This is a genomic window from Dermacoccus nishinomiyaensis, assembly GCF_900447535.1.
GTDB lineage: Bacteria > Actinomycetota > Actinomycetes > Actinomycetales > Dermatophilaceae > Dermacoccus > Dermacoccus nishinomiyaensis.
In genome coordinates, this window is record NZ_UFXX01000001.1 from 1648847 (window position 1) to 2103231 (window position 454385).

A 454385-nucleotide genomic window follows, 5' to 3' on the forward strand; every position below is an offset into this window, starting at 1 on the left:
TCACCGTCGACGGCGATGGCGAACGTCTCGGGATCGATGTCGATGCGCGGTGTCGCCGAGTTGTTGATCATGTCGGCCTTCGTCACCTCGCGTGTCGGCCGCACGGCTTCCACCTCCCGCCGCAACCCGAGCGACTCCCGCAGACCATTCTCTGCAGCCGCCGGCGACACGAATGACACCGCGAGCGACGCAGCGTCGTCCGCCACGAGCGCCGGGCGCATCAGCACGGGCTGTGGCGTCGGGATCGACGCGTTCGGGTCGCCGAGGGCAGCCCACACGATGGCACCCGACTTGAGGACGACGGACGGCCGCACGCCGAAGAACTTGGGCTCCCACAGCACGAGGTCGGCCAGCTTGCCGGGCTCGATCGACCCGACGAGATGGTCGATGCCGTGCGCGGCCGCCGGGTTGATCGTGTACTTCGCGACGTACCGACGGGCACGTTCGTTGTCGGCCGGCAGCGTCTCGCCGAGCGAGCCATAGCGTGACTTCATGACGTGCGCGACCTGCCAGGTGCGCGTGATGACCTCACCGATGCGACCCATCGCCTGAGCATCGGAGCTCGTCATCGACAACGCGCCGATGTCGTGGAGCAGATCTTCGGCGGCGATCGTCGTCGCCCGGATGCGCGATTCGGCGAACGCGAGATCTTCCGCCACCGCCGGGTTGAGGTGATGACACACGATGAGCATGTCGAGGTGCTCGGCGACCGTGTTGACGGTGTGCGGCAGCGTCGGGTTCGTCGAACCGGGCAGGACATTGGGGTGCGACGCGATCGACATGATGTCGGGCGCGTGCCCGCCCCCGGCGCCCTCGGTGTGGAAGGCGTGGATGCTGCGCCCGCCGATGGCGCGCAGCGTCGAGTCGACGTAACCGGCTTCGTTGAGCGAGTCGCTGTGCAGCGCCACCTGCAGCCCGTGCTCGTCGGCCGCGCGCAGGGCAGCGTCGATGGCGGCGGGCGTCGCGCCCCAGTCCTCGTGCACCTTGTACGCTGCCGCGCCCGCGAGCGCCTGCTCGGCGAGGCCCTCGGCGCTCACGGTGTTGCCCTTGCCCATGAGCAGCAGGTTGACGGGCAGGTGATCCAAGCCGCGCAGGACGCGCCCGAGGTGCCAGGCACCGGGTGTCACCGTCGTCGCCTTCGACCCCTCGGACGGGCCGGTACCACCGCCACCGAGCGTCGTCAGACCGGTCGCGAGCGCTTCGTGCACCTGCGACGTCGACAGGAAGTGCACATGCATGTCGATGCCACCGGCGGTGAGGATCTTCCCCTCCCCCGCGATGACGTCGGTGCCCGGGCCGATGTGGAGATCCGGGTGCACGCCGTCCGCGACATCGGGGTTGCCGGAGCGGCCCAGCGCGACGATGCGCCCGTCACGGATGCCGACGTCGGCGCGCACCACACCCCAGTGGTCGAGGACGACGACGTTCGTGATGACGGTGTCGAGCGCCCCGCCCGCGCGGGTCGTGAGGCCCTGCGCCATCGACTCGCGGATCGACTTGCCCCCACCGAAGACGGCTTCCTCGCCGCCGACGGTGTGGTCGTGCTCGACCTCGATCCACAGGTCGGTGTCACCGAGACGAATCTGGTCACCCGTCGTCGGACCATAGAGCGCGGCGTACGCGTCACGTGTGATGGTCGTCGGTTCGGACGGCCGTGGGCGGACAGCCGGCACCTCGGGGTGGGACGCCGTTCCGCGCGGGACCGTAACACCGGGCCCGATGTCGTCGTGTGACTTGCCGGCCCCACCTGCGTCAGCCTGCGAGGTAGCTCCGAAAGACGCGGCCGTGTCGCGTATCTGCAGCCCCGGCACACGCCGCTCGCCCCGCAACGCGACGAGCGCCACCTCGCGGCTGACGCCCGGTTCGAAGCGCACCGACGTGCCGCTCGGGATGTCGAGGCGGTAGCCCTGCGTCAGCTCGCGGTCGAACGCGAGGGCCGCGTTGGCGTCGGGCAGATGCAGGTGCGAGCCGATCTGGATCGGCCGGTCGCCCGTGTTCTCGACGACGACGCGCAGCCGTTCGTTCACTGAACGATCGGCATTGAGCGAGATGTGCCCCGGGGCGACGCGGATGGCGCCAGGAGCGCTCGTGGCCCCGGGGGTTGCTGGGTCGTCGGCTGCGTCCTGCGGCCGACGGCCTGAGTTCGCTGACATGGCTCGTTCCTTCAGACGATCGGGTGATGGAGGGTGACGAGCTTGCGGCCATCGGAAAAGGTGGCCTCGACCTGAATGTCGGGGATCATCTCGGCGACGCCCGGCATCACCTGCTCACGTGTCAACACCTCGCGTCCGGCGCTCATCAACTCTTCGACACTGCGACCCTCGCGGGCACGTTCGATGACCCACGTCGACAGCAGCGCGACGGACTCGGGGTGATTGAGCAGCACGCCGCGCTCGAGTCGATCACGCGCCACCATTCCCGCGACGGACAAGAGCAGCTTCTCGGTGTCGGCGGGCGTCAGATGCATGGCAGGAGGTTAGCGAGGCGATGTTTCGCGGGTGTTTCGCCGGTCCTGGCGGAGGGGAGGTGACCACGAATCGTCGCGAGTACGGCGGGCCGGAGCCGCAGCTGCGCGAGAAATACACATCTGCCCGAGGAATGTGCGTCATATTCCTGGAGCAGATGCACAAGAGTCGAGCAGGTGACGTCACGCCACACCTGTCGGTGCGGCATCATGCGAGACATGAGCATCACGACGTCCGACGCAACACGGCCCGCACCGGCCACGTCGATGCCTGCGGGCGTCGGCATCGGATGGCGCCCCGAGATCGCGGACGTCCTCGCCGCCCAACCGGGCCTGACGTGGGTCGAAGTGGTCGCCGAATCCGTCATGCACGGCATGCCGCCAGCCCTGAGGCAGCTGCGCGAGCGCGGCGTCACCGTCCTCCCGCACGGGGTGAAGCTCGGGCTCGGTGACGCCGAGGGCCTCGACGCCGACCGCGTCGCCCACTTCGTCGGGACGGCCGCCATCACGGGCGCGCCGCTCGTCAGTGAGCACATCTCGTTCGTGCGAGCGGGTGGTGTCGAGGTCGGCCACCTGACGCCGCTGCCGCGCACGCGCGCCGCCGTCGACGTGATGGTGCGAAACGTCCGCAGCGTCCAGGCCGAGCTCGACGTCCCGCTCGCGCTCGAATGCGTCGCGGCGCTCTTCACCTACCCCGAGGACGAGATGAGCGAGGCACAGTTCATCACCGAGATCATCGAACGCACCGACGCGCTGCTGCTGCTCGACATCGCGAACGTCTACGCCAACGCCCGCAACCACGGGGGCAATGCGCTCGAGACGGCCCTCGCGATGCCCCTCGAACGGCTCGCGTACATGCACGTGGCGGGTGGGGTCGAGAACGACGGGATCTACCACGACACGCATGCGGCCGCGGTGAATCCCGAAGTGCTGCACCTCATCTCGGAGCTCTCGAGACGCACGACATTCCCGGCCGCGATGCTCGAACGCGACGGCGACTACCCGCCTGCCGAGGAGTTGCTCACGGAGCTCGATGCCATCGCCGACGCCGCCGGCATGCCGCGCGTCACGGCCGCGCAATGACGATCCACCGCGCATCGTCGACGGGCGGGCACAGCGACAGTTCGACGTCCGCGCCCGTATCCGCCGACGAGGGGGGCCGCCCCCACGAGTTCGACGGCAGGACGGAGGCCGCGTCCCCCATGGAATTTGCGTCGGATGAACACGCTGATCTCGCCGCACGCCAGGCGCAGATCGTGGCAGCGTTGACGGGGTTGGCGTCCGTCCCGGCCGGCTTCGACGCTCGTCATCTCGACGTCGCGCGGCGAGCGCTCCTGCGCAAGCGAGCGAACGAGCTGCAGTTCGTGTGGTCGATCCTCATCGCGTCACTCGGCCCGCGGTTGCACCCGTTGTTCGCCGAGTTCGCTCGCGAGCGTCCGACGCGTGGCTCGCGCGCTGACGGTCACGCGTTCGCGCAATGGTTGCGCCGACGCGGCGACCTCCCCCTCGCCGCCAACCTCGAACTCGCCGAGGCACGCCTGTTCTGGACGTTTCCGACCGACACGTCCGGCATGGCGACGGCGCCGGTGCGGCGCACGTCCCGCGTCGCCGTCGAACGGTTTCCCGGCGGCATGCTCGTGCGCCGCGGCCGTCGCGTGACGACGCTCGGACGCCCGTCTGAACGGTAGGCACCGACCTGAACGATAGACACCGACACAGAACCGTTCGCGGTCGACGCCCGCTGGACGTGGACGGAAATCGCAGTGGGGTCAGGGTTGCATGTGGCGCCAGGGCTTGGAGAGCTGGAAACGTCGGCCGGTGATCTCGGTCATGGTGATGCGGACGATCGTGTGTTTTTCCGTCGGCACCCAGGGGCGCAGCGGCAACTGTTCCGCACGAGCCTTTTCGGCGCCCTCGAGCACCTCAGCGTGTCCTCGGACGATGACGCTCGACGCCTCGCCGTCGCCGAACCGTCCACTGCCGTTGAGGTCGTCGACCTCGAACGCGACGTCGGAGTTCATCGTCACCCCGAGCAGTTTGCTGCCCTCGGCCGTGCGGAAGAAGATCGCTCCCGCGTCGCTGACGTAGTTGATCGGGACGATCTGCGCCTCACCGACGAGCGTGTATGCCAGTCGCCCGAACGCGTGCTGCGCCAGGAACGCCCAGCACTCGTCCTCGGCGAGGGCGTTGATGACGTCGTGGTCGGCCTGGAAGTCGGGCATGGTGGTCTCCTTCGGGCGGGCGTGTCCTCGTGCCGTTCTCGACATCACCAGCTTGCCGCGTCGAAGCCGCCGATGGGGCAAGACGCGTCCGGGCCCTTCGTCCCTGCCCGCTCGCCCCGTTCCCGCACTTCGACGAGCCACGTCCGCTCCTCACTGTCTTCAGCAACGAGCGCTCGCGACGGGAGGGGCGCATGCCTCGCCGCATCAGGGCCGGCGCGACTACCCTGGGAGGAGCGACGGGACGAGGGAGGAACGAACATGCTGGCCGCGGTGCTGCTCATGATCGTCTCCGGTGTGCTCATGGTCGCGATCGTCGCGTTCCTGCTCATCATCAACACCCGCATCGAACGGCAGCAGCGCGAACGCTACTTCGGCGACATCAGCCACGTCCGCATCCCCGACAACGCCCGAGAACTGTCGAAGCCGGCGAAACGCCCCAAACCGCCCTATCGCCCCTTCTGACGGCGATGCACCTCACCCATCTGCGATCTTCGTCCACATTCGGCTCCGCCCGCCCCAGGCACCGTCAGTGCGCGGGGTCGCGCACGACCAGCAGGACGACGAGGGCGACGCCGCAGCCGATGAGCGTCTCGACCGCGCGGTCGACGAGTAGCGGCCCGACGGGCACCTCGTGCACGATCTGCCCCATCATCAGCGCGAGCGGCGTGATGCACAGCAGCGCGAGCGCGTAGTTGCGGCCCACGAGCAGTTCGGCGCCCACCTGCAGCGCCGCGATGACGAGCACCGCCGCGAAACCCTGGGGGTGCCACGGCAGGATGGCGGCCGCCGCGAGCACGCCGAACAGCGTGCCGACGAACCGTTGACCACCGCGGATCATGCGCGCCCGGTGCGTCGCGCCGGACAATCCCGCGACGGCGGCAACCATCGCCCAATAGGGATGCGAGCCGCCGTACTGCGTCCCGATCAGCTTGCCGACGACGCCCGCCGCGCCCACCGCGATGACGAACCGGGCGAGGTGCACGCGCGTCCCCTCAGCCTGCCACGCCTCACGGATCCTGGCCCGCGGCAACGGAATCCAACGACGTTCCCCCGTCTCGCGCAACAGGCCGACACGTCCGATGAGCACCGAGAACGCAGCCGACGCCGCGGAGACGAAAAAGCCGACGGCGACGTTCGACGCCGCCGCGGGCAGCGTCGCGCAGACGGTGAACGCGAACACGACGAACAACGGCCCCGGCGGGTGCCAGCGGAAGGCGTCCGACAACAACGACGCCGCCGCGGCGACGAGCGCACCGGCGGCGATGAGCCACCACTGGTGATGCGGCAGTAGCCCGACGGCGCATCCGAGCGTCACCGCCATGACGAGGACGCCGGCGATCGTCACCTGCAACGCCGTGCGTTCCGCATGCGGCGCGGCGCGTCCGTAGAGGGACGTGAATGCCCCGAAGGCCGCGAACGCCGACCAGTCGAGGTGCCCGGTCACCGTCAGCAGAGTGAGCGGGACGAAGACCGAAACGCCGGCCCGCGCCGCCACCCGGTGAGCACCCGCGTGCGGGCCGAAGCGGAAGAACTCCTGGAGAAAACTGGGATGGGCAGGCGTCGTCACCACGCCATCCTAGAAGCCGTGCCCGCAGCAGCCGGATGCGCCGCGTTTGGACGCCACAGCCACAACTCCTCACCACCCAGGCAGAGCTCCTGCCACCCCATCACTCCTCATGACGACGACACGGCTCGTCGGGGCGACGAGCGACCGCCTCCAGCCCCCTTCCACCGCGCGACGCTGGGGTCACGACCCCGACACCGCGGTTGGTCATCACCCCTCGAGCCCACGCCGCTCTCAGACTCGACCATCGTGTGAGATGGTTCACGCAGCGCCCGAGCAACCTCATGACACTCTCCAGCCATGACGGGGCGTTCGAGGTCTATTCTTACGCCCCCTCACCCCGCGGGGGCTGTACCCGTCTGCGTCAACCGCCTACTGTGAGCAGCAAGCTGGGCGGCGCCGTCGCCCCCACCATCCGGAGCGACGCTCGCCCGGATCGGCCAGATCTGCACAAGGAGTTGCCATGTTCGCTCTCGCCGTCCTGCTGCTCATCGCCGCAGCAGCCCTCGTCCTGTGGGTCCTCTTCGGGCTCAACGGAGAGAACAACAACGACGTCCACTTCCACGGTTTCGGCATCGACGCCAACCTCACGCCGCTCACCGTGTTCCTCCTCGGCGCCCTGACGCTGCTGCTCGTGTGGGCCGCGACGCGCCTGATCGCCGCCGGCACGAAGCGCAAGTACCGCCAGCACAAGGAGACGAAGGAGCTCAAGAAGGAGCACCAGCTCAGCGAGAAGCAGCGCCTCGAGGCCGAGCGCGAGCGTGAGCGCCTCGCCGCCGAGCGCGACAAGGAGCACGATCTGCGCGAGACCGCCGAGGCCCGCCAGCGCGTCGCGCAGCGCGACGTCGAGCGCTACCCCGAGGACCACCGCACCACCGAGCACATCAGCACGGAGCGTGTCGGCACCGACCGCGCAGCCGAGGGTCGTCGCGCGGGCGAGGGCGACGTCATCGGCAACCGTGTCGACGGTGTCGTCGACGAGCGCGCCACCGACGGGCGCCACTACCGCAACTGATCTCACCGCGACGACGGTCTGCGTCACCGACCGGATCGCGCCGCCCATGACGAAGGCGCCGCACCCCAGCGAGGGTGCGGCGCCTTCATCGTTCTCGACGCTCCTGACGCCGGAACCCATCGCCCCGGCGCCCTCCACGTCAGGCCACTCAGACACGGCCGTTGCGGCCGGGCCCGCCCGTCAGCCTCACCCAGCTGGCGGGGCGCCACCCATCACACACGACAGCGCGCGTGCTCCGCGGGCAGAACCGCAGAACCACGCGCGCTGATGGCGACGTCGGGCGTCAGCTCACTTGGCGGCCTCGACGTGCTTCGGCTCCTTCTTCGGCGCCGGCTTCGAGTTGGCGGCGTCGACGAACGCGTGGCGCGGCGTCTCGAGGTCCATGAGGGCGGTGGCGTCGCGGCCGAACATCATGCCGACGGCCCAGTTGCCGAGGATGCGTGCCTTGCGCTCGAGTGTCGGCATCGCGTACGCGTGGTAGCCGCGGTGCATCATCCACGCCGGCAGGCCGCGCAGGCCGTACTTGCCGACCTGGGCGACGCCCTTGCCGACGCCGAGCCCGGCGACGGAGCCGATCGTCTTGTGCTTGTACTGCTTCATCTCGCCGCCGCCGCGAATCGTCGTCAGGATGTTCGCGGCGAGGACGGGCGCGTGACGCAGCGCGTGCTGGGCGTTCGGCACGCAGAACCCGCCGGGGCCCATGCCCGTGACATCGGGGACGGCGGCGTTGTCGCCGGCACCCCAGGCGCCCTCGACGACGTTGCCCTCGTCGTCACGCACACGCAGGTCGGTGCCGACCATGAGACGGCCGCGGTCGTCGATCGGCAGGTCGGAGTCGACGAGGACGGGATTGGCCTTGACGCCCGCGTTCCACACGATCGTGTCGGCGTCGAACTCCTCGCCAGTCGACAAGACGATGTGCTTGTTCTCGCAGCTCTTGAGCTGCGTGTCGAGGTAGACGTCGACGCCGCGCTCGCGCAGGGAGGCGACGACCCACTTCGCCTGCTCCTCGCTGACCTCCGGCATGACGCGGCTCATGGCCTCGACGAGCACGAAGCGCGGGTCTTCGGGCGACAGACGCGTGTAGTACTTGATGGCGTCCTTCACCATGTCCTGGATCTCGGCGATCGCCTCGATGCCGGCGAACCCGCCGCCGACGAAGACGAACGTCAGCGCACGCTTGCGCTCCTCGGGATCGGTGAGGACGGCGGCCTCGTCGAGGCGCGCGAGGACGTGGTCACGCAGCGTGACGGCTTCCTCGATCGTCTTGAAACCGATGCCCTCCTCGGCGAGGCCGGGGATCGGCAGCGCGCGCGGCACGGAGCCGGCGGCCATGACGATGTGGTCGTACTCGAGCGTGAAGTCGTCACCGAGCTCGGGGTCGACGTTGACCGTGCGGTTCGCGTGGTCGATCGACGTCACCTTGCCGGTGATGATCTCCGCACCCTTGAGGTGACGGCGCAGCGGCACGAGCGCGTGACGCGCCTCGATCGAACCGGCGGCGACCTCCGGCAGGAAGGGCTGGTACGTCATGTAGGGGTTCGGGTCGACGACCGTCACCGAACCTTCGCCGTCCTTGAGGGAGGCGAGCAGCTTCTTGGTGGTGATGAAACCCAGGTACCCGCCGCCGACGACGAGGATGCGCGGACGCACGTTGGTGTTCTGCGTGAAAGCCATGCAACAACTCTAGAACCGCCGAGTACGTTCGGCGAAACGCTGACCAAACGACTGATGTTACCGGACAGTAAGGCGCAGCGGGGGTCTGTGAGCCGCGCGACTTCCCAGAGCCCCTCCTCTTTCTGCGTGCAAGTGCACCCAGGTGCACTTGCACGCAGAAGGAGGGGCCCGCGCGTCAGGTCCTGAGCATCGACAATCGAGCGTCAGAGCTCGAGCGTCAGTTCCTTGCCCTTGCAGCGGCTCACGCAGATCATCATGATGTCGCCCTCCTCACGCTCGTCGTCCTCGAGCACGGAGTCGCGGTGGTCGATCTCGCCGGCGATGACGCCCGTCTCGCAGGTGCCGCAGATGCCTTCGAGGCAGGAGCCGAGGACGCTGACACCGGCCTCGCGCACGACCTCGAAGATCGACCTGTCGGCGGGCACGGTGAGGCGCATGTCGGATTCTTCGAGGATGACGTCGAACTCGGTGTTGCCCGAGTCGTCGATCTCCTTGGGGCTGAAGCGTTCGACGTGCGCGACGAGGTTGGCGCGGCTCCTGCACCCGTCCTCGATCGCCGCGAGCAGACGCTCCGGCCCGCACGAGTAGACGAGCGCGGGGCCCGCAGCGTCGGCGTCGGCGAGGGTGGCAGCGAGGTCGAAGGCACCCTTGTCGGCCTTGGGCCAGAACGTCACCCTGTCGCCGAAGGAGGCGAGTTCGTCGCGGAAGGCCATCGTCGCCCCGCTGCGCCCGAGGTAGTACAGGTGCCAGTTCTTGCCCTGCGCCTGCGCGGCGCGCACCATCGTCAGGATCGGGGTGATGCCGATGCCGCCCGCGACGAAGACGTACGTCGGCGCCTTGCGCAGTTCGAAGTGGTTGCGTGGGCCGTAGCTGACGAGTTCGTCGCCGACCTTCAGCGTTTCGTGGATGTAGGAGGAACCGCCTCGCGATTCGCTCTCGCGCAGGACGGCGACCTGGAAGCGGCTGCGGTCGGCCGGGTCGCCGCACAGCGAGTACTGACGGATGAGTTCGTCGAACGGGTCGTGCTCGGGCAGGTCACCCTGCTCGGCGTCCTTCAACTCGGCGTCGCTCACGCCGCCGAGGACAAGGTCGAGGTGCGCTCCGGGGGCCCACTCGGGCAGGTCTGCGCCGTCGGCGGCGCGCAGCGTCAGGAGGCGGACACCGTCGGCGGCGTCGTCGATCCCGTCGACGACGAGAAGCGTCTTCGCCTCGGGCTGAGTCGATTCCGAAACCATGCCTGTCTCCTTCACTGCGCACAGCGCGTCGTCTCGCCCCCCTTGCGTACAGATGCACCCGGGTGCATCTGCACGCAGGGAGGCGACGCACGACGCGATGTTGTTCGGGTGCGAACGAGTTGTCAGTCTACGCATGTTCATGACGGGTGTGTGACCCAGGCAACATTCCATCGCCGCAAAGTCTTTCGGGGGCGAACGATCTGGCCTAGCGTGGGAGCACGCCGCCCAATCGCCCCCGCCTGACGCCTCGATCGTCGTGCGGGCCGTCGCCAGGAGTTCATCATGACCAAGCGCGTCCTCATCGTCCAGCACGACCACTGTTCGCCCCCCGGCGCCGTCGCGGATCGCTTTCGCGAGCGCGGTTACGAGGAGACACTCTTCCAGGTCGTGCCGGAGAAGGATTTCGAGAACCCGGGCGTCGACGTCGAGTTTCCCGACGTGCGCGAGTTCGACGCGCTCGTCGTCATGGGCTCGTACTGGTCGGCGTGGGACGACGAGATGATCGGCTCATGGTTGGCGCCCGAGATGCAGCTGCTGCGCGACGCGGACACCGCGGGCGTCCCCGTCCTCGGCATCTGCTTCGGCGCGCAGCTTCTGGCGCGCACGCACGGCGGCTCGGTCGGGCGCGCGCCCGAACCGGAGATCGGGTTCGTCGAGGTGAGCAGCGAACGCGAGGACATGGTGCCCGGTGGCAAGTGGTTCGCCTGGCACTACGACCGCTGGCAGGTGCCGCCGGACGCCGTCGAATTCGCGCGCAACGACATGGCGTCGCAGGGTTTCGTGCTGCGCAAGAACCTCGCCGTGCAGTTCCATCCCGAACTCTCCAGCGAGATGCTGACGGGCTGGTGCGACAACGGCGGACGCGAGATGCTCGCCTCCCTCGGGCGCGACGCCGACGCCGAGATCGCTGCCGCGAAGGAATGGGATGACGAAGGCCGCCGCCGCGCCGGCGTCCTCGTCGACGGGTTCCTGGAGCAGGTCGCCGCGAGCTGATGAGCGTTGACCTATTCGAACGCGAGGTTCGGCGCCACATGGCGCCGGCTGACGCCCGAGTTCTCGAAGAGACCGACGTAAGAGACGACCTCGACCCCCTTGTCGGCTGGAGCGCGGAGCATTTCGACAGCCTCGACTGACGCGGGCGTCAACGTTGCCCGGATCCGCATCACGGTCGACGCGTTCTCGGGCGATGTTCACGCCCGATCAGGCGGGCGCGCCTTTCAGGACGTGAGGTCGTCGCGGTAGAGCCGCGCACAGAAGTCGCGCAGCTCGGCGGCGAGGGCGGCGATCTCGTCGACGGCGTGATGCGTCGGCGTCCACGCGGCATGCAGCGGCATCGTCAGCACCGAGCCGTCGGCGTCACGCACGCGGCGCGGGATGAGCCCGAACCGGGTGTCGTTCGTCAGCACCGCGACGCCGCGCCCCGAGGCCGCGAGCGCCTGGGCGGCTTCCGGCGAGTCGACCTCCTGCACGTGCTGTGGCGCGAGGCCCGCCTCGGCGAACGCGCGCGTCAACACCTGGCTGACGGGGTGTCGGCCCGGCAGCATGACGAGCGGGTCGACGCGTGCGAGCGCCTCGAGATTCACCGAGCGGTCACGCTCGGCGCCCTCACCATCGAGCACGCCCCGGGCGCCGACGTACGCGCGCACCGGCAACTCGGCGATCAGCATCGACGCCACCTCCGGCGGCGGAACGGCTGGTGCGACGACGATGTCCGCGCCCTCCCCGAGCGCCGCGAAGACCTCACTCGTCGAACGGCTGACGACGTTGACCTCCGGCGCCAACGCACCCCGCGCCGGGCCCGCCGCGAGGAACGGTGCGATGACGTCGCTGAGCGTCGTGCTCGGCGCGGCGATCGTCAACGACGTGAGCCTCCCGGACGCGAGAAACGCCGCGGTGCGCTTGAGCGTCGCCTCCCGTTCGAGCAGGCCGCGGGCCAGCACGAGCAGTTCGGCCCCGGCCGCTGTCAGCCGCACCCCACCCTCGGAACGGACGAGCAACTCGACCCCCAGCTCGCGCTCGAGCGCCCGCAACTGCCGCGAAACCGCAGGCTGGCTGACGTGCGACGCCGCCGACCCCGCCGTCACCGATCCGGCGTCGGCGACCGCGACGAAGTAGCGCAGGACTCGCAGCTCCACGACGGGCGACCTTCCGATGAGGCCATGCCCAGAAGGCATGGCAGAGAGTGAGAACAGGTATCGAGGAGCCTAGCCCCATCTCGTCTATTTCACGTGGCCCACGTCACAGAATGTGCAGGGCACCACTGCCTGACATCACGCGCGAGCATCGGAGACGACCATGACGATCACCCCGCCTGACGGCGCCACAGCTGCTGCTGGCGTGCCCGGGCTGTCGGCCGACGCGATGCCGCAGCTGACCGAATACCTCGGCGAGGCAACGCGATTCATCACGGAGTGGATGGACGAGTACGGCCCCTCCACCCCGCATCCGGCGCAGACCGTCGACCACGCGCAGTTCAAGGCGGCATTCGACGAACTGACGTCGCGTCTGAGCGTCAACTACCCGTTCTTCCACCCTCGCTACGTCGGCCAGATGTTGAAGCCACCCCACCCGGCGGCCGTCGTCGCGTATCTCACGACGATGCTCATCAACCCCAACAACCACGACCTCGACGCCGGCGCCGCGACGACACGCATGGAGGTCGAGGCGGTCGATGAGATTGCGCGCATGTTCGGGTGCACCGCTCGTCGAACTGCGAGTGAGGACACGAGCGAAGCGCGGCCCGGAGCGAGCAGCCGAGACGAGCCAGAGGAATGTGGTGACGGGAACCGACTCTGCCACCTCGGCCACCTGACGACGTCGGGCACCGTCGCGAACCTGGAGGCGCTGTTCGTCGCGCGTGAGACGCATCCGCGCAAGGCGATCGCGCACAGCGCTGACGCGCACTACACGCATGGGCGCATGAGCCACCTGCTCAACGTGCCGTCGGTGTCGATCCCGACCGACAGCCGCGGACGCATGGATCTTGACGCGCTCGAGTGGTTCCTCAAGGGCGGCGGCATCGGCACCGTCGTCATGACGGCCGGGACGACGGGCTTGGGGGCCGTCGATCCGATCGACAAGGCGATTCCGCTGTGCCGCAAGTACGGCGTCCGCGTCCACGTCGACGCCGCGTACGGTGGGTTCTTCCGTCTCCTCGCCGACGACGACTCCCTGCTCGCGCCCGAGGTGGCGGCGGCGTTCCGCGCGATCGACGAGGCCGACTCCGTAGTCATCGACCCGCACAAGCACGGCCTTCAGCCGTACGGCTGCGGCGCGGTGATCTTCAGGGATCCGAACGTCGCGAACTTCTACGACCACACCTCGCCGTACACGTACTTCACGACGGGCGACGACATCCACATGGGCGAGATCTCGCTCGAGTGCTCGCGCTCCGGTGCGTCGGCGGCCGCGTTGTGGATGACGCTGCAGCTGCTGCCGTTGACGCGTGAGGGCATGGGTGAGGTCGTCGCGCCGGGGCGTCGCGCTGCGCTTGCGTGGGCCGAGAAGTTGCGCGCGTCCGACGTATTCGAGCTGTACCAGGAGCCGGACCTCGACATCGTCAGCTACTTCCCGATCGGCGACTCGCTCACCGACATCGACCGTCGCTCCGGCGCGATCCTCACCGCCGGCATGAATGCCCCGCGCGACGAGTCGCTGTTCGTCGCGACGTATCAGGTGGACGCCGACGACATGGCCGCGCGCGGGCACGTCATCGATGAGCGCAGCGCCGGGTCGGCGCAGGAGGGCGAACCCCTCGTCGGCGCGCGCATTCTGCGCAGCGTGACGATGAAGCCCGAGACCGAACCCGTCATCGACCAGATCCACGCGGCTGCCGAGGCCCTCGCCCGACAGGCCGCCACGGCCGAACGCGACGCTCCCCTGCCCGACGAAGAGGTCGCCGAGCCGGGCATCTGACGCATCGCCGGGCCCGTCACACGCGCGTACGGCCAGGTGAGTCACGAAGTGCACGGTGAGTCATGTGGAAGCGACTCACCCTGCACTTCGTGACTCACCTGCGTCCTGGATAGCCGCCGCGAACACCCGGGCCGACGCCTCGAGACCGTGCGCTCCGAGGTACGCGCCGCCGGGACGAACAGTGCCTTTCTGTCAGCGCACCTGCGGTTGAGCGTCGAGGTCGCCATATCCGGTGCCCCACAGGCGGTCAGCCAGTTCATAGGCCGCGAGCGCCCAGGGTGCCAGTCGTTCACCCGGCTCGATGGCGAGGGGAGTGAAACGCACGAGCGCACCCATCGACGCCGGCCCGATCTCGAGCTGCCCCGTCGCCCCGGCCTCGTCGTCGACGACCTGGAGCGCGCCACGCACGTCATCGGTGACGAGCGCGTCGGGCCCCGGGTGACCGCAGACATGAACGGTGGTCGTCTTTGCGGCCTGCACGGCCTCCGTCGCCAGGTAGGCAGAGCCGATTCGCGCCGCGTCGCACGCCTCGACAACGAGGTCTTCGAACTGCGTCATCGCCAGAGGCAGCGTGCCGTGGATGAGCAAGTGCTGGTGCGTGTCGAGCAACGAGAACCGCTCGAGGCCCTTGCCGAGCGTTGAGATGCCGCCGCTGTGACGCGGATTGAGCTCATGGGGGATGAAACCCTCAGCGGTGAGGATGCCGTCGATGCCGAAGGAGCCGCGGTAGTGATGGCGCCGCGCGAGCACTTCGCCGACAGCGCGGGCGGTGGCGCGCATCTGATCGCGATCAGCCGGCGCCGGATCCCACCACGAAGAGATGCCCGCCTGACGAAAGCGATCGCTGCCGTGGGGCTGCAGCATCACGAGTTCCACCGGCCGGAGGACGGCGACGCCGTCGTCAGCGACCTGACCGTGGATGGAGCAGGGCACACCTTCGAGGTAGGGCATGAGACGCAGCCGCTCGGCATGGGGCGCGAGCGCTTCGTATGCGGCCGCGCCGTCGTCCGTGACGTGCCGCACCAGCACCGCGCCACCGTTGAGACCCTCGCTCGCGTCGGCCGACCAGACCGTTCCGACACCGCGATCGAGACGCGCGGCGGCCCCTCGCACCTCGTCGAGGCGTGCTGGGACGACCTCTTCGGGCGCATGCGGGACGCCTGCCGCCTCCCACAGCTCGCGGCTGAGCGTCTTGTCTTCCAACCGCTCCTGCGTCTCGCTGCGCGCGCCGTAGGTGCGTCGCTCGTAGAACGAATCAGCGCCGAGAGCGAGCGCGACGATGACGACAGCCCTCGCCTCGGGGTCGAACGCGTCGAGCACCGCGCCCACCCCGTCGTCCGACTCCCGCAGAAGGTGCTGCCAGGCGCGTACCTCATCGACCACGTCATGCACCGGGCTCATCGCCAAGCGGTGAACCGTGATCCGATCTGGCTCGGGCAGCGGGCCGGTGCCGTCGCCCCACGTGATCACGAGGATGCGCGCGGCACCGTTCTCGCGGGCCTGCACGACGTGACGGGTCGCGCTTGCCAGGACGGGTGCGAGGATGACGACCGGGCGCCCCTCGATGTCGTCACGCCGGCGCGCCGCGAGGTGCTTGCTCAGGCGCTGCAGAGGGTCCGGGCTGGTGTCCATACCCGATCGTAGGGCGGTTCGTGGCCACTGTTCGACCGATTTCCTCACGCGGCGCCATGGCCTGAGGCCGCGCAGCGCACCCCGCGATGGCATCCCGGCGCGGGCCACCCGCGCTGCGTGCCGGCACCACGGCAAGACGCCGTATGCGAGCGAGTCGAAGATTCGGGCGGAGGGTGAATCACCCCGCGCCGGGTCATGTCGTTCTATCGCACGCCCCGTAGGCTGGGGGCATGGCTATGAACACGGCGTTCGCCGTCCTTCCCGGCATGACGATCGACGAGCTTCCCAGCGGCATCCTCGACGCGACGACCGACTACGTCACGGGTGAGGAAGCCATCTCGAACGCCCTGCCGGCCGGTTACGTCGGCGCCTTCACGGCGCGCACGAACGACGAGCGCGACGCCGTCGTCCTCGTCGGCTACGAGCTGATGCTGCAGCCCGACCTCATCCCGGACATCGCCGACGAAGCCGTCACCGCCGTCTTCGCGGGCGGCTCGAAGACGTGGCTGCTCATCATCGACGCCGGCGAGTCGAGCCGCATGCTGTCGCTCGACGACGCGCAGATCACCGCCGAGGACGGCGAGCCCGTCGAGGGAGAGCCGACGTCCGTCATTGACGGTGACCCCGAGAAGACGCTCAAGAAGGCGGTCGGCGACCTCACAGGCGTCAGCCTCGACGCCGTCATCGCCGACAAGGGCCTGCTCGTCATCGTCGAGGACTGATGCTTCGGGTGGCCGCGCGAACCGACCGACCACGTCGACATCGCGTTGCCGGTGCCCACGCAGCGAGGCGGGTAACTCACGGGTAGGCGCGAAGTTCCGCGCCAACCCGTGAGTTACCCGCCACCGTGCGTCATTCGCCGCGTCAGTTGGCCCACTGGACACGAACCGGGAGCTTCTTCACCCCGTTGACGAAGTTCGAGCGCACGCGCTTGACGTCGCCGGCAAGCTCGATCGAGTCGATGCGCGGCAGCAGTTCTTCGAGCAGCAGACGAACCTCGAGGCGCGCGAGGTTGTTGCCGAGGCACAGGTGCGGTGAGCCCTTTCCGAACGTCATGTGATCGACGTTCTTGCGCGTCACGTCGATCTTGTACGGCTCGGGGAAGACGTCCTCGTCACGGTTGCCGGAAGCGAACCACATGACGACCTTGTCGCCGGCCTTGATCTGCTTGCCGCCGAGCTCGACGTCCTTCGTCGCCGTCCGACGGAAGTGGTAGACGGGCGACGCCCAGCGCAGCAGCTCCTCGAGGCCCGACTCGATGAGCGACGGGTCGTCCTTCATCGCCTTGAACTGATCGGGCTGCGCGATGAGGCCGAGCATGATCTGGCTGATCGCGTGACGCGTCGTCTCGTTGCCGGCGATGACGAGCAGCGAGAAGTAGTTGTTGAAGTCCTGGTCGGTGAGCGGAACCCCGTCCTCGGGCATCTTGTTCGCGAGGATCGAGACGAGGTCCTTGCCGTCGCCACCGACGCGCTTGTCGCGCAGGTCGCGGCCGTAGTCCCACACGTCCTGAACCGTCGGCGAACGGAACGGCAAGTGACGGTACTTCTCCGACTCAGGCGAGTCGAACAGGTGCTCGGTGTAATCGGGGTCGGTGTTCGCGACCATCTCGTTACCCCACTGGATGAGCTGGCCTGTGTGCTCACGCGGCACGTCGAGCAGACGCGCGAGCACCTGGATCGGGAAGTCCGCGGAGATCTTCTCGACGAAGTCGAACTCGCCGTTCGGCGACGCCTTCTTCGCCTCGTCGACGGTGTTCTTCGTCAGCTCGCGCAGGAACGCCTCGTAGTTCTTCAGCAGGTTGCGCGGCGAGAACTCGCGCTGAATGAGCTTGCGCAGCGCGGCGTGACGGGCGCCGTCCGTCTCGAGGATGGAGCGGCGGAAATCCATGAGGTCGTCGTCGACGTCCTCGAGGTTGACGAACTGCTCCGACGTGAACGTCTCGGAATCCTTGTCGACGGCCCAGATGTCGTCGTACTTCGTGACGGCCCAGAAGCCCTTGCCGTCGCTCTCCTCCGTCCAGTGCACCGGGTCGGCGTGACGCAGCGCGTCGAACTGCGCCCATCCCTCGTTGTCGCGGAAGCGGTCGATGTTGGACAAGTCGACGTCGGCGACGTCGAACGCGGCGTCGGCCTTGGGAGCTGCGCCCTGGTCGATGATGGTCATGTCGTCTCTCCTCGTTCAGCAGGAAAATCGGGAAGGGTGCGCGAAGCGCCTGGCCGCGGGCGCGATCACAGGTGGTAGGTGTACTCGCGGAACTCCCAGTCGGTGATGAAGCTGTTGAAGCGCTCGATCTCGTTGCGCTTGTAGGCGAGGAACGTCGCGACGAACTGCTCGCCGAGCACCTCACGCATCTCGGTGTCTGCCTCGAGCGCGTCGAGTGCGGCGCACAGCGACGACGGCAGCATCGGCGAACGTTCCGGGTCGTAGCCGTAGCCGACGAGCGGCTCGCCGGGGTCGATCGCGTCACGGATGCCGAGGTAGGCAGCGGCCAGCGTCGCCGCCGTCAGCAGGTACGGGTTGGCCGACGCGTCGCCGAGGCGCAGTTCGAGACGCGACGCGGAGCCGCGCTCCGGTGGGATGCGCACCATCGCGCTGCGGTTGTCGAGGCCCCAGTCGATGAGCCACGGCGCGAGCGTGTCGGGCCCGAACCGCTTGTACGAGTTGATCGTCGGGTTCGCGAGCGCCGTCAGCGCCGGCGCATGCTTGAGGATGCCGCCGATCGCGTGATGCGCGACCTTCGACAGGCCGTGCTCGCCGTTCGGGTCATCGAACAGGTGGTTGCCGTCGGCGTCCTGCGTCGAGAAGTGCAGGTGGAAACCGGAACCACCCTCGTCGTTGAACGGCTTCGCCATGAACGTCGCGAGCTTGCCGCGCGCCCGCGCCATCTCCTTGACGGCGGCCTTGAAGCGGAACGCGCGGTCGGAGGCGTCCATCGCGTCGGAGTGCCACAGGTTGATCTCGAACTGCCCGCTCGAGAACTCGTGGTTCGCGGCGACGACCTCGATGTCGTACTCGCCGAGCTGACGCAGCGTCTGCAGCAGCACGTTCTCCGGGTCACCACGCAGGCCGCTGACGTAGACGTTGCCGCTCATCTCGCCGTAGCGCGACCAGCCGGAATCGGAGTTCTCGTCCTCCTGCAGCACGTAGAACTCGAGCTCGGGCCCGCAGATCGGCGTGCCGGCGATCGAGGAGAACTTCTCGATGACGTTCTTGAGCACGTAGCGCGGGCTCTCGGCTGACGGCGAGCCGTCGGGGTTGAACACGTCGGCGATGACGTGTGCGACGCCCGGCTCCCACGGCACGCGCGTCAGCGTCTCGATGTCGGGGCGCGCGACGATGTCCGGCAGGCCGGCGGCGAGCCCACCCTCGATGTCGACGACGTCGCCCATCGGCGTCGTGCCGTACACGCTGCGGCAGAACGCAACGCCGTGCCCCGTCGTCCGCTCGAAGCGGTTCACGAGCAGGTCCTTGCTGCGGTCGGTGCCGATGATGTCGGAGTAGCCGAGACGGATGACGTCGATGCCCTCCGACCGGCACTTCGCCATGGCCTCGGCCACGGCTCCCGGCTCGCTCGACTTGCTCCCTGAGTTCGTCATGCCTCGTCGCCTCTCACGCCGTTGTGAGCGAACCTCGACGGTTGCCGGGTCGGGGTGCGCACGTTTCGTTCGGGTCCGAACATACCGTGTGACTCACGCCACACAAACCCTCATGATCGGGTAGCCTAGCGCGTGTCGTACGGATACGAACGATTTATGGCGAAGGAACTTCGACGCCCTCGCCGCGCGCACACGCGCCGACACCGAAAGGGCTCTGCCATGAGCGAATCCCCCGAACTCAAGGGTTTCTTCTACCCGCGCACCGTCGGCGGCACGTCGGGCATCATCCCGTCACCGCCGTGGTACTACTCGGGCGACCTGCTCACCGTCGAGTACCGCACGAACCCCGAGCGCGTGCGCGAACTGCTGCCCGAACCGCTGGAGCTCGCCGACGAGGACCCGGGCGCCGTCGCGCTCATCTGGGCCGACTGGCAGTCGTGCAGCTCGTCGCGCGAGGAGCTGCTCGACCCGGTGCGCGCGCAGTACAAGGAGGCGTTCGTCGTCGTGCGCTGCTCCTACGAGGGGCGCACGTTCAGTCGCTGCGTCTACATCTGGGTCGACAAGGACTTCGCCATCGGCCGCGGTCTGCACCAGGGCTACCCGAAGAAGCTCGGCTCGATGTGGCAGACGCGCCCCCACCCCTTCGCGCAGGGTGCGCCGCAGATAGCCGAGGGCGGCATGTTCGGTGCGACGCTCGCCGCCGGCGACCGTCGTCTCGCCGAGGCCGTGCTGACGCTGCGTGAGCCGAGCGAGACGAACGGCTTCGTCAACGGCCACCCGATGGCCCACCACCGCATCTACCCCGACATCGCCCGCGGGGCGACGGGCGACGCCTACAGCGAGCTCATATCGTCCGGCGCGGCCGAGTTCGAGGGCGGGCAGGCGTGGCGTGGTGACGTAGATCTGCGCCTGTTCGAATCGCCCACGGAGGAACTCGCCGCCCTGGAGGTCGACGAGATCATCGGCGGCTACTACCGGCAGATCGGCGTCGTCTGGAACGGCGGCGAGACGCTCGAACGTCTCGTGTGAGCCAGGCGGCCGCGAAGGGTGGCAGCCTGCGTCGCAGATGGGTTCGTGGACACACGGCACGCAGCGTCACGCCGTCGACCCACCCCACCCCGGACCGGTGTAGTGTGAGGTGGGTCACAACGAGAGGGGAAGGGATGCGGCACAAATCCCGTCCACGGGGTTGCGCCTGCGGGTGCGGCCCCGGCTGCGTCCACGCTCGGCTCGCCGACGCGATCCCCCTCGTCAGTTCGCTGTTGAGCTCGACGGCACGCGACGAGGGTCTCGTCATCGCCATCGCGGACCGCGAGGCACGCCTGCACTACGTCGACGGAGACTCCCGCGCCCGCAGCCGCGCCGAGAGCATCGGCTTCACCGCGGGGGCGAACTGGTCGGAGGCGCAGGTCGGCACGAACGCGCCAGGCCGAGCTGTGGCCCGCGGCGAGGCGGTCTCGATCCATCGCGAGGAGCACACGCGCCCGGACGTCCACCCGTTCAGCTGCTCCGCGGCGCCGCTCGTCGACCCCGTCACCGGCGAGGTGCTCGGCGCTCTCGACGTGACGGGAGGTGACGCTGCGGCAGACCGGCGCACCCTCGCACTCGTGCAGGCCACTGCGGCCGCGGTGACTCGTGAACTTCGCCTCGCCGGGGTGCCGGTCGGCCCTCCACCGCACACGAGCGCGCGGCTGCGTCTCGTCCACCACGGCCGCCCCTGCATCGAAACGGGTACGGCCACCCACGTACTCACCGACCGCCACGCCGAACTCCTCGCGACACTCGCGCTCGAACCCCAAGGCCTCAGCGCCGACGAGATCGGGGCCCTCGTCTACCCGGACGGCACGCCGCCCGCCACCATCCGCGGCGAGTTGCTGCGGCTTCGTCGACGGCTCGACACGATTCCCGGCGCGCCGAACCTCGAAAGCCGCCCCTACCGCCTCACGGGGCCACTGCTCATTGATGCCGTCCAGGTCACGGAGCATCTGCGCCGCGGCGAGCACGACGAAGCCCTCGAGCTGTATCGCGGAGCCTCGCTGACGCGCAGCGAGGCGGAGCCCGTCGTCGACCTGCTGCGTTCGACGTCCGGGTCGCTGCGCGAAGCGATGCTCAGTGACGCCACTCCCGAGACCCTTCTGCGCTACCTCGACCTGCCCGAGGCCGCCGATGACGTCGAGTCGTGGCACATGGCACTCACCGTCCTGCCACCGCGCGCGCCACAGCGGGCCATCGTTCTCACGCATCTCGAACAGCTCGACACTCGTCTGCGCCAGGCGAACTGACGCCCGCAGAGCGCGTTGCACGGGCAGTGCAACGTTGATGCAACGCAGCCCTTCGTAACGTGACGCACATCACGCAACCCCGCGTCACATCCCGCGGGCTCAGGGAAAGGAAGCTGCGATGACGGTCTACGCCAACCCGGGAACCGAGGGCTCCAAGGTCGAGTTCAAGAAGCGCTACGAGCACTTCATCGGCGGCGAATGGGTCGCGCCGAAGAAGGGGCAGTACTTCGAGAACCCCACCCCGGTCACCGGCAAGACGTTCTGCGAGGTGGGCCGCGGCACCGCCGAGGACATCGAGGCCGCCCTCGACGCGGCATGGGCGGCGGCACCGACGTGGAACAAGACCTCGCCCGCGGAGCGGGCACTCATCCTCAACCGGATCGCCGACCGGATGGAGGAGAACCTCGAGAAGATCGCCGTCGCGGAGACGTGGGACAACGGCAAGCCGGTGCGCGAGACGCTCAACGCCGACATCCCCCTCGCGATCGACCACTTCCGCTACTTCGCCGGTGCCATCCGCGCGCAGGAAGGCAGCCTCTCGCAGATCGACGAGGACACCGTCGCTTACCACTTCCACGAGCCGCTCGGCGTCGTCGGGCAGATCATTCCGTGGAACTTCCCCATCCTCATGGCCGTGTGGAAGCTCGCGCCGGCGCTCGCGGCCGGCAACTGCGTCGTCCTCAAGCCCGCCGAGCAGACGCCCGCGTCGATCATGGTGCTCATCGAACTGATCGAGGACCTCATCCCCGCCGGTGTCGTCAACGTCGTCAACGGGTTCGGCGTCGAGGCCGGAGCGCCGCTCGCGTCGAACAAGCGCATCCGCAAGATCGCGTTCACGGGTGAGACGACGACCGGCCGCCTCATCATGCAGTACGCCTCGGAGAACCTCATCCCGGTGACCCTCGAACTCGGCGGCAAGAGCCCCAACATCTTCTTCGAGGACATCGCGCAGGCGGACGACGCGTTCTACGACAAGGCGCAGGAGGGCTTCACCCTCTTCGCCCTCAACCAGGGCGAGGTGTGCACCTGCCCGTCGCGCGCGCTCGTCCAGGAGTCGATCTACGAGCAGTTCATGGCCGACGTCGTCGAACGCACGAAGAAAATCAAGGCCGGCAACCCGCTCGACGACTCGACGATGATCGGCGCGCAGGCCTCGAACGACCAGTTGCAGAAGATCCTTTCCTACCTCGACATCGGCCAGAAGGAGGGCGCGAAGGTGCTCACCGGTGGTCGGCAGGCCGAGTTGGACGGCGATCTGGGTGGCGGTTTCTACGTCGAGCCGACCATCTTCGAGGGCACGAACAACATGCGGATCTTCCAGGAGGAGATCTTCGGGCCGGTCGTGTCCGTGGCGAAGTTCGGTACGTACGACGAGGCGCTGAAGATCGCGAACGACACCCTCTACGGCCTCGGCGCCGGTGTGTGGTCCCGCAACGGCAACACCGCCTACCGCGCGGGCCGCGACATCCAGGCGGGCCGCGTGTGGGTGAACAACTACCACAACTACCCGGCACACGCCGCGTTCGGCGGCTACAAGAGCTCCGGCATCGGGCGGGAGAACCACCTCATGATGCTCGACCACTACCAGCAGACGAAGAACCTCCTCGTCTCCTACTCGGAGAACAAGCTCGGCTTCTTCTGAGCCGACCCGCATCACGGATCAGATCGCAACCACACGAAGGGAAGAGTCATGAGCACCATGCAAGCTGCAGTCGTGGACGTCTTCGGCGAAGACCTGAACGTCAAGGATGTGGAAGTGCCGGAACCCGGGCCGGGTCAAGCGCTCGTCAAGCTGATCGCATCGGGTGTGTGCCACACCGACCTGCACGCCAAGGACGGTGACTGGCCGGTCAAGCCCGAACCGCCGTTCATCCCCGGCCACGAGGGAGTCGGCGTCGTCGAGAAACTCGGCGAGGGCGTCACCGAACTCGCCGTCGGCGACATGGTGGGCAACGCCTGGCTCGCCTCCGCGTGCGGCACGTGTGAACACTGCCGCAACGGCTGGGAGACGCTGTGCGAGGAGCAGACCAACGGCGGGTACAGCGTCAACGGCTCGTTCGGGCAGTACATGCTCGTCGACGCCACGTTCGCCGCTCGCATCCCCGAGGGCGCGGACCCCCACGAGATCGCTCCCGTGCTGTGCGCCGGCGTCACCGTGTACAAGGGTCTGAAGGTGACGGAGGTGCGCCCCGGGCAGTGGGTCGTCATCTCCGGCATCGGCGGGCTGGGGCACATCGCCGTCCAGTACGCCAAGGCCATGGGCATGCGGATCGTCGCCGTGGACGTCGCCGACGACAAGTTGGAGCTCGCGAAGAAGCACGGCGCGGAGGTCACGGTGAACGCCGCGGTCGAGGACCCGACGCAGGCCGTCCTCGACGCCACAGGCGGTGGCGCCCACGGCGTCCTCGTCACGGCGGTGCACCCCAAGGCGTTCGGCCAGGCCATCGGCATGGCGCGTCGCGGGGGAACCATCGTGTTCAACGGTCTTCCTCCGGGTGATTTCCCGGCGCCGATCTTCGACGTCGTCCTCAAGGGCCTGACGATCCGCGGATCGATCGTCGGCACCCGGCAGGACATGGTCGAGGCTCTCGACTTCTACGCCCGAGGCCTCATCCACCCGACGTTCAGCAAGCGGAACCTCGACGACATCAACGCGGTGTTCGACGAGATGCACCACGGCAAGATCGACGGGCGCGTCGTCATCGACTACACGACGGAGCGCGAGGACAAGTGATGAACCTCGAGTCACGAGCCGGTGTGGCCGGAGAGACCGTCAGCCGGGTCGCCCTGACGCCGGACGCCGTCGCTCTGCTGCACCAGCTCGTGGCCGAGCACGGTCGTCTCATGTTCCACCAGTCCGGCGGGTGCTGTGACGGGTCGACCCCGATGTGTTACCCGGCAGGGCAGTTCCGCACGGGTCAGGCCGACGTCCTGCTCGGCACGTTCACGCTCCCGGACGTGGCAGGCGACGATGCCGAGTTGGAGTTCTGGATGAGCCGGGAACAGTTCGAGACGTGGAAGCACACTCACCTCACCGTCGACGCCATCGACGGACGGGGCGGCGGCTTCTCCCTCGAGGCGCCCGAGGGCAAACGCTTCCTCATTCGCTCCGATCTGATGTGAGAGAACCTCGCGCGGCCGGGGGCACGGTGGACGTCATCCACGTCTGTTCGGATCCGAAAGATAATGTGGGCTGATGCCGAGTCATCACACGCTGCTCGAGACCGAGACCCTGGCCTCGAGCAAGCTGGCCGACGCGAAGATCGATGTCGCCGCCATGCACGCCGTCAGCAGCATCCACCGCGCGGCGAACGCATCGCGCAACCACATGACGAACACCGTCCTGCGTCCGCACGAGCTGTCGTGGACGGGTTTCGTCGTGCTGTGGAGCGTGTGGATCTACGGCGAACCCGAGACGCGCGAGGTCGCCGAGAGCGCCGGCATCAGCAAGGCGACGCTGTCGGGCGTCGTCAAGACCCTCTCAGCCCGGGGATGGCTCAAGCGCACCCAGTCGTCGAGTGACAAGCGGTTCGCGCACCTGTCACTGACGCCCGCCGGGATGACGCTCATGGAGGAGCTGTTTCCCCAGTTCAACTCCGGCGAACAGCAACTCGTCGCCGACCTGACGCCCGACGAACTCACCGTCCTGACGAAGGCACTCCGCAAGGTCGTGACGACGGCCGAAGGCCTCGGCGCCCACACGTCCGTCTGACGTCCACCCGAGGCCCGCCCGGCGCAGCGTGGCCGATGATGTGACGCCTACCAGTCAACCCGCCCGATCGAGGAGAACCATGCCGTTGCGCCCCGTCACCACGTGGACGCTCGAGATGCCCGAGCGCCCGCACACCACGCCGCGTGGCCACTGCGTCAGCACCCCGACGGCCGACGCCCCCGACGTCGCATCCGGCCCGCATGACGACATGGCGAGCCGTCCTGAGGACGTTCGGATCGACCTGGTGCCGAACCCGAGCCCCGAGTTTGCCCGCTACCTCTACGCCGTCGTCGGCGGGCCGTGGACGTGGACCGACCGCCTCGGCTGGACGCGCGAGCAGTGGCTCGCCGACCTCGGCGTCACCGGCACCGAGACCTACGTCGCGTACGTCGGCGGCGAACCGGCGGGCTACGTGCAGATCCAGCCGACACCGGTCGGCGCGGCGGAGGCGCGTGGTCGAGCGAGCGTCGAGATTCGCTACTTCGGACTCGTCGAGACCGCCATCGGACGGGGCCTCGGCCGCACGCTGCTGGCCCATGGCATCGACGCAGCCTGGACGCTCGCCGAGCGTCATAAGGCGCCGGCGACGCAACGCGTCTGGGTTCACACGTGCAGCCTCGACGGCCCGGCGGCGCTGCGAAACTACGAGCGACGCGGCTTCGTCGTCATCGACGAGACGACGGAACTCATGGACTACCCCGCACAGCCCCTCGGCGCCTGGCGTTCCGCCGGCGGGCCCGCGTGAGCAGGGCCCGGCCGGCATGCCCCCTCTGAAGTACGCCCGAGGCGAGTGAGTGGCTCCGCACTCAGACTCTGCGCAAATGCACCCGGGTGCACTTGTGCCTAGGTGAACTGCCCCCCGGGCCGAGGTGAACGCGAGACGCCGACGGCCCCGTCGGCGCCTGGCTCTTGGCTCGCGTCCCCGGAAACACAGCGTGAAGAACCGGGGTCAGTGTGCGTGGGCTCAGGCGTGACGAGCGCGCTCGACGAGATCGCTGAGCAGCCGCAGTTGTTGCACGTCGGCGTCGAAAGTGCGTCGCGCTCAGGCGTGACGGGCGCGTTCGACGAGGTCGCTGAACAATCGCACTTGCTGCGCATCGGTGTCGAAGGTGTCCTCCGGGTGCCATTGCACCGCGACGATGCTGGCCCCCGCGCCCACAAGGCCTGACTCGCGCTCGCTCGCCGAGGTGCCTGCCGCCACAGCGTCGGTCGTCGGGTCGAGTTCGACGGCTTCCGTCGTCCCGTCATCGGCACGCGCGACGACCCGCCAGCCGGGCGCGACGTCCCGTAGGCACTGGTGGTGGTAGCAGCTGGCCTTGACGGTCGGCCCGCCGAGCACCTGCGCGAGGCGAGACGACGGGTCGAGCTCGACGTCCTCGACGCGATGACGGTGCGCCGACACGCCGAGCTCGTCGTCCATGTCGAAGTGCAACGTGCCCCCCAAGGCCACGTTGAGCAACTGCATGCCACGACAGATCGCGAGCGCCGGCACGGCCCGTCCGACGATGACGCGGGCGAGTGCGAAGTCGAACGCGTCCTGTTCGACGTCGACGTCGTAGTGGGTGTCGTGCATCGCTTCGCCTGTCCAGACGGGCGAGATGTCGCCACCACCGGGCAGGAGGATGCCATCGGCGAAGGCCACGCGTTCGGCGACCTGGTCGACGAACGCGTCTGGAATACCGGCGAATCCACGCGTTGGGTCGACGAGTGCGTCGGGAGCCCCGCGCTCGGTGCCGTCATCGCCCCCAGCGGTCATCGGCTCGGCGATCGGGGCAACGGGGTGGATGACGACCGGCTCGCCCCCCGCCGCCCAGACGGCGTCCATGAGCGCGCGCGCCATGACATCTGCGCCGTAGCGCAGAGCTGACGCGGACGCGGAGAACCGCGCCGGCATCGCGATGATGGGTCGACTCACGCCGTCACCCGCCTTGTCTTCGTCGTCATCGTCATCACCTCACAGTTCTCCCCGGGGTGCGTTTCGACACCACGTGGGGAGACTTCGCCACGAACAACTCCCACATCGTGCGTATCAACACCGAGTGGGGAGAACTCGCCACGAACAGCTCCTACTCGTGGCGTGATTGCACCGAGTGGGACATCATTCCGCGCCGCCCCCGCCGGTCGTGTCGCACCGAGCGGTGCGGCTGAGCCTGCGAAGCCACACCGCCGGAAGCCGCGCCAGAAGGTGCGAGCATCACGGCTGCGGAGGCATCGGCTTTCGGATACCGCGGAACTCCCAGTCGCCACCCTGGGCGGTGGAGAGAACTTCCTCGGACTCGGTCACCTGAGCGCCGACGTCGGTGCGGATCGGCGTCGGCCCCGTGACGATGTGGTTGCGCAGCGTGCCGAGACCCTCGACCTCGACCTCGACGACGTCACCCGGGTACACAGTGCGCGAGATGGCGGGCGTGCCGGACAGCAGCAGGTCGCCGGGCTGCAGCGTGATGGTGCGGGCGATGTCGGCGACGAGGTAGTGCATGTTCCACTCCATCTCGTCGGTCGTGCCGTCCTGCTTCACCTCACCGTTGACGAGGGTGCGGATGCGCTTGCCGCGAAAATCCCAGCCCTCGACGACGCCGGGGCCGACGGGGCAGAGCGTGTCGGCACCCTTGACGCGCAGCATCGAACCGGAGTCGGTGTCGCGGAAGTCGTGCAGGCCGTAGTCGTTGGCGACGGTGTAGCCGCGGATGTAGTCGCCGGCCTCGTCGGGCGAGATGTTGCGGCACGTCTTGCCGATGACGATGGCGATCTCGCCCTCGTAGTTGAGCCACTTGCAACCCTCGGGGCGCACGACGGCACCCTCGTGCGTGTTGAGCGCGGAGACGGGCTTGTGGAAGTACGTCGGCGCCTTCGGCAGCGTCGTCATCATCTCGTCGACGCGGCTGCGGTAGTTGAGGTGCACGCAGACAATCTTGCTCGGCGTCACGGGCGGCAGGTGCGTCGCGTCGGCGATGGCGACGCGACGACCGTCGCCGGCGACGAGGTCGTCACCGTCGACGACGACGTCGACGGGGTTGCCGTCCAGCAGGATGCGACGGAATTCCTTGGTGGCCATGGTGATTACTCCTCGAAGTTTTCGGGTGGTCAGCCGGCGGCCGGGACGTCGGGGATGTGTTGCGGGCCCGCCTCAGCAGCCGCCGAGGCAGCCTTCTGGCGCAGGACGTCGTCGTCGATGACGGTACGGTGCGGCGCGGGGAAGCCACCGTCGGGCTGGTCGAACCACAGGTGCACCTGGCCAGTACCGACGGAGTTCTCGTACTCGCCGTACTGACGCGACGGGGCGGTGCAGTCGCCTTCGCCGAGGGCACCGATCATCATGAGGTAGTGCCCGAATCGTGCTTCGGGCTTGTACCGGTAGAACTCGTCCATCGTGTCGAGGACGCGCGCGTGATCGCCGTTCGCGAACCATTCCATGCGCTGCAGGTCGGCCTGGCACGCCTCCTGCGAGAAGATGTGCTCGCTGCCGGCGGCCTCGTGGTCGCGCAGCTTGCGCAGCGGCCAGAACGTGTGGCTGAGCGCGCCGGAGGCGATGAGCAGCACCTTGCGGTCGCTCTCGCGGATGGCGTCACCGAGCGCGCGGCCGAGGCGCAGGTTGTCCTCCGTGTCGGCTGTTTGGCACACGCCGATGGAGATCCACTTCTTGTCGTCGAGGCCCTTGCCGAGGTACTCCCACATGTTCGTCGTCGCGTAGAAGATCGGCAGCGAGTGGTCGTCGATCGCGGTGATCCACGTGCCGTGCTCGTCGGCCTTGCTCGCGATGAGGTGCGCGAGCTCCGGGTCGCCGGGGAAGTCGTAGTGACGGCGCGTCATGCCGCGCGGCAACTCCTCCGACGTGAACAGCCCCGAGCGGCGATCCTGCGCCGTGACGACGAACTCGACGGTGGTCGCCCAGTGGCTGTCGAGTACGACGACGGTGTCGTAGTCGAGCACGTCGAACACCTCGCGCCGCAACTGCTGGAGCCCGGCGACGAGCGTCGTGTCCTCGCCGTTGTTGAGGCTGCGCCGCACGTCCTCGGGCAGCATGATCGTCGGCACGTGCGCCAGCTGACCGGCGCCTACCACTTCACCCATGTCCGTCTCCTTCGTTCATCGTCGTTTCTCGTCACTGACCTGCCCAAGGCCCGCCATCCTCTGCGTGCACGTGCACCCAGGTGCCCCGCACGCAAAGGATGTGCGGCGGGCACCTGCGAGCAGTGCCGCCAAATTTCTCGGCCATTCAGTTGTTCAGCGACTCGATCGTTCAGTTGCTCGGCGCGAAGACGGAGTTCTTCACGTCGCAGTAGAAGTCGAAACTCCAGATGCCGCCCTCGCGGCCGATACCGGACTGGCCGCTGCCACCGAACGGCGCGCCGAGGTCGCGGACGAAGAAGCAGTTGACCCAGACGGTGCCCGCGCGCAGTTGCGCCGAAACGCGTTCTGCCCGCTCGGGGTCCGACGTCACGAGCGTCGCGGCGAGGCCGAAGCGCGTGTCGTTCGCCATCGCGACGCCGGCCTCGTCACCGTCGAACGTCTCGATCGTGAGGACGGGGCCGAAGACCTCCTCGGTGAGGATCTCCGAGCCCTCGGGGCAGTCGGCGAGGATCGTCGGCGAGTAGAACAGGCCGCCCAGCTCGTCGTTCGGCCCCCCACCCATGAGGACGCGCGCGCCGTCGGCCTTGGCGCGCTGCACGAAACCGTCGACGGTGTCGAAGTGCTTGCGCGTGATGAGTGCGGAGAGGTCGCTCGTCAGGTCGCGCGGGTCGCCCTGCTTGAGCGTGCGAGCCTTGTCGAGCACGCGCTGCGTGAACTCCTCGACGATCTTGGCGTCGACGAGCAGACGCGCGCCCTTGAGGCAGACCTGCCCGGCGTTGTCGAACTGCTCGACGGCGATGTCGACGGCCAGATCCATGTCGGCGTCGTCGAGCACGAGCAGCGGCGACTTGCCGCCCAGCTCGAACGACAACGGGACGATGTTCGGCGCGGCCGCAGCGGCGATGACGCCGGCCGTCGGGACGGAGCCGGTGAAGCACAGCCGGTTGATACCGGGGTGACGCGTCAGTGGGGCGCCCGCGTCGACGCCCGTGCCCTGCACTACGTTGAACACACCGTCGGGCAGGCCCGCGTCACGCATGATGTCGGCGAGCAGCGACGCCGTCAGCGGCGCCCACTCCGGCGGTTTGACGATGACGGTGTTGCCCGCCGCGAGCGCCGGGCCGATGCGCCAGGTCGCGAGCATGAGCGGCGCGTTCCACGGCGTGATGATGGCGACGACGCCGGCCGGGTCATACGTGATGCGTTCGCGGTGGCCGCGCCCGGGCACCGTCATGTCGGGGTGGGCGAGGTCGTTCTCGAGGTAGTCGGCGAAGAAGCGGAAGTTCATCGTGACGCGCGGCATGACGCCGCGCAGGTGGCTGCGCAGCAGCGCGCCGTTGTCGCGCGTCTCGACGTGCGCGAGCTCCTCGACACGCGCCTCGACGCCGTCGGCGACATTGCGCAGCAGCGCCGCGCGCTCCGCGACCGGCATGCCGGCCCATGCCGGAAAGGCCTTGCGCGCAGCAGCGACGGCAGCGTCGACCTCGGCCTCGGCGCCTGCGCTGATCTCGCCGATGACGCTCTCGTCGATCGGGGAGACGTCGGTGAACGTCGCACCGTCAGCGCTGGTGACGCGCTCGCCACCGATCCAGTGACGCGTATCGACCTCGACCCCCTCGACGGTGATCTTCTCGGGCTGCGGCGCGGTGACCATGACGCTCCTCGCAAGGTTGGCTGGTGCGGTGATGCGCATCACACTACCAATCGTTCGGGCCCAAACGGACATCCTACGGCGAGATCAAATCGTCATCTGATCCTCGTGTGTCTCAGATCACATCATGGGTTACCGTGACCCCCGAGGCGAGATCGTTCGCCCCCGAACGAAAGGCCCGGCATGGCAACTCCCACGTCGTCTCCCGACATGAGTCCGCACGCAGATTCCGACATCCCACACACCGAGCACCGCCTGCGTTCCGGGCGCCTCGGGGTCATCGCGATCGCGTTCATCGTCGTCTCCGCCGCCGCGCCCCTGACGGCGATGGCCGGCGGCGCGCCCGTCGCGATGCTCGTCGGCAACGGGCGAGGCATTCCGTTCGCGTACCTCATCGTCAGCGCCATGCTGCTGCTGTTCGCCGTCGGCTACACCGCGATGGCACGTCACCACACGAGCACGGGCGCGTTCTACGCGTACGTCGCGCGCGGCCTCGGCCAGCATGCCGGCGGCGCTGCGGCGTGGATCGCGCTGCTCGGTTACAACGCCATGCAGATCGGCCTCTACGGCCTCTTCGGCTCGGCCACCGCCAGCTTCTGCGCGGACAACCTCGGCTTCGACCCGCCGTGGTGGGCGTGCGCGTTCGTCGCGTGGGCCGTCATCGCGCTGCTCGGCTACCGCCAGGTCGATCTGTCCGTCAAGGTGCTCGGCGTCCTCGTCGCCGCGGAATTCCTCATCGTCCTCCTGCTCGACGGCGCCATCATCGGCAAGGGTGGGGAGGGCGGCCACGGCGGTGTCGCATCGCACCTGGCCTGGGATTCGTTCAGCTTCGACGCCCTGACAAGCGGTTCGCTCGCCATCGCACTGCTGTTCAACTCGGCGAGCTACATCGGGTTCGAGTCGACGACGATCTACTCGGAGGAGGCGAAGGATCCGCGTCGCACCGTGCCGCGTGCGACGTACCTCGCCGTCGCCGTCATCGGTGTCTTCTACTCGATCACGACGTTCCTCATGGTGAGCGCGCAGGGCGGTTCGACGCTCGTCGAGCACCTCGGCGGCCTCAAGCCGGACCCGACGGTCTTCCTCTTCGAACTGGGCGATACCTACCTCGGTTCGAGCGCGACGAAGGTGATGTCGCTGCTGTTCGCGACATCCGTCTTCGCGGCGCTGCTCGCGTTCCACAACGCCGTCGCGCGCTACCTGTTCGCCCTCGGACGCGAGGGGCTCGTGCCCGCCCGCCTCGGCCACACGCACACGGTGCACCTGTCGCCGCACATGGGCTCGATCAGCCAGACGGTGCTCGCCGCCGTCGTCCTGACGATCTTCGTCGTCACCGACAAGGATCCCGTGCTCGCCCTGTTCACCTGGCTGACGCAGCTCGGCACGCTCGCCATCCTGTTCCTCATGGCGTTCGCGTCGCTCGCCGTGGTCGTGTTCTTCGCGAAGTACCGGGGCGCACGAGGCAAGGCCGCAGCCGACGACGCGGTGACGGGTGACGTCGCCACCGCCGGCACCGGCCTCGGCGGGCTCTGGCGCACCCTCGTCGCGCCCGCGCTCTCGGCCGTGTTCATGGGCGGCGTCGCTGCGTATGCCGCATCGCAGTTCGGCAACCTCATCGGAGACCCGAACAGCGCCCTCGCGTGGCAGCTGCCCGCGCTCATCGGCGTCGCCGTCGTCATCGGTGTCATCTCGTCGTTCGTCCTCAAGGCCCGCGCGCCGCAGCAGTGGGCGCTCATGGGCATGGACCGCGTCAAGACGACCGACGGCGCAACAGAGATCGACGGGACGTCGGCGGCACCGACGCCCTGAACGACCCGCGACGCAGCGCGCCCACCTCGTCACTCGATGGGGTGGGCGCGCTGCGTTCTGAGGCGCCCGGTTCGAGCGCGACGGACGTCAGTTCAGCTGCCAGATGACGGCTTCGTCCGCCTCGGCTGCCTTGGCGTAGAACTCGCGCAGCTCGGCGTCGTAGGGCATGACGTACACGTCGAGCACGTCGTCCTCGTCCCAGATATCCGGGTAGATCTCGTCGCGCGTGAACTTCTTCGCGTCGTAGCCCTTGCGCAGGATGCTCGGCGTGATGCGGCCCATCGCGGCGGCGATCGCCGTCACCCGCGCGGGCGTCACGTGGCCGACGACGACATCCTCGGAGTCAGGCACCCGCCCCTCCGAGATCGGGCTCGGAGCGTGCGCCTGCTTGTAGAGGCGCTCGAGCGCATGCCAGGCCTTGTCGACATCGAGCATGCGCTCGTCGTCGAACTTCTCGAGCGTCTCGAGCGCCTGCAGGGGCGCGTCACCCGTCGACGTGAGGTCAGTGACGAGTCGCTGCGCCTCGGTATCGTCCATGCGGTAGGCCGTCCAGATCATTCCCATGGGCCCGACGGTACTGCCCACGCCCCCCGCGTGTCAGCGCCGCCGTCAGCCGCGGCTGGCAGACTGGGAGCGAACACGGCACGCCCGGGCGCCCCGGGCCCTTCGAAAGGCTGACGATGTCGCACGAGATCACCTGGAAGTCCGTCCACGACGAGCGCGAGTCGCTGCTCGAGGATCTCGCGGGGCTGAGTGACGCGCAGTGGCGCGCCCCGTCGCTGTGCGAGGACTGGAGCGTGCAGCAGGTTGTCGCGCACCTCGCGTCGTCGGCGCGCACGTCGAAGGCGAGCGCCGCGAAGCAGATGCTGACGCACAAGGGCAACGTCCAGGCCGTCATCGACGCCGGCGTTGCGCGTTTCTCTGGTGGCACACCCGCCGAGACGCTCGAGGCCTTCCGCGAGTCGATGCACGAGCGCGTGGCGCCGTTCTCCGCGGAGGCCGCGCTCGGCGAGGTCGTCGTGCACGCCGAGGACATCCGCCGCGCGCTCGACATCGAACACACCTACCCCGCCGAGACGCTGCGTCAGCTCGCCGACCACTACAAGGACGCGGGCCTCGGCATGGGCGCGGGCGACCGCATCAAGGGTCTGCACCTCATGGCCACCGACCAGAAGTGGGAGACGGGCAAGGGCGACGTCGTCTCGGGGCCGATCATCGCGCTCATCATGACGATGCTCGGACGCACCGCCTACCTCGACGACCTGTCCGGCGACGGCGTCGAGACGTACCGCGCGCGCCTGACGCGCTGACGCTCCCCCGTGTTGCCCGGGATTCGAGGCGCGGGTGCCTCGGTTCCCGGGCAACATCGGGCGGTGGACCCATGACACATCTCATGGGTGATTCGTGACGGTCGGCCGCGTGAGGCGACGAACGGCGCGCCGAGACTGGAGTCATGAACGCCTCACCGAACTCGACGGCTCAGAAGTTGCTCGCGATCTCCGGTCCGCTGGCTCTCATCGTGTTTTTGGTGCTCGGCCTCGTGTTCCACGCGTGGGCGATCGCGTGGGTAGCCTTCCTCGTACCGGGGATGATTCGGACGTGGATGGCCGTCGAGGCCCCGAAGGAGCAGCACGGTTACGGCATCGGCGCGGACGATGAACCCAAGCCCTACCCCTACTCCGGCGATTCTGGGTCCGCGCCGCCGGCGCCGCGTCAGTAGCGCGACGTCGTCGGCGTGCCGGCCTGCGGCATGAGCGGGCGCGCCGCGCTCTCGGGGACGATCTGCTTGCCCAGCGGGAACAGTGCGAGCGGGATCATCTTGAGGTTCGCCCAGGCGAGGGGCAGACCGATGATCGTGACGGCGAGGGCGATGGCTGTGCCGATGTGCGCGATGGCGATCCAGATGCCCGCGAGCACGAACCAGATGATGTTGCCGATCATCGACCCGACGCCCGCTGTCGGCTTGTCGACGTACGTGCGCCCGAACGGCCACACGGCGAAGTTGGCGATGCGGAACGACGCGACGCCGAACGGGATCGTCACGATGAGAATGCACATGATGAGCCCGGCGAGCATGTAGCTCAACCACAACCACACCCCGGCGAACACGAACCAGATGATGTTGAGCAACGTCTTCATTGTTCTCCCCGTGTCGTCGAACCCGGGTGGTGTCGATACGACCTCCACAGCCTATCCAGATGACCTGAATCGCTCCTGGGTCGCCTCACATGCCACCTCAGCAGGGTGCGCCAGACGTGTTCGAGGCAGGCCGTCGCCAGACGGCGGGTGTCGACGTCGTCACCGCGACGAGGCCCGCACGCTGCAGGATGGGGCGCGAGTACTCGGTGCAGTCGACCTGCAGCAGCGCCTTTCCGCGCGTCTTGGCCGCTCGGGCGCGCTGCGCCGCGAGCACACGATAGAGGCCTCGCCCGCGATGACGTTCGTCGCACGCGCCACCCCACAGGGCCGCGAAGTCGGTGTCGTCCACGAAATCGACCCGCCCCGAGCACACGATGTCGCCTGCCGAGTCGCGCACGAACCACATCTCGAAGCTTTCCGGATCGCGCCTCATGCGCTCGACGAGTTCGTCGCCCTGACGTCGGCTGCGCTCGGGGGAATCGCCGAAGACGCGCCCGGCGAGGCCTTCGGCGTCACGCATCGCCTGCTCGGTGGTGGCGCGTTCGAGCGTGTACCCGGCGGGCAGGCCCTCGTCGGCGGCGATGACGTCGTCGACCGACCCGACCATGACCGTCTCGGGCTCTTCCAGTTCGAATCCGCGCGCCTCGAGCCGCTGGAGCAGCCGCGGCAGGACGTCGTGGCCGCGCGTCTTCCATTCGAAGTGGTCGACGCGCTCGTCGGCCTCGAAATGGCTGACGACGGCGTCGATGAGTTCGTCGAGCCCGCCATCCATGACGAACGGGTCGTAGGTGACGAATCCGCGCCGCCGGCCCGGGAACGTCGCAGCGAACACCGGGCCGATCGGCGTCACCTCGTCGGCGTCGGCCACCTCCGCCCGACCGCGCAGCTGAGAGTCGTACAGGTCGCGAAACGCCTCAGGGTTCATGGGGTGAATCTCGCAGCCCGGCGCCCCACGCCACAACTGAATTTCTCGACCGACGCGTCGTGTAGATCGCTTTGAGCTGCTCGCGCCCCACCCGGTATCCGCCAGGTGGGGCGTGAGAAGCGTGACCAGCTCGTGTCGCACCGAGCGGATGGGGTGAGCTTGTGAACCCCTTCCGCCGGAAGAAACAGCGATCGCGCCTGGGAAGCCGGAAGACGCTCTGTGTAATTGTGGTGGCAGTTGATGCGTTCCTGTTCGATGACGGGTTCGCCAGCCCATTCGCTGTACTGGCGGACGACGCGGTCCATCATTTCTTCGCGGTTGAGCAGGGCGAAGTGCTGTGCCCACTCGAGTTCGCGGATGCCGGAGTGCCGCAGCATCCCGAGGACACGAGCGCAGCGAGGCCCGCAGGGCTGCGTCGCGGCGCGACCGGGAGTAGGCGTCGAACTGGGGTGTGCCCTGGACGAGGTATGCGAGGTCGCGGTCGGGCAGGTCGATCCAGTTCGTCGCGCAGTAGTCGGTCGCCGTCTTGATGTGGTGCTGGGCGATCTTGTTGCCGACGCCGCGCGAACCGGAGTGCAGGAACAGCCAGACGCGGTCGTCCTCGTCGAGGGAGATCTCGATGAAGTGGTTGCCCGAGCCCAGCGAGCCGAGCTGTAGCGTCCAGTTCTTCGCGTACGTCGCGGGGTCGAACCCGGCGTCGGCGGCCATGGCGCTGAGTTCGTCGAGGCGCGTGCGCGTGTGGTCGCGGCTGATCGTGCGGTTCACTCCCCCGGCCGACAGCGGGATGGCGCGCTCGATCGCCTGACGTACGGGCGCACGGTCGACGGGCAGGTCGGTGGCGGTGTGCTGCGTGCGCACCGCGATCATGCCGCAGCCGATGTCGACGCCGACGGCGGCGGGTATGACGGAGTGCCGCAGCAACCCGAGGACATGAGCGCAGCGAGGCCCGCAGGGCTGCGTCGCGGCGCGACCTAAGACATCGCGCCGAGCGTCGGGATGACGGAGCCGACGGTGGCGCCGCGACCGAGGTGAGCGTCGGGCATGAGCGCGAGGTGCGGGAAGATGAATGGCATCGACGCCGTCGTCAGGGCCTGTTCGCGGGTCGATTCCTCGAGGATCGAGGCCCAGTTGTACAGCTTCGCGTTGATTCGCTCCATGGTGTTCTCCTTGCGTGTTCGCCTGCGCCGCATGGAGATACGGAGCAGACGTCAGGTCGTTCGGGCCGAGGGTTCGTCCGATGCCGGCGGCTTCGGGGGGCCCTGCGACGCAGATGCTTCGGGTGCGGTGAGGCGCGCGTTGCCTGCGTCGTCGACGTCCGCAGGCTTTGTTGCCGTCAAGGTGTAGGTCGCGGCGAGCCGCGCGGGATTCTCGGCGAGCTGCCACTCGTTCGGTTCGATCTCGACCATCTGGCCGGGCAGCGCGTTCCACGGGACGCTCTGGTGCTCGACGAGTGCGTCGAGTCGGAGCCCGGCGTTCAGCAGTGCCGTGACGACCTCGCCGAGCCCGTGATTCCATTCGTGCGTGACGTTCGCGGTGAACTCGTGGCCGGTCTCGACGTAGGTGCCCCCGTCGTCGAACACGAGTGGTTGCTCCTGCTCGAAGTAGGGGAACTCCACGGCAGGGGTGGTGAATTCGTCATCGCGCAGGGTGCGTTTCGCGGTGGCTGGGTGGTCGCCCATCGCCCAAAGCATCGGGTGGCCTTCGCGGATGAACAGTCGCCCGCCGGGCTTGAGCAGCGCCTCGACGACCTGGGCCCAGCGTTCGATGCTGGGCAGCCAACACAGCGCGCCGATGCCGGTGTAGACGAGGTCGAACTGCCTGCCGCCCAGGGCTTCCGGCGCCGAGTAGACGTCGGATTCGACGTACTCGATGTCGCCATGTCCGGCTGCAGCGGCGATGCGCCGGGCCTCTTCCAACGACTTCGGCGACAGGTCGACACCCGTGACGCGCTGCGCGCCAAGCCGTTTCAGCGACAACGTGTCGGTGCCGATGTGGCACTGGAGGTGGACGACGTCAAGCCCGTCGAGCGATCCGAGCCCCGGCGCACGCTCCACGTCGAACCGGACGACACGGCTGATGGCGTCGGGGTGGTCGATGAAGTGCTGCACCGAATAGTCGGGGCTTGCGGCATGGGCGACGGCACGGTCATCCCAGTTGGCCTTGTTGACGCGCAGGTACTCCTCACTACCAGCCGTCGCCGTCGGCGACGTGGCTGCGGTCGAGAGCTGCGTGTCGTTCATGACGTCGAGTCTGCCGTGACCTGACGAACCACGCCACCGATTTCTTCGTCATGGTCAACCGCAGCGGGCCCACTTATGCAACGTCGCACCGTGATGATGTCGGCGCGGTCGCCGAATTGGAGGAAACCTCCAAACGAGACCGTCCAGAGTTGGTGCGTCTCTTGGCGAAGTCGCACCACGCAGTGCGCTTCGATGGTGAGGTACCCACCACCTGCGCGAAAGGCTCATGATGCCGAGGACCGCCACACCGACGTCCGCCGACACCACCGTCCGCGAGGAGGTCGGCATCCAGTTCCCGGCCGGATCCGACCGCACGCGCCCGACGACGCCGACCGTCAAGGCCATCGTCGCGGAAGCGGTGCGCAACAGCGACCCCGCACTGGCGAGCCGAGTCGAGGCCGACACGTCGTGGCGTCAGGGCTACGTCGGCGCGATGCGCGAACTCACCGTCCGCACCGCTGCCGATGACGATGCAGCGACGACGATCGCCCGCGACGGCCTCGCCGCGGCGCGCGCCCATCTCGTCCACGTTGCCAACGACGGCACGCAGACACCGCTCGCCGACCTCGACGTCGACGCCGTCGTCGATGCCGCCCGCGGCACGTTCGGCACCCACACCGTGGACGGCACCGCCGAGCCTCGTCAGGAACTCGCCATCCCCTACCAGGGGCGCATGCTGAGCGGCCACGATCTCGAACGCCAACTCGCGGCGTGGGTGCACAAGGGCATCGTGGAGCAGTCGTGCGCGGACGCCGTCATGCGTGTCGTCGCGCACCCGGAGTGGCTGAGCCTGCCTGGCCACGTCGTCGCCGACATCGGCGCCGGCGCCGAGATGGGGCCGCTCGAGATGCTGTCGAGCTGGGGCGCACGCATCCTCGCGATCGACATCCCCCGCGTCAGCGAGCGCCTCGAGAAGATGGCGCGCGACGGTGCGGACCACGTCAGCCTGCCGACGAAGGACGGCGAGACGGGCGCCGACATCACGCGCGACACCGCGGCCGTCGCTGCGTGGATCGACGAGCAGGCGGGTGACGACACCATCGTCCTCGGCATGCACGCCTATGCCGATTCGGGCATGCACATCCGCCTGACGCTCGCCGGCGACCTCATCGCCACCTGGCTGCAGGAGCGCCGCCCGACGACGGTGCTCGCCTATCTCGCGACGCCGACCGACGCGTTCGTCGTACCCCAGGAGATCATCGACGCCGCCCGCTCGAGGTGGTCACGCCACGGCAGCAAGGGTTTCGCGAAGCGCGCGCTGCGCACCGCGTCACGCGGCCAACTGTTCACCGAGCCCTACCCGAAGGGCTCGCGCGTCACCGACTGCATCATCGCCCAGCAGGGCCCCAACTACGCCGTCGCGAAGCGCCTGCAGCGCTGGCGCGCCGTCGCCTCGGAGGCTGACGGGCGCCGCGTCTCGTTCAACGTCGCACCCGCGACGTTCACCCGGTCGGTGACGAAGAACACCGCCCTCAAGGCCGCCTACGCCGGCGCGCACCACTTCGGTGTCGAGGTCTTCGCCGCCGAGACGAGCCGCGCGCTCATGGCGGCGTTGCTCGTCCACGACGTCATGCGTGACGACCTCGCCCCCGGTGCCGCGCCTCAGCGCGCCCACGCCGAAGAACTCTTCAGCGACGGCGCCGCACACGGTGGCTTGTGGCGCACGGCCTGGGCACCCCGCTCGGCCCTCGGCGTCGCGGCCGCTCTCGGCGCCCCCAAGGCGCTGCGCCGCAAGGCATAGCGACACACGTCTCGCCCGCCCGTCATATCGCCTCCTCGCGACCGCCGTCCGAGGGGGCGATGCGCGTTACGCTCGAAAGAGGGGAACACACGATTGCTCGAGCACCCCACGCAACCTGCGTGGGGGTTCATGCGTCCTCATACCGAGACCATCGTTCACGGAGAGGGGAAGTCGATGTTTGCGCCAGCCTTCATGTGCCCACACGCGCACCGCGTCACGACCTCCGCAACCGACGCCATGCCCACCCGCGGCCATGCCGAGAAGCCCAGCACAGCTGCCGGCATTCTCGCGCGCCACACCGCGAGCGAATGGATCGGCACGCAGGGCGGACAGCTGCGCCTGCGCGTCGTCGTCGAACATGTCACCGCCGCGCGACGCACGTTCACCTACGTGCTGCGCGTCGAGGGCACGAACGATCTCCTCGAGTGGTCGACTCAGCGCCGTTACGGCATCACCGAGGGTGAACGACTCGCCCTGTCCGGCCTCGTCAAGGCCCACACCACCCGCGACGCCACGCGCGTCACGGTGCTCCGCGACTGCTTCAACCCCTTGAGGATGACGTGATCTCCCTCCCCGTGACCATTCCGCGCATCGTGCGCGGCCAAGACCGCAAAGACGCCGACCAGCGCTACTCCGGCGTCGCCGCCGGCCCCGCCGAACGAGGCTCCGGCACGACGACGTCCGTCTCGTTCCTCGCCGACGTGGGCACCACCGTCGACGTCATCGCCCGCGTCGCCGGCACCACCCCGCCACGTGACGGCGACACCGCCGACGTCGTGCGCCACTGCTTCCGAACCGTCGACGACGGCCTCGCCCTGTGCTGCCCGCTGCCCGCCACCGAGCACCTGCGCCTCGGCTCCGTCATCCGCGTGCGCGGCGACGTCACCGAGCAGCGCACCCAGGGCAGCAACCACGTCACCGAGATCCGAGCCGAGGAGCTCGACCTGCTCGGGTGACGCCGCCCTTCCACTGACGGGCCACGCGCGAACCTGACGGCCCGCCTCGTCCGCGCGGCTCGACCACGCTCGCCGGTGGGGCCACGCGCGAGAAATCTCGCAACCCTACCCGACCGTCACGACACAGCACACACCACACACCACACACCACGACGACGGTGGGTGCCACCAGAGATTCGGGTGGCACCCACCGGCGTCGTCCTCAGCGCCCGGTCAACGGCCCCTGACGTGAGGTCGAGGTGACGTCAGTGCGCCGTCACTTCACGACCACGTCGTCGAAGACGAACGACGTCTGCGAGACCGAGTCCTCCGACGCGGTGAACTTGAGCGTCACCGTCTTGCCGGCGAAGGCCGACAGGTCGACCGTCTTCGCGACATAACCGCTCGCCGCGTCGAGGTTCGAGAAGGTCGACACCGTGCTCGTCGTCGTGCCGTTGATGACCTGGACCTTCGCGGTGTCGTACTTCGTGGAACGCGTCGTCTCGGCCGTGTCGACGTGCACGTAGTACGTCAGCTTGCCGCTCGCCGGCACCTTCACCGACTGCTGTTCGTACTCGGTGCTCGTCGAGCCGTTGCCGCCGAGCCACATCTTCCACGAACCGCCGTGCGCGGCCTGGCGCGCGTTGTTCGTGATGGGGCCGTCCGTGCCCGTCCAGCCCGTCTGACCCGCTTCGAAGTCACCGTTCGTCACCGCGTTGGTGCCGGGCGCCGGGGTGGGCGTCGGGGTCGGGGTCGGGTCCGTCGACGTCGAGCACGCAGCGGTGCCCTTGGGGACGTTGATCGCGTTGAACGCGCTCTCGACCGACTTGCAGACCTGGCTCGAACCGCCGTACAGCTCGACGGCCGACTTGATGGCGCCCTCACGAGCAGCCTTGTAGTTCGACGTCGACGTCAGCTTCGTCGACAGCGTGCGGTACCAGACCTTCTCGATGTCGGCGCGGCCGGCGCCCGTCACCGATGAGCTGTCGCAGGTGGAGCTGTTGTAGGAGACACCGTTGATCGTCTTCGCGCCCGAACCGTTCGAGGCGAGGAAGTACCAGTGGTTGAGCGGGCCCGACGAGTAGTGCGGGTCGGCGCTGCCGACGGACGAGGAGTAGCAGTCGTAGCTCGCACCGTCCTTGCTCGGCTTGTCCATGTAGCGCAGCGGCGTGCCGTCACCGTTGATGTCGATCTCCTCGCCGAGCAGGAAGTCCGGCTTGTCGGAGGCCAGGTTCGCGTACCACTCCACGCCCGTGCCGAAGATGTCGGATGTCGACTCGTTGAGGCCACCGGCGTCGCCCGAGTAGTCGAGACCGGCCGTGTTCTCCGTGACGCCGTGACTCATCTCGTGGCCGGCGACGTCGAGCTCCGTCAGCGGGTTCGCATTACGGTCACCGTCGCCGTACGTCATCTGAGTGCCGTCCCAGAACGCGTTGACGTAGTTGTTGTCGTAGTGGACGCGGCTGCGCGCACCGTTGCCGTTGTTCCAGATGCCGTTGCGGCCCATGACGCTCTTGTAGTAGTCGAACGTCGTGTCCGCACCGTACTGCGCGTCGACGCCGGCGCTCTGACGGTTCGAGTTCGACCCGTCGCCCCAGACGTTGTCGGCGTCCGTCATCGTCGTGCCGTTGATCTTCTGGTTGTTCGAGTCGGTCGTGTAGTTGCCCGTGTTCGGATTGCTCAGCTTGTACGAACCGCTCGAGCCGGAGGTGGTGAGCGTGACGTTCTTGTCGTAGATGCCGTTGCCCGTGGCGTGGGCGATCTCGTCGAACGAGGAGATGACGGCGCCGGTGTCGGCGTTGATGAACGAGCGGACGCGCGACGGCGTGCGGTCCTTCTGCATGCCGGTCGTCTTCACCATGTAGGCGAGCTGCTGCTTGCCGGCCTCGTCGACACGAATGACGAGGGTGCTGCCCGCGCCCTTGGCCGCATCGAGCCCCTCGCTCTTCTTGTGGGCCTTGGCGGCCGCGAGGCCCTTGGCCTCACCGGTGGCCTTGGGGATGGCGGGTGCGGTGTCGACGGTGATGGCGCCGTCGAACATGCCGTCGTGGCCGGTGACCTTGCCGGAGGCGTCACGGTGGATGACGAGGTCGCCACCGACGACGGGGATGCCCTTGAAGGTGCGGTCGACGCGCACGTGCGTCGAGCCGTCGGTGTCCTTGAGCACGTCCTTGATCTTGAAGGCGTTATCGGCGCTGAGACCGACGGCCTTGACGAGCGCCGCCGACTGCGACTGCGCGGAGCCGACGAGGCTCGAATGCGCCGATGCCGACTGGAACGACGCCTGCCGCGTCGCCGGGGAGTCGGCGGAGGCGCTCTGAGCGACGGCGGGGACGAGCGAGAAGGAGCAGGCCGCAGCGAAGGCGACGGTGAGGGTGGTGCGCTTCATGAGAATCGGTGTCTCCTCTGAGCGACCGGGGCGTGGGGCTCCGGCGGTGGGGCGGTGGGGTGACTCGTCAGCCCAAGGACTGTGAGTCAAGTCATGTATAGCCCTCGCGAGGGGTCGAATGGAGAGTTGACGCACAATTTTTTCTCAGTTCACCGACAGGGAGAGGCTGCAATATGCGAGATCACAGGGGTTTGCTTGTGCGCCCCCCTGCCACACCTGGGCATTCGCAACCTCGATGTGACATTTGTTGACAGGCTCTGGACATGACAAGAACGCAGGCTTTCTGCCTGCGTTCTTGACCTGAGGAGAGCTTTTCCGGCTCGAACCCGCCGGGCGGTGGCTCAGCCGCGAACCCCGTCCGCTCGCTCGGCGGCCTGACGTTCCGTCGCGCGGATCGCCGCGTAGGAGATGCCCGCGCACAGCATGCCGAGCAGCGCGCCGATGATGACATCGCTGAGGTGGTGCATGCCGCGGTACAGGCGCGCGAAGCCGACGCAGAACGGGAAGACGAAGCAGACGACCTGGACGATGCGGCGCGCGAGCACGTTCGGGATGCGCTGTGCGAGCAGCATGATGCTCCAGGACAACGCGAACGACGCCGCGGTGTGCCCGCTCGGAAAGCTGGACGTCGGCGGCGCGTGCGGGTCGAGGCGCTCGACCTCGGGGCGCGGACGGTTGACGATCTTAGTCACCGGCACGAAGACACTCGCCTCGAGGCTGATCGCGAGGACCGGCAGGATGGCGAGCCACCACTTGCGCGTCAGCACGAGGATGACGAGCGCGACGACGACCGACCCGCCGATCGTGAACCACGTGTCGTTGATCGTCGAGACGGTCTTGGAGATCGGGTTGAGCGAGGCGGTGCGCCACCCGGCGACATCCCGCGAGAGCGTGTCCTCGGCCGGGATCTCGTCGAACACGTTCATGATGATCTTGCCGATGGCGATGAGCACCCCGAACGCCACGAGAGCCGGCAAGACAGCGCGCTTCAAGATGGAGACGAGCACCTCCTTGGGCGTCGGGCGGGCTGACGCCTCGCGCCCACCGTCGTGATGGTCGGGGTGAGCGGTGGTCACGAATCCTCCTCGAGGTGGCCCTTCGGCCGATGGCTGAAACCGAGATACGACGCGGACGACAGGCCCAGCGCGAGCAGGACGCCCGCCGTCACGTCGCTCGGGAAGTGGACGCCGAGGAAGATGCGATCGAGCATCGTCAGGACGACGACGAGCACCCCCACCGCCACCGCTGCGGCGCGGATGAGCGGGGGCCAGCGCCACACGAGCGGCCACGCCATGATGAGGCACGTCGTCACCATCATCGCGACGTTGAACGCGTGGCCGCTGGGAAAGCTGTAGCCCGGCGCATGGCTGACGGGGTCGGCGATGACGGGGCGCGCCCGCTCGACGATGAGCTTGACCTGCAGGCCGAGGTTCCAGCCGACGAGCATCGTCACGACGCCCCAGATCGTGCGGGCCCGGAAGCCGCGCAGCCACGTCCAGACGGCGACGGGAATCGCGTAGAGGTAGACCATCGTCGGGTGGAACGCGGACTGCCACCCGATCAATGCGTCCTCGAACCCGGGGTGTGCGCGCGTGACGTCAGTGGCCGCGACGACGACTCGCTCGTCGAGGTCGACGATCGGAGCGAAGTGGCGCGTGACGAGCAGCGCGAGCACCGCGACGGGCAAGCACAGGACGGCCGCTACGACGACACCGCGCAGCAGCCGCGGCCCCACCGCCCGCGCGAGGCTTCTGAACCTCACCGAACCCCGCGATCTCGGCCCTCTCGGCGCTGCGGCAGACATGCCTCATACCGTACTTCGTTCGGTCGCAACACGATCAGCGCTCTTGGGCCGATCTCAGGGGTGGCGGGGTGGGACGTCCCCCGTTGGATCAAGCGGGGCGGGGCCGCGCAGGTCGAGCGGGGCGTGATGGCGAACCGCTCACAGACGGCGCACAGGGGCGCCACGCGGGCAGCAAAGCGCCGGCCGCGAGAGTCGTCGTCATCACCGGGCGCATCGGCGCCGAGACTGCGACGGAGGGATCCGCGATGACCACCACCACACCGACGCGCCTGCTGCGATCGCGCCGCGACGGCCGTCGGGCCCGCGAGCTGGCGGGGGGTGCCACCCCGCACTCCGCGGCGGCACCCCCACGGCGTCAGGACCGGCTGCGGCGCCTCGTGCGCGGCGCCGATGACGACCCTAACTGGGCGCGACCGGCGCTGTTCGCGCTGCTGACGCTGGCCGCCGTCGTGTACGGCTGGAACCTGACGAACTCCGGCTACGCGAACGAGTTCTACGCTGCCGCAGCGAAATCGGCGTCGAAGGACTGGAAGGCGTGGCTGTTCGGTTCGCTCGACTCGAGCAACGCGATCACCGTCGACAAGCCCCCGGCCTCCTTGTGGGTCATGGGGCTGTCCGCGCGGATCTTCGGCTTCTCGTCGTTCTCGCTGCTGCTGCCGCAGGCGCTCATGGGCGTCGGCACCGTCGGCCTGACATACGGCGCGGTGCGCCGCTGGTCGGGGCACGCGGCGGGCCTGCTCGCCGGGTTTATCGTGACGATGACGCCCGTCGCGGCGCTCATGTTCCGCTTCGACAACCCCGACGCGATGCTCGTCCTGCTCATGACGGCGGCCGCGTACTGCGTCGTGCGCGCCATCGAGGTGAGCGGACGTGACGAGCCGACGACGACGCGGCGCGGGCGGGTTCGCTCCGCCTCGGCTACCGCGCTGCGGTGGATGGTCGGCGCGGGACTGCTCATCGGCTTCGCGTTCCTGACGAAGATGCTGCAGGGCCTGCTCGTCCTGCCCGGCCTCGGTCTCGCCTACCTCGTGGCGGCACGCTTCTCGCTGGGCACGCGCATCAAGCACCTCGCGGCGGCGCTCGTCAGCGTCATCGTCGGCGCCGGATGGTTCGTGGCGCTCGTCGCGGCCTGGCCGGCCGGCGCCCGCCCCTACATCGGCGGCTCGACGAACAACTCCGAATGGGAACTCGCGCTCGGCTACAACGGCCTCGGCCGCATCCTCGGCGGCGACGGCAACGCCGGGGGCGGTGGCGGCGCCGGCGGTGGTCGATTCGGTGGCACCGCAGGGCTGTTCCGCATGTTCAACAGCCAGTTCGCCGGCGAGATCTCGTGGTTGCTGCCCGCGTCCCTCGTGCTGCTCGTGGCAGGCCTCGTCGCTCGTCGTCGTGCACCGCGCACCGATCTCGTGCGCGCGTCACTCGTGCTGTGGGGCGGCTGGCTCGTCGTGACGATGCTGTGCCTGTCGTTCATGAAGGGCACCGTGCACTCCTATTACGCCGTGGCGCTCGCGCCGGCCGTCGCCGCGTGCATCGCCGTCGGTGGTCGTGAGGTCTTCGCGCGACGCTCGTCGCTGCTGTGGCGCGTCGTGCTCGGCGCGGCGATCTGCGTCAGCGGTGTCTGGAGCTTCCGGGTGCTGACGACGTCTGCGTCCGGCTGGATGCCGTGGCTCAAGTGGGTCTGCGCGATCGCTGCGGTGCTCGGGGCGATGACGTTCGTCGCCGCGCCGGCATGGGGTGCGCGTGCGCGCCGCGTCGCCGTCACCGGCCTCGTCGTCGGGGTGCTCGGTGGCCTCGGTGGGACGTCGGCGTACACGTTCGCGACGATGGCGAGCGGTCACAACGGCTCGATGCCGACTGCCGGGCCTGCCGTCGCCGGAGCACGCGGCGGCATGGGGTCGATGGGCTCGGCTCCCGGCGGCGCCCAGGGTGCGCCTGGTGGTTCGACGGGTTCTGCTGGCTCGGCTGGTTCTGGGACGACCGGCTCGTCGGGTGCGGCGGGTCAGGCTCCGTCGGGCACCAAGCCGTCGGGTACGGCTCCTTCGGGTGCAGCTCCGTCGAGTGGCAGCTCGGGCTCAGCTTCCGGCGCGGCGTCGAGTGGCGGTTCGGCGGCCTCGTCCGGCTCGTCGAGCGAGGCCGGGGCCTCGGGTTCGACGACGGGGACGCAGCGTTCCCCGAGTTCCGCCGGCGCGCAGGGCGGTTCGACGTCCAACGCGGCGTTGGTGAAGTTGCTCGACGCGACGAACTCGAAGTGGTCCGCGGCCGTCATCGGCGATCAGAGTGCAGCCGGGTACATCCTGAGCAGCGACACGGCCGTCATGTCGATCGGCGGCTGGAGCGGCAGTGACGACAACGTCACGCTCGCGCAGTTCCAGCAGTACGTGAAGAACGGCGACATCACGTACTTCATCGCCGGCGGTGGCATGGGCGGCGGCCCGGGTGGCAACTCCGGCTCGGGCGCGCAGATCACCGCCTGGGTCAAGGCGCACTACAAGGCCACGACGGTCGGTGGCGTCACCGTCTACGACCTGACGAAGGCGACGAGCTGACGCCGGCCCGGCGGCTGCGCGATCCCGAAGCCGCCGGGTGACCGTCTCTCGAATGTGAGCGTCGTCCTGGTCGAACACGAGCGACATGAAGCTCGTTTTCGGCCAGGGCGCTCACATTCGTGGTGCCGAGCTGGGCAAGGCCAGCTCCTGGCCTTGGCCCGGGACGCGGTGGCGCCCTGCCCGCTCGGCCCGCCGTCCTTGTCATACTGACCGGCGTGAGTTCTGCTGCCGCACCGACCGTTTCCTCGTCCACGCCGTCGCGGTTGCGTCCGGCACAGACACTCCTCGTCGGGACGATGCTGTTCGGGTTGTTCTTCGGCGCCGGCAACCTCATCTTTCCCGTGCAGATGGGCCGCGAAGCCGGGTCGCACACCACGCTCGCGACGATCGGGTTCCTCATCACCGCAACGGGCCTGCCCGTCCTCGGCGTCATCGCCTCCGCCCTGTCGGGCACGCGCAACGTCCGCGAACTCGCGGTGCGCGTCGACCCACGCTTCGCCGTCATCTTCACGTGCCTGCTGTACCTGACGATCGGGCCGGCATTCGCGATCCCGCGCACCGCGTCCGTCTCGTACGAGATCGGCCTCGCCGAATCGGTGCCCGCCGGCGCACAGACATGGGCGCTGCTCGCATTCACCGCGATCTTCTTCGCCCTCACCGCGGCCGCGGCGCTGCGTCCCGGCAAGCTGATCGACTGGGTCGGGCGTTACCTCACCCCCGGATTCCTCGTGCTGCTCGGCGCGCTCATCGTCGCCGCCTTCGTGAAACCGATGACGCACGACGTCACCGCCGCCCCCAAGGGCCCGTACGCGGACGGCCCCGTCACCCGCGGCTTCCTCGACGGCTACAACACGATGGACGCCCTCGCCTCCCTCGCGTTCAGCATCGTCATCATCGACGCGGTACGCCGCCTCGGCATCACGAGCCCGCGACGCATCGCCGTCGAGACCGCGAAGAGCGGCATCGTCAGCGTCCTCGGAATGGCGGCCATCTACGCCTCGCTCGCATGGATGGGTGCGACGTCGATCGGCGTCATCACCGCCGACAACGGCGGCACCGCGCTGGCCGGCATCTCCCGACACTTCTTCGGCTCGTTCGGGCAGGTGCTCATCGCCGCGATCGTGCTCGTCGCGTGCCTCAAGACCTCGATCGGCCTCGTCACGGCCTGCGCGGAGATGTTTGCCGAGATGTTCCCCCGCCTCGGGTACCGCGCGTGGGCACTGACGTTCACGGGCGTCTCGTTCGCAGTGTCGAACATCGGCCTCAGCGCCATCATCTCCTGGTCGACGCCGCTGCTCATGTTCCTCTACCCGCTCGCGATCGCGCTCATCCTGCTCGGCCTCGCGTCGCCGTGGCTGAAGGGCCGACGCAGCATCCTCGTCGGTGTCGTCGCGTGCGTCGGCGTCGCCGCGCTCTTCGACCTGCTCGCCGCGCTGCCGTCAGCACCGGCGGGCCGCGACGCTCTCGTCGACGGCGCGCGCACCGTCCTGCCATGGTTCGAGAACGGCTTCGGCTGGGTCGTCCCCGGCCTGCTCGGACTCGTCTGTGGCGCGATCGTCAGCCGGGTGCGGCACGAGGGCTGACGCTGACGCCATACGACGCATGACATGCGACGCCAACCGCCGCGCCGCCGGCTCGGGGCGCACCGCCGTCAGCGTCGATGTTTCACGTGAAACGCCGTCAGCCGACCGTGATGATCCGAAGGCCGACCGCCAGCACGATCGCGTTGTAGAAGAAGCTCAGCGCCGAGTGCACGAGGACGTGCGCGTCGAAGTGACGTTGACGGCCGACGTCGCGAAGACGTACAGCAGGATCAGTTCGCCGAGCAGCATGGTGGCGTGGATGGCTATCCCCGCCCAGATCTTCGCCGTCGTCACCCGCCCAGAGTGGGTGGCGCGCGCCACCGCGCGTACACGAACGTCACTCACCCCTTCCGATGGGTGCTGCCGGGGGATGCTCATCCGTGGAAGGGTGGACGCATGACTCTTGCTCCCGCCCTGCGCCACCACGTCGCCGACCTGCTCGCCGCCGTCAGCCCCGACGCGCCGACCCTGTGCGAGGGATGGACCGCGCGCGACCTCGCCGCCCACCTCGTCATCCGTGATCGCCGCCCGGACGCGATGCCCGGTATCTTCATCCCCGCCTTCGCCGGTCACACCGAGAAGGTGCAGGACGCGCGCTCGAAGAAGCCCTACGCAACCCTCGTCGACGAGGTGCGCAGCGGGCCGGGCAAATTGAGTCCGATGCAGGTGCCGGCCATCAATGAGCGCGTCAACCTCGTCGAGTACGCGACGCACGCCGAAGATGTCCGGCGCGCACAGCCCACCGACGTGCAGGCGACGCTGCCGCCGCTGCCCGAGGGCACCGAGGACGCCGTGTGGTCATCGCTGACCACGATGGGCAAGCTGCTCGTGCGCTCCTCGCCCGTCGGCGTGACGCTGCGCGCCCCGCAGCGCGGCGACGTCGAACTGAAGAAACCGACCGACGCGGGCGCCGTGGTGCTCGCCGGCTCGCCCGTCGACCTCATGATGCACCTCAGCGGTCGCTGCGAGCGCTCGGGCGTCAGGGTCGAAGGCCCTGATGCGGCCGTCGCGGCGTTCTCGAAGACCAAGCTCGGGATGTGACGTGCGGCGCGGGCGACGTCGCAGCCGCCGCGCTGCCGCTCAGTCCGCCGTCACGGTACGCAGGTAGCGGCCGAAGTGCGGCACGGTGAAGGCGATCCGTCCGCGTTCGCCGGAGTACACGAGCCCCTTCTTCATGAGTGAATCCCTCGCGGGAGAGAGTGATTGGGGCTTGCGCCCGAGCACCTCGGCGACGAGAGACGTCGGCACCGATTCGATGTCGTCGAGCCCCGGCGTCTCCCCCGACTCGTCGGCGGCTGCGGCGTCGGCGACACGCTGCGCGGCGTCCGCCATCGCTCGCAGGTACTCGCGCTCACCGGGCGTCGCGCGCTCGTAGCGTGAGCCGAAGAACCCGACACCGAGCTCGGCCTCGGCCTCGGGGACGGCGACCGCCACGTCCTCCACGGTGATCGGCGAGCCGGGCGCGAGATCCCACACCGTCGCGCCGTACGCCTGGATGAAGTAGGGGTAGCCGCCCGTCGCGGCGTACATCGCCTCGAGGGCGTCGTCGGCGAACTCGGCGTCCTCGTCCTGCGCGGGGCCCTGCAGCGCCTTGAACGCGGCATCCCTAGGCAGACGATCGATGCGCGCGTATCGGAACAGCCGCTCCGAATACGACTTCTGCGCCGACAGCACCGCCGGAAGATGCGGCAGGCCGGCACCGACGACGATGACGGGCAGCGAACTCTGCGACATCTCGTGGCACGCCGCGCACAGCGCCGACACGTCCTCGGGGTCGAGATCCTGCATCTCGTCGATGAAGATGGCGACGCCCTTGCCGACGTCCGCCGCGAGGCCGCCGACGTCCGTCAGCAGCTCGACGAGGTCGATCTCGATGTCACCCGAATCCGCACGGCCTGGAACGGCGGGGGCGTCGATGCCCGGGTTCCAGCGATCACGGAGCTTGGCCTTGGGGTCGACGTCGCGCTGCGCGAAGCTCTTGATGACGCCGAGGACGTGGTCGACGTCGTCGTCCTGCGGGTGGCCAAGTTCGCGCACGGCCGTGTGCAGCGCTGACGCCAGAGGTCGGCGCAGGCGCTGATCGGGGCGTGCTTCGAACTTGCCGGTGCCCCAGTGCGCGCGCACTGCGCCCGACCGGAGGGTGTTGAGCAGCACCGTCTTGCCGACGCCGCGCAGGCCGATGAGGACGATCGAACGTTCGGGTCGACCCTTCGCGATGCGGGCGACGACGACGTCGAACGTGCTGATCTGTTCGTCGCGCCCGGCGAGCTCGGGCGGACGCTGGCCGGCACCGGGCGCGTACGGATTGCGGATCGGATCCATGCGCCCACGGTATTGGGCTTTCTACCGTTCACGGCAGATGGACACGCCGCGGCACCATCCCCCAACGTTTCACCAGGTTCTGCCGAGCGACATGCGATTCATGTCACCAGGTTGAGACTGCAGAGACGGACCATCGTTCGAAAGTGTCGAAGGCGTCCGGAACACAGAGGTATCGGTGCCCCACCCCTTGACGAACCTGGGGGAGAATCATGCAAGACATTGGCGGGACCAGCAACGAAAAAACTCATCAAGTCCGGCCTGAGCCTGGCCGAGGAGATCATCAAGCTCATTGCCTTCCTCGGCGGCTGAGCGTCCACCTCACGCACGAGTGCCCGCCTCCTTCGTGAAGACGGGCACTCCGTGTCGTTCGGGCGGCCAGGGGGCCTCAGCGCAGCTGCGTCACCGCGAACTGCATCGGCGGCGAGGCGATGGCCTCCTGGGCGTCGACGAGCAGGATCTCGCGCGAACCGGCGTCGTGAGTGCGCTCCATCACCGCGAAGATCGACGACGCCGTCGCGGCGAGCGCCTCGGCGGGGCTCGACGTCATGAGGCGCGCCACGAAGATCGCGGCTGTCGCGTCACCCGAACCGGCGACGTACATGGGTAGCAGCGGGGTCGTGACGATCCACGCCCCCTCGTCACTGACGACGGCCATCTGCACCGAGTCGGCGGGTGTCTCGTCCGTCTGCACCGAGGTGACGAGCACGACCTTCGGGCCGCGAGCGCGCAGGGCGTCGGCGGCGTCGAGCAGGTCGGTCACCGTCGAGACGGTGCGCCCGACGAGGAACTCCAACTCGAACTGGTTGGGCGTCAGCACGTCCGCGGCGGGCACGACGACGTCCCGCATGAATTCCGGGATGCCCTCGCGCACGTAAAAACCGCGGCCGACGTCGCCCATGACGGGGTCGGCGCAGTACAGCGCGTCGGGGTTGGCGGCCTTGACGCGCGCGACGGCGTCGACGATGACCTCCCCCATCGTCGGGGCGCCCTGGTAGCCGGACAGGACGGCGTCACAGCGCGGCAGCACGCCGCGCTCCTCGATGCCGGTGATGACGTCGCGCACCGTCTCCGGATCGAAGACCGGCCCGCGCCACTCGCCGTAGCCCGTGTGGTTGGAGAAGTGCACGGTGAACACGGGCCACACCTCGTGCCCGAGGCGCTGCAGCGGAAACACGGCCGACGAGTTACCGGCGTGGCCATAGGCCACCGACGACTGGATGGAGAGGATGTTCACCCCGACAGAGTAGCGACGCCGCCGTCAGCACCGAGTCGCCGCACCGTGCTTGCCGCGGGACGAATGCGGACGAAAATCGCAGATGTGGGACTCCTTCTCACCTCATCGTGACGCAGGGAGGTGCACCGCGAAGCTGGGTGCGCTTGGACGACCTGCAGAGCATGCACATTGTGACCATCCGCCCTGGTGTCTGAGCTTTCAAGGACGATGAGATGGTTCACGATTACCATGCAGCCGCAGGACGTCTGCTCGCCTCGGTGGTGCAGAATCCTTCGTTTCAGCCACCGCCCCTCCGTGGGTGCTGAGATCGCCAAGTCCGATGTGCGCCACGCGATGAAGAATGCACACATGTCGCGCATCGGCTTCTTGCACACGTCGCCAGTCCACGTTCTGACTTTCGACAACCTTCTGAGCGAGGTCGCCCCCGAAGCGCACCCCGTGCACGTGGTCGACGAGTCCCTTCTCACTGATGCCCGCGTGAATGGTCCACAGTCGGTCGCTGACCGCGTCGAGTCTCAGCTGCGCAGCCTGAAAGATCGGGGCGTAGAGCTGATCTGTTGCACGTGCTCAACCCTTGGGAGCGTTGCTGAGCAGAGGGAACCGGGAGTGCCGGTCTTCAGAGTGGACCGGCCCATGGCTGCCCGCGCCCTCCAGGCCGGGCGCAGAATCGCCGTCATCGCAGCCCTTGACTCCACTCTCGCGCCCACGCTGGCGCTGCTTGAAGAAGAAGCCAGCGCGGCAGATCACGAAGTTGAGACCACGTCGATCGTGGCGAAGGGCGCCTGGGACATGTTCGAAGCCGGGGACCAGGTGGGATACGTCGAATGCATCGCACGAACCGCCCGGGCCGCGGCGACGACCGCAGATGTCGTCATCTTGGCTCAAGCCAGCATGGCCCCGGCGGAAGCGTTGCTCACCGACCTGCCCACCCCTGTCTTCAGCTCACCACGTCCCGCAGTGGAGTACCTCGCTGCCCGGCAGTAGCTCGTAGCGGGGAGCGCCAGCGTCGGATTTGTGAGCCGGATGGTCGTGCTCACAGATTCGTTGAGCTACACCTCAACATCTCGTTCTGGCACCTGACCGCTGCTCTAGCAGAAACGGTGGGTTGAGCCACCTGCTCGCCTCGGTGGTGCAGAACCCTTCGTTTGAGCTACGCCTAGCGGTAGGCGCTTCAGGACAGGGTCAGGAACAGCTTCTCCAACGTCTTCGCGTCCTCGCCCTCGACACTGCCCTTCGTCGCCAGGCATTGCTGCAGGCCCGAGGAGAGGATCGCGAAACCGGCGCGATCGAGAGCGCGACTTGTCGCCGCGAGCTGGGTGACGACGCTCTGGCAATCGCCGCCCTCTTCGATGAGGCGGATGACACCCCCCAGCTGACCCTGGGCGCGCTTGAGCCGGTTGACCACCGGAGCCATGTCGTCGGCAGAGAGTTCCACACCGATGCCTTTCCACTCGAACTGCGATGAAGCCCCCACCCTACTTGATACCCCCGGGGGTATGCGAGTACGGTGGCGACAGATACCCCCGGGGGTATATTTCCAGCCCAGTACGCACGAGGAGAACGCCATGGCCACGATCATCCCCATCGACACGAAGACGCTCGGCGATCGTTCCTACCTGGCCCACGACGGTGAGGTCGCTCTCGTCGTCGACCCGCAGCGTGACATCGACCGCGTCATCGATCTCGCCGAGCGTGAAGGGGTGCGGATCACTCATGTGTTCGAGACGCACATTCACAACGACTACGTCACCGGCGGCCGCGCGCTGGCCGACGCGACGGGCGCCGCGTACCACGTCAACGTGGCCGACCCGGTGCGTTTCGAACGCGTCGGAGTGGACGACGGTGACGTCATCACGGTCTCGCCCGCGCTTGCGGTCACCGTCATGGCGACCCCCGGACACACGTTCACGCACCTGTCGTACGCGCTCGATTCGCACGACGAGCGGGTGGGCATCTTCTCCGGCGGCTCCCTGCTGTTCGGCTCGACGGGCCGCCCCGACCTGCTCGGCCCCGAGCACACCGACCCTCTGGTGCACCACCAGTACGCCTCGGCGCACCGCATCGCCGATGAGGTGCCCGACGACGCCGCGGTTCTGCCCACCCACGGATTCGGCAGCTTCTGCTCGGCGACCCAGTCGGACGCCGACTCCTCGACCATCGGGGCGGAGAAGCGCACCAACCCCGCTTTGATGGAGGACGAGCAGACCTGGGTCGAACAGATTCTCGCCGGGCTCGAGGCATGGCCCGCCTACTACGCCCACATGGGCCCGGCCAACCTCGACGCGCCCGCCACGGCCCCCGACCTCAGCGAGCCCGCCGCGGCTGACGCCGATGCTATCCGCGCCGCACTCGAGGCCGGCGAATGGGTCGTCGACCTGCGCAACCGGCAGGCGTACGCGAAGGGCCACGTCAAGCAGGCCCTCAACTTCGGCATCGACGGCCAGTTCGCCACCTACCTCGGGTGGCTCATCCCGTGGGGCACGCCACTGACCCTCTTGGGCGACAGCCGCGAGCAGGTCGCTGAGGCGCAGCGTGAGCTCGTGCGCATCGGCATCGAACGCCCCCAGGCCGCCGCCACCGGCACACCGCAGGACTGGACGAGTGGTGAACTCGGTTCGTTCGAGCGCGCCACGTTCGCCGACCTCGCGCAGGTGCGTCACCACCGTGACGTCGTCGTCCTCGACGTGCGACGCGACAGCGAGTACGCGAGCGGCCACATCGACGGTGCGATCAACGTGCCGCTGCACGAGATCATCACCCGCGTCGGCGAGGTGCGCGCCGGCGAGGTGTGGGTGCACTGCGCTGGTGGGTACCGCGCCTCGATCGCGGCGTCCGTGCTCGACGCCGCCGGGCGTCACGTCGTCGCCGTCGACGACGCGTTCGACAACGCCCGCGAGACGTCGCTGGCCATCGTCGACGGCAGCGAGGCCTGAGCGTCATGCTCATCGCCGTCGTCGCCGGAATCGTCGTCGGCCTGCTCGTCGGCGGGCTCGGCGGCGGGGGCGCCATCCTCACGGTGCCCGTCCTCGTCTACGCGCTCGACAAGAGCCCGCACGAGGCGACGACGAATTCGCTCGTCATCGTCGGCATCAGCTCCCTCGTCGGCCTGTGGAGCCACCACCGCGCCGGCACTGTGCAGTGGGGCCAGGGCGCGCTCTTCGGACTCGTCGGCATCGGCGGCGCCTACCTCGGCACCCGGGCCTCGCGCGGCGTCGACGGCAATCTACTGCTCACTCTGTTCGCGGCGCTGCTCGTCGTCGTCGCCACGGTGATGATCATGCGGGCACGACGCGAACGCGACAACACCGCCTGCGTGCCGAGACCGTTGCGCGACGAGAACGGGGGGCACACCTTCGCCCTGGTCAAGGTGGCCCTGGCTGGTACCGGCGTCGGCCTGCTCACCGGCTTCTTCGGCGTCGGCGGCGGGTTCGCCGTCGTTCCCGCCCTCACCTTGGCCCTCGGGTACTGCATGCCGTATGCGGTGGGCACGTCCCTGCTCGTCGTCGTCATCAACAGCGCCACCTCGTTGCTGTTCCACTCTGCTGACGGCGCGGATCTAGAATGGGATGTCGTGGTGCCGTTCGCCGCCACCGCCGTCATCGGAGCCGCGCTCGGCGGCCGGCTCGCCCAGCGCATCCCGAAGAGGATGCTGCAGCTCGGGTTTGCCGTCTTCTTGATGTGCGTCGCCGCGTACACCGCGTGGCGCGCCCTGCCCCAACTCCTGTGACCCTCGCGTCCGATCCCCGATCCCCCGGCGACCGCTGGTCGCAGCCGCCGATCCACCACTCAAGGAGATTTCTCATGGCCCTGGCAAACCGCCTCACCCCCGCCGAGCTCGCTGACGCCGTCACGGCCGGCGATACACTGCTGCTCGACGTGCGCACCCCCGCTGAGTACGGCACGGCGCGCATCCCCGGTTCGATCAACGTGCCGGTCGATCTGATCGAGAAGAACGCCACCGCGATCGGCGCCGGCATCAACCGCGACGCCGTCCTCATCTGTCGCATGGGCCCACGCGCCGAACGCGCCGAACAGGCCCTGGCCAAGGTCGGGGTGCCGCACACGAGCGTCCTCGTCGGCGGTTTCGAGGCCTGGCGCGACGCCGGTCATGACGTCGAGTTCGGCCAGGCCCGCTGGGATCTGGAGCGTCAGGTGCGCCTCGTCGCCGGTTCGCTCGTGGCCACGGGCGTACTCGCCAGCACCGTCGTACCGAAGGCGAAGTGGCTGTCCGGTGCTGTGGGCGGCGGCCTGATGTTCGCCGCGCTGTCGAACACCTGCGCCATGGGCACCATGCTCTCGAAACTGCCTTACAACCGCAGCACGGGCACTCCGAGCGTCTCCGGTGTTCGCAAACAACTCTCATGAGACGCGCCACGCACCGCGTCGCAACTACCCCGAAGGGGCATCCATGAAGGAAACCCTGTTCCACTCCATCGTCACCATCATCGAGCCGAGTGGCACTCACGCCCATCAACTGCTGTGGCCCCCGTCGGGGGCGGCGCGGCACCGTTGATGGAAGCACACCGCCCTGAAGCTGATGTGATGCCCCGAGGCGTGGCCTGGATCAAGTCGCCCGCGGCCGACGTCGACCCCCAGAAGCGAGCAGTGATCCCGGAAAGCGGCGCTCAGGTGGGGTAGGACACCCAAGCCGTCGTCTCCGGCCTACAACTCCACCTGGACAGCGTCGAGGTGATGATCAGCGCCCTCGAGTAGGTAGCAGCCGTCCTCGAGATCCCCGCCGAAATGGGCGGGGCGTCATGAAACGACGTCAGGGTCTGTCGCATTGAAGAAGAAATTCCAAAGGAGGAATGGGTGCGACGACGTGAACTTCGAGCAACCATCACACTGTGCGGAAAGGACCGACTTGTACGATCTCCTGGCCGTTGATGGTGACTGCTGTACCTCAGCCATTCACGCCCACCTGGCCGAGGAGGGATGTGGTGCAGCCACTGACCCAGCTCAGCGGGGGCACGGTGATGGTTCCATTCACCGGTGCGGGAATCGCGACCTGAAGCTTGGCGAAGTAGCGATAGTACGTGGCGCCGTTGTAGGAGTAGGTTTTCGAGTCTTGCTGCACCGCGGACCCGTTTCCTGTTGTTGTGCGCGACGGATGTTCCTGGCGCAGCTCAAACGACGGACTCTGCTCGACGCTCCGCACTGGGCAATCAGCCATGGCGAACGGCTAGATGTGGCGGCCAGGCAGCGAATCATGTGGCTCAAACGAAGGTTTGTGCACGATCAACTCCGTGCCGTGGCGTGCATCTGGGGTGGGTGGTGTGCATGCACACTCGCCGCGAGTGGGGGTGTTCTCCAAACCCCAGTGTCGGCCGGTGGTAGCCGACACGTGTTGGTAGCGTCGCAGCTGAATCGCCCCGGGTTTGTTAGAGGCTCGTAAGTGCCGTCCCGGCGGGCGCCGGCACGGGGTTCTCATGATGGTAGACGTCCTCGAACTCGACCGGAGGGACCAGCCTGATCTCGCCGTGCACACGACGATGGTTGAACCAGTCGATGTACTCCGCGACCGCGATCTCCAGGTCCTCGATGGACTTGAATGGCCCCTTGTTCCGGATCAGCTCCGCCTTGAACAGCGAGTTGAACGCCTCCGCGAGGGCATTGTCATACGAGTCCCCCGTCGAGCCGACTGAGGCGACTGCGCCGGCCTCGGCCAGCCGCTGGGTGTATCGCACGGCGACGTACTGGACTCCTTTATCGCTGTGATGCCGTAGCCCGGCCACGTCTTGGCCTGCGCGCTGACGCGTCCAGAACGCCATCTCCAACGCGTCCAGGGCCAGGTCCGTGCGCAGCGACTTCGACAGCTGCCAGCCCAGCACCCGTCGGGAGAACACGTCGATGATGAACGCGGCGTACACCCATCCGCTGAAAGTGCGGCAGTAGGTGATGTCAGCGACCCACAGCTGGTTCGGAGCCGCCGCGGTGAAGTCTCGCTGGACCAGGTCTTGACGCTCATCCGGGCCGCGGCCTGGGACCGTGGTCCTCGGTCCCTTCGCGCGGCTGATCCCGCGCAGGCCTGCGGCTCGCATGAGCCGCTCCACCGTGCACCTGGCCACCTGCAGGCCCTCCCTCCGCAGTTGCGCGTGGACCTTCCGGGCCCCGTAGACCCCGTAGTTGGCCTCATGCACCCGCCGGATTTCCACGAGCACCTGCTCATCGCGCAGGCTGCGCACTGAAGGAGTGCGCGTCTTGGCCGCGTAGTACGTGCTCGGTGCGATCTGTGTGCCTGCCGCGGACAGCGTGGCGCAGATCGGCTCGACACCGAACTCGTGCTTGTGTTCGTCGATGTAGTCCACGATCAGCGCTGTGGGCGGTCGAGCTCCGCCGCGAAGAAAGCCGACGCCGAGCGCAGGATCGCGTTCGCCCGCCGTAGTTCACGGTTCTCCTTCTCCAGCTCGGCCACCCGGGCGGCTTCGCTGGTCGTGATTCCGGGGCGGTGGCCGTGGTCGATCTCGGCTTGGCGGACCCAGTTGCGCAGCGTCTCGGGATTGATCCCGAGCTGTTCTCCTACGCGGCGGAATGCTCCGGTCCTCGTGGCGGGGTCTTGACGGGCTTCCAGCGTCATCCGCGTGGCGCGTTCGCGGAGCTCGTCGGGGTACTTCCGTGGTGCGGGCATGCTCTGCATCCTTCCGTTGGATCAGAGCCTCCACCAGACCCGGAGCGATTCAATCCACGTGGCACGTTCTAACCGTCGCGCTTGGAACCAACATCCTCACGCTGCGCCAACTAGACGTCGGGGCTTGAGCGCGCTGCCCGTCGTCCCAGCGGGCCCGCATGCTAGGCCGGGCTCGATGCCGCCCCATCCAGTCGGCCTGCCACTTCGAACAAGAAGGTGATTCATTCGTCGAACTGGGACGCCACAATGGATGGCATGAGTGCCCCTGCCGCGTCGATCTCGTTGTTGCTCGAGGCAGTGGCACGGGGTGAGGCAGCAGGCTTCGAGAGGCTGTACGACCTGTCGGTCTCTCGGGTCTACGGTGTGGTGTTACGTGTGCTTCGCGATCCCGCGTTGGCGCAAGAGACAACGCAAGAGGTCTTTCTCGAGGTGTGGCGCAAGGCAGCCTCCTTCGACGGTTCTCGCTCGAGCGGGTGGGGCTGGCTGCTCGCTATCGCTCACCGACGCGCTGTCGACGTGGTGCGTTCGAATGAGGCGTCGCGCGCACGAGATGGCGTCTACGCCCAAGACCTTGAGCGCGCAATTGTTCCCGGGCCCGAGGATGAGACCGTGGCCCGCGCCGAGCGACTCCGGGTACGCGAGTGCATGCAGAGCTTGACTCAGTTGCAGCGCCACGCGCTCGAGATGGCGTACTGGGATGGGCTGACTCACACGCAGATCGCACACGAGCTGGGGGCTGCTTTGGGCACGGTGAAGTCACGTCTACGTGATGGCGTCCGTGCCTTGAAACGCTGCCTGGAACCTGCCGGGAAGGAAGGGTCATGAGTTCGGATGAGCATGCGATGCTCGAACTGTACGTTCTTGACGCGGTGGACGAGATGGAACGTCGGCGCTTCGACAAGCACCTGCGTGCCTGTTCCACATGCCGCCAACAGCGGGACTCGATGCGCGAGGTGCTCGCTGATCTGAGTCGCATGGTGGCGATGCCCGCGCCACCGCAGCTGCGAGAGCAAGTTCTCGCGATGGCCCGATCGACGCCGCAGCACGGCAGTATTGCGCGGGTTGAGGAGGCGATGGATGCTGGTAGGCACCCATCTCACCTGCTACGGCGGCGCGGTGTGTTGGCGGCGGCCGCGGCAATCGTGCTTGCGGCTGCAGGCGCCGGCACGTGGGAAGCCACCCATTCATCGCCCTCGCCTCCTTCGGCCGCCGCGATCCTGGATGATCCCAAAGCGGAGCACGCCCGGGCGATCTACCGTGGTTCGGTGGTCACCGTCGCGCGAAGAAACGGGCGGGCCGCGGTGCGGTTCGTGCCAGCCCCACCGCAGGTGCCTGGGCGTGTCTACACGGCTTGGTCAGCAGACGGCTCCGGCGCGCTCCGGAACGCGGGACAGCTACCTTCGACGAGCGGAGCCACGACGATCATGCTCGACGGCGACGTCGGCGCCGCGCGAGCTGTGGCCTTCACCACGGAGAGGGCGGGGACGCGCCCGACGCAACCCTCCACTCCGGCCTTGTTCACCGTGCACTTGGACTAAATCGATCGTGACGTGGATGGAGCCGAACTCACCGTGCTGACCCAAGGGTGCGCCGAGGCGTGTGCCGGGTGTCGAATCAGCTCGCAAAAAGTTCCTGTCGGCCTCGGCAGCCCTCGCTGTCGCGTACGGTTGGCGCGCACACCTCTCAAGGATGAAGGGCCCGTCGACCTTGTCACCCCCCGGCACCTACTCGTGACTGACTTCAGGACGTCCGAGATCAGTGGTGACGTGCTGATCGGCACGCCCACTATCTGATAGTTCGCTGCGCCTTACGTCAATGAACACCCACCTGTTCGTCGTGGTACCGCCAGCGCTGCACGCTCGATTGATGCTGATCCGACGAATGCATCGGGCGACCGTCGTCTCCACTCGCGCAGGTTCCTTGGGTGTGGTGAGTGCGGTGCCGAGGCCCGGCGCGCATCGTGCGAATGTCTCCGCCTCGGCGCGCCGTTCGGAGGCCAGCTCGCTCTGCCTGCCTGTCGAGGCGACAAGGATGTGACGGACCGCGCCCGCCCCCAGTGAGCTTTGCCGCGGCCGCGCTCTGGTCAGCGCAAGGGCTGGGCCGCACGAGTCGAGACCTCGGCCGCCGTAGCCGGGAGATTTTGTGCGGGCATGCGGGCCAGCGATGGTGGTCCTGGTGTCTGCGGGGTCGCTCGGCGCGCGTCAACGCTGGCGCCGCAGCGCATTGACCCGCGCATCCGGACGAGTTGATGACGTGGGTGTTGGCCCGTCGATGTGGGGCCTTCCCGAGAATTTTTTGGGTATGCCCCATCCAGGACGCGGCAGGCTCCGAACACTCCATAGTTCGACCTTCACGGCGGCCCCTGTCCGCCGGGTCGGGCACAGCTGAAAGGAACCGATCATGACGACTTTGCGAACGATCGCATCCACCGCGGGCGTGCTGGCCGCGACGACACTCGCTGCCGCCCCCCTCGCAGGTGCTGCAGCCGCCGGCGCGGCGACGCCCGCGCACAACGCGCCCACGTGGACGTTCCAGGCGAAGCTGACCGAGCTGAACCACAGTGGCGCCTGGTCCACCGTCTGGGGAAGTCTGCATGGTGACCAGCTGAAGCTGAAGATCACCAGCCATGGGCTGGCTGCGGGCGCTCCGCATGCGCAGCACATCCATGTCGGTGGCACGGGCACGTGCCCGAGCCCGAACGCCACGGGCACAGGCGTCAACGGCCATCTGCTGGTCAAGGACGCCATGAAGAACTACGGCATGCCGATGGTGTCTTTGACGACCAGCGGTGACACGAGCGCGAAATCAGCTCTGGCCGTCGAGCGGTTCCCCGCAGGTGATGACACCTACGAACGCACCATCACGCTGGATGCGAAGTCGCTGCAAGCGGTCAAGGACGGCAGCGCCGTCATCGTGCAGCACGGGATCGACTACAACAAGAACGGCAAGTACGACGGGCCCGGCAAGTCCGACCTCGACCCGAGCCTGCCCGAAGAAGCCACCGACCCGGCAACCTGCGGTGTGTTGACCAAGAGCCAGATGAACCAGATGCCCTCCGGTGGTGTGCAGACCGGAATCGGTCAGCACAACCCCACCTCCGGTTGGGCCACCACCACCGGCGCTGGTCTTGTCGCGGCGGGCGCTGTCGGCTTCGCGGGTGCCGGCCTGGCGCGCCGACGCCACAACCGCAGCGCACACAACGCGTGAGCGTCTGAGTTCGCTTCCATGACGTACCCTCCACGATCGGCCCGCCGCCACCTCATCACCGTGGTGGCGTGCGGGCTGCTCGTGCTCCTGGGCATCGGCGCCATGTGGTGGGGGCGTTCACATCAGTACAGACCACCCCCTGCCACAGCCGCCACATCTGCCCCGGCCACGCACGCCGCGGCACCCACATCATCGAGGTCAGTCCCGGTGAACACCCGCGGCACTGCCGACGTCGCACAACCAGTCAACGTCTCGATTCCCCGACTGGGCTTGTCCGAAGATTTGCTGAGCTTAGGGCTCGATGCGTCTGGTGCCGTGGCCGTACCGAGCGGAGCCGACGTACAGCGCGTGGCCTGGTTCAACGGCTCACCTCGGCCGGGTCAACCCGGCCCCGCAGTCATCGAAGGACACGTCATCACACCCGACGGCAACGGGCCCTTCCACGAACTCGCCGCTCTCAAAGCAGGCGACCGTGTCTCCGTACGCGATACCGCCGGAAAGACCCACGACTTCACTGTTTACCGAACCGCCCAATACTCCAAGACCACATTTCCTACCACCGAGGTGTACGCCAACACCGCCGGCCCAGAACTACGCCTCATCACATGCAGCGGAACATTCGACACCCGCACTGGCCACTACGACTCCAACACCGTCGTCTACGCCCACTAGAGAGCTCACCCCCGCTGTCTTCTCGCAGGTTGTGACGGCCACCCCCTCGGCCTTGTTGACAGCCCTACGGGCCCTGCCCGTCGTACGTTCAACGGCGCCCGCTCCTTGTGAAGCTGCCAGCTCGGAATGTGGGGGTGTGACCGGCGGTGCGGGGGTGGCCCAGTCCAACCTCGCCCCACACCACTGGCTGCGGACGCCGCCCTTAGCCCTTAGGGGACAAAGCGGCTAGGCGCCACGCTGCACGCAACCGACGATCGAGGATGAACCACGCACGGCCACTCCGAGTTGCTCAGTGACACGCCGTACGGCGCCCCATCTCCGCCACGCTACCCGAAATCGCCCACCTCAACCCCACGTGGATCCACTCAGGTTGACGCCCTCCGGTGGACACGAATCGCAGAGGGGTACGGCGCGGCCAGGTGCCTGGGGCGGCGTGGAAGGCCTGCGTCGGGGTGCGTCACGCCTATGAAGCCCACCCCAAGACGTGAGAGGCTTGCACGCATGAACACCGTGACTCCGAAGGACATTGCTGACGACGCGGTCGTGCTCGACGTTCGTGAGCAGGACGAGTACGACGCCGGTCACGCGCCGCGCGCCATCCACATCCCCCTCGCGGAGCTCCCGGCCCGCGTCGGCGAGCTTCCCGAGGTCGATGGCGACCTCCCCGTCGTCTGCCGCAGCGGCGGCCGCTCGAGTCGCGCCGTGCAATGGCTCGAGGGGCAGGGTCTCGACGTGGCGAACGTCGAGGGCGGCATGAAGCAGTGGCACGCCGACGGCAAGCCGATCCAGGCTGTCGGCGGCGGCGACGCCAACGTCATCTGACGTGAGCGACTCCCCCCTCTCGCGCCGCGCGCGGCGCAACGCCGACCCGCACCCTGCGGCCGAAGACGCTGCCGCCACCGGGTCCGACACGACCTCCTCGACGAGCGACACCCGCGATGGCGCCACGTTCGTCAGCTCCCGCAAAGCCACGTCGGCGCGTTCCTCGCGTGAGGACGCCACGTCCGCCGTCTCCGGCGACGCCACCTCGTTGCGCCCTTCGCGCGACGACGGCGCTACTGCTGCAACGGCATCCGGTGACGGCAAGCGTGCGCACAAGCCACGCTCGGCGGCTCGCACGTGGTTCGACCGCCTCATCCTCGTCGTCGCCGTCTGGGCGATCTGGGCGTTCATCACGACGTTCGTCGTGCAGCCGTTCCGCATCCCGTCCGGTTCGATGGAGAACACGCTGCGGGTCGGCGACCGCATCGTCGTCGCCAAGTGGGCGCCGCGATTCACGGACGTCAAGCGCGGCGACGTCATCGTGTTCAAGGATCCGGGCGACTGGACCGACCCCGTTCCGAGCGGCAACGTCATCACCGGAGGGATCCGCAAGATCGCCGAGGTGACGCACCTGTCCGCGAGCGGCAGCCACCTCGTCAAGCGCGTCGTCGGCGTCGGCGGCGACAAGGTCTCGTGCGAGGGGCCCGGGCAGAAGCTCACCGTCAACGGTGTCGCGATCACCGAGCCGTACCTGAAATCGGGTGTGCAGCCGTGCCAGGACAAGTTCTCCATCACCGTGCCCAAGGACAAGGTGTGGGTCATGGGTGACAACCGCTCGAACTCGGCCGACAGCCGCTACCACGACGACGGCACCGGACGCCTCGGCAGCGTGCCCGTCAGCGACATCACCGGCCGGGGTCTCGCCGTCGTCTGGCCGATCGGCAACATCGCCGGCGGCCACAACGACGAGGACGCCTTCTCGAAGGTGCCCGCCGCCAAGTGATCGGTTCACGCTGAACGATCATTCGCGACGGGGCGCCGCGGCCAGTGATGGCCCGGCGCCTCACCTCGTCTGGCCGTCGGTGCCACGGTTCTCTCAGGCTGGGATGGTGGTATGTCGGGCATGAATCCGAAGCTCGCGGTGTGGCGCGATCGTCTCCTCACGATCGTCATCATCTGGCTGGCATGGGCGCTCATCTCGACGTTCGTCGCCCAGCCGTTCAAGATCCCCAGCGGGTCGATGGAGAACACGCTCGGGGTCGGCGACCGCATCGTCGTCGAGAAGTGGAGCCAGGACGTGAAGCGCGGTGACGTCGTCGTCTTCGCCGATGACCTGCACTGGGAACCCGCGCAGGCCGCACCCACGGGCTGGCGCAAGGCGGTGCGCGATGTCGCGACGGCCACGCACATCGCCGCGCAGGGCAACCACCTCGTCAAGCGCGTCGTCGGCCTGCCCGGCGACATCGTCAGCTGCTCCGAGCCGAACGCAAAGCTGACGGTCAACGGCGTCGCCGTCGACGAGCCGTACCTGCAGGGCGGGCTCGACGGCTGCACGCCGAGCCCCGGGCAGGCGAGCAAGTGGAGCATCTCCGTGCCGGCCGGGCACATCTGGGTCATGGGCGATCACCGCGACAACTCCGCCGACAGTCGCTCGCACGACGACGGCACCGGACGCCTCGGAAGCGTGCCGCTGAGCGCCGTCACCGGGCGCGCCATCGCCGTCGTCTGGCCCCTCAACCACCTCGCCGGCGGCCACGGCGACGCAGACGCGTTCGCGAAGGTGCCCGCGCCGAAGAAGTGACCTCGGCACGCATTGCTGCCACGATGCGATGGGCTCGCTGGCAACTCCGAGGGACAACACCACGAGCCATCAATCATGCGGTGCATCGAAGGCAAGCACCGGGGTGCTCTCCGGGGCGGAGAACTCGACATCCGGCGCGGCTTCAGGCAGGCGGCGCCAAGCCGTCAGTATCCCGGCGCGGCGGGCAGGCCGAAGAGATTTTCGAGCGTCGCGATGTCGCGTCGCGCATGCATGAACGCTGCGACCTCGGGGCCGACGTAACGCAGGTGCCACGGTTCGGGTTCGTAGCCCGTCACAGCGCGCTGGCCCTCGGGGTAGCGCACGACGAAACCGAACTCGTGCGCATGAGCGCCCACCCAGCGACCCACGGGCGTGTCCTTGAATGCGGGCTCGAGCTCGTGCTGACGGTCGAGGCCCCGCACGTCGAGGGCCAGGCCAAGCTGGTGCTCGGAGTGGCCGGGGCGCGCGGAGTACGTGTCGGCGGCCTGCTTGCCGTCGCGCTCGGCGTAGGCGTCGTAGACGCTGGCCTGGTCGTCGAAGTCGCGGTGTGCGCTGACGGCTTCGAGCGCGACGTGCTCGCGCTCGGCGCGCGCGAACATTGCGTCGAGAGGCTTGCTCAGCCGCTCGTCGACCATGACGCCGTGCGCCGCGAGGAGCTTCTTCGGCTCGTCCGAACGTGCCAGCGCGAGGCGCTTGTTGACGACGCGCAGCAACGACGAGCGCAGCGCGTCCGGCCGCGTGTCGACGCTCACCGACGTGTCGGGCGCGCTCGGGGTGCTGATGTCGATGCGGCTCACGGCGGAGTGCTTGACCGGCAGCGCCACGACGACGACGCCACCTGCGGCGCGTTCGATGGCGACCGCGTCGTCCTGGTGCGCCCACAACTCGCCGTCATGGAGCCGCGCGACGACGGCGGCGACGTTCGGCGTCACGGCGAAGGCTCGCAGGTGCAGGGCGCGCAGCGCGTCCGCGTCAGTGCCGGTGACGAGCGAGGGCGATGTCGTCGATGCCGCCAGCGCCCCGGACGAACCCGCGATTCCGGCGGCTGCCGCCAGCGCGGCCACGGGTGCGGCGAGGGCCGCGCGGCGCGTCACGTCAGCCATGGCCCTCACCCTTCTTCAAGCCCCGTCGACAACGCCCACGCTCTGGCTGCACACCTGAGTGGGGGACGAACGAAAACGGGAAGACGATCTCGTCGAGGTCACGATATCGTCACGGCGGCATCCGCGTCACACCGGGCGCCGCCCCGGACCCGGCCTCCTCGCACGATGGCGAGTAACTCGCAGGGGGGCGCGCAGTTGGCTGCCTACCTGTGAGTTACCCGCCATGTTGTGGCCTGCGAACTGACATCACCCGCCAGGCATCTCGCGAGCAGGCTCACTTGAGCAGCTTGCTCATCCGTCGATCGGCGAGCGGTTTGCCGCCCGTCTGACACGTCGCGCAGTACTGCAACGAACGGTCGGCGAACGACACCTCGCGGATGACGTCGCCGCACACCGGGCAGGCCTCGCCCGTGCGCCCGTGCACGCGCATCCCGGCGCGTTTGGCGTCCTTGAGATCCTTCGCGGGCTTGCCGGCCGCAGCGTCGACGGCATTCGTCAGGGTCGTGATCAGCGCGTCGTACAGCGTGTCGATCTGCCCGGGCTCGAGCGATGACGTCAACGCGAACGGCGAGAGCTTCGCGACGTGGAGCACCTCGTCCGAGTAAGCGTTGCCGACGCCCGCGATCTCGTTCTGATCGCGCAGCAAACCCTTGATCTGCATGCGCCTGCTCGCCACGAGCTGCCCGAACGCCTCGCGGGTGAACTCGGGCGACAGCGGGTCGATGCCGAGCTTCGCGATGCCCGGCACGTCGACGACGTCACGCACGATGTGTACGGCGAGGCGCTTCTGCGTGCCGGCCTCGGTCAGGTCGAAACCGGAGCCGTCGTCGAAGCGCACGCGCAGCGCGATCGGCGACTTGCCGGGCCGCAACACCGTCGTCGGCAGCGCGTCGGACCAGCGCAGCCAGCCGGCACGCGAGAGGTGGAACACGAGCGACAGCCCGCCGCTCGTCTCGAGGGCGATCCACTTGCCGTGGCGGCTGACGGCGTCGACGACGAGCCCCACGAGCGCCTGCGGTGACGGGTCGAACGTCTTGAGCACGGCGATGGAGGCGAGTTCGACCCCGACGATCGCGCGCCCGACGATGCGCTCGTCGAGAAACCCGACGAGCCCGCTCACCTCTGGTAGCTCAGGCATGAACCTTCCCCCTCACCCGTCGCGCCTGCGGGGCCGCAATGGCGGCGACCGAACCACGCCCCGGATCGACGACCGCGCTCACACGTTCGTGGAGCACGAAACCGTTGGGCCCCTCGAGCCACGGCACGCCCGGCACCCGACCGGCCACGTCGTCCATCTGCAAGGGGTGGCCGTGGCTGAGCAGCTGCTGCGCGGGCGTGAGCTGACGGATGGCGATACCCGCGACGTGCTCGGGATAACTGAGCGCGAACTTCTCGTACAACGCCGGGTCGTGCTGGCCATCGTCACCGACGAGGAGCCAGCGCACGTCCGGGAACTCGGACGCGAGACGCCGCAGCCAGCGACGCTTGTGCTCCGGGCCGGAGCGGAACCACGCCGTCTCCGTCGGCCCCCAGTCCGTCAGCAGCAGCGTGCCGCGCGGAAAACCGCTGCGGCGCAGGAAACGCGTGAGAACGGGTTGGGTGTTCCAGGCACCCGTCGACAGGTAGAACATCGGCGCACCCGGGTGCCCCGAGAGCATCGAGCGATAGAACGCCGCCATGCCCGGCACCTCGCGACGCACCGTCTCGCGCACGACGAACGTGTTCCACGCCGCGATGAGCGGGCGCGGCAGCGCCGTGATGAGGGCCGTGTCGTCGATGTCGCTGATGATGCCGAAGCGCGCCTCACCGCTGATGATCTGCATCGCGGCGTGCGTGACGATGCCGTCGCACTCGATCGTCGCCTCGTGCCAGCCGTCGCGCAGGCCGTGGCCGACGACCTCGATGTCGAAGTACCCGCCCCGGTCGGTGTGGCCGACGGCGCGCGCGGCGCCGAGGCTCACCGTCACCTCTTCACCGGTCTGCGGGACGGAGAAGAAGGCCCGGAATCCGCGGCGTACGAGCGAGTCGTCGTGCGCGGCGGGCACGGCGGGCTGGCCGCTCTTGCCCATGACGACGCGGCCCAGCACGACGGCGCGCCCGCCCTCGGGGATGCGGCGCTGACGGCCGCTCGGCTGCCCCGACGCACGCCACGTCTGGGTCTTCGGGCGTGGGGCGCTGACGTAGGGGTTACGCCCCTCGAGCTCGGGGTCGACCGAGCCGAACCCGACGTACGGGAACACGCGCTTGCGCCAGTGACGCCGCTCGAGCAGCGTCGACGTCGAGCTGTTCAGCCGATCCTCGAGGCGGGAGGCGATGTGCGCGCGAGACATGCCACCACCCTATGACCCCGCACCGACAACCGCTGGGCAGCGGCGAGGACACGGGGCCGGGGCGGCGGTGAGCGGTCGATGCTCAGGCGTGGGTCAGGCCTGCGTCTTCGGCAGCGCGGCTTCGACGGTGGGGGTACCCGCGTCCTCGTCGTCCTTCAGCGCCGTGATCTCGCGGACGAGGCGCTCGAACTCGGGCGTGTCGACGGTGACGCCGGCCGCGTCGAGGCCCTCCTGCAGCTTGTCGGCGATCTTCGCGTCGCTCGCGCTGTAGTCCCACGACGTCGCGGTGTCGACGGCGGCCTGCGCGGCCTGGCGTGCGGCCTGCAGCTCTTCGTCGGTGTACGAGTTCATGCTCTGCTCCTTCGCTGTGGGTCGTGTCCGAGCACCTCGGACGCCTGCAGGCCAGTGCACCACGAGCCCGACGTCCGCCGCACCGCCCTTACGGGTGGCCGCCTCCCGCATGATCCGCGGGCAGCATCCGCCCGAATGGCACACGTGTGCTCGCCAGCCTGACGAAGCCGCTGCGTGAACGCGAGGGGACGTTTGACCCATCCTGGCGCCAAACCCTAGCCCTGGGGATGTCATGTCGACCAAAATGGGGGCATGGGAAAGAAGAAGTTCAAGACGCAGGACGAGACCTGGCAGCACAACTACCCGTACGACGTGAAGATGACACGTACGGAGTACGAGTACCTCAAGCGCCAGATGCAGATCGAACTGCTCAAGATGCAGGCGTGGGTCAAGGAGAGTGGCGAGAAGGTCGTCCTCATCTTCGAGGGGCGTGACGCCGCCGGCAAGGGTGGTTCGATCAAGCGCTTCAACGAACACCTCAATCCGCGTGGTGCGCGCACCGTCGCCCTCGACAAGCCGTCCGAGCGCGAGATGGGCCAGTGGTACTTCCAGCGCTACGTCTCGCACCTGCCCACCGCCGGTGAGATCGTCTTCTTCGACCGCTCCTGGTACAACCGCGCCGGCGTCGAGCGCGTCATGGGTTACTGCACCGACGAGCAGTACGACGAGTTCATGCGCACCGCGCCGCAGTTCGAGCAGATGCTGACGGGCTCCGGCATCCACCTGCGCAAGCTGTGGTTCTCCGTCGGCAAGGCCGAGCAGCTGACGCGCTTCGAGAAGCGCCGCACCGACCCGTTGCGTCAGTGGAAGCTGTCGCCCACCGACCTCGCCTCCCTCGACAAGTGGGACGACTACACGAAGGCGAAGGAGGCCATGTTCGAGCACACCGACACCGAGTGGGCCCCGTGGACGGTCATCAAGAGCAACGACAAGAAGCGCGCCCGCGTCGAGGTCATGCGCTACGTGCTCGACTCGCTCGACTACCCGGGCAAGAACACCGACTTCATCCACGCGCCCGACCCGCTCATCGTCGGCCCCGCCAAGCACATCCTCGACGAGGGTGAGGGCGGCTTCCAGGAGGGCTACCCCGACCGTCACGACGGCGGCAAGACGCCGACGCACACGGCCCCGAAGTCGAAGTCGGCTGCCAAGGCGCGCGCCAAGGCCCAAGCCGAGGTCAAGGCGCTCGAGATGCAGCGGGCCGCCGAGTCCATCGCGCGCGGTGACGGCGACAAGTCGGCTGAGCAGAAGTCAGCCGAGGCCAAGGCGGCCGAGGGGCGCTGACGCCGCTCACGCTCGCGCAGGCGAACACGATGGCGGGTAACTCACAGGTAGGCGGGCAACTTCGCGCCTACTCGCGAGTTACCCGCCATCATGACGTTCGGGGTGGGTGGCTCGGGGGTTCGTGACGCCCGGGTCAGGGGGCGACGAGACGTCAGGGTTGAGTGTCGGCGCGCTGCTTCGCGAGGCGTCCCTCGAGGATCTCGAGAGCGGCGTCGAGCGTCGCAAGTTCGTCCTCGCTCATGCCGTCGAGCAGCGGGACGACGACCTCGGCGCGCGCCTCGCGTGCCTTCGTCAGCGTCTCCCGGCCTGCGGGCGTCATCGTGACGAGCGTCGCGCGCCCGTCGCGCGCGTCCTGTGAACGATTGACGAGGCCGAGGCCCTCGAGGCGTTTGACCTGCGTCGTCATCGTCGGTTGAGACGAGTTGTCGGCCGTCGCGAGATCGCCGATGCGTGACGGGCCGAGGTCGTTGATGAGGGAGAGCAGCCGCAGCTGAGCCGCGGGGGCGGGCAGCTGCGCGTGGCGTGACGCCCATCGGTTGAGCCGAGCCACGACGAGCAGCAGACGGTCGCCTCGTGAAGTCGTCATGCTCGCCATCGTAGGACCCGCGGGCGGCTCGAGGGGCGAGGTCAGCGTCACCGCCTCACCCCGACGGGCGGGGTGAGGCGAACATCGTTCACTGCGGCCGCAGTTCGCGCTTGAGAATCTTTCCGGTCGCGCCCTTGGGCAGCGTTTCGATGAACGTCACGTGGCGCGGGTACTTGTACGCGGCGACGCGCTCCTTCGCGAAGGCCTTGACGGCGTCGGCGTCGAGGTTCGAGCCCTCGGTGCGCACGACGAAGGCGGCGACCTCCTCGCCGTAGTGCTCGTCCGGCACACCGACGACGGCGACCTCCGCGATCTCTGGGTGCTCGTACAGCACCTCCTCGACCTCGCGGGGGTAGACGTTGTACCCGCCGCGGATGATCATGTCCTTCGAACGGTCGACGATGAAGTAGAAGCCGTCCTCGTCCTGGCGGGCGAGGTCGCCGGTGTAGAACCAGCCGTCGCGGATGGCCTTTGCCGTCTCCTCCGGCTTGTTCCAGTAGCCCTTCATGATGTTGTGCCCGCGCACGGCGACCTCGCCCACCTCACCGACGGGCAGCGGGTTGCCGTCGAGGTCGGCGACCTTCATCTCGACGCCCTCGATCGGCGTGCCGATCGAACCGGGCTTGCGCTGCGCGTTCGGGTGGTTGAACGACGCGACGGGTGAGGTCTCGCTGAGGCCGTAGCCCTCGAGGATCGTCGCGTCGAAGCGCTCCTCGAACTTGCGCAGCACCTCGACGGGCATCGCCGAACCACCCGAGATGCAGGTGCGCAGCGACGCGAGCTTCACCTCGGGCGCCTTCGCGGCCGCCGCGAGCATCGCCTGGTACATCGTCGGCACGCCCTCGAAGACGGTGACCGAGTCACGCTCGATGATCTCGAGCGCCTTCGTCGGTTCGAAGCGCGGCAGAAGGGTCAGCGTCGCGCCCCTGGAGACGGACACGGCCATCGCGCACGTCAGGCCGAAGACGTGGAACAGCGGCAGGCAGCCCATGACGACGTCGTCGGACGTCACCTCGACGAGCGTGCGCGCCGTGACGTCCTGGTTCTTCTCGAGGTTGTCGTGGGTGAGCTCGGCCCCCTTCGGGCGACCCGTCGTCCCCGAGGTGTAGAGGATGACGGCGGTGTCGCTGCCATCGCGCTCGACGATGTCGGACGTCGGCTCGAACTTCGCGAGCAGGCTCTGCAGCTGATCGTCACCGACCTCGACGAACGTGACGCTCTTCTGCTCGGCCGCCTTGGCCATCTCACCGGCCATGCCGAACGCGAGCTTCACGCCGGCGTCCTCGAAGTAGTAGTCGATCTCGCGCCCCATGAACAGCGGGTTCATCGGCACGAGAACGGCGCCCGCGCGCCACACGCCGTACGCGACGACGGGGAACGCCGGCACGTTGGGCAGGCTGAGCGCGACGCGATCCCCGACGCCGACCCCCTGGTCGGCGAGGAAGGTCGCGAGTCGTTGCGTCGCGTCGTCCAGCTGCGACCACGTCAGCGTGAAGTCGTCGAGCTTGATCGCGACGTCGTCCGGCTGGCGCTCGGCGGTGCGCGTGAGGTTGGCGGCGATGTTGAGCTCGTTCGTCATGACGTGATCCTAATCACTCAGCCCGGGTGTTCAGTGACCCGGGTCACGCATGTCTCGAAACCCCGCCGCCGCACCCGTCAGCTGCTCGAGGTGATCCTGCAGCACGTCGAGCGCCCAGTCGCACGAATCACCCGGCCCCTGACGGATGAGTTGCAGCGCCAGCCCGTCGAGCAGGGCGTGCAGACGCCTGGGCTCGGAGTCGGCGCTTCGCGATCCGGCCAGCAGGCCGACCGCGTCGAGGCGGCCGATGACGATGACGCACATCTGGCGCAACGCTTCGTCGGACTTGGTGCACTCCTCGCGCATCTGCGGGTCCGCCAACGCGCTGATGGACAGAGCCAGCCAGACCTCCATCTCGACGCGGCGGTCTTCATCGAGGGGCAGGACGTGGGTGCACGCCTGCCACGCGAATTCGCGGGCGTCGAGGTCCACTGGCAACGCGCGAAATCGTTCGACCCCGCGCTGGAGCACCAGCTCCAGACAGAATCGGACGAGGCTGCGCTGCGTCGGGAAGGAGCGACGCAGTGAGCCGACCGCGAGATCCGCCTGCGCGGCGACGTTGCGAACCGACAGGCTCCGGATTCCCCGGCTACGGAGCACCTCCCATGCCGCCTCTGCGATGGCGATCTCTCTCGCGGCATGATCGATGACCTTCGGCATCCCACCACCTTAGTACGGTCGTGCTAACTTGTTTTTGGTACAACCGTACTCATTGGGAGGGTCATGATCGTCGCCATCATCGCTGCCTGCGAGATCCTCTTCTGGGTCTTCGTCATCGCGGGCCTGGCCGCGCGCTACCTCCTCGAGCGCCGGCGCCTCGGAGCTGCCCTGCTCGTCATGGCCCCCGTGACCGACCTCGTCCTCCTCGCCGCCACGGCCATCAGCCTGCACCGCGGTGACGCGGCACACCTCGGGCATGCGGTGGCCGCCGTATACATCGGATTCAGCGTGGCCTACGGCCATCGCATGATCGACTGGTGTGACACACGTTTCGCCCATCGCTTCGCGGCCGGGCCGGCGCCCGTCAAGGCGACCGGGGCGACCTACACCCGCCAGTGCTGGGCCGACGTCGCGCGGACGAGCGTGGCCGCGGCCATCACCTGCACGCTGACGGCGGTACTCATCGCGATCGCAGCCGACACCTCGTCCGCGGGCGCACTTTCGGGCAATTACACGTGGATGGGCGTCATTCTCGGCCTGGACGTGTTGTGGGCCGTCAGCTACACGCTGTGGCCACGACGCGCCTCGAAGAACGGCTGACACCACGCCGAAGGTGGGGCGCAGATCCGGGAGCGCCCGGATGCTCATGGTGGCAAGGTGGACATGCCAACCGACGACTCGAGCGACGAGGAACCGTCATGCGTCTGCCCCGACCCCGCTTCACCCCGCAGATCATGCGCGTCGTGCGTGACGTCGACCGTCTCGACCGTTCGCTGTTCACGGCGATCGCCGAGCACCGCAGCCCCATGCTCGACCGCGTCATGCCGAAGCTGAGCCGCGCCGCCGACTACTCGGTGCTGTGGATGGCGGTGGGCGCCGGGCTCGCCGCGAACGGCGACCGTCGGCTCAAGTGGGCCGCCGAGCGCGGGCTCGGCAACATCGCCCTCGCGAGCCTCCTGACGAACCAGGTCGGCAAGCGGCTCGCGCCACGCCTGCGCCCCGCGATCGAGAGCGTTCCGCTGGCTCGGCGCGTCTTCCGGCTGCCGACGTCGAACTCCTTCCCCTCCGGCCACAGCGCGAGCGCCGCCGCCTTCGCCATGGGTGTGTCGACGGAAGCGCCCGCGGCCGGCATCGTCGTGCAGGCGCTCGCGGGACTCGTCGCGTTCTCCCGCATCGCGACGGGCGCCCACTACCCGAGCGACGTCGCCGTCGGCTGGGCGATCGGCTCGGCCGTCTCGACGCTCGGGGCGCGCGTGCAACCGTCCGCCCCGCCGGCAAAGGTGACGCCGTCGCCGCCGCTGACGATCGACGTGCCGCCCCACCCGCGCGGCGCGGGCGTCGTCTGCGTCATCAACCCGCGAGCAGGAGGAGGTAACGGCGCGCGCGTCATCCGACGCATCGAGAAGCTGCTGCCCGAGGCGGAGATCGTCCGCCTCGGGCAGGGGCAGGATCTCGACGACCTGCTCGCCGACGCGGCCGCGCGCTGCGACGTGCTCGGCGTCGGCGGCGGTGACGGGACGCTGCAAGCCGGTGCGCGGCACGCGATCGAGCACGACGTGCCGCTCGCGGCGTTCCCCGCAGGCACGTTCAACCACTTCGCGAAGGCGCTCGGGGTGAGCGTCGACGCGACCGCGCGGGCGATCGAGCAAGGATGGTGCACGACCGTCGACGTCGCGCGCCTCAACGGCGAGATATTCCTCAACACCGCGAGCGCCGGCTCGTACCCCGAGTTCGTCATCCGCCGCGAGAAGCTCGAGGGGCGCATCGGCAAACCGCTCGCCGCCGTCGTCGCCGGATGGCGGATGCTGCGCACCGCGGAGCCGTTCACGTTGCGCTACGACAACCGCGAGTACACCCTCGCCGGCATCTTCATCGGCAACGGCCGCTACGACCCGCCCGGCGACGCACCGCAGACGCGGCTGCGCATGGACGACGGGCAGCTCGACCTGCGGTTCTTGGAGCGAGGCTCGCGGTGGGCCGCCGTCCGCACGCTGTTCGCCGTCTTCACCGGCGGGCTCGGACGGTTGCCGCTCTACCACGAGTTCGACGCGCCGAAGGCTCACCTCGAGGTCGTCGGCGGTCCCATCCTGTTCGCCCGCGACGGCGAGGTGACCGGCTCGGGGACGGTGCTCGACCTCGACGTCGCCTACCGCGCTCTCACCGTCTATCGGCCGCGCACAGGCAGTTGGAGTCGCGTGCTGCGACGCTTCGGATGGCGCCGCCAGGGCGTCACAGCCAGCTGACGCGGCCGGCGAGCAGCTCGTAACCGACGAAGCTGACGACGTCGAGGATCGTGTGCGCGACGATGAGCGGCAGGACGCGTCGCGTGCGCGTGTAGAGCCAGCCGAAGATCAGGCCCATGACGACGTTGCCGACGAACCCGCCGAGGCCCTGGTACAGGTGGTAGCTGCCGCGGATCAGCGCGCTCACGACGATCACCTTCGTGCGCCCCCACCCGGCCTGCGACCAGCGCGTGAAGAGGTAGCCGATCATGACGACCTCTTCGAGGATCGCGTTCTGCGCGGCGGCGAGGACGAGGATCGGAAAGACCCACCAGTGCTCGCCCAGGCCGGACGCGACGACCGTCGTGTTGATGCCCATGGCCCGCGAGACGAGGTACAGCGCGAGGCCCGGGATGCCGATGACGGCGGCGAGCAGCGCACCGAGGACGGCGTCGGGTGCCCGGCGTGTGCGGTCGATCCCGAGGTAGGCCAGCGGCTTCCGCAGTTCGCGCGACAGCAGGAGAACGACGAGCGCGACCGGCACGAGCGCCAGCGCGATCTGCACGAGCTGATAGACGACGTCGAGCCACTGCGTGCTCGAACGCGACGAGTTGAGCGTCGACGTCTGCTGACTGATCGACGTGTGCGTCGCGCGCGCCGTCAGGGCCGTGCGCAGCAGCGAAAGCGCCGACCATATCGCGCTCGCGCCGAGGCTGAGCAGCAGGACGATGGCCGTCTCGGCGAGCAGTTGACGCCGCGGCAGGCGCGTGCGCGCCACGTCGAGTCTCGTACCAGGCCAGGCCATCTGGCCTCGCAGACGACCGAGCGCTGATCGTGCGCGCTCACTCGGCGCGTCGACTCGGGTACTCACCGAAGCAGCGTGGGGTTCAGCAGCGCAGCGCGGTTCACGAGACGCCGAGCGAGCCGGCGTCGTCGTCATCGGTGCCCGTGTCGGTGACGACGTCGTCAGCGTCAGCGTCGGCGTCGGCGTCGGCGTCGGATCCACCGTCGGCCTCGGCGTCGGGTTCTGCCTCGTCATCAAGGACGTGAACCGGGGCCTCGTCGTAGGGGTCGTTGATCGTGTCGTCGCTCATGTCAGATCCTCGCTCGTCGAATGTTCGTCCTGGCCCGTCGTCGGTGTGCCAGCGGCCGCGCGTCACTCGTCGCGGCGCGAGGTGAACGCGCTGCCGACACTGCCACTCGGGCGATGCGCGGGTACGTCGGGGCGGGCCTCGTCGCGTTCTTCGCCGTCGACCCGGGACGCGACGTGTCGCTCGCCGTTGATGGGCTCGCCGTCGTCGAGCCCGTCGGACGGATCGTCGCGGCGCGAGCCTGCTGCAACCGAGCGTCCTGCACCTGCCAGTCCGGCACCGACGCGTCCCGTGTCCGAATGGCCGTCGCTAGAACGTTCTGCACGCCGCGAGCCACCGTCGCGTCGCTCACGCTCAGCGCTCACGGGCGCATCGTCGAGGCGACGCACGACGGTGAACCAGGTGATGGCGAAACCGGCGACGAGCGCCAGCAGCGCTGCGGGCCACAGCTGAGCGGCAAGCCAGATCATCGGACGCTCCCCGCGTCGCCCTCGTGTTGCTCGTCGAGTTGGCGCAGGTCGCGGCGCGTCGGGTAGAGCGCGGCGGCGAGCAGCCAGGCGATGAGGGCGCCGAGCACGAAACAGACGAGCATGACGAAGACGCTGTCGATCACGAGGTTCATCGGTGCACCTTCACCGTGCGGACGCCGTCGACGTGCGACGCGGCGTCGCGCACCGAGTCGATGGCGTCGTTGCCCGAACGCGCCGGGACGACGGCGGTGACGTCGCGGCCGTCGACCGAGACGGCGACCTGAGCGACGCCCGTGCCGGCGACGCTGCGCTCGACTCGCTGCTGCAGGTTGGATTCGATCGAGGACTTGCCGAGGAACGCAGCCGCAGCGCCGAGAACGAGTGGGACGACGACGAACGCCGCCCACCACGCCCGACTGAGTCGGGCGCGCACGCGCGTGCCTGAACGCTCCACTGCGTCTCCTTCGTTCTTCAGGTGCTCATCGTCGAACGCCGCCCATTGTGCCTGGCGTCACCGACAACGCCGTCGTCACGCGCCGTTCGGAGCGGCGACGACACCCGGTTCCTCGCGGTTCGGAACGCCGCCCTGTGCCGCCTCGCCCACCTGGTCGAGGCGACGGAACGGGTGGGCCGCCTCGATCTGCAGAGCCAGCCGCAGCAGCGTGTTCTCGTCGCCGATCTGCCCGGAGATCATGACGCCGACCGGCAGCCCGTCATCGGTCCGTCCCAGCGGCAGGCTGATGGCGGGTGCGCCCGTCGCGTTGTGCAGCGGCGTGAAGGCACAGTAGGCGAGCACGCGCTCGAGGTGCGTCTCGTAGTCGAGATCGCCTGCGAGATAACCGATCTCGGGTGCGACGTGGGCGAGGACGGGTGAGACGAAGACATCGGGGCCGCTCGCCATCTGCGAACGGTACACACGACCCGACGCCTGCAGACGCGCGAGGAACTTCGGCGCGTGCGCGAGCCGGCGGCGTCCCATCTGCGCGAGCCCGAGCGTCAACGGGTCGAGCTTGCTCGCGTCGAAATCCTTGTGGAACAGGCGCTTGCCGCCCGCCACCGTGTTGAACGCGAGGAAACCCCAGTAGTCGAGAAAATCCTGTTGGAACGACTCGGGAATCGTCGGTTGCCAGTCGACGATGTCGTGCCCGAGCCCGCCCAGCATCGTGAGAGCCGTGTCGACGGCGGCTCGCGTCGGTGCATCCGACGGAGGCGCGAACGGACTGTCGTGCATGAACCCGATGCGCAGCGGGCGCGTCAGCCCGGGGTGCGACGTGACGTCGATCGGCGGTAGGCGACGCGCCGGGTGCACGCGCTGGGCGTCCTCGAAGAACGTGACGGTGTCGCGCACCGTGCGCGTCAGCACCGAGTCGGTGACGATCTTCACCGGCATCTGCGCGGAACTCTCACCGATGATGAGGCGCCCGCGCGTCGGTTTGAGGCCGACGAGGCCGCACGTCGCGGCAGGAATGCGGATCGAGCCACCACCGTCGTTGCCGTGCGCGATGGGGACGACGCCCGACGCGACGAGCGCCGCCGAACCGCCGGAGGAACCGCCCGAACTGCGCGACGTGTCCCACGGGTTGCGCGTGACGTTGCCGCCAGGGCGTTCCGTCGTCGCCGTCCAGCCGAACGGCGGCATCGTCGTCGTGCCGATGGGGACGATGCCCGTGCCGAGGATCTGCGTCACGACCTTGCCGCTGCGGCGGTTGCTGACGCGCGGCATCGCCTCCGAACCTTGCGTCATCGGCACGCCGGCGACGACGACGTTGTCCTTGAACGCGCTCGGCACGCCGCGCAGCGCGGCGTCCGGATGATCGTGGCGCCCACCTCCGAGGCCCGCATCGATACGACCAGCACGCTGACGGGCGCGCTTGGCGTCGATGAACTCGATGGCGTTGAGCACCCCGTCGACCTTCTCCGCGCGCGCGAGCGCAGCCTCGACGGCCTCCGTCGCGCTGACGCGGCCCGAGTCGATGGCGTCGGCGAGCGCTGTCGCGTCCATGTCACCGAGCGCATCGTCGGTGAACGCGTGGATCTGCTTCGGCCTCGTCTCGGACATCATCTGACCCCTTTTCGTCGTGGCAGCTTCGATCTGCCAGTGTGCCGCCTGCGACGCCGCCTGTGGGCCGAAGCGCGCAACTCGGGTGGCCGATGCCGCCCGTGTCGCCGATGTCGGCATGGCCTCGACGATGGTGGTGGCGGTGCGTGAGAGGGCACGCCTCCCTGGGCATCGTGACGATTCAGCGGGCCGAGGTGGGCGCGCGGTTCGGGGCGGGGATTCCGTTGTCGTGCAGCAGGGTTCGCGCCGCGTGCCAGCCGCACATGCCGTGGACGCTGGGGCCCGGCGTCGTCGCTCCCGACGCGAGGTAGACACCGTCGGCGGGTGTGCGCCACGGCGTCGGTGACACGACGGGACGCTTGAGCATCTGCGTCATCGTGACGGCGCCGCTCGCGAAGTCGCCGCCCGCGAAGTTGGGACTGACGTCCGCCGCGAACTCGTCGGCGCGCGTCGCTGTTGAGGCGAGCACGAGGTCACGGAAACCCGGGGCGTGCTCCTCGACGGCGGCGAGGACGGCCTCGGTGGCGTCGACGTCACTGTCGAACGGCACGTGGACGTACGCCCAGAACGTCGCCTGCCCGGCCGGCGCGCGCGTGGAATCGACGACACTCGGCTGCACGGCCAGAACGTAGGGACGCTCGGGCACCCGCCCGCGCGCGACGTCGTTCTCCGCCGCCGCGATCTGCTCGCGTGTGCCGCCGAGGTGCACCGTGGGGGCCTCGCCGATGCGCGGATCGCTCCACGGGACCGGCCCGGCGAGCGCCATGTCGACCTTGCTCACGCCGCTGCCCGGCTTGAACCGCTCGAGAGCGCGCCGATAGCGATCAGGCAGGCGCGCGGCGGCCATCGTCAGGAACGCGGGGACGCCGACGTCGAGCACGGCCGCGTCGTACTCGTCGAGCTGCGCGAGGTCAGTGACCTCCCGCCCGAGGTGGACGCGCCCACCGTGCGCCTCGAGGTCCGCGACGAGCGCGTCGACGATCGCCTGTGAACCACCGACCGGCACCGGCCAACCCTGCGCGTGCGCGGTTGCGCTCAGCATGAGCCCGCCACCGGCCATGGCGAGAGTGGGGTGGCGGCCGATCGTGTGCGCGGCGCACCCCGTCAGCATCGCCGGGGCGACGTCCTCGACGAACCGGCGTGACCATGCGGGCGTGCCCGCCTCCAGGACGCGCGCGCCGTAGACGGCCGCCGCGATCGGGTCGCGTGGCACCCGCAGCAGCGTGTTCATCGTCATGTCGGTGACGCCGCGCAGGCGCTCGACGACGGGGCCGAGGAAGGAGCGGTAGGCGTCACCGTCCGCGCCGAGTGCGTCGGCCGCACGGTCGAGGTCGCGATACCCGATGCCGCTACGGCCCCCCGGCAACGGATGTGCGAACGAGGCCTCGGGCACGACGAGGTCGATGCGCCGCGCAAGGTCGAACTCCTGGAAGAACGGGCTCGCGAGCGCCATCGGGTGGACGGCGCTCGCGACGTCGTGGCGAAAGCCCGGCAGGCTGAGTTCGCGGGTGGCCGCGCCACCGCCCGTCCATTCGTTGCGTTCGAAGACGTCGACGGCGAGCCCGGCGCGCGCCAGCGTCACGGCCGCGGCGAGACCGTTGGGTCCGGCGCCGACCACTGCCACGCGCGTCAAGTTCATGCGTGAAGCGTAAGGACGCGGCTACGGACGCGGGGCGCCGGGGACGAATGTGACCCAGAATCGCAGGTGTGCACGGCTCAGAAGCGGACGTCGGCGGGGGCGTGCGTCGTCGGCAGACGCGCCTCGACCCAGGCTGCGTACCCGCCGATGACGTCGGTCGCGTTGACGAGCCCGACGTCCTGAAGCGCCCGCGCCGCGACGCTCGAGGAGAAACCGTGGCGGCAGATGACGATGTATCGCGTCTCCCAGCTGCTCGCCTCCGGGATGCGCCACGCGTTGCTCGGATCGAGACGCCACTCGAGCACGGTGCGGTCGATGACGAGCGCACCCGGGATGTTCGCGCTCTCGGCGCGATGCCCCGCCGTCCGCGTGTCGACGATGACGGCCCCACGCTGCTGCTCGTCGAACGCCTGGCGCGGTGTCAGCCGACGCCATCCCTGACGCACGCGCGCGAGGTAGGCGGTCGAACCGCGGTCGCTGTCAGCTGGCATGGCCGGGCCGGTGGGGCGGACCTGCGACGGTCGCCTGGCTTCGTTCGTCCCCTTGTTCGGGGTCATGTGCGCCGAATGATCTCGGTGTCGTCGTCTCCGCCGCGCCCGTGGCGCGGCGCGCTCGCGCCGTCAGTGCCGACGTCACGACCGGGACGTCCGGGGCGCATGGCCTGCGTCCGGGCGTCGTCATCGCCGTTGTCGGCGCGCACGGGACGGAAGGCCTGCGTCCGCGCGTCATCGTCGCCGTCATTGGCTCGCGCGGGCCGAAGCGCCTGCGTCCGGGCCTCGTCGCGTGACGTGCCGTAGGGCGGGGTGTGGTCGACGGCGGCTTCACCCGAGCGCTCGTACCACCGCGTCGAGCTGGGCGTGTCGTCGAAGTCACCGAAGTCGTCGTACGGGCGACTGTCGGCGCGGCCACCGAGCGGGAGGGGACGCTCGGCGGCGCGCGATGCGTCGTCGAGACGCTCGTCGGTGCGAGCGTCCGCCGGGTGCGCACCTTGCGCAGAGCCACCCTCGAGCACTCCCGCGCGGCGCTCACGCCGACGCCGTGAGGAGCGCGAGATGGCACGCACGATCGCGAGGAGGATCGCCAGCACGAGCCCGAGCGTCAGGCCGAGCACGAGACCCGTCCAGTTGTCGACGACGTCCTGGCTCGAGCAACTGCGCTTGAGTTCGGGGTAGAGATCCTGCAGCGTCTCGATGCCCGGCGGCAGCGCGAACAACACCATGACGCCGAGGATCTTGCGCCACACGCCGTCGAGCAGCATGACGCCGACGCCTGCAGGCAGGAACAGCCACACGTTCGGGGGCCGCGAGCCGGCGCTGAACCAGTACTCACGGGCCAGAGGCCGCCACACCGACCAGTCGCAGCCCGCCGTCGGCACGCCGAAGTAGTCGTTCTTGACCGGGCTCAACGTCACGACGGCCGCGACGACGAGACACCACGTCAGCAGTGCGAACCCGAGCCGATCGGCGCGTGAGCGGCGCGTCGGGAAGAGCAACGTCGTCAGCAGCGCGAGGACGAACCCGCCGAGCACGGCCGGGCCTGTCCAGGGAAGGGCCTTGAGAATGAGCTGCAGCTGCTCGAGCATGGCGCCTCCAGGGCTTCCCGGCGTGGATCGGATGACGCAACACGGTAGCAACCAGGCGTGACCTGTTCGTTATCGACGCGCGGGCGGCGGGTCGACCGTTCGCCGTCAGTGTCCTGGCGATGTCGGCCAGCGTTTGGGATGTCCAGACTCAGATGAACCCTGTGAAAGCCCCCGGCTTGGCTGCCTCACTTCCTGGACGCGCAGGTTCGTGCCCGTCGTCGACGCAATCGAGATGGGGCATCTGACCGCGCAACTGCGTCAGGGCGTATCGACGCAGAACGTCCCGGCCACCTCAGGGTGACCGGGACGTTTCACGTGAAACACGCTGACGGATCAGCCGCGGATGCTCGCGTCGAACGCGCCGAGTGCGGCCGTCGCGCCGGAGCCTTCGGCGACGACGATCTGCTTGTACGGCTCGGTCGTGACGTCGCCGGCGGCGAAGATGGCCGGGTCGGACGTCGCACCACGGTCGGAGATGACGATCTCCTTGCGCTCGTTGAGGTCGACGACACCGTGGAGGAACTCGGTGTTCGGCAGCAGGCCGATCTGGACGAACACGCCCTCGACGTCGATGCTCTTGCTCTCGTTGGTCTCGCGGTCGGTGTACGTCAGGCCGGTGACGCCCTTGCCGTCGCCGACGACCTCACTCGTCGCGGCCGACAGGATGATGTCGACGTTGGGCAGCGACTTGAGCTTGCGCTGCAGCACGTCGTCGGCGCGCATCGTGTCGAGGAACTCGACGACGGTGACGTGCCCGACGACGCCCGCCAGGTCGATCGCGGCCTCGACGCCGGAGTTGCCGCCACCGATGACGGCGACGCTCTTGCCCTTGAACAGCGGACCGTCGCAGTGCGGGCAGAAGGTGACGCCCTTGTTGCGGTACTCCTCCTCGCCCGGAACGCCCATGCGACGCCAGCGGGCACCCGTCGCGATGATGACCTGCTTGGCGCGCAGTTCGGCGCCCGTCTCGGTGACGACCTTCTTGAGGCCGTCCTCGTCGGTGATGGACGCGACCTTCTGCGCCTTCATCACGTCGATCTCGTACTCGTGCAGGTGCGCCTCGAGCGCGGCGGCGAGCTTGGGGCCCTCCGTGTACGGCATCGAGATGAAGTTCTCGATGGCGTTCGTGTCGAGCACCTGGCCGCCGATGCGCTCGGCGACGAGGCCGGTGCGGATGCCCTTGCGTGCGGTGTAGATCGCGGCCGCGACGCCCGCGGGGCCACCACCGATGACGAGGACGCCGAACGGCTCCTTCTCGCTGAGCTTCGCCGCGGCCTTCGCGTCAGCGCCGGTGTCGAGCTTGCTGATGAAGTCTTCGACGGTCATGCGGCCCTGGCCGAAGACCTCACCGTTGAGGTAGACCGTCGGGACGGCCTTGATGTCGCGCGCCTCGATCTCGTCCTGGAACGCGCCGCCCTCGATCGCGATGTGGTGGATGTTCGGGTTGAGCACGCTCATCGCGTTGAGCGCCTGCACGACGTCGGGGCAGTTCTGGCACGTCAGCGACATGTACGTCTCGAAGTGGAACGTGCCCTCGATGTCACGGATCTGCTGCGCCTGCTCGTCACTGATCTTGACGGGGTGGCCGCCGACCTGCAACAACGCGAGGACGAGCGACGTGAACTCGTGCCCCATCGGCAGGCCCGCGAAGTGGACGCCGACGTCCGTGCCGGCGCGAGCGATCTCGAAGCTCGGCCGACGCTCGTTGTCGTCGCTGCGCTCGTAGCTCACCTTGTCGTGCAGCGCCTCGATCTCCTTGAGGAGCTCTTCGGTCTGCTTCGACTTGTCGGAGCCGTCGAGGCTGGCGCGCAGCACGATCGGTTCACGAAGGTTGCCGAGCAGCTGCTGCAGCTGGGCTGTCATGTTGGCGTCGAGAACGGCCATGGGGTGCCTCCTGGTGTCGGCGAGGGGACGAAAAAGGTACGGGTTGGCCCGAACGGGGCGGTGTGTCAAGAATCTGTGGAGAGAAGGTCTGGCGAGAAGGTCTTGTGAGCCCACGCGGGCGACCGGGGCGGGGCAGGTCACGAGTGGAGAGGGACGAGAGCCTTGGGGGCGTTCTCGTCACCCTCCACCCGCGGCCTGAGGGCCAAAACTCTGCATTGCAGGGTTTCGGTGCTCGACCGGGGCGTTGCGGACTGAAACTCCGCCATGCCGAGTTTCACTCCTCAAGCGGGCGGGCGCTGCCAGCAGCATGAGCCCCCACAGTTGAGAGCGGAAAAAGTCTCCACGTGGGGCCAGCTCTCAGGCGATCACGCCAGGCCGGGCGCCGCCCCGCCGTCGGAGGCGAACGAGTGAGCGTGCGAACTCGTTCGGTGATCACGGCGAGGCGGCGACCGGCTACGACCTGGCGACGATCAAGCGAGCCTGGAGGCTGAGCTTGCGAAGCCTCCAGTGTGAGCATTGAGGAGTCAGGTCAAGAGGGCACAGCTGAGTTCAGTCTGAGCCTGCAAAGGGCTGAACTCAGATCTTGCCGACGAGGTCCAGCGACGGCGTGAGCGACTCGGCGCCCTCTTCCCACTTGGCGGGGCAGACCTCGCCCGGGTGGTTGCGGATGTACTGGGCGGCCTTGACCTTGCGGACGAGCTCGGCGGCGTTGCGGCCGATGCCTTCGGAGGTGACCTCGGTGAACTGGATGACGCCGTCGGGGTCGACGAGGAAGGTGCCGCGGTTGGCGAGGCCCTCGTCCTCACGCAGGATCTCGAAGTTGCGGGAGATCTGCAGCGTCGGGTCGCCGATCATCGCGTAGTCGATCTTGGCGATCGTCTCGGACGAGCCGTGCCACGCCTTGTGCGTGAAGTGGGTGTCGGTGGAGACGGAGAAGACCTCCACGCCGAGCTTCTGCAGCTCGTCGTAGTAGTCGGCGAGGTCGCCGAGCTCGGTCGGGCAGACGAACGTGAAGTCGGCCGGGTAGAAGAAGAAGATGCTCCACTTGTCGGCGACGTCGGCCTCGGAGACCTCGACGAATTCGCCCTGCTTGAAAGCGGTGGCCTTGAACGGCTTGATGGTCGTGTTGATGAGCGACACGTCATGCTCCTTCGCGTTGGGGATCGGCGGCGAGCGTGGCGCCGCCGCAAGCATTCCTTAACTGGAATGACTCCATATTAGCGCCTCTGGTCGCCATGTCCAACAGCGGGCCGCATGAACATCGCGTGAACGACCCGCCCCCCTCGCGGCGCACCGAGTTCTCAGGCCGACGGCTGTGTGTACATCTGCGATTCACGGTCACATTCGTCGGCGACGGCGGCATGGTCGCGACGGGCGATCTGCGCACCCACCGCGAGGCGCTTCGATGCGGGAGCCGAGCATCATCGGGGGCCGCTCACGATCGGCGGCGGGCGCAGCATCTGCCAGCTCGTCGATCCGTTCGGCGGAGTCTTCGGCCTGGATGGCCCGCCCTGACGCCCAGCGCGTCCGAACATCGTCCAGAAACGCGTCAGGCACGACGCGTTCTCGGGCAATGAGCGCCGCGCTACCGATCACTGCAGACCCTCACGATCGACGCGCCGTCGAGACACGGCTCAACCTTTCGTCACGCGCTCCACGACAGGCCGAGCAGCGTCTGCACGACCTCCTCGACGGCGGCCGGGCGCGGCGGTGCGCCGTACGTCGCGACGTGCAGTTCTCGGCCCGCGCCGACAACGGGGTGCGTGACGACGCCTGGGTTGCGGTGGCCCGCGAGCGCGAGTGCAGATAGCAACGTCACCCCGAAACCCGCTGCCACGAGAGCTTGTACGGCGACGACGTCGTCACTGGCGAAGCCGATGTCGGGCTCGACTCCGACGGAGGCGCACAGGTCGAGCAGCCCTGTGCGGCAGCGCTCGCACCCCGCGATCCACCGGCCGTCGGAGAACCTTCGCAGTTCTTCCGGCCGCAGGCCCGTCGCTTCCCTCTCGCCGCAGGCGCGCCCCTCCGCGATCGTGCCGCCAACCGAACGAAACGGCTCGACGAGGTGCAACGCGTCCCACCCGAGGTGCTCGACGGTGACGTCGTCGTCGAAGTGCTGCCCGGAATAGGCGAACGTGATGGCGACGTCGACCTGCCCCGAGCGCAGCAACGCGGCGGCTTCCGGCGGTTCGACCTCGACGATGTCGAACGTCAGACCAGGTGCCGTGTCGGCGAGCGTCAGGAGCAGCCGCGGCACGATCGTGCTGCAGGCAGAGGGGAAGGCCGCGAGGCGCACGTGCCCTGCGGCGAGCGTGGTCATGGTGTCGAGTTCCACCTCGGCGCGCCGCAACAGGCCGAGGATCTCCTCGCCGCGCGCCGCCAGACGCGCGCCGTCGGGCGTCAACCGCACCCCGCGCCCGACGTGCTGCACGAGCACGGCGCCGGTCTCCTCCTCGAGTCGGCGCAGGTGGTGCGAGACCGTCGGTTGCCCGCAGCCCAGAGCCGTCGCCGCCGCGCTCACCGTTCCTTCCCGGGCGAGCGCGACGAGGGCTTCGAGGCGTTTCATCTCCACCCCCTCAATGTATCGGCGCTATCGATGCGATCAAGTGATTGCATGTATTGGACGGATGATTCGCCGTCGCGCACGCTGGAGGCATGCCGATCCTGCCGCCGCCAACCCGCGAAACCGCTGCGCCGCACGACCTCGTGTCGGCCCCGCACATGCAGCCCGTCGAGCCCACCCGCGCCGCACCTGCCACTGGCGGCACCGGCGACACCGGCTCGGCGACCCCGGTCGTCTCCTTCGACGGCGTCCTCGCCGCAGCCGAGGCCCTCGCTGCACACCTCGTGCCCACGCCGACGTGGCGGTACGCGGCACTGAGTGACGCGGTGGGCCGCGATGTCGTCGTCAAGCACGAGAACATGAACCCGACGGGCTCGTTCAAGGTGCGTGGCGGCCTCACGCTCGCGAGCCGTCTCGACACCGACGAGCGTTCCGCCGGTCTCGTCACCTGTTCCACGGGAAACCACGCGCAGTCGATCGCGTTCGCGGCACGCGTGGCCGGGACGCGCGCCGTCATCGTCATGCCCGCGTGCGCGCCGAGCGTCAAGGTCGACGCGGTGCGCGCCCTCGGCGCCGACGTCGTCATCGAGGGCCCGACGCTCGCCGAGGAATCCGCTCACGCCCGCCACCTCGCGGAGACGAGCGGCATGCGGTTCGTCAATCCGGGCAATGACCCGGCGATCATCCACGGCCACGCGACGGCGTATCTCGAACTGCTGCAGTCGAACCCGGGCATCGACGAGATCTACGTGCCGATCGGCAGCGGCTCCGGCGCCGCCGGCGCGTGCCTCGTACGCGACGCGATCGCCCCGCACGTGCGCGTCATCGGCGTGCAGTCCGACGGCGCGACGGCCGCGTACGACTCGTGGACGAGTGGCTTCATGCAGAGCCGCCCCGCGACGACGCGCGTCAGCGGCCTCGCGACGGCGCACGGTTTCGAGACGCCGCAGAGCATCATGCGCGGCGACGCAGGCGGCGCCGGCAGTCTCGGCCTGCAGGGCTTCGACCTCGTCACCGACGACGAGATCGACGCCGCTGCAACGCTTCTCGCCCGTCACGCGCGGGTGCTCGCCGAGGGCGCGGGCGCTGCCGCACTCGCCGGTCTCGTCGCGCGGCAGGGCACCCAGCACGGCACGACCGGCCTCAACGCCCGAAGCTCCGGCACCGCCGCCGTCGTCGTGACGGGCGGCAACGTCAGCGCTGACGAATGGGCGCACCTCGCTGCAGCGATGAGCTGACGCTCGAGGGCATCCGCTCAGGTGCGGCGAGCACTGGTGCCCGGTGGGCGCTGGTGCCCGGTAGGCGCTATGACCACGTGGGCGACCCGCTGATCGCGAGTGACGGCGTCCACCGAGGACGAACGAGCGGGGCCGGCTCCTTCACCAGGAAGGAACCGGCCCCGTTCGTCATGTCGAGCACGTCAGGCCGACTTGACCTCACGCTTGGTGAGGCGGACGAAACCGAGCACCATCGGCAGCACGAGCCACAGCGCGAGCGTGACGGCGAGCTTGCCCCACTGGTCGCCGCTCACGGAGCCGTCGATGAGGGGTGCCATCGACTGCTGCGGGTTGACCCACTCGGCCGCCTTCTGGCCCCATTCGCCGGCCAGGTTGAACAGGGAGACGACGATCGGGATGAACAGGAACGCGCAGATCGCACCGGGCGTGTTCTGGATGAGAAGACCGAACGCGACGCCCATGCCCGCCTGCAGCAGCATGTAGGCGAACAACGTCGCGTAGGCCGTGCCCTTCATGTGCCAATCGGCGTCCCCGCTGCCGAGGGAGCCGACGAGCAGCGTCAGCCCGGCCGCCACGGCCAGCGCGACGATCGTCGCCGTGACCGCTGTGAGGAGCGTCGCCGCCAGCTTCGCGAGCACGACGCGCCCCCGTCGCGGTTCGAGGGTGAACGTGATGAGCCCGGTGCGTTGTGACCACTCGCTCGTCACCGCGAGGATGCCCAGGATCGGCACGAGATAGTTCATCGGGATAAGGGTGGCGCCGATGAGGTCGAAGAACTTCACGCCGTCGCGCTCGGTGTACGCCACCAGGGCGGAGGCGAGCACGATGAGCAACGCGGTGATGGCCATGAGCCACGTGCCGGCGCGGGTGTCCGTCAGCTTGCGCAGCTCGACGGCGAGCAGTTGGCCGAAGCCGATCGGCGTCGACTTGCCGGCGTCACCGAGACGCTTGGGCAGGCGAGCGTGCGTCGGCGCGGCCGAATCCAGCACACCACCGCCCGGGCCGCCCGCATACAGCGGCTGCATGCCGGGGCGCCCTGTCGGCGCGCCCTGCATCTGCGGCGGTCCCGACGGCGCGCCCTGCGGCTGACGCTGCTGCGGCTGGTTGGGGTTGATCGGTGTGCTCATCGTGCGACCTCCCGGGAGTCGGCGGCGGTGAGGTTGAGGAACATCTCTTCGAGGCCCGCACCACCGGCGGCGCCGAGCTGGACGAGCACGATGCCGTGCTGCGCGGCCACGCGGCCGACGTCGATGGGTTCGGCGGGCGTGTGGATGCCGGTCTGGGTGCGCTGCACCGGGATTCCGGCGGCCTGCAGGGCGGAGGCGAGGGCGGCGTCGTCGGTGCTCGCGGCGTTCGTGCCCGCACCGCGCAGCAGCTCCTGCTTCGAGCCCTGACGCACGATGCGTCCGCGTCCGATCATGACGAGGTCGTCGGCGACCTGCTCGACCTCGTGCAGCAGGTGGCTCGACAGCAGCACGGTTCCGCCGCGCTCCGCGTACGAGCGCAACAGCCCGCGCATCCAGCGGATGCCGGCCGGGTCGAGACCGTTCGCGGGCTCGTCGAGGATGAGCACGTCCGGGTCGCCGAGCAGCGCGTGCCCGATGCCGAGGCGCTGACGCATGCCGAGCGAGTAGTCGCCGACGCGTCGCTTCGCCTCCGCAGGCGTCAGGCCGACGACGTCGAGGATCTCGGTGACTCGGTCGGCGGGCAGCCCCATCGTCTTCGCGCCGATCGTCAGCACCTCGTGCCCGGTGCGTCCGACGTGCTGCGCGCTCGCGTCGAGCAGGACGCCGACGTGGCGGCCCGGGTTATCGAGCTTGCTGTAGTCCTTGCCGAGGATGGTGGCGTGACCCCGCGTCGGCGGTGTCAGCCCCGTCATCATCCGCATGCACGTCGACTTGCCAGCGCCGTTCGGGCCGAGGAAGCCGGTCACACGACCCGGCTTGGCCTGAAAGCTGACGTTGTCGACCGACACGGTGTTCCCGTAGACCTTGGTCAACCCCTCTACTGTGATCATGGTCTCAACCCTAGGAGGCTCACGCCGCGTCAGGCCGCATCGGCGTGTCATCTCATCCTCCCGACACCGAGGATTCATCCGCGCGACGGAGCCTGCGTCATCCTTGCGATGGATGCACGGCGCGCGATGCGAGCATGGACGCATGAGTGACACGACGCGCGGCGAGCGGTTCGTCGAGATCGACTTCTACGAGCGCGACCTCGACGGGGCCCGCTTCGTCGACTGTCGGTTCACGGCGTGCGATTTCACGGAGAAGAACCTCGTCGACGTGACGTTCGAAGGATGCGCCCTGTTCGACTGCCGCTTCAACGACACCACACTCGAGCGGGTCGCGTTCACCGGCGCCACACTGAGCGGTTGCTCGTTCGCGATGACGACGCTCGACGGCTGCAAGATGACCGGTTCGACGTTCGCCGACTGCGGGTGGCGCCACACGACGATCGTCGGCGGGCAGTGGGCGATGGTGACGATGCGTCAGCAGAAACTCGACGGCCTCGACTTCACCGGCGCCCGCCTCAGCGACGCCGACCTCAGCGAATCGTCCCTGCGCAGAACGGTCTTCGCCGACGCCGACCTCAGCGGCGCCACCCTGCGCGGAGCCGACCTACGCGACGCCGACCTGCGCGGCGCCCGCGTCGACGGCATCGACCTCGCCCAGGCACGCTTCGCGCAGACCCGCATGGACGTCGACGCGGCGCTCGCCGTCGCAGCGGCGCAGGGCATCGTCATCGGGTGACGGGCATCAGCCCGCGCGTCTCGGAGGATGCGCGATCAGCGGGTTGCCAGGCGAGCAGGCCGTGGTGAGACGCGGCGTGTCAGCAGCCGTCGTCGCCGGGCGTGGGGGCCGTGTCGCCGGCACCACCGGCGTCGGCGCGGGCGAGCAGCACGAGATCGCGCGAGTCGAACGCCGGGCTGTAGGACGTGTGCGTGTAGCAGCCGCCCTGATGATGGCCGCCGATGAGGCCGATGACCTGCTGCTCGCTGTGGCCCTTGCTCGTCACGGTCGTGACCCACGGCGAGCCGCTGCTGCCCGTCGAGTAGCCGTCGCAGTGGAAGACGGGGTCGTTGTCGTCGTCGAGAACGGTGGTCTGGCAGACGATCGGCATGTCGGAGTCGTTGTTGTACGACTGGACGGAGACTGGTTTGCCGGCCGCGCGGGAGCGCCCGACCTCCAGCTCGTAGGCGCCCGTGGCGTCCTCGATGTGCTGGACGTTCTTGCCGCTGCCGTGCGTCTCGATGCTCAAGAACGCGACGTCGGCGTCGGGATCCTGATTCTCCATCCATGCGGAGTCGAGGAACGCGGCCTTCACCTTCCACGTGCCCAACGGGCGAGCCCCACCCGAGTACTGCGGGACGAACACGAGGTCGTCGGACTTGCCGCCGAGGCAGTGCGCGGCCGTCATGATGACGTCCTTGCTCTCACTGTGGACGACCGAGGCGGTGCAGAAGTGCGCTTCGTCCCCATCGTCGGAGGGTTCGATGAGCACCCCGGTGCGTGACGTCGGGTTGGCGCCGGCCGCCTGAAGGGTGCGGCCCCCTTCGGCCGTCGGTGCGGCGGTGAAGACGAGGGCGCCGATGCACCCGGCGGCGGCGAGCGCCCGGCGCGCACGGGCGAGGTGGAGCAGCTGACCCATGACACCTCCTCGACCGCGCGGGCATGCTTCGTACCGTGTGGTACATCGGCATGGCGGCTGGCAGCGTTACGCAGCTCTCACCCCATGGAGGATCGGCGCAGTACATCTGCAACGCGTTCAAGGGTGGCCAGTCACGACGCTCTGGTCACGACCGCACGCAAGACGGGGCTTGCACTCAGGAGAGTGGCGCGTCGGTGTGGCGCACGAGAAAGCCGGGTGCGTCTCGCGTGTTTCACGTGAAACACGCGAGCTGCACCCGGCCTCGTGGCATCGATCGTCAGTTCGTCGGGAACCCGAGGTCGACCTGGCTCTGCGTCGGGTCGGGCCAGCGCGTCGTGACGACCTTGCGGCGCGTGTAGAAGTTGAACGCCTCCGCGCCGTACATGTGGGTGTCGCCGAACAGCGACTTCTTCCAGCCGCCGAAGCTGAACGAGCCGACGGGCACCGGGATCGGCACGTTGACGCCGACCATGCCGACCTCGATGGCGAACTCGAACTCGCGGGCGCTCTTGCCGTCACGCGTGAAGATCGCGACGCCGTTGGCGAACTGGTTCGCGTTGATGAGTTCGACGGCGTCCTCGAACGTCTCGACGCGCACGACCGACAGCACCGGGCCGAAGATCTCCTCGTCGTAGACCTTCATGCCGGGCTTGACGTGGTCGACGAGGCTCGTGCCGATGAAGAAGCCGCTCTCGTCGAAGTGCTTCTCGCGGCCGTCCACGACGACGCGCGCACCCTCGTCGGTGGCGCCGGCGACGTACGAGGCGACGCGGTCGCGCGCCTCGCGCGTGATGAGCGGACCCATCTCGGAGCGCTCGTCGAAGCCGTCGCCGATGACGAGCTTGCCCATGCGCTCGGCGATCTTGTCGACGAGCGGGTCGGCGACCTCCCCGACGGCGACGAGCACCGACACGGCCATGCAGCGCTCGCCCGCCGAGCCGTACGCGGCGCTGACGGCCGCGTCGGCGGCGGCATCGAGGTCGGCGTCCGGCATGACGACCATGTGGTTCTTCGCGCCGCCGAGGGCCTGCACGCGCTTGCCGTTCTTGGAGGCGCGCTCGTAGATGTACTGCGCGATCGGCGTCGATCCGACGAAGGAGACGGCCTTGATGTCGTCGTGGTCGAGGATGCCGTCGACGGCCTCCTTGTCGCCGTTGACGACGTTGAGCACGCCGTCGGGCAGGCCGGCGTCCTTGAACGCCTGTGCGATCCACAGCGCGGCGGAGGGGTCGCGCTCGCTCGGCTTGAGGATGACGGTGTTGCCGCACGCGATCGCCGTCGTCACCATCCACAGCGGCACCATGGCCGGGAAGTTGAACGGCGTGATGCACGCGACAACGCCGACGGGCTGGCGCACCGAGTGGACGTCGACGCCCGAGGAGACCTGCTCGGAGAACTCGCCCTTGAGGTGGTGCATGAGGCCCGCGCAGTACTCGACGTTCTCGAGGCCGCGCACGACCTCGCCCGCGGCGTCCGAGACGACCTTGCCGTGCTCAGCCGTGATGATGCGCGCGAGTTCGTCGCTCTTCGCCGTGACGATCTCGCGCAGCTTGAACATGACGGCGGCGCGCTTCGTCAGGCCGGTCGCGCGCCAGGCCGGCAGGGCGGCACGTGCGGCGTCGACGGCCTGCTCGAGGTCACTGACGCTCGCGAGCGCGACGCGACCGCTCACCTCACCCGTCGCGGGGTTGAACACGTCCTGTTCGCGGCCGGTTCCGGCGACCTCGCCGCCGTTCATCCAGTGGCCGATCTGCTTGATGTCACTCATGGTTCACACCTTCGTCTCGTGGGTCCCGCGATGCGCTCGTGGCTGTCTGCGGGGTTCTGGGTGGTCAGTGGTGCGAGCGCTGCGTCGGGCTCGGTGGTGGTGGCGCGTGGGGCCAGCGATGGTGCCGCGTCGGGCCGGGACTGGTCGTCCGTGGCCACGCAACTCGCGCGGGCGCTCGGTCAGGCGTCGCGGCGTGCGCCGCCGTGGACGTAGCCCTCGGGCAGGCCTTCGGCGTCAGGGTCGACGGCGGCGATGACGACGGTGCAGTCGAGCTCGCCGCCCCCACCGTCGACGGCTTCGGCGAGGCGTTGCGCGGACAGGCCCGTCGCGGGCAGGTGAAGGCCGTGATCGGCCGCGGCAGCGAGGGCGAGACCGATGTCCTTGAGCGCCAGATCCGCGCGGAACGACGCGGCGAACTCGTTGTTGACCGCGGCCGTCTCGACGACGCCGGGCACGGGATACCACGTCTGCAGCGCCCACGAGTTTCCCGAGGAGACGCTCGCGATCTGGTGGAACGTCTTCGCATCGAGGCCGAGCTTCTTCGCGAGCGTGGCCGCTTCCGAGAGGCCCTGCACGGCGACGAACAGCATCATGTTGTTGACGATCTTCGCGGCCTCACCCGTCGTCGGGCCGCCCGTGGCGAAGAAGTTGCCGCACATGGGCTCGATGAACCGGCGCGCACGTTCGACGTCGGCGTCCGCACCGCCGACCATGAACGTCAGCGAGCCGGCCTCGGCGCCGGAGATTCCGCCGCTGACGGGCGCGTCGACGAAGTGCAGGCCCTTCGCGGCGGCCGCGTCGTGCACGGCCTGGCAGGTCGCGATGTCGACGGTCGAGGAGTCGATGAGCATCTGCTCCGGCGTCGCATGGGCGAGGATGCCGTCATCGTTCGAGGGTTGGGAGCCGTCGGCCGCCTGAGCAGCTCCGAAGTAGACGACGCGCACGTGCTCGCCCTTGGGCAGCATCGTGATGACGGCGTCGGCGCCTTCCATGGCCTCCGACGCGCTGCCGGCCAGCTCGACGCCCGCGTCGGCGGCAGCCGCGCGGCAGGCATCGACGACGTCGTGGCCGCGGACGGTGAAACCTGCCGCGATGAGGTTCTTCGCCATGGGCAGGCCCATGTTTCCGAGGCCGATGAACGCGACGGTGGTCATGATGCCCCCTGGGGTCGTGGGTTCGCACACGCCATGGGTGGGCGTGAGCGACGATGCTCGATGCCCGCCACTCTATGACCTGCATCACACGACCAGTGGATCGGGGCCCACCCGGCGCGCTCTCGTCACCCGCGCGCGACGGCGCCCTTCGCCGCGGCCCACGACCCGAAGTGCTGACGCACCGCAGCGCCACTGGGCGCCGTGCGGCTCGCGTCGGATTCGCTCTTCACCCACGCGCCGTAGGCGGTGAAGGAGGTCGACGCGACGTCGGGGCGGCCGTCGTCGGCTGCGGCGGCGAGGAAGGCGGCGACGGCCGCGCGGTAGTCGTCGTCGGAGAAGGAGCCAGCGCCGCGCGAGCGTCCGACGTTCGCCGTCAGCCCGAGCGCCTCGGCGGCGCGCGCCCACGACCCGCCGCCGAGGCGCTGACGGATCGTCTGCGACGTCGGCGGCCACACCGCCACACCGACGCGGGCGACGATGCCCCGCTCCTCGAGATACGCGCTGCGCGCCGCGTCATACTGCGCGGCGCTGATCGACGAACCACCGGCCGCGGGTGACCCGCCCGTCACCCGCTCGTGGAGGAGGCGATACGCGGCTTCGGGGCTCTCGTCGTCCATGGGGTCATTGTGGCGCACCCGCCCCGCCATGCCGGCCGTCGTGTCGATACGCCGGACGACGGCCCACGAGGCGTCTGCGTCGACACCAGAGAGAATACGAGGCCGCCGATGGATGAATGCGGCATCGGGCTCCCGTCGTCCGACGTCAAGTACGGCGTCCGGCAACGTATACCGGCGACGTCGTCGTCATCGTCGAGACGGTGCGGCGACTACGCGACCGCGCGGCCGTCGCCATGTCTGCCCGAAAACGCGTCCTGCATGACGCGCTTTCGGGCAATGATCAGGCGCCGGGTCGTCGCTGTCCGCGTGGTGATGGCGGTGGCAGATCCCCGGACGAATGTGACCGAAAATCGCACAGGGGGACGAGAATTGCCGAAGGGGACGGGATTCGTAGGGGTGAGCAGCGACGGCGGCGACGTGGTGCGGCGAGGACTCGACGGGTCGAAGAGCCCTCCCAGGCCTGGCCGGCCTGGAGGTTCCGCCGCATCCACCCCGTCGGGCGTTGCATGCCGCTGCCGTGCGAATTATCGTGGAAAACATGGCAAAAATTGCATTCCTCACCAGTTCTGAAGGCATCGAAAGCGTCGAGCTGACCGACCCCTGGAAGGCCGTCGCCGACGCGGGCCACACGCCCGTCCTCATCTCGCCCGAGTCGGGCGAGGTGGACCTGTTCGACCACCTCGAGAAGTCGGGCACGCAGAAGGTCGACGTCGAGCTGTCGGACGCCGACATCAACGACTACGCCGCGCTCGTGCTGCCCGGTGGCGTCGCCAACCCCGACAACCTGCGCGCCGTGCCGGAAGCCGTCGACTTCGTCCGCCAGTTCGTCACGGGCGGCAAGCCCCTCGCGGCCATCTGCCACGCTCCGTGGATGCTCATCGAGGCCGACGTCGTGCGCGGCAAGCGCGTCGCGTCGTTCCCGAGCCTCCAGACGGACATCCGCAACGCCGGCGGCGAATGGGTCGACGAAGAGGTCGTCATCGACGCGAACCTCATCACGAGCCGTAACCCCGACGACCTGCCCGCCTTCGACAAGGCGCTCCTCGACGCGGTCGAGAAGGCCTCCGTCTGAGGTTGGCCTCGACAACGTCTCCTCGTGAGGCTTGTCGCCAGTGGGTTCCTGGCTGAGGTTCACCCCTCATGCGACGCCCCGGTTCGTCGGATCTGCTCACGCTGCCGACTGCCGGGGCGTTTGCATGTCCAGCGCTGCCCCAACGGCGAGTTTCGTCCACATCGGCGGTCTTCAGTCACATTCGTCCTCGGCTCGGCGCCCATCAGCCTCCCCACGTTGGACGCCGGCCTCGCCACCCCCGCACGTCAGCGGGCGTCTGAGACGCAGGGACGCGCAGGAGGCGTCAGCCGAAGATCGCAGGGACGGCGTTGAACTCGAGCATCGGAGCGAGCAGGACGTCGCCCTCCGGCTCGCGCAACTGTGCCTTCGTGAACCACCGCAGTTCCTCGATCTCGGCGGCGACGCGCGGCGTCTGCGTCAGCTCTCCGGGGTAGGTGAACACGTGGGACTCGAGCGCGAAACCTGGTTCGTTCGCCGCGTCGGAGCGGAACTCGCCGAGCGGCTCGAGCTCGGCCGCCGAGACCACGAGCCCCAGCTCCTCCTCGACCTCACGCGACGCCGTCTGAGCGAACGTTTCTCCGTCCTCGAGCTTGCCGCCGGGCAGCATGAACCGCTGCGTGCCGCGCTTGCGGACCGTCAGCACGTGACCTTCGGCGTTCCGAAAGACGACCGCAGCGACCCGAATGAGCTTCTCCTCCACCATTCTTCCAACCCTAGATGTTGAGCCCCGTGACGTTCCGGGGCTCGACCGAATTCACCGCCAGCCCACGGACAGCGGCACGGGGGCGGCGCGATCCACCGGCGCTTCGATTCGCATGAACACAGATTGCTATGACCCGCAGCGTCGACGCGAGGCGGCATAGTGAAGACGTGACTCCCGGCAATGCCCCTTTCCTCCCGTCGGTCGCTGATCGTGCGCAGCGACGCGCGTTCGAAGCGTTGCTCGCGCTGCCGCGAGCCGTTCGTCATCGTGCCGCAGGCCAACCGCACATCGTCGACGGTGGGGCGCTCGACCCCGACATCACCGTCGGGTTGAAGGTGCTCGAACGCATCGGAGGCAAAGAGCTCGACGAGCGCTCGGTCGCTGACGCCCGTCACGCTCTCGCAGCCGAATCGTGGCTCTTCGCAGGTGAACTCGCTGATGTTGCGAACGTCGAAGATGTCGTCCTCGACGGCTCGTCGTACGGCGCCGGAGACATCCCCGCCCGCCTGTACCGCCCGCACCCCTCGCCCGTGACGGTGGTGGGCAAGCATGCGCGCGTCGTCGACCCCGATGCGGGAGAAGTCGGCACCTCGGAAGCCGGCGCGGAGGAGGCCGGCGCGGCGGTCGCTGCTCGCACGGACGCCCCGAACGTCGCCAAGCGCGAGCCTCGCGCGGACCGGCTGCCGCTGCTGGTGTACTTCCACGGTGGCGGGTGGGTGTTGGGGTCGCATCACACGCATGACGCCGTCGCTCGGGCGCTGTGCGCGGGCGGCGAGGTGGCGGTGCTCAACGTCGACTACCGTCTCGCTCCTGAACATGTGTTCCCCGCGGCCGTCGACGACGCCGTCGCGGCGTTTCGCTGGGTGCATGCACATGCTGAAGCCCTCGGCATCGACCCGGATCGTATTGCGGTGGGAGGCGATTCGGCCGGCGGCAACCTCGCAGCCGTCGTCGCGCAGGAATGCGCCCGTGTCGGCGGACCGCAACCTGCGTGGCAAATGCTGTTCGTACCCGTCACCGACCTGACGCTGCCGCGCTCGCGCAGCTACGAACTGTTCAGCGAGGGCTACTTCCTCACGCGCGCCAACATGGATTGGTACGAGGCGAACTACCTCGGAGGCGGAACGCTGCCGGACGACGTCGATGCGATGCGCCGCGACCCTCGCGTCTCACCGCTGTTGGCCGATGATCTGGGGCAGCTCGCGGAGCGCGGGCTGGCACCGGCGTACGTCGCCGTCGCGGGATTCGATCCGTTGCGTGACGAGGGAATCGCCTACGCGCGCAAGCTCTCCGACGCAGGTGTGGCGACGACGTTGCGCGTGCACACCGACGCCGTGCACCCGTTCATCAACATCCTCGCGACGGACCTCGGGCGACGCTGCATGGCCGAAGCCATCGGCGCTCTCCGCATGGCCCTCCACGTGCGCTGACGCCCCGCCGCTCACCCGTTGGCCCGCTCGCACCTCGGCGATCTGGTCGTGGCCGGAGCCCCCCGCTCCTTACCCATCCGCGATTCCTGTCCCCATCGGCGATTCTCGGTGGATGTCAACCTGTGGTGAGTCACTCAGGGCCGGGATGGTTGATTCCGGCCCACGCTTTCGGGGCGGGCACTGGCGCGCGGTGGCCGCGGAAACGTTCGGGGTGACGCGCCTGGTAGTAGGCGAGGCTGACTTGGCGGCGAGCGTGCAGCATCTTCCACGACCCGTCGTGCACCTGCGCGGGCGTGTACAGCGCGATCCCACTGTGGTGGTGGGCATGGTTGTACCAGTGCACGTGCTGCGCGACGTACGTGCTCGCCTCCACCAGCGACGCGAACACGCCCGGATACGACGCCCGATTCTTCAGGGTGCGGAACTCGGACTCGATGTACGGGTTGTCGTTCGACACCCGCGGACGCGAGTGCGACACCTCGATGCCATGTGCCGTGAGGAACTCGTTCAGCAGGTTCGAACGCATCACCGCGCCGTTGTCGGCGTGCACGACCTGCGGCACGCACCCACCCTCCGCCGCGATCGCGGCCATGAACAACGCCATCGCATCAGCAGTGCTCTCACGCTGGTGCACACTCGCGACGATCACCTTGCGGCTGAAGATGTCGATGATCGCGTACGCCTTGAACGCCACACCCCGAAACGCGGTGGGCAGGTCGGTGATGTCCCACGCCCACACCTGGTTCGCGCCAGTCGCCAACACCTGCGGTTTCACCCGCGCCACCGCCCGCTCACCCGCCGCGCCCGACTGCTCGACTGTGGCCTGCTCGACTGTGGCCTGCTCGCGGCGCACGCGCGCGGCGATACGCCACCACGAACGCAGACTCGCTTCCATGAAGCCCTCGTCCCACGCCTTCGCGAACGCGCCCGCGACACCCAAACCGCCCGTGCGCCCCGCACTGATGAAACCCGCGACCCGCGCGCACACCGACGCGCTCAACCTCGCTGGCTGCTCCCGCTCACGCTGCGGCACAGGCGATACCGCCGCAGCAACGTCACGGCCATGGTGGTGGCGGGCGTGCCACGTGCCACGCGAGACACCAGCGACCTGCAGCGCACGGCGCTGACTGAACCCCGCCAGCGCGCTCAGGTCTCGGATGAGGTCGTTCTCGGCTGCGATGAACGCTCGGGTGGCGTCGTCGGGGGCGTATCGGGCTCGTGCGCGTGCCAGTGTTGCAAGAGCCCGATAGCTTTTCCCAGCGACTCGTTCGCCTGACGTAGCCCGTCAGCCTCGGTCCGTAGCCGCGCGACTTCCGTGGCGTGGCGGCGTTCTTGCGCGGCGAGTTGTTCTTCCAGCCGGCGCATCTGATCAGAGCGAATATGGTCCATCGAGCCACCCTGACGCGGCGTGAGGCCACGGTCAAGATCACCACGGACATACTCACTACGCCAGCGACGTAACTGACTCGCCGTGAACGGCTGCTGCGCCAACCACGCCGTTTTCTGCCCGAACGCCAACCCCAGATACGTCACTACCGCATCCCGCTTTTCCTCGACCGTGAACACCACGCCTCCTCAACACAAGTGACTCACGACCAGGCTGGCACTTAGGGTCTCGTCCACATTCGCGGATCCTGTCCCCATCGGCGATCTACGGTCACATTCATGGCGCCGCTGCCTGCGGACCGACGACAGACGGGCGAGGTCTCGGCCTCAGCCGTCGCTCGTCACATCACCGACGCGGAGACGACGGCGTCACCACCGTCCGCGCCCCTGGAGCCGGCTGACTGGGATGCACCGCAGGCAGAGGTGGGCGGGGCCATGCGCCCGCCCGAATGAGGTCGAGCGAATGTGGACAAGAATCGCGGTTGAGGCAGGGTCGCCAGCCACAGGCGGCTGAACAGCTGACGTCAGGCTCTCGCCCCCTCCGGCCACATCACGGGGGGAAGCTCAGTTCGTGGCATCCCACGCTGTCAGCGACTGCCCGTGGGGCCCCGTCAGAGCGCGGGGTTGCCCGTCGACGGCGAGCACGAAACGTCCCTGCAGATCACGTGGCTCCCAGGCAGCAGCTACCGCGTCACGCATCCCCGGCATGACGGTGGGCCCTTCGTTGCTGATCCACGTGAAACCACCGGGCCGATGCGTCAACTCGTGCAGGCGACGTTCGAATCGTGCGCGGGTGTCATCGTCGACGTAGGCAAGCACGGCCGAGTGGAACAGCACGAGGTGCAGCTCGTCCGGCACCTGCGCGACGAGGCGCTCGAGGTCGTCGACGACATCGCCACGGACGATGTGCGCGGCGTCCTCGGGATGCGACGTCACGTGCCGCCTGACGGTGTCGATCGCCGCAGCGAGCCGCGATGCGCGTTCGTCCTGGCCCGGCCACACGAGCGCTCGCAACCAACGGGCGTTGTCGAGCGCCTCGGGGTCATCGGACAACACATCGAGTGGGTTGAGATCGAGGCCGCCACGCCATGCGATCGTCGGCGCACACGGCGTTGCGTTCGTCATCTCGTCGAGTGCGCCGGCGACCACGCACGTCAGCAGCGGCCGGTCGACCCCGTCAATCCCGTCAACCCCGACCGGACCCGACGCCTCTCGCGGCTCGAACACCTCGTCATCGCACGACGATTCATACCCCCGGGAAGCCAACGCCCCACCAGCGGGTGCGTCCTTGCACTCGCCGCCTGGGTCGACACCCTCGTCGTCAGCGCCACCGGGGGCGGGGCCTTCGTGAACCTCGGACTCAGCGGCGACGTACTGATAGGTATAGAGGTCGGGGTAGAGCGCCAACCCGGCCGAGCACCCGACCTCGACGAGCGCGATCGGGCCGTCGCCCGCTGCACGCGCCGCATCAGCGATGAACGGCAGCAGCGCCGCGCATCGCCCGACCTCGTTCGTCTGGGTGGCCCGCGAGAGCGCCACTGCGCGCACCTCGTCCCAGTGCTCGCGTAGCCAGTTGACGAACGACGACGCACCGTCGGACGGCGCGTCGAGGTAGCGCGCAGCGCCCAGGACGAGGTTGGGCTGACGCTTGGCCGCAGGCAGCGTCGCGATGAGCGAGAGGACGGCGTCGTCATCCGCGATGCGCAGGCAGATCGCCTCATAGATCGGCGAGTTTCCGCGAGCTTCGTTCGTGGCGAACCTGCGGTAGGCCGTGGCGGTGTCGGCTTCGAGCCCGGTCATGGTCATGGTGGCCTCCTCGGTGCCTCGACGTCAGCCTCCGCCCGTCGACGGCGGCTCACAAGACGTCGAGCCGAAGAAAAAACCCCGAAATCCACGCGCGGCGGGAGCCCGCGCCGTCCGTACCGCTCGGTTGCGCACAGCGCCACGCCGCACCCCGATGGCATGAAATCGCGCGTCGTGTGGTTGAGTGGAACACGAGCACGCAGCCGACGAGATCTCTCCGGCCCCGCTCGATGATCCCCGCCCCGCGTCCGTGACGCCCGGCCCGGATCCCCACCTCGCCACGACGCGAAGCCGCGAACCATCGCGCCGCCGACCGGCCACTTGACTCGAAGGATCCCGCATGACCATCACCAACCCGTTCACCCTCGCCACGCTGACGACGACGCCCGACGCGTCACCCGCCGACGTCGCCGAAACCCCCGTCACCCCCTACGCGACGCTGTGTGCGGATACGAGCCGCCCAGCCGCGTTCGCGATGACGTTCGTCGAACCCGCAGCATGATCGAACGCGGTCTGACAAAGGGTTGAGCGGCTGCTCAGCGCACGCGCAGGGGTGCAGGCCTACGCTGGGGGCGTCCCGACCATGTGCTGGAGCTCACCGATGACCGATTCGCACCATGCCTCGTCCCATCCTGTCGGCTCAGGAGGCGCGTGAGCGGATCGCGGCCGTCGAGCAGTTCATGGTCGCGTACCGCTCGGCCATCGACGAGATCGGGACGAAGCTGCGCGTGCTGCAACGCGAGTTCACGCACACCGGCAGCTACAGCCCGATCGAGAGCGTCAGCACGCGCCTGAAGTCGATGGAGTCGCTGCTGCGCAAGGCCCGCAAACGCGACTGCCGCCACCTCGACGACGTCCGGGCGCGCGTCACGGACATCGCCGGCATCCGCGTCATCTGTTCGTTCACGCATGACGTCTACCGTGTCCGCGACCTGTTGCTCGCGCAGGACGACGTCACGCTGCTCGAGCAGAAGGACTACGTCGCGCACCCGAAGCCGAACGGGTATCGCAGCCTGCATCTCATCGTCGAGGTGCCGGCCTTCTTGTCGACGGGCCCGCAGCCCGTGCCCGTCGAGGTGCAGTTGCGCACCATCGCCATGGATTTCTGGGCGAGCCTCGAGCACAAGATCTACTACCAGTACGACGGCGACGTGCCCGCGCACCTGCTCTCGGAGCTGACGACGGCGGCGCACACGGCCAGCCGTCTCGACGCCGACATGGAGAGGCTGCACCACGAGTTCAGTGCGCTGCGCACGGCGAACTCCGCCGATGACGATCACGTGCTGCCCGAGATGCTGCAGCTCATCAGCTACTTCGACAGTTCGTCGGAGCGTCACTGAGGCGAGGCTCAACCCTCGTCCGACTCGCGCGTGTAGGCCGCGGCGCGGGTGATGTCGTCCTCCTCGAGGCCTGCTCCGACAGCGCCGCCCAGCGTCGCGAGTGACGCCGTCATCCAGGCGCTCTCGACGATCTTGCCGATCGACCACGACTGATCCGACAACTGCTGGAACGAACGCCCGTCGAGCAGCAGGAAAGCGGCGGCGAGCGCCAGCAGGAACACGGCGAGGTAGAAGACGCTGACGCCGATCGTCATCGTCAGGGCTGTGGCGACGTTGAAGAGCATCACTTGTTCGCGCTCAGCCTTGCGGCGCGGGCGTTCCCACAACTTCGCCCCGACGATCAGCGAAACCGCTACGGCCACAACGGCGACCACCGACAGCAGGCCGAGCCTCCACGGCCCGTAGTTCGTGGCGAGCACCCAGATGTCGGGCGTGATGAGCGTGAGCGCGCCGGCTGCCGCCGTCACCGCGATGAGTTGGCTGAGGCGCAGCGCGAGCGTCAGCGGACGGTTGGCTCGCACGAGCCCGAGCAGCACGCCAACGTTGCCGCCGAGCACGCGCGCCGCGAACTGCACCGGGTTCTCGTCGTCGCGCCCCTCGACGTCCTCGGCCCGCTGGCGGGCACGGCGGTCGATGTCGCCGCTCGTGTCGTCCTCGTCGAAGTCGAGCAGCTCCTCGACGAGACGCACGCACGCGGCGCGCACCTTCGTCGCCACCTGCACGACACCGAGGTCCGGCACGACGACGAGCCCGACGCCATGGACGGGCGACAGCTGCGTCTGCACGACGCGGCGCCCGTCCTTGAGCGGCAGATCGGTGAGGACGAGCACGAGATCCCAGTTCTCGTCGAGCATCCGATCACGTGCCGTCTCGATGAGGTCGAGGGGCGTGACGGGCGGTTCGGCGAGACGATCTTCGACGACGACGAGGTTCCACTCGACCTGCGGGTACTTCGCCGCGAGCGCCTCCGTCACGTCGGACGCGAGCGTCGCGCTCGTCAGCGCTGCGGGTGAGACGACGAGCCCGACGTCGAGGACAGGGCGATCCGACGGGTCCGACGGCGCGGTGTCCGGTCCGGAAACGTCTCCCCCGGAGGCCATCCCGGCCGGGCGTTCTCCCGCCGATCGGAGGGGCAACTCGTGTGTCGCGTCGTCATCATGCACGTACCCATGATGCGCCATCAGCGCGCCGCGCTCATCCTTGCCGCCGGGACGCCGGGGTGCGACGTGCCGCCCTGCCGCCTCGGCGCGCGCCACATCACGCCACGACGATCGGGTACGCGCTCGACGTGGCGATCGACGATTCTGCCGACCGCATGACGGAATACGTGCGCCGCGCATGTCATTGAACCGAGCATGAAGGCAATGACGTACTCCCGCTACGGCGATGACAGTGTTCTCGAACTGCGCGACCTCGACACCCCGCGCGTCGGCCCCGGTGAGGTGCTCGTGCGCGTCAAGGCGGCGAGCGTCAACCCCGTCGACTGGAAGGTCATGTCGGGCGGGCTCGACCCGCTCATGATGACGGTCTTCCCCGCCGTTCCGGGCTGGGACGTCGCGGGCGTCGTCGAGGCCGTCGGGCTCGACACGCCCGAGTTCCACGTCGGCGACGAGATCATGGCGTACGCCCGCAAGGACGTCGTGGCCGGTGGCACGTTCGCCGAACTCGTCTCCGTGCCGGTGCGTACCGCGGCCCGCAAGCCCGCGTCGATGACGTTCGAGGAGGCCGCCTCGCTGCCCCTCGCCGGGCTGACGGCGTACCAGACGCTGACGCGTCTCAACCTCAATGCCAACGACACGCTGCTCGTGCACGGTGCGGCCGGCGGCGTCGGGTCGTACGCGGTGCAGATCGCGAAGCACATCGGGGCGCGTGTCATCGGCACCGCGTCCGAGCGCAACCACGAGTACGTGCGCGGCCTCGGGGCGGACGACGTCGTCGAATACGGTGACGGCCTGGTCGAGCGTGTGCGCGCCATCGCACCCGACGGCGTGACGGTGAGCGCCGACTACGTCGGTGACGTCGAGGAGCAGACGATGCAGCTGCTCACCCCGGCCGGGCGGCACGTGTCGGTCGCCGACCCGAGCGTCGCGCTCAATGGCGGGCTCTATGCGTGGGTGCGCCCGAGCGCCGAGGATCTCGCGAAGCTCGCGCAACTCGTCGACGACGGCGCGCTGCGCGTCGACATCGCCGCGACCTACCCGCTCGAGCGGCTCGCCGATGCCTTCGCCCAGAGCCGCGAGGGCCACACGCGCGGCAAGATCGTCGTCACCCCCTGACGCATCTCGTCCAGCCGACGAGTTCCGCCGACCGTGTGGCGGGCTCGTCGGCTCGATGGTGAACCTGCTGATGTCGCACCCCGAATTCCCGGCCACTTCGCACCCCCTACCGCCTGGTAGCGGCCTAGCGTTGAAGCATGAGAACTCGGGGGATCGTCAGCATCACGTTCATCGCCGGCCTCGCAGCCCTGACGGCGTGTTCGTGGGACGACGGGTCTAACCCGGCGTCGTCCACGGCGACAGCGTCCACCTCGGCGTCGACCACGCCGTCATCGACCTCGTCGCAACCCACCACGTCGACGGCGGCGTCCTCGAGCGCGCCGACTTCCACGCCGGCCCCGACGTCGAGCACCGCCGCCCCCACGACGCCTGCGTCGTCGACGGTGGCGCCGCAGCCGACATCCCCGTCGGCGACGCGCAGTTCGCCGACGTACAGCGCGACCTCCGAGCGCCCGCCTGCGCCGGGTGATCCCACGCCGAGCACCGTGAGTGGTGTGACGTTCGGGCGCGAGCAAGTTCTCACGCCGGGCAGCCCGGTCATCGCCGATGGCATCGGCAAGGTCAAGCCGTCGACGTTCGCCATCACGTCGCACCACACGATGTACGTGACGGACGTCGTGTGGAGCAGCTGGGGCGACCAGGTGGCACGTGCCACGGGCATCGCCGAGAACGGCGAGAACTCCGATTCGATGGTCGACCTGCCGCGGCAGAAGGCGTACATCACGGCCAAGCTCGGCACGTGCCGCGGGCGGCCCGCGTACACGAAGGTGGCGTGGAACTTCACGTCGTTCGAGAAGAACGAGACGAACCTGCAGGGGTGGTACAACATCTGCGACCTCGCGTCGAACTGAGTGCCGGCGCCGCATGGAAGACCGCGCGGCTTGGACGACCGAGCTGACTGCTCGCCCCGGTGGAATGTCGGACTCGGTGTCGAGATCCTCGCCCCGCAGGGGTGCGGAGAGCTCGAACACACCGTTGATGTCGCCACGGCCGCGTGCCCTGCACGCGCGCGGGTCCCGGACGTCGAGGACCGCAGACTCACCCTCCGACGAGGTTCGCGGCTGCGTGTTTGTCGTCGGCGTCGCACCTTCGTAGACTCGTGACGATGGTGGAGGACGAGCCGTTCTGGCATGACGACGAGCACGATGACCTGCTGGCTGAGGAAGAAGCCAACCGGTCTCGTCGTCGCGCGTTCATCGGGGTGGTGACGGCGTCGATCATCGGTGCCGGCGCGTTGGTCGGTGCCACCATGTTCGCGAAGAACTACGGCAGCAACAGCGACTCCGAGCTCCCGGCCTCGGTGGCGTCGAGCGCATCGGCCACGCCGTCGAATTCATCGTCTGTTTCGTCGAGTTCATCGAGCTCGAGTTCGTCGTCCTCCTCGAGCACGTCGACGACCTCGTCGAACCGGCCGACCGCGGAGGCCACGACGGTGGCACCGACCACGGCGCCCACTCGCACCGCGCCGACGACGCGCGCGCCCCGCACGACGACGACGCGCGCGCCTCGCACGACGACGAAGCCGAAGACGACCTCGTCCAAACCGAAGCCGACGTCGACGAAGCCGACGACGAAGTCGACGACCACGGCGCCGTCGACCACCACGACGATGAAACCCACCACGACGTCCGCACCGCCGCCGACGACGCAGGCCCCGACGACGCCTACGCCCACGCAGCCCCCGGCGACGACGCCGCCTGCTCCCGAGCCGACCAATACGCTCGGCACCGGAGGCCCCGAGGCTCCGAAGACGGCCGCCGCGAGCGGGTCAGCACCCTGATCTCAAATCTGGAAGCACGCTGAGCTGTCGTCAGCAACCTCCTCATTCGCTCAACAACCGGCCGGTGTCGTCGCGGGCGTTGAGGATGAGGATCTGGATGCCGTCGATGACGCCGTAGGCGACCATGAACACGCTGAGCATCGTGCAGCCGGGCACGAAGATGCCACTGCTGAACACCGCGAGGTGGATGCCGCCGCGGCGTGAGTCACCGGCGTAGAACCGGCCAAGGCCCGCCCAGCCACCGACGATCTGCAGGAGCCCCGCTGTCGTCTTCTTGCGCGGTGAATGCTGCGGCACGGATGCGGGCTGCGTCGGCCATGCGCGGGGTTGCCATGGGCCGGGTTGCCAACTTCCCTGATGCCACCCCGCCGCGGTCCACTCCCCAGGAGCCCACGGCCCAGCCGACCAGGCTTGCGGGGGGACGGTTCCGGGCGTCCACGGCCCTGAGGCCCATGCGTCCGACGACCATGCGCCCGAAGACCAGGCGCCGGGCATTGGCTGATCGTGGTTCCACCCGCTGTCGTGGTGGCCCCGAGCGTCAGGCGCGAAGCTCTGAGTCGGGGGCATGTGGGGTGCGTCGATGGGCGGGCCGTAGCTGCCTACGCGCGGGTGAGCCGGTGGGAGCGGGTACGGCAACGACGTGGGCTGCGGTTCGGGTGCGGGAAACATGACGTCAGTCTTGCGACGCCACGACCGGCCGCGCGTTCGTCATCCACAGCCGACACCGTCCACAGGCGACGCTGCGGCTGGAACAGTTGCACAGCGCCCGTCATCTTCGCCGACAACGCCCGAGGCGCCCCACCCTGTTCGGGTGAGGCGCCTCTCTGCGGTGCGCGTGTTCGTCAGTCGCGCAGGGCGCTGATGACGCTCGTGATGAGCATGAGCAGGCCCGCGATGATGCACAGCGTCAGCCCCCAGCCGCTGCCGGCGCTGAACCCGGCGAGGCCGTTCGCGCCCTGCTTCGCCTCGTCCAGCTTGTCACGGACGTCGAAGTAGTCGTAGACGGCGACGGCCGTGGCGATACCGCCCAACGCTGCGCCGGCCCACATGACGGGCTTGCGGATCTTGCCGAGCGCCCGCAGCACGCCGAGAGCCAGGGCGATGATGGCGGGGATGAGGACGAACCAGCCGTCCGTCACCTTGTTGTCATCACCTGCGGAGTCGGAGTTGGGGATGTTGCTCGACTCCATGCCGATGCCGTTCGTCGAGGCGTTGAAGTTGCCGAGCGTGCCGGCGTCGATCTTCAGCCACATCCAGGTGCCGAAGACACCGATGATGGCGAGGAGCGAGGCGGCAACGAGGCCCCAGCCGAGCGTCTTGCCGATGCCGGGGCGGGGCTTGTCGGCCGTCGCGCCGTTCTGGGGCGCGTACTGGTTCTGCGTCACCGTCTGGCCCTGGTTGTACTGCTGGCCGGGGTTGTAGGCGGCGCCCTGCTGGTTGGTGTTGGCGTATCCAGCCTGCGCGCCGGAAGCGTAGCCCTGCGGCGAGGAGTTGTAGCCGCCGTTCTGCTGGGCGGGCTGACCCTGGCCGTTCTGGCCGTAGGGCGCGCCCTGCGGAGCCGAGTTCCACTGGCCGCCCTGGCCGTTGGGCGTGGAGTTCTGCGGCGCCGAGCCGTAACCCGAGCCGTACTGGCCCGAGGGGTTCGAGCCCTGCTGCCCGCCCGACGTCTGGTAGGTGCCGCCCTGCGGATCGGAGCCGGGAACCGGCGGGTACTGGCCGGGGCCGCCGGCGGCCTGGCCGTACCCGTTCGAGCCCTGCGCGTTCGAGGCGTTGTGCGGCATCGCGCGGGTCTCGCCCTCGTTGGCAGCGAACTGCCCGCCGAGCCCGCCTGCCTGGTGCTGACCCTGCTGACCCTGGACCCTGGCTCTGCCAGGTCGACTGGCCCTCGCCGGCCTGCTCGTGCGAACCGGCCGACGCCATCTGCGTCGGCTGCTCGTTCAGGTCGTCGTTCGAGTTGGACATCGCGGTTTTCCTCCCGTGCCACGGACGTTTGATGGCTCTTCACGAATGAGGGTGTAGCGCGGGTCTGAACCCTCCGGCTTCGAGCAGCGACCGAGCGATGTAGTGGGTGAGGTTGCGGAAGCCGAGGGCGGAGCCGCGGAGGTGTTCGAGTCGCCCGTTGATGGCCTCGGTCGGGCCGTTGCTGGTGCCGGGGCGGTCGAAGAACGCGAGGATGTCGCCCGCCCGCTGCTTCATGGTCCGGCCGAGCTTGCGGACCTCGACGAGCACCGCGGGAACGCCGCTGCTGATCGCAGCGATCACCTCCTGCATCATCGCCTTCGCTTTCTTCTTGTCGGGCTCCCGGTAGGCCGCGACGATGCGCTGGTAGATGCCCCAGGTCGCCTCGACCTCGACGTGCTCCTCGCTCGCGAACACTGCGTCCAGGCGTGCCCGCTGCCGGTCGGTGAGCAGGCTCGCCCCGGTATGCAGGGTGCGGCGGGCTTTGTAGAGCGGGTCGCCCTTGAGCCCGCGGTGACCGGTGGTGTCTTGCTGGACCCGACGCCGGCAGACATCCAGCGCGTCGCCGGCGAGGCGGACCACGTGGAACGGGTCCATGACGGGGACGGCGTCGGGGAGTTCCTCGGCGGCAGCGGTCTTGAACCCGGCGAAGCCGTCCATCGCGACCACCTCGATCCGCTTCGCCCAGTCCGCAGGGCGGGCGGCGAGCCACTGCTTGAACACCGCCTTGGAGCGGCCCTCGACCATGCCCAGCAGCCTCGCCGGCCCGGTCTTGTTCCTCGCGGGCGTGAGATCGATGATCACGGTGACGTACTTGTCGCCCAGCCTCGTGTGTCGCCAGACGTGCTCGTCGACACCGATCGTGGTGACCCCGTCGAACCGGGCGGGGTCGTCGATCAGGCGCCGCTTGCCTTCCGCGAGGACGGCGGTGTTCGCGGCACTCCAGGACACCCCGAGACCTGCGGCGACGCGGGTGACGGTGAGGTGGTCGATGACGATGCCCGCAGCGCCCACTCCAGGCCGCCGCGGGAGATCTTCGCACGCGGCGCCGCTGCCCGCGTCATGTCCTGCCGCCACGTGCGCCGGCAGTGTCCGCACCGGTACCGGCGCACCCGCACCAGCAGGGTCGTCGGCCGGTGCCCGAACGGCTCGTGCGCCAGTCGACGCGTGACCGTGTCCCGCGGCACGCCCTCGACACCGCACTTCCGACACCACGGGTCGTCCCCGACGACGCGGCATTCGATCGTGGCCCGATCCGGCTCGATCAGCTGGCCGACGGCGACGAGGCCGAGCTCGTCGAGGCGGCAGAACGTGGTCAGGTCAGGGGTCGCGAAAGTAGGGTGGAGCACGTCGAGGTCTTTCGGGATGGCGAGCGTGAAGAACTTCCATCATCCGGGAGACCTCGACCCCTACCCGGCCACCGACGCGCTCAACCGATTACACCCTCGTTCGTGAAGAGCCCGTTTGATCCACACATTAGAGGAACCTGGGAGCTCATCGGTTCCAACTGGCGGGTAACGCCGTGTCGTGGGCGTATCGGTCGCCGTCAGGGCGGTGGACGACGGGACCGTCTGCCGTCAGTTTCGACGGGATACGTCGCGGGTGTCCGCTCGACGCACGTCGAGCGAGCACACAGACCCGTCGGGCGAGCGCGCGCCTCCGCCGGGCCCTTCGAGTGGCGGCGATGACGGCGCCAGCTCAGCGTTCGTGGGCCTCGTCGATGCGTTCGAGGATGGCGGCGGCGAGGGGTTCGGGGTGGAGGTCGCTGATCCAGTGGCCGGTGTTCTCGAGTTCGACGAGGCGGTAGGGGGCGTCGACGTAGGCGTGGGTGAGGTGGGCGGCGGTGTGGCCGAAGGCGAAGTCGTCGGCGCCCCAGACGTACGTCGTCGGGATGGTGCAGGGGCCGAGGTCGGCGGCGTCGCGGGGGCCGTAGGCGCGGTAGTAGTTGAGGGCGGCGTCGAGTGCGCCGGGTTCGGCGAGGAGGCGGGCGTGTTCGTCGAACGTCGCGCGGGGCAGGTCGTGGCAGCCTTCGCGCAGGCGGCGCCAGTCGTCGGCCATGAGGTGTTCGGCGGCGTCGGGTTCGCGGAACGTCTTGATGTACTGCATGGCGTCGCGCTGGGATTCGTCGGTGGCGATGGCGTCGAGCATGGCCTTGGGGTGGGCGGTGCTGACGGCGGTGTAGGTCGCGAAACGTTCGGGGTGGCGGATGGCGGCGAACCACCCGATCGTGCCGCCCCAGTCGTGCCCGACGAGGTGCGCGCGCTCGATGTCGAGGGCGTCGAGCAGGCCGATGATATCGCCGACAAGTTCGTCGATCGCGTAGTTCCCGGCACCCTGGGGGCGCGCTGCGGACGAGTATCCGCGCAGGTTCGGGGCGATGATGCGGTGGCCGGCGTCGGCGAGTTGCGCTGCGACGAAACGCCATTGGGCGTTCGACTCGGGGAAGCCGTGCAGCAGCATCACCGGCATGCCGTCGTCGGGGCCGGCGGTGGCGACGTCGAACGTCAGGTCGTCGACGGTGACGGTGCGGGCATGGCCCCAGGGGGCGGTGGGCTGGGTCGAAGCGCTCATGGTTCGACGCTACTCGTCGGGTGGTGGCTCAGTTCAGCTTGCGGCCGTAGGGGTCGCGCACGGAGCCCGTCAGCATGAGGATGGCGTCGATGAACGCCCAGATGCTGACGCCGACGAGGATCGGGAAGCCGACGAGGATGAGCGTGCCGAACAGGCCGATGAGGCCGAGGGCGAGTTGGACGCCCCCGGTTCGCGTGTCGCCGATGTAGAAGCGGCCGACGCCGAAGTAGCCGAAGAAGAGCTGCAGCAGGCCGGCGGCGATCTTGGACTTGTCGGAGAGCGGTTCGCCCGTCATCGGGTCGATCAGGCCCGACGCGTAGGGCATCTGGCCGGGTGCGACGCTGGGCTGCACGGGGCCCTGCCACGACCCGTAGGCCTGGGGCTGTTGGCCTGGGAACCGCTGGGCGGTCGGCCCCTGCCATGCACCGTTGCCCTGCTGGCCGTATCCCGGCGCGCCGCTCGGGCCTTGACCGTAGCCGTCCTGCCACGACGGACCCTGGCCGTACCCGGGCGAACCCTGACCGGAGGGCGCGCTCGACGGGTACGGCGAATACGGGTACGGCTGGTCGGCGCCCGCGGCCCATCCGCCGTGAGTCGCGCCGGCCGAGTCGATGTAGGGCGCGTCGGCCCGGTAACCATCGTCGCCGGCCGGGGTGCCGCCGTGGTGCCTGTCTCGCGCAGCTGCGTAGCCGTCAGGGCGCGCCCCAAAAGGCCCTGATGCGTGGGGCATGGCCTGCGTGTCGTCGTGACGATGGGTGCCGCCGTAACCCGGGTCGTTACTCATGTCTCAACTCTGGCACGTGCGGGCGGTCACGAGGCGCGAAAGCGCTCGTAGTGGATCTGTAGCAGGTCGGGGTCGGGCCGGTCGGCGCGGCGGCGAGGCACGACCATGAGCGGCCTGCCGTGCAGCTTCTTGATGCCGTGCTCGAGCAACGGGCCGTCCACCTCGCCGAGGATGTCGGCGCGTACCTCGACGCGTAACTCAGGTGTCAGGCCGAGGATGCCGACGTCATAGGCGGCGTGATGGATCTTGCAGAGCGCGAGCCCGTTGCGGACGGAGGCGATGCCACGCTCGTGGCGGTCTTCGACGATGTGCGCGGCGTCGAGCAAGGGGCTGTGCCGGAGCTGGCAGACGGCACATCGTGATTCGTAGGCTCGCATCACCATGCTGCGGAACACCGGCTGATGCAGGCGGCGATAGGTTTCTTGGCGCAGGTATCGACGCAGGACTTCTTCCATCGGGGATTCCGTCGCCTGGAGGTGCTGCAACCCATCCGTCGCGACGACGAACTGTTGCTGTGCCACCTCCTCACCGATGAGATACACCGGGTAGACGGGCTTGTACAGCGCCGGACCCACTCCCCAGAACCAGATCAGGGGCACCCGGCGAAGCATCGCTTCTCGCAGAGCCCGGTTCTCGGGGTGATCGGGGTCGTCACCACGCCACTTGTACCGCACGAGACCGTCAGGGCCGAGGTCGTCGTCGTACGGGCGGTCAGCGCCGGCAGGACGATAGGTCGTTCGGATCGACAGCGCCGCCGTGAACTGTCGCGGCTTTCGGATCCCCCGTTGGGGATCCATGAGTCTGAAACCCTGGCCTTCGAAGGTGAACTCGGCGATCTCCTCCGACGTCAGCGCGTCGAGGCCGTCATTGGTGCGAACGGCCAGCCAGCGGATCGCTGCGGCCCGCAATGCATCCTGGGTGGCCTCTGGCCATACGTCAGGCACTCAGATCACCGCCCATACGCTCGACGCCAGCTCACGCACCGCGGAGAGGGCACTCATCTCTCGATCCGCGGTGCATCCGGGCGCTCGTCCAGCTCTGGGACCTCGACGACGGGCACTTCTTCGACGGGCAGACGCATGAGGCTCGCGAGCAGCTCCGCGAACGATTTCGCGGTCTCACGCGCCTCACCCTCTCGCGCCCACGAGCCGAACTCGAGGTGGAGGTCGGCGTCGGTCGTCACGATGGTGACGGCCAGCGGTTTGTCCTCGTGATCCGTGACGCGGACGAAGCGGATCTTGTCGTTGTCGATCGTGTGCTCGGCCTCCGCGGAACTCTCGAAGTTCTTCGGCGACAGGACATACGTCCGCTGATCGGTGACGGCCACCCATCGACGACGACCGATGTCGGCGATCGAGAGACCGCCCGCATCATTGACCTCGGCGAAGGCGATGAGGCGTTCGGCGGGCTCAGTGACCCAGGGCAGCCCTCGCAGAACGGTCTCGGGGATGTCACCCTCGATTGCGACTCTGCTCGGAGCAGGGAAGGCCTCGACGCCGGGGAGACCGAGCCGTCGTCCGAGGTCGTTGACGATGGCGGCGAGGTGCGCGCTCGAGGCAGCGTTGGCGCGGCCAGCCGAGCGCTCGCGGAAGGAGAGCGTGCGCTTGGGGGCGCTCAGCGTCGTGGCGAGGTTGAGCTCCCGTCGCAGGTCGGCGAGCAACGTCGTCGCCCTCTCCCTCTGCCGGGCACCTTCGGTCTCAGCCTGCTCGACGAGGCGATCGCGGCGTCGGGCCTCGCGCTCGTCCTCGCCGGCGTGCAGGGCTGCGTTCGCCGCTTCGAGGAGGCGGAACATGCGCAGCGTCTCCGTCGCAAGGACGAGGGCCTGTGCGTTGCGGACCACGTCGGGGCGCTGGAGGATCTGCTGACGGGCCGAGTGTGAATCCGCCTGAGACAGCGCATGCTCGTGACCGGCGACGGTGTGCTGGGAGCGGTCGACGTAGGCCTCGAGGTCGGGGCGCAGATGGCGAATGCCACCCATGATGGAGTCGGTGACCGCGCCGACGTGCGTCGCCATGTCGTACGCCTGGTTGATCGCCTTCGTGGCACCCGTGATCTGAGACCAATGGTCGCTCTTGATCGCGTCGAACACGCCTTCGGTGAGTTTGAGGTTCTCCTCCGCGGTCCGCTGAATCTGGGCCATCTGCGCCTGCATCGCGACCATCGCGAGTGCGCCGCCGGCCGAGGCGGCGATGGTCGTCGCCTGCGCCCCGCCGGCTGCGATGAGCCGGGCTTGGCCGACGATCTTGCCGTCCTTGACGAGATTGCCGGTGAGCTGACCGCCGCTCATCATGGGCTGGGCGCCCTTGGCGATGAGGTCGAGTGACTGCGGGGCGAAACGAAGCAGCCCCTGTGCCTGGGCGATGCCGTTCGCCGTCTGTGCCGCCACATTGCCCCAGCCGAGGGCCGATGCAGCAGCTGAGGCGATCTGCCCCCGGGCGCCGGGGTCGATCAGATCCATGGGGAGCAACTCGACCCCCTCGGGCACCGCATCACCCACGACGACGGCGACGCCGGGCTCGATCTCGATGATGGCGCCCCGAGCGTCTGCCTCGGCGCCGCTGGACTCTGCGGTCATCACAACCCCTCGTAGTAGCGGCGAACGGCCTGAGCCATGAGCTGGCGGCGCTCGGCCAGGAAGCTCTCGTAGTCGTCGACGGAGACGTCACGGATGTTCGCTGGGACGGCGTTCTCCGCGAGGTTGCGCGCGAGATCGTCGGCGTCCGTGATCTCCCCCAGCTTCAGCACTCCGGTGGCGATCTGCTCGTCCACCATGCCCATGTATTCGGCCGGGGACCGCTTGCCGATGCTGATGTTCACCGACGTCTCCGTCAGCGCGAAGTTGGCGACCTGGTTGTAGTCGCGGCGGTCGGTGACACCGTGCGTCTGCAGGTAGGCCTTGGGGACGATGTGATGGATGTCGCCGGAGTTCTCGTGCATCGCGGTGACGGTGATGCTGCGCGAGAGAAAGCCGCGCTTGTTGGCGTGGATCTGCGATGCGAGGAACGCCTGGAACGCCGGGGCGCTCGTCGACGGTGTCTGGAGCGCTGACGGCATCGTGACGTTCCAGTAAGCATCGCTGAGGGTCGACTCTTCGAGCTGCCTGAGGTAGGCCGCCGCTCCCATGGAGGCGATGCGCCGCATGTCGAGTTCCCACGTCGTCTCGAAGCTTCCGGAGTGACGTCCCGTCAGCATCGACATGACGAACCATCGACGGACGATCCTCTTGCGCTCGCCCTCGGACATCGACGTGTCCTGGCGCAGACGTAGGTAGAGGGCGTAGGCGAAGTTCAGCGCATTCTTGGAGCCGATCATGCTGGGCGTGATGAAGCCTGCCGACTTGATCGTCATGACGAAGTTCTCGAACTCGTACTGGTTGACGATCTTCGCCAGGGCTGCTTCGAGCACGTCGTAGGCCTGCGGGATCCGGTCCGGGTCCAGCGTCCGAGTCTCGGGATCGCGACCCGACAGCTCCCCCACGATCGACGACGCGCGCCCGCGGCTGAAGCCCACGAGACCGGCCACGCGGATGATGTCGCCGTAGTTGGGGTCGTACAGATCCTCCGAGACGTTGCGGAGCCAGGCGATCTTCTCCAGGTAGCCCGAGGCACCGAACTCGACGTCGTTCTCCTTCATGTCGTCGTACGCGTGCGGCGCGACCGACAGGTGTGCGAAGTAGTCGATGAGCTTGCGCAGGTTGCGGCCACGGTCGCCGTACGTGGCGATCTTGCTCATGGCGAAGTCGGCACTGCTCAGCGGCACGCCCTTGGAGTTGATGCGGATGAAGATCTCGGACACCGTCTCGACGTCGAGGTCGTCGCTGAGCGAGATGATGCCGATCTGAGCGTTCTTGATCTTGCTCAACCGTTCGAGGTTTCTGCCCACGGTGGACTTGTCGACGTCGGGGTTGCGCGTGAAGTAGTCGTTGAAGAACTCCCAGGTGGAGTCGAGGCACATGAACTCGGAGATGTCGGAGACCCACTCGGGATCCTTCGCGATCACCGGGGTCGCCGTCGCGAACTCCTCCTTGACCGGGTTGAACGCGATCGTGATGCGCTTCTGGCGGTACCGCTTGTCGATGACCTTGAGCCCTGCCACGGCGGCACGCAGAGCCGTGATGCGCTGCTGCCCGTCGATGAGGATCTGCTGATGAGCAGCCACCTGCCCTCCCTTGAGCTTCGCTCCGACCGACTGCCACGTGATGAGGTAGCCGACGGGGTAGCCCTTGTACAGGGAATCCATGAGATCGCGCACCTTGACGCTGTCCCACACGAACGGCCGCTGCAGCTCGGGGATCGCGATCTGCTCGCTCTTCACCAGGTTCAACAAGGTCGCGACGTCACGTTGCTCGACGGAGTACTTTGCCATGTCACCGAGGCTAGCTACCCCGCACGCCTTCCGGGCATGGAGACAACACTTTCGCCGCCATTGGCGGGCACCCTGAGCCGCCTGATGCCAGGCAGAACCCTGGCCAGACACGGGACCTCGCCGGTACTCTCGGTGCGGTGTGGTCGCATCAATCTCGAACGGTGAGGGAATCGGTTGGCTGGTCTTCGTTCCCACCGACAGTCCTCAGGAGCGCCCACCCGTTTCCACATGAGGAAGGCGCGGCATGACGGCTCGGCTCACGACGTACCAAGCGAAGTACTACGCGCACGAGCTGCAGCGCAGTTACGCGAACAATCACGTCGGCAAGCTCGCCGGCCTGCTGTTCGATGCCCAGGTGGAGCCGAAGCCGCACCAGATCGACGCTGCTTTGTTCGCGTTGCAGACGCCGTTCCTGCCGGGCGTGATCCTCGCTGATGAGGTGGGTCTTGGCAAGACGATCGAGGCGGGCATCGTCATCTCGCAGTATTGGGCCGAACGCCGCCGCAGCATCCTGATCGTCGCCCCGTCGAGCCTGCGCCAGCAGTGGCAGCAGGAGCTGTACGAGAAGTTCCTGATCCCGTCCGCCATCCTCGACCCGAAGTCGAAGGACTCGCTGCTTGACGCTGCGGGCGGTCGCTCGGCGCAGGTGTTGATCTCCTCGTATGAGTTCGCGCTCCGGCACGAGACGTTGCTGCTGAAGGCCTGGGATCTCGTAGTCGCGGACGAGGCGCACCGGCTGCGCAACTACTGGACGGGTAAGACGAAGGCCGCCGAGGCGGTGGCGCACATCGTCAAGGGCGCACACAAGACGGTGCTGCTGACGGCGACGCCGCTGCAGAACAAGCTCGAGGAGCTGTACGGGCTGGTCTCGATCTTCGACCCGGACTATTTCTATTCCCTTGATGCGTTCCGGGAGCGGTACGTCAAGAACCGAGACCTTGGCGGTGACGACGACCTGGTGGAGCGTGTCGCGACAGTCTCGAAGCGTACCTTGCGCCGCGAGGCTGACAAGTACATCCACTTCACCAAGCGCCTGCCGCTGACGGTTGAGTTCACCCCGTCGCCCGACGAGGCACGGCTCTACGACTTGGTAAATGACTACCTGCAGCGCGACGAGCTGTTTGCCTTCGCCGGGAGTCAGCGCCACCTCTCTGCCCTGATCATCCGCAAGCGTCTCGGCTCGTCGACCTACGCGGTCGCGAGCACGCTGGAGAACATCGCCAACCGTCTGGCCGATGAGGTTGCCGCTGGGCAGCGCCGCGACGGCCGTGGTGGCCTCGTGGCAGCAGACTTCACTGTCGACGACGAGATCACCAGCGAGGAACTGGAGGAGGCCGACGAGATCGACGGCGCGGGCACAGGTGCCCGGGCGTCGTCGTTGCCGCTAGACGAGTCGTTGCTGGAGGCGATGCGTGCCGAGGTTGCGGAGCTGCGCGAGTACGCGGCTCTGGCTCGTTCGATCACCGAGAACCAGAAGGCGGTCAAGCTTGGTGAGGCGCTCGATCTGGGCTTCGAGCGGCTGCGTGAGCTGGGTGCTCCTGAGAAGGCCATCATCTTCACCGACTCGACCAAGACGCAGGAGTATATCGCGCGCTCGCTGCGGGAGGCCGGTCGCGGCAAGGGACTCGTTCTATTCAACGGTTCGAACAACGGGCCGGAGCAGACCGCGATCCACCAGGCGTGGCTGGAGAAGAACAGAGACGGCGACCTGATCACCGGCATCGCCGCCGTGGATCGTCGCAAGGCGCTCGTGGACTACTTCCGCACTGAGGGCACGATCATGATCGCGACCGAGGCTGCGGCAGAGGGCATCAACCTGCAGTTCTGCTCGATGCTCGTCAACTACGACCTGCCCTGGAACCCGCAGCGGGTCGAGCAGCGCATTGGCCGTGTGCACCGCTTCGGGCAGAAGCACAACGTCGTCGTCGTGAACTTCTCGAATAAAGGCAACGTCGCCGAGCAGCGCATCCTGGAGTTGCTGACCAACAAGTTCCAACTGTTCTCCAGCGTCTTTGGCGCCAGCGACGAGGTGCTCGGCGCGATCGAGGACGGGCTGGACTTCGAGAAGACGATCAGCGACATCCTCACCCGCTGCAGAACCGCTGACGAACTGGACTCCGCGTTCAAGGAGCTGGAGGCGCAGTACGCGGGCGAGATCTCGCGCGAGATGGCCAGCGCCAAGGCGAAGGTCTTCGACAACCTCGACCCCCACGTCCAGGATCGCCTCAAGGCCTACGACACGCAGTCCGGCGAGGTGCTCAACAAGTTCGAGCGCTTGCTGCTCGCGGTAACCCGGCACGAACTCGACCAGCACGCCACCTTCGAGGGCGACGGGCGCACCTTCGTGCTGAACCGGACCCCGGTGAAGGACGCGCCGACCGGGCGCTACTTCTTCAAGTCCCAGCCGCTGGAGAACGCCCACCAGTACCGTTACGCGAGCCCGCTGGCCCAGCACGTCGTTGAGACCGCCAAGACCCACGACACCCCGGCACGCGAGCTGACGTTCTCTCTCGGCCAGTCGGAGCGTGTGAGCAGCGCGATTCGTGCGCTGGAGGGCACCAGCGGCGAACTCACCGTCAGCGTTGCGACCTTCCGTATGAGGGCGCGCGACGAGGATGTCTCCGAGTCCTACATGCTGACCGGCGCCCTGACCGATGACGGTCAGTGGCTCGATGAGGAGTACGTCGCGGACATCCTCGACCTGGCCTGCATCTCGGTTGGAGAGCAGCCCGTGGCGATCGATGCGGCACACTTCACGCCGCACCTTGATGCACGACGGGCGGAGCTGGAGAAAGAAGTCCAGGGCCGCAACTCCCGCTACTACGACCAGCAGGAGGAACTGCTCTACCGCAACCAGCAGGACCGCAAGTCCGAGCACGAGGGTGCCATCCGCGACTACCGCGCCAAGGAGAAGGAAGCCCGTAAGCTCGCCCGGCAGGCCGACGACCCGATGGAGCAGCTGCGGCTCAAGAAGGAGGCCCGGAAGTGGGAGCAGCGTGCCGAGGAGGCCGACGAGGACTTCCGCGAGACACGCAAGAAGCTCCGGGCTGAGGCGGACAAGTATCTCGAGCTGATCGAGCAATCGCTGCGCGGAACCCAAGACATCCAACATCTGTTCACAATCCGTTGGAGGATTATCCCGTGACCGACGAGATCTACGAGACGCCTGCCTCGACGCCGAACTTCAGGACCGAACTGGCGGCGCAGCTGGCCGAGCTGGTCCCCGAGGCCATCGCCGACGGCAAGGTCGATGTCGAGAAGCTCAAGGAATTGCTCGACGGCGACGTAGCCGACAGCAACGAACGGTTCGGACTCTTCTGGCCCGGCAAGAAGCGCGCCCTCCGTGCGGCGCAGGAGCCGACCACGGCGACGCTGAAACCCGACTTCGACAACTCGAAGGACTGGGACACGACGCAGAACGTCTTCATCGAGGGCGACAACCTCGAAGTGCTCAAGATCCTGCAGAAGCACTACCACGCGAAGATCAAGCTGATCTATATCGATCCTCCGTACAACACCGGCAAGGACTTCGTCTACCCGGACAACTACAAGGAGGGCCTCGACACCTACCTCGAATGGACGCGCCAGGTCAACGAGGAAGGCAAGAAGGTCACGACCAACGCCGAGACCGAAGGCCGCTACCACTCCAACTGGCTCAACATGATGTACCCGCGCCTCAAGCTCGCGCGGAACCTACTCACCGACGACGGCGTCATATTCATTTCGATCGACAACCATGAGCACGACAACCTGCGGAAGCTGTGCAACGAGGTGTTCGGCGAAGGCAACTTCATCGAATCCATCGCTTGGAACAAGCGGATCCCCAAGAATGATAAGGGCATAGGAAGCATTCACGAATACGTGCTGGTCTATGCGCGCTCGCTCGCGGATGCCCCGGAATTAACCGTCCGCAAGGATGGTCTTGATGCGATCTATGAACTTCTAAAGCGGCTCAAGGACAAGAAGACGCCCCTGGCGGAGGCGCAGAAGGAAATCCGTCACCTCTACAAGAAGCAGGGGTACGACCGCGGCATCACGCTCTACAACGCCCTCGATGCGAATTATCGGCTCTGGGGAAAGATCAATATGAGTTGGCCGAACGCCGATACTTTCGGTCCCCGGTACGACGTGTTTCACCCGGTTACAGGTCGCCCGGTAAAGGTTCCAGACCGTGGCTGGCGGTGGAAGGAGGACACCTTCAAGGAAGCTGCCGGAATCGTGGATGGCAAGTACACGAGCGTACAGCCGACACACAATGGCGGGTACATCTGCGGACGGGTCTGGTTCTCCGCCGATGAGAACATGCAGCCGAGCTCGATCAACTACCTCGATGAGGTCGACCGCTTCCTCCTTCGCTCGGTCCTGTCGATGAAGAGCGACGGAGGCATCGAAGTCGAGCGGATGTTCGAAGGTAAGAGCTACTTCTCGTACCCGAAGCCAACTGCGCTACTCCGGACTCTGATCTCAGCGGTTCCGTTGCGTGATGGAGATACAGTCCTGGATTTCTTTTCGGGCTCAGCGACGACTGGGCATGCGGTCATCCAGCTAAATGCTGAGGATGGCGTAAAGCGTCGTCATGTGCAGGTGCAGCTCCCCGAGCCAGTCGTTCCGGGAAGTGCGGCCGCGAAGGCAGGATTCTCCGATCTCGCTGAACTCGCCCGCGAACGACTCCGCCGGGTCGCGGCCGAACTTGGGACATCGGGTGTGGCGCAGGGCATGGACCTCGGTTTCCGTGCGTACACCCTCACCGACACGAACTTCTCGAAGTGGCGGCTCTCGAGCGATGTCGAGGAGGACGCGTTGCAGCAGCACCTGCTCAGTCTTCGTGACAGTGCGACTGACGATGCTTCGGCCGATGAGCTACTCACTGAGATCCTGCTCAAGCAGGGTTACTCGCTAACCGAGGCCGTCTCGCCCGACGAGGTTGGTGGCCTGGACGTCTGTCTCGTGCGGGATCGTGACGGTGACATCGCCGTGCTGGCGTACCTGAATGAGCACGTCAAGCCGACGCTCGAGCAGCTTCGTGCGTTCGTTGACGAGTCTCCGACGCGGATCATCGTGCTTGAGGACGCGTTCCAGGGCGACGACGAACTCAAGACCAACCTGGCCCAGCTCGCAAAGAGCAAGGGCATTGAGATCTGGACGGCCTGAGTATGAAGAACAGCACAGCGAGCGGTTCAGGATTCCAGTTCGACGCCAGTCAGCCGTATCAGCTGGATGCGATCGCGTCCGTGGTCGACCTGTTCGACGGGCAGCCGAAGGATGCAGAAAAGCTGGTCACGACCCTGCATGGTGCGGCGGTGCTGCCCGACTCGGATCAGTCGGTGCTTGACATCGACCTGACGCAGGAAGTCGGCGCAGTCGGCAACAGCCTGGTGCTCGATCGTGACCTGATCCTTGCGAACCTGCAGCGTGTGCAGGATCGCAACGGCCTTGAGGTGGCGTCGGCGCTTGCGGGCGACGCGCTCGACTTCGATATCGAGATGGAGACCGGCACGGGTAAGACCTATGTCTACCTGCGCACGATCTTCGACTTGGCCGTCCGCTACAACTTCACGAAGTTCGTGATCCTGGTGCCGAGCGTGGCGATCCGTGAGGGTGTCAGCACGAGCATCCGGCTCATGCGTGAGCACTTCGAGAGCCTCTACAAGTCGCGGGGCATCACCTTCGATGCCTCCGTCTATAGCGGCAAGAGCGCTGAGGAGGTGCAGTCGTTCGCGACCTCGACCAACGTGCAGATCCTCATCATGACGATCGACTCGATCCGTGGCAACGCGAACACGCGCATCATCCACCAGACGCGCGACAAGCTGAACGGCCTGCGCCCGATCGACTATCTGAAGGCGACCCACCCGGTCGTGATCTTGGACGAGCCGCAGAACATGGAGTCGCAGCTCTCTCAGTCGGCGGTCGGTGAACTCGACCCCGTCTTCACCCTGCGCTACAGCGCAACGCACAAGAAGCAGCGCAACGTCGTCTACCGGCTCGACCCGGTCGACGCCCACGATCTCGGTCTGGTGAAGCAGATCGTCGTCGCCGAGGTGGCCCGGCAGGGCGCGGACGCGACGCCGTATATGAGGCTGGTGGAGGTGCGGCGTGAGCCGTCGTGGTCGGCCCGGCTGGAGCTGTCCTGCCGCAAAGCCGATGGCTCGCTCGAGCGCCGAGTCGTGAGCGTGAAGCAGCACCAGGAGCTGTCCGATGGCCGCCTGACGAACAACCCGATCTACGAGGGCTGGCGCATCAACGAGATGAGCATCGAGCCCGCCTACGTCGACCTCACCACGCACGGCTTCCTCTACGAGGGCGAGAGCATCGGTGCCTCGGCCGGCGCGATCTACAAGGAGATGATCCGCGAGACCGTCCGCGAGCACCTGCGCAAGGAATCGATGCTGCGCGCCAAGGGCATCAAGGTGCTCAGCCTCTTCTTCGTCGATAAGGTCGCCAGCTACCTGGGCGACGGCACGAACAACGACGACGCGAGCGGTGACTTCGTGCAGTGGTTCGACGAGGTCTTCATCGAGGAGCGTGCGAAGTCCGCGCGCTACCAGGAGCTGCTGCCGCAGGCGCCGAGTGAACTGCGCCGGGCGTACTTCTCCCAGATCAAGCGCGGCAAGACAACCACCTTCCAGGACTCGTCCGGCACCACCAAGGCCGATGACGACGCCTACGAACTGATCATGCGGCAGAAGGCACGCCTGCTCGACGAGAACGAGCCCGTGCGGTTCATTTTCAGCCACTCTGCCCTGCGCGAGGGCTGGGACAACCCGAACGTCTTTCAGATCTGCACCCTGCGCGAAATGGGCGCTGAGACCGAGCGTCGCCAGACTCTCGGACGTGGGCTGCGCCTGCCCGTCGCCAAGACCGAGGACGGCTACGCCCGCGTCGCTGACCGTGGCGTCGCCACGCTGACGGTAGTAGCGAATGAGTCGTACACGAAGTTCGCAGACGCACTCCAGCGCGAATACAAGGACGCCGGGGTCGAGATCGGCCGGGTGCGCCGGGCCGAGTTCTCGAAGATCCCGCTGCAGGACGAGAACGGTGCGCTCACCGACGACCAGTTCGGCTATCAGCGATCCGTGCTGGTGTGGGAGCACCTCAAGGACAAGGGCTTCATCGACAAGGACGGCGCAGTTACCTCAAAGTTTCAGCCGAACCAGCTCGGATTCGACCTCGGCCTGCCCGTCGACTTCGTCTGGGCTGAGTCGATCATCATCGAGCTGATTGAACGCGCCAACATCGGCAAGTACGTCAAGCCGGTCAGCAAGCGCCAGCCGCGCGTGCTCAATAAGCAGCTCTACTCGACCCCCGAGTTCGAGGAGTTCTGGGAGACGATCAGCCAGAAGACCACCTACCGCGTCCGGGTCGGTCGCGACCAGCTGATCGAGAACGCCATCCGGGTGATCCGTGAGGAGCCGAAGATCGACGCGCTGCGCATCCAGGTCACCCGCGCCGGAGTCAAGGTGCTGCGAGGCGGCGCCAAGGGCGAGGAACTCGGCACCCGCTCGGCTGACCTCAAGGGCAGCTACGACCTGCCCGACATCATCACGGAACTTCAGGAGGCGACCTCCCTCACCCGCAAGACCATCGTCGACATCCTGATCGGCAGCGAGCGGTTGAGTGAGTTCATTGGCAACCCGAACGACTTCATTGCGATGGCCAAGCGTGTCCTCCAGAGTGAGCTGGCGAAGATCGTGGTTGACGGCATCCAGTACGAGCGGATCGCTGGCTCGGTATACGAGCTGCGTGAGTTGCAGCGAGACGGCGAGGATGAGAAGGAGCGCTTCCTCGACCAGATGTACAAGGTGCAGCACACCCGAAAGACAGATTTCGACTACGTCGTCTTCGACTCCGATGTGGAGCGCCAGTTCGCGGAGCTACTCGACTCCCGTGAAGACATTAAGATGTTCATGAAGCTGCCAGCCAAGTTCAAGATTGATACTCCGGTTGGGCCGTATAATCCAGACTGGGGGATTATCAAAAAGGAAGGCGACGAAGACCGGATCTATATGATCCGCGAGACGAAGAGCACACTTGACGATTCGAAGCTTCGGCCAAGCGAGCTCGCCAAGATAAAAGCAGCTAAGCGCCATTTCGAAGCTATCGGTGTCGTGGACTATGCCCGCTCGGCGCCCGGGGCATGGAGGCTGTGATAAGGGTTTATTCCGCTTAGATGATTCGTCGGTAAACGGAGCGATCCGGGCCACATTTGGTCCGGTTTACCCCTAATTGAGAGCGCTGGCACCTACCGTTTCCCCCCTGTATGCGGCAGCTCGCCTCGCGGACGCTGCGGGCCGCAAACGTCGAGCCACTGAGCAGCGCGTAGAGCGTGCGCGCGCAACGCTCGAACTCGCGCCCTTCGCCGGCACCAGTGCGGCATCGACATCGCCACAACTGCTCCAACTCGCCCGCAGCAATCGCCTTCGCGACTACCTGGCCGCGCTTCGTCAGCACGAACTCACCGCGATAGTGACGCGCGTAGCCCATCGTCTTCAGCGACTCACGCAGCGCCGTCACCGGCACGACATCCATCTCTCGACGGCTACTGCCGTGCGTCCAGATGCGCAGCGCGTCGACGATCCTGCCGACAGTGTCAGGCTTCAGGTAGCCCGCTTGCGTCAGCGGCAGCGGGCCCTCCGCGAGCATGCCGATGAGCGTCACCCACGAGCGCAACGCGTCGGCGCGCTCTGCGTCCGTCGGTTCGACACGCTCCGTGCGAGCCCGCGACACCGAACCGAGCAACACCACCTGCGCGCGCGGCGACGCCCGCCGCAACGTCTGGCCGAGCATCGGCGACGGATCCACCGCCCCCTCTTCAGCGATCCTCTAAAGAACCTCGTTCTCCTTCGACAGCACGACGATCGCGACGTTCGCCTCGTCGACCGAGAAGCGCGCCGGATCCCAGCCCGGCAGCACCCACTCCGCCAACTCCCGTGGCAAGGTGCGCGCCTTGTGCCCCTGGACGAGTTCGTTGTACTGCCACGGTCCGCCCGAATCCTCCAACGGGCATGCGTTGCGACCGGCGACGCACTCCGCGAGCGAGCCGTCGGCGTCAGGTGCACCGCTCGTCGCGAGCTCGAAGATCTTCTCGAGCTTGATCGTGTGCACCCAGTCGTCACCGAAGTCATACACGTAGAACACACGATCGTCGGGAGCGCGCAGCACCTGATCGAGCACGACCTCGGTCTCGACGCCCGACGCTTCGTCGAGGTCGTCACCCTCCTCGACATCCCACTCACTCGCGAGGTACGGCCCGCCCCAGATGTCCTTCTTCGGTCCGAGCGTAAAGCGGTGCAGGTGCGCATCCGCCCAGCCGAGCGCCGCCTGGAGGACGTCGTGGAACTGCGCCATCGTGACGTCGCTGCGGACCTCGATGCGGCGCCAGACGGCCGGCTTCACCTCGTCGACGTCGACACGGACGGTGAGGAGCCGCACGCCATCACGTGCCGGCGGCAACGTCACCTGTGGCCGCGGCGGTGGTGGTGTGAAGAACCGGCGCGCGATACCTTCCGTCGAGCCTGCGGGCGCGCCCCGGCGGGCATGCGGAACGCCGCACCGGGCATGCCGCCGGCGCCTGACGCTTGCTGGTCGCCGCCGGCCTGCGGTGGAAGCCCGAGCTCACGGGCGACGTCAGTCCAGTTCTCCTCATCGTTCAGCTGCTCACGAAATGACTGGATGAACGCCTCGACCGACGGGTCGTCGGAATCAGCCCTGCCCCCATCGTGTCATCGACTCGACTCCGAGACGCGCTGGCGACACTGCGGCCCCAAGGCTCGCTCGCCGTACTCGCCAGGAGGCCACTGAATCCGCGGGAACCTTCTCGGCCATCAGTGCTCCCGCCTCCGGACGATCCAGGCCCGCGGGCCGCTTCATGCACGACACCGCCGCTGTTCGGGCAAGGAGGGCCGCAGGGACACTAGGGTGACTGAGATGCGCCCCGGTCACGTCTTCCTCGTCCACGGCCACCTGCAGGACGTCACGTGTGACGCCATCCTGCTTCCGACCGACACCTCCTTCAGTGTGGCGCCGTACTGGGTGGACCTCATCGGCGACCAGCCCCAGCGCCCTGCCGGCTGGCCGCGCGACGGGCGCGTCTCGCCCGACATCTTCTGGTTCGTCGACGTCACTGACGACAACCGCGTCGCGCTGGACGCCGCCTTGCTCCGTGCCCGCCTGCGCGAACGCGTGGCGCAGATCGCGACGGCACTCGCGGGGCGCTCCGTGGTGCGCGGCCGAGCACAACACCTCGTGACACTCCCGTTGATCGGCGCCGGCGGCGGTGGTCAACCGGCCGGTGCCATGGTCGCCGCAGTGCTCGACGAACTGGCGGCTCTCACCGAACAGCATCCCCTCGACTTCGCCGTCGTCGTCCCCGAACGCCCGATCTTCGAGGCGCTGCAGCGTCACCGGCGAGCCGGTCACACCGCTTCGCCTGACGACCTCGCAGCCCGCCTCGGGCGTCGCGCGCGCGAGGGAAGCCTGTCGCTCATGATCGGCGCCGGCGTCAGCATGGGCGCCGGGCTGCCCAGCTGGGACGGGCTGCTGAAATCCGTTGCCGCGACGCTGCCCGACCACGCTCGCAAGGCGGTCATGAAGACAGGCGAATCCGATGCTGAGGCACCGCAGTTTCGCGATGACTTCTCCGCGCTCTCACCCCTGGATCAGGCGCAGCTCCTCGAGGCGCTCCTCGGCACCGCACTGGGACGAGAGGTCGTCGCGGCGGCGTCTAACCGCGACAGCAAGGGTCGCCGGCGGCCGGCACTCGGGCACCTGCTACTTGCCGGGCTTCAGTGCCGCCAGGTCGCGACGACGAACTACGACGACCTGTACGAGACCGCCGTTCGATCCCAGCAGGGCGGCGACATCGCCAAACTGCCCTACCAGCGGCCCGTGCACGCGCAACCGTGGATCCTCAAGATGCACGGAGACGTCGAGCACGAGGGCGACATCGTCCTCACGCGATCGTCCTTCGTCGCCTACGACGGTCGTCATCGTCCCGCAGGATCACTCTTCCAGAGCATGCTCATGACGAGCCACGTCCTCTTCGTCGGCGTCTCCCTGACCGACGACAACGTCCTCCGGCTCACCCACGAGGTGGCCCACTATGTCGACGGCGCTCTCAGCGGAAGCGAAACGGCGACGACCCCCGACGCCGCCCTCCTCGGGACGGTGCTGACCCTCGCCCCCGACGTGCACCGCCGCCGGCTCTGGCAGGGAAGCCTCGAATGGCATGCCGTCGGCGAGGACGACACCCGCGTCCCCGACAACGCGCGACACCTCGAGATCCTCCTCGACAGCATCGCCATGTGGGCTGTTCCCGAACTCGCCTGACTACCGAGACCGCGTCACCCCTCCTGCGAGCGCCACATGTCGAAGCGCGCGATGAGCTGAAGGAAGTCACGGCCGACGGCCTCATAGGTGCGGTTGAGATCGAAGCGATCACCCACGTCAGGGCCGGCCTTCCAGACGTGCCCCGTGGTCTCGAAGGCGAGGACGGGCGCCGCGTGGTCACTGCCCGGCTGCTTGGCACACGCGAACCAGAAACGCCACTCGCCCATGCCGTTCGGCGAGTCCTTCGACGCAGCACGTCGATGCTGGTGGATGCTGGGCACCGCATCGAAGGCTGCTTGGCGCACGCCGTCGCCAGAGGCCGAGCTCGAGAAGACCCCGTTGAGCATGCGCACACCATGACGCTCGAAGGCTCGCGACGCGGTGAGATGAGCAATCGCCCGGTGTGTCAATGACTCCGGCGTAGAACGGGGCACGCTCCGTGGCGAGCCCAGACGCGTCACCTCTTCGACCCACCGAACGAACTCTCGGGGCTCCCGCGTGAGCACGTCGAGCCAGTTCGCCTTCTGCCCCCACGGATCGAACGGCGCCACATGCACACGCCCTTCGTAGTTGCAACGCACCGGAGTGCTCTCGCGGTGCGGATCCCACAAGACGACCTCGTCGTACATCCCGCCGCCCGCATGCATCTCGAGAATCTGCAGGTGTGGATGGCGGCGGCCGATCTCCGCCATGAAGCGCCAGGCGGCCGCCTGCTTGACGTCGAAACGGATGGCCAGAGACGCATCCCCGAGCACCTTCTCCGCACGATCATCCATCTGGTTCTCCCCCGGCATGCGTCCTCCACGTTTTTGTGTCCTATTGACATATTAACGCCTACTTACTTATTGTCGAATCGACTCATCAACGTACTGGAGGCACCGATGGCCCGTTCTCACCTCACCACGCCGCAGCGCGACCGAGCGGCAGGCGTCCTCGTCGCACTGGCCTGCGGCGACGCACTCGGCGTCCCCTACGAGTTCGGCAGCACCCTCACCGACGTACGCCCCGCAATGATCGGCGGCGGCCTCGGACCCTACGCCCCAGGCGAATGGAGCGACGACACCCAGATGGCGATCTGTGTCGCCCGCGTGAGCGCGGAGGCCGACGAACTCGATGACGCGGCCCTCACCCGGATCGGGCACGCCTTCAGCGACTGGCTGAGGACCGGCGCCACCGACGCCGGCAATCAGACCCGCGCAGTGTTGGGAGCGGTGGAGACCGGGCGCGCGAGCAGCGCGCCGGACGAAACCTCGCATCAGGACTACGTCGACGCGGCTCGTTCCTTCACGCGCACGCACGAACGCGCCGCCGGGAACGGGGCACTGATGCGTAACGGCATCGTCGGGCTGACGGCTCTCGACGACCGCGAGCTCACCGCCTCGAACGCCAGGCGGATCGCGGAACTGACGCACGCCGACCCCCTCGTCCTCGACTCGTGCGTCCTCCACGCCGAGACCATCCGACACGCCGTCATGACGGGCGAGTACGACATCGTGGCCGGCCTCGACCTCCTGCCCGAAGAACGCCGCGACCAGTGGCGCGAATGGCTCGAGTCAGCCACCCTCGCAGACCCCTCCACGATCGAAGCGAACGGCTCGACGTTCGGCGCGCTGCGCGCCGCGCACGCCGCCATCACGCGGACACGTGTCCTGCGGTACAGCACGTTCGAGGGTGGCAACCGGCATCACGCCAGCGCCGCCATCGAGGCAGCGGCCAGCGCCGGCCACGACACCGACACCGTCGCTGCCATCACGGGCGCCATGGTCGGCGCCCTCTACGGCGTCTCTGCGATTCCTGCCACCTGGCGGCGCCGCATCCACGGTTGGCCCGGAATGCGTGCCCGCGACCTCATGACGCTCGCGCTGCGCACTGCAACCCCTTCAGCCGAGACCGAATGGCCCCTCCAGAGCCGGTCGTCCGTGCCGCACGGACGCAGCGAGGTGCCGCTCCCGTTCGACACCGGGGTGCTTCTCGGATCTCAGTCGCGTCTCCGCGACACCCAGGCCGACGCTGTGGTCTCCCTCTCCCGCATCGGCGTCGAGGACCGGATGTTCTCCGACGCCGCGCCCGAGAACCACGTCGAGTTCTGGCTCGTCGACTCTGACGACCGCGCACAACACAACGACCTCGCGGCCACCCTCGAGGACGCCGCTGACACGCTCGCCGAGCTACGTGCCGAAGGCCACACCGTCCTGCTGCACTGCGTCCACGCTCACCACCGCACGCCCTCCGTCGCCTTGATCTACGGCGTCAAGCATTGCGGCCTGGGCGTCGACGAGGCCGAACACGCCATCCTGTCGACACTCGACGTGCCCAGCATCAGTGGCTTGCTGTGGGACACGGCCTCCCTCATCGCCCGGCGCGCCCAGGCGGATCGCCGCAGGGCCCAGGAGATCAGTGGTGAGATCCCACGCGAACCCAAGGGCTGGTACGACGACGAACTGACCTCGCTCGACGATGTCGACTCGGACCTCTCGCCGGTCTACGTGGCCTCCATGATGGGGAACATCAGCTCTGACGAGTACGCGCTCTGGTTCAACTCGTTGGCGGCGGAGGCAGCCGCGCGGGAGGACACCACTGCGAATCGGCCCGTCGACGGCCGGGGTTCGGAAAGCCCCTGACCGCCCATGGCCTGAAGCCGCAACAGTCGTTGTCACGACCGGACCGCGCGTTCGCCCGACACGCCCAGGACCTGAGCACGAGCAAGCGTCCGGCCATGGTGTGCCCAGGGACAGCGACTACTCGGCGAGCGACCCGTACCTCAGCACGTGGTCGGAGAAGCTGCCCGAACACTCGGGCAGGTGCAGTTCGATGAGTTTCGCGAGCGTCAGCACGTAATGGCGCGTGCAGAAGAGCTGCGCGTTACCACCGCCGGCGTGCTCGGCGAACACGACGTAGTGCGTCGGGGTCTCGGTGCACACGCACTCGTTCCACGTGCAGCGGGTGCTATCGCCGTCGTCGAACTCGTCGAACCCGGTGTCGCCCAAGTCGAGTTCGTGAGTCACGTTCGTCATGCCAGCTCCTTCATCGTCGCTTCGACAGCGCCGACGCCGCGCGCCAACTCGTCACGCGTCAGTTCCTCGTCGGTGTTGAACCAGCGCGCCCACTTCAACCGGAAATCCTGCTCGGCACGCCTGCGCGCGACGCTCGTGCCGGCCTCTTCGGCGCGGAAGACGAAGCTCGCTCCGTCCGCATCCGTCGACACCGTGACGAACGAATCCTCCACGGGCACAGCGATACCCGACACCATGCCTTGTGCGCGCACGGCGATCCACCGGCGAGACGCGGGTACATTGTCCGCGAACTCGTCGGCGACGAACGGCGCCACCTCACCCCATGCGAGCGCCCGCTCGACGGCGAACGCTGACACCTGACCGCCCCCTTCGGAGTAACCCCACACGTACGCCGAGCCGACACCGCCGTCCGCCGTCGTGAACCACGTCTGCGCCGACTCGACGTCGGGCTTTACCGCGAGCCACTTCACGACGATCTGCGATGGATCGTCGTCGGACGTCTCGTGGTACTGGTGCAACAGGCCGTCCTCATCCTGCGCACGCTTGGCCTCGAGCCAGCCAGCCGCGTCGAACGCGACGATCTCGAACGGCACGAGCGGCTTCGGCGAGAGCCGTGCCACCCACTCGCGAATCGCCGCAACACTGTCGAACACCGACAGCAGCGCTGTCTGCTCGCCCATCGCGACGACGTCAGCCTCCGCGCGCTCGAGTTGCGAGTCGACGTCGTCGCCCGCCCACTCATCGCTACGCGGCTCCGACGCCATGAGCGCATCACGACGCTGCAGCCACGCGAACCATGCGACGAGCGGCTGTGCATCGTCGCCGGTCTCGAACGTCAGGTCGTCGCGGAACTTGACGACCGCCCCTGCGTCATGGCACACGAACGTCGGCTCGCCGGCCGGTCCGCCGTCGACGGATGCGAGGCACAGCTCGTACGTGACGAGTTCGCGCTCCTCGTCGTAGGCATCGAGACGCCACAGCCCCGGCAGCTCCACCGCGTCCGCGTCGTCGTCTTGACTGGTGACGGCGATGAGATCCGACGGCGTCACCCGCGCCCACTGCGGCTGCTCACCCTGCGGCCACCAAGCCTGCTGCGGCCCGGCCTCCTGCACCCGACGCGCCTCACCCCACGTCACACTCACGCCATCCACCCCTCGTCGCTCGATGACCGACTCATTCGGCCCGCTCACAACGTAGCCCCCAGCGGTGACAACCCCCACACCATCGCGATGGAGGGCTCTTGATCGGGGCGCAGCAGACCTCGTCATCAGCGGCCAGCGCCGAACCGCGAGACACGAACACCCCCGCGCCTCGCCGCGCTCCCGCCGGGCCCCGCTAGGTGGGCGCGGTAAGTATGAGTTCGGTTGTAAGATCAGCCCCCACAACCCCGATGAAGAGCTGTGGACCGTTGCAGCGCGACGCTCTTGCCTTGAACTCATGATCCGCCGCGCACTATGAGTTCAGCTTTGAGCCCCTCAGTCAGGCACCTCGACGAACGTCGTCACCGTCGTGACGGCTGGTCGGCGCGGCGTCGAGCTGAATCCGAAACCGGGCTCAGGGGTGACGTCCGCGAGCGCCCCGACGTCATCGCCCGCCCACGTGCCGCGCACGGCCGTGACGGCGCGCAGATCCTGCGCGAGATAGAACTCGCGACGCCCGTTTCCGGCCGTCCCCGCCGTGCGAACCCCCGGCATGAGCACGCGCGCGAACGGGTCGATCGCGCGTGCCGTGCCCGGGTGAACGAGCGCCCCACGAATCGGCCACAGCGGCCACGCGAGCGCGAGACGACGACCGAACGTCAGGCTCAGATCCAACTCACCGGCCATGATGTTCCACGTGAAACCAGCCCCCGTGGCGCCGTCGATCGCGACGTCGACGACCGTCACGTCGTCGAACTGATAGGTCGCACAGACGTATTCGGCCACCTCGTCGTTCGGGGCGAGCAGCTCCCGTCGCCCGTCGGGGTGCGCCACCATGACGTCCGCGAAGGATCCCCACGGCGAGCGCGTCCACCGTCCGACGACGAAACGTCGACCCGATGCCGTCCCCACGCCGGCGATGTGCCCGTCGAACCTGTCGCGTCGCATGCGTCCACCATCACTCATGCCCCCATCGTCCCTGTTCCGCCGCGCCACGTCACCCACCCCGACGTCGGGCACCCGCGATGTCGACGAAACGCCCAGGCAAGCGTGGGTGATCTCACGACGCTGCTGGTCGCAGCCCCCCAGCGCGCCGGGGGATAATTCGAGGGCACCCCCACCGACGAAACCGACGAAAGAGGCTTGATGTCGACGTCCCCCGCACCACGAGGTACCTACCGCGCGGAGGACGGCACGCCCGTCGAGTTCGCCGACGCCCTGAAGGTCTGGACGCGCATCGCCTACGAGCGTCTGCAGCAGGTCGCGACGCACTACAACGGCCTCATCACCTACAAGGAGCTCGCGCAGCACGTGCAGCGCGAATCGGGCATCCACACCTCGTCGACGCCGGCGAACATGGTCGGCAAGATCCTCGAACTGTGCGCCGTGCAGGCCGCCACCGCCGGCGATCCGCCGCTGACGTCGCTGTGCCTCAAGACCGACGGCACCGTCGGCACCGCCTACTGGCGCACGCCCATCGCCGAGGGCCTGACGATGCCCGAACTCGTCGGCGAACCCGACGTCGAAGCGGACGCCGCCGAACACCGCCTCATGTGCTACCGCGCCTATGCCACCGACCTGCCCGAGAGCGGCGGCGTCGCACGCATCCCCGAGCAGGTCATCGTGCGCCGCGAACGCGCCGACCGCGCCGCCGAACGCACCCGCGCCGCGAAGCGCGAGGACGAACCGCAGCCCGTCTGCCCATCATGCTTCACGCAGCTGCCCGCCAGCGGCGTGTGCTGGCAGTGCGACTGACGCAACATCAGGACGCGTGAACGTCCCGTCGACGGATGTCGGCGGGGCATCGTCCACCCCGGGCGGTAGGTGCCTCGGACTCAGACGTGTGTGAGTCAGGCGTGCTCGTGCTGGCGCTTGCCGCGGAAGTGCTTGACGACGAAGAAGGCGATGATGCCGACGAGCAGGGCGATGCCGATCCAGTTCGCGAAGCGCTCGACCGATTTGTACTGGCTGCCGGCGATGTAGCCGATGAGGACGAACGCCGTCGCCCAGATCGACCCGCCGAGCGCGTTCCAGAACACGAATTTCACGTACGGCAACCCGCTCATGCCCGCGGCACCGGGGATGAGGGCGCGCAGCGCGGCGGTGAAACGCCCGAAGAACACCGATTTGCCGCCGTGACGGCGCAGCGCGTCCTTCGCGTTCTCCATCTTGCGCTTGTCGAGCAGGCGGGCGGGCAGCTTGCTCAGGATCTGCTCACCCCAACGCTTGCCGACCTCGTAGCCGATCGAGTCGCCGATGACGGCCCCCGCGATCGACGCCACGAGCACCGCCCACACGGGCAACTTCCCCTGATTCGCGACGACCCCCGCGAGCACGACGCCGATCTCACCCGGCACGACCACACCGACGAACGCCGACGCCTCGAGCGCAGGGAAGAGGAACGCGCACACGAGGACGAGCCACGGCGGCAGGTTGAGGATGAACTCGAAGATGCTCGACACGAGGGCACAGCGTACGGCTCCACACTGCAAGCCGCCCGCGAGCGCCGCGCTGCCGCATCGGCCACGCATCGTCCGCGCGGCGACGTCGCGCCCGGCGCCCACCCCGCCATCTGCGCCGCAGTTGCACGCGAACACCGTTGCGCGACAGGCTGGAAACAACCAGGTGGCATCAGCCACGACCCCGCGCGAAGGAGCAGGTCATGACAGCGAACACGTACGACGTCAAGGACAAGGTCGTCATCGTGACGGGCGCCGGCACCGGCATCGGCGCCGCCATCACCGATGCGTTTCTCGACAACGGCGCCACCGTCGTCGTCGCCGGGCGCCGCAAGGAGAAGCTCGACGAGGTCATCGCCGGGCGCGACAACGCCCTCGCCGTGCAGACCGACGTGTCGAAGCACGACGACGTCGCCGCCCTCGTCAAGACGGCCGTCGACACGTATGGCCACCTCGACGTCGTCATCAACAACGCCGGCCAGCACGTCGGCGGTGACGTCACCGAGACGAGCGACGAAGACTTCGCCGCCGCCTACGGCACCAACGTCGACGGCTTCTTCTACATGCTCAAGGAAGCGCTGCCCGAACTGGCGAAGACGAACGGTTCGATCACCGTCGTCACGAGCGTCAGCGGCATCGGCGGCGACTGGGGCCAGCCCGTCTACAACTCGACGAAGTACGCGCTCAGCGGCCTCATCCAGAGCGCCGCCCTCGACTGGGGCGCCAAGGGCGTGCGCATCAACGGCATCGCGCCCGCCTTCACCAAGACGCCGATGACGGCGGACATGGCCGATAGCGACGACGACCTGCAGCCCTTCGTCGACCGCCTCGCGCTCGGCCGCGTCGGTGTGCCCGAGGATCTCGCCGGTATCGCGCTGTTCCTGTCGACCAAGGACGCTCAGTACATCACCGGCCAGATCATCCCCGTCGACGGCGGCACGACCGCTTCCAACGGCCAGCCGCGCCGCTGACGCATCGGCGGCTCTCCCCGAGCGAATGACGGGGAGAGCCGCTGCGGTTCACGGCTCTTCGCTTGCTTGCGTGGTTGGTCTCGTCGGCTCGTCGACGCCGGGTTCATCGGCGTTCGAGACGACCGCGTGTGGGTACTCGTCGGAGCGCATGCCGCCCCTTCTCGAGGCGAGCCAGCACGAACGTCGCGTGAACCTTGGGTACTGCACACGCCGAACCACCACGCGGCGCCCACGTGTGATGTGCTCGTGGTGAACCCATAGGCAGCACGCTGACCCCGGGAGACACCATGGCCCGTATCCGCTCACTCACCCTCGCGTCGTTCGGTGCGCTTACGCTCGCCCTGGCGGCATGCGGCGGCTCCGGCGACACGACCGCCGACTCCACCCCACCCAGCGCGACGAGCACCTCGCCCTCACCGAGTTCTTCGACGTCAGCTTCCTCGAGCACCTCGACGTCGACGTCGGCTGCCGCTACGTCGACATCGTCGTCCGCGACGCCGGCGTCCTCGGCAGCTGCCAGCGCGAGCGCGCCGTCAGGTCCCTCGGAACCGTCCGCGACGTCGCCCTCCCCGGCCGGTTCTTCGTCCCGAGCATCGAACACCGCGCGATCGTCGGCCCCTGCCACCATCGCCAGTGCCCCCACCGTCAGCACGACCGTCTGGCCCGACGCATCGTGGAACGTGCCGACCCTCGACAACGACGGCTGCAGCATGGGCTTCGATTCGTCCTCACCCAGCGCCGATGTCAGCCCCTACTCCAAGACCGGCAAGTCCTTCACGTGCGGGGCGATCGCCGCCGGTCTCATCGCGTGCCAGAAGGAGAAGGCGACCGGAAACGTGCTGTGCCTGCAGAGCCTCGAACAGAAGATGGCGGTACGGTTCCCGTCGAACGTCTCGAAGATCCGGCCGCGCGACCCCGGCGAGCAGCCGACTCCCCTGCAGGTGAAGCTCACCAACGGGGCGACGTGTTCCGCTGCGTCGCACGACCAGACGACGCACTACCAAGACCGTCGCAGCTGGCTTTACTGCGACAACGCCGGCGACGCAGTGCTGTTGCTGCCCAAGGATTTCGACCCTACGAAGGGTGCTGGGCAGAAATACTTCGACAAGACCAACGCGACGTGGACGGCGCAGTACAGCGTCAACAACATGGCCCCGAAGACGGTGGCCGTGACGAAGGTTGTCTACGCACCGTGACCGCGGTGCGACGTCATGGGCGGTGCTGACGCGCGCGCCGACCGCGGCGCCCGCGCTGCCCCCGGCAAGCACCGGCAGAAGACCGACGAAGAAGGCGCACACGAGGGCGTTGATTCCAATTTGCGCGGGCCATGCGATCACTGGATCCCACCTCGCAGGGTGAGTAGAACTACTCACGGCCGAGGCATGATCGAGACGTCTGCATCACGCGCATGGAAGGACAAGTGACGTGGCGAAGAACCAGGACAAGAACGCCTCGAGCGACGACCCGGGCCCGTCGGTCAAGGACGACGAGATGTACGAGGCGCTGCGGCGCGAGGGCAACAGCAAGGAGAAGTCGGCCCGCATCGCCAACGCGGCCGCGAACTCGTCACGCAGCACCGTCGGACGCAAGGGCGGCGAGCACGGCAGCTACGACGACTGGACCGTCGACGAACTGCGTGAGCGCGCCCGCGAGCTCGAGGTCGAAGGCCGCAGCACGATGACGAAGGACGAACTCATCGAGGCCCTGCGCGACGGGTGACGCCCGGCGCTCAGACGGCGGTTTCGACTGGACGCCCACCGTCTCGGCTGCCTCTCGGCGGATCGCCCACCTCGGCGCGCCGTTCGGGCAGCCGAGCGCGAGACCTCGCTCTCACATGTCATGAGGCACTCAGCGGGCGTTCTGGCGGCGTGCCTAGGCTGGGGACAAATCCGTTGTTCTCCAAGCGAATCGGGGTCAGCATGAGCACCATCACGACGAAGATCGCCGACACGCTGGGCAAGCTGCCGGATCAGACGGCCGCCTTCCTCGCGGACGGTTACCTGTTCCAGAGCCGCGTCCGCGAGGCGCGCGGGCGCGACGCCGGCGACGGGCGTCCGCTCGGTCTGCGCATGCTCGGCAAACCAGCCCTCCTCGTGCGCGGGCGCGAAGGCGTCGAGCTGTTCTACGACACGACCCGCATGAAGCGTGACGGCGCGATGCCGCTGCCCATCCGCGGCCCTCTGTTCGGCAAGGGCGCCGTCCACGGCCTCGACGACGACGAGCACCGTCACCGCAAGGCCATGTTCGTGCGCATCGCGTACGACGACGCTCAGGTGCGCCGTCTCATGCCGTACCTCGAGGACGAGATGCGCAAGACGCTGGAGCGCTGGGTCGAGGCACCCGGCACGGTGTACGACGGCAGCGTCATCACATACGGACGGGCCGCGCTGCGCTGGGCCGGCATCCCCGGTGACGACGCCGAGCTCGACGTCTGGGCCGAGCGCCTCGGCCAGATCGTCGACGGGTTCGGCAAGAAGAGCCCCGCCCACGTCGAGGCGTGGCTCAACCGCCGCCGCTGCGACGCGTGGGCCGCCGACCTCGTCGCGCGCACGCGTCGCGGTGAGATCACGCCCGCCGAGGGCACCGCGCTCGCTGAGGTCGCCAAGCAGACCCACCTCGACGGCTCCCTGCTCGACGAGCACACGGCCGGAGTCGAACTGCAGAACGCCACTCGACCGACGATTGCGGTCGCGCGTTTCGCCGCCTTCGCGGCGCGTGCGCTCGTCGAGCATCCCGAGTACCGCGAGCGCATCGCGGGCGAGGTGGTTTCACGTGGAACGTTGCTCGGGAATCCGACGGCCGTCGCGTTCGCGCAGGAGGTGCGTCGCACGTCGCCGTTCGTCCCGATGCTGCCGGCGTTCGCGCGCGACACGTTCGAATGGGGCGGGCAGAAGATCCGCAAGGGCCAGCGCGTGCTCATCGACGTGCTCGGCACGAACACCGACCCCAGCGGCTGGGAGCGCGCAGACAGCTTCGAGCCGGAGCGCTTCCTCGGGGTCGAGGACGCCGAGCAGATCGAGAACTTCATCCCGCAGGGCGGCGGCGACGTCGCGACCGGGCACCGCTGCCCCGGCGAGAAGATCGCCGTGACCGCACTGTCGGTGACGATCTCCGGTCTGTGCACGCCCGGTGTCGAGATCGACCCCAAGGGTCTCGACTTTTCCTGGACGCAGCTGCCCACGATGCCGGGCAACGGCGCCCGGGTGCGCGTCACCCGTCAGGCCTGACAGGACGAGCAGATCCTCCGAATCGGACGCCGGGCCGGGCCGCCGCAGCGCGACTCGGCGCGGCGTTCGGCGTCTTGCCGACGGTGGGGGTTTCGCCGACGCCGGGCGGCAGCCGTCAGCCCCTGGCCGGCTGCGGTGCGCCGGGGTAACGCCAGTTGAAGACAACGTTGCCGGAGCCGTCGACGCACTTCGCCGGCGCGGCACCCTGCGTCACCATGATGTCCGGATTGTGCGAGCACGTGTAGGCGTCGACGCGCGCCTCGCTGCCCTTGGCTGACGCGGGCGTCGCCTCGTACTTCTGCATGGCCGAGCGCGCTTCGACGCACGTCACGCCGTGCCGGTCATAGATACGTGAGGACCCCGCGTAGCAGTCCGTGGCGTCGGGCCTCGACGTCTTCTCCGGCGGCAACGAGGAGGCGGAGCCGCCCAGGTCGATCGAGGCGCGGCCGATGGGCTTGTCGGCCGAACCGGATGCGGCCGACGGCGCCGACCCGCTCGGCGTCGCGTCGGCGGCGTCACTCTTCGTCGAATCGGTGGCCTTCGACACGGCGTCCTCGACGGCGCCGCACCCGGTCAGCATGACGGTGAGCGCCGCGGCCAGCGCGACGCCTCCCCTGCGCATGTGGTTCATTTTTCTTTCCCTCCCCGTGGCTTGATCGGGAGATATCGTCGCAAAGACTGGCGTACGCGGCCAATGTCGCCGTCGGCGTTTTCCCTGCGTTTCACGTGAAACATCGCTCATACTTCGCTGAGAACGCCGTGCCACGACGACCGAAGGAGGCCCCGTGCCTGAGGGCGACACCGTCATGTGGGCTGCGGCGCGCCTCAACCGCGCCCTGCTCGGGCAACGCCTGACGCGCACCGATCTGCGCACGCCGCGGCTCGCGACGGTTGATCTCTCGGGGCGCGAGTGCCTGCCCGTCGTCACGCACGGCAAGCACATGCTGCATCGGCTCGAGGGTGGCGTGACGATCCACTCCCACTTCAAGATGGAGGGCCGCTGGAGCCTGCTGCCAGCCCCGTCGACCCTCCAGGGACGCGCCGCTGCCGGCGCCGAGGCCGACGTCCGACGCGCCGTCACCGCCCACACGACGCGGGCGCTGCTCTACACCCCGCGGACGCTCGCCGTCGGCTCGAAGCTCGGGGTGCTCGACGTCCTCGAGACCGCGCGCGAGTGCGACGTCGTCGGGCACCTCGGGCCCGATCTGCTCGCCGATGACTGGGACGGCGGCGGGCGCGGGCGGGCGCTGGACAACCTGCGCGCACAGCCCGAACGCCCGGTCGGTGAGGCGTTGCTCGACCAGCGGCTCGTCGCCGGTCTCGGCACATTCTGGATCAGCGAGATGCTGTGGGTGCACCGCATCCTGCCGTGGACGCAACTCGCCGCGATGCCGGACGGGGTGCTCGAGGCGGTGCTCGACGACGCGCGACGCCTCATGCTCGTCAGCGGACGCACCGGGGTGCAATCGTCGACGGGTGACGCCCGCGCGGGGCAGGACCGCTACGTCCACGCCCGGTCGGGGATGGCGTGCCTGCGCTGCAACGACACGATCCGCGTCGCGATGGCCGGCGACCCCGGGCGCGAGCGGACCCTGTTCAGCTGCCCGACGTGCCAGGGCGGTCTGGCACCGAACGACGACGGCCGGCCACAGGGCGTGCTGCGCGAGAGCAAGACGACAGGCAAACGCTACAAGGGATGACGGTGCAACGTGGGGGTGCGGCATCCACCCTCACGGGTCATTGCCGACGGTGCTCGCGCGCGGGTAGCGTCCTGAACAAGCCAGTGCTGCACCACTGTTCGCCACATTTTCCGGATCGCCCGACGTGCCAGGAGGCCCGCGATGACCGACAAGAAAACCGATCAGTACACCTTCACCAACCCCGTCACGCAGTACCCCTCGGACAACTTTCCCAAGCAGGAGCTGACGTGGCCCGGGCTCGATGCGAAGCTGACGCCGAAGGCCGATCACGGCGAGGACACCTACCGCGGCACCGGCCGTCTCCAGGGGCGCAAGGCCCTCGTCACGGGGGCAGACTCCGGCATCGGGCGCGCCGTCGCCATCGCCTACGCGCGTGAGGGCGCCGACGTCGCGCTCAGCTACCACCCGCGCGAGGAGAAGGACGCCGCCGAGGTCGCGAAGCTCGTCGAGGACGCCGGGCGTCAGGCCTACTTGCTGCCGGGCGATATCAGCGAGGAGGCGACCGCGCGTCAACTCGTGCGTGACGCCGTCGACAAGCTCGGTGGGCTCGATATCCTCGTCAACAATGCCGGCTTCCAGCAGGCGCAGGCCGACATCGCCGACATCACGAGCGAGCAGTTCGACCAGACGCTCAAGACGAACGTCTACGCAATGTTCTGGATCACTCAGGAGGCGCTGCCGCACATGCCCGCCGGCTCCACCATCATCAACACGACCTCGATCCAGGCCTACGGCCCGAGCGAGCACCTGCTCGACTACGCGACGACGAAGGCCGCGATCAACACGTTCAGCAAGGCTCTGGCTGCGCAGCAGGGGCCGAACGGCATCCGCGTCAACGCCGTCGCACCGGGCCCGTTCTGGACGCCGCTGCAGGTCTCCGGCGGGCAGTTCCAGGAGAACATCCCCGAGTTCGGCCAGAACACGCCGCTCGGGCGCGCGGGGCAGCCCGCCGAGCTCGCCGGTGCGTACGTGTACCTCGCGAGCGCTGAGTCGGGGTACGTCTCCGGCGAGACGCTCAACGTCAACGGCGGCATGGTCAGCCCGTGACCGCGGCGGCCCTTCTCTGAGCTCGTTCGTCGCGGCGCCCCCTCACGTCAGGGGGCGCCGCGATGGCGTGAGAACCGCGTCGTTCCGGGGTTGTCGGTGCTCACTCGTACCGTGAAGTCATCGCCGCAGGAGACGGCGACGCGCCGCTCACGAGGTGGCGCGCGACCAGCAACGGGAAGTGGCTCACATGCCTGCACCGAGCGTTGTCCCCCCGCCCGCGCGGCGCGGTTTCGCCGTCGTCGACGTGGAAACGAGCGGGCTCGACCCGCTGCGGCACCGCGTCATCGAGGTGGCGGTGACGCAGCTGACGCCGTCAGGAGGCCTGGAGCGCGAGTGGAGTTCGCTCGTGCGAGCCCGCGGTGGCACCGGGCCCGTCCATATCCACGGGCTGAGCGATGACGACGTGCGCGACGCACCCGGTTTCGCCGACCTCGTCGACGAACTGAGCGAACTGCTCGATGGGCGCATCCTCGTCGCCCACAACGCGGCGTTCGACTGGGCGTTCCTCGCTGCGGAGGCGCGCCGCGCCGGGCGTGAGCTGCCCGTCAGCGAACGCCTGTGCACATGGCATCTCGCGCGGGGGCTCGAGCTACCGACCGACAACCTGCGTCTCGGCACGCTCGCCGAGTACTGGGGCATCCCCGTCGAGAACGCGCACCGCGCAGGTGACGACGTGCGCGTGCTCGTCGAGGTGCTGCGACGCTGTCTCGACGAGGCGGGGCGCCGCGCTGCGCCGCTGCCGCTCGAGGAGTGCGCCGCGCTGCCGCGATGGTGGCGCACGCAGATCCGGTGGCAGCGGTTGCGTCGGCGGCTGCGAAAACGGCGGGCCGGGCGGCGTCGATCGTCGCGCTGACTAGACTCGGGGCATGTCTGACGCTGATCGCGAGGTCGCCCTCGTCGCCTCCGACATGGTGGTGCTCACCCTGCGCGACGACGAACTGCACGTCGCGCTCATCCGGCGGGCCGCCGCGACGGAGCGAGGCAAGTGGGCGCTGCCGGGCGGTTTCATGCGTCGCGGCGAGTCGGCGGAGCAGGCCGCCTATCGCGAGCTGCGTGAAGAGGTCGGCATCGCGGAGCGCGACGTCGTGCTCGAGCAGTTGCGCACGTACACCGAGGTCGAGCGCGACCCGCGGCCGGAACGCGTCATCGGCGTCGCGTGGACGGTGTTCGGCGCGCGCCTTCCCGACCTCGAAGCGGCGTCCGACGCGCTCGAAGCGGTGTGGGTACCGGTCGACGAAGCGCTCGGGATGCCGCTCGCGTTCGACCACCAGCGTATCCTCGCCGACGGCGTCGAACGCGCCCGCTCCAAACTCGAATACACCTCTGTCGCAACGGCTTTCCTCGACGACGAGTTCACGATGTCGCAGCTTCGCCACGTCTACCAAGCCGTGTGGGGCGGCTCGCTCGAACCTGCGAACTTCCACCGCAAGGTGTTGAGCGTCGACGGGTTCGTCGAGGAGACGGGCGACAGCCGCGTCGGGCGCGGGCGCCCCGCCAAGCTCTACCGCCGCGGCAGCGCCCAGACGATCTACCCGCCACTGACCCGCGCGTCGGTGCGCGAGGCGCGGGCGCGCAGCTGATCATGCGCCCGGCGCGGGGCGCAGCTGATCAGTCGCTACGACGCGCGACGAGAACGATGTCGGCCTGGTGGTGGGCACCGGCACCCTCGGTGACGTGGCGCTCCGACTCGAACTGCTCGATCTGCCACCCCTCACCGAGGCGGGCGACCACGTCGGCGATCGTGACGTAGGAGTCCGGGTCGAAGCCGTGCTCGAGCGCGCGATCGCGATCGACGTGCGCGTGAGACACGACGATCAATGCGCCACCGGGTCGGACGAGGTCGCGAAGCGAGCGCTCGATCGACTGATCTTCGGTGCGCAGTAGAGCGGGGTAGAAAACACTGACGAGGTCGAAGCTGTCCGGCGCCAAGGCCGCGTCGAGCAGCCCCGCACACACCCACGTGATGCGGGAGGCGACGTCATCTCCGCTTACTTCGGCTGCCGCACGCCCCCGTTCCAGCGCGGGTGCCGCGACGTCGAGGGCCGTCACCTGCCACCCTTGCTCGGCGAGGTGGATGGCGTCAGCGCCCTCACCGCAGCCGACGTCAAGCGCTCGACCCGGGGATAAGTCGGCCAACTGCTTCGTGAGCACCGCGACGAGCGCGTCGTTCGGGTTGCCGCTCCAGACCTGCTCGCCCCCGTAGACGTCGTGCCAGTTCATGTCATGCCCAGCAGGGCCGCTCGTCGCGGCGTCCGGCGTCGTTTCAGAGTGCATGTCACCATGCTCGCCGCCACTGCGTGATCGGTGATCGGACAATCTCTACGCGTCTATAAAATATGCTAGCCACCCTGAGACAACGCCCGCACCGCATGGCCGATGCCTCCCGACGACCTCCGTGCGTGCAAATGGACCCGCGTGCATTTGCACGCACGGAGCAACCGATTCGTCCGCGACAAGACGCAGGTCGTACGGTTTTCTCGATGATCTCGCTGATTCCTGACTACCTCGCGGCGACGCTCGAGGCCTGCCCGCCCGACGCCCATGCCCGGAATGCCGACTACATTCCGGAACTGGCCCGCGTCGACTCGTCACTGTTCGCCCTCGCAATCGCCACCGTCGACGGCATGATCTACAGCGCCGGTGACGCCGAGGCGGAGTTCACCATTCAGTCGGTCAGCAAACCGTTCGTCTACGCGATGGCGATCGAGGATCGCGGCCTCGACGAGGTGCAGCGTCGCATCGGCGTCGAACCGAGCGGTGAGGCGTTCAACGAGATCAGCCTCGAGGCGGGCAGCAAGCGCCCTCTCAACCCCATGATCAACGCCGGCGCCATCACGGCGCACTCTCTCGTCGCCTCCCCCGATGACGACGAGTCGGCGCGCGTGCGACGCATCGTCGCCGGTCTGTCGGCCTTCGCCGGGCGCGAGCTGAGCATCGACAGGACCGTCGCCGAATCGGAATGGCACGACGCGCACCGCAACCTCGCCATCGGGCACATGCTGCGCAGCTACGACATGCTGACGGACGACCCGGACGTCGTCGTCCACGGCTACGTCGAGCAGTGCGCCGTGCGCGTGACGACGCGTGACCTCGCCGTCATGGCGACGACGCTCGCCAACGGCGGCCTCCACCCGGTGACCGGTGAGCAGGTCGTCAGCTCGCGCACGGCCCGCCAGGTGCTGTCCGTCATGCTGAGCTGCGGCATGTACAACGCCGCCGGTGACTGGCTGACGGCCGTCGGCATCCCCGCCAAGAGCGGCGTCGGGGGCGGCATCATCGGCGCGCTGCCCGGGCAGGTGGGGCTCGCGACGTTCTCGCCGCCGCTCGACGAGCACGGCCACTCGGCCCGAGGGGTGCAGGTCTTCGAGCGACTCAGCGAAGACATGGACATGCACCTCATGGACGTCCCGCCGCCTGCCCGCTCGGTCGTCCGACACTCCCACGTCGTTCCGCTCGGGCGAGGTTCGCGCGGCGTCGACGCGCACGTCTACGACCTGCAGGGCGACATCCGGTTCGCCGGCGCGGAGCGCGTCGTCCGGCTCATCAGCGACGAGCCGCCGACGACGAAGACCGTCGTGTTCGACCTCGTCGACGTCCACGCGCTCGACGAGACCGCGGCCCGCATGATCCTCGAGACGGTGCGGCGCCTCGCGGCTGACGGGCATGAGGTCTGGTTCGCCGGCCTCGATGACGCACCCCTCACCCATGGGCGGCTCGACGACGAAGGGTTCGACCTCGGGCGCGGGGTGCACGTGCGCATGGGCCGCGACCTCGACGATGTCGCCGAACAGATCATGAGGGCCTGAACCTCGCCGTTTCACGTGAAACAGGCACGAGGCTGTCGAGCGCTCGTCGTTCGAGGCTGTGCGCGTGTTTGGTGAGGTTCTTGGTAGACCCGACAACTCCCGGCCGCGTGCATGCCGCTGCCGGGCCGTCGCGCCGTCAGACCTAGGGTGGGACGCATGTCCGAAAGCGATGCACGGCCCTTGCCACCAGGCCTCACCCCGGTGAGCCCTCGGCTGACGTCGGCGCGCCTGCTGACGCTCGCCATCGCGGCGGTCGTCGCCGGTGCCGGCGTCGCGGCCACGATGTTCTTCGCGCCACGCTGGGTGACGGTTGCCCTCGCCGTCGCGCTGATCGTCGCCGTCGTGTGGGTGGGCCTCGTCATCGCGCGTCAGGTCAGGCACATCGGGTACGCCACGCGCGACGACGACCTGCTCATCGTCAGGGGCGTCATGTTCCGTACGACGACGGTCGTGCCGTACGGGCGCATGCAGTACGTCGAGGTCTCGAGTGGACCGATCGCGCGGATGTTCGATCTTGCCACGCTCGAACTGCACACCGCGTCCGCGTCTTCCGACGCCACCATCCCCGGCATGCCACGCCACGACGCGGAGGCACTGCGCGATCGTCTCGCGGCGCTCGGCGAAGCGCACCTCGCGGGGTTGTGACGATGGCCGATACCCACACGCCCGACGACTCGGCCGCCACCCCCGGGCCGCCCGACGACACGCTCGCCGACGGAGCATGGCATCGCGTTCACCCGTTGACGCCAGTCATGAAGAGCGGCGCGTTTCTGCTCGTCGTCCTCGGTATCGGCATCTCCCGCGCCGAGGACATGCTGAAGGATGCTCTCAACGGCGCGGCCGGTGGCTCCTCGTCGTCGAGCAATGCCGAGACATACGCGGCGAGCCGCTGGCTCGTCGCGCTCGCCATTCTCGTGGGCGTGCTTGCCGTGCTGCTGCTCGCCAACTGGATCATGTGGCGCAAGAACGAGTTTCGCGTCGACGCCGACAGCTTGCAGGTGCGCAAGGGCGTCGTCGGCAAGGCGCACCGCAAGGCGCGTCTCGATCGCGTGCAGGCCATCGACCTCACCCAGCCGCTACTTCCCCGACTGCTCGGCCTCGCCCAGCTCAAGTTCGACGTCGCGGGCGGCAGCGATTCCAACCTGACGATCGAATACTTGCGGCGTGCCGACGCCGAGAAACTGCGCGCCACGATGCTCGAACGGGTGCGAGTTTCACGTGAAACCTCCCACGAGAGCGACGGTGCGTCCCGGACATCCACCAGCCTCGGCGCTGGTGGCCAGGAGGCTGCCACCAACCCCGGCGATGCACCCGAGGGCGAGGCGCCCACGACCCCCCAGGCTGCGCGCGTCCGTGAGGACGCGGCGACGGCGAGGGCGTCGCGGCCCGGCGCCTCGTTGGGTAGTCGGCTCGTTCACGGCGTCGTCCCGGGCGTCGTCGACGACCTGAGTGGCACGCTGACCGAAGCCCTTGCGCCGTATCGCGTTCGCGTCGCAGCGGACGCGGAAGGCGCCATCGTCAGGGTGCCGCCGCATCGCGTCTTCATCGCCCAGGCGCTGACGGGTGGTGCGCTTGTCGCGGCGGCGGGTTTCGTCGTCCTGCTCGTCCTGTTCGGTGTCGGCGTGAGTACGGGCCACGCGTCGGAGGCGTTCTCTATCGCGCTGACGGTGCTCTTCGTCATGTTCGGCGCTGTGAATGCGGCCGTCCGCGCGTTCCTGCGCGACTCGAACTTCTCCGTGGCGCTCACGTCCGACGGGATCGTCGTCACGCACGGCCTCACCTCGACCACGCGTCGCGTCATTCCGGTCGACCGCATCCAGGCTGTCGAACTCACACAACCCGTGCTGTGGCGCCGGTTCGGGTGGTGGCGCGTGCGGATGAACCTCGCGAGTTCCTCCGCCCTCGGTGACGACGCCGACGCCATCCTGCTGCCGCTCGGATCCGTCGATGACGCAATGATGCTCATGGGGCTCGTCCTGCCGGAGCCGGGCACGCCGCCGGACGTGACCGGTCGCGACCTCATGCTCGAGGCGATGATGGCGGAGCGCACGACGTCGACATCAGCCGCCGCAGCGATGTTCACCGGGCCCGGCCGGCGAGCGCGGCTGCTCGATCCGTTGTCGTGGCGACGCGAGGCGTGGGCGCGCACGGCGACGATGACCGTCATCCGCGAGGGCCGCATGAAGCGCCGAGTCGTCTGCGTGCCACATGCGCGGGTGCAGTCGATGGCGCTCGCGCAGGGTCCTCTGCAGCGGTGGCTGGGCTTGGGCACCGTCGAGTTGCATTCGACGAGTGGGCCGACTCGCCCGCGGCTCGTGCATCAGGACGCCGAGGTCGCGCAGCGTTTTCTCTTCGATCACGCCGAGGTGACGCGGCGTGCGCGCGCGGCGCTCGACGCCCCCGACCCGCAGCGGGTCGGCGTCTGACGAGACTGCCCCGCCGGATGCGTCCGGCGGGGCAGTTGTCTCGGGCGAGCGTCGGGTGCGATCAACGATGATCAGGCGTTCTTGCGTAGGCGGTAGACGAGGGTAGATCCGCCGAGAGCGAGCGCGGCCCCTCCGACTGACGAGGCCGCGATGCTGGTCGTGTGGTCGTTCTTCGCGGGGGCCGCGGTCTGCGAGAAGGCGCCGGCAGAGCCTGACTTGAACATCAAAGTCAGGGCTCACAGATCGACCGCCAGCGCCACAGCGCCCACCCAAGCGATTTCAAGGCCGAAAACCCCTCGGAAAACGCGAATCCCGGCCTGAGATTTCTCTCAGACCGGGATTCGTGAGCTGTAGCCACAGTGATTCGTGAACTACCCCGCGTGCGCGAGGGGGGATTTGAACCCCCACGCCCTTTCGGACACTGGCACCTGAAGCCAGCGCGTCTGCCGTTCCGCCACTCGCGCGAGTGCTCACCTATCATTCCCTACCTTGGGCGAGTTCACCAAATCGGCGCGGCGCCCGTGCCCCGCCACCACGCAACCGTCCGCCCTCACAGGCACGCGGACGCGCGCTGCATCCAGCGCAGGCAGGAGTGCGCCCGTTACGATCAAAACCCCGGCGAACCGTTGGGCGCACGTCCCCGCTCAGGGGTGAGGTACGAGACTGGAGGCACCCATGGGTCTGTTCGACAAGCTCGAGAGCAAGCTCGAACAAGGCGTCAACGGCGCTTTCGCGCGCGCGTTCAAGAGCGAGGTCCAGCCCGTCGAGATCGCGTCTGGAATCCGCCGCGCCATGGACGACCGCGCGGCGTCCGTCGGCAAGGGCAAGCGACCCATCGTCCCCAACCTGTTCACGATCGAGTTGTCGCCGACCGACTACGACCGCCTCTCCGAGTGGGGCGACGAACTCGACGACGAACTCATCGCGAGCGCCCAGGAGCACGCCGACGAGCAGCGCTACATGCCCGGCGGCCCCCTGACGATCGTGCTCACCGAATCCGACGACCTCGAGACGGGCGTCTTCCGCCTACGCCCCGCAACGGCCAAGGCCGCGGATGCCCTCGCCCACCAGCGCAACAACCCGCGCCCGCAGCGCGAGACGCACCACGACGACACGAGCCACGACGCCGCGGCGCAGCCCACGGGCGCGAACCACGACGCCCACCTGGACACCCGCGATGCGTCCGATGCCTACGACGCTCACTCCGGCACGCACGCCGGCGTCGCGGGTGCCAGCGCCGCGAGCGCCCTCGGATCGACGACGTCACCGCACCCGACCGGCCGCACGTTCGGTACGCGCATCAAGGACTACCTGCTCGGCAGCCCGCAGCCCACCACCGACTCGTCGCGCGGCCACGCCGACGCCCCCCCGTCCGCAGCGTCCGAGTACGAGCGCAACGATGAACGCGGCTACCTCGACCGCGAGGCGCACGTCAGCGCCCCGCCAGTACAAGACTCATACGCTGCCGACGACCACCTCGTCGAAGACGAAGCCGGATACGACGACTACGACCACCACGGTTTCGACGATGCCCACGCCGACGGTCGCGTCTACTCGGGCGATGTCTACGTCGACGCCGAGAATCACGACAACCATGACGCGAACGCTCACCACGCCTGGGATGACGACAGCGACGCCGGCGACCCGACGGGCTACGAGCCTGCGCCGCGCCCGGAATCGGCGCGTCCGCGTCAGATGTCGCCGCGCGAACGCCCGTGGCTGAAGATCGACGGGCAGCGCTACCCCCTGCTCGGAGCCATCACCGTCCTCGGGCGTGACGACGACGCCGACATCGTCGTCGATGACCCGGGCGTCAGCCGTCGTCACAGCGAGATCCGCATCACGCACGACGGTCCCCACCTCGTCATGAGCGTGCGCGATCTCGGGTCGACGAACGGCACCTACGTCAACGGCGAGCACGTCGGTTCGACGCACGTGCACGACGGCGACCGGTTGACCCTCGGGCGCACCCCCATGACCATCCATCTCGGAGACCGCCCATGAACGAACTGACGATGACGGCCATCCGCTACGGCCTGCTCGCGCTGCTGTGGTTCTTCGTGTTCGCCGTCGTCGGCGTGCTCCGTTCCGACCTGTACGGCGCGAAGACGGGTGGTGGCCGTGCCTCGCGCGCTGTTTCACGTGAAACGAAGGCCAAGACACCCCGCGCCGTGCGCAAGGGCCCGACGCATCTCGCCATCATCGAAGGCGCGATGCGCGGCACCACGCTGCCGCTGTCGGAATCCGGCACCTTGCTCGGACGCAACCCCGAGTGCTCGCTCGTGCTGAGCGACGACTTCGCCTCGGGTCGCCACGCCCGCATCTACCCCGAATCCGACGGCTGGTACCTCGACGACCTGGGATCGACGAACGGCACGTACATCGGTGCTGAACGCATCGGTGAGCACGTGCGCGTCGAACCGGGCACCCGTATCCGTATCGGCCGCACCGTCCTCGAACTGAGGAAGTGACCATGCCCATCGCACTCAGATACGCCGCACGATCCGACGTCGGTCTCGGCTCGAAGAAGCGCAACGAGGACTCGGCCTACGCGAGCAGCTCGATGCTCGTGCTCGCCGACGGCATGGGCGGCCACGCCGCAGGTGACGTCGCGAGCTCCACCGTCGTCGGCGAACTCGTGCAGCTCGACGGCGACGACATCGGCGCCGACGACGCTCTCGACCAACTCGCCGACGGCATCGCCGAGGCCAACGAGAAGTTGCGCAGCGAGATGGACGCCGATCCCACCCGCGAGGGCATGGGCACCACCCTGATCGTGCTGCTCAAGACCGGCCGGCAGCTCGCAATGGCGAACATCGGCGACAGCCGCGCCTACCAGCTGCGTGACGGCAAGTTCACGCAGATCACGAAGGACCACTCCTTCGTCCAGAGCCTTCTCGACTCCGGCCGCATCACCCCCGACGAGGCCGTCCACCACCCGCAGCGCAGCCTCGTCACGCGCGTCCTGACGGGCCGCGAGGGCGACGTGCCCGACCTCAGCCTGCGCGAGGCACGCGTCGGCGACCGCTATCTGTTGTGCTCCGACGGCCTCTCCGACTACGTCGGCGCCCGCACGATCGAGGAGATCTTCACCGAGGGCGCGTCGAAGAGCGTCGGCGAGGTCGCCGACTCCCTCATCGAGATCGCCCTCAAGGCCTCGACGCTCGACAACGTCACCGTCGTCGTCGCGGAGGTTGCGAACATCGACGACGTCGACCTCGCCGCGCGCCCCGACGTGGTCGGCGCCGCCGTCGCGCACGGCCTGACTCAGAGCCTGCCGACGCGTGAGCAGACGCCGGCGGAGAAGGCCCGCGCCCTCTCCCGCGAACTCGACGGCGACGACGAACCCGACGAGACCGACAAGGGTGCCCACCTCGCCGAGACGCGCCCGCGTCGCCGCGGACGTCTCTACGCCGCCATCGCCGCGCTCGTCCTGCTGCTCGCCCTCGCCGTCGCCGCCGTGTGGGGCTGGACGTGGTCGCACAGTCAGTACTTCATCAAGGATTCGGGCGGCCGCGTCACCGTCTATCAAGGCGTCGACTCGAAGCTCGGCCCGATCGACCTGCGCCATCAGCAGGAGAGCACGAACATCCCGACCGCCGACCTGCCCGAGTTCTGGCGCTCCAAGGTGACGAGCGGCATCGACGCCTCCAGTGAGAAGGAGGCCGCCGCCACCGTCGAGCGTCTGCGCGCGGAGATGGTCGCGTGCCTCGCCGCGTCCGCCTCCGGAAACGAGTGCACGAAGTGAGCCCAGACCTCGCGACCATCACGGGCCGAGGCACGAAACGCGGCACCGAGCTCATGCTGCTCGCGTTCGCCGTCGGCATCGTGCTGTTCGCCTACGCGAACGTCGGGCTCGCGGTGGAGGGGTCGCTGCCGACCGACATCCTGACGCTCGGCGTCGGGATGGGCGTCATCGCCCTCGTGTTCCACCTCGTCGTGCGCGTCGTCGCCGCCTACGCCGACCCCGTGCTGCTACCGGCCGCGACGCTGCTCAACGGCCTCGGACTCGTCATGATCCGTCGTATCGACATGGCCCGCGGCAAGGGCGTCATGGAGGGCGCAGCCGTCCGACAGCTCATGTGGTCGGCCATCGCCGTCGCCGCCGCGATCGGGCTGCTCTGCCTCATCCGCGACCACCGGCGGCTGCGGCGCTACACGTTCACGTTCGCCCTCGCCGGCCTCGCGCTGCTCATGATGCCGCTGCTGCCGTTCATCGGCATGAACATCAACGGCAACCGCATCTGGATCCACGTCGGGCCGCTCAGCTTCCAGCCGAGCGAGGTCGCCAAGATCCTGCTCACGATCTTCTTCGCGAGCTACCTCGTGCAGACGCGTGACGCGCTCAGTCTCGTCGGCAAGCGTGTGCTCGGCTTCCCGCTGCCGAGAGCGCGCGACATGGGCCCCATCCTGCTGGCCTGGCTGACGTCCCTCGCCGTCCTCGTCTTCGAGAAGGACCTCGGCACGTCGCTGCTGTTCTTCGGCCTGTTCGTCGCCATGCTCTACGTGGCGACGGAGAGGCGCAGCTGGATCGCCATCGGTCTCGGGCTCTTCTTCAGCGGCTGCTACCTCGCGTACCTGCTCTTCCCCAACTTCCAGAACCGCGTCACCCTCTGGCTCGACCCGTTCGCGCCAGGCCTCTCCGACCAGGTCGCCCGCTCCCTCATGGGCCTCGCGTTCGGCGGACTCACCGGCACCGGCCTCGGACGTGGCTACCCGACGTTCAACTACGCCGAGGCGAACTCGGACTTCATCATGTCGAGCTTCGGCGAAGAACTCGGCCTCGTCGGCCTCACGGCGATGATCGCGCTGTTCGCCATCATCGTCGAACGCGGCCTGCGCATCGCCATTGCCTGCCGCGACGGCTTCGGCAAGCTTCTCGCGACAGGCCTCGCGTTCTCCATCTGCCTGCAGTGCTTCGTCGTCCTCGGCGGCATCACCCGCGTCATCCCCCTCACTGGTCTGACGACGCCGTTCCTGTCAGCCGGCGGTAGCTCGCTGCTCGCGAACTGGGCGATCATCGCGCTGCTGCTGCGCATCAGCGACCAAGCGCGACGCCCCGCCGTCACGGAGGCGAAGCCGACGCTCGGCTCCGACGACACCCAGGTGGTGAAGATCCGATGAACACGCCGATCCGCAAGCTCGGCGTCGTGGCCTCGATGCTGTTCTGTGCCGTTCTCGTTGCCGCGAGCTACATCCAGGTCGTCCAGGCGCCCTCGCTCGACGCCCGCGCCGGCAACAGCCGCGTCATCAACGACGGGTACAAGAAGGAGCGCGGCAGCATCCTCGTGGACGGCAAGGCCATCGCAACGAGCGTGAAGTCGAACGACAAGTACGTCTACCAGCGTCAGTACTCGAACGGCTCGCTCTATGCGCCCGTCACGGGCTACAGCTCGATCGTCTACGGCAACGGCGGCGGCATCGAGGGTGCCTCCGACGGCGTCCTGAGCGGCACGAGCGACTCGTTGTTCTACCGCCGCCTCGCTGACGTCGTCACGGGCAAGAAGCCCGCCGGGGCCAACGTCGAGCTGACGATCAACCCCAAGATCCAGGCGGCCGCGGCGAAGGCGCTCGGCAACCGTCGCGGCGCGGCCGTCGCGCTCGACCCCAAGACGGGCGCCGTCCTCGCCATGGTGAGCTCACCGACGTACGACCCGTCGACCCTCGCCTCGCACGACACGACGTCGGTCGTCAACATGTGGAAGCAGCTCAACGCCGACTCGACGCAGCCGATGGTCAACCGGACCATCTCGGGCAATCTGTACCCCCCGGGTTCCACGTTCAAGCTCGTCACGACGGCCGCCGCGCTCGAATCGGGCAAGTACACGCCCGAGTCGACGCTCAACGGCCCTGCCACCATCAGGCTGCCGCAGACGACGCACTCACTGCCCAACGACAACCACCTGCCCTGCGGCGACAACGACAAGACGTCACTGACGCACGCGCTCGAGATCAGCTGCAACACGGCCTACGCCGAGCTCGGCATGGATCTCGGCCAGGACAAGCTCGCCGCACAGGCCAAGAAGTTCGGCTTCGGCCAGGTCGTGCGCCTGCCGATGCGCGTCACGCCGTCGAGCTTCCCCTCCGACATGAACACGCCGCAGACGGCGATGGCCGCCATCGGCCAGTACGACGTGCGGGTCACGCCGCTGCAGATCGCGATGATCTCCGCGACGATCGCGAACGGCGGCACGCAGATGGAACCGCACCTCGTGAAGAACGTCGTCGACTCCGACCTCGACGTCATCTCCTCGACCGACCCGAAGATCATGTCCAAGCCCATCTCATCGGACACGGCCGGCAGCCTCAAGACGATGATGGAAGCGGTCGTCAACAACGGCACCGGCAAGCTCGCCGCCGTCGACGGCTACCAGGTCGCGGGCAAGACGGGCACGGCGCAGGGCGACACGAGCAAGGCCGCCGACCTGTGGTTCACCGGTTTCGCACCGGCGAACGACCCCAAGATCGCGCTCGCGCTCGTGCTCGAGAACGGCGGCGATCAGGGCGTCGAGACCCTCGCCGGCGAGGTCGCCGCACCCGCCGCGCAGCAGATCTTCGAGGCAGCCCTGCGATGACATCTGCGATTCCCGTCCGCATCTGCGATCTTCGTCCACCTCTGCGGCGCTCCACGGCCGCCGCGCACCGCCCCATCCCGACCCTCGCGAAGGACATCTCATGAGCGCGACACCACGCATCCTCGGTGGCCGCTACGAAGTCGGCGAACTCGTCGGCCGCGGTGGCATGGCCGACGTCCACGCCGGCCACGACACGCGCCTCGGACGCCCCGTCGCCATCAAGATCCTGCGATCGGACCTCGCGCGCGACCCCAGCTTCTTGCAACGCTTCCGCCGCGAGGCGCAGGCGTCCGCCGGGCTCAACCACGCCAACATCGTCGCCGTCTACGACTCGGGTGAGGACACCTTCGTCGAAGCGGCGGGCGGCACCGTCGACATCCCCTACATCGTCATGGAGTTCGTCGACGGGCAGACGCTGCGCGAGATCCTCAACGAGGAGAAGAAGGTCAGCGCCGACGAGGCCTGCCGCATCATGATGGGCGTCCTGTCAGCCCTCGAGTACAGCCACTCGAAGGGCATCGTGCACCGCGACATCAAGCCTGGCAACGTCATGGTGACGCGCGGCGGTTCCGTCAAGGTCATGGACTTCGGCATCGCCCGCGCCCTCGCCGACGTCGGCGCGACGATGACGAGCGCCCAGGCCGTCGTCGGCACCGCCCGGTACCTGTCGCCCGAGCAGGCGCAAGGCCAGAGCGTCGACGCTCGCACCGACCTGTACTCCGCCGGCTGCGTCCTGTTCGAGCTGCTGACGGGGCGCGCACCGTTCGTCGGCGAGCCCGTCAGCCTCGTCTATCAGCACATCGGCGAACAGCCGCAACCCCCGTCGCTCTACGAGTCGTCGGTGTCGCCGGCGCTCGACGCGGTCGTGCTGCACTCGCTCGCGAAGGGGCGCGACGATCGCTACCAGAGCGCCGCCGACTTCCGCGCCGACGTCCTCGCCGCCCGCTCCGGCCAGCCGATCTCCGCTGCCGCGCAGGCGAGCACGGTGACGTCCGCCGACCACACGGAGGTCGTCGACTACCCGACGCGCCGCGCCGCGGCGACGGCGGCTGCCGCTGACTCGACGGCCGAACTCGACTCGCGCGAACCCAGCCGATCCCATGCCGGATGGTGGGCCCTCGCGGCCGTCGCAGCCCTCGCGGCCATCCTCGGCATCGGCTACTTGTTCATGCACTCGCCCAGCTCGCCGGAGAAGGTCACCGTCGCGAGCGTGCGCGGCATGACGTACGAGCAGGCCGCGAAGACGCTGTCGCCCGACTTCACCGTCACGAAGCGAGAAGTCGCCGACAACGCCGCGGAGAACACCGTCATCGACCAAGATCCGGCGGGCGGGACGGAGGCATCCCGACGTTCCGACGTGACACTCACCGTCTCCACGGGCCCCGACTCGGTCAAGGTGCCGAACGTCGTCGGTGACGCCGTCAACGAGGCGAAGGCGGCCCTTCTCGCCGCCGGCATCGACGAGAACCACATCAAGATCTCGCCGACGAAGAAGGACGACACCGGCCTCGACGCCGGCATCATCGCCGAGAGCAACCCGAAGGCCGGCGCATCACTCGGCACGTCGAGCGACATCACGCTCTACGAGAGCAGCGGCAAGGCCACCGTGCCCGACCTGGCGGGCAAGACGGCGTCGGAGGCGGCGCAGGCGCTGTACAAGGCGCACCTGTCGATCGACTCCAAGGACCAGGTCACCGACAGGCCCGACGAGGTCGGCAAGGTCGTCTACGTGCCCGACGCCGGCAAGAAGGTCAACAACGGCTCGTCCGTCACCGTCTACATCGGCAAGTCACCCGAGAAGACCGCGACGGCCACCGTGACGCAGCCGCCCTCGTCGTCAGCGGCCCCGTCGTCCAGTTCCGCGCCCGCGACGTCGCAGTCCCCCTCGTCGTCGACACAGTCGCCGTCGCCGTCGACGAGTTCGTCGTCGACGAGTCCGTCGTCGACATCGGACGGTAGCGCGATGACGCCGTCGCCGTCGCAGTCGTCGAGCAAGTGAGCTGACGAAGGAAGCCCCCGGCCCTGTGGATCGGGGGCTTTCCTCGTTCGAGAGCCGCTGGTGGGGCGCGGCGTTCGGGCTATGTGCCGCTCAGGCGGTGCGCACGAGCGGTGCCATGCCGGCGCTGGCGGCGACGGCCGTCGTCGAACCGCACATCGCGAGCCAGTTGGCGAGCATGCGGTGGCCGCCGACCGTCATGACGGATTCGGGGTGGAACTGCACGCCGTGCAGCGGCAGGTCGCGGTGGTGGGCGGCCATGATGATGCCCGATTCGGTGCGGCCGTTGACGACGAGTTCGTCGGTGACGGTGGCCGGGTCGATCGTCAGCGAGTGGTAGCGCGTCGCGGTGAACGGATCGTCGAGCCCCTCGAGGACGCCCGTGCCGTCGTGGTGCACCTGCGACGTCTTGCCGTGGAGCAGTTCCGGCGCCCGACCGACGGTGCAGCCCGTCACGACGCCGAGCGCCTGGTGGCCGAGGCACACCCCCAGCATCGGCTGGTTGCGCTCACCGCACGCCTCGATCATCGCCATGCTGACGCCGGCGTCCTCGGGCGTGCCGGGGCCGGGCGAGACGAGGACGCCGTCGAAGTCGGCGCCGTCCTTAGCGCTGATCGCGTCGTTGCGCACGACGGTCGTCTCGGCACCGAGCTGCTGGAGGTAGCCGACGATCGTGAAGACGAAGCTGTCGTAGTTGTCGACGACGAGGATGCGCGGCGAATCGGTCATGCGCGCCAGTCTAGGTGGGAGCGCCGACACCGCCGTCAGGATGGCTCAGGATGCCAGGTAACTCACGGGTCGGCGGGCAGTTACGCGCCTACCCATGAGTCAGCCGCCATCCTGCCCGGGGTCAGGCTGCCGGCGCAGCGACACGGGCGTCACGGCTGGACGTGCGCGTGCTTCATCGTTACCGAGCCCGTGAAGGCGGGCAGCGTCGTGTTCTGGATGGCCTTGACGTTGTAGCCGAGCCCAACGAGGTCGACGTACTGCTTGTAGATCTTGACGGACTCGTCGGCCTCGAGCGCGGCCTTCAGCTTCACCGGGTCCCCGACGGCGGTGATCGTGAACGGCGGTGAGTACACGCGGCCCTGGAGGATGAGCGTGTTGCCGACGCAGCGCACGGCGCTTGTCGAGACGATGCGCTGATCCATGAGCTGGATGCCGCGAGCGCCGCCCTCCCACAGGGCGTTGACAACGGCCTGGACGTCCTGCTGGTGCACGACGAGCCAGTCCGGCGAACCGTCCTTCGGCAGCTCCTCGACCTTCTTCTTGCTGTCGTCGAGCGTCACGCTGATGGCCTGCCCGCTCAACGGTGCGAGACCCGCCGGATCCTGCGCCTTGTCGGCCTGCTTCGTCAGCGCCAACGCACGCGCCGCACCCGAATCCTTCTTCGCCGCAGCGAGCTGCGCCGCCTCGACGTCGGCGCGCAACGTCGCGACGTCCTCCTGCTTGGTCTTGACGCGGTGATCCGCGCGCCGCACGACATCAGCGAGATTGGTGGTGTCGGAGCGCAGATCCGTGCCGTTCGCCGCACGGGAACTGACCCCGAACATCGCCCCCGCGACGAGCAGCGCGATCGGGACGGCGGCCTTCCACGCCAACGAGCCGCGACGGCGCGCGGGCGGCATCTCGTCGATCGGCAACGCGTCGCGCGCAGCGTCGTCGGTGGCGCGTTCGACGTGTGCGGGCGGCGTCGCAGACGCGTCGCGCTCGGAGTCGCGTTCGCTCATGGGGTCGGCCTCCTTCACTCGACGCATCGCCCGGCCGGATCAACTAGGCTCTCACCCTAGTTGACGCACCGAACTCAGATGGGAGCCATGCCGTGGCCCGCAAGACCACCGACGCCACTCAGCGCGCCGCCGCCGGAGACGGCCTCAACCCCCGCTGGTGGCTGCCGGTCGCCCTCGGCCTCATGCTCGCCGGGCTCGCCTGGGTGATGGTCTACTACATCGCCAGCGGCACGACGAGCTACCCGATCCCCGGCATCGACGCCGGCAACATCGTCATCGGCTTCGCGGCCATCATGGTCGGCTTCGTCATGTTGACGCGCTGGAAGTGACGCCACCTTCTGTCCGCTGCTGACGCCCCGCCGAACCGAACGCCCGTTCCCTCGTGGGAACGGGCGTTCGTCTGTGTCTGCTCACTCGGGTTCGCTGCATCGTGGCCCCACGAGGTCACCGGGCGCCGCGCCGCAAGGCTGACGGTGCGGGCGTCGCCCTGCGGCCTGCAACCCACGACGTTGTCCCCAGACTTGTCCACAGCCTGTGTGTAGTTACACGCGTGTGGTTTTCCACACCTGGGGACAAACCTGTGGAAAACAGTGGACGGCCGGTGGACGAGCCGCTGTTTACGGTGGAAAACATGCCGCTGACGGTGGACGAACCACCCCACGGCTGGGGATGACGCTGCCCATCGCCCCCACCCCTTGGCATAGATCAGCGGCGTTCCGCGGGTTTTTCCCCACCCCAGCCGTGGAAACTGTGGACAACCATGTGGGTGACGGCTCGTCCTCACCGTCCCCAGGTGGTGCACCGCGTCATCCACAGCTAACGGCACACCATCCACAGGCAACTCATCCACACGCATCGTGGGGTGCCACCCGACGGCAGCACCCCACGAACGACGAGGGCCTCGTTCAGCCCACGGCGACGATCATCCGACGATGTGCGGCCAGCTGACACCCACGACCGAGAAGTCGACGTACGCAGCGGCGATGAGCGCCACCGCCAACGCGCCCAGCGCCGAGGCCTGCATCGCGACCGGGCGGCGCCGCAGCGCATACAGGACGAGCGCGCCGACGGCGCCGGCCACCGCACCGCCAAGGTGCGCCTGCCACGCCACGTTGGACGCCGTGAAACCGATGACGACGTTGATCGCGATCATCGTCATCATCGGCCCGATCTCCCGGCCGAGTCGGCGGTTGAACACGACGACAGCGAGGAAGAGCCCGAACACACCGCCGGAGGCGCCGACCAGCGGCGTCACCCACCCTGACGTCAGCAGATCGAGCTGTGACGACGGCGCCGTCATGATCTGGTAGACGACGGAGCCACCGAGCACGGAGAGCAGGTACAGCGCCCCGAAGCGCATACGACCGATGAGTGGTTCGAGGTACTGCCCCATGAAGTACAGCGCCATCATGTTGAACAGCAGGTGCATCGGGGTGCCGGTGTCGTGGGCGAACCCGCTCGTCAGGTAGCGCCACGGCTCGTCCCTCGCGAACACCGCGACGAACGACACGTCGCGGTACAGCGCGTCACTCGCCAGCTGCCCCAGCCACACGAGACAGCAGATCGCGATGATCCCGATCGTGACGACGGGTCGACCCTGCGCCGCCGCGCCCGTCGTCATGCCCAGGGACGAGCGGGTCGGCAACGTCGGGTTCGTCTTCCGTTCGGCCGCGACGCAGTCGACGCACTGGAACCCCACCGACGCGGGGATCTGGCAGCGCGGGCACGCCGGGCGACCGCAACGTTGACAGCGCGTGTAGGCAGCGGTGTTGGGGTGGCGCGGGCAGACGGGTACCGCGTCCGGCGCCTCGGAGGCGCCGAAGGCACCCGAGCCGGATCCGGCGGGCGGCTGCGTCATGTCGTCTCGTTTCGTCGGAGGCGTGCGGGAAGAAGGCGTGAGACCAAGGATGGCCCCGTCATGCTCGACGGGGCCATCTCGGCTGCGCTGGCTGACGAGGAGTCGTCAGCGGTACCTCCCGACTTGCGGCGGGAGGCGAGGTGTCACTCGGAGATCGTCACGCTCTCGATGACGACGGGCTCGAGCGGCTTGTCCTGGGCGCCGGTGGAGACGGCGGCGATCTCGTCGACGACCTTCTTCGACGCGTCGTCGGCGACCTCACCGAAGATCGTGTGCTTGCCCTGCAGCCAGGACGTGTCGGCGACGGTGATGAAGAACTGCGAGCCGTTCGTGCCCTTGCCCATGCGGGTACCCGCGTTGGCCATGGCCAGCATGTACGGCGAGTTGAAGTTGAGCTCCGGCGAGATCTCATCGTCGAAGTTGTACCCCGGGCCGCCCATGCCGACGCCGAGCGGGCAGCCACCCTGGATCATGAAGCCGGGGATGATGCGGTGGAACGTCAGACCGTCATAGTACGGCTGCGGGTTGGTGCGGCCCGCGTCGTCCTTGTACTCCTTGGTGCCCTTCGCCAGGCCGACGAAGTTGTCGACCGTCTTCGGCGCCTGGTTGGGGAACAGGTTGATGTTGATGTCACCGTGGTTGGTGTGCAGAGTCGCGATCATGCCTCCAGTGTTTCACGTGGAACACGACAGGTCATGATGAGGTCTCGGGCGTTCGCGCTCAGCGAAACGACCTCCCACAGCGTCCAATACCTCACAACCGGTTGGTAAGCCCCGCCCGAACAAGGCAGGATGAATTCAAGAACTGCTGCCGACTGGAGAGGAAGACCAGCCATGCTGTGCAAGTCCGAACCCACCAAGTCCGAGAAGGCCAAGGGCGCCGCCCTCGCCGTCGCCGGTCTCGCTGCCGAGAAGGCCGTCGAGGCCAAGGCCAAGACGGAGAAGGACGTCGTGCCGACCCTCGTCGAGAAGGCCGAGGAAGCTCGCGACGTGATCGTCGAGAAGCTCGAAGAGGCCCGCGACGCTGCTGCGCCGCACGTCGAGGCAGCGACGGAGAAGGTCGCCGACAAGACCGCCGACCAGCGCGAAGTCGTCGCCGAGAAGGCCGGCGCTGCGAAGGCCGCCACCGTCGCCTCGCTCGCCGCCGTCGCCGACTCCGCCAAGGACGCTCGTGACGACGCACAGCAGAAGGGGAAGAAGGCTGCCAAGAAGGCAGACAAGAACTCCTCGCGCTTCATGAAGAAGGCTGACAAGAAGACGTCCAAGGCGTCGAAGAAGGCCGACAAGAAGGCCGGGGCCCTTGCTGCGCTCCTGGCCGCCAAGGCCGCCAAGGGCGAGAAGAAGGCCGTCAGCGCCTTCGGCCCGGGCGCCCGCGAGGACGTCGCGTACAAGGCCGCCGCCCTGCGGGGCCGCGCCGAGGCCGTCGCCGAGGACAAGGGCATCTCAGCCGACAACGCGCGCGACTTCTACAAGGACGAGCTGCTGCCGCACCTCAAGGAGATCCTCGCGACCGCTGCTGCCGCCGGCACCGCCGCGTCGCACAACGTCGTCGGCCAGCTGCCCGAGGGCGCACAGAAGCAGGTCGCGCAGTACGCGCCGGCCCTCGCGCCCAAGAAGAAGAAGGGCGGCTTCCTCATCACGCTCGGTGTCGCCGCTCTCGCGGGCGCCGGCTACCTCGTGTACGCCGACCAGCAGAAGAAGCGTGCGGCGGACGCTCGCCTCTCGGAGGCCGCCATCGCAGACTCCAAGACGGCTCGCGGTGACGAGATGACGATCAACAACCCCGTGACGAACTTCGCGAAGGCCGACGACACGACGATGGTGCGCCCGGCCGGTGTCGACACGCCGACTGCCGAGCCCGCCGGCGCCCCCGGCACGGCTGCGTCGTGGACCGACGCCGAGGCTTCGGGCCACATGACGACGGAAGGTCTCGAGGACCCGAGCGCGGGCGAGACGCGCAGCTCGCGTCGCGCGGCTCGCGACGACCACTGAGTTCGACGCTCCACCCCGACGCCAGGCCCCGTTGAGGGCCTCGCGATCGGGCACGACGAGGCGGCCATCCCGTACGGGATGGCCGCCTCGTCGTCTGCATGGCTGTCGCGCGTGTCGATCGTTCCCCAAACCGACAAGGCTCCCGTCCGGGCCTCTCGTGCTGGTCGGGGCCGTACGCGTCGCTACTCGTGACGACGTCACGAGCACCATGTCAGCGCTTGCTACCTCGCTGTACTCGATCTATTAGATACGCGTAGATGAAACCATCGAGACGGATCGACGCTTGATGCCCACAGGAGTAGTGTCGAGGCATGCGTATTGCTATTGCAGGAGGACATGGCCAGATCGCCCGGTTGCTCGGGCAGCGGTTGAGCGGCGAGGGCCACGACGTCGTCGGCCTCATCCGTACACCGGAGCAGGCGGACGACCTGCGCGCCGCGGGAATGGAGCCCGCCGTCATCTCACTCGAGGACGCCTCGGTCGACGACGTCGCCGAGGTCATCAACGGCTGCGACGCCGTCGTCTTCGCCGCGGGTGGCGGCCCGGAATCGGGTCGGGCGCGCAAGTGGAGCGTCGACCTCATGGGAGCGGTGCTGCTCGCCGACGCTGCGGAGCAGGCGGGCGTGCGACGCTACGTCATGGTGTCGTCGATCGGCTCCGACGCGCCGGAGAACGTCGACGCCGGCGTCTTCCAGGTCTACCTCTACGCCAAGGGCGGCGCGGATGCCGACCTGCGTACCCGCGACCTCGACTGGACCATCGTCCGCCCCGGAATGCTCACCGATGACGCGCCCACGGGCCAGGTGACGATCAACCCCGACCAGCAGCGTCAGCCCATCACGCGCGGCGACGTCGCCCACACGCTCGCGCAGGTGCTGACGAGCGGGCATGCCATCCGAGAGACGTTCGTCGTCGTCAACGGCACGACGCCCGTCGACGAGGCGGTCGCGTCCCTCTGACTCTTCCCCGACGACGATGGGCCGGTGTTTCACGTGAAACACCGGCCCATCGTCGTCAGCCCAGCATGGACTAGGTTGGAGCCATGGCTCAGCGCACCACCTACCTCCTCATCGACGGCGAGAACATCGATGCCACGCTCGGCACCTCGATCCTCGGCCGCCGCCCCCACCCTGACGAGCGCCCGCGCTGGGACAGGCTACTCAAGTTCGCCCAGCGCCAGTGGCACCAGGACGCCAAGGGGCTGTTCTTCCTCGCGGCCAACGGCCCCGAGCTGCCGATGGCGTTCATCCAGGCCCTGACGGCGCTCGGCTACCAGCCAATACCTCTCTCCGGCGCGGAGGGCGAGAAGGTGGTCGACATGGCCATCCAGAAGACGCTGGACGCCCTCGTGACGCTGCAGGCCGACGTCATGCTCGTCAGCCACGACGGCGACTTCCTCCCGCAGCTCGAACCGCTGCTCGGCGGCTCCCGCAAGGTCGGGCTGATCGGCTTCAAGGAGTTCCGCAACGCCGGCTTCTCGCCCCTGGAGGCACAGGGCCTCGAGTTCTTCGACCTCGAGCACGACGTCAAGGCGTTCAACGCGACGCTGCCGCGCCTGCGCGTCATCCCGATCGACGAGTTCGACCCACTGGCCTTCCTCTGAGCGCTGCCCGCGCCGTCGCGGGCACCGGACGGCGAAGAGCCCCTCACGAATCCGTGGGGGGCTCTTCGTTCTCGGTGGAGGTAAGGGGACTCGAACCCCTAACCCCCTGCTTGCAAAGCAGGTGCGCTACCAATTGCGCCATACCCCCGAGGGTTTTTCAGCCAGGTTGTTCGGTGGCCGCCTGCGTGGCGGGCTCCTGCGTGGCCTTCGCCCACAGCTCCTTGCCCAGCTTCTGCTTCTGGTATTCGCTGTTCGCATACAGGGCGGCAGCGGCCGCAGCAGATGCGAGAAGTGCCTTGAACATGCGACTCCTTGGCGAAATCAAGGGGCAGTGGTGGTGGGCCTAACTGGACTTGAACCAGTGACCTCTGTCTTATCAGGACAGCGCTCTAACCGACTGAGCTATAGGCCCCTGCACCGCGTGCGTGCCGTTCACCTGCGTGATCAGCACGAGACGTAAGATTACCCACCGCAGGCGTGGCCCGCAAATCGCGGGCGGCGCCTTATCCCACCGCGTCGCCACGGGCCAGCTGCGACCCGCACCCACCAGCCTGGGCAGACGACGACGGGCCCGCCCCACCGTCGTGGAGGGCAGGCCCGTCGCGCGATTGCTCAGGCTGCGATCACTCGTCGCTCAACGTCAGCTGCACGCCGCCGACGAGGGAGGCGCAGATGTTGTAGAGGAACGCGCTCAGGGTCGCGATCGCCGTCATGAGGATGATGTTGAGCACGCCGATGACGATGCTGAACGAGATCGAGCGGCCGAACCCGAGGTAGTCGAGGATGTCGAACTTCGAGCCTTGACGATCCAGCGTCCGCAGCAGGTCGTTGATCGCGCTGAAGGTGCCCATGCCCGCGAGCACCGTCCACAACGTCGCCACGAGGACGACGGACGCGATGGCGACGGCCACCGACAACAGGAAGGCGATCTTGAGCACCGACCACGTGTCGACGCGCGACAGCGTCAGGCGCACTCGGCGCGGCGTGGAGCGACGTGGGGCGCCGCCGCGGCCCGACGAGGCCGGCGCGCGGCCGGCCTGCGTGCTCACGCGCTGCTGCTGGGGTCGTGTGGCTGGCGCCGCTGCACCACTGCCCTTGACCGCTCGGGGGGCGCCCCCGGCAGATTTCGGCAGCTTCGCGCGCGCGTCTCGCGAGTCACTCACTCACTGTCTCCCGACTCGTTGTTCTCCGTGGAGGCCGACTCGTCGTCCGTAGCGTGCGTTGCGTCCTGAGTTGACTCCGCGGCCTCGTTCGTCTCCGAAACTACCGCGTCATCGTCGATTTCCTCAGAATCCTTCTCGGCGTTGCGCGCGACGGCGACGATCGAGTCGCCCTTGCCGGGCGTCGCGAACTGCACGCCCTGCGTGTTGCGGCCCGTCTCACGCACCTCGGCGACGGCCGAGCGGACGATCTTGCCCTTCTCCATGACGACCATCACTTCGTCACGGTTCTCGACGACGAGCGCGCCGACGAGGTCACCGCCTCGCTCTGAGATCGTCGCGACCTTGACGCCGAGCGTCGCGCGCCCCTTCGTCGGGTACTCCTCCACGGGCGTGCGCTTGGCGAGCCCGTTCTCGAAGACGACGAAGACGCACAGCTTCTCGTCGGCCCCGCGCTCGACCTCGTTCGCGCCCTTCGGCACGACGTTCATCGACAGCAGTTCGTCGCCTTCTCGGAACTTCATGCCGGTGACACCCGACGTCGATCGGCCCATCGGACGCAGTGAGTCGTCCGTCGCAGCGAAACGCACGGCCTGGCCCTTGCGGCTGACGAGCAGGACGTCGTCGTCGTGCGTCGCGAGGCCGGCACCGACGAGCTCGTCGCCGTCACGCAGGTTGACGGCGATGAGGCCGCCCGAACGCGGCGAGTCATACTCCGACAGGCGCGTCTTCTTGACGAGGCCGTTGCGGGTCGCGAGCAGAAGGTACTCCGAGTCGGCATAGGTGCGCAGCGCCATGACCTGAGCGATCTGCTCGCCCGGCTGGAACGCGAGCAGGTTCGCGACGTGCTGGCCCTTGCTGTCGCGCGAGCCCTCCGGCAGCTCGTAGCCCTTCGTCCGGTAGACGCGGCCGGCGTTCGTGAAGAACAACAGCCAGTCGTGCGTCGAGGTCGTGAAGAAGTGCCCGACGACGTCGTCACCGCGCAGCGTCGCGCCGCGCACACCCTTGCCACCGCGACGCTGGCTGCGGTACTCGCTCACCTTCGTGCGCTTGACGTAGCCGCCGCGCGTGATGGTGACGACCACGTCCTCTTCGGGGATGAGGTCTTCCATGTTCATGTCACCGTCGAACGGCACGATCTGGCTGCGACGGTCGTCGCCGTACTTCTCGACGATCTCGGCGAGCTCGTCGCTGACGATCTGACGCTGACGCTCCGGCTTGGCCAGGATGTCCTTGTAGTCGTCGATCTTCGACTGCAGCTCGTCGTGCTGCTCGATGATGCGCTGACGCTCGAGCGCCGCGAGGCGACGCAGCTGCATCTCGAGGATGGCGTTGGCCTGGATCTCGTCGATGTCGAGCAGCTCGATGAGGCCCGTGCGGGCATCGTCGACCGTCGGGCTGCGACGGATGAGGGCGATGACCTCGTCGAGCATGTCGAGGGCCTTCAACAGACCGCGCAGGATGTGGATGCGCTTCTCGGCCTCGTCGAGACGGAACTGCGTGCGGCGCACGATGACGTCGATCTGGTGCTCGACCCAGTAGCGGATGAACGCACTGATCGGCAGCGTGCGCGGCACACCGTCGACGAGGGCGAGCATGTTCGCGCCGAAGTTCTGCTGCAGCTGCGTGTGCTTGTAGAGGTTGTTGAGCACGACCTTGGCGATCGCGTCACGCTTGAGCACGATGACGAGGCGCTGGCCGGTGCGGCCGGACGTCTCGTCACGGATGTCGGCGATGCCGGCCATCTTGCCGTCCTTGACGAGCATCGCGATCTTCTCGGCGAGCGCGTCTGGGTTGACCTGGTACGGCAGCTCCGTGACGACGAGGCACTGACGGCCCTGGATCTCCTCGACGTTGACGACGGCGCGCATCGTGATGCTGCCGCGGCCGGTGCGGTAGGCGTCCTCGACGCCGCGCTTGCCCATGATGAGCGCGCCGGTCGGGAAGTCCGGGCCGGGGATGCGACGCAGGCACTCTTCGAGCAGTGCCTCACGCGAGGCCTCGGGGTTCGCGAGCAGCCACTGCGCGGCGTCGGCGACCTCGCGCAGGTTGTGCGGCGGGATCTGCGTCGCCATGCCGACAGCGATGCCGGCGCTGCCGTTGACGAGCAGGTTCGGGAAACGGCTCGGCAGGACGCTGGGCTGCAGCGTCTTGCCGTCGTAGTTGGGCTCGAAGTCGACGGTGTTCTCGTGGATGTCGCGCACGAGCTCCATCGCGAGGGGCGCCATGCGGCACTCGGTGTATCGCGGGGCGGCTGCGCCGTCGTTGCCGGGCGAACCGAAGTTGCCCTGGCCGTCGACGAGCGGGTAGCGCATCGACCACGGCTGCACGAGACGCACGAGGGCGTCGTAGATCGCCGAGTCACCGTGCGGGTGGTACTGACCCATGACGTCACCGACCACACGGCTGCACTTGTTGTAGCCGCGGTCGGGACGGTAGCCACCGTCGTACATGGCGTAGACGATGCGACGGTGCACGGGCTTGAGGCCGTCACGCACGTCCGGCAGGGCACGCGAGACGATGACGCTCATCGCGTACTCGATGTAGCTGCGCTGCATCTCGGCGTTGAGGTCGATCGGGTCGACGCGGTGCGCAACCGGAGCGGCGACGGCGGCCTGCGCCTCCGGCGTGTTCGGCACCTTCATCGTCGGCGGCTCGGGGCGCGTGGGGTCGATGCCGGCCGCGGCTGCTGCGGCGTCGCTGGCGGGAGCGTCGGCTTCGCCCTGGGGGACCTCGGGGAGATCGTCCGGCAGGTCGGACGCGTCGTCGCCCGGCAGGTTCGTGTCGTCAGACATGTGTCATTCCTTCGATGAAGGGTTGTCGAGTTGTCGCGATGTTTCACGTGAAACGGAGCGGCTCGTCGCTCACGTTTCACGTGAAACGCAGATCAGATATCGAGGAACCTGACGTCCTTCGCGTTGCGCTGGATGAAGCTGCGTCGCGATTCGACGTCCTCACCCATGAGCACGGCGAAGATCTCGTCGGCGGCCGCGGCGTCCTCGAGCGTGACCTGGAGCAACGTGCGCGACTCCGGGTCCATCGTGGTCTCCCACAGTTCCTGGTAGTTCATCTCGCCGAGACCCTTGTAGCGCTGGACGCCGTTCTCCTTCGGCAGGCGCCAGCCCTTCGACTGGCCTGCGTCGATCATCGCGTCGCGCTCGCGGTCGGTGAAGGCGAACTCGTGCTCGTGGTTGCTCCACTTGATGCGGTACAGCGGCGGCTGGGCGAGGTAGACGTATCCGGCCTCGATGAGCGGGCGCATGAAGCGGAACAACAGAGTGAGCAGCAGCGTGCGGATGTGCATGCCGTCGACGTCGGCGTCGGCCATGAGGACGATCTTGTGGTAGCGCGCCTTCTCGATCGTGAAGTCCTCGCCGATGCCCGTGCCGAAGCCCGAGATCAGGCCCTGCACCTCATTGTTCGCGAGCACCTTGTCGAGGCGTGCCTTCTCGACGTTGAGGATCTTGCCGCGGATCGGCAGGATCGCCTGGTTGAACGGGTTGCGCCCCTGCACCGCCGAGCCGCCGGCCGAGTCACCCTCGACGATGAACACCTCGGAGATCGACGGATCCTTGCTCTGGCAGTCGCGCAGCTTGCCCGGCAGCCCACCCGATTCGAGCAGGCCCTTGCGTCGCGCGGTCTCGCGCGCCTTGCGGGCCGCCATCCGCGCCGACGCGGCGGCGATGGCCTTGCTGACGATCGCCTTGCCCTCTCGCGGGTGCATCTGCAGCCAGTGGTCGAACTCGTCGCGCACCGCGGTCTGGACGAAGCCCTTGACCTCGGAGTTGCCGAGCTTCGTCTTCGTCTGGCCCTCGAACTGTGGTTCGGCAAGCTTGACGCTGATGACGGCCGTCAGCCCCTCGCGGATGTCGTCACCGGTGAGGTTGTCGTCCTTCTCCTTGAGCAGCTTCTCGCGGCGCGCGAAGTCGTTGACGAGCTTCGTCATCGCCGCGCGGAAACCCTCTTCGTGCGTGCCGCCCTCGTGCGTGTTGATCGTGTTGGCGTACGTGTGGACGGACTCGCTGTACGCCGTCGTCCACTGCATCGCGACCTCGACCGAGAGGTAGCGCTCGGCGTCCTCGTGCTCGAAGGCGATGATGTCCTCGTTGACGACCTCGGCGCGCTTGGAGGAGTTGAGGTGCTTGACGTAGTCGAGCAGACCGTCCGCGTAGCAGTACGTGACGCTCCTGCCCTTCTTCGCCCGCGCGGCGGCCTCGTCAGCCTGTGCGGCGTCGGCACCCTCGGCTGCAGCGTCGGCCGCAGCTTCCTCTGCAGCACCCTCGTCGACGGCATCGGGACGCTCGTCGGTGAGGGAGATCGTCAGGCCCTTGTTGAGGAAGGCCATCTGCTGGAAGCGCGCACGGATCGTCTCGAAGTCGTAGACGGTCGTCTCGAAGATCTCCGGGCTCGCCCAGAACGTGATCGTCGTGCCAGTCTCGTCGCTCTCCTCTTCCTCACGCAGCTCGCCGAGCGGCACACCGCCCGCGAACTCCATTCGGTAGACGTGGCCCTTCTGCCGCACCTCGGCCTCGAGGCGCGTCGACAGGGCGTTGACGACCGAGCTGCCGACGCCGTGCAGACCACCGGAGACCTTGTAGCCGCCGCCACCGAACTTGCCTCCGGCGTGCAGCTGGGTGAGGACGAGCTCGACGGTCGACATGTCGTACGCCTCGTTGCGGCCCGTCGGGATGCCGCGGCCGTTGTCGGAGACGCGGATGCCGTTGTCGGGCAGGATCGTCACGTCGACGCGCGTCGCGTGACCGGCGAGGGCCTCGTCGACCGAGTTGTCGACGATCTCCCACACGAGGTGATGCAGGCCGCGCTCACCCGTGGAGCCGATGTACATGCCGGGCCGCTTGCGGACGGCCTCGAGGCCCTCGAGGACCTGGATGGCGTCGGCGTCGTACTCCGTGTCGATCTGGGACCGGACGTGCTGCTCGACCTGCTCTGACGCGCCGTCGGCCGCGTCTGCGAGCGAGGGATCCTGCGTCGTAGGGTCGATCGAGTCGTCGCTGGGCTTGTCGGCCACTGTGCTCCTTCACCGTGCGTGGCACCGTTGCAGTGCGCCGGCTCTCGGAGCGGGAAACCCGAGGCGTGACTCCCGCAACGACGTGCGTGCGGGCTCGTGACGCGATACAACGTGCGAATCATGTCCATCTTACTGGTAGCACGGCTCAGAACATAGCCACGAAACGCTCCAGAGGGCCTCGTGCACGCGGGAACGAGGCCTCGACGTGCCGGGGATCGTCGACCGGGGCCTCGAGGGCACTCATCGGCCTCTGGCTCAGCTGGCCTCCCTCAGCTCCTCTCTCAGCGTCGACGGGGTGACGCGGACATGCTGCGGGGTTTCGTTGGAGGCGCTCTGCACACGAAACCGGGAAGGTTTCACGTGAAACAGGCGCGGCGGTCAGCCGTAGGTGTCGCGTGGCCCGCGGCCTGCGACACGACGCGGGCCGCGCACCCAGCTCGGGGCGCTCGGGCCAACGACCCGCAGTTCGTTGACGACGCCCTCACCGACGCCGTCAGCGATGGAGGCCAGCAGGGATGCGGTGAGCAGCTGCAGCTGCGTGGCCCAGGCCGTCGATTCCGCGCGCACGGTGAGCACGCCGTCCTCGAACGTGAGGGGCCGAGCGTGCTCGGCCACGCCCGCACCGACGAGATCTGCCCACCGCGACATGACGGCGCCGGCTGCCACGTCGACGTTCCACCCCCGCTCGAGCAGGAGGCGTTTCATCGTCGAGTCGATGAGTTGGGGGTCGCGTCCATCGCGATTCGACGACGGCGTGAAGCTCAACGTCGAGCGGGAACGCCGGGGCGCAGGACGCGAGCCCGGACGAAAACCCCGCTCGGCGGCATTGCGCTGAGCCCGAGCGAGCGCCAACCGCGCGGCGACGGCGCGCTCGTCCTCAGCGCTCGACTCGACCGGCGCCTCGGCACTATCGGTGCCAGTGCCAGTGCCAGTGCCCGGGGCCTGATCGTCCGGTGCCCCCGCATCGATGCCGCTGGTCTCACTCATCGGCCGCGTCACCGTCATCACGGTCGTCCGCATCACGGGCGGGCCCATCCGGGGCGTCCTCGGCCTCGGGCAGACCCGGGTGAGCCGCCGGCTGCACGCCGCCAGGCGCCTCCTCGAGGGATCCATCGCCTCGAGGCGCGACGTGGCCCTTCGTCACGTGGAAGACCTGGCCGGAAAGCCGCGCGGGAACGTCCTCCTCAACGGCGGCGGTGATGAGCACCTGCTCGGCGTCGCTCACCATGTCGGCCAGCCGTTCGCGGCGCCCCGCGTCGAGTTCGGCGAAGACGTCGTCGAGGACGAGGACGGGGTCGGTGCCGAGGTCATGACGCAGCAGGTGGAAGGCCGCGAGGCGCAGGGCGAGCGCAAACGACCACGACTCACCGTGACTCGCGTAGCCCTTGGCGGGCAGGTCTCCGAGCGTCAGGGTGACGTCGTCCCGGTGCGGCCCCACGAGGGTGACACCACGTTCGATCTCGCGGGTCCGCTGGAGCTCGAACGCCTCATGAAAGGCCTTCTCGAGCTCGTCGCGCTCCGGAACCTCGCCCGAGGCGATGCGCGCCGCGGTCGACTCCGGCAGTGACGACACATACGCGAGGCGCGCATCAGAACGCCCGGCACTCACCTCGTCGTACGCCTGGGCCACGTAGGGGGCCAGATCTTTCAGCAACCGTAGACGGGCGTAGACGAGGGCAGAACCGACTGACGCGAGGTGCGTGTTCCACTCGACCAGCGTGTCGAGAGCTGTTTCACGTGAAACCTCTTCATCCGCCGAGAGGCGAGCGCCTCGCGCGCCCTTCTTGAGCGCCGATTGGGCGGAGCGCAACAGGGCGTTGCGCTGCTTGAGAATCTTGTCGTAGTCCGAACGAGCACCGGCCCAGCGCGGTTGACGCGCGACGAGGAGGTCGTCGAGAAATCGGCGACGTTCCCCGGGGTCGCCCTTGACGAGCGCGAGATCCTCCGGCGCGAAGAGCACGGTTCGCAACGACCCGAGGATGTCACGGGGACGCCCCGCGGCCGCGCGTCCTATGCGTGCCCGGTTGGCCCTACCCGGAATGATCTCGAGCTCGAGCACTGTTTCATGTGAATCACGGACGACGGCCGCGCGCACGAAGGCCCGCTCGGCTCCGAAGCGGACGAGGGGAGCGTCCGTCGAGACACGATGCGACCCCAGGGTCGCGAGGTAACCGGCGGCTTCGACCAGGTTGGTCTTGCCCTGGCCGTTGAGGCCCACGAATGTGGTCACTCCGTCAGCGAGCTCGACTTCCGCCTCCGTGTAGGAGCGGAAGTCACGCAGCGACAGATGGCGGAGTCTCACAGCGCTTTCGGTCGGTGGCTCGGATGCCCTGGGGTCGAATCGTCAGATCAGCGAACGCCGATCAGTGCTCGTTGGGGGCAGCGCCTGGGCGCGCGGCGCCCGCGTCCTTCTTCGGCTCGGCGGCGCCGGAGACCTCGGCCTGGCCTTCCTTCGCGGCGCGCCACGGCTCGCGACCGAACTGCATGACCTCGTGCCCGCCGAACTGACCGCGCAGTGCGGCGACCGCCTGCATCTGCGGGCTGTTCTCCTGGCGCGAGGCGAAACGGCCGAACAGCGCGGCGGCGAGCACCGGCATCGGGACGGCGTTCGCGATGGCCTCCTCGAGCGTCCAGCGACCCTCACCGGAGTCGGTCGTGTACTCGGAGACGCCCTCGAGGTGCGGCGTCTCCTCGAGCGCCTTCACCATGAGGTCGAGCAGCCAGGAACGCACGACGGTGCCGCGCGTCCAGGCCTTGAAGCAGCCGTGGACGTCGGTGACGATGTCCTTCGCCTCGAGCAGCTCCCAGCCCTCGGCGTAGGCGTGCATGAGGCCGTACTCGATGCCGTTGTGGACCATCTTGGCGTAGTGACCGGCGCCGACCTCACCGGCGTGGACGAAACCCTCCTCGCGGGGGCCCTCCGGGCGCAGTGCGTCGAAGACCGGCATCATGCGCTCGACGTCGGCGTCGTCACCGCCGCACATGAGGCCGTAGCCGTTCTCCTTGCCCCAGATGCCGCCGGAGACACCGCAGTCCATGAAGTGCACGCCCGTCTTGGCGAACTGCTCGGCGTGGCCCTGGTCGTCGGACCACTTGCTGTTGCCACCGTCGATGACGAGGTCGCCCTCGGCGAGCAGGCCCTGCAGCTCGGACATGACGGAGTCGGTGATCTTGCCGGCCGGCACCATGACCCAGATGTTGCGCGGTGCGTCGAGCTTCTCGACGAGTTCGGCGAGGTCCGCGACGTCGCTGATCTCGCGATTCGTGTCGTAGCCGACGACCTCGATGCCCGCAGCCTTCATGCGATCGCGCATGTTGCCGCCCATCTTGCCGAGACCGATCAAACCAAGCTGCATGGGTCTGCTCCTTCGTGACGTTGCATGTCCGACACGCACGTCTGGAACGCGCGCATCACGAAAATTCAGGGTTCACGCTACGCCCGTCCGGGCAGGGGCGCGAACGCTGTCCGAACGGCCGTCAGTTCGCGAAACGCACCGGCATGATGAGGTAGCGGTAGCTGTCGTCGGCGTCACCGTCGATCTCGTCCTGACCGGACAGGACAGCCGGACGCGTCGGCTGGGTGAAGCCGAGGCGGACGTACTTCGTGCCGACGACGCCGAGCCCGTCGAGCAGGAACTGGGGGCTGAACGCGATCTCGAGCTCGGGGCCGTCGATCTTCGCTTCGAACGTCTCCGAGGCCTGCGCGTCCTCGCCCGTGCCGGCCTCGATGCGCACCGAATCCTCGGCGAACCGCAGACGGACGGGCATGTTGCGCTCGGCGACGAGGGAGACGCGCTTGCACGCCTCGGCGAGCTGCGCCGTCTCGACGATCGCCGTCGTGTCGACGCTCGTCGGGAACAGGCTCGTCACCTTGGGGTAGTCGCCGTCGAGCAGACGCGTCGTCATGCGACGCTGGCCGGCCTCGAAACCGGCGAGACCGGAGCCCGTCGACGCGCCGCTCAGGGAGAGCGAGACGTTGCCGGCGGCACCGAGGGACTTGGCGAGCGAGTCGAGGGTGCGCGCGGGCACGAGCGCCGCGTACTCGGCGCCCTCGTCTCCGGCGTTCCACATGACCTCGCGCATCGCGAGGCGGTAGCGGTCCGTCGCGAGCAGCGTCAGCTTGTTGCCGGAGACCTCGACGCGCACGCCGGTGAGGATCGGCAGGGTGTCACCGCGGTCGGCCGCGACGCTGACCTGCGCGACGGCCTGCGTGAAGACGTCCCCGGCGATGACGCCCGTCGGATCGGGGTTGGCGGGCAGCGTCGGGTACTCGCCCGTCGGCATGCTCTGGAGGCTGAACTTCGCGCTGCCGCACGTGACCTGCACCTTCGAGCCCTCGCTGATCAGTTCGATCGGCTTGTGCGGAAGGCTCTTCGTGATGTCGGCGAGCAGGCGGCCGAGGACGAGGACGGTGCCCGCCTCTTCAACGTCGGCGTCGACCGTCACCTTCGCGGAGACCTCGTAGTCGAACGCGGACAGCGTCAGGCCCTCGGGGCTCGCCTCGAGCAGGACACCCGCGAGCACGGGGACGGGCGGGCGCTGCGACAGACCGCGCACTGCCCAGGCCACCGCTTCGGCCAACACATCGCGTTCAACCCGGAGCTTCACGTCCACCGTCCCTCATCGTTCGTCGTCGCAGGCGAGCTGTGACCCTCGTGCGATGTCTCGTCACGTGCGGGGTGGCTTCTGCTGCGAACGAACTCCGCGTCGATGCCACAGGCACAGCTGTGCGCTCGTGAGCCTAGCTCAGGTCGTCGGCCTCGCCCAAGAGACGACGAGGGGTGCTGACGGGGGACGTCGCCGGCTCGTCGACAGTGGGGTGCGGTGTGGATACGTGGGGCGCTTTCTCGCCATGGTGAAGATGTTGGTCGTCGTCATAGGGGGTGTGGATGGTGGGGAAAACCCCTGTTCGTCCTCGTCAGCACTGGGATCTCGGGTGTGGGTGACGTGGGGATCGTTGCTGTGGATGGTGACAGCCGGTTGTGGAGAGAAAATCTTCATCCACAACCGGCTGTCGTTGCGGGGTGGGTTTTCCCCTGATCGGACGGGTTTTCCACTGCTTCATCCCCAGAAACTGTGGATAACCCCGTGGATGAGGGATGGATCACTCGCTGACGGCTGGGTGGTTGCCGTGAACCAGGAGGGAATCACATCGGTGTCGTCCACATTTCCACAGTGTTGTCCACAGGTGTGGATGAGCGCCATTCCGGGGTTCGGGGACCTTCGGATGTTCGCGGGTCGTCAGCGACCCACACCTTACCCACATGGTTGTCCCCAGATTCTGTGGACAACCATGTGGGTGGCCACCTGCGAGCTGCCGAGCGGCAGTTTGGCAGCCGTCGGGCGTTGGCTCGCGGTTCATTCACGCACTCATCGACGCGCCGCCACGTGGGCGGCCCAGAGCAACGCGCCCGATGCGACGCAGCAGAAGGCGGCGAGCGCCATCGTCACGAGGTCCGTGGCCACCAACGGTCCGATCACCCCGGCGAGAGCAGCGGCGAAGACGAGGTTGACGAAGGTGCCGGCGGAAGCCGCCGTGCCACGCGCCTGGGGAAACTCGTCGAGCTGCGCGAGCTGGAGCACCGGCAGAGCGACCGCAACCCCGAAGGCCGTCAGGGAAGGCGCGACGAGCGCCCACGGGACGTCGCTGCCCCACGGCTGCAGTGCGATGACGACGCCGACCGTGGCTGAGGCGAGGGCGAACAGCAGGCCGTACGACGCCTGACGGGCGGCGCTGAGGTGCCCGGCGGCCCGCGCGCTCAGCCAGGAGCCCGCGATCATGCACACCACCATCGGCACGAAGAACATCCAGTACTCGTTCTCGCCGAGCCCGAGCAGCCCGCCGAGGAAGAGAGGCGCGTTCGAGATGAACAAGAACTGTCCTGCGAACGCGAGCGACGCGGCCAGCGCGATGCGTAGGAACCGACCGCTGCGCAGTGCCGCCAGGAGAGCGCTCACGATGGGCCCGAGTGCGAGGGACGAGCGTTGTTCCACGGGAAGTGTTTCGGGCAGGAACCTGCTCACGCAGATGGTCATGACCACACCGAACGCGGTGAGGAACCAGAAGATCGAGCGCCAGTCGCCCACCGTCAGCAAGGCACCGCCCAGGATCGGCGCGAAGGCCGGCGCGAGTCCGAAGATCATCGACACCTGGCTCATCAGGCGTTGTGCCTCGGGGCCGGAGAAGAGGTCGCGGATCACCGCACGCGCGATGATCTGACCCGCCCCGGCCGCGAACCCCTGGAACGCGCGGAAGACGAGCAGCAGTGGCAGAGACGGCGCCAGGGCGCAGCCGACGGAGGCGAGGACATAGACACCGATCCCCACCGTCATGACGGGTTTGCGACCCACGGCGTCCGACACCGGCCCGTGGAACAGGCTCATGACGGCGAACGACAACAGGTAGACGCTGACCACCTGCTGCATCGCGGCCGGTTCCACGTGAAACTCGGCGCCCATTCGGGCGAACGCGGGCAGGGGCGCGTCGACGTTGAAGGGGCCGAACATCGACAGCCCGGCCAGCACGAGCGTGAGGACGGCGCCGGCACGACGCGTCCCTGATGTGGCGGCGTCAAGGGGAGCAGCATGCGGGGCGCGGCGCGTCGTCATCCGCGCATTGTCTCAGCGTCAGGCGCTCGCAGTGACGCTGATCATGGCGACGTACCGTGGAGTCAGTGACTGCGATGGCGGATCTGCGTCGTCAGCTCCGTGATCTGGTCGTACACGGGGCGACGCTCGCCGATGAGCTGGCGGATCTTCTTCTCCGCGTGCATGACGGTCGTGTGGTCGCGCCCACCGAAGTGCTGTCCGAGCTGTGGGAATGAGTGCTCCGTCAGCTCACGCGACAGGTACATGGCGATCTGACGCGCCATCGTCAGGTTGCGTGAGCGCGACGGGCCCTTGATGTCGTCGACCGTCACCCCGAAGTAGACGGCCGTCTCGGCGATGATGTGGCCGACGGTGATCTGCCCCGTCTCGCTCGGCACGACGTCCTTGAGGACGAACGCGGCCTTCGCCCGGTCGACCGGTTCCTTCTGCAGTGACGCATAAGCGGCGACACGGATGAGCGCGCCCTCGAGCTCACGGATGTTCGTCGAGATCTTCGAGGCGATGAGCTCGAGCACGTCATCGCCGATGTCCATGCGCTCGGCGTTGGCCTTCTTGCGCAGGATCGCGATGCGCGTCTCCAGCTCGGGCGGGTGGACGTCCGTCGTCAGCCCCGACTTGAAGCGGCTGCGCATGCGGTCGGCGAACGTCGTCAGCTTCTCCGGCGGCTGATCCGAGGTCAGCACGATCTGCTTGCCGGTGGAGTGCAGGGCGTTGAAGGTGTGGAAGAACTCCTCCTGCGTCTGCTCCTTGCCCTGCAGGAACTGGATGTCGTCGATGAGCAGGACGTCGACGTCGTCGCGGTAGCGGCGCTGGAACGTCGCGGCGCGGTCGTCACGGATCGAGTTGACGAAGTCGTTCGTGAACTCCTCGGAGCTGACGTATCGCACCCGCAGCTTCGGGTGGTAGTCGTGCACGTAGTGACCGATCGCGTGCAGCAGGTGGGTCTTGCCGAGCCCCGAGTCGCCGTGGATGAACAGGGGGTTGTAGGCCTGGCCCGGCTCCTCGGCGATGGCGATGGCGGCGGCGTGCGCGAACCGGTTGCTCTCACCGATGACGAACGTGTCGAACGTGTACTTGGGGTTGAGGCGCGGGGCCTCGGTGTCGCTCGGAGCGGCAGCGGCATCGCGCTGATAGCCCGTCGAGCGAGGCGGCAGGACGACGCCCGGGTCGGCCTTCGTCGGCCGTGGTGCGCCCTGGCCGGGCATGGTGAACCCGAGCGTTCCATCATCGGATTCGGTTGCTGCAGAGGTGTTCTCGTCGGACGCGTCACCGTCGTCGTCGAGGTCTCGCACCGCTGCCTGGAGACTCTCATCGACGCTGATGGCGACGCGCACCTGTTGGCCTAGCTGATCCGACAGTGCCTTCGCCACGGGTTCGCGCAGCGGCCCCTCGAGCATCCGCTTCGTCTGGTCGAAGGGCACGGACAGCAGCACGTTGTCACCGAGCAGCCCGACGAAGCGCGTCAGGTTGAGGTAGGCGCGATCACGCGAGCCGATGCCGTGCTTGTCCATGTCCTCCAACGCGGCGTGCCAGGTGCGCTCGTAGTCGACGGGTTCGTCGGTGGTCACGTGGCTCCTCCTGGCGCTGCGGGGGTCGCAGCCGGTCGGTCGTCGGTGCTCGAGGCCGTGATGGCGACGAGGCGTGCTGGGCGTCTCCCATAGTAGGCCCCATATCCACAGAGTTATCCACAGCCTGTGCACGGTGTGTCCTGGGGCTCATCGGGCGGTGCGCGCCAGACGAGGGGAATGTCGTTTTCTCGTCAGGCTAACGGCGTGTCGACTGGATTTGTGCGGCGGCGTGTGAATCACAGATGTGTTATTCGCGTGCGCGCGCTGTTGGGTATGGAGTGGAGGTTCGGACGTTTTGACCCTGTTGGCCCCGCATGCGTAAGCTGGATGACGATTGTCTGCGCCCCGATGACGGTGATCCACCGCCTCGATGCGTGCCGTTCCAAGGTATTTTCGCCGATGGGCAGGCCCTGTGGGCCGCCATTGCTGGTGCTGCAGGAGTGGGATGCCGAAGGTTCAAAGAGCCTGGAGCCCGTCACGTGCGGGTGGCGCGACAACCCTGACCATCAGCACGACGGCGGCGCGCGAGCGTTCGCCCTTCCCCAATGGAGTTCGACGTGAGCAAGCGCACCTTCCAGCCCAACAACCGTCGCCGCGCCAAGACGCACGGCTTCCGTCTGCGCATGCGCACCCGCGCCGGCCGCGCCATCCTGGCGAACCGCCGCGCCAAGGGTCGCAAGCAGCTTTCCGCCTGAGTTCGGCCCACGACCGGCCGTGCTCCCTGCTCAGCATCGCATTCGTGACGCAGGGCAGTACCGCGCCGTCCTGCGGGATCGACGTGCGGGGCGCGCGGGTGGCTCGCTGCTCGCCGTTCATGTGATCGACGCCGACGCGTTCGGCCTTTCACCCGAGGATCGGGTGGGGCCGCGCGTCGGTTTCGTCGTTTCAAAGGCCGTGGGCAACGCCGTCGTGCGTTCGCGGGCCAAACGCGTGCTGCGGCACGTCGCCCGGGACGCGCTGAGTGAGATCGACCCCGGGCTCGACATCGTCGTGCGCGCGAACCCGGCGATCGCCGGTGCCTCGAGCCACGACGTCGCGAGGGAGTTCGATCGGATGCTCGCCAAGGCGACGCGACGTCAGCGACCACAGGATGTTTCACGTGAAACGGATTCACGCGAACCATCGGACCGGGCGCATCAGGACGCGTCCAGGGTTCGACGATGAGTGCCGGGGTGCCTCGAGCGCCGGCCGGCGATGATGTGCCCGGCGACCACGCCGCGTCAGCCACACCGGTGCCGGACGAACAGCACGGCTGGCGCCGCGTCGTCGTGTGGCCGCTGCTCGTGGTCGTCCGTTTCTACCGTCGGTGGATCTCCCCGGCGTTGCCTGCCACGTGCCGGTTCTACCCGTCGTGCTCGACGTACGGCCTCACGGCCCTGCAGCGATTCGGCCCGATCAAGGGCACCTGGCTCACGCTCAAGCGGCTCGGCCGTTGCCATCCGTGGAACCCCGGCGGGGTCGACCACGTTCCTCAGAAGAAGACCTCCTGACGCCTGCTCGTTCGCGAGCGGCGTCGACTCACGCCCACATCATTGCGAAGGATGATTGATGGACACCCTGCTCTATCCACTCGAGTGGTTCGTCGCCGCGATCATGGTCGGCTGGCACAAGCTCTTCTCGCTCGTCGGCCTGCCCGAGGCGTCCGGCTGGACGTGGGCGCTGTCCATCGCCGGCCTCGTCATCGTGCTGCGCATCCTGCTGATCCCACTGTTCGTCAAGCAGATCCACGCGTCGCGTCGCATGCAGCTCGTGCAGCCAGAGATGCAGAAGATCCAGGCCAAGTACAAGGGCAAGAAGGATCCTGAGTCCCGCGCCAAGCAGCAGGAAGAGATGATGGAGCTGTACCGGACCACCGGTACCAACCCGCTCGGCTCGTGCCTGCCGATCCTGCTCCAGGCGCCGTTCTTCTTCGCGCTGTTCCGGGTGCTCAACAACCTGAGCAAGATCGCCGACGGGCGTCACGATGAGATCGGCTTCCTCACGAAGTCGCTCGCCGGCCAGGCAGAGAGCTCGAAGCTGTTCGGTGCGAAGCTGTCCGACACCTTCATGGGCACGGACGGCTGGGGATCGGCCAAGTGGGTCGCCATCCTGCTCATCGTCCTCATGTCGGCGACGTCGTTCATCACCCAGCATCAGCTGATGCGACGCAACATGCCGAAGGCCGCACTCGAGGGGCCGATGGCGAAGCAGCAGCAGATCATCATCTACCTGATGCCGATCTTCTTCGCGATCTCCGGTGTGAACTTCCCGATCGGTGTCCTCATCTACTGGTTCGTCACGAACGTGTGGACGATGGGCCAGCAGTGGTTTGTCATCCACCGCATGCCGACGCCCGGATCGGCCGCCGAGAAGAAGCTCGAGGAGCGCAACCGCGCCAAGGGGCGCGAGCACAAGACCGTCACGATGGACGATCTGCGCAAGGCCAACGAGGGCAAACCGAAGGGCCGCTTCGCCCAGGCCATGGAGAAGGCGCAAGAACAGGCCCGCGAACAGCAGGGCCTCAAGACGGGTGCACGCCCCGCCGGCGCATCAAAGGTCTCCATGTCGAAGAAGAAGGCGGCTGCGAGTGACGACGTCGTCGAGTCGAGCGTCGTCGAGACACCCGCGGCCACGAACCCGGTGCGCGAGAACGGCCGGGCCACCAAGGCGCCGCAGACCGGGCCGCGCAACCAGCCGAAGAAGAACACGCCGCGCTCGAAGCGCAAGAAGTGAGAGGGACGTCATCATGACCGAACAGGCACCGGGACGCTCTGGCGTCACCAACCTCGAGCGCGAAGGTGAGATCGCGGCGGACTTCCTCGAGAAGCTGCTTGACATCGCCGACCTCGACGGCGACATCGACGTCGAGGTCGAGGGAGGCCGCGCGGCCGTCTCCATCGTCGACTCCGAGGAAGGCCAGGTGCCGCGCTCCCTCGTCGGCTCCGGCGGTAAGACGCTCGACGCCCTGCAGGAACTCATGCGTCTCGCCGTCCAGGCTGAGACGGGCGAGCGCAGCCGCGCGATGCTCGACATCGCCGGCCATCGTGCCGAGCGACGAAGCGCTCTCGAGTCGAAGGCTGCTGACGCCGTCGCGGAAGCGAAGAAGACTGGCGCCAAGGTCGAGATGGAGCCGATGACCGCGTTCGAACGGAAGGTCGTGCACGATGTGGTGCTCGCCGCAGGGCTGACGTCGGAATCCGAGGGCGCCGAGCCGAACCGCTACGTCGTGGTGCTGCCCGAATGATCGTGTTTCACGTGAAACTCGAGCGTGAGACGGCAGCATGACGCAGCCCGCTCACGAGCACGACGCGAAGACGCCTGCGGCCCCGCAGGCGTCTTCGCCGCCTCCGGCACCCGACACGGCAGCAGCCTTCCTGGCTGACCGGCTGCCGCTCATGACGCGCTACGTCGACGCCCTGTGCGACACCGGCGTCAGCCACGGGCTCATGGGCCCGCGTGAGGTGCCGCGCATGTGGGAACGGCACGTCCTCAACTGCGCCGTCGTCCACCCCGGAATCGCCCGGGGGGCGCACGTTGCCGACATCGGTGCCGGCGCTGGGCTGCCCGGCCTCGTCCTCGCCATTGCCCGCCCCGACCTCACGATGACGCTCGTCGAACCTCTGCTTCGACGGACGACGTGGCTGGCCGACGTCGTCGAAGAACTCGACTTGCCGAACGTCGAGGTGGTGCGCGCCCGTGCGGACGAGTTGTGGGGGCAGCGCACGTTCGACGTCGTGACGTCACGTGCCGTGGCGCGCATCGGGGAACTGGCGCGCTGGTCGTTGCCGCTCGTGAGCCGGGGCGGCGAGATGTTCGTCCTCAAGGGCTCGAGTGCCGCCGAAGAGCGTGACGAGGACGAGGCCGTACTGCGCCGGTTGCGTGTTCGCATGGCTGAGGTGGAGACGTGGGGCGAGGGCACCGTCGAGCCACCGACGGTGACCGTCCGGCTCACCGTCGACGGCGTCGCGCCGCAACTCACGCGCAAGCAGGCCGGCACGATCGACAAGACCAAGCAGAAGCCGTCCCGCCGTCCGGATCGGCGCGCCTGAGGTTCTCTCCGGTGCCGGTGCGCCACCCCACGTGATTCCCTGTCCCCAGGTGTGACGGCAACGTCAGGCCTGGGGACAGCCGCGTTCGCCCCCTGCGCCACAGGTGACACAATGGGGTCTTGCCGTCAACGCGAATCCGAGGAGAACCGGTGACATCCACTGCCCCAGTCGGCTGGCCCACCCACAGGCCTGGCGTCGCGCACACGGGCCCGAGCCCAGAGCCCGTCGGATGGCACGGTATCTCCACCGCCGCGGCCGAGAGCCTCGGCGGTGATGCGGTCGTCACGGTGGTGAATCCGGTCGTGACGGAGCAGGCTGAGGGCCCGATCTGTGCTGACGTTTCACGTGAAACACCTCAGCCCATGATGGATCCGCAGGTCTCGGAGGTGACTGGCGAGCGCACGACGGATGCCGCTGACGAGGTCGCTGAGCCGTCGGCCGCTGACCAGGACGCCGCACCCACGGGGGAATCGGAACCCTCACCTCGCGACATGCAGGATGGCGAGGATGCCGCCCCCGCCGGCGATGCCGTTTCTGATGTGCGAGCTGCGCTCGGTTACGACATCCTGCTCGGCGGGGCGATTGTTCCCCGTGAAACATCGACCGCGACGGCTCCCGCGCCGCGCGACGCGGATGGAACCGAGCCGGTCGATGGCGTCGAGGCCGCTACCCCAACCGACGCCCGGGCCGATGACGACCGTGCTGACTCTGGTGCCGCTGACACGAAGGCCGAGGTCGCCGTCTCCGATGGCGAAGGTGTGGGGGATGCCGCCACGACGGTGACGTTGACCGGTCCCGTCGTCGACGAGGCATCGGCAGATCAGGGCACGGCCGAGGTGCCCGAGGGCACTGCGTCACAAGAGGATGTGTCGCACCGCAATTCTGCGCAGAGCGAGGGGTACGTGCCGCGTCATCATGCCGGGTCCGAGGCCACAGACGCTCCGCAGTCGCAGAGCGTCGAGGCTGATCCCGCCCTGGCTGCGCGCTCACCCCTGCCGTCGCGTCGCGCTCGCCGCCATGCCCGCCCCCGCGTTCCCAGCTTCGAACGCGCGACGGACACCGACTGGCAAGGCGTGACAGATCACGACGACCCACAGCACCCCATGGACGACGAAGGACGACGCGATGTGCTCCACGCCGAACCCGAGGCACCGTCAGCCGAGCCCAGGCCGGCGCGCGTGAGTTTCACGGGCGTCGAACAACTGCCGCGCCCGACGCACCCGCGGGTGCTCACGGTCGCGAATCAGAAGGGCGGCGTCGGGAAGACGACGACGACCGTGAACGTCGCGGCGGCGCTCGCTCAGGCGGGGCTCAAGGTTCTCGTCATCGACATCGACCCGCAGGGCAACGCTTCCACTGCTCTCGGCATCGAGCACCACTCCGACGTGCCGAGCGTCTACGACGTCATCGTCGAAGGAACGCCGATCGACGAGGTCATGGCCCAGTGCCCCGACATCCCCGGCCTGTGGTGTGCGCCGGCGACGATCGACCTCGCTGGCGCGGAGATCGAGCTCGTCTCCCTGGTCGCTCGCGAATCCCGTCTGCACCGTTCGATCAACGCGCAGTTGGCTGACTCGACCCCGGACGAGCGCTTCGACTACGTCTTCATCGACTGCCCGCCGAGCCTCGGGTTGCTCACCGTCAACGCGTTCGTCGCGGCTGACGAGGTGTTCATCCCCATCCAGTGCGAGTACTACGCGCTCGAGGGGCTGAGCCAGCTGCTCAAGAACATCGAGATGATCAAGATGCACCTCAACCCCGGGCTGCACGTCTCGACCATCCTTCTCACCATGTACGACGGGCGCACCAACCTCTCCGCGCAGGTCGCGGACGAGGTGCGCGCGCACTTCCCCGAGCAGGTGCTCGGCGCGCTCGTGCCGCGCTCGGTGCGCATCTCGGAGGCGCCGAGCCATGGCGAGACCGTCATGACGTACGACCCGACGAGCACCGGTGCGACGAGCTACCGCGATGCTGCTCGGGAGATCGCCCTGCGCGGTGCGAGCGTGCCCGAGCCTTCGGGGCGAATCGGACGATGACCGACGCCGTGACGCCCGACGGCGATCGCCGTCATGCTGCGACGTCGTACGCAGCCTTCTCATACTCATCCCGCCTGACCCACCGTGTAGGAAGTGGACCTCGATGAACGACAAGCGACGTGGACTCGGCCGTGGCCTGGGTGCGCTCATCCCCAACACCACCGAACCGACGCGGGTGACGCGCCCGACGGACGTCTTCTTCACCGACTCCAAGGCCTCGCGCACGCAGGACGGCGACGAACCCAGCGCCCCGGAGGCCCGTGCGAGCCGCTTCAGCGAGGCCCTCACGCCGCGCCCGTCGCACCAGGCGCCGCGGGGTACCGAACCCCGGACCGAATCGCGCGCCTCGACGCACCGCCGCCACGACGACCTCGCCGCGGCCGCGGCCGCCGTCACGCAGCCCGCGGGGCAGGCGCCGAGCGTTTCACGTGAAACAGAGGTGGCGAAGCTCGAAGCGCAGCCGGCACAGCGTGATGACGCGGCCGGCATTGATGACGAGAGGGACGTGACGTCGAACCTCGCGCCCGTGCCTGGTGCGTCGTTCGCCGAGATCTCGCAGTCGCTGATCCGCCCGAACCCGAAGCAGCCGCGCTCGGTGTTCGACGAGGAGCACATGGCCGAACTCGTCCACTCGATCGGCGAGATCGGGGTTCTGCAGCCCATCGTCGTGCGGCCCGTGCCGGAGGGCGACCCGGATCACGCGCAGACGCCCTACGAACTCATCATGGGTGAGCGGCGTTGGCGGGCCTCGCAGGAGGCCGGTCTCGCGACAGTGCCGGCCATCGTCCGTTCGACGACGGACGAGGATCTGCTGCGTGACGCCCTGCTCGAGAACCTGCACCGTAGCCAGCTCAACCCCCTCGAAGAAGCGGCGGCCTACGCACAGTTGCTCGAGGACTTCGGCTGCACGCACGACGAGCTTGCCACGAAGATCGGCCGCAGCCGCCCGCAGATCTCCAACACGATCCGCCTGCTCAAGCTGCCGCCGGTGGTGCAGCGTCGCGTCGCCGCGGGTGTCCTGAGTGCCGGCCACGCCCGTGCCCTGCTCGGCATGAGTGACCCCGCCGCGATGGAGCGGCTCGCCCAGCGCATCGTGGCCGAGGGCCTCTCCGTGCGCGCGACGGAGGAGATCATCGCGCTCGGCGACGACACGAAGCCGCGCAAGAGCGCTGTTCCACGTGAAACCAACCCGGATCTCGATCACTGGGCCAGCAATCTCGCCGACAAGCTCGACACCCGCGTCGGCATCACGATGGGCAAGAACAAGGGCAAGCTCACCGTCGAGTTCGCCTCCGTCGACGACCTCAACCGCATCATGGACGCTCTCGGGATCGAACGTGGCTGAGCGTCTCGACCCGAATGAGGCTCCTGAGGTCAATCATTCTGACGGCAGCTCGGCCACGGCGCAGACGCAGGACGGGCATCTGACGCGTTCCGACATCACCGACGCTCCGCTGATCGACGGCACGGATCCGCTGAGCGACAACGCTATCGACCGCCGTCGGGGCCGCACGGCGACGCCGCAGCTCGTCATCTTCTGCCTCTTCGCGCTGATCTTCGCCTACTTCGTCATCGGCGACGTCATGCACGGCGACTGGGGCATGGCGATGCTGGGCCTCGTCGTCCTCGGCATCTGCGGGGCGGCCATCAAGCGAGAGTTCGACAAGAACCGCTGAACCGCTGACGGCCGCCCCCCTTGCGTCCAAGTGCACCCGGGTGCATCTGGGCGCAAGGGGGGGGCAGCACGGGGGTAGAGACGAAAAGCCCCGGCCCACCATGTCTGGTGGGCCGGGGCTTCGTCGTCGGACGCTGCGTGCCCGACAGTGTCGTGATGCGGCTCGGTTCAGCCGAGGAACGGCTCGAGCTCGCGCAGCAGCTTCGGCTTCGGCATGGCGCCGACGATCGTCTTGACGACCTCACCGTTCTGGTAGACGTTCATCGTCGGGATGCCGGTGATGCCGTACTTCGCGGAGATCGCCGGGTTCTCGTCCGTGTTGAGCTTGTAGACGTCGATCTTGTCGGCGTTCGCCGCTGCGATCTCCTCGAGGATCGGCGCGACGGCGCGGCAGGGGCCGCACCACTCGGCCCAGAAGTCGACGAGGACGGGCTTGCTGTTCTTCAGGACGTCGGCGTCGAACGTGGCGTCCGTGGTGGGCTTGGTGGCTCCCATGATGTTCTCCTCTGTGCCGGCACCGGCGAAGCGGCACCCGTGGTCGATGGTTCTTGGTCGGTCGAAGATGATCAGCGCGCCGCGTCGGCGCCCTGAGGCTCCGCGGTGAGGGACGCGTCGGGAGCGGGCTCGCCCGCCGCGTCGAGGTGGGCGAGGAAGCGCTCGGCGTCGAGGGCTGCGGAGCAGCCCGAACCGGCGGCCGTGATGGCCTGACGGTAGGTATGGTCGACGAGGTCGCCGCACGCGAAGACGCCGTCGACGTTCGTGTGCGTCGAACGCTCCTGCGCAACGACGTAACCCTCGTCGTCGAGCTCGATCTGCCCGGTGACGAGCTCGTTGCGCGGCAGGTGGCCGATCGCGATGAACAGGCCGGTCGCGGCGAGCTCGCGCTCGTCACCGGTGACGGTGTCGCGCAGCGTCACGCCGGTCAGCTTGTCCTCGCCGTGGATGGCGACGACTTCGCTGTTCCAGGCGAATTCGATCTTGGGGTCGTTCTCGGCGCGCTCGGCCATGATCTTGGAGGCGCGAAGCTCGTCGCGCCGATGCACCATCGTCACCTTCGCGGCGAAGCGCGTGAGGAAGGTGGCTTCCTCGACAGCCGAGTCGCCGCCGCCGACGACGATGATCTCCTGGTTGCGGAAGAACGCGCCGTCGCACGTCGCGCACCACGAGACGCCGTGGCCGGAGAGGCGCTTCTCGTCGGGAAGGCCCAGTTCGCGGTATGCCGAGCCCATCGCGAGTATGACGGCCTTCGCGCGGTGGGTGACGCCCTCGCCGTCGACGACCGTCTTGACGGCACCGGTGAGATCGACGGATGTGACGTCGTCACGCACGAGCTCGGCGCCGAAGCGCTCGGCCTGCGCACGCATTTTCTCCATGAGGTCGGGGCCCATGATGCCGTCCGAGAAACCGGGGAAGTTCTCCACCTCGGTGGTGTTCATCAGGGCGCCACCAGCGGTGACGGAGCCCTCGAACACGAGCGGTTCGAGATTGGCTCGCGCCGCGTAGATGGCGGCGGTGTACCCGGCGGGGCCGGAGCCGATGATGATGAGGTTGCGCACGGCCTGGTCGCTCACGAAAGCTTCCTTCGTTGTCTTGTCACGGGCTGCCCGGGGAAGGTCTCGGCGCTGTCGCGCGCCCGCTGTCACCCTGCACAACGCACTCTAGTCGTGGGACATTCCGAGCGCATGCCGAGGCGTACCGCGGCGTCGAGCCACCGGGCTGGCGAGCAAGTCGATGCGAAACCGTCGACCCCGGCCCTCACGTCGTGACGGACGTCGGCCCCGCCTCGAGGTCGGTGGCCGTGCTGCAGGTGCGCGAGACGACCCAGGCCGTCGACGTGCGGCCCTTCACGGCGACGACGATGACGGCGGGGGTGCCGTCGTAGGTGGCGAAGTCGGCGTAGACGGCGTCGGGCTTCTCGATGACGCCCTTCGCGACGGCCTGCAGGCAGGCCTGCACGCCCTCGCCGGTGGCCAGGGGGCCCAGGGATTGCGCGTTGGCCTGCGCGGGTTCGATCGCAGGCGACTTCGACGTCCGCAGCGCCGCAGCCTGCGTCGCGAGATCCGTCGACGTGTACTTCGTCTGCGTCTGCGTGACACGCACGCGTGAGGCGTAGTTCTCCTCGGCAGGTTCCATCGACGCCTCTGCCGTGGGCTGGGCACTCGGATGGGGCTCGTCACGGTTCGTCACGAGGGTCACCGCGCCGATGGCGACGGCCGCCGCGGCGCCGAGCGCCAGCGCCGCGCGCCCGAGGGTGCGTCGGCGACGATGGCCGTCCAGGGAGGTGACGGTGGCCCCTGACGGGCTCTGCGACGCCGCCGGAGGATTCATCTGTCCTTCGGAAGCCGGGACCGCGGGGCGCTGCTGCGTTCCAGGACGCTGCGGCAGCGGCACCGCCGGGGGCACCGCGGGGCGCTCATCGCGCTGGAGATCTTCGGGCGGACGTCGCACGTCCGACAGCCTCTCGTCCGAGGGCACCCCCGCCTCACGGGACGCGCTCGTCAGCGCGTCGCGCACGCGCGTGGCGACGTCGTCGGGCATGCGGGGAGCGTCACGGGAGGCCTCCGTCCGCAGCATGGCAGCGATCTGTTGCTGCACCTCGGCCGACGCGACCGGTTTGTCGTCGGCGTGCGCGGACGCCTCCCACTCGTCGCGGAAGTTGCGGGTCATGTCAGGCCTCCTCTCATGAGCGTGGACGGGTGCTTCATTGTGTCTGACGCGCAGGCGGGCACGGTGGTTCCGTGACGTGAGCCACGTCTTCGGGATGACGCCTCGGCGTCATCGATCCGCGAGCATGCCCGCGAGGGCAGTGCGCCCCCGCGCACACCGCGACTTCACGGTGCCCTCGGCGATGCCGAGGTGCGTCGCGGCCTCGGCGACGCTGAGACCCTCCATGTCGACGAGGACGAGGCACAGGCGCTGCCCCTCGGGCAGCTGCGCAAGGGCCTGACGGACGTCGAGGCGGACGTCGGTCTGCGCATGCGCGTCCCGCGTGTCGGCGATGTCGTACTCGGGCCACTCCTGCGTCGGCTTCAGTCGGCGCAGCCGGTCGAGTGCGGTGTTGACGACGACGCGGTGCAGCCATGTCGAGAACTTCGCATCACCGCGGAACGACTCGAGGCGTCTGAACGCGGCGAGGAAACCCTCCTGCACGGCGTCCGCGGCGAGCTCCGGGTCGCGGGTCGTGCGCAGGGCGACCGCCCACATCCTGTCCTTGTAGCGCTCGAACAGCACGCCGAACGCGTCCGGGTCACCCTCACGATGAGCCTGGACGAGTTCTTCGTCGGTGCTGTCCCGAAGCACGGATCCGTTCACTTCGAGACCGTGACCTCGGCGATCGACGACTCGTAGTACGACTGGCCGGCGGGCTTCGTCTGATTCGGGATGAAGACAGTGACATAGCGCCCCGACGCGTTCGTCGAGATCGTCTGCTCACTCGTCGCGCTCGACATCGAGCCGACCTTCGTGCCCGTCTTGCCGGGGGTGTCGCTGACGTAGACGTCGGCGGTCAGCGGCGTGCGCTTGCCGGGCGTCACCTTGATGGTCTTGACGGCTGTCTGCGAACCCAGGTCGATGCTGACGCCACCCATGTCGGGGTCGCCGCCCCAGGAGGCGCGACGGTAGCGCAGGCTCATCCACACCGTGTCGGGGTTGCCGTCGATGGCGTTGGCCGCGGCCAGCGAACCGGATTGGCGCGCTCCTTGCGCGTTCACGAGCGTGGCTGCGGCGGCTTGGACGGGGGTGCCTGCCGGGGCAGCGCTCGAGGCAGAGGACGGCGCACTCGAACCCTTCGGCGACGAGGCGGTCGTGCTGGGCTTCGCGGCGGCGTCCGGCTTGTCAGAGCTGCCGGTGATGCCCTGGAGCCCGAAGATGGCGAGCACGAGCGCACCGAGCACGATGAGGCCGACGAGGACGAGGGCGAGCTTGCTGCTCGCCGGGTCAGGGTCGTCGGTGCCGCCGTTGAACCCCGGTACCGGGGGCTCGAGCTCCTCGAACGACGGGTCGTAGGAGGTGCGGGCGTACGCGGCGTCCTCGTCGTCGAGGTTGAACTGCGTGGTCTCGTCCGCGTCGAATGCGACGGGGCGGCCCACCATCGTCGCGTCGGCGGGGTCGGGTTCGTTGACACGACGCGGGGCGGGCTTGCGCGGAAGAGCCACCGCGGGCTTCGCGCCGGGGTCGGTGGCGTCGTCGCCGAGCACGTCGTCGGTGGAGGACGAACCGTTCTTGGTGCCGCTCTTCTTGACGGCGCTCACGCCGCTGCTCGTCGCACCGGCCTTGCCGGAGGCACTCTTGTCCGAGCCACCCTTGCTCGAACCTGCCGCTGCGAGGGCCGCAGCACCGACGGCTCCGACGGCCGAGCGCTTGCCTGCACCGTCGCCGGTACCCGCGCGCTCGTCGGCCCGGCGGACGACGAACGTCGACTCGGGCTCGCCAGCGGTGTCGTCGTCGGTTTCGACGCTGCGTCGCCCACGGCCCGGAGCCGTGATGATCTGCGCCGACCACGGCGCGAGCTGACGCGCGACCTCGCCCGGCGTGCGCGGGCCGTCACCGGTGTTGAGGACCTGGCGGCACATCGCGTCGAGATCACTCGGCACGCCGTCGACGATCTCGGCGGGTGTCGCGATCTGCCCGTCGGCGCGACGCTGCGCGAGTTCGATGCCCTTGAGGCCCTCGATGTCCTTCGGGTCGCCCGGCCACGTGCCCGTCAAGGCCGTGTAGAGCAGATCCACGAGCGCACGCGTGTCGATGGCGGTCGCCTCGGAGCTGGAGACGTCGTCACGTCCGGCGAGAGAGCCACCGACGGCGACCTGGGTGACGGCGATGGAACCGTCGGCGAGGCGTAGGACGTGACGCGGCGTGAGGATGAGGTGGTGCAGGCCGCGCTGACGCGCGGCCTCGAGGGCGCTCGCCGTCTCACCGACGATGCGACGCGCCTCCTCGGGATGCATCGGCTCGAAGCGTGCGAGGTCGGCGAGGCTGTAGGCGCCCGTGTGCGGCTCCTCGACGATGTAGGCAAACTCGTCGTCACGCCCCGCGTCGAGCACGCGCACGAGGCGCGGGTCCTCGACGCCCGCGGCGCGGCGGGCACTGTCGAGTGCCGCGTCGGCGTGCGCCGAACGCGACCCGACGACGGTGATGGCGACGTCACGCCCGAGTTTCTCGTCACGCGCGATCCAGCGTGCGAGACCGGGGGCGTCCGAGATCTCGGACGTCAGCTCGTACCGGTTGCCCAGCACCGTGCCCTTCGTGATGCCCTGCACTCGCACTCCTCGTCGCGTCGATGAACCACGGCCCGCGCGTCGCTGAGACGCCGGGCTCGGTTCATCCTAAGCAGCCCGCCGGGCAACCACGCGGTACGGCGTCCCTTCGGCGCGGCGAGGTCTGGAGGCATCGCCCCGAGCGGCCGTGACGATGACGCGTCACGACCGCGAGGGGACGTCAGCCTCGACGCAGACGACGGGTGATCGGGCCGAGCAGGCTGTTGATCTCCTGCACGCGCAGGCGGCTCGCGACGAGGAAGTACACGGCGAGAAACAGCGGGCCGATGATGAGCAGTTCGACGAGGCTCTCGACACGCGTGACGGGCGCGACCTGGTGGATGAGGAAACTGACGAGCAACGTGACGCCGGTGGCGATGATCGCGGCGATCGCCAGACGGACGTAGGTGCGCACCGTCTCCGACAGGTCGACGGCGCCGAAGCGGCGCCTCAGCAGGACGAAACCCACCGCGGCCTGGACGACGTTGGAGATCGTCTGCGCGAGACCGACGCCGACGCCGACCCAGTGGGCGCCGGGGTGACCGAGGATGGTCGTGTCCTGCAGGAAGAACCAGGGCACGGTCAGTCCGACGGCGATCCCCGTGCAGATGATCTGCATCCAGAACGGGGTCTTCGCGTCGTTGTAGGCGTAGAAGACGCGCTGGATGACGAGGCACAGCGAGTAGGGCACGAGGCCGACGAGCATGGCGATGGCCATTGAGCCGATGGCCCACCGCGTGTCCGGATCCGCGCCGAACATGGCCGACACGAGCGGGAAGACGAGCGCGAAACAGCCGAACGTCAGCATGACCGACGCAAGGCCCGACAGACGGATACCTGTCGTCATGTCGTCCTTCACCTTGTCCGTCTCGTTGCGGCCGGCGGCGATGGACATCCGCGTGAACAGCGCGGTGACCAGGCTGACGGTGATGAGGGAGTGCGGGAGGGTGAACAGCAGGAACGCCTGATCCTGCGCTCCCTTTCCGGGTTCACCGTCAGGCTGGGAGTTGAGCAGCCGGGACGTGACGATGAGGCCCAGCTGCTGGACGATGACGGCCGCGAACGCCCAGCCGGCCATCGTCGAAGCGCTGCGCAGACCCACGCCCCGGAACTTGAAGTTCGGGGTGAACGAGTACCCCGCACGCTTGAGCACGGGGACGAGCACCAGGGCCTGAGCGACGATCGCGAGCGTCGCGGGCAACGCGAGGACGAGGATCATCTCCGTGGTCCACCCCGAGTACGGCGGAACCCCGTTCTGACCGTGCGGGTACGCCGCGATGAACCAGACGAGCCCCAGGATGATGACGACGTTCGCCAGCGCGGGGCTCCACATGAACGCCCCGAAGCGTCCGCGCGCGTTGAGCACCTGACCGAGGATCGTGTAGACGCCGTAGAAGAAGATCTGCGGAAGGCAGATGAGCGTGAACGCCGTGGCGACGTGGAGCTTGTCGCCCGTGACGTTCTTGTGGTCGTAGATCTGGTAGACCCACGGGGCGAGGGCCATGCCGATGACGGTGACGCCGAGCAGGATCGTCAGCGTGAGCGTGACGATGCGGTCCGTGTAGGCCTTGCCGCCGTCGGAGTGCTCGAGCGCGCGCGTGATCTGCGGGACGAGAACAGCGTTGATGACACCGCCGGCCAGGAGCAGGTAGATGATGTTGGGCAGGCTGTTGGCCGTCGCCCACGTGTTGGCGATGCCCGTCGTCGAGCCGAGGGCCCAGACCGTCAGCACGGAACGGAGCAGGCCCAGCATGCGTGAGACGAGCGTGCCGGCCGCCATGATGGCGCTGTTGCGCAGAACCCCGCCTGTTCCCGAGGACTTCGCCGCTGCGGTCTGGGGGCCGTCGGCGGGCGTCTCGACGGCGTCGGTCGCCGGGCCTGCGGCCCCCGTCGTCGGGATGGCGGCCGTCCGCGCCTCTCGTGTTTCACGTGAAACACGAGAGGCGCCCGAGCCTCGCTGGGCTCCGGGTCTGCCGGAGACGGCCAAGGCGTCGTCAGCCTCGAGGTTCCAGGCGTCCTCGGCCTCGCGGCGCTCGCGGTAGGCGTCAACCTCGCCGAGGTCGATGACCTGCGTGTGGTCGCTGCTCGCGTGGCTGCGCGTGGACTCGAGGTTGCGCAACCACTGCGCCTCCTGGTCGGCCTCGAACCACGACTCGTAGGCCGAACCGATGCTCGTACCCGCGACGTTCGGCATCGCGATGGTGTGCCGTACCGCCGTCTCGTACATCGCGCCGAGCGATCCGGACGCCGCGCCGTTCGGGCGCGACGGATCAGGTTCGGCGTTCGACATCGGCTACTCCTCCAGCTGGATGTCCCGCGCGAGCTCATCGCGTCGGCGGGTTCCCGCCTTCCTGCCGCGCACGAGGCCGTAGCAGAAGACGAGCAACGCCACGATACCGAGCACCCAGAAGATCCACGTACCCGTCGGGCGCGCGTTGATGCGCAACGGGGACGTGTCAGACGTGTCCGGGCCGAGCGCGACGCCGTTCGCGGCCGTCAGGCTCGCGTCGACGTCGACGAGGCTCGCAGCCTGCGCGGCGAGGGGGACGCGCACCGTCGTCTGGCCCTTCGCCTTGATCGTCACGGGCTCCGGTTGCGAGCGGAACTGCACCGCGTACGTGCGTGGCGTGAGCGTCAGGCTGACGTCCTTGACGTCGCGCGCCAGGTCGTTCTTCACCGTCACGCTGATCGTGCCCGAGTCGGAGAAGAAGTTGATGCGCGCCGGGACGACGCTGACGTGCTCGGGGATCGTCGACACGGCGGCGGAGGCATGCTGGACGAGCTCGTCGACGTCCGGCGAGGTGCCGCGCCAGCGGGTGCTCGTCAGCTGATCGAGATTGCGGCTCCACGCCGGCACGATGTCGTCACCGTCGACGACCGCGCCCGCCACCTGCGTCAGCGACGCGAGGGTGCGCGATGCGCGTTGCAGGTCGCGCGCATCGAAGGCCTGCGTGCTGGGCCGGGGCCAGACGCCGTCCGAGGCAGGTGCCTCGGTCGACAGCTTGGCCACGGTGCCCGCCGAGCGGCTGCTCGAGACGTCGAGGGCGCTCGTCGTCATCCACGGCGCCGTGTCGATGGCCGACAGCACCTGCGCCAGACGCGACGGCGACGTCGTGCCGAGGCGATCGCCCATGACCATGAGGCTGCGGTCGGCCGACGGAAACTGTTGGTAGAGAGCGAGACCCGCGGCCTGTTCGCGCAACCCGGCCTCGACGTCGCTGTCGGCGCCGTCCGAGCTCAGCGGCGCGCTGAGGGCGCTCGTGTACCCGATCATCGGGATGCCGGACGTGCTGCGTCGCGCCGCCGATGAGGCCGAGACGAAGTCGGAGCCGTCGAGCGTGACGTTGGGCGTGATGATGAGGGGCTTGCCGCCGAGCACCGACGACCACACCTGCGACAACCGGTTCGTCGCCGACACGCTGAGCGGCGCAGCCGGCGCGGCGACCACCGTCGTCGACAGTTCCTTCAACGCCGGCGACAGTGGACGGGCGAGTGCGCGCCGCAGCACGGCGTCGCTGCCCGGGGGCCGATCGTCCGCCGTCAAAGACGACAGGTCGGGGTCGCCGTAGGGCGTGAACACGACCTGCTGACCGCTCGGACGCTCCTTCAACGTCGCGACGAGGTCGGCCGCGAGTGCCTCGACGGTCGTCGCCGGAGCAGGATCCTGCGAGGACGAGGTGCTCGAAGAGGAACTGCTTGACGACGAGGACGCGTCCCTCGACGAGGTCGACGAGGTCGATGCCCCGCTCGGTGCGGTGTTGCTGGGCGAGGCACTACCGGCGCTCGCCGTCGACGACGCGGAGGACGAGGACGGCGTGCTGCCGGCGGAACCCGTGTCACCGGGCGAGGCCGACGCGGAGCTCGACGAACTGGGCGTCGACGTCGTCGCCCGGTCCGCGGCAGCCTCCGTCGGGAGCGAACCGTCCTGTGCCGCAGCGGGATCGAGCACCGCCGGGTCGATCATCCACGTGACGGGGGCACCCGGGTTCGAGGCGAGGAGACGCTGGATGTCCGAGCCCGGCCCGATGGCCTTGTTCCACGCGTCGAAGCGCTCGCGACCGCTCGCGGTGAACAGCTTCGGGTCGGCCGGAAGCGTGATGGGAATGACGACGGACGTCGACATCGGCGTGAACTTCGTCGAATCGGCCTGCGTCGTCACGAAGCTGCGGATCGTCGCGGTGGAGCCGCCTCCGGTGACATCGACCTGCAGCGGCATCGTCGCCATCGTGAAGCTGACGTCGAGCTGGTTCGCCGGGATCGTCACGGTGACGTTCGTGCTCGCGCCCGGTGCAAGCGTCCCGACGTTCGTCGTCGCCGTGGCGGGGTTGGTCATCGCGACCTCGCCGGCGCTCCAGCGTGACTGCACCTCCAACGTGTCGAGCGCACGCTTGGCGACGCTGATGCGGGTGGTTGCGTTCGTCAGCGGCGTCGAGCCCGTGTTGCGCACCTGCACGCTGAGCGAGAGCGAGTCGCCGCTCTTCAGGGTGGGGGGTGTCGAGCCTGTCAGCGACACAGCGATCGGACCGCTCTGCGCCGAACTCTTCGTCGCGACGCGCGAGGCGCTCGCGGCATGGGCCGACATGCCGGCCACGGACGACACGTTCGCCACCGTCGAAGCTGCGGCAGTGCTCGTCAGGCATGGCGGGCCGCTTGCCAGGCAGGTGGCGAGCAGGCCCGAGAACGCGGCGAGGTGGGCTCGTCTCGTCATCGACTCAGTGACCGGTCAGGCGGGCCCACGCCGTCGCGGCGATGCGGCGTTCGTTGGGGAACGTCAGGTGTTCGTGGGCGCGGTCGAGGCGGAACCACTGCGCGTCGATGGCTTCGTGGTCCGGGTCCTTCTCGATGCTGATCTCGCCTCCGACGGCTTCGAGCAGGTAGTGGTGCACCATCTTGTGGATGCGGTAGCCCGGCACGGAGAACCAGTAGTCGATGACGCCGAGCGTCACGAGGGCCCGGCCCTTGATGCCGGTCTCCTCCTCCACCTCGCGTTCCGCGGTCTGGACGAGCGTCTCACCGGCTTCGATGTGGCCCTTCGGCAGGCACCACTCGACGCGTCCGGCGCGATTGTGGCGCGCGATGAGAGCGAGGTAGGCCTGGTGATCGCGAACGTCGACGACGACGCCGCCCGCAGAGATCTCCTCGAGCGTCGCAAGGCGCGCAGCCCGGTGCACGCGGTGCGAGGAGACGGTCATTCTCATACCTTAACGAGAGGGTTCGGCGTTTGCGCCCGCGCTCGCCCGCAGGCCCCGGCATGATGCGGAAAACTCGCCGGCGCCCGGTCTTGACGTCCGTCGCGGCCGTTCGTGGGCGGCCTGGGGGTGCCCCGTCAGTGTTGCTCGCGCTCCGGCAACAGACGAGCGATGACGGCGCCGACGAGCGTCGCGACCATGAGCGGGATCAGGGCGCCGGTGCCGGCGCCGAGGGCGCACAACAGCAGCGCGGCGAGGGGCTTGCGCAGGCCAGCGCCGCGAGCGTCACCCATGCGCCGTCGTGAATGAAGGCGGCGATCTCCGGCATCTGCTCGTGTCCGGAGAATCGGGCCTGCGGGAGGAAGGCCGCGAGGAGGGCGACGGCCATCGTGGCGAGCATGGCCTGCACCCATGACGGTGCCGGCACCGCATCGAGCCATCTGCCCAGCAGCGGCTGTCCGGCGTTGAAGAGCGCGGCGATCGCAGCGCCCGCGGCTGCGGGAACGAAGGCCCACAGCATCTGTTCCTGACCGCCGCCGACGGTCGGCAGACCGAGGGCGACGTGCTCACCGCTGGTGGCCTGATGGATGACGACGCAGCCGAGGAAGCCGGCGACGGCCGCGACACCGAGGGCGCACAGGTGAAGCGTGCGCCGCCAGCGCACGGCGACGGGATCCTCGGAGTCGGTGATGAGGGAGTCGAGGGTGTCGAGGTGGTCATCCTTGCGCCGCAGCGGCACGATGATGACACCGCTGAGCAGGATGGTGGCGGCAGATCGTACGGGGCTCTGGGCCCGTGCCAGATGAGGTGCTGCGCACCGTTCATCGGGGTCAGCGCGAGGCCGGCCACCGCCCCGAGACCGCACCGTAGGCGGCAGCGACCGCGCGGATGCGCCGAGCGGGTAGGAACGGCGGCACGTCTGCTGAGGTGCTCATGTGGGGACCGTCGATTCGATGCTGGCGTGGATGTGACCGACGTCGAGCGAGGACGAAGCGATGTTTCACGTGGAACATGGCGACGGGGGGCGACGATCGCCCGCATTGTTCATCGCAACGACTCCATTTGATGAAGCCCGTTGCGAAGAGGCGCTGAACGCGAGGCGACGGCCACCACTCAGGCGTGGCGGCAGCCATCACGCGGCAGCGCAACGGGGGTGCGGCCCGAGGTGGGCGACTGGATACCCTTGACCAGTGACGCACACCTCCACCTCCACCCAGCAGGACGCCCGGACGGGCACGACCGCGGCGCCTCCGGCGTCGGGGGCGAGGATGCTCGGGACAGCGATCGCGCATCTCGAACCGGTCATGCCGCTGCTGCGGCAGCTCGGTGAGCTGTTCGCCGGGGCCGGGCACGAGATCGCTCTCGTCGGTGGGCCGGTGCGCGACGCCTTCCTCTCCCGCACCTCGCCGGATCTGGACTTCACGACGTCCGCCCGCCCCGATGACACCGAGCGCATCGTCGCCGGATGGGCCGACGCGACGTGGGATCTGGGCCGCGCGTTCGGCACGATCGGGGTGCGCAAGGGTGGCGTCCAGGTCGAGATCACGACCTACCGCGCTGACGCCTACGACCGTGAGACGCGCAAGCCGGTGGTCGAGTTCGGTGACTCGCTCGACGACGATCTCGTCCGCCGCGACTTCACCGTCAACGCGATGGCGCTGCGCCTGCCCGACCTGACGTTCGTCGACCCGTACGGCGGTCTCGCCGACCTGGCTGCAGGTGTGCTGCGCACCCCGACCGACCCGGAGGTCTCGTTCGGTGACGACCCACTGCGCATGATGCGCGCGGCACGTTTCTCGTCGCAGCTCGGGTTCGACGTCGCGCCCGAAGCGTTCAGGGCGATGCGCGAAATGGCCGCGTCGATCGAGATGATTTCGGCCGAGCGCGTGCGGGACGAACTGGTCAAGCTCCTCATGTCACCGACGCCGCGCCGGGGGCTCGAACTGCTCGTCGAGTCGGGCATCGCCGAACACGTGCTGCCCGAACTTCCGGCGCTCGCGCTCGAGATCGACGAGCACCACCGTCACAAGGACGTGTACGAGCACTCACTCATCGTGCTCGAGCAGGCGATGGCGCTCGAGGGACCGCGCGAGGTGCCGGGGGTCGAGGCGCCGACCGAGGTCGAGGGGCCGGATCTCGTGCTGCGCCTCGCGGCTCTGCTGCACGACATCGGCAAGCCCGACACGCGACGTTTCGAGCCGGGTGGCGGCGTGAGCTTCCACCATCATGAACTCGTCGGCGCGAAGATGACGCGCAAGCGGTTGCGCGCGCTGCGTTTCGACAAGGAGACGATCAAGCAGGTCTCCCGTCTCGTAGAGCTGCACCTGCGTTTCCACGGCTACGGCAACGGTGAGTGGACCGACTCGGCCGTGCGCCGCTACGTCACGGACGCAGGGCCGTTGCTGCCGCGCCTGCACCTGCTGACGCGAGCGGATTCGACGACGCGCAACAAGCGCAAAGCAGCCCGGCTGCAAGCGACCTACGACGACCTCGAGGCGCGCATCGAGCGCCTCCAGGCCGAAGAGGAGCTGGCCGCCGTGCGGCCCGAGCTCGACGGCAACGAGATCCAGGCCGTCCTCGGCATCAAGCCCGGGCCGGTACTCGGGCGTGCCTACAAGCACCTGCTCGCGGTGCGCCTCGATGAGGGCGTCATCGGCAAGGACGCCGCGAGCGAGCGGCTGCGTGAATGGTGGGCGCAGCAGCCGGAGTCGCAGGGCTGACGGGGGCATTGCGCTGTCCGTGTTGGTATTGCGTCATTCGTGTTCTCGCGGGTGCGCGTCGCGGGCCGATGGCGGGTGCCGTGGACTGCGGCGGGCGTGTTGCCGCCGTCACGGCTGGCGTGCCTGACAAGCTGGTGCCATGACTGCAGTGGACGTGGCGTGGCAGGGCCTCGACGACGAGACGCGCCTCGACGTGGCGTCGGTCGACTTCGCCGAGGAGGGCGGGTTCGTCGCGACCGGACGTCAGTCCACGGAGACGTGGCGCGTGCAGTGGGATCTCGTCGTGGATTCACGCTGGCGCACGAAGTTCGTGACGCTCGACGCGGAGGGCTACGTGCCTGTTTCACCTGAAACCGACGACGTTTCACGTGAAACAGCGGACGAGGGCGGCTGGCGGGAGCGGGTGTGGCAACGCCACCTCAACCTCTGGCGCCGTGACGACGGAGCTCGCTCGCTGTGGCGCTGGGAGGGTGACGGGTCGGGCGACGCGCCCGGTTGGCTGGCCCCGCTCGGCATGGAGGACGGCATGGAACTGCTCCTCAGCGACGCCGTCGACGTCGACCTCGGCGGCTGCCCGGTGACGAACACGATGCCGATCCGTCGTCTCGGGGTCGACGCTGCCGGCGTCGGGGAACGGCCGATCACGACGGCGTGGGTGCGCCTTCCGGATCTCGCTGTCATGCCGTCGCCGCAGGTGTACTCGTCGGGTCCGCAGGCGCTGACGGAGGCGATGACGGTGCTCGACCCGCGTGTGTTCTCGGTCGTGCACTACCGCTCGGCGACGCGCGACGTCAGCGTCGACCTCACCGTCGACGATCATGGCCTCGTGCTCACCTACCCCGATCTCGCCGCGCGCGTCGACGTCCCATGACCAGGACCATGGTCGAACCCCCGGCTCGCGATTCGGTGCATTCTGAGCCGCCGGCCGAGGCCAGCTCCTGCGACCGTCGCACCCGGATGCGCTCCGGGGCCGCGCTTGTCGCCGGGGCGCTGCTCGCCATCGCAGCCGTCACCGCGTTCATCCTGCACAAGCTGGCCGCGCAAGATCCGGACACGTGGCTCATCGATCTGCGCGTCTATCTCCTGGGGGCTCGGCACGCGTTCTCGCCCGACCTCTACGACCAGCAGTACCCCGTCGCGTCGTTGCCGTTCACGTACCCGCCCTTCGGCGCGATGGTGATGGCGCCGCTCGGGCACCTGCCGTTCCCCGTGGCAGCCACGCTCGTGACGGCGACGTCGTGTGCCGCGCTCATGCTCGTCACGCGGCGCGCGCTGTCCGCCGCGTCCCGCCTCGGGCGTCGTGGCCGAGGGATGCGGTGGTGGTTCATCCCGGTCGGCGTGCTGGCGATCGCATTTGAGCCGGTGTGGGCGACGTTCTCGTTCGGGCAGGTCAACCTCATCGTGCTGGCGTTGTGTCTGCTCGATCTGACGGGCCGTCATCGTGCGCGCGGTGTCATGGTCGGTCTGGCTGCGGGGTTGAAGCTGACGCCGCTGTTCTTCGTCGCCTATCTGGTGTTCACGCGGCAGTTCCGGGCTGCGGCGACGGTGTGCGTGACGTTCGCCGCCACCGTCGCGGTGGGGTTCATGTTCAATCCCCATGGCGCGACGGTCTTCTGGACGGATGCGGTGCGCGATCCGTCGCGCGTGGGTTCGGCCTTCTTCGCCGGTAACCAGGCCCTCACCGGGGTGCTGCCGCGGTGGGCCGGTGGGCCTCTGCCGCACGCCGTCGTCCTCGTGGCGCAGGCGCTCGCGGGTCTGGCGGCGCTCGTCGCGGCTTCCTACCTCCACCGTCGCGGTCGTGAACTCGAGTCGGTGATCGCCGCGTCGTTCGGGATGCTCGCGATGTCGCCGATCTCGTGGAGCCATCACTGGGTCTGGGCGTGGCCGGCAGCTCTGGTGCTCGTGGCGGCGCTCGTCCGTCAGCTCCGGGGTGCGCGCGGGGGCAATGGCGAGCATGCGGCCGATGACGTAGACCATGGCGACGCGCGGGGCATCGGTGCCGCCGAGCGGGCGCCCGGCTGGGCCGTCGCCACGGGTGCGCTCCTCATGGTGTGGCTGTTCGTCTTCGTCTCGCGCTCGACGTGGTGGCCACCTCACTACGAGGACGCCGAGTTGTCGTGGAGCCTCGTCCAGAAGGTCTTGGGCAACACGTACGTCGTCGCCGGCGCGCTGTGGATCGCCTGGGCACTCCTCGACGCCCGTGCGGGCCGACGCGGGCGCAACGTCGCTTCACTCGCCCCACGCGGTGGCGAGTAACTCACAGGTAGGCGCGCAGTTGCCTGCCGACGCGTGACTTACCCGCCATCCTGACAGCGCCCTGGCCCACCGGGCACCCACGCCCCACCGCCGACACAGGCACCCCGCCGACCCGCGATGTATCGAACCGAGACATCAGGTGGGGCACAATGGACGCTGATAGTCACGTCCGCGCCGTCGGCGCCCCGGAGAAGGATCATCCACATGCGCAAGTCCCTGACGATGGCGAGTGTCGCCGTGCTCGCCACCTCGCTCGCCGCGTGCAGTTCCACGGGTGGGCGCAAGGCGGTCGAGGAGGCGTCGAACAACGCCGGTCACGCGAACACTCCGACGATGACGGTCGCTCTCGTCACGCACTCGGGCCCGGGTGACACGTTCTGGGACATCGTGCGCAAGGGCGCCGAGGATGCGGCGGCGAAGGACAACGTCAAGCTCGAGTACACCTCCGACCCGGACGGTTCGAAGCAGTCGAACCTCGTGCAGCAGGCCGTCGACAAGAAGGTCGACGGCATCGCCCTGACGCTCGCGAAGCCGGATGCCATGAAGGGCTCCGTGGAGGCGGCGAAGAAGGCGGGCATCCCCGTCGTCGCGCTCAACGGCGGCCTGGACGACTGGAAGAAGATGGGCGTCGAGAGCTACTTCGGCCAGGACGAGAAGATCGCCGGCGAGGCGGCAGGCGACAAGCTCAAGAGCGGCGGCGCCAAGAAGGTGCTGTGCGTCATCCACGAGCAGGGCAACGTCGGCCACATGGATCGCTGTGCGGGCGTCAAGAGCAAGTTCGACGCGACGGAGAACATCTACGTCAACGGCACGGACATGCCGAGCGTGCAGAGTGCGATCACGAGCAAGCTGCAGCAGGACAAGACGATCGATGCCGTCCTCGGCCTCGGCGGCCCGTACGCGATGGCGGCGACGAAGTCGGTCAAGGACGCGAGCTCGGACGCCAAGGTCTACACGTTCGACACGAGCAACGAGGTGCTCGGCGCGATCAAGGCGGGCACGATCCAGTGGGCGGTCGACCAGCAGCCGTACCTGCAGGGATACCTCGCGGTCGACTCGCTGTGGCTGCGCAAGAACAACGGCAACATCGTCGGCGGTGGCGAACCCGTGCTCACCGGGCCCGCGTTCATCGACAAGTCGAACGTCGCCGACGTCGAGAAGTACGCCAAGTCCGGCCGCCGCTGAGCCCTGCCCGGCCCCGGCTCTTCGTTCCCAGCACATCGCGCGTGCACCTCTGGTTCGGCGGTGGCACAGCTGGCACTCACCTGAGTGTGATGCGCTGAGCGTTGGGCCTGGGGAGAGTCCGTCGATGGTGCCTCGAACCGCGAGGTGCCCTACGGGAAGGGCGGGGAGATGATCGAGCCGGACGGCATGACGTTCGCGGTCATGATCTGGATTCTGGGCTTGCTCATCACGCTGTTCGTGGCGCTGCGGGGCCATGCGTTCGGCACGAAGTCGCTCAAGCACATCGCGATGCGGCTCGGTGGCATGCTGACGAGCACGTTCGTCCTCGTGCTCGCCGCCGTCGTGACGCTCAACGCGAAGTACGGGTGGTACTCGTCCTGGCAGGACGTGCAGGCCGCCGTCACCGGGACGCCGCCCACGATCGAGCAGCACACGCACGGCCAGGCCCGCACGCAGGAGCAGAAGAGCGAGGCGGCGCAGCAGGCGCAGGAGAGCGACGCCGCCGCCGACTCGAAGTACGCCGCCCAGCGCGCTCGCTACGAGGCCGGCCTTCACCTCAAGCCGTCCGCGACGGGGCAGTGGATCAACATCAACGTGCCCGGTATTCGTATGCAGGGCAACGACATCGGCCGTGTCATGGTGTGGTTGCCGCCGTCGTACACGAGCGACACGAAGCGGACGTACCCCGTCATCGAGGCCTTCCACGGCATCCCGGGCGGCACCCTCGACTACCAGCGCGTGTTCCACCTCGACGCCTCGCTGCGTGACGCGGTGAGCCGCGGCGCGATGCGCGACGCCATCATCATCGTGCCGCAGGAGATGCCGGGTGGCATCGACACCGAGTGCGTCGACGGCGGCGGCCTCAACATGGAGACGTGGTTGACGTCGATGGTGCCCGACTACATCACGAAGAACTTCCGCGCCCAGGCCAGCCGTGAGGCGTGGACGACGATCGGCGTCTCGGCCGGAGGCTGGTGCTCGTCGATGGCGACGATCCTGCACCCCGACCGGTACGCGGGAGGCGCGAGCCTCGGTGGGTACTACTCACCGCAGTTCGCCACGTGGAACCCGTTCAAGGGCAAGGTTCCCGAGCGCTACGACCTCATTGCGCAGGTCAAGAAGAACCCGCACCCGCAGTCGCTGTGGGTGCTCGTCTCGGGCGCGGACAAGCTGTCCGGCGCCTCCAGCGAGGCGTTCATCAAGGCGGCGACGGCGTACGACGTCACCCAGGTCGATCTGCCTCACGCAGGCCACCGCGTCGGCGTGTGGCAGAGCACGTTCCCCGACGTCTTCACGTGGATGGGCAAGACGTTCCCCATGTTCGCAGCCTCGGCGGGTTCGACGTCACAGCAGTCGGCGTCGCCGTCGCCGTCCAGTTCGCCGTCAGCGCCCTCGTCGCAGATGCAACCGTCGGCAAGTCCACTGACGGGCCGTCACCGTGGGCTCACCCATCCCGTCACGGGTTCGACGAACGGCCTCGTCGGCTTGACGCCGCGAACGCGCGGGTAACAGCGCGCCTCTGCCACGATGCTGGCATGGGCACACAACACATCGCATCCGACCTCGTCGCGAACGTCCACTCCATCGCGGTGAGCGTCGGCCAGCGCGTCGAGGCCGGTGACGAACTCGTCCTGCTCGAGTCGATGAAGATGGAGATCCCCGTCGTCCCCGAGGAGCCGGGCACCGTCGTCGAGATCCGCGTCCAGCCCGGTGACGTCGTGCAGGAGGGCGACGTCCTCGTCGTCCTTCAGTGAGCGAGCGCCGCGCGGCGCGGTCGGGAAATGTATCGGTTCGATACACCTGTCCTCTACCATGAAGGACGGTGAAGGTACCCCTTCGCCTGCCCGCACACTCGAAAGGGAGCCTCGCGTGTCGACTCCTGCCACGTCGAGCGAGCCGAGTTCGTCACCGGCGACGCCCGCGCCCGCCAGCTCAGCGGACGACCGCGTCCGCAACCGCAACGTCCTCGCGCGCTACCTGTCACGCCCCGAGATCGGTGCCCTGTTCGGGGTTCTCGCGATCGCCGTGTTCTTCCTCCTCGTCGCCGAGCCGTTCCGTCACATGGCAAACACCGGCACGATCCTCTATCAGTCCGCGACGATCGGCATCATGGCCGTGCCCGTCGCGCTGCTCATGGTGGCGGGCGAGTTCGACCTGTCGGCCGGTGTCGCGGTGACGACGGCGGGGCTGTCGGCGTCGCTGCTCGCCTGGTACTTCAACTTCCACGTGTGGGCCGCAGTCGGGTTGAGCCTGCTCATCGCGCTCGCCATCGGTGCGCTCAACGGGTTCATGCTCAACCGCAGCGGTTTGCCGAGCTTCCTCATCACGCTCGCGACGTTCTTCGTCCTGCAGGGCGTCAACCTCGGCGTGACGCGCTCCGTCACGGGTGGCGTCGCGAGCAACGACATCTCCGACATGGCCGGTTTCGACTCCGCGCACGCATTCTTCGCGGCCTCGATGAAGATCGGGCCGGTCAACCTCAAGATCCCGGTGCTGTTCTGGATCGTCCTGACGATCATCGCCGCCTTCGTGCTGCTGCGCACCAAGGTCGGCAACTGGATCTTCGCCATCGGCGACGACGAGAAAGCGGCCCGCGCCGTCGGTGTGCCCGTGTGGAAGGTGCGCGTCGGGCTCTACATGTTCGTCGGGTTCTGCGCCTGGCTGTCGGGCATGCACCTGCTGTTCGCGTTCAACCAGGTGCAGTCCGGTGAGGGCATCGGCAACGAGTTCATCTACATCATCGCGGCTGTCGTCGGTGGCTGTCTGCTGACGGGCGGCTACGGCTCCGCGGTCGGTGCGAGCTTCGGTGCGCTCATGTTCGGCATGACGCAGCTCGGCATCAACTACGCCGGCTGGAACCCCGACTGGTTCAAGACGTTCCTCGGCGTCATGCTGCTCGCCGCCGTGCTCCTCAACACCTACGTCAAGCGAAAGGCGGACGCCCGATGATCCGCATCAAGACCGGTGACGACGGCCGCCGCCGCCCGGGCGCAACGGGAAGGCCGGGCACGGGTGACACTGCTGGCGCGACGCAGTCGGTGATGCCGGATGACGCTGCCCCCCGACGCGAGGCGGCCGAAGAGACCCGAACAGCGTCGGCTGAACGCACCGCGTCCCCCGCGGTTGATGTTTCACGTGAAACGGCCTCCTCGGGCACGGACAGCGCGGGCGAGACGAGGGGCGCCACCGGCGTGAACTCCCACGATGACACCGCCATCGTCCAGCTCGTCGACGTCGGCAAGGCCTACGGCAACGTCGACGCCCTGCGTGGCGTCGACCTCACCGTCCGACCCGGCGAGGTGACGTGCGTGCTCGGTGACAACGGTGCCGGCAAGTCGACGCTCATCAAGATCATGTCGGGCCTGCACGACTACACGAGCGGCGAGATGGTCGTCGACGGCGAGGTGCGCCACTTCTCGTCACCGCGCCAGTCGCTCTCGTCCGGTATCGCGACGGTTTACCAGGATCTCGCGCTCGCGCCGCTGCAGTCGGTGTGGCGCAACTTCTTCCTCGGCAACGAGTTGACGAAGGGCCCGTTCGGAGCGCTCGACATCAAGCGCATGAAGGCCGTCTGCGACGAGGAACTGACGAAGATGGGCATCGCGGTGCCCGACCTCGACCGTCCCGTTGGTGGCCTCTCGGGCGGGCAGAAGCAGTGTCTCGCCATCGCCCGAGCCATCTACTTCGGCGCCAAGGTCATCATCCTCGACGAGCCGACGGCCGCGCTCGGCGTCAAGCAATCCGGCGTCGTTCTGAAATACATCATGGCGGCGCGTGACGCCGGCCTCGGCGTCGTGCTCATCACGCACAACCCGCACCACGCCTACCTGGTCGGCGACCACTTCGTCGTCCTGAAGCTCGGCCGCGTGACGCTCGATGCGTCGAAGCGCGAGATCGGCCTCGACGAGCTGACGGCGCAGATGGCCGGCGTGAGCGAACTCGAGGCGCTCGAGCACGAACTGCGCCACGACGACGCGCCGAAGGTGGCCGCGTCACCGATCGACGTCGACTGATTCCTTCGGAGCCGAGACCGCGCGCTGCGGGATCGCAGCTCTCACGAGACGAGTTGAGGGCTGAAACTCTGCATTGCAGGGTTTCGGCCCTCAGCCGTGGAAGGTGCGCGTGGGCCGGCGACGCGGCCTCTAGGCGAGCGCGGCGGACGTCAGCCCAACAGGTGCGTGTGCGTGATGGCGAACGAGCGCTCGTCGTAGCCGTACGCCGACGCGACGGCCCCGAGCACACCGGACAGCGGGTCGTGCTCGTGGCGGATGACGACGAACTCGTCGACGCGCGTCAGTGTCAGGCGCGGCCAGACGCCGAGGCTCGTGCCCCCATCGATCGGGACGATGACCTGCGTCGAACCGTTGCTCACCCGCATCTCCGACGGCGGCAGCGGCATGGTGCCCTGGGTCCCCGTGGCGATGAGCACGCGGTTCATCGGCTGCGTCATGTCGACCGTCAGCGTGTTGCCGCGTGGGGTGACGCTCGAGCCGTCCTGCAGCGCGAGCAGGTCGAGACCACGCCGACGCACGAGCCATTCGACCGTCAGGTAGCCGACGCCCGAGGCAAGCCGGTCGAGCGCGGCGACGCGGTGCAGCTTTACCGTGCGCCCCCCGACGACGCTGACGCCCAGCGGCGGCGGAGACGGGCGTCGACGTGCCGGCACGACCTCGACCCGCCCGCTCGGAGCGGGCGCTTCGTCGCCTTGCCCCACCGCGACGCCCTGCTCGCCCGCGGACGGGGCCATGTCCGTCACCGACGGACTCGTCTGCCGCGCGAGAACGCGCAGCCAGGCACCATCGGGGTTGCCGAGCTGCGAATCCGGCACACCGCGCTCGGACGGCGCATCCTCCGGTGCGTCCGCAGGCAGCGGCGCCGGCGTCGGGGGCTGCACCCGGCCTGGCTGATCCTGCGCGTAGCCATCGGTGCCTCCGGGAAGTGAGAAAGCGCCCCCCGACGATGGAGTGGGCGACGAATCCCCCTGCCCGGATCCGTAACCGGGCGGTGGCTGCAGCGTCACAGCCGGCTCCCGGCCTGCTGCATCGCGGCGTCGAGGCCGGCGTCGTAGCCGCGGCCGGTGAACTCGACACGCCACCCGGCATCCCCTCGCACGACCTCCGCGACGACGAGCGCCGACACAGGCCCCGCCGCTGACGCGAGGTTGCCCGAGCGCGTGATCTCGCGACCCGTGGCGTCGTCACGCACGCTGACGTCGAGGCTGCTCACCTCGTCGAGGGTGCGCTTCGGGGCGTTGGCGCGCGGCTGAACGAACGCGAGGACGACGATGCGCTCGACGTCCGCGGGGGCTGCCGCGAGGTCGACCTCGACGACGCCGTCGGAGATACCGAGGCGCGTCGTCTCGTCGGGGGTGGCCGGCTGGTTGGAGTGCACGACGTGCTCGCGGCTCTCGACGCGGTCGCGCACGAGCGGCATCGCGGCGATGCCGAGGCGGTCGCCCAGCGCGGTCTGCGCGCCGGTGTTCCAGCGCACGTCGAGCGAGACGATGCGGACGCCGTCGAGTGAGGCGCCGGTGCCGGGCGCGCGGGATTCGTCAGCCATGGCCGAACTTCTCCTCCAAGAACGCGCCCTGGATCTCCAGGGCGTCGCGGGCGTTGTCGATCGAACGGCGCGCCGCGGACGAGGCGACGTGCTCGATCGTCGTGAGCTGCTGGATCAGCATGTCCTGCGCCCCGGCGACGCCGCGCGCCGCGAGGTAGGCGTTGATCGTGTCGGGCACGTGGGCGCTCGCGGTGCGCTCCAGCGTCACGAGGGTCTGCACGTCGAGCAGGCGCGCCGACGGGTCGGCGACGACGTCCTCGAGGTGGTCTCCGATGAGACGGCACAGCACCATCGCTCGCCCGGGCACCTGCGCGCCGAGGGAACGCAGCCACCGCACGTACGGGTGCAGCGCCGCCTCGACGGCTTCGACGGTGCCCGGAGTCGGCCCGCTGGGCTGCTGCTGGCGCGCGTCGTCGCGCGAGAACCACCCCACGTCAGATCCTTCCTGCGAAGCGGTGCGTCACGAGGCTCAGGCGGGCCCGCCGGGCAGCTGGCCGCGCATGTTCTCGTTGCTCTCGAGCTGCTGCTTGCGGGCGCGCTCCATGTACGGCTCTGCACGCTTGATCTGCGTCTGCAGGGACGTGATGGTCGCGGCCATCGAGTCCGTCGCGGCGCTGCGGTAGGAGTCGATCGCGTCCATCGTCGCGAAGACGTTGGTGAACGCGTTCTCGAGCTTCTGCACCTCGACGAGCGACTCGGTCGACTTCGCGTTGATCTCGGCGCCCTGCTGACGCAGCTGCTGCGACGTCGACTCGATCATGTTCGACGTGGTCGAGCGCAGGGCGTTGATCTGGTCGAGCACGAGCTTCTGACGCGCCAGCGCCTCGGAGACGATGACGGCCGTGTAGAGCGCGGCGACTGTCGTCGACTTGGCACGGTCGACGGCCGTGATGAGCTGGTCGTTGTTCTGCAGGACGAGCCCGAGCGACATGTAGCCCTGCGTGGCGACGGCGATCTCCGTCGCGAGGTCCTGACGGCGCTGGCGGACGGTGAAGAGCACCTGCGACTTCATCGCGTCGGCCTTCTCCGTCTCACCGCGGGCGCCGAGCTCGGCGACGCGCTGCTCGATGGCGGCGTCGAGCTGCGTCATCTTCTCGTCGAGGTCGCGCAGGCGGATGAGCGACTCCCACAGGCGCGTCTGCTCGAGCTGGATGCCGGCGTTGTCCTTGCGCAGGTCGTCCTGGCCCGATTCGAGCGCGGCGATGATGGCGTTGAGGTGGGTCTGGCTCGACTGGTACTTCATGAAGTAGCGGTCGACCTTGTCGCCGCCCGGCATCCACTTGAGCAGCTTCTTCGCACCCTTGAGGTCGGCGCGGTGCGGGTCGAGGTCGGTGACCGTCTGACGCAGCTCGGCGAGGGTGTTGCCGACCTTGTTCTGGGCGCTGTCCTTGCCGGCGAGGGAGGGGCGCTGCAGGATCGAGTTGCTCACCTGCGCAGCCTTCATGGACTCCTCGCGGCCCATGTTGGTGATCTCCTTGAGCCGCGCGCGGAACGCCGGGTCGTTGGGGTCGATCTCCTCGAACCTCGCGACGGTCTGCGTCGCCTCCGTGACGGCGAGCTGCTTGTGCTGCTCGTCGATCGGCACCATCGCCGCAGCCTTCTCGGGCTCGACCACGTCGACCGGTTTCGGCGGGGCGAGCATGGGCTGGGGTTCAGGGTTCGTCATCGTGCTCCTCCTTGGTCACGCGGCCAAGACATCTCGGTTGCGTCGAGCCTAGTCCACGCCGGTGACAACGCGCTGAGGCCCGGGTAACGTTCCCCGTCCGGCTCTGCGGCGCCAAGTTTCACGTGAAACACGGTGGTGCTCCGTCGTGCCGCGGACGTTCCCCGTCGCTGCGCGGCTAGGCTGAGCGATGACCCCGCAGCCCGTGCCGATGTCGCCGGGCGCGTCCCCTTCGGAAACGGATCCTCATGCTCCTCAAGACGTTCGGATGGTCCGCCGCCATCACGATCGCCGGCCTGGTCGGCGGCTTCCTGATCGGTGGGCCCTCCGGCCTCGCCATCGTCGCCATCCTCATCGTGCTCGAGGTCTCCCTGAGCTTCGACAATGCCGTCGTCAACGCGACCATCCTCAAACGGATGAACGCCTTCTGGCAGAAAATCTTCCTGACGGTCGGCATCCTCATCGCCGTCTTCGGCATGCGCCTGGTCTTCCCCCTGCTCATCGTGTGCCTGACGGGTCACGTCGGGCCGATGGAGGCCATCGACCTGGCCATCAAGGGCGGCGACCAGGAGACCCCCGGCACATACGCGCACATGCTCCACGATGCGCACCCGAGCATCGCCGCGTTCGGCGGCATGTTCCTGCTGATGCTGTTCCTCGACTTCGTCTTCGAGAAGCGCGACCTGCAGTGGCTGCGCCCCATCGAGCGTCCCCTCGCCAAGATCGGCAAGCTCGATCAGCTCTCCGTCGTCGTCGCGCTGCTCGTGCTCGCCGTCGTGTCGCAGACGCTCGCGAAGGAGCCCGGCACCGTCCTGTTCTCCGGCATCCTCGGCCTCATGACGTACCTGCTCGTCGGCGGTCTCGGTGACCTGTTCGAGAGCCAGGGCGAGGATGACGACGACGCTGCGGCAGGCGATGACGACGCTGAGCGCAGCGTCGCCACGAAGGCCGGCGACACTGCGGCGCAGGCACCCGCGTCGAAGGGTGTCGGCACCACGGCGGGCAAGGCGGCGTTCTTCCTGTTCATGTACCTCGAGGTGCTCGACGCGTCGTTCTCGTTCGACGGTGTCATCGGCGCGTTCGCCATCAGCCAGGACATCTTCATCATCGCGCTCGGCCTCGGCGTCGGGGCGATGTGGATCCGGTCGCTGACGGTGTACCTCGTGCGTCAGGGCACGCTCGACGATTACGCCTACCTCGAGCACGGCGCGATGTGGGCCATCGGAGCGCTGGCCGCGATCCTGCTCATCAGCATCAAGCACGAGGTGCCGGAGGTCGTCACCGGGCTCATCGGTGTCGGCTTCATCGGCGCTGCCTACCTCAGCTCTCTGGTGCGCAACAAGCGCATCGAGGCGGCCGGCGGTCAGGTCGAGCACCTGGGCGGCTGAGCCCTCACGAACAGCGCGCGGCCACTCGTCCTGATGGGGACGGGTGGCCGTCAGCGTCCCGCGCGCACGAACGTCGCCGCATCGTGGCCGTACGCAGCGGCCACGGGCCCGAGGTCGCCGGAGCTGGGGTCGTGCTCGTCGAGCAGGACGACGAACTCGTCGACCCCGACGAGGCTGAGGCGGGGCCAGACGCCGTAACTCGTGCCTGCGGGCAGGCGGCACTCGACGCGCGTCGAACCGTTCGCCACGATGATGCTCGACGCGGGCAGCTCGACGCCGCGCGCGGTGCCCGTGCAGATGAGGATGCGGTCGAGGCCGGGGAGCAGATCGATGACGAACTCGTCGCCGCGCGGGTCGACGGTGGAGCCGTCGACGAGCGCAAGAAGGTCGCGGCCCTCACCGGTGAGCGACCACGAGATCGTCAGGGCGCCGTAACCCGAGGCGAGACGGTCGAGGGTGATCGCGCCGTCGAGCTGCGTCGTCGTCCCGCCTGTCATCTCGAGGCCGCGAGGTGCGTCGTGGCACACGCGCGCGGGCGGGAACGACGCCGGCGTGCGGGAGGCGCCGGCAGGCCCGGGCGGGGTGCCGGCCGATGTGGAACGGTGGCCCGCCGCCGGCGGGCTGACGGCAGGGGCGCCCGTCGTGGCCGGTGTTGACGCCGTGCTCACCGGCGTCGCGGACGGCGCCTCGAGAGGGTTGGGTCGCGCGGTGTGGACCCACAGCCAAGGACGCGGGCCACTCGTCGTCGGCGAGGACGCGCTCGGCGAGGCGGCGGGCTGCGCCTGCCCCGCCGCGGACGCCGGGCCCGGGGTCGATGGTGGCGCGGAGGTCCCGGGCGGCGCGAGCCTCGAGCCGTCCGGCGTGCCCGGGCCGCCCGCCGAGGGCGGACGCAGGAAGCCGTCACTCATGCCGGCAGGCCGAACTGCGCGAGGCCCGCGTCGAGTCCTCCGTCGAAGCCCTGGCCGTTGACCTTGACCTTCCACTCACTGCCGCGGCGGTACACCTCGACGGCGATGAGCGCGGTGACGTTGCCGGCGCTCTTGGCGAGGTCGACGGAGCGGGTGATGGGCGTGCCCTTCTCCGCGTCGGTGACGACGGCGCGCAGCGAGCGCAGCTGCGACAGGGAGCGGCGCGCGGCGCCGGGGCGCGGGTGGATGAAGACGATGACGGCGACGCGCCCGACCTCGGCGGGGACGGCGTCGAGGTCGATCTCGACGACGCCGTTCGAGGCGCCGAGGCGGGTCGACTGCTCGGGTGAGGTGGGTTGGTTGCCGAACACGACGTGGCTGCGTCCGGGCAGTTTCTCGTCGACGAGGGGGAGCGCGGCGACGCCGAGACGTTCGTCGAGGACGTTCTCGCGTCCGGCGTCCCATTCGAGGCTGATGCGCAGCAGTCGCAGGCCGGGGACCTCGCGTAGTGAGACGTTGGCGCCGGGGACGAGATCAGACATGGAACGAACCGTACTTGTCCTCGAGGAAGCTGCCCTGGATGAGGAACGCGTCGCGCGCCGCTTCGATGGAGCGCGCGGCGGCCTTGGACGCGGCGACCTCGAGCGTCGCGAGCTGTTCGACGAGGAGTTCGTCGGCGTCGGGCATGGTGCGGGCTGCGAGGTAGGCGTTGATCGTGTCGGGCAGGTGGGTCGTCGCCATGCGTTCGAGGGTGATGCGGGAGCCGACGTCGAGCAGGTGAGCCGACGGGTCCGCGACGACGTCGTCGAGGTGCTGGGCGATGGTGCGCGCGAGGATGTAGGCGCGGTTGGGGATCCGGCCGGATTCGCGGCGCAGGAACTGCAGCAGCGTGACGTTGCCGGCGGCGATCGCCTCCACCGAGCCGGGCTCGGGGGCGGATGGGGCCGCTGGGGCTGCTGAAGACGCTGCGCGCTCGCCGAGCCGATCGAAAAAGCCCATCGTCACGGCCTCCCCTGGCTTCGTCGGTGCGTTCGAGTGTTCGCACAGAGCGTACTGCTGCAACCTTCGCAGCGTCTCGTGCGTTGGTAGTGTCACGAGCAAGGGCCGAGACCTGCGTCACGCTGGTCGCGGCCACCGGAGCATCAGGTGATCAAGGAGCAGTCATGGCTGTCAGCCTCGCCAAGGGCGGAAACGTCTCACTCACCAAGGAGGCCGGGCCCGCCGGTCTCACCGACGTCGTCGTGGGTCTCGGATGGGACGCGCGGACGACGACGGGCACGGAATTCGACCTCGATGGTTCGGCGATCGTCGTCGACGCGTCGGGCAAGGTCATCGACGACAGGTTCTTCGTCTTCTACGGCAACCTCGCGAGCCCGGACGGCACCGTCCAGCACACCGGTGACAACCTGACCGGCGAGGGCGAGGGCGACGACGAGCAGATCAAGATCGGCCTGTCGGGCCTGCCGCCGCAGGCCGACCGGGTCGTCGTCGCGGTGTCGATCTACGATGCGGAGACGCGCCAGCAGACCTTCGGGCAGGTGCGCAACGCGTTCATGCGTGTGATGAACGCGGCCGGCGGCTCGGAGCTCGCGCGCTACGACCTGACGGAGGACGCCTCGACCGAGACGGCGATGATCTTCGGCGAGGTCTACCGCAACAACGACGAGTGGAAGTTCCGCGCCGTCGGCCAGGGGTACTCGAACGGCCTTGCGGGCATCGCGCGCGACTTCGGCGTCAACGTCGGCTGACGCGTCGCGTCCGGCTCGATCTCGACGCACGATCCGTACGACTCACATCGAACGAGGAGAAATCTCATGGGTGTTTCGCTCTCCAAGGGTGGCAATGTCTCCCTGACGAAGATGGCCCCGTCCCTGCAGGCCATCACGGTCGGCCTCGGCTGGGACGTGCGCACCACGACCGGCGCCGACTTCGACCTCGACGCCTCGGCGCTGCTGCTCGGTGCTGACGGCCGCGTCATCGACGACCAGCACTTCGTCTTCTTCAACAACCTCCGCAGCCCTGACGGCGCCGTCGAGCACACCGGTGACAACCTCACCGGTGAGGGTGAGGGCGACGACGAGTCGATCAACGTCGACCTGTCGACGCTCTCGCAGAACGTCGAGCGCGTCGTCGTCGCGGTGTCGATCTACGAGGCGCCGCAGCGCGGGCAGAGCTTCGGGCAGGTGGCGAACGCGTTCATCCGCGTCGTCAACCGTGCTGACGGCGCCGAGCTCGCGCGCTATGACCTGACGGAAGATGCCTCGACCGAGACGGCGATGATCTTCGGCGAGGTCTACCGCAACAACGGCGAGTGGAAGTTCCGCGCCGTCGGTCAGGGCTACGCCGACGGTCTCGCGGGCATCGCGCGCGACTTCGGCGTCAACGTCGGCTGAGCAGTTCCTGCGACGTGTGAGGGGTGAGGGCTTTCGGGCCCTCACCCCTCACACGTGTGTCGTCACAGCCCGAGCATCTGCACGGCCGGCTTGACGAGCTTCTTGACGGTGCGGCCGTTGGCGAACTGGCCGATGGCGCGCATGTCCCACGTGCCCTGCGGAGTGCGGCTCAGCGCTGCGATGACGACACCCGTCGCGCGATCCGACTCGCTGAGCGAGAACCGCACGAGTTCGGCACCCGACTGCGCATCGACGAGACGGGCGTAGGCGTTGCGCACGTCCGTGAACTTCTGCCCCGAGTAGCTGTTGATCGTGAACGCCAGGTGCACGACGGTGGGCGGAATCGCCGTCAGGTCGAGCGTGATGACCTCGTCGTCACCGTCACCCTTGCCGGTGAGGTTGTCACCGAGATGCACGATCGCGCCGCCGAACTCCTTCTTGTGCATGAACCAGACGATCTCCAGCTCACGCCCGTTCGCGTCGAAGGCGATGACGGACGCATCGAGGTCGATGTTGCGTCCGCGCTTCGCCGGATCCCACCCGAGACCCATGAACACGCGACTCATCGGCGGCGCGCCCGTCTTCGTCAGGCTGACGCGATCACCCTTGCGCAGGCTCACATGGCCCTTGTCGAGGTTGACGACCGACGGCGCGGCCTGAGTGGCCGGCGGGGCCAGGGGCATCTGAGGCGGCGCCATCTGGGGAGGCGCCATCTGGGGAGGCGGTGCCATCTGCGGCGAGGGCACCTGCTGCGGAGCCTGCTGGTGGTGTGGAGGCTGCAGGGGTTCGTACTGCGGGGCCTGCGGCTGGTGGGGTGGCTGCAGCGGCGCCTGCTGTGGAAGCGGGGCCTGAAGCGGAGCTTGGGGCTGGTGGGGCGGCTGCAGGGGGGCCTGCTGCGGTGCCGACGGCTGCTGTGGAGGCTGTAGCGGCGCGGGCGTCGGGGACACCGGCGCCGCGTACGGCTGGCTCGTGTCGCTGCCTGGCTGCTCGCCCGGCGAGGGCTCGGCAGGCCGGAGTGCCGCCGGTGCCGGGGCAGGAGCCGACGCAGGGGTGGCAGCCGGCGCCGTTGACGACGAGGGCTGTTCGGGGGCGTCGTCGACGCTGATGCCGAAGTCGGTGGCGAGGCCGGCCAGGCCGGAATCCCAGCCCTGGCCGACGGCGCGGAACTTCCAGGCGCCGGCGCGTCGGTACAGTTCGCCGGCGACGAGGGCGGTCTCGCTCGTCGCGCCCATGTCGCCGAACTGGGCGACGACCTGGCCGCTCGTCGCATCGTCGACGCGCACGGTGAGGCCGGGCACCTGCGAGAACGGGCCGCCGTCAGCGCTGAGGACGACGACGATACGTTCGACGACGTCCTCGACGCCCGTGAGATGGGCTTCGACAGACGCGGATCCGGGCGAGGAGGGGCCGAGACGCACGGCGCCCGACGCGTGCTGCGGGGCGTTGTAGAACACGAAGTCCGAGTCGTCACGGACCTTGCCGGTGGCGGTGACGAGCAGGGTGGACAGGTCGACGGTCGGCGCCTGGGGTGCCGCCGTCCAGGTGACGACGATGTTGACGGCATCGCTGGGGACGGCGACGTTGGCGCCCTTGGTGAGCTGGGTCATGTCTCGATCCTCACATGCCGTGGCGTCCCGTTGGCGGATGACGGGCGTCGACGGGGCAGACTTGGGCGCAGGCACACCGACATCAGGGAGGGCATGCGGTGCAGCACTATTCCCATCTCGACGAATCGACCCGCGAGGCCATCTTCGCGAGCCCGCCTCGTTCTTTCTCGGCGCGTGATGACGCGCAGCACGTCGGTTCGGGTCTCGGGGCGAGCCTCTACATGCCCGGTACGCGCCCGCAGCTCGCCGATGACGTCGTCACGCATCACGCGCGTGGTCTCGTCAGCACCGTGTGGTGCCTCGAGGATTCGATCTCCGAGAGCGAGGTGCCGGCAGCGCAGGCCAACATCGTCACGCACCTCGCGGCGCTCGCGGCGCGGTTTCCGACGCCTGACGACGTCGCCGCGGCGCTGCCGCTGATCTTCGTCCGGGTGCGCACGCCGCAGCAGTTGCGCGACCTCGCCACCCTCGTGAACGAGGGGCCAGGCGGCGAATCAACCTGGAGTTCAGCGGTGTTGGCGGGTTTCGTCATGCCGAAGTTCACAGGCGCGAACGCGCCGGCCTACTTCGACGCTCTCGCGGAGGCGAGCGCGCTCGCGGGGTATCGCCTGCTCGCGATGCCCGTCGTCGAGACGCCCGGCCTGCTTCATCGGGAGACGCGCGGCGGCCTGCTGTCGGCTGTCTCGACGCTGCTCGCACCCCATCGCGACGTCGTCGCCTGCGTGCGCATCGGTGGTACCGACCTGGGCGCCGCGCTCGGGCTGCGTCGCCCGCGCGAGCTGACGATCTACAACATCGGGCCCGTCGCGGACGTGGTGTACGACATCGTCAACGTGTTCGGCCGCACCGACGGCACCGGCTTTCCGATCTCCGGGCCCGTCTGGGAGTACTTCGCCAACTCGCGCCGCCTGTTCAAACCGCAGCTGCGCGAGACCCCGTTCCGTGCGCTCGAGCATGACGACATCCGTGAGGAGTTGCTCGAGGAGAACCTCGACGGCCTCGTACGCGAACTCGCACTGGATCGGGCGAACGGGCTCACGGGCAAGACGATCATCCACCCCCAGCACGTCGGCATCGTGCACGCGCTGAGCGTCGTCTCCAGCGAGGAGCACGCCGACGCCGTCGACATCCTCGCCAAGCATGCGAGCGGTGGTGGGGTGCAGGCCTCCAGCGCCGGCAACAAGATGAACGAAGCCGGCCCGCATCGGGGGTGGGGGGAGCGCACGATGACGCGCGCCGAACTGTTCGGTGTCGCGCGGCCCGGTCTGGGCATGGTCGACTTCCTCCTCGCGCACGTCGAGGCCCTCGCGGGTCGTGGCGCGGGCAACCCAGCCGGTGAGCAGGCATGACGAAGGAGCACCCCATGACGACGACGTGGCCGGGCGAGTGGGTCGCCGAACGCCTCGGTGCCGACCTGCGCACGACGCAGGCGCTGCCGGGGCTCGATCTGCACGACCTCGTCGGGCTCGCGGTGCGACGCAACCCTCGTCGCGCACACTTGCTCGTCTCGAACGTCCTCGGCAAGCACGTGCCCGTCGACCCGCAGATCGTGCGCGGCAGTGGCCGGGCGCTCGGCGAGCTGGTGCGTCGGGTTCTCGACGCAGGAGCGGCGGTTGGTAGCAGTGACGCGGGAAGCGACGACTCGGGTGCGCAGGGCCTTGACGTCGTCGATGGTGCTCTCGCACGCGTAGGACAGGCGCTGCACGAGGCTCACCGGGCTCCTGACGACGCGCGGGTGGTCGATGAATTCACTTGCGCCGTCGACTCGTTCGTCGATCTGCAGCACTCACCTGCATGCGTCGTCATGGGGTTCGCCGAGACGGCGACGGCGCTCGGCCAGTGCGTCGCGGATGCGCTGCGGGCGCCGGCGATCCATTCGACGCGACGCCCCGTCGCCGGGTTCACGCCCGTCGGCGCCTTCGAGGAGGAGCACTCGCACGCCACCAGCCACCTCGTCCTGCCTTCGGACGACGGCTTCTTCGCGCGGCGTTCTGCTGGGCGCGTCGTGCCGCTCGTCCTCGTCGACGACGAACTGTCGACGGGCCGCACGGTGCTCAACACCATCGCCGCGCTGCACGAGAGCCTGCCGCGCGTGCGCTACGTCATCGCGACGCTCGTCGACATGCGCAACGCGAAGGATCGCGCGGCGATGGCCACCCGCGCCGCTGAGCTCGGCGTGCAGATCGACGTCGTCTCGCTCGCGGCCGGTCACCTCGACCTGCCGAGCGACGTGCTCGAGCGCGGGCAGCGGCTCGTCGAGCAGGTGGAGTCGCGCGCGAGCGTCCTGAGAGATGCCGGCCCGGAGCAGGGGCCCGAGTCGAAGGCTGCGTGGGCATCGGGGCGCGCCCATGTCTCGACGGCCGCACCGAATGCTGCCCGGGGAACCATCACCGAGGTCGACGTGCCGTGGCCGCCCCGCACCCCGTTGACGGGGCGTCACGGGGTGACGCCTGCGCAGCTCGCCCCCCTGACCGCGACGCTTCCGGAGGCGGCGACCGTCGTCGCACAGGCTCTGCCCTACGGCGATGGTGAGGTGCTCGTCCTCGGCACCGAAGAGCTGATGGACGCGCCGCTGCGTCTGGCATGCGCGCTGCGCGAACGCGGTGTCGCCACGCGGTTCTCGACGACCACCCGCTCGCCCGTACTCGCCGTGGACGACCCCGGTTATGCCATCCGCAACGCGCTGACGTTCCCGGCCTTCGATGACCCGGCCGACGGTGACGGCCCGCGTTTCACGTACAACGTTTCACGTGAAACACCGTGGCGGGCGATCGTCCTGTGCGTCGACCCGCCGAGCCTGATGCCGCAGCTGCACGCCCCGGATGGCGTCATCGAGGCGCTCGCGGCCAGTACGGACTGCGTCGTCGTCGCGCGGCTGCCCGAACCGGCGACGGCCCCGGCGCGCGAACTCGTCGGCCCGACGTTTGGTTCGTACGCGCCCGAGGAGGTGACGTGGCTGCTCGAAGATCTGTCCGGCGTCACGCTCGAGGCGCCGACCGAGGAACGCGAGGAAGCCATCCAGTCCGGCGGCGCGCACTATGCCGAGAGCCTGCCCGTCGAGTACCAACCGGACGCGGCCTACGGACAGCTGTTCCGTGATGCGCTGGAGATGTCGAAGGCCCGGGTGGCTGCTGCGGTCGCCGCCGTCACCGAGCTCGCGCTCGCAGAGCGCGGCGATGACCTCGTCCTCGTCTCCCTCGCCCGGGCCGGCACTCCCGTGGGGGTGCTCATGAAGCGTTGGGCCCGTCAGGCGCGCGGGCTCGACGTGTCGCACTATGCCGTCTCGATCGTGCGCGGGCGCGGCATCGACACGGTGGCGCTCGATCACATCGTGGCGCGGCACGATGCGTCTTCGGTGCTGTTCGTCGACGGCTGGACGGGCAAGGGCGCGATCAGCCGCGAACTCGTCGCGGCGCTCGCCGAGTACGAGCAAGCCACGGGGGTGCAGTTGGATCCGACGCTCGCCGTGCTCGCCGACACCGGGTCGTGCACGACGATGTGGGGCACGCGTGATGACTTCCTCATCCCCTCCGCCTGCCTCAACTCGACCGTCTCCGGTCTCGTGTCACGCACCGTGCTCAACGACGCTCTGATCGGGCCCGGCCAGTTCCATGGGGCCAAGTTCTACGCCGAACTCGCGCCGCACGACGTGTCGGGACTCTTCGTCGACGCCGTCACGGGAGCATTCCCGCCGGCCGCGGACGCCGACGACATCCGCGCCGAGGCGCAGGCGCGATGCGCGGCGGAGCCACCCCGGTGGACGGGGTGGGCCACCGTCGAGAAGCTCGCCGAGGAGTTCGGCATCGGCAGCGTCAACCTCGTCAAACCGGGCGTCGGCGAAACGACCCGCGTGTTGCTGCGCCGGGTGCCCTGGAAGATCCTCGTCGCGCCCGGCGTCGGCGAGGATCTGCGCCACATCGAGGCGCTCGCCGCGGCGCGTGGCGTGCCGGTCGAGGAGTATCCCGGCCTCGACTACAGCTGCGTCGGCCTCATCCACCCGCGCTTCACCCGCGGGGCGACCGGCGATGACGGCACCTCGGCCACACGCGACCCGAAGGAGCGAGCATGACGACGCATCCCGTCTCGATGCCGATGACGGACGAGCTGCGCGCCCTCGTCGCGGCCTACGCGGACGCCGCGCCGCCCCGGCCCTCAGGCGGGGACGCCATCGTCGCGTGCGACCTCGACCGGACGCTCGTCTACTCCGCGAAGGCGCTCGCACTCGCCGGCGCTGACGCCGACGCACCCGTCCTGCTCGTGGCGGAGGTGTACGACAAGCTGCCGTTGTCGTATCTGACGGTCGACGCCGTCGCGCTCGTGCAGGAGATGCATCGCGTGGCGACGTTCGTGCCGTCGACGACGCGGACGCGTGCGCAGTACGAGCGCATCCGGCTGCCGATCGACCCGCAGTACGCCGTCACGACGAACGGAGGGTTCCTGCTCGTCGACGGCGTCAGCGACGAGGACTACCACCGTGCCGTCCTCGACGAGCTCGACGGCTCGTGCGCGCCTCTCGCCGAGATCCGCGAGCACCTCGAGGCGATCGCCGATCCGGGGTGGCTGCGCAAGCTGCGCGACGCCGAGGGCATGTTCGCCTACCTCGTCGTGGAGCGCGCCGAGTTGCCGGCGTCGGTGGTGCGCGACCTGACGGGGTGGGCGGGTGAGCGCGGCTGGGAGGTGTCGCTGCAGGGCCGCAAGCTGTACGTCGTGCCGCGGCCGCTGCGCAAGTCGCGAGGCCTGGCGGAGGTGCGGCGTCGCACGGGTTCGACGTTCACGGCCGCGGCGGGCGATTCGCTGCTCGACACGGACCTGTTGACGTCCGTCGACGCCCCCGTCCGTCCGCGCCACGGGGAGCTCGACGATCTCGACTGGACGTGCCCGGGCCTGCAGGTGACGACGGCGTCCGGCGTCCTCGGTGGCCGCGAGGTATGTGCGCGGCTGCTCGCGGCGGTGCGGTGACGCGCGCTCGTTTCGCAGGGCCCACCCGGCCAGTCTCGTCGCCGGTCTCGTGCCTGGCGCGGGAAACTGCTCGATCGGCAACGGCGCCCGATGCCTGTTGCGCTGACATGATCGACGCATGCTGCTGCCCGTGACCGGTGTCACGCTCTTCCTCCTCGGTGCGTTGACGCTCGGTGCGCGCGAGGTCGTCGCCGCAGGCCATCGTCAGGGCGTCACCTACCGCGCGCCGGCGCTCGCACGCCTCGACATCGTGTGGCTGGCAGCGTCGACGCTCGCCGTCGTGCTCATGGGTGCGGCGATGCAGGTGTGGTGGGGTACGCGGCCCGGCCTCGTGCTGACGCTCGTACTCGTCGCGCCCACCCTCGTCAGGCTCGCCGTCATCGATCTAGACGTCCATCGCTTGCCCAACGCGCTGACGTTGCGCGCGGCGGGCGTCGTCGCGGGCGGTCTCGTGCTGGCGGGTCTTGTCGACGCACACCGCTCCGGCACGACGGTCTTCGACGCTGACGCCGCCCACCGCGCCATCGCTGGTGCCGTCGCGCTGGGCGTGTGCTACCTCGCTCTCGCGTTGCTCGGCGGCGGCTCCGGCATGGGGCTCGGCGACGTGAAACTTGCCCCGACGCTCGGCGCGCTGCTCGCCTGGGCAGGGTGGGACGTGTGGCTCACCGGCACGGTCGCCGCCTTCCTGCTCGGCGGCGCATGGGGCGTCGTCCTGCTCGCGCGCGGCAGGGGCCGTCAGGCGCGCATGCCGTTCGGCCCGTTCATGATCGCCGGCGCCCTCGCCGCCCTCGCGCTGGCCTGACGCGCCCTCACGGACGGCGAAGGGTCGCGCGGAAGGCTCACGCCAGGGCGTCCGTCCGGCCCGGGGACCTACTCCGGTCAGTCGGCGTGGCGCGCAGATCCTCCGGCGTGGCGCTGTGCCGACGGGTGGTGCTGACCTCCTCGTCGTCCACACCGTTCCGAAGAAGTTTGCCGCGTTTCGATATCTCGACTCGATACATCTGTTAGGAATGTCTCTGAGCGTTCACCCGCTCGTCATTTCCGTGTGGCGCGTCCGTTTGAAAAACTGGGCATTCGTGTCGCGCGGTGCGGCGCAGACTGTTTCGAGGCGAAGGAGAGTGGCATGTCACGTCGTGGCACGGTGCTCGAGTTCGCCGTCCTCGGTCTGCTGCATGAGGCGCCCTTGCACGGGTACGAGTTGCGCAAGCGGCTCACCGGTGTGCTCGGTGCGTTTCGTGTCGTGAGCTACGGGTCGCTGTATCCGTGTCTCGCGAAGCTGTCCCGCAAGGGCCTCATCTCCGAGAGCGCGTCGTTCGCTCCCGGCGGTCGGCGCCCTCGCATCACGTACGAGATCACCGACGAGGGTCGGGATCATTTCGCGGATCAGTTGTCGCGCTCCGGCCCGGCATCGTGGGACGACGAGAACTTCGACGTGCACTTCGCCTTCTTCTCGCGCGCGAGCGCAGAGGTGCGCCTGCGCATCCTCGAGGGGCGACGTCTGCGGTTGCAGGAGCGTCTCGAGCGCTCCCGCGAGCAGGCGATGGACAGCCGCAGCACACGCGATTCGTACATTGCGGAGCTGTTCCGTCATGACATCGAGTCGACGGAGCGTGAGGTGCGTTGGGTGAACGAACTCATCGAGATCGAGCGGAAGGCTGTTGCCGATCCGCGCCCCCTCGCCTCCGAGACCTGACGATTCGGGCGGCGCTCGCGTCGTCCGTCAGGATCGAAGGCTCGTCCACAACGGAGTGAGTTCCATGGGAAATATTCGCGTCGCCATCGTCGGCGTCGGCAACTGCGCGAGTTCGCTCGTGCAGGGTGTCGAGTACTACAAGAACGCGTCCGCTGACGCACACGTGCCGGGTCTCATGCACGTCACGTTCGGCGACTACCACGTCGGTGACGTCGAGTTCGTCGCGGCGTTCGACGTCGACGCGAAGAAGGTCGGGTTCGACCTGTCGGAGGCGATCAACAACTCCGAGAACAACACGATCAAGATCGCGGACGTGCCGCCGACGGGCGTCATCGTGCAGCGCGGGCACACCCTCGATGGTGTCGGCAAGTACTACGCCATGACGATCGACGAGTCGGACGCGGAGCCCGTCGACGTCGTGCAGGCGCTCAAGGACGCGCAGGTCGACGTCCTCGTCAGCTACCTGCCCGTCGGTTCGGAGGGCGCCGACAAGTTCTACGCTCAGTGCGCGATCGACGCGGGTGTAGCGTTCGTCAACGCGCTGCCCGTCTTCATCGCGTCCGACCCGGAGTGGGCGAAGAAGTTCGAGGACGCGGGCGTGCCGATCATCGGTGACGACATCAAGAGCCAGGTCGGTGCGACGATCACGCACCGCGTCATGGCGAAGCTGTTCGAGGACCGCGGTGTCGCGCTGGACCGCACGTACCAGCTCAACGTCGGCGGCAACATGGACTTCAAGAACATGCTCGAGCGTGAGCGCCTCGAGTCGAAGAAGGTGTCGAAGACGCAGGCCGTGACGTCGAACCTCTCCGGTTCGCTCGCCGGCAAGATCGACGACAAGAACGTGCACATCGGCCCGTCCGACTATGTCGCGTGGCTCGACGACCGCAAGTGGGCGTATGTGCGCCTCGAGGGCCGGGCGTTCGGTGACGTGCCGCTCAACCTGGAGTACAAGCTCGAGGTGTGGGACTCGCCGAACTCGGCCGGCATCATCATCGACGCCATCCGCGCCGCGAAGATCGCCAAGGACCGTGGCGTCGGCGGCCCGCTGCTGTCGGCGTCGAGCTACCTCATGAAGAGCCCGCCCGAGCAGCGCGAGGACACCGTGGGCCGCGAGATGTTGGAGGCCTTCATCCGCGGTGATGAAGAGCGCTGACGATCAAGCGAGCGGAGGTAGGACCGCAGCGAAGCGAGGATCCTGCCGAAGTGAGCGTTGAGGAAGCGCTCAGAAGAGGAAGAGCGCTGAGTCGGCATCGATGTCGCGCCGTCCGGCGACCTGAACGGGTTGACGAGTTGAGGGCCGAAACTCTGCACTGCAGGGTTTCGGCCCTCAACTCATGGCTTGGGGTCTAAAACTCTGCATTGCGGAGTTTCAGACCCCACGGGTGGGTAGTCTGCGCACGCACCCGGCCGCGCGACACCCCGCGTCGGCCGGTCGAAAGGGCCCGGCGCGTTGCTCGGCACGCTCGTCGGAACGTCGCTGGGCGTCGCGACCCTGCACGCGACGAGTTGTGCGTTCACGCGAGGGCGCAGCCGGGCCGGCGCAACGATCGGTGCGACCTCAACGAGACTTCATCTCGTCCTCCACCACCCACTTGTGGTTCTTCATCGTCATTCCGTCGGCCGTGTAGTCGACCATGTACACCGTCTGAGTGGTGGACGACGCGATGGTGCCCTCGGCGCCCTGCATGCCGTCCATGTGGTCAGCTGTGATGGTGACGGCTTCCCCGTCGGCGAGGTGTTTTGTGCCGGCGCTCTTCAGCTCTTGCTGCACGACCCACTTGTGGTTCTTGACCATCGCACCGCCGGTGGTGGGCTGGTAGTTCACCGCATATGTGGCGGTGCGGTAGGCCCCGACGACGGTCGCGGGGGCATTTTTCATGCCGTCCATGTGATCGGTCGTCAGCGTGACCCTGCTGCCCACCGGGAATCTCGGGTTCTTCGCCGGGGTCATGTCCGCCGGGGCCGGGCCGCCGTCCATCTCGTGCATGTGACCATGGCCGGAGGAGGCCGACGTCGACGTGGCCGCGGCCGACGTCGGCATGCCTGAGTGCGAGGAATGGTCGCTGCCGGAGGAACATGCGGTGCCGGCGCCCAATGCCACGGCGGCGGCCGCAGTGGCGGCCAGATTTCGACGGTTCATGAGGTGCGGCCTTTCGCTTCGGGGGCGTGTTCGACGAACATAGCGGACGTCCCTCTGAGTTCTGTCAGAGCGGCGTGGGTTCACAGCAGTGTGCCGAGCGATGCCACGGCGCCGCCGAGGAGGAACGCGGTGATGGCGTACGCCAGGGGCTTGTTGTCCATCGCTGCACCGCTGGCGTGGTGAGTGATCGCGTGCCCTCTGCCCTGGCGCAGCAAGTGCTTGTTCACCGGGTAGGCGGCGACGTAGGCCGCGACGAGAGCCACCGCCATCGAGACCCAGAACAGCAGGTCCATCAACCGTGCGTCCATCGCACCCGGTACGAGCCACATGACGAGGTTGTCGACGAGCTCCATCGTGGCGATCGAGACGGTGTCCGCTGCGAGGACGAGCAGGAGCGCCTGCTTGGCGGGGATGCCTGAGCGCAGCAGCGGTGTCGCTGACAGCGTGTACCCGAAGACGAACGCGAGGGCTATCGCGACGGCCGTGCTGAGGCCGTTGCCCCATCCCAGGGCCGTTGCGGCGATGAGCCCGACGATCTCGCCGATGGCGCATCCGGTGAGGCAGTGCAGCGTGGCCGACGCAGCCATCGACGACATGTCATGACCTGAGCCGTGATGGTGTTCGTGTTCGCTCATGTCAGCCGCAACGCCGATACCCCTAGGGGGTATTCCATGACTGCTGGGAGGTTTCACTGCACCTACTGGACGGAGAGCGTCCGTCGTCGACCTCGTCGCTGTCGTCGAGTTGAGGCCCGAATTCCTGCATGGCAGAGTTTCGGCCCTCAACTCACGGCTCGAGGCGCCCTGACCGGCGGTCGGCGCGGCGCGCCAGCAGGACTGGGGTCTGCTGGAATCGGCCCTGGCTCGGCCGCAAGCGGTGGTCTTCGGGGAGGATGTCTACCCGGGGATCCTGATGAAGGCAGCCGCACTCGTCCATTCCCTGGCCAAGAATCGCGCGTTGGTCGACGGCAACAAGCGGACGGCGCTCGGTGCGCTCTGGCTGTTCCTCGCCCTCAACGGGACTCATCTCGTCGGCAGCGATGACGAACGATATGAATTCATGGTCGACGTCGCTGCCGGGAGTCTCGACGACGTCGGCGTGATCGCCGAACGCCTTCGTGACCTCACGGAACCCATGTGAGACGGCGCTCGCCGACGTGACAATGCTTCTCACTCCGCGTCGGCGTAGCGTCAGCATCATGACTACGACTGTTGCCTGCTACCAGGCCATTGCCGCCGACAAGCCCCTCGAGCCCGGCACCGTCGAGCGCCGCGACCTGCGCCCCGACGACATCCGCATCGAGATCGAGTACGCCGGAATCTGCCACTCCGACATCCACACCGTCCGCGGCGAGTGGGGCCCGGTGAATTACCCCATGGTGACCGGCCACGAGATCGTCGGCCGCGTCGCCGAGATCGGTTCCGACGTCACCGAGTTCAAGGTCGGCGACCGTGCCGGTGTCGGTTGCCTCGTCGACTCGTGCCGTGAGTGCGAATGGTGCAAGAAGGGCGAGGAGAACAACTGCCCGAACGCCGTCGGTACCTACAACGGCATCGACCGTCACGACGGGCGCCCGACCGCCGGTGGTTACTCGCAGGCCATCGTCGTCTCCGAAGCGTTCGCCCTCCACATCCCCGAGAACCTCGACGCCGCCGCCGTCACGCCACTGCTGTGCGCCGGCATCACCACCTACTCGCCGCTGCGCACCTGGGGCGTCACCGAAGGCTCCAAGGTCGCCGTCGTCGGCATGGGCGGTCTCGGCCACGTGGCCGTCAAGCTGGCCAAGGCAATGGGCGCCGAGGTGACCGTCATCAGCCAGACGCGCTCCAAGGAAGAGGACGGCCGCAAGTACGGCGCCACCGAATGGATCGCGACGAAGGAGAACCCCGACGCGCTCAAGGAGCACAAGGGCCAGTTCGACGTCATCATCAACACCGTCTCCGCCCACATCGACGTGCGCGCCTACATGGCGACACTGCGCCCCCACGGCGCGATGGTGCTGCTCGGCCTGCCGACCGAAGCCCTCGAAGTCAACGCTGGCAACCTCATCGGCGGCCGCAAGTCCCTCACCGGCTCCAACATCGGCGGCATCCGCGAGACGCAGGAAATGCTCGACTTCTGCGCCGAACACGGCGTCACTGCCGAGATCGAACTCATCAACGCCGACCAGATCAACGAAGCCTACGACCGCGTCGTGAACTCCGACGTCCGCTACCGCTTCGTCATCGACGCCAAGACGTTCGCCTGATCCCTCGGCCCGTCTTCCGGGTGGCGCGGATCCTGAGCTCGCAAGCTCGCCCAGGATCGCCGCGCCGCCTCGGTGCGACAGGCCTTCGGGCGGAACGACGAGAGCCGCCTCGACCGCACACCTCGCAGGCTCGGTGTTCGGCCGGGGCGGCTCTCGTCATCACGAGTCCGCGTCGCGGGTGGTCGGGGCTGCGGGTCTCTGAGCCTGGAGATGGAGCGTTGCGGGGTTGGACGTCGGCGCTGCGTCACCCCTTGTCCCTCACTGGGTGAGCGCCTCGGTGCGCATCACTCGGCTCACACGCCTGCTCAATCTCCGACGCGGCCCAACCGTTGCAGGCGGCCGCGAAGAGAATCGCGACGTTCCTCGTTCGCCGGCAGTTCGACGAAACGCTCGCGGTAACGCGCGAGGAGGTCGTCCTCGAGCCGGCGCACGGCACCGGGCTGGTGACGGTAGCCCATCGAACGTGAGATGCGTTCCGAGTCGACGGATTTCAGCTCGTCAGCCAGCATCGGGATCGACGTCACCTCGAGCTCCGTCAACCAGTTCGCGGCCTCGACGTACGCCTCCGGCCGGGCGAAGCCCGATGTCTCATACCGTCCCGCGAGGAACGACGCGAGCTCGCGGGCGTCGACGCGCAACCCGTCCTCGAACCGGCCCTCACCCTGCTGCGAGAGGCCACTCGACAACGTGTCGCGAATGACGGAGAACTCACGGTCGGCGAGCTCGATGAGCCCCGCCGCCAACGTGAAACGACGATCCAGCTCATGCGCGAACTCCGCCGGCACGTCACCCTTGTACCGCGCGTCGTGCTCGAACTCCGCCCACGCGTGCTGCAGCACTGTGCGCAACTGCACCGACATGCACTGCGCCGCGTCGTACGCCGTCGCGGACGGATCGTTCGAGATCAGCATGTGACGACTCGCGTAGCCGAACCGTCCCTCGCTCGCCGTCTCACGACCCATGTCGCGATCCTCGAGCACCGTGAAGTTCTCCGCGAGCAACTGTGCGACGGGCTCGATGTCGCTGTGCACGTACGTGATGATGCGGACGCCGACCTGATCGGTGATGTCGAGCGCCGGATCGAAATCGGTGTGCCCCAACTCGCTCGCACGTCGAGCGACCTTGTCCGAGAACGATGCCGGCGACTTCGCGCGCCCCGTGATCGACAGATAGTTGATGCCGGCGTCGTCGATGATCGAACGCACCTTGCGCACCATGTCGTCCGTACGCCGCCGCGTGCGGGGATAGCGGGAGGTGTACGTCGCCATCGCGCGTTCCAGAGACCGTCGGCTCATGAAGAGCATCCAAACAGATGCAGCCCGCGCACGTCACCTGCCGGCAGCGCCCCGCGGCCGACAGGACGTCGCACTGCGCCCGACGGCCTGCCCACGTCGCCACTTCCACCACCCTGTTGCCCCGGCGCTGGCGCTCCGGGCACGGCTCACGCACAGGCATTGACAGCCACCACGAGGACGCGGCGGGAGCCCGCTCGGTACGCTGATCGATGAGAATGACGCCGCACGTCGTGCGTCGCGCGAAAGTGAGGCACGTCCGTGGTCAACGATTCCGGTTCGAAGCGACCCCCGTCGAGGGGCGGGTCGCGTCCGTCGAACAGCGGTAGTCCCAAGGCACCCACCTCCCGCGCCGGTGCGCGGGGCGCCCAGGGCGCGAGTCCCGCGGCGCGGCGTCGACGGGGGAGCAAGAAGAAGAGCGCGCACTCGTTACCGTTCCGCATCGTGCGCGCCGTCCTGCTCACCCTCGCGAGCCTCGTGCTGCTGGCCGTGCTCACGTTCATCGGCCTCTACCTGTTCATCGACATCCCCAAGGCCAACACGCAGGCGACGCAGGCGGTCTCCGTCGTCTACTACGCCGACGGCAAGACGGAGATGGGCCGCTTCACGACGACGAACCGTGACCCCGTCGAGCTGAACAAGGTGCCGATCGACGTGCAACACGCGTTCATCGCCGCCGAGGACCGCAGCTTCTACTCGAACCGCGGCATCTCCCCGACGGGCATCGCGCGCGCCTTCATCAACGACTTCACCGGTGACGGTGGCAGCCAGGGCGGCTCGACGCTGACGCAGCAGTGGGTGAAGAACTACTTCCTGACGCAGGACAAGACGGTCACCCGCAAGGTGAAGGAGGTCGTCATCAGCCTCAAGGTCGATCAGGAGATGAGCAAGGACGAGATCCTGCAGGCCTACCTCAACAACGTCTACTTCGGGCGCGGGACGTACGGCATCCAGGCTGCGTCGCAGTCGTACTTCCACAAGGACGTCTCCCAGCTGACGACTGTGGAGGGCGCGTTCCTCGCCTCCGTCGTCAACAACCCGGAGAACATGGATCCGAGCGTCGGGCCCAACTCCGAGCAGCGTGCCAACGAGCGCATGGCGTACACGCTCAACGGCATGTTCAAGATGGGGTGGCTGACGGCCGAGGAACGCAATAAGGCCGTCATGCCGAAGTTCTATCCGCGTCAGCCGATCAAGTACGCGGACGGGCCGCAGGGCTACGTCATCGCCTCCGTCCGCGGCGAACTGTCGCGCAAGCTGAAGCTCAGCCAGGAGGACATCGACCGCGGTGGTCTGCGCATCACGACGACGATCGACAAGCGCGCGCAGGACGCGGCCGTCGCGGCGGTGGAGAAGCACACGCCTGACACGTTGCTCGGCAAGCTGCACACCGGCCTCGTCGCCGAGCGTGCGAACGACGGCGGCGTCGTCGCGATGTATGGCGGCGCCGACTACGACCCGGTGAAGTCGCCCTACTCGGACGCAGATCAGGCGATGCTGCAGACGGCGTCATCGATGAAGCTGTACACCGCGATCGCTGCGCTGCAGCACGGCAAGTCGGTCGACACCCAGTACAACGGCAACAACTATCTGCCGATCGGTGCCGGCAAGTACGTGCAGAACAACCAGAACGAGTCGTGGGGTTGGCAGCCGATCAGCAACATGCTCGCGTACTCGATCAACACGGCGTTCGTCCGGCTCAACCGGGAGATCGGGCCGGCGAATACGCTCGAGGCGGCGCAGGCCTCGGGCATGCCGAAGACGCTCGGGGGGATGAACGACACGAACATCCTCAACGTCCTCGGCACGGGTGACAGCCGCGTCGTCGACCAGGCGACGGGGTACAACACCCTCAACTCCGGCGGCGTGTTCCATGACCGACACCTCATCTCGACGGTGAAGTCGTTCGACGGCAAGTACTCCTACACCGTCGACACCAAGGGCAAGCGGGTGTACGACAAGGCGATCGCGGACGACCTCACGTGGGCGCTCGGCAAGACGGGTGTCTACGGCACCGCGGCGGGCGCGCAGGACGAGCTCGGGCGCGCCATGGCGTCGAAGACAGGTACGGCCTCGGGCAACAAGTACCTCTGGTTCAACGGCTTCACGCCTGGCCAGATCACGACGAGTGTCGGCATGTACTACAGCACCGACGGCAAGACGGCGCAGCCGATGCAGAATCTGCCGGGTGTGACGGCGAGCGACGTCTACGGCGCGGGTCTGCCGCGCAAGGTGTGGGTCGACTTCATGGATGCCGCCCTCGAGGGGCAGAAGAAGACGCAACTGCCCAAGCGCTCGTACTACAACGAGAACAAGCCCGAGTCGGCGTCCACGTCTGCGTCACCGACCCCGACGAAGACGTACGCCGCGCCCTCCAGCGCCGCGTCGCAGCCTTACCCGGAGCCGACGCAGTCGAACGTCCAGCCCACCCAGCCCGACGCGACGGACGCCCCAGGCCCGGCGTCGTCCGGGTCGACGGCGCCTGACGCGACGCTGCCGGCCTCCTCCAGCGCGGCTGTTTCACGTGAAACGAGCCCGCCGCAGACGGCGGCGTCATCGGCCGCCGCGAGCGGCCGGTCATCCCCGGGAGCCTCGGCGAGTCGCTGACCGGGCACCCCCGCTTAGGCTGACCCCATGACGCACACGGCCACGCCTGCGCACCCGACGACCGCTCCGAGCTCGGGTCGAGCCCCGACGCGCACCGACCCGGTGGCCGCGGAGGCCAGTCACGTCGTCGGTGGGCCGCTGGGGCGTCACGCCGTCGTCGGGCGACGCGGGTGGCGCCCGGCCGCCGCTGTCCTCAGTGCGCTGAGCGCGGTCTTCGTCGCGCTCGGGGTGCTGCAGAAGAACCACTGTGTCTCGACGGGGTGGGCGACGCCCGGATCCTTGTGGCGCGCCTGCTACTCCGACCTGCCCGTCGCCGTCGCCGCGCCCGCCGGATCGTCGCCGTGGTCGAACCCGACGATGCAGGGCCAGCCCCCGCTGACGGCACTCATCACCTGGCTCGTGCGCACGATCGTGCCCGGCGGTTCGCAGCTGCGGCTGCAGCAGGGGATGTTCGCGTGGGGGGCCGCCGTCGTCGCGTTGCTCATCGCCCTCGCCGTGTGCGCGAGTGCCGCGTCGCGACCCGACAGCCCCTGGGTGGCTGCCCACATCGCGTTGTCGCCGGTGCTCATCACGAGTGCGCTCATCTCGTTCGACGCGCTCGGTGTGGCCCTCGTCGCAGCCGGGCTGCTGGCCTGGGAGCGCTCGCGCTTCCCGCTCGCGGGGGTGGCGCTAGCGGGCGCCCTCCTGACGCGTCCGACGCTCGGCGCCGTCCTCGCGGCCGCGCTCGTCGTCGCGCTCGTGCGCGGCCACACGAAGGGCGCCCTCGCGCTCTTCGTCGGGGCGGGCGCGACGTGCGTCGCGATGTTCGCCGTCATCGCCGTGTGGGGCGGCGACCCGTTCACCGCGTTCACCGCCTGGCGCCAGCAGGGCGCCGGGTACGGCTCGCTCTGGTACATCCTCAGCTTCGCGGGCGTGACGTTGTCACCTGCCGTCCTGACGGGCCTCGCCGTGCTCGGGTGGATCGCGGCGATCGCGCTGGGGGCGATTCTCGCTCAGGGTCGTGAGCGGCTGCCGCTCGCGCCCATCGCGCTGCTCATGCTCGTCACGGTGATGCTGACGTCGCGTGCCCTGCCGGTGCAGGCGTGCTTGTGGGTCCTGCCGCTCATCGCGCTCAGCGCGCTGCCGTGGCGCGACCACCTCGTCTGGGCGGGCGCCGAGTTCGTCTACTTCATCACCGTGTGGGGGTTCATCGCGCGCGCCTCGAACATGGCGAAGGCGCTGCCCTCCGGCTGGTATTGCTTCTTCACCCTGGTGCGACTGGTCGGGCTGGTCTACCTCGTCACCGCGGCGATCCGCGCGACGCGTTCGTCGACCGTCGCGTCATCCGAGGACGGCGACGGCGGCCGCCGCGCCGGCCTCACGGCTCGGCAGCACGCGAACGCCGCGTCAGCCTGAGTTCATCCACAGAGATTGGTCGCCGGTGACGGCTACGGGTAGTCTTGTGGGGTTCGTGCCGTCTCATCCACAACCTGTGGCTCCGGCGCGTGCTCCCCGACGGCTCGATGGGCCATCGTGGTGCGTGCGACGACGAGAGGGCGCGGCAACGCTGCAACCCTCCTGTCACGGAGAGACCGTGACCGCTTGAGACCAAAGGAGGTGGGTTACCGCATGCGTCATTACGAAATGATGATCATCCTCGACGGTGAGCTCGACGAGCGCACGGTCCAGCCCTCGCTGGAGAAGTTCCTCTCTGTCGTCACGAAGGACGGCGGCACCGTCGACAACGTCGACGTCTGGGGCCGTCGCCGCATGGCTTACGACATCAAGAAGAAGTCCGAAGGCATCTACGTCGTGGTCGACTTCAACGCGACCCCGGCCACCGCTGCAGAGCTTGACCGTCAGCTTGGACTCAACGAGTCCATCCTGCGCACCAAGATCCTGCGCAAGGACGCCTGAGAACTCCCCACATTCAGTAGGAGGAACCACCCATGGCGCAAGGTGACGTCAACATCACGATGGTCGGCAACCTCGTTGCCGACCCCGAGCTGCGCTACACGCCGAACGGCGCTGCCGTGGCGAACTTCCGCATCGCCTCGACCCCGCGCGTCTTCGACCGCCAGTCGAACGAGTGGAAGGACGGCGAGGCGCTCTTCATGTCCTGCTCCATCTGGCGCGAGGCAGCGGAGAACGTCTCGGAGTCGCTCCAGCGCGGCTCGCGCGTCATCGTCACCGGCCGTCTGAAGTCTCGTTCGTACGAGACGAAGGAGGGCGAGAAGCGCACCGTCACCGAGCTCGAGGTCGACGAGGTCGGCCCGTCGCTGCGGTACGCCACGGCGAAGGTCAACAAGACCCAGCGCTCCGGCGGTGGCCAGGGTGGCAACTTCGGAGGTGGCAACGGCGGCGGCAACGTCAGCCAGGGCAACTTCGGGGGCAACTCCGGCGGTGGCAACGGTTTCGGCGGCAACTCGGGTTCTCAGGGCGGCAACTTCGGTGGCAGCCCGACCGACGACCCGTGGGCGACCGGTGGCAACTCGGGTGGCGGCTTCGGCGGCAACTCGGGTGGCAACGCCGGCGGCCAGTCGAACGGCTCGCAGGGCGGCGGCAACGGTGGCTGGTCCACCGGCCCGTCGTACGACGAGCCCCCGTTCTGATCGTTCCTCCTCTTCCCGGGCGTCACCACGACGATGACGCCCCACCGGCCCGGCACGCACGTGCCGGCCACTCACACACTCGCTATCCCGAGTCACCACTCGGGCTCTCATAGAAGGAGAGCACCACGATGGCAAAGCCCGTTGTGCGCAAGCCCAAGAAGAAGGCCAACCCGCTGAAGGCGGCGAAGGTCGAGAACATCGACTACAAGGACGCTGCGCTGCTGCGCAAGTTCATCTCCGACCGCGGCAAGATCCGCGCCCGTCGCGTCACCGGTGTCTCCGTCCAGGAGCAGCGCCTCATCGCCAACGCCGTCAAGAACGCGCGTGAGATGGCTCTGCTTCCCTACTCGAGCTCCGCTCGCTGATCGAGGAAAGGAACACCGACATGAAGGTCATCCTGACCCACGAGGTTTCCAAGCTCGGCACGGCCGGCGACGTCGTCGACGTCAAGCCCGGTTTTGCCCGCAACTACCTTCTGCGCAACAACCTCGCCACGGAGTGGACGAAGGGCGGCCAGAAGCAGGTCGACTCGATCACGAAGGCTCGCGAGACGCGTTCCATCAAGACGCTCGAAGAGGCGAAGTCCGTCAAGGGCAACCTCGAGAACGCCAAGGTGACGCTGAAGGCTCGCGCCGGCGAGAACGGCCGCCTCTTCGGCGCCGTCACGACCGGTGAGATCGCCGACGCGATCAAGGAAGCCGGCGCCGGTTCCGTCGACAAGCGCAAGATCGAGATCACGACGCCGATGCGTTCGCTCGGCGAGTACTCGGTGCTCGTGCGTCTGCACCCCGAGGTGCAGGCCACGGTCGACGTCAAGGTCGCCCGCGCCTGATCCTCACCGCTCCGCCCCGGCCTCGTCCGGGGCGGAGCGACGTCGAAGCCCCGCGCCACGGTTCGTCCGTGGGCGGGGCTTCGTCGTGCGTGCGTCAGAGGGCGGTCGCGAGGTGCGCGTGGATGGTCGCGGCGACGCGGTTGGCGACGGACGTGCCGATCGCCATCGTCGGGGTGCGCTGCAGGATGGCGAGCGTGTGGTTGCGGTTGCCGCCGACGTGGCCGATGCTGTTGACGCGCCACAGACCGGCGTAGGGCAGCCAGCCGTTCTTCACCTGACTCGTGCCGATCGAGCCGACGCCCCAACGCTGATCCGCCGCGACCTGGCCCATGAGCGTCAGGATGTAGCCACGGTTGGCGGCGTTGAGCAGCCTGCCGCGCCAGCTGATCTCGTTCATGAGGACGATCTGGTCGTAGGCGGAGGTCGTCGTCAGACCCCAGGCTCCGGCAGCGCGCGTCGACGTCATGCCGAGGCTGTTCGCGACGGCCTGCACCGCGGGTGCGCCGCCGACGCTGCGCCACAGGTTCGTCGCCGCGTTGTTGTCGCTGACGCGGATCATCGGGGAGGCCTGGCTCTTCTCCCACGCGGTGAGGCCGCGCCCCGCCTTCTGAGCGCGCGAGCAGACGGCCGCGAGGATGAGCACCTTGACGATGCTCGCGCACTCGTTGCGGAACGGCGCGTTGTACTGCCACACCCGCATGCTGCGCCGATCGTGCACGGCGACGGACAACCCGCCGGTCGTGGATGCGTCGATGGCGTGCATCTTGTCGTAGAGCCCCACCGTGGTGGCCGAGGCCTGGGTCGCCCCGAGCGTCGAGACGCCGCCGGTGGCGCCCAGTGCGAGCGCTCCGGTGAGTGCGGTCCGGCGGCTGACGCCGTGACCCGTGAGCAGTCGATCATCGAGGCCGTGTGTCATGGGAACTCCCTGAGAGATGCCTGCGTATGACCTCAAGATAGTGGGTGAGGGCGGCCCATGGGGCATTCGCGGCCCCGCGAGCATCGGGGCCGGCGGGAGCGGGGCGTCAGCCGGCGCTCTCGAGGTGCATCCAGGCGGTGCCTCGACGCCGGTGGTCGAGCACGGCCATGCGCGCGAGCAGGTAGAGCGCATACAGCACCCAGACCGCGACGAGCGGCGCCGCGTCCCCCCAGCCTGTGACGGCATCCCGCGAGGTGCTCAGGACCCACACGAGTGGCAGGTAGCCCACGAGAAGCGCCAGTTGCGCACGGGCGAGGAACGCGCCGTCCCCAGCACCCATGAGCACACCGTCGTGGACGAACAGCACGCCCGACGGTGCGCTCACGAGGGCGATGACGACGAGGGCGGCGCTCGTCGTGTGCGCAATCGTCGCATCGGAGGTGAACAGCAGGGGCACCCACCACGCCGTGACCAGCGTCGCCACACCGCCGACGAGTCCGCAGCGCCAACCCCATCGAGTGAGCGTCGCGGTCAGTTCGCGGGTGCGTGAGGCGTCACCGCGGCCCAGTGATTCGCCGACGAGCGCTTGCGCCGCGATGGCGACGGCGTCGAGCGCGAACGTCAGGAAGGTGAAGATCGTCGATGCGATCTGGTGCGCCGCGAGGGTACCGGGGCCGAACAACCCGGCGGTGGCCGTCGTGAGGAGCAGGACGGCGCGCAGCGCGATCGTACGCACGAGGATCGGCGCCCCGGCGCGTGCCGCACCCAGGACACGTCCCGGGTGGGGGCGGACGTCGAGATGGCGCACCCGTCGGCCGATCGAGGCGAGCAGGGCGAGCGCCATGAGCCACTGCGCGGCCGTGGTGCCGGCGGCCGAGCCGGCGAGGCCGGTGTGTAGACCGAGGACGAGGATGGCGTTGAGCGCCGCGTTGAGGGCGAATCCGGTGACTGTGACGAGCAGCGGCGTCCGCGTGTCCTGTAGGCCCCTGAGCAGCCCCTGCGCTGCGAGGCAGACCAGCATCGCCGGGATGCCGAGCGCGCTGATCCGCAGGTATGTGACGCCAGCGTCCACGACCTCAGGCGCGCTGGTCATCGCGCGCACCGCGAGTGGCGCTGCGGCGAACGTCGCGGCGGCGAGCGGGATGCTGAGCGCCAACGCCAGCCACACGCCGTCGAGGCCCGCCCCGATCGCTCCGTCCTCGTCGTTCGCGCCCATGCGGCGTGCGACGAGTGCGGTTGTCGCGTAGGCGAGGAAGACGAAGATGCCGGTGAGGCTGAGCAGGACGGCGCTCGCGGCTCCGAGCGCCGCGAGCTGCGTGACGCCGAGGTGGCCGACGATCGACGAATCGGTCATGAGGAACAAAGGCTCGGCCACGAGCGTGAAGAAGGCCGGCACGGCAAGGGCGCGAATCTGGGGCCCCAGGGAGTCGGTTTCCTGCATTTCTCGCGCTGCCCGTCTCATCATATGAGAAAAAATGTCCTCTCGTGCAACCGCGTCGGCGCGCCTGCTCGGCGGAGCCCCCTAACTCCTGGTATTGGCCCGAAACTACGCGGAACGACGGGAAAAGATCCAGGTGGGCGTCGTGGCCGCTTATCTCGCGCGGCGCGCGTCGAGTCAAGCATTTACCGGGCGTGTCGGCAACTTTCATTTCACACTCAGGAAACGCTCGGGCAGAGTGAAGCCTGCACCTTTGTGAGCGGGGGCTGGCGAGGGTGTGGCAGTGGCGTGCGTCTCCACCCTGGAGACGCGGTGCGCTGGAACGCGAAACCGTAGAAAGGCTGCTCACTTGAGTACACCTGCTCCCCTGCACATGAGGAGACGCGAGCGCACCGTGCGCCCGCAGCTCGCTCTTCGATCCGGCCTCGGAGCCGGGGTGGCGCTCGCCATCCCGGCCACCGGAGCCCTCGTCGCGGCCGCGCCCGCGATGGCCGCACCCGGCACGGGTACGACCACGCCGAGCGCGACCACACCGACCGTCAAGCCCGTCCTGTTCTTCGGCTCCCGTGGGGAAGCGGTGAAGGCGATCCAGGCGCAGCTCCAGGTCAACGCGGACGGCATCTTCGGCCCTGCGACGCTGTCGGCGGTCAAGTCGTTCCAGCGCAGCAACGGGCTGTACGCCGACGGCATCGTCGGCAAGCTGACGTGGGCGAAGCTCGCTGCGGCGACGACGCCGACGACCCCGACCACTCCGGCAACGCCGACCACTCCGACCACGCCGACGACGTGCTCCGCGAACACCACGACGCTGCGCTTCGGTTCGACGCACGCGCTCGTCAAGGTGCTGCAGAGCAAGCTCGGAGTCGAGGTCGACGGCATCTTCGGGCGGGCCACGCGTGCAGGGGTCGTCTCGTTCCAGGCGCAGAACGGTCTGTACGCGGACGGCATCGTCGGCAAGCTGACGTGGGCGAAGCTGGGCTGCTCGACGACGACTCCCACGACGCCGGCTCCCACGACGCCGACTCCTCCCACGGTGCCCACGACGCCGGCGACGCCTCCCACGGTGCCGACGACGCCGACGACTCCTGCTCCGTCCGCGACGGCCGCGCAGATCATCGCGTACGCCAAGACGTTCCAGGGTGTGCCGTACGTGTGGGGCGGTTCGACGCCGTCGGGCTTCGACTGCTCCGGCTTCGTCTCGTACGTGTTCAAGCAGTACGGCATCACGATGCCGCGCGTCTCCGCGCAGCAGCAGGCGTACTCCCCGAGCACGACGAACCCGCAGCCGGGTGACCTGCTGTTCTACGGCTACCCGGCGTATCACGTCGCCATCTATCTCGGCGACGGCATGATGATCGACGCACCGCACCCAGGTTCCACCGTGGGTGTTCGCGCGATCTACGGCAAGCCGTCGAGCTACGCGCGCGTGCTGCGCTGAAAGACGGCGTCGAGACTGCCGCGATGGCAGGGGATGGCGCTCGGATCCGGTCGTACCGACAGTGGGGAAGCTGACGCGGACGACGGACCGAGCGCCGTCCCACATCGTGGACAAAACTGAATGATGAATATTTCTTCGAACATTTTTTCGAGGCTCGAAAGGATGTTCGTTTCGTGCTGCCCGGAACCATGCCGAAAGTGCCCGTCAGCCGCGTGATCACGGGAAGATCACGGGGTGTGAGAACGACATGCATGTGATTTTCGGGGTGCTTTGCGGCGACGTTCGGCTCGTGCATCCTCGACATGTCGCACCCCCGTGCGACACGTGAGCACGAGCGCCCACTGCGAGTCGACTGGCGCTCTTCGACGACGGAGCGAACCGCCATGACGAAGTACTTGCCCAAGCACCTTGCCACGCGCCACGGCCGCGTCGAGTCCGCGCGCGTCGGTGCTGCCGCAGCCCGCGGCTCCCGATCCGCCCTCGCGCTCGGCGTGGGCGCGACGCTGCCCGTCGCCGGAGCGGCTGTGATGGCTGCCCCGGCTTTCGCGGCGCAGGAGACGCCGGCGCCGGCGCCCGCTCCCACCATCTCGCCCGTGCTGACCTTCGACTCGCGCGGCGAGGCCGTCAAGACCCTGCAGGCTCGCCTCGCTCTCGTCGTCGACGGCTGGTACGGCCCGGTCACCACAGCGGCCGTCAAGGACTTCCAGCGCGCCAACGGCCTCGACGTCGACGGCGTCGTCGGCCCCCGTACGTGGGCGGCGCTCGACGCGTCGTCCGCACAGCCGAGCGCCGGCGACGTCGTCCGACGCGGCGACTCGGGCCCGCTCGTGCGCGCCATCCAGTCGAAGCTCGGGGTGAACGTCGACGGCGTGTTCGGGTCGCTCACCGAGTCGGCGGTCGTGACGTTCCAGCGCTCGCACGGCCTCGTCGTCGACGGTGTCGTCGGGGCGAAGACGACGTATGCCCTCGCTCTCGCCACGGACCAGGCGACCGGTGGTGACACCGGTACCCCCGGCCAGGCGGGCGTCCCGCCGCTCGTCCACCCGGACGCGCCGTACGAGCTGCCGTTCCTCAACGGCTACCCGGCGCCCATCACGCAGGGTCCGTACGGGGCAGCGAGCCATCACAAGTACTACGACAAGCACGCCGTCGACTTCGGGGTTCCGACGGGGACGCAGGTCGTCGCCTCCGCGTCGGGCGTCGTGTTCAAGACCGAGAACAACGTCACCGGTGGCAACACCGTCCTCATCAAGGACGCCTCCGGTTTCTGCATGGAGTACGCGCACCTGTCGTCGATGAACGTCGTTGCGGGGCAGCGAGTCTCGCAGGGGCAGAAGATCGCGTTGTCGGGCAACACCGGCTTCTCGACGGGACCGCACCTGCACTGGGGCATCGTTGACTGCTCCTCCTACACGAGCATCAAGATCGCCGACTCGAAGGAGCTCGGCACCACCTACGTCCCGGGCACGGTCGGCGTCTCGCGCAACGGATCTTGACGGCGACACCCCACCCGGCCTGCCCGGGTGGGGTGCTTCACGTGCACTGCCGTGGCGGCGCGGCGTGGGATGCCGCGCAGGCTGGGTGTCGACCGCGCGGACTGTCGACGGGTGGCAGGCGCTCACGCGCCGTGCGTGTGAACCTGTGAAAACAGTTTCGATCCAGCGCTGAGGTGTGTCGTGACGCCCGGAAGCCGGGGTGGTCTTGATTGAGTGGATGGCACCCCGGCGCATCAGCCCCCCACTGGTTCGCCATGCTTCAGGGGGCGGAACTCGACCGCATGTGAGAGTTCCACCCTCGGAAGATGATCACGGCGAACGTTCGTGCGTCGGGGTGTCCTCGCTCGCTGCAGCGAGGTGCTCGTGGGTCTGATGTGGCGTGGTGGTCCGCGCGTCGCGCAGGACGATGGGCGCCAAGCGGGCCGTGAACGCAACGTGGCCGGCTGGTGGGGGGTGGGGGAGCTTTCGAGGCTTTCGGGGCTGTGGACGACAACCCAGGTTGTCGACGACCGGGAGCAATCTTCGTCCACAGGGTGTGGATCGGCGAATCACCGCAGTGGCGCGGTTCCCACGGCGGGCGGGCGAATCATCCACAGGTTTGTCCCGCGTCTGTGCACAACCGCCACCGGCGTTTCCAACACCTTGTCCACAGCACCGTCCACAGACGGGTTCGTGAACGGACGGGGCGTCTGCCTACTGTTGTCGGTGGTGAGTGCAAGGGTGGGTCGTGACGGATCGTGCGGCGTCGGCCGGGCGGGTGGCACCCGATTCGAGGAGTTGTGAGCGTGGCTGAGCTGGAGCCGTACGAGGCGCCGCCGGAGTTCGACGGGGCGGGTTCGTCGTCGATGCCGCCGGGCAAGCTGCCGCCGCAGGATCTGCAGGCGGAGCAGAGCGTCATCGGCGGCATGATGCTGAGCAAGGACGCGATCGCCGACGTCATCGCCGAGGTCAAGGGCATCGATTTCTACCGCCCGGCGCACGAGACGATCTTCGACGCGATCACCGACCTGTACGGCCGAGGTGAGCCGGCGGACGCCATCACCGTCGCCGACGAGCTGACGAAGCGCGGCGAACTCGCGCGCATCGGCGGGCAGGCGTACCTGCACCAGATCATCGCGTCGGTGCCGACGGCCGCGAACGCCGGGTACTACGCGCAGATCGTCGCCGAACGGGCCGTGCTGCGCCGGCTCGTCGACGCCGGCACCCGCATCGTGCAGATGGGCTACGGCGACGAGGGCGGCGACGTCGAGGACATCGTCAACGCCGCGCAGGCCGAGGTGTACGCCGTCGCCGACAAGCGTGGCGGCGAGGACTACGTGCGGCTCGGCGACGTCATCGAGGCGACGGCCGACGAGATCGAGCAGGCCTCCGGCACCGACGGGCAGATGGTCGGCGTACCGACGGGTTTCTCCGAGCTCGACGGGCTGACGAACGGTCTGCACCCCGGGCAGATGATCGTCATCGCGGCACGACCGGCCATGGGAAAGTCGACGCTCGGCATGGACATCATTCGCAGCGCCGCGATTCATCACAACATGACGGCCGCGTTCTTCTCGCTCGAGATGGGGCGCACGGAGATCACGATGCGCCTGCTGTCGGCCGAGGCCGGAATTCAGTTGCAGCACATGCGAAAAGGCCAGATGCGTGACGAGGACTGGACGCGTCTGGCGACGACGATGGGCCGCGTCTCGGACGCGCCGTTGTTCATCGACGACTCACCGAACATGTCGCTCATGGAGATCCGCGCGAAGGCGCGCCGGCTCAAGCAGCGCCACGACCTGAAGATCATCGCGATCGACTACCTGCAGCTCATGAGCTCGGGCAAGCGCGTCGAATCACGTCAGCAGGAGGTGTCGGAGTTCTCGCGTGCGCTCAAGCTGCTCGCGAAGGAGCTCGAGGTACCCGTCATCGCGATCTCGCAGCTGAACCGTGGCCCCGAGCAGCGCACCGACAAGCGCCCGCAGATGGCGGACCTGCGTGAATCGGGTTCGATCGAGCAGGACGCCGACATGGTGATCCTGCTGCACCGTGACGACTACTTCAACAAGGAGTCGGAGAAGGCCGGCGAGGCCGAGATCATCGTCGCCAAGCACCGTGCGGGCCCGACGGCCGACATCACGGTCGCGTTCCAGGGTCACTACTCACGGTTCAAGGACATGGGCGGTCAGAACTTCTGAGCCGTTGCCAGCGATGACGTCATAGATAAGGCGGCGTGAGACCCCAAGGTCGATCGCGAGCTTGGCCTTGTTCGCGCCGGCGGCTGCTGCCTGACGCACGTGCGCAACCTGTTCGTCGGTGAGGCGGCGGGCGCGGCCCTTGTACACGCCGCGTACTTTTGCCAGGTCGATGCCTTCACGTTGGCGTTCGCGGATGAGGGAACGCTCGAGTTCGGCGACGGCGCCGATGAGTTGGCGCTGGAACGTCGCGAACGGGTCGGCCGTGGCGTCGGGTGAGAAGGTGAGGCGTTCCTTGACGAACTCGACGCTCACCTTGCGCGCGGTGAGGTCGGAGACGATCTGCTCGAGGTCGACCAGCGATCGCGCGAGCCGATCCATCGACGCGACGCGCAACGTGTCACCGCGACGCACGTAGCGCAGCGCATCCGACAAGCCAGCGCGATCGGCTCGGCTCTTGCCCGATTGATGGTCAGTGAACAGCTCATCGACGCCCCCAAGCGCTTCGAGCTGCCTAGCGAGATTCTGTGACGTCGACGAGACGCGTGAAGCGCCCTGGGTTTGGTTCCGACTCATCTGAAGGAGAATCGGACCATGCCCAAGAAGTACGACCAGCAGTTGCGTGAGCACGCCGTCAGGATGGTGCTCGACAAGCGCTCCGCCGAAGCATGCTCACAGCGCGTCGCGATGGACGCCGTCGGAGCCTCGCCCGGCATCGCGCCGGCGACCATCCGTAACTGGATGCCCCGTGCTGGCGAACAACCAGCCATGGTGGGCGCGGCAGCGCCACGTGAGTCCCTGGAGGAAGAGAACCGGCGCCTTCGCCGCGAACTTGCAGAGACACGGCGCGCGAACGAGATCTTGAAGAAAGCATCGGCTTTTTTCGCAGCGGAACTCGACCGCCCCACGACGAAATGATCCGGTTCATCGACGAACACAAGGGTCAGTTCGGGGTCGAGTCCATCTGTCGCGTGCTGGGCGCGACGGAGTGTGGGTTCATCACGTCGCGCGGCTACCGGGCAGCGAAAGCCCGCCCGCGCTGCGCGCGAGCGATCCGTGACGAGGTCCTCATCGACGAGATCCGGCGCGTCCACCAGCAGAATTACGACGTGTACGGCCAGCGCAAGATGTGGCACGCGATGCGCCGCCAGGGCTGGATGATCGGACGCGATCAGACCGCCCGGCTCATGAAAGTCGCTGGGCTGCACGGTGTTCGGCGCGGGCGTCACCCGTTCACGACCGTCGCGTCGAAGCTGCCCGATCACCGCCCGGACCTGGTCGAGCGTGACTTCCACGCGATGGCGCCGAACGAGCTGTGGGTTGCGGACATCACGTACGTGCGCACCGTCGGTGGGTTCGCGTACACGGCGTTCATCACCGATGCGTGCACGCGCAAGATCGTGGGCTGGTCGGTCGCGTCATCGCTGACGACGCAGGCATTGCCGCTGATCGCGTTGCAGCAGGCGATCACCACGACCCCGGCGGCGCGTCAGAGCGGACGGCTCGTGCACCACAGCGACCGCGGAGTCCAGTACGTTTCGCTGGCGTACACCGACACGTTGGCCGAGCACGGCGTTGCGCCTTCCGTTGGGACAGTAGGCGATTCGTACGATAACGCCTTGGCTGAGACGGTCAACGGCTTGTACAAGGCCGAGCTGATCTACTCACGCACGACGTGGCCGTCGACATCGGCGGTCGAATTGGCGACGCTGGAGTGGGTCAGCTGGTGGAACCACCAGCGCCTGCACGAAGCCCTCGACTACCGCACCCCAGTCGAGGTCGAAGCGGCTTACGATCAATCCCACACGAGCACCCTCGTCACCACATAAGCGCGGAACGAAACCCAGGGCGCTTCACATGGTTCTGCACGTAGTTCTGCTACACGATTCGGTAGCTCAACTACGTGCAGAACCACGCCTGGCCGAGATGTAGCAGAAACGAAGGCGAGTTCAACCGGTCAACGCACCACCACCGATAGGGGATCGTGGGTGTCATGGCCGGGTTGTCGAACGAGCAGCAGGAGAACGTCTGGGCGTTGTGGGCGAAGGGTGAGTCGATCAGGCTCATCGCCCGCACGATCGGCGTCAGCCAAACCCCAGTCCGGACGCTGCTGCGCCGCCATGGCGGAGTGAAACCGCCGCCGCGCGCCCGGAACCGGCGGCACCTGTCGCTGAGTGAACGTGAAGAGATCTCCCGCGGCCTCGCCGCCGGCTTATCGTGCCGTGTCATCGCCGCTCGGCTGGGGCGCCATCACACGAGCATCAGCCGCGAAGTCGCCCGCCACGGCGGCCCCGGCACCTATCGCGCGGCCAGCGCTGACGCGGGCGCGTGGCGCAACGCGCGCCGCCCGAAACCCTCACGCCTCCACCGCGACCCGGCGCTGTCGAGCCTAGTCGCGGCGAAGCTGGAACGAGGGTGGTCACCCACCCAGATCGCCCACTGGCTACGGCGCGAACAGCAGGATTCGTTGTCGCACGAGTCGATCTACCACGCCCTGTACACCGGCCAGATCCGTGCGCCACGACAGGGAAGCCTCCTGCGATCAGGGCGATCCCTACGCCATGCGCGCGTCGCTAAACCCCGACAACGCCGCGGCGTGTTGCGGAACATGACCTCCATCCACGATCGACCCACCAGCGTCGAAGACCGGGCCGAAGTCGGCCATTGGGAAGGTGACCTCATCATGGGCCAGCGCCCATCAGCCGTGGCCACCCTCGTCGAACGCTCCACCCGCCTGGTGCGCGTCGTCGCCCTGCCAAACGGGTACAAGGCTGACGCCGTCAGGGACGCTCTCATCGAGAATCTCGCCGACATGCCGCCGCAGTTTCGTCGGTCGTTGACGTGGGATCGCGGCAGGGAAATGGCCTTCCACGACCAGGTGACGCACGCCCTGGGCATGCAAGTGTTCTTCTGTGACGCCCGTTCGCCATGGCAGCGCGGCACGAACGAAACTCCCCCGCGCGCTTCGCTCCAAGCAGGAGGTGCCCCCAGCGAACCGCCTGCTGCGTCAGTACCTCGCGAAGAACGCCGACCTACGCTCCTTCACCCAGACCGACCTCGACACCATCGCGACGCGCATCAACGAACGGCCCCGCAAAGTCCTCGACTGGGCCTCATCCCACGACGCCTTCACCGATAGCCTGAACACCATCAATGGTGCGTTGACCGGTTGAATCCGCCTTCGTTTGACCTACGCGATCTTCGCTCACATCCAGACTCGTTCACGTGGTAGGCATTTACCGGGAGATGCATGCCCACGCGACGCGGCCGATATCTGGCGCGCCCGCTAGGGCTATTCCTCCTCTGGTCCGTCATGCCAGCCTCGTGGACGATGGTGGCGCTGCCCATTTCCGGTGCTCGGTTGCGATGCTCCTGTTCTCAGGAGTGTTCAGCGTGTGCTCTGAGTCAGGTGATCCGCCCAGGCATGACGAAGCGCCCCTCTCTGTGCTGCGAGGGGCGCTTCGTGCGGAACTTCAGTTGTAGACGCAATTCACATGAGATTCCATCACAACGCCGGTTGCTCGGGATAGATCCTCTCACTGCCATCCGGGGAGATGAACCCTTGGATCTGAACGAAAGCCGTGTCTCTCCACTGATCCGCCCAGGACTTCCACTTGTCGGTCAGAAGGGCCACGGTAATCAAATTTCTCGTATCCGCAGCGTCCGTTAGATGTCCTAAAACCTCGGCCTCGCCGAACTCCGATAAGCTCTTGGCCAGCTGAGCAGAAAAGTCGGCATGCGGTCGCTCTCCGACAGGGCGTGTCCTTATTTCTGTTCTCCTCTCCCTCCACGCCTCGACCCGTATTGAAGAACCGGTCCAAACGCCCTGCACCTCAATAGATTCATCTGAAAAAGTAGGGACGTCGGATCCAGGTTCGAGCGAGACGTAGCCGCGTGCTCGCCAGCTTTCACCCATGGTTCGGGCGGGTGGGCCAGCGTTGAGAGTCGTACCCTCTGGGTCGCTGTAGGTGCAACCGACGGCAACCACAGGTGTGCCCGGGGGGAGTGAAGAATAGAGGCTCACGAGAGGATCACCTGTAGAAAGCAATGAGCGTGTATCATCCGGTGCTATTGGGGGAGCAGAGGTGTCCACTGTAGAGTTTCTTGATGACATCCTTGGTGTAGAAATCATAATTCCATTAGTTTTGGCATTTGGTATTGCTGGTGAACCATGTGGCCACGACATAGTGATCACCAGGAATTGACATGATTACGTCAGATGGCTCTGAGGAAATTTTTGGTGCAGTATCCGCTAGGGCGGATGGCGATCCTGCTGCACCGAGGAGGGTGGCGGAAATGAGTGCAATTGTTGCGAAAGGTTTCTTCATGCCTAACGCTACCGCGCACTAGGCGTACGAGGGAGGGTTTGTCGAGAAAAGTTGCACAGATGTGCTTCGCGGGCCGGCGGAGCTGCCCCCGACCTCATCCACGACGGGAGTCGGCCATCGGTAGCCTCGCGCATGGCCTAAGCGACCGGCAGTCAGCCTCGTCGTGGATGAAGGGATCCGCCACGAGCGACACCACGACCACCGAGTACGTCGAGACGATGATGCGTAGCAGCCTCGGCGACTTGGGCCTGAACGCCGAGGCGTACTTCGTGTCCTGTTTGATCGGTGCCGCCATCGCCGTACGCGCTGCTTTGGATGGCGTGCGCATCAACGTCGGTGACGATGGCGCAATCACCCATGTCGACTCCTGGTTCATGACCATCGATGATTGCCGCCTTGTCGACGGCTGGTGGTGCGCAACGAACCCCGCCCTGGATGGACGTCCGCTCAAGTGTGCCTGAAGGGTCGGGAACGGTACGCCGTTGAACACGCTGGCCACGTAGCGCTACAGGCGCCTCGTGGCGATACTGGCCAACCTCGCAACAGTGCCCAGAGGCACACGACCAAGGCCTTCAGCGGATCCGCCACAAATGGGTGGCGTGTTCACAGCAGTCGAACTGGCGGCCTAACCACTGTCACCTGATCGTGCAGCAGTCCCCAATGTAGCAGAACGGCCGCTCTGATGATGAGCGCTGAACGATCCATGCTCATGACTTTGAGTGACGGTGTGCCACTCGTTCCATAAGCAGGAAATATGGCTGTGAACCCAGAGGACGTCTTAGCTGGCGGCGAGTCGCTCAGCATCGAGTTCAAGCGTCAGGTCAACGATTCTGCCCTCCGGTGACTGATAGGCACGACCCGGCGCGGGTGGCCGATACGTGGGGGAGGCCCTCTGCGTTCACGTTCTCGACGTTCTCACAGCCACGTCACAGAAGATGCGGTCGTGTCCCTCACCGGTTGGCCCCTGCTCGCACTGCTCACGGTGCTCTTCGTCGTCTTCACGATCGCCGCGATCAGCGAGCGTCCCCGGCTTCGTCTGCCCCGCCTGCTCAGGCGAACGGTGACGGTGGTGCTGTCGCAACTATGCGCCGTCCTGCTCGTCATGGTGGCTGTCAACGACTGGGGCATGTTCTACGGCTCATGGGACGACCTGCTCGGCGCCGCCGGTGACGTGCGTACCGTCACGACCAACGGTGAACCCGCAGCCGAGGGCTTGCCTGCGTCGATGGGGCTGACGGGGTGGAGCAAGAAGGGCGAACTGCCGAGCAAGGGTGGCGTCTTCACCCTCGCGTTGCACGGGCCGAGCAGCAGACTGTCGACGAACGCACTCGTCTACCTGCCGCCTCGGTACTTCCAGAAGGGGCACGAGAACGAGAGGTTTCCCGTCGTCGAGACGATCGCCGGCTACCCCGGTGACGTACCCCAGCTCGTCGACCGCCTCGGATACCCCGCCGAACTCGAAAAGCAGGTGAAGGCCGGGCGAGCGCGGCCGATGATCATGGTCTTCATGAAGCCGACGCTCGCGCCGCCCCGCGACACCGAATGCGTCGACGTGCCGGGCGGCCCGCAGACGCTGACGTTCTTCAGCAAGGACGTGCCCACGCTCATCAAGAAGGAGCTGCGCACGAGTGACACCGGCTGGGGTGCCATGGGGCATTCGACCGGCGGCTACTGTGCGGCGAAACTCGCGCTGATGCATCCCGAGCAGTTCTCGGCCGCCGCAAGCCTGTCCGGATACTTCAGCCCGCACGAGGACGAGATGACGGGTTCGTTGTTCGGTGGGCAGGAGAAGCTGCGACAGGAGAACGACCTGACGTGGCGGATCCAGCACCTGCCGATTCCCCACAGCGCGATCTTCGCGACGATGGGCCAGGCCGAAGGTGGTGACGAGGGCATCGAGAACACCCGCGCGTTCATGGCGATTGCGCGGGCACCCCTCACGACGAAGTTCGAGGTCGTCGACGGCGGCGGCCACAACTTCGGCACGTACCAGCGCGTCATGCCCGATGCGTTCGCGTGGCTCAGCACCTACATGGGGCGCTGACCGGCAGACGACGTGGCCCGTCGCCGGTGTCCACGAAAGCAGCCCCCGTTCGACGAGGCAGGCGGCCCAGCGGTGAGATTCGGGCAAAGCAAGAACTTGAAAGCGCAATGACCTCTAGGATCGGCGGGCGACGTGCCGACCGCCGTCACCCCTCCCACCTCGAAGGAAACGCCCAGATGAACCGTGCCCTCGCCCTGGCCGGCGCGACGACGCTCGCCGCCGCCACCGCCTTCACCGCCACGCCCGCCCTGGCCGCGGCGACCGTCACGACGCGCGTCGCGAACCTTGCGGTGACACCGACGACGGTCACGAAGGGCTCGAGCATCACGCTCAAGGGCCAGGCGCAGAAGCTGGCGAAGACCTGGACGGCGACTCCGGGTGCGTCTGTCGTCGTGTTCTTCGACGCTGACGGTTCTGCCCCGAACACCGCGCAGCGCACGCTGAAGGCCGATGCGCGCGGCAACTTCGCGACGTCGATGGCCCCGCAGGCGAGCGGATACTGGAGCGTTCAGCTCAAGGCGACGTCGACGAACAAGGCCTCGACCTCGACGCGTGTCTACGTCAAGGTGACGGCCCCCGCGCCATCGCGCGGCAGCGCCATCGTCATGCCGAAGGGCAGCGTCAACTGCCCCAGTTGGGCGCCGATCAAGGGCAATGCGTCGAGCCACATCTTCCACAGGCCCGGCCAGCGCTTCTACGCGAAGACGCACCCCGAGATGTGCTTCTCGACGCCGGCTGCCGCGATCAAGGCGGGGTATCGCGCGTCGAAGATCTGATCGCATCCCTTGATGGCGGGTCACTCACAGGTAGGCGCGCAGCTGCCCGCCTACCTGTGCGTGACCCGCCACCCTGAGGCTCGGCCCGGCCCTCGCGCCACGCGGGGGAGGCCGTCACGAGACAATGGGTCGATGGGAGAGCGGGAACAGCACGAGGCGGGCCTGAGCACAGCCGAGGTGGAGGAACTGACGCGTCGCGGGGAGGTCAACCACGCCCCTGACGACGGCATGCGCTCGACGTGGCAGATCGTGCGAGCGAACCTGTTCACACGCATCAACGCGATCTTCGCGATCCTCGTGGCCCTCGTCGTCGCGACGGGCTCGCTGCGCAACGCGCTGTTCGGGCTCGCCATCGTCATCAACAGCATCGTCGGCATCGCGCAGGAGCTGCGCGCCCGTCACACGCTGAAGCAGCTCAGCATCGTCAACACGGCCGAGGTGACGGTCCGGCGCGACGGCGAGGCGAAGAAGATACCGACGACGGACATCGTCACCGGCGACATCGTCGAGCTGTCGTCCGGTTCGCAGATCGCCGTCGACGGTGTCGTCGTGCGCGCCGATCACCTCGACGTCGACGAGTCACTGCTGACGGGTGAATCAGACCCGATCGACAAGCGCAGCGACGACGACCTGCGCTCCGGCAGCTTCGTCGTCGCGGGCTCGGGGCTGATGCGCGCCACCGCCGTCGGCGGAGATTCGTACGCCGCCAAGCTCACGGCCGACGCCGGCGAATTCACGCTCGTGCGCTCCGAACTGCGCAGCGGCATCGACAGCATCCTCAAGGTCATCACCTACCTGCTCATCCCCGCCGGCCTCATCACGATCGTCAACCAGCTGCTGCTCGCGCGCGACGACTGGAAGCAGGCCGTCCTCGGCATGGTGGCCGCACTGACCCCGATGGTGCCCGAGGGCCTCGTGCTGCTGACGTCCGTCGCGTTCGCCGTCGGCGTCATCCGCCTCGGGCGCCGTCAGTGCCTCGTCAACGAGCTGCCAGCGATCGAGGGCCTCGCGCGCGTCGATGTCGTCTGCGCCGACAAGACGGGCACCCTGACCGAGCCGGGCATGACGCTCGAACGCGTCGAACCGCTCGGTGACACCGACGAGGGCAGTGCGAAGGAGGCACTCGCCGCCCTCGCGCACGCCGACGAGCACCCGAACGCGACGATGCTCGCCGTCAAGGACGCGTTCGGCGATGCGCCGGGTTGGGGCGTCGAGGCGCGGGCGCCGTTCAGTTCCGCGACGAAGTGGTCGGGCGTCTCGTTCGCCGGGCACGGCAACTGGGTCATGGGTGCCGCCGACATCCTGCTCGACCCCGATAGCGCCGACGGTGAGCGCGCGACCGAGGTCGGCGCGAGCGGCGCTCGCGTTCTGCTGCTCGCCGAGGCGGAGACGCGCGTCGACGCCGACGGCGCGCCCGGCGAGCTGACGCCGCGCGCCCTCGTCGTGCTCGCGCAGAAGGTGCGCCCCGACGCCGCGAAGACGCTCGAGTACTTCCACGACCAGGGGGTCGAGGTGAAGGTCATCTCCGGCGACAACGCGCGCAGCGTCGGCGCCGTCGCCGAATCCCTCGGCCTCGGCGAGGCCGACCAGGCGCTCGACGCACGCAAGTTGCCCACGGACACAGCCGAACTCGCCGACGCGCTCGACAAGGGCGTCGTGTTCGGGCGCGTCAAGCCCGACGGCAAGCGCGCGATGGTGCGGGCGCTGCACAGCCGCGACCACATCGTCGCGATGACCGGTGACGGCGTCAACGACGTCCTCGCCCTCAAGGACGCGGACGTCGGCGTCGCCATGGGCTCCGGCAGCGACGCGACACGCGCCGTCGCCCAGATCGTCCTGCTCGACAACAAGTTCGCGACGCTGCCGCACGTCGTCGCCGAGGGCCGCCGCGTCATCGGCAACATCGAACGCGTCGCTCACCTGTTCCTCACGAAGACGATCTACGCGGTGACGCTCGCCCTCGTCATCGGCCTGCTCGGGCTCGGGGCGCACCTGTTCCACACGCCCTCGCTCGCGTACCCGTTCGAGCCGATCCACCTGACGATCGCCGCCTGGTTCACGATCGGCGTTCCTTCGTTCGTGCTGTCACTGCTGCCCAACAGCGAACGAGCGCGCAGCGGATTCGTGCCGCGCGTCATGCGGTTCGCGATTCCGTCGGGGCTCGTCATCGCCGCCGTCACGCTCGCGTGCTACCTGCTCGTGCGCCACGGCCAGGGTGGCGGTGCGGACGCCGTCACCGACGCAGGGTTCGGCGCCGGGCACACCCAGATTGCGACGGCGACGCTCACGACGCTCATCGCGTGCAGCTGGTGGGTGCTCGTCATCGTCGCGCGTCCGCTCGACCGCCTGCGTCTCGCGCTCGTGACGGTGTGCTTCCTCGCCTACGTCCCGATGTTCCTGCTGCCGTTCACCCGTCGCTGGTTCTCGCTCGACCCGACGAACCTGTCGAGGATGGCGATCGCGGCTGCCTGCGCGCTCGTCGGCGTCGCGGCGCTCGAGAGTGTGCACCGCGTGGTGGCGCGACGTCAGGGCCAGGCGCCCGCGGTGCACGGCTGAACGTGATGACCTTGCCCGAGATCGCGTCGTTCCCGACGCGATCTCGGGCAAGGATCACCGCGAGCCGTACGACATCACGCGTCGAGATCGTCCAGCCGAGCGATCCAGGGGTGGTTCGGTTCGGTAAGCGTCAGGGCATCCCGCAGCCATTCTCGTGTCGAACGCTCGAGCAGTGGCGCCGTGACGGTGAAGTCGCGCTCGTCCTTGTCGCGTAACCCGCGCGATTTCAAGAGCAGTTGCAGTTCCGGCCGGAGGTAACGCACGCCGTCTCGCTCCCACAGGGCTCGCGTCATCGGGAGGCGAAGGCGGGAATCGCGTTTGTAGACCCACTCTTGCTCGCTCCCCGGGCTGAGCAGGATGTCGTACTCCCAGGCGCTCGCGGCATCCGGCCTCGCCCAGATCTGCCCGCACCCGCGCGGGAGGACGTCGTCAGGCGCGCCATCCGCGTCGACGTCGGGAAGCAGTGGGGTCAATGAACCCGCCGCGGCGGCCCAGGCGTGCAGGCGTCCTGCGAGATGACGTCGAAGCAGGGGCAGGTCATTACGCAGTACGGACGGATCGATGTCGTCGTGTTCGCGTGATGCACCCGTGAAGGCCTCGATGGCCCAGCCCCCGGCGATCCACCACAAGCCGGGGTAGCTCGCGAAGAAGTGCTTGACGTCACTCGGGGTCAGCGGCGCCCACCTGCCGTAGAGAGCCAGGAAATCCTCGTCGGTGAGGTGATTCACGGTCATGCCAGCGAGACTAGGCGGAACACCGCGGCGGCGTGGAAAGCTGACGAGTATGGATTCCGTAGCCACGCCGTCGCGCTCGGACGCCCACTGGTTGCTGCCCATCAACCCCGCAGCGCACGCCGAGCACCAGCCCGACGACTGGCGCACCCGCTCGGACGCCACGGCGGTGTGGGCTGCCATCGGGCGCTCGCAGCCACTCGAACGCTGGTGCCTGCGCAGTGGCTACCGCACGATGCGGGCGGGGGACGTCATCTGGGCCTATCTCGCCGTGCGCCAAGAGGTGTGCGCTTTCGGTCGCGTGCGCGCGGTCGTCGAGGCTGACGGCGCCTGGTTCGTCGACGTCACCTGGGACGAGCACGCGACCCGGGCGCTGAACCGCAGCCCCGTCGCGCGAGGCCGTTTTCGGCCAGGTGCCGATGTCGACCTGCCGCGCGCGGGCGACGGCCGTCGAGGTGCTCTGCTGTGCGATGGAGGACCTGCTCTGACGCACCGTCCGGCGCGTCGACTTGGGCGCTCGTCAGGGGTCCCGCGTACTGTGGAACGGCAGACAAGAACACCGGGGGCAAACGGGAGGAACACGTGAGCATGGCCGCTGACGGCAACGGAACGACGAACGATGGACGAGGCGACGACGGCACCGCGAAGACGCTGTCGAAGGCTGCGGTGGCGCGCCGCACCGTGCTGAGCGGCGCGGGCGTGTGGGCGCTCGCCGCATGCAGCACGTCGTCGAAGTCGGACGGCTCCGGCAAGGGCGTCAAGGCCGACAGCTCGGCCAAGGCGTCGGCGTCGTCGGCGAGCCCGCAGGGCAAGACGATCGGCGACGGCTCGATGAGCGACACCGGCCCGCAGCCGGGGCTCTACAAGCCCAAGAAGCTCAAGAAGGGCGACGTGCCGCCGCAGTTCGTCGTCGTGTCGTGGGACGGTGCGGCCGAGCTCGTCGACAACCCGTTGCTGTCGCGCTTCCGCAAGGTTTCACGTGAAACCGGCGCGCACATGACGCTGTTCCTCTCCGGCATCTACTTCCTGCCCGAGAGCAAGAAGACGCTCTACCATGCGCCGCACCACAAGCCTGGTGCGACCGACATCAACTTCCTGCCCGATGACTGCGTCCACGCGACGATCAAGGGCATCGGTGAGTCGTGGACTGAGGGCCACGAGATCGGTACCCACTTCAACGGCCACTTCTGCGGCCCGACGGGTGGCTCGACGTGGTCGCCGAGCGACTGGGGCAGCGAGATCGATCAGGCCCGCTCGTTCGTCGCGAACTGGCGGACCAACACCGGATTCCACGACCTGCCGCCGCTGCCGTTCGACTACGACAAGGAACTCATCGGCGGACGCACGCCCTGCCTCGAGGGCGGCGACAACCTGCGCACCGAGGCCTCAAAGCTCGGATGGCGCTACGACACGAGCAAGAGCACGCTGCAGATGTGGCCGAAGAAGGACAAGGGCCTGTGGGACATGAGCCTGCAGTCCATCCCGCTGGCCGGCACGCGCTTCCAGGTGCTGTCGATGGACTACAACATCATGTTCAACCAGTCGAAGGTGACGAAGGGCAACCCGGCCATGCACGCGACGTGGCGCAAGCAGGCCGTCGACTCCTACATGGCCGGGTTCAACCGTTCGTACGAGGGCAACCGCGCTCCGCTCGTCATCGGCAACCACTTCGAGGGCTGGAACGGCGGCATCTACATGGACGCCGTCGAGGAGGTCATGCGCAAGGTCGCCGCGCACAAGGACGCGAAGATGGTGTCCTTCCGTGAGCTGTGCGACTGGATGGACGCGCAGGACCCGAAGGTCGTCAAGAAGCTGCAGGCCCTCGCTCCCGGCGAGACGCCGCCCGGTGGCTGGGACGAGTACCTCGAACTCACCTGAGCCACTGCCCGGCGCCCCGGCTGGGTACACGCGGAACGGCCCGAACCTCTCGTGAGGTTCGGGCCGTTCCGCTGCGGGGTGTCGGCGAGGGCCGCCAGCACGACTGGCCGCTCGCCGGATCCGTCATCGGGTGCGACGGCGAACGACGAGCGTGCCGCCCGCTGCGGCGAGAAGCGCGCCGCCCGCGAACGCAGCGGTCGTGTTCGTCGAGCTGCCCTCGTGCGTCATGTCGGTCTGCACCTTCGGGCCCACGGTGGTCGAACCCGTCGTCGTGCCGCCGGGGGTTCCCGGCTTGGACGGCGTGGGCACGGGCTGCGCCGACGCGCCGATCTTCACGTCGACGGTCTTCGTGACGTGGGAGTTGTTGGCGTCACCGCAGTACCAGAAGTCGAGCTTCACCTTGTATGTGCCGGGCTTGGTGTAGCGGTACTGGTAAGGAGACGAGAAGTTGAGTGGCGAGACGCCCTTCGAGGTGCACTGCAGGACGCCGGAATCACCGCCGGTACGGCCTTTGCCGTCACCGAAGTCGACACTCATGGACATGGGGCCAGGGGTACGAGTCGTCGTGTGATCCGGCCCGTTGGCATGGTGCTGCGTGCCCTTGAGGTTGAAGTTGAATGCGACGGTGGTGCCGTCGGTCGTGTAGGTGATGCTGGGAGTCGCCGACACGCCGGGCCCGGCCGTAGGGGCTGCGTAGGCGGGGGCGCTGAACAGGGCGGCTCCGGCGAACGTCGTCAAGCATGTGGTGCGGACAAAACGGTTCATGGCATTTTCCTGTTCTCGAGTCGGTGCGTGTTGGACACACCTCCTTCTTCAGTATTGCCGTGTGTGACGTGGAACACGAGAGCTCGAGCCGAGAACTTCGACAGCCGACGGTGGGCGCGTCGGCGTTCGGCCTCCCGGCGTTCGGTCGCCAACCGCAACGGCCACCGCCACGCCGCCGGCCGGGATGCGGGGCGAACGCGGGGGACAATGGGGTGCGCACCCTCGTCCGGAGGGGGTCGTGACGGGTGGGAGGACCATGGAACGCGACCGACGCTCGAGCGAGACACGCGCGAGCACCGACCCCTCGCGCGCCCTGGCCCCGGTCCGCGAATCCGGCGCGGGTGAGGCCGCTGAGCCGGTCGTCATGATGGGCGGCCTCGGCCGGCATCTCGGGCTGGCATGGCTGGAGAACGTCTTCTTCTTCGCCGTCATGATCTGCTCGTTCGTCTTCGCCGTGCTGCTGCTACGCGAGGCGACGTGGTCGTGGTCGCTGCTCCTGTTGCTCGTCGGGTTCTGGGCCGTCATGGCCTACCTGGCGCTGCCACGGTTGCACCGCGTCCTCACGACGATCTACGTGCCCGACTACTTCATCGGCTGCAGCCGTACGACGGACGGGCGCCTCGGCGATCCCCTCAACCTCGCATTCATCGGCGACGAACAGCAGATCCACGAGACGATGACGCGCGCCGGGTGGGTCAAGGCCGACCCGGTGACGCTCGGGTCGAGCGTCCGCATCGTCGTGTCGTCGCTGCTGCGCCGCAGCTACGCCGAGGCGCCCGTCAGCCCGCTCGTGCTGTTTCGGCGCACGCAGGAGTTCGCCTACCAGCAGGAGGTGGACGGCAACCCGTCGCAACGTCACCACGTACGGTTCTGGCCGACGCCCGACGAGTGGTTGCTGCCCGGCGGCCGGCGGGTCGATTGGCTCGCGTCGGGCACGTTCGACTCCGGCGTCGGCCTGTCGTTCTTCACGCTGCAGGTCACGCACCGTATCGCCCGCGACATCGACACCGAACGCGACCACGTGCTGCGCACGGTGACGGACGCCGATCCGGCCGTCAGCGTCGAGATGCTCCACGACTTCACGAGCGGCTACCACAGCCGCAACGGCGGCGGCGACGCAGTGATGACGGACGGCGACCTGCCCGTCGTCGACCTCACCGCCGTTGCCGTCGCCCCGGGCGCGACGGTGTACGGCGCCAGCGAGGACGGGCAGGTGCTCGGCACGGTGGGGCGTCGCCCGCCATCGATCGTCGCGGCCTGCGTGCTCGCGGTGGCCTCTGCCCTCGTGTCGATGGCGGCGCTCGTCTGGGGCGGCGACGGTGTTCTGGGGCCGAACGGCCGGGACGTCCTCGGCGACGTTCCGGCCGAGTTGCCGACGAACGTCGCCCTGTGGATCGGGGTATTGACGTATGTGCCGATCCTGTGGCTCGCGTACCGCACGTTCTTCGGCGGGGTGTGGGCGCGACTCATCATGATCGCTCTCGTCACCCTGTCGCAGGCGAGCCAGATGTGGCAGTACCTGCAGGGCACGCGGCCGACGTTCGGCGCGTTGCTGTCCCTCTCCGTCGACCTGCTCGTCGTCTATGCGCTGACGAGCCTGTCGGCGCGCGATTGGGTCGAGCAGGGCCTCGTCGAGGGTGAGGGCGCCGCGGCCTGACGGTGTGGTGTTTCACGTGAAACGCGCTCGTGCTCTGCTCGTGGCTGACAGACTCGCTCGCCCGGTCAGTCAGCGAGGGTCTGCTCGATGCCCTCACGGTACGACCCGCGACCTCAGGGGCCGATGGCAACCTCTACACGGGTCAGAACCCGCAGTCGACCGGCGCCCTCGCCGAGCGGATCCTCGCCGACCTCTCCTGACGTCTACGGCTGCCCCGGCGCGACGGGCGTCGCGCCGGGGCAGCCTGCGCTTCGCTCAGGGGTGAATGTGACCAAGAACCGCCGATGTGGCCATGAGTCGCGAAGGTGGACGAAATTCGCAGAGGTGGACGTAGATCGCCGTTGCGTACGGGGCGGGTGAGCAAGGTCACGGGAACGAGGGTTTCGTTTTTGAATAGTCCATGTGGAATAGTCATCGCGTGACCACAACAGACCCCCTGGACGTGGCGCCGCTGGCGGTCGCCGTCCTCAGTCTTCTCGCGGAGCGCGACATGCATCCGTACGAGATGATCCAGACCCTCCGCGCGCGCCGGGAGGATCAGTGGGTGAAGCTGCGGCCCGCGTCGCTCTACCACAAGGTCGACGGGCTCGTGGCGCGCGGCCTCGCGGAGGTCGTGGGCACCGAGCAGGACGGCAACCGCCCGCCCCGCACGACGTACCGCCTCACGGACGCGGGGCGCGAGCTCCTCGTCGCGTGGATCAGCTCCGCCATCACCGTCGTCGAGAACCCCTACTTCTCGTTCTCCCTCGCCCTCGGCGAGCTCGAGGCCCTCGGCCCGGAACGCGCGGCGCGCCTGCTCACCGAGCGCGTCACCGCCCTCGACGAGCACATCGCCCAGATGCGCGACAGCCTCGAGCAGGGGCGCAACCAGAGCGCGGAACGCATCTGGATGCTCGCCCACGAACACCGCCTCGCCACTTTGACGACCGAGCGCGACTACATCGCCTCCGTCGTCCACGACATCGAATCGAAGGAACTCACATGGCCGACCAGCCACTGACCGACGACGCGTCCGCGGCGTCGGGCGCGCCTGCGGCTCCCGCCGCAGGCGCCGCCCACTCTGACGCGGGCGCGTCCGTCGCCACGGGCGCCCCGCCGCAGCAGTCCGCATCGGGGCGCCGAACTGCGGCAGATGCGGGCGCGAAGACGCCGGGCGCCGCGCCCGACATCAACCCGTGGGCTGCGCTGAGCGCCCTGCTCATCGGGTTCTTCATGATCCTCGTCGACTCGACGATCGTCTCCGTGGCGACCGAGACGATGGTCGACAAGCTCGACACGAGCCTCAACAACGTCCTGTGGGTGACGAGCGGGTACCTGCTCGCCTACGCCGTGCCGCTGCTCATCACCGGACGCCTCGGTGACCGTTTCGGCCCGAAGAACCTCTACCTCATCGGTCTGGCCGTGTTCACGTTGTCGTCGGCCGCGTGCGGCTTCGCCCCGAACGTCGGCGTCCTCATCGCGGCGCGCGTCGTCCAGGGTCTCGGTGCGGCGATCATGACGCCGCAGACGATGGCGATCATCACGCGCATCTTCCCCGCGGACGGCCGCGGCAAGGCCATGGGCGTGTGGGGTTCGACGGCGGGTGTCGCGACGCTCGTCGGCCCGATCCTCGGTGGTGTCCTCGTCGACCACGCCGGGTGGGAGTGGATCTTCTTCGTCAACGTGCCCGTCGGCCTCATCGGTCTCGCGATGGCGTGGAAGCTCGTGCCGTCGCTGCCGAGTCACGCGCACAAGTTCGACCTCGTCGGGGTCGCGCTGTCGGCCGTCGCGCTCTTCTGCGTCGTGTTCGGCATCCAAGAAGGCGCGCAGTACGACTGGGGCACGATCACGGGCATCATCTCTGTGCCGCTGCTCATCATCCTCGGCCTCGTCTTCTTCGTCCTGTTCATCCTGTGGGAGCGGCGATACAGGGGTGAGCAGCTCGTGCCGCTGCATCTGTTCGCGAACCGCAACTTCTCCCTCGCCAACATCGCTATCACGTCCGTCGGGTTCGCGATCACGGCCATGTCGTTCCCGATCATGATCTACGCGCAGGCCGTGCTCGGTTACTCGCCGACGAAGGCCGCGCTGCTGCTCGCGCCCATGGCCGTCATCTCCGGTCTGCTCGCCCCTGTCGTCGGTGGTCTCGTCGACCGCAAGCACCCCGCGATCCTCGCGGGCTTCGGGCTCGTCTGCTTCTCCGTCGCCCTGTTCTGGTACGGCCGGATGCTCGGCGCCGACACGTCGATCTGGTGGCTGCTCGCCATCGCCTGCCTGCTCGGTGTGGCCAACGGGTTCATGTGGGCGCCGCTCTCGGTGACGGCGACGCGCACCCTCGAACCGCGCTTCGCCGGCGCAGGTTCGGGCATCTACAACACGACACGTCAGATCGGCGCCGTCATCGGTTCCGCCGCCGTCGCCTCCCTCATGGATTCGCGCCTTCGCCACCACCTCGGTGAGCAGGCTGCGGGTGGCGCGCATCAGGCGGGCGGCGGTCACATGCCGACGCAGGTCGCCGAGCAGTTCGCCCGCGCCATGGGCGAGACGCTGTACCTGCCGGCCGCGGTGCTCATCGTCGGCATCATCGCCGCGGTGATGTTCACCAACCCGCACCGCAGGACGGGCCGCCACGCGGCCGACGCTCACTGAGCGCCCGAAGCCGAGGGCTCCGGACGAACATTGCCCGCGAACGCGTCAATGATGACGCGTTCGCGGGCAATGTTCGTCCGGGTTCGATGGGGTGGTCGCTCGATCCGTGCCAAAGGTCCCTGGCCCCGGGGCGCGTCGCGGCCCTAGCGTGAAGGTGAGACCCGGCGTCGGGCTCATCGCAACATTCACGAGAGGTGCCTCGGATGGCTGACAACACGACCAAGCCCATCGTCGTCGGAGTCGACGGATCGCCGTCGTCGCTGAGCGCCCTCGAATGGGCCGCGCAGCACGCCGAGCTGACGAAGCAGCCGCTCGAGGCCCTCGCGACGTGGCAGTGGCCCACCAACTACGGCTACGCCGTGGCGTTCGAAGCCAACTTCGACCCGGCGCAGGAGAGCACGCAGATGCTCGACGAGATCGTCGCGAAGGTGCAGGCCGACCACCCGAGCATCGAGGTGCGACCGCACGTCATCGAGGGCGACACGCGCAATGTGCTCGTCAAGCGCTCCAAGGAGGCGGCGCTGCTCGTGCTCGGCAGCCGCGGCCACGGCGAGCTGACGGGCATGCTTCTCGGCTCCGTCAGCGGCTACTGCGTCACGCACGCCGACTGCCCCGTCCTCGTCACGCGCCACTGACGCGGCGCGGCCCGGCGCGTGACCGGGCCGGCGACCTGACGCGTCGCGGATGCGTCGTCCCATCGGCGGGCTGCACCCCGGCGGACGGTGGCGCGCGGCGCCGTCACGGGAGTAGGTTCGTGCCATGAGTGACACGAGCAGCGAGAACTACACCCCTGAGGTCGACCAGCAGGACGGCGGCCCCGGCGCCCAGACCGGCGGCAACGGCGGCGAGAACAATGATGTCGCGAGCGGCGGTCGCAGCGACCAGGGCAGCACCGACGAAGGCCAGCACGCCGACGCCGACGAGAGCTGACGGCGGCCGCCGCTGAGCGCGGTGGTTTGCCGCGAGCGTCGGCAGGCACGACACGACGCACGCGCACGCCCCACCTGAACACGACGCACGCGCCCCGGCGCGTCGAACCTGCGTGGCCGCGAGCCCGGCACGGTGACGACGCGACCGGGGCGCATGCGTCGTGCCCGCTCTGAGACCATGGGGCAGACCCCGATCCGAGGAGCCTCATGCCGTCCACCGCAGCCCCCGCGCTGCCGCGCGTCAGGTTGCTCCTCGCACGCTTCTCGCACACGGGTCTCGTGTTCGCCGCGCTGTTCTACATCATCGCGAACACGCCGTCACTGCTGCCGCGCCCCTGGTGGATGCAGGGTCTCGTCGCGGCGCTGAGCGGGGTGTGCGGGTACGTTCTCGGCCTCGCGCTGGGGCGTCTCGCCCACGCGACGGCGCGCTGGTTGGGCCTGCATGTCACGATGAACCCGCGTCGACGCGTGCTGCTCGGCCGCATCGGCATCGCGTTCGCGGCCCTGATCGTCATCAGCTTCCCGCAGTCGACGATCGACTGGCAGCGGGAGGTCAGCCGCCAGGTCGACGTCGACGGGCCGGGGTGGTGGTATCCGACCGGTTCGACGCTCGTCGCGGTCGTCGTGTTCGTCTTGTTCATCCTCGTCTGGCGCGGCCTCGCCGGGCTCACCCGCTTCTTCCTCACGAAGGTCTCCTCACGCATCGTGCGGGAGGCAGCGGCCCGTCTCGTCGCATCGGTCATCACGGTCGCGACGGTCGTCGTGGCGATCGACGTCGTCGTCGAACCCGCCGTCCTCGCCGTCGTCGGGGGCAACGCCGACCGCGTCAACCAGCAGATGCCGCGCGGTGAGCACGCACCGACGTCGTCGTTGCGCAGTGGTGGCCCCGGCTCGCCACTGACGTGGAACAGCCTCGGCCGGGACGGCGCGAAATTCGTCGCCGCGGGGCCGGACGCGAAGCAGATCGCCGACGTGACGAAGACGCCAGCCAAGGAGCCGGTGCGGGTGTTCGTCGGCGCGAATGAGTCGTTGGACAAGAGCGCCGACCTCGCGGTAGCCGAGCTCGACCGCACCGACGCCTGGAAGCGCAAGGCGATGCTCGTCATCACGCCGACGAGCACCGGCTACGTCAACCTGTGGGGCGCCGCGTCCTTCGAGTACCTGCTCGGCGGCGACACCGCTGCGGTCGGAATGGCGTACTCGAACCTGCCGTCGGCGTTCGGCCTGCTCACCGCGCCACGCGACCCCGGCAAGGCGTCGCAGATCCTCCTCGAGAAGGTGCGGCGCCGCGTCGACGCGATGCCCGCGGCCCAGCGCCCGAAGGTGTACTTCACCGGCGAATCGCTCGGCGCCTACGGCGCGGACGACTCGTTCGACTCGTCGCGGCAGATGTTGGAGCGCACCGACGGCGGCGTCCTCAGCGGTACGCCCGCGTTCTCGCCGAACCGGCAACGCCTGACGCGTGAGCGCGCGCCCGGTTCGACGACGATCGACCCCGTCATCAACGGCGGACGCCACATCCGTTTCGCCGGTGAGCCGTCGCAGCTGGGCGCCGACGAGTACGACCGCCCTCTGGGCGCGTGGCAGAAACCGCGCGTCGTCTACCTGCAGCACCCGTCCGACCCCGTCGTGTGGTGGTCGCCGCGCCTGATGTTCAACTCACCCGAGTGGCTGCGTGAGACGCGCGACAACACGCCGATGGCGCAGATGAGCTGGGCTCCGTTCGTCACCTTCTGGCAGGTCAGCGCCGACATGCTCGTCTCCAACGAGGTGCCCGGCGGTTACGGTCACCGCTACTTCGGCGCCGAGATGGTGCCGGCCTGGGCGAAGGTGCTCGACGTCGACCCCGGCTCGCGCGAGGATGCCATCATCGACGCCGTGGGGCGCCGCTGAGCGCGCTCGCCGTCAGCGATCATCGCCCGGAAATCGTCATCCTCGACGCGTTTGCGGGCAATGATCTGGCGGGCCGTCAGTTCTGACGCGTCGGATCGAGCTTGCCCGTCATCGTCACCCCACCGGTGCTGACGGTGAAGCTCGCGACCGCGTTCGTGCACGTCATGCCGCTGACGTTGCTCGTGCACGTCGTTCCTGCGGAGGTGAAGCTGCTGCCGTAGTCGAGCACGGCCGTGCCGTCCTTCGTCGTCACCGGTGCGTTCGGCACGCTCGACGTCCAGCGCGCAGCCTCGCCGTCGGTGTCGAAACCGGGGTCACCGGTGAGGAAACCGACGCCCTTCGGCGTCAGCATGACGTAGTTCGCGCCGCCGTGCTTCGCCGACACCTCGGGGGTGAGGTGGCAGCCGACGACGCCCTTCGTCATGTCGCACCAGTTGCGGCCCGTGGGCGTCGTGAACTGCGACCATCCTGTCGCGGCGTAGGCGTATGCCGTCGCGGTGCCGCTCGTCGACGGCGCGCTGCTCGCCGAGGCGGTCGGCCCTGCCGAGTCCTGACTGCCGGACGGCGCCGCGCCCGAGCCTGTTGCGCTCGCCTGCGGCGCTGCGGGGTCGCTCGCCGACGCACCGTCGCTCGTGCTCGGCGACGTGGACGAGGCGCTCGCGGCCGTGCTGGAGGGCGTGCTCGGGGACGTCGACGACGACGCGGAAGAGCTGCGCTCGGAGGGCGTCTGGCTCGGTGCGGCCTGCTGCGTCGTCGACGACGCGGACGGCTGCGCCACCGTGGCGTTCTGCGACGCGCCGTCCTGGCCATTTCCGCACGCGGCGAGCGCGAGCGTCAGCAGGCCCGCGGCGGTGAGAGCTGGGACGGTGCGCATGAGTTCCCCTTGTCGTCGAACGGTACCGACACGTCACGCCGTGCCGCACCTCCACTGTGGCAGAGATGGCGGCCGTGGCGAAGGCGCCATGCCGACCGAGACGACCCGGCTGAAACCCGTGCCCGGCAGCCCGATTCGCTCACGTCACAGGTGGCCGCTGAGCGCCGCCATGCGGGATTCGAGCTTGCCGACAAGGGCGTCGAGCTCCTTGGAGTTCTCGGCGCTGACGGGCAGGACGTCGATCGAGATCGTCGCTCCACCGGCGAGGGAGCGCAGTTCGTCGAGCTTCGCGGCGAACGGCGAACCGCTGCCGGGTGAGTAGTAGTCGACGGCCGCGTCGATGTCGTTCGGGTAGAGGTCGGCCTTCGTCACGGCGATGACGACCCACATCGGCTTGGCTCGGCGCACCGCCATCGCGGCGATGCGGTGCGCGGTGATCGTCCAGTCCTCCAGCTCCGCGGCGAGCTGCTCGTCGCGCGTGCGTGACGGCGCCGCGCCACTCGTGCCGCCGGCGCGTCGCGGCGTCGCGTGGCCGTAGGAGACGACGTGGACGATGCCGTCGACCGGCTCCTCGTAGAACACCTCGTCGAGGGCTGCGAGGCGCGTCGCGGCGTTGTCGCCGGGCACGACGCGGAAGCGGAAACCCTTGAGCCGCGGCGACTTCGACGTCCGACGCTCCATCGTCGCCGAGCCGGCCTCGGTGACGGCGTCGGGGCTCGTGCGGCGCGCGAGACGGTCGACGAGGCGCGTCTTGCCGACGCCCGTCATGCCCGTGACGGCGACCGTCGGGTAGCGGCGATGCACGAGGGAGGAGATCTTCTCGGGTGCCGCGGTGAGGGCGGTGAGGGCCGTTCCGGCCAGGCTGGCGCCGGCAGCGGCGAGGCCGGCGTTGTGGCGGGCACCGGTGTTCTTCGAGGTCACGGTTCACCTTTCGGCAGAGGCTCGTTCGACGCCGGGGCGCCGAGCACTTTGCCCTCTAGTCAACCCGAAACGGCGTCGAAACGCCTCTCCGAGGGTTTCTTCGACGCCTTCGCGGTGCTGCGCGCTCGTCGCGCCCGACCATCCGCGTGGGTGGTGAACCAGCGGCCTGCGCGTCCTAGAGTGAAGACATGACTCGCGAAGACATCCACGAAGCAGCCAAGAACGACGACGCGGACGGCCAGAAGCCCGGCGGCGCCGGGGAGGTCTCCGAAGGCGGCAGCGGTTTCGGCACCGACAATGAGGCGAACGTCGTCAACGGCGCCGACGCTGTGCCCGACAAGACGACCGGCGGCACCAGCCCCCGCACGCCCAACCAGTGAGCTGAGTGCCTCCGACCAGGTGCTGGCCGGCCCTGACCCCGAGGTCACGGCCCGCTCTGTCCCTGGAGGTCTCGACGGCGATCCGGCGACGGCGTGACGCGTCTGACAGTGCGCCGAATGTGTCCTGCGCCTCCGTCGCGCCGGCGAAATCACGCCCGAGGGTGTAGCGGTTGTCGGTGCCTCGGTCTAGCCTCACGAGCATGACTGACATGAATACGAATCAGCCCGACGAAACCCTCGGGGCGCCCGCTCCGGGTGCCCCGAACGGTCAGGCTCAGCAGGGCCAGGACATGCTCGGCGCGACGGAGCCGACGCAGGGTGGCCCGAACGATGCCTCCCCGCAGCGGGACCCCGACGAGTGGGCCACCGGCGACGAGCCGATGACCGAGGCGCAGAAGTCGTACCTCGACACGCTCGCCAAGGAGGCGGGCGAGACGCTGCCCGCCACGCTGACGAAGGCCGAGGCGAGCAAGCACATCGACCGCCTCCAGGGTTCGAACAACCGCGTCAACCAGCAGGGCACGCAGGGCAACTGAGGCAACTGCCAGACGCCACCGGTCGGCCTGGCGCGACATGTTTCACGTGGAACATATGGCGCCAGGTCGGGCGGAGGTGTGCTGCGACGAGCGGGCGGCGCACTGCGCGGTGACCACGGGTCATGCCCCCACCGGGGCTCGAGCGCGCACCGAATGACGTGTCGATGATGCCCAGCGCGAATCGGCAGACCCCACAATGGCTTCCATGACTTCTCTCGTCTGGTTCCGTGACGACCTGCGTACGTTCGACCATCCGGCGCTGCGTGCGGCGGTCGATCACGCCGTCACCTCCCAGGGCTCGCAGGAGTCGGATGACGGCGCGTCGTCCGAGCCCGCGGGCGTCGTCGCGCTCTTCGTCCTCGACGAGGAATCGGACGGCCTCCGCCCGCTCGGCGGTGCGGTGAAGTGGTGGCTGCATCACTCGCTCGTCGCCTTGCGCGCGAAGCTCGAGGCGCTCGGCATCCCGCTCGTCCTGCGACGCGGCGCCGCGCATGACGTCGTCCTCGATGTGGTCGAGACGTTCGACGTCGACTTCGTCGGCTGGAATCGCCGGTACGGCGGGCCGGAGCGCGCCGTCGACGCCGTGATCAAGGAGGCGCTCGCCGAGCGAGACGTCGAGGTGCACTCTTATGCGGCGAACCTGCTGTTCGAGCCGTGGACCATCACAACGGGTGGGGGCACCCCGTACCGCGTGTTCACGCCGTTCTGGAAGGCGTGCCTGAGCGAGCCCGAGCCGCGTGAGCCGCTCGACGCGCCGTCAGCGCTCACCCCGCCGTCCGCACTCGTCGAGCAGGCCGGCCAGGCGAGTGACGACCTCGACACCTGGGCGTTGCTGCCGACGAAACCCGACTGGTCGACCGGCATCGCCAAGGCCTGGACGCCGGGCGAGGACGCCGCGCACGAGCTATTCGCCGACTTCCTCGACGACGCCGTCGTCCACTACGCCACCGAACGTGACGAGCCGTCGAAGCCGGCGACGTCGCGCCTCTCGCCGCATCTGCGCTTCGGGGAGATCAGCCCGCAGACGATCTGGCATGCGGCGCGGCGCAGTGGCAAGGACGTCGAGACGTTCCTGTCGGAGGTCGGTTGGCGCGAGTTCGCGTGGCACACGCTCTACGAGAACCCTGACCTTCACGAGGTGAACCTCAATCGGAAGTTCGACGCGTTCCCGTGGCCGCCGCTCGACGAGGACGCGCTGCTCGCATGGGAGAAGGGCGAGACGGGCGTCCCGCTCGTCGACGCGGGCATGCGCGAGCTGTGGGAGACGGGCACGATGCACAATCGCGTGCGCATGGTCGTCGCGTCGTTCCTGACGAAGAACCTGCTCATCGACTGGCGCATCGGTGAGGAGTGGTTCTGGGACACGCTCGTCGACGCCGACGCCGCGAGCAACCCGTTCAACTGGCAGTGGGTCGCCGGGTGCGGCGCAGACGCCGCACCGTACTTCCGCGTCTTCAACCCGGAGACGCAGCGCAAGAAGTTCGACCCCGACGAGCGCTACGTCCGCCGCTGGGGCGCTGACGACGGCCGCGAACCCATCGTCGACCTCGCCGAGACGCGCAAGGCCGCACTCGCGGCATACGAGCAGACGAAGTGACGTCTCACCTCAGCTAACCCTGACCGCTTGCGTGCAGATGCACCTGCGTGCAGATGCACCCGGGTGCACTTGCACGCAGGGGTTGGGTCGGATTCGACGTCATGCTGCTCGCCTTCATGGCGGTGACGGCGTGGCGCGCGTGGCAGCGGCGTCAGCTCGTCATCCTTGCGTCGGTCACGACGGGCATGCTGCTCGTCTGCGACGACGAGCTCTCACCCATCGCGTCGGCGAGTTCTGCCGCGCCGCGTCCGTCGAGCTCGGTGGCGATGCCGTCACGCGCGCCGAGACGGTCGGCGTCGCTGCGATGCGACGACACCTTGAACCGGGCCTCCATGCGCTGCACGGAAATGCGGATGCCGACGATCTTCGTCAGCATGTCGTCCAGATAGTCGCGCGGTGCCTGCCCCATGCGCCACGGCTCGTCGCGCCCGCCCTCCATCGCACCCGTGAGCTTCGCGACGACGCCGCGCACCCACCTCGGGTCGTCGTGCACCTCCAACTCTCCCCAGGCATGAGCGACGAGGTAGTTCCACGTCGGGACGACGCGGTGATGCTCGGCCTTGCTCGGATACCAGCTCGGCGAGACGTAGTGCTCGAGCGGCCCGAACGTCGCGAGCGTCAGCCCCTCGTGACGGCCGTTCTCCCACAACGGGTTCGCACGCGCCACGTGCCCGATGAGCGCCTTGCCCGTCGGTGCGCCGTCATCGTCGACGAGCAGCAACGGCACCATGTCCGCCTGCGGCGTGACGCCGTCGTGCGTGATGAGCGTCGCGAGCGGATGTTTCGCAACGAACGCGGCGATCGTCTCGACGTCCGTGACGACGTCGTGCGGCGGGTTATAGGGCATGCCATTCAGTCTGACGCACCGCTCCGGCGGGCGCCCGCAGCGTCCTCGGCGAGCCGGGCATTCGCGACACGCGTTCAAGACGATCGACGGACGCGAGCGACGCGCGGCGGGTACCTGTCGTTCAGCCCGTCAGTCCAGCCCCGCACATACGAAGCGGGCCGCCCCTCCACGTGGGAGGGGCGGCCCGCTCGGCATGCGACGAGGTGCGTAGCTCAGCTCTTGGTGAGCACCTCGTCGGCCTCCTCGTACGGAGCGTCCTCACGGACGCCGGCGGCCTTGAGCTGGTCGGCCTCGGCGTGCAGATCCTTGACGACGCCCTGCGCCTCGTGGTCGTGCTCGACCGACGGGGCCGAACCCCACAGCGGTCGGCCGTTCGACTCGGGCAGGAAGTGCACCGAGACGAGGCCGATGACGCCCGCGATGATGAGGATGTACGCGGGCCACATGAGGTTGCCGGTCGCGTCGACGAGAGCGCCCGTGTAGAGAGCCGTCGTGCCGCAGAACGCGGAGATGAAGATGTTGAACGCGATCGACAGCGCACCGGCGCGCACGGCCGTCGGGAACAGCGACGGCAGCGTCGACGGCATCGTGGCGCTGAAGCAGATGAGCGACAGACCCATGATGATGAGACCCGCGATGACGGAGCCCTCGGTGTTGCGCGTGATGAGCATCAGCGACGGGAACGCCAGCACGATCAGCATGACGGAGCCGATGCGCACGATCGTCTTGCGCCCGATGCGGTCGGAGGCCAGACCGATGAGCGGGATGATCGCGAGGCAGACCGCCATGACGATGATCTGCGAGACGTTGTTCATGTTGTCGCTGATGCCCTGGCCGCCCTTGTGGTCGGTGACCGTCGACAGGAAGCTCGGCATGTACGCCGTCAGCATGTAGTTCGTGACGTTCCACGCGATGACGAGGCCGCCGCAGACGAGCATGGCGGGCCACATCTTGAACGTGTCCTTGAGCGAGACCTTGTTGTCCTTCTCGCGCTGCTCCGACTCGGCCTCGAGGGCCTCGAACGCCGGGGTGTCGCCGAGCTTCGAACGCAGATAGACGCCGATGAAGCCGAGCGGCAACGCGAGGAAGAACGGCAGGCGCCAACCCCACGAGTGCAGCTGATCGGTCGTGCACAGCGCCATGACGAGCGCCGACATGCCGGCACCGAGCAGGTAACCGGTGAACGTGCCGACCTCGAGGAGGCTGCCGAGGAAGCCGCGCTTCTTGTCGGGCGCGTACTCGGCGATGAACGTCATCGCGTTGCCGTATTCACCACCGGTCGAGAAGCCCTGCAGGACGCGGCACAGGAACAGCAGGACGCAGGCCCAGACGCCGGCGTGCGCGTAGTCCGGGATGAGGCCGATGGCGACGGTCGCGCTGGCCATCATGATCATCGTCATCGCGAGGACCTTGTTGCGACCGATGCGGTCGGACAGCGGGCCGAGGATGATGCCGCCGAGCGGGCGGAAGAGGAAGGCGACGGCCATGAGCGCGTACGTCATGAGCGTCGCGGCGGAGCCCTCGAGCGGCATGATGACGTCACCGATCGTGAGCGCCATGTAGCTGTAGACACCGAAGTCGTACCACTCGGTGATGTTGCCGATCGCGGCGGCGCCGATGGCGCGCTTGATGACGTCGGGGTGCGTCACCGTCACCTCGTCGACAGACCATCGTCGACGAACACTGTCCGGTCCGAACATGTGGTTTGCCCCTTTCACACGTGGGTCGGTTGTCTGACGTTTCTTCGCGAGGCTATGGGAGTTCTCGACCCGGCACCAAACAGCAATCTGGCTGCAAATCAAGCAGATTGACAAAAGATCGACTGTCGATTCGCCGCCGTCGCGGGTTGCGAAGGTGGGGTTTGGACGCCAGGTGACCACGTCGTGAGACGACGTAACGGCCTGTGCGCGTAGGGCGTTGAGGGGATGGCGAGGCTGGGAGCCGCTTCGGCGCAACCCCTCAAGAAGCTGAGGGCCCGAGGGGCGCTGCGCCGCCGCTGGCCGGCGGATCAGCCGGGACGATGATGTGTCGACCCTCACACGCCATCGGGTGCGTTCAGGCCGAGCGAGGTACCCGCGCCGGGTCGACGAGAGGCGCAGCGAGTCGGCCCGTCACGATGTCGGCGGCCTCGCGCCAGTCGTCCCCGAGGGCGACGACGCCGGGCGCGCCCGCGAGGGTCGCGCCGGGGCCGGCGACGTAGACGGGTGTCGAACGCGCCATGACCGTCAGCTCCGAACGGCGGGCCGCGAACGACGTCGCCTTCATCCCCGAGATGACGCACGCCCGCGCGCTGGTGGCGCGCACGGCGGCACTCGTCGCGGCCCACGGGGTGTTGGCGCCGAGCACGAGCGGCGCCCAGCCACGTTCGACGAGCATCGACGAGAACAGGTGGTTGGGCAGGTCGTGCAGTTCGCCGGGCGGGCACGTCAGGACGACGCGGGGGCGCGCGTCGCGCTCTGACTCGGTGCGAACCGCCTCGCCTCTGAACTCCGAGACGACGGAGCGGACGATGTTCGACGCGTGGTGCTCGTGCATGACGCTGAGTTTGCCGGCCGACCACATGACGCCGACGTGGTGCAGCGCGGGCACAAGGACGTCGGCGACGAGGGCATCGACGCCGTGTTCGTCGCGAGCACGAGCGAACTCGGCGCGCAGCGCATCCTCGTCGAGGGTGAGGACGGCGTCGAAGATGCGCCGGCCCACCTCGGCCGTGAGGATGTCGTTCGTCTGCAGATCCATCGTCAGATCAACATATCCCGCGGACCTGCCGGGGCGAGGTGTCATTCGTCCTGTGCGGCATGGTCTTTCGCTGTTCGCTGTTCGCTGTTCGCTGTTCGCTGTTTGCCGGAGCCCCGGGTCTCTAGGCTCGTGGCATGAACTTCGTCGAACACGGCTCCGGTACCCCCATCGTGCTGCTTCACGGCTTCGACGCCGACCACCGGCTCGTGCTGCCGTTGGAGTCGGCCTTCACCGCGGGTGCGGCGCGCGAGGACGTCGCGACGACGGGCTGGCGTCGTCTCTATCCCGATCTGCCGGGCTTCGGCAGCACCCCGATCGGTGACGCAGCGAGCACCGACGACGTCGTCGAGCGTGTGCTTGCGTTCGTCGACGAGCAGATCGGTGACGCATCGTTCGCCATCCTCGGTGACTCGTTCGGCGGGATGGTCGCCCGCGCTGTCGCGCACCGCCGTCGCGAGCAGGTGCTCGGGTTGGGCCTGCTCGCGGCGGTATTCGTCGCGGACTCCGATGCCCGTAAGACGCCGGAGCAGACGGTGCTGCGACGCGATGACGACGCCGTCGCCCAGGTCGGGGACAAGGCCGACGACTACACGGCCGTCGCCGTGGTGCAGAGCGACGACACAGCCCGTCACTTCCTCGAGTTCGCCGCGCCCGGAGCCGAACTGGCTGACAAGGACGCGATGAAGAAGCTGACGGAGAACTACGAGCTGGGCGAGCAGCCCGAGGACGAGGCGCCCTTCGAGAAACCGACGCTCATCCTCACCGGCCGCCAGGACCACCTCGTCGGCTTCGGCGACGCGCTGCGCCACCTCGAGCACTACCCGCGCGCCACGTTCGCGACGCTCGACGGCGCCGGCCACAACGTTCACTTCGAGCGCTCCGACCTCGTCAGCGCCCTCGTCGCCGACTGGCTCACCCGCATGCGCGACCTGCCCGCCTGACGGGGTGTGACGGCGGGCTTGACGGGCGGCCCGATGGCGTCGTCCGGGTGGCGTCGCTCCGCGCGTCAGACCGGGTGGCTGCGGTAGGCAGCCTCGGCTGACGGGTCGAGCGCTCCGCGACGGATGAGTTCGCGCAGAGCGAGCAGCGCGACGCCGTGCTGGTCGTACATGTGATGCATGACGAGCGCGAGGTGCTTGAGTGCCTCGTCGTCGACGGTCTCGGCGTCGTCGAGGCGGGCGAGATCGCGCACGTAGAGCATGTCGGCCTCGACGAGCTGACGTGCGTGCGCCTCGTCGGTCGGCGCGTCGCGACCAGCCCACTGCACCGGCGCGAGCGGCCAGGTCTTCGTCGCGACGAACGCCTGTGGCACGAATCCCTGCGCGCGCAGCTCGACGTCGACATCGGCGAACGTCGGCTGATCGACGTAGAGACGGTGAAAGTTCACCTCGAGCTGGATGCTCGTCGCCGTGCGCAGGCGCTCGCGGCCGTTTCGGAAGATCATCAGCTCGGCGCCCTGCACGTCGATCTTGAGGTGGTCGAGCAACTCGATCTCGGTGATGTCGTCGAGGCGGGTCGTGTCGACGTCGACGCGGTCGACGACCTCGGCGAGCCGCGGGAAGTCGGTGAGCAGGTCGAGTTGCGGGGCGTCCGGTTCGAACAGGCTCGTGAATCCCGATTCGGCGCACACGTGCAGGGTGTGACGCTCGCCGTCACCGATGGCCGCAGGCAGGTAGCGCTCGTGCGGCCCGGCGGCGCGCTCGAGACGCGCGAGGGCGTCGGGTTGCGGCTCGAATCCGGTGACGCGGCACAGACCGTCGCGCAGCATCGGCAGATAGGGCGGGGTGTCGACCAGGGGGTTCGCGCCGATGTCGACGACCTCGGTGAGGCGGCTCGGCTGCATTAGTTCCCGTAGAGCGGACATCGATGCTCCTTCGCGACGGCATGACGGGTCGTCGCAGTCTTTCAGGTGCGCGCGGATCCTTCGTCCGTGGGCAGGGGGAAGGGCGACCCGGCCATGCACCGGACGGGTTGCGCCGGGGTCGATGCGCCCGTCTCCCCCAGAGGTGCCGGGCGTGGCATAGCGTGAGGTGGTGACGCAGACCTCCCGCTGGGACACCGGCTTTCCCGACCCCGAGCAACTGCGCGAGACGGCCCGTCAGGCGCGTCAGCTGCCGACCGAACCGATGAGCCGGGGCGTGCGCGTGATCGTCGGTGGGGCCGTGGCCGTCTGGCTCGTCACTGTTCTCGTCGTCTATTCGACCCTGCCCGAACGCGTCCCGACGCACTGGGACGGCTCGAAACCCGACGACTGGTCGAGCCGCGCCGGGGCGCTCGTCGCGTTCGTCGTCGGCCCGATCGCCATCGGCGCCGTGCTGCGCCTCGTGACGTCGCTCGTCCTGCGCTGGCCGCAAGGCATCAACGCGCCGAACAAGGAGTACTGGCTGCAGACGCCGCAACGGCTGCGACACTTCGAACGGCTGGTTCGCGAGGACCTCATGCTCATCGGTGCTCTGACGACGCTGCTGTTCGCCGCGATCAGCGTGATGACGGGTGTCGCCGCGCATCGTGAAGGCGGGGAGCTGCCCGGGGTGTTCTTCTCGGTCATCATGATCGCGTTCATGGCAGGCATTCTGGGCCTCGTCGTGCGGATGCTGCTCGGCAGGCGCTATCAGCCGTCGGACGAGGCGGTGTGACCAGCAGTTGAGGACAGGCGGGGCTGCGTCGCGTCGACGGGTGCGTCAGGTTGATGAGTTGTCCGACGGCTGAGGACGCCGACGCTCAAGACGCATCCCGACGCTGCGGGGCGCAGTCTCGACGAAGCCGAGGCTCTCGTACAACGGCCGGCCCGGCGCGTCGGCCATGAGCGTCACATAGGCACCGGGCGGCGCGTCGTGTTCGATGCGCGCGAGCAACCGAGTGAGGATCGCCCGCCCGAGGCCCTGACGCTGATGCTCCGGCGAGGTGGCCATGTCGGCGACCATGAAGTACCACCCGCCGTCACCGATGACGCGGCCCATCGCGACGACGTCGCCGCTCGCGCGATGACGAACCGTCACCCATGCCCACGAGTTCGTCAGGGCCGGCGCGCCCTGTTCGGCGGTGCGGGGTGTGAGGCCGCTGATTCGTCGCAGCTCGAGGTAGGTCTCGAGATCCGGTGCGGAATCGAGCAGTTCGTAGTCGGTGTTCACGGGGCCTCCTGGTGGTGGGACGGAGTGGGAGAGAGGGCGGCGATAGAAGGTCGGCGAGAGCGCGGGGAAGCGTGAGCCACGGTGCATGAGGTCCGATCGCGATGCACGATCTCGTCGGCTCAGATGCACCTGCGTGCAGGTGCCTCTGGCGCATGGGGGCTGCCTGGTGGTGACGTCGATGTTGCTCATGGCAGGAGAACAGAGCCTGGGCGATGTGTGCGACGCGCCCTGAGACGTACGTGAGCCCTGCGGCCGCGCATCTGTCAGCCCCCGGCACCCCGTCAGAACAGACTGTGCTGCGCGACGGATTCCGGCGAGCGAGCGGCGTCGTCGAACGTGACGCGGCGCCCGCCCAGTGCGTCGAGGTCGACGAGCATGAGCGAATCGGCCGCTTCTTCCGCCGCATCCCCGGCCGCGCCTTCGGCTTCGGCTTCGGCTTCGGACGCAGCGTTGACCTGAACCAGCGCGACCGATCCGACGAGGCTGACGGGCGTCAGGCAGTGGGATCCGCCGGTGACGGGGTGGGCGTAGACGGGGTGGATGCCACGGCCGGCGTCGAAGAAAGCCGCGTGCAGCGCCGGGGGTTGCCACGCCTCGTGGGGCATCGAGCGCGCGCAGAGGCCGCGCGTTCGCAGGTGCGCCTCGACGGCGGCGACGCAGTCGGCGTGCGCGACATCGAGCGCCGTTTCGGGCAGCGCCCGGGTGAGAGCGGCGGCCTTGCTCGTCTTGTGACGCGCCTGGGGCACACCGACGTGCTCGGTGACGGCGTCCTCGAGAACTCGAACGGCGAGCCCGTCGTCCGTGCGTGCGACGTACGTGGCCCGCACCGCGCCTTGCTCGTCGAGACGAACTCGCTTGCGCGCATCGGACGCCGTACCGACCTTGTGCGCGCCGTCCGCGAACGTCGCGATGTAGAGCCAGTGAGGTTGCGCCAGGTAGCGACCGAGCGCCTCCGGTACATGGCCACCGCGATGCGCGTGGTGCATGAAGCGCGACTCGTCGCGACTCGAACACCGCTCGCACTGACGGCCCGTGGTGGCGAGACGCGCGTCGTCGCAGGGCTCATGACGGCCACCGCTCGACCCCGTGGCGATGAACACGCCGGTGCAGAATCGCCCCGTCGGGTCGACGTGGAACGCGAGACGTTCACCGACCAGGTTCAGCGTTCGTCGCTCGGTCTCGAGGGGGCTCGAGATGACGAGATGCGGCTCCCCACCCGTCCAGGAGACGGAGTGCGCGAGGAACGGCGTGTCGCGAGGAATGCTGGGGCGAGGCATGGCTCCATCCGATCATGACGGGGTAGATGGCAGCACTCGGGCTCGGACTGTCCGTACGCCCCGCGGCGCCCGTTGCAGGCCGCCCGTCGGGTCGCGTCACTTGGACCCCGCCAGATGGACCCAGTCCGTTGGAGGCCGCAGGCTGCACGTCTGAGTGGCCACTGGCCGCGTCGCCGCGCTCGTCATGGGGCAGGTCGACATGCGCCCCGAGTGGGTCGAGCCGGTCGCCGTCGCCTCGTACTACCACGACGCGGCGATCTGGTTCGAGCACACGTGGGACTACCTGCCCGACTCGGAAAGCCTTGCGGCGCAGGAGCTCTCGCGAACCGGCCACGAGGGTGACGCCGCGCTCGTCACCGCGATGATCGACGAGCACCACCGCGTCCGGCCGGCGCGCAACCCGCACCCCCTCGTCGAGGCGATGCGACGTGCCGACGCGACGGACGTCTACCGTCTGCCGCTTCCGCCGCACGTCAGCCGTGACGACTACCGCGCCATGCTGAAGCGGTTTCCCGACAACGGCATGCACCTCATGCTCGGGCGCGGGTTCGTCATGGGGCTGAAGGAGCGCAAGCGTCTCAACCCGATGCCGATGGTCAAGCTCTGAGCTGTTGACGCTGGTCGAATCCCCGACGGGCGCAACCTGCTTCGCCGAGCCCCGGGGCCTGACGGCGGGCGCCCCGGGTCCGCGCATCTCGATCGCGGACCTGTGGCACCCTGATCCGATGACGCTTCGACCCGGCGCCCGTGCGGCGTTCGCCTTCAACGCCGCGCTCGCCTGGATCGGGTTCGTCCTCGTCTGCGTGTTGTCGGCGACCGATCAGTACGCGCACGTGACGCCTGCTGCACACGAGTACGGCGTGCATCCCGGCGGTTTCGCAGGAGCGATCTCGCGGTTGTTCGACACGCTCAGCTACTTCACGGTCTGGTCGAACGTCATCGTCGCCATCAGTTGCACCCTCGTCGCGGTGGCGCCCCACGCCGACACGCGGTGGCGGCGCGTCGTCCGCCTCGACGCGCTCATCATGATCACCGTGACGGCCATCGTCTACGCGCTGCTGCTCGCGCCGGGGTCGCACCCCACCGGTTGGGACCTCGTGACGAACCCGTGGCAGCACATCGCCGTGCCGCTCGTCACCGTCATCGTGTGGCTCGTCTGGGGCCCGCGCGGCCGCATCGATCGGCGCACCGTCGCGTCGTGCTTCGCCATCCCCGGCGTGTGGATCGTCTACATGCTCGTGCGCGGCGCCGTCGTCGACGCCTACCCGTACCCATTCGTCAACGTCGACGCGCACGGGTGCGGCTCGGTGGCCGTGACGCTCGTCGTCATCCTGCTGTTCGGCCTCGTGCTGGCGCTCGCGTTCTGGGGCATCGACCATCTGCTGACACGTCGCGCGTCCATCCGCTCTCGGCCTTGAGGTCCGAAACGCCGCACTGCAGGGTTTCGGCCCTCAATGTCCGGAACGCTCACGCGGCGCGGACGCGAGCAGCGCCCAGGCGGCGGCGTTCAACGGGACACGCCCTGGACCGTTGTGTTCGCCTCAGCGCCGCGTCGCGTCACCCCGTCGACGACAGCCGTCAGCACGACCGCGGTGAGGAACGACGTCAGGCTCGCGCTCATCCAGCTCGGTGCCGTGAAGTGCAGGGTGCCCGCGATGTCGTGCCACATCCGTGACCACCAGCCGAGTTCGCCCGGGGAGATGAGCTGGTACATCGCGAACCCGGCGAGCCACGGCAACAGCATCAGTGGGCGACCCGGGGCGTCGACCGACGTGTTCCAGCGCCGACGCCCGCCGAACGCGTAGTAGTCGACGAGGAACCCCCCGAGCAGGGGCGCGAAAACCGAGCCGATGAGTGAGAGGAACGTTGCGAAACCGTAGATGTCGATGCTCCACGCGAGCACCATCGAGATGACGCCGAGCGCCGTCGAGATGAGGCGACGATCGACGCGCGGCAGCATGTTCTGCGCCGACACGGTCGGCGAGTACACGTCGACGAAGCACGCGTCGATCTCGCGCAGCGTCAGCACCCAGAAACACAGTGTGCCGCCGGTGATGCCGAGGAAGATCGAGAACACCTTGTCACCGTCACCACCGGCGATGACGAGCGCCACCATGCCGATGCAGTACACCGCGATCTGCGTGACGCTGTACCCGACATAGCTGCCGATGACGGCGGCGCGGTGCGACGTCGAGTGGCGCGCGTAGTCGCCCGCGACGGGCACCCACGACACGCACAGCCCGATGATCGCATCGACGGCGATCATCCAGCCGTCCCAGCCGTGGCCGTGGTAGGCGGGCAGGTCACGCGTCGCCAATTGCGTTGCGAGATAGACGAGCACGACGATCACCGCCACCGTCACGTACTTGCGCAGCACCTTGACCCAGTGCAACGGGTAGATCGCCAGCGTGATCGTCACGAGCCCGATGACGCCGATGACGGGCCAGCTCGGCACGTCCCAGAGCGTCTTGACGGCGAACGCCGTCGTCACCATCTCGAACGTTCCCCAGCCGACGAGCTGCACCATGTTGAGCACGCTCGGCACGTACGACAGACGCCCACCGAACAGGCCGCGCAGCATCACCATCGCCGGCTGCCCCTGCTGCGACGACGCGAGCGCCATCGCCGAGACGCCGGCTGTGCCGACGAGCGTCCCGACGACGAGTGCGCTGAGCGCCGCGCCGACGCCCATGCCCGGCGCGCCCATCGGCTGCAGTACGACGAGCGCGCCCGCGAACGCGAGCAGGCTCATGCCGAGGTTCGCCCACATGCCGAGCTGGTCGAGCAGGCCGAGGTTGCGCGGCGCGTGACCCTCGTCGAGGGTGCGGGGGACGTCGTGGGTGTCGAGCAGGTCGGGGGCGTCCTGCGCGGGGGAGTGCGACGTGGGGGAAGCGGTGCTCACGGGCTGAGTGTCTCCTCGAATCGTGGGACGGGAACATTCCGACCCGATGGAACCTTAGAGGCCGATCGCATCGAGTGGTCGCCGAACTACGCGTGCGCCTCCTGCGGCGCGCGATGATGGCGTCACCAGCGAAGGTCAGGAGAAGCCATGAAACCCCTCGAGGCAGTGACGGTCGTCGAACTCGCGAGCCTGGCGCCCGCACCGTTCGGCTGCATGATGCTCGCCGATCTCGGCGCTCACGTGACCCGTGTCGAACGTCCAGGTTCGGGTGCGCTCGACGTTCCGACGGCGGCGCTCGATCGGGGCAAGACGACGATCGTGGCTGACCTCAAGACGCCTGACGGACTCGCCGCCGTCCGCGAACTCGCCTCAGCGGCAGACGTTTTCGTCGAGGCCTACCGTCCCGGGGTCGCCGAGCGCCTCGGCGTTGGCCCCGACGACCTGCTCGCTCTCAACCCGCGACTCGTCTACGTGCGCATGACGGGGTGGGGTCAGCGCGGCCCGCTCGCGCAGACGGCGGGGCACGACATCAACTACCTCGCGTTGTCGGGCATGCTGCACCCGCTCGCGCGACCCGGTGAGCGTCCGAATCCGCCGACGAACGTGCTCGCCGACTTCGCCGGTGGTGGCATGCTGCTTGCCAATGGCGTCCTCGCGGCCCTCGTCGCACGGGCGACGACGGGTCGGGGGCAGGTGCTCGACGTCGCGATGGTCGACGGCGCGTCGCTGTACTCGACGTTCCTGCGCGGCCTGCACGCCGTGGGGTTGTGGGGCGGCGAACCCGGCACGAACCTGCTCGACGGCGGCGCACCGTTCTACGACACGTACACGTGTGCGGACGGCCGGCACGTCGCCGTCGGAGCGCTCGAACCACAGTTCTTCGCGGCCCTCGTCGACGGGCTCGGCCTCGACGCCACGACGCTGCCCGCGCAGACCGACGCCACGGGATGGTCGCGCTGGCGTGAGGTGCTGACGGCGACGTTCGCGACGAAGACGCGTGACGAGTGGGCGCAGCTGTTCGACGGCACCGATGCGTGCGTCACGCCCGTCCTCACACCCTGGGAAGCACCGCATCACCCGCATGCCGTGGGGCGCGAGGCGTTCGTCGACGTCGACGGCGTGACGATGCCCGCTCCCGCGCCGCGGTTCGGTGGAAGCGACTGAGGGTGCCGGCATCCGAAGACACGGGACCCCGCCGCACCAGGTACGCCGGTGCAGCGGGGTCTCGCGTGGACGGGGGAGGTCAGCCTTCGTTCTGCTTCGACTCGTCCGTCGTCTCGTCGATCTTGATGCCCTGCTGCTGCGAGCCGGACATGATCTGTGACAGCGCCGTGTTGGCGGCCATGATCGAGGCGAAGTTGCCCGAGGTGAGGTCGCCCTTCATGTTCTTGACGCTCTCGACGGCGGTGCCGAGCGGCTGCGCGATCGTCTTGCACAGCGTCGGGTTGGCCTGGGCGTTCTTGACGGCGTTGTCGAGCAGCTTGAGGTCGAGTGCGGCGGTCGCGCCACCCTTGATCAGGGCCTTCGTGCGGCCGTCGGCGCCCTTCTGGAACGTGCCGGCCTTGTAGGGCTTCCACAGGTAGCGGTGGAATGTGCCGGCCGTCAGGCCGATGTCCGTCGCGAAGCGCGTCTTGGCGAACTTGCGCGTGTTCTCGGTCGGGCAGTCGATCGGCTTGGCGCTCGACGAGGACGACGCGGACGACGATGCCTCGCCCGAGCCGCTGGCGCTCGAGTTGGAGCTGGCGTCGCCGGAGACGGAGGACGTCGCGCTCGCGGCTGCGCCGGAGGCGGCGCTCGTCGCGGAGGAGGCGGAGTTGGACGAGTCCGAGCCGCACGCCGTGAGAGCGGTGAGCGACAGGGCCGCGACGGTGGCGGTGGTGGTGCGAGTGAAACGCATCGGTGTTCCTTTCGGCGGGGATGTCGTAGGGGCAGACGCATGGAGAATCTATGGGTTGCGTCCAGGTGGGTGTGATCCCCGTCCCCCCGACATATGCCGGGGTCCTACGCTGGGAGACATGGTGGTTCGTCGCGTGGCCGTCGTCGGCGGTGGAGTCGCAGGACTGACCTTGGCCGCGGCGCTCGACCCGGCGCGTTTCGACGTCACCGTCCATGAGGCGCAACCCGATCGTCGGACGGGCGCGGCCCTCGGGTTGTGGCCTGACGCTCTGCGCGCGCTTGCAGAGCTGGGGGTGCAGCTCGGCGGCGGGCACGGTGTGAGCGGCGCTGCGCCCGGTAGGGCCCGCGGAGTCGGTGTGTCATCTGGAGTTGGAGTGGTTCGCAGGTGCGAGCGAGTCGACCTGCACACGATGACGGGGCGACGGCTGTTGCGGGCGCCCGCGCCACCCGTCGCGCAGGTTCGGCGCGAGCATCTCATGGTGGCGTTGCGGGCGGTGGCGCCCGCGCCCGTCGCGCATCGCGTCGACGATCCTCGCGAACTGGACGCCGACGTCGTCGTCGGTGCCGACGGCGTGCGCTCGCGGGTGAGGGGCATCGTCGACCCTCGGCGTGCCGAACGACGTGCGACGCCCTGGGTTACGTTGCGCGGTATCGCGCCCGCGCTCGAGGGTCTCGACGGAACGAACCCGTTTGCACGCGAGTTCTGGGGTGCGGGAAGGCTTTTCGGCGACGCTCCGGTGAGCGGTGGCAGGTATTGGTTCACCGCGCACGCGATGGCGTCGGCGCAGGGCGACACGTCCGATCACGGGGTCGGCGTGATGCGTGGGGCGTATGCGCCGGAGCAGCTCGACGTCATGGCGGTCGTCGACGAGGCGAGACGACGTTTCGCGGGTGCGGCACCCACCGTCCGGGCAGCGCTGGCCGCAGCCGACGACACGACCGTCGCGACGCGGTTGTGGGTCGCCCCGCCGATGCGTCGCTATGTGCAGGGCCGCTTCGTCGTCATCGGTGACGCGGCGCACGGGTCGCTGCCGAACCTCGCGCGTGGCGCGAGCGACGCCATCATCGACGCAGTGACGCTCGCCCGGGTGCTGAACGCCGACGGCGGCCTGGGCCGCTGGCAGCGTCGGCGATGGCCGGTGACGCAGGCCGCGCGGCTGGGCGCGTCGGCCGTCATGGCCGTCGCGACGGGCTGGGGGTAGCCCCTCCCCTCCTGCGCCCAAATGCGCCGGGTGCACTTGGGCGCAGGAGGTGTTTGAGTTGGGCCACCCCATCTGCGTCCAGATGCACCCGGGTGCACTTGCACGCAGATCGTCGGGGCAGAGACGTGCAGGATGGGGGCATGGCTACTTCTCTCTTGTTCGGCGCCGGCGATCTGGGCACGCAGATCGGGTTCGACCTGGCGCGCGCGGGCGATGACGTCGTCGCGCTGCGACGCCACGCCGATCGCGTGCCCGAGCCGCTGACGGGCATCTCCTGCGACCTCGGCGCGGGCGTCGACGCGGTGCGCGCGGCGCTCGAACCGTTGACGAAGCGCGGCGGCTGGGAGCGTGGGCCGCAACGTGTCGTCGTCTGCCTCACGCCCGACGCGCGCGACGAGGAGGCCTATCGGGCGACGTTCGTCGAGGCCACGGGTACTGCGCTCGCGGCGATCGCCGCGCTGGGTTGGGCGCCCGAGCGGGCCCTGTTCGTGTCGTCGACGGCGGTCTGCTCGTCCGGCGGTCTCGTCGACGAGAACACGCCGCCCGCTCCGCAGACGCCGACGGCCCGTGTGCTCGCCGGGGCCGAACAGCTTTTTCTCGCAGCGCTTCCCGCGTCGACGCGGGGCATCGTCGTGCGCCCGAGCGGCATCTACGGCCCGGGTCGCGAATGGTTCGTCAACCGGGTGAGCGAGGGCGACGTCGGCGATCCGTCACGGACGACGCATCGCGTGCATCGTGACGATCTGGCGCGCGCGATCACGCACCTGCTGACGATGACGGCGGAGCCCGACGCGCTGTATCTCGTCACCGATGACGCGCCCGCGTCGGCGGGTGAGGTTGCCACGTACCTGGCCGAACGCCTGGATGCCGACGCCGACCCGTCGTGGCGCGGGGAGTGGAGTGCGAGCCGTCGACTCGACAACTCGCGACTGCGGCGCACGGGGTTCGCGTTCGACTTCCCGACGTATCGCGAGGGCTACGCCGCCGTGCTGGACGGCGACGGCGTGCGTCATTCGTGACTCGCGCGACGCGTCATGCCTGAGTCATCTGCGCAGCGCGTCATCCTGACGCGGTCGGCGGCGACGCGAGAGAAGCGGTGCGGCTGTGAGCGACGCCGTCAGCGGCGTGTGGCGCCGATGATCGGTGAGTGGCTCCGGGGGGCTGCGGCGCGCCGTCGGCGGACAAGAGCCATGACGTGCCCGGCGCCGAGGAAGGTGATGCCGATGACGCTGAGCACGACGAGCGCGTAGGAGATGATCCGGTTGCACACGCCGATCTGAGTCGGCGCGCCCCAGGCGTACCAGTGCCCGGTTTCGGCGTAGGTGTACGTCTTGTACGCGAGAGCCCACAGGACGAAGGGGGCGCTGAAGAGGGCGCCTGCCGCGATGATGGACGCGCCCACGTGACGCAACCACCGATCGACGCCTGGTGTGAAGGACGCCATGCTGACCATCTCCTGTGTCGGAGCTCACGTAAAGGGGGCGCGTCTTTCGGATGAACAGCTTCACCCTTTGGGTCATTTTTTCCCTTAGGGCCGGTAGGTTGGGGCGGACAAGGGGCTGTTTTTCGGCATGACGCGGCATGCTGCCTCGGTTCGAAGAGCTGCCGGGGGAGGCTGGCGGGCAACGGCCGCAGACGACGATGGCGGGCGGTGGGGGGTGCGCCCTTCGTCAGGTATGCGCCGCCGGGCCGGTGGGCGGAAGAGGGGTCAGCGTGCCACGTCGAACACCGCGAGGTTGATGCCGTTGGCGAACTGCTGGCTCTCCACGAGCGTCAGGCGCGTCTTGATGCCGTCATCGGCGAACAGCCGCTTGCCGCCGCCGAGGATGACGGGGAACGTGAGGAGGGTGTAGCGGTCGACGAGGCCCGCGCTCGCGAGCGAGACGGCGAGCGTGGGCGAGCCGTGGACGAGGACGGGGCCGTCGGTGACGTCGCTGAAGCGCGAACCGTCGCCGTGGGCGCCGTCGCGCAGCTTGCGCACGTCGTCGAGCGTTGTCAGCAGGTGCGAGTATGCCCACCCGGAGGCGGTGACGGCGTCCTGCGTCAGTGACGTCGACACGACGAACTTGGGGAGTGCGTTGTAGGTCGCGAATTCGTCCATCGACGGCCAGACGGGCGCGAACTCCTCGAAGCTCACGCGGCCGAGCAGGAGCGCTGCGGCGTCCTGTTGTTCGCGGCCCTTGATCTCGTAGGCGGCGGGGTCGAACTCGACGTCCTCGAACGTCCAGCCCGCGTGCTCGTGGTTGCCCCCGCCGGGGGCTTCGACGACGCCGTCGAGGCTGATGAACTCGGTGATGACGATCGGGCGCATGACGGGCCTTTCGGCCGAGGTCGGCGGACGTGCTCAAGCATGGCACCCGGGCTGCGCGCACTCATGAGCTGAGAGTCGACATACATGACGAGAGGGTGGCGCAGCCGGCAGGGAATCCTCTCGGATGCGCACTTTGGGACATGCGGCTTCTCGGAATGGCCTACCGACACGTTTCGAGCGCCGAGGGCGGCGGCCGTGCACCGGCCGACCGTCGTCCCGATCGTCTACGGCGGAGCCGCCTCGTGATTGCCGAAAAAGTCGGCGCATCGTTCCGCTACCCACGACGCACTACTCGAGGCGAGCCCCTTGACACGTGCGTCCGGGGGGCGTTCGCTGTCTATGGGGCGGCGTCGGAGAGGCCTTGCCAGAAAGACATCGAGCGACACAGTCGGATCGGAATAGACACGAAAGCAGTGGTGTACGAGGGGCCGACCTCCTTCGCGGCCGGCAAGGCAACCCCTTCTTGGATCGTCTCTCACGAAATCTCGCTGGACCGAGCCGCCGATGCCTACAAGAACTTCGACGCCAGGTCCAAGGGTTGGACCAAGGCTCTCATCAAGGCCGGCATGTCAAACGGAAAGAAGGAAAACTGAGATGGCAGCAGATCTTCAGGGCAAGAGGGTCGCGATCCTCGCCGCCGACGGAGTAGAACGCGTTGAGCTCGAACAACCCCGCGAAGCACTGGATCGGGCCGGCGCTCAGACCGAGGTCCTCTCGATCCACGACGGCGAGATCAAGGCCCGTAAGAACGACCTGGATGAAGCGGGCACGTTCACCGTCGACGGGTTGGTCACCGACGCCTCGGCGGGCGATTACGACGCCCTGCTGCTTCCCGGCGGCACGGTGAACCCCGACCAGCTCCGGGTCGACAAGGACGCCGTTTCCTTCGTCCGCGACTTCGTCGAGAGTGGCAAGCCCGTGGCGGCGATCTGTCACGGGCCCTGGACGTTGATCGAGGCTGGCGTGGTCGGAGGTCGCACCTTGACATCCTTCCCGAGCATCCGCACGGATCTGCGCAACGCCGGTGCGGAGGTCATTGACCAGGATGTCGTGGTCGACGGGAACCTGATCACCAGCCGATCACCCGAAGACCTGCCTGCGTTCTGCGATACGATCGTGGCGAAATTTGCGAGCAATTCGACCCAGGAAGAGGTGACGTCATGAGCGTGACGAAGGGTCTGCTTGTCAGGCTGGAGGCCCTGCCCGGCAAGGAAGACGAGGTCCAGGAATTTCTCGGCATCGGGCGAGGGCTCGTCGAGGAGGAACCGGCCACCATCGCTTGGTTCGCGATCCGTCTCGGCCCGTCCTCATTCGGGATCTTCGACGTGTTCCCGGATGACGCCGGCCGCGACGCGCACCTGTCCGGTGCAGTCGCTGCCGCTCTCGGCGAGCAGACCGGCAAGCTGTTCAGCGAGCCGACGATCGAGAAATTGGACGTCCTGGGCTCCAAACTCCCCGCCTGACACCACAGACCGGGAGTACTGGCCCAGAGAGGAGGGGTCGCTGCGCACGGTGACTTCGGGCTTACGCAGCCCGCTGACGTTGTGACAGCGACCCCTTCTCTTGCGGCCTATCGCTAATCACCAACAGATCGGGGAACCGCGATGACAGGAACTGACGACGGCGTTGCCACGACGCGTTCACCCGAGGTAGCGGTGATCGGGGGCGGGATCGTCGGTCTGTCGACGGCGTACGCGCTGCGGGAGCAGGGCGTGCCGGTGCGCTTGTACGAGGCTGGTGTGCCCGGGACGGGTCAGTCCGCAGGCGAGTCGCGGATCTTCCGGCATGCCCACGACGACCCGCGACTCGTCGCCTTCGCGCGCGAAAGCCGCGGCATATGGGATGAGTGGGCCGAACACTTCGACGTCGAGCTGGTCTCATCAGACGGTGTCCTGGCGATCGGAGACAGCGCCCTGGCGCGGCTGCGGGTGCTCGACCAGGTCGGCGGCGTGGAAGCGCGCGAGATCGACGCGGCCGAGGTCGCCCAGCGGATGCCGCTGCTCGCTGGGTACTCGGGGCCAGCGGTGCTCGACGAGTCGGGCGGCGCGATCCGCACCCGAGCCGCGATCAAGGCACTCACGGGTGCCCTCGCCGATGCGGTCACCACCGGTGAGGTCATCTCCATCGATCCCCGCGCCGACGGGACGGTCGAGGTGCGCAGCGTCACCGACCGGGCTGTCTACTCCAAGGTGGTCGTGTGCGCCGGCCGCGAAACCACCCGCCTGGCACGCAGCGTCGGCCTGTCGCTGCCGGTTCGCCTTGCCGCACACGTCAGGTTGACCTTCGACGTGAAAGCCGCCGCCCCGGCACGAGTCGCGTGCCTGCAGGACAGCAGCGGCGTCTTCGGTGAAGTCGGCGTCTACGCGACGCCGCTACCGGGCAACAGAAACTATTCGGTCGGGCTCAGCGACACCGTCGGCGTCCGCGACGACGGAACTTTCATCGACCCGGCGGCGATTCGATCGCTGGATGAACGCGCACGCGAATACGTGACACGGGCGCTGCCCGGTCTCCACCCAGAGCCGCGCGACTTCCTTCACTGCTGGGTGACCGACCTCCCGTGGAGTGAGGACGGCGTGGCCGTGTGGGAGGCAGACTCTGTCCTGTTTGTGGCTGGTCACAATTTGTTCAAGCAGGCACCTGCGCTGGGTCGCGCTCTTGCCCAGGCTGCGACCGGCGGCGGTGTCCGCGCCGAGCTCACGCCCGAAGCGCGCCTCGGCGAGGCCCAGAGCTAGGGCGTGTCCCCCAATCGCGGGGGACCCGCGATTCTGGCCGGCAAACTGTTCAGCGAACCCACGATCGAGAAGGTGGATGTCCCGGCCCTCTAAGCTCCCCGCCTGAGACTACGACCTCGTCGAGTGTGTCGCTGTGCGATGTTCAGATCGCGCAGCGACACACTCGTCACATTGAGGTCACGTTGGTGGCTGCCTGCAGTGCGGCGGCAAGGTAGCCCGCGGAAGCACCGACGCCCTTGTCCGCGACGTAGGCGGGCGTACCACCTGCAACCACGGTCCCGCCGGCGTCGCCCGCGCCGGGTCCAAGATCGATCACGTGATCGGCCACCGCGACGACGCGCATGTCCAGCTCTGCGGCGACGAGCGTGTTGCGCGCATCGAGCAGCGGTTCGTCCTGGCTCGTAGGAGCACCGGTTTCGCGGCTCGCATGCACGCTCGCCGAGGACGCGGTGTACCCGGCCTCACAGCGTGGCTGGGCGGGCGCGCTGGGTGCTGCTCGTAGACTGACTGGGTGGAGCTCGGGCAGAAACAGCAGGTGCGCTGGGTGCGCAGCCTGCTCGTCGCTGCCCTGACGGCGTGCTCGGCGGGCGCCGCGCACGTCGCCGGTGGCGGGCATCGCGCACCGGTGCTGCTGCTCATCTGCATGACGGTGATCGGCACGCCGATCATGCACGCGGTGAGCACGCGACGCTGGAGTTTCGCGCAGCTCGTCGGCGTCATGGCAGTCGCGCAGCTCGCGCTGCACGCGGCGATGTCGACGCTCATGCCCGCCTCGATGACGATGCCGCACCACGCGAGCGCCGCCGACGTCAGCGCCGACGGCACGAGCGCGACGATGGCCGCGAGCCATATCGGCATGACATGGCTGTTCGCCGCGCTCCTCGCGTACGGCGAGAGGGCGCTCGCCTGGACGATCCGCGTCCTCGTGCCGCAGATTCAGCTCGCGCCGTTCGGTGAATTTCCGACGGCCTGCACGGTGTTCGACGACATTCGTGCGCCCCGCCTGGTGACGCTGCACGCCCCGCGGGCCAGCCGCGCCCCACCGGTGAGTTTCGTTCTCTCGCACTGATCCTCGGGATCTTTTCCCTCTCTCACGGGCCTGGCCATCAGGGCTGTCGACATGCGCCTCACTGCTGTCGACCGAGCGTCCGCATCGTGCCGGTGCGGTGAGCCCTGGTGTCAGGGGGCCTGACGAGCGCACGACGGCATGAGCAGCCCGTGGCCGCGCGCCACGTCGGCGTCACCCCGTCGCGCATCGAGCGGCCCGGGCGCCCCGCGCGTCCTGCGTTTTCCGGCAGCCGTGAAATCACCGCAGCGTTCGTCGCATCCATCGGCGACGCCACCGACTCCCCAGGCCGTGAGAGCCGCCGCGACGCCACGTCGCACCCAGAACGAAAGACCTCACCATGAACATGACCATCACGTCCGCCACCCGCCGCACCCGCCGCCTGACGGCCGTCGCCCTTCTGACGCTCGCCACGCCGGCAGCGCTCACCGCCTGCTCGTCGGACGATTCGGGCACCTCGGGAGACTCCAAGAGCGCCGCATCGTCGGCGCCGGTCACGTCGACGTCAGCCACGTCGAGCGCCGACGCCACGATGGCGTCGCGCATCACGCCGTCAGACACCTGGGCGAAGGCCGCCGATTCGGGCATGAGCGCCGCGTTCGGCACGCTGAAGAACACCGGGACGAAGCCCATCGTCGTCACCGGCGCTCGCGGTGACGCCGGGCCGGTGCAGTTGCACGTCACGCAGAAGACCGCGACGGGCATGGAGATGAAGGAGACGAAGTCCTTCACCGTGCCCGCCGGCGGCTCGCTCGAGCTCAAGCCGGGCAGCAGCCACCTCATGTTCATGAATCTCTCGCACGCGCTCAAGGCAGGCGAGACGCAGAAGCTCACCGTGACGTTCGAGGACGGCTCGCACACCGACGTCAGCTTCCCCGTACGCGCCTATGACGGTGCGAAGGAGAAGTACGCGGGCTCCGGCCATGCGCAGCACTCGTCGGAGGCGAGCCACTCCGGCGACGCCCACTCGAGCGGCATGGGTTCGCAGTCGGCCGGCTCGACCATGCCCGGCATGTCGACCACCCCCTCCCACTGACCCTGACGGCCCGAAAGGCTCCCACGATGAAGAAGACCTATGCCGCCCTCGCGCTCGCCACGACGATCGCGTTCGCGCCCGCCGCATCAGCCCACGACGAACTGACCGGCACGACGCCGAAGAACGGCGCGACGGTGACGAGCGCGCCGTCATCGCTCGAGCTGGCGTTCGCCGAGAAGCCGCTCGCCGTCGGCAACCAGATCTCCGTCAAGGCACCGGACGGATCGACGTCGAAGGCCACGCCGAAGGTGGACGGCAGCACCGTCAGCGCCCCGTTCGCGGGCCACGGTGACGGCGCGTACACCGTGACGTGGCGCGTCGTCTCCAGCGACGGTCACCCCATCAGCGGGTCGTACACGTTCACGCTGAAGGGCGGCACTGCAAGCACTGCGGCGCCGTCGACGGCAGCGTCGTCCTCGGGCGGCGCCGCGTCGCCGTCACCGCGCGCGACGGCCACGACGAGGTTCGACTCGCCCGCTCCGTCGCCCGCGGCGGAGGCGCACCAGGACGCTGACGGCAGCGCCGCGTGGAACGTCATCGCCGCGGTGGCGGGTGTCGTCGTGGTGGTCGGCATCGGAGTCGCGCTCATGGCGCGGCGCCGTCGCGGCCAGTGAGCCTTCGCCGTCAGCGTCGTGACGATGCGCGGGGTGCCTCGACGGAGGTGCCCCGCGCAGGCCGCGGTCAGGACGAGGAGGGTTCAGGTGATGGTCCGTCACGCGTGGATCCGCAGTGCCCAGCCGGCCCAGCGGCGGCGACGGCCGGGGCGGCGCGCGAAGGTGGACGAAAATCGCAGAAGGGGACAGGAATCGCCGATGGGGGCGGGGCCTCGCGGCGGGGAGTGATCGCCGGGTCGTTCGCGAGCCTCGGTGCCGTTGCGCTCGCGGCGTGCGATCGCGCGGGGTCGGGAGCGTCGGCCTCAGGGGCGGGGCCAGGTTCTGGGGCGGTAGGTTCGGGATCCTCGAGTGCCTCGGCCCCTCAGGGCGCGCGTGCCAGCGCGTCGGCGCATCCGGCGCGCTGGCACGTGCCGAGCGGTGCGCCGCGTCAGTCGGGTGTGACGACGCAGCCCGGCACGCACGCGCACTGGATCGGCCTCGACCTCGCGCGCGATGCGATGAAGGACGACCTGCGTCGTGCGCTCGTCGTCGTCGACGACACCGCGTCGCGCTTCGTCGCGGGGTCGACGCCGCTGCCCGACGTCGCGCATGAACTCGCGTTCGATGCCGGCGGCGTCGCGATCGCCGTCGGCCTCGGGCCGCGCGTGTTCACGCTGCGCGGCATGAGGGCGAAGGCTCCGTCGTGGCTCGCGCCGATCCCCACGATGCCGATCGATCGGTTCGAGAAGCCTTGGGATCAGACGGATCTCGTCATCCAGATCGACGCGGCCAACCCCGTCGGGGTGAGTCACGCGGCGACGCAACTCTTCAGCGCGCTCAAGGGCATCGCGACGCCGCGCTGGCAGCAGCGCGGTTTCCACGCCGGCGCGCGCCCGAGCGATGCAGGTGTCACGCGCAACCTGTTCGGCCAGCTCGACGGGCAGGAGCAGCCGAACGTCGACGGCAACGAGGCCGACCGCGTGTGGAACGCCGCCACCACCGCCGCGCCGTGGATGGAGGGCGTCACCGGCATGGTGATCCGCCGTATCCGCATGGACGTCGACGTGTGGCAGACCCTCGATCGTGCCTCCCAGGAGAACGCGATCGGCAGGCGGCTGACGAACGGTGCCCCGCTGACGGGCGCGTCACCGCACGACCCGATCGACTTGGAGAAGACCGACGAGCTCGGCCTCAGCGTCATCAACCCGGCGGCGCACGTGCCGCGGGCGCGGCCGGCGAAGACGGGGGAGCGCATCCTGCGCCGCCCCTATAACTACGAGGACGCGCGCGCCGACGGCACGAGCGACCGCGGGTTGATCTTCGTCGCGTTCTGCGCCGACGTGGCCGCGCAGTTCGTGCCGATCCAGCGCCGCCTCGCCGAGGCCGACCTCCTCAACACCTGGACGACGCCCATAGGCTCCGGTGTGTACCTGCTGCCGAGCGCCCCGCGTCCGGGGAGATACCTGGGCCAGAACATCGTCGAGGCGTGACGCGCTGCGTGCACCTTGTCGGCAGGGTGCCTGCGAATGCCTCTTTCGTCACGTCGACAGGTGCCGCAAGGTGTCGAAAATCGCGGAATGACGGGGTTGTCGGTGGCGGATGCCAGAGTTCACATCGCAAACTCGTTGACGGGATCTGCCGCGCGTAGTTGACTGAAATCAAAGCATGTTCACGAACGAGGCGGCAGGTGCCGCCGGAGGAGTCAGCTCGATGAAGCTCGCCGGTCAGATCGTCTCCCAGCTCCAGGCCGCCGGTGTGCGCCGCATCTACGGCATCGTCGGAGACAGCCTCAACCCCATCGTCGACGCCGTGCGCAGCACCGGCGGCAGCGCGAAGGGTGGCATCGACTGGATCCACGTGCGCCACGAGGAGGTCGCCGCCTTCGCCGCGTCCGCCGATGCGCAGGTGACGGGCGAACTCGCCGTCTGCGCGGGCTCCTGCGGCCCGGGCAACCTGCACCTCATCAACGGCCTCTACGACGCGAACCGCTCCGGCGCGCCGGTGCTCGCCATCGCGAGCCACATCCCGAGTGCGCAGATCGGGCAGGACTACTTCCAGGAGACCCACCCCGACCGTCTCTTCACCGAGTGCAGCGTCTACTCCGAGCTCATCTCGACGCCCGTGCAGAGCCCCCGCGTCGTGCAAGCGGCGATCCAGCACGCCGTCACGCTCAAGGGTGTCTCCGTCATCACGCTGCCCGGTGACATCGCCGACGAGCCCGCCACCTCCGACGTGACGCCCGTCGCCGTGCCCGAGCCGGGCGTGCTCGTGCCGTCGGCCGGAGTCGTCGAGAAGCTTGCCGCCGAGATCAACGCGGCGGAGAAGGTCGCCATCTTCGCCGGCGCCGGTGCCGCCGGGGCACACGACGAACTCATGCGGCTCGCGAGCAAGGCCAAGGCGCCCGTCGGGCACTCGCTGCGCGGCAAGGACTTCGTGCAGTACGACAACCCGTTCGACGTCGGCATGACGGGCCTGCTCGGCTACGGCGCCGCCGCCGAGGGCATCGAGGAAGCCGACCTCATGATCATGGTCGGCACCGACTTCCCGTACGACCAGTTCCTGCCCGACACGCGCACCGTGCAGATCGATGCGCGCGCCGAGGTGCTCGGCCGCCGCACGGCCGTCGACCTGCCGATCCAGGGCGACGTCAAGGCGACTCTCGACGCCGTGCTGCCGCTCGTCGAGGAGAAGAAGAACTCGAAGTTCCTCGACAAGACGCTCAAGAAGCACGAGAAGCTCATGGACAAGGCGGTGGGCGCCTACACCCGCAAGGTGGAGAAGCACACCCCCATCCACCCCGAGTACGCCGCGTCGCTGCTCAACGAGGCCCTCGCGGACGACGCGATCGTCACCGCCGACACGGGCATGTGCAACGTGTGGTCCGCGCGCTACATCCAGCCGACGGGCCGCAGCCGCCTCATCGGCTCGATGCTGCACGGCTCGATGGCCAACGCGCTGCCGCAGGCCATCGGCGCCCAGTTCGCGCACCCCGACCGCCAGGTCGTCGCGATGTGCGGTGACGGCGGCCTGTCGATGCTCATGGGCGACATGCTGACGGCACGCGCCTACGACCTGCCGCTGACGCTCGCCGTGTTCAACAACTCGACGCTCGGCATGGTCAAGCTCGAGATGCTCGTCGACAAGCTGCCCGACTTCGGCGTCGACGTGCCCGAGGTCAACTACGCCGCCATCGCTCAGGCGATGGGCTGGCACGCCATCCGCGTCGAGAACCCGAAGGACCTCGAGAAGGCGTACGCCGAGGCGCTCTCGCACAAGGGCCCGAGCCTCGTCGACATCGTCACCGACCCGATGGCACTGTCGATCCCGCCGAAGATCACGAGCGACCAGGTGTTCGGGTTCGCGACGGCCATGTCGCGCATCGTGCTCAACGGCGGTGCGGGCGAGGCCGTCGCGATGGGCCGCTCCAACCTGCGCAACATCCCGCGTAGCTGGTGACGGCGCTCCTCGCCGCCGGCTGAGGCGGGCGGCGAGGCCGAGGACGAGAGCGGTCGCGTCCTGTTGTGGCGCGCCGCACGGCGTGAGTGCCAAGCGAAATCTGTCTGGGTTCTGCGATTTCCTCCGGGTGACACTACAGGTGTAGTGTCACTGGATGGGGCCTGGGCAAGTACGGTTGAACCAAGGCCCGGCAGCTCGCCGCGACGCGAGCGGCTGGCCCCCACCAAACCGCCCGCATCCCGTCCTTCGGAGGAAGCCCATGGCGCAGCGTCTCGACGAGTCTGCTCCTGCACAGACCACCGCTCGCGAGCAGATCCGTCAGTTCGCCCCCCGCCTCATCGTGCTCGCGCTCATGTGCGTGCTCGTGCAGGGCCTCATGGGGCTGTCGTACATGGGTGCCTTCGGCAAGCCGGAGGCGAAGAAGGCGCCGTTCATCGTCGTCAGCCACACCGAGGGCAACGCCGGCTACATTGCGAACAAGCTCAACGCCATCGCCGGTCAGCCCGTGCTCGCGACGATCAGCACCGACGAGAAGGCCGCCATCGAGCAGGTGAAGAAGGACAGGGCCGTCGGCGTCTACGTCTTCAACCCGAGCAAGACGGAGAAGAACCCGAAGGACACGCTCTACTACGCCTCGGCTCAAGGCGCCTCGCGCGCTCAGGTGGCGCAGACCGTCGCGACGAAGACGTCACAGAACGCGAAGCGCGGCCTCGTCACGCATGACGTCGTCAAGGCTGCGCCCGACGACGCCCGCGGAACCGCCGCGTTCTATCTCGTCCTCGCCTGGATGGTCGGCGCCTACCTGCTTCCCGCGTCGATGACGACCGTCGTCGGCAACCGCTCGCACACCGCCATCGGGGCGCGCATGCGTCTGCTGCTGTTCGCCGCGTACGCGGTGCTCTCGGGCATCGTCGGCACCCTGGTGGCGCAGCACATGCTCGACGCGCTGCCCGGCCCGTTCTGGAAGATGTCCGCCATGGGCATGGCGCTCGTCTTCGCCGTCAGCACGTTCACGTTCGGCCTGACGTCGGCATTCGGTTCGCTCGGCGTGGGCCTCGCGATCCTGCTGTTCGTCATCCTCGGCAACCCCTCCGCCGGCGGTGCGTTCGCCTACGACGTGCTGCCCGAGCCGTGGCGCTCGGTCGGCCCGTACCTGCCGAACGGCGCGGGCGTCGACGCCGTGCGCTCGATCGCCTACTTCGGCGGCGTCGACCTCACCCGCCCCCTGTGGGTCGTGGCGGTCTGGGGCGTCATCGGCCTGTGGATCCTGTTCATGATCGGCAACAACACCTACCGCTTCGCCCCGGGCGGCGTCGACGCGAGTGACGACGACGGCGTCGGTGCCGTCGGCGAGTTCGTCGAGCATCAACTCGGCCACCACCCGCCGCACAGGCAGGAGGGCGGGCGGGGGCCCGGCTACGAGCGCGAGTCGCGGGAGCGGGCGTCTGAGACCGCCTCGAACGATGACGTCGACGGCCGCGGCGACGCCGGCGACCGCACCGCGGAGCTTCCCCTGCGGCGCGACCGCCGCGAGCGTCACGACACCGCCGACCATCCCGGCGACGGCGACGCGCCGGCCTGACCGTCGCCGATCACAGGCCTGACGCGGCCCTGAGCGTCGCATCGAAACCACCTCTGGGGCTCAACCGGGCACCTAGGGGTGGTTTCTTCATCCTCTGGCCTCGGTAGCGTCGCGTCATGGCCGATTGTGCGCTCGAGTTGAGCTTCGACGAGCGCAGCGCCACCGCCGTCGAGGATCAGTGGCGGGCGCTGCGATTCCTCGGCCTGCCGTCGCAACTCGACCACCGTGGCATGACGAACGCGCCGCACCTGTCGCTCGTCGTCGCATCTGCGATTCCCGACGACGTGGTCGCCCGCGCCCGCGAGTTCTTCGCCGCCGCGTTGCCGATCCGTCTCGACGTGCGCGGCCTCATCGCGTTCGGCGCGGGCTCACGGGTGACGCTCGCGCACCTCGCCGAGCCGCCCCGTGCGGTCGTCGATGAGGTGACGGCGCTGCGCCAGGCGTCACCGCGCGTCCGCCACCCGGTGTGGACGCCGCACGTGACGCTCGGTCGGCGCATCCCGCGCGATCGACTCGGGGAGGCCATGGCCGCCGTCGACGCCCGCGGTGGTGAGCCGGCGCCTGACGTCCTCGTTGCCGACCGTCTGCGGTGGTGGGATCCCGCGACCGCGACGATCGACGTCCTCGCCCGAGCCTGACGTTGCCCCCGGCCCCACGGAGCCCCCGCGGCACCCGTCAGAGCCGCCGGCATCGCCCGGAAACGCGTCATCCTCGACGCGTTTCCGGGCGATGATCCGCTGCTTTCGGTCCGCGGTAGACGGCTGCTCGTCTCACGGGTCGGCGCGCGAATCGAGGGTTCATGAGGTGCGGGCCTAGCCTCGATCGTCATGAGCGCCCATGCCGAACGCACCTTCGCCGACCTCGTCACCGACGAACGTGAACTGCTGCTGTTCGCCATGACGCCCCCACGCGCGACGACGAGTGCCGAACGTGCGCAGGAGATCGCCGACGCGACCCTCACGCGTCTCGACGGCCTCGACGTTGACGCGCTCATCCTCTACGACCTCGACGACGAGTCGGATCGCACCGACGACGACCGACCGTTCCCCTACCTCGAGACGATGGACCCGGCCGACTTCCTCGCCGGCCCGCTCGCCGGGTGGGGTGGTAACGCGATCGTCTACCGCTGCGTCGGCAAGTACGACGAGGCGCAGCTGCGCGACTTCCTCACCTCACGCCGTCAGGGTGACGCGACCGTCTTCGTCGGCGCCAGTTCGTCCGACAAGCCGGTGCGGACGAGCCTGCCGCGCGCCGTCGACCTCGCCGCCGAGCACGAGCACGTGACGCTCGGCGGGGTCGTCATCCCCGAACGCCACGCACGCACCAGCGCCGAGCACGAACGGCTGCTGCGCAAGCAGGATTCGGGTGCGGCGTTCTTCGTCAGCCAGGTCGTCTATGACACCGGTGAGGCGAAGAACACGATCAGCGACTACGCCTACGCCTGCGCCGAGCGGGGCATCCGACCGGCGCGCCTCATCTTCACGCTGTCGCTGTGCGGCTCGGAGAAGACCCTCGACTTCCTCGAATGGCTCGGCGTCGACGTGCCCCGCTGGGTCGGCAACGAACTGCGCCGCAGCCACGACACCCTCGAGGCGTCCTACGAGCACTGCCTCGCCGCCGCGCACGAACTCGCACGTTTCTGCCGCTACCTCGACGTGCCGTTCGGCTTCAACATCGAGAGCGTGTCGACGCGCCGCGTCGAGATCGACGCGACGGTGCAGCTCGCCCAAGATGTCGCCCGGGTGCTCGGACGCGGCGCCGGCGGCGAAGCCGAGGTGCCGCCGCAGGAACGTCAACCGGAATCGGCGTTCGGCGCCTGACGGGGCCTGGCCGGGCGGCTCGGCGATCTGATCGCGCGTGAGGGGGTTTCGGCTCTGGAACCGCACAACCAGCCGCGCCGGGGTGGGCTTTTCGGCCTGCGGGGCTTCCATTCGTGACGCGCGGCTCAGGATCCCGCACCTCGGTTACGCTCGCGTAACTTTTGGCACGTCATTCCCCAACCGTTCCCGCGAAAAGATACTGTGTGGTAGGTCACATCGCGTGGCCGCTCCCTGCTGGTCCCCGGAAAACCCTGCCGCCCGAAGGAACCCCCATGCGCCGAAACCGTCTCGCCGCCGTCGCTCTCACGTTCGCCGCCACCTCCACCGCCTGCGTCACGACGATGGCTGCAGCGCCCGCCGCCCAGGCCGGCACCGCAACCTTCTACACCGCGCCCGCCAGCGTCCCGGCCACGCCCGGCACCCTCATCAAGAGTGAGCCGTTCTTCACCGGCCTCGGCGTCTACGGCAAGACGACGCGCATCATGTACTCGACACGCGACACGAACGACAAGCCGACCGCCGTCACCGGCGCCTACATCGAGCCGTGGGCGAAGTGGGCGGGCCCGGGCCCGCGTCCCGTCGTCAGCTTCTCCGTCGGCACGATCGGCCAGGGCGACCAGTGCGCGCCGTCGAAGATGCTCGCCACCGCGCTCAACCTCGAGGTTCCCGGCTCGATCGGGCTCAACTACGAGACGACCGCGATGAACAACCTGCTGTCGAAGGGAGTCGCCGTCGTCGTCACCGACTACGTCGGCCTCGGCATGAACGACCGCGTCCACAGCTACATGAACCGCGCCGACCAGGCCCACGCTGTTCTCGACGCGGCGCGCGTCGCGCGCAAGGTGCCCGGCGCGAGCGTCAAGGCCGACTCCAAGGTCGCGACGTACGGCTACTCCCAGGGTGGCGGCGCTTCCGGCACAGCCGTCGAGGCCGCGCCCACGTACGCGCCGGAGCTGAACGTCGCGGCCGCCTACGTCGGCGCGCCGCCCGCCGAGCTCAGCTCGGTGCTCTCCGGCGTCGACGGCAGCCCGATCGCCGGCGTCATCGGCTACATCATCAACGGCGCCGTCAGCGAATACCCGGGGCTGCAGAAGATCATCGACGACAACCTCAACGCCAACGGCAAGGCGATGCTCGCGAAGACGAGCGGGCAGTGCACCGCTGACACCGTCTTCGCGTTCGGTGGCAAGAAGACGGAGCAGTATACGAAGTCAGGCGAATCGCTCGCGCAGATCGTCGCGCGCGAACCGGCGCTGTCCGACTTCATCGACGCCCAGCGCATCGGCCGCCTCAAGCCGACGGCTGCCGTGCGCGTGGCGACGGCGAACGCCGACGATCTCGTCACGCACAGCCAAGCCCGCCAGCTCGCAGTCGACTGGTGCGGCAAGGGCTCCAACGTCACGTACGCGCCGCTGAGCAACCCGAGCGCCGGCACCAAGTCGATCCTCAACCACGCCGGCCCGCTCATCACCGACCAGTCGGCTGCGCGTGACTGGGTCGTCGACCGTCTCGCCGGCAAGCCCGCGGCGTCGAACTGCGGTTCCATCGCCGGGATGCCGTGACACCGGGACGCCGTGCGATCTGACGCGTGATCGACGAACCGCCCGAGAATCCTCGTGATTCCGGGCGGTTCGTTCGTACCGGCCCGTCCGGCCTGCAGCCGGCCGCCGGGCAACGTGAGCAGCGGTTTGGCGGGGCCCGCCCTTGCCGTCGTTGTGGGGGGGCGCATGGAGCGCGCGGGGCTGACACTGCGGCGTGTTTCACGTGAAACACCGCAGCCCCCGTCTCGTCGACGGGGGCTGCGGTGTCGCGCTCGACCTTGGGGCCGAGACGCGTCAGTGCGTGCGGCGCTCGATCAGCGTTCGGTGGATGATCGAACCCGCGCCGATGCCGATGGCCAGCGCGGCGAAGAACGCACCCATGGCCGGGTACTTGAGGAAGATGACGGGCGAGAGGGCGACCAGCACGAGGCAGATCGCCGCCATGCCGGCCGGCGGCAGCTTGAGGAATGTCTTGTATGCCGCGAACCCGAGGACGTTGCCGAGCAGCCAGCCGGCGAGGGGGTCGATCAGCCAGCTCGGCTCGGGCAGCAGACCCTTCTCGGGCTGGAAGATCCACAGCAGCAGGATGAGCACGCCGAGGGCCGTGACGTCGATAGCGACCCAGGCGGCGGTCGGGAACGTGAAGTCGTCGTCGCGACGCTCCGTGGGTGAGGTGCTCATGCCAGACCTTTCAGCGTGGACTCTCGGCGAGGTCGACGGGCGTCGACGTCGAACGTCAGCGCGTCGGCAGACACGCGTTCCTTCATTTTCCCCGCAACGGCGCATCCGGCGCCACCGATTCGGTCAGATTGGTGCCGGATAGCCTGCCCTGGGCAGGGCTATCAGCCCCCGCGCCGCATCTGCATGACGATGAAGCACGTGACGCCGACGACGATCGCGAGCACGACGGCGAGGGAACCGCCCGACAGGCGCGCGAGTGCGATGCCCAGTGCGACACCGCACAGGGCGAGGAGAAAGGCGCGCAGGCGCGGGGACGACGTCATCGCTCCAGCGTAGATCAGGCGGGCGGGTTGGGACGGCGGCGGCGGCGGGTGCGTCGGATCGTGACGCGAAGCCCGCGCGCGGCGCTCGTGCCGAACACGAGCCCGAGAGCGATCCCGACGATGGCGCCGGAGGCATTCGTCGCCGTCTTCCACGACTCATGCGGGTCGATGGCGAGCTGAGTGACGCTGACGAGCCCCAGCGAGCCGGGCACGAGCAGCCAGAAACTCGGCAGGAACAACACCATGCGCGGCAGCGTCGGGCGGGCGAGCGCCATCACCCATGCGCTGAAGGCGGCGATGAAGGCGCCCGCGCACGCGCCGGCCCAGGCGGGGTAGGCGAGCCAGTTCTGGATCGACCACTGCGTCGCGTACGTCAGCGTCGTCACGGCGAGCACCCAGGGTGCGAGGCGCCGCGGCACCGACTCCATGAGGCAGATGCCGATCGTCACCGCCCCGAGGCCGATGAACCCGGCGAGCGGGCCCAGCTCGTCGACGCGGGTGTTGACGAAGGCGCTGCTCGGCGCGTGCGTCAGCAGGCTCGCGCCGGCGACGCCTGCGGCGAACATGACGAGTTGCGCCGTGCCGTGCGCGAGGCGCGCGGCGCCGCTGACCATGGCGCCGGCGACGAGTTCGCTGAGGCCCGTGACGATGAGAGCGCCCGGCAGCAGCACCGCGACGGGTGGCAGCATCGTGCGCAGCGGACTGGCGACGAGACCGGCGTCGAAGGCGGCAAACGCGGCGGCCGCGACGATGAACCCGGCGAACAGCGGCAGCAGTGCCGCCGGGACGAGACGACGGCCCGTCAGGCGGATCAGGGCGACGGTGACGGGGCTCGCCAGGGCCGCGAACAGCACGCTCGACCAGGTCGGTTGCAGGATCCCGGCGATGCCCGCTGCGACGACGAGGCCGCCGAGGTACATGCCGACGACGGGAAAGCGGGCGCGTTGCCTCCTCAGGCCGCGCAGCGTGGCGAGGGCGTCCGCAGGCGTCAGCGACCCCATCTCCAGACCGTGCTGGATCGCGGCGACACGCGCCGTCTGATCGAGTCGCAACGAACCCTCGACGGACTCGAACGTCGCTGGCTCACCATGGCCGAGTCCCAGCGTCACGCCGTTAGGGTTGGCCTGCATCTGCACGCCGGGCAGGCCGATGGCGCGGGCGGCGCGCACGACGTCCTCCTCCGCCTCGTGCGCCCCCGCTCCGGCGGCCATGTGAGCAGCCGCGAGATAGACGAGCAACTGACGCGTCTGCGCGGGCGTCATGCGGTCGTCAGCGGGGGACGCGGCACCTTGCGCGCTCCTCGGCGCGGCCCCTTGCGCGACGCTCGGCGCGACGTCGCGCGCATGCGTCGTCTGCGGCGACGGGTCGGACGGGATGGACGAGCTCACCCGGCGATCCTAGAGCCGCCGGAGGCACCGAGCGTCCGCGCAAGGCTCCTCGCCCCGTCGCTGCGCCACCGCAGCCCCGCCGTTTGACGTCGCCGCCCGACGTCGCAGCGCCCGAGAACTCGCGGCCACCTGGCCCGTGCCCGACGGCGATTCTTGTCCACGTCAGCGATTTTCGGCCACCTTTACTGCCAGTGGCCGAACTGTTTACCTGCAGTAAAAGTGGACGAGAATCGCGGAGGTGTCAGGCCTGCAGGTGCGCGACGCGGTAGCTGGCGGCCATGCGACTGAAGGCGAGGGCGTCGGGTTCGAGGAAGCAGGCGGTGGCCCACACGTCGGCCCAGACCAGATCCGGCCCGACGACGGTGACGCTCGCACACCCGCACCCGTGCCCCATCGGCGATTCCTGTCCTCTTCTGCGATTTTCGTCCACATTCGTCCTCGGATCGACGATGTGGGCGCCGCGCTGCGCGGTGCCTGATGTCGCCAGCGCGCCCTGCGTCAGCTCGATCGTCGCGACGACGCTCGCCGCGTCGCGCGGATCGCTGATGCCGACGCGCCACACGCGTTCGATGCTTGCACTCGCGCCCGCCCCCGCGTCGCACGTCAGGTCACCGCCGGCGTTGAGGCAGAACACGATTCCGGGGACGGCGCGCAGGACGTCGGCGGCACGCTCGACGGCGAAACCCTTGACGAGGCCCGTCGGGTCGTACCCGCGGCTGCCGTCGGGACCGACGAGGTCGGTCGTGAACAGGCCATTCGTGACGGTCGCGGCTTCCTCGCACAACGCGCGAACGTCTGCGTACCAGGGGTCCGCCTCGGTCTCGTCGAGCTCACCGCGGCGAATACGCATGAGGTCGCTGTCGGCGCGGTAGGTCGAGAACACGTCGTCGGCGCGGTGCAGGGCGGCGAAGGCGCGGTGGGCTGCGTCGGCCAGTTCGTCTGTGCGTGAGTCGAACTCGTCGTGTGCGACGCGAATATGGAGCGAGACGGCCATGCCCATCGTGTGTTCGACGAACGCTCGGGTGCGCCACGGCGGTTCCGGGGTGGTGGGCATCATGATCTCTTCTCGCGTCGAAGCGGTCGTCATCATCGCGGGCTCAGATGTGGGCCTGGTCGAGCGCCGACTGCAGGCTCTGGATGTAGCCCGTCGAGGTGTACGTCGCGCCGGAGACCATGTCGATCGAGCTCGTCGTCGTGCCCGTCGCCTCGGAGTTGAGCGTCGGGATGGCCACGGAGTTGATCTCCTGATCGCGCGAGTTCTCGCTCGGGTAGACGATGGCCTCCGACGAGGTGACCTTTCCGTTCGCGACGGTGATGCGCACCTGCACCGGCCCCCAACGCGTATCGACGCTCGTGCCCGTGTAGGTCGCGGACTTCGCCGAGCCGGACGTGGAAGCCGAGGCCGCGGGCGTCGAACCCGAACCGGTGCCGGACCCCGATGTCGTCGTCTGCGTCGATCCCGCCTCGCTCTGGCCCGTCGTGGTGTTCTGCTGCATCGCAACGGTGTTCGACGCCCCAGCCCCGCCGGCTGCGACTGCCTCGGTCGACGTGCGGTAGCTGAACAGCAGCACCAGCAGCGTCAGCGTGCTCATGGCCCACCAGGTGATGCGTTTCATGATCGTCCTCGCTCAGTAAGTCAGTAGGTTCAGTAGGTGAAGTGCTCGACGTGGATCTGCTCGCGCGGCACGCCGATCTCGCACAGCGCCCGCTCGACCGCGCGCATCCACCCGGCCCCGCCGCAGACGTAGACGTCGCGTTCGCGCACGTCCGGGCAGGCGAGCAAGAGGGCGTCGGCGTCGCTGAGGTGACGGTGATCCTCGGGCAGCCAGCTCTCACGGCCGGGGATGCGGTGGCCGCGCAGCACGATGTACTGGCCACCGCGCGCGGCGGTGATGGCCTCGATCTCGTCGTCGAGCACGAGGTCGTCGTCGGTGCTGTGACGGTGGATGACGGTCGCGTCGAGCCGCCCCGTCGCGGGGTCGCTCGGCAGTTCGTCGAGCAGGGCGCGTAGCGGCGTGATGCCGATTCCGGCGCCGATGAGCAGCGACGCCCGGGTGCGAGCCGCACCTGCGTGCATGCGACCGTACGGTCCTTCGAGGAGGACGCGCGTCCCCGGCGTCAGCGTCGACAGGCGGCGTGAGCCGTCGCCGATCATCGCGGCGGTGAAGCGTAGCTCGACCTGCCCGTCGTCCCTCACGCGAGGCGCGGCGGACAGCGAGTACGGGTTCGCGCGCGTCACGCCCGGCCCGCCGAAGCGCCACTGCAGGAACTGGCCGGCGCGCGCGTCGAGTGCGGCCGTGGCACGCCCCACGGCGCTCACGTTGACAACGCCGGGCGCGATCTCCTCGACGTTCGTCACGCGCAGGCCGGCGCGCTGGGTGCGCGCGAGCGGTAGCAGCACGCGGAACACGATGACGGTGAGCGCCACCGCCGCGTACAGGGCCCACCAGAACGTCGTCGCGACGGGCGAGGCGAGGAAGTCGCGGCCCGTCCACAGCTGGTGCGGTAGGGCCAGACCCACGCCGAGGTAGGCGTACAGGTGCAGCAGATGCCAGCTCTCGTAGCGCAGCGCGCGCGAGCGCGGGGACCGAGTCGCGCTACCGGGGCGCAGCGGTTTGATGCTGGTGACGACGACTAGGCACAGCGCGACGGTTCCGGCCAGGGCGAGCAGCATCGCCGGGTAGGTGAGGGTGAAGTCGACGATCTGCCCCCAGATGCTCTGGTGCGCGTCGGCGGCGTAGCCGAGCGTGATGAGGGCGATGTGGGCGAGCATCAGCGTGAAGCTCGAGAAGCCGACCCAGCGGTGCAGGCGCGTCAGCCCATCCTGCCCGAAGGCCTGCTCCACGAACGGAACTCGCGCCATGAGCAGCACCTGCAGCAGGAGCAGGTAGCTCGCGATCAGACCCGTGAGGCGGCCCGATTCGTCGAGGACACCCGACGTGGACGTCAGGCCGGCAATCCCGCCGTTCGTCACCCACAGGGCGACGACGAACAGGCCGAGGCCCCAGGCGACGACGATGCTCGTGTCACGCCACCAGGAGGGGATGACGCGCGGTTCGCGTGGTGCCGCGGCGGCGGAGGCGCCGAGTCTGTTCGGTGTCGGCGGCATGGTGACCTGCGTGCTCATGACGCCACTGTCCCGCCCTCACTTCACCACCCCGTATGGCGTCGCTGTGAGGCGGCTATGAGGGCGTCGGAGCCGTACCCATCTGCGATGTTCGTCCACATTTACTCCTGGTAAACGGGTACGAAAATCGCAGATGGGTACGCCCGCCCCGTTCAGAGCGAGCGGGGCTCCTCGGAGCGGGTGGCAGCAGATTCGCCTCTCGACTCACGACGGCGCCGCGTGCGCAACGGCACCAGCTGGAGACAGAGCGCGGCCAGCGTCACCAGGCTCAACGCCGCGGCCGCTCGGAAGTGCGGCGGCTGGTAGGCGAAGCTGATCGTCGACCGGCCTCCGGGCGCCCGAACGGTCTGGAAGAGCTGGTTCGGCCCACTGGGCAGGTGCTTCTTCGTGCCGTTGATCGTCGCGGACCATCCCGGCGTGCTCAGCTCGCGGCGCACGAGCGTCGTCGGCCGGGCACAGTCGAGCGTCACCGATTCGCGCGTCTGCTTCTCGACCCGGCATGCACCACGCGTGTCGTAGTACGGGCGGGCCGCGGCGTCCTCGAAGATCTCGGCCTTCTTCGACCCGAACACCCGGCGCAGCCCCAGGCGTGAGGCGCTCGCGCCGTCGACGACGCCCGGCGCGGCGACGACGTACCTCACGCCCGCGTCACGGTAGGCCGCCTGCTGCTGGCCGTATGCCGCGAGGATGCGTTTCTGCCCCCAGGCCGGCGAGTTACGGGTGACGAGCAGATAGGGCATGAAGGGGTTGAACCCACGCGTCGGCCTGATGTACGCGGGCGTGCCCTTCGGTGGCCGCAGATGATCCATGACGTACGTGCTGTACTTCTCCGGCACCGGCAGGTCGTTGACGTTGAGTTCCGCGATCTGCCAGTACGAACCGTAGTTCGGCTGGATCGGCCCGAGGGTGAAGAACCGCGACGTGCCGAGGTGCTCCTGGAGGTAGGCCGGGGGCGCCGTGTCAATGGGCTTTGGGGGGCTCGCGTTCAGCTGGGGAGTCGCGTACGAGGCGCCCGCCTCGGCGACGATGACGAGACCCGCCACGAGCGCGGCGCTCGCGGCGCGCTTCGTCGGACGGGGGCGCGTACCCGCACCGCCCGTCTCGGGGCCCGCGGCCTTCGCTCGCGAACCCCACGCGAACGCGGCCGTCAGCGCCATGATGACGAACCCGAACAGTCCCGCGGCGACGCTCGTCCACGTGGGGTGGGACACGCGGTCGGACAGTGCGAGATAGATGACTCCGGCCGTCACGTACGCCGTCGCGACAGCCGCTGCAGTCCAAACGGCGCCTCGGCGCACGCGGCCGCGGCCGAGGTCGTCGAGGCCGTACGCGGTCAGCAGCGTGAACGCGAAGACGAGCAGGATGATGCCGTACTTGTAGAGCAGGACGAGGTCGACACCGGGGATGGCGTACAGCACTCTGTTGACGACCTCGACGCCGAACATGTTGAGCATGAGCAGCGTGATGAGGGTGACGAGCATGATCTTCACGCCGCGTGGGTGGCGGCCGAACAGACCGATGACGGCGCACAGCAGCGACGCGAGCGTCACGTAGCCGGCCACGCCGTTCATCAAGGTGCTCGAGCTGAAGGGGCCTGCAAGGTATTCACCGAAGAGGCCGTAGAACGCGTACGCGTGGTACCTCCACGGCGGGCGTTCACCACCACCGTGGTAGGCGGTGAACGCGAAACCGAGGAAGTGCTTCAGGGTGAGCAGAAGGGGCGCAGCGAGCGCGATTCCGGCGACGGCCCCGACGCCGTTCCACATCAGGAAACGCAGGCGACTCGGTGCGAGCGCGGGGGTGCGTACCAGCACCCATGCGGCGATCACGAGCCCCTGGATGAGGGCCGTCTCGGGGAACCCGGCTGACAGCATCCACGCCAGGCCGAGCGCGATGACGACGATGCCCACGCGCGGCCGGGTGCGGCGTCGGACGTCGGAGGCGACGAGCTCGACGCCCCACAGCACCATCGGCAGGAAGGCGATGGGGTTGAACGGCGCGTTCGTCATGACGGAGAAGACTCCGTTGATCGCGAACAGGATGCCGCCGACGGTGGAGGCCACCCAGGTGAGGCGCAGGCTGCGCAGGAAGGCCAGCATCGTGAGGCCGGCGACCAGCTCGAGCGCGAGGTGCATGAGGAACGAGCCATTGGGCAGCAGGTTGAGCATGATGAACGGCTGGAAGAACGCGGCGGACTGCTGTTCGCCCGCCAACGGCTGCCCGAGCCCCTCGAACGGGTTCCACAGCGGCACCTGCCCGTTCTTCCACATCTGCGCCGACAGCTTGCCGAGCGACTGCACCGTCCACCCGTCGTTGGCGTCGATGGTGTGGGGATAGTGCCCGCTGTCGGGGCCGATGTCCGTCAGCCCATGCGTCGGCGAGCCGAGCCCCGAGTGGTACAGCATCGGGTCATTGCTGCGGACGCCGAGCAGGTAGACGGCGTTCGCGAGCAGGACGGCGAGCACCACGAGGCCTGAGGCGATGATGGCGGGGCGTGATCTCGAGAAGCTGAAGCGTCGCCGTTCTGCGCTGCCGCTCTGGCGCCCTGTGACGGTGCTCACGCGACCGGGGGGAGCCGCAGGTAGGCCAGGCGGGCGTTCTCCTGCCGCTGGCGCAGGTTGCCGTTGAGGATGATGCCGACGACGATTGCCAATGCCCCCACGATCGCGAGCCCCGTGACGAAGATGGCGGTGGGGAGCCGCGGCACGGTGTGCGTGTCGGCGTAGGTGAGGAACAGCGGGATGCTCATCACGGTCGACAGCAGCAGGAACAACGCTCCGATGCCGCCGAAGAAGGCGACAGGGCGTTCGTACTGCAGCAGCGTGGCGATGACGCGCAGGATGCGGAAGCCGTCGTGGTACGTGCGCAGCTTCGACTCACTGCCCTCGGGGCGGTCCTTGAACCCGACGGGGACCTCGACCTGCGGCACGCGCAGGTTGACGGCGTGGACCGTCAGCTCGGTCTCGATCTCGAACTCGCGCGAGAGGGCAGGGAAGGACTTGACGAAGCGTCGGCTGAAGATGCGGTAGCCGGAGAGCATGTCCGTGACCGGCTCACCGAACAGGCGGCCGACGAGGTTGTTGAACGCCTTGTTGCCGGCGGCGTGGCCGGGGCGGTAGGCCGACTCGTCCGAGTCCTCGGTGCGCACGCCGAGCACGTGGTCGTACGGGCCCGACAGGAGCGTCTCGATCATGTGAGGCGCCGCGGCGGCGTCGTAGGTGTCGTCACCGTCGATGAGGAGGTAGATGTCGGCGTCGATGTCGGCGAAGGCGCGGCGCACGACGTTGCCCTTGCCCTTGCGCTGCTCGAAGCGGACGATGGCGCCGGCCTCGGCGGCGACCTGCGACGTGCGGTCGCTCGAGTTGTTGTCGTAGACGTACACCGTGATGCCCGGAACGGCGGCCTTGAGGTCGCGGATCACGGTCGGGATCGCGACTTCCTCGTTGTAGCAGGGCACGATGGCCGCGATGTTCATCTCACTCATATGGCGCTCGGGGGCGTCGACAGTCATGGCGCGATTGTACGAAGCCGCAGGGGGTGAACGCCGCAGGACGCGCGGGTGACGCCGTCTTCGGATCGCAATTCATCGCGTGGGGGTGCGTCTCTGTCGCGGTCTTCGGGGACGACGGCGCTGTACCCGTCTGCGATGTTCGTCCACATTTGCTCCCGGAAAACGGGTACGAAAATCGCAGATGGGTACGGGCCCTCGGTCAGATGGCGCAGTGGTCAGCGTCGCAGGTGCCGGCTTGGCCATGAGTGCCTGAGGCCCTGCCGGCGTCCGAGGTGGCCGTACGACCCTGCCAGGCCTGCGTCAGGGCGCGCTCGAACGTCTCGACGGGCTGCGCACCGGAGACGGCGAGGCGCTCGTCGAGGACGAAGAACGGCACACCGGTGATGCCGATCTGACGCGCCGCCGCTTCGTCGGCGCGCACGTCCTGAGTGAACTCGTCACCGGCCAGGACGCGGCGGACGTCGTCGGCGGGCAACCCGATCTCCTCGCCGAGACGCTGCAGTTCGTCGACGTCGCCGATCGAGACGCCCTCTGTGAAGTACGCGTGCATGAGGCGCGTCTCCGCCGCGGTCGCGAGTCCGTGATGCGCTGCGAGATGGATGAGGCGGTGCGCGTCGAACGTGTTGCCGTACTTCGCGTCCTGCCAGTTGAACGTCAGGCCGACGGCGGCCGCGCGCGCTGCGACGTCCCGCTGGCTCGCCGCCGACTGCTCGGCGCTGATGCCGTACTTCGTCGCAATCGTGTCGACGAGCGTGCGGCCGGGCTCACGCTCTATGCTCGGGTCGAGTTCGTAGCTGTGCCAGACGATCTCGACGTCGTCCGCGTGCTCGAAGTTCTCGAGCGCCAGCTCGAGGTGACGCTTGCCGATGACGCAGAACGGGCAGACGATGTCGCTCCAGATGTCGATCTTCATACGGGTGTCAATACCGTTGAATGTTCAACTATTCCGACATGTGCTGGCTGCGACGATCCGTCCCGCCGACGGCCGGAAGCGGGTGCATGACAAGGCTGCGCCCGATTCGCCCCGCCCGAGCGCCCCGTGCCCGACTCACGTACTCCTGCACCGCCGTGTTCTGCGCAATGCCCGCGCCCGACTCGCCTGTGCCCGATTCGCCCGGTGCGCGACAGGCCCGCCACGACATGGCGCGGGCGCCGAGCCAGCCATGATGGATCGGCGCCCGGATGATGCCGCGTCGCTCGTCGCGCCCGGGCTGGCCGTCAGTGCGCTGTCTTGCGCCACTTGCCGAGCGACAGCAGGACGAACCCGCCGAAGGCCCAGCAGAGCAGGACGATCCAGGCCTGAGACGCCCCGCGCCCGTCGAAGTAGGCGACTGATCGCAGCGCGGTGCCGGCCGCACCGACGGGCAGGAACTGCCCGATCGTGCCCCAGGGGTGCGGCAGCCACTGCGGGCCGGTCGCGAGGCCCGAGATCGGGTTGGAGATGAACAGCATCGAGCCGATCGCCTCCATGCCGCCGCGCGACGTCGTCCGCACCCTCGCGCCGATGATCGCGCTGCAGCTCGGACGTTGACGCTGACGCCGGCGTCGCTGCCGGCGTCGTCGGTCGCGGGTCAGGCGCCAGTGCGCTCGCGGTCGGGACCGATCGTCTGGGCGCATCACCTGTGACGGTCGCCGGACGCTGACGGGCTGCGGCGTCCTGCCGTCGTCACGCGGGCGACCGGGCCTCACCCGTCTGCGCAGGGGCTTGTCGCCGATCTTCGCGATGCGCTCGGCGTACTGAGCCGGAAAGCCCATCGGACGCTCGTCGTCAGAACCGGCGAGCCGGACGAGGGCGGCGTCATGCCAGGGGCCCGGCGTGACGACGGAATCGATGCGCGAATCGCAGAGGGGGACGGGCGGGCGCCTTATAGGCCCGGCCACCTGTGAACACCCCGCAGCGGCCGACGTCCCGCGATGCCGTGCCCCACCATAGCGCCCACCTCACGGCAGGGGCGTCGTCACCAGAGCGTCATCGAGTCTCGCAGCACGCGTTCGACGTCGGTCTCGGTGATGTCGACGGGCGCCGTCGCGAGCAGGCGCTGCTGCTTCATCGCGCCGTCGACGAGCTGCGGCAGGTCGCCGTGCGAATAACCCAGTGCAACAAGGCCGTTGGGCAGGCCGATGTCGCGCATGAGGCGACGCAGGGCGTCGGGCAGCGCATCGCGGCCGAGGTCGCTGCCGGCGGTGTCCGGTTCCAGCAACGCGGCCATCTCGTGGTGACGCCCCGGGTCGGCGGGGTAGAGCAGCGCGAACGCGGCGGGCGCCGTCATCGCGACGGCCATGCCGTGCGGCACCATCGGGTGGTCGGCGTCATAGCCGTCGGGGCGGAAGTCGCGCACCATGCCGGCGATCGGGTAGGCGCAGGCGTGCGGCACGTGGACGCCGGCGTTGCCGAACCCCATGCCCGCGAACGTCGCCGCGAGCGCCATCGCGCCGCGCGCGTCCACGTCGTCACCGTCCGCGACGGCGGTGCGGAACGACGTCGCGAGCAGACGCACGGCTTCGCGCGACCACATGTCGCTGATCGGGTTGGCGCCGCAGTACGGCACGCGCTGCTCGGCACGCTTGGCGGCGAATTCGGTGTACGGCTTGGCCGTGTAGCTCTCGAGGGCGTGGCAGAGGATGTCCATGCCCGCGGCCGCGGTGACGCCGGCGGGCTGCGTCATCGTCAATTGCGGGTCGATGACGGCGAGCCGCGGGCGCAGCGACGCATGGCTGATGCCCGTCTTGACGTTCGCTTCGAGCACGTCGAGGACGCAGATCGTCGTCGACTCGCTGCCCGTGCCGGTCGTCGTCGGCACGGCGATGACGGGCACGAGCGGCTTCGTCGGGTTCTTGCCGCCACCGACGGGCGCGTTGATGTAGTCGACGAGGTCGCCGTCGTTCGTCGTCATGAGGGCGATGGCCTTGGCTGTGTCGATGCTCGAGCCACCCCCGACGGCGACGATCGCGTCCCACGGCCCGTTCTTGCGGGCCCAGTCGGTGGCTTCCTGCAACGAGGCGTCGCTCGGCTCGACGCGGGCGCCGGTGAAGGTGTCGACGCTGATGTCACCGCCCGTCAGGACGTCGGCGACGCGTTGCGTGATGCCTGCGTCCGCGACGCCCGGATCACTCACGACGGCGACGCTGCGCGCGCCGAGATTGGATGCGTCCCAGGCGATCTCGTCGATGGCTCCGGGGCCGAACTTCAGTTGGGGGCTGCCGTAGGTGAACACCGTCTCGTCCATGGGTTCGACGGTACGCGAGTGAAACGAACAAGGCACCTGGCCCGGGGCGGAACTGTTCTGAACCTCGTGACGTCCCACTCGGCGCAGATCGCCGAGTGGGGCAATTGGTCGGCGCGAACGCCCCACGTGGTGCAGTTCCGCGCCGTGTGGGGCGTCGGGCGTCGCCCCGCCGCGTCAGCGTCGACGTCTCGAGCGCGCCCGCGTCGACGATCGCCGCACCTGCGCGGCCGTCAGCCGCTCATGCCGGCGCATCTCACGCGCGACGCGGGCCTGCGCGCGCTCGAGCGGCAGTTCCTGACGGCGCTGGCGCGCGGCCTGCATCTGTGAGCGCATCGTCGCGCGCATCTGTTCGCGCGGGTAGGGGCGGCCGCCGATGAAGTCGCGCACGGCGTTCCAGCGTTCGTCGTAGGCGTCGTTGAAACGCGCGTGGGAGCGCCGATCGAGCCACCCGCCCGTCCTGTATCGCTTGGTCGCCCACCACGATCCGGGTTTCGCAACGCGCACGGCGCCCACGACGGCGAGACCGGGCACGAACACGCCGATCAACCCCGTCAGCAGCTTGCCCTTGAGGATCGTCAGGACGACGAACCCGAAGTTGATGACGATGCCCACCGCGACGACGACGCCGGGCACTCCGTCGCTGCCGGGGACGATGTCGAGCGGGTTCGCGCCCAGGACGAGGGCTGCGGTGATGGCGACGGCGACGAGCAGGGCGCTGATCGACTGGCGTCCCTCCTCCTGCCAGTACACGTCTTCGAGGTGCAGCCACATCGCGAACTCGTCGAGGGTGAGGGCGGCTCCCGTGCCGAAGATGGCCGCGAGCACGTCGAGCCACAGGCCGCGCTCGGGCAGGTACGTGATGAGCATGAGGCCGCTGAAAAGCAGCATGAGGATGCCCCACACCTGATGGTGGATGTGGATGCCCGCGATGGCGATGTTGCGGAACATGCCCGGCTCGGCGTTCTCCTTGAGGTACGCCTCGGCCTGGTCGGCGCGGTGACGGATGTAGCGCGTCGCGGTGCGCGTCGCGGCCGTCGCGAGGACGAAGAAGATGAGCAGCCACAGCACGGCGTGGCGGCTCGGGTCGATCATGTCTTCATCGTAGGCGCGGCAACTGCCCGTGCCCCGGACGGCATCAGCCGGCGTCGCACCCCCGTCGCAGCATCATTGCCCGAAATCGCGTCGTGCTTGACGCGTTCTCGGGCACGATGCGCCGCTACCTAGCCGGCCGGAATACTTTCACGTGCGGACGCTTCTCACCCCGCGAGCGTGAGCGGCGTCATACTGGTCGGGCGTGGTTCGCGACCCCGCCCGACCTCACTCGACAGCAAAGGCAGTCCGATGACCGACAACACCACCCCGGAGGGCGGCTCGTCCCGCATCGACGGCGCTTCCGAGCGCGAAGTCGCCCGCAACGACACGTCGGATCGATCGGTTGACCAGAATGATGCACGACTCGACGGCGGCTACGCCCAGGCGCACGAGCAGCGCGGTCCGCAGGGAAGGACAGGTGAATCGGCGAGCGAGTACCCGTCTCACACGTCTCAGGGCCAGAGCTACGGACAGCAGAGCGCGACCCGCGCAGAGCAGGGCGAGTCCCATGATTCACAGCGATGGCAGGACGCGAGCGGGCCACATTCCGCAGCGTGGCAGGACGGCCGACCATACGGGCAGCAGCAGCCTCAACCCGGACAGCACGATGCCCACCAGCAGGGTCAGCAGTACGGTCTTCAGGGCCACGCCTTCTCGAACCACGGGTTCCAGAACTCTCCCCACGACCAGCAGGCTGGTGCGCCCTTCTCGTCAGGCGGTCAGTGGCATGCGTCGCCCGGGTACCAGGGGCAGCAGGGTGCTGGAGGCGGGCAGTACGACCAGTCCGCAGGCGGGCAGTACGGTCAGCAAGGGGTGCCGTGGGGCGCTTCGGACGGACGGGGCCCGGGCGCTGCGCCGGGCAACCCATGGAATGCTCAGGGTGCCCCCACCAACTGGAACACCAAGGGCGCGCCCGCGAAGGGGGCGGCCCCTCTGCGTCAGCCCGACGGCACGTTGCACCTGGGCAATTCGGCGCTGGCGGCCTCACTTCTCGCCCAGCTGTTCGTCATGCTGGGGTGCATCGGCCTCTGGGCGAGTGTGTTCGGCATCTCCGCGTCGGGAATGAACGGTGACGGCGTCTTCGTGTTGCTGTTCGCATTGGCGGCGGCGGGTCTCGTCGGGGCGTTCCTCGCCGGGAAGCTTCCGCCGAAAGCACTGTGGGGCGCTGTCGTCGCGGCGGGATTGTGCGCGTTGATCGGTCTCATCGACGCGGTCAACGTCGGGTCCTACATGGCGTGGGGGCTGGTCATGGTGGTGTTCTTCAGCATCATCGCCACTGCTGCGACAGTGTTCGGCACGTTGCGCCGCTGAACCGGCCGTCGCCCGGCGCCGGTCGCGGGGGCGCCGCGTTCATTGCGTCGGGTGCCGCGAACGGGCAAGGATGGTGGCATGACTGACGATTCGCAGCAGGCTTCCGGGGCCGTCGACACCGTCCTGTTCGACGTCGACGGCACTCTCATCGACTCGACGTACCACCACGCCATCGCGTGGGCGCGCGCGTTCGCGCGCTTCGACCTGTATCCGCCGCTGTGGCGCGTGCACCGCTCGATCGGCATGGGCGGCGACCAGCTCGTCCCGAGCATCGTCGGCGACGACGTCGAGAGCAAGCACGGCGGCGACCTGCGCGACGCGTGGGAGGAGGAGTACGAGAAGCTCCTGCCCGAGGTGCGCGGATTCGACGGCGCCGCCGACGCCGTGCGCGCCGCGCGCAGCAAGGGCTACAAGGTGGCGCTCGCGAGCAGCGGCAAGGAGGAGTTCACCGACGCCGCGCTCGAGAAGGTCGGGCTGACGCGCGACGACTTCGACGCCGTCACCTCCTCCGACGACGCCGACAACAGCAAGCCCGAACCCGACATCCTCGAGGTCGCGCTGAAGGAGGCAGGCGGCTCGAAGGGCGTCCTCATCGGCGACGCGACGTGGGACGTCGAGGCCGCGAAGAAGGCCGGCATGTCGACGATGGGGCTGCGCACCGGCGGTTTCTCCGCCGCCGAGATGCATGACGCGGGCGCCACCGACGTCGTCGACGCCATCACCGACCTGCGCGACGGCACCTGGCTCGACCGCCTGAACTGACGCCGTAGATCGGGCCCGTAGGTCCATCTGGCTGGGGGCACCCCGAAGACATCGAGCGAAATGTTCGAATGCGAGCGGCACAGCGCTCGTGTTCGACCATTTCGCTCGTTCTCACCCCACTCGTCCCGGGTCGGACGTGCGTCACATCCCGGACTCGCCGACCGTCCGAGTGGCAATCACCCGTTGAACAGGGGACGGTGTTGACATGTCGACTCAAGCCGGTGGCGACAGACGGGCCTCGCCCGTCTCGCCCGAACCGTCGAAATCGTCCTCCCAGCCGCCCACCGACGACGCCCCACTGGGCGCCCTCGAATCGGGGCTGAAACCGCGTCACGTCACGATGATCTCGATCGCCGGCGTCATCGGCGCCGGCCTGTTCGTCGGCTCGGCGAACGCGATCCAGCTGGCCGGCCCGAGCGCCATCATCAGCTATGCGGCGGCCGGTCTCGTCGTCGTCCTCGTCATGCGCATGCTCGGCGAGATGGCGACCGTCAACCCGGATACGGGTTCGTTCAGCGTCTACGCCGACCGCGCGCTCGGCAAGTGGGCCGGGTTCTCGATCGGCTGGCTGTACTGGTGGGCGTGGGCGCTCATCATCCCCGTCGAGGCGACCGCCGGCGCGACGATCCTGCACAACTGGATCGACTGGCCGCAATGGGTGTTCGCGTTCCTCATCACGGCGATCCTGACGGCGACGAACCTCGTCAGCGTCGGCAACTACGGCGAGTTCGAGTTCTGGTTCGCGCTCATCAAGGTCGTCATCATCATCGGGTTCATCGCGCTCGGCGTACTGGCGATCCTCGGCATCCTGCCGACGAGCGACGTCTCCGGCGTGCACGGCCTCACCGACCACGGGTTCTTCGGTGGCGGCGTCGGCGGCATCTTCGCCGCGATGCTGACGACCACGACGACGTACCTCGGCACCGAGATCGTGACGATCGCCGCGGCCGAGTCCAACAACCCCGTCGGCGGCATCCGCAAGGCCGTCAACAGCGTCATCTGGCGCATCTCGATCTTCTACCTGGGTTCGATCATGGTCGTCGTGTGCCTCGTCGACTGGACGAGCCCCGACCTCGCGTCCAAGGGTTCGTACCAGTACACGCTCGAGACGATCGGGCTCGGCCGACTGACGACCGTCCTCGACCTCGCGATCCTGACGGCCGTCGCGAGCTGCCTCAACTCGGCGCTCTACACCGCGAGCCGCATGGCGTTCAGCCTGGGCCGGCGTGGTGACGCGCCGAAGTCGTTCGGGCGGACGAACAAGCGCGGCGTGCCCGTCGCGGCGATCCTCGCGAGCGTTGTCGTCGGCTTCTTCTGCGTCGCCCTCAACTACGTGCTGCCCGACAAGATCTTCGCCTACCTGCTGTCGACGGCCGGATGTGCGGCACTGTTCGTGTACCTGTGCATCTCGTTCACGCAGCTGCGCTCGCGCCGCGCGATGGACGCGGCAGGCACGACGGTCCGGGTGCGCATGTGGCTGTTTCCGTGGCTGACGTACGCGACGATCGCGTTCATCCTGCTCATCCTCGTCATGATGGCGTTCGACGACGGCCAATCGCAGAACCTGTGGTTCTCGCTCGCGGTGGCAGCGATCGTGCTCGTCGCGGCGTTCGCCCGTCACGGCTTCACGGGTGGCTCGGACGAAGAGATCGTCGAGGCCGCCGAGCAGGGGCTCGCCGAACACGACGACCCCGATGACCCCGACGATGCCGACGACACGACGGCTACCTCGACCGAGGCTCACCGCAACGACGCCTGAGCACTCCCGTCCACCCTTGCGATTCCTGCCCCCATCGGTGAACGGCGTCCACAACGGCGATTCCTGTCCACATGTGCGATTTTCGCCCGCCTTCACCCCGAGCCCTCGGCTTCGGCGGCGAACGCGACGTCGGGTGGCAGGATCGAGCTGTGAGCACCTACGTCATGTTCCTGCGCGGCATCAACGTCGGGGGCGTGCGCGTGCCCATGCCGCGTTTGCGCGAAGTGCTGACGGAGGCGGGTGCCCGCGAGGTGACGACGTGGCTCGCGACGGGCAACGTCCGTCTCGCGTTCGACGGCCCCGCCGACGACCTCAAAACACTCGCCGAGCGTGTCCTGAGCGACGAGTTCGGCTACGAAGCCTACGTTCTCGTGCGTGACGCGGACGAGCTCGCGAACATCGTCGACGCCTGGCCGTTCACGCCCGACGACGCCCACCACCGCTACGTCGTGCTCGGGGGCGCGCCCGCCTATGACGACGCTCAGGCCGCCATCGACGCCAACCCCTGCGACGAACACGTCCTGGCCGCCGGCGACGACCTCTACTGGCGAACCCTCAAGGGCGCCACGACCACGTCGCCCGTCGCAAAGGTGCTCGCCCGCCCGCGCTGGAAGTCGACGACCACCACGCGCAACCTCAACACCCTCGAGAAGATGCTCGCCTGACGCACCAGCACCAGCACCAGTACCAGCACACGCACCATCGGGCAACGGCCGGTGGCGGGTAACTCCGCCTCACCAGCCCGTCACCCCCGAGGCGCTTCACCGCCGTGGTCGATGAACGGACGGCGGAAGTCGGGTGTCGACAGGCCCTTGGCGGCGAACTCGGTGTCGTCGAGGTCGGCGTCGCCGTGCTGCGACGCGTGCTTGTACTGGACGCTGCGGGCGCTCCACAGGGAGCGACTCGCGATGAACTGCCCGAGGACGGCGCCGGTGCCGATGGCAAGGGCGACGGCCATCGCTTCGAACAGGTACGCGCCGGCGCTACCCGAGTGCGTCGCGAGCGCCGCGAACCCCTTGTAGAGCACCATGCCCGGCACGAGCGGCGAGATGGCGACGTCGAGGGCGCCGGACGTCGGCAGGTGCGTCGGGCGTGCCATGACGACGCTGACGATGCCGAGCCCCATCGCGGCGACGCTCGTCGCGGTGAAGTTGGAGATCCCGGCGGCGCTGAGCAGCAGGTAGATGGCGCGCGCCGCGGCGCCGAGCAGCGCGAACAGCGGCAGGTGGCGCCAGCGTGCGTGGCTGAGCAGCGCGAATCCGATGGCGATGAGCGCGGCGGCGAGCGTCGTCTGCCACGCGACGGGGTTGCCGTTGCCGGTCTTCTCGATGTCGAGATGCACGCCGACGTGCGCCACGCCGTACACCGCGCCGATGGCGCCGACGACGAGCCCGAGCGTCAGGATCGTCGATTCGATGAGGCGCCCGCAGGCCGTCAGGTACCAGCCCGTCAACAGGTCCTGGATGGCGCTGACGGAGGCGCTGCCGGCCAGCTGCGTCACGAGCGCGGCGGTGATGATGACGCCCGGCGAGCCGATCGGGAACACTGCGACGAGCACCGCACCTGTCGCGACGGCGAGCCCGGCGGCGATCGCGCGTCCGTAGTACGACGGCAGCTGCACGCGTGCGAGCCAGGCGCTGACGACGTCGATGATGACGGCGCACACCGTCGCGATGAGGCAGACGCCCAGCGACCCGCCGAGCAGCCACGCGAACCCGAAGCCCATCGCCGCTGTGCCGAGCGTCTTGAGAGTGCGCGTCTGCGGCGGTTCGGCCTCCAGCTCGTCGAGACGTCGCAGCGCTTCACGGATGTCGATGCGTGAGGTGACGACATCCTCGACGATGTGTTCGAGCACCGTCAGCACGTGCACGTCGAGGCCGGCCGCGCCGACGGTCTGAACGCGCGTGACGGGTGTCGCGTCGTCCGCGGGCGTGTAGCTGAGCGTGATCTGACCCATCGTGACGTTCGCCGTCGTGGTCGCGAAACCGTTGACGCGGGTGATCGTCAGCATGGCCTGGGTGACGTTGGCCGACGGAGATCCGTTGCGCAGCAACATGCTTCCGGCGCGCAGGGTGAACGTGAACAGGTCGTCGATGGGGCGGGAGGAAGGCACGCCGTCACGGTGTCAGGACGCGGGGGCGGAGTCCACTCGGACGCTCGCCCAGCAGGCAGGGTGCGTTGTCACCGCCCGGCTCTAGGGTGAGTGCATGAGTGAAACCGGCGCGAGAGACGGCCACGGCGAGCGCGCGAACGAACCCGTCAGCGGTTCGACGGCCTCTCGCGACGCGACGGCCGCGGACGCCGTGCATGGCGACAGGATGAGCGCCGCCACATCGGGCCGCATCGCGGCGACGCCGACCGCGGCGTCGTCGACTTCAGCGGGCGCGAGTGCCGGAACGATGCGCAGCGTCGCCGTGTTCTGCGGGTCGACGCCGGGCGCCCACCCGGCGCTCATGGACGCGGCGTACGACGCGGGGCGAGTCATCGCCGAACGGGGTCTGACGCTCGTGTACGGCGCGGGCGGCGGCGGCCTCATGGGCGCGGTGAGCCAGGGCGCGCTCGACGCCGGGGGCGAGGTCGTCGGGTTCATTCCGTCGCTCATGGTCGAGCGCGAATGGGGGCGGCACGACCTCACGGAGTTCCACGAGGTCGACACGATGCACACGCGCAAGGCCGGCATGGCCACGCGCGCCGACGCCTTTCTCACGCTGCCCGGCGGCCTCGGCACGCTCGAGGAGATCTTCGAGGTCTGGACGTGGCGCACCATCGGTTACCACGACAAGCCGGTGGGTTTCCTTGACGTAAAAGGGTTCTGGCGCCCGCTGCTCGACGCGGTGCAGGGTCTGGCGGACGCCGGGTTCATCCGGCAGAGCGTCGTCGACGACGCCGTCGTCGCCCCGACCATCGATGAGGCCCTCGACGCTCTCGCCGCCCGTTGCATCGTCAGCGGTGCGGGTTTGCGCGGCGGGTCGAGGCGCGTCCGGATGTGCTCGCGCGCTTGAGCGGTGAGGCCGCCGACGTCGATGACGCGCACGTGGCGACGGTGGCGCCTGCTGACGGCGGGTTTGCCTGGGCGAGAACGGCAGTGAGCAACGAGTCGCCTGCCGGCAGAGCCACCGATGGCGGAGATGATGCTGACAACGTCGGTCGTGATGACACCGATGACGCCGACCTCACCGACTGGCAGCGTCAGTGGCTCGACGTCAGCGCACCCGAGGATGAGCCTGACGAAAGCATCCCGACCGTTGACGCCGGCGGTTGGTGGGAGGGCATCCCCGCCGTCAGACAGTTGCTGCTCGACGGTCTCGAGCCCGCCTGCCGTCGGTGCCAGGCCCGCCCACACCGCAGTGACCTCGGAGGGGCACGCCCGAAGCCCGAGACGCGAACGCCCCCGCACCGTCAGATACGGGAGCGTCGAGCGGGCCGGTCAGGCGGCGTGCTTCTGCAGCGTCGCGCCGATGGCGGGCAGCGCGTCCTTGATCATGTCGGCGGCCTTGCCGCGGAACGTGCCGTAGACCTTCGCGATCTGGTCGCGCGACGTCGAGTTGGCGCGCGCATCGGCGATCTTGAGTATGTCGGCGCTCACCTCGTCGCCGCGACCCTTGAGGTATGCGCCGAAGTCGCCCTGGCCACCGAAGGCGTCCCAGTACGGGTCGAAGATCGCGACGATCTGGTCGAGGTTGTCGTTGAGCGCCGACGCAACGTCGACCTTCTTCTTCGCGCCCGCGTACGCCGTCTTGATCGCGGCGCCGCTCAGGCCCTTCTTGCCGGAGACCTCGGAGTCGATCGTGGCAGCGAGATCCTTCGCGACGGCGGGACGCACGGCCGGCTGCAACAGCTTCTCGGAAAGCGACATGATGATGCCTTTCTGTAGCGGTTCGTTTCGCCCGTCAGCCTAGCGTCAGCCCTCGTCGACGGCCCGCGCATCATGCGCCTTCGCGCCTGCCCCACCACACCAGGGCGCCCACCCCGTACACATCTGCGATTTTCGTCCACGTTCGCCAGCCACCGCCGACGGGCGGCGCGCCAGAGCCGATCCCACGGGCTGGGGCCGGGCAGAGCGGGCGGGCGTCTCGCGGTACAACAGGACGGTGACCGAACCCCGCGAACAGCGCCGCACCACCCTTCCCTCGGCAGCGCCGAGACACCCGCTCGTCACCGGGCGCACCGTCCTGCGCGTCATGACGGGTGACGACATCGACGCGGTCGTCACCTACCGCACCCGCCCGAACGTCTACCGCTGGCTCAGCCACGGCGGCCTCGCCTCAGCGCAGCTTCGGGAGAAGTTCCAGCGGCGCATCGATCGCATGACGAAGCCGAGCGACGAACGATCCGAGGTCCAGTTCGTCGTCGAACGGGAGGGGCACGTGATCGGTGACTGCGGATTCGCGATCACCCGTGCCTGGACGAAGGACGACGCTCCGACACCGCATCTCGTCGCGCGCATCCACTACGCACTCGACGATGCCGTCGCCGGCCAGGGGATCGGCACGGAGGTGGTGCGTGCACTCGTCGACCACGCGTTCAGCCTCCCTGACGTCCACCGCGTGCAGGCCGACGTCTTCGCCGGCAACGTCGCGTCAGGCCGCGTGCTCGAGAAGCTGCGTTTCCGGCGAGAGGGCTACTTCGTCGATGACGGCGTCATCGACGGCGCGTTCGTCGACGCCTGCCTCTACTCGCTGCTGCGTCGCGAATGGGAGGCCCCCGACCACCCGGCCTGATTGCGCGGAAACGCGTCACATCCGACGCGTCTTCGGGCGAAGATCGACGCGACCCCGAGCCTGTCAGCCCCGAACGACCAGCCCGAACCCCGTCACCCCACCGGCTGACGCGAGCGACTGCGCCGCTTCGACCGGTTCAGACGCCGCCACACCCACGTCTCGGGCACCTGCACGCCGGTGGCGATGTATTCGGCGGAGGCGTCGCTGAACTGTGTCTGCACGAGTGCTTCGAGGCCCCAGTGGTGGCCGACGACGAGCACCTGGTCGTCGGGTGTCACCGTCATCGTGTCGTCGGGTGCGTAGATGTGCTCACCGTTGCGGATGAGCATGAGCGCGACGAGCGGGAGCTTCGAGTCGCGGTCGTCGGGGTTGGCGAGCAGCTGTCCGATCGTCAGTTCGGCGTGCAGCAGCCAGCGATGCAGCGCGGGCGAGCCGGCCGCGGAGAGGTCGATGATCGCGCGGTCCTTCGCGACGTCGCCGCAGCGGTTCGTCAGGTTCGTCAGGAGGCGCTCGGCGAACTCTTCCGGCTGCGTCACCGCGTATTCGACGAAGCTCCAGAACAGCGGCGTGATGACGCGCGCGAGGCTCTCCTGCGCGACGAGTTCGGTGGGCGTGAACACCGAGTCGATGCCGAGCGCCGTGATGATCGACGCGCGCGCGTCAGACTGCTGGCGCACGCCGACGAACAGGTCCTTGCGCTCGAGCTTCGCGTGCTCGGCGAGGGCGAGGTTCGTCGTGTCGTTGCGCGTACCGGCGATGAAACCGCTCGCGCCACTGACGTCGGGGTGGCCTTCTTCCGGGTCGGCCATGACGACGTGCATGCCGGCGCGATGCAGGTCGTTCGACACCTCGGCGCCGAAGTCGTCACCGGAGGCGACGACCCACGTCCCGCCCGATTTCGGTTCGTACCGCGGCGGCAGCGGCAGGTCGCGCGGGTCCATCAGCCACGTGACGAGCCGGTACGTCTCGGGCCGTTGCAGCGCGAGCACGAGGTAGGCGCCGTAGCGGTCGCTCGGGTTGATGACGGCGTTCGGTGCGAAGTCGCGCATGCTTTCCTCGACGCGCGCGTCGGTGCAGCGCGCGATGACGCTCATGCCGGGGCGCAGCACCGTGGCGTTCATGACGATGGCGAGGTTGTCGGTGTCGTCATCGGTCAGGGCGAGCACGCCGTCGCAGTGCTGGTTGGCGAGGCCCGCCATGCCGAGCACCGCGGGCAGGCTCGCGTTCGCCTCGAGCGCGGGCACCTCGCTCTGCAGCTCGTCGGTCATGATGCGGTCGAGGCGCCCTTCGTGCCGGTCGATGACGACGAACCGGCGCCCCTGGAAGTCGAGTTCGCGACAGACCTGACGCCCCGCCTGGCCGTACCCGCAGACGATGAGGAACGGCTCACGGATGCGCTTGACCTTCGCGCGGAAGCGCTGCATCGCGAGCGCGTGCTGAAAACTGGCCGACTGCAGCAATGACAGCAGCGTTCCGATCGCGTACGCCCATCCGACGACCGTCATGAAGATGCACACCGTCACCCACATGCGTTGCGGCGTCGTGAACGGGTAGATCTCGCCGAACCCGATCGTCGAGGCGGTGTAGGAGATGAAGTAGAACGCCTCGAACGCGCTCAGGTGCGTCGTGTGGCCGCCCTCATCACGGCCGGGCACGAGCGTCAGGCCGAGCACGGAGATCGCGAACACCGTGATGATGAAGATCAGCGGCGCGCGCATGCGTCGGATGACGATGAAGATCGCGTCCGTCGACGGCGCCTCGTCGGGGATCTCCACGGCGCGCCGCACGCGCGTAGTGTGCCGCGTCGGGCGTCGGACGAGGAAGGCGAGCAGGTTGTTCATGGCTCAGCGGCGACGGTAGGAGATCGTCTCCGAGACGAGCAGGACGACCGAGACGATGTTCGCGAGCAGCGCGCCGCCGGAGAGGCTGACGATGCTCGCCGTCGTCCCGGGGCTGTTGTGATAGCCGCCGGCCAGGACGTAGTACGCGGCCGCCGCGACGAGCTGCAGGACGGCGACGAGCGACGTCGCGAGGTGCACGGCGCCGATCTGCGTGCGGTCGCCGAACTTCAGCACGAGTGCGATGAGGTTGACGAAGATCGCGACGTACAGCTCGTTGATGTTGTGCAGTTTCGGCTCGGCCATGTCGCCGATGAAGAAACCGAAGTTCATCGTGGCCGACAGCAGCACGAAGAAGCCGAAGACGACTTTCTCGAGGTTCATGTCCCCGAGCCTAACGGGGACGCCGCTGCGGGCCGGCACGCTCAGTTCGGCGGGGCCGGGGGCCCTTCGGCTCCCGGTGAGATGAAGTACGAGTCGTCCATGGCCGGGTGCGGCGCGATGGGCACGACCTGCATGCGCACACGCTCCTCGGCCCAGCGCTGCTGTTCGACGCTCTCGCGGGCCTCGTTGACGGCCTCGCACTGCTCGGCGTCGAAGTAGAACTCGAGCGCTGCGGCACGCGAGTCGAGGCGCGAGAACTTCTCGTAGTCGGTCGTGCCGTCGGCGGCTCGCACGAGCTGTGCGACGGCGCGTTCGACCGACGCGCGCCGCACGCGCCGCGCCACGTGCGGCAGGATGTCGACGCGCCCGTCCTCGCTGACGATGATGACCATCGAGCCCTTGCCTCGCCCTGCGAGGTACCGGATGGCGGAGTTGTAGCGAGCACCGCGTGAGATGTCGCCGGTGCCGGTGGCTGCGCCGTCGAGAATGACGCCGACGGCGTGACACTTGCCGTCAGGGCTGACGAGGACAGCGCCGTCGATCTTCGTCAGCGCATCGAACGCGTGCGCGCCCAGGTGCGTGGGCTCGATCGTGTAGGCCTGCGGCAGCAGGCGTTCCCCCTCGCGGCGCGCGTCGGGGTGGACGACGAGCATCGTGCCGTGCTGCTGCCGGACGCAGGCCTGCGTCATGCCCCACAGCGCGTCGACGTGCTCGCTGAGCGCGTCGGGGAAGACGCGGTTGACGGCGTGCGCGAACGTCTCGACGTCGATGACGTCGCGCGGCAGGCTCGGCTCGCCGTTGTCGACGCGCAGGAACGGCGTGTCGGCGTGCCACAGCTCCCACGCGCCGTTGCCGACGACCTTGATCTCGAATACCTCCTCCGTCGCCGGGGCGTACCCCTGAGCATGCGCCCGATGCCGTAGACGGTGCGCCCGTCGCACAGCAGCTCGAAGCCGGGGCCCGTCATCTCGAGGGCCTTGCGGAACGAGCGTGGCACGCCGACGGGCACGTCGTGCTCGAACGTCACCTCGCACGCGACGTCGGGGTGCCCCTGGGGGGCGAGGACGACGGAGCCGAGGCTCGCGCGGCCCTCGTACGTCTGCGCGCTGACGGCGTCGCACGCGTCGCGCAGGCCGTGCGGAAACTTCTGCCCGGCGCGTGAGGCGCACCCGTTGATGAACGTGTCGGCCGCCGAACGCAGCACAGCGCCGGCGTCGAGGCCGATGAGCGAACCGGGGTGGACGCGGTCGAGTTCGTGGCTCGCGGCGCGCAGCACGTCGTCGATGACGGCCTCGGGAAAGTTGCCGGGCACGCCGAGGCCGTCAGCGAGCGTCGTGCGTAGGCGCGGCACTTCACTCGCAGGGTCGCGCAGCACCGCGAGCACCGGGAAGACGCGGTAGTCGCCGACGACGATGCTGATGCCGACATGGACGACGCGGTCGGCGAACGTCGCCGCACGCGTCAGGGCCTCGCGCATCACGTCGCGGCGGCACCCCTCGCGCAGAGCGGCGAGGTAGTGGTCGGGGTGCCAGGTCGCCGTCGACTCATCGTCGGTGCGCGACGGGCACATGCGCGCGCGACGCTCCTCGAACAGCGACGTGAAGTGCGGGTGCAAATTCTCGAGGCGGGTGACGTCGAACGCGTCGCGCTGTGGGTCGACGAGGACGGGCAGCGCATCGTCGCCGTCAGGGATGCCGATGAGGTAGCCGCGCGGGTCGAGTTCGACGCCCGCGCGGTCGAGGGCTTCGTCGGCAATGCGCTCGATAGACCACCGCAGCTCGTGCTGGCCGTCCCACATGTGCGGCGCGAGGCTGATCCGGGGGTCCATGCCCGCCATGGTTTCATCCCTTGGCGGTGCCCCCCAAAGGGGCATTCGTTCGGCAGACGGACGTTGCCACGGCGCGGGCAGATCCGAGTGGGGCGATGGGGCCAGGTTGCCATGAGACCCGGCACCACCACCCTTGGGGAATGTCGCTCAGTGCCGCCCACCACGGGCGTCGCGCGCTCGCGTCAGCTCTGCGGAGCGTCTCCGCCGCGACGCATCGGCGTCTCGCCGTCGCCGTTCGTGTTGGCGCGGCGCTCGCCACCGAAGTCGCCCTCGGAGCCGGCCGACTCGAGACCCTCGCCCTGGTACGACGTGTTCGGGTCGAGCGACGACGACGGTGCGTCGGCGCCGATGGCGCGCTCGACCGGGTTTTCACCGCGCGACTGGTCATCAGCCGCCGACATGCCGTCCTGGCCGACGGTGCGCTGCGTCGCCGTCTCACCGCTGTCCTGTGCGCCGGCCGCGAGGTCGGCGTCGTAGGCGCGCTCGGAGCCGACGGCCGTCTCGCCGAACGAACCCGTCGTCGTGCCGGCGCCCGCACCTGCTGCCGCGCCTGCCCCCGCGCCCTGCTCAGCAACCTTGTCGACGCCCTTGAGCGCAGCGCCCTGAGCCTTGCTGATCTTGTCGCTGTACTTGCCGCCCGTCTTCGAATCGACGGTGGCGCCGGCCTTGTCGACGGCGCCGGCGATCTTGTCACGGTTGGCGTCGGCTGCCGCGGCGGCCTTCTCCTTGGCGAGGGCGGCCTTCTCGTCGAGGCCGAGTTCGGTGGCCTTGGCCCTGATCTTGTCCATGAATGACATCGTGGTCTCCCTGCGTCGATGGATCTCTTGACTCGTACAACACAGCGTGCGCCTCGAAAGGTCCCCGGCGCAACAGCTCGCGTGACATGACCATCGCGTGGTCCCTCGCGCCGCGACGCCATGACCGCAGCCCTGTCGAGCGACACTGCCGGCGCGCTCGCCGCAGCAGTCGGCGTCGGCGATCAAGGCGCTCCACCTCGTCGCGTACGCGGAGGCCGTCAGCCGCGGCCGACTCGATCCTGACGCGCGCGTCACCCTGCGACTGGGATCGCTGGTACTACCCAGCTGACGGCGCTGCCCACGCGCCGGCGCTCAAGCGGCTGCGCGTGCGGGCCCAGGGCAACGGCACACGCACGAGCGCCCACGACCTCGTCCGTCTCTACGATCGCGTCGCCGCCGGCTCGATCGCCGGCGCCGACGTCATGCGCCGCCACCTCCAATGGCAGCCCGCGAGCGGTGACGTCGCGGCGGGTTTCAAGGCCGGCAGCCTGCCGGGCGTGCTCACCGTCGGGATGGAGCAGCGTGTCGTCGGCACGAAGCGTCGCGCCACCGGCGCGCTGCTCATCGGTGGTCTCGACGAGGCGATGGCGAGCTCGACCGACTTCGGGTGGCAGGAGCTGCTCGTCGAGGCGATGGGTGACCCGACGTACGCCCGCCGCGTCATCGCGACGTTGGACGGCACGTCGTCGGGCACGCCGGGCAGCACCCCCACCGGGCCGCTCGTGCAGACCGACCTCGTGCGCTGAGCGCCGTCAGCTCTGCTTGATCGTGCGAACCGCGTCGGCGAGGCCGGGCATGGCGCGTTCCATCGTCGCGAGGGTCGTGACGAAGCCGTCCTGGCCGCCGTACCAGGGGTCGGGCACGCCGTCGCCGGGGTTCGCCTGCGGGTCGTAGTCGGTGAGTAGGACGACGTGGTCGGGCAGCTCGCCACCGTAGATGTCGCGCATGCGCTCGAGGTGGATGTCCTCCATCGCGACGACGAGGTCACAGGCGTCGATCTCGTCGCGCGTGATCTGGTGCGCCGCGTGGTTCGACGCGTCGTACCCGGCCTTCTCGAGTTCACGGACGGCGCGCGGGTCGATGGGGTTGCCGATCTCTTCGCGCGACGTGGCGGCGCTCGTCAGCTCGACGTCACCGAGCCCGTGCTCCGCGAAATATTTCGCGGCGACGCGCTCGGCCATCGGTGAGCGGCAGATGTTTCCCCAGCAGACGAAGACGACGGAAGTCATGCTCGCCATCCTGGCATCTGCCACCGATAGCGGCCATTCGCGGCGACCCTGCGGGCATCGAGTCGTCAGGTCAAGCGTTCCGAGTCAGGCCCGATGGCCGTGGCGCGGCAGCGCGAAGATGACGGCATGGTCATCGCTCTCGACCCCTCGGCCGACGCAGCCGAACTCACACCGCAGGCGCAGTTCGACGCCGAGCGCAGCCGCCGAACGTGTTGCCCCGACCGATATCGCTCGTTCAGCGCTGTCGCAGCCACAGCAGCGTGATGCCGTCGACTACGTCCTTTCGACGCAGGAGGGGCGCCTGCCCGCGTCACCGTTGCGGCAGTTCCGCAACGCGAAGGTTCGATCGATCCGCTCGACCTCGCCGGGCAGATGCTCGAAGACTTCGGCCAGGTCTGCGCCGTCATCCTCGCGCGCGGGCACACGCGCACGCTCCACCCGTCAGCGCTTCGGGGTTACCTCAAGGGTGCCGAGGATCTCGACGAGGCCCTCGCCGCGTACGCGCAGGACTGTGCGGACCAGGTCGAGCGCGACCACGCCGACCTGAACGGGTGACGTCGCGGCGTCGCCATGCAGGATGGCGGGTAACTCACAGGTAAGCGGCCAGTTGCCTGCCTACCTGTGAGTCACCCGCCATCTCGTGAAGGTCGGGCCCGAGCCGTTGTCCGCCACCGATCTCGCCGGGCGGGTTCGTCAGCGAATCCCGCCGACGATCTCGAGTGCGCGCTTCTGGGCGTCGAGGCCGCGGGCGGAGTTCGTCATCATGAGTTCGTCGGCCATGGCGTGCTCGGCGAACTGTTCGAGGTACGCGGCGATGCGCTCCGGGCCGCCGATCGCGGTGTAGGTGAGCATGTGCTTGGCCTGGTGGCCGGCGGGCGAGTCGAGCAGCATGTCGAGCTCGGCGTCGGTGAAGTCGCGATCGGCCACGCCGAAGCGCGTCGCTATCATCTCGACGCGCGAACGCAGCACCTTTTCGTACATCGCGGACGCTTCGTCGTCGGTGTCTGCGGCGACGACGTTGAGCGCGGCGATGACGTACGGCGCGTCGAGCTGGGCGCTCGGCTTGAACTCCGAACGGTAGGCGTAGACGGCGGCCTGCAGCTGATCGGGTGCGAAGTGGCTCGCGAACGCGTACGGAAGGCCCAGCGCCGCAGCGAGTTTCGCGCCGAACATGCTCGAGCCGAGGATGTAGAGCGGCACGTTCGTGCCCTTGCCGGGGATCGCCTCGATGCCCGCGAGCGGGCTCGTGTCGGAGAGCAGCCCCTGCAGCTCGACGACGTCCTGCGGGAAGCGGTCGCTCGCGTGCGGGTCACGTCGAAGCGCCTGCCAGGTGCGCTGATCCGTGCCGGGCGCGCGTCCGAGGCCGAGGTCGATACGGCCCGGGTGCAGCTCGGCGAGCGTGCCGAACTGCTCGGCGATCGTCAGCGGCGAGTGGTTCGGCAGCATGACGCCGCCGGAACCGACGCGGATCGTCTGCGTCTGCGACGCGACATGCGCGAGCAGCACGGACGTCGCCGCCGACGCAATGTGCTTCATGTTGTGGTGCTCGGCGAACCAGATGCGCTCGAAGCGACCCGTCGCCTCAGCCCGCTGCGCGAGCTCGACGCTGCTGCGGATCGCGTCGCCGACGCTCTCATGGCTGCCGACCTGCGCGAGGTCGAGGATCGACAGCGGAATGTCGGCTGCCTTCTTCGCGAAGGAGCCGGCCGAGTGGGAGGTCTCGTCAGGGGATCGCAGGTCGGTGTTCTGGGCGGCGTCGAAATCACTCACGCACTCGTCAACGCGGGCCCCGGCCTCGCCCATTCCCGGGCTGCATCCCGAAGGGTCCAGGCCGGCTGCGTCACATGGTGCCCGCTGCGTCAGTCGTGACCGACTCGACGAGGACGAATCGACTCACCTGGTCGGGCGTGGTCGCTTCGGCCCGGCTCCGATAGCGCCGTGCGCGCACGAACGCCGATCACGCGAGCAGCGCGTCGATCTCCTTCGCGAGCTTCTTGTGCAGCCACGGCGAGGGGTGGAATCCGTCGTCGGCGAAGGCCTTGTCGCGCGCCCATTTCGGGTTCGTCAGCGGTACGTGGCGGGCGGTGGGGTAGTCCGCGACGATCGCCGCAGCGATCGCCTCGAACCGACGCGCGCGCCCGCCGAGGGCATTACCGAGCTGCTGCGGCATCGCGGGCAGCGCCTCGATCGGCGGCAATCCGAGCAGGATGACGGGGGAGTCGCCGGCGAGCGCCGTCACGCGGGTCAGCAGCTTCGTCAGGCTGACGCGCCACGCCTCCTCGGTGCGCAGGTTCTTCACGTCGTTGACACCGACGCTGATGACGACGACGTCAGCGCGCGCGAGTTGCGCCTGGGCGCTCGCGGGCTGGGTGAGGTGGGCGACGTCGCGGGCGTCGGCGCCCGAGCGGGCGAGCACGTGCCAGCTGACCGGCCGTTCAAGCCGATCCGACATGCGGCTCGCGAGGCGCCCCGCGATCGAGTCGCGATGGTGTTCGACGCCGGCACCGTCGGCCACGCTGTCGCCGAGCACGACGAGATGCGGCTCGTGACCGTCCCGCTCGGCGCGGTGCTCGCAGATCGTGCTCGTGACGCCCTCGCGCCCGGCCGCACCGGGTAGGCGCGGCACGTCGCGCTGCACCTGACGCCCCTGCGCGATGAGCACCGGGCCGTGCAACAGCACGTCCGTCAGCGAATATCCGGGCAGCGACGACCCGCCCGTATCGGATGGCGCGTCAGCCGATGCCGCCTCGTCCGGTGCGGCGGAGCCCGACGTGGTTTCCCGTGAAACAGGGTCACGCGGCGCAGGGGGTCGTCGGTCGGCGTCCCCGTTGGTCGCCGAGATGTCACGCATGCCCCCATCGTCACCCATTCACCTGCACTTCGGCGCAATGACGCGCGGCGTTCACCGCACCGTTATCCACATCGTCTCTTCAGACTTAATCTTCGCCAGACCCGACGGCCCCGCCTCAACGCCCCAACCCGGCCGTGGCTCAACGCACCCGCGCCCCAGCCCGACCCGTCCACACCCCACACGACGAAGCGTGGCGCGCACCCGTCGACGAGGAGAGCGCTCCTGGCCGACCGATGCGCGCCACGCTGTGAACAAGGCGACAAGGCGACGGTTACGCCATCACTGCCCCTCGTTGGGTCGCGTGAACGGGAACGCGAGCGTCGCGCGGATGTTGTTGCCCGTCAGCATCATGATGAGGCGGTCGACGCCGATGCCGAGCCCACCCGTCGGGGGCATGGCGTACTCGAGGGCGGCGAGGAAGTTCTCGTCGACCTCCATCGCCTCGGGGTCGCCGGCGGCAGCCTTGAACGACTGCTCGGTGAGGCGGTTGCGCTGGTCGACGGGGTCGACGAGCTCCGAGTACGCGGTGCCGATCTCGGCGCCGAACGCGACGAGATCCCAGCGCTCCGACAGCTTCGGGTCGGTGCGGTGCGTGCGCGTCAGCGGTGACGTCTCGAGTGGGAAGTCGGTGTAGAACACCGGCATCGTCGTCTGGCCCTCGACGAGCTCGTCGTACAGCTCGAGCACGACCTCACCGGCCGTCATCGTCTCCGCCCAGTGCACGTCGTGCGCGTCGGCCACGGCGCGCACCTTCTCCAGCGGCGTGTTCGACGTCAGCGTCGTGCCCGTCGCCTTCGAGACCGCTTCGTGCACGGGCACGACGGGCCACTCGTGGTCGAGGCGCAGGCGCTCGACGCCGCCGTGTCCGTCGGGGCGGACGGCGACGGGCTCGCCGTGGATGGCCGTGGCGACCTCGAGGACGAGCTCGCGCGTCAGCACGCGCATCGTGTTGTAGTCGCCGTGCGCGGCGTACGCCTCGACGGAGGTGAACTCCGGGTTGTGCGTCGCGTCGGCGCCTTCGTTGCGGAAGTTGCGGTTGAGCTCGAAGATGCGGTCCATGCCGCCGACGGCGAGTTCCTTGAGGAACAGCTCCGGCGCGATGCGCAGGTACAGGTCGGCGTTGTACGCGTTGATGTGCGTGCGGAACGGTCGCGCGCTCGCGCCACCGTGCACCGCCTGCAGCATCGGCGTCTCGACCTCCATGTAGCCGCGCTCCTCGAACGCGCGACGCAGAGCGCTGACGCCCCGCGAGCGCGCGCGCAGCAGATTTGCCGAATCCTTGTTGACGATGAGGTCGAGGTAGCGCTGACGCACGCGTGCCTCGGGGTTGGTGAAGCCCGTGTGGTCGCTGGGGATGGGGCGCAGCGACTTCGACGCCATGCACCACGACGACGCGAGCAGCGACGGTTCGCCGCGACGGCTGTGGCCGAGTGTGCCCGTCACGGAGACGTGGTCGCCGACGTCGACGGTGCGTCGCCACAACCGCATGAGCTGCGGATCGACAGCGCCCGCCTCGAGCACGACCTGCAGGCGCACGTCGTGCTCCTCGATGAAGGCGAACACGACGCCGCCGAGGTCGCGCAGCGCTCGTACGCGGCCGCTGAGGGAGACGACGCCGGCGTCCACCCCGTTGCCTTCGACAATCGCTTTGCGGGCAAGATCGACCGTCATCGTGTACGGCACGTCGACGGGGTAGGGCTCCATGCCGGCCTCGCGCAGGACGTCGAGCTTGGCGTGGCGCACGCGCTGCTGCTCGGTGAGGCGCTGCACGGGTCGTGCGGGCGTGAGCAGCTCCTCGTCCTGCGCGGCGACGAGCTGCGCCAGCGGCGCCTCGGCGCCGTCGGGCAGGTGGACGATCGTGTCCGCGTCGTGGCTGGGGCGCGGTGCGTGGCCGGGCAGGAAGCCCTCGGCGCGGCCGGAGGCGATGCCGATGAGCGGCAGGCTGCCGACGGAGTCGAAGCAGACGAACCGGGTGTCCCAGCGCGGCAGGTACTTGGCGTTCGCCTCGTACAGCGATTCGAGCTGCCAGAAGCGGTTGCCGATCGACAGGATGCGGTCGGCGAGGCGCACGCCGATGCCGGCGCCCACCTTGTCGGCACCGGTGAACACGGAGCGGAACATCGCGAAGTTGAGCGACACCTCGCGCACGCCGAGGTCGGACGCCGCGTCGGCGAGCGCCGCGACCATGGCCTCGTTGACGCCGTTCGGCGCCTTCGGGGAGCGGCGCATCAGATCGAGCGACAGCCCTCGCGTGCCCCACGGCACGAATGACTGCAGTGCGACGATCTGACCCTGTGCGTCACGGACGAGGACGGCGACGCAGCGGCCGTCCGTCGCGTCCTCGAGGCGGTTGAGGGCCATCGAGAAGCCGCGGTCGGGTTCGTCGCCACGCCACTTCTCGGACAGTTCGGTGATCTGGTGCAGCGTCTCGGCGTCGAGACGCGAGTGGCGTTCGACGGCGACGGTGCAGCCGGCCTCACGCACGCGCGCGACGGCGCGCTTGACGGGGCGCATCGCGCGCCCTTCGAGGCTGAACGTGTCGAGTTCGACCACGGCTTCGTCGCCGAGGGGGCGGGCCTTGAGCCCGGCCTCGACGTAGGCGCGCGCACCCGTCTCCGAGGCGGACAGGACGCCGGAGCGCCACGCGTGCTCGCGGGCGAGGGCCTGCCAGGCGCCGATGGCGGCGGGCCATGACTCACGGGCACCGAGCGGGTCGCCGGACGCGAGGCAGACGGAGCCGATGACGCGGTAGCTGACGGCGGCCTCGCCGTCGGGGGCGAAGACGACGGACTTGTCGCGGCGCGTCGCGAAGTAGCCGAGCGAATCCTGGTTGCCGTGCAGCGCGAGCAGTCGGCGCACGTGCAGTTCGTCGGCGGCCGACTGCACCTCGGAGCGTTCGGCCGATTCGGTGTAGCGCCACACCGTCAGCAGCAGCACGCCTGCGGCGAGGATGCCGGCGAACGCGGCGAGCCAGTGGGGCCCGTTGGCGCCGTCGGAGATGCCGTGCGGCATGGAGATGCCGGTGACGCTGCGGATCGAGAACCACAGGTGCTCACCGCCGTGCAGGTCGCCGGGGGCCGCCCAGGAGAGCATGAAGATGACGGCGATGCAGGCGAGCAGACCGGCTAGCAGCGTGCCGATCGCGCGCCGCAGGGAGCCTGAGCGCATGCGGGCCGGGAAGTCCTTGCGCCGGATGACGAGCAGGACGAGCCATGCGCCGGTGACGATCGTCGTCACGACGATGAGGGCGATCGTGATGTCGTCGACTTCCTCGTCGAGGCTGTCCGTGCAGATGCTGACGGCGACGATCGCGCAGGCCACGAACTGGAGGGCGAGGATGGCGAGGGCGACGACCCACGCGGCGCGCAGCCCGCGTTTCAGAGCGGCGGCGGTGATGAGAAGACACAGGGCGAGGAAGAGACTCGGGCCTGCGGGGACGCCGACGACGGCGAAGATGTCGTCGACCCAGTCGGCGAAGTCGCTGCGCGGCAGCGGGATCGACACGAGCGACCACACGCCGCCCAGGGCGACGAGCAGCCCCAGCAGCTTGGGCAACCATCCGTGGTCGTTCGCCACCGCGGGGTGGTGACGGGTGGGGGTGCTCATGCTGACGGTGCTCCTTCGACGTGCTCTGCGTTCGTTGCGGGATGGGGGGTCTCTGGGAGGCGGGCTGCTTCCTGTCTCGCGCGTTCGGCGCGGGCCCAGAGGTTGAGTGTCAACAGTGCGAGGGCCTGGAGGGCGGCTTCGAGCAGGATCTCGAACTGGCTCGTGTAGGCGCCGAGGGAGTTGGCGACGGCGAGCATGAGGACCATCGCGATGGAGCCGTAACGGAACGCACGCTCGACGTTCTGGTGCTTCGGGCTCATGGCGCGGAACGCGATGAGCGACAGGATGCCTGCGATGACACCGACGGCCGCTGACGCGAGGTACATCGACGCCGCGAGCGAACCGAGCTTCACGCGATCGTCAGCAGCAGCCCGCCCCAGAGGGCGCGCGCGATGTGGGAGACCTCGCCGCCGACCCGCGGGTAGCCTGTCAGGACGAGGTACGCGCGCGTCGCCGCGATCGTGACGGCGCAGGCACCGGCGAACAGCAACACGAGCGACGAGGCGTCCTCGCGCGGAACGATGCCGCGGGAGCCGCCGCGCCCTGACGGGGCCGACGACGCGCCCGCAGGCGTCGACGAGCCCTCTCTGGCAGGGGTGGCAGTCATGTCATGACGCTAGCAAAGCGTTTCGCCCCTGCCTGGAAGACCATGCGGCCTGCGGGGCGCCTTCGTCGCGCTCGGGGCGTCGGCTCGGGCATGGCGGGAGTGGAGGGGAGGAGGCCACCTGCGACGATCGACCTGACGACCGAGCGATGCCATCGGAGGGCAGATGAAGATCACGCAGGTGGGGCCCGCTCTGGCCATCACGGCGCTCCTGGGCGCGACCTGGGCCGTGCTGGCAGCGATCTCGGCAGCGACCCCGACTCCCGTCGAGACGGTCGCGGCGAGTGAGACGAAGACGCTCGAGGGGGCTGACCGGGGACTCCGTGACGTTCCGGGCACCTGAGGGCGGGGTGACGGCACTGTCCTTCTCGCGCTCCTCGGCCTACTTCGAGAAGGACGAGCAGACCCTGACGCTGGCTGTCGTCGACGGTAGCGTCGACTTCGACACGACCGCCGACCGCATCGTGCGAAACCTCGACGAGCAGGGTGTGGCTGTCGCCTTCGACGGGGGCAAACTCAGCACGCGCAACGGCTTCGCCTGGCTCGCGATGCATGCGAACGACCACCTGTTCGCCTTGTCGGCGAAGCCCCTGCCCGAGGGCAAGGGGGCCGACCGGGGCGCCGCCATCGCGGGCCCCACGAGCGAGGAACGGGCGAAGATGCTCGGCGTCGTCATCATCATGCTCGTGGCCTCGCGGACGTTGCGGCGGTCGATGCACGGTCTGCTCGTCGGCGCGTTCGTCGGGTGTCGTTGGCGCGGCGCGTGCTCACGTTCCACGGGCTCTTCGCACTGGGTTGGGGGCTGCACTTCCTGTGGAACTCGCCGGTACCCGAGGGTCGCGACGGCCCGGCGATCCCCTTGAGATCGCCGTCAGCGTCACCGCGTTCTTGCTCGTCGCCCGGCACGCCTGGGCGCAGGAGCGGCACTACCTCGCGAGCGCGCGCGAAGCCCTGGCCGCGGGGGGTTTCGTCGCCTTCGACGACGTCGTCGCCAGCGCTGCAGGCACTCGCAAGGAGCGCAAGCAGGGCCTGCAGACTGCGCGTCAGGTCGGCGGTCGCGCGGAGAGGAAACGGATCAAGCACGTCCCCGAAGGGCTACCTCGACCACCTGCAGGCCTGGGGTGGTCGCGGCACCGGCGTCGACGAGGTCGTTCGAGATCTGGTGTGACGGTGATTGCTCCCCCCGAGCGCCGGGGGTGCGCGCCCGTCACCAGGGATGCTCGGCGAAGTCCTTGAGAAAGACGCCGTACTGGTCGATTCCGTTCTCACCCATGACGATCGGGTCGTAGACGCGGGCGGCGCCGTCGACGAGGTCGAGCGGCGCGTGCCAGCCCTCCTCGGCGATGCGCAGCTTCTCGTGGTGCGGGCGTTCGTCGGTGATCCAGCCGGTGTCGACGGCCGTCATGAGGATCTTGTCGGTCGCGAACATCTCACCCGCCGACGTGCGCGTCATCATGTTGAGCGCCGCCTTCGCCATGTTCGTGTGCGGGTGGCCGGGGCCCTTGTAACGGCGCGAGAACTGCCCCTCCATCGCCGAGACGTTGACGACGTACGCGCGCCGCGCCCCCCGCGCGACGGCCGCACGCATCGCCGGGCGCAGACGGCTGACGAGCAGGAACGGCGCTGTTGAATTGCAGAGTTGCACTTCGAGGAGTTCCAGCGGATCGACTTCCTCGACCTTCTGCTTCCAACTGTTCGTGTCGACGACGTCGGGCAACAGGCCACCCGCGTCGACCGCCGTGCCCGCCCGATGCGCCTCGAGGCTCGCCTGCCCCGCCGACAGAGCGAGCGACGTCATCGCCGCCGCGCTGCGGGACGGGTCGAGAGCGTCGGACGGGTTGAGCGGGCCGGCCGCGGGCGTGACGCCGGGCGCATGGACGTCACGTCCGGCGTCGGGCTGGGGCTCGGCTTCGTCAGTGGCGTGGGTGTGCTGATAGGCCGCGAGGGTGCCGGCGAGGTTCGCGGGGTGAGCGTCACTGATGCGGTCGAACTGGACGATCTGCGGCAGCTTGACGTCGCGCGGCAGCGGAAGCTCTTCTCCCGCAGTGAGATTCGAGTACGCTCCCGGCGAGCGACGCACCGTCTGCGCCGCGTTGTTGATGAGGATGTCGAGCGGGCCGTCGGCCGCGACCTCGTCGGCGAGGGCGATGACCTGCGTCGGGTCACGCAGGTCGATGCCGACGATCTTGAGGCGGTCGATCCACTCCGGTGAGTCGGCGAGCTCCGCGAAACGACGCGCGGCGTCGCGGGGAAAACGCGTCGTGATCGTCAGGTGCGCGCCGTCGCGCAGCAGCATGAGCGCGATGTACATGCCGATCTTGGCGCGACCGCCCGTCAGCAGGGCGCGCTTGCCGCACAGATCGACGCGCTGGTGACGCTTCGCGTGACTCATCGCCGCGCAGTTGGGGCACAGCCAGTGATAGAACGCGTCGACGGTCGTGTACTTGGCGTGGCAGATGTAGCACCCGCGCGGCGTGTTGAGCTCTCCGGCGACCTCACCGATGACGTTGGACGTCAACGGGATTCCCTTCGTCTCGTCGTCGATGCGCAGCGGCGAACCCGTCGCCGTCGACGCCAGCACCTTCGCGTCCTGCTCGCGCAACGGGCCGAGCTCAGCAGCCCTCGCCTCCGCGCGACGCGCCTTGCGCACCCGCTTGTACATCGTGCCCGCGGCGCGCTTCACCGTCTCGATGTCGGGGTGGCCCGCGGGCAACTCGTGCAGCATCCCGATGACGCGCAACGTCGTCGCCATGTCCTCGGCATCGATCGCGGTCTCGGCGAACAGCTGTTCCTGCTCAGGTGTGACGGACGCGTCGTCACGGGCGTCGTCGTCCTCTGCGGGCTGTTCGTTCACGCCGTGATTCTAGAGGTTGCCGGTGAGGCGAGCCGGCGCTGCCCTCATGGGTGGGTGTGCCTCCCCGTGAGACTCTGCCCCGCCATGACCGGAGCCGGCGGTGTTTTCGCGGGGCGGGTGGCGGTGGGGGTCGGCGTGTCTCGAGGCGATGTCCGGAAATTCAGTCAGACGTCCAGATAGGGTGAGAATGATGACCTCGGGGGAGGTCGGCGCGCAGGGCCTCGGGGGCGTTCGGCTGAACGCGAGGTCGGCAGGAGAAAGGTGCACGATGAACCACGAACACCGCAAGATCTCACTCGCGGAACGACTCATCGTGACGCTCGGCGTCGGCATCTCGCTGGCCGTCATGGCCGTCGTCCTGATCCGCATGGCGAGCGCCGGCGCCCACCCCGTTGCGGTGTGCCTCATGGCTGCGGCGCTCGGCGGGGCGCTCGTCGTCGCCATGCGCCTGTGGCGCGGTTCGCAGGGCTGACGTTCGGCGCCGCCCGCCGGGTGTCATCCGCGCGGTGAAATCGGCCTGGCGTGGCCGGCTCGGCCGCCGGGGCGTGTCCCCCTACGCTCGTCTTCTTGGCGCCGCCGGCCTGTACCCATCCGCGATTTTCGTCCACATTCGTGACGGGGGCCGACGACGCGAGCGTGGACGAAAATCGCCGATGTGACCGAGAAGCGCACATGGGGACGCGGTTCGCGAAGGTGGACGGAAATTGCGAAGGTGGACGAAATTCGCAGGTGGGGCCGGGTGTCTCAAGGTGCGCCGTCTCTGTTAGCCGTCGGACGAGGTGACGGGGGGTGGTGCGGCGTCAGAAAGCAGTCGCTCGCTGCGCACGACCAGATCGTCCGACGGCGGGCTTGCATGACGCGTGGCCGGACGGCGCGCTGTCCGCGTTGTTGACGGGCACCGCCGACAGGGCTCCCGCGAATGGCCCCGTCGCGTTGACGACGAGCGGCCTGACGTCGCGCTCCTCGTGTTCATGGGCGCGGCATTCGCCGGCGTCGTGGCGCAGGCCGTCATCGATCGGCTGTGCCCAGTAGACGGTGTGCAGCGTGTGAACGGTGGGGGACGGGTCACCCGAGCCATACGAGGACACCGCACGACCCGTGCCATCTCGTGTCGTAAGGCCTAGTGCCGGCTCACCGCGTCATGTCATGGTGCTCAGCGCACCCTCATCGACGCGTGACACAGTAGGCATCGTGACCGACGAACGCACCCATCCGGACGACGACGCCTGGCGCTACGTTCCGCCGCGACCGCGCGAGACCCCGGCGTCGGTTCCGGGTTCGCCCGCGCCGGATTCCCGGGCGCACACGTCGGCAGCTTCCGCGAGCGACGCCGCGGCACCGACGGGGCAGCTGCCCAACGCATGGCACGAAGGCGCACCCATGCCGCACGGTTGGTCACAACCGCCCACAGGATCGATGTCGTCGCCTCCTCCGGCGCCGAACGCCCCCGGTGTGGGATCGTTCGCCCCGGGCGGGTGGCCCCCGCCGTCAGCTCCCCGGCCCGCAGCTTCGGGTGCGCCTGCGCCGGCTAGTTGGTCCCAGCCGTCAGCTCCGCAGCCTCAGTATCCGCCTGGGGTGTTGTTGGCGCCGGCGTCGCCCGGCGCTGCGTATCCCGTTGCAGCGCAAGCCGGTCCGCGCAAGCCACCCCCGGCGTGGGCATTCGAGCAACCGAAGCCGTTGCCGTATCACCGCATGGCACGCATCGACTGGCGCGTCGCGCAGTGGTGGCGTCCTTTCGCGACGCTGGGTGTGGCGTTCGGTGTCACGATCGTCATGATGATCGCGCTGGGCGTCGTCGCGCTCGCATGGGAGGGCCTCGGCCTGCCCGCTGCGAGCGAGAGCCTCGAGGACGGTGGCAACCCGGCCGACCTGATGGCGATGCTCGGTCCGCTCGCGGCGCTCGTCCCCATCGTCGTGCTCGCGTCGTGGTGGGGCGCCGGGCGTCGCGGGTCGATCCACTCGGTGTTCGGGCGATTCCGCTGGGGTCTGCTGGGGCGTGCGGCGCGCGTCGTCGTGCCGATCTATGCCCTCGTGATCCTCGTGCCGCCCCTGCTGTTCGGCCGCGACGAACTGACGGTGCCGCCTCTCTCGGCGTCACTCGTCGCGTCGTACGTCATCATCCTCGTGCTGACGCCGTTGCAGTGCGCGGGCGAGGAGTACCTGTTTCGCGGCATGCCGCAGCAGGCGCTCGGGACGTGGCTGAAGTCGCCGCTGTGGGGCATCATCCTGCCCGTGCCGCTGTTCATGCTCGGCCACGGGTATGACTGGGTCGGCCAGATCGACATCGCCTGCTTCGCGTTGTGCATGGGAGCGCTGGTGTGGCGCTCCGGCGGCCTCGAACTGGCGATCCTCGTGCATGCGGCGAACAACACGATGTCGTTCTTGCTCGCGCCACTGACGCCGAACTCGCTCGAGCAGGGCGCCGTCAACCCTGCTGCGCTGCTGTTCTCGCTGCCGCTGATCTTCGGCATCACGGCGTGGCTGTGGTGGTGGGTCGGCAAGCAGTACGGCGTCGACTGGAAGACCCCCGTCCGACGTCTCCCCGGCCCGCAGCACGAACAGGTCGGCCGCTGGTTGTGACCAGCTGCGATACGCGTCCGCATCTGCGATTTTCGTCCACATTCGCCACGGTTGCTCGCCGCGGCTGTTCGTCGCGGCGCGGCGGCTGTGCGGCGTCATCGGCGCTTTCGTCTCCGCGTGGCGTGCCGGTGAGTTCGCCGATAGCCAGGACGCCCGGCGGGCGCGCCGCTGCGATCGTCGTCGGGCAGTGGCGAATGCCGAATGTGGACGAAAATCGCAGGTGTGTCACCTCGGGAGCAGGCCGCGCCTGGCGGGGGCGCGGCTGGCCGTTCAGAGGCCTCGCCGGCGTCGAGGCGTGGTGGAGTTCTCGATCGCCAGGTGCCAGTCGCCCTGCGGCTCACGCGGTTCGTCGGCCCGAAGGACGGCGTGCCAGGCGTCCTCGAGGCGGTCCTTGCCCACGAGCAGGCTGGAGACGTAGGTGAACTCGTGGAAGCCGTTGCCCCAGGCGGCTCTCCAGCTGCCGACGTTGCCCGCGTACGCCTCCCAGATGATGGTGTCGAGGCCCAGCGAGTCAAAGCCATACTCGACAGCCGCCGCCACGGCGCGCGTCATCACGCCCCGCCCGCGCGCCCAGGGGCTGAGCGCGAAACCGACGCTCGCCGCGCCGTAGGAGAAACCGCGCCCCCACGTCGTCAGGTCGATCGAACCCGCCATGCGGCCGTCGACCTCGATGGCCCACCAGATCGCGTCGCGGCTCGGCCCCGTCATGCGCGTGACGAACTCGAGCGCCATGTCGCGCGTGTAGTTCGCGGGCGTCGTCGTCCACCGCTGGACGAGCGGGTCGGCGCCACGTCGCGTCACCTCGTCGGCGTCGTCGATCGTGTGGGCGCGCAGCACCACACCGTCACGCTCGAGGCGCGGCACCGGGATCGGTTCGAGGTCGGCGGGGTTCGTCATCGTCCGAGCGTAGGTGCGTTCGACGTACCGTGTCGCGCGGATTTCGGGTGGGGTCTGCCAGGGGTGCCGGGATACCCCGCGCGTCGGGTTCGCAGATCAGGGCCTGCTGCAGGTTGCAGCGTGGAGGGTAACTCACGAGTAGGCGCGTAGTTGTGTGCCTACTCGTGAGTTAGTCGCCATCTTGCGCCCGTCTTCGATCAGCCGCCCGCTCTCGGGCGCGACGATGAGGGCTCGCCGTCAGCCCTTGAACGCGTCGACCGGCGGGATGACGTAGTACGAGCCGGTCTCGGCGTTCGAGTACTTCGTCAGTTCGTCGCGCGGGTGGTCACCGACGCCGGCCATCGATTCGAGCATGTCGTGCAGGCGCTTCTGCTCGCACGCGAAGCCGACGAACATCGTGCCGTGCTCGCCGACGTCACCGAACGGCATGTTGCGGCGCACGATGTGGCCGAAGTCGTCCTGGTCGGTGCGTTCGGCGTGCGACGTCTCGGGCTTGGGGTCCATCTCGATCGAGTCGACCTTGGAGCGGCCGATGACCTTCTCCTGCTCCTCGGTGGAGAGGGCCTCCCACTTCGCCTGCTTGTGCGGCCACTTCTGCAGCAGCAGCACGCTCGAGCCGGCGCCCGGCTTGCCGTCGGCGACGATGGCCTCGTCGTACTGCTCGATCGTCGTCGGGTTCTCGGTGCCGTCGATGAAACCCGTGAGGTCGCGGTTCGTCTGGTAGACCCAGCCCTCCGTCTCGTCGACGACGCGTGTGCCGGGCACGACCTGGCGCGTCAACGAGATGAGGTGACGCGTCGCGTCGAACACCTTGTCGCGCGCGCCGCCGAACACCCAGAAGACGAGGTCGCGCTGCGTACCGGGGATGACGTACCCGTCGGTTCCGACGACGTCGGTGTCGAAGTCATGAACGTTCTCGGGGGCGTGATCGGCGGCGATCTGCTGCATCAGCGACGGCCGCACGCCGACGACGAAGTTGACGCCCACGTCGTCCTGCTCGGCCTCGAACAGCGGCAGCAGCTGCGACAGCTTCGTCAGCGAGCCGGGCTCGACCTCGAACTCGACGTACTCGCTCGACGTCGCACCATCGACGAAGATGCCGATCTGGGCCTGGGGCATGTCTGACTCCTCGCGCGCGGGGTGGCTGATCTGCCACCAGGCTACGTGACCCACCCGTTGGGGGCGGCGCAGGTGACCGTTGCCGCCAGGCCCCACGCGAACTTCCTGGGGTGACGACGCGTCGGACTCGTCGGTGCTGACGCGTGCTGCGCGACGGACTGTGATGGGCGCGGTGGGTTTCTCGCTCGGCGTCGTGACGCGCGAGGGGGAGGTATGGGTACGGCGGTGGGGCTGGCCGGGCGAACACGTCCACACGCCATCGACGTTCCGCACCTGCGTCCGTGGGGCACGACGCCCACGCGGGGTACGTCATCTGCGAAGCTGGGGTCGTCCCGCGGGAGCCATCACGGCTGAGAGGCGCAAGCCGACCGCCAGCATCCTCTTCACGAGGGTGCCTACACCTGATCCGGATCATGCCGGCGGAGGAAGGAGACGCACGATGACTGCGCCCACGAACGAGCCCGACCACACCCCAGGCGCGTCGAGCGACGCGACACGCAGCGCCAGCCAGAGAGGCGGCGACAGGAGCCGCCCCGACGCACAGTCCCCCGACGCGGCGCACGAGGCGGGCACGGACGCGTCAGCTCAGGCGCTCGCCATCACCCCCGAAGCGATCGGGCGCGTCATCGACGCCGTTCGTGACGCCGCACCGCTCACGCAGTGCATGACGAACGCCGTCGTCACCGGTTTCACGGCGAACGTGCTGCTCGCTGTCGGAGCGTCGCCGGCCATGGTCGACTCGCTCGAGGAGGGCCCGATCTTCGCCGGTATCGCGGACGGGTTGCTCGTCAACGTCGGCACCGTGACGGCGGCGACAGCCGAGGCGATGCGCGCGACGGCTGCCGCGCGCGCCGAGGCCGGGCGCCCGTGGTGCCTCGACCCGGTCGCGGTCGGCACCCTGCCGGTGCGCACTCAGCTCGCTCGCGACCTGCTCGAACACGCCCCGGCCGTCACCCGCGGCAATGCCTCCGAGGTGCTCGGGTTGGCCGGCGAACAGGGTGCGGGACGCGGGGTCGACGCCGGTGACGACGTCGACGCGACGCTCGCGGCAGCGTCGCGACTCGCGGAGCGCACGGGCGGGGCGGTCGCCGTCAGCGGTGTCGTCGATGCCGTCGTCGCGCCGGGCGTGCCGACGGTGCGCATCGGCAACGGCGACGCCATCATGACGAAGGTGACGGGCGTCGGGTGCGCGCTCGGAGCGCTCGTCGCGGCCTACCTACCGGTCGCCGGTTCGGCGCAGCTCGCTGCCGCCGCCGCGACCGCGACGATGACGCTCGCCGCCGAGGACGCCGCGCACTGGGCGAGCGGCCCGGGTTCGTTCGCGGTCGAACTCCTCGACGCCCTGGCGCGCCTCGAGGGCGATAGCGTCGCAACGACGCTCGATCTGCGAGTGGCGTCGTGATGTCGGACGGGCGCGGCGTCGAGCTGTACCTCGTCACCGATACGGCGCTGTGTGGCGGGCCCGACGGTGTCGTCGAGACGGCCGAGGCTGCTGCGCGCGGTGGTGTCGACATGATCCAGATCCGCGACCACGACGCTTCGACCCGCGAATTGTGCTCTCTCACAACGCGGGTCATCGACGCCGTTGCGGCCTTGGGTGCGCATCCCGCCGTCGCGCAGACGCCGACGCCGCGGGCCGCTGGTGGCCGATCGGCTGGCCTATATGACGAAGAGTGCCCCGCCCCCCGCGTCGAGCGAGACTTGCCCACGGGTGCCGGCCAGCAGATGGCTGCGGCGGCGACCCCGATCTCGTCCTCGACGACGGCACGGCGCGTCCGCGTCGTCGTCGACGACCGTCTCGACGTGGCGCTCGCCGTCGGGGCTGATGGCGTGCACCTCGGCCAGAGTGACCTCGATCCTGTCGTGGCGCGGCGCCTCGCCGACCGTGTCGTCGGTGAGGGCTTCCACCTCGGCTGGTCGGTGTCGAACCTCGAACAGGTCGCTGCTGCAACGAGGTTGCCGCGCGGCACCGTCGACCTGCTGGGCATCGGGCCGTTCCGTGCGACGCCGACGAAGCCGGACGCAGCGCAACCGCTCGGGCTTGACGGCGTCGGCGCCATCACGGACGCGGCACGGGCCGGCGGGTTCGCCAACGTCGTCATCGGCGGGGTGAAGCTGCCGGACCTGCGCGCGCTCGTGGCCGCCGGCGCGCAGGGCGTCGCCGTCGTGTCGGCGATCTGCGGGCAGCCCGATCCGCTCGCCGCTACCCAGGCGCTGCGGAGCGAACTCGACGAGGCTCTCGCCGAAGTCCGCCCGGTCGACGGCGGCCGAGGCGCACTCGAGCTCGAGCGGCCCGACCACGCGGGCCCGGCATGACACCCCGGCGAGGGGTGCCCCAGGGCTGCTGCGGCCGGTGGGCACGACCACGTTCCGCTGACGCGAGCCGAGAGGCTCTGACATGAGCACCCCCACGGCCCGGGTCTACGTCGACGATCTCCGGGCCGGGGCTGCCCTCACCGTCGGCGAGGATCTGCACCTCGAGGTGGCGCGGGTCGACGACGGCTTCGTGCCGCAACCTGACGAGAGGAGGAATGATCTGACATGAGCATCCCCAACGTCCTGACGATCGCCGGCACCGACCCCAGCGGCGGTGCGGGAATCATGGCTGATCTCAAGGCTTTCGGCGCCCTGCGCACGCATGGGTGCGCTGTTGTGACGGCCGTCGTCGCGCAGAACACGCGGGGCGTCGCGGCGGTGACGCAGATGACGCCGCAGCAGGTACGCACGCAGCTCGAGAACCTGGTGGACGACGTCCGCATCGACGCGCTGAAGATCGGCATGCTGGGTTCGGCGGCCGTCATCGAGACCGTCGCTGACGTGCTCGCCGACCACCCGGCGCTGCGCGGGGTGCCGCGCGTTCTCGACCCTGTCATGGTCGCCTCGAGCGGTGACCGGCTCATCGACGAGGACGCCGTGACCGCTCTGCGCGAGCGTCTCGTGCCGGAGGTCGACGTCATCACGCCGAACCTCGCGGAGGCCGCCGTCCTGCTCGATCTCGACGACACGCCACGCGAGGCGAGCGATGACGTCGCGCGCGCCCTCGTCACCCTCGGGTCTGGTGTGCTGCTCAAGGGCGGCCATGGCGGCGGCGCGAAGAGCGACGACGTCCTCCTCGTCCCCGCCGAGAGCGACGAGCCCGCCCGGTTGAGCGCGCCGCGCATCGACACGCGCAACACGCACGGCACCGGATGCACCCTGTCGGCGGCGATGACGGCACTCCGGCCGCAACGCGATTCGTGGGCGCAGGCGACGCGGGAGGCCAAGGATTACGTGACGGAGGCGCTCGCCGCGAGTGGCGACCTCGACGTCGGGCGCGGCGACGGCCACGGCCCCGTCCACCACTTCCACGCCTGGTGGTGACGTGACGGTCGGCAGCTGTCAGAGCACCGTACCCATCTGCGATTCTTCGCGAGCTGCTCACCGAGGCCTCGCCGGACATGATGCGCAGCCTGTTGCAGACCATGCTCAACGCCCTCCTCTTCGCGGACGCTGACGCGGTGGTCGGCGCCGAATACCGCCAGCCCAGCACCGGACGAGTGGTGCAACGCAACGACTACCGCCACCGCGGCCTCGACCGGGCGAACGTGGTGGACCATGGGGGTGGCCCGAGACGGGAACCTGGTCACCAGCCGCTCACCCGATGACTTCCGGGCCTTCTGTTCCGCCATTCCGGTACTGTTCAGTCAGGCCGACCAGCCCACCGGCGCCGGAAACCGCTCGTGAGCAGCCCGGTACGCCACATGGCGCAGGCGGGGCTAATGACCGGCTCGACACCCGGCACCTCGGTACCGCAAGCACTGGCCGGGGACGCGCTGGCCCTTCGAGGATCTCAGCCCACGTCCCACCTCAGCACAACCAGAAGGGAAGTGATCGCGGATGCGGCGAATAACGCTGCCGAGCGGAGAGTTCATCCCTGTGCTGGGCCAGGGCACCTGGGGCTGGGGTGAGGACCCCGGCCGCCGCAGCGACGAGGTCGCCGCGCTGCACGCCGGCCTCGAGCTGGGCATGACGCTGGTCGACACCGCCGAGATGTACGCCGACGGCGGCGCGGAGGAGGTGCTTGGTGAAGCATTGGCGGGTCGCCGCGACGAGGCGTTCTTGGTCAGCAAGGTCATGCCGTCCCACGCCTCCCGTTCCGGCACGATCGCGGCCTGCGAACGCAGCTTGAAACGCCTGGGCACCGATCGGATCGACCTCTACCTGCTGCACTGGCAGGGCGGGTACCCGCTGCCGGACACGGTCGCGGCCTTCCAACAGCTGGTCGAGGACGGGAAAATCCGATACTGGGGCGTCAGCAACTTCGACCACCGGGCCCTCGCCGACCTGCGGGACGTGCCGGGCAGCAGCGGGCTGGCCACGGATCAGGTGCTGTACAACCTGTCGCGGCGAGGACCGGAGTACGACCTGCTGCCGTGGTGCACCGACCACCAGCTGCCGGTCATGGCGTATTCGCCGATCGAGCAGGGCCGCATCCTTCAGGACACGACGCTGAACGACGTCGCGGCCCGTCACGGCGTCAGCCCCGCGGCGGCGGCCATCGCCTGGGTGCTGCGCCGCGACTCGCTCTGCACGATCCCCAAGGCGAGCAGCCCGCAGCATGTGCGCGACAACGCCACAGCACTGGACGTGGAGCTGACCCGCGAAGACCTGGATGCTCTGGATCGAGCGTTTCCGCCGCCGAGCGGACCGCGACCACTAGAAATGCTGTGATCTTGCCCAGGCGCGCAGCCCGGTCAGTCCGGGCAGCGCGGCAGCACCGTAGGTGAGGGTGGGAGTTGCCGGGCTTGAGAGGGGATGATTTCGCGGATGTCAGAGAACTCTGAGCCGGGCAGCCAGGCCGACGCGCGGGATAGCGGCAGCGGGTAGGTGGGCAACCTAGAGCTGTTCTTCGACCTGGTGTTCGTGTACGCCATGGCGCAGCTGACCCGGCTGGGGCGGGACGACGTTTCGTGGCGTTCCCACCTTTCCCCAGCTACCCGACCCAACCGGCGCGCCCACACTCAACTCTGAAGAGCCAGATTCGCAGATGTGGATGTAACGCGCAGGAGGGGCAGGTGGACATCCACCTGCCCCTCCTGCGCGTCTCGCGGCGTCACCTCAATGAGGCGTCAGCTCAGCGCGTCGTCACGACGCATTGTTCACGCCGTCTTGACGGCTTCGACGTCGCGCATGTGGCGCCCGATCCACGGCACGAGGGCCATGAGGACGAGCGAGAAGCCTGCGGTGATGAGGCCGAGCGTCAGGAAGAACGTCGTGTCGCTGAGGCCCTCCATGAGACGGATGGCCTGCGCGGCGGCCGACTGGCCGACGGCGGACGTCAGGTACCACAGCGCCATCGCCTGGGTCGTGAACGCGGCGGGTGCGAGCTTCGTCGTCGCGGAGATGCCGACGGGCGACAGGCACAGTTCGCCGATCGTCTGGACGACGAAGACGCTCGCGAGCGCCCACATCGGCGCCGTCGGGCCGTGCGGCCACAGGTGCGAGTAGAACGCGAGCAGCACGAACGACAGGCCGGCCATGAGCACGCCGAACGCGAACTTCGCGCCGGTGCTCGGGAACTTGCCGGCGCGGCGCAGCCACATCGCGGCGAAGACGGGCGCGAGGGCCACGACGAACAGCGGGTTGACGCTCTGGAAGAACTCGGCGTTCACCTTGATGCCGAAGATCGAGCCGAGGTCGGTGCGCTCGGCGGCGAACGCGGCCATCTTGCTCGCGGCCTGCTCGAAGATCATCCAGAACAGCGCGGCGCCGATCCACAACGGCACGTACGCCTGCAGGTGGCGGCGTTCGGCGGCGCTCACCTTGGGGCTCTTGAACATCATCGCGAACATGCCGACGGCGGCGATGACGGACATCACCGTGACGGTGTTGATGACGCCGTCCGCGGTCGTGCCCGACAGGGCGAAGCAGATCGCGGCGACGGCCGCGACGCCGACGACGCCGAGCCCCACGCGTCGCATGGCGGTGCCGCGTTCGGCCGCGGTGAGCGGGCTCGTCGGGTTCGTTCCTGCGCCGTGCAGGTGCTTGCGGAACACGAACAGGCCGATCAGCCCGAAGGCCATGCCGACAGCCGCGGCGGAGAATCCGGCGTGGAAACCCCACCTGTCCTTGAGGAACGTCACGACGAACGGCGCGCAGAACGAGCCGATGTTCACCGACATGTAGAAGATCGAGAAACCGGCGTCGCGACGGCCGTCCCCGCGGTCGTACAGCTGCCCGACGACCGCCGAGATGGACGCCTTCTGCAGACCCGTTCCGAGCGCGACGGTGGCGATGCCGACCCACGACATCGCCGCGATCGGCAGCGCGAGGAAGACGTGGCCGAGCATGATGATGACGGCGCCGTACAGCGTCGCGCGGAAGGCGCCGATGACGCGGTCGGCGAGCCACGCGCCGACGACGCTGAGCAGGTAGACCGACGCACCGTACGTCGCGACGATCGACAGGGCTGTCGGCTGGTCGATGCCGAGCCCGCCGTCGCTGACGGCCGTGTAGAGGTAGTACGCGAGGATGGCGCGCATGCCGTAGTAGCTGAAGCGTTCCCACAGTTCGGCGTTGAACAGCGTGCCCAGGCCGGAGGGGTGGCCGAGGAAACCGCGGTCGTCGAGCGACGGCCGGGTGCGGCCACCGGAGAGGGCGACGCGCGGTGCGTCGACGTCGGGCGAGTTCGCAGCGCCGGGCTCAGGCGTCGCGGATGACGCGCCGTGGCTGGCGGGGGAGTCGACCATGGTGGGTCGTCCTTCGGTAGGCGGTCACCAGTGCGCGGGGACGGCAATGGCCGCACCGATCGGTGCGGCCATCAACTGTAGTCAACGGGTGTTTTTGTGAGCGAAACACCCTGACGCGTGGTGTCCTTGTGCCCCGTCGCCTCAGGCGGGGGTGACCCCGTCGAGCGCCGTCGCGAGGGTCGCCTCGCTGCTCGGCATGAGCCCCGCGATGATGGCGCGGGCCTCATCGATGGCGTCGAGGGCCTCGGGCAGGTCGAGCAGCGAGTGGATCTCGGCGCTGGGCATCGTCTCCGAGAGGTTGGCGACGCGGTCGCGGTTGAGCCACACCGTCAGCCAGCCGCGCTCGGCCGCCTTCGCGAAGGGTCCGACGGTGTTGCTGATGAGCACGACGTCGTCGGGGGTGGAGCCGCTCTCGGCGATGACGGCGTCGATGCGCTCGAACGTGGCGAGCCAGTTGAGGTCGGCTTCGGTGTCGTGCAGCTCGGGCGGCAGGTCCGACGGTGCTCCGGGCGCGTCGACGTGGGTGGCGAACGGGGGCAGGACGTGCTCATGGCCGGCGGGCATGGGTGCGTAGTCGATGAGGTTGACGCTGCCGCGCTCCGCCAGGTCGACCATGGCGGGCAGGACGTCGGGGAACAGCTCGGGCGCGCGCGTGGCGTCGTCGACGTGGGAGGGTTCGTCGAGGAGGCCGGTGAGCATGTGGCCCCGCCTGTCCCACAGGGTTTCGTCGCCATCGAACCACACAGAGAAAGTCACGGCACCAGCGTGACAGATGAACGGGTTTCTACCTAGTCCGGTGCTCGCATCTTGCCGCGATCTCTACGCGCCGGGCTATAGTACGGCGCCTTCGGACGCTCGTGCGGCGCGGTAGGGCGGTCAGGACGACGTCACGAGCAGTGCGGCGAAGACGAACATCATGACGCCGACGACCGTGTCGATGACCTGCCAGGTGCGGGCGTTGCGGACGAGGGGCGTCAGCAGACGCGCGCCGAGCCCGAGCGCGACGAACCACAGCACGCTCGCGCTGATCGACCCGACGTAGAACCACCAACGCCCTTGCGCGCCATGGGAGTTCGCGACGGTACCGAGCATGACGACCGTGTCGAGATAGACATGCGGGTTGAGGAACGTCAGGCCCGCGACGGTGGCGGCGGCCGCACGCCGGCTCATCGGGGGCGCGTCGGCTGGGCTGAGGCTGCCCGCGTGGCGCGCGTTCTTGAACGAGTTGAGCCCGAACCAGACGAGATAGGCCGCACCCAGCCACTTGATCACGCGCAGCGCGTCCGGATGCGCGGAGACGACGGCACCCATGCCGAGCACACCGGCGAGTTCGAGGACGATGTCGCCGAGCGCGCAGATGACGACGACGAGCCCGACGTGGTGACGCAGCAACCCCTGACGCAGGACGAAGGCGTTCTGCGATCCGATGGCGACGATGAGGCCGAGGCCGGTGAGGAAGCCGGTGAGCAGGTGCGTCATGGCAGTGACGTTAGGGGTGTGCGTGGATGAAGGACAGTTCATGAAACTGTGGGTACTTCAGTTCTGCTTCACTAGGGTGGCCCCATGAAACTGCGTGGCGAGTGGCTCGAGGCGCTCCTGGCCTGCGTCGACGAGGGGACGTTCGACGGGGCGTCGGCCGCGCTGCGGGTGTCGCCGTCGGCGATCTCGCAGCGCATCAAGGCGCTCGAACAGGCAGTCGGGCAGGTCGTCCTCGTGCGCACCTCGCCCGTGCACGTCACCGCCGTCGGGGAGGTCCTGCTGCGCGGAGCGCGGCAGCGGGCTCTCGTCGACGCCGAGTTGCAGCGCGCGCTCGGTTCGGCGGCGCCGGGTCGGACGCTGCCGGGTGCCGTCGTCGACCTGCCGGTCGCCGTCAACGCCGACTCGCTCGCGACATGGTTCGTCGAGGTGCTCACCACGGTGGCCGAGTGGGGTGACGCGCGGCTGCGGGTCTTCGTCGAGGATCAGGATCACTCGGCGCGGCTGCTGCGCGAGGGTGCCGTCCTGGCTGCGGTGACGGCGAGTTCTGCTGCAGTGCAAGGATGTTCGGTCAGTGAACTGGGCGTCATGCGCTACGTACCGCTCGTGCGTCGCGACCTGTGGGAGCGCTGTTCGGGGCGCCTCGCCGAGCTGCCGACGCTGCGTTTCAACGACCGCGACGACCTGCAGCGTCGCATCCTCGCCGATGTCGGCCTCGAGCCGCGCGTCGAGCACGTCGTCCCGTCCGCCGAGGGTTTCGCCGCGGCGGTGCGGGCTGGCCTCGGATGGGGCATGGTGCCGGAGGGGCTCGCGGACGAGGACGATCACCTCAGGCGCATGCCGGGCGTCGGCGACCTCGACGTGCCCCTGTTCTGGCAGTGCTGGCGCCTCGAGACTCGCGCGCTCGCGCGGCTGACGGATGAGGTGACGTCCGCGGCGCATCGGTTGCGGTGATCGCCGGCGGGCGCCCCATTCGTGCGTCCTGGTGCGCTTCGGGGATGTCGCGGCAGGAGTGATGACGGACCGCCGGACGGATTTTCGTCACTTCATGTGGGCCAAATCAACACCATCATTCTAAGTAAGGTTAGGGTCACCTCACTATGAGCATGGTTGTCACGGCTGCGGCCCTCCCCGATGTCATCCCGCCGGTGTGGCGGATCCTCACGAAGTTCGCCTATTTCATGGGCCTGGCCTGCGCCATCGGCGGCGTCTGGACGTACCTGAGTGTCGTCCGGCCCGCCGTCCGACGCGACACGACGGTGAACCCCGATGACGCGGCGCTCCTGACGCGTCGTGCGCTGCGTCTGGCAGCCGTCGGCACGATCGTCCTGCTCGTCGTCGCCTGGTTCCAGCTCGCGGCCCGCGTCGCGCGGGCCGGCAAGGGGATGGCGTACGCCGACGCGCTGCGCCCGTCGGCCGTCGCCGATTACCTGACGAAGCCCGCCAAGGCCGGCGAGTGGATCTCGACCGGTGCGCTCGTGACCGTCGCCAACGTCTGCATCGTGCTTGCGGCGCTCGTCCTGCTGCCGATGCTGTTCGGCCGGATGCCGCGCTGGTCGCACGCCGCCGCCGTCGCCGCCGCAGGGCTGACGGTCGCCGCCTCGCTGGTGCCGTCGATCCCGACGAAGGCCGTCGAGTTCGGCGACGTCGTCGCCAAGATGCTCATCCAGGCGCACATCATCGGGGGCTCGCTCTGGGTCGGCGGGCTCATCGCGCTCGCGCTGCTGGCTCGCACGCGACGCCATCTCGACGTCAGCGCCGGTGACGTGTGGGCACGAATCTGGGCGCGGTTCGGCGTGCTCGCGCTCGTTGCCGTAGGCATGGTGCTCGTCTCCGGGGTGTGGCTGACGTACCGCGAGGTCGGGCCGTGGGAGCAGTTCGTGACGACGCCGTTCGGGCGCTTCCTGCTCGCGAAGATCGTCCTCGTCGTCGGTCTTGTCGCCGCCGGGGCGTACAACCAGCTCGTCCTCATGCCGAAGATCGCCCGCGCGCAGCGGGCGGGGCGCGGCAGCAACGTGTTCGCGTACGTCCTCGTGACGTTTCCGCGCGTCGTGCTGACGGAGGTCGTCCTCGGCATCGGCGTCCTCGCGATCGTGCCGTTCCTCAACGGTTCGGCGCGGGCGCAGGCTGCCGGCCACGAGGTCGAGGGCCCCGTCATCGACGGTCGTCTCTTCAGCGCCGGCCTGCTGCTCGTCGCCACCCTCGCAGCGTCGTTCTACGCCACGGCGAAGGCGTCGGACGGCCTCGGCCGCCGCGACCTGACGGGGGAGGGGGTGGCCGCCACGAGCTGATCCGTACCGCACACGCCGAACGACCGCACCCACAGGTTGCCACCTTCTCTGATCGGGTGCGGTCGTTCCATGTCTGCAAGCGACGGGGGCTCGCAGGCGCGATGACGGAGTGTGGCGATCACGGGCGGCCCGGATGCTGTCTCAGCACGGCACGGATCGCCGAGCCGCGCAGTTCACGGCGTTGTCGGCGTCTGCCCGGGTGCGTAGGTCGTGTATCCGGACGGGATCGGATCGCCGCTTTTGACGCACGTCTGCCCGGGCCCGTCTCCCTTGTCCTTGACGGGGTAGGAGCCGCTCGAGCAAACCTTCTCGTCGATCGGATTGCACGCCGAAACGGCTGTGAGCCCCGCGGTGAGAACGACGCTGACGCCGATTGTGCGGAGGAACCCTGCGCGGAAGAACGCCATGATGCCTGTCACCCCTGTCATCGAGGGCCGCCGGCTGCGGCCGTCGTCAGTACAGCACTCAGACGGGCCCGCGGGGTGAGTAGTTGTACCCGGTTCATCGGGTACTCCCCGTTGGCGGGCCGGGTCTTGACCGTCATCGCCTATCGGGATGACGGTGGTGATCTGCACCTGATCAATGCCTGGCCCGCGACCCCGGCCGTCCTGAAGATCTACCGAGAGGAACGCGAGCCCCAACCGAGCCGAGGTCTACTCCGCGCCGCCGTCCGCTAGCGTCGAGGCCATGACGAACTCGCACCCCGACGAGCGCTCCATGCGCGAACGCATGCTGGCCGGCGACCTGTACCTCGCCGACGATCCGCAGCTCGCCGCCGAATCGGATCGCGCGTAGCCCCTCACGCATCGCATCAACACGATGGACCTGACGGCGCACGACGAGCGACGCGCCCTGCTGCGCGAACTGTTCGGAGCCTTCGGGGACGACAGCGAGATCCGACCGCCGCTGCAGGTCGACTACGGCTACCGCACGACGATCGGGGCGCGCACGTTCGCGAACTTCGGCTTCGTGTGCCTCGACGTCGCCGAGGTGACGATCGGCGCGAACACCGTCGTCGCCGCCGGCAACCCCGCGCGCGTCGTCCGCGAGATCTGACGGCGCGTCAGCCCTCGCGGCCCGCGAGCCAGCGTGTGATGCGGCCCGCGTCACCGTCGATCATGCGCCCCGGCATCGCGGATGCCGTGCGACGCCACCCGGCCCCGGCCCACAGGTGCGTCCACTGCGGGTCGCCCGCCTCGGCGGCGGCGCGACGCAGCGGTGCGAGCATCCGGTTGACCTCCGGGTAGGCCGACGGCGCGACGTTCTCGACGCCGTCGAACATCGACATGAACTCGTTGACGAGACCGCGCGCGAACCGCCCCGAGAAGGCGCGCGTCAGACCCGTATCGGTGAAGTCGTCCGAGGCGAGCGCCGCACGATGCGTCGCCGACGAACCTGCCGACGATGAGCGCAGGAACGCCGTACCCGCCTGCACCGCGACGGCGCCCATGCCGAGCGCCGCGACGGTGTCGTCGGGCGTCGCGATGCCGCCGGCCGCGAGCAGCGGCACGTCGACGGCCGCGCGGATCTGTTCGAGCAGATCGGGCAGGGGTGCCTCGTCGGGGTCGGCGTGCAGGTCGAACGTGCTGCGATGACCGCCAGCGTCAGGGCCCTGGACGACGAGGAAATCCATCCCCAGTGCGACGGCGGTGCGCGCATCGTCGAGGCACGTGACGGTGGCCCCCAGCGAGGAACCCGCCGCATGCAACGCGGTGACGTCGGCGTCGGACGGCAGCCCGAACGTGAACGTCACGACGTCGACAGGATGCGCGACGAGCCACGCGACCTTCGCGGCATAGTCGTCGTCGTCCCACGTCGGCTCACCGAGCTCGACGTCGAAACGCTCAGCCACGGGCTGCATCTTCGCGCGCAGCGACGCGAGGGCCGCGGCATCCGTGCTCTGCGGCCCCGCGATGAAGAGGTTGACGCCGGCAGCGACGCCCGCGTCCTGAATGTCACGGACCTCGTCGGCCAACGCGTCGACGTTCTTGTTGCCGCCGGCGAGCATGCCCCACCCGCCGGCGCGCGATGAGTCGATGACGAGCCGACTCGTCGAAGGGCCGCCCGCCATCGGCGCGGCGATCACAGGGAGCTCGAGACTCTCGAAGGAGAACATGCCGTCAGTCTTGCATCCGGCACCGACAACCTCGTCGGGGTGAGCTCAGGCCGCCGGTGCGTTGCCGGCGCGACGCTGCTTGACGGGGGCGTCCCCGCCGGTCTCGACGATCTGGCGCACCCACTCGGGCGCCTCGGTGCCGCGCGCCTCGTGCGCGGCGATGACGCGGGCGGCGCGCTCGCGGCGCAGGCGTCGCTTCGGGTCGGTCGCAGGCATGTGCTGGGCCGGGCCGAAGCACGAGACGCCGATGTACTCGAGGCGCCAGGCGAATCGGTAGCCGAGGCCGAGGCCGGTGTTGTCTCGCATCGCATCTCCCGAAGTGTGGGCGCAGCGCGCCCCGTCGTTTCGCGCGGTCGCGCGAAACTTGCCACCCTCAAGCCTAGGGGGTTCGGCCTCCGAACGGTGGGCGCCCGAGGGGGCCATTGGTCCTGACCTCCTGCGCGGCCGTGCACGGCAGAGCTCTTTGCCCGAAAACGCGTCAGGGACGACTCGATTCCGGGCGATGTTGTTGCGCGAGGGCTGATGCGGCGAGCGCCGTCACGATGGCGGCGAACAGCGGCAGCGTCGTGGCGTCGACGTGCGTGATGAGCGCGCTGCCGACGAGCGCGCCGAGGCTGATGCCGACCTGGAACGCGACGACGTAGATCGGCGTCGACGCGTCCGTGAAACCCGGCGTCATCGACAGCGCACGCGTCTGGAACGCGACCGGCAGCACACCGAACGCACCACCCCACGCAGCTGCGGCGATGGCGGCGACCGCGGCGGCAGGCGAGAACGTCAGCGCGAGCAGCGCGACGACCATGCAGCCGAGGGCGAGCAGCGTGACGCGCGTCGGATGCGCGTCGAGGTGTCGGCTCGCGTGCGCCGTCGTCAGCGCGCCGGCAACGCCGTAGACGAACAGTTCGACGGCGAACGCGGTGCCCGAGATACCCTTCGCCGCCAGGATCGGCGCGATGAACGCCCACGCCGCGTTGTGCGCCGTCACGACGACCGCGACGACGGCGCACAGCGTGAAGAACGGCCCCGCCATGGCGCGCGGCAGGCGCAGCGAGAACTCGCCGGGCGCCTCCGGTTCGAGGGGCGGCAGCTTCAGCTGGCTCGCGATCGCGACGCCGAGCGCGATGGCCGCGATGATGCCGCTCGCGACACGCCACCCCAGATGGTCGCTGATGGCGGCGACGAACGGCGGCCCCGCGACGACGCCCACGCTCGCGCCGAGAAAGGCGCTCGCGACTGATTTCGCCTCGGCGCCCCGGCGCGCGAGACTCGCCGCGGCCACGGGCACGACCGCGAAGATCGCGCCATGCGCGGCGGCGCCGATGAAGCGCGCGATCGTCACGACGAGCAGGTTCGGCGCGAGCGCCGCCATCGCCATCGAGACGAACAGGGCGAGCAGGCACGCGACGATGACGCGGCGGCGCGGCATACGTCGCGTCAGCATGACGAGCGGGATGGCGGCGACGCCGACACCGACCGCGTACCAGGTCACGAGGCGTCCGACGGCGGCGTCGCTCTCGCCGAGGTCGCGCGTCATGTCGGGCATCGCGCCGACGGGGTACATCTCGGCGGTGAGGAACACGAACAGGCCTGCGGCGAGCAGGAACAGGCGCGTCGCGCGTAGCTGGTCGTCCGTTGGCGAGGTGGCAGGGGGCGCCTGCGTGCCCGTCATCAGGTGAGGACGGTGATGATGGCGAACGCGCCGAACACGGCGAAGAAGAGGCTGATCGCGGCGAAGCACCCCATCGTCGCGAGGGTGCCGCCCGACGCCTTCGGCACGGCGTGCGCCGGGTCGTGCGGGTCGACGAGCAGCGGCAGCGTCTGGCCGTCGCGGCCGTTCGTGCTCATGCCACCCGTCGGGGTCTCGAGGAGCTGACGGCTGCCGTCGGGCGCGGTGTAGCGGATGCGTGCGAGCGAGTTCTCGCGCCCGTCCTTGCCGGTGCCGAGACGCACATGACCGTCGACGACGGGCCAGCTGCGACGACGAATCGCCCCTGCGATGCCCTTGCCCAGCGCCGCGACGAGAGCGAGCCCGAACACGAGCATGACGACGCCGGCGGCGATGGTGGCAAATTCGCTCTTCACGAGGGCGAGCCTACGTGTTTCATGACGGTCGAGGGCTGCCGGCTGTCTCGGGAGGCCTTCGTGGGGTCGAGCGCTGAGGCGGCGGGGCCGATCGCCCTGCTTCCCCGGAGCAGGGCTGAGCGTTGGACGGTCCATGAGGCCGGGCGGCTGGCCCGCGTGCGCCCGGTGACGCTGCGCCTCTGCTCTGCCGCCATGGGCCTGCGCTCTCCGTTCTGCCTGATTCGCCCTCCGAGTCGCGAGGACGCCTATCTCCTGCCTGACGATCGTGGTCGAATCGTGCGCACGTCGTAGGCCATGGCTGAGTCGCGGGGCGGTCTGCGACGCCCGTAGGTACCCCACAAGAGCGTCACAGAAAGCCCATAGACACCGGGCGTTGAGTGAACGTCATGAACACCACGAAGCACACCAGCCAACAGTCCACCTCGATCTTCGGCTCCCTCAAGTCGCTCGGACGCGGCATCGCCGTCAGCTCCGCCGTCGCCGTCATGGGCATCGGCACACTGAGCGCCGCCGACGCCTCCGCCGCGGGCGTCGCTACGGGCGTCCGGCACGCGAGCACCGTGACGTCGACGACGAACGCCGCGACGAGTCTCGAACTCGACCGCCGCGCCGCCTACGTCATCCGCAACGGCAAGATCGTCGCCTCCTGACGGGGCCCGACCCCGCCGACCCCACAGACCTCCTGCACCGGTGAGTCACGCAGATCGTGACGCCGAGATGAGCGCCCCACACGCCGCGCGACGTTCGTGGTGTTCGGCGCGCACCGGGGCGCCACCACGCCGGATCGCAGGAACCTCGTGACCGATCGACGTCCATCTCCTCGTCGTCGGCGCGAATCGCGAGCGGATGGACGACCGCTCGCCCACGACACCGGCCAGGGCCACCTGCCCCTCCCCACGGCCTTGGCCGGTGTCTCACCGCTCACATTTCGCAGAAATTTCGCCCCCAAGACTGTTGCGAGGTTAAGTCCTGGGTAACAATGGGTGAAGCCCCCGGCAACCTGATGACCCCAGAGCACCAGGCGGTCGGGGGATCCAAGTCTCTCGAGCGAAGGCCCTCACCGCGGTGGGGGCCTTCGTCGTGCCTGCCCCGCTCAGCCGGCGGCCGCCGTTTCGAGGTCGGCGACGACCATTTTCGTCATCGAGAACATCGCCTGAGAGACGCGTGCGACGACGTCGGGGTCGGGCGTCTGCATCAACTCGGTGAAACGGCGCGGAATGATCTGCCAACTGACGCCGAACGGATCCTTGCACCAGCCGCACGGGCTCTCGGAGCCACCGTTTGCCGCCAGGCCGTTCCAGTAGTGATCAACCTCGTCCTGTCCGGCGCAGGAAACCTGGAAGCTGAGGCCTCCGTCTGTGGAAAGACCGGGCCGCCGTTGAGCAGGGTGAACGGATGGACGTCGAGCTCGACCTGCTCAAGCATCACCCGCCCGGCGCGAGAGGCGTTGGGCCCAGGGTTTTCGGGTCGTCGGGATGGCGGACGGTGTCGACGCGCCGCGAGTTCGGGAACAAGGAGAGCTAGAGCTCGGCGGCCGGTTCCGCCGTGTCGTCGAGCCAGATGCAGGGTGTGATGTCGGTCAAGCTCGCAGTCTGGCACCGACCTCCGACAACCGGGTGTCGGCGTCTCGAGATTCCGCGGAACTCCGGGGTTGTCGCCGCCGGCGGGTAACGTCGCAGGCGTGAATGAGGAGCAGGCATCAACACTCGACCAGGCGGAGCCGAGCGCGTGGCGTGACGGCGTCGTCGTCCGCGGCGCGCGGCAGAACAACCTCAAGGACGTGGCGCTCGACCTGCCGCGCGATTCGATCGTCGTGTTCACCGGTGTGTCCGGTTCGGGCAAGTCGTCGCTGGCGTTCGGCACGTTGTTCGCCGAGTCGCAGCGGCGCTACCTCGAATCCGTCGCGCCGTACGCGCGGCGCCTCATCGATCAGGCGGGCGTGCCGGACGTCGACGTCGTCGAAGGCCTGCCGCCGGCCGTCGCACTGCAGCAACAGCGCGGTGGGGGCGGCGCGCGCTCCGATGTCGCGACGGTGACGACATTGTCGAGCCTTGTGCGCATGCTCTACTCGCGCGCCGGGTGGTATCCGCCGGGGCAGGCGATGCTCTACGCCGAGGATTTCTCGTCGAACACCGTCCAAGGGGCCTGCCCGACGTGCCACGGCATCGGCCGTGTCTACGAGGTCACCGAGAAGAGCATGGTGCCGGATCCGTCGCTGACGATCCGCGAGCGCGCCGTCGCGTCCTGGCCCGTCGCGTGGGCGGGGCAGAACCAGCGCGACATCCTCGTCGCGCTCGGCTACGACGTCGACACGCCCTGGAAGGACCTGCCGAAGAAGGATCGCGACTGGATCCTGTTCACCGAGGAGCGCCCCAGCGTCGGCGTGTACGCGGGCCTGACGCCGAAGCAGACGAGGCGTGCGCAGAAGCAGGGCATGGAGCCGAGCTATCAGGGCACCTTCATCGGAGCGCGACGCTACGTGCTCGACACCTTCGCCAACGCCAAGAGCGCCACGACGAAGAAGCGCGCCTCGCGCTACCTGACGAGCGAGCTGTGCGGCACCTGCCACGGCGCCAAGATCAAGCCCGAAGCGCTGTCCGTGACGTTCGAGGGGCTCGACATCGCCGCCTTCTCGCACCTGCCGCTCGAGCGCCTCGCCGAGATCGCGCGCGCCGTCACCGCTGACGACTGGAGCCCGGCCGAGGTCGCGCACCAGGACGATCACGTGCACGACGCCGAAGCTCGGGAAGCGTCGACGCAGGCTCGCGTGGCAGGTGGCGGAGCATCGCACGATGCCGCGCCCGACGTGCGGCGCACGCCAAATCTCTCGGTCGAGAAGCGCGCGGCAGCGCAACGTCTCGCAGCCGACCTCGTCACGCGCCTGCAACCGATGATCGACCTCGGCCTGGGCTACCTCTCGCTCGATCGCACGACGCCGACGCTCTCCGGTGGCGAACGTCAGCGCCTGCGCCTCGCAACGCAGCTGTCGTCGAAGCTGTTCGGTGTCGTCTACGTGCTGGACGAGCCGTCTGCCGGGCTGCACCCGCGCGACCTCGACGCGCTCATCGGCATCCTGCACGGGCTGAAGGAGCGCGGCAACAGCGTGTTCGTCGTCGAGCACTCGCTCACCGTCATCCACGAAGCCGACTGGCTCGTCGACATCGGCCCCGGAGCCGGTGAGCAGGGCGGCCGAGTGCTCTACAGCGGCACGCCGTCCGGGCTCGCTGACGTCGCCGAGTCCGAGACCCGCCGCTACCTGTTTCCCCGCGACGACGACGCCCCCGGCGCCTCTTCGCGGCGCTCGCCCCGCGAGCCGCAAGGCTGGCTGGCGTTCGCGGACGTGACGCGCAACAACCTGCAGGGCCTCGACGTCAGCTTCCCCGTCGGATGCCTGAGCGCTGTCACGGGTATCTCCGGCTCGGGCAAGTCGAGCCTGGTCAGCCAGGCGGTGCCTGCGCTGCTGCGCGAGCACCTCGGCAGCGGCGGCGCTCCCGAACCCGAGCTGACGGGTGACCCCGAGACCGATCTGCTGCTCGGCGACGACGTCGATGACATTCGCGGACGCGTCACCGAGGCGCCCCCGGGCGTGCGCCGCGTCGTCGTCATCGACCAGAAACCGATCGGACGCACGCCGCGCTCGAACGTGGCCACCTACACGGGCCTGTTCGACCACGTCCGCAAGCTCTACGCGGCGACCGACGAGGCGAAGCGCCGCGGCTACACGGCGGGTCGATTCTCGTTCAACGTGCCCGGCGGTCGTTGCCCGACGTGCGAGGGGGAGGGCAGCGTCATGGTCGAGCTGCTGTTCCTGCCGAGCATCTACACGCCGTGCCCCGACTGCCACGGCACGCGGTACGAGGCGAGCACGCTCGAGGTGACGTGGCACGAACGCTCCGTCGCCGACGTGCTCGCGATGAGCGTCGACGAGGCGCACGCGTTCTTCGACGGTGAAGACTCGATCCATCACAGCCTCGCGGTGCTGCGCGACGTCGGCCTCGGCTACCTGCGGCTGGGGCAGCCCGCCACCGAGCTGTCCGGTGGTGAGGCGCAGCGCGTCAAGCTAGCCTCCGAACTGCAGCGCGCCTCGCGCGGAGACACGCTCTACGTCCTCGACGAGCCGACGGCCGGCCTGCACCCGGCTGACAGCGACCGCCTCATGCGCCACCTGCAGGGCCTCACCGACGCGGGCAACACCGTCGTCATGGCCGAGCTCGACATGCGCATGGTCGCGCAGGCCGACCACGTCATCGATATGGGGCCGGGCGCGGGCAAGGACGGCGGCCGCGTCGTCGTCGCGGGGTCGCCGGCCGACGTCGCGGCAGACGACAACAGCGCGACGGCGCCCTACTTGCGTGAGGTGATCGAGAAAGTCCTGCAGTGACAGCTCGGCCGCGAGCTATGGCCTGGGCCGGGTGAGTCTGTAGGGCATGTCCTGCTTCCAGGGTTCGCCCATGAGCTTGTGGGACAATCGGGATGTGGGGCGGGAGGCACACACCGAGCGCTTTCTCGTGACCCACCCGTCGCGAAGGAGTTACTATGAGCCTCGAAGGCACCATCGTCGAGACACCGCTGCATCGTCTCGCCTCGCACGCGTGGAAGGCGATCGCTGGCGTCGGCGCTGTGAGCATCATCGTCGGTCTGATCGCCCTGATCTGGCCGGGGCCGACCACCGTCGTCATCGGTGTACTGTTCGGCGTCTTCCTGCTGCTGAGCGGCCTCATGGGGCTGTTCGTCGGGTTGGCGGTGCCGATGCCGGGGTTCGTGCGCGCTGCATCCTTGCTCGTGTCCGCGTTGTCGGTCGTGCTCGGTCTGCTCTGCTTCCGCAGCGAGACGCACTCCGTCACTCTGCTCGGGCTGTGGATCGGCATCGGCTGGATCATGAACTCGATGACGATGCTCGCCCGCGGCCTTTCGACGAAGGGCCAGGGCCGCGGGTGGGTCATCGTCTCCAGCGTCATCGGCATTCTCGCGGGCATCGTGCTCGTCGCCTCGCCCATCTCGTCCATGGCGACCCTCGTCTGGATCGCGGGTGTGTTCCTGCTCGTCACCGGCATCGTCGAGATCATCCGCGCGATGCAGCTGCGTCGCCGCGCACGCTCCCTCTGACGAGCCTCGTCCTCGACGCGAGAGCCCCCCGGCGCACGAGCCGGGGGGCTCCGGCGTGTTCCCGGCGGGTGCGGTGGCTGGTCACGTGACGCAGACGGCCGCCCGGTAGGCACGCCCTCGATCGTCGCAGCGCCGACTCGTGGAGTGCACGCAGGCCGGGATCGCGGGTCGCCGCGGCCACAGATCGTCCTCGCGCGCCGGTCACGATTGCGGTTGATGCCGCCGGATGGCGGAAACTATGGGGCGTGTCGACGATTCTCTTCTTCCACGCCCACCCTGATGACGAAGCGAGCCAGACCTCGGGGGCGATGGCGCGAGCCGTTTCCGAGGGACATCGTGTCGTCGTCGTGTATGCGACCAACGGTGATCACGGGGATGCCCCCGACGACCTCGCGCCCGGCGAGAGCGTCGTCGATCGACGACGCACCGAGGCCGCCGGGTCGGCGCAGGTGCTCGGCACGGCGCGCGTCGCGTGGCTCGACTACGCCGACTCCGGCATGACGGGGTGGGAGCAGAACGCCGGCGAGAAGGCGTTCCACGGCGCCGACCTCACCGAAGCGGGCCAGCGGCTCGCCGACATCCTCGACGAAGAGGCCCCCGACGTCGTCGTCGGTTACGACTGGCATGGCGGGTACGGCCACCCCGACCACGTCAAGGTGCACCCGGTGATGCACCGGGCGCTCGAGCTGACGCGCGAGACGCCGAGGCTTTTCGAATCGACGATGAACCGCGATCGCATGCGCGTCATGTATCGCAAGGCCGTCGAGGCGGGCGTCTACCCCGAGGGGGAGGGGTTCAACCCCGATCAGCCCATGGACGACGGCAACCCGCTCGGCCTGCCCGAGCGCGAGATCTCGTTCTACGTCGACGTCACGCCCTGGCTCGAGAACAAGCGCGCGGCGCTCGCAGCGCACGCCTCGCAGTCGGACGCGCGCGGCATCCTCGAGATGCCTGACGAGGTCTTCCCGCTCGCGTTCGGGCGGGAGCACTACGTTGACGTCGCGGCGATGGAGGCGTCAGGCATCCCGTCGCTCGACGGCCACGCCCACGGCGCGCGCCCCGACGGCGAGCCGCTGCCGGAGGGCTGGTTCTTCTGAGCCCCCGCTCCCTGCATCGCAGAAGTAACCAAGAATCGCGGATGGGACGGGCGCGGCCGCTGGGGGCCGGAGGATTCCAGCGGGTCATAGAGGGAGCAGGTACTCGGCCTCGTCGGCCGGGCACTCGGCTGTCGGGTTCTCGACGAGCCGGAACCCGCGACGCCGGTACGCGGCAGCCGCGCGCTCGTTGGCGCGGTAGGCGTGCAGCCCGATGGCGCGCAGCCCTTGCTCGCGCGCATCGCTGATGACGGCGTCGACGAGCGCGTCGAACACGCCGGTGCCGCGGCGCGCCGGCTCCACCCACATCTGCACGAGGAACGCGATCTCGAGTGCCTCGTACCCCAGTGCGCCGACGACGGCCGGGTCGTCGAAGTACACCTGGCCCGCTCGTAGGCCGATCAGCCCGTCGGCGCGCGGCGCGACCTGACTCGACGCCTCCGGCTCACCCGCGTCCGGCACCCACAGGTACGTGCCGGGGCTCATCGCGCGCTGGGCCCAGACCTGCTCGCTGAACTCTCTCTCACGGGCGAACGTCGACCCGAAAGCCTCTGGGTTCGTCGACAACGCCCGCAGCCGCACGTCGCGGTAGGTCTGCCACGGAAGGTCACCGGCGGGGAGAACAGTCATGGCGCCCAGTCTCGTGACACGGCGTGGACCCGTCAACGCGAAGCCGCCAGCGCCGGAACGGGTCGAAGAGGCAGCGATCGGTCAGCGCCGAGGCACAGCCGTGTCGCCGCCCGATCGCGCCGGCGACACGGTGATTCGCCGTATTCAGCGCATCGTGAGCCATTCGTTACCTGCGCGCCGCATTCGCCGTCAGCACACGGGACGGCGACGCGTCGAGGCGGCGTCAAGAGGCGCGGTCCAACCCTGACAACGCCGTCGAACGGCTCGTGTTTCCGAGGTAACCCATAGGCTGAAGCGAACTGCAGCCCGCGTGATCCGGGCGATCCAGCCCGCCTGGGCGTGGCTTCTCCAGCCCATGACGGCGGCCGAGGACGCCCTGCGTCACCGTCAAGGAAGGGAGGGTGAGGCCTGTGTGGGATTTCATCGCCGACCGGTGGGAGGACATCGCCTACCGCAGCTACCAGCACACGTCGCTCGTCGTGCAATCCGTGCTGCTCGCGACGATCATCGCGCTCGTCCTGGCCGTCATCGTCATCCGCAACAAGAAGCTCGAGAGCTTCGCGAACATCTTCTCGGCGATCGGCCTGACGTTGCCGTCGTTCGCGCTGCTCGGCATCCTGCTGCCGCTCGTCGGCATCGGTGCGGTGCCGTCGGTCATCGCCGTCACCTTCTACGCCGTCCTACCGATCCTGCGCAACGCCGTCGTCGGTCTGCAGGCTGTCGACGCGAACCTGCTCGAGTCCGCGCGCGGCATGGGCATGAGCAAGGTGGCGACGCTGCTCAAGGTGCGTCTGCCACTCGCGTGGCCCGTCATCCTCGCGGGGGTGCGCACCTCGACGCAGATGTCGTTCGGCGTCGCGGCCATCGCCGCCTACGCCCTCGGCCCAGGTCTCGGCGGCTACATCTTCACCGGCCTGTCTCAGAACGGTGGCGTCAACGCCATCAACTTCGCCCTCGTCGGCACGATCGGCATCGTCATCCTCGCCCTCGTGCTCGACCTCATTCTCGTCGGCATCGGCCGACTGACGATTCCCAGGGGTATCCGTGCCTGATCTGTTCCGCACCGACCACGACGCTCCCGTCACCGAGACCGTCAACGAGCAGCCCGCCAGCCATGACGTCACGGGCGCCGAGATCGTCTTCGACGACGTCGTCAAGAAGTACCCGGGCCAGGCGAAGGCGGCCGTCGGCGGCCTCAGCCTTACCGTCCCCGCCGGCGAGATGGTCATGTTCGTCGGCCCCTCCGGCTGCGGCAAGACGACGTCGCTCAAGATGATCAACCGGCTCATCAACCCGACGAGTGGTCGCATCACGATCGACGGTGACGACGTCAAGAACCACAAGGTCGACGACCTGCGCCGCAAGATCGGCTACGTCATCCAGGGTGGCTCGCTGTTCCCGCACCTCACCGTCGCCGACAACGTGGGCGTCGTGCCGGGGCTGCTCAAGTGGGACAAGAAGCGCATCGCCGCGCGCACGGACGAACTGCTCGACATGGTCGGTCTCGACCCTGCGCGCTACCGCGACCGCTACCCCCGCGAGCTGTCGGGCGGGCAGCAGCAGCGCGTCGGCGTGGCCCGTGGCCTGGCGGCCGACCCACCCGTCATCCTCATGGACGAGCCGTTCGGCGCCGTCGACCCGATCACCCGGCAGCGGTTGCAGGACGAGATGCTCAGCATCCAGCGCCAGCTGAGCAAGACGATCATCTGCGTCACGCACGACATCGACGAGGCACTGAAGCTGGGCGACCGCATCCTCATCCTCTCCGAGGGCGGGCGGATCGAGCAGTACGACACCCCCGAGAACATCCTCGCGGCGCCGGCCAACGAGTTCGTCGAGGACTTCGTCGGCTCGGGTTCGGCGCTGAAGTCGCTGCAGCTGACACGCCTCGACGAGATCGGCGCGACGCAGCTGGGTACCGTCACCGTCGGAGCCGACGCGTCCGAGGCGCGCGAGGCCGCCCAGCGTGGCGGTTCCCCCAACGTCGTCGTGCTCGACGAACGCGGACGCCCGGTCGACTTCATCAACGTCGAGCGGATGCGCGGCACCCGGGTCGAGAACCGTGGGGTCAACCTCATCACCGTCGACTCGCGTGCCACCCTCAACGACGCCCTCGACGCGATGCTCACCTCGAGCCACGGCGCCGTCGTCGTCACCGGCGGGCGCGGCGAGTACCGCGGCGTCGCGTCGTTCCAGCAGGTGATGGAGCACATCCGTCAGGTGCAGGAGCAGGCGGCCGCACTCAGCGAACGCGTCGACGGAGAGGCTCACGCGAGCTCGACGGTCGTCGCCAACACCTCCTCGACCACGGACTTCGACGCTCAGGCCGACGAGGGGGAGCAGCGATGAGGAAGCGCCTGGGGCGTGAGCGGTTCGGCATGATCGTCGGCCTGCCCATCCTCATCCTGCTCGTCGGCGGTGGCTGGGTGATCTGGCGCCTCAACGCCGACCTCGACGACATCGAGGCCCGCCAGCTCGAGTGGAGCCTGCTCGGCACCCTGTTCTGGCAACACCTCAAGGTGACGGCGGCCGCTGCCGTCGCGGTGCTCGTCACCGCCATCCCGCTGGGAGTGCTGCTGACGCGTCCGAGATTCCGGCGCTTCTCCGGCCCCGTCATCGCCATCGCGAACGCGGGACAGGCGACGCCCGTCATCGGCCTCATCGTGCTGCTCGCGATGTGGATCGCGTTCGACTTCTGGACGGCGGTGCTGGCGCTCGCGATCTACGCGTTCCTGCCGGTGCTGCGCAACACCATGGTGGGGTTGCAGCAGGTCGACCAGACGCTCGTCGAAGCCGCACGCGGCATGGGCATGAGCCAGATGGCGACGCTCCTGCGCATCGAGATGCCCCTGGCTGCGCCCATCATCATGGCCGGCGTGCGCACCGCGCTCGTGCTCGTCGCGGGCACGGCCTCGTTCGCGGCCTTCATCAACGCCGGTGGCCTGGGCGAGCTCATCACGACCGGCATCAAGCTGTTCCGCTACCCCGTGCTCGTCAGCGGCGGCATCCTCATCGCGCTGCTCGCCCTCGCGTTCGAATGGGCCGGGCGCCTGCTCGAAGCCCTGCTCACGCCGAAGGGAATGTGATCGGATGACACGCCAGCGAATGAGGCGAGCGACGGGCGCCGTCGTCGCCGTCACGACGGCCGTGACGCTGAGTTCATGTGGCCTCGGCACCTCGGGCGGGCTGACGACGAGTGCCAAGCTCGCGGGCCCCCTGGCCTCGGTGAAGAAGCTCGACGGGCTTGACATCGCGGTCGGTTCCAAGGACTTCACCGAGCAGCAGATCCTCGGCAAGATCGCCGTCATCATGCTGCAGTCGGGCGGCGCGAAGGTGAAAGACTTCACCGCCATCCCCGGTTCTGCTGCCTCGCGCCAGGCGCAGCTGACGGGGCAGGTGCAGCTCATCATGGAGTACACGGGCACGGCGTGGATCACCTACATGGGCAAGACCGACCCCATCGCTGATTCGCGCAAGCAGTACGAGGCCGTGAAGGCGGAGGACGCCAAGAACGGGTTCACCTGGCTGGAACCTGCGCCCATGAACAACACGTACAGCTTGGGCATGCGTCAGGACTTCGCGAAGAAGTACGGGCTCAAAGATCTGTCGGATCTCAAGAAGGTGCCTGTCGGCGAGCGCACGTTCTGCATCGAGTCGGAGTTCGCGAACCGCAACGACGGCTTCCAACCCATGCTCAAGGCGTACGGGATGACGTACGGCAAGGACGTGCCGACCGGCAACATCCGCAAGATGGACACCGGCGCCATCTACTCGGCGATCGACCAGAAGGTCTGCAACTTGGGTGAGGTCTTCACGACGGACGGGCGGATCAAGAGTCTCCACCTCGACGTCATGAGCGACAGCAAGCACTTCTTCCCCAACTACAACGTCTCGCCCGTGGTCAAGACGACGATCTACGACACGTATCCGCAGATCGCGCAGATCCTCGAACCGGTCGTGAAGAAGCTCGACAACGACACCCTCATCGATCTCAACGCCCGCGTCGACGTCGAGGGCAAAGATCCCGGCAAGGTCGCCGAGGAGTGGTTGAAGAGCGAGGGCTTCATCGAGTAGGTCGTGGCCGAGGGTGCTGATGGTGCGTCGTCAGCTGCCCGACTTCTGTGCAGCTGCCCCAGGAATGTGCTGAACAATCCTGGGGCAGCTGCACATTTCTCGTGCAGGTAATGGCACGTCGTCGGCGTGGCGGCACTCGAGGGGCACGGGTGTCACAAGGCTCGGGCGACGAACTCCCGCAGATCGGTGATGGTGCGTACCTCGTGCATGTCGACGATGGCGGCGTATCGGTGTGCGACGGAATCGCCCTGGCCCCACTGTGATTCGGCTTCCGGGTTGAGCCACATCGCGTGCCTCGCCTGCTGCGCGATGGTGCGCAGCGCGTCGTAGCGCGGGTCGGTGTTGTTCGTGCGCGCGTCGCCGAGGATGAGGACGGTGGCACGCGGCGTCACCGCGTCGAGGTGGTGTTCGACGAAGTCGGCGAACGTCTGGCCGTAGTCGCTGTTGCGGTGCCCGCGCGTCATGCGCCGGTTGCCCTTGAGCGCTTCGACGAGGTCGCCGTCGCGCCCGACCTCCTTGACGACCGCGGTCAGCTCGTCGACGGTGTTGACGAACCCGAAGACGCGCACGCGCGCGAACTGCGCCTGCATCGCCTGCATGAGCAGGATCGTGAACCGGCTGAACCCGGCGACCGAACTCGACATGTCGGCGAGGATGACGAGCTCCGAACGGTTCGGCGCGTGATGCGTGAACACCGGCTCGATCGGTACGCCGCCCGTCGACATCGACGCCCGCAGCGTCCGCCGGATGTCGATGCGCCCATGTGACGCGCGGCGCCGCTTGGCCGTCATCCGCGCTGCGAGCTTGCGGGCGAGAGGGTCGACGACGCGCCGCATCTCCGCGGCATCGACGGCATACGTCTGGCTGAATGCGCGACGCTCGAGCGGCGTCGTGACGGCGTGCTCCGCCAGCCGTTCGACACCACGGATCTCCGCGTTGCGTCGCCGCGTCTCGGTCTCGACACGGCGCCGGAACGCGGCGACGCGCTCGCGGGCGTCGTCACGATCGAGCCGCTGCGTGAAGCGCTCCGGCTGCCACCCTTGATCGGCACCCATCGCCTGACCGCTACCACCACCCCCGCCGCCCGAGCTGCCACCGGCCGTGCCGCCGTCAGAACCGCCGGCTTCTGGGCCCTGCTGCATGAGCTCGGATGCGCGCGCGATGGCGAGGTTCGGCTGGAACTGCTCGATCGCCTGGTTCGCGCTGAACCCGTTCTCACCCTCGCGCCGCAGCACGCCGAACTCCGTGACGACGGTGGCTGCGAGGGCGTTCAACGCCCGCTCGTCCTGAGCGGCGAGAGCCTGCGCGAGGATCTCCTGCAGCGCCCTGGCGCGCTCGCGCAGGGCCGCGGCGTCCGCCGTCAGGGGGTCGAAGTCGTCGAGTGCGTCGAGCGAGTCGGGTTCGGGCTCGCCGTCGGGGTGAGCACCGGATTTGTCTGCGGCGCCGTCCTCTTCGAGGTCCGTCAGGCGGGTGCGCGCGCCCAGGGCGGCGGGAAAGTAGAGGTCGAACAACTCGTCGAACACGCGCCGCTGCTCGCCGCGTCGCATGAACGCCGACGCGAGACCCTCGCGCAGACGCTCGCGATCGTCGAGCCCGAGAGCGGTGACGATGCGCCCCGCGTCGATGACGTCGCTCGTGCCGACGACGACGCCGTGGCGCCGCAACGCGTTCGCCAACGACACGAGTCGACGCTGCAGCACGCCCGCAGACGCGATGCCCGGGCCGGCGGATGACGTCACGGACGCGCGCGGTCCGTAGCCCGCGGTGTCCGAGTGCGCAGCTCGCCGCCCGGCGCCCGGCGCACCCGCGCCGGCGGGGACGACGGCGTCGTCAGGCATCGAGCTTGAGCAGCGTGGAGGCGCGTTCGATGTCGTCCTGGTGCTTGAGCAGCACGCCGAGGTTGGCGCGCAGCACCGTCGCGTCGAGATCGCCCGTGCCGTCGGCTCCGAGGGCGATGAGGGTGCGCGCCCAGTCGACGGTCTCGGCGACGCTCGGTGCCTTGCGCAGTGGCATCTGGCGCAGTCGGTGCACGAGTCGCACGACGGATTCGACGAGCGCCGCGTCGAGACCCGGCACCTTGAGTTCGACGATGCGCTGCTCGAGCGCCGGCGTCGGGTAGTCGATGTGCAGGAACAGGCAGCGTCGACGCAGCGCCTCCGACAGGTCGCGGGCGGCGTTCGACGTCAGCACGACGAACGGTCGCTGCGTCGCACTGATCGTGCCGAGTTCGGGCACCGTCACCTGAAAGTCGCTCAGCACCTCGAGCAGGAGGCCCTCGACCTCGACGTCGGCCTTGTCGAGTTCGTCGATGAGAAGCACCGTCGGCTGCGTGTTGCGGATGGCGCGCAGCAGCGGACGCGTCAGGAGGAAGTCGTCGGTGAAGATGTCGGTGGCAAGCTCGTCCCAGTCGTGGGCGGCGCCGCCCGATGGCGAGCCGACGGGGCTGGAGGCGTTCGTTGACGCCACACCGGGCGCGCCCGGCGTGGCGCCCGGCTGAGCGTCCGTGGCGGTGTTCGTGGTCGTTGTGGACGCGGCCGCGCCCGACGAAGACGTTTGTGCCAGAGCCGTGTTGGCGGTGATGCGCAGGAGCTGCTTGGCGTGGTTCCACTCATAGAGGGCGCGGGCCTCGTCGATGCCCTCATAGCACTGCAGCCTCACGAGGTCGGCGTCTGCGCCCGTCGCGCCGGACAATGCCGCCGTCACCGCCTTCGCCAGCTCGGTCTTGCCGACGCCGGCCGGCCCTTCGACGAGCAGAGGCTTGCCGAGAGCGTCGGCGAGGAAGACGGTCGTCGCGATGGCGTCGCTCGCGAGGTATCCGGCCTCGGCGAGGCGGTCGCGGACGTCGTCGACGGATTCGAAGTGCGCAGTCACCGTGCCATTGTCGCGGATGGCTCAGGCCGCGATCGGCGAAAACGCAGAACGGGTTGACCGGGTAGGCCCTCGGAACGATCCGACGTGACGCCGGCCCCACAGCTCGCGCACACCTCGCAGTCAGGTGTAGCATTAAACATAGATAACCTAACTAAACGAAGGGAAGAGATGTCCACCGCGCATCCGCCAACCGCGCAGGCCCCGATGAGGACGGTCTTGTCGCACGTCATCGTTCCGATCCTCATGGGCCTCATCATGTGCGCCGCCTACCTCGGTGGTTTCCACAAGCCGTCGCCCCACCACGTGCCCGTCGCCGTCGTCGGTCAGGCTCAGCAGGCCGGCCCGCTGGCGGCCAAGGTGCAGGACGCGTTCGGCGACGAGGCGGACGTTCGCACGATCGCGACGCCCGAGCAGGCCACGGATCAGCTGAAGCACCTGAAGATCTCCGCGGCCTACGTCCCCGGTGACGGCAAGGCCGAACTGCTCACCGCCGGTGGCGCGTCCGACACGACGAAGTCCGTCGTCGAGAAGATGTTCCGCCCCGTCGCGGAGAAGCAGCACGATGCGCTGACCGTCAAGGACGTCGCGCCCCTCACCGAGGACGACCCCGCCGGCCAGAACGGGTTCTTCTTCCTCGTCGCCCTGACGGTCGCCGCGTACGCCACGTCGATCGCCATCGGCGCGGCGGCTGCGAGTCGCCCGTTCGCCCAGCGCATCGCCCTCGCCGCCGGCGCCGCCGTCGTCATCTCGACGATCGAACTCGCGATCGCGGCGTGGGGTTACGACATGTTCGGTGGGCACGTGCTCGCAACGTGGGCGCTGTCGCTGCTCTACACAGCCGGCGTGCTGACGGTCGGTGTCGGCCTGCACCCGATCGTCGGACGGTTTGCGACGCTGCTGTACTCGGCGATCTTCGTCGCGCTCAACTTCACCTCGTCCGGCGGCGTGTTCGCGCCCGTCATGCAGCCGAGCTTCTTCGGTTGGCTGCACGACTTCTGGATCGGCTCCGGCTTCGTCGAGGCGCTGCGTCGCATCATCTACTTCCCGGACGCCTCGATCGCCGGTCCGCTCACCATCCTGTTCGGTTGGTTGGTCGTCGGGTTGCTCTGTCTCGCAGCCGGATGCGCGGTCGAACAGCGACGTGTTGCGCGAGCCCGTGAGCTCGAGGAAGCTGCGTCCAGCCCCGTCGGACGCCACGCCGAGCAGGCGCATCAGGACGAGCGCGACGAGCTCGACCCCGAGACCGAGGAGGAACTCGAGGAGAACGTCGCCGTCTGACGTCCTCTCTCTTTGCGCCCAGATGCACCCGGGTGCATCTAGGCGCAAAGAGAAGACACCAGGGGTGTGGAGAAACGCGTCACGGATGACGCGTTTCTCCACACCCCCTTCGTGTCCCTCGATGCCTCACGAGCTGCGAGCGAGCCGATGGAGGGCCCACCACGCTAGCGGCCGGTAGGCCTGCCCGACGATGGGCGGCAGATCCATCGCCATGTGGCAGCGACACCCGCCCCGACGAACCTCGACGCGGTGCTCGCCCGTCGTCGTCAGCCCCAGGACGCTGACGCGCCAGCTCCACGTCCTCGCCACCGCATCGACGTCGGTGATGACGAACCGCCCCACCGTCACCGGCCCGAGACGCCATCGTCCTTGCGTGCCGGGACGGATCACCACGGCATCCGCCTCGACCGGCGGCATGTGCGGCGACCAGTCACGCCACCGATCGACGTGCACGTAGGCCTGCCACGCCGCATCGACACTCGCGGGCCCGTCAGCATGGACGTCGATGCGCTTCATGTCCGAATGCTAGGCGTTCCAACGGAACCCAGGTCGCGCAGAGCCCTCGGGCGCCCCGCGCCGACCCCAGCGCGCACGATGGCGCGTAACTCACACGTAGGCGTGCAGTTGCGTGCCTACCTGTGAGTTACGCGCCATCGTGAGGGTCAGGCGACCCTCGACTCCGTTCGCTTGATCCTCTGCGCGCGGACTACTCCTTGGCTCAGTTCCTCAGCGCCCGATTCGGCAGGGCCGGGCCATCGCACGCTCCGGCGCGGACCTACCTCGGTCGGGCTTGATCGTCACTGAGCCCACGGCGCGCTTCGTCAACGCTCCCTACGCCGAGGTGTGAACGCCTCGCAAGCTCGGCATCCACACCCTCGACTCCGCTCGCTCGATCCTCAGCGCGCGGCTTTCTTGTCTCGCCGACGACGGTGCAGAATCGGCTCGGTGTAGCCGTTGGGCTGCTTCGTTCCCTCGAGGATCAGCTCCTTGGCCGCGTTGAACGCGATGCCGTCGAAGCCCGGCGCCATGGGCTCGTACTTCGCGTCCCCGGCGTTCTGCTCGTCGACGACCGGCGCCATGCGCTTCAGCGACTCGAGGATCTCGTCTTCGGTGACGATGCCGTGCTGCAGCCAGTTCGCGAGCAGCTGGCTGGAGATGCGCAGCGTCGCCCGGTCCTCCATGAGCGCGACGTCGTGGATGTCGGGCACCTTCGAGCAGCCGACGCCCTGGTCGATCCAGCGCACGACGTAGCCGAGGATCGACTGGCAGTTGTTGTCGAGTTCCTCGCGCTTGTCGGCGTCCGACCAGTTCGTGTTCTCCGCGAGCGGGATCTGCAGGATGTCGTCGACCGATGCGGCCTTGCGCTTCGCGAGCTCCTCCTGCACGGCGAACACGTCGACCTGGTGGTAGTGCAGCGCGTGCAGCGTCGCGGCGGTCGGTGACGGCACCCACGCCGTCGTCGCGCCGGCCTTCGGCTGGCCGATCTTCTGCTCGAGCATGTCCTTCATCAGGTCGGGCATCGCCCACATGCCCTTGCCGATCTGCGCCTTGTGCGCGAGACCGTCAGCGAGGCCCACGTCGACGTTGTTGTCCTCGTACGCCTTGATCCACGTGGAACCCTTCATCTCGCCCTTGCGGATCATCGGGCCCGCGAGCATCGACGTGTGGATCTCGTCGCCGGTGCGGTCGAGGAAGCCCGTGTTGATGAACACGACGCGCTCCTTCGCGGCGTCGATGCAGGCGGAGAGGTTGACCGTCGTGCGGCGCTCCTCGTCCATGATGCCCATCTTGACGGTGTTCTTCGCCAGCCCGACGACGCTCTCGACGCGCTCGAACAGCTCGTTCGCGAACGCGACCTCCTGCGGGCCGTGCATCTTCGGCTTGACGATGTAGATCGAGCCGGTGCGCGTGTTGCTCACGCCGTCCTTGTCGGCGAAGCCGTGGAGCGCAGCCGGGACGGTGACGAGGGCGTCGAGGATGCCCTCGCCGATCTCGTTGCCGTCGGCATCGAGGACGGCGTCGCTCGTCATGAGGTGGCCGACGTTGCGGACGAACAGCAACGAGCGGCCCGGCAGGGTGAACGTGTCGCCGCCGGGGGAGACGTATTCGCGGTCGGGGTTGAGCTCGCGCTTGAACGTCTTGCCGTTCTTCGTGATCTCCTCGGCGAGGTCACCCTTGTTGAGGCCGAGCCAGTTCGTGTAACCGAGCACCTTGTCCTCGGCGTCGACGGCGGCGACGGAATCCTCGAGGTCCATGATCGTCGTGACGGCCGACTCGACGAGGACGTCCTTGATGCCGGCCGGGTCGGTCGCGCCGATCGGGGACTCGGCGTCGATCTGGATCTCCAGGTGAAGACCGTTGTGCTTCAGCAGGATTCCCTCCGGCTGCGCAGGCAGCCCCACGTAGCCGGCGAACTCGTCAGTGTTCTTCAGCGACGTCGTGCGCTCACCGTCGAGGTGGACGACGAGCTCGCCGCCGTCGACGCCGAAGCCGGTGACGTCGGTGTACGAACCCTCGGCGAGCGGGACGGCAGTGTCGAGGAAGTTCTTCGCGAACGCGATGACGGCGTCGCCGCGCACCGTGTTGTACGAGGTGCCCTTCTCCTTGCCGTCGGCCTCGTCGATCGCGTCGGTGCCGTAGAGCGCGTCGTAGAGCGAACCCCAGCGGGCGTTCGACGCGTTGAGCGCGAAGCGGGCGTTGAGGATCGGCACGACGAGCTGCGGGCCGGCCTGGTCGGTGATCTCACGATCGACGTTCTGCGTCGTGATGCTGAACTCGGCCGGAGCGTCGACGAGGTAGCCGATCTCGGTGAGGAAGCTCTTGTACGCGTCGAAGTCGGGCTTGCCCGGGTTGGCGCGGTGGTAGTCGTCGATCTTGGCCTGGAGGTCGTCACGCTCGGCGAGCATGGCGCGGTTCTTCGGGCCGAGCTCGGCGACGACGTCGGCGAAGCCCTTCCAGTACGTGTCGGCGTCGATACCGGTGCCGGGCAGGACCTGGTCGTTGATGAAGTCGTACAGGATCGTCGCGACCTGCAGACCGTTCACCTCGGTGCGCTGCGTGTCAGCCATGAGCGTTTCCTTCCTCGCGGGGGCATGCCGCCCCCTACGTTACTGGTCGGTAACGTCTCTGTGGGGCAAATGCCGCAACCCGCGCGCAGGCTCGGCGCCGACCGGCGGGCCCGCGTCCTGACGCGCAGGGGGCAACTCCGCCCCAGGAAAGGTCTCGTCAGGCGCGGTAGTGCCGTTCGATCGCCCGCGCCACTTCATCGGCGCTCATGCGGACACGCGCTGCCTCGGTGATATCCGCCCCCGGCGACGGGCGTGAGCCCTCGGTGCCGTCGACCTTGACCACGAACATCGGTCGTTGCATGGAGCGGAAGTGCAGGCGCCCCACGTATTCACCGAGGATGCCGAGCGACAGCATGATCACACCGCTGAAGAGCGCCACCAGGGACACGAGCGAGGTGAATCCTGCGACCTCGATCGATCCGGTGAGGCGCTGCACGATGACCACGACCAGAAGCACGACACCGAAGAAGGAGGCAGCCCAGCCGAGCCACGTCACCAACCTCAAGGGCAGCGTCCCGTACCCGGTGATCATGTTGAGTGCGTGACGGATGAGCGCGCCCAGCGTGTAACCGGAGCGTCCCGCAGCACGCTCGTCCATGACGACCGGCACGGCCCTGATCGATGTCGTCGTCCAACTCAGCAGGACGTCCAGCGACACGAAGGGGTCGACGACGTCGATGAAACCATCGCGCAGGTCCGTACGGAACGCGCGGAACGCGCTGACGTCCCTCGCGTTGGGCACGCCGGCCAGTGCCAGTCCTGCCTTGACCGAACGTGAGGCGAACGACCGGACGAACCCGTGCTCTTCTTCGGTCGCCACGCCGTAGACGAGGTCGGTGAAGGAATCCTCGAGGGGAGCCAGCAGCGCGGCCAGCTGGTCAGGGCGGTGTTGCCGATCGTCGTCCATGGTGACCGTCACGGGGTAGCGGGCCCGCGCGACACCCGCGAGCAGCGCATTGTGCTGGCCAAAGTTGCGCCGCAGCAGGACCGCGTGCAGCGTTCCCGGGTACGTCAGCTCGAGTTCGCGCGCAATGGCATACGTGTCGTCGGGCGAGCCGTCGACGACGAGGATGACTTCGAACGCCTCGGCGATCTTGGGCAGCTCGACATGGAGGTCCTCGACGAGCGGTCGGATGGTGTCACGCGAGCGATAGCACGGGATGACGACGGAGATCTTCATGCAGGACGTCGCTCTCAGTTCGAGGATGCGGTTTCGGACGAATGCGCTTCGGCGGGCGCCTTGGGGCGGAACGAGAAGAACCGGTGGCCCAGGTAGGAGCCCACCGCCACGACCGCGATGGCGATCACCTGCGCCACGAAGGGCGGCATGCCGAGGACCTCCACCAGGAAAGGTGTCATGACCAGGCCGGCCAACGCCCCGCTCGTCCAAACGCTGAGGAAGCGTAAGTAGTCCGACGCGACGGAGTTGGTCGAGGCGAAGACGAGTGTCCGGTAGGCGGGAAACGCCGCGGCGATCGTCAGCACCTGAGCCACGCCGATGGCGAGCATGTAATGAAGGTGAGCCAGCAGACCGAGCACGAACGTGGACAGGTAGACCACCTGCGTCGTCCCTGCGACCACGAGATAACGAATCTCGTTGCGCGCCCAGAGGCGTCGAAGCTGCGTGGTCACCATGCGTGCATCCTAGTGTGCCCGCTTGGCGCGCCTCGTTCCGCCGCGGGTGGCGCTGCGCTAGTTTGGCTGGGTGGAACGCATCTATTTCTCTCGCCCATACCTCGCCGGGATGGAATTCACCCATCTCAACGCCTCGCTCGCTTCGACCTCGTGGCACGGGGACGGCGAATTCACGAACCGGGCCACCGAATGGCTGCGCGAGCGCACCGGCGCCGAGGGCGCGCTCCTCACCACGTCCTGCACCCACGCGCTCGAGCTCGCGGCGATCCTGTTGCATCTGGGCCCCGGTGACGAGGTCATCGTCCCGAGTTTCACGTTCTCGGCCACGGCCACCGCCATCGCCTCCCGCGGCGCGACCCCCGTCTTCGTGGACATCGAACCGCGAACGCTGAACCTCGACCCCGAAGCTGTCGAGGCGGCCGTCACCGGGCGGACGAAGGCCATCTTCGTGGTGCACTACGCCGGCGTGGCCTGTGATCTCGACGCCATCCAGCGCATCGCCGACCGGCACGGGTTGGCCATCGTCGAGGACAACGCCCACGGCATCGGCGCCTCCTTGCGTGGGCAGCACCTCGGCACCTTCGGCACGTTCGGCACCCAGAGCTGGCACGACACCAAGAACGTCACCAGCGGTGAGGGCGGTGCGCTGCTCATCAACGACCCCAAGTACATCGAGCGGGCCGAGATCGTGCGCGAGAAGGGGACGAACCGCGCGGTGTTCCTGCGCGGCCAGGTCGACAAGTACACGTGGGTCGACGAAGGTTCCTCCTACCTCCCGAGCGACCTGCTCGCGGCGCTCCTCTACGGCCAGTTCCAGCGCTTCGACGAGATCCAGGAGCGACGCCAACACGTCTGGCACGCCTACGCCGACGCTCTCCCGCAGTGGGCGCAGGAGCAGCGCGTTGACCTGATGCACGTGCCGGAGGGCCGTGAGCAACCCGCGCACATGTTCTACGTCATGATGCCCACCCATGAGGATCAGTCGGGCCTCATCAGCCACCTGCGCGAGCGCGAGATCATCGCGACATTCCACTATCAGCCGCTCGACAGCGCACCCGCCGGGCTGCGTCTTGGGCGCACCCCCTCTCCGTGCGTCATCACAGCGGACCGCGCGAGCCGTCTCGTTCGCCTTCCGCTGCACGCCGGCATGAGCAAGGCGGACACCGCCCGCGTCATCGACGCCGTCACCACCTACCGCACGACCACATGAGTTGGGCGGGGCTGGCCGGCGCCGGCGTCAGTGTCAGTGACAGCCCGCTCGAGCAGCGCCGGTTCGGGGTGACGGTGGGACGGGTCGTCGTCGGCAACGACACCCCGACCACGACGACTGCTGCGGCGCTGGCCGAGGCACTTCACGGTGCATCCCACGATGTCCTCGTCGTCCGGTGGCCCTCGGAGCGGGTGGCGCTCGCAGCGACGGTCGCGTCGAGCGGTCGAATCGTCCTGCCCGCCGACGTCCTGACGTACTGGGAGGTGGCTGCCGAGGAGCTCGCCCGCGTCGCGTTGCGCGACGGGGGCGCCCTCCGCATCGATCGGGGTAGCGACCGTGCCGCTGACGGCATCGAGTCGCTCGTCTCGGTGGTCGAGTCGTCGTTCGCGGCCTACGGCAACCACTACACCGCCAATCCTGCATTCGATCCCGAGCTCGCCCTCGCCGGATACGTCGAGTGGGCCCGGACGGCGTTCGAGCGTCACCCCGACGACGCCTGCTTCCTGATCGACGGCGCCACTCCGATCGGTGTGGCGACCCTGTCCGAGGACCGCGAACGAGGAGACCTCGAGGTCGAGCTCGCAGGTCTGGTCCCTGATTCGCAGGGCCGCGGGCTGTACGGGCATCTCCTCCGCGCGGTCGGGGACGAGGCGCTCCGCCGGGGGCTGGGCCGCGTCATCATCTCGACGCAGGCGCACAACGTTCGTGTGCAGCGCGCGTGGGCAGGCCTGGGCCTACGGCCGTTCGCCGCGGTGACGACCGCACACGCGGTGCGTCCCGGCTCGTCTGCAGCGCAGATGCTGAGGGCTCAGCGCAGCTGATAGATCGTCATCGATCCCGACGAATACGCCTCATGGGCGAGGGACGCGAGTTCGGGTGAGACGGGGCCGGCCGCCAAGTCCGCGATGAGCCACCGCACACCGCGCCGATGCAACTCGTCGATCGTGGCGGCGGTCGGCGCGGTGAAGGCGCGCTCGTTGAGTGCTAACAGCGCCTGATCGTGGAACGGCTGCCGAGTCGAACGCAGACCGCCCACACCTTGCATCGCGTGCGCCTCGGCCGTGTAGGCCCACCCCTCGACCAGCGCACGCCGCTGGGAGAAACCGGTCACCCAGAATCCGCGCGCGTCACAGTGTGGGGTGGTGCGCTTCGCCGTGCAGTGCATGTTGGTCGCGACGAGATCGTCGGCCGGCGTGTGGTCGGCGACCCATCGAAGGGCATCCAACTCCTCCGCGCTCACCGCACTCTTGAAAGGCTTGGTCGTCGAGGCCTGATCCAGGCGGGGCAGGACGCTCCACACGGACAGAGCGGTAGCCAGAACACCGATGACCGCGATCGAGTCTCGCGGCGCTCGGTTGCCGGCGACCACCATGATCGCGAGAGCTGCGGAGATGACCAGCAGCAGAGTAACGCTCGGCCTGCCGCGCAGAGCGGTGACGATCTGTGGGAGCACCGAGGCGACCACCACGGCAGTGGAGAGGATGACACCCATGGTCGTGCCCGGCCGGGCGCGCAGCAGGATCGCCGCGGTGGCGGCCAGCGCGAGCCCAACGAGCAGCGAGACGCCGAGTGTCTCGACGAGGAAGCCGCGGCTGGGCTGACGGCCGATGAACGAGTACCGGGACAGGGCAGCCAAGAGGGTTGCGACGAGGGCGCCGACCAGTGCCCCGGCGAGAACCGCTCGTCGAACAGTCTGTCCCGAGACGAGCGCGCGAGCACGGCGGGTCGCGTCACGAAGACCCCACAGGGCCAAGACCTGCAGGGCGGGGAGCGCGCCCATCATGAAGTAGACCTGTGAGGAACCGTCCTGATTGAGCAACAACATGGCAAGAAAGCCGCCGATGCCGACCCCGAGCAGCAGCCAGGCGAACGCCACTCCTCGGCGCAGCAGTGACCACGCCGGTGCGAGCCACACGAAGGACATCAGGAAGTGGGCCAGCAGCAGCGCCAGAACGATCAGCGCATGCGGCCGTTCGAGCCCCGGCATGACGAGAGATTCGATGACGTGCTCCTTGACGCCGGTGAGAACGGCCCAGGCCGGCGTGATCCGCGCACCCGCGAACAGTTGGGGGGAGACGCCCGCCGCTCCACCGGCAGCGAACACCATGCCGGCGACGATGGTGACCAAGCCGAGGCCGAACGCACCTGTCGCCCGGCGCACCGTCGTGTCGACGGGCCCAAGCCACCGCGCCGTGACGGTACGCAGCCAGGCCAGACCGGTGCCTGTCAGGATGACCGGGGGGATCGACGACTTCGCTCCGACGGTGCTCAGCGCAGCTGCGACGAGCAATGACAACTGGCCACGCCCGGCCCGGCCCGCATAGAGGTCGAACAGGAGGATCAGGACGAACAGGAGGATGAGCAGGCCGAATAGTTGGGAGGGGCTGTGCAGATTGAGGGCGGCGTGACCCGGGAAGCTGAACCACGTGAGACGTAGTTCGGTGCCGAACGCCAGGAGCACCGCGGCGAGCGCACCCGTGATCGACGAGCCCGTGACCCGGCGCCCGAGGACGTAGGCCAGGCCGACGGCGAGCAGACGCAGCGGCGGCTCCCAGAGGCGCGCGTACACCGTCACCAGATCCAGCCCGGAGGCCTCCGACATCGTCCAGATGTTGGCGTTCGCGAACCAGTGGTACATGAACGTGGGCCCCGCCACGTTCGGGGTGGTCGGGGGAACGCCGCGACCGAGTTCGGCGGCCAGCCCGAGATGCCAGTAGTCGTCGCTGTACCAGTCGAGCGGACCGGGCGGAAGCTGCGTGGACGCGGCGAAGCCGGAGCCCCACGCGATCACGACTCCGGTGGCCGCCAGGGCCATCAGCCACGACGCCACGGACGGGACGTGCTCGCTCGGTGATGCCGTGACGATTCTCGTCCTCGTGCGACGGGGAACGAGCAGGACGGCGCCCAGGAGGAACGGCCACGCCACGAGCAACAGGGGCATGCCGATCGTGGCGGCAAACGCCCAGACCGGGGTGAGCAGAACCAGACCTGTGACGCTGTCCAGCGCGAGTTCGTCCACCAGGTCGCCAGCGCGGCCCAGTGCGAGACGACGCACGAGGAGGCCGGGAAGGGTGACCACCAGGGCGAAGCACACCAGATACCAGAGCACCGACAGGACTGGAGTGTCGGTGCGCACCCAGATCAGGAGAAGAAGTGCCGCCACCATCGCTGCCGGTAACCACGCCACGAGCCTCGGCGGGCGACGCTCGTCGAGCTCGCCGTCACGAACCGAAGCGTCGGCAGCCCCGCTGGGAAAAGACACATCCACTCCTCTCGCCGCCGCTCGCCGGCGCCCAAGCGCACACACTATGCGACGCAGGGGTCATCGCCCCGGTCTCAGCCCGGTGCTAGATGAATCGGTTTCCCTCTTGGGCCGCGGCCTCTGGGCGGGTGGCCTGTTCAAGCTGAACCGGGCGCACGCGTCATTTCCTCGGCCGATATCGGTTGACGAGCGCTCGAGGGGCGAGGTGTGGGAACGGTCGAGCGGGTCAGGCGGCCACGTGAGCGTCGAGCCAGGCGAGGATGTCGGCGACGACCTCGTCGCGGTTCGTCTCGTGGAGGATCTCGTGGCGCGCGCCGGGGTAGAGCGTCAGGGTGACGTCGTGCACCCCGACGCCGCGCAGCAGATCGGCGACGGGTCGCACGCCCTTGCCGTTGTCGCCGGCCGGGTCGGCCTCGCCGGAGATGACGAGAACCGGCAGATCCGACGGCGTGCCGGCCGCGAACGAACGCCGGTTGACCAGGCGCAGCCCGCCCAGCATGTCGGCGTAGAACGCGGCGGTGCAGACGAACCCGCACAACGGGTCGGCGACGTAGTCATCGACGGCGGCCTCGTCGCGCGAGAGCCAGTCGAAGTCCGTGCGCGCAGGCGCGAACTGCTTGTTGAACGCCCCGAACGACATCGTGTCGAGGAGCTTGCTCGCGTGCGTGCGCCCCCGCAGACGGCCCTCGGCGCGCGCGACCTGACGTCCGACGCGGCCCAGCAGCCCAGGATCGGCGGGCGTTCCGGAGACGATGAGACCCGCCAGTAGATCGCCGTGTTGCGCCGCGAACGTACGCACCAGTAGCGAACCCATGCTGTGCCCTAGCAGGACGACGGGGCGACCCGGCACCTCGGCCTGCGCGCGCCGCGTCACCTGGAGCAGGTCGTCGACGACGCGCGCCCACCCGTCATCGTCAGCGAAATGACCGAGCACACCACCCTCGGCGGTGCGCCCGTGCCCACGGTGATCGTTCGCGTAGACGGCGTACCCGGCCGCGTTCAACTCCTGCGCGAACCGCTCGTAGCGCGCCGAATGCTCCGCCATGCCGTGAGCGATCTGCACGACGGCGCGCGCTTCTCCGTCCGGCAACCACCGCTGACCGCGGATGACGACGCCGTCACTCGCCGCGACCTCGAACTGCTCTGCTGCCATGTTGACCTCCGGTGTGATTCCGCGACGCTCTTGGATGGGGCGTGAAGACCCCATCGAACCACGCCGACCCGCGATGTTGCCCGGGATTCGGGGCTCCCGTGCCCCAGATCCCGGGCAACATCGAGTGATCGTCAGAGAACTACAGAACCATTCTTCTCGGTTCTCTTCGTCAACGTTCACTTCGGCAGGATCCTCGCTGTGACATGCGCGTCCGCCCGCGCCCGGCATGGCTGGAGCAATCCTCGCTTCGCTGCGGTGACCCCACCCATGCCGTACTCGACGGACACGACGCTGCGGTCCTACCTTCGTTCACTAGATCCTCAGAGAACCATCCGAAACAGGGGCGAGTCGGGATCCACCCGCTCAACCCGCGCCGGCGACGCATCGATCCGCGCAAGCAGATCGGGCAACGACGACGGGTCGCCCAACTCCAGGCCGACGAGCGCCGGGCCCGTCTCGCGGTTGGAACGCTTCGTGTACTCGAACAACGTGATGTCGTCGTCAGGCCCGAGTACCCCGTCCAGAAAACGCCTCAACTGCCCGGGTTCCTGCGGAAATTCGACGATGAAGTAATGCTTGCGGCCCTCGAACACGAGCGAACGCTCGACGACCTCCGCATAGCGCGACACGTCGTTGTTTCCGCCCGACAGGGTCGCGAGGACGAGCTCGCCATCGGCGAAGTCGACACCGGGCAACGCTGCGGGCGCGAGCGCGCCGGCAGGCTCCGCGATGATGCCGTCGCTCTGATACAGGTCGAGCATCTCCGTGCAGATCTGCCCCTCCGGCACGCTGAAGCACGGCACGCCGCCGGCAGCGATGATCGGGTACGTGTGCGCGCCGAGCAGACCGACCGTCGCGCCGTCGACGAACGGATCGGTCACCGGCACCGCCACCGGGCGTCCCTCAGCAAGCGCCGCCTGCAGCGACGGCGCCCCCACCGGTTCGACGCCGACGATGCGCGTCGACGGATGGCGCTCCCGCACCCACGCCGTGATGCCCGCCAGCAACCCGCCGCCACCGACGGGCACGACGACGACGTCCGGCACCTTGCCGTACTGCGCCTCGCACTGCGCGAACGCCTCGAGCGCGACGGTGCCCTGCCCCGCGATGGTGCGGACGTCGTCGAACGCGGGCACGAGCGTCGCCCCGGTCGTCGCAGCGAATTCTCCTGCAGCGGTAGCGGCGACGTCGTACGTGTCGCCCTGGACGACCGTCTCGACCCACGGCCCGCCGAGCACTCGAACCCGCTCACGCTTCTGACGGGGCGTCGTGCGCGGCAGGAAGATCGTCGCCTTCACGCCGAGGCGCGAGCACGCGTATGCGACGCCCTGGGCATGGTTGCCGGCCGACGCGCACACGACGCCCGCCGCGCGCGCGTCGTCGTCGAGCTGCGCGATGAGGTTGCTCGCTCCACGAATCTTGTACGAGCGCACCGGCTGCTGATCCTCGCGCTTGAGCACGACGCTCGCGCCGAACTTCGTCGACAGGCGGCTGCTCTCGAACAGCATCGTGGGGTGGAGCAGGTCGGTGAGGCGCTCGGCGGCGGCTTCGACGTCGGACGCATCGACCTCGGGACGCAGGGTGGGTGTGCTCGTCACGTCAGCCACCGTCTCACGGGCGACCCCGCGAATGTCGGGATGAACCGGATCGCGGATGCCCCCCTGGTCTCCCGCGTGCGACCCGGCAACCTCGGGCGCGGCTCAGCCGACGACGGGTGACGCAGCGGAAGCTGCGGCAGCTTCCTCGCGGCACGCGCGGCAGACGCCCCAGTACGTCACCTCGGCCTCGTCGATGTCGAACCCCTCGCTGAGTTCGGACTCGTGCGCCGCCGTCAGGCACGGTGTGTCGCCGACGGCACAGGGGATGTCGACGATCGTCGCGCATTGTCGGCACACGAGGTGGTGGTGGTTGTCGCCGACGCGTCGTTCGTAGAGCGCGGATTGGCCGGCCGGCTCGATGCGGCGGATGATGCCGTGCGCCGTCATCGCATGCAGGGCGTCGTAGACGGTTTGCGTCGAGACCTTGCCGTAACTGTCGCGCACCGCCTGGATGACGGTCTCCGCATCCGAGTGGGGGCGCGTCTCGAGGGCATCGAGGATGGCGACGCGCGGGCCGGTGATCCGCAGGTTCACCTGACGCAGCATGGTGCGCGGATCGGTGGCGGGCGTCGTCGTCATGCCTCCATGATGCCGCGATTTCTGGAACGAATCAAGAAAGTCTGCTCGTCGAGTGGGGCAGGGTCCGCAGATCGGCTATGATGGTTGGCGAGGGGAGTACTTCCCACGTCTCGGCTCCGGTCAATACGAGCGCGATCATGCGCGCTCCCGGTTCGAGAGCGGCGGATCGTTCCGCGGCGAAGGAGACCTCAGTTCGTCACTCATGCGATCTGAGGTAGTTCCATGCACTCCCTGGCCACCCCCACTCTCTGGGCCGTGACGCTCATCGGGCTCATCGTCCTGTTCGCGCTCGACTTCCTCGTCACGCGCAAACCTCACGAGGTATCGCTCAAGGAAGCGACGGCCTGGTCGACGTTCTACATCGCGTTGCCGGTCGCGTTCGGCGCCTGGTTGTGGAGCGCGCACGGCTCGACGACGGGCACCGAGTTCTACACCGGCTACCTCGTCGAGAAGTCGCTCAGCGTCGACAACCTGTTCCTGTTCATGATGCTGCTGACGGCGTTCGCCGTGCCCAAGATGTACCAGCAGCGGGTGCTCCTCATCGGCGTCGCCGGCGCCCTCGTCATGCGCGCCATCATGATCGCGCTCGGCGCGCAGTTGCTCACGAACTTCGCCTGGATGTTCGTCATCTTCGGCGCGTTCCTGCTGTGGACGGCCGTGAAGGTCTGGCGCGACACCCGTCAGGGCGACGACCACACCGTCGACCCGGGTGACATGCGCATCGTCAAGGTCATCCGCCGTTTCTTCCCCGTCACCGACGGCTACCGCGGCTCCGCGATGCTCGTGCGAGAAGATGCTGACGCCGGCGCCACCGGTCGGTCCGTCCGTCGCGCGTTGACGCCTCTGGCCGTCGTGACGCTGGCCGTCCTCGCGACGGACGCCTTGTTCGCGCTCGACTCGGTGCCCGCCGTCTACGGCATCACGTCCGACCCGTACCTCGTCTTCGTGACGAACGCGTTCGCGCTGCTCGGTCTGCGCGCGCTGTACTTCCTCGTCGAGGGCGTCCTCGGCAGGCTCGTACACCTCGGCTACGGTCTCGCCGTCATCCTCGCGTTCATCGGCTACAAGCTCATCGCGCACTGGGCGCACGACGTCTGGTCATGGGTGTGGACGCCGTCGACGGCCGTCTCGCTCAGCGTCATCGTCCTGTCGCTGCTGACGGTGACGGCGACGAGCTTGGTCGCCACCCGTCGTCGCTGAATCACGAGACAAGCCCGCCGCGCAGGCCTGTGAGGCCTGCGCGGCGGCGCGCTGTCTGCATCGCCGGGTGCCGGGCCACTCGCGCGCTACACGCGCGCGTGTTCGCGCGCCGGCACATCGGGGGTGCCGGCCGAACGCACGAGATGCCGGGCTCGCGCGGGAAACCAGGGGTCACGATCCTGCGGCGCGCCCTCGGGTTCGACGACGGCGTAGACGGCGAGCATCTCGGGCGGAAATGGGGCGAGGGAGCGCGCGAGATCATCGTCGACGTAGTTGACGCGCAGCTTGCGGCTGATCGTGCCGTCACCGTCCATGCGGTACTCGATCTTGAGCACCTTGTCCTCGGGCAGATCGTTGAGGATGTCGTCGAGGCCACGCACCTCGCTGACGCTCCAGCGGCTGCGATGCACCTCGAGCGCGTCACCGTAGATGGGTGTGAGCAGTCGCGTCGTGAGCTCGACGTCAGTGGCGCTGGCGATGACGCGCGGTCGCCCGTCGTCGAGAAAACGGACGCGACGCAGCATGGCGCCGCTCGAGAACAGGCCGGCCTCGACGGAGCGCACGTGCGCGCTGACGGGGGTGCGGTCCTTCGTCAGCGGACCGGGGATGTCGTGTGCGTGCGCCCAAGCGTCCCCCGGCTCGAGTTCGCACGCACTGATCTCGTACCCGGTCCACGTCGCACGCCCGAACACGGGCTGCCCCACGAGCGGCCGCGCCTTCTTCGCGCAGTCGGTGGCCAGTGCTACGAAGGGCGTCTGCTCCCACGTCAGATGCGGCGGCGAACCGAACGGCAGCACCCCACAGCCCGTCAGGACGACCTCGTCCTCACACAGCGCCAACTGCCCCCGCAGTTCGACGCTCATCCCCTCGTCGAGCACCAAGCTCGTCATCGGATTGCTCATCGGCCTCCGCCCCCGGCTGACGGTGACGGCCGCAGGCGCCCCGTTCATTCATGCATTATGAGATCCGACTCATAAGTTGTGCAAGGGGCAACAATTCGGTGGCGGAGGCCGAAATTAGGTTGCTGGGGTCAGCGGCGCCGCAGGATGCGCAACGAGCCCGTCTGCGACACCTGCTCGAAGCCGTCGCCCAGGGCGCGTTCGACGACATGCCACGGTGCCTGCCCGCCGTCGGCCGGGTCGGGGAAGACGTCGTGCACCGCGAGCAACCCGCCGACGCTGACGTGCGGCGCGAACGCCGCGTAGTCGTGCTGCGCCATCTCCTCGACGTGGTTGCCGTCGAGGAAGAGGAACTCGACGGGGGTGCGCCACCACGTCGCGACCTGCGCCGTCGTCGCGACGACGATGCTGACGACGTCCTTGACGTGCTCGTCCCACGTGCGACGAAATGCGGGCAGCGTGTCGAGCAGCCCCGAGTGCTCATCGACCATCGACGTGTCGTGCCACTCCCAGCCGGGCTGATTCTCCTCGCTGCCGTGGTGATGGTCGACGGTCACCACCTGCGTTGCGGCGTCGGACGATCCGGCGACGACGCGCGCCGCCTGCGCGAGCAGCACCGTCGACTTGCCGCAGTACGTGCCGATCTCGAGCCAGGTGCCGGGACGGGCTCTCGCGGCCGCCTCGTACAGGGCCTGACCTTCGTCGTCGGGCATGAAACCGGTCGTCGCGTGGAAGGCGTCGAGGACGTCCTGGGGAAGGGGCGGGGTGCTCATCGGGGCTCCTCGTGGTCTCTGGCGGCGCTATGGCTCGGCGTGCGGGCCGGCCACGTCATGGCGTGGAAGAAGTTGGCGGCGGGCGTGAGGCCGTCGAGGGCATCGGCGGCGAGCAGCATCGCGCCGGCGCTCCATCCCGTCTGCTCGACGGGCCACACGGCGTCGTCGTCGACGACGTACCCCGTCCAATAGCCGCCGCTCGTGTCGCGTGTGTGCTGCAGGTCCGCGAAGACGGCGCGGGCCTCGCGTCGCGCGCGATCTTCGTGCGGCGTGCCGTCGAGGCAACACAGCGCCATGACGAGTTCGGCGCTCTCCCCGCCGGTGACCCACGGTCGGTCGTCGACGCAGCGGACCCCCTGGCCCTCGATGACGAAGCGATCCCAGTCGCGACGCAGGTGCGTGGCAGCGTGGTCGCCGACGAGCGCGCCGCCGAGGACGGGGTAGAACCAGTCCATCGAGAAGCGGCGACGGTCGGCGAACAGTTCGACCTGACGCACCGCTGCCGCGAGCCGGGCGCCGGATTCGCGCCAGGATGCAGCGTCATCGATGTGGCCGAGGGTATCCGCGATGGCGGCCGCGGCCCACAGCGACTGCAGGATGCTGGCGTTGCCGGTGAGCAACGCATGGTCGCCGAGGCCGCCGCGACGGTTGATCGCCCAGGCGATCGTGCCGTCGTCGCGCTGGGCCGTCAGAGCGTGTCGGATCGCCGCACGGACCATCGGCCAGTTCTCGGCGAGGATGCCGCGGTCGGGGCCGTCGCCGCGCCCTGCGCCGGTGACGAGCGCGAGATGCCAGACGCCGACGGCCGGGTAGGCGCACTGGTTCGTGTCGCTCTCGTCCTGTTCGACGACGCCGTCTCTCACGCGCATCGGCCACGAGCCGTCCTCACGCTGCGTTTCGCGCAGGTGCTGTAGGCCGAGACGGGCGCGTTCGCTCAGCTGCTCGGCGGTGTGATTGACACGTGGTGATCCGGTTTCACGTGAAACATGGGCGGCGATCGTCAGGCCCATGAGTGCCTCGGTGTGGTTCCAGGCGTCCCACTGCCCGCCGACGAACCACGGCAGCGCGCCGTCGTCGCCCTGGAGGTGAGCAATGAACAGGCCTGTCTCGCAGACTTGTTCACTGGTGAGGGCTGGCGTCATCGGCGCGACGGGGTTCAGTACTGCTTCTGCAGGTACACGACGAAGCTCTTGCCCATGACGGGGTTGAGCGCCCTCTCGGCCTGACGCGTCAGCGCCGGCGCCTTCATCATGTCCCAGACGAGCATGCGGTGATACGCCTTGACGGCGGGGTTGGTGTCGTTGTCGACCCCGACCGCGCACTTGAGCCACCAGTACGGCGAGTGCAGCGCGTGCGCGTGGTGCGTGCCGAGCGTCGTCAGGCCACGCTTCTCGAGCTTGCCGACGAGTTCGCTCGCCTTGTTGATGCGCACGTGGCCACCCTCGACCTCGTGGTAGGGCGTCGACAGGGCCCAGCAGATCTTCTCGGGCCAGTACCGCGGCACCGTCACGGCGACGAGGCCGCCGGGCTTCGTCACGCGCACGATCTCGTCGATGGCGGCGTCATCCTCGACGATGTGCTCGAGCACTTCGGAGGCGATGACGCGCTCGAAGCTCGAGTCGTCGAACGGCATCGCGCGGGCGTCACCCTGGACGGTGCGGTAGGCGCCGCTCGCAGGCACCTGGCCCTCGGCGGCCATGGCGTCGAACATCGTCTGCACCTCGTCGAGGTCGGACCGGCTGAAGTCGAACGCCGTGACGTCCGCGCCGCGACGCAGCGCCTCGAAGCTGTGACGCCCCTGCCCGCACCCGACGTCGAGCACCGTCATGCCCGGGCCCAGGGTGAAGCGGTTGAAGTCGACGGTCAGCATCGGGCGATCTCCTCGGTGTAGACGGCGGCCGTCGCCTCGGCGACAGCCCGCCATGAGTATGTCGTGACGGCGCGACGGCGACCGACCCGTCCGAATCGTGTTCGGGTCTCCTCGGATTCGAGCAGGCTGACGATGCCGCCCGCGAGAGCGCGCGCATCACCTGGCTCGACGAGGATGCCGGCGTCGGAGCCGTCGGCGTCAGCCCTCGTGTCCGCCTCGCCCGTCGCGTGGGCGCGTGGGCCGGCGCTCCCGCCGTGGGTGGCGGGAGCCCTGCCTGCGCTGCCGGTGACAGCCGACGTCTCGCCGTCGGTGCCGTGCACGAGTTGTGGCAGCGCGCCGACGCGCGTCGCGACGACGGGTGTGCCGCACGCCATGGCCTCGACCGCGGGCAGCGAGAAACCTTCATAGAGACTCGGCACGACGTGGACGGCGGCGCTCGCGAGTAGACCCGCGAGGTCGTCGTCGCTGATGCCGCTGACGAACCGGACGCGAGGGGACAACCCGAGGGCTTCGAGTTGGGTCTCGACCGCGCGGTTCGGTGTGCCGACGACGACGAGTTCGCGCCACGCGTCCTGCGGTAGGAAAGCGAGCGCGTCGATGAGCACGCTCAACCCCTTGAGTGGCACGTTCGCGCTCGTGATCGTCGTCAGGCGTCCGGGCACGCGGTGGCGCGCCGAACCGTCAGGCCAGAACGTCTCGACGTCGACGCCCGGGGCGGACGTCTCGACGGCGATCCCAGGTGCACTCTTCGCGACGCCGGCGTCGGGCGTGAACGTCTCGACGTCGACGCCGACGGGGATGACGCTGATGCGTTCGCGGTCGACCTCGAATTCTCGGACGATGTCGTCGCGGCTCGTCTCGCTCACGGTGATGATGCGGCTGCTCGCGCGGGCGACGCGCGCCTGCATCGGCACGAACTGGTACCAACGCCATTTCGTGTACTTGCGCCACGGGTTCGTCGCGGCCTCGATCTCAAGGCGGCGGTCGGCGCTGATCGGGTGGTGGATCGTCGTGACGACGGGCAGGCCGCCGCGCGCGATGTCGAGCAGGCCCGGCGCGAGCGTCTGGTTGTCATGCAGGACGTCGAACTCTCTTGACCGCGTACGCATCTCGCGCGCCAGTCGCATCCCGAACGTGCGTGGTTCGGGAAACGAACCCGACAGCATCCCCGCGTATTCGACGACGTCGATGCGGTCGCGCAGTTCGCGCGGATGGGGGTGACGGAACGGGTCGTCATCGTTGTAGAGGTCGAGGCTCGCCAGCTTCTCGAGGCGCAGTCTGCCGGGGTTCGTCGGCTCGATGCTCGCCGTCGCGCCGGCCCGCTTGGTTGACGACGTCTGGCGACTCGCTGGACCCGTCGCCCGGTCAGTCGCACGGCCAGCCACAAGGCGGGCGTCGTCCAGTTCGGGGTAGGGAGGGCCGGAGAAGACGGTGACGTCGTGGCCGAGAGCGGCGAGTTCGCGGCTGAGGTGACGCACGTAGATGCCCTGGCCGCCGCTGTGCGGCTTGCTGCGATAGGAGGACAGCGCGATGCGCATCGGGCCCTCCTTCGCAAGCGGCGTGGTTCGGTGGTCAGCCTACTCGGACGCTACTCGCGGGTACGACAACGTGTGGCGGCACGCGCACCCGTGGCGTCGATCACCACATAGGGTGCAGGTTGTATCGGCCGTCGATGAAGGTGGCTTTTCGCGTCTGACTGCACCGCGATTCTCGTCCACATCTGCACCTCTTGTCCCCATCTGCGATTCCTGTCCCCCTTCGCGATTTTCGTCCACATCGGCGAACGGCGTCCACGTTCGCCCCGAGAGGATCCCATGAGCTCAACAGCATCCGCCCCGCGCGTCGGCGGTGAGCGTCGCAACTCGGTGATGAGCAATGTCGCGCGTGGTTCGCTCGGCAATCTCATCGAGTGGTTCGACTTCTACAACTACGCGATCTTCACGACGTACATCGCGTCGAACTTCTTCGCCAAGGGTGATGAGACGCAGGCGCTGCTCGACACGTGGGCCGTCTTCGCCATCACGTTCCTGATGCGGCCCATCGGGTCGTGGTTCTTCGGACGCTACGCCGACCGCAAGGGTCGCCGCGCCGCCCTGACGACGTCGGTGCTGCTCATGGCGCTCGGTACCCTCATGATCGGCGCGGCGCCGACCTACGACCGGATCGGCATCTGGGCGACCGTCCTGCTCTGGGTCGGGCGCGCGATCAGCGGCTTCAGCGTCGGCGGTGAATACGGGACGACGGCCGCGTACATGTCGGAGATCGCGACGCCGAACCGTCGCGGGTTCTACTCGAGCTTCCAGTACGTGACGCTCGTCGGCGGCCAGGTGCTCGCAGCGTTGCTGCAGGTCGTCCTCCAGCACGTGCTCGACAAGGAGCAGATGCACACCTGGGGGTGGCGTCTGCCGTTCTTCATCGGCGCCGCGGGCGCACTCGTCGTGCTGTGGCTGCGGCGCAGCATGGACGAGACGGCTGACGTCGCGGATACCGCCTCGGGCGGCGCTGCGGCAGGTACCTCGACCGAGAACAAGGGCTCGCTCGGCCTGCTGTTCCGCGAGTACTGGCGGCCGTTCATCGTCGTCGTCGGCCTGACGATCGGCGGGACGACGTCGTTCTACGTCTACACGACCCTCATGCAGAGCTACATGAAGAAGGTGGCGGGGCTCGACGCGGACACCGTCTCGATCGTCAACCTGTGCGCGCTGACGGTGTTCATGATCGTGCAGCCGCTGTACGGACTGCTGTCCGACAAGATCGGGCGACGCACCATGCTGCTCATCTTCGGCGTCGGCTCGCTCATCATCACGTGGCCGGTGCTCGGCGCGATCCGTTCGGTCGAATCGGGCCTCGCGGCGTTCGGGCTGCAGCTGTTCGCGCTGCTCATCGTCGCGTTCTACACGTCGGTCAACGCTGTCGCGAAGGCCGAGCTCTTCCCGACGCGCGTGCGCGCCCTCGGCGTCGGACTCGGATACGGCCTCGCGAACGCCGTCTTCGGTGGCACCGCGCCCTACATCGGCACCTGGTTCGCCTCCCATGGCAACGAGAAGGGCTTCCGCGTCTACCTGCTCGCGTGCGTCGCAGTGTCGCTCGCCGTGTACCTGTGGGGGCTGCGCAACAAGACGGTGACTGAACTCGATCGCGACTTCGGCTCCGCCTGGGGTGACGCGCCGGACGCACCGTCGTCCGATGACGCCCGCCCGGCGGGTCGCTGAGCGTCGCGCGCCCGCCTCATCTGCGATTCCTGTTCCCATCGGCGAATCTCGTCCACGTTCGTTCGTCCAACTTTTCCTCGAGGAGCCTGCGTGCCATCAGCTCTCGACGGCCTGCTCATCGCCGACTTCGGCCGTGTCCTGGCCGGCCCTTACGCGACGATGCTGCTCGGCGACCTGGGCGCCGACGTCGTCAAGATCGAGCGCCCTGACGGCGGTGACGACACGCGCGCCTGGGGTCCGCCGTTCACCGAGGACGGGGAGGCGACGTACTTCCTGTCGGTCAACCGCAACAAGCGCGGCGAGTTCTGGGATCTTCGCGAGGCGGACGATCTCGCCGCCGCACGCGATCTCGTGACGCGCGCCGACGTCGTCGTCGAGAATTTCTTGCCGGGGACGATGGCGCGGCTGGGGCTCGGGTATGAGCAGGTGCGCGAGTGGAACCCTGACGTCGTCTACGTCTCGATCACCGGTTTCGGTGAGTCGTCGTTGCCCGGGTACGACCTGCTCGTGCAGGCAGTCGGTGGCCTCATGTCGGTGACCGGGCCGCCCGACGAGCCGACGAAGGTCGGCGTCGCGCTCGTCGACGTCGTCACCGGTCTGCATGCTGCCGTCGGCATGCTCGCGGCGTTGCGGCATCGCGACGCGACAGGGGAGGGGCAACGCGTCGAGGTGTCGTTGCTGTCGTCCCTGCTGTCGGCGCTGACGAATCAGGCCGGCGCGCACGTCATGACGGGGGCCGTGCCGCGCCGCATGGGCAACCGTCACCCGTCGCTCGTGCCGTACGAAGTGTTCGAGACCGCGGATCGGCCGCTCGCCATCGCCGTCGGCAATGATCGCCAGTTCGCCTGCGCCGCAAAGGTGCTCAGTCACGACGAGTGGACGCAGGACGCCCGCTTTGCGACCAACTCCGCGCGGGTCGAGCATCGCGACGACCTCGTCCCGCTGATGCTCGAGGCGCTGTCGGCACATGGGGCGCAGGAATGGGCCGAGCGTTTCGCGGACGCCGGTGTGCCCGCCGGGCCCGTCAACGATCTCGCGCAGGCGTTCGCGCTTGCCGAGTCGGTCGGCCTCGACATGCGTGTCGACGTCGAGGGCGTCGCGCAGGTCGCCAACCCGATTCGGATGTCGGCGACGCCAGCGAGCTATCGGCGCCGCCCGCCTCGCCTGGAGGCGTGACGTCGACGTCGAGTCAGGCGAGGGCGACTCAGTCGAGATCGAGCTGAGGATTCACCGCGCCCACCGTGCGAAGGCGCTCGATGACGACGCCCGCACGACGGCGGGTTTCCGGACTCACCGCGTCGTCGGAGCGGGCGCTCACCGTCAGGCGTGTTGCGCCGTCTCGCACGCCGAGGCGAACGTAGGGCCTCTCCGCGGCGCTCGATTGCGGCGTCGCTTCCAGTGTGCTCAAGGCCGTCGCGGCATCCGACCATCCGTGGGTCCGCGTCGTCGGACCCACGGCGACGGTGGCGTACGTCTGCGCACACCGGAAGGTCAGATGCGTGCTTATGCCGTCGGTGCCGGCCACCTTGCGCAGGACGGCGACCGTCGGAGCGGTCACTCGGTCGAGATCCTCGCACTTCGTTGCGATGACGTCGGATTCCACGACGAAGGTCGCCTTCGCCGCGGGCTGTGCGCGGTCGGGGAGCAAGCGCGCTTCCGTCCGCGGGTTCGTGCGCGCCACGTCGAGATAGGCCTGCGCCTGCGCCGTCGTCAGGGCTGGGCCGGAGGTGGTCACGGCGAGGCTGTTGTCGCCGCTCGCGTTCAACCCGGCGGTGAAGAAGTGGATGGACGCTGGGATGTTTGCCGCCATTGGGTACGCGCCCTCGGGGTAGCGGCTGCGGACGAAGGCCGCGGCGTCCCGAACGTTCGCGGCCGTCGCGTCGTCCGTGAGGTCGATGGCGACGTCGAACCCGTAGCGCTGACCCTTGCAGCCGTCGATGCACTCGATCGCTTCCTCGGCGCGAACCCGTGCCACGCCGGGCCGCTTTTCGAGTTGCTCCTCGAGAGCATGTGCGTAGGCAGGCGCCGGCTGGGTCGGTTCGCGGAACGAGGAATCGTGCCTTGTGAGGTTGACGACGGCGACACCGGCCGCGATCAGCGCCACCACCAGGGCGAGCGCCACCGTCAGCGGCCAGCGTCGTGTCGTTGTCATGGTGTTTGGACGGCAACGCCCGCGCGCCGGTTCCACGGCCCGCGCGGCGAGCGGTTCTGGCGGGCGAGCGCGGCGGGAAGAGATTGCCTCCGGTGTTTGTTTGAATGGCCGACGAACCACAATCTTTTTTCGAGGAGCAAGGCCTGTGGCAACCATCGAACTGACCGGTGAGAAGTTCACCGAGACCATCGAGAACAACGGCATCGTCTTCGTCGACTTCTGGGCGGCCTGGTGCGGCCCGTGCCGTCAGTTCGCGCCCGTGTTCGAGGCGGCGAGCGAGAAGCACGACGACATCGTCTTCGCGAAGGTCGACACCGACGCCGAGCAGGAGCTCGCGGCGGCCGCGAACATCCAGTCCATCCCGACGCTCATGGCGTTCCGCGACGGCCTCATGGTGTTCTCCAACTCGGGCGTGCTGCCCGCGGCGGCCGTCGAGGACCTGATCCGTCAGATCCGTGAGCTGCCGATGGACGACATCCGCGCCAAGATGGAGGCCGACGCCAAGGCCCGCGAAGCCGGCATGGGCGCGGGTGGCGGCTGCGGCTGCGGCGGGTGCAACTGCGGTCGCGCCGAGAGCGAAGAGACCGCAGCCCAGGCCTGAGCCTCGACGAACGCCCGGCGCCCCGACGAGGGGTGCCGGGCGTTCGCGTGTTCATGACGCGTCACGCGTTCGCCGTCGAGCGCCGCCGGTCACGGTGCGGGCCGCAGGTCCAGCGTGGACGTCGGCACCTCGAGTGCGCGCAGCTGCGCCACGACCGTCGTCGCGTCGTTCTTCACCTCGGACGTCGCATTCGTCGGGTGGCCCGTCACCGTGAGGACGGCGCTACCGTGCTTGTGCTTCAGGTAGACGCTGTCACGTCGGTACGACCTGCTGCCCGCCGGCGGGGTCATGAGCCGCGACAGGGTGTCGGTCATCGTCGACCATCCGGTCGTGTGCGTCGTCGCGCCGATCGGCACCTCACCCGCGGCGTGCTCGCACCGGAAGTGAAACTCCGCTGGCGTGCCCTTGCGGCGTATCGCCGACAGCGCGGTGACGGTGTTCGCGGCCGTCGCGTCGAGCGTCGCGCAATCGCTGGTCTTGATGGTGGAGCGAACGACGAACGACGGCGCGTCGTCCCTGCCTGACGACGACCATGACGCCGACGACGACGGGTTGACGCGGGCAGCCGCCAAGAACGCGTCGACCTGCGTGCTCGTCAACGCGCTGGCCCTGGTCGGTGACGAAGCCGTGCCGTGGCTGCCGTTGGTGGTCGGCACGATGGGACCACCATCCTGCGGCGAGTGCAGGCTGAAGCGGATTCGCCCGGGAGAACGTGCCCACTCCGGCGGAGCCGTGCGCGGGTAGAGCTCGTTGATCGTGCGGTTGATGTCGAGCACGTGGCGTGCGCTGGCGTCGTCCGTCAGTGTGACGTCGACGGTGAACTCATGGTCACGGCCCTGGCAGCCGTCGATGCAGTTCACCTTCATGACGACGCGCGAATTCGCCACACCAGGCTGGTGGCGCACGGCGTTCTCGATGTCGCGCGCGATCGCCGGGTCCGGCTGTGCCGGCTCCGATCCGCCGTGCCCGCCTGGGGCACCGATTCGGGACGACAGCGCGAACGCCGACACGGCGCCGATGATGCCCAGCACCGCGACGGCGATGGTGATGATGATGGACCGGCGCATGTCTTGCTTCCCTCGATGGTGTGCTGGTGTGACGTGCGCGCGGGGTGTGGTGGTTCCGTCGAGGCCGGTGGTGATGGCGTGCCGGCGCACCGCACGGCAGTGCTCTATCTCGTGTGTTTCGCGCGCCGCCGCCGGGCTACGAGATCGCACGAGGCACTTCTTGGCCCGACGTGTGCGGCGAGGGGTTTCCTGTGGACCGGCGGGATCAGGGGGTCTCGAGGCCGCCCCTCCACGTTGAGGTGCGTGGCCGGCTGCGTGTTGGATGGGCGCATGACTTCTTGGATCGCCCCGCATCTCGTCCTCGGCACGATGCATTTCGGCACGAAGACGGACGGGGCGACGTCATTCGCCCTCATGGATCGCTACGTCGACGCCGGTGGGCGCACGCTCGACACGGCCAACTGCTATGCGTTCTGGGCGAATCCGACGGGTGCGGGCGGCCAGAGCGAGCAGACGATCGGGGCGTGGCTGCGCGCCAACGCCGGCATCCGCGAAGGTTTGACGATTGCGACGAAGGTGGGTCAGGAACCGGCGCGGGCCGGCGACTTCACCGAGTGGGAGGGCCTCGCGCCTGACGTCATCGCCACCCAGTTCGAGCGAAGCCGAGAACGTCTCGGCATCGACGTCGTCGATGTCTACTGGGCGCACGGTGAGGATCGTTCGACGCCGATGCCCGACGTCGTCGCGGCGCTGGGTTCCCTTGTTGCGCGAGGGAAGGTGAGCCGGCTCGGTGTGAGCAACCACCCGACGTGGCGCGTCGAGCAGGCACGCATGCTGGCCGCCGAGCAGGGCGTTGAGCCGTTCACGGCGCTGCAGCTGACGACGTCATACGTCCGCCCGCGCCCCGACACGCAGGTGCCGGGCAAGGATCACCGTTTCGGGTTCGTCAGCGACGAGACGATCGACTATCTCGAGACGCATGACGACCTCGAGTGCTGGGCCTACAGCCCCCTGATCCAGGGTGCGTACGACCGTGACGACCGGCCGCTGCCCGAGGTCTACGACCACCCGGGGACGACGCGTCGCCTCTCGGCGCTGCGGTCGGTGGCTGACGAACTGGGCGCGCAGCCCGGGCAGGTCGTGCTGTCCTGGCTCGTGCAGGGCAGCCCGTCGATGCGCCCAATCGTCGGGGCAAGTTCGCTCGCGCAGCTCGACGCCGCACTGGCTGCTCCGCAGCTCAGCGACGCTCACATGGCGCGCCTCGACTCGGCTCGCTGACGATCCCCCCTCGTGCGCTGGGTGGCGCGAGTGCGGGTGGTAAGCGCGTCAGGCTTCCTCATGTGCGTCAGCCCGCGAGATGAAGAGATGAGGCGGTGAGTCGTCGCGTCCGAGGAAACCGTCAGGAAATCGCGTCGTGTTCGTGCACCTCGAGCGCGCCGGACGGGCACCGCGCCACGGGTGCGCCTCCGTTCGGGTCGTGGCTGCCGTCTGTGAGGAACCGCATCCTCGACGCTACTCCGCCCGGGCCAAGACCATCGCGATGCCGACGCGGCCTGTCACGCCGAGTTTGGTGGCGGCCGACGTCAGGTGTTGTTTCACCGTGCTCTCGCTCAAGAACAATGCGGCGGCGATGGCGGGGTTCGACATCTCCTGCGCCACCATCTCGACGATCTCGCGCTCACGGTCACTCAACCGTGCGAGCTTCGCGCGAGCGTCCATGCGCGCGGCGCCCCCGGCGTCGAGGTATCCGGTGCGCAGATGCGCGGCGCTCGCGGGCGACATGGGGCTGCGCCCCTCGTGTGCGTCGCGGATCGCGCCGTACAGCGCCTCGCGCGCTGACGCCTTGAGGATGAACCCGACGGCACCGGCGTCCATTGCCTGCGGCACGTACTCCTGCTCGTCGAACGTCGTGAGAATGATGACGCGCGGTGCGTTCGGCCGCTTCGTCAGTGCGCGCGTCGCGTCGATGCCGTTGATGCGCTCCATGCGCACGTCCATGAGGACGACATCCGGGTGATGTGCTGTGACGACCCCGATCACCTCGTCGCCGTCGCTCGCCGTCGCGACGAGTTCGATACCGGGCGCGGCCTTGAGCATGACGCGGATGAGGTCGAGCACCATCGGGTCGTCGTCGACGGCCATGACGCGGATCGCGCGCTCAGCGCCGGCATGGGCCGGAAGGGATGCGCCGTCGGGACGGTCAATGTCGTTCATGCTCAACTGCTTTCGTACTCTCGTCGCATTCGACACGTGTGGTGCCGTGGATCGAGCCGTCGTCAGACACGCGGCATCGTCCACGGCAGCGTGGCGCTCGCGGTGAAGCGGCGACCGTCGGGTGACGGGCCTGTCCAGAACGATCCTCCGACGTCCTGAGCGCGCCGCGCCACGCCCGTCAGGCCGGTTCCCGAACCATCCGATCGGGCAGCGCTCGCGACATCGGGCAGCGGGTTGGCCGTCGAGATCGTGATGCCACCGCGCGCGTCACCGCGGATGTCGAGCTGCACGAGAGAGCCCGGCGCGTGCTTGCGCGCGTTCGTCAGCAGTTCGGTGGTGATGCGGTACGCGCTGCGCGAGATGACGGGGTCCAGGGGGTGCGACTGATCGACGAACACGTTCGAGCTGACGGGCGTGCCCGCGTCGATGCACTCTCGCACCAGCTCGGCGATATCGGCGAGAGCGTGGTGCTCATCGGGCGCCGACTGGCCGGTGCGCAGCATCGCGGGCAGCGAGCGCAGGTCGTCCATCGACCCTGCCGCGCCCTCCTGGAGTTGCCGGGCGCGCTTCTCGACGTCGGGTGCGCCGGCCTCCTGCGCCTCGATCTCGAGCGCGTTGGCCTGCATCGACAGCAGGCTCAACCGGTGGCCCAGGACGTCGTGCACCTCGCGAGCGAGCGCCTCGCGCTCCTCCTTCTCGGCCATCTGCCGGTCGAGGTCGTGCATTCGGGTCTGGCCCACGCGGACTGGATCATCGACCTCGGCTCCGGCGCGGGACACGACGGTGGGCGCGTCGTCTTCGAGGGCACCCCAGCCGACCTCGTCGCCGATGCGACGACGCACACCGGCGAGCACCTCAAGGCCTACGTGGGCGCCTGAGACGCGAGAACGCGGCCGGGTTTCACCCCATTCGGTGTGGGGACCCGGCCGCATCAGCCGGGCGTGCGCCGAGTCGACCGACCGCCCGCATCCTCACGCTAACGACGGCAGCAGGCCGTGAGCGCTCCAGCCCGCACGCATAACGCGTGCGCTCAGGCCCGCACGTCCGAGGCAGCCCCGAGCGTACGTCAGCAGGCGGTGCGCTTGGCCGTCAGCTCGAGGGGCTTGATGATCGTGCTCATGCCCTTGGGCACGCGCGAGCACACGCTCGCCGTCGTGCCGGAGTACTCGACGTTGAAGACAGGCTTGTTCGCCGCGAGCATCGGCGCGTAGCGGTCGCACTCGTCGTAGGCGACACATTCTTCGTTGACGGCGAAGTCGATGCTCGTCTGCAACTGCGGGAGGATTTCCAGGCTGTTCTTCAGGCCGATCGCCAGGCCCCGCTTGTGCGCGTCGGCGATGAGCTGACGTTGGTAGGCGACGGCGTCGGACTGCTTGATGGGGAACCCGCTCGTCGCGGCGTAACCGTCCATGTTGTCAGGGTCGACGGCGTCGAAGCCCTTCGCCTTGCACACGTCCATGCGCTTGGCCATGATCGGCGCCAGCTTGGCGCGCTGGCGCACGTCGAGCCAGCGCTCGCCCGGCCAGTCATCGAGCGGCTTGCCGAGCGTCGACGCGGGGAACTTCTTCGCGTCCGGACGCCACTGCTCGTACCCGCCGGCGTTGATGTAGCAGATCACCTTGATGTTGCGCCGGTGCAGAGCGGTGACGGTCTTCGTGCTCGTCCCCTCCCAGTCGAGGTTGTAGACCGATGCCTTGACGGAGGTGTCGAGCGCGCCGCTGTACTGGATCTGCCAGCTCTGCCCACGCGCGGGCTTCCACCACGTGGCGCCCGGCTTGCCGTTCGACGTTGCGGCGCTCGGGGCCGTTCCGGCGGCACTCGCGGACGGCGGGAGGGCCTGGTCGTCCGTGGCCGCGCACGCACTCGTCGTGAGCGCGAGCACGAGCGCGCCCGCTGCGGGGAGCGAGGTCTTCATCGTGCCTTCACGAGTTCAGGGTGACAGTCGGCGTACGGCGCGGGCAGCACGTCCCACGGGTTGGGCAGGCCACGGTCGGTGGCCCAGCTGAAGTGCGCCCCGCGGCTCGCGGCCAGGGCCGGCACGGAGGCGAGGTGCTCGGGTGGCACGCCGTGCACGAGGTGCCACTGCTTGTGCGGGCTGACCGCCTGCAACCACTCGGGCATCTGCAGGTGGGCGTAGTCCTGCCAGGCAGCCTCGGCCACACAGGTGACGTCGGCCGTCTCGACGAGGCGTCGCGTTGGCACGACGCCGGGGTTGGCGATGACGTGCTCGACCCCGGCACGCCGCAGCGCGTCGATCCACTCGACCGACCAGGCGCCCTGACGATCCTGCGACGGGACGCAGTCGAGCATGACGTCGTGGATGCCGTACCACCGCTGCCACTGTTCGACCTGCTCGAGCACGTCACCCCAGGGGCGCTGGCCGTAGCCGACGTTGACGTACCCGACCGTCGTCGTGGCGAGCCCGCGCGCGAGCGGTTCGCGGTAGTAGGGATCCTGTGGTCCGCGGCCGGGCCCGTTCTCGATGTTGACGACGACGAAGCCGAAACCGAACGCGCCCTCGGCGAGGCGCTGCCAGGCGAGCGGAGCCTGCGCGGGGTGGATGTACCAGGGCACGGCCGGGGTGGGTTGAAGGACGTGGAACACGGGGGTCACCAATTCGCGGAGTGGGAGGTGCGTCGGGCCGTGACGGCGCTGACGGTGACGAAGAGGACGAGCGAGGCCAGGAGGAGGCCGACGGCGTCGCCGGCGGGCAGGCAGACGAGGACGAGGCCGAGGCTGCCCACCGCCACTGCGGCAGCGCCGAGGGCGTTGCCGGTGCGCAGTTGAACGCCGGAGCCGGTCGTGGCGAGGGCGGTGATGAGCACGGCGGGCAGGAAGACGTGGGCGTCGTTGCGGTCACCGCCCGCGGCAGCGAGCATGCAGAACGCGGCGATGAGCCCTACGCCGCAGACGAGGCCGACGGCGAGAATGCCGAGCCCGGCCGTCATCCACCGCAACTGACGCCAGCTGTCCGTGAGGAACGCGAGGCGCTTCGCGCCGAGCAGGGCACTGTCGAGCACCGGTTCGCAGGCCGCGGAGGCCGCGAGACCAGCGATCGCCATGGGCAGCGTGAACGCGTTGCCGACGTGGGCGACGAGCACCATCAACTGGGTGATGAGCGCGAGCGTCTGAAGGGTGCTCCACGCCAGGACGGGATGGAGCACCTCGCGCGCCAGACTTCGCGCGCGCTGCTGTTGCTCCCGGGCTGCGCTCGTGACGATGTACCCCGTCACCGCGGCGAACCCGACCACGATGACGCGGCTGACGACCGTTGCCGCGCCCGGTTCGACGACGAGCAGTACCCCCGTCAGCGCGGCGCAGGGCAGGACGGCGACGAGAAGCTGCACGGGCGAACCGATGACGACGAGAGCCGAGATCGCACAACTCCACAGGGCCCACAGCAGCGGCACCCACGAATCCACGACGAGGCAGGCGCCCGCGGAGAGCAGGAGGGAGACGGAGCCGACGCAGGCGCCGTTCACCTTCGCCTTGAGGCGACTCGCAGAGGACAGCCCCTGCCACATCGTCGCGCTGACGAGCTGCCCCGCGAGCCAGCCGACGGCGCCCGCCGTGAAGACGGCGTTCGTGTTGTACGACGTGACAGTCGCGATGCAGATGAGGACGCCGCACAGCATCGTGAGGGATCGGGCGAGCGCCTGGCTCCAGGCCCGCCTCCACGTGCGCACCTCGTCCGTGCGCTCGCGGCCCGTGAGGACGACGGCGCCGGCCAGGCGCGTGCGCACGAGCGCGTCAGCGTGCGCGAAGGTGTTCGCATAGCCGTGGCGCACCGAGCTGCGGCCCCCGAACCCCATCGATTCGAGGTGAGCGGCGGCGTCGAAGAGGTCGACGGTGTTGTCGACCGAGGCGGCGAGCTCGGGGTGCGTCTCGTCGTCGCCCGTCGCCCTCGTCCCGGTCGCTTCCTTGAGCGTCATCGACACGACTCGGCCTCCGTGGTGGTGGGTGCGGCGTGGGTCGCGGCGGCGTCCTCACGTGTGGCGCTCGAGTCGGCTGCCTCGAGGGCGCGGCGGACGTCGTCGAGGTCTGCCTCGGGCACCGTGGCGGCGCTGCGCTGGTAGATGCACCGGTAGCGTGCGGTGAACTTCGCGAGGTCGAACGTCGACAGGGCGCGCTCGCGCGCACGGCGTCCCATGGCTTGCCGTTCCGCATCGTCGACGAGCAGGCGCACGAGCGCCTCACCCAGGGCCTGGGCGTCGCGTGGCGGTACGAGCAGCCCGCACGTCTCGTCGCGCCCGACGCACTCGTTGACTCCTCCGACGTCGGTGTTCACGGTCGCGCGGCCGCACATCATCGACTCGATGACGGTGTAGGGCAGCCCCTCGGAGATGCTGGACAGGGCGACCACGTGGCCCGCTTCGATCGCGGGTCGGGCCGAGGGCACCGCGCCCTCGAACGTCACGCTCGCCTCGAGGCCGCATGCGACGACGAGCGCGTCGAGTTCCGCCCGGTAGGCCTCGTTGCCGGCTGGCGTCGGGCCGAAGAGCCGCAGGCGGGCATCCGGCACCGAGTCGCGCACGATCGCGAACGCCTCGATGAGGGTTGCCAGGTCCTTCAGCGGGTCGATGCGACCCACGAAGCTGACGGTCGGCACGTCCGGCTCGCCCTCGACGGGTGGGAAGGCCGTGGCGTCGACGGCGTTGGGCACGGTGATGACGCGCTGCGCCTTCGCTCCGAGCTCGCGCTCCCATCCTGCGTTGAACTCGCTCACGGGCGTCATGAGTTCGCAGTGGTTGTAGACGGTCTGGCAGACGGCGCGCGTCATCGCCATAAGGGCGTAGCGCACGGTCCAGGGGAAGTTCGCGGCGCGCAGCGCGAGGTAGCGCTCGCGCAGGTGCACGCCGTGCTCGGTCAGGACGATGGGTGTGCCGTCCCGCCAGTGCCGGCCGAGTGCCATGAGCCCTGCCGGACCGTTCGTCGTGGCGTGGATGAGGTCGACGCTCGGCCATGACACGTTGAGCACCGCGAGAAAACGGTCGACGTGCCGCGAGACGTCCGCCGCCTGCGACCCCGACAGCGGTGGTAGGCCCGTGCCCTTCACGTGCGACGCCCAGGCGCCCATGAGCGCCTTCGTCCCCAGGCCGCCCGTGAAGTGCGCCATGAGGGGTTGGGCGTACTCGGCAGCGAGGACGCGCAGCCCTGCCGTCGCCGCCTGCAGGTCGACCGAGCGACCTGCAGGTGGCAACACGGCCGACCACAACTGGCGGTAGGCGGAGTCGATCTCCGACGACTCACCCCAGGCTCGCAGCGCCTCGAACGACCACCGACGCCTCACCTCACCCCACATGGGTTTGGCCTGGAACGAGCGGACGTTGGAGGGCAGCGACCACACGCTCTCGTGCTGCGTGCCGGTGAGCGTCACGATGGAGAACTCGTGTTCGGGTAGGTTCTTCACCAACTGGTCGCACCAGGTGCTGACCCCGCCGTGCACGACCGGGTACGTCCCCTCGTTCAGCAACGCCACGTGCATGCGGGTCTCAGCCGGCGGCCGCGATCAGGTCGCTGTCCGCGACCGGCTGGGCGATCACTCGCGTCGACGTGCCGTCCTTCGCCGTGCCCGGTGTGAGGGCAGGCGCGCTCGGGGTGGCGGGCGTCGCGGCGGCGGAGGTGTCCCACGAGGCGCTCGTGGCGAAACCGGTCGCGGTGGGCAGGGTGAACGTCTTGAGGCCGAGGCCGCGCAGGCGCACCCAGTCGGACGACTGCCCGCCGTAGCTCTGCCCGAACGTCGAAAGGCCCGAGCGGGTGCCGGACGGTGCCGTCACGGGCACGTCGATCGCGGAGAAGGAGTTGTTGAACAGCTGCAGCTTGGTGCCGGAGATCGTCGCCTGCACCTGCGAGCTCCTGGCCCGCCACGTCTGCTGACGCACGAGCTGCGTGCCCGCTTCGGCCGTCGTGACGTTGACGATGGGAGCGTTGTCGGCGTAGACGCCGCGGTAGGAGCCGAGAATGCCCTCGACGACCGGGTAGAGGATGCGGTCGCCCGTCAGGTTGCTCTGGTGGGCGTAGTGCGGGCGGGCGTCGTTGTCGAGCACGTGCCCCAGGGCGATCTGCTTCTCCTTGGGCACGATGTAGGAGTCGAACCCGTCCTGCGTCAGCGGCGTGATGCACGTGCTCGTGGCCGGGTTGTCCTCGCACAGCCCGGATCCGCCGTCGGCGCGGCTCGTGTAGAGCCAGTTGTACTCGTCGACGGCGTTAGCCTTCGTCGAGGTGTTGTAGTAGATGTTCATCGGGTGGCGCGGCACGGTCGTCGCGGAGCCGAGGACGCGCGGTTCGCTCTCGCGCGAGGCGTCCGAGGCGATCCACTTGATGCGCTGCTGCGTCAGGGCCGACGCGAGGTAGGGGTTGTCGGCCGGCATCTGCGGCAGCGACTTCAAACCCGAGTGCTCGCCGGTGACGAGGCTCGCGGCGTCGAAGTTGGGCAGCGTGTTCGTCTTGGCGTACGCGACGTTCTTGCTGATCTCGGAGGCGATCGTGGCCTGCGAGGCCCAGTTGATGCCACCCGTCGACGTCTTCGCGCACTGCCACGGCGTCGTCGAGTCGTCGTGAACACAGCCGAGGTAGGGGTGCGACCACGTGTGGTTGATCCAGCGGAACTCGTTCTTGTTGGCCAGCAACGACGCCTCGAGGGCGTCGGAGCCGGTCTCGGCCTTCTGGTCGGCCGCACCCGCGCCGTTGAAGGCGACGTCGAGCTTGACGCCGTTGGTGCGCTGCCAGGCGGCGAGCTGGTCGACGTCCTGGGCCGTCATGCGCGAGGTGGCGCCGGGCGCCGTCTCCGGGTAGGTGGCGGGGTTGCAGTCGTCGCCGACGGTGCAGTTGCCCTCGGCGTTCCACTCGGCGTCGGGCAGCAGGACGTCGTCGACCTGGACCGCAAAGAAGTTGCGCGAGTAGGACGTCGAGATGCCTCGGGTCAACCACGAGACGATGCCGTGCGAGAGCACCTTCCAGTGCTGCTGCGACGCGTTGGACGCGACGGTGCTGATGAGCTGCTCACGCCCGTCCTTGGCGTAGACGCCGAGGAGGGAGCCGCTGTTGCCCGTTCCGGGCACGGGGAGCGTGAGATACGGCGTATAGGTGGCGCCGTTGCTCGTGGCGGCCTTCTTCGCGATGTATCCGTAGCTCTCGGAAACACCGGGGGAGAGGTCGTCGAACGTGACCGATCCCTTGAGGTACTCGAAGCCGTTGGTCTTCGCTGCGCCGGACAGGTCGGCGGCCATGCCGTCGACGGCGCCGCTGTACTGGTTCTCCAGGCCGATGCCCGCGCTGGGCCAGTTGTACGCGCTGAACTCGCGCACCTTGAAGGTGCTCTCGTATCGCGCCAGGGTGGCCCGCTCGGCGGCGGTGAGGCTCGCCGGTTCGGCGCTGGGCGTCACGACACCCATGAACTTCGCCCGGGTCGTGAGCAACCCCTGACTCGCGAAAAAGGACGGCGTCAGCTGCGGGCGGGACGCGGAGGTGAGGTCGATCTTCTGGTAGGCGACTCCCTCCTTGCTGAGGCGGTCGACGATGGCGCCCACCATGGGCTGTCCGTCGTCGAGGACCAGGACGGTGGCCTGGATCTCCACGGGGCGGGTGGCTGCGGCAGCGGGCGTGGCCAGGGCGGCGACTCCCGTGGCGAAAAGGGCCATGGCGGCCGTCGTCGTGATCGTGGTGGCGCGCAGGGGTGCGCGAACCGGGCGAGCGTTCATGTACTTCTGCTTCCTTGCGGCTGGCCGAGATACGGCTGCGATCGTGTCGGGCTGAGGCCGGACCGAGGGTGAGACCCGCGCCTATGATATGTGAAATATCAGACTGAGATCTCGCCCATCGGGTGAAGTGGCTGTGCAGAGACGGGTGGGGGCTCCACCGCCGAGACGCTGGTGGGTGTGTCCGCGCGTTCGGCGAGGCGTTTGCCCAATTGTGGCGCCAAGTTGGACGTACGTGTGAATCGCCGCGCGGTCGAGCGGTAGGCTGTGATTGAGATTTCAATCACGTTCGTCCTGGGTCAAGGAATCTGCCGACGGTCTCGATGTGCCAATTCGCCACCGATGGCGGCGCATGAGGGATCTACGTGACGGCCCGTGAATGATCAGGCGAGAGGTCGTTCGATCGAGCGGCTCGTCGTAGCTCCAAGAATCGTCCGGATGAAATGCGGTTGAAGGTCGAGCGCGTGGTGAAGGCGATTGAACTCCATCGATGTGGTGAACACGGTCAAACCTCGCCGGAGTGATGAACGTCAGCGAGCCAATGTGGAGACGCTCGAACCCAATTCACGATCACCAAGGTCGAGCGCGACGTCCCCAGCATCGGGAGCCAGTACGTGAACAAGAAGGCTCAGGGCAGCCGTCCACGTCACCGTGAAGAACGTCGGTACCGAGGCCGAGACGATGATGGCCGATGGTCAGAAGGCCTACGACGCGAACGGGGTCGGCTACGAGGCGACCTCGGACGGCACCATCTACATCGAGGGCAACGACACCCTCTACACCGAGATCAACCCCGGCAACACGCTCAAGGGCATCCTCGTCTTCGACGCGCCGAAGGGCACGAAGTTGACGAAGGTGCGCCTGCACGACTCGATGTTCTCCAACGGCGTCGAAGCCTCCCTCTGAAGGCTCACCCCTGAAGCCGTGTGCCGCAGCGTGATCCCCACATCACGCCCCGCGCAGAGCTCTCGGACCCCCTCGTCCCATCGACCTGAACGCCGCGCGACCCCTCCCGCGTCGACGTTCGGCGGCGCCCGGTGTTCTACCCACCGGCGCCGCGCCCGCTCCCTGCACGCCTGAACCGGCACGCATCGGCGGCAGGACTCTTGGGGAAGAGGGAGACGCCCGTCATCGCATCCGCGGTGGCGGGCGCTTCCGTTCCGCAGCACTCTCAGCCTCCCCACAGCGCCGGGATTCCGTGCTTGTCAGCGCGACGTGCTTGGGTGGTGGCATGACTCTTCACGATGCTCTCCCCTCGACGAGCGAGGCCCCGGCCGACGCCGTGCTCGACGTCGTCGCCCGCCGCAGCAGCCCGGCCGTGTTCGATCCGACGTACGACCTCTCCGACACCGACCTCGCGACGCTGTTCGACGCGGCCCGCTGGGCGCCGAGCGCCGGCAACTCGCAGCCCTACCGTTACCTCGTCGGTCGCCGTCAGGGCGACGAGTGGGACCCGACGTTCACCGCCATCGTCGAGACGCTCGCGCGCGGCAATCGACGCTGGGCGCCGGCTGCGTCGATGCTCGCCGTCTCGTTCGTGCAGGTTGCGAAGCTGCCGGAGACGTCGAAGGAGTTCGTCTTCGGTGCCACCGCCGCACACGACACGGGCCAGGCGACGGCGTACCTGACGCTGCAGGCGCACGCGATGGGCCTCGCCGTCCACCAGTTCGCCGGGTTCGACCACGACGCCATCGCTACGCGAGCCGCGTTCGGTGAGGCATGGGCGCCGATGGCGGGCATCGCCGTCGGCCGCGCCTGGCCCGACGCCGAACGCGACGGTGAGCACGCCGCCGTCACGACGCTCGCCGGCCGCGTCGAGGAATACGACCTCACCGCCAACATCGAGCGCGAGAACAAGCCGCGTCGCCGCCGCTCGCTGACGGACGTCGCGTTCGAACTCGACTGATCGACGACCCCGACGCGACGCGCTGGCTCGTGCTGCTCGGGTTCGCTCGCCGCGAACACGCGCAGTCGACGCGACTTCGTCGGCGCGCTGCCCCCACCGTCGACGTTCGACGTGAGACGGTGGGGGGACAAGTCGTCAGGTCGGGGAGGGCCACGACGCACCGTCGGCGTGCCCTACCCGCTCTTCATCAGGCCACCATCGCGCCCCATCAGGCGCCCTTCACGCCAACCCCCAGCTCTCGGAGCCTCAGCATGAACCGCCACCCGCAACCCGACACCGCAGCCGATGCCCCCGGCATCACGAGCTTCACCGACGAGCAACTCATGCGCGTCGCGCGCCTGTTCGCCTCGGACGAGTCGCTCGCCGCGCACCTCGACGACCTGCCCGACGGCGGTGAGCGACGCCGCGTCGAGCTCGCGAGCACGCCGCACCTGCAGATGTGGGCGATCAGCTGGCCGGCCGGGTCGACGAGCGAATGGCACGACCACGGGCGCGCGACGGGCGCGTTCGTCGTCGTCAAGGGAGCTTTGCGCGAGAAGCGCTGGGTGCGCGGCACCACCGTCAGCGCGATCGTCGAGGCGGGGGAGAGCCGCACGTTCGCCGGTGATCTCGTGCACCGCACGGCCCCCGTCGGCGATGCCCCGGCGCTGAGCGTTCACGCCTACGCGCCGTCGCTCGTCGGGGCCCGCACGTACGAGGTGGTGGACGGCTCGCTCGTCGAGATCGCCGCCTGAGCCGCGGACGCGCCAGGAGTCGAAGTGGGCATGGCGCGGGGCGGCGTCGCACTGCCGTCACATGATGCGCATGAGTGAAGCCGCGCCCAGTCGTGTCGGTCCCGACAGTCTGCGTTCGCGTCTGCGCCCCATGAGCGGGCGCGACCGCACGAGGGTGGACGCGTCGCGAGCACGCTCGAGCTGCTCTTCGACCTGACGCTCGCCGTCGCCACGGGCGCGTCGCAGCTCGCGCACTCGCACGGGCACATCGCGGCGGGCGTCGGATCGTTGTGTTTCACGAGCTTCGGCCTCATCTGGGCGTGGATCGACTACTCATGGTTCGCGAGTGCCTACGACACCGACGACTGGCTGTATCGGCTGCTGACGATGGTGCAGATCATCGGTGTCGTCATCTTCACGCTCGGCATGCTCGTGACGCCCATCGAACTCGCCGGGCCCGCCGTCGCCGAACGCGGCACCGGGACGCCATGGCACGCGCATCACATCGTCGAACGGCGCGGCCTGCTGACGATCATCACGATCGGTGAGATCGTCACGGGTACCGTCCTGACGCTCCCGGGCATCAAGGACACCGAGGGCCAGGGCATCGACTGGACGGGCGCCGTGCTCGTCGCCATCAGCGGCCGCCGCGTTCGGGTTCTGGTGGGCGTAATTCATCCCCAACTTCGGTGCGGTGCTGCACCGACGCCGCAGCCGCTCGTTCGGGTTCGGGTACAGCCACACTTCCTCATCTGGCCGGTGCTCGCGGCCGTCGGTGGTGGTCTGCACGTCATGACGCAGGCGTTCGAGAACGTCTCGGGCATGCACGTCGACCCCGTCGTCGCCGCGGCGGCGCTGGCGGTGCCCGTCGGTGTCTTCGTCGTCGGCCTGTTTCTCGCCTACTACTTCACGACGCAGCTGTGGGCGGGCCTGCACACCGCGATCCTGGCGCTCGCCCTCGTCGTGCTCGGCTTCGCGGTGTTCCTCGCCGCGCACGGCGTCTCGCTCGCTGTCGTCCTCGCGATCTGCACGATCGTGCCGTGAATCATGGTCATCGCGTTCGAACTCTTCTCCGGTGCCCAGCACGAGGCGCACGTCCTTGAGAGCCTCGGGGTCGAGGGCACGAGGTCGACCGCCGTCGCGCCGACGTGTCGTGACGTCTGGGCCCGGTGCTCGGAATGGCTGCGCCGGATCCGTGCCCGCACGCCACGTCGCGTGCCGTCGTCGACGAATCGCCCCACGCGGGCGGGTCGCGTCACTAGGCTGGCGGGATGGCGAATGTGGAGACGACGATCACGGGCGGCATCGCGCACGTGAAGCTGAACCGTCCGGAGAAGTTGAACGGCCTGACGCTGCCGATGCTCGGCGAGCTCGTCGCCGCTGCGCATCACGTGCGCCGCAACAAGGGGGTGCGCGCCGTCGTCATCTCGGGGGAGGGGCGGTCGTTCTGCGCGGGCCTCGACTTCGGTGAGGTGATGGCGAAGCCAGCGAAGATCGTGCCCGTCTTCCTGCCGCGTCCGTGGCGTGGCACGAACACGTTCCAGGAGGCCTGCTGGGCGTGGCGGCGCGTGCCGGTGCCCGTCATCGTCGCGGTGCACGGGCACTGCTACGGCGGCGGGCTGCAGATCGCGCTCGCCGGCGACTACCGCTACACGACAAGTGATGCACAGTGGGCGGTGCTCGAGGGCAAGTGGGGGCTGATTCCCGACATGTCGGGCGTGCAGTCGCTCAAGGAACTCGTCGGCATCGACGTCGCGAAGAAGCTGACGATGACCGCCGAGATGCTCTCCGGTGAACGCGCGGTCGAACTGGGCCTCGCGTCGGAGGTGGCTGACGACCCGCTCGCCGCGGCGATGGATCTGGCGCACGAGCTGACGCAGAAGTCTCCCGACCAGCTGGCCGCCGCCAAGCGTCTGTTCAACCGGTCATGGAACACGTCGGCACGCACGACGTTCCGGCGCGAGCGCGCCGAACAGCTCGTCCTGCTCATGGCGCAGAACACGGCGAAGGCGCGCAAGGCGGCGTTCGCGAAGGCCGGCGCCAAGCAGGCGCAGCTGGCCGAAGCTCGCGCGGCGAAATACAGCCCGCGCGTTCTGCCCTGAGCCGCGTCCTGCCTTGAGTGGCGTGATGTCTGACCGACCTGTGAGCGCCCTCGTCCCCGCTGGGGTCGGGTCTTCCTCGACGATCGGCCACCGAGTCGCTGCGTGAGTATTCCCATCGTCGTCAGCGCCGGGCTCTGACGCGCCAGACCCCGATCCTGCTCGTGCAGGTCGGGGGCCTCGTCTCTTCGGTACGGCGGGTGGGGCCGCCGGCTCGGAGCAGACTCAGGCCGGCGCCGTCGCGCGCGTGTCGTCAGCCGTACCGTCGGTGGCTGCGCCGGCGACGTGAGCGCCGCGCGCGGCGGTGTCCTCGTGCGTGAGGGCGTTGGGAGTGCGGCTCTCGTCGCTGGTGGCTCCGCGGCTGCGCAGGCGGTTGAGCAGGCCGTCGACGCTCCAGCGGCCGGGGCCGACGATCGCGAAGACGAAGGCGGCGAGGCCGAGGGCGGCGACGAGTTCCCAACCGCTCTCGTCGACGAAGACGCCGTGGCTGCGGTGCACGAACCACCAGGCACCGGCGAGGTCGAGGGCGACGAGGAGGCCGGCGAGCGGCGTCAGCACGCCGAGCACGAGCATGCCGCCGCCGATGAGTTCGGTGAGGGCCGCGAACCATGCGGAGGCGTGCGGCGCCGGGACGCTCATCTTCTCGAACATCGCGGTGGTGGCGTCGATGTCGTTCGTGTGCAGCTTCTGCCATCCGTGGGCGATGAGGACGGCTCCGAGCAGGGCGCGGGCCAGCAGGAGCCCGGCGTCACGGATCGGGGCGGGCGGGGTGAACAGGTTGCCGGTGGTGCGCATCGGTCCTCACAAGGTTGGTGATGTGTCACCTAAAGCTTGGCATGCTCGGTAGGTGACGTGTCAACCAGGCGCTAGGGTGAGTGGTATGAATCACGACGGTCGATGGCTGCGCTCCGACGAGGAAGCGTTGTGGCGCGCCTGGCTGGGTGTTCATGCTCGTCAGCACGTAGTCATCGCGCGCGACCTCAAGGCCAGTGGCCTCTCCGAGCCTGACTTCGAGGTACTCGTTCATCTCACCGACGCACCCGACGGGCAACGTCGCCTCTCCGAACTCGCCGCGGGGTTGCAGTGGGAACGAAGCCGCGTCTCTCACCAGGTGACGCGCATGGCCAAGCGTGGTCTCGTCGAGCGCCATGACGTGGCCGAGGACGCGCGTGGCGCGCGCGTCGTCATCACGCGTGAGGGGCGCGCAGCCATCGAGAAGGCCGCGCCCCCTCATGTGGCGAGAGTGCGCGAGGTATTCGTCGACCGTCTCGACGCGGCTGATCGCGTCGACCTCGCGCGGATCCTGCGCAAACTCGTTCCCTGACGACGCGTCGCCTATCCCCATGCGCCCACATGCACCTGCGTGCAAGTGCACCCGGGTGCACGTGCACGCGAGAGGGGCGGGCGGCGCCGCGCCGCGACGCGACGCGGAACGGCGGGGGCGGCCGCGGGCCGGCCGGGCGCAGGCCTGGAATCGTCTGGTCAGATCAGGCGGTTCAGATCAGGCGATTCAGAACAGGCCGGTGATGTGGCCTTCGGAGTCGACGTCGATGGCCAGCGCGGCGGGCTTCTTGGGCAGGCCGGGCATCGTCATGAGGGATCCGCAGACGAACACGACGAAGCCGGCGCCGGCGGCGAGGCGAACTTCGCGCACCTCGAGCACGTGGCCGGACGGGGCGCCGCGCATCGCGTCGTCGGTCGTGAACGACTTCTGCGTCTTGGCGATGCAGACGGGCAGGTGGCCGTAGCCCTCGGCCTCGAACTGCGAGATCTGCTTCGCCGCGGCCGGCGGAATGGCGATCGAGCCGGCACCGTAGATCGTCGTCGCGATCTTCTCGACCTTCTCGACGAGCGTCAGACCGTCGTCGTAGGTGAAGTGGAGATCGGGCGTGCCGCCCTCGGTCGCCTCGACGATGGCGCGCGCGAGGCCCGCCGCGCCGGCGCCGCCATCGGAGAAGTGGGTGCACACCTCGACGCGCGCGCCGAGCTTCTCGATGCCTTCGACGAACGCGGCGATCTCGGCGTCGGTGTCGCTGGGGAAGCGGTTGAGGCCGACGACGACGGGCAGGCCCCACACCTCGCGCAGGTTGTGCAGGTGCCGTTCGATGTTGCTCATGCCGGAGCGCATCGCGTCGACGTTCTCGCTCGTCAGGTCGGTGACGGCGACGCCGCCGTGGTACTTCATCGAGCGGATCGTCGCGACGAGGACGGCGGCGTCGGGGCGCAGGCCGGTGAAGCGGCACTTGAGGTCGATGAACTTCTCGGCGCCGAGGTCGGCGCCGAAGCCGGCCTCCGTCACGACCCAATCGGCATGCGCGAGAGCAGTGTTCGTCGCCGTCACCGAGTTGCAGCCGTGCGCGATGTTCGCGAACGGGCCGCCGTGGACGAATGCCGGGTTGCCCTCGAGCGTCTGCACGAGGTTGGGCGCGAGCGCGTCGGCGAGCAGTGCCGTCATCGCGCCGTGGGCGCCGAGGTCGGCGGCCGTCACGGGCTCCGTGTCGTAGGTGTGGCCGACGACGATGCGGCCGAGGCGCTCCTTGAGGTCGTCGATCGACGTGGCGAGGCAGAAGATCGCCATGACCTCGGAGGCGACGACGATGTCGAAGCCCGACTCGCGTGGCACGCCGTTCGTCGGGCCGCCGAGGCCGATGACGATGTCGCGCAGTGCGCGGTCGTTCATGTCGAGCACGCGCTTGAACGTGATGCGGCGCGGGTCGATGCCCAGTTCGTTGCCCTGCTGCAGGTGGTTGTCGATCAGCGCCGCGAGCAGGTTGTGCGCCTCGGCGATGGAGGCGAAGTCGCCGGTGAAGTGCAGGTTGATGTCCGTCATCGGGTTGAGCTGGCTCTTGCCGCCCCCGGCGGCGCCGCCCTTCATGCCGAACACAGGGCCCATCGACGGTTCGCGCAGCGCAGCCGCGGCCGTCTCACCGATGTGGGCGAGGCCGTCGACGAGGCCGACGGTCGTCGTCGTCTTGCCCTCACCTGCGGGCGTCGGGCTCGTCGCGGTGACGAGGATGAGCTTGCTGCCCTCGCGACGCTGCATGCCCTGCACGTATGGCAGCGAGACCTTCGCCTTGTGCGGGCCGTACCGGAAGATCTCGTTCGCGGGGATGCCGATCTTCGCGGCGATCTCCTCGATCGGCAGCATCGGTGTGGCAGCGGCGATTTCGACGTCGGTCGGCATGTCTTCCTCGGGTCTGGTGAAGCGCAGGTCGGACGCCCGAGCGCGAGCGTCCGTCTCGACGGTAGAGCGTTACTGACGAGTTGGGGCGCGATTGACGCAAGGTGTCGTTCGGATGCGAACGGGTGGGCCGGGTTGGAGTGTGCTGCTGCGTTCCGAGGGTGCGCAGGACACGATCTCCGGGTTTCAGATGCGCCCCGTCGCGAGTGCCGCGTACATGAGGGCCGCGACGGTCTCGCCGTCGCTGATGGTGCTGTCACGGACGAAGCTCATCGCCTCGTCCCATGGTACGAAGCGGGCGGCGTCGATGCCCTCGGCAGCTTGCTCGGCTTCCACGTCGACGGTGGCGCTCGCGATGTCGGCTGCGTCGGCCACGGTGCCGTCACCCAGGGCGCCGACGCTGCCGGGCGGCTCGACGTCCACGCGGCCGCCGATCGTCAGACCCGTTGCGAGATAGACGAACTCGGGTGCATCGCACACGCCGTTGAGCGCGTTCATCCGCCCGATCTCGTGCCACTCGGATGCCACGAAACCGGTCTCCTCGAGCAGCTCGCGGCGTGCTGCGTCGAGCGGGTCGTCGCCGTCGCACCCGCCTGCCGGGACCTCCAGCGACATGCCGCGCGTCGCGTAGCGATACAGCGAGACCATGAGCACGGCCCCGTCGTCATCCATCGCGACGACGAACACCGACGGATGCTGCATCGTCACGACGCCGTAGATGCCCTCGCCGCCGTCGGGTCGTAGGACGGCGTCCTCGCGCACGGCGATCCACGGGTTCGAGTAGACCTCGCGGGAGCCCGTCGTCGTCCACCCGCCGTGCGCGTCACTCATGCGGCCGGCGGTGCGTCAGTAGCTTCGACCGCGACGTCCTCCGCAGGCTTGCCCGCGACGAACACGAGCGTCTTGTAGCCCCAGAACCGGAACAGTGTCGCGAGCACGAGCCCGACGCCGTTGGCAGAGATGTTGTCCGCGAGCTTGCTCGTCAGGCCGAGGACGTAGTGGCTGAATCCGAGGCAGCCCATGGCGATGAGTCCGCCGACGGCGCTGACGGCGAGGAAGATGAGCACCTCGTGGTGCACCTGCTCGCGCCGCGTGTCCTTGAACGTCCAGTAGCGGTTGCCGAGCCACGCGACGAGGACGCCGAGCGCCGTCGAGACGAGCTTCGCCGTGACGGCCTGGTCGTACATGATGCCGTGCCCATCGGGGCCGGCATAGCGAAGCACGTTGAACCCGCCTGCGTCCGCGACGAAGGCGAGCCCGCCGACGACGACGAAGCTGATGAGCTGCTGACGAGCGGCCAGCAGCCGCTCCATCATGCGGCGGCTCTTCGTCGATCCGGGCGGTGCGTCGGGAATGGTCACTGAGGCTGCTTTCGGCTGACGTCGGGGTCGCTCGATTCTAGGGTGGTGATGACGGGGGCCGCGCTGTCCGTCGGGGCGCCTGGGTCGTGCGCGGCACCTGCGACGATCGCGCCGCGGTCGGCCTCGCGTGCTTCTCGTCGCACCTTCTGATCAGCCGCGCGCCGCCAACCGCGCCGGCAGCGTCGCGTATCCCCGCAGGATGCGCGTGGGCCGACGGGTGGCGCCCGGCAGCAGTTCGACGTCGAAGCGGTCGAAGAACGCGCGCAGCGCGACCTCGCTCTCCATCCGCGACAGGGCCGCGCCGAGGCAGAAGTGGCGCCCGGCCGAGAACGCCAGGTGCTCGCGCGCGTTCTCGCGGTGCACGTCGAACGCGTCGGGGTCGTCGAAGATCTTCGGGTCGCGATTGGCTGCCGCCAGGACGGTGACGACGAGCGTCCCGGCGGCGACGTCGACGTCTGCGACGCGCGTGTCGCACGTCGCCGTGCGCGCCGTCAGCAGCACGGGCGGGTCGAAACGCAGCGTCTCCTCGACGGCGTTGAGCCAGGACGCCTCGCCGCTGCGCAGCGCCGCGAGCTGCTCGGGGTGGCCGACGATGAGCCGGATGGCGTTGCCGAGCAGGTTGACGGTCGTCTCGAAACCGGCGGCGAGGACGAGCCCGGCCACCGACTTGAGCTCCCGGTCGCTGAGGCCGACGCCGTCGTCCTGCGCCTGGATGAGCGCGCTGAACAGGCCGTCACCCGGCTGCGCTCGCTTGGCGGCGAGGTGGGTCTCGAGCCACGCGTCGAACTCGTCGAGCGCGCTCTCGGTGCGGCGGAACGTCGCCCAGTCGAGCCCCAGGTCGAGGCTCGAAGCGGCGTGCCCGCCGAGACGCAGCACAGTCTCGTACTCGCTCTCGGGCACCCCCAGGATCTCGGCGATGACGGTGACGGGCAGGTGCTCGCAGTAGCGCGCGACGAGGCCGACGTCATGCCCGGCGCGCGCGTCGGCCTCGAGGTCGTCGAGCAGCTCGGTGGCGACCTGCTCGGTGCGTTCGCGCAGGGCCTCGACGGCGCGCGCGGTGAACACGCGGGTGACGAGCTTGCGGTTGCGCGTGTGCGTGGGGCCGTCCGTGGCCAGCAGGGACGGCGGCTCGAGCGGCCCGATCGTCGTGCTCGCCGCCCACGTCAGCGCGCCGCGGACCGCGCGCGAGGTGTCGCCGGGGAAGCCGGTGCGGAAGTCGTTGCTCGTCAGCACCTCGTTGACGGCGTCGTGCTCGCCTGTCAGCGTCGAGAGCTTGCCGGTCACGATGGCTCCGCCATTGCGGATGCGCGCGAGGATCGGCTCGAGCTCCTCCGGCAGCAGGCCCATCGTCTCGGTGCTCAGCACCCCCTGCGGGTCGCCCTGCGACGCGACACGCACCAGCGCCCTGCGCGGGATGGCGTGCTGCAGGCTCCAGCGCACGCCGGGTTTGGCGTGCTCGACCAGGCGGCGGGGGATCCGAGTGGTGAGGGTGGACATGGGGCCTCCAACGGCTGTGAACGTGTCTCACGTCACACTACAGATGTAGGGCGGTGACGGGAACACCTCGCGGCTGACGTCGCCCGCTCCGGCTCTGGCACGGCGCATTCGACGCGGCTGTGCCCGATCGTCGCACGGGTGTTCGTTCGATGTTCACGTCGCGGCGTAGCGGGGCGTGGGGGCCTCTGGAGTACGGTCACGGCATGGCTGACGTCCTGATACGCACCGTTGATCTGGCTCAGGCTTCGAGGCAGCAGGGTGGCTCTGAGCGCCTCTCCGCCTACCTTGCGCGCCCTGCCGGGGACGGGCCGTGGCCCGGCGTCGTCATGGTGCTGGAGATCTTCGGCGCGAACGACGACATGCGTGCGCACGCGGAACGCATCGCGTCGTGGGGTTACGTCGTCATCGTGCCCGATTTGTATTCCGACGCTCGCGCCGCTGTGGCACGTGGCCGGCTTCGGCGGCAGCCGCGACGATGCCGAGCACGCCTGGCAGCGCATCCACGACTATTTCGACGCCCATCTGCATGTCACGGCAGCAGCGTCGGCACCTACCGTCAGCTGACTCAGCGGGCATGAGCATCCCTTCGACGGGCAGGTGAGAGCGTGACCGTCCAACCGTCAGGTCGCCGCTCGTCAGCGTCGTGCTGGTTCGTCCTCGCCGCACTCGCGGGCGTCATCCATGCCGCGGTGACGCTCTACTGGGCGCTGGGCGGGCGGGGGTTGTTGTGGACGATGGGTGACAGCTTCGTGGCTCAGTTCGCCGACATCATGTGGGTCTTGTACCCGGTGGCGTTGGTCAAGGGCGTGAGTGCGGTCGCTCCGCTCTGGCTGGCGAGGCGGGGCTGGCCGCTGCGTCGTCTGACGCGCCCCGTCTGCTGGGTAGGGAGCGTCGTGCTCGTGGCGTGGGGTGGCGCGAACACGGTGCTCGGCAACGCCGTGTTGCTCGGCGCCGTTCGCCCTGACGGAGGCTTCGACCGTTCCGCGATGATCGGGCACGCCTGGATCTGGGATCCGCTGTTCCTGGTGTGGGGCGCAAGCCTCGCCGCGGGTCTGTGGTCGACGCGCCACAGCGAGGGCCAGCCGGCGGAGTGAAGCGGGCGCATCTGCTCGCGAGGTTCGCCACGCACCCGGCCTCCCCTGAACAGGCGACGACGACGGCGCCGTCGCTGCGTGCTTCCGAGATCACCACGAGTCCGGCCTGCCTGACGCTCGCGGTTGGCACCCCCGGCTGACACACTGACGGCATGAACTTCCGCTCGCTCTATGCTCACGGTTTTGCGCGCGTTGCTGCGGTGACGCATCCCGTCGCGCTCGCTGATCCGACGACGAACGCGGCGCGCGTGCTCGAAGTCGCCCGCGAGCTGCACGACCGGGGCGTCGCAGCGGCGGTGTTCCCTGAACTCGACCTCACCGGTTACAGCATCGACGACCTCGTCTTCCAGGACGTGCTGCTCGACGACGTGCTCGCGGCCATCAAGACGATCGTCGACGGCTCCGAAGGTCTGACGCCGGTGCTCGCCGTCGGCGCGCCGCTGCGCAAGGGCACGCGGCTGTTCAACTGTGCCGTCGTCATCAAGGACGGCGAGGTGCTCGGCGTCGTGCCGAAGAGCCACCTGCCCACCTACAAGGAGTTCTACGAGAAGCGCTGGTATGCACCGGGTCTCGACCAGCGCGGGCAGTACATCGACCTCGGCGACCTGGGCGAGGTGCCGTTCGGGCCCGACCTCATCTTCCGCGCCGTCGACCTGCCCGACCTCGCGATCCACGTCGAGATCTGCGAGGACGTGTGGGTGCCGATCCCGCCGTCGTCCGAGGCCGCCGCGGCCGGCGCGAGCGTCCTCATGAACCTGTCGGGCTCGCCGATCACGATCGGCAAGTCGTCGCAGCGCAGCCTCGTCGTGCAGAGCCAGTCGTTCCGCACCCTCGCCGCGTACGTCTACGCCGCGAGCGGCGAGGGTGAGTCGACGACCGACCTTGCCTGGGACGGGCAGACGATGATCTACGACCAGGGCACGCTGCTCGCCGAATCCGAGCGATTCCCGAGCGGCCCGCGCACGAGCATCACCGACGTCGACCTGGGCGCCATCCGCCAGGCCCGCATGCGCTTCAACAGCTACGACGACAACCGTCCGGGGATCGGCCCGGCGCGTCCGCTGCGTGAGGTGCCGTTCGAACTCGGCGCCCCGGACGGCGACCGCGGCCTTCTCCGCGAGATCGAGCGCTTCCCGTTCGTCCCCGCCGACGACGCGCAGCTCGCGCAGGACTGCTACGAGGCGTATGAGATCCAGGTCTCGGGCCTCGAGCAGCGCATGCGCTCGATCGGCGCGCCGAAGATCGTCATCGGCGTCTCCGGTGGCCTCGACTCGACGCACGCCCTCATCGTCGCCGCCCGTGCGATGGACCGTGTCGGGCGCCCGCGCACCGACATCCTCGCGTACACGATGCCCGGCTTCGCGACGAGCGATCACACGAAGTCGAACGCGTACAAGCTCGCCGAAGCGCTCGGCGTGACGTTCGAGGAGGTCGACATCCGGCCGATGGCGACGCAGATGCTCAAGGACATGGACCACCCCGCGGGCAGCGGCGAGCCCGTCTACGACGTGACGTTCGAGAACGTCCAGGCCGGCCTGCGCACCGACTTCCTGTTCCGCATCGCGAATCAGAAGGGTGGCATCGTCCTCGGCACCGGCGACCTGTCCGAACTCGCACTCGGCTGGTGCACGTACGGCGTCGGCGACCAGATGTCGCACTACGGCGTCAACGCGGGCGTGCCGAAGACGTTGATGCAGCACCTCATCCGCTGGGTCGCCTCGGGTGACGAGTTCTCCGACGCCGTCGGCGAGACGCTCCTGTCGATCCTCGACACCGAGATCTCGCCCGAGCTCGTGCCGACGAAGGAGGGCGAGAGGCCGCAGTCGACGCAGGACGCCATCGGCCCCTACAACCTGCAGGACTTCACGCTCTACCACGTGCTGACGCACGGAGCGCGCCCGAGCAAGATCGCGTTCCTCGCGTTGCACGCCTGGCAGAACGCTGACGAAGGGCGCTGGCCGAGCGGTTTCCCCGACGACGAGCGCCCCGCCTACTCCCTCGCCGAGATCAAGAAGTGGCTCGAGGTGTTCCACAAGCGCTTCTTCAGCCAGCAGTTCAAGCGCTCGGCACTGCCGAACGGGCCGAAGGTGAGCGCCGGCGGCGCACTGTCGCCGCGTGGTGACTGGCGCATGCCGTCCGACGCGTCGTCGCGCGCCTGGCTGGTCGAGCTGGAACGCAACATCCCGAACGAGTGAGGAACGCTCAGCACGATCGGCGCGGCGGGCGGCTGCGCCGATCGCTCGCGTCGAGCGTCAGCCCGTCAGGGCAGCGGTCTGCGTGGAGGGAAGCCAGTAGCCGAGCGTCTTGACGCAGTTCTTCGCGAGACCCGCGGCACGCAGCTTCTTCGTCAGCGCGCGCGTCGTGACGGTGTCGCACGCACCCCACGCGAACACGCGCGGGCAATTGGCCGGGACGGCGAGCAGATTCGGGCGCTCACCGCGACACATACTCCCACTCGCCGGGTTGTCCAACTGGCTCAGATCGGCGAGCACCTCGTCGACGGCGTCGAGCAGCGCGCCACCGTCACGTTCGCGACGCACCCAGCGCAGCGCGTCGCCGTCGCGCAATCGCACCGGCAGCGCGCGGTCGTCAGGGTGCGTCCATTCGAGGACGACGGTCGTCGGCGCCGGGGAGAGGGCGTCGAGCAGCGAGTTGATCGCGGGCAGTGACGCGGGGTCGCCGACGAGCAGGTGATGGTCGACGTCGTCGCAGCTCGGCAGCGACGGTTCCGAGCCGTAGAGGCTCGCCTCGACCTGATCGCCCGGCTGCGCGCCGAGCGCCCACGCCGTCGCGGAGCCGTCGTGGACGGCGAACTCGAGCCAGAACGTGTCCGTCGCGACGTCGGGGTCGACGAGCGTGTACGCCCGCTGATGCCCCGCACCCGTGCCGGAGCGATCGGCGAACCACAGCCGCACCCACATCGTCGGATACGGCGCGTGCGTGCGCAGGAAACCGTTGCCCGAGAAGCGAATTCGCACGAGTCGTGACGACGGGTCTTCGCGCTCGAGCACGGTGAAGACGAAGTCCTGGGCGCGCAGTTCGCGCAGCACGCGGCCCGCCTCGCCGCGCTCGACCCGTCGCAGGGTGCGTGGTGGCGTCATCGCGTCGTGGGGCTGGTCGCTCACGCGTCCCGCCTTCCCGCTCGGTGGCCGGGCGGCGCGCGCCCTGGCCGGTGGTGATGCCGTCCCGTACTCATCTGAGACGTGATGTGAGCCTCAGTCGGTGCGGTTGACGATCTCGACTTACCTAAGGTTAGCATTGCCTAACTCGCAGTCGAGCAGTGCCTCGCGAGAACCAACACGTCATGACACGGGCGCCGTCGCGCGCCTGAACGAAAGGTCGTCCGCATGATCAACCGCCGTGGCTTCTTCGCCATCGCCGCCGCCGGTGCCACCAGCGCCCTCGCCGCCTGCAGCACCGGCTCGTCGTCCGACAAGGCCTCGAGTGCCACGTCAGGATCGGCCGGCTCGGCGGGCAGCGGCGCGGGCTTCCCCGTCACGATCAAGCACGCCCTCGGCACGACGAAGCTCGAGAAGGCGCCGACGAAGATCGTCACGGCCGGCTGGTCGGACGCAGACATCCTGCTCGCCCTCGGCGTCGTGCCCGTCGCCGCGCCGGCGGTGACGTGGGGTGGCAACGCCGCGAAGTCGAGCGACTGGTTCGACGCGAAGCTCAAGGAGGTCGGCGGCAAGGCGCCCGAGCGCTACAGCGACGCCGACGGGACGCCCGTCGACAAGGTCGCCCAGTACCAGCCCGACCTCATCTCCGGCACGAACTCGGGCCTCAAGCAGGCTGAGTACGACAAGCTGACGAAGATCGCCCCGACCCTCGCGTACCCGAAGTACCCCTACGGCACGTCGTGGCAGGAGTCGACGAAGATGATCGCCGAGGCGCTCGGCAAGAAGGACGAGGGCGAGAAGGTCATCTCGGACACGCAGGCCAAGGTCAAGGCGGCCCTCGACAAGCACCCCGAACTCAAGGGCAAGAGCGTCGCCTGGGTCTACTTCGACGCGGCCAAGCTCAACTCGATCACCGTCTACACCCTCAACGACAACCGTCCGCGCGGCCTCGCCGACTTCGGGTTGAAGACGCCGTCGTTCGTCACGAAGGCGAGCCAGGGCGCGAAGACGTTCTCCACGGAACTGTCGGCCGAGAAGGCATCCGAACTCGACGCCGACATCATCGTGTTCGACGCGATGGACGCAGCGACGACGAAGAAGATCACCTCCGACAAGCTGCTGTCGCAGATCCCCGCGTTCAAGAAGGGCAGCTACCTCGCGCTGACCGACCAGAAGGCGTCCGAGACGATGGCCAGCCCGACGCCGCTGTCGATCCCCGTCGCGATCGACACCTTCCTGCCGAAGCTCGCCGAGGCCGCGAAGAAGGCCTGAGCGTAGGCTCGTTCGAGGGTTCGCCCGGCTGCCACCGCGCGACGGTGTGACGCGCCGGGCGAATCGTCGTTCCACTGGAAAGGGTGACGATGTCGACTCCCGCCGCGCCCCGCGCCGGCACCGATCAGCGTCGCACGCCGCGCATCGACGCCCGCCGCGTGCTCGCAGGCGGGCTGACGCTGCCGCTGCTGCTCGCGTTCGCCGTCGCCGTCTCGCTCACCGTCGGGGCGGGCTCGTTCCACGGCGGTGACGTCTCGGCGCTGCTCGCCTCGCGCGGCGACCGCACCGCCATCGGCATCATCGTCGGCGCGGCCGTCGCGATGGCGGGGACGGCGATGCAGGGCATAACCCGCAACCCGCTGGCCGACCCCGGCATCCTCGGCATCAACGCGGGTTCGGCGCTCGCCGTTGTCATCGGCATCACGTGGTGGGGCGTCTCGAACCTACTCGGGTACGTATTGCTGTCGCTCGTCGGCGCTGCCGTCGCGGCGGTCGCCGTCATGGCTCTCGCGACGTTCGGTGCGCGCGCTCTCGGGCAGGCGTCGCAGTCGGGGCCGCTGACGCTGGCGCTGTCCGGCATGGTGTTCACGGCGGGCACGTCGTCGATCGCGCAGGCCGTGCTCGTCTCCAACGGCAAGTCGCTCGACACCTACCGCTTCTGGCAGGTCGGGTCCGTCGCCGGCCGTGACCTCGGCGATCTCGTGCCGGTTGTGCCGTTCCTGCTCATCGGATTTCTCGTCCTGCTGGCCTCCGGACGCCGCCTCGACGTCCTCGCCATGGGCGATTCCGTCGCCGCCGGCCTCGGCGAGCGTCCTGGCCGGCTGCGGCTCGTCATCGGTGGAGCGGGCGTCATGCTCGCCGCGGCCGCGACGGGCATCGCCGGGCCCATCGCCTTCGTCGGGCTCGTCGCGCCGCACGTCCTGCGCCCGCTCATCGGCACGTCCTACCGCGTCCTCGTGCCGGCCGCCGGCGTGCTCGGCGCGTGCATCGTCGTGCTGGCCGACACCCTCGGCCGCATCGTCTCCCCGCCCGGTGAGGTGCAGGTCGGCATCATGACGGCCGTCCTCGGCTGCCCGGCCCTGCTGTGGGTCGTCGCGCGGATGAGGTCGCTGTGAAGCGCGCGACGGCAGCACACGCCACGACGCCCAACACGTTCGACGCCGCGCGCCGCCGACGTCGGAGCATCATGCTGGTTGCGCTCGTGCTCGTGACATTCGGTGTCTTCCTGGCCCGGTGCCTGCTCGGTGACTTCACCGTGACGATTCCCGACTTCGTCCGCATCCTTCGGGGCGAGCATGTCGACGTGCCGGCCGCCAACTACATCGTCATGGAGTCGAAGCTGCCGCGCGCGCTCGCGTGCCTGCTCGCGGGCGCCGTGTTCGGGGCGTGCGGTGCGGCGATGCAGTCGCTCGTGCGCAATCCCCTCGCGAGCCCCGACGTGCTCGGCATCTCGCTCGGCTCGAGCACCGCGGCCGTGTTCTGCACGACGATCCTCGGTTGGAGCGGCGCGGGCGTGACGGGCGCCGCCATTGCGGGTGGCCTCGCCGTCTCCGCGGTGATCCTGGGGATGGCGCGCGGGCAGACGCCGCGGATGATCCTCGTCGGAATCGCCCTGGCCGCCGCGCTGCAGTCGCTCATCCAGTGGATCCTGCTCGAGTCGAACGCCTACCAGGCGCAGGACGCGATGGCCTGGCTCGCCGGGTCCGTCTCGGCCGTGTCGTGGCCGCAGATCACCCGGCTCGCCGTCGTCGGCGCGCTCGTGCTCGTCGTCCTCGCGGCCCTCGCGCACTGGCTGCGCGTGCTCGAGATGGGGCGCCCGCTCGCCATCGGCCTCGGCGTGCCCGACGGGTTCGTGCGCGCCGTGACGTTCGGCGTCGTCGTCATCGGTGTGGCCGTGACGACGAGTGTCTGCGGGCCGATCTCGTTCGTCGCGCTGCTCGCCGGCCCGATCTCGCGGCGCCTCATGGGCCGCACCGCCATCGTCGCGGCCGCTCTCGTCGGCGCGATCATCACGATCGCGGGTGACTACGTCGGTGCCTACCTCGTTCCCGGTGACAACAAGCTGCCCGTCGGGATCATCACCGGCCTCGCCGGTGCGCCTGTCCTCGCCTGGCTGCTGCTGACCTCGCAGCGCCCGCCCCGCCGTTCGAAAGGCCGTGCCTCGTGACGTCCCTCGCCGCCCATGACCTCGTCCTGCGCTACGGATCCGGGCGTTCCGCAGGCCCCGACATCGTGCGAGGCATCACCTTCGAGGTGCCCGAGAACGCGGTCACCGTGCTGATCGGCGCGAACGGCTGCGGCAAGTCGACGCTGTTCGCGGGCCTGGCGCGGCTGCTCAAGCCCGCGGCCGGCGATGTGCTTCTCGACGGGCGCAGCATCGACGCGACGCCGACGCGCGAGGTCGCCAAGGCCCTCGCGCTGCTGCCGCAACACCCCATTGCGCCGGAGGGGATGACGGTGGCCGAGCTCGTGCGTCAGGGACGCACCCCGCACCAGGGCCTGCTCGGGCGCGGCGGGCCCGACGACGACGCTGCCGTCGCCGCGGCGATGGAGGCGACGGGCGTCAGCGAGCTGGCAGAACGCACCGCCGATTCTCTTTCCGGCGGCCAGCGTCAGCGGGTGTGGCTCGCGATGGTGCTCGCGCAGCAGACCGGCATCCTCCTGCTCGACGAGCCGACGAGCTTCCTCGACATCGGCCACGCCGTCGAACTGCTCGACGTCGTCCGCCGCCGCAACCGCGAGCACGGAACGACCGTCGTCATGGTGCTGCACGACCTGTTCCTCGCGGCGCGCTACGCCGACCATCTCGTCGCGATGCAGGACGGTGAGATCGTCGCGGCGGGCGAGCCGACCGACGTGCTGACGGCTCAGCTCGCCGAGCAGCTGTACGGCATCCCGTGCGTCGTGCATCCTGACCCGAATACCGGACGTCCGGTGGTGCTGCCGCGCTAGGCTCGAGCCACCACGTCGATCGGGAGGGTTTGCCATGTCTCACCAGCGCACCACGAGGCGGATGACGATCAAGCGCGCGATGCTCGCGTCGAGCGCCGTCGCGGCCCTGACGCTCACGGGGTGCTCGATGGGCTCCGACTCCGGTACGTCCGCCGCGAGCAGCGCGACGAGCGCCGCCGCGAGTGCGGCCTCGAATGCGAGTGGTTCGTCGAGTGCGGCGCCGTCGACCGATGTGTCGACGAGCCCTGTGTCCGAGTCGAGTTCGCCGTCGAGCGCATCGAGCTCCGTCGCCGCGTCGAGCGTGGCGCTGCCCGCAGACACGCAGCTGGCGAAGGCGACGGCGAACAAGTTGTCCTTTGCGGTGCCGAAGTCGTGGACCGTCGTCGACGGTGAGCTCGGTAAGCAGGACGCGGTGAAGAAGCAGCTCGAGCCGGTGGCGAAGAAGTCCGGCATGTCGCCCGAGAAGTACGTCGCGCAGATGACGTCGGCCGCAGACGTCCTCGCGATCGACGCCACGGGGGCGCAGAGGTTCAACGACAACATCAACGTCCTCAAGGTGACGCGTCCGAGCCTGGCGGGCAAGGCCCAGCTGGAGAAGGAACTCAACCAGCTCAACGCTGCAAGCGGTGCGAACGGGTCGAACAGTTCCAGCGACATGAAGGTCACCACCGGTGAATACAGCCGCATCACGACGCCGGCCGGCGCCGGAGAGCAGATGGAGTACACGCTGACGACGAAGGGTGTCACCGTGCACGGTGTCTCCATGGTCATCCCGAACGGCAGCGGGTCGTACTCGATGCTGACGGTGAGTGCCTCTGCGGCGGACAAGGCTGCCGAGTACGCGAAGACCGTCGCCGAGACCGCGCAGAAGATGTGACGCACCTCAGTCGGGAGCAGTTCGAGGACGCCGTCGGCGAGGCACTCGACGGCGTACCGCAGCGCTTCCTCGACCGTCTCGACAACGTCGTCTTCCAGGTCGAGGACGAGCCGTCACGCGAGCAGCTCGCCCAGGCCTGCGTCGCGCACGGCGAGGGCGAGCTGCTCGGGTTGTACGTCGGCGTCGCGCTACCGGATCGTGGCGAGGGCTACGGCTGGGGAGCCCTGCCCGACCAGATCTTCCTGTTCTCCGGCCCCATCCAGCGGCTGAGCCACAGCCGCGAACAGGTGATCGAACAGATCCGCGTCACGCTCCTGCACGAGATCGGCCACTACTTCGGCCTCGACGACGCCCGCCTCCACGAGCTGGGCTGGGGCTGACCCCTCGCCCCTGCATGCCCCCGCGCCCATCTGCGATTTTCGTCCACATTCGCGAATCCTGTCCCCCGCTGCGATTCGCGTCCACATCCGTCTCGTGGACGACGGCTCCGATGGCGTCCGCAGCCCTCAATCCGACCGCATCGCCCAGGCCCCGAACGTCGACGGGCCGTCGTAGCCCTCGAGGTCGTCGCTGATGTCGACGATGCGCCAGCCGGGCGGCATGCGTGCGCGGTCGCTGACGTCGTCGCGATCGAGGGGCGCGTTGAGCCCCTCACCCGTGGCCTTGAGCAGGGCTTCCTTCCGCGTCCAGATCTGCGTGAAGGCCCGACGTCCGTCATCGTCGCTAGCCGCTGCGTCGATGACGGCCTGCTCGCCGGGATGCAGCATCCGGCTGACGTCGGTGACGGTCGACGCCGCGGCCAGCACCTCCACGTCGATCCCGACGGGGACGTCCGCAGAGGCGAGCGCGGTGATCCACGGCGTCGAGCTCGTCGAGAAGAACCCGTCATGACCGACGGCGCGTGGACGCCCGTGCGGCTCGCCGCACGCCGTGCACGGCTCGCGCCAGTAGCGGATGTCCTCGTGAGGAATGGCCGTGAGGTTGGCCAGCTCATTGCGCAGCTGCGCACGGCGCGTGACGAACTCGCCGCGCGCGGTGTCCGAGCGCACGGCCAGGGCCCGCGCGCGTTCGTCGTCGTCGAGGCTGTCCGGGCCCAGCGTCGCGACGTCGGCCGCGGTGAGGGGCGCCCACGTCGCGCACAGGACGATCGACGGCGTGTGCATGCCGCCACCCTACGGCTCGCTGCGTCGCTCGAGCGGTCATTTTCCGCGGAATTCCGAGGTTGTCGCCGCGCTGCGCTAGCCTCGCGGACGTGATGAAGTTCGAGCCGGACGAGGCCACGTGGGTGCTGACGAGCACGGACGTCGGCCTGGCTGCCGTCGTCGGTGACGGCGCCTTCGGGCGCGGTCTCGACTACGCCATCGGGGGCAAGGTCATCGCGCTCGCGACGGCTGATCGCGGGCGTGTCCTCATGGGCACGGTCACCGGCAACGGTCTCGCGCCGTATCAGTGCCTCGTCACGTACAAGGGTGAGGCCGGCAACGGTGAGCCGTTGTGGGTCTCGCGCTGCACATGTCCTGTCGCGACCGAGTGCAAGCATGCGGTCGCCTCGATCCTCGCCGCTCGTCGCGCGCTGACGTCGGGGGTGCGCGAGGGCAGCGTCAGCCGCACATCGGCCCCGTCCGGTACGCGAAACGCCGCCGAGTCCAACGTCGTTCCCCTCTTCGGCGGTGCCGCGGCGTCCTCGACGAGTTCGTGGCGTGACAAGCTCACTGCGAGCCTCGGTCCGGACGAGTCGCAGCGCGCCGCGGCGCGGTCGGCGAGCCCGTCGAGTGATGCATGGCGCGCGCAACTCGGCCTGCAGTTCGAGCCGAAGGCCCGGCCGGCGTCGTTGACCGATTCGACGCCCGTGCAGCGGTTCGAGCTCAAACCGACGAAACTCATGCGTACCGGCCGTTGGTCGCGCACCGCGACGTGGCTCGACGCCCGCAGCAGTGCCGGCATCGCCGAGGCCGAGGAGCACCAGAGCGAGGCGCTGCGCCGCTTCATCACGCCCCACAAACCGCGGGTCGGCAACGGCCAGACCGTCTACCTCGACGAACTGGGTCCCGGCGTCTGGCAGGCGCTCGCCGAACTGACCGACGCAGGCGTCACGCTGATGCTCGCCGCGACGCCGGGTGAGGGCGTCACTCTCGCCGAAGCGGCCGAGGTGAGCCTCGGCGTCCACCGACGCGACGGCGGGCTCGTCCTGACGGCCGACGTCGTCGGTGTCGACCTCGAACCCGAGTTCGGCACGGCGACGCTCGTCGGCGATCCGGCCCACGGCGTCGCCATCCTCGACCGCGGCAGCCTCAAGCTCGTGCCGTTCCACGAACCGCCGCACGCCCTGCTCCAACCGCTCCTGCTCGGCGACGTCATCGAGGTGCCTGAAGCCGACGTGCCCGAGTTCGAGGCCGAGTTCCTGCCGCAGATTCGCCGGCACACGAGCGTCAGCGATGCGTCGCAGACGCTGACGGACGCCGTCGAACCGCGCCTCTTGCTCGTCGTCGAGCCGGTCACCGTCGGCAAGGCGAAGGTCGAGACGTTCTTCACGTACGGCGAACGTCGCCTCCCCTCGCCGCCGATGGGGCGCGGGCGCCAGTTCTCCAGCGAGGCCGCCGTCATCGCGCGCGCGGCGCTGCCGTTGAGTCGTCTGCGCCTGACGCGCGCCGTGCCGGCCTTCGACCTATGGGTCAAGCAGACCGCCGAACTGACCGGTCTGGAGGCCGTGCGTCTCGCCGACGCCATCCCCGAGCTGCGGGCGATCGACGGCGTCGACGTCGTCATGAAGGGCGAGTTGCCCGCCTACGAGGAGGCCGAGGACGATCCGATCGTCCAGGTCGGCGTCAACGAGGCCGGCCTCGCGACCGACTGGCTCGACCTGCAGATCACGATCAGCGTCGACGGCCAGGAGGTGCCGTACCCCAACCTCATCGAGGCGATGAGCAAGGGGCGCGACGTCATGATGCTGCCGTCGGGCACGTACTTCCGCCTCGATTCACCTCAGCTGCTCGACATCGCCAAGGTGCTCGAGGAAGCGCAGCAACTCACCGACAAGAAGAACGACGGCCTGCAGATCAGTCGCTATGACATCGGGTTGTGGGATCAGCTCGTCGGGCTCGGCATCGTCGAGGCGCAGCGCTCCCAGTGGCAGGCGGCCGTCGAGGGGCTGACGAGGTCGGGGTGGAACCCGGAGAGCGTCGAGCTGCCCCCGTCGTTCCGGGCGACCCTGCGCCCCTACCAGCTCGAGGGATACGCCTGGCTCGCCAACCTGTGGGACGCGGGGCTCGGCGGCGTGCTCGCCGACGACATGGGGCTCGGCAAGACGATCCAGACCCTCGCGATGCTCGAACGCGCCCGCGCCGCAGGCGAACTCGACACGACGCCCGCACTCGTCGTCGCACCGACGTCGGTGCTGGGCGTATGGGCGCGCGAGGCCGCGCAGTTCGCGCCCGAGCTGAAGGTGAAGGTGCTCGCCGAGACGTCGAAGAAGCGCGGCACCGATGTGGCCGAGGAGATCCAGCGGGACGCTCCGCACGTCGTCGTGACGAGTTACGCCGTCGCACGGCTCGACGCCGACGCGTTCCATGCCTGCGGGTGGCGCGCGCTGATCCTCGACGAGGCGCAGATGGTGAAGAACCACACGTCGCAGACCTTCCAGGCCGTCAAGAAGATCGGCGCGCCGTTCGGGCTCGCGATCTCCGGCACACCGCTGGAGAACTCCGTCATGGACGTGTGGTCGCTGTTCAACCTCGTCGCGCCGGGGTTGTTTCCACGCCCGGAGGATTTCATCCGTCGCTACCGCAAGCCGATCGAGCAGGGGGAGGGGCACGTCGCCACAGATGCGCTCAAGGGCCTGCAACGGCGCATCGGCCCGCTCATGCTGCGTCGACGCAAGGGCGACGTCGCGCCCGATCTGCCCGAGAAGCAGGTGCAGCGCGTCGACGTCGCGATGTCGCCGCAGCACGAGCGCGTCTACAAGCGGCACCTGCGGCGCGAGCAGCAGCGCCTCATGGGCCTGCTCAAGGATCCGGACGCCAACCGTGTCGAGATCCTGGCCGCGCTCACCCGCCTGCGACGTCTCGCACTCGACCCGGCCCTCGTCGACGACGAGTTCGCCGGGCGTTCGGTGAGCCGCAAGGTCGAGACGGTCGTGCAGCAACTCGCCGAGATCGCCGCGGAGGGGCATCGCGCCCTCGTGTTCAGTCAGTTCACCGACTTCCTGGCGATCGTGCGCGAGGCCGCAGCCGACGCCGGCGTCTCGACAACGTACCTCGACGGCTCGACGCGCAACCGGCAGCAGGTCGTCGACGAGTTCAAGAGCGGCGAGGCCGACGCGTTCTTCATCTCCCTCAAGGCCGGTGGTACGGGATTGACGCTGACGGAGGCCGACTACGTCATCGTCCTCGACCCGTGGTGGAACCCGGCGGCCGAGGATCAGGCCATCGACCGCGCACATCGCATCGGGCAGACCAAGCACGTCATGGTCTACCGCTACGTCAGCGCGGGCACGATCGAGGAGAAGGTCATGGAGCTGCAGGAGAAGAAGCGCAAGCTCTTCGACGACGTCGTCGACGCCGGTGCCGGCGGCGGTCGTCTCACCTCCGACGACATCGCCGGCCTGCTCGAGGGGTAGGGCGCGAGGTCGTCACGGGTCGCACGGCTTGGGTGGGCCGCACGGGCGGAGCCCCAATATTTCTCTCGATGCAAAGTATCTTGATGTCAAGAGATCTGGTCTTCCGGCCGGCCGGACACCGTGAGGAGCGCACCAGCCATGACCCGCGAATGGGATGCGAAGAGCTACGACGAGTTGCCGCTGCCGCACGTCGGCTGGGGCAGACGCACCATCGAGCGCATGACGCTGCGCGGTGACGAACGGGTGCTCGACGCCGGATGCGGCACCGGCCGCGACGCGGCCGAGTTGCTGTCGCGCCATCCGGGTGTCGACCTCGTCGGCATTGACGGCTCGTCGCAGATGATCGCGCAGGCCCGCGAGCGGGTCGGGTCTGGGGCCGCATTCGCGGTGCGTGACCTCACCGAACCACTTGACGTCTCGGAGCTCGGCGCGCGGCCAGGCCCGTTCGACGCCGTCATGAGCGTCGCGTGCTTTCACTGGATCAGCGATCACGAGACGCTGTTCGCCCACCTCGCCGCGGTGCTGCGCCCGGGTGGCCTGCTGACGAGCGACTCCGGCGGCGAGGGCAACATCGAGAACGTCGAGCGCGCGATCGCGGCCGTCAACGCCGAGGGCTTCGCCCCGAAGGCCTTCGCCTCGCCCGAGGAGACGCGAGAACACTTGGAGCGCAACGGTTTCGACGTCGATCGCGTCGCGCTGCGCCCGAGCCCGATCCGCCTCGACGACCCCGACGTCATGGAGCGCTACCTCGCGACCGTCTGCCTCGGTTCCTACCTCGAGCGCATGAGCGAGCAGGAGGGCTGCGAGTTCACCCGGGCGGTGCGCGAGGCCATGGTCGAGCCGGTGCTCGACTACGTACGTCTCGAGATCGACGCGGTGCGCCGCTGACGCATCCCGCATCCGAAGCGACGAAAGCGCCGCGAACCGGCCGGTGGCTGACCTACCGTGAAACTCATGAAGCTCAGCCGCCGAACAGCCCCCAGCCATGCCGGTCGGTGCGTCCTCGTCACCGGTGGCGCGTCAGGTCTCGGCCTCGAACTCGTCAAGCTCTTCGTGGCCGACGCCGCCCGCGTCGTCGTCGCGGACCTCCACGCCGAGCGCCCGGCGAGCGTGCCGGACGGCGTCGACTACCTGACGCTCGACGTGCGCGACGATGCCGCTTGGGCCGATGCCCTCGCCTGGGTGGAGCAGCACTGGGGGCGCCTCGACATCCTCGTCAACAACGCGGGCATCGCCGTCGGCGGGCGCATCGACACGACGGCGATCGCCGACTGGGAGCGCGCGCTGTCGATCAACCTCATGGGCGTCGTGCGGGGGTGCCGCACGTTCACCCCGATGATGAAGACGCAGCGCAGCGGTCACATCGTCAACACCGCCTCGCTCGCCGGGCTCGTCCACGCGCCGGCGATGGCGACATACAACGCGACGAAGGCCGCTGTCGTCCCCGTCAGCGAGACGCTGCAGAACGAACTGGCGCCGTTCGGCATCGACGTCAGCGTCATCTGCCCGTCGTTCTTCCGTACGAACCTCGCGCAGTCGTTGGCCGGAGCCGACGCCGAGATGGAGGCCAACGCCGTCGAGCTCATCAACGGCTCGCCTCGTTCGGCGGCCGATGTCGCCCGCACCGCGTTCGCCGGGATCGGCGCGCGCCGACACATCATCCTCACCGACCCGGACGGCCGGGTCGCCTACGGCGCCAAGCGTTTCGTCCGGCCCGTCTATGACGCGGCCATGGCCGGCGCTGCCAAACGTGTGGCGGCGGGCAAGGATCCGCAGCCCGCGGTACTCACCCAGCTCGGGCAGTGGGTGAAACGCCGCGCTGCCTGAGGGGAGGCCGGGGCGGGCACCCGTACTGCCAGTCTGGGGCCGCCAGTTGGCGGTATCCGGCGTCAGCTTCCTGACGTTCCGGCGTTTCCGCCCGTGCCTCCGGGCGCGGCGCCCGGCATCTGCCCGCCGCTCGGCGGTTGCTGGCTCGCATTGCCCGCCGAGCCTCCGGGCGCCTGTCCCTGGGCGCCCCCGCTCGTCCCGCTGCCCTGGCCTGCGGCGCCGGATCCGGACGCACCGGATTCGGACGTGCCAGATCCAGATGCACCCGCAGAACTGGTGGTGCCGCCCGACGTTCCGTTCGTACCGGATCCCGAGGTGCCCGAGCCGGGCATCTGCATGCCGGGGCCCATCTGACCAGTCGTGCCCTGCTGATTCTGCGACGTGCCACCGGGCCCGCCCATTCCGCCGCCCATGCCGCCCCCCGACGTTCCGGCCGGCATTGCCGCGGCCGCGCCGATCGACACGAGCGACGCCGTGCCCATGGCCAGCGCCGACACGAGCGCCGACTTCTTCGCCGACCATCGCTCGGGTCCCGGCGCCGAAGCGCCTGCCGTGTCGTTGCCGGTCGAAGCGCCCGAGGCAAACGGCGCCTCCTGCTCCGGCCCCCCGCGGTAGTCCGTGCCGGCGTCGCCGTCGGTGCCCGTGTGGGGCAGAGCAGTGCGGCGGACGGGCGGGATGTCGTGCAGTGTCGGGTCGTCGTCGTTCATGCTGTGTGCGTCGGGTCGGGGGTCGTCGTGGTCCATCGTGTCTCCTTCGTGCCTGGCGCCTCGGGGCGCGACGTCGCGGGCGCTCGCCCGTCATCCGCCGTCGACGTTGCGCGCCGGCACTGTGGAGAAGCTGTGCCCGGCGTGTCGTCGGTTCATGAAGCCGCCCGTCGGCCGGCCACTGCACGGCCCCGGGCTGGTCGTCGCACAGCCGGGCCAAAGCCGAGGTCGTGACGCTCGGGGCCATGAACTCCTCGATCTCAGCCGTCGGCTCACGCCTCGCGCGGCGCGCACCGCGTCATCGCTCCCGCCGGGCAACCGACATGACGCTCCGTGGCGCGACAAGCCCCGATGCCGGCGATACCCCCGACACTCTCGGCACCCGCACCACGGCCTCGAACACCTCCCGCACCTGGCTGACGCGCCTCGTCACCGGCCCGCACGACGACCCGAACTGGGCCCGCCCGGCGCTGTTGGCCCTGCTCGCGGCGACTGCAGTGCTCTACCTGTGGAACCTCACCGCCAGTGGCTGGGCGAATGCCTTCTACTCCGCTGCGGCACAGGCGGGCTCCCAGAACTGGGAGGCGTTCTTCTTCGGCAGTTCCGACGCGGCGAACTCGATCACCGTCGACAAACCACCTGCGTCGCTGTGGGTCATGGCGCTGTCGGTGCGGCTGCTCGGCCTGAGCAGCTTCTCGATCCTCGTACCGCAGGTGCTCATGGGTGTGGCCACCGTCGCCATCCTGCACGCGACGGTGAAGCGTCACTTCGGCGCGGGCGCCGGCCTGCTCGCGGGCCTCGTCATGGCGCTCACCCCGGTCGCCGTCCTCATGTTCCGTTTCAACAACCCGGACGCGTTGCTCGTCCTGCTCATGACGGCGGCCGCCTGGGCCACGATGCGAGCGCTCGAGCGCGGTTCGGTGCGCTGGATGGCGTTGGTCGGCGCGTTGCTCGGTTTCGGGTTCCTGACGAAGACGCTGCAGGTTTTCCTCGTCATCCCCGGTTTCGGGGCGGCGTTCCTGCTGCTCGCTGCGGCGCCACTGCGTCGACGCCTCGTCGGCAGCCTCGTGGCCCTCGTCGCTCTCGTGGCATCCGCCGGGTGGTGGGTCGCGATCGTCGAACTGACCCCGGCGAGCATGCGTCCCTACGTCGGCGGCAGCCAGAGCAACTCCTTCCTCGACCTGACGTTCGGGTACAACGGCTACGGCCGACTCAGCGGTGAGGAGACGGGCTCGGTGGGCGGCGGCGGGCGCGCTGCCGGCGGGCAGTGGGGTTCGACGGGGCTGACGCGCCTGTTCGACGCCGAGATCGGCGGCCAGATCAGCTGGCTCATCCCGGCCGCGATCATCCTCGGCGTCATGGGTGTCGTGATGCGCGCGCGTGCGCCGCGCACCGACGTCCGTCGGGCCGCCTACGCCGTGTGGGGCGGCTGGCTCCTGGTGACGATGCTGACGTTCTCGTTGATGGCCGGCATCTTCCACGCCTACTACACGGCGGCGTTGGCGCCGGCAGTCGCGGCGCTCGTCGGCATGGGTGGCGCGCAGGCCTGGGAGCGTCGCCGCGAACCGGTCGGCACCCTGACGATGGCGGCCGCGGCCGCCGCGTCGTCGATCTGGGGGTTCGTCCTGCTCTCCCGCACGAGCGCCTACAGCGACGTGCTGCGCGTCGGCGTGCTGACGATCGGACTGACGTGCGCGGCACTCCTCGTCATCGGGCGACGGCTGCACGCGCGAGCCCTGCCCGTGATCGTCGCGGGCGCCGTGGTCGCGGGCCTCGCGGGGCCGACCGCGTACTCGCTCACGACGCTGACCTCCGGGCACACCGGCTCGATCGTCACCGCCGGGCCGGCGTCGGGCGGCATGGGTGGGATGCCGGGTGCGGGCGGCCGTGGCCCCGGTGCTCGCGCCCTGGGTGGTTCGCCAGTAGGCGCGCCCCCGGCCGCTTCCTCGACGACGCGTGGCACCGTGCCCACCGGTGCAGGTGGGCAGGGAGTCGGTGGCGGCGGCATGGGCGGGTTGCTCGATGCCACGACGCCGAGCGCCGCCGTCATCTCTGCCCTGCGGGCCGACGCGCAGCGTTACACCTGGGTGGCCGCGGCGGTGGGTTCGCAGAGCGCGGCCGGACTGCAGCTCGGAACGGGCGAGCCGGTCATGGCGATCGGCGGCTTCAACGGCACCGACCCGAGCCCGACACTCGCCCAGTTCCAGGCCGAGGTGAAGGCAGGCAAGATTCACTACCTGCTGGCCAGTGGTGGAACATCGACGGGCGGTGGGACGAGCTCGGCCCAGACGAGCGATGCGAGCCGCATCCTGGCGTGGGCGGAAGCCACCTACCGTCAGGTGACGATCGGATCGACGGTCTTCTACGACCTGACGCAGCCGCTCGATTGAAGCAGTCAGCCGGCCTCGACAGGGGTGAAACGCATTGGAAATCATCATTCTTCGACGTGTTTCACCTCTAGGGGTGGGGCAACGCGCGGGTGTGCCCCGTACCCTCATGGGGTGATGACTTCCGCCTCCCCCATCCGACTGGCCGTGATCGACGACTACGAGGTCGTCGTCAACGGTCTGGCCAAGATGCTCGAGCGCTACCGCGACCGGGTCGAGGTGGCCGAACTCGACATCGAGGGCCCGATGTCGACGGTCGAGCACCCCGTCGACATCGCGCTCTATGACACCTTCGGGCAGGCGCAGGGCGAGCCTGAGGCGCTGGCGCACCTGCTCAAGGAGCCCCGGGTCGACAAGGTCGTCGTGTACACGTGGAACTTCCAGCCCGACCTGGTGCGCCGCAGTCTCGATGCCGGCGTTCGGGGTTACCTCTCCAAGACGCTGCCCGCGGGCGAACTCGTCTCGGCGCTGGAGCGAGTGCACGCCGGCGAGGTCATCGTCTCGGCCGAGGTAGGCTCCGGCCCCATCGCCGGCGAATGGCCGGGGCGCGAGGAGGGGCTCACGCCGCGTGAAGCCGAGGTGCTCGCACTCATCACCCAGGGTCTGTCGAACAACGACATCGCCGCGCAGACGCACCTGTCGATCAACTCGGTGAAGAGCTACATCCGCACCGGCTATCGCAAGATCGGCGTGACGAGCCGCAGCCAGGCCGTGCTGTGGGGGGTTCGCCACGGCTTCGAGCCCGACCACCGTCGCATCGTCCCGGATCCCACCGTCCAAGATCGCTGAGCGCGCACACGCCAGGGCCGCCCCGCCGTCAGGATCGACTGACGGTGGGGCGGCCCTGGTGTGTCCAAGGGGTGGCGCAGGTCACCTGACGGTGATTTGGCGTCCACCTGGAGGACGTGTAATGTTTTCCGAGTCGCCGAGGGGCAGACAGCACAGAAACCCCAGTGTTTCCGGGCAGTTTGCCTCACGAGCTCGAAGCTCACCGCAGTTTCGACAAGCGCGCCGGCTCCGCCAAGAGCAAGCGCCGAGTTGAAGTCGGGGAGCGAGGGTGGTAAGGTTGACGAGTTGCCCCGAGCGGGTGGCGAGCGAAAGTTCGCCGCTTCGTGTGGTGTGCGATGGTGTTTTGAGAACTCAACAGCGTGCCGATGTGATCATCGCCAAACATTTTAGTGGCACTTATGGAGTGTCGCGTGTTTTGGCTGAGTGATTAATGATTGTACAGAACGACGATGACCCTTTTGGGGTTGTTGTTTGTCACCGTTTTTTTCTCGGTCAGGGTAACAAATTTTTTCTACGGAGAGTTTGATCCTGGCTCAGGACGAACGCTGGCGGCGTGCTTAACACATGCAAGTCGAACGATGAAGCACCAGCTTGCTGGTGTGGATTAGTGGCGAACGGGTGAGTAACACGTGAGTAACCTGCCCCTCACTCTGGGATAAGCCTGGGAAACTGGGTCTAATACTGGATACGACCGATCTCCGCATGGAGTGTTGGTGGAAAGTTTTTGTGGTGGGGGATGGACTCGCGGCCTATCAGCTTGTTGGTGGGGTAATGGCCTACCAAGGCGACGACGGGTAGCCGGCCTGAGAGGGCGACCGGCCACACTGGGACTGAGACACGGCCCAGACTCCTACGGGAGGCAGCAGTGGGGAATATTGCACAATGGGCGAAAGCCTGATGCAGCGACGCCGCGTGAGGGATGACGGCCTTCGGGTTGTAAACCTCTTTCACCAGGGACGAAGCTAACGTGACGGTACCTGGAGAAGAAGCACCGGCTAACTACGTGCCAGCAGCCGCGGTAATACGTAGGGTGCGAGCGTTGTCCGGAATTATTGGGCGTAAAGAGCTTGTAGGCGGTCTGTCGCGTCTGCTGTGAAAGACCGGGGCTTAACTCCGGTTCTGCAGTGGGTACGGGCAGACTAGAGTGTGGTAGGGGAGACTGGAATTCCTGGTGTAGCGGTGAAATGCGCAGATATCAGGAGGAACACCGATGGCGAAGGCAGGTCTCTGGGCCATTACTGACGCTGAGAAGCGAAAGCATGGGGAGCGAACAGGATTAGATACCCTGGTAGTCCATGCCGTAAACGTTGGGCGCTAGGTGTGGGACTCATTCCACGAGTTCCGTGCCGCAGCTAACGCATTAAGCGCCCCGCCTGGGGAGTACGGCCGCAAGGCTAAAACTCAAAGGAATTGACGGGGGCCCGCACAAGCGGCGGAGCATGCGGATTAATTCGATGCAACGCGAAGAACCTTACCAAGGCTTGACATACACCGGAATCATGCAGAGATGTGTGCGTCTTCGGACTGGTGTACAGGTGGTGCATGGTTGTCGTCAGCTCGTGTCGTGAGATGTTGGGTTAAGTCCCGCAACGAGCGCAACCCTCGTTCCATGTTGCCAGCACTTCGGGTGGGGACTCATGGGAGACTGCCGGGGTCAACTCGGAGGAAGGTGGGGATGACGTCAAATCATCATGCCCCTTATGTCTTGGGCTTCACGCATGCTACAATGGCCGGTACAGAGGGTTGCGAAACCGTGAGGTGGAGCTAATCCCAAAAAACCGGTCTCAGTTCGGATTGGGGTCTGCAACTCGACCCCATGAAGTCGGAGTCGCTAGTAATCGCAGATCAGCAACGCTGCGGTGAATACGTTCCCGGGCCTTGTACACACCGCCCGTCAAGTCACGAAAGTCGGTAACACCCGAAGCCGGTGGCCTAACCCTTGTGGGGGGAGCCGTCGAAGGTGGGACTGGCGATTGGGACTAAGTCGTAACAAGGTAGCCGTACCGGAAGGTGCGGCTGGATCACCTCCTTTCTAAGGAGCATCAAGCCCTTGCCACACCGTTCGTGTGTGGGGGGTGCTCATGGGTGGAACGATGATCATGGTGCAGCCTGCATGGTTGCCGGCATCAGCGAGTACGAACCAGTCATACGCGTCTTGATCCCTTGATGGGGTGAGGATGTGGGGCTGGTTGGGGAAAGCATGGTGGTGGTGAGTGTGTTGGGGTTGTGTTCGGCGCGTTGTTGGGTTCTCAGGACACGGATCGTGTTCTGGGGTTGTGGTCAACACAAGATCACACACCAAGTGAAGACTCTTCATCTTGTTGGATGGGGTTTGGGTGTGTGGGGTTGTGTGTGGCGTGTTGTTTGAGAATTACACAGTGGACGCGAGCATCTAGTATCTGTGATCTTAAGTTTTTAAGGGCACACGGTGGATGCCTTGGCACCAGGAACCGATGAAGGACGTTGTAATCTGCGATATGCCTCGGGGAGTCGATAAACAGGCTGTGATCCGGGGATTTCCGAATGGGGAAACCCGCCATGAATCATGTCATGGCACCTGCACCTGAACACATAGGGTGTTGGGAGGGAACGTGGGGAAGTGAAACATCTCAGTACCCACAGGAAGAGAAAACAAGAGTGATTCCGTGAGTAGTGGCGAGCGAAAGCGGATGAGGCTAAACCATGATCGTGTGAGACCTGTCAGGGGTTGCGGTTGTGGGGTTGTGGGACAGTGCTGATCCTCACTGACATGAGGGTGCGCAGTAAGAAACCATGTGCGTAGTTGAACAATCTTGAATGGTTGAGCGTAGAGGGTGCGACTCCCGTAGACGAAACGTGTGTGGCTGTGTTGTGCTGTTTCCCAAGTAGCACGGGGCCCGTGAAATCTCGTGTGAATCTGGCAGGACCACCTGCTAAGCCTAAATATTCCCTGGTGACCGATAGCGGACTAGTACCGTGAGGGAAAGGTGAAAAGAACCCCGGGAGGGGAGTGAAATAGATCCTGAAACCGTGTGCTTACAATCCGTCGGAGCCTCTGTGTGGGGTGACGGCGTGCCTTTTGAAGAATGAGCCTGCGAGTTAGTGCTCAGTGGCGAGGTTAACCCGTGTGGGGTAGCCGTAGCGAAAGCGAGTCCGAATAGGGCGTTTGAGTCGCTGGGTCTAGACCCGAAGCGGAGTGATCTACCCATGGCCAGGTTGAAGCGCCGGTAAGACGGCGTGGAGGACCGAACCCACTTAGGTTGAAAACTGAGGGGATGAGCTGTGGGTAGGGGTGAAAGGCCAATCAAACTCCGTGATAGCTGGTTCTCCCCGAAATGCATTTAGGTGCAGCGTCGCGTGTTTCTTGCCGGAGGTAGAGCTACTGGATGGCTGATGGGCCCCACCGGGTTACTGACGTCAACCAAACTCCGAATGCCGGTAAGTGAGAGCGTGGCAGTGAGACTGCGGGGGATAAGCTTCGTAGTCGAGAGGGAAACAGCCCAGATCATCAGCTAAGGTCCCTAAGCGTGTGCTAAGTGGGAAAGGATGTGGAGTTGCTGTGACAACCAGGAGGTTGGCTTAGAAGCAGCCACCCTTTAAAGAGTGCGTAATAGCTCACTGGTCAAGTGATTCCGCGCCGACAATGTAGCGGGGCTCAAGCACATCACCGAAGCTGTGGCAATGACACACTGACCCTTAACGGGGGTGTTGTTGGGTAGGGGAGCGTCGTGTGGCGAGTGAAGCGGCCGAGTGATCGAGTCGTGGATGCTACACGAGTGAGAATGCAGGCATGAGTAGCGAATGACGGGTGAGAAACCCGTCCGCCGAATAACCAAGGGTTCCAGGGTCAAGCTAATCTGCCCTGGGTAAGTCGGGACCTAAGGCGAGGCCGACAGGCGTAGTCGATGGACATCCGGTTGATATTCCGGAACCGGCGAAGAACCGCCCATACTGAACCATGGGATGCTAAACACCCGAACCATGCCAACCGGTCCTTCGGGATCATCTGGTGTGGGGAGCGTGTGACCCGATCGTGTAGTAGGTAAGCGATGGAGTGACGCAGGAAGGTAGCCTCCGCGGGGCGATGGTAGTCCCCGTCCAAGCATGTAGGCCCACTGGTAGGTAAATCCGTCAGTGATGTGGCTGAGATGTGATGGTGACCACGTATGTGGGAAGCAGGGTGATCCTATGCTGTCGAGAAAAACTTCTAGCGAGGTTCGAGCCGCCCGTACCCCAAACCGACTCAGGTGGTTAGGTAGAGAATACTAAGGCGATCGAGTGAATCGTGGTTAAGGAATTCGGCAAAATGCCCCCGTAACTTCGGGAGAAGGGGGGCCCAAGCCTTGAAGCCCGTACGGGCTAGGGGTGAGGGTCGCAGAGACCAGGGAGAAGCGACTGTTTACTAAAAACACAGGTCCGTGCGAAGAAGTAATTCGATGTATACGGACTGACGCCTGCCCGGTGCTGGAAGGTTAAGAGGACTGGTTAATCACTTCGGTGGTGAAGCTGAGAATTTAAGCCCCAGTAAACGGCGGTGGTAACTATAACCATCCTAAGGTAGCGAAATTCCTTGTCGGGTAAGTTCCGACCTGCACGAATGGCGTAACGACTTCTCCACTGTCTCAACCACGAACTCGGCGAAATTGCAGTACGAGTAAAGATGCTCGTTACGCGCAGCAGGACGGAAAGACCCCGGGACCTTTACTACAGTTTGGTATTGATGTTCGGTACGGCTTGTGTAGGATAGGTGGGAGACTGTGAAGCATGCACGCCAGTGTGTGTGGAGTCATTGTTGAAATACCACTCTGGTCGTATTGGGCTCCTAACTTCGGTCCGTGATCCGGATCAGGGACAGTGCCTGATGGGTAGTTTAACTGGGGCGGTTGCCTCCTAAAGGGTAACGGAGGCGCCCAAAGGTTCCCTCAGCCTGGTTGGCAATCAGGTTTTGAGTGTAAGTGCACAAGGGAGCTTGACTGTGAGACAGACATGTCGAGCAGGCACGAAAGTGGGGACTAGTGACCCGACGGTGGCTTGTGGAAGCGCCGTCGCTCAACGGATAAAAGGTACCCCGGGGATAACAGGCTGATCTTGCCCAAGAGCTCATATCGACGGCATGGTTTGGCACCTCGATGTCGGCTCGTCGCATCCTGGGGCTGGAGTAGGTCCCAAGGGTTGGGCTGTTCGCCCATTAAAGCGGTACGCGAGCTGGGTTTAGAACGTCGTGAGACAGTTCGGTCCCTATCCGCTGTGCGCGTAGGAAACTTGAGAAGACCTGTCCCTAGTACGAGAGGACCGGGATGGACGAACCTCTGGTGTGTCAGTTGTTCCGCCAGGAGCACCGCTGATTGGCTACGTTCGGAAGTGATAACCGCTGAAAGCATCTAAGCGGGAAGCACGCTTCGAGATGAGGTTTCCATACACCTTGTGTGTGAGAGGTTCCCTAGAGACGATGGGGTTGATAGGCCGGATGTGGAAGACCAGTAATGGTTGTAGCTGACCGGTACTAATGAACCGATAACTTATTATCACACTCAGTATTGTTGTGCTAGTGCTCGCGTCCCTGTGTAATTCTGAAACAATACACCCGCCATGATGGGTTGATATGTTTCATAGTGTTACGGTGGTTATAGCGAAGTGGGAAACGCCCGGTCACATTCCGAACCCGGAAGCTAAGCCCTTCAGCGCCGATGGTACTGCACTCGGTAGGGTGTGGGAGAGTAGGACACCGCCGGACTTCTTCTAAGACGTGATGGTCTTGAACAGCTCCCCCGAAAGACTGGGGTTGAGTAGTTCAAGACCATCACGCATTTCTACGTCCACCACAAACACCCTGACCCCCGCCGCCCCTGCGAATGCTTGTACGGGTGCGGATGGACACGTACATGACGTTGCCCACTCCCTCGGGGACTGGGCATCGATCGGTAGAGAGGGTCAGGCGCCGGCCTGCGCGGCCATCGAGGTGCCTTCGATGAGCGCGAAGGTGTGGGTACGTGACGTCGGGAAATACGTCGAGGAAGCCCTCGGTGCGTGCGGTCGCCTGGGGGTTGGCCGTCGGCGTCGTGTCGCCCTCACCGCGGCTCGCACCCTGCGGCATCTCGACGAGCGCGACGTCGCGGTGGCCGAGGTCGTACAGGTACGTGGCCAGGGTGCGCAGCGCGGCGCGTTCCATCGTCAGCTGCAGGACACCGTCGATCGCGGGGTAACCCGTGCCGGCGAGCGGGATGCGGCGATGGCGCAGGTGGTCCAGCACCGCCGCCGAGACATGCCCGCCGAGCGGGAAGACGACGGCGTCGCGGGGGATGCCGGACATGCGTCGCACGACCTCGTGCTCATCGCTACCCTACGCCAGGATGAGCAGGATGCCGCTCGAGTTCTGGCCCAGGTGCTGCGCGAGACCGTCGAGCACGCTGACGGCGAACGGGTCACTGAACGAGTTGAGCAGTCGCCCCTCGGCGAAGACACCGACGATGCCGGAGCGTCCCTGTCGCAGGGACGAGGCGAGCGGGGGTCGGGGCTGCCGGAATCGAGATCCTCGGCGGCCTCGAGGACGCGCTCATGCGTCGCGTCGGCTTCGCATCGTCCACCACGGCCGGGGGGATGGCAATTCTGTGCAGGCACCCATCGATGTGGGACGGGCTGAGCGGTATCCGTCACGTGGTTACTGAAGCGTAGGTAGGGTTGGGGGATCGCGGCGCGGACCGCGACACCGGAGCTGACGACGGCCGAAGGAGACCACAGCGATGACGACCTCACGGACCCGGGTGACGCTGCTCGACGTGGCGCGCGGGGCGCTGACGATGACGCCCGACATCCCCCACGTCGCCAAGCATCTGCCGTCCTTACTGCTGCGTCGATCGGGCCGCGCCATGTCGATCGGCTCGGTATTCGAAGGGCTCGCCGAGCGGCACCCGCAGCGTCCGTTCGTCGTGGCCGACGAGGGGCGCCTCACCTACGCAGAGGCCAACGAGCGTGTCAACCGGCTCGCGTGGGTGCTCAAGGACGCTGGGGTGCGTCACGGGGACGTCGTCGGGCTGATGTCGCACAACTCGATCGACATGCTGCTCGTGATGCTCGCGACCGTGAAGCTCGGCGCCGTCAGCGGGCTGCTCAACTACAACCAGCAGGGCGATGTGCTCGCCCACAGCCTCGGAGTACTCGACGCCCGCGTCATCGTCGCCGAGCCGTCGTTGCTCGAGGCGGTGACGACGTGCCTCGCGGGGGAGGGCTCAGCGAACACCGCACCGTCGTCGGATACCGGGCGCCACGCGGACGTCGTCGGGCTCGACGAGCTCGTCGCACAGGCGACGAACGCGCCTACGGCGGCGGCGCAGAACCCGCCCGAATGCGCGCAGGTGCGCGGCAGCGACAAGGCGTACTACATCTTCACCTCCGGCACGACGGGCATGCCGAAGGCCTCCATCATGAGCCACCATCGGTGGCTGCAGTCGTACTCGGGCCTCGGCGGGCTGGGCGTGCGGCTGCGCGAGGGCGACACTCTCTACTGCTGCCTGCCGCTGTACCACAACAACGCCGTGACGGTCGCGCTCGGAGCCGTGCTCAACGGCGGCGCGTGCTTCGCCATCGCGCGCAAGTTCTCCGTCTCCAACTTCTGGGACGACGTCATCCGCTTCGACGCGACGTCGTTCGTCTACATCGGCGAACTGTGCCGCTATCTGCTCGGCCAGCCGCAGCGGGACGTTGACCGGGCGCACCGCATCCGCGTCATCGTCGGCAACGGCCTGCGGACCGACATCTGGGCCGAGTTCCAGGAGCGCTTCGGCATCGCGCGCATCGCCGAGTTCTACGGGGCGAGCGAGTGCAACATCGCGTTCATCAACGCCTACAACATCTCCGAGACGGCCGGCACGTGCCCACTGCCGCACAAGGTCGTCGCCTACGACCCGGAGACGGGCGGCGCGGTGCGCGACGGGAACGGGCGGCTGCGTCAGGTCAAGGTCGGCGAGGCGGGCCTGCTGCTCGCCAAGGTGACGAAGGCCCAGCCGTTCGACGGGTACACCGACGACGACGCCACCGAGAAGAAGCTGCTGCGCGACGGTTTCAAGGACGGCGACTGCTGGTTCATCACCGGCGACCTCGTGCGCCGGCAGGGGCTCAACCACGTGGCGTTCGTCGATCGGCTCGGCGACACGTTCCGGTGGAAGGGCGAGAACGTCGCGACGACGGAGGTCGAGGCGGCCCTCGAGCGGCTGCCGTTCGTCGAGGACTGCGTCGTCTACGGCGTCGAGGTGCCCGGCTGCGACGGGCGAGCCGGCATGGCCGCCGTCGTGCTGCGCAAGGGCGAGCCCTTCGACGCCATGGCGGCCGTCGCGCTCAACGAACGCCTGCCGAAGTACGCGGTGCCACTGTTCGTGCGCGAGGTCGATTCGCTCGAGCACACCTCGACGTTCAAGTCGCGCAAGGTCGAACTGCGCGACGCCGGGTTCGCCGGCGTGGGTGACGACCGCGTGTGGGTGCTGATGCGTGACGGCTACGTGCCCTTCTACGGGAGCTACCCCGAAGACGTCGCAGCAGCGCGTCAGCCGTGAGGGGTTGAGCTTCGCCGTCGGCCGGCCATGTGGTCGTGCGTCAGCTGTGAGGGGTGGAGCTTCGCGTCAGCCGGCCATGTGGTCGCGCGGCAGCTGTGAGGGGTGGAGCGTCGCGTCGGCGTGGTGGTTCAGCGTGTCGGGCGTCAGAACGATGCGGTGGCGAGCTTGACGGCGAACAGGCAGAAGGCCGTCCCCGCGGCGAGGTGTGCGCCGGCGACGACGCGCGGGCGTCCTGCGACGCGGTGGCCGAGCCGCGAACTGATGGCGATGACGGCCGCGAGGTAGATGAGGCTGATGATCTGCATGATGACGGCGAGCACCCCGAAGTTGACCCACAGGTGCGGATCGCCCGGCGTCACGAACTGCACGAAGAACGCGGCGAAGAACAGGATCGACTTGGGGTTGAGCATGCCCGTCACGATCGAGCGGCTGAACGGGGACGCCGCGATGCCGGCGTCATCGGGGGCCGCGCCTGTGTCGATGGGGTTGAGCGAGTCGTCCGTGGCGTCGGCGCGCGTCAGCGCTCGATGTTCGCGCAGCAACTGCACCCCTCGGCGCAGCAGACCGAACCCGAGATAGACGAGGTAGGCGCCGCCGACGAGCGTCAGCGCGCGGAAGAACAGCGACCCGCCCGTCAGCAGCGTGCCCGCCGGCGACGGCCGCGATCATGAGGATGCTGTCGCTGATGAACACACCGGCGGCGGCCTGCCAGCCGGCGCGTCGCGATACCTGCGCGGCGCTCGTCGCGACGAACAGCGAGTTCGGCCCGGGCAGCAGGATTGGTTGTGACAGCTTGGTCTGGCCCCGTTGTGACGGCTTGATCTGGCCCCGCGTGCGACTTGCCGGGGTGTTGACGGTCTGAACTGGCCCCACCCCTTCACGCTGGTCCCCATCACTGGGAACCAGTCGCGAGGGCAAGGGAGCCAAGATGGGGTCACGAGTGCAGCTGTACGCCGACATCCGCTACGACGCGCGAGTCGATGGCCTGTCCATCCGCGAGCTCGCCCGCAAGCACGGAGTCCACCGCCGCACCGTCCGCCAGGCCCTCGCCGCTGCCGAACCCCCACCCCGCAAGAAACCGGTCCGCACGGCACCGCGCCTGGATCCGTACAAGCCGGCGATCGACGAGATGCTCACCTATGACCTGACCGCGCCGCGCAAGCAGCGCCATACCGCGACCAGGATCCTGGCCCGGCTGCGCGACGAGCACGGCGCCACCGACCTGTCCTACTCCACGGTGCGGGACTACGTGCGGGTCAGGCGCGCGCAGATCGATCTGGAGGCCGGGCGCCGGGTGGAGGCGATGGTGCCGCAGGACCATGCCCCCGGCGCGGAGGCCGAGGTCGACTTCGGCGAGGTCTACGTCATCCTCGACGGCGTCAAGACCAAGTGCCACATGTTCGTCTACCGCCTGTCCCACTCCGGCAAGGCCATCCACCGCGTCTACCCGACCGGCGGGCAGGAAGCCTTCCTCGAGGGACACATCGAGGCCTTCCACGCCCTGGGCGGCATCCCGACCCGTCACATCCGCTACGACAACCTCACGTCGGCCGTCGTGCAGGTCATCCACGGCGGGAACCGGCTCCGCGACGAGAACGAACGCTGGGTGCTGTTCCGCTCCCACTACGGTTTCGACGCGTTCTACTGCCAGCCCGGCATCGACGGCGCCCACGAGAAGGGCGGCGTCGAGGGCGAGGTCGGATGGTTCCGCCGCAACCACCTCACCCCCATGCCCGACGTCGCCTCCCTGGACGAACTCAACGTCAAGATCCGCGCCTGGGAAGTCGACGACAACACCCGTCGCATCACTGGCCACGCGAACACGATCGGGCAGGACTACCGCGCCGAACTCCCACACCTGGCACCGTTGCCAGCAGACGACTTCGACCCCGGCCTGATCCTCCACCCCCGGGTCGATCGCTCTGCCCTGATCACGGTCCGCATGGTCAAGTACTCCGTGCCCGCGCACCTGATCGGGCAACGCGTCCGCGTGTCCCTGCGGGCCTCGTGCGTGGTCGTGTTCGAGGGCCGCACCGTCGTCGCCACTCACCCCCGCCTCGGCACCCGTGGCGTGACCCGGGTCGAGCTGGACCACTACCTCGAAGTCCTACGCCACAAGCCCGGCGCGTTCCCCGGCTCCACCGCCCTCGCGCAGGCCCGCGCCGCCGGAGCATTCACCGCAGCCCACGACGCGTTCTGGGCCGCGGCCCGCAAGACCAGCGGCGACGTCGCCGGGACCCAAGCGTTGATCGACGTGCTCCTGCTCCACCGATCCCTCCCGTCCGAGGCGGTGATCGCCGGCATCACCTCGGCCCTGTCGGTGGGCGCGATCAGCCCCGACGTCGTCGCCGTCGAAGCCCGCCGCCACGCCACCACCCACACACCCGCAACTCCGGCCGCCCCGGCCAGGGGTGGGACGGTCGTGAACCTGCCACCCCGACGCCCCACCAACCCGCACCAGGTCATCGCGCACCTGCCCGAAGACACCCGGCCCCTACCCACCGTCACCGCCTACGACGAACTCCTGCGCCGACGCCAACCCAACCCCACCCCGGCCCCCGCCGAGGTCCACCATCACACCCAGACAGGAACCCCATGACCACCACCAGCACCAGCCGCCCCGCGAGCCTTCGCCGGCGTCAGGGCCTGACCGAACAAGCCGCGCAGGCCGCGATCGACCAGGCCTGCCGCCGGCTTCGGCTGCCCACCATCCGCGCCGTCGTCGACGACGCCGTGACGGCCGCCACAAAGGAACAACTCACCTACCAAGGCTTCCTCGCCGAACTCCTCCTGGCCGAGGTCGACGACCGCGACCGCCGCTCCACCCTCCGTCGCATCAAGAGCGCCGGCTTCCCCCGCGAGAAATGGCTCGCCGACTTCGACTTCACCGCGAACCCCAACATCAACCCCGCCACCATCAACGAGCTCGCCACCGGCGACTGGATCCGGCGTGGTGACCCCCTGTGCCTGATCGGGGACTCCGGCACCGGCAAATCCCACCTGCTCATCGCGCTCGGCACCGCCGCCGCCGAGCAGGGCTACCGCGTCCGCTACACCCTCGCCACCCGCCTGGTGAACGAGCTCGTCGAAGCCGCCGACGAGAAACAACTCACCAAGACCATCAACCGCTACGGCCGCGTCGACCTCCTCGTGATTGACGAACTCGGCTACATGGAACTCGACCGGCGCGGCGCCGAGCTGCTGTTCCAAGTCCTCACCGAACGCGAGGAGAAGAACGCCATCGCGATCGCCTCCAACCAGTCCTTCTCCGCCTGGACCGACACCTTCACCGACCCCCGCCTGTGCGCAGCGATCGTCGACCGCCTCACCTACAACGCCACCATCATCGAAACAGGCACCAACTCCTACCGCCTCGCCCACACCCGAGCCCGGCACCGGACCCCCGCAACAGGCGCGTGACATCACTACTTTGCCGATGTGCGGACCTTCCTTGCGAATGCGGCACCGGAGGTCTCCGCAAGCGGGTGTTGCGTTCGAGCGCGCTCGAAGCCGTAGCGTCACCGACATGAACCTCGAGCTGGAACAGGCCCTCCGCCTCGCCACCGACCCACCCGGCGGGATCTCGGTCGAGGCACTGAAAGATCTCGTTCGCGACGACCCCACGACGTGGTGGGACATCGCCGAAGCAGCCGACCACCTGGACGTCACCGTCCACACGCTGCGCTACTACGAACGCATTGGCATGGTCGCCGTCGCCAGAGACGACGTCGGGCACCGCCGCTACGACTCACCCGCCATCCGCCGCCTGATGTTCATCACGCGCATGCGCACCGCAGGAATGACGATCGCCGACCTCAAGGAGTACCTGAACCTGGTCGACGCGGGACGACAGACCATCCCCCAACGACTCGACCTCATGCTCGAACACCGCGACACCCTGCGCCGCCAGATCGGCCAACTCCAACTGGCCCTCGCGGCGACCGAATACAAGATCGCCACCTACCAGGAAGGCCCGACACCATGACCACCCTCGGCACCCTCACCGCGTCCCCGATCGGGTTCGGCTGCATGGCCCTGAGTCACATCTACGGCGGCACCACCGACGCCCAGGCCCGCCGGACCCTCGACGAGTCGATAGACGCGGGCATCACGTTCCTGGACACGGCCGACGTCTACGGGGAGCCCCGTGCCGGCAGCAGCGGCCCAGCCGGGACGAACGAGGAGATGCTCGCACCCCTGCTCGCCCGCCGCCGCGACGGAGTGCAGCTGGCCACAAAGTTCGGCATCACCGGCATCACCCTTGGTGAGGACCACCGAGGGCAGAAGTCCACCGACGGACGTCCCGAGTACGTGTCCCAAGCCTGCGACGCGTCGCTGCGCCGCCTCGACGTCGAGACCATCGACCTGTACTACCTGCACCGCACCGACCCCGACATCCCCATCGAGGAGACCGTGGGCGCCATGGCGCAGCTCGTGACCCAGGGCAAGGTACGTCACCTCGGCCTGTCAGAGGTCACCGCGGACGAACTGCGTCGAGCCCACGCGACGGCCGCGATCACGGCCGTCCAGTCCGAATGGAGCCTGTGGTCGCGTGATGTCGAGGCTCACGTGGTCCCGGCCTGCGCGGAACTCGGGATCGGATTCGTGCCCTACAGCCCCTTGGGACGAGGCTTCCTCACCGGCACCCTCACCCCCGCGCAGATCGCGACCGACCTCCGCGGCCGCACCGAACGCATGGGGGCCGGGTGGGATGCCAACCAGCAGGCTCTCGCGATCGTCACCCGCGTTGCCGCCGAGATCGGAGCCACCAACGCCCAGATCTCCCTGGCGTGGCTGCTGCAGAAGGCAGAGCAGTTCCGAGTCGCCTGCGTCCCGATCCCAGGTTCACGCACGGCATCCCGCATGATCGAGAACCTCGGCAGTGCAGACATCGACCTCACGCCGACCCAGATGGACCTCCTGGACCACATCGCACGCACCGTGCACGGTGATCGCAACATCTCCGACGATCCCCGCTGGATCAGCTCCGGACGGGAGCAGTGACGCGCCAACATCCGCTTCTGCCGCGACGAGATCACTGACCTCATCTCGCCATTCAGTCTCCGGTGTTGCCGTCGATCTGTTCGCGCAGGAGATCGAGGTGGCCCAGGTGGCGGGCGTACTCCTCGATGAGGTGAACGAGAATCCAACGCAGGTTGACGTGCGCCGGGGTGGGCGCCCCCCAGGCCCGGACGCTGAGCTCATCTAGTGTCGGGGCAGCCGAGTAGGTGCTGTTCGCGTTAGCGATGGCCTTGTCGAACCACGCACGCAGGTCTTTGCCCGAGTCGGCGTCCGCTTCCCACTCCCAGTCACCCTCAGCCTGCTGCCAGCCCGAGCGCCACGGCTCGTCCAGCTCCCCGACATCCTGCCCGGCGAAACAGCCGCGGGCCCACCATGTCTCGCAGCTGGCCAGGTGCTTGATGATCGCGCCGATGCTCATCATCGATGGATGCCCGGCCAAGCGGGTGCGCAGCTGCTGGTCGTCCAAGCCCTCAGTCTTACGGCGCGCGACACTGCGCTGGAAGTCGAGGAATGACGTCAGGGTTGATCGTTCGTCACTCGCGGGGGCGATGTCGGGCAAGGGCGTCGTCACAGCCAGGAGCCTACCGAACGAAGCCGAGAGAGGCCCGCGCTCAAGGGCCCAGGCGCTCAGCCCGTCAGCTGGCATAATGCGCCCGGCCGACACGCTCTCCTGCCGCGTTGGGTCACTGCTCCAACATTCGGTGTCCCAACGACATCTGGAGGCGCACCAGGTAGCCGTCGGGGTCCTGCACGAGGAACTGGCGAACACCCGCCTACTCGCTCGGACTGAGGCGGTACCACTTCACTTCCGGCTCCATGAACAAGGGCCAGGCCGCCTCACGGAGCTGCCTGAGTTGCACGGCAACATCGGGCACGGAGATCTGGAAGTTGATCCCGCGCCCCAAGGGAAGGTCGAAGGGCGCCGTTCGCCACGTCCTGCCGATGTCGGCCTGGTCGAGCATGAGGTGAGCGCCGCCGAGAGCGCGAGGTAGGCGAAGCCCTCCTCGGCCTGCGGTAAAGCACGGCGAAGCCCAGCAGGTCACACCAGAACCGGACGGACACGCTGCAGTCGGTCACGGCCAGTTCGGGCACAAGAGACGGTTCAGCACTCATGATCACCAGCCTCCCAGAGCGCATTCCCGAGCGCCCTGCGCTACCGCTGATCTAGCGCCAGATGGGGCCACGTGGGGCCGTCATCCCGGGGCCGGATGAAGTTGACATAGCCAGTAGAGGCTCTGGTGTGCCCCGGGGCGATTCAGTCCGGGCGGATCCGCGGTCGTCGACCTTGGTCATTCGCGGGGACCAGAGTTTGGGCTTTACGAGGAGGTATCCTTAGCGCGAATGAAGGCCACTTCCCGCAGAGCTGTCAAGCCCGCAGCGGTCTCGATGCCTTCAAGGACGGTCGTAGCCCTAAAGGCATCCGGCCATCGTCTCGACCGGGTTCCTGTGCCCAGCCCCTCGGTCGCCTCAGGGCGGCGGCAACCAATGGATCTTGACCTACCGATTCTCCAATTAGTCGCGACAGGGACATCGTCGTCTTATGAAGGACGCTTCACCGTGCAGCGGGGGCGTGGGCCCTGGAGCGAAAGGTGGTCGTCCTAGCCCCCGCGATACTTCGCGGGCAATAGTCTTTCGATCTCAGGCACGTTCGCCGGGGCGCACGGCCTGAGCTCGTGCCAGACCACCACCATGAGGGCCAGGGTGGACCCTGGCTCGTCGTCCATCTTGAAGCCACCGCTGGGGTAGTCAGCGGCAAACCTTTCGATAACATCGAGCGGCAACCGAATCTATTCAGACTTCCGACTGAGCATTGGCGTCTCGCAGGCTCGACCCAGCGCATGAAGTGCCTTGTGAACCTGGTCCACGCGAAGCTGAGGTGGGTGCTGCCTTGGAACTGGAAGCCTGTACGGAGCGAGGTTGCCTTCACTCGACGAGGTCGGTGGGGTCATTTGAGGCTCGTGACGAAGGAGCAACTGCGCCGCTATCGCCGTCACTGAGAACCTGGCCTCCGTATTCAACGGTCTCCGCCGCGCCGCGGGACCTCGCCCGGGCGACCACTCGACTGGCTCTGACGAGTCATGTCCTACGGTGAATCAGGATTCTGACTTCGTCCACGGCTCGGACTGTGTGAGTGAGTACAGGTACGCCATCGCGGGGACGACGATGATCGCGGCTAGGACGACGACGCCGAGCAGTGCGGCGAGTGTGGCTGGTGACCCGGCGGCATCGGCAATGCTGACTTGGTCGACGAGTAGCCAGGGGTACTGGGCTATGCCCCAGCCGAGTACCACCGCCGCGCCGGCAAGCACCGCGGTGAGGCGCGCCGCCGGGAAGCGGCGCGCGACCAGGAGCACCAGTGTGGCGAGACCCGCCACGGCCGAGATGCCGATCAGGGGTGCCGCCTTCCCGGTCAGACCGGCGTAGAGAGTCGGGGCGTCGTGCTTGATGGGCACCAGAGCGACGAACACGATCAGCCCGGTCGTGACGCCCACGGCCAGGGACCGGATCCGTAGCTGTGCCGTGAGCACGAATGCACTGGCGCGGGCGGCGTCGGCCACGAGGAACACCCCGGCCAGGAAGGTGCAGGTGCCGACCGCGATGAGGCCCCCGAAGATCGAGGTGGGGTTGACCCAGGAGTCGATCAGCGGGCCGCGTCCGGTCGCCGGCACCCGGCCCGACGCGATCGCCCCCGCGACACAACCGAAGAAGAACGGTGTGATCAGCGAGGAGGCAGCGAAGAACGCGCCGAACAGCCGTGCCTGGGCGAGGGTGGCGGCGTACTTGCGGAAGGCGAACGAGGCTCCGCGCAGGACGATCCCGAGCAATGCCAGCAGCAGCGGGATGATCAGGGTGCTCATCATGGCCGCGAACGAGACTGGGAACGCAGTCCACCAGGTCACCAGGCAGAAGATCAGCCACACGTGGTTCGCCTCCCATACCGGCCCGATGCTGTGGTCGATGAGGGTGCGCAGCTCGGCTCCCGACGCGGAGCCACCCGCGGTCAGGTCGAAGAATCCGGAGCCGAAGTCGGCGCCGCCGAACAGCGAGTAGGCCAGCACGCCCACGAAGAGCGCGGCGGCAGCGGCCAGCGCGAGGGTCATCGGTCGGTTCTCTGAGTGTCGGAGAGTCGCGCTTGCGGTCCGTAGGGGCTGGGCAGGTCCAGCTCACCCGAGCGCCAGCGGCGCGCCATCGACCGGAGCACGACGTAGGCGCCCACCGTCATGGCGGCGTACACCAGGAACGTGACCCCGAACAGCCACCACAATCCGGAGTTGCTGCCCGCCGCCTCGGTGGTGCGCAGCACGCCGAACACCGTCCACGGCTGCCGACCCACCTCCGTCGCGATCCACCCGGCCTCCAGAGCGATGATCGCGAGCGGACCCGCCGCCGCGGAGAACCGCAGGAACCAGCGGTTCTCGAGCAGGTCACGATCGCGCCAGCGAGTCCACCAGAACAGCACCACGGCCAGCGCCAGCAGGGTGCCGATCCCGACCATCGACTGAAAAGCCAAGTGGGCAATGTTCACCGGCGGCTGGTCTGCGACCGGGATCGTATCCAGGCCCTGGACCGGGGTGGTGAAAGAGTTGCGAGAGATGATCGATCCGAGCAGCGGGATGTCGATCGCCCCCCGGACCTGACCATCGACCAGGACACCGCCCAGACGCAAAGGGGACGGGCTCTCGGTCGTGGTCGCGAGCTCGAACGCCGCCAGCTTCGAGGGTTGGGTGCCACCGAGCCGTAGCCCCAGCAGGTGCCCGATGAAGGGCTGCACCAGCGCTGCCGCGCTAGCGAAGACGAACGGGACGCTGAACCCGAGCCGGTGGTGCGCATCGACGCGGCCGCGGAGCATGCCCACCGCGTACACACCCGAGACCAGGAAGCCCACGACCATGAACGCGCCCACCCACATATGCGCGAACTGGCCCCAGACCCCGTCGTTGAAGAACGCACGCCACGGCTGGACGTCGGTGACTTCACCGTTGACCATCCGGAAACCCGTGGGGTTGTTCATCCAGGCATTGACCGCGATCACGCTGAACGTGCCGACGACCCCCGAGATGGCCATCGGAATCAACATCAGAACGTGCCGATTCGGGGGCATCCGGCCCCAGCCGTAGAGGTAGATGCCGAGAAAGATCGCCTCAACGAAGAAGGCCAGCCCCTCGACGGCGAACGGCAACCCCAACACGTCGCCGAAGCGACCCATCAGACCGGGCCACAGCAGCCCCATCTCGAAACTCAACACGGTGCCGGAGACCGCACCGATGGCAAACAAGACCGCCGCTACCTTCGACCAGCGCTGCGCCAGGCCCAGTGCCACCTGGTCGTCGCGGCGGATCCCCCGCGAGTGCATCACCAGGATCATCGCGGGGAACGCCACCCCGAAGCAGGCCAGGATGATGTGCCATCCCAAGGTCATCGCCATCTGCTCGCGCGCCGGCAGCAACCCGGCAGGGTCGGCAGTAAGTACCTGGAGCAGCGCGTCGCGGGTGACCACGGTCCCGACGGTACGTGCGCACAGCCGCGAACCGGTCACCCATAGCGCTACTTGTGAAATGTTTCACAAGTCTAGAATGCTCCTCAAGCGCAGCCCCGGGCGCGCTCAGTCGTTCGAGTAGATGCGCTCGTCACCGGCTACCTCGGCTCGCCGTTCAGGTGCCGGCCGCCCTCGAGCACAGGGCTGGTGGGCTGCTGCCTGATCGTGCTCCGGCAACGATCAGGTCGCCGAACCCGCGTGCCCGTGGCTCAGACGCGACCGCCGGTAGTCGCTCGGCGGGGGAGGGGCTCGTCGGGGGAACCAGTCGTGGGCGTCATAAGCTGGCCACTTCGTTGCGCCCACACCTCGAACGCCAGTGTGGCGAAGGGCGGCACCGAACACGCCAGCCCCACCAGGGTGGTCCAACGACCCCATCCGAGCGCGCGTGAGACCAGGAATGTGATCAGCACATACGCGACGAAGATGCCGCCGTGGATGGGTCCGAAGATCCGTACCCCGAGGTCCCCCGCATCCGTGAGGTACTTGAAGTACATGCCGGTCAGCAGACCCGCCCACGAGATGGCCTCGGCCGTGGCGACGATCCGGAACAACTGCGCGTAGGTTCGAGGGGACACTCGGGCAGTGTAGGAGGAGCCGAAAGTCAACCAGACTTTGCATCCGTCGAACCAACGTCGAAAGCCACCAGATGGAATGATCGGCGAGATCGGGCCTTCGACCCGCAGCACAACCCGGGCCGGCACCCGCGTGTGTACGTCGCGGGCCGGCGGGTCTGACGATTCCAGCTCGGCGTGTGCTTTGCGGGCGGTGCGGCCCCCGTGAGGTGGATGGTGGCGAGCGCGTCGGCGGCCAGCAGTTGGAGCGCCGGTTTCACGAGCTCCTCTCGACCCCGTCGCGTTCCTTGAGCATCTGGCGCATCTGGTCGATCTCGGCGAGCTGGGCGGTGCGGATGGCATTGGCCAGCTTGACTACCTGGGGATCATCGGATTTCTGGATCACTGCCTCGGCCATCATTACCCCGGCCTGGTGATGCGGGATCATCAGCTGCAGCCATAGGACCTCGGCGGCCCGACCGCTCGCAGCTTTCAGCCGCGCCAGATCCGCGGCCGATGCCATCCCGGGCATCCGACCGTCCGGCAACATCGTCATCGAGCCGGATCCGGACGGCATGCCAGCCATCCCGGCATGATCCATCCCCGACATCCACGCCATCGACGTACGGGGGGAGGTCTGCGGGAGTCCCCAGCCGTCCAGCCAGGCGTACATCTGGCCGATCTGCTGCTGCTGGCTGGTGATCACGTCGTAGGCCATCGCCCGCAGGCCCGGGTCAGCGCTCTTCTCCCGCACGATCAGGGACATCTCAACGGCCTGGGCGTGGTGGACCTGCATGTCCCGGGCAAATCCAGCCTCGGGACTGTCATCGGCCGGTGGCGAGGCAGGACGGCCCACGAGGTACCCGACCCCGCCGGCCACCACCAAGCCGACTACCAGCAGCACCGCCACCACCGGCAACCAAGGACGGTGTCGGTCGGGGCGGGGGCGAGCGGCAACTTCGGCGTACTCCGCAAGATCCTCTGGCAGAGACGGTTCTTTGGTCATCGAGATCCCCCGATCAGGGCTGCGTGGTCGGGGATGGTGCGGGCATACCGCCGCCGGCGTTCAGTGGCAGGGTGCCGTCGGAGCCGCCGGTGCACGCGGCGCCGCTCTCGGGCGCTTGAGCACCCTGCCGGTACTCCCGGATGAAGGCCGCGAGACGGGGATCGTCCGCACCGTCGAGGGAGAGCTGTTTACCCCACGCCGAGGCGACGACCGGAGCCTTCAGCCCGGGAAACGGCGAGAGCACCGCGTAGGTGCTCGGGATCGCGGCCTTCAGAGTCGCGACCTGAGCGGCCGGCAGATCGGGTCGATACGTGACCCAGACGGCTCCGTGCTCCATCGAGTGCACCGCGTTCTCGTTGGGCACCGGGGTGGGATAGGTGGCGCAGTTGAGCCAGATGGGGTTGTGCTTTCCGCCCGCGGGCGGAGTCTGCGCATACGTAACCGGGGTCTGCACGTGCTCGGGGGTGACCTTGTAGCTCTTCACGGCCGCCAGGTCGGGCTTGTTCGCCTCGGTGCGGATCAGGCTGACGGCGACGCCGCCGACGATGAGCAGCACCGCGGCTGCGGTGACGGAGTAGATCAGCAGAGCACGCCGACGCTCCTTGCGCTTCTGCTCACGCCGCAGTTGCTGGACCCGCGCGGCCCGCTGTGTGTGGTCCTTGCGACCCTTCGAAGACATCTGCTGTCTTGCCTTTCGTTGTTCTGTCCCCTGGCCCGTGCCGGTTGCAGGTGGGAACTGTTTCGGTGGCTGACCTGACGGCTGCCGGGCGCTTGCGACGGGAGCCACAGGCACCCGATGGGAGGTCGGCCGAGGGCGCCTGCCCGCACCGCGGCGATTGCGACGCTCGCCTTGCCCGACGATATCGGGGTCGGGCCCGCAGCGGGTCAACGCCGCGCGGCGCGGTCCTCGCGGCGCGTCAGTCGAAGAGCTCGCCGAGGAAGCCCTTCTTCCGCTTGCCGTGGTGTCCGCCGTACTGGGGCTTGCCATGGTGTCCGCCTTGGTCCCAGCCGTAACCCGGAGGCTGGTTCGCCTGGGCGGGCGGCCCGGGGACCGGGGCGCCGCGGCCCTGCTGGGCGGCCTGGGTGTAGGCCGCCTCGGCATCGATCAGCTGCTCCAGCTCACCGCGGTCGAGGAAGACACCGCGACACTCGGTGCACTGGTCGATCTGAATGCCGTTGCGCTCGTAACTACGCATCGCGCCGTGACATTTGGGGCAGGTCAGCTCGGTTGTCATTGCTTCAGACTCCTTGTGGGGGTCGGTCGGATCCAACGTCGACTACTGTACATATGACAACTCGTTCAACTGTTCAGGAGTTCCCGTGACCCGATCCCAAGATGCCCAGGTGGTGGGCCTCGA

At 68.5% G+C, this 454385-nt stretch carries 412 protein-coding genes, 3 tRNA genes, 3 rRNA genes, 11 pseudogenes and 1 other annotated feature (2 of these 430 running past the window's edge); of the genes and pseudogenes, 214 read left to right on the forward strand and 215 right to left on the reverse strand.

The window, feature by feature from the left end; all coding sequences use genetic code 11:
• The 3 genes and pseudogenes from DYE07_RS07650 to DYE07_RS07655 form a co-directional block, all read right to left on the reverse strand.
• Nucleotides 1-1673 carry the 5' portion of an urease subunit alpha gene (locus DYE07_RS07650; RefSeq protein ID WP_370447740.1) on the reverse strand. 61 nt of this gene lie to the left of the window's left edge, so 1673 of the gene's 1734 nt are visible here — the first part of the coding sequence; its start codon is at nt 1671-1673; the stop codon falls past the left edge of the window.
• Nucleotides 1674-1856: 183 nt separating this feature from the next.
• Nucleotides 1857-2153: pseudogene (gene ureB / locus DYE07_RS15140) on the reverse strand (urease subunit beta); the annotation flags it as partial.
• 11 nt (nt 2154-2164) lie between these two features.
• The gene (locus DYE07_RS07655; protein WP_062256145.1) at nt 2165-2467 is read right to left on the reverse strand and encodes an urease subunit gamma; all 303 of its coding nucleotides are present in this window, start codon (nt 2465-2467) and stop codon (nt 2165-2167) included.
• Between the two features lie 216 nt (nt 2468-2683).
• Here DYE07_RS07655 and DYE07_RS07660 point away from each other — a divergent pair, with 216 nt between their 5' ends.
• Together DYE07_RS07660 and DYE07_RS07665 are read left to right on the forward strand one after the other, a co-directional pair.
• On the forward strand, nt 2684-3547 hold the full coding sequence (locus tag DYE07_RS07660) for an MbnB/TglH/ChrH family RiPP precursor modification enzyme (protein WP_062256147.1): 864 nt from the start codon (nt 2684-2686) through the stop codon (nt 3545-3547).
• A complete protein-coding gene (locus tag DYE07_RS07665) occupies nt 3544-4152 on the forward strand; it encodes an SCO6045 C-terminal-like domain-containing protein (RefSeq protein ID WP_115296688.1) in 609 nt (202 codons plus the stop codon). The genes DYE07_RS07660 and DYE07_RS07665 overlap by 4 nt, the downstream gene beginning before the upstream one ends.
• 81 nt (nt 4153-4233) lie before the next feature.
• Here DYE07_RS07665 and DYE07_RS07670 read toward each other — a convergent pair whose 3' ends face one another.
• The gene (locus DYE07_RS07670) at nt 4234-4686 is read right to left on the reverse strand and encodes a pyridoxamine 5'-phosphate oxidase family protein (RefSeq protein WP_038566515.1); all 453 of its coding nucleotides are present in this window, start codon (nt 4684-4686) and stop codon (nt 4234-4236) included.
• Between the two features lie 258 nt (nt 4687-4944).
• Here DYE07_RS07670 and DYE07_RS07675 point away from each other — a divergent pair, with 258 nt between their 5' ends.
• Nucleotides 4945-5148 carry a hypothetical protein gene (locus tag DYE07_RS07675; protein ID WP_006947152.1) on the forward strand — a complete coding sequence of 68 codons (204 nt, stop codon included), beginning with the start codon at nt 4945-4947 and terminating at the stop codon, nt 5146-5148.
• Between the two features lie 64 nt (nt 5149-5212).
• Here DYE07_RS07675 and DYE07_RS07680 read toward each other — a convergent pair whose 3' ends face one another.
• A complete protein-coding gene (locus DYE07_RS07680) occupies nt 5213-6253 on the reverse strand; it encodes an FUSC family protein (RefSeq protein WP_038570071.1) in 1041 nt (346 codons plus the stop codon).
• Nucleotides 6254-6713: 460 nt separating this feature from the next.
• Here DYE07_RS07680 and DYE07_RS07685 point away from each other — a divergent pair, with 460 nt between their 5' ends.
• Nucleotides 6714-7265, forward strand: coding sequence for a hypothetical protein (locus tag DYE07_RS07685; RefSeq protein ID WP_062256229.1), 552 nt, complete (start codon nt 6714-6716; stop codon nt 7263-7265).
• Nucleotides 7266-7553: 288 nt separating this feature from the next.
• Here the strand turns inward: DYE07_RS07685 and DYE07_RS07690 are convergent, their stop codons facing one another.
• Nucleotides 7554-8942 (reverse strand): NAD(P)/FAD-dependent oxidoreductase, encoded by a 1389-nt coding sequence (locus DYE07_RS07690; protein WP_006947068.1) that lies wholly within the window; start codon nt 8940-8942, stop codon nt 7554-7556.
• A gap of 203 nt (nt 8943-9145) precedes the next feature.
• Nucleotides 9146-10177: a PDR/VanB family oxidoreductase gene (locus DYE07_RS07695; protein WP_062256231.1), complete on the reverse strand. Its 1032-nt coding sequence runs from the start codon at nt 10175-10177 to the stop codon at nt 9146-9148.
• A gap of 282 nt (nt 10178-10459) precedes the next feature.
• On the opposite strand from DYE07_RS07695, the gene DYE07_RS07700 reads away from it, so the two are divergent.
• Nucleotides 10460-11170, forward strand: coding sequence for a type 1 glutamine amidotransferase (locus DYE07_RS07700; protein WP_006947056.1), 711 nt, complete (start codon nt 10460-10462; stop codon nt 11168-11170).
• A 224-nt stretch (nt 11171-11394) separates the two neighbouring features.
• Here DYE07_RS07700 and DYE07_RS07705 read toward each other — a convergent pair whose 3' ends face one another.
• Nucleotides 11395-12312 (reverse strand): LysR family transcriptional regulator, encoded by a 918-nt coding sequence (locus tag DYE07_RS07705; RefSeq protein WP_006947095.1) that lies wholly within the window; start codon nt 12310-12312, stop codon nt 11395-11397.
• A gap of 160 nt (nt 12313-12472) precedes the next feature.
• Between DYE07_RS07705 and DYE07_RS07710 the strand changes: the two genes are divergently transcribed.
• The gene (locus DYE07_RS07710; protein WP_115296690.1) at nt 12473-14092 is read left to right on the forward strand and encodes a pyridoxal phosphate-dependent decarboxylase family protein; all 1620 of its coding nucleotides are present in this window, start codon (nt 12473-12475) and stop codon (nt 14090-14092) included.
• A gap of 192 nt (nt 14093-14284) precedes the next feature.
• Here the strand turns inward: DYE07_RS07710 and DYE07_RS07715 are convergent, their stop codons facing one another.
• Nucleotides 14285-15724, reverse strand: coding sequence for an ATP-grasp domain-containing protein (locus DYE07_RS07715; RefSeq protein ID WP_115296691.1), 1440 nt, complete (start codon nt 15722-15724; stop codon nt 14285-14287).
• A gap of 230 nt (nt 15725-15954) precedes the next feature.
• Here DYE07_RS07715 and DYE07_RS07720 point away from each other — a divergent pair, with 230 nt between their 5' ends.
• Nucleotides 15955-16446, forward strand: a complete 492-nt coding sequence (locus DYE07_RS07720; RefSeq protein WP_131940319.1) for a hypothetical protein — start codon at nt 15955-15957, stop codon at nt 16444-16446.
• Between the two features lie 142 nt (nt 16447-16588).
• On the opposite strand, the gene DYE07_RS07725 is transcribed toward DYE07_RS07720, so the two are convergent.
• Both DYE07_RS07725 and DYE07_RS07730 read right to left on the reverse strand, forming a co-directional pair.
• Nucleotides 16589-17890, reverse strand: coding sequence for a cytochrome P450 (locus DYE07_RS07725; protein WP_115296692.1), 1302 nt, complete (start codon nt 17888-17890; stop codon nt 16589-16591).
• A gap of 65 nt (nt 17891-17955) precedes the next feature.
• Nucleotides 17956-19323, reverse strand: a complete 1368-nt coding sequence (locus DYE07_RS07730) for a glutamine synthetase family protein (RefSeq protein ID WP_202775042.1) — start codon at nt 19321-19323, stop codon at nt 17956-17958.
• A 219-nt stretch (nt 19324-19542) separates the two neighbouring features.
• Here DYE07_RS07730 and DYE07_RS07735 point away from each other — a divergent pair, with 219 nt between their 5' ends.
• From DYE07_RS07735 to DYE07_RS07765, 7 genes are all read left to right on the forward strand, one after another.
• The gene (locus DYE07_RS07735) at nt 19543-20352 is read left to right on the forward strand and encodes an acetoacetate decarboxylase family protein (protein WP_115296693.1); all 810 of its coding nucleotides are present in this window, start codon (nt 19543-19545) and stop codon (nt 20350-20352) included.
• Between the two features lie 233 nt (nt 20353-20585).
• On the forward strand, nt 20586-21605 hold the full coding sequence (locus DYE07_RS07740; protein WP_172462968.1) for a GAF domain-containing protein: 1020 nt from the start codon (nt 20586-20588) through the stop codon (nt 21603-21605).
• 118 nt (nt 21606-21723) lie between these two features.
• Nucleotides 21724-23247 carry an acetaldehyde dehydrogenase ExaC gene (exaC, locus tag DYE07_RS07745; protein WP_074045880.1) on the forward strand — a complete coding sequence of 508 codons (1524 nt, stop codon included), beginning with the start codon at nt 21724-21726 and terminating at the stop codon, nt 23245-23247.
• Nucleotides 23248-23295: 48 nt separating this feature from the next.
• Nucleotides 23296-24339, forward strand: a complete 1044-nt coding sequence (adhP, locus tag DYE07_RS07750; RefSeq protein WP_074045879.1) for an alcohol dehydrogenase AdhP — start codon at nt 23296-23298, stop codon at nt 24337-24339.
• Nucleotides 24339-24728, forward strand: coding sequence for a DUF779 domain-containing protein (locus DYE07_RS07755; RefSeq protein ID WP_006946990.1), 390 nt, complete (start codon nt 24339-24341; stop codon nt 24726-24728). The genes adhP and DYE07_RS07755 overlap by 1 nt, the downstream gene beginning before the upstream one ends.
• A gap of 73 nt (nt 24729-24801) precedes the next feature.
• Nucleotides 24802-25317 carry a MarR family winged helix-turn-helix transcriptional regulator gene (locus tag DYE07_RS07760; protein ID WP_006946992.1) on the forward strand — a complete coding sequence of 172 codons (516 nt, stop codon included), beginning with the start codon at nt 24802-24804 and terminating at the stop codon, nt 25315-25317.
• 79 nt (nt 25318-25396) lie between these two features.
• On the forward strand, nt 25397-26062 hold the full coding sequence (locus tag DYE07_RS07765) for a GNAT family N-acetyltransferase (RefSeq protein ID WP_006946994.1): 666 nt from the start codon (nt 25397-25399) through the stop codon (nt 26060-26062).
• A 297-nt stretch (nt 26063-26359) separates the two neighbouring features.
• Here DYE07_RS07765 and DYE07_RS07770 read toward each other — a convergent pair whose 3' ends face one another.
• The 4 genes from DYE07_RS07770 to DYE07_RS07785 all read right to left on the reverse strand — a co-directional run bounded on the left by DYE07_RS07770 (nt 26360) and on the right by DYE07_RS07785 (nt 31042).
• Complete coding sequence (locus DYE07_RS07770) at nt 26360-27232, reverse strand: gamma-glutamyl-gamma-aminobutyrate hydrolase family protein (RefSeq protein WP_115296695.1); 873 nt, start codon at nt 27230-27232, stop codon at nt 26360-26362.
• Nucleotides 27233-27511: 279 nt separating this feature from the next.
• Entirely contained in the window at nt 27512-28372 is an 861-nt protein-coding gene (locus DYE07_RS07775; protein WP_115296696.1) for a fumarylacetoacetate hydrolase family protein, read from the reverse strand.
• A gap of 29 nt (nt 28373-28401) precedes the next feature.
• Nucleotides 28402-29388: a DODA-type extradiol aromatic ring-opening family dioxygenase gene (locus DYE07_RS07780; protein WP_115296697.1), complete on the reverse strand. Its 987-nt coding sequence runs from the start codon at nt 29386-29388 to the stop codon at nt 28402-28404.
• Nucleotides 29389-29557: 169 nt separating this feature from the next.
• The gene (locus tag DYE07_RS07785) at nt 29558-31042 is read right to left on the reverse strand and encodes an aldehyde dehydrogenase (protein ID WP_115296698.1); all 1485 of its coding nucleotides are present in this window, start codon (nt 31040-31042) and stop codon (nt 29558-29560) included.
• Between the two features lie 207 nt (nt 31043-31249).
• On the opposite strand from DYE07_RS07785, the gene DYE07_RS07790 reads away from it, so the two are divergent.
• Nucleotides 31250-32848 carry an APC family permease gene (locus DYE07_RS07790; RefSeq protein ID WP_172462969.1) on the forward strand — a complete coding sequence of 533 codons (1599 nt, stop codon included), beginning with the start codon at nt 31250-31252 and terminating at the stop codon, nt 32846-32848.
• A gap of 87 nt (nt 32849-32935) precedes the next feature.
• On the opposite strand, the gene DYE07_RS07795 is transcribed toward DYE07_RS07790, so the two are convergent.
• Nucleotides 32936-33412 carry a YfbM family protein gene (locus DYE07_RS07795; protein WP_083803280.1) on the reverse strand — a complete coding sequence of 159 codons (477 nt, stop codon included), beginning with the start codon at nt 33410-33412 and terminating at the stop codon, nt 32936-32938.
• A 116-nt stretch (nt 33413-33528) separates the two neighbouring features.
• On the opposite strand from DYE07_RS07795, the gene DYE07_RS07800 reads away from it, so the two are divergent.
• On the forward strand, nt 33529-34158 hold the full coding sequence (locus tag DYE07_RS07800) for a maleylpyruvate isomerase family mycothiol-dependent enzyme (RefSeq protein WP_006947091.1): 630 nt from the start codon (nt 33529-33531) through the stop codon (nt 34156-34158).
• Nucleotides 34159-34301: 143 nt separating this feature from the next.
• On the forward strand, nt 34302-34568 hold the full coding sequence (locus DYE07_RS07805; protein ID WP_074045873.1) for a hypothetical protein: 267 nt from the start codon (nt 34302-34304) through the stop codon (nt 34566-34568).
• On the opposite strand, the gene DYE07_RS07810 is transcribed toward DYE07_RS07805, so the two are convergent.
• The 4 genes and pseudogenes from DYE07_RS07810 to DYE07_RS07825 form a co-directional block, all read right to left on the reverse strand.
• Nucleotides 34562-34987: a YccF domain-containing protein gene (locus DYE07_RS07810; protein WP_006946995.1), complete on the reverse strand. Its 426-nt coding sequence runs from the start codon at nt 34985-34987 to the stop codon at nt 34562-34564. The two genes, DYE07_RS07805 and DYE07_RS07810, sit on opposite strands and share 7 nt — an antisense overlap.
• Nucleotides 34988-35084: 97 nt before the next feature.
• Nucleotides 35085-35912: a GNAT family N-acetyltransferase gene (locus tag DYE07_RS07815; RefSeq protein ID WP_040015055.1), complete on the reverse strand. Its 828-nt coding sequence runs from the start codon at nt 35910-35912 to the stop codon at nt 35085-35087.
• 212 nt (nt 35913-36124) lie between these two features.
• Nucleotides 36125-37069 (reverse strand): annotated as a pseudogene (locus tag DYE07_RS07820) (RtcB family protein); the annotation flags it as partial.
• Nucleotides 37070-37120: 51 nt separating this feature from the next.
• The gene (locus tag DYE07_RS07825) at nt 37121-38152 is read right to left on the reverse strand and encodes a class I SAM-dependent methyltransferase (RefSeq protein WP_115296700.1); all 1032 of its coding nucleotides are present in this window, start codon (nt 38150-38152) and stop codon (nt 37121-37123) included.
• A 226-nt stretch (nt 38153-38378) separates the two neighbouring features.
• Between DYE07_RS07825 and DYE07_RS07830 the strand changes: the two genes are divergently transcribed.
• The 3 genes from DYE07_RS07830 to DYE07_RS07840 all read left to right on the forward strand — a co-directional run bounded on the left by DYE07_RS07830 (nt 38379) and on the right by DYE07_RS07840 (nt 40849).
• A complete protein-coding gene (locus DYE07_RS07830; RefSeq protein WP_115296701.1) occupies nt 38379-39893 on the forward strand; it encodes an MDR/zinc-dependent alcohol dehydrogenase-like family protein in 1515 nt (504 codons plus the stop codon).
• Nucleotides 39894-40067: 174 nt separating this feature from the next.
• Nucleotides 40068-40457, forward strand: coding sequence for a hypothetical protein (locus tag DYE07_RS07835; RefSeq protein ID WP_147286902.1), 390 nt, complete (start codon nt 40068-40070; stop codon nt 40455-40457).
• Nucleotides 40454-40849 carry a hypothetical protein gene (locus DYE07_RS07840; protein WP_040015057.1) on the forward strand — a complete coding sequence of 132 codons (396 nt, stop codon included), beginning with the start codon at nt 40454-40456 and terminating at the stop codon, nt 40847-40849. Before DYE07_RS07835 ends, DYE07_RS07840 begins: the two co-directional genes overlap by 4 nt.
• A gap of 256 nt (nt 40850-41105) precedes the next feature.
• Here DYE07_RS07840 and DYE07_RS07845 read toward each other — a convergent pair whose 3' ends face one another.
• The 3 genes from DYE07_RS07845 to DYE07_RS07855 all read right to left on the reverse strand — a co-directional run bounded on the left by DYE07_RS07845 (nt 41106) and on the right by DYE07_RS07855 (nt 44979).
• A complete protein-coding gene (locus DYE07_RS07845) occupies nt 41106-43217 on the reverse strand; it encodes a M4 family metallopeptidase (protein ID WP_115296702.1) in 2112 nt (703 codons plus the stop codon).
• Between the two features lie 341 nt (nt 43218-43558).
• Nucleotides 43559-44293 carry a phosphatase PAP2 family protein gene (locus DYE07_RS07850; protein ID WP_115296703.1) on the reverse strand — a complete coding sequence of 245 codons (735 nt, stop codon included), beginning with the start codon at nt 44291-44293 and terminating at the stop codon, nt 43559-43561.
• Nucleotides 44290-44979 carry a phosphatase PAP2 family protein gene (locus tag DYE07_RS07855; protein ID WP_237723852.1) on the reverse strand — a complete coding sequence of 230 codons (690 nt, stop codon included), beginning with the start codon at nt 44977-44979 and terminating at the stop codon, nt 44290-44292. The genes DYE07_RS07850 and DYE07_RS07855 overlap by 4 nt, the downstream gene beginning before the upstream one ends.
• A 287-nt stretch (nt 44980-45266) precedes the next feature.
• Between DYE07_RS07855 and DYE07_RS07860 the strand changes: the two genes are divergently transcribed.
• Together DYE07_RS07860 and brnQ are read left to right on the forward strand one after the other, a co-directional pair.
• A complete protein-coding gene (locus DYE07_RS07860; RefSeq protein ID WP_115296705.1) occupies nt 45267-47567 on the forward strand; it encodes an ArnT family glycosyltransferase in 2301 nt (766 codons plus the stop codon).
• Nucleotides 47568-47782: 215 nt separating this feature from the next.
• Complete coding sequence (brnQ, locus tag DYE07_RS07865; RefSeq protein ID WP_115296706.1) at nt 47783-49150, forward strand: branched-chain amino acid transport system II carrier protein; 1368 nt, start codon at nt 47783-47785, stop codon at nt 49148-49150.
• Nucleotides 49151-49306: 156 nt separating this feature from the next.
• On the opposite strand, the gene DYE07_RS14720 is transcribed toward brnQ, so the two are convergent.
• Nucleotides 49307-49444, reverse strand: coding sequence for a hypothetical protein (locus DYE07_RS14720; RefSeq protein WP_156444882.1), 138 nt, complete (start codon nt 49442-49444; stop codon nt 49307-49309).
• A gap of 102 nt (nt 49445-49546) precedes the next feature.
• Here DYE07_RS14720 and DYE07_RS07870 point away from each other — a divergent pair, with 102 nt between their 5' ends.
• Nucleotides 49547-50191: a TIGR03085 family metal-binding protein gene (locus DYE07_RS07870; RefSeq protein WP_147286903.1), complete on the forward strand. Its 645-nt coding sequence runs from the start codon at nt 49547-49549 to the stop codon at nt 50189-50191.
• A gap of 39 nt (nt 50192-50230) precedes the next feature.
• Here the strand turns inward: DYE07_RS07870 and DYE07_RS07875 are convergent, their stop codons facing one another.
• Both DYE07_RS07875 and pdxY read right to left on the reverse strand, forming a co-directional pair.
• Entirely contained in the window at nt 50231-51472 is a 1242-nt protein-coding gene (locus DYE07_RS07875) for an ATP-binding protein (RefSeq protein WP_062256106.1), read from the reverse strand.
• A gap of 385 nt (nt 51473-51857) precedes the next feature.
• Nucleotides 51858-52706, reverse strand: a complete 849-nt coding sequence (gene pdxY / locus DYE07_RS07880) for a pyridoxal kinase PdxY (RefSeq protein WP_006943528.1) — start codon at nt 52704-52706, stop codon at nt 51858-51860.
• Nucleotides 52707-53000: 294 nt separating this feature from the next.
• On the opposite strand from pdxY, the gene DYE07_RS07885 reads away from it, so the two are divergent.
• A complete protein-coding gene (locus DYE07_RS07885) occupies nt 53001-53690 on the forward strand; it encodes an aspartate/glutamate racemase family protein (RefSeq protein ID WP_202775040.1) in 690 nt (229 codons plus the stop codon).
• Between the two features lie 187 nt (nt 53691-53877).
• Here the strand turns inward: DYE07_RS07885 and DYE07_RS07890 are convergent, their stop codons facing one another.
• Nucleotides 53878-54141 carry a metal-sensitive transcriptional regulator gene (locus DYE07_RS07890; RefSeq protein ID WP_006943555.1) on the reverse strand — a complete coding sequence of 88 codons (264 nt, stop codon included), beginning with the start codon at nt 54139-54141 and terminating at the stop codon, nt 53878-53880.
• A gap of 130 nt (nt 54142-54271) precedes the next feature.
• On the opposite strand from DYE07_RS07890, the gene DYE07_RS07895 reads away from it, so the two are divergent.
• The 3 genes from DYE07_RS07895 (at nt 54272) to DYE07_RS07905 (ending at nt 57071) form a co-directional block, all read left to right on the forward strand.
• Nucleotides 54272-55639 (forward strand): MBL fold metallo-hydrolase, encoded by a 1368-nt coding sequence (locus DYE07_RS07895; protein WP_115296708.1) that lies wholly within the window; start codon nt 54272-54274, stop codon nt 55637-55639.
• 5 nt (nt 55640-55644) lie between these two features.
• The gene (locus tag DYE07_RS07900; protein ID WP_115296709.1) at nt 55645-56433 is read left to right on the forward strand and encodes a sulfite exporter TauE/SafE family protein; all 789 of its coding nucleotides are present in this window, start codon (nt 55645-55647) and stop codon (nt 56431-56433) included.
• A 74-nt stretch (nt 56434-56507) separates the two neighbouring features.
• Nucleotides 56508-57071, forward strand: coding sequence for a rhodanese-like domain-containing protein (locus DYE07_RS07905; RefSeq protein ID WP_115296710.1), 564 nt, complete (start codon nt 56508-56510; stop codon nt 57069-57071).
• 538 nt (nt 57072-57609) lie between these two features.
• On the opposite strand, the gene DYE07_RS14505 is transcribed toward DYE07_RS07905, so the two are convergent.
• Together DYE07_RS14505 and DYE07_RS07910 are read right to left on the reverse strand one after the other, a co-directional pair.
• A complete protein-coding gene (locus DYE07_RS14505) occupies nt 57610-57879 on the reverse strand; it encodes a hypothetical protein (protein WP_144708514.1) in 270 nt (89 codons plus the stop codon).
• Between the two features lie 208 nt (nt 57880-58087).
• Nucleotides 58088-59334, reverse strand: a protein-coding gene (locus tag DYE07_RS07910) for an IS3 family transposase (protein ID WP_115297116.1) whose coding sequence is annotated in 2 segments (ribosomal slippage) — nt 58088-59055 and nt 59055-59334 — 1248 coding nt in all. Because the reading frame shifts where the segments join, the coding sequence is not laid out codon by codon here.
• Nucleotides 58928-59056, reverse strand: a sequence feature (AL1L pseudoknot). Its footprint overlaps the gene before it by 129 nt.
• Before the next feature lie 255 nt (nt 59335-59589).
• On the opposite strand from DYE07_RS07910, the gene DYE07_RS07915 reads away from it, so the two are divergent.
• The 7 genes from DYE07_RS07915 to lepB (DYE07_RS07945) all read left to right on the forward strand — a co-directional run bounded on the left by DYE07_RS07915 (nt 59590) and on the right by lepB (DYE07_RS07945) (nt 65776).
• The gene (locus tag DYE07_RS07915) at nt 59590-60159 is read left to right on the forward strand and encodes a sigma-70 family RNA polymerase sigma factor (RefSeq protein ID WP_083607348.1); all 570 of its coding nucleotides are present in this window, start codon (nt 59590-59592) and stop codon (nt 60157-60159) included.
• Nucleotides 60156-60872, forward strand: a complete 717-nt coding sequence (locus tag DYE07_RS07920) for an anti-sigma factor (RefSeq protein ID WP_115297117.1) — start codon at nt 60156-60158, stop codon at nt 60870-60872. Before DYE07_RS07915 ends, DYE07_RS07920 begins: the two co-directional genes overlap by 4 nt.
• An 862-nt stretch (nt 60873-61734) precedes the next feature.
• Nucleotides 61735-62541 carry a hypothetical protein gene (locus tag DYE07_RS07925; protein WP_074046303.1) on the forward strand — a complete coding sequence of 269 codons (807 nt, stop codon included), beginning with the start codon at nt 61735-61737 and terminating at the stop codon, nt 62539-62541.
• Between the two features lie 207 nt (nt 62542-62748).
• Nucleotides 62749-63213 (forward strand): sortase domain-containing protein, encoded by a 465-nt coding sequence (locus DYE07_RS07930; RefSeq protein WP_165584848.1) that lies wholly within the window; start codon nt 62749-62751, stop codon nt 63211-63213.
• Between the two features lie 501 nt (nt 63214-63714).
• Entirely contained in the window at nt 63715-64035 is a 321-nt protein-coding gene (locus tag DYE07_RS07935; protein ID WP_006943527.1) for a rhodanese-like domain-containing protein, read from the forward strand.
• Between the two features lies 1 nt (nt 64036).
• The gene (gene lepB / locus DYE07_RS07940; protein WP_172462970.1) at nt 64037-64978 is read left to right on the forward strand and encodes a signal peptidase I; all 942 of its coding nucleotides are present in this window, start codon (nt 64037-64039) and stop codon (nt 64976-64978) included.
• A gap of 120 nt (nt 64979-65098) precedes the next feature.
• Nucleotides 65099-65776 carry a signal peptidase I gene (gene lepB, locus DYE07_RS07945; protein WP_172462971.1) on the forward strand — a complete coding sequence of 226 codons (678 nt, stop codon included), beginning with the start codon at nt 65099-65101 and terminating at the stop codon, nt 65774-65776.
• A 164-nt stretch (nt 65777-65940) separates the two neighbouring features.
• Here the strand turns inward: lepB (DYE07_RS07945) and DYE07_RS07950 are convergent, their stop codons facing one another.
• The 4 genes from DYE07_RS07950 to DYE07_RS07965 all read right to left on the reverse strand — a co-directional run bounded on the left by DYE07_RS07950 (nt 65941) and on the right by DYE07_RS07965 (nt 69560).
• Complete coding sequence (locus DYE07_RS07950) at nt 65941-66879, reverse strand: M15 family metallopeptidase (protein WP_115296713.1); 939 nt, start codon at nt 66877-66879, stop codon at nt 65941-65943.
• A 274-nt stretch (nt 66880-67153) separates the two neighbouring features.
• The gene (locus tag DYE07_RS07955; protein ID WP_038566453.1) at nt 67154-68017 is read right to left on the reverse strand and encodes an Fpg/Nei family DNA glycosylase; all 864 of its coding nucleotides are present in this window, start codon (nt 68015-68017) and stop codon (nt 67154-67156) included.
• The gene (locus tag DYE07_RS07960) at nt 68010-69209 is read right to left on the reverse strand and encodes an App1 family protein phosphatidate phosphatase (RefSeq protein ID WP_115296714.1); all 1200 of its coding nucleotides are present in this window, start codon (nt 69207-69209) and stop codon (nt 68010-68012) included. Before DYE07_RS07960 ends, DYE07_RS07955 begins: the two co-directional genes overlap by 8 nt.
• Nucleotides 69210-69302: 93 nt before the next feature.
• A complete protein-coding gene (locus DYE07_RS07965; RefSeq protein WP_006943508.1) occupies nt 69303-69560 on the reverse strand; it encodes a hypothetical protein in 258 nt (85 codons plus the stop codon).
• A gap of 252 nt (nt 69561-69812) precedes the next feature.
• Here DYE07_RS07965 and ppk2 point away from each other — a divergent pair, with 252 nt between their 5' ends.
• Nucleotides 69813-70844 (forward strand): polyphosphate kinase 2, encoded by a 1032-nt coding sequence (gene ppk2 / locus DYE07_RS07970; RefSeq protein ID WP_062256158.1) that lies wholly within the window; start codon nt 69813-69815, stop codon nt 70842-70844.
• Nucleotides 70845-70995: 151 nt separating this feature from the next.
• Here ppk2 and DYE07_RS07975 read toward each other — a convergent pair whose 3' ends face one another.
• The 3 genes from DYE07_RS07975 to DYE07_RS07985 all read right to left on the reverse strand — a co-directional run bounded on the left by DYE07_RS07975 (nt 70996) and on the right by DYE07_RS07985 (nt 73669).
• A complete protein-coding gene (locus tag DYE07_RS07975; RefSeq protein ID WP_040014252.1) occupies nt 70996-71430 on the reverse strand; it encodes a MarR family winged helix-turn-helix transcriptional regulator in 435 nt (144 codons plus the stop codon).
• A gap of 88 nt (nt 71431-71518) precedes the next feature.
• The gene (locus DYE07_RS07980; RefSeq protein ID WP_074040119.1) at nt 71519-73009 is read right to left on the reverse strand and encodes a long-chain-fatty-acid--CoA ligase; all 1491 of its coding nucleotides are present in this window, start codon (nt 73007-73009) and stop codon (nt 71519-71521) included.
• Nucleotides 73010-73039: 30 nt separating this feature from the next.
• On the reverse strand, nt 73040-73669 hold the full coding sequence (locus DYE07_RS07985; RefSeq protein WP_074040117.1) for a TetR/AcrR family transcriptional regulator: 630 nt from the start codon (nt 73667-73669) through the stop codon (nt 73040-73042).
• 63 nt (nt 73670-73732) lie between these two features.
• Here DYE07_RS07985 and DYE07_RS07990 point away from each other — a divergent pair, with 63 nt between their 5' ends.
• Both DYE07_RS07990 and DYE07_RS07995 read left to right on the forward strand, forming a co-directional pair.
• Nucleotides 73733-74269 (forward strand): hypothetical protein, encoded by a 537-nt coding sequence (locus tag DYE07_RS07990; protein WP_062256154.1) that lies wholly within the window; start codon nt 73733-73735, stop codon nt 74267-74269.
• 98 nt (nt 74270-74367) lie between these two features.
• Nucleotides 74368-75912, forward strand: coding sequence for a bifunctional phosphatase PAP2/diacylglycerol kinase family protein (locus tag DYE07_RS07995; protein ID WP_115296716.1), 1545 nt, complete (start codon nt 74368-74370; stop codon nt 75910-75912).
• Here the strand turns inward: DYE07_RS07995 and DYE07_RS08000 are convergent.
• The 12 genes from DYE07_RS08000 to DYE07_RS08060 form a co-directional block, all read right to left on the reverse strand.
• Entirely contained in the window at nt 75899-76669 is a 771-nt protein-coding gene (locus DYE07_RS08000; protein ID WP_115296717.1) for a CPBP family intramembrane glutamic endopeptidase, read from the reverse strand. The two genes, DYE07_RS07995 and DYE07_RS08000, sit on opposite strands and share 14 nt — an antisense overlap.
• 127 nt (nt 76670-76796) lie before the next feature.
• A complete protein-coding gene (locus DYE07_RS08005; RefSeq protein ID WP_115296718.1) occupies nt 76797-76985 on the reverse strand; it encodes a hypothetical protein in 189 nt (62 codons plus the stop codon).
• 62 nt (nt 76986-77047) lie between these two features.
• Entirely contained in the window at nt 77048-77452 is a 405-nt protein-coding gene (locus DYE07_RS08010; RefSeq protein WP_115296719.1) for a hypothetical protein, read from the reverse strand.
• Nucleotides 77449-77604, reverse strand: coding sequence for a lipopolysaccharide assembly protein LapA domain-containing protein (locus tag DYE07_RS08015; protein ID WP_006943511.1), 156 nt, complete (start codon nt 77602-77604; stop codon nt 77449-77451). The genes DYE07_RS08010 and DYE07_RS08015 overlap by 4 nt, the downstream gene beginning before the upstream one ends.
• Entirely contained in the window at nt 77601-77906 is a 306-nt protein-coding gene (locus DYE07_RS08020; protein ID WP_115296720.1) for a hypothetical protein, read from the reverse strand. The genes DYE07_RS08015 and DYE07_RS08020 overlap by 4 nt, the downstream gene beginning before the upstream one ends.
• A gap of 75 nt (nt 77907-77981) precedes the next feature.
• The gene (locus DYE07_RS08025) at nt 77982-79511 is read right to left on the reverse strand and encodes an amidase (protein WP_256594798.1); all 1530 of its coding nucleotides are present in this window, start codon (nt 79509-79511) and stop codon (nt 77982-77984) included.
• Nucleotides 79512-79692: 181 nt separating this feature from the next.
• Nucleotides 79693-81150 carry a phytoene desaturase family protein gene (locus DYE07_RS08030; RefSeq protein ID WP_115296722.1) on the reverse strand — a complete coding sequence of 486 codons (1458 nt, stop codon included), beginning with the start codon at nt 81148-81150 and terminating at the stop codon, nt 79693-79695.
• Nucleotides 81151-81227: 77 nt separating this feature from the next.
• On the reverse strand, nt 81228-81641 hold the full coding sequence (locus DYE07_RS08035) for a rhodanese-like domain-containing protein (RefSeq protein ID WP_074040152.1): 414 nt from the start codon (nt 81639-81641) through the stop codon (nt 81228-81230).
• Between the two features lie 62 nt (nt 81642-81703).
• A complete protein-coding gene (locus DYE07_RS08040; protein ID WP_115296723.1) occupies nt 81704-82732 on the reverse strand; it encodes a hypothetical protein in 1029 nt (342 codons plus the stop codon).
• Between the two features lie 333 nt (nt 82733-83065).
• Nucleotides 83066-84616 carry an alkyl hydroperoxide reductase subunit F gene (ahpF, locus tag DYE07_RS08045; protein ID WP_115296724.1) on the reverse strand — a complete coding sequence of 517 codons (1551 nt, stop codon included), beginning with the start codon at nt 84614-84616 and terminating at the stop codon, nt 83066-83068.
• 576 nt (nt 84617-85192) lie between these two features.
• Nucleotides 85193-85756 carry an alkyl hydroperoxide reductase subunit C gene (gene ahpC / locus DYE07_RS08050; RefSeq protein WP_006943499.1) on the reverse strand — a complete coding sequence of 188 codons (564 nt, stop codon included), beginning with the start codon at nt 85754-85756 and terminating at the stop codon, nt 85193-85195.
• Between the two features lie 505 nt (nt 85757-86261).
• Entirely contained in the window at nt 86262-87182 is a 921-nt protein-coding gene (locus DYE07_RS08060; protein ID WP_082740412.1) for a LysR family transcriptional regulator, read from the reverse strand.
• 89 nt (nt 87183-87271) lie between these two features.
• Between DYE07_RS08060 and DYE07_RS08065 the strand changes: the two genes are divergently transcribed.
• Nucleotides 87272-88417, forward strand: a complete 1146-nt coding sequence (locus DYE07_RS08065) for a threonine ammonia-lyase (protein ID WP_231729358.1) — start codon at nt 87272-87274, stop codon at nt 88415-88417.
• Nucleotides 88418-88599: 182 nt separating this feature from the next.
• Here the strand turns inward: DYE07_RS08065 and DYE07_RS08070 are convergent, their stop codons facing one another.
• Both DYE07_RS08070 and DYE07_RS08075 read right to left on the reverse strand, forming a co-directional pair.
• The gene (locus tag DYE07_RS08070) at nt 88600-89544 is read right to left on the reverse strand and encodes an ABC transporter permease (RefSeq protein ID WP_062255965.1); all 945 of its coding nucleotides are present in this window, start codon (nt 89542-89544) and stop codon (nt 88600-88602) included.
• On the reverse strand, nt 89541-90434 hold the full coding sequence (locus tag DYE07_RS08075) for an ATP-binding cassette domain-containing protein (protein WP_038566425.1): 894 nt from the start codon (nt 90432-90434) through the stop codon (nt 89541-89543). Before DYE07_RS08075 ends, DYE07_RS08070 begins: the two co-directional genes overlap by 4 nt.
• Nucleotides 90435-90576: 142 nt before the next feature.
• Here DYE07_RS08075 and DYE07_RS08080 point away from each other — a divergent pair, with 142 nt between their 5' ends.
• On the forward strand, nt 90577-91170 hold the full coding sequence (locus DYE07_RS08080) for a pentapeptide repeat-containing protein (protein ID WP_172462972.1): 594 nt from the start codon (nt 90577-90579) through the stop codon (nt 91168-91170).
• Nucleotides 91171-91249: 79 nt separating this feature from the next.
• Here the strand turns inward: DYE07_RS08080 and DYE07_RS08085 are convergent, their stop codons facing one another.
• From DYE07_RS08085 to DYE07_RS14725, 4 genes are all read right to left on the reverse strand, one after another.
• Entirely contained in the window at nt 91250-92068 is an 819-nt protein-coding gene (locus tag DYE07_RS08085; protein ID WP_115296726.1) for a trypsin-like serine peptidase, read from the reverse strand.
• Nucleotides 92069-92345: 277 nt separating this feature from the next.
• A complete protein-coding gene (locus DYE07_RS08090; RefSeq protein WP_370447733.1) occupies nt 92346-93836 on the reverse strand; it encodes a CoA-acylating methylmalonate-semialdehyde dehydrogenase in 1491 nt (496 codons plus the stop codon).
• Nucleotides 93837-94015: 179 nt separating this feature from the next.
• The gene (locus tag DYE07_RS08095; protein ID WP_115296727.1) at nt 94016-94990 is read right to left on the reverse strand and encodes an NAD(P)-dependent oxidoreductase; all 975 of its coding nucleotides are present in this window, start codon (nt 94988-94990) and stop codon (nt 94016-94018) included.
• 125 nt (nt 94991-95115) lie between these two features.
• Nucleotides 95116-95607: a hypothetical protein gene (locus DYE07_RS14725; protein WP_165584869.1), complete on the reverse strand. Its 492-nt coding sequence runs from the start codon at nt 95605-95607 to the stop codon at nt 95116-95118.
• Nucleotides 95608-96145: 538 nt separating this feature from the next.
• Between DYE07_RS14725 and DYE07_RS08105 the strand changes: the two genes are divergently transcribed.
• Nucleotides 96146-96679, forward strand: a complete 534-nt coding sequence (locus DYE07_RS08105; protein ID WP_062258037.1) for a type 1 glutamine amidotransferase domain-containing protein — start codon at nt 96146-96148, stop codon at nt 96677-96679.
• 283 nt (nt 96680-96962) lie between these two features.
• Here the strand turns inward: DYE07_RS08105 and DYE07_RS08110 are convergent, their stop codons facing one another.
• On the reverse strand, nt 96963-97382 hold the full coding sequence (locus tag DYE07_RS08110) for an NUDIX hydrolase (protein ID WP_172462973.1): 420 nt from the start codon (nt 97380-97382) through the stop codon (nt 96963-96965).
• 167 nt (nt 97383-97549) lie between these two features.
• Here DYE07_RS08110 and DYE07_RS08115 point away from each other — a divergent pair, with 167 nt between their 5' ends.
• Nucleotides 97550-98812, forward strand: coding sequence for an alpha/beta hydrolase (locus DYE07_RS08115; RefSeq protein WP_237723847.1), 1263 nt, complete (start codon nt 97550-97552; stop codon nt 98810-98812).
• Between the two features lie 130 nt (nt 98813-98942).
• Here the strand turns inward: DYE07_RS08115 and DYE07_RS08120 are convergent, their stop codons facing one another.
• The 3 genes from DYE07_RS08120 to DYE07_RS08130 form a co-directional block, all read right to left on the reverse strand.
• Entirely contained in the window at nt 98943-99812 is an 870-nt protein-coding gene (locus DYE07_RS08120; RefSeq protein ID WP_131941356.1) for a DDE-type integrase/transposase/recombinase, read from the reverse strand.
• Between the two features lie 146 nt (nt 99813-99958).
• Nucleotides 99959-100381, reverse strand: a complete 423-nt coding sequence (locus tag DYE07_RS08125; RefSeq protein ID WP_074041356.1) for a hypothetical protein — start codon at nt 100379-100381, stop codon at nt 99959-99961.
• 381 nt (nt 100382-100762) lie between these two features.
• Nucleotides 100763-102004, reverse strand: a complete 1242-nt coding sequence (locus DYE07_RS08130; RefSeq protein ID WP_115296729.1) for a DUF2332 domain-containing protein — start codon at nt 102002-102004, stop codon at nt 100763-100765.
• 337 nt (nt 102005-102341) lie between these two features.
• Here DYE07_RS08130 and DYE07_RS14730 point away from each other — a divergent pair, with 337 nt between their 5' ends.
• Together DYE07_RS14730 and DYE07_RS08135 are read left to right on the forward strand one after the other, a co-directional pair.
• Nucleotides 102342-102503, forward strand: a complete 162-nt coding sequence (locus DYE07_RS14730; RefSeq protein WP_156444974.1) for a hypothetical protein — start codon at nt 102342-102344, stop codon at nt 102501-102503.
• Nucleotides 102504-102618: 115 nt separating this feature from the next.
• A complete protein-coding gene (locus tag DYE07_RS08135; protein WP_115296730.1) occupies nt 102619-103341 on the forward strand; it encodes a GTP pyrophosphokinase in 723 nt (240 codons plus the stop codon).
• 8 nt (nt 103342-103349) lie between these two features.
• On the opposite strand, the gene DYE07_RS08140 is transcribed toward DYE07_RS08135, so the two are convergent.
• Entirely contained in the window at nt 103350-104504 is a 1155-nt protein-coding gene (locus DYE07_RS08140; RefSeq protein WP_237723845.1) for a hypothetical protein, read from the reverse strand.
• 192 nt (nt 104505-104696) lie between these two features.
• Between DYE07_RS08140 and DYE07_RS08145 the strand changes: the two genes are divergently transcribed.
• The gene (locus DYE07_RS08145) at nt 104697-105617 is read left to right on the forward strand and encodes an NADP-dependent oxidoreductase (RefSeq protein WP_115296731.1); all 921 of its coding nucleotides are present in this window, start codon (nt 104697-104699) and stop codon (nt 105615-105617) included.
• A gap of 124 nt (nt 105618-105741) precedes the next feature.
• On the opposite strand, the gene DYE07_RS08150 is transcribed toward DYE07_RS08145, so the two are convergent.
• A complete protein-coding gene (locus tag DYE07_RS08150; RefSeq protein WP_131940258.1) occupies nt 105742-106092 on the reverse strand; it encodes a hypothetical protein in 351 nt (116 codons plus the stop codon).
• 10 nt (nt 106093-106102) lie between these two features.
• On the opposite strand from DYE07_RS08150, the gene DYE07_RS08155 reads away from it, so the two are divergent.
• A complete protein-coding gene (locus DYE07_RS08155) occupies nt 106103-106468 on the forward strand; it encodes a hypothetical protein (RefSeq protein ID WP_147286904.1) in 366 nt (121 codons plus the stop codon).
• 412 nt (nt 106469-106880) lie between these two features.
• On the opposite strand, the gene DYE07_RS14735 is transcribed toward DYE07_RS08155, so the two are convergent.
• From DYE07_RS14735 to DYE07_RS08205, 9 genes and pseudogenes are all read right to left on the reverse strand, one after another.
• Entirely contained in the window at nt 106881-107345 is a 465-nt protein-coding gene (locus DYE07_RS14735; RefSeq protein ID WP_160126161.1) for a hypothetical protein, read from the reverse strand.
• A 94-nt stretch (nt 107346-107439) separates the two neighbouring features.
• Nucleotides 107440-107694: an NINE protein gene (locus tag DYE07_RS14740; protein ID WP_006943521.1), complete on the reverse strand. Its 255-nt coding sequence runs from the start codon at nt 107692-107694 to the stop codon at nt 107440-107442.
• Between the two features lie 545 nt (nt 107695-108239).
• Nucleotides 108240-109178 (reverse strand): mediator complex subunit 15 domain-containing protein, encoded by a 939-nt coding sequence (locus tag DYE07_RS08175; protein WP_006943500.1) that lies wholly within the window; start codon nt 109176-109178, stop codon nt 108240-108242.
• A gap of 220 nt (nt 109179-109398) precedes the next feature.
• Nucleotides 109399-110705: pseudogene (locus DYE07_RS08180) on the reverse strand (ISL3 family transposase).
• A 349-nt stretch (nt 110706-111054) separates the two neighbouring features.
• Nucleotides 111055-111927 (reverse strand): alpha/beta fold hydrolase, encoded by an 873-nt coding sequence (locus DYE07_RS08185; protein ID WP_115296734.1) that lies wholly within the window; start codon nt 111925-111927, stop codon nt 111055-111057.
• A gap of 28 nt (nt 111928-111955) precedes the next feature.
• A complete protein-coding gene (locus tag DYE07_RS08190) occupies nt 111956-112711 on the reverse strand; it encodes a TM2 domain-containing protein (RefSeq protein WP_202775038.1) in 756 nt (251 codons plus the stop codon).
• Nucleotides 112712-112737: 26 nt separating this feature from the next.
• Complete coding sequence (locus DYE07_RS08195) at nt 112738-113655, reverse strand: HNH endonuclease (RefSeq protein ID WP_115296735.1); 918 nt, start codon at nt 113653-113655, stop codon at nt 112738-112740.
• Between the two features lie 53 nt (nt 113656-113708).
• Nucleotides 113709-115286, reverse strand: coding sequence for a hypothetical protein (locus tag DYE07_RS08200; protein ID WP_115296736.1), 1578 nt, complete (start codon nt 115284-115286; stop codon nt 113709-113711).
• Nucleotides 115286-117076, reverse strand: a complete 1791-nt coding sequence (locus DYE07_RS08205) for a GmrSD restriction endonuclease domain-containing protein (RefSeq protein ID WP_115296737.1) — start codon at nt 117074-117076, stop codon at nt 115286-115288. The genes DYE07_RS08200 and DYE07_RS08205 overlap by 1 nt, the downstream gene beginning before the upstream one ends.
• A 244-nt stretch (nt 117077-117320) precedes the next feature.
• On the opposite strand from DYE07_RS08205, the gene DYE07_RS08210 reads away from it, so the two are divergent.
• The 3 genes from DYE07_RS08210 to DYE07_RS08220 are packed head-to-tail and all read left to right on the forward strand — an operon-like array spanning nt 117321 to nt 125226.
• Nucleotides 117321-120221 carry an SNF2-related protein gene (locus DYE07_RS08210; RefSeq protein ID WP_115296738.1) on the forward strand — a complete coding sequence of 967 codons (2901 nt, stop codon included), beginning with the start codon at nt 117321-117323 and terminating at the stop codon, nt 120219-120221.
• Entirely contained in the window at nt 120218-122227 is a 2010-nt protein-coding gene (locus DYE07_RS08215) for a site-specific DNA-methyltransferase (RefSeq protein ID WP_115296739.1), read from the forward strand. Before DYE07_RS08210 ends, DYE07_RS08215 begins: the two co-directional genes overlap by 4 nt.
• A 2-nt stretch (nt 122228-122229) precedes the next feature.
• Entirely contained in the window at nt 122230-125226 is a 2997-nt protein-coding gene (locus tag DYE07_RS08220; RefSeq protein ID WP_115296740.1) for a restriction endonuclease, read from the forward strand.
• A 16-nt stretch (nt 125227-125242) separates the two neighbouring features.
• Here DYE07_RS08220 and DYE07_RS08225 read toward each other — a convergent pair whose 3' ends face one another.
• Entirely contained in the window at nt 125243-125878 is a 636-nt protein-coding gene (locus tag DYE07_RS08225) for a hypothetical protein (RefSeq protein WP_147286905.1), read from the reverse strand.
• 21 nt (nt 125879-125899) lie between these two features.
• On the reverse strand, nt 125900-126508 hold the full coding sequence (locus tag DYE07_RS08235; protein ID WP_172462974.1) for a plasmid pRiA4b ORF-3 family protein: 609 nt from the start codon (nt 126506-126508) through the stop codon (nt 125900-125902).
• Between the two features lie 495 nt (nt 126509-127003).
• On the opposite strand from DYE07_RS08235, the gene DYE07_RS08240 reads away from it, so the two are divergent.
• Nucleotides 127004-128404, forward strand: a complete 1401-nt coding sequence (locus tag DYE07_RS08240; RefSeq protein WP_115296744.1) for an SIR2 family protein — start codon at nt 127004-127006, stop codon at nt 128402-128404.
• A gap of 14 nt (nt 128405-128418) precedes the next feature.
• Here DYE07_RS08240 and DYE07_RS08245 read toward each other — a convergent pair whose 3' ends face one another.
• Nucleotides 128419-129180 (reverse strand): TY-Chap2 family putative peptide chaperone, encoded by a 762-nt coding sequence (locus tag DYE07_RS08245; protein WP_115296745.1) that lies wholly within the window; start codon nt 129178-129180, stop codon nt 128419-128421.
• Between the two features lie 105 nt (nt 129181-129285).
• On the opposite strand from DYE07_RS08245, the gene DYE07_RS08250 reads away from it, so the two are divergent.
• A complete protein-coding gene (locus DYE07_RS08250) occupies nt 129286-131025 on the forward strand; it encodes an ADP-ribosylglycohydrolase family protein (protein ID WP_115296746.1) in 1740 nt (579 codons plus the stop codon).
• A gap of 117 nt (nt 131026-131142) precedes the next feature.
• Here DYE07_RS08250 and DYE07_RS08255 read toward each other — a convergent pair whose 3' ends face one another.
• From DYE07_RS08255 to DYE07_RS08265, 3 genes are all read right to left on the reverse strand, one after another.
• Nucleotides 131143-131418, reverse strand: a complete 276-nt coding sequence (locus tag DYE07_RS08255) for a hypothetical protein (RefSeq protein ID WP_115296747.1) — start codon at nt 131416-131418, stop codon at nt 131143-131145.
• Nucleotides 131415-132560 (reverse strand): hypothetical protein, encoded by a 1146-nt coding sequence (locus DYE07_RS08260; protein WP_147286907.1) that lies wholly within the window; start codon nt 132558-132560, stop codon nt 131415-131417. The genes DYE07_RS08255 and DYE07_RS08260 overlap by 4 nt, the downstream gene beginning before the upstream one ends.
• 333 nt (nt 132561-132893) lie before the next feature.
• Nucleotides 132894-133523, reverse strand: a complete 630-nt coding sequence (locus DYE07_RS08265) for a hypothetical protein (protein ID WP_237723841.1) — start codon at nt 133521-133523, stop codon at nt 132894-132896.
• Nucleotides 133524-133703: 180 nt separating this feature from the next.
• Between DYE07_RS08265 and DYE07_RS08270 the strand changes: the two genes are divergently transcribed.
• Nucleotides 133704-134312, forward strand: coding sequence for a hypothetical protein (locus DYE07_RS08270; RefSeq protein WP_006944651.1), 609 nt, complete (start codon nt 133704-133706; stop codon nt 134310-134312).
• 95 nt (nt 134313-134407) lie between these two features.
• Here DYE07_RS08270 and DYE07_RS08275 read toward each other — a convergent pair whose 3' ends face one another.
• A complete protein-coding gene (locus tag DYE07_RS08275) occupies nt 134408-135019 on the reverse strand; it encodes a DedA family protein (RefSeq protein ID WP_237723840.1) in 612 nt (203 codons plus the stop codon).
• Nucleotides 135020-135219: 200 nt separating this feature from the next.
• On the opposite strand from DYE07_RS08275, the gene budC reads away from it, so the two are divergent.
• Nucleotides 135220-135987: a meso-2,3-butanediol dehydrogenase gene (gene budC, locus DYE07_RS08280; RefSeq protein ID WP_062256652.1), complete on the forward strand. Its 768-nt coding sequence runs from the start codon at nt 135220-135222 to the stop codon at nt 135985-135987.
• A 103-nt stretch (nt 135988-136090) separates the two neighbouring features.
• Here budC and DYE07_RS08285 read toward each other — a convergent pair whose 3' ends face one another.
• Complete coding sequence (locus tag DYE07_RS08285) at nt 136091-136699, reverse strand: hypothetical protein (protein WP_115296750.1); 609 nt, start codon at nt 136697-136699, stop codon at nt 136091-136093.
• Here DYE07_RS08285 and DYE07_RS08290 point away from each other — a divergent pair.
• The 3 genes from DYE07_RS08290 (at nt 136698) to DYE07_RS08300 (ending at nt 139214) form a co-directional block, all read left to right on the forward strand.
• Entirely contained in the window at nt 136698-137183 is a 486-nt protein-coding gene (locus tag DYE07_RS08290) for a hypothetical protein (protein WP_115296751.1), read from the forward strand. The genes DYE07_RS08285 and DYE07_RS08290 overlap by 2 nt on opposite strands.
• A 229-nt stretch (nt 137184-137412) precedes the next feature.
• Nucleotides 137413-137706, forward strand: a complete 294-nt coding sequence (locus tag DYE07_RS08295; RefSeq protein WP_420484785.1) for a DUF7218 family protein — start codon at nt 137413-137415, stop codon at nt 137704-137706.
• A gap of 200 nt (nt 137707-137906) precedes the next feature.
• Nucleotides 137907-139214 carry a cytochrome P450 gene (locus DYE07_RS08300; protein ID WP_115296752.1) on the forward strand — a complete coding sequence of 436 codons (1308 nt, stop codon included), beginning with the start codon at nt 137907-137909 and terminating at the stop codon, nt 139212-139214.
• 115 nt (nt 139215-139329) lie between these two features.
• Here the strand turns inward: DYE07_RS08300 and DYE07_RS08305 are convergent, their stop codons facing one another.
• On the reverse strand, nt 139330-139845 hold the full coding sequence (locus tag DYE07_RS08305; protein WP_115296753.1) for a hypothetical protein: 516 nt from the start codon (nt 139843-139845) through the stop codon (nt 139330-139332).
• A 154-nt stretch (nt 139846-139999) separates the two neighbouring features.
• Between DYE07_RS08305 and DYE07_RS08310 the strand changes: the two genes are divergently transcribed.
• The 4 genes from DYE07_RS08310 (at nt 140000) to DYE07_RS08325 (ending at nt 143541) form a co-directional block, all read left to right on the forward strand.
• Entirely contained in the window at nt 140000-140914 is a 915-nt protein-coding gene (locus tag DYE07_RS08310) for a DNA-formamidopyrimidine glycosylase family protein (RefSeq protein ID WP_115296754.1), read from the forward strand.
• 141 nt (nt 140915-141055) lie between these two features.
• Nucleotides 141056-141961: a glucose 1-dehydrogenase gene (locus tag DYE07_RS08315; protein ID WP_115296755.1), complete on the forward strand. Its 906-nt coding sequence runs from the start codon at nt 141056-141058 to the stop codon at nt 141959-141961.
• A 187-nt stretch (nt 141962-142148) separates the two neighbouring features.
• Nucleotides 142149-142814 (forward strand): exonuclease domain-containing protein, encoded by a 666-nt coding sequence (locus DYE07_RS08320; RefSeq protein WP_115296756.1) that lies wholly within the window; start codon nt 142149-142151, stop codon nt 142812-142814.
• 13 nt (nt 142815-142827) lie between these two features.
• Complete coding sequence (locus tag DYE07_RS08325) at nt 142828-143541, forward strand: NUDIX hydrolase (protein ID WP_062256663.1); 714 nt, start codon at nt 142828-142830, stop codon at nt 143539-143541.
• Between the two features lie 28 nt (nt 143542-143569).
• On the opposite strand, the gene DYE07_RS08330 is transcribed toward DYE07_RS08325, so the two are convergent.
• Entirely contained in the window at nt 143570-144235 is a 666-nt protein-coding gene (locus DYE07_RS08330; RefSeq protein WP_115296757.1) for a class I SAM-dependent methyltransferase, read from the reverse strand.
• Between the two features lie 206 nt (nt 144236-144441).
• On the opposite strand from DYE07_RS08330, the gene DYE07_RS08335 reads away from it, so the two are divergent.
• The 3 genes from DYE07_RS08335 (at nt 144442) to DYE07_RS08345 (ending at nt 148193) form a co-directional block, all read left to right on the forward strand.
• Nucleotides 144442-145767, forward strand: coding sequence for a glutaminase (locus DYE07_RS08335; protein WP_082740558.1), 1326 nt, complete (start codon nt 144442-144444; stop codon nt 145765-145767).
• A gap of 156 nt (nt 145768-145923) precedes the next feature.
• Nucleotides 145924-146412: a PH domain-containing protein gene (locus DYE07_RS08340; protein WP_062256667.1), complete on the forward strand. Its 489-nt coding sequence runs from the start codon at nt 145924-145926 to the stop codon at nt 146410-146412.
• Nucleotides 146413-146414: 2 nt separating this feature from the next.
• A complete protein-coding gene (locus DYE07_RS08345) occupies nt 146415-148193 on the forward strand; it encodes a PH domain-containing protein (protein WP_115296758.1) in 1779 nt (592 codons plus the stop codon).
• A gap of 381 nt (nt 148194-148574) precedes the next feature.
• Here DYE07_RS08345 and DYE07_RS08350 read toward each other — a convergent pair.
• A tRNA-Leu gene (locus DYE07_RS08350) sits at nt 148575-148657 on the reverse strand.
• Nucleotides 148658-148868: 211 nt separating this feature from the next.
• Here DYE07_RS08350 and DYE07_RS15395 point away from each other — a divergent pair.
• The 6 genes from DYE07_RS15395 to pknB all read left to right on the forward strand — a co-directional run bounded on the left by DYE07_RS15395 (nt 148869) and on the right by pknB (nt 156767).
• Nucleotides 148869-150197, forward strand: coding sequence for an FHA domain-containing protein (locus DYE07_RS15395; protein ID WP_311200819.1), 1329 nt, complete (start codon nt 148869-148871; stop codon nt 150195-150197).
• The gene (locus tag DYE07_RS08365) at nt 150194-150664 is read left to right on the forward strand and encodes an FHA domain-containing protein FhaB/FipA (protein WP_006944783.1); all 471 of its coding nucleotides are present in this window, start codon (nt 150194-150196) and stop codon (nt 150662-150664) included. Before DYE07_RS15395 ends, DYE07_RS08365 begins: the two co-directional genes overlap by 4 nt.
• A gap of 2 nt (nt 150665-150666) precedes the next feature.
• Nucleotides 150667-151941, forward strand: a complete 1275-nt coding sequence (locus DYE07_RS08370) for a PP2C family protein-serine/threonine phosphatase (RefSeq protein WP_115296759.1) — start codon at nt 150667-150669, stop codon at nt 151939-151941.
• Entirely contained in the window at nt 151938-153317 is a 1380-nt protein-coding gene (locus DYE07_RS08375) for an FtsW/RodA/SpoVE family cell cycle protein (protein WP_038566299.1), read from the forward strand. The genes DYE07_RS08370 and DYE07_RS08375 overlap by 4 nt, the downstream gene beginning before the upstream one ends.
• Nucleotides 153314-154768, forward strand: coding sequence for a peptidoglycan D,D-transpeptidase FtsI family protein (locus DYE07_RS08380; RefSeq protein ID WP_006944794.1), 1455 nt, complete (start codon nt 153314-153316; stop codon nt 154766-154768). The genes DYE07_RS08375 and DYE07_RS08380 overlap by 4 nt, the downstream gene beginning before the upstream one ends.
• A 100-nt stretch (nt 154769-154868) precedes the next feature.
• Nucleotides 154869-156767, forward strand: a complete 1899-nt coding sequence (pknB, locus tag DYE07_RS08385; RefSeq protein WP_115296760.1) for a Stk1 family PASTA domain-containing Ser/Thr kinase — start codon at nt 154869-154871, stop codon at nt 156765-156767.
• Between the two features lie 90 nt (nt 156768-156857).
• Here the strand turns inward: pknB and DYE07_RS08390 are convergent, their stop codons facing one another.
• Nucleotides 156858-157493 (reverse strand): aminodeoxychorismate/anthranilate synthase component II, encoded by a 636-nt coding sequence (locus DYE07_RS08390; RefSeq protein ID WP_006944795.1) that lies wholly within the window; start codon nt 157491-157493, stop codon nt 156858-156860.
• A gap of 149 nt (nt 157494-157642) precedes the next feature.
• The gene (locus tag DYE07_RS08395) at nt 157643-158494 is read right to left on the reverse strand and encodes a DUF881 domain-containing protein (protein ID WP_237723839.1); all 852 of its coding nucleotides are present in this window, start codon (nt 158492-158494) and stop codon (nt 157643-157645) included.
• A gap of 92 nt (nt 158495-158586) precedes the next feature.
• Here DYE07_RS08395 and DYE07_RS08400 point away from each other — a divergent pair, with 92 nt between their 5' ends.
• A complete protein-coding gene (locus DYE07_RS08400) occupies nt 158587-158823 on the forward strand; it encodes a cell division protein CrgA (RefSeq protein WP_006944615.1) in 237 nt (78 codons plus the stop codon).
• Nucleotides 158824-159416: 593 nt separating this feature from the next.
• On the opposite strand, the gene DYE07_RS08405 is transcribed toward DYE07_RS08400, so the two are convergent.
• On the reverse strand, nt 159417-160352 hold the full coding sequence (locus DYE07_RS08405) for a rhomboid family intramembrane serine protease (protein ID WP_115296761.1): 936 nt from the start codon (nt 160350-160352) through the stop codon (nt 159417-159419).
• Between the two features lie 143 nt (nt 160353-160495).
• Complete coding sequence (locus DYE07_RS08410; RefSeq protein WP_006944662.1) at nt 160496-161014, reverse strand: peptidylprolyl isomerase; 519 nt, start codon at nt 161012-161014, stop codon at nt 160496-160498.
• Nucleotides 161015-161185: 171 nt separating this feature from the next.
• Between DYE07_RS08410 and DYE07_RS08415 the strand changes: the two genes are divergently transcribed.
• From DYE07_RS08415 to DYE07_RS08425, 3 genes are all read left to right on the forward strand, one after another.
• Nucleotides 161186-162343: a hypothetical protein gene (locus DYE07_RS08415; RefSeq protein WP_115296762.1), complete on the forward strand. Its 1158-nt coding sequence runs from the start codon at nt 161186-161188 to the stop codon at nt 162341-162343.
• Nucleotides 162344-162654: 311 nt separating this feature from the next.
• The gene (locus DYE07_RS08420; protein WP_074040021.1) at nt 162655-163302 is read left to right on the forward strand and encodes an SDR family oxidoreductase; all 648 of its coding nucleotides are present in this window, start codon (nt 162655-162657) and stop codon (nt 163300-163302) included.
• Between the two features lie 83 nt (nt 163303-163385).
• Complete coding sequence (locus DYE07_RS08425) at nt 163386-163946, forward strand: NYN domain-containing protein (protein WP_006944737.1); 561 nt, start codon at nt 163386-163388, stop codon at nt 163944-163946.
• A gap of 75 nt (nt 163947-164021) precedes the next feature.
• On the opposite strand, the gene DYE07_RS08430 is transcribed toward DYE07_RS08425, so the two are convergent.
• The 12 genes from DYE07_RS08430 to dnaA all read right to left on the reverse strand — a co-directional run bounded on the left by DYE07_RS08430 (nt 164022) and on the right by dnaA (nt 178255).
• Nucleotides 164022-164094, reverse strand: a tRNA-Ala gene (locus DYE07_RS08430).
• A 9-nt stretch (nt 164095-164103) separates the two neighbouring features.
• Nucleotides 164104-164250 (reverse strand): hypothetical protein, encoded by a 147-nt coding sequence (locus DYE07_RS14745; RefSeq protein ID WP_006944753.1) that lies wholly within the window; start codon nt 164248-164250, stop codon nt 164104-164106.
• 31 nt (nt 164251-164281) lie between these two features.
• Nucleotides 164282-164358: transfer RNA gene (locus DYE07_RS08435), tRNA-Ile, on the reverse strand.
• Nucleotides 164359-164569: 211 nt separating this feature from the next.
• Nucleotides 164570-164995, reverse strand: coding sequence for a DUF3566 domain-containing protein (locus DYE07_RS08440; RefSeq protein WP_231729406.1), 426 nt, complete (start codon nt 164993-164995; stop codon nt 164570-164572).
• A gap of 110 nt (nt 164996-165105) precedes the next feature.
• Entirely contained in the window at nt 165106-167901 is a 2796-nt protein-coding gene (gyrA, locus tag DYE07_RS08445; protein WP_115296763.1) for a DNA gyrase subunit A, read from the reverse strand.
• Between the two features lie 92 nt (nt 167902-167993).
• Complete coding sequence (gyrB, locus tag DYE07_RS08450; RefSeq protein WP_006944823.1) at nt 167994-170135, reverse strand: DNA topoisomerase (ATP-hydrolyzing) subunit B; 2142 nt, start codon at nt 170133-170135, stop codon at nt 167994-167996.
• 378 nt (nt 170136-170513) lie between these two features.
• Nucleotides 170514-171122, reverse strand: a complete 609-nt coding sequence (locus DYE07_RS08455) for a DciA family protein (RefSeq protein WP_115297124.1) — start codon at nt 171120-171122, stop codon at nt 170514-170516.
• On the reverse strand, nt 171115-172437 hold the full coding sequence (gene recF, locus DYE07_RS08460; RefSeq protein WP_115296764.1) for a DNA replication/repair protein RecF: 1323 nt from the start codon (nt 172435-172437) through the stop codon (nt 171115-171117). Before recF ends, DYE07_RS08455 begins: the two co-directional genes overlap by 8 nt.
• Before the next feature lie 61 nt (nt 172438-172498).
• The gene (gene gnd / locus DYE07_RS08465; RefSeq protein WP_006944826.1) at nt 172499-173491 is read right to left on the reverse strand and encodes a phosphogluconate dehydrogenase (NAD(+)-dependent, decarboxylating); all 993 of its coding nucleotides are present in this window, start codon (nt 173489-173491) and stop codon (nt 172499-172501) included.
• Between the two features lie 121 nt (nt 173492-173612).
• A complete protein-coding gene (gene dnaN / locus DYE07_RS08470; RefSeq protein ID WP_040014531.1) occupies nt 173613-174743 on the reverse strand; it encodes a DNA polymerase III subunit beta in 1131 nt (376 codons plus the stop codon).
• Nucleotides 174744-175505: 762 nt separating this feature from the next.
• Nucleotides 175506-176744: a multidrug effflux MFS transporter gene (locus DYE07_RS08475; RefSeq protein WP_006944797.1), complete on the reverse strand. Its 1239-nt coding sequence runs from the start codon at nt 176742-176744 to the stop codon at nt 175506-175508.
• 62 nt (nt 176745-176806) lie between these two features.
• Entirely contained in the window at nt 176807-178255 is a 1449-nt protein-coding gene (gene dnaA / locus DYE07_RS08480; RefSeq protein ID WP_218564390.1) for a chromosomal replication initiator protein DnaA, read from the reverse strand.
• 614 nt (nt 178256-178869) lie between these two features.
• Between dnaA and rpmH the strand changes: the two genes are divergently transcribed.
• The 9 genes from rpmH to DYE07_RS08530 all read left to right on the forward strand — a co-directional run bounded on the left by rpmH (nt 178870) and on the right by DYE07_RS08530 (nt 186052).
• Nucleotides 178870-179007 carry a 50S ribosomal protein L34 gene (gene rpmH, locus DYE07_RS08485; protein WP_006944663.1) on the forward strand — a complete coding sequence of 46 codons (138 nt, stop codon included), beginning with the start codon at nt 178870-178872 and terminating at the stop codon, nt 179005-179007.
• 19 nt (nt 179008-179026) lie between these two features.
• Nucleotides 179027-179476 (forward strand): ribonuclease P protein component, encoded by a 450-nt coding sequence (gene rnpA / locus DYE07_RS08490; protein WP_006944739.1) that lies wholly within the window; start codon nt 179027-179029, stop codon nt 179474-179476.
• Nucleotides 179473-179802 (forward strand): membrane protein insertion efficiency factor YidD, encoded by a 330-nt coding sequence (gene yidD, locus DYE07_RS08495; protein ID WP_081873519.1) that lies wholly within the window; start codon nt 179473-179475, stop codon nt 179800-179802. The genes rnpA and yidD overlap by 4 nt, the downstream gene beginning before the upstream one ends.
• Nucleotides 179803-179860: 58 nt before the next feature.
• Nucleotides 179861-181024, forward strand: a complete 1164-nt coding sequence (gene yidC, locus DYE07_RS08500; RefSeq protein WP_038566267.1) for a membrane protein insertase YidC — start codon at nt 179861-179863, stop codon at nt 181022-181024.
• 13 nt (nt 181025-181037) lie between these two features.
• On the forward strand, nt 181038-181535 hold the full coding sequence (locus DYE07_RS08505) for a Jag family protein (protein ID WP_006944720.1): 498 nt from the start codon (nt 181038-181040) through the stop codon (nt 181533-181535).
• Nucleotides 181536-181572: 37 nt separating this feature from the next.
• Nucleotides 181573-182340, forward strand: a complete 768-nt coding sequence (gene rsmG / locus DYE07_RS08510) for a 16S rRNA (guanine(527)-N(7))-methyltransferase RsmG (RefSeq protein WP_006944660.1) — start codon at nt 181573-181575, stop codon at nt 182338-182340.
• Between the two features lie 1103 nt (nt 182341-183443).
• Entirely contained in the window at nt 183444-184376 is a 933-nt protein-coding gene (locus DYE07_RS08520) for a ParA family protein (protein WP_083607247.1), read from the forward strand.
• A 103-nt stretch (nt 184377-184479) separates the two neighbouring features.
• Nucleotides 184480-185721 carry a ParB/RepB/Spo0J family partition protein gene (locus tag DYE07_RS08525; RefSeq protein WP_006944763.1) on the forward strand — a complete coding sequence of 414 codons (1242 nt, stop codon included), beginning with the start codon at nt 184480-184482 and terminating at the stop codon, nt 185719-185721.
• Nucleotides 185714-186052 (forward strand): hypothetical protein, encoded by a 339-nt coding sequence (locus DYE07_RS08530; protein ID WP_006944618.1) that lies wholly within the window; start codon nt 185714-185716, stop codon nt 186050-186052. Before DYE07_RS08525 ends, DYE07_RS08530 begins: the two co-directional genes overlap by 8 nt.
• A 167-nt stretch (nt 186053-186219) precedes the next feature.
• Here the strand turns inward: DYE07_RS08530 and trxA (DYE07_RS08535) are convergent, their stop codons facing one another.
• The 9 genes from trxA (DYE07_RS08535) to DYE07_RS08575 form a co-directional block, all read right to left on the reverse strand.
• Complete coding sequence (gene trxA / locus DYE07_RS08535) at nt 186220-186546, reverse strand: thioredoxin (RefSeq protein WP_006944697.1); 327 nt, start codon at nt 186544-186546, stop codon at nt 186220-186222.
• 71 nt (nt 186547-186617) lie between these two features.
• Nucleotides 186618-187622 carry a thioredoxin-disulfide reductase gene (trxB, locus tag DYE07_RS08540; RefSeq protein ID WP_006944760.1) on the reverse strand — a complete coding sequence of 335 codons (1005 nt, stop codon included), beginning with the start codon at nt 187620-187622 and terminating at the stop codon, nt 186618-186620.
• 184 nt (nt 187623-187806) lie between these two features.
• Nucleotides 187807-188718 carry an RsmA family anti-sigma factor gene (locus DYE07_RS08545; RefSeq protein ID WP_006944757.1) on the reverse strand — a complete coding sequence of 304 codons (912 nt, stop codon included), beginning with the start codon at nt 188716-188718 and terminating at the stop codon, nt 187807-187809.
• A gap of 108 nt (nt 188719-188826) precedes the next feature.
• Nucleotides 188827-189351 carry an RNA polymerase sigma factor SigM gene (sigM, locus tag DYE07_RS08550; RefSeq protein WP_115297125.1) on the reverse strand — a complete coding sequence of 175 codons (525 nt, stop codon included), beginning with the start codon at nt 189349-189351 and terminating at the stop codon, nt 188827-188829.
• 8 nt (nt 189352-189359) lie between these two features.
• On the reverse strand, nt 189360-191309 hold the full coding sequence (locus tag DYE07_RS08555; RefSeq protein ID WP_115296766.1) for a protein kinase family protein: 1950 nt from the start codon (nt 191307-191309) through the stop codon (nt 189360-189362).
• A gap of 178 nt (nt 191310-191487) precedes the next feature.
• Nucleotides 191488-193596 (reverse strand): murein biosynthesis integral membrane protein MurJ, encoded by a 2109-nt coding sequence (gene murJ, locus DYE07_RS08560; RefSeq protein WP_115296767.1) that lies wholly within the window; start codon nt 193594-193596, stop codon nt 191488-191490.
• Between the two features lie 3 nt (nt 193597-193599).
• Nucleotides 193600-196014: a DUF6049 family protein gene (locus DYE07_RS08565; RefSeq protein ID WP_131940196.1), complete on the reverse strand. Its 2415-nt coding sequence runs from the start codon at nt 196012-196014 to the stop codon at nt 193600-193602.
• 4 nt (nt 196015-196018) lie between these two features.
• Entirely contained in the window at nt 196019-196498 is a 480-nt protein-coding gene (locus DYE07_RS08570; protein ID WP_006944822.1) for an NUDIX hydrolase, read from the reverse strand.
• A 205-nt stretch (nt 196499-196703) separates the two neighbouring features.
• The gene (locus DYE07_RS08575; RefSeq protein WP_038566238.1) at nt 196704-197234 is read right to left on the reverse strand and encodes a voltage-gated chloride channel family protein; all 531 of its coding nucleotides are present in this window, start codon (nt 197232-197234) and stop codon (nt 196704-196706) included.
• Between the two features lie 529 nt (nt 197235-197763).
• On the opposite strand from DYE07_RS08575, the gene DYE07_RS08580 reads away from it, so the two are divergent.
• The 8 genes from DYE07_RS08580 (at nt 197764) to DYE07_RS08615 (ending at nt 206669) form a co-directional block, all read left to right on the forward strand.
• Complete coding sequence (locus DYE07_RS08580; RefSeq protein ID WP_040014499.1) at nt 197764-199215, forward strand: CCA tRNA nucleotidyltransferase; 1452 nt, start codon at nt 197764-197766, stop codon at nt 199213-199215.
• Between the two features lie 139 nt (nt 199216-199354).
• The gene (locus tag DYE07_RS08585; protein WP_115296769.1) at nt 199355-200086 is read left to right on the forward strand and encodes a putative glycolipid-binding domain-containing protein; all 732 of its coding nucleotides are present in this window, start codon (nt 199355-199357) and stop codon (nt 200084-200086) included.
• Between the two features lie 86 nt (nt 200087-200172).
• Nucleotides 200173-201471, forward strand: coding sequence for a glycosyltransferase 87 family protein (locus tag DYE07_RS08590; protein ID WP_172462975.1), 1299 nt, complete (start codon nt 200173-200175; stop codon nt 201469-201471).
• 204 nt (nt 201472-201675) lie between these two features.
• Nucleotides 201676-202656 carry a sugar ABC transporter substrate-binding protein gene (locus tag DYE07_RS08595; protein ID WP_200874223.1) on the forward strand — a complete coding sequence of 327 codons (981 nt, stop codon included), beginning with the start codon at nt 201676-201678 and terminating at the stop codon, nt 202654-202656.
• A gap of 144 nt (nt 202657-202800) precedes the next feature.
• The gene (locus DYE07_RS08600) at nt 202801-204165 is read left to right on the forward strand and encodes an alpha/beta hydrolase (RefSeq protein WP_143181509.1); all 1365 of its coding nucleotides are present in this window, start codon (nt 202801-202803) and stop codon (nt 204163-204165) included.
• A gap of 26 nt (nt 204166-204191) precedes the next feature.
• Nucleotides 204192-204410, forward strand: a complete 219-nt coding sequence (locus DYE07_RS08605; protein WP_006944789.1) for a biotin/lipoyl-binding carrier protein — start codon at nt 204192-204194, stop codon at nt 204408-204410.
• 115 nt (nt 204411-204525) lie between these two features.
• Complete coding sequence (locus DYE07_RS08610; RefSeq protein WP_006944611.1) at nt 204526-205605, forward strand: ABC transporter permease; 1080 nt, start codon at nt 204526-204528, stop codon at nt 205603-205605.
• A 242-nt stretch (nt 205606-205847) separates the two neighbouring features.
• Nucleotides 205848-206669, forward strand: a complete 822-nt coding sequence (locus DYE07_RS08615) for an ATP-binding cassette domain-containing protein (protein WP_074040002.1) — start codon at nt 205848-205850, stop codon at nt 206667-206669.
• Nucleotides 206670-206818: 149 nt separating this feature from the next.
• On the opposite strand, the gene DYE07_RS08620 is transcribed toward DYE07_RS08615, so the two are convergent.
• The 4 genes from DYE07_RS08620 to DYE07_RS08635 form a co-directional block, all read right to left on the reverse strand.
• Complete coding sequence (locus DYE07_RS08620) at nt 206819-207550, reverse strand: hypothetical protein (protein WP_115296771.1); 732 nt, start codon at nt 207548-207550, stop codon at nt 206819-206821.
• A 122-nt stretch (nt 207551-207672) separates the two neighbouring features.
• On the reverse strand, nt 207673-208215 hold the full coding sequence (locus DYE07_RS08625) for a TerD family protein (RefSeq protein ID WP_074039998.1): 543 nt from the start codon (nt 208213-208215) through the stop codon (nt 207673-207675).
• Nucleotides 208208-208648: a hypothetical protein gene (locus DYE07_RS08630; RefSeq protein ID WP_006944815.1), complete on the reverse strand. Its 441-nt coding sequence runs from the start codon at nt 208646-208648 to the stop codon at nt 208208-208210. Before DYE07_RS08630 ends, DYE07_RS08625 begins: the two co-directional genes overlap by 8 nt.
• Before the next feature lie 36 nt (nt 208649-208684).
• The gene (locus DYE07_RS08635; protein WP_006944600.1) at nt 208685-209881 is read right to left on the reverse strand and encodes a toxic anion resistance protein; all 1197 of its coding nucleotides are present in this window, start codon (nt 209879-209881) and stop codon (nt 208685-208687) included.
• A gap of 245 nt (nt 209882-210126) precedes the next feature.
• Between DYE07_RS08635 and DYE07_RS08645 the strand changes: the two genes are divergently transcribed.
• Nucleotides 210127-211266: a DUF475 domain-containing protein gene (locus DYE07_RS08645; protein ID WP_006944707.1), complete on the forward strand. Its 1140-nt coding sequence runs from the start codon at nt 210127-210129 to the stop codon at nt 211264-211266.
• A 50-nt stretch (nt 211267-211316) separates the two neighbouring features.
• Here the strand turns inward: DYE07_RS08645 and DYE07_RS14510 are convergent, their stop codons facing one another.
• The 3 genes from DYE07_RS14510 to DYE07_RS08660 are packed head-to-tail and all read right to left on the reverse strand — an operon-like array spanning nt 211317 to nt 213092.
• Nucleotides 211317-212174 (reverse strand): hypothetical protein, encoded by an 858-nt coding sequence (locus tag DYE07_RS14510; RefSeq protein ID WP_147286909.1) that lies wholly within the window; start codon nt 212172-212174, stop codon nt 211317-211319.
• Nucleotides 212171-212716, reverse strand: a complete 546-nt coding sequence (locus DYE07_RS08655; protein WP_074039995.1) for a TerD family protein — start codon at nt 212714-212716, stop codon at nt 212171-212173. The genes DYE07_RS14510 and DYE07_RS08655 overlap by 4 nt, the downstream gene beginning before the upstream one ends.
• Entirely contained in the window at nt 212709-213092 is a 384-nt protein-coding gene (locus tag DYE07_RS08660; protein WP_006944659.1) for a hypothetical protein, read from the reverse strand. Before DYE07_RS08660 ends, DYE07_RS08655 begins: the two co-directional genes overlap by 8 nt.
• Nucleotides 213093-213337: 245 nt before the next feature.
• Here DYE07_RS08660 and DYE07_RS08665 point away from each other — a divergent pair, with 245 nt between their 5' ends.
• Entirely contained in the window at nt 213338-213922 is a 585-nt protein-coding gene (locus DYE07_RS08665) for a TerD family protein (RefSeq protein ID WP_115296772.1), read from the forward strand.
• A gap of 66 nt (nt 213923-213988) precedes the next feature.
• Nucleotides 213989-214567, forward strand: a complete 579-nt coding sequence (locus DYE07_RS08670) for a TerD family protein (RefSeq protein WP_038566204.1) — start codon at nt 213989-213991, stop codon at nt 214565-214567.
• A 62-nt stretch (nt 214568-214629) separates the two neighbouring features.
• Here DYE07_RS08670 and DYE07_RS08675 read toward each other — a convergent pair whose 3' ends face one another.
• Nucleotides 214630-216174 carry a TerD family protein gene (locus DYE07_RS08675; RefSeq protein ID WP_115296773.1) on the reverse strand — a complete coding sequence of 515 codons (1545 nt, stop codon included), beginning with the start codon at nt 216172-216174 and terminating at the stop codon, nt 214630-214632.
• A gap of 98 nt (nt 216175-216272) precedes the next feature.
• On the opposite strand from DYE07_RS08675, the gene DYE07_RS08680 reads away from it, so the two are divergent.
• From DYE07_RS08680 to DYE07_RS08705, 6 genes are all read left to right on the forward strand, one after another.
• On the forward strand, nt 216273-217523 hold the full coding sequence (locus tag DYE07_RS08680; protein ID WP_062256925.1) for an HpcH/HpaI aldolase/citrate lyase family protein: 1251 nt from the start codon (nt 216273-216275) through the stop codon (nt 217521-217523).
• Between the two features lie 14 nt (nt 217524-217537).
• Nucleotides 217538-220243 carry a phosphoribosyltransferase gene (locus DYE07_RS08685; RefSeq protein WP_115297128.1) on the forward strand — a complete coding sequence of 902 codons (2706 nt, stop codon included), beginning with the start codon at nt 217538-217540 and terminating at the stop codon, nt 220241-220243.
• Nucleotides 220240-221133, forward strand: a complete 894-nt coding sequence (locus DYE07_RS08690; protein WP_197418856.1) for an HAD family hydrolase — start codon at nt 220240-220242, stop codon at nt 221131-221133. Before DYE07_RS08685 ends, DYE07_RS08690 begins: the two co-directional genes overlap by 4 nt.
• A gap of 118 nt (nt 221134-221251) precedes the next feature.
• Nucleotides 221252-221935 carry a prepilin peptidase gene (locus DYE07_RS08695; RefSeq protein ID WP_062256932.1) on the forward strand — a complete coding sequence of 228 codons (684 nt, stop codon included), beginning with the start codon at nt 221252-221254 and terminating at the stop codon, nt 221933-221935.
• Between the two features lie 321 nt (nt 221936-222256).
• On the forward strand, nt 222257-222826 hold the full coding sequence (locus DYE07_RS08700) for a PadR family transcriptional regulator (protein WP_038566193.1): 570 nt from the start codon (nt 222257-222259) through the stop codon (nt 222824-222826).
• 64 nt (nt 222827-222890) lie between these two features.
• The gene (locus DYE07_RS08705; protein WP_074041087.1) at nt 222891-223982 is read left to right on the forward strand and encodes an inositol-3-phosphate synthase; all 1092 of its coding nucleotides are present in this window, start codon (nt 222891-222893) and stop codon (nt 223980-223982) included.
• 405 nt (nt 223983-224387) lie between these two features.
• Here the strand turns inward: DYE07_RS08705 and DYE07_RS08710 are convergent, their stop codons facing one another.
• The 3 genes from DYE07_RS08710 to DYE07_RS15475 all read right to left on the reverse strand — a co-directional run bounded on the left by DYE07_RS08710 (nt 224388) and on the right by DYE07_RS15475 (nt 226169).
• Nucleotides 224388-224969, reverse strand: coding sequence for a YdhK family protein (locus tag DYE07_RS08710; RefSeq protein ID WP_006944735.1), 582 nt, complete (start codon nt 224967-224969; stop codon nt 224388-224390).
• Between the two features lie 80 nt (nt 224970-225049).
• Nucleotides 225050-225556 carry a DUF4396 domain-containing protein gene (locus DYE07_RS08715; RefSeq protein ID WP_256594805.1) on the reverse strand — a complete coding sequence of 169 codons (507 nt, stop codon included), beginning with the start codon at nt 225554-225556 and terminating at the stop codon, nt 225050-225052.
• A 199-nt stretch (nt 225557-225755) separates the two neighbouring features.
• Nucleotides 225756-226169, reverse strand: a complete 414-nt coding sequence (locus DYE07_RS15475) for a hypothetical protein (RefSeq protein WP_422389157.1) — start codon at nt 226167-226169, stop codon at nt 225756-225758.
• On the opposite strand from DYE07_RS15475, the gene DYE07_RS08725 reads away from it, so the two are divergent.
• On the forward strand, nt 226168-227217 hold the full coding sequence (locus DYE07_RS08725) for an NAD(P)-dependent alcohol dehydrogenase (protein WP_038569929.1): 1050 nt from the start codon (nt 226168-226170) through the stop codon (nt 227215-227217). The two genes, DYE07_RS15475 and DYE07_RS08725, sit on opposite strands and share 2 nt — an antisense overlap.
• A 305-nt stretch (nt 227218-227522) precedes the next feature.
• On the opposite strand, the gene DYE07_RS08730 is transcribed toward DYE07_RS08725, so the two are convergent.
• Nucleotides 227523-228512 (reverse strand): GTP pyrophosphokinase, encoded by a 990-nt coding sequence (locus tag DYE07_RS08730; RefSeq protein WP_040014517.1) that lies wholly within the window; start codon nt 228510-228512, stop codon nt 227523-227525.
• Between the two features lie 441 nt (nt 228513-228953).
• Here DYE07_RS08730 and DYE07_RS08735 point away from each other — a divergent pair, with 441 nt between their 5' ends.
• The 6 genes from DYE07_RS08735 to rplI all read left to right on the forward strand — a co-directional run bounded on the left by DYE07_RS08735 (nt 228954) and on the right by rplI (nt 234539).
• Entirely contained in the window at nt 228954-231116 is a 2163-nt protein-coding gene (locus DYE07_RS08735; protein ID WP_062256938.1) for a transglycosylase domain-containing protein, read from the forward strand.
• Between the two features lie 27 nt (nt 231117-231143).
• Complete coding sequence (locus DYE07_RS08740) at nt 231144-232511, forward strand: glycosyltransferase family protein (RefSeq protein ID WP_115296774.1); 1368 nt, start codon at nt 231144-231146, stop codon at nt 232509-232511.
• A 213-nt stretch (nt 232512-232724) separates the two neighbouring features.
• Nucleotides 232725-233012: a 30S ribosomal protein S6 gene (gene rpsF / locus DYE07_RS08745; RefSeq protein ID WP_038569923.1), complete on the forward strand. Its 288-nt coding sequence runs from the start codon at nt 232725-232727 to the stop codon at nt 233010-233012.
• A 32-nt stretch (nt 233013-233044) separates the two neighbouring features.
• Nucleotides 233045-233707, forward strand: coding sequence for a single-stranded DNA-binding protein (locus DYE07_RS08750; protein WP_062256943.1), 663 nt, complete (start codon nt 233045-233047; stop codon nt 233705-233707).
• Nucleotides 233708-233835: 128 nt separating this feature from the next.
• On the forward strand, nt 233836-234072 hold the full coding sequence (gene rpsR, locus DYE07_RS08755) for a 30S ribosomal protein S18 (protein ID WP_006944621.1): 237 nt from the start codon (nt 233836-233838) through the stop codon (nt 234070-234072).
• A gap of 20 nt (nt 234073-234092) precedes the next feature.
• Nucleotides 234093-234539, forward strand: coding sequence for a 50S ribosomal protein L9 (rplI, locus tag DYE07_RS08760; RefSeq protein WP_006944736.1), 447 nt, complete (start codon nt 234093-234095; stop codon nt 234537-234539).
• A gap of 94 nt (nt 234540-234633) precedes the next feature.
• Here the strand turns inward: rplI and DYE07_RS08765 are convergent, their stop codons facing one another.
• Both DYE07_RS08765 and DYE07_RS08770 read right to left on the reverse strand, forming a co-directional pair.
• Nucleotides 234634-235455 carry a serine hydrolase gene (locus DYE07_RS08765; protein WP_172462976.1) on the reverse strand — a complete coding sequence of 274 codons (822 nt, stop codon included), beginning with the start codon at nt 235453-235455 and terminating at the stop codon, nt 234634-234636.
• A gap of 106 nt (nt 235456-235561) precedes the next feature.
• Nucleotides 235562-236920 (reverse strand): MATE family efflux transporter, encoded by a 1359-nt coding sequence (locus DYE07_RS08770; RefSeq protein ID WP_370447734.1) that lies wholly within the window; start codon nt 236918-236920, stop codon nt 235562-235564.
• A gap of 322 nt (nt 236921-237242) precedes the next feature.
• Here DYE07_RS08770 and DYE07_RS08775 point away from each other — a divergent pair, with 322 nt between their 5' ends.
• From DYE07_RS08775 to dnaB, 3 genes are all read left to right on the forward strand, one after another.
• Entirely contained in the window at nt 237243-238331 is a 1089-nt protein-coding gene (locus DYE07_RS08775) for a C40 family peptidase (protein ID WP_147286910.1), read from the forward strand.
• 383 nt (nt 238332-238714) lie between these two features.
• Nucleotides 238715-239827 (forward strand): peptidoglycan-binding protein, encoded by a 1113-nt coding sequence (locus tag DYE07_RS08780; RefSeq protein ID WP_177817233.1) that lies wholly within the window; start codon nt 238715-238717, stop codon nt 239825-239827.
• Between the two features lie 779 nt (nt 239828-240606).
• Nucleotides 240607-242004, forward strand: a complete 1398-nt coding sequence (dnaB, locus tag DYE07_RS08785; RefSeq protein ID WP_074041083.1) for a replicative DNA helicase — start codon at nt 240607-240609, stop codon at nt 242002-242004.
• On the opposite strand, the gene DYE07_RS08790 is transcribed toward dnaB, so the two are convergent.
• On the reverse strand, nt 241969-242577 hold the full coding sequence (locus DYE07_RS08790; RefSeq protein WP_115296779.1) for a recombinase family protein: 609 nt from the start codon (nt 242575-242577) through the stop codon (nt 241969-241971). The genes dnaB and DYE07_RS08790 overlap by 36 nt on opposite strands.
• Nucleotides 242578-242595: 18 nt before the next feature.
• On the opposite strand from DYE07_RS08790, the gene DYE07_RS08795 reads away from it, so the two are divergent.
• From DYE07_RS08795 to DYE07_RS08820, 6 genes and pseudogenes are all read left to right on the forward strand, one after another.
• Nucleotides 242596-243830 (forward strand): IS3 family transposase gene (locus tag DYE07_RS08795; protein ID WP_237723833.1). Its coding sequence is split into 2 segments (ribosomal slippage): nt 242596-242878 and nt 242878-243830, totalling 1236 coding nucleotides; the frame shifts between segments, so codons are not numbered across the junction.
• A gap of 164 nt (nt 243831-243994) precedes the next feature.
• Nucleotides 243995-245174: pseudogene (locus DYE07_RS08800) on the forward strand (IS30 family transposase).
• 1322 nt (nt 245175-246496) lie between these two features.
• Nucleotides 246497-246790, forward strand: coding sequence for a hypothetical protein (locus DYE07_RS08805; RefSeq protein WP_115296781.1), 294 nt, complete (start codon nt 246497-246499; stop codon nt 246788-246790).
• Between the two features lie 482 nt (nt 246791-247272).
• A complete protein-coding gene (locus DYE07_RS08810; RefSeq protein ID WP_115296782.1) occupies nt 247273-248373 on the forward strand; it encodes an alpha/beta hydrolase in 1101 nt (366 codons plus the stop codon).
• 176 nt (nt 248374-248549) lie between these two features.
• On the forward strand, nt 248550-249149 hold the full coding sequence (locus tag DYE07_RS08815) for a sunset domain-containing protein (RefSeq protein ID WP_038566091.1): 600 nt from the start codon (nt 248550-248552) through the stop codon (nt 249147-249149).
• A 132-nt stretch (nt 249150-249281) separates the two neighbouring features.
• Nucleotides 249282-251705: an HAD-IC family P-type ATPase gene (locus DYE07_RS08820; protein ID WP_115296783.1), complete on the forward strand. Its 2424-nt coding sequence runs from the start codon at nt 249282-249284 to the stop codon at nt 251703-251705.
• Between the two features lie 74 nt (nt 251706-251779).
• Here DYE07_RS08820 and DYE07_RS08825 read toward each other — a convergent pair whose 3' ends face one another.
• The gene (locus tag DYE07_RS08825; RefSeq protein WP_115296784.1) at nt 251780-252439 is read right to left on the reverse strand and encodes a hypothetical protein; all 660 of its coding nucleotides are present in this window, start codon (nt 252437-252439) and stop codon (nt 251780-251782) included.
• Between the two features lie 49 nt (nt 252440-252488).
• Between DYE07_RS08825 and DYE07_RS08830 the strand changes: the two genes are divergently transcribed.
• Together DYE07_RS08830 and DYE07_RS08835 are read left to right on the forward strand one after the other, a co-directional pair.
• Nucleotides 252489-253022 (forward strand): hypothetical protein, encoded by a 534-nt coding sequence (locus DYE07_RS08830; RefSeq protein WP_337905406.1) that lies wholly within the window; start codon nt 252489-252491, stop codon nt 253020-253022.
• Nucleotides 253023-253024: 2 nt separating this feature from the next.
• On the forward strand, nt 253025-254314 hold the full coding sequence (locus DYE07_RS08835) for a polysaccharide deacetylase family protein (protein WP_115296785.1): 1290 nt from the start codon (nt 253025-253027) through the stop codon (nt 254312-254314).
• A 123-nt stretch (nt 254315-254437) separates the two neighbouring features.
• On the opposite strand, the gene DYE07_RS08840 is transcribed toward DYE07_RS08835, so the two are convergent.
• Nucleotides 254438-255079, reverse strand: coding sequence for a hypothetical protein (locus DYE07_RS08840; RefSeq protein ID WP_006945172.1), 642 nt, complete (start codon nt 255077-255079; stop codon nt 254438-254440).
• A 256-nt stretch (nt 255080-255335) separates the two neighbouring features.
• On the opposite strand from DYE07_RS08840, the gene DYE07_RS08845 reads away from it, so the two are divergent.
• The 6 genes from DYE07_RS08845 to DYE07_RS08865 all read left to right on the forward strand — a co-directional run bounded on the left by DYE07_RS08845 (nt 255336) and on the right by DYE07_RS08865 (nt 262186).
• Nucleotides 255336-256736 (forward strand): LssY C-terminal domain-containing protein, encoded by a 1401-nt coding sequence (locus tag DYE07_RS08845; protein WP_115296786.1) that lies wholly within the window; start codon nt 255336-255338, stop codon nt 256734-256736.
• A 418-nt stretch (nt 256737-257154) separates the two neighbouring features.
• Nucleotides 257155-257736, forward strand: coding sequence for a PadR family transcriptional regulator (locus DYE07_RS08850; protein ID WP_237723831.1), 582 nt, complete (start codon nt 257155-257157; stop codon nt 257734-257736).
• Nucleotides 257718-259364 carry a DHA2 family efflux MFS transporter permease subunit gene (locus DYE07_RS08855; RefSeq protein WP_115296788.1) on the forward strand — a complete coding sequence of 549 codons (1647 nt, stop codon included), beginning with the start codon at nt 257718-257720 and terminating at the stop codon, nt 259362-259364. The genes DYE07_RS08850 and DYE07_RS08855 overlap by 19 nt, the downstream gene beginning before the upstream one ends.
• A 203-nt stretch (nt 259365-259567) precedes the next feature.
• On the forward strand, nt 259568-259999 hold the full coding sequence (locus DYE07_RS08860) for a universal stress protein (protein ID WP_006945137.1): 432 nt from the start codon (nt 259568-259570) through the stop codon (nt 259997-259999).
• Between the two features lie 124 nt (nt 260000-260123).
• A complete protein-coding gene (locus tag DYE07_RS14750) occupies nt 260124-260294 on the forward strand; it encodes a hypothetical protein (RefSeq protein ID WP_172462977.1) in 171 nt (56 codons plus the stop codon).
• 206 nt (nt 260295-260500) lie between these two features.
• A complete protein-coding gene (locus tag DYE07_RS08865) occupies nt 260501-262186 on the forward strand; it encodes an alpha/beta-hydrolase family protein (protein ID WP_115296789.1) in 1686 nt (561 codons plus the stop codon).
• A gap of 76 nt (nt 262187-262262) precedes the next feature.
• Here DYE07_RS08865 and DYE07_RS08870 read toward each other — a convergent pair whose 3' ends face one another.
• Both DYE07_RS08870 and DYE07_RS08875 read right to left on the reverse strand, forming a co-directional pair.
• A complete protein-coding gene (locus DYE07_RS08870) occupies nt 262263-263060 on the reverse strand; it encodes a hypothetical protein (RefSeq protein WP_006945005.1) in 798 nt (265 codons plus the stop codon).
• Between the two features lie 144 nt (nt 263061-263204).
• Entirely contained in the window at nt 263205-263981 is a 777-nt protein-coding gene (locus tag DYE07_RS08875) for a GTPase domain-containing protein (RefSeq protein ID WP_038566032.1), read from the reverse strand.
• A 188-nt stretch (nt 263982-264169) separates the two neighbouring features.
• Here DYE07_RS08875 and DYE07_RS08880 point away from each other — a divergent pair, with 188 nt between their 5' ends.
• The 3 genes from DYE07_RS08880 (at nt 264170) to DYE07_RS08890 (ending at nt 266494) form a co-directional block, all read left to right on the forward strand.
• Nucleotides 264170-264361, forward strand: coding sequence for a hypothetical protein (locus DYE07_RS08880; RefSeq protein ID WP_115296790.1), 192 nt, complete (start codon nt 264170-264172; stop codon nt 264359-264361).
• Nucleotides 264362-264570: 209 nt separating this feature from the next.
• Nucleotides 264571-264897 (forward strand): DUF3072 domain-containing protein, encoded by a 327-nt coding sequence (locus tag DYE07_RS08885; protein ID WP_115296791.1) that lies wholly within the window; start codon nt 264571-264573, stop codon nt 264895-264897.
• A 205-nt stretch (nt 264898-265102) separates the two neighbouring features.
• The gene (locus DYE07_RS08890; RefSeq protein ID WP_115297129.1) at nt 265103-266494 is read left to right on the forward strand and encodes a cryptochrome/photolyase family protein; all 1392 of its coding nucleotides are present in this window, start codon (nt 265103-265105) and stop codon (nt 266492-266494) included.
• Between the two features lie 151 nt (nt 266495-266645).
• Here the strand turns inward: DYE07_RS08890 and DYE07_RS08895 are convergent, their stop codons facing one another.
• From DYE07_RS08895 to DYE07_RS08905, 3 genes are all read right to left on the reverse strand, one after another.
• The gene (locus DYE07_RS08895) at nt 266646-267341 is read right to left on the reverse strand and encodes an FMN-binding negative transcriptional regulator (RefSeq protein ID WP_115296792.1); all 696 of its coding nucleotides are present in this window, start codon (nt 267339-267341) and stop codon (nt 266646-266648) included.
• A 212-nt stretch (nt 267342-267553) separates the two neighbouring features.
• Nucleotides 267554-269041: an MFS transporter gene (locus DYE07_RS08900; RefSeq protein WP_062257209.1), complete on the reverse strand. Its 1488-nt coding sequence runs from the start codon at nt 269039-269041 to the stop codon at nt 267554-267556.
• Between the two features lie 355 nt (nt 269042-269396).
• On the reverse strand, nt 269397-270080 hold the full coding sequence (locus DYE07_RS08905) for a cobalamin B12-binding domain-containing protein (RefSeq protein ID WP_165584758.1): 684 nt from the start codon (nt 270078-270080) through the stop codon (nt 269397-269399).
• A gap of 134 nt (nt 270081-270214) precedes the next feature.
• On the opposite strand from DYE07_RS08905, the gene DYE07_RS08910 reads away from it, so the two are divergent.
• Complete coding sequence (locus tag DYE07_RS08910; protein WP_115296795.1) at nt 270215-271021, forward strand: alpha/beta fold hydrolase; 807 nt, start codon at nt 270215-270217, stop codon at nt 271019-271021.
• Between the two features lie 65 nt (nt 271022-271086).
• On the opposite strand, the gene DYE07_RS08915 is transcribed toward DYE07_RS08910, so the two are convergent.
• Nucleotides 271087-271944, reverse strand: coding sequence for an FkbM family methyltransferase (locus DYE07_RS08915; protein ID WP_237723829.1), 858 nt, complete (start codon nt 271942-271944; stop codon nt 271087-271089).
• A gap of 169 nt (nt 271945-272113) precedes the next feature.
• On the opposite strand from DYE07_RS08915, the gene DYE07_RS08920 reads away from it, so the two are divergent.
• Complete coding sequence (locus DYE07_RS08920; protein ID WP_147286911.1) at nt 272114-272716, forward strand: DUF1648 domain-containing protein; 603 nt, start codon at nt 272114-272116, stop codon at nt 272714-272716.
• A gap of 45 nt (nt 272717-272761) precedes the next feature.
• Here DYE07_RS08920 and DYE07_RS08925 read toward each other — a convergent pair whose 3' ends face one another.
• Complete coding sequence (locus DYE07_RS08925) at nt 272762-273211, reverse strand: GNAT family N-acetyltransferase (RefSeq protein WP_062257219.1); 450 nt, start codon at nt 273209-273211, stop codon at nt 272762-272764.
• Between the two features lie 281 nt (nt 273212-273492).
• Entirely contained in the window at nt 273493-274488 is a 996-nt protein-coding gene (locus DYE07_RS14930; protein ID WP_177817234.1) for a DUF2797 domain-containing protein, read from the reverse strand.
• Nucleotides 274489-274642: 154 nt separating this feature from the next.
• On the opposite strand from DYE07_RS14930, the gene DYE07_RS08935 reads away from it, so the two are divergent.
• The gene (locus tag DYE07_RS08935; protein WP_174897347.1) at nt 274643-275095 is read left to right on the forward strand and encodes a hypothetical protein; all 453 of its coding nucleotides are present in this window, start codon (nt 274643-274645) and stop codon (nt 275093-275095) included.
• 118 nt (nt 275096-275213) lie between these two features.
• Complete coding sequence (locus DYE07_RS08940; RefSeq protein ID WP_144693864.1) at nt 275214-275906, forward strand: Pr6Pr family membrane protein; 693 nt, start codon at nt 275214-275216, stop codon at nt 275904-275906.
• A gap of 89 nt (nt 275907-275995) precedes the next feature.
• On the opposite strand, the gene DYE07_RS08945 is transcribed toward DYE07_RS08940, so the two are convergent.
• Nucleotides 275996-277390 (reverse strand): purine-cytosine permease family protein, encoded by a 1395-nt coding sequence (locus tag DYE07_RS08945; protein WP_202775035.1) that lies wholly within the window; start codon nt 277388-277390, stop codon nt 275996-275998.
• Between the two features lie 147 nt (nt 277391-277537).
• Between DYE07_RS08945 and DYE07_RS08950 the strand changes: the two genes are divergently transcribed.
• A complete protein-coding gene (locus DYE07_RS08950; protein WP_115296797.1) occupies nt 277538-278554 on the forward strand; it encodes a CaiB/BaiF CoA transferase family protein in 1017 nt (338 codons plus the stop codon).
• A 79-nt stretch (nt 278555-278633) separates the two neighbouring features.
• On the opposite strand, the gene DYE07_RS08955 is transcribed toward DYE07_RS08950, so the two are convergent.
• Nucleotides 278634-279287: a hypothetical protein gene (locus DYE07_RS08955; protein WP_083607414.1), complete on the reverse strand. Its 654-nt coding sequence runs from the start codon at nt 279285-279287 to the stop codon at nt 278634-278636.
• 118 nt (nt 279288-279405) lie between these two features.
• Between DYE07_RS08955 and DYE07_RS08960 the strand changes: the two genes are divergently transcribed.
• The gene (locus DYE07_RS08960; protein ID WP_115297130.1) at nt 279406-280488 is read left to right on the forward strand and encodes an FAD-dependent monooxygenase; all 1083 of its coding nucleotides are present in this window, start codon (nt 279406-279408) and stop codon (nt 280486-280488) included.
• Nucleotides 280489-280628: 140 nt separating this feature from the next.
• Entirely contained in the window at nt 280629-281507 is an 879-nt protein-coding gene (locus DYE07_RS08965; RefSeq protein WP_115296798.1) for an NAD-dependent epimerase/dehydratase family protein, read from the forward strand.
• Between the two features lie 98 nt (nt 281508-281605).
• On the opposite strand, the gene DYE07_RS08970 is transcribed toward DYE07_RS08965, so the two are convergent.
• Nucleotides 281606-281932: a hypothetical protein gene (locus DYE07_RS08970; RefSeq protein ID WP_147286912.1), complete on the reverse strand. Its 327-nt coding sequence runs from the start codon at nt 281930-281932 to the stop codon at nt 281606-281608.
• Between the two features lie 264 nt (nt 281933-282196).
• Complete coding sequence (locus DYE07_RS08975; RefSeq protein ID WP_115296800.1) at nt 282197-282799, reverse strand: dihydrofolate reductase family protein; 603 nt, start codon at nt 282797-282799, stop codon at nt 282197-282199.
• 413 nt (nt 282800-283212) lie between these two features.
• Between DYE07_RS08975 and DYE07_RS08980 the strand changes: the two genes are divergently transcribed.
• From DYE07_RS08980 to DYE07_RS08995, 4 genes are all read left to right on the forward strand, one after another.
• Nucleotides 283213-283392, forward strand: coding sequence for a hypothetical protein (locus DYE07_RS08980; RefSeq protein ID WP_202775034.1), 180 nt, complete (start codon nt 283213-283215; stop codon nt 283390-283392).
• Nucleotide 283393: 1 nt separating this feature from the next.
• Nucleotides 283394-283963 carry a type 1 glutamine amidotransferase domain-containing protein gene (locus DYE07_RS08985; RefSeq protein ID WP_115296801.1) on the forward strand — a complete coding sequence of 190 codons (570 nt, stop codon included), beginning with the start codon at nt 283394-283396 and terminating at the stop codon, nt 283961-283963.
• Entirely contained in the window at nt 283960-284262 is a 303-nt protein-coding gene (locus tag DYE07_RS08990) for a putative quinol monooxygenase (protein WP_006945020.1), read from the forward strand. Before DYE07_RS08985 ends, DYE07_RS08990 begins: the two co-directional genes overlap by 4 nt.
• A 192-nt stretch (nt 284263-284454) precedes the next feature.
• Nucleotides 284455-285534, forward strand: a complete 1080-nt coding sequence (locus DYE07_RS08995) for an NAD(P)/FAD-dependent oxidoreductase (RefSeq protein WP_115296802.1) — start codon at nt 284455-284457, stop codon at nt 285532-285534.
• Between the two features lie 166 nt (nt 285535-285700).
• Here the strand turns inward: DYE07_RS08995 and DYE07_RS09000 are convergent.
• Nucleotides 285701-285925 (reverse strand): annotated as a pseudogene (locus DYE07_RS09000) (ethanolamine utilization protein); the annotation flags it as partial.
• 120 nt (nt 285926-286045) lie between these two features.
• On the opposite strand from DYE07_RS09000, the gene DYE07_RS09005 reads away from it, so the two are divergent.
• The 9 genes from DYE07_RS09005 (at nt 286046) to DYE07_RS09050 (ending at nt 296649) form a co-directional block, all read left to right on the forward strand.
• Nucleotides 286046-286603 (forward strand): hypothetical protein, encoded by a 558-nt coding sequence (locus DYE07_RS09005; protein WP_062257234.1) that lies wholly within the window; start codon nt 286046-286048, stop codon nt 286601-286603.
• Nucleotides 286604-286940: 337 nt separating this feature from the next.
• Complete coding sequence (locus DYE07_RS09015; RefSeq protein ID WP_202775033.1) at nt 286941-287636, forward strand: copper chaperone PCu(A)C; 696 nt, start codon at nt 286941-286943, stop codon at nt 287634-287636.
• Nucleotides 287637-287662: 26 nt separating this feature from the next.
• On the forward strand, nt 287663-288250 hold the full coding sequence (locus DYE07_RS09020; RefSeq protein ID WP_115296803.1) for a copper resistance CopC family protein: 588 nt from the start codon (nt 287663-287665) through the stop codon (nt 288248-288250).
• Nucleotides 288251-288657: 407 nt separating this feature from the next.
• Nucleotides 288658-289719: a Dyp-type peroxidase gene (locus tag DYE07_RS09025; protein ID WP_062256377.1), complete on the forward strand. Its 1062-nt coding sequence runs from the start codon at nt 288658-288660 to the stop codon at nt 289717-289719.
• 220 nt (nt 289720-289939) lie between these two features.
• Nucleotides 289940-291685 carry a pyruvate dehydrogenase gene (locus DYE07_RS09030; RefSeq protein WP_115297133.1) on the forward strand — a complete coding sequence of 582 codons (1746 nt, stop codon included), beginning with the start codon at nt 289940-289942 and terminating at the stop codon, nt 291683-291685.
• A 259-nt stretch (nt 291686-291944) separates the two neighbouring features.
• Complete coding sequence (locus DYE07_RS09035; RefSeq protein WP_115296805.1) at nt 291945-293267, forward strand: hypothetical protein; 1323 nt, start codon at nt 291945-291947, stop codon at nt 293265-293267.
• 116 nt (nt 293268-293383) lie between these two features.
• Complete coding sequence (locus DYE07_RS09040) at nt 293384-293905, forward strand: 2'-5' RNA ligase family protein (protein ID WP_115296806.1); 522 nt, start codon at nt 293384-293386, stop codon at nt 293903-293905.
• A 189-nt stretch (nt 293906-294094) separates the two neighbouring features.
• On the forward strand, nt 294095-295087 hold the full coding sequence (locus DYE07_RS09045) for a hypothetical protein (protein ID WP_006945018.1): 993 nt from the start codon (nt 294095-294097) through the stop codon (nt 295085-295087).
• A 272-nt stretch (nt 295088-295359) separates the two neighbouring features.
• A complete protein-coding gene (locus DYE07_RS09050; RefSeq protein ID WP_115296807.1) occupies nt 295360-296649 on the forward strand; it encodes a lipase family protein in 1290 nt (429 codons plus the stop codon).
• Nucleotides 296650-296922: 273 nt separating this feature from the next.
• Here the strand turns inward: DYE07_RS09050 and DYE07_RS09055 are convergent, their stop codons facing one another.
• The 12 genes from DYE07_RS09055 to DYE07_RS09105 all read right to left on the reverse strand — a co-directional run bounded on the left by DYE07_RS09055 (nt 296923) and on the right by DYE07_RS09105 (nt 309977).
• Nucleotides 296923-297309, reverse strand: a complete 387-nt coding sequence (locus tag DYE07_RS09055) for a hypothetical protein (protein ID WP_074046410.1) — start codon at nt 297307-297309, stop codon at nt 296923-296925.
• 161 nt (nt 297310-297470) lie between these two features.
• Complete coding sequence (locus DYE07_RS14755) at nt 297471-297632, reverse strand: hypothetical protein (protein ID WP_006945173.1); 162 nt, start codon at nt 297630-297632, stop codon at nt 297471-297473.
• A gap of 14 nt (nt 297633-297646) precedes the next feature.
• Nucleotides 297647-299020: a threonine/serine exporter family protein gene (locus DYE07_RS09060; protein WP_202775032.1), complete on the reverse strand. Its 1374-nt coding sequence runs from the start codon at nt 299018-299020 to the stop codon at nt 297647-297649.
• A gap of 241 nt (nt 299021-299261) precedes the next feature.
• Nucleotides 299262-300077, reverse strand: a complete 816-nt coding sequence (locus tag DYE07_RS09065; RefSeq protein WP_083603971.1) for an FAD:protein FMN transferase — start codon at nt 300075-300077, stop codon at nt 299262-299264.
• A 40-nt stretch (nt 300078-300117) separates the two neighbouring features.
• Nucleotides 300118-300636: an FMN-binding protein gene (locus DYE07_RS09070; RefSeq protein WP_074040838.1), complete on the reverse strand. Its 519-nt coding sequence runs from the start codon at nt 300634-300636 to the stop codon at nt 300118-300120.
• Between the two features lie 29 nt (nt 300637-300665).
• Complete coding sequence (locus DYE07_RS09075; RefSeq protein ID WP_115296808.1) at nt 300666-302147, reverse strand: ferredoxin reductase family protein; 1482 nt, start codon at nt 302145-302147, stop codon at nt 300666-300668.
• Between the two features lie 152 nt (nt 302148-302299).
• On the reverse strand, nt 302300-304708 hold the full coding sequence (locus tag DYE07_RS09080) for a glycosyltransferase family protein (RefSeq protein WP_147286913.1): 2409 nt from the start codon (nt 304706-304708) through the stop codon (nt 302300-302302).
• Nucleotides 304705-305658, reverse strand: a complete 954-nt coding sequence (locus DYE07_RS09085) for a glycosyltransferase (protein ID WP_074040500.1) — start codon at nt 305656-305658, stop codon at nt 304705-304707. Before DYE07_RS09085 ends, DYE07_RS09080 begins: the two co-directional genes overlap by 4 nt.
• Nucleotides 305659-305857: 199 nt before the next feature.
• A complete protein-coding gene (locus DYE07_RS09090; RefSeq protein WP_115296810.1) occupies nt 305858-306571 on the reverse strand; it encodes a DsbA family oxidoreductase in 714 nt (237 codons plus the stop codon).
• A 305-nt stretch (nt 306572-306876) separates the two neighbouring features.
• Nucleotides 306877-307110, reverse strand: a complete 234-nt coding sequence (locus tag DYE07_RS09095) for a hypothetical protein (RefSeq protein ID WP_038569865.1) — start codon at nt 307108-307110, stop codon at nt 306877-306879.
• A gap of 506 nt (nt 307111-307616) precedes the next feature.
• On the reverse strand, nt 307617-308885 hold the full coding sequence (locus tag DYE07_RS09100; RefSeq protein ID WP_115296811.1) for a hydroxyacid-oxoacid transhydrogenase: 1269 nt from the start codon (nt 308883-308885) through the stop codon (nt 307617-307619).
• Nucleotides 308886-309059: 174 nt separating this feature from the next.
• Nucleotides 309060-309977 (reverse strand): hypothetical protein, encoded by a 918-nt coding sequence (locus tag DYE07_RS09105; protein ID WP_074046402.1) that lies wholly within the window; start codon nt 309975-309977, stop codon nt 309060-309062.
• 249 nt (nt 309978-310226) lie between these two features.
• Here DYE07_RS09105 and DYE07_RS09110 point away from each other — a divergent pair, with 249 nt between their 5' ends.
• From DYE07_RS09110 to DYE07_RS09125, 4 genes are all read left to right on the forward strand, one after another.
• Nucleotides 310227-311288, forward strand: a complete 1062-nt coding sequence (locus tag DYE07_RS09110; protein WP_115296812.1) for a DUF5336 domain-containing protein — start codon at nt 310227-310229, stop codon at nt 311286-311288.
• Nucleotides 311289-311366: 78 nt separating this feature from the next.
• Entirely contained in the window at nt 311367-312050 is a 684-nt protein-coding gene (locus tag DYE07_RS09115; RefSeq protein ID WP_115296813.1) for an HAD family hydrolase, read from the forward strand.
• Nucleotides 312051-312255: 205 nt separating this feature from the next.
• Complete coding sequence (locus DYE07_RS09120; protein ID WP_115296814.1) at nt 312256-313809, forward strand: amino acid permease; 1554 nt, start codon at nt 312256-312258, stop codon at nt 313807-313809.
• A 149-nt stretch (nt 313810-313958) separates the two neighbouring features.
• Nucleotides 313959-314474: a DUF1697 domain-containing protein gene (locus DYE07_RS09125; RefSeq protein ID WP_040014596.1), complete on the forward strand. Its 516-nt coding sequence runs from the start codon at nt 313959-313961 to the stop codon at nt 314472-314474.
• Nucleotides 314475-314554: 80 nt separating this feature from the next.
• Here DYE07_RS09125 and DYE07_RS09130 read toward each other — a convergent pair whose 3' ends face one another.
• Nucleotides 314555-315922, reverse strand: coding sequence for a threonine/serine exporter family protein (locus tag DYE07_RS09130; protein ID WP_006945152.1), 1368 nt, complete (start codon nt 315920-315922; stop codon nt 314555-314557).
• A 94-nt stretch (nt 315923-316016) separates the two neighbouring features.
• Here DYE07_RS09130 and DYE07_RS09135 point away from each other — a divergent pair, with 94 nt between their 5' ends.
• Entirely contained in the window at nt 316017-316811 is a 795-nt protein-coding gene (locus DYE07_RS09135) for an LOG family protein (protein ID WP_237723828.1), read from the forward strand.
• A 425-nt stretch (nt 316812-317236) separates the two neighbouring features.
• Here the strand turns inward: DYE07_RS09135 and DYE07_RS09140 are convergent, their stop codons facing one another.
• Nucleotides 317237-317665, reverse strand: coding sequence for a DUF6918 family protein (locus tag DYE07_RS09140; RefSeq protein ID WP_006945141.1), 429 nt, complete (start codon nt 317663-317665; stop codon nt 317237-317239).
• A 235-nt stretch (nt 317666-317900) separates the two neighbouring features.
• Here DYE07_RS09140 and DYE07_RS09145 point away from each other — a divergent pair, with 235 nt between their 5' ends.
• Nucleotides 317901-318530 (forward strand): GNAT family N-acetyltransferase, encoded by a 630-nt coding sequence (locus tag DYE07_RS09145; protein ID WP_006945032.1) that lies wholly within the window; start codon nt 317901-317903, stop codon nt 318528-318530.
• Nucleotides 318531-318622: 92 nt separating this feature from the next.
• Here DYE07_RS09145 and DYE07_RS09150 read toward each other — a convergent pair whose 3' ends face one another.
• The 5 genes from DYE07_RS09150 to DYE07_RS15155 form a co-directional block, all read right to left on the reverse strand.
• A complete protein-coding gene (locus DYE07_RS09150; RefSeq protein ID WP_115296816.1) occupies nt 318623-320371 on the reverse strand; it encodes an NAD-binding protein in 1749 nt (582 codons plus the stop codon).
• Between the two features lie 3 nt (nt 320372-320374).
• The gene (locus tag DYE07_RS09155) at nt 320375-320752 is read right to left on the reverse strand and encodes a DUF6394 family protein (protein ID WP_006945029.1); all 378 of its coding nucleotides are present in this window, start codon (nt 320750-320752) and stop codon (nt 320375-320377) included.
• Nucleotides 320753-320793: 41 nt separating this feature from the next.
• Nucleotides 320794-321441, reverse strand: a complete 648-nt coding sequence (locus DYE07_RS15145) for a DNA integrity scanning protein DisA nucleotide-binding domain protein (protein ID WP_237723827.1) — start codon at nt 321439-321441, stop codon at nt 320794-320796.
• Complete coding sequence (locus DYE07_RS15150; RefSeq protein ID WP_237723824.1) at nt 321438-322580, reverse strand: hypothetical protein; 1143 nt, start codon at nt 322578-322580, stop codon at nt 321438-321440. Before DYE07_RS15150 ends, DYE07_RS15145 begins: the two co-directional genes overlap by 4 nt.
• Nucleotides 322581-322762: 182 nt before the next feature.
• The gene (locus DYE07_RS15155; protein ID WP_239303400.1) at nt 322763-323377 is read right to left on the reverse strand and encodes an antitoxin; all 615 of its coding nucleotides are present in this window, start codon (nt 323375-323377) and stop codon (nt 322763-322765) included.
• Between the two features lie 326 nt (nt 323378-323703).
• Here DYE07_RS15155 and DYE07_RS09175 point away from each other — a divergent pair, with 326 nt between their 5' ends.
• Nucleotides 323704-324123, forward strand: coding sequence for a hypothetical protein (locus tag DYE07_RS09175; RefSeq protein WP_006945067.1), 420 nt, complete (start codon nt 323704-323706; stop codon nt 324121-324123).
• Nucleotides 324124-324129: 6 nt separating this feature from the next.
• Here the strand turns inward: DYE07_RS09175 and DYE07_RS09180 are convergent, their stop codons facing one another.
• On the reverse strand, nt 324130-324606 hold the full coding sequence (locus tag DYE07_RS09180) for a low molecular weight protein-tyrosine-phosphatase (RefSeq protein ID WP_006945043.1): 477 nt from the start codon (nt 324604-324606) through the stop codon (nt 324130-324132).
• 126 nt (nt 324607-324732) lie between these two features.
• Here DYE07_RS09180 and DYE07_RS14760 point away from each other — a divergent pair, with 126 nt between their 5' ends.
• Nucleotides 324733-324870 (forward strand): hypothetical protein, encoded by a 138-nt coding sequence (locus DYE07_RS14760; RefSeq protein WP_156444997.1) that lies wholly within the window; start codon nt 324733-324735, stop codon nt 324868-324870.
• Nucleotides 324871-324927: 57 nt separating this feature from the next.
• Nucleotides 324928-325161: pseudogene (locus tag DYE07_RS09185) on the forward strand (DUF2252 family protein); the annotation flags it as partial.
• Between the two features lie 138 nt (nt 325162-325299).
• Here DYE07_RS09185 and DYE07_RS09190 read toward each other — a convergent pair.
• The 5 genes from DYE07_RS09190 to DYE07_RS09210 form a co-directional block, all read right to left on the reverse strand.
• On the reverse strand, nt 325300-326409 hold the full coding sequence (locus DYE07_RS09190) for an LLM class flavin-dependent oxidoreductase (RefSeq protein WP_006945122.1): 1110 nt from the start codon (nt 326407-326409) through the stop codon (nt 325300-325302).
• A 154-nt stretch (nt 326410-326563) separates the two neighbouring features.
• Nucleotides 326564-327457 (reverse strand): SGNH/GDSL hydrolase family protein, encoded by an 894-nt coding sequence (locus DYE07_RS09195; protein WP_172462979.1) that lies wholly within the window; start codon nt 327455-327457, stop codon nt 326564-326566.
• Nucleotides 327458-327736: 279 nt separating this feature from the next.
• On the reverse strand, nt 327737-331063 hold the full coding sequence (gene lysX, locus DYE07_RS09200) for a bifunctional lysylphosphatidylglycerol synthetase/lysine--tRNA ligase LysX (RefSeq protein ID WP_115296819.1): 3327 nt from the start codon (nt 331061-331063) through the stop codon (nt 327737-327739).
• Entirely contained in the window at nt 331060-331416 is a 357-nt protein-coding gene (locus tag DYE07_RS09205) for a hypothetical protein (RefSeq protein ID WP_006945125.1), read from the reverse strand. The genes lysX and DYE07_RS09205 overlap by 4 nt, the downstream gene beginning before the upstream one ends.
• Complete coding sequence (locus tag DYE07_RS09210) at nt 331413-331670, reverse strand: hypothetical protein (RefSeq protein ID WP_074040484.1); 258 nt, start codon at nt 331668-331670, stop codon at nt 331413-331415. The genes DYE07_RS09205 and DYE07_RS09210 overlap by 4 nt, the downstream gene beginning before the upstream one ends.
• 320 nt (nt 331671-331990) lie before the next feature.
• On the opposite strand from DYE07_RS09210, the gene DYE07_RS09215 reads away from it, so the two are divergent.
• On the forward strand, nt 331991-332530 hold the full coding sequence (locus DYE07_RS09215) for a PrsW family glutamic-type intramembrane protease (RefSeq protein WP_172462980.1): 540 nt from the start codon (nt 331991-331993) through the stop codon (nt 332528-332530).
• 344 nt (nt 332531-332874) lie between these two features.
• Here the strand turns inward: DYE07_RS09215 and DYE07_RS09220 are convergent, their stop codons facing one another.
• Entirely contained in the window at nt 332875-334521 is a 1647-nt protein-coding gene (locus DYE07_RS09220) for an SDR family NAD(P)-dependent oxidoreductase (protein WP_006945103.1), read from the reverse strand.
• Between the two features lie 268 nt (nt 334522-334789).
• On the opposite strand from DYE07_RS09220, the gene DYE07_RS09225 reads away from it, so the two are divergent.
• Nucleotides 334790-334993 (forward strand): hypothetical protein, encoded by a 204-nt coding sequence (locus DYE07_RS09225; protein WP_115296821.1) that lies wholly within the window; start codon nt 334790-334792, stop codon nt 334991-334993.
• A 328-nt stretch (nt 334994-335321) separates the two neighbouring features.
• Here DYE07_RS09225 and DYE07_RS09230 read toward each other — a convergent pair whose 3' ends face one another.
• Entirely contained in the window at nt 335322-335609 is a 288-nt protein-coding gene (locus DYE07_RS09230) for a hypothetical protein (RefSeq protein WP_115296822.1), read from the reverse strand.
• A gap of 604 nt (nt 335610-336213) precedes the next feature.
• Here DYE07_RS09230 and DYE07_RS14765 point away from each other — a divergent pair.
• Nucleotides 336214-337101, forward strand: coding sequence for a CPBP family intramembrane glutamic endopeptidase (locus DYE07_RS14765; RefSeq protein ID WP_050786507.1), 888 nt, complete (start codon nt 336214-336216; stop codon nt 337099-337101).
• A gap of 270 nt (nt 337102-337371) precedes the next feature.
• On the opposite strand, the gene DYE07_RS09240 is transcribed toward DYE07_RS14765, so the two are convergent.
• Together DYE07_RS09240 and DYE07_RS09245 are read right to left on the reverse strand one after the other, a co-directional pair.
• Nucleotides 337372-337998 carry a GNAT family N-acetyltransferase gene (locus tag DYE07_RS09240; protein WP_115296824.1) on the reverse strand — a complete coding sequence of 209 codons (627 nt, stop codon included), beginning with the start codon at nt 337996-337998 and terminating at the stop codon, nt 337372-337374.
• Between the two features lie 237 nt (nt 337999-338235).
• Nucleotides 338236-339117: a Dyp-type peroxidase gene (locus tag DYE07_RS09245; RefSeq protein WP_006945140.1), complete on the reverse strand. Its 882-nt coding sequence runs from the start codon at nt 339115-339117 to the stop codon at nt 338236-338238.
• Between the two features lie 439 nt (nt 339118-339556).
• On the opposite strand from DYE07_RS09245, the gene thiM reads away from it, so the two are divergent.
• From thiM to DYE07_RS15400, 7 genes and pseudogenes are all read left to right on the forward strand, one after another.
• Nucleotides 339557-340519 carry a hydroxyethylthiazole kinase gene (gene thiM, locus DYE07_RS09250; RefSeq protein ID WP_115296825.1) on the forward strand — a complete coding sequence of 321 codons (963 nt, stop codon included), beginning with the start codon at nt 339557-339559 and terminating at the stop codon, nt 340517-340519.
• Nucleotides 340519-341433 carry a thiamine phosphate synthase gene (locus DYE07_RS14770; RefSeq protein WP_131941848.1) on the forward strand — a complete coding sequence of 305 codons (915 nt, stop codon included), beginning with the start codon at nt 340519-340521 and terminating at the stop codon, nt 341431-341433. The genes thiM and DYE07_RS14770 overlap by 1 nt, the downstream gene beginning before the upstream one ends.
• Nucleotides 341434-341515: 82 nt before the next feature.
• Nucleotides 341516-341662 carry a hypothetical protein gene (locus tag DYE07_RS14775; RefSeq protein WP_172462981.1) on the forward strand — a complete coding sequence of 49 codons (147 nt, stop codon included), beginning with the start codon at nt 341516-341518 and terminating at the stop codon, nt 341660-341662.
• On the forward strand, nt 341659-342477 hold the full coding sequence (gene thiD, locus DYE07_RS09260; RefSeq protein ID WP_115296826.1) for a bifunctional hydroxymethylpyrimidine kinase/phosphomethylpyrimidine kinase: 819 nt from the start codon (nt 341659-341661) through the stop codon (nt 342475-342477). The genes DYE07_RS14775 and thiD overlap by 4 nt, the downstream gene beginning before the upstream one ends.
• Nucleotides 342478-342518: 41 nt before the next feature.
• A pseudogene (locus DYE07_RS09265) lies at nt 342519-342692 on the forward strand (transposase); the annotation flags it as partial.
• A gap of 340 nt (nt 342693-343032) precedes the next feature.
• Nucleotides 343033-343827, forward strand: a complete 795-nt coding sequence (locus tag DYE07_RS09275) for an aldo/keto reductase (protein ID WP_237723822.1) — start codon at nt 343033-343035, stop codon at nt 343825-343827.
• Nucleotides 343828-343983: 156 nt separating this feature from the next.
• On the forward strand, nt 343984-344127 hold the full coding sequence (locus DYE07_RS15400; protein ID WP_115296829.1) for a low temperature requirement protein A: 144 nt from the start codon (nt 343984-343986) through the stop codon (nt 344125-344127).
• Nucleotides 344128-344255: 128 nt separating this feature from the next.
• Here DYE07_RS15400 and DYE07_RS09285 read toward each other — a convergent pair whose 3' ends face one another.
• The 3 genes from DYE07_RS09285 to DYE07_RS09295 form a co-directional block, all read right to left on the reverse strand.
• A complete protein-coding gene (locus DYE07_RS09285) occupies nt 344256-345845 on the reverse strand; it encodes a peptide MFS transporter (protein ID WP_115296830.1) in 1590 nt (529 codons plus the stop codon).
• Nucleotides 345846-345986: 141 nt separating this feature from the next.
• Nucleotides 345987-346601 (reverse strand): HAD family hydrolase, encoded by a 615-nt coding sequence (locus tag DYE07_RS09290; RefSeq protein ID WP_144694708.1) that lies wholly within the window; start codon nt 346599-346601, stop codon nt 345987-345989.
• Nucleotides 346602-346721: 120 nt separating this feature from the next.
• Nucleotides 346722-347324 (reverse strand): LysE/ArgO family amino acid transporter, encoded by a 603-nt coding sequence (locus tag DYE07_RS09295; RefSeq protein WP_115296831.1) that lies wholly within the window; start codon nt 347322-347324, stop codon nt 346722-346724.
• A gap of 84 nt (nt 347325-347408) precedes the next feature.
• Between DYE07_RS09295 and DYE07_RS09300 the strand changes: the two genes are divergently transcribed.
• Nucleotides 347409-348275: an ArgP/LysG family DNA-binding transcriptional regulator gene (locus DYE07_RS09300; protein ID WP_115296832.1), complete on the forward strand. Its 867-nt coding sequence runs from the start codon at nt 347409-347411 to the stop codon at nt 348273-348275.
• Nucleotides 348276-348421: 146 nt separating this feature from the next.
• On the forward strand, nt 348422-349612 hold the full coding sequence (locus DYE07_RS09305; RefSeq protein ID WP_115296833.1) for a CopD family protein: 1191 nt from the start codon (nt 348422-348424) through the stop codon (nt 349610-349612).
• A 173-nt stretch (nt 349613-349785) separates the two neighbouring features.
• Here DYE07_RS09305 and DYE07_RS09310 read toward each other — a convergent pair whose 3' ends face one another.
• A complete protein-coding gene (locus tag DYE07_RS09310) occupies nt 349786-350019 on the reverse strand; it encodes a hypothetical protein (protein WP_115296834.1) in 234 nt (77 codons plus the stop codon).
• 322 nt (nt 350020-350341) lie between these two features.
• Here DYE07_RS09310 and DYE07_RS14985 point away from each other — a divergent pair.
• A pseudogene (locus DYE07_RS14985) lies at nt 350342-350668 on the forward strand (maltose acetyltransferase domain-containing protein).
• Between the two features lie 7 nt (nt 350669-350675).
• Here DYE07_RS14985 and DYE07_RS09325 read toward each other — a convergent pair.
• The 4 genes from DYE07_RS09325 to DYE07_RS09340 all read right to left on the reverse strand — a co-directional run bounded on the left by DYE07_RS09325 (nt 350676) and on the right by DYE07_RS09340 (nt 353810).
• On the reverse strand, nt 350676-351728 hold the full coding sequence (locus DYE07_RS09325) for an NAD(P)H-dependent flavin oxidoreductase (RefSeq protein ID WP_115296836.1): 1053 nt from the start codon (nt 351726-351728) through the stop codon (nt 350676-350678).
• A gap of 45 nt (nt 351729-351773) precedes the next feature.
• Nucleotides 351774-352034 (reverse strand): hypothetical protein, encoded by a 261-nt coding sequence (locus DYE07_RS09330; protein WP_038569802.1) that lies wholly within the window; start codon nt 352032-352034, stop codon nt 351774-351776.
• A gap of 172 nt (nt 352035-352206) precedes the next feature.
• Nucleotides 352207-353397 (reverse strand): MFS transporter, encoded by a 1191-nt coding sequence (locus DYE07_RS09335; protein WP_115296837.1) that lies wholly within the window; start codon nt 353395-353397, stop codon nt 352207-352209.
• Complete coding sequence (locus tag DYE07_RS09340) at nt 353397-353810, reverse strand: DUF3592 domain-containing protein (RefSeq protein WP_006945176.1); 414 nt, start codon at nt 353808-353810, stop codon at nt 353397-353399. Before DYE07_RS09340 ends, DYE07_RS09335 begins: the two co-directional genes overlap by 1 nt.
• Nucleotides 353811-354196: 386 nt before the next feature.
• Between DYE07_RS09340 and DYE07_RS09345 the strand changes: the two genes are divergently transcribed.
• The 4 genes from DYE07_RS09345 to DYE07_RS09365 all read left to right on the forward strand — a co-directional run bounded on the left by DYE07_RS09345 (nt 354197) and on the right by DYE07_RS09365 (nt 360013).
• Nucleotides 354197-354460 carry a hypothetical protein gene (locus DYE07_RS09345; protein ID WP_074040470.1) on the forward strand — a complete coding sequence of 88 codons (264 nt, stop codon included), beginning with the start codon at nt 354197-354199 and terminating at the stop codon, nt 354458-354460.
• 1031 nt (nt 354461-355491) lie between these two features.
• Nucleotides 355492-358191 carry an excinuclease ABC subunit UvrA gene (locus tag DYE07_RS09355; RefSeq protein ID WP_115296840.1) on the forward strand — a complete coding sequence of 900 codons (2700 nt, stop codon included), beginning with the start codon at nt 355492-355494 and terminating at the stop codon, nt 358189-358191.
• Between the two features lie 155 nt (nt 358192-358346).
• Entirely contained in the window at nt 358347-358916 is a 570-nt protein-coding gene (locus DYE07_RS09360; protein WP_115296841.1) for an HdeD family acid-resistance protein, read from the forward strand.
• 245 nt (nt 358917-359161) lie between these two features.
• Nucleotides 359162-360013 carry a PIG-L deacetylase family protein gene (locus DYE07_RS09365; protein ID WP_115296842.1) on the forward strand — a complete coding sequence of 284 codons (852 nt, stop codon included), beginning with the start codon at nt 359162-359164 and terminating at the stop codon, nt 360011-360013.
• 84 nt (nt 360014-360097) lie between these two features.
• Here the strand turns inward: DYE07_RS09365 and DYE07_RS09370 are convergent, their stop codons facing one another.
• Complete coding sequence (locus DYE07_RS09370; protein ID WP_115296843.1) at nt 360098-360640, reverse strand: GNAT family N-acetyltransferase; 543 nt, start codon at nt 360638-360640, stop codon at nt 360098-360100.
• A gap of 410 nt (nt 360641-361050) precedes the next feature.
• Here DYE07_RS09370 and DYE07_RS09375 point away from each other — a divergent pair, with 410 nt between their 5' ends.
• The 4 genes from DYE07_RS09375 to DYE07_RS09390 are packed head-to-tail and all read left to right on the forward strand — an operon-like array spanning nt 361051 to nt 364714.
• Nucleotides 361051-361692 (forward strand): ABC transporter permease, encoded by a 642-nt coding sequence (locus DYE07_RS09375; RefSeq protein ID WP_038569784.1) that lies wholly within the window; start codon nt 361051-361053, stop codon nt 361690-361692.
• A complete protein-coding gene (locus DYE07_RS09380; RefSeq protein WP_115296844.1) occupies nt 361685-362989 on the forward strand; it encodes an ABC transporter ATP-binding protein in 1305 nt (434 codons plus the stop codon). Before DYE07_RS09375 ends, DYE07_RS09380 begins: the two co-directional genes overlap by 8 nt.
• A complete protein-coding gene (locus DYE07_RS09385) occupies nt 362986-363726 on the forward strand; it encodes an ABC transporter permease (protein WP_006945175.1) in 741 nt (246 codons plus the stop codon). Before DYE07_RS09380 ends, DYE07_RS09385 begins: the two co-directional genes overlap by 4 nt.
• A 4-nt stretch (nt 363727-363730) precedes the next feature.
• Nucleotides 363731-364714 (forward strand): glycine betaine ABC transporter substrate-binding protein, encoded by a 984-nt coding sequence (locus DYE07_RS09390; RefSeq protein ID WP_038569779.1) that lies wholly within the window; start codon nt 363731-363733, stop codon nt 364712-364714.
• A gap of 152 nt (nt 364715-364866) precedes the next feature.
• On the opposite strand, the gene DYE07_RS09395 is transcribed toward DYE07_RS09390, so the two are convergent.
• Together DYE07_RS09395 and DYE07_RS09400 are read right to left on the reverse strand one after the other, a co-directional pair.
• Nucleotides 364867-366552, reverse strand: coding sequence for a VWA domain-containing protein (locus DYE07_RS09395; protein ID WP_115296845.1), 1686 nt, complete (start codon nt 366550-366552; stop codon nt 364867-364869).
• The gene (locus tag DYE07_RS09400) at nt 366545-367585 is read right to left on the reverse strand and encodes an AAA family ATPase (protein ID WP_115296846.1); all 1041 of its coding nucleotides are present in this window, start codon (nt 367583-367585) and stop codon (nt 366545-366547) included. The genes DYE07_RS09395 and DYE07_RS09400 overlap by 8 nt, the downstream gene beginning before the upstream one ends.
• A 204-nt stretch (nt 367586-367789) precedes the next feature.
• On the opposite strand from DYE07_RS09400, the gene DYE07_RS09405 reads away from it, so the two are divergent.
• The gene (locus DYE07_RS09405) at nt 367790-368863 is read left to right on the forward strand and encodes a hypothetical protein (protein WP_237723820.1); all 1074 of its coding nucleotides are present in this window, start codon (nt 367790-367792) and stop codon (nt 368861-368863) included.
• Between the two features lie 126 nt (nt 368864-368989).
• On the opposite strand, the gene DYE07_RS09410 is transcribed toward DYE07_RS09405, so the two are convergent.
• The 4 genes from DYE07_RS09410 to DYE07_RS09425 form a co-directional block, all read right to left on the reverse strand.
• Complete coding sequence (locus DYE07_RS09410) at nt 368990-369379, reverse strand: SRPBCC family protein (protein ID WP_006946391.1); 390 nt, start codon at nt 369377-369379, stop codon at nt 368990-368992.
• 380 nt (nt 369380-369759) lie between these two features.
• The gene (locus DYE07_RS09415) at nt 369760-371931 is read right to left on the reverse strand and encodes a malate synthase G (RefSeq protein ID WP_115296848.1); all 2172 of its coding nucleotides are present in this window, start codon (nt 371929-371931) and stop codon (nt 369760-369762) included.
• Nucleotides 371932-372088: 157 nt separating this feature from the next.
• On the reverse strand, nt 372089-373111 hold the full coding sequence (locus DYE07_RS09420) for a glycosyltransferase (RefSeq protein ID WP_115296849.1): 1023 nt from the start codon (nt 373109-373111) through the stop codon (nt 372089-372091).
• A gap of 14 nt (nt 373112-373125) precedes the next feature.
• The gene (locus DYE07_RS09425) at nt 373126-373566 is read right to left on the reverse strand and encodes a GtrA family protein (protein ID WP_115296850.1); all 441 of its coding nucleotides are present in this window, start codon (nt 373564-373566) and stop codon (nt 373126-373128) included.
• Between the two features lie 70 nt (nt 373567-373636).
• On the opposite strand from DYE07_RS09425, the gene rffA reads away from it, so the two are divergent.
• Both rffA and DYE07_RS09435 read left to right on the forward strand, forming a co-directional pair.
• Entirely contained in the window at nt 373637-374776 is a 1140-nt protein-coding gene (gene rffA / locus DYE07_RS09430; protein WP_237723818.1) for a dTDP-4-amino-4,6-dideoxygalactose transaminase, read from the forward strand.
• Nucleotides 374773-375597, forward strand: a complete 825-nt coding sequence (locus tag DYE07_RS09435; protein WP_115296852.1) for a GNAT family N-acetyltransferase — start codon at nt 374773-374775, stop codon at nt 375595-375597. Before rffA ends, DYE07_RS09435 begins: the two co-directional genes overlap by 4 nt.
• On the opposite strand, the gene DYE07_RS09440 is transcribed toward DYE07_RS09435, so the two are convergent.
• The 4 genes from DYE07_RS09440 to DYE07_RS09455 form a co-directional block, all read right to left on the reverse strand.
• Entirely contained in the window at nt 375585-378038 is a 2454-nt protein-coding gene (locus tag DYE07_RS09440) for a hypothetical protein (protein ID WP_147286915.1), read from the reverse strand. The two genes, DYE07_RS09435 and DYE07_RS09440, sit on opposite strands and share 13 nt — an antisense overlap.
• Nucleotides 378039-378264: 226 nt before the next feature.
• Nucleotides 378265-379191: an alpha/beta hydrolase gene (locus DYE07_RS09445; protein WP_115296854.1), complete on the reverse strand. Its 927-nt coding sequence runs from the start codon at nt 379189-379191 to the stop codon at nt 378265-378267.
• A 320-nt stretch (nt 379192-379511) separates the two neighbouring features.
• Nucleotides 379512-380798, reverse strand: a complete 1287-nt coding sequence (gene ilvA, locus DYE07_RS09450) for a threonine ammonia-lyase IlvA (protein WP_172462982.1) — start codon at nt 380796-380798, stop codon at nt 379512-379514.
• Between the two features lie 93 nt (nt 380799-380891).
• A complete protein-coding gene (locus tag DYE07_RS09455) occupies nt 380892-381368 on the reverse strand; it encodes a Fur family transcriptional regulator (RefSeq protein WP_038569766.1) in 477 nt (158 codons plus the stop codon).
• Nucleotides 381369-381590: 222 nt separating this feature from the next.
• Between DYE07_RS09455 and DYE07_RS09460 the strand changes: the two genes are divergently transcribed.
• Nucleotides 381591-382568, forward strand: a complete 978-nt coding sequence (locus DYE07_RS09460; RefSeq protein WP_074040467.1) for a TerC/Alx family metal homeostasis membrane protein — start codon at nt 381591-381593, stop codon at nt 382566-382568.
• An 86-nt stretch (nt 382569-382654) separates the two neighbouring features.
• Here the strand turns inward: DYE07_RS09460 and DYE07_RS09465 are convergent, their stop codons facing one another.
• The 5 genes from DYE07_RS09465 to DYE07_RS09485 form a co-directional block, all read right to left on the reverse strand.
• A complete protein-coding gene (locus DYE07_RS09465; protein WP_143181241.1) occupies nt 382655-383518 on the reverse strand; it encodes a hypothetical protein in 864 nt (287 codons plus the stop codon).
• Between the two features lie 80 nt (nt 383519-383598).
• The gene (locus DYE07_RS09470; RefSeq protein WP_062256800.1) at nt 383599-384240 is read right to left on the reverse strand and encodes a class I SAM-dependent methyltransferase; all 642 of its coding nucleotides are present in this window, start codon (nt 384238-384240) and stop codon (nt 383599-383601) included.
• Complete coding sequence (locus DYE07_RS09475; RefSeq protein WP_115296855.1) at nt 384237-385382, reverse strand: prenyltransferase; 1146 nt, start codon at nt 385380-385382, stop codon at nt 384237-384239. The genes DYE07_RS09470 and DYE07_RS09475 overlap by 4 nt, the downstream gene beginning before the upstream one ends.
• A gap of 14 nt (nt 385383-385396) precedes the next feature.
• A complete protein-coding gene (locus DYE07_RS09480) occupies nt 385397-386110 on the reverse strand; it encodes a class I SAM-dependent methyltransferase (protein WP_115296856.1) in 714 nt (237 codons plus the stop codon).
• Entirely contained in the window at nt 386104-387648 is a 1545-nt protein-coding gene (locus DYE07_RS09485; RefSeq protein ID WP_115296857.1) for a glycosyltransferase family 4 protein, read from the reverse strand. Before DYE07_RS09485 ends, DYE07_RS09480 begins: the two co-directional genes overlap by 7 nt.
• 276 nt (nt 387649-387924) lie before the next feature.
• Here DYE07_RS09485 and DYE07_RS09490 point away from each other — a divergent pair, with 276 nt between their 5' ends.
• Together DYE07_RS09490 and DYE07_RS09495 are read left to right on the forward strand one after the other, a co-directional pair.
• The gene (locus DYE07_RS09490) at nt 387925-389322 is read left to right on the forward strand and encodes an MFS transporter (RefSeq protein WP_115296858.1); all 1398 of its coding nucleotides are present in this window, start codon (nt 387925-387927) and stop codon (nt 389320-389322) included.
• Nucleotides 389323-389412: 90 nt separating this feature from the next.
• On the forward strand, nt 389413-390498 hold the full coding sequence (locus DYE07_RS09495) for a CaiB/BaiF CoA transferase family protein (RefSeq protein ID WP_115296859.1): 1086 nt from the start codon (nt 389413-389415) through the stop codon (nt 390496-390498).
• Between the two features lie 28 nt (nt 390499-390526).
• On the opposite strand, the gene DYE07_RS09500 is transcribed toward DYE07_RS09495, so the two are convergent.
• Complete coding sequence (locus tag DYE07_RS09500; RefSeq protein WP_170957244.1) at nt 390527-391474, reverse strand: hypothetical protein; 948 nt, start codon at nt 391472-391474, stop codon at nt 390527-390529.
• Nucleotides 391475-391619: 145 nt separating this feature from the next.
• On the opposite strand from DYE07_RS09500, the gene trxA (DYE07_RS09505) reads away from it, so the two are divergent.
• Nucleotides 391620-392075, forward strand: a complete 456-nt coding sequence (trxA, locus tag DYE07_RS09505; protein ID WP_074046065.1) for a thioredoxin — start codon at nt 391620-391622, stop codon at nt 392073-392075.
• Nucleotides 392076-392164: 89 nt separating this feature from the next.
• Here the strand turns inward: trxA (DYE07_RS09505) and DYE07_RS09510 are convergent, their stop codons facing one another.
• Nucleotides 392165-393142, reverse strand: coding sequence for a hypothetical protein (locus DYE07_RS09510; RefSeq protein WP_074046064.1), 978 nt, complete (start codon nt 393140-393142; stop codon nt 392165-392167).
• 270 nt (nt 393143-393412) lie between these two features.
• Here DYE07_RS09510 and DYE07_RS09515 point away from each other — a divergent pair, with 270 nt between their 5' ends.
• Nucleotides 393413-394360: an aldo/keto reductase gene (locus DYE07_RS09515; protein WP_074046063.1), complete on the forward strand. Its 948-nt coding sequence runs from the start codon at nt 393413-393415 to the stop codon at nt 394358-394360.
• A gap of 234 nt (nt 394361-394594) precedes the next feature.
• Here DYE07_RS09515 and DYE07_RS09520 read toward each other — a convergent pair whose 3' ends face one another.
• Both DYE07_RS09520 and DYE07_RS09525 read right to left on the reverse strand, forming a co-directional pair.
• Nucleotides 394595-395296 (reverse strand): response regulator transcription factor, encoded by a 702-nt coding sequence (locus tag DYE07_RS09520; protein WP_062256820.1) that lies wholly within the window; start codon nt 395294-395296, stop codon nt 394595-394597.
• A gap of 62 nt (nt 395297-395358) precedes the next feature.
• Nucleotides 395359-396021 carry a sensor histidine kinase gene (locus DYE07_RS09525; protein ID WP_074046062.1) on the reverse strand — a complete coding sequence of 221 codons (663 nt, stop codon included), beginning with the start codon at nt 396019-396021 and terminating at the stop codon, nt 395359-395361.
• Between DYE07_RS09525 and DYE07_RS14780 the strand changes: the two genes are divergently transcribed.
• Entirely contained in the window at nt 396016-396174 is a 159-nt protein-coding gene (locus DYE07_RS14780; RefSeq protein ID WP_160126261.1) for a hypothetical protein, read from the forward strand. The genes DYE07_RS09525 and DYE07_RS14780 overlap by 6 nt on opposite strands.
• 188 nt (nt 396175-396362) lie before the next feature.
• On the opposite strand, the gene DYE07_RS09530 is transcribed toward DYE07_RS14780, so the two are convergent.
• Genes DYE07_RS09530 through DYE07_RS09550 form a run of 5 tightly spaced genes read right to left on the reverse strand, consistent with a single transcriptional unit; the run spans nt 396363 to nt 402996 of the window.
• Nucleotides 396363-397211 carry an endo alpha-1,4 polygalactosaminidase gene (locus DYE07_RS09530; RefSeq protein WP_115296860.1) on the reverse strand — a complete coding sequence of 283 codons (849 nt, stop codon included), beginning with the start codon at nt 397209-397211 and terminating at the stop codon, nt 396363-396365.
• Nucleotides 397208-397900 carry a spherulation-specific family 4 protein gene (locus DYE07_RS09535; RefSeq protein WP_160126260.1) on the reverse strand — a complete coding sequence of 231 codons (693 nt, stop codon included), beginning with the start codon at nt 397898-397900 and terminating at the stop codon, nt 397208-397210. The genes DYE07_RS09530 and DYE07_RS09535 overlap by 4 nt, the downstream gene beginning before the upstream one ends.
• A gap of 5 nt (nt 397901-397905) precedes the next feature.
• Complete coding sequence (locus DYE07_RS09540; RefSeq protein WP_131941815.1) at nt 397906-399228, reverse strand: hypothetical protein; 1323 nt, start codon at nt 399226-399228, stop codon at nt 397906-397908.
• Nucleotides 399225-400775: a GT4 family glycosyltransferase PelF gene (pelF, locus tag DYE07_RS09545; RefSeq protein ID WP_160126259.1), complete on the reverse strand. Its 1551-nt coding sequence runs from the start codon at nt 400773-400775 to the stop codon at nt 399225-399227. Before pelF ends, DYE07_RS09540 begins: the two co-directional genes overlap by 4 nt.
• 13 nt (nt 400776-400788) lie before the next feature.
• Nucleotides 400789-402996 (reverse strand): hypothetical protein, encoded by a 2208-nt coding sequence (locus DYE07_RS09550; RefSeq protein ID WP_147286917.1) that lies wholly within the window; start codon nt 402994-402996, stop codon nt 400789-400791.
• 642 nt (nt 402997-403638) lie between these two features.
• Between DYE07_RS09550 and DYE07_RS09560 the strand changes: the two are divergent.
• The 6 genes and pseudogenes from DYE07_RS09560 to DYE07_RS09580 form a co-directional block, all read left to right on the forward strand.
• A pseudogene (locus tag DYE07_RS09560) lies at nt 403639-403899 on the forward strand (DUF4352 domain-containing protein); the annotation flags it as partial.
• Nucleotides 403900-404224: 325 nt separating this feature from the next.
• The gene (locus DYE07_RS09565) at nt 404225-404899 is read left to right on the forward strand and encodes a nitroreductase family protein (protein ID WP_062256837.1); all 675 of its coding nucleotides are present in this window, start codon (nt 404225-404227) and stop codon (nt 404897-404899) included.
• 251 nt (nt 404900-405150) lie between these two features.
• Nucleotides 405151-405633 carry a cysteine dioxygenase gene (locus DYE07_RS09570; protein ID WP_062256839.1) on the forward strand — a complete coding sequence of 161 codons (483 nt, stop codon included), beginning with the start codon at nt 405151-405153 and terminating at the stop codon, nt 405631-405633.
• A 177-nt stretch (nt 405634-405810) separates the two neighbouring features.
• Nucleotides 405811-406026: pseudogene (locus DYE07_RS15160) on the forward strand (low temperature requirement protein A); the annotation flags it as partial.
• 12 nt (nt 406027-406038) lie between these two features.
• Nucleotides 406039-406656: a low temperature requirement protein A gene (locus DYE07_RS09575; RefSeq protein WP_255356521.1), complete on the forward strand. Its 618-nt coding sequence runs from the start codon at nt 406039-406041 to the stop codon at nt 406654-406656.
• Between the two features lie 227 nt (nt 406657-406883).
• Nucleotides 406884-407714, forward strand: coding sequence for a crotonase/enoyl-CoA hydratase family protein (locus tag DYE07_RS09580; protein WP_062256842.1), 831 nt, complete (start codon nt 406884-406886; stop codon nt 407712-407714).
• Nucleotides 407715-407936: 222 nt separating this feature from the next.
• Here the strand turns inward: DYE07_RS09580 and DYE07_RS09585 are convergent, their stop codons facing one another.
• Nucleotides 407937-408506: a DoxX family protein gene (locus DYE07_RS09585; protein WP_115296863.1), complete on the reverse strand. Its 570-nt coding sequence runs from the start codon at nt 408504-408506 to the stop codon at nt 407937-407939.
• Between the two features lie 85 nt (nt 408507-408591).
• Here DYE07_RS09585 and DYE07_RS09590 point away from each other — a divergent pair, with 85 nt between their 5' ends.
• The gene (locus DYE07_RS09590) at nt 408592-409035 is read left to right on the forward strand and encodes a MarR family winged helix-turn-helix transcriptional regulator (RefSeq protein WP_074046054.1); all 444 of its coding nucleotides are present in this window, start codon (nt 408592-408594) and stop codon (nt 409033-409035) included.
• A gap of 186 nt (nt 409036-409221) precedes the next feature.
• Here DYE07_RS09590 and DYE07_RS09595 read toward each other — a convergent pair whose 3' ends face one another.
• From DYE07_RS09595 to DYE07_RS09610, 4 genes are all read right to left on the reverse strand, one after another.
• A complete protein-coding gene (locus DYE07_RS09595) occupies nt 409222-410895 on the reverse strand; it encodes a formate--tetrahydrofolate ligase (protein ID WP_115296864.1) in 1674 nt (557 codons plus the stop codon).
• Nucleotides 410896-411078: 183 nt separating this feature from the next.
• On the reverse strand, nt 411079-411723 hold the full coding sequence (locus tag DYE07_RS09600) for an NUDIX domain-containing protein (protein WP_006946308.1): 645 nt from the start codon (nt 411721-411723) through the stop codon (nt 411079-411081).
• Nucleotides 411720-412253 carry a GtrA family protein gene (locus DYE07_RS09605; protein WP_237723811.1) on the reverse strand — a complete coding sequence of 178 codons (534 nt, stop codon included), beginning with the start codon at nt 412251-412253 and terminating at the stop codon, nt 411720-411722. Before DYE07_RS09605 ends, DYE07_RS09600 begins: the two co-directional genes overlap by 4 nt.
• Nucleotides 412254-412403: 150 nt before the next feature.
• A complete protein-coding gene (locus DYE07_RS09610) occupies nt 412404-413750 on the reverse strand; it encodes a cytochrome P450 (protein ID WP_115296865.1) in 1347 nt (448 codons plus the stop codon).
• A gap of 203 nt (nt 413751-413953) precedes the next feature.
• On the opposite strand from DYE07_RS09610, the gene DYE07_RS09615 reads away from it, so the two are divergent.
• The 3 genes from DYE07_RS09615 (at nt 413954) to DYE07_RS09625 (ending at nt 417039) form a co-directional block, all read left to right on the forward strand.
• Complete coding sequence (locus DYE07_RS09615; RefSeq protein WP_083803260.1) at nt 413954-414328, forward strand: dienelactone hydrolase family protein; 375 nt, start codon at nt 413954-413956, stop codon at nt 414326-414328.
• A 27-nt stretch (nt 414329-414355) separates the two neighbouring features.
• A complete protein-coding gene (locus DYE07_RS09620; protein ID WP_115296866.1) occupies nt 414356-414844 on the forward strand; it encodes a DUF3995 domain-containing protein in 489 nt (162 codons plus the stop codon).
• Between the two features lie 152 nt (nt 414845-414996).
• Nucleotides 414997-417039: an NAD(+) synthase gene (locus DYE07_RS09625; protein WP_115296867.1), complete on the forward strand. Its 2043-nt coding sequence runs from the start codon at nt 414997-414999 to the stop codon at nt 417037-417039.
• Between the two features lie 57 nt (nt 417040-417096).
• On the opposite strand, the gene DYE07_RS09630 is transcribed toward DYE07_RS09625, so the two are convergent.
• A complete protein-coding gene (locus tag DYE07_RS09630; protein ID WP_202775029.1) occupies nt 417097-417969 on the reverse strand; it encodes a siderophore-interacting protein in 873 nt (290 codons plus the stop codon).
• A gap of 222 nt (nt 417970-418191) precedes the next feature.
• Here DYE07_RS09630 and DYE07_RS09635 point away from each other — a divergent pair, with 222 nt between their 5' ends.
• The 4 genes from DYE07_RS09635 (at nt 418192) to DYE07_RS09650 (ending at nt 422187) form a co-directional block, all read left to right on the forward strand.
• Nucleotides 418192-419235: an iron-siderophore ABC transporter substrate-binding protein gene (locus DYE07_RS09635; protein ID WP_115296869.1), complete on the forward strand. Its 1044-nt coding sequence runs from the start codon at nt 418192-418194 to the stop codon at nt 419233-419235.
• Between the two features lie 89 nt (nt 419236-419324).
• The gene (locus DYE07_RS09640; RefSeq protein ID WP_115297138.1) at nt 419325-420350 is read left to right on the forward strand and encodes a FecCD family ABC transporter permease; all 1026 of its coding nucleotides are present in this window, start codon (nt 419325-419327) and stop codon (nt 420348-420350) included.
• Complete coding sequence (locus DYE07_RS09645) at nt 420347-421402, forward strand: FecCD family ABC transporter permease (protein ID WP_115297139.1); 1056 nt, start codon at nt 420347-420349, stop codon at nt 421400-421402. The genes DYE07_RS09640 and DYE07_RS09645 overlap by 4 nt, the downstream gene beginning before the upstream one ends.
• Nucleotides 421399-422187 (forward strand): ABC transporter ATP-binding protein, encoded by a 789-nt coding sequence (locus DYE07_RS09650; protein WP_006946336.1) that lies wholly within the window; start codon nt 421399-421401, stop codon nt 422185-422187. The genes DYE07_RS09645 and DYE07_RS09650 overlap by 4 nt, the downstream gene beginning before the upstream one ends.
• Before the next feature lie 39 nt (nt 422188-422226).
• Here the strand turns inward: DYE07_RS09650 and DYE07_RS09655 are convergent, their stop codons facing one another.
• Nucleotides 422227-422508, reverse strand: coding sequence for a hypothetical protein (locus DYE07_RS09655; protein ID WP_147286918.1), 282 nt, complete (start codon nt 422506-422508; stop codon nt 422227-422229).
• On the opposite strand from DYE07_RS09655, the gene DYE07_RS09660 reads away from it, so the two are divergent.
• A complete protein-coding gene (locus tag DYE07_RS09660) occupies nt 422489-423064 on the forward strand; it encodes a hypothetical protein (protein ID WP_038569720.1) in 576 nt (191 codons plus the stop codon). The two genes, DYE07_RS09655 and DYE07_RS09660, sit on opposite strands and share 20 nt — an antisense overlap.
• Nucleotides 423061-423444 (forward strand): metallopeptidase family protein, encoded by a 384-nt coding sequence (locus DYE07_RS09665; protein WP_006946306.1) that lies wholly within the window; start codon nt 423061-423063, stop codon nt 423442-423444. The genes DYE07_RS09660 and DYE07_RS09665 overlap by 4 nt, the downstream gene beginning before the upstream one ends.
• A gap of 126 nt (nt 423445-423570) precedes the next feature.
• Here the strand turns inward: DYE07_RS09665 and DYE07_RS09670 are convergent, their stop codons facing one another.
• A complete protein-coding gene (locus DYE07_RS09670) occupies nt 423571-424227 on the reverse strand; it encodes a 4'-phosphopantetheinyl transferase family protein (RefSeq protein ID WP_115296872.1) in 657 nt (218 codons plus the stop codon).
• Between the two features lie 92 nt (nt 424228-424319).
• Here DYE07_RS09670 and DYE07_RS09675 point away from each other — a divergent pair, with 92 nt between their 5' ends.
• From DYE07_RS09675 to DYE07_RS09685, 3 genes are all read left to right on the forward strand, one after another.
• Nucleotides 424320-427679 (forward strand): DEAD/DEAH box helicase, encoded by a 3360-nt coding sequence (locus tag DYE07_RS09675; protein ID WP_115296873.1) that lies wholly within the window; start codon nt 424320-424322, stop codon nt 427677-427679.
• A 138-nt stretch (nt 427680-427817) separates the two neighbouring features.
• Nucleotides 427818-428567: a class I SAM-dependent methyltransferase gene (locus DYE07_RS09680; RefSeq protein ID WP_062256854.1), complete on the forward strand. Its 750-nt coding sequence runs from the start codon at nt 427818-427820 to the stop codon at nt 428565-428567.
• Nucleotides 428568-428633: 66 nt separating this feature from the next.
• Complete coding sequence (locus DYE07_RS09685; protein WP_172462983.1) at nt 428634-429506, forward strand: SDR family NAD(P)-dependent oxidoreductase; 873 nt, start codon at nt 428634-428636, stop codon at nt 429504-429506.
• Nucleotides 429507-429568: 62 nt separating this feature from the next.
• Here DYE07_RS09685 and DYE07_RS09690 read toward each other — a convergent pair whose 3' ends face one another.
• Complete coding sequence (locus DYE07_RS09690) at nt 429569-430249, reverse strand: hypothetical protein (RefSeq protein ID WP_115296875.1); 681 nt, start codon at nt 430247-430249, stop codon at nt 429569-429571.
• Nucleotides 430250-430455: 206 nt separating this feature from the next.
• Between DYE07_RS09690 and DYE07_RS09695 the strand changes: the two genes are divergently transcribed.
• From DYE07_RS09695 to rrf, 5 genes are all read left to right on the forward strand, one after another.
• Nucleotides 430456-432600: an ArnT family glycosyltransferase gene (locus DYE07_RS09695; RefSeq protein ID WP_237723809.1), complete on the forward strand. Its 2145-nt coding sequence runs from the start codon at nt 430456-430458 to the stop codon at nt 432598-432600.
• Between the two features lie 114 nt (nt 432601-432714).
• Complete coding sequence (locus DYE07_RS09700) at nt 432715-433386, forward strand: response regulator transcription factor (protein WP_074041352.1); 672 nt, start codon at nt 432715-432717, stop codon at nt 433384-433386.
• Between the two features lie 510 nt (nt 433387-433896).
• Nucleotides 433897-435418: ribosomal RNA gene (locus tag DYE07_RS09705) — 16S ribosomal RNA — on the forward strand.
• A 373-nt stretch (nt 435419-435791) separates the two neighbouring features.
• Nucleotides 435792-438892, forward strand: a 23S ribosomal RNA gene (locus DYE07_RS09710).
• A gap of 89 nt (nt 438893-438981) precedes the next feature.
• Nucleotides 438982-439099 (forward strand): 5S ribosomal RNA (gene rrf / locus DYE07_RS09715).
• The 16S, 23S and 5S rRNA genes sit together here, the layout of an rRNA operon.
• A gap of 66 nt (nt 439100-439165) precedes the next feature.
• On the opposite strand, the gene DYE07_RS09720 is transcribed toward rrf, so the two are convergent.
• Nucleotides 439166-439675 (reverse strand): type 1 periplasmic-binding domain-containing protein, encoded by a 510-nt coding sequence (locus tag DYE07_RS09720; RefSeq protein WP_115296877.1) that lies wholly within the window; start codon nt 439673-439675, stop codon nt 439166-439168.
• A gap of 430 nt (nt 439676-440105) precedes the next feature.
• Between DYE07_RS09720 and DYE07_RS09725 the strand changes: the two genes are divergently transcribed.
• A complete protein-coding gene (locus DYE07_RS09725) occupies nt 440106-441911 on the forward strand; it encodes a long-chain-acyl-CoA synthetase (RefSeq protein ID WP_115296878.1) in 1806 nt (601 codons plus the stop codon).
• Nucleotides 441912-442054: 143 nt separating this feature from the next.
• Here DYE07_RS09725 and DYE07_RS15165 read toward each other — a convergent pair.
• Nucleotides 442055-442871: pseudogene (locus tag DYE07_RS15165) on the reverse strand (LysE family transporter).
• Between DYE07_RS15165 and istA the strand changes: the two are divergent.
• The 4 genes from istA (at nt 442840) to DYE07_RS09755 (ending at nt 446915) form a co-directional block, all read left to right on the forward strand.
• Nucleotides 442840-444510 carry an IS21 family transposase gene (gene istA, locus DYE07_RS09740; protein WP_115296879.1) on the forward strand — a complete coding sequence of 557 codons (1671 nt, stop codon included), beginning with the start codon at nt 442840-442842 and terminating at the stop codon, nt 444508-444510. The pseudogene DYE07_RS15165 and the gene istA sit on opposite strands and share 32 nt — an antisense overlap.
• Nucleotides 444507-445331 (forward strand): IS21-like element helper ATPase IstB, encoded by an 825-nt coding sequence (gene istB, locus DYE07_RS09745; RefSeq protein ID WP_115296880.1) that lies wholly within the window; start codon nt 444507-444509, stop codon nt 445329-445331. The genes istA and istB overlap by 4 nt, the downstream gene beginning before the upstream one ends.
• Nucleotides 445332-445437: 106 nt before the next feature.
• Nucleotides 445438-445896 (forward strand): MerR family transcriptional regulator, encoded by a 459-nt coding sequence (locus DYE07_RS09750; RefSeq protein WP_006945485.1) that lies wholly within the window; start codon nt 445438-445440, stop codon nt 445894-445896.
• On the forward strand, nt 445893-446915 hold the full coding sequence (locus DYE07_RS09755) for an aldo/keto reductase (RefSeq protein WP_006945543.1): 1023 nt from the start codon (nt 445893-445895) through the stop codon (nt 446913-446915). Before DYE07_RS09750 ends, DYE07_RS09755 begins: the two co-directional genes overlap by 4 nt.
• 52 nt (nt 446916-446967) lie before the next feature.
• On the opposite strand, the gene DYE07_RS09760 is transcribed toward DYE07_RS09755, so the two are convergent.
• The 7 genes from DYE07_RS09760 to DYE07_RS09800 all read right to left on the reverse strand — a co-directional run bounded on the left by DYE07_RS09760 (nt 446968) and on the right by DYE07_RS09800 (nt 454262).
• Nucleotides 446968-447504, reverse strand: a complete 537-nt coding sequence (locus tag DYE07_RS09760) for a DinB family protein (protein WP_006945548.1) — start codon at nt 447502-447504, stop codon at nt 446968-446970.
• Nucleotides 447505-449026: 1522 nt separating this feature from the next.
• Complete coding sequence (locus DYE07_RS09775) at nt 449027-450034, reverse strand: cytochrome d ubiquinol oxidase subunit II (RefSeq protein ID WP_006945483.1); 1008 nt, start codon at nt 450032-450034, stop codon at nt 449027-449029.
• Entirely contained in the window at nt 450031-451431 is a 1401-nt protein-coding gene (locus DYE07_RS09780) for a cytochrome ubiquinol oxidase subunit I (protein ID WP_006945486.1), read from the reverse strand. Before DYE07_RS09780 ends, DYE07_RS09775 begins: the two co-directional genes overlap by 4 nt.
• Nucleotides 451432-451679: 248 nt before the next feature.
• On the reverse strand, nt 451680-452045 hold the full coding sequence (locus DYE07_RS15170) for a DUF3817 domain-containing protein (protein ID WP_040014686.1): 366 nt from the start codon (nt 452043-452045) through the stop codon (nt 451680-451682).
• A 253-nt stretch (nt 452046-452298) separates the two neighbouring features.
• Nucleotides 452299-453027: a DUF305 domain-containing protein gene (locus tag DYE07_RS09790; protein ID WP_006945531.1), complete on the reverse strand. Its 729-nt coding sequence runs from the start codon at nt 453025-453027 to the stop codon at nt 452299-452301.
• Nucleotides 453028-453040: 13 nt separating this feature from the next.
• A complete protein-coding gene (locus DYE07_RS09795) occupies nt 453041-453706 on the reverse strand; it encodes a thioredoxin-like domain-containing protein (protein ID WP_006945497.1) in 666 nt (221 codons plus the stop codon).
• A 238-nt stretch (nt 453707-453944) separates the two neighbouring features.
• The gene (locus DYE07_RS09800) at nt 453945-454262 is read right to left on the reverse strand and encodes a TFIIB-type zinc ribbon-containing protein (RefSeq protein ID WP_040014676.1); all 318 of its coding nucleotides are present in this window, start codon (nt 454260-454262) and stop codon (nt 453945-453947) included.
• Nucleotides 454263-454347: 85 nt separating this feature from the next.
• On the opposite strand from DYE07_RS09800, the gene DYE07_RS09805 reads away from it, so the two are divergent.
• A protein-coding gene (locus DYE07_RS09805) for an ArsR/SmtB family transcription factor (RefSeq protein ID WP_231729517.1) crosses the window boundary here: on the forward strand, nt 454348-454385 show its 5' portion. Its footprint extends 367 nt past the window's final position; only the first 38 of its 405 coding nucleotides appear in the window; it begins with the start codon at nt 454348-454350; the stop codon falls past the right edge of the window.

What these genes read in the sequence shown, in the direction of transcription:
- DYE07_RS07655 (WP_062256145.1), bottom strand. Translation starts at nt 2,467, where the DNA reads ATGCATCTGACGCCCGCCGACACCGAGAAGCTGCTCTTGTCCGTCGCG.
- DYE07_RS07660 (WP_062256147.1), top strand. Translation starts at nt 2,684, where the DNA reads ATGAGCATCACGACGTCCGACGCAACACGGCCCGCACCGGCCACGTCG.
- DYE07_RS07665 (WP_115296688.1), top strand. Translation starts at nt 3,544, where the DNA reads ATGACGATCCACCGCGCATCGTCGACGGGCGGGCACAGCGACAGTTCG.
- DYE07_RS07670 (WP_038566515.1), bottom strand. Translation starts at nt 4,686, where the DNA reads ATGCCCGACTTCCAGGCCGACCACGACGTCATCAACGCCCTCGCCGAG.
- DYE07_RS07675 (WP_006947152.1), top strand. Translation starts at nt 4,945, where the DNA reads ATGCTGGCCGCGGTGCTGCTCATGATCGTCTCCGGTGTGCTCATGGTC.
- DYE07_RS07685 (WP_062256229.1), top strand. Translation starts at nt 6,714, where the DNA reads ATGTTCGCTCTCGCCGTCCTGCTGCTCATCGCCGCAGCAGCCCTCGTC.
- DYE07_RS07690 (WP_006947068.1), bottom strand. Translation starts at nt 8,942, where the DNA reads ATGGCTTTCACGCAGAACACCAACGTGCGTCCGCGCATCCTCGTCGTC.
- DYE07_RS07695 (WP_062256231.1), bottom strand. Translation starts at nt 10,177, where the DNA reads ATGGTTTCGGAATCGACTCAGCCCGAGGCGAAGACGCTTCTCGTCGTC.
- DYE07_RS07700 (WP_006947056.1), top strand. Translation starts at nt 10,460, where the DNA reads ATGACCAAGCGCGTCCTCATCGTCCAGCACGACCACTGTTCGCCCCCC.
- DYE07_RS07710 (WP_115296690.1), top strand. Translation starts at nt 12,473, where the DNA reads ATGACGATCACCCCGCCTGACGGCGCCACAGCTGCTGCTGGCGTGCCC.
- DYE07_RS07715 (WP_115296691.1), bottom strand. Translation starts at nt 15,724, where the DNA reads ATGGACACCAGCCCGGACCCTCTGCAGCGCCTGAGCAAGCACCTCGCG.
- DYE07_RS07720 (WP_131940319.1), top strand. Translation starts at nt 15,955, where the DNA reads ATGGCTATGAACACGGCGTTCGCCGTCCTTCCCGGCATGACGATCGAC.
- DYE07_RS07725 (WP_115296692.1), bottom strand. Translation starts at nt 17,890, where the DNA reads ATGACCATCATCGACCAGGGCGCAGCTCCCAAGGCCGACGCCGCGTTC.
- DYE07_RS07730 (WP_202775042.1), bottom strand. Translation starts at nt 19,323, where the DNA reads ATGACGAACTCAGGGAGCAAGTCGAGCGAGCCGGGAGCCGTGGCCGAG.
- DYE07_RS07735 (WP_115296693.1), top strand. Translation starts at nt 19,543, where the DNA reads ATGAGCGAATCCCCCGAACTCAAGGGTTTCTTCTACCCGCGCACCGTC.
- exaC (WP_074045880.1), top strand. Translation starts at nt 21,724, where the DNA reads ATGACGGTCTACGCCAACCCGGGAACCGAGGGCTCCAAGGTCGAGTTC.
- adhP (WP_074045879.1), top strand. Translation starts at nt 23,296, where the DNA reads ATGAGCACCATGCAAGCTGCAGTCGTGGACGTCTTCGGCGAAGACCTG.
- DYE07_RS07755 (WP_006946990.1), top strand. Translation starts at nt 24,339, where the DNA reads ATGAACCTCGAGTCACGAGCCGGTGTGGCCGGAGAGACCGTCAGCCGG.
- DYE07_RS07760 (WP_006946992.1), top strand. Translation starts at nt 24,802, where the DNA reads ATGCCGAGTCATCACACGCTGCTCGAGACCGAGACCCTGGCCTCGAGC.
- DYE07_RS07765 (WP_006946994.1), top strand. Translation starts at nt 25,397, where the DNA reads ATGCCGTTGCGCCCCGTCACCACGTGGACGCTCGAGATGCCCGAGCGC.
- DYE07_RS07775 (WP_115296696.1), bottom strand. Translation starts at nt 28,372, where the DNA reads ATGGCCACCAAGGAATTCCGTCGCATCCTGCTGGACGGCAACCCCGTC.
- DYE07_RS07780 (WP_115296697.1), bottom strand. Translation starts at nt 29,388, where the DNA reads ATGGGTGAAGTGGTAGGCGCCGGTCAGCTGGCGCACGTGCCGACGATC.
- DYE07_RS07785 (WP_115296698.1), bottom strand. Translation starts at nt 31,042, where the DNA reads ATGGTCACCGCGCCGCAGCCCGAGAAGATCACCGTCGAGGGGGTCGAG.
- DYE07_RS07790 (WP_172462969.1), top strand. Translation starts at nt 31,250, where the DNA reads ATGAGTCCGCACGCAGATTCCGACATCCCACACACCGAGCACCGCCTG.
- DYE07_RS07795 (WP_083803280.1), bottom strand. Translation starts at nt 33,412, where the DNA reads ATGGGAATGATCTGGACGGCCTACCGCATGGACGATACCGAGGCGCAG.
- DYE07_RS07800 (WP_006947091.1), top strand. Translation starts at nt 33,529, where the DNA reads ATGTCGCACGAGATCACCTGGAAGTCCGTCCACGACGAGCGCGAGTCG.
- DYE07_RS07805 (WP_074045873.1), top strand. Translation starts at nt 34,302, where the DNA reads ATGAACGCCTCACCGAACTCGACGGCTCAGAAGTTGCTCGCGATCTCC.
- DYE07_RS07810 (WP_006946995.1), bottom strand. Translation starts at nt 34,987, where the DNA reads ATGAAGACGTTGCTCAACATCATCTGGTTCGTGTTCGCCGGGGTGTGG.
- DYE07_RS07815 (WP_040015055.1), bottom strand. Translation starts at nt 35,912, where the DNA reads ATGAACCCTGAGGCGTTTCGCGACCTGTACGACTCTCAGCTGCGCGGT.
- DYE07_RS07825 (WP_115296700.1), bottom strand. Translation starts at nt 38,152, where the DNA reads ATGAACGACACGCAGCTCTCGACCGCAGCCACGTCGCCGACGGCGACG.
- DYE07_RS07830 (WP_115296701.1), top strand. Translation starts at nt 38,379, where the DNA reads ATGATGCCGAGGACCGCCACACCGACGTCCGCCGACACCACCGTCCGC.
- DYE07_RS07835 (WP_147286902.1), top strand. Translation starts at nt 40,068, where the DNA reads ATGTTTGCGCCAGCCTTCATGTGCCCACACGCGCACCGCGTCACGACC.
- DYE07_RS07845 (WP_115296702.1), bottom strand. Translation starts at nt 43,217, where the DNA reads ATGAAGCGCACCACCCTCACCGTCGCCTTCGCTGCGGCCTGCTCCTTC.
- DYE07_RS07860 (WP_115296705.1), top strand. Translation starts at nt 45,267, where the DNA reads ATGACCACCACCACACCGACGCGCCTGCTGCGATCGCGCCGCGACGGC.
- DYE07_RS07870 (WP_147286903.1), top strand. Translation starts at nt 49,547, where the DNA reads ATGACTCTTGCTCCCGCCCTGCGCCACCACGTCGCCGACCTGCTCGCC.
- DYE07_RS07875 (WP_062256106.1), bottom strand. Translation starts at nt 51,472, where the DNA reads ATGGATCCGATCCGCAATCCGTACGCGCCCGGTGCCGGCCAGCGTCCG.
- DYE07_RS07895 (WP_115296708.1), top strand. Translation starts at nt 54,272, where the DNA reads ATGGCCACGATCATCCCCATCGACACGAAGACGCTCGGCGATCGTTCC.
- DYE07_RS07900 (WP_115296709.1), top strand. Translation starts at nt 55,645, where the DNA reads ATGCTCATCGCCGTCGTCGCCGGAATCGTCGTCGGCCTGCTCGTCGGC.
- DYE07_RS07905 (WP_115296710.1), top strand. Translation starts at nt 56,508, where the DNA reads ATGGCCCTGGCAAACCGCCTCACCCCCGCCGAGCTCGCTGACGCCGTC.
- DYE07_RS14505 (WP_144708514.1), bottom strand. Translation starts at nt 57,879, where the DNA reads ATGGCTGATTGCCCAGTGCGGAGCGTCGAGCAGAGTCCGTCGTTTGAG.
- DYE07_RS07915 (WP_083607348.1), top strand. Translation starts at nt 59,590, where the DNA reads ATGAGTGCCCCTGCCGCGTCGATCTCGTTGTTGCTCGAGGCAGTGGCA.
- DYE07_RS07920 (WP_115297117.1), top strand. Translation starts at nt 60,156, where the DNA reads ATGAGTTCGGATGAGCATGCGATGCTCGAACTGTACGTTCTTGACGCG.
- DYE07_RS07925 (WP_074046303.1), top strand. Translation starts at nt 61,735, where the DNA reads ATGACGACTTTGCGAACGATCGCATCCACCGCGGGCGTGCTGGCCGCG.
- DYE07_RS07935 (WP_006943527.1), top strand. Translation starts at nt 63,715, where the DNA reads ATGAACACCGTGACTCCGAAGGACATTGCTGACGACGCGGTCGTGCTC.
- lepB (WP_172462971.1), top strand. Translation starts at nt 65,099, where the DNA reads ATGAATCCGAAGCTCGCGGTGTGGCGCGATCGTCTCCTCACGATCGTC.
- DYE07_RS07950 (WP_115296713.1), bottom strand. Translation starts at nt 66,879, where the DNA reads ATGGCTGACGTGACGCGCCGCGCGGCCCTCGCCGCACCCGTGGCCGCG.
- DYE07_RS07955 (WP_038566453.1), bottom strand. Translation starts at nt 68,017, where the DNA reads ATGCCTGAGCTACCAGAGGTGAGCGGGCTCGTCGGGTTTCTCGACGAG.
- DYE07_RS07960 (WP_115296714.1), bottom strand. Translation starts at nt 69,209, where the DNA reads ATGTCTCGCGCGCACATCGCCTCCCGCCTCGAGGATCGGCTGAACAGC.
- DYE07_RS07965 (WP_006943508.1), bottom strand. Translation starts at nt 69,560, where the DNA reads ATGAACTCGTACACCGACGAAGAGCTGCAGGCCGCACGCCAGGCCGCG.
- ppk2 (WP_062256158.1), top strand. Translation starts at nt 69,813, where the DNA reads ATGGGAAAGAAGAAGTTCAAGACGCAGGACGAGACCTGGCAGCACAAC.
- DYE07_RS07975 (WP_040014252.1), bottom strand. Translation starts at nt 71,430, where the DNA reads ATGACGACTTCACGAGGCGACCGTCTGCTGCTCGTCGTGGCTCGGCTC.
- DYE07_RS07980 (WP_074040119.1), bottom strand. Translation starts at nt 73,009, where the DNA reads ATGACGAACGAGCTCAACATCGCCGCCAACCTCACGCGCACCGCCGAG.
- DYE07_RS07985 (WP_074040117.1), bottom strand. Translation starts at nt 73,669, where the DNA reads ATGCCGAAGGTCATCGATCATGCCGCGAGAGAGATCGCCATCGCAGAG.
- DYE07_RS07990 (WP_062256154.1), top strand. Translation starts at nt 73,733, where the DNA reads ATGATCGTCGCCATCATCGCTGCCTGCGAGATCCTCTTCTGGGTCTTC.
- DYE07_RS07995 (WP_115296716.1), top strand. Translation starts at nt 74,368, where the DNA reads ATGCGTCTGCCCCGACCCCGCTTCACCCCGCAGATCATGCGCGTCGTG.
- DYE07_RS08005 (WP_115296718.1), bottom strand. Translation starts at nt 76,985, where the DNA reads ATGAGCGACGACACGATCAACGACCCCTACGACGAGGCCCCGGTTCAC.
- DYE07_RS08010 (WP_115296719.1), bottom strand. Translation starts at nt 77,452, where the DNA reads ATGATCTGGCTTGCCGCTCAGCTGTGGCCCGCAGCGCTGCTGGCGCTC.
- DYE07_RS08015 (WP_006943511.1), bottom strand. Translation starts at nt 77,604, where the DNA reads ATGAACCTCGTGATCGACAGCGTCTTCGTCATGCTCGTCTGTTTCGTG.
- DYE07_RS08025 (WP_256594798.1), bottom strand. Translation starts at nt 79,511, where the DNA reads ATGTCCGAGACGAGGCCGAAGCAGATCCACGCGTTCACCGACGATGCG.
- DYE07_RS08030 (WP_115296722.1), bottom strand. Translation starts at nt 81,150, where the DNA reads ATGAACTTGACGCGCGTGGCAGTGGTCGGCGCCGGACCCAACGGTCTC.
- DYE07_RS08035 (WP_074040152.1), bottom strand. Translation starts at nt 81,641, where the DNA reads ATGCCAGCTGACAGCGACCGCGGTTCGACCGCCTACCTCGCGCGCGTG.
- DYE07_RS08040 (WP_115296723.1), bottom strand. Translation starts at nt 82,732, where the DNA reads ATGCTCGAGCAGCTGCAGCTCATTCTCAAGGCCCTTCCCTGGACAGGC.
- ahpF (WP_115296724.1), bottom strand. Translation starts at nt 84,616, where the DNA reads ATGGCCGTTCTCGACGCCAACATGACAGCCCAGCTGCAGCAGCTGCTC.
- DYE07_RS08060 (WP_082740412.1), bottom strand. Translation starts at nt 87,182, where the DNA reads ATGAAACGCCTCGAAGCCCTCGTCGCGCTCGCCCGGGAAGGAACGGTG.
- DYE07_RS08065 (WP_231729358.1), top strand. Translation starts at nt 87,272, where the DNA reads ATGCCGATCCTGCCGCCGCCAACCCGCGAAACCGCTGCGCCGCACGAC.
- DYE07_RS08070 (WP_062255965.1), bottom strand. Translation starts at nt 89,544, where the DNA reads ATGAGCACACCGATCAACCCCAACCAGCCGCAGCAGCGTCAGCCGCAG.
- DYE07_RS08075 (WP_038566425.1), bottom strand. Translation starts at nt 90,434, where the DNA reads ATGATCACAGTAGAGGGGTTGACCAAGGTCTACGGGAACACCGTGTCG.
- DYE07_RS08080 (WP_172462972.1), top strand. Translation starts at nt 90,577, where the DNA reads ATGAGTGACACGACGCGCGGCGAGCGGTTCGTCGAGATCGACTTCTAC.
- DYE07_RS08085 (WP_115296726.1), bottom strand. Translation starts at nt 92,068, where the DNA reads ATGGGTCAGCTGCTCCACCTCGCCCGTGCGCGCCGGGCGCTCGCCGCC.
- DYE07_RS08090 (WP_370447733.1), bottom strand. Translation starts at nt 93,836, where the DNA reads ATGAGTGACATCAAGCAGATCGGCCACTGGATGAACGGCGGCGAGGTC.
- DYE07_RS08095 (WP_115296727.1), bottom strand. Translation starts at nt 94,990, where the DNA reads ATGACCACCGTCGCGTTCATCGGCCTCGGAAACATGGGCCTGCCCATG.
- DYE07_RS14725 (WP_165584869.1), bottom strand. Translation starts at nt 95,607, where the DNA reads ATGGACGACGAGAGCCCCGAAGCCGCGTATCGCCTCCTCCACGAGCGG.
- DYE07_RS08105 (WP_062258037.1), top strand. Translation starts at nt 96,146, where the DNA reads ATGGCAAAAATTGCATTCCTCACCAGTTCTGAAGGCATCGAAAGCGTC.
- DYE07_RS08110 (WP_172462973.1), bottom strand. Translation starts at nt 97,382, where the DNA reads ATGGTGGAGGAGAAGCTCATTCGGGTCGCTGCGGTCGTCTTTCGGAAC.
- DYE07_RS08130 (WP_115296729.1), bottom strand. Translation starts at nt 102,004, where the DNA reads ATGACCATGACCGGGCTCGAAGCCGACACCGCCACGGCCTACCGCAGG.
- DYE07_RS14730 (WP_156444974.1), top strand. Translation starts at nt 102,342, where the DNA reads ATGACCATCACCAACCCGTTCACCCTCGCCACGCTGACGACGACGCCC.
- DYE07_RS08135 (WP_115296730.1), top strand. Translation starts at nt 102,619, where the DNA reads ATGCCTCGTCCCATCCTGTCGGCTCAGGAGGCGCGTGAGCGGATCGCG.
- DYE07_RS08145 (WP_115296731.1), top strand. Translation starts at nt 104,697, where the DNA reads ATGAAGGCAATGACGTACTCCCGCTACGGCGATGACAGTGTTCTCGAA.
- DYE07_RS08175 (WP_006943500.1), bottom strand. Translation starts at nt 109,178, where the DNA reads ATGCCGCACAACGCCTCGAACGCGCAGGGCTCGAACGGGTACGGCCAG.
- DYE07_RS08185 (WP_115296734.1), bottom strand. Translation starts at nt 111,927, where the DNA reads ATGAGCGCTTCGACCCAGCCCACCGCCCCCTGGGGCCATGCCCGCACC.
- DYE07_RS08190 (WP_202775038.1), bottom strand. Translation starts at nt 112,711, where the DNA reads ATGAGTAACGACCCGGGTTACGGCGGCACCCATCGTCACGACGACACG.
- DYE07_RS08200 (WP_115296736.1), bottom strand. Translation starts at nt 115,286, where the DNA reads ATGACCGCAGAGTCCAGCGGCGCCGAGGCAGACGCTCGGGGCGCCATC.
- DYE07_RS08205 (WP_115296737.1), bottom strand. Translation starts at nt 117,076, where the DNA reads ATGGCAAAGTACTCCGTCGAGCAACGTGACGTCGCGACCTTGTTGAAC.
- DYE07_RS08210 (WP_115296738.1), top strand. Translation starts at nt 117,321, where the DNA reads ATGACGGCTCGGCTCACGACGTACCAAGCGAAGTACTACGCGCACGAG.
- DYE07_RS08220 (WP_115296740.1), top strand. Translation starts at nt 122,230, where the DNA reads ATGAAGAACAGCACAGCGAGCGGTTCAGGATTCCAGTTCGACGCCAGT.
- DYE07_RS08240 (WP_115296744.1), top strand. Translation starts at nt 127,004, where the DNA reads ATGCGCCCCGGTCACGTCTTCCTCGTCCACGGCCACCTGCAGGACGTC.
- DYE07_RS08245 (WP_115296745.1), bottom strand. Translation starts at nt 129,180, where the DNA reads ATGGATGATCGTGCGGAGAAGGTGCTCGGGGATGCGTCTCTGGCCATC.
- DYE07_RS08250 (WP_115296746.1), top strand. Translation starts at nt 129,286, where the DNA reads ATGGCCCGTTCTCACCTCACCACGCCGCAGCGCGACCGAGCGGCAGGC.
- DYE07_RS08255 (WP_115296747.1), bottom strand. Translation starts at nt 131,418, where the DNA reads ATGACGAACGTGACTCACGAACTCGACTTGGGCGACACCGGGTTCGAC.
- DYE07_RS08265 (WP_237723841.1), bottom strand. Translation starts at nt 133,523, where the DNA reads ATGAGTGATGGTGGACGCATGCGACGCGACAGGTTCGACGGGCACATC.
- DYE07_RS08270 (WP_006944651.1), top strand. Translation starts at nt 133,704, where the DNA reads ATGTCGACGTCCCCCGCACCACGAGGTACCTACCGCGCGGAGGACGGC.
- budC (WP_062256652.1), top strand. Translation starts at nt 135,220, where the DNA reads ATGACAGCGAACACGTACGACGTCAAGGACAAGGTCGTCATCGTGACG.
- DYE07_RS08290 (WP_115296751.1), top strand. Translation starts at nt 136,698, where the DNA reads ATGGGCTTCGATTCGTCCTCACCCAGCGCCGATGTCAGCCCCTACTCC.
- DYE07_RS08285 (WP_115296750.1), bottom strand. Translation starts at nt 136,699, where the DNA reads ATGCTGCAGCCGTCGTTGTCGAGGGTCGGCACGTTCCACGATGCGTCG.
- DYE07_RS08300 (WP_115296752.1), top strand. Translation starts at nt 137,907, where the DNA reads ATGAGCACCATCACGACGAAGATCGCCGACACGCTGGGCAAGCTGCCG.
- DYE07_RS08305 (WP_115296753.1), bottom strand. Translation starts at nt 139,845, where the DNA reads ATGAACCACATGCGCAGGGGAGGCGTCGCGCTGGCCGCGGCGCTCACC.
- DYE07_RS08315 (WP_115296755.1), top strand. Translation starts at nt 141,056, where the DNA reads ATGACCGACAAGAAAACCGATCAGTACACCTTCACCAACCCCGTCACG.
- DYE07_RS08320 (WP_115296756.1), top strand. Translation starts at nt 142,149, where the DNA reads ATGCCTGCACCGAGCGTTGTCCCCCCGCCCGCGCGGCGCGGTTTCGCC.
- DYE07_RS08325 (WP_062256663.1), top strand. Translation starts at nt 142,828, where the DNA reads ATGTCTGACGCTGATCGCGAGGTCGCCCTCGTCGCCTCCGACATGGTG.
- DYE07_RS08330 (WP_115296757.1), bottom strand. Translation starts at nt 144,235, where the DNA reads ATGCACTCTGAAACGACGCCGGACGCCGCGACGAGCGGCCCTGCTGGG.
- DYE07_RS08335 (WP_082740558.1), top strand. Translation starts at nt 144,442, where the DNA reads ATGATCTCGCTGATTCCTGACTACCTCGCGGCGACGCTCGAGGCCTGC.
- DYE07_RS08340 (WP_062256667.1), top strand. Translation starts at nt 145,924, where the DNA reads ATGTCCGAAAGCGATGCACGGCCCTTGCCACCAGGCCTCACCCCGGTG.
- DYE07_RS08345 (WP_115296758.1), top strand. Translation starts at nt 146,415, where the DNA reads ATGGCCGATACCCACACGCCCGACGACTCGGCCGCCACCCCCGGGCCG.
- DYE07_RS15395 (WP_311200819.1), top strand. Translation starts at nt 148,869, where the DNA reads ATGGGTCTGTTCGACAAGCTCGAGAGCAAGCTCGAACAAGGCGTCAAC.
- DYE07_RS08365 (WP_006944783.1), top strand. Translation starts at nt 150,194, where the DNA reads ATGAACGAACTGACGATGACGGCCATCCGCTACGGCCTGCTCGCGCTG.
- DYE07_RS08370 (WP_115296759.1), top strand. Translation starts at nt 150,667, where the DNA reads ATGCCCATCGCACTCAGATACGCCGCACGATCCGACGTCGGTCTCGGC.
- DYE07_RS08380 (WP_006944794.1), top strand. Translation starts at nt 153,314, where the DNA reads ATGAACACGCCGATCCGCAAGCTCGGCGTCGTGGCCTCGATGCTGTTC.
- pknB (WP_115296760.1), top strand. Translation starts at nt 154,869, where the DNA reads ATGAGCGCGACACCACGCATCCTCGGTGGCCGCTACGAAGTCGGCGAA.
- DYE07_RS08390 (WP_006944795.1), bottom strand. Translation starts at nt 157,493, where the DNA reads ATGACCGATTCGCCGCGCATCCTCGTCGTCGACAACTACGACAGCTTC.
- DYE07_RS08395 (WP_237723839.1), bottom strand. Translation starts at nt 158,494, where the DNA reads ATGAGCGAACGCGACTCCGAGCGCGACGCGTCTGCGACGCCGCCCGCA.
- DYE07_RS08405 (WP_115296761.1), bottom strand. Translation starts at nt 160,352, where the DNA reads ATGACGCAGCCGCCCGCCGGATCCGGCTCGGGTGCCTTCGGCGCCTCC.
- DYE07_RS08410 (WP_006944662.1), bottom strand. Translation starts at nt 161,014, where the DNA reads ATGATCGCGACTCTGCACACCAACCACGGTGACATCAACATCAACCTG.
- DYE07_RS08415 (WP_115296762.1), top strand. Translation starts at nt 161,186, where the DNA reads ATGCTGTGCAAGTCCGAACCCACCAAGTCCGAGAAGGCCAAGGGCGCC.
- DYE07_RS08420 (WP_074040021.1), top strand. Translation starts at nt 162,655, where the DNA reads ATGCGTATTGCTATTGCAGGAGGACATGGCCAGATCGCCCGGTTGCTC.
- DYE07_RS08425 (WP_006944737.1), top strand. Translation starts at nt 163,386, where the DNA reads ATGGCTCAGCGCACCACCTACCTCCTCATCGACGGCGAGAACATCGAT.
- DYE07_RS14745 (WP_006944753.1), bottom strand. Translation starts at nt 164,250, where the DNA reads ATGTTCAAGGCACTTCTCGCATCTGCTGCGGCCGCTGCCGCCCTGTAT.
- gyrA (WP_115296763.1), bottom strand. Translation starts at nt 167,901, where the DNA reads ATGTCTGACGACACGAACCTGCCGGGCGACGACGCGTCCGACCTGCCG.
- DYE07_RS08455 (WP_115297124.1), bottom strand. Translation starts at nt 171,122, where the DNA reads ATGAGTGAGACCAGCGGCATCGATGCGGGGGCACCGGACGATCAGGCC.
- gnd (WP_006944826.1), bottom strand. Translation starts at nt 173,491, where the DNA reads ATGCAGCTTGGTTTGATCGGTCTCGGCAAGATGGGCGGCAACATGCGC.
- DYE07_RS08475 (WP_006944797.1), bottom strand. Translation starts at nt 176,744, where the DNA reads ATGACGACGCGCCGCGCCCCGCATGCTGCTCCCCTTGACGCCGCCACA.
- dnaA (WP_218564390.1), bottom strand. Translation starts at nt 178,255, where the DNA reads ATGGACAAGCACGGCATCGGCTCGCGTGATCGCGCCTACCTCAACCTG.
- yidD (WP_081873519.1), top strand. Translation starts at nt 179,473, where the DNA reads ATGAGTGCCGGGGTGCCTCGAGCGCCGGCCGGCGATGATGTGCCCGGC.
- yidC (WP_038566267.1), top strand. Translation starts at nt 179,861, where the DNA reads ATGGACACCCTGCTCTATCCACTCGAGTGGTTCGTCGCCGCGATCATG.
- DYE07_RS08505 (WP_006944720.1), top strand. Translation starts at nt 181,038, where the DNA reads ATGACCGAACAGGCACCGGGACGCTCTGGCGTCACCAACCTCGAGCGC.
- rsmG (WP_006944660.1), top strand. Translation starts at nt 181,573, where the DNA reads ATGACGCAGCCCGCTCACGAGCACGACGCGAAGACGCCTGCGGCCCCG.
- DYE07_RS08520 (WP_083607247.1), top strand. Translation starts at nt 183,444, where the DNA reads ATGGACGACGAAGGACGACGCGATGTGCTCCACGCCGAACCCGAGGCA.
- DYE07_RS08525 (WP_006944763.1), top strand. Translation starts at nt 184,480, where the DNA reads ATGAACGACAAGCGACGTGGACTCGGCCGTGGCCTGGGTGCGCTCATC.
- trxA (WP_006944697.1), bottom strand. Translation starts at nt 186,546, where the DNA reads ATGGGAGCCACCAAGCCCACCACGGACGCCACGTTCGACGCCGACGTC.
- DYE07_RS08545 (WP_006944757.1), bottom strand. Translation starts at nt 188,718, where the DNA reads ATGACCCGCAACTTCCGCGACGAGTGGGAGGCGTCCGCGCACGCCGAC.
- murJ (WP_115296767.1), bottom strand. Translation starts at nt 193,596, where the DNA reads ATGTCGAACGCCGAACCTGATCCGTCGCGCCCGAACGGCGCGGCGTCC.
- DYE07_RS08565 (WP_131940196.1), bottom strand. Translation starts at nt 196,014, where the DNA reads ATGACGAGACGAGCCCACCTCGCCGCGTTCTCGGGCCTGCTCGCCACC.
- DYE07_RS08570 (WP_006944822.1), bottom strand. Translation starts at nt 196,498, where the DNA reads ATGACCGTCTCCTCGCACCGCGTGCACCGGGCTGCGCGCCTTGCGACG.
- DYE07_RS08580 (WP_040014499.1), top strand. Translation starts at nt 197,764, where the DNA reads ATGCTCGGGACAGCGATCGCGCATCTCGAACCGGTCATGCCGCTGCTG.
- DYE07_RS08585 (WP_115296769.1), top strand. Translation starts at nt 199,355, where the DNA reads ATGACTGCAGTGGACGTGGCGTGGCAGGGCCTCGACGACGAGACGCGC.
- DYE07_RS08590 (WP_172462975.1), top strand. Translation starts at nt 200,173, where the DNA reads ATGCGCTCCGGGGCCGCGCTTGTCGCCGGGGCGCTGCTCGCCATCGCA.
- DYE07_RS08595 (WP_200874223.1), top strand. Translation starts at nt 201,676, where the DNA reads ATGCGCAAGTCCCTGACGATGGCGAGTGTCGCCGTGCTCGCCACCTCG.
- DYE07_RS08605 (WP_006944789.1), top strand. Translation starts at nt 204,192, where the DNA reads ATGGGCACACAACACATCGCATCCGACCTCGTCGCGAACGTCCACTCC.
- DYE07_RS08625 (WP_074039998.1), bottom strand. Translation starts at nt 208,215, where the DNA reads ATGGCTGACGAATCCCGCGCGCCCGGCACCGGCGCCTCACTCGACGGC.
- DYE07_RS08635 (WP_006944600.1), bottom strand. Translation starts at nt 209,881, where the DNA reads ATGACGAACCCTGAACCCCAGCCCATGCTCGCCCCGCCGAAACCGGTC.
- DYE07_RS08645 (WP_006944707.1), top strand. Translation starts at nt 210,127, where the DNA reads ATGCTCCTCAAGACGTTCGGATGGTCCGCCGCCATCACGATCGCCGGC.
- DYE07_RS14510 (WP_147286909.1), bottom strand. Translation starts at nt 212,174, where the DNA reads ATGAGTGACGGCTTCCTGCGTCCGCCCTCGGCGGGCGGCCCGGGCACG.
- DYE07_RS08655 (WP_074039995.1), bottom strand. Translation starts at nt 212,716, where the DNA reads ATGTCTGATCTCGTCCCCGGCGCCAACGTCTCACTACGCGAGGTCCCC.
- DYE07_RS08665 (WP_115296772.1), top strand. Translation starts at nt 213,338, where the DNA reads ATGGCTGTCAGCCTCGCCAAGGGCGGAAACGTCTCACTCACCAAGGAG.
- DYE07_RS08670 (WP_038566204.1), top strand. Translation starts at nt 213,989, where the DNA reads ATGGGTGTTTCGCTCTCCAAGGGTGGCAATGTCTCCCTGACGAAGATG.
- DYE07_RS08675 (WP_115296773.1), bottom strand. Translation starts at nt 216,174, where the DNA reads ATGACCCAGCTCACCAAGGGCGCCAACGTCGCCGTCCCCAGCGATGCC.
- DYE07_RS08685 (WP_115297128.1), top strand. Translation starts at nt 217,538, where the DNA reads ATGACGACGACGTGGCCGGGCGAGTGGGTCGCCGAACGCCTCGGTGCC.
- DYE07_RS08690 (WP_197418856.1), top strand. Translation starts at nt 220,240, where the DNA reads ATGACGACGCATCCCGTCTCGATGCCGATGACGGACGAGCTGCGCGCC.
- DYE07_RS08695 (WP_062256932.1), top strand. Translation starts at nt 221,252, where the DNA reads ATGCTGCTGCCCGTGACCGGTGTCACGCTCTTCCTCCTCGGTGCGTTG.
- DYE07_RS08700 (WP_038566193.1), top strand. Translation starts at nt 222,257, where the DNA reads ATGTCACGTCGTGGCACGGTGCTCGAGTTCGCCGTCCTCGGTCTGCTG.
- DYE07_RS08705 (WP_074041087.1), top strand. Translation starts at nt 222,891, where the DNA reads ATGGGAAATATTCGCGTCGCCATCGTCGGCGTCGGCAACTGCGCGAGT.
- DYE07_RS08710 (WP_006944735.1), bottom strand. Translation starts at nt 224,969, where the DNA reads ATGAACCGTCGAAATCTGGCCGCCACTGCGGCCGCCGCCGTGGCATTG.
- DYE07_RS08715 (WP_256594805.1), bottom strand. Translation starts at nt 225,556, where the DNA reads ATGGCTGCGTCGGCCACGCTGCACTGCCTCACCGGATGCGCCATCGGC.
- DYE07_RS08725 (WP_038569929.1), top strand. Translation starts at nt 226,168, where the DNA reads ATGACTACGACTGTTGCCTGCTACCAGGCCATTGCCGCCGACAAGCCC.
- DYE07_RS15475 (WP_422389157.1), bottom strand. Translation starts at nt 226,169, where the DNA reads ATGATGCTGACGCTACGCCGACGCGGAGTGAGAAGCATTGTCACGTCG.
- DYE07_RS08730 (WP_040014517.1), bottom strand. Translation starts at nt 228,512, where the DNA reads ATGAGCCGACGGTCTCTGGAACGCGCGATGGCGACGTACACCTCCCGC.
- DYE07_RS08740 (WP_115296774.1), top strand. Translation starts at nt 231,144, where the DNA reads ATGACGCACACGGCCACGCCTGCGCACCCGACGACCGCTCCGAGCTCG.
- rpsF (WP_038569923.1), top strand. Translation starts at nt 232,725, where the DNA reads ATGCGTCATTACGAAATGATGATCATCCTCGACGGTGAGCTCGACGAG.
- DYE07_RS08750 (WP_062256943.1), top strand. Translation starts at nt 233,045, where the DNA reads ATGGCGCAAGGTGACGTCAACATCACGATGGTCGGCAACCTCGTTGCC.
- rpsR (WP_006944621.1), top strand. Translation starts at nt 233,836, where the DNA reads ATGGCAAAGCCCGTTGTGCGCAAGCCCAAGAAGAAGGCCAACCCGCTG.
- rplI (WP_006944736.1), top strand. Translation starts at nt 234,093, where the DNA reads ATGAAGGTCATCCTGACCCACGAGGTTTCCAAGCTCGGCACGGCCGGC.
- DYE07_RS08765 (WP_172462976.1), bottom strand. Translation starts at nt 235,455, where the DNA reads ATGACACACGGCCTCGATGATCGACTGCTCACGGGTCACGGCGTCAGC.
- DYE07_RS08770 (WP_370447734.1), bottom strand. Translation starts at nt 236,920, where the DNA reads ATGATGAGACGGGCAGCGCGAGAAATGCAGGAAACCGACTCCCTGGGG.
- DYE07_RS08780 (WP_177817233.1), top strand. Translation starts at nt 238,715, where the DNA reads ATGACGAAGTACTTGCCCAAGCACCTTGCCACGCGCCACGGCCGCGTC.
- DYE07_RS08790 (WP_115296779.1), bottom strand. Translation starts at nt 242,577, where the DNA reads ATGAGTCGGAACCAAACCCAGGGCGCTTCACGCGTCTCGTCGACGTCA.
- DYE07_RS08805 (WP_115296781.1), top strand. Translation starts at nt 246,497, where the DNA reads ATGAAGGGATCCGCCACGAGCGACACCACGACCACCGAGTACGTCGAG.
- DYE07_RS08815 (WP_038566091.1), top strand. Translation starts at nt 248,550, where the DNA reads ATGAACCGTGCCCTCGCCCTGGCCGGCGCGACGACGCTCGCCGCCGCC.
- DYE07_RS08820 (WP_115296783.1), top strand. Translation starts at nt 249,282, where the DNA reads ATGGGAGAGCGGGAACAGCACGAGGCGGGCCTGAGCACAGCCGAGGTG.
- DYE07_RS08825 (WP_115296784.1), bottom strand. Translation starts at nt 252,439, where the DNA reads ATGACCGTGAATCACCTCACCGACGAGGATTTCCTGGCTCTCTACGGC.
- DYE07_RS08830 (WP_337905406.1), top strand. Translation starts at nt 252,489, where the DNA reads ATGGATTCCGTAGCCACGCCGTCGCGCTCGGACGCCCACTGGTTGCTG.
- DYE07_RS08835 (WP_115296785.1), top strand. Translation starts at nt 253,025, where the DNA reads ATGGCCGCTGACGGCAACGGAACGACGAACGATGGACGAGGCGACGAC.
- DYE07_RS08840 (WP_006945172.1), bottom strand. Translation starts at nt 255,079, where the DNA reads ATGAACCGTTTTGTCCGCACCACATGCTTGACGACGTTCGCCGGAGCC.
- DYE07_RS08845 (WP_115296786.1), top strand. Translation starts at nt 255,336, where the DNA reads ATGGAACGCGACCGACGCTCGAGCGAGACACGCGCGAGCACCGACCCC.
- DYE07_RS08855 (WP_115296788.1), top strand. Translation starts at nt 257,718, where the DNA reads ATGGCCGACCAGCCACTGACCGACGACGCGTCCGCGGCGTCGGGCGCG.
- DYE07_RS08860 (WP_006945137.1), top strand. Translation starts at nt 259,568, where the DNA reads ATGGCTGACAACACGACCAAGCCCATCGTCGTCGGAGTCGACGGATCG.
- DYE07_RS14750 (WP_172462977.1), top strand. Translation starts at nt 260,124, where the DNA reads ATGAGTGACACGAGCAGCGAGAACTACACCCCTGAGGTCGACCAGCAG.
- DYE07_RS08865 (WP_115296789.1), top strand. Translation starts at nt 260,501, where the DNA reads ATGCCGTCCACCGCAGCCCCCGCGCTGCCGCGCGTCAGGTTGCTCCTC.
- DYE07_RS08870 (WP_006945005.1), bottom strand. Translation starts at nt 263,060, where the DNA reads ATGCGCACCGTCCCAGCTCTCACCGCCGCGGGCCTGCTGACGCTCGCG.
- DYE07_RS08880 (WP_115296790.1), top strand. Translation starts at nt 264,170, where the DNA reads ATGACTCGCGAAGACATCCACGAAGCAGCCAAGAACGACGACGCGGAC.
- DYE07_RS08885 (WP_115296791.1), top strand. Translation starts at nt 264,571, where the DNA reads ATGAATACGAATCAGCCCGACGAAACCCTCGGGGCGCCCGCTCCGGGT.
- DYE07_RS08890 (WP_115297129.1), top strand. Translation starts at nt 265,103, where the DNA reads ATGACTTCTCTCGTCTGGTTCCGTGACGACCTGCGTACGTTCGACCAT.
- DYE07_RS08895 (WP_115296792.1), bottom strand. Translation starts at nt 267,341, where the DNA reads ATGCCCTATAACCCGCCGCACGACGTCGTCACGGACGTCGAGACGATC.
- DYE07_RS08900 (WP_062257209.1), bottom strand. Translation starts at nt 269,041, where the DNA reads ATGTTCGGACCGGACAGTGTTCGTCGACGATGGTCTGTCGACGAGGTG.
- DYE07_RS08905 (WP_165584758.1), bottom strand. Translation starts at nt 270,080, where the DNA reads ATGGATCTGCAGACGAACGACATCCTCACGGCCGAGGTGGGCCGGCGC.
- DYE07_RS08910 (WP_115296795.1), top strand. Translation starts at nt 270,215, where the DNA reads ATGAACTTCGTCGAACACGGCTCCGGTACCCCCATCGTGCTGCTTCAC.
- DYE07_RS08915 (WP_237723829.1), bottom strand. Translation starts at nt 271,944, where the DNA reads ATGTCCGCTCTACGGGAACTAATGCAGCCGAGCCGCCTCACCGAGGTC.
- DYE07_RS14930 (WP_177817234.1), bottom strand. Translation starts at nt 274,488, where the DNA reads ATGCCTCGCCCCAGCATTCCTCGCGACACGCCGTTCCTCGCGCACTCC.
- DYE07_RS08940 (WP_144693864.1), top strand. Translation starts at nt 275,214, where the DNA reads ATGACGCTTCGACCCGGCGCCCGTGCGGCGTTCGCCTTCAACGCCGCG.
- DYE07_RS08950 (WP_115296797.1), top strand. Translation starts at nt 277,538, where the DNA reads ATGAAACCCCTCGAGGCAGTGACGGTCGTCGAACTCGCGAGCCTGGCG.
- DYE07_RS08955 (WP_083607414.1), bottom strand. Translation starts at nt 279,287, where the DNA reads ATGCGTTTCACTCGCACCACCACCGCCACCGTCGCGGCCCTGTCGCTC.
- DYE07_RS08960 (WP_115297130.1), top strand. Translation starts at nt 279,406, where the DNA reads ATGGTGGTTCGTCGCGTGGCCGTCGTCGGCGGTGGAGTCGCAGGACTG.
- DYE07_RS08965 (WP_115296798.1), top strand. Translation starts at nt 280,629, where the DNA reads ATGGCTACTTCTCTCTTGTTCGGCGCCGGCGATCTGGGCACGCAGATC.
- DYE07_RS08970 (WP_147286912.1), bottom strand. Translation starts at nt 281,932, where the DNA reads ATGGCGTCCTTCACACCAGGCGTCGATCGGTGGTTGCGTCACGTGGGC.
- DYE07_RS08975 (WP_115296800.1), bottom strand. Translation starts at nt 282,799, where the DNA reads ATGCGCCCGATCGTCATCACCGAGTTCATCAGCCTCGACGGCGTCGTC.
- DYE07_RS08985 (WP_115296801.1), top strand. Translation starts at nt 283,394, where the DNA reads ATGGCAGCAGATCTTCAGGGCAAGAGGGTCGCGATCCTCGCCGCCGAC.
- DYE07_RS08990 (WP_006945020.1), top strand. Translation starts at nt 283,960, where the DNA reads ATGAGCGTGACGAAGGGTCTGCTTGTCAGGCTGGAGGCCCTGCCCGGC.
- DYE07_RS09015 (WP_202775033.1), top strand. Translation starts at nt 286,941, where the DNA reads ATGAACATGACCATCACGTCCGCCACCCGCCGCACCCGCCGCCTGACG.
- DYE07_RS09020 (WP_115296803.1), top strand. Translation starts at nt 287,663, where the DNA reads ATGAAGAAGACCTATGCCGCCCTCGCGCTCGCCACGACGATCGCGTTC.
- DYE07_RS09030 (WP_115297133.1), top strand. Translation starts at nt 289,940, where the DNA reads ATGAAGCTCGCCGGTCAGATCGTCTCCCAGCTCCAGGCCGCCGGTGTG.
- DYE07_RS09035 (WP_115296805.1), top strand. Translation starts at nt 291,945, where the DNA reads ATGGCGCAGCGTCTCGACGAGTCTGCTCCTGCACAGACCACCGCTCGC.
- DYE07_RS09040 (WP_115296806.1), top strand. Translation starts at nt 293,384, where the DNA reads ATGGCCGATTGTGCGCTCGAGTTGAGCTTCGACGAGCGCAGCGCCACC.
- DYE07_RS09045 (WP_006945018.1), top strand. Translation starts at nt 294,095, where the DNA reads ATGAGCGCCCATGCCGAACGCACCTTCGCCGACCTCGTCACCGACGAA.
- DYE07_RS09050 (WP_115296807.1), top strand. Translation starts at nt 295,360, where the DNA reads ATGCGCCGAAACCGTCTCGCCGCCGTCGCTCTCACGTTCGCCGCCACC.
- DYE07_RS09055 (WP_074046410.1), bottom strand. Translation starts at nt 297,309, where the DNA reads ATGAGCACCTCACCCACGGAGCGTCGCGACGACGACTTCACGTTCCCG.
- DYE07_RS14755 (WP_006945173.1), bottom strand. Translation starts at nt 297,632, where the DNA reads ATGACGTCGTCCCCGCGCCTGCGCGCCTTTCTCCTCGCCCTGTGCGGT.
- DYE07_RS09065 (WP_083603971.1), bottom strand. Translation starts at nt 300,077, where the DNA reads ATGATGCCCACCACCCCGGAACCGCCGTGGCGCACCCGAGCGTTCGTC.
- DYE07_RS09070 (WP_074040838.1), bottom strand. Translation starts at nt 300,636, where the DNA reads ATGAAACGCATCACCTGGTGGGCCATGAGCACGCTGACGCTGCTGGTG.
- DYE07_RS09075 (WP_115296808.1), bottom strand. Translation starts at nt 302,147, where the DNA reads ATGAGCACGCAGGTCACCATGCCGCCGACACCGAACAGACTCGGCGCC.
- DYE07_RS09085 (WP_074040500.1), bottom strand. Translation starts at nt 305,658, where the DNA reads ATGACTGTCGACGCCCCCGAGCGCCATATGAGTGAGATGAACATCGCG.
- DYE07_RS09090 (WP_115296810.1), bottom strand. Translation starts at nt 306,571, where the DNA reads ATGAAGATCGACATCTGGAGCGACATCGTCTGCCCGTTCTGCGTCATC.
- DYE07_RS09095 (WP_038569865.1), bottom strand. Translation starts at nt 307,110, where the DNA reads ATGCTGTTCATCTCCAACCCGATCTCGGGCCTCGCGACCGGCCCGCAG.
- DYE07_RS09100 (WP_115296811.1), bottom strand. Translation starts at nt 308,885, where the DNA reads ATGGACGAGACGGTGTTCACCTACGGCAGCCCCCAACTGAAGTTCGGC.
- DYE07_RS09105 (WP_074046402.1), bottom strand. Translation starts at nt 309,977, where the DNA reads ATGATCGACCCGAGCCGCCACGCCGTGCTGTGGCTGCTCATCTTCTTC.
- DYE07_RS09110 (WP_115296812.1), top strand. Translation starts at nt 310,227, where the DNA reads ATGACCGACAACACCACCCCGGAGGGCGGCTCGTCCCGCATCGACGGC.
- DYE07_RS09115 (WP_115296813.1), top strand. Translation starts at nt 311,367, where the DNA reads ATGACTGACGATTCGCAGCAGGCTTCCGGGGCCGTCGACACCGTCCTG.
- DYE07_RS09120 (WP_115296814.1), top strand. Translation starts at nt 312,256, where the DNA reads ATGTCGACTCAAGCCGGTGGCGACAGACGGGCCTCGCCCGTCTCGCCC.
- DYE07_RS09135 (WP_237723828.1), top strand. Translation starts at nt 316,017, where the DNA reads ATGAGTGAAACCGGCGCGAGAGACGGCCACGGCGAGCGCGCGAACGAA.
- DYE07_RS09140 (WP_006945141.1), bottom strand. Translation starts at nt 317,665, where the DNA reads ATGTCGCTTTCCGAGAAGCTGTTGCAGCCGGCCGTGCGTCCCGCCGTC.
- DYE07_RS09150 (WP_115296816.1), bottom strand. Translation starts at nt 320,371, where the DNA reads ATGAACAACCTGCTCGCCTTCCTCGTCCGACGCCCGACGCGGCACACT.
- DYE07_RS09155 (WP_006945029.1), bottom strand. Translation starts at nt 320,752, where the DNA reads ATGAACCTCGAGAAAGTCGTCTTCGGCTTCTTCGTGCTGCTGTCGGCC.
- DYE07_RS15145 (WP_237723827.1), bottom strand. Translation starts at nt 321,441, where the DNA reads ATGACGCAGGCCTGCGTCCGGCAGCAGCACGGCACGATGCTCGTCGTC.
- DYE07_RS15150 (WP_237723824.1), bottom strand. Translation starts at nt 322,580, where the DNA reads ATGGACCCCCGGATCAGCCTCGCGCCGCACATGTGGGACGGCCAGCAC.
- DYE07_RS15155 (WP_239303400.1), bottom strand. Translation starts at nt 323,377, where the DNA reads ATGTCATTCATGGACAAGATCAGGGCCAAGGCCACCGAACTCGGCCTC.
- DYE07_RS09180 (WP_006945043.1), bottom strand. Translation starts at nt 324,606, where the DNA reads ATGACTTCCGTCGTCTTCGTCTGCTGGGGAAACATCTGCCGCTCACCG.
- DYE07_RS14760 (WP_156444997.1), top strand. Translation starts at nt 324,733, where the DNA reads ATGGTCATCGCTCTCGACCCCTCGGCCGACGCAGCCGAACTCACACCG.
- DYE07_RS09190 (WP_006945122.1), bottom strand. Translation starts at nt 326,409, where the DNA reads ATGGGCGAGGCCGGGGCCCGCGTTGACGAGTGCGTGAGTGATTTCGAC.
- DYE07_RS09195 (WP_172462979.1), bottom strand. Translation starts at nt 327,457, where the DNA reads ATGCGTGACATCTCGGCGACCAACGGGGACGCCGACCGACGACCCCCT.
- lysX (WP_115296819.1), bottom strand. Translation starts at nt 331,063, where the DNA reads ATGAGCACCCCCACCCGTCACCACCCCGCGGTGGCGAACGACCACGGA.
- DYE07_RS09210 (WP_074040484.1), bottom strand. Translation starts at nt 331,670, where the DNA reads ATGACTGCCACCCCTGCCAGAGAGGGCTCGTCGACGCCTGCGGGCGCG.
- DYE07_RS09225 (WP_115296821.1), top strand. Translation starts at nt 334,790, where the DNA reads ATGAACCACGAACACCGCAAGATCTCACTCGCGGAACGACTCATCGTG.
- DYE07_RS14765 (WP_050786507.1), top strand. Translation starts at nt 336,214, where the DNA reads ATGGCACGCATCGACTGGCGCGTCGCGCAGTGGTGGCGTCCTTTCGCG.
- DYE07_RS09240 (WP_115296824.1), bottom strand. Translation starts at nt 337,998, where the DNA reads ATGACGAACCCCGCCGACCTCGAACCGATCCCGGTGCCGCGCCTCGAG.
- DYE07_RS09245 (WP_006945140.1), bottom strand. Translation starts at nt 339,117, where the DNA reads ATGCCCCAGGCCCAGATCGGCATCTTCGTCGATGGTGCGACGTCGAGC.
- thiM (WP_115296825.1), top strand. Translation starts at nt 339,557, where the DNA reads ATGACTGCGCCCACGAACGAGCCCGACCACACCCCAGGCGCGTCGAGC.
- DYE07_RS14770 (WP_131941848.1), top strand. Translation starts at nt 340,519, where the DNA reads ATGTCGGACGGGCGCGGCGTCGAGCTGTACCTCGTCACCGATACGGCG.
- DYE07_RS14775 (WP_172462981.1), top strand. Translation starts at nt 341,516, where the DNA reads ATGAGCACCCCCACGGCCCGGGTCTACGTCGACGATCTCCGGGCCGGG.
- thiD (WP_115296826.1), top strand. Translation starts at nt 341,659, where the DNA reads ATGAGCATCCCCAACGTCCTGACGATCGCCGGCACCGACCCCAGCGGC.
- DYE07_RS09285 (WP_115296830.1), bottom strand. Translation starts at nt 345,845, where the DNA reads ATGGTCGACTCCCCCGCCAGCCACGGCGCGTCATCCGCGACGCCTGAG.
- DYE07_RS09295 (WP_115296831.1), bottom strand. Translation starts at nt 347,324, where the DNA reads ATGACGCACCTGCTCACCGGCTTCCTCACCGGCCTCGGCCTCATCGTC.
- DYE07_RS09300 (WP_115296832.1), top strand. Translation starts at nt 347,409, where the DNA reads ATGAAACTGCGTGGCGAGTGGCTCGAGGCGCTCCTGGCCTGCGTCGAC.
- DYE07_RS09305 (WP_115296833.1), top strand. Translation starts at nt 348,422, where the DNA reads ATGAGCATGGTTGTCACGGCTGCGGCCCTCCCCGATGTCATCCCGCCG.
- DYE07_RS09310 (WP_115296834.1), bottom strand. Translation starts at nt 350,019, where the DNA reads ATGGCGTTCTTCCGCGCAGGGTTCCTCCGCACAATCGGCGTCAGCGTC.
- DYE07_RS09325 (WP_115296836.1), bottom strand. Translation starts at nt 351,728, where the DNA reads ATGTTCTCCTTCGAGAGTCTCGAGCTCCCTGTGATCGCCGCGCCGATG.
- DYE07_RS09330 (WP_038569802.1), bottom strand. Translation starts at nt 352,034, where the DNA reads ATGCGAGACAACACCGGCCTCGGCCTCGGCTACCGATTCGCCTGGCGC.
- DYE07_RS09335 (WP_115296837.1), bottom strand. Translation starts at nt 353,397, where the DNA reads ATGACGGGCACGCAGGCGCCCCCTGCCACCTCGCCAACGGACGACCAG.
- DYE07_RS09345 (WP_074040470.1), top strand. Translation starts at nt 354,197, where the DNA reads ATGAACACCACGAAGCACACCAGCCAACAGTCCACCTCGATCTTCGGC.
- DYE07_RS09360 (WP_115296841.1), top strand. Translation starts at nt 358,347, where the DNA reads ATGAGCCTCGAAGGCACCATCGTCGAGACACCGCTGCATCGTCTCGCC.
- DYE07_RS09370 (WP_115296843.1), bottom strand. Translation starts at nt 360,640, where the DNA reads ATGACTGTTCTCCCCGCCGGTGACCTTCCGTGGCAGACCTACCGCGAC.
- DYE07_RS09385 (WP_006945175.1), top strand. Translation starts at nt 362,986, where the DNA reads ATGAGGAAGCGCCTGGGGCGTGAGCGGTTCGGCATGATCGTCGGCCTG.
- DYE07_RS09390 (WP_038569779.1), top strand. Translation starts at nt 363,731, where the DNA reads ATGACACGCCAGCGAATGAGGCGAGCGACGGGCGCCGTCGTCGCCGTC.
- DYE07_RS09395 (WP_115296845.1), bottom strand. Translation starts at nt 366,552, where the DNA reads ATGCCTGACGACGCCGTCGTCCCCGCCGGCGCGGGTGCGCCGGGCGCC.
- DYE07_RS09405 (WP_237723820.1), top strand. Translation starts at nt 367,790, where the DNA reads ATGAGGACGGTCTTGTCGCACGTCATCGTTCCGATCCTCATGGGCCTC.
- DYE07_RS09410 (WP_006946391.1), bottom strand. Translation starts at nt 369,379, where the DNA reads ATGAAGCGCATCGACGTCCATGCTGACGGGCCCGCGAGTGTCGATGCG.
- DYE07_RS09415 (WP_115296848.1), bottom strand. Translation starts at nt 371,931, where the DNA reads ATGGCTGACACGCAGCGCACCGAGGTGAACGGTCTGCAGGTCGCGACG.
- DYE07_RS09420 (WP_115296849.1), bottom strand. Translation starts at nt 373,111, where the DNA reads ATGAAGATCTCCGTCGTCATCCCGTGCTATCGCTCGCGTGACACCATC.
- DYE07_RS09425 (WP_115296850.1), bottom strand. Translation starts at nt 373,566, where the DNA reads ATGGTGACCACGCAGCTTCGACGCCTCTGGGCGCGCAACGAGATTCGT.
- DYE07_RS09435 (WP_115296852.1), top strand. Translation starts at nt 374,773, where the DNA reads ATGAGTTGGGCGGGGCTGGCCGGCGCCGGCGTCAGTGTCAGTGACAGC.
- DYE07_RS09445 (WP_115296854.1), bottom strand. Translation starts at nt 379,191, where the DNA reads ATGGCAGCAGAGCAGTTCGAGGTCGCGGCGAGTGACGGCGTCGTCATC.
- DYE07_RS09455 (WP_038569766.1), bottom strand. Translation starts at nt 381,368, where the DNA reads ATGACGACGACGCCCGCCACCGATCCGCGCACCATGCTGCGTCAGGTG.
- DYE07_RS09460 (WP_074040467.1), top strand. Translation starts at nt 381,591, where the DNA reads ATGCACTCCCTGGCCACCCCCACTCTCTGGGCCGTGACGCTCATCGGG.
- DYE07_RS09465 (WP_143181241.1), bottom strand. Translation starts at nt 383,518, where the DNA reads ATGAACGGGGCGCCTGCGGCCGTCACCGTCAGCCGGGGGCGGAGGCCG.
- DYE07_RS09470 (WP_062256800.1), bottom strand. Translation starts at nt 384,240, where the DNA reads ATGAGCACCCCGCCCCTTCCCCAGGACGTCCTCGACGCCTTCCACGCG.
- DYE07_RS09475 (WP_115296855.1), bottom strand. Translation starts at nt 385,382, where the DNA reads ATGACGCCAGCCCTCACCAGTGAACAAGTCTGCGAGACAGGCCTGTTC.
- DYE07_RS09480 (WP_115296856.1), bottom strand. Translation starts at nt 386,110, where the DNA reads ATGCTGACCGTCGACTTCAACCGCTTCACCCTGGGCCCGGGCATGACG.
- DYE07_RS09485 (WP_115296857.1), bottom strand. Translation starts at nt 387,648, where the DNA reads ATGCGCATCGCGCTGTCCTCCTATCGCAGCAAGCCGCACAGCGGCGGC.
- DYE07_RS09490 (WP_115296858.1), top strand. Translation starts at nt 387,925, where the DNA reads ATGAGCTCAACAGCATCCGCCCCGCGCGTCGGCGGTGAGCGTCGCAAC.
- DYE07_RS09500 (WP_170957244.1), bottom strand. Translation starts at nt 391,474, where the DNA reads ATGACAACGACACGACGCTGGCCGCTGACGGTGGCGCTCGCCCTGGTG.
- DYE07_RS09510 (WP_074046064.1), bottom strand. Translation starts at nt 393,142, where the DNA reads ATGCGCCGGTCCATCATCATCACCATCGCCGTCGCGGTGCTGGGCATC.
- DYE07_RS09515 (WP_074046063.1), top strand. Translation starts at nt 393,413, where the DNA reads ATGACTTCTTGGATCGCCCCGCATCTCGTCCTCGGCACGATGCATTTC.
- DYE07_RS09520 (WP_062256820.1), bottom strand. Translation starts at nt 395,296, where the DNA reads ATGAACGACATTGACCGTCCCGACGGCGCATCCCTTCCGGCCCATGCC.
- DYE07_RS09525 (WP_074046062.1), bottom strand. Translation starts at nt 396,021, where the DNA reads ATGCACGACCTCGACCGGCAGATGGCCGAGAAGGAGGAGCGCGAGGCG.
- DYE07_RS09530 (WP_115296860.1), bottom strand. Translation starts at nt 397,211, where the DNA reads ATGAAGACCTCGCTCCCCGCAGCGGGCGCGCTCGTGCTCGCGCTCACG.
- DYE07_RS09540 (WP_131941815.1), bottom strand. Translation starts at nt 399,228, where the DNA reads ATGACGCTCAAGGAAGCGACCGGGACGAGGGCGACGGGCGACGACGAG.
- DYE07_RS09550 (WP_147286917.1), bottom strand. Translation starts at nt 402,996, where the DNA reads ATGAACGCTCGCCCGGTTCGCGCACCCCTGCGCGCCACCACGATCACG.
- DYE07_RS09565 (WP_062256837.1), top strand. Translation starts at nt 404,225, where the DNA reads ATGACTCTTCACGATGCTCTCCCCTCGACGAGCGAGGCCCCGGCCGAC.
- DYE07_RS09570 (WP_062256839.1), top strand. Translation starts at nt 405,151, where the DNA reads ATGAACCGCCACCCGCAACCCGACACCGCAGCCGATGCCCCCGGCATC.
- DYE07_RS09575 (WP_255356521.1), top strand. Translation starts at nt 406,039, where the DNA reads ATGCTCGTGACGCCCATCGAACTCGCCGGGCCCGCCGTCGCCGAACGC.
- DYE07_RS09580 (WP_062256842.1), top strand. Translation starts at nt 406,884, where the DNA reads ATGGCGAATGTGGAGACGACGATCACGGGCGGCATCGCGCACGTGAAG.
- DYE07_RS09585 (WP_115296863.1), bottom strand. Translation starts at nt 408,506, where the DNA reads ATGCGCACCACCGGCAACCTGTTCACCCCGCCCGCCCCGATCCGTGAC.
- DYE07_RS09590 (WP_074046054.1), top strand. Translation starts at nt 408,592, where the DNA reads ATGAATCACGACGGTCGATGGCTGCGCTCCGACGAGGAAGCGTTGTGG.
- DYE07_RS09595 (WP_115296864.1), bottom strand. Translation starts at nt 410,895, where the DNA reads ATGCCGACCGACGTCGAAATCGCCGCTGCCACACCGATGCTGCCGATC.
- DYE07_RS09600 (WP_006946308.1), bottom strand. Translation starts at nt 411,723, where the DNA reads ATGAGTGACGCGCACGGCGGGTGGACGACGACGGGCTCCCGCGAGGTC.
- DYE07_RS09610 (WP_115296865.1), bottom strand. Translation starts at nt 413,750, where the DNA reads ATGTCCACCCTCACCACTCGGATCCCCCGCCGCCTGGTCGAGCACGCC.
- DYE07_RS09615 (WP_083803260.1), top strand. Translation starts at nt 413,954, where the DNA reads ATGGCTGACGTCCTGATACGCACCGTTGATCTGGCTCAGGCTTCGAGG.
- DYE07_RS09625 (WP_115296867.1), top strand. Translation starts at nt 414,997, where the DNA reads ATGAACTTCCGCTCGCTCTATGCTCACGGTTTTGCGCGCGTTGCTGCG.
- DYE07_RS09635 (WP_115296869.1), top strand. Translation starts at nt 418,192, where the DNA reads ATGATCAACCGCCGTGGCTTCTTCGCCATCGCCGCCGCCGGTGCCACC.
- DYE07_RS09640 (WP_115297138.1), top strand. Translation starts at nt 419,325, where the DNA reads ATGTCGACTCCCGCCGCGCCCCGCGCCGGCACCGATCAGCGTCGCACG.
- DYE07_RS09670 (WP_115296872.1), bottom strand. Translation starts at nt 424,227, where the DNA reads ATGCACACGCCGTCGATCGTCCTGTGCGCGACGTGGGCGCCCCTCACC.
- DYE07_RS09675 (WP_115296873.1), top strand. Translation starts at nt 424,320, where the DNA reads ATGAAGTTCGAGCCGGACGAGGCCACGTGGGTGCTGACGAGCACGGAC.
- DYE07_RS09680 (WP_062256854.1), top strand. Translation starts at nt 427,818, where the DNA reads ATGACCCGCGAATGGGATGCGAAGAGCTACGACGAGTTGCCGCTGCCG.
- DYE07_RS09685 (WP_172462983.1), top strand. Translation starts at nt 428,634, where the DNA reads ATGAAGCTCAGCCGCCGAACAGCCCCCAGCCATGCCGGTCGGTGCGTC.
- DYE07_RS09690 (WP_115296875.1), bottom strand. Translation starts at nt 430,249, where the DNA reads ATGGACCACGACGACCCCCGACCCGACGCACACAGCATGAACGACGAC.
- DYE07_RS09695 (WP_237723809.1), top strand. Translation starts at nt 430,456, where the DNA reads ATGAACTCCTCGATCTCAGCCGTCGGCTCACGCCTCGCGCGGCGCGCA.
- DYE07_RS09700 (WP_074041352.1), top strand. Translation starts at nt 432,715, where the DNA reads ATGACTTCCGCCTCCCCCATCCGACTGGCCGTGATCGACGACTACGAG.
- DYE07_RS09720 (WP_115296877.1), bottom strand. Translation starts at nt 439,675, where the DNA reads ATGTCCGGCATCCCCCGCGACGCCGTCGTCTTCCCGCTCGGCGGGCAT.
- DYE07_RS09725 (WP_115296878.1), top strand. Translation starts at nt 440,106, where the DNA reads ATGACGACCTCACGGACCCGGGTGACGCTGCTCGACGTGGCGCGCGGG.
- istA (WP_115296879.1), top strand. Translation starts at nt 442,840, where the DNA reads ATGGGGTCACGAGTGCAGCTGTACGCCGACATCCGCTACGACGCGCGA.
- istB (WP_115296880.1), top strand. Translation starts at nt 444,507, where the DNA reads ATGACCACCACCAGCACCAGCCGCCCCGCGAGCCTTCGCCGGCGTCAG.
- DYE07_RS09750 (WP_006945485.1), top strand. Translation starts at nt 445,438, where the DNA reads ATGAACCTCGAGCTGGAACAGGCCCTCCGCCTCGCCACCGACCCACCC.
- DYE07_RS09755 (WP_006945543.1), top strand. Translation starts at nt 445,893, where the DNA reads ATGACCACCCTCGGCACCCTCACCGCGTCCCCGATCGGGTTCGGCTGC.
- DYE07_RS09775 (WP_006945483.1), bottom strand. Translation starts at nt 450,034, where the DNA reads ATGACCCTCGCGCTGGCCGCTGCCGCCGCGCTCTTCGTGGGCGTGCTG.
- DYE07_RS09790 (WP_006945531.1), bottom strand. Translation starts at nt 453,027, where the DNA reads ATGACCAAAGAACCGTCTCTGCCAGAGGATCTTGCGGAGTACGCCGAA.
- DYE07_RS09795 (WP_006945497.1), bottom strand. Translation starts at nt 453,706, where the DNA reads ATGTCTTCGAAGGGTCGCAAGGACCACACACAGCGGGCCGCGCGGGTC.
- DYE07_RS09800 (WP_040014676.1), bottom strand. Translation starts at nt 454,262, where the DNA reads ATGACAACCGAGCTGACCTGCCCCAAATGTCACGGCGCGATGCGTAGT.